Annotated in this window: 445 protein-coding genes, 3 tRNA genes, 1 other RNA gene, 4 pseudogenes and 1 riboswitch (2 of these 454 cut by a window edge); of the genes and pseudogenes, 276 read left to right on the top strand and 177 right to left on the bottom strand. The window is 64.8% G+C overall.

Annotated elements, in window-relative coordinates:
- The 7 genes from KYE46_RS15230 to proS all read left to right on the top strand — a co-directional run.
- On the top strand, positions 1-424 hold the 3' portion of the coding sequence (locus KYE46_RS15230; protein WP_219001710.1) for an alpha/beta fold hydrolase. The gene continues 329 nt to the left of window position 1, outside the view; the window shows 424 of its 753 coding nt (coding positions 330-753); its start codon lies off the left edge, out of view; it ends in the stop codon at positions 422-424.
- Positions 425-628: 204 nt separating this feature from the next.
- The gene (locus KYE46_RS15225; RefSeq protein ID WP_219001709.1) at positions 629-1,708 is read left to right on the top strand and encodes an AI-2E family transporter; all 1,080 of its coding nucleotides are present in this window, start codon (positions 629-631) and stop codon (positions 1,706-1,708) included.
- On the top strand, positions 1,708-2,409 hold the full coding sequence (locus KYE46_RS15220; RefSeq protein ID WP_219001708.1) for a P-loop NTPase family protein: 702 nt from the start codon (positions 1,708-1,710) through the stop codon (positions 2,407-2,409). The genes KYE46_RS15225 and KYE46_RS15220 overlap by 1 nt, the downstream gene beginning before the upstream one ends.
- 28 nt (positions 2,410-2,437) lie before the next feature.
- Positions 2,438-4,606, top strand: coding sequence for an RNA degradosome polyphosphate kinase (locus KYE46_RS15215; RefSeq protein WP_219001707.1), 2,169 nt, complete (start codon positions 2,438-2,440; stop codon positions 4,604-4,606).
- Positions 4,607-4,658: 52 nt separating this feature from the next.
- Entirely contained in the window at positions 4,659-6,212 is a 1,554-nt protein-coding gene (locus KYE46_RS15210) for a Ppx/GppA family phosphatase (protein WP_219001705.1), read from the top strand.
- Positions 6,213-6,585: 373 nt separating this feature from the next.
- The gene (locus KYE46_RS15205; protein ID WP_219001703.1) at positions 6,586-6,729 is read left to right on the top strand and encodes a hypothetical protein; all 144 of its coding nucleotides are present in this window, start codon (positions 6,586-6,588) and stop codon (positions 6,727-6,729) included.
- Positions 6,730-6,785: 56 nt separating this feature from the next.
- Positions 6,786-8,144: a proline--tRNA ligase gene (proS, locus tag KYE46_RS15200; RefSeq protein ID WP_219001701.1), complete on the top strand. Its 1,359-nt coding sequence runs from the start codon at positions 6,786-6,788 to the stop codon at positions 8,142-8,144.
- A 171-nt stretch (positions 8,145-8,315) separates the two neighbouring features.
- Here proS and KYE46_RS15195 read toward each other — a convergent pair whose 3' ends face one another.
- On the bottom strand, positions 8,316-9,533 hold the full coding sequence (locus tag KYE46_RS15195) for a trypsin-like serine peptidase (RefSeq protein WP_219001699.1): 1,218 nt from the start codon (positions 9,531-9,533) through the stop codon (positions 8,316-8,318).
- A 73-nt stretch (positions 9,534-9,606) separates the two neighbouring features.
- Positions 9,607-10,812, bottom strand: coding sequence for a trypsin-like serine peptidase (locus KYE46_RS15190; RefSeq protein WP_219001697.1), 1,206 nt, complete (start codon positions 10,810-10,812; stop codon positions 9,607-9,609).
- Between the two features lie 219 nt (positions 10,813-11,031).
- Here KYE46_RS15190 and KYE46_RS15185 point away from each other — a divergent pair, with 219 nt between their 5' ends.
- Positions 11,032-11,427 carry a BrnA antitoxin family protein gene (locus KYE46_RS15185; protein WP_219001694.1) on the top strand — a complete coding sequence of 132 codons (396 nt, stop codon included), beginning with the start codon at positions 11,032-11,034 and terminating at the stop codon, positions 11,425-11,427.
- Positions 11,428-11,816: 389 nt separating this feature from the next.
- On the opposite strand, the gene KYE46_RS15180 is transcribed toward KYE46_RS15185, so the two are convergent.
- Both KYE46_RS15180 and carB read right to left on the bottom strand, forming a co-directional pair.
- Positions 11,817-12,068, bottom strand: a complete 252-nt coding sequence (locus tag KYE46_RS15180; protein WP_219001692.1) for a hypothetical protein — start codon at positions 12,066-12,068, stop codon at positions 11,817-11,819.
- Positions 12,069-12,157: 89 nt separating this feature from the next.
- Positions 12,158-15,505, bottom strand: coding sequence for a carbamoyl-phosphate synthase large subunit (carB, locus tag KYE46_RS15175; RefSeq protein WP_219001690.1), 3,348 nt, complete (start codon positions 15,503-15,505; stop codon positions 12,158-12,160).
- A gap of 314 nt (positions 15,506-15,819) precedes the next feature.
- On the opposite strand from carB, the gene KYE46_RS15170 reads away from it, so the two are divergent.
- Positions 15,820-16,497, top strand: coding sequence for an HAD family hydrolase (locus KYE46_RS15170; protein WP_219001688.1), 678 nt, complete (start codon positions 15,820-15,822; stop codon positions 16,495-16,497).
- 153 nt (positions 16,498-16,650) lie between these two features.
- Here the strand turns inward: KYE46_RS15170 and KYE46_RS15165 are convergent, their stop codons facing one another.
- The 5 genes from KYE46_RS15165 to serS all read right to left on the bottom strand — a co-directional run bounded on the left by KYE46_RS15165 (position 16,651) and on the right by serS (position 21,596).
- A complete protein-coding gene (locus KYE46_RS15165; RefSeq protein WP_219001686.1) occupies positions 16,651-17,793 on the bottom strand; it encodes a M23 family metallopeptidase in 1,143 nt (380 codons plus the stop codon).
- Positions 17,794-18,010: 217 nt separating this feature from the next.
- Positions 18,011-18,676 carry a protein-L-isoaspartate(D-aspartate) O-methyltransferase gene (locus KYE46_RS15160; protein ID WP_219001684.1) on the bottom strand — a complete coding sequence of 222 codons (666 nt, stop codon included), beginning with the start codon at positions 18,674-18,676 and terminating at the stop codon, positions 18,011-18,013.
- Positions 18,673-19,464, bottom strand: coding sequence for a 5'/3'-nucleotidase SurE (gene surE / locus KYE46_RS15155; protein ID WP_219001682.1), 792 nt, complete (start codon positions 19,462-19,464; stop codon positions 18,673-18,675). The genes KYE46_RS15160 and surE overlap by 4 nt, the downstream gene beginning before the upstream one ends.
- Positions 19,465-19,527: 63 nt before the next feature.
- Complete coding sequence (locus tag KYE46_RS15150) at positions 19,528-20,256, bottom strand: tryptophan-rich sensory protein (RefSeq protein ID WP_219001680.1); 729 nt, start codon at positions 20,254-20,256, stop codon at positions 19,528-19,530.
- Positions 20,257-20,303: 47 nt separating this feature from the next.
- A complete protein-coding gene (gene serS, locus KYE46_RS15145; protein ID WP_219001678.1) occupies positions 20,304-21,596 on the bottom strand; it encodes a serine--tRNA ligase in 1,293 nt (430 codons plus the stop codon).
- 197 nt (positions 21,597-21,793) lie between these two features.
- Between serS and KYE46_RS15140 the strand changes: the two genes are divergently transcribed.
- Together KYE46_RS15140 and KYE46_RS15135 are read left to right on the top strand one after the other, a co-directional pair.
- The gene (locus tag KYE46_RS15140) at positions 21,794-22,078 is read left to right on the top strand and encodes a hypothetical protein (RefSeq protein WP_219001676.1); all 285 of its coding nucleotides are present in this window, start codon (positions 21,794-21,796) and stop codon (positions 22,076-22,078) included.
- An 86-nt stretch (positions 22,079-22,164) separates the two neighbouring features.
- A complete protein-coding gene (locus KYE46_RS15135; protein ID WP_219001675.1) occupies positions 22,165-22,629 on the top strand; it encodes a hypothetical protein in 465 nt (154 codons plus the stop codon).
- 151 nt (positions 22,630-22,780) lie between these two features.
- Here KYE46_RS15135 and KYE46_RS15130 read toward each other — a convergent pair whose 3' ends face one another.
- Positions 22,781-23,833 carry a hypothetical protein gene (locus KYE46_RS15130; RefSeq protein ID WP_219001674.1) on the bottom strand — a complete coding sequence of 351 codons (1,053 nt, stop codon included), beginning with the start codon at positions 23,831-23,833 and terminating at the stop codon, positions 22,781-22,783.
- Positions 23,834-24,328: 495 nt separating this feature from the next.
- Between KYE46_RS15130 and yajC the strand changes: the two genes are divergently transcribed.
- The 5 genes from yajC to KYE46_RS15105 are packed head-to-tail and all read left to right on the top strand — an operon-like array spanning position 24,329 to position 28,401.
- Positions 24,329-24,610 (top strand): preprotein translocase subunit YajC, encoded by a 282-nt coding sequence (gene yajC, locus KYE46_RS15125; RefSeq protein ID WP_219001673.1) that lies wholly within the window; start codon positions 24,329-24,331, stop codon positions 24,608-24,610.
- A gap of 33 nt (positions 24,611-24,643) precedes the next feature.
- On the top strand, positions 24,644-26,314 hold the full coding sequence (secD, locus tag KYE46_RS15120; RefSeq protein WP_219001672.1) for a protein translocase subunit SecD: 1,671 nt from the start codon (positions 24,644-24,646) through the stop codon (positions 26,312-26,314).
- Between the two features lie 3 nt (positions 26,315-26,317).
- The gene (secF, locus tag KYE46_RS15115) at positions 26,318-27,298 is read left to right on the top strand and encodes a protein translocase subunit SecF (RefSeq protein ID WP_219001671.1); all 981 of its coding nucleotides are present in this window, start codon (positions 26,318-26,320) and stop codon (positions 27,296-27,298) included.
- Positions 27,291-28,043: a sulfite exporter TauE/SafE family protein gene (locus tag KYE46_RS15110; protein ID WP_219001670.1), complete on the top strand. Its 753-nt coding sequence runs from the start codon at positions 27,291-27,293 to the stop codon at positions 28,041-28,043. The genes secF and KYE46_RS15110 overlap by 8 nt, the downstream gene beginning before the upstream one ends.
- Before the next feature lie 4 nt (positions 28,044-28,047).
- A complete protein-coding gene (locus KYE46_RS15105) occupies positions 28,048-28,401 on the top strand; it encodes an Mth938-like domain-containing protein (protein ID WP_219001669.1) in 354 nt (117 codons plus the stop codon).
- Here the strand turns inward: KYE46_RS15105 and KYE46_RS15100 are convergent.
- The 3 genes from KYE46_RS15100 to KYE46_RS15090 form a co-directional block, all read right to left on the bottom strand.
- A complete protein-coding gene (locus KYE46_RS15100) occupies positions 28,398-29,123 on the bottom strand; it encodes a DUF1194 domain-containing protein (RefSeq protein WP_219001667.1) in 726 nt (241 codons plus the stop codon). The two genes, KYE46_RS15105 and KYE46_RS15100, sit on opposite strands and share 4 nt — an antisense overlap.
- Positions 29,117-29,545: a VOC family protein gene (locus tag KYE46_RS15095; RefSeq protein ID WP_219001665.1), complete on the bottom strand. Its 429-nt coding sequence runs from the start codon at positions 29,543-29,545 to the stop codon at positions 29,117-29,119. Before KYE46_RS15095 ends, KYE46_RS15100 begins: the two co-directional genes overlap by 7 nt.
- Before the next feature lie 85 nt (positions 29,546-29,630).
- Positions 29,631-30,464, bottom strand: a complete 834-nt coding sequence (locus tag KYE46_RS15090) for a DUF817 domain-containing protein (protein WP_219001663.1) — start codon at positions 30,462-30,464, stop codon at positions 29,631-29,633.
- 94 nt (positions 30,465-30,558) lie between these two features.
- Between KYE46_RS15090 and thyX the strand changes: the two genes are divergently transcribed.
- Positions 30,559-31,464: an FAD-dependent thymidylate synthase gene (gene thyX / locus KYE46_RS15085; protein WP_219001661.1), complete on the top strand. Its 906-nt coding sequence runs from the start codon at positions 30,559-30,561 to the stop codon at positions 31,462-31,464.
- Between the two features lie 436 nt (positions 31,465-31,900).
- Here thyX and KYE46_RS15080 read toward each other — a convergent pair whose 3' ends face one another.
- Positions 31,901-32,107 (bottom strand): cold-shock protein, encoded by a 207-nt coding sequence (locus KYE46_RS15080; RefSeq protein ID WP_219001658.1) that lies wholly within the window; start codon positions 32,105-32,107, stop codon positions 31,901-31,903.
- Positions 32,108-32,290: 183 nt separating this feature from the next.
- Between KYE46_RS15080 and KYE46_RS15075 the strand changes: the two genes are divergently transcribed.
- Together KYE46_RS15075 and KYE46_RS15070 are read left to right on the top strand one after the other, a co-directional pair.
- Positions 32,291-32,602 (top strand): arsenate reductase family protein, encoded by a 312-nt coding sequence (locus tag KYE46_RS15075; RefSeq protein WP_219001656.1) that lies wholly within the window; start codon positions 32,291-32,293, stop codon positions 32,600-32,602.
- Between the two features lie 90 nt (positions 32,603-32,692).
- Positions 32,693-33,061 (top strand): hypothetical protein, encoded by a 369-nt coding sequence (locus KYE46_RS15070; protein WP_219001654.1) that lies wholly within the window; start codon positions 32,693-32,695, stop codon positions 33,059-33,061.
- A 24-nt stretch (positions 33,062-33,085) separates the two neighbouring features.
- Here KYE46_RS15070 and KYE46_RS15065 read toward each other — a convergent pair whose 3' ends face one another.
- Entirely contained in the window at positions 33,086-33,679 is a 594-nt protein-coding gene (locus tag KYE46_RS15065) for a Hint domain-containing protein (RefSeq protein ID WP_219001652.1), read from the bottom strand.
- Between the two features lie 246 nt (positions 33,680-33,925).
- On the bottom strand, positions 33,926-35,872 hold the full coding sequence (gene thrS, locus KYE46_RS15060; RefSeq protein WP_219001650.1) for a threonine--tRNA ligase: 1,947 nt from the start codon (positions 35,870-35,872) through the stop codon (positions 33,926-33,928).
- A 290-nt stretch (positions 35,873-36,162) separates the two neighbouring features.
- Here thrS and KYE46_RS15055 point away from each other — a divergent pair, with 290 nt between their 5' ends.
- From KYE46_RS15055 to KYE46_RS15020, 8 genes are all read left to right on the top strand, one after another.
- The gene (locus KYE46_RS15055; RefSeq protein WP_219005130.1) at positions 36,163-36,903 is read left to right on the top strand and encodes an alpha/beta hydrolase; all 741 of its coding nucleotides are present in this window, start codon (positions 36,163-36,165) and stop codon (positions 36,901-36,903) included.
- Positions 36,896-37,879, top strand: a complete 984-nt coding sequence (locus KYE46_RS15050) for an alpha/beta hydrolase (RefSeq protein ID WP_219001648.1) — start codon at positions 36,896-36,898, stop codon at positions 37,877-37,879. The genes KYE46_RS15055 and KYE46_RS15050 overlap by 8 nt, the downstream gene beginning before the upstream one ends.
- A gap of 197 nt (positions 37,880-38,076) precedes the next feature.
- A complete protein-coding gene (hisD, locus tag KYE46_RS15045) occupies positions 38,077-39,402 on the top strand; it encodes a histidinol dehydrogenase (RefSeq protein ID WP_219001646.1) in 1,326 nt (441 codons plus the stop codon).
- Positions 39,403-39,517: 115 nt separating this feature from the next.
- Positions 39,518-40,459: an ester cyclase gene (locus KYE46_RS15040; protein WP_247716853.1), complete on the top strand. Its 942-nt coding sequence runs from the start codon at positions 39,518-39,520 to the stop codon at positions 40,457-40,459.
- Positions 40,460-40,559: 100 nt separating this feature from the next.
- Positions 40,560-41,315 carry an SDR family NAD(P)-dependent oxidoreductase gene (locus tag KYE46_RS15035; RefSeq protein ID WP_219001644.1) on the top strand — a complete coding sequence of 252 codons (756 nt, stop codon included), beginning with the start codon at positions 40,560-40,562 and terminating at the stop codon, positions 41,313-41,315.
- A complete protein-coding gene (locus KYE46_RS15030) occupies positions 41,312-42,340 on the top strand; it encodes a LacI family DNA-binding transcriptional regulator (RefSeq protein ID WP_219001642.1) in 1,029 nt (342 codons plus the stop codon). The genes KYE46_RS15035 and KYE46_RS15030 overlap by 4 nt, the downstream gene beginning before the upstream one ends.
- A 5-nt stretch (positions 42,341-42,345) precedes the next feature.
- On the top strand, positions 42,346-43,329 hold the full coding sequence (locus tag KYE46_RS15025) for an ester cyclase (protein ID WP_219005128.1): 984 nt from the start codon (positions 42,346-42,348) through the stop codon (positions 43,327-43,329).
- 43 nt (positions 43,330-43,372) lie between these two features.
- Positions 43,373-44,503 carry a cobalamin-independent methionine synthase II family protein gene (locus KYE46_RS15020; RefSeq protein WP_219001640.1) on the top strand — a complete coding sequence of 377 codons (1,131 nt, stop codon included), beginning with the start codon at positions 43,373-43,375 and terminating at the stop codon, positions 44,501-44,503.
- Between the two features lie 61 nt (positions 44,504-44,564).
- Here the strand turns inward: KYE46_RS15020 and KYE46_RS15015 are convergent, their stop codons facing one another.
- Both KYE46_RS15015 and phaZ read right to left on the bottom strand, forming a co-directional pair.
- The gene (locus KYE46_RS15015) at positions 44,565-45,128 is read right to left on the bottom strand and encodes a DUF6151 family protein (RefSeq protein WP_219001639.1); all 564 of its coding nucleotides are present in this window, start codon (positions 45,126-45,128) and stop codon (positions 44,565-44,567) included.
- Positions 45,125-46,402, bottom strand: a complete 1,278-nt coding sequence (gene phaZ / locus KYE46_RS15010) for a polyhydroxyalkanoate depolymerase (RefSeq protein WP_219001637.1) — start codon at positions 46,400-46,402, stop codon at positions 45,125-45,127. Before phaZ ends, KYE46_RS15015 begins: the two co-directional genes overlap by 4 nt.
- A 130-nt stretch (positions 46,403-46,532) precedes the next feature.
- On the opposite strand from phaZ, the gene KYE46_RS15005 reads away from it, so the two are divergent.
- From KYE46_RS15005 to KYE46_RS14990, 4 genes are all read left to right on the top strand, one after another.
- Positions 46,533-48,359: a PHA/PHB synthase family protein gene (locus tag KYE46_RS15005; RefSeq protein ID WP_219001636.1), complete on the top strand. Its 1,827-nt coding sequence runs from the start codon at positions 46,533-46,535 to the stop codon at positions 48,357-48,359.
- A gap of 153 nt (positions 48,360-48,512) precedes the next feature.
- On the top strand, positions 48,513-48,968 hold the full coding sequence (locus tag KYE46_RS15000; protein WP_219001634.1) for a phasin family protein: 456 nt from the start codon (positions 48,513-48,515) through the stop codon (positions 48,966-48,968).
- A gap of 372 nt (positions 48,969-49,340) precedes the next feature.
- On the top strand, positions 49,341-49,892 hold the full coding sequence (gene phaR / locus KYE46_RS14995) for a polyhydroxyalkanoate synthesis repressor PhaR (RefSeq protein WP_219001632.1): 552 nt from the start codon (positions 49,341-49,343) through the stop codon (positions 49,890-49,892).
- Between the two features lie 80 nt (positions 49,893-49,972).
- On the top strand, positions 49,973-50,203 hold the full coding sequence (locus tag KYE46_RS14990) for a hypothetical protein (RefSeq protein ID WP_219001630.1): 231 nt from the start codon (positions 49,973-49,975) through the stop codon (positions 50,201-50,203).
- A gap of 105 nt (positions 50,204-50,308) precedes the next feature.
- Here the strand turns inward: KYE46_RS14990 and KYE46_RS14985 are convergent, their stop codons facing one another.
- The 14 genes from KYE46_RS14985 to KYE46_RS14920 form a co-directional block, all read right to left on the bottom strand.
- On the bottom strand, positions 50,309-51,670 hold the full coding sequence (locus KYE46_RS14985) for an aminotransferase (RefSeq protein ID WP_219001628.1): 1,362 nt from the start codon (positions 51,668-51,670) through the stop codon (positions 50,309-50,311).
- A 177-nt stretch (positions 51,671-51,847) separates the two neighbouring features.
- Entirely contained in the window at positions 51,848-53,059 is a 1,212-nt protein-coding gene (locus tag KYE46_RS14980) for a DegT/DnrJ/EryC1/StrS family aminotransferase (RefSeq protein WP_219001626.1), read from the bottom strand.
- Positions 53,060-53,164: 105 nt separating this feature from the next.
- A complete protein-coding gene (locus tag KYE46_RS14975) occupies positions 53,165-54,460 on the bottom strand; it encodes an NAD(P)/FAD-dependent oxidoreductase (RefSeq protein ID WP_219001624.1) in 1,296 nt (431 codons plus the stop codon).
- A complete protein-coding gene (locus KYE46_RS14970; protein WP_219001623.1) occupies positions 54,457-54,744 on the bottom strand; it encodes a hypothetical protein in 288 nt (95 codons plus the stop codon). The genes KYE46_RS14975 and KYE46_RS14970 overlap by 4 nt, the downstream gene beginning before the upstream one ends.
- Positions 54,737-56,092, bottom strand: coding sequence for a glutamine synthetase family protein (locus KYE46_RS14965; protein ID WP_219005127.1), 1,356 nt, complete (start codon positions 56,090-56,092; stop codon positions 54,737-54,739). Before KYE46_RS14965 ends, KYE46_RS14970 begins: the two co-directional genes overlap by 8 nt.
- Positions 56,093-56,097: 5 nt before the next feature.
- A complete protein-coding gene (locus KYE46_RS14960) occupies positions 56,098-56,799 on the bottom strand; it encodes a type 1 glutamine amidotransferase (RefSeq protein ID WP_219001622.1) in 702 nt (233 codons plus the stop codon).
- Between the two features lie 111 nt (positions 56,800-56,910).
- Positions 56,911-58,263 carry a glutamine synthetase family protein gene (locus KYE46_RS14955; RefSeq protein ID WP_219001620.1) on the bottom strand — a complete coding sequence of 451 codons (1,353 nt, stop codon included), beginning with the start codon at positions 58,261-58,263 and terminating at the stop codon, positions 56,911-56,913.
- Positions 58,264-58,344: 81 nt separating this feature from the next.
- A complete protein-coding gene (locus KYE46_RS14950) occupies positions 58,345-59,184 on the bottom strand; it encodes an ABC transporter permease (protein ID WP_219001619.1) in 840 nt (279 codons plus the stop codon).
- A gap of 136 nt (positions 59,185-59,320) precedes the next feature.
- A complete protein-coding gene (locus KYE46_RS14945) occupies positions 59,321-60,202 on the bottom strand; it encodes an ABC transporter permease (RefSeq protein ID WP_219001618.1) in 882 nt (293 codons plus the stop codon).
- Positions 60,203-60,418: 216 nt separating this feature from the next.
- The gene (locus tag KYE46_RS14940) at positions 60,419-61,147 is read right to left on the bottom strand and encodes a transporter substrate-binding domain-containing protein (RefSeq protein WP_219001617.1); all 729 of its coding nucleotides are present in this window, start codon (positions 61,145-61,147) and stop codon (positions 60,419-60,421) included.
- A gap of 236 nt (positions 61,148-61,383) precedes the next feature.
- On the bottom strand, positions 61,384-62,166 hold the full coding sequence (locus KYE46_RS14935) for an ABC transporter ATP-binding protein (protein ID WP_219001616.1): 783 nt from the start codon (positions 62,164-62,166) through the stop codon (positions 61,384-61,386).
- 93 nt (positions 62,167-62,259) lie between these two features.
- Positions 62,260-63,036 carry a phosphate/phosphite/phosphonate ABC transporter substrate-binding protein gene (locus tag KYE46_RS14930; protein ID WP_219001615.1) on the bottom strand — a complete coding sequence of 259 codons (777 nt, stop codon included), beginning with the start codon at positions 63,034-63,036 and terminating at the stop codon, positions 62,260-62,262.
- 51 nt (positions 63,037-63,087) lie between these two features.
- A complete protein-coding gene (locus KYE46_RS14925; protein ID WP_219001614.1) occupies positions 63,088-63,528 on the bottom strand; it encodes a tellurite resistance TerB family protein in 441 nt (146 codons plus the stop codon).
- A 202-nt stretch (positions 63,529-63,730) separates the two neighbouring features.
- Positions 63,731-64,654 (bottom strand): PhzF family phenazine biosynthesis protein, encoded by a 924-nt coding sequence (locus KYE46_RS14920; protein ID WP_247716852.1) that lies wholly within the window; start codon positions 64,652-64,654, stop codon positions 63,731-63,733.
- Between the two features lie 420 nt (positions 64,655-65,074).
- Between KYE46_RS14920 and KYE46_RS14915 the strand changes: the two genes are divergently transcribed.
- The 10 genes from KYE46_RS14915 to KYE46_RS14870 all read left to right on the top strand — a co-directional run bounded on the left by KYE46_RS14915 (position 65,075) and on the right by KYE46_RS14870 (position 75,948).
- Positions 65,075-65,977 (top strand): NAD(P)H-dependent flavin oxidoreductase, encoded by a 903-nt coding sequence (locus KYE46_RS14915; RefSeq protein ID WP_219001613.1) that lies wholly within the window; start codon positions 65,075-65,077, stop codon positions 65,975-65,977.
- Positions 65,978-66,110: 133 nt separating this feature from the next.
- Positions 66,111-67,271 (top strand): isovaleryl-CoA dehydrogenase, encoded by a 1,161-nt coding sequence (locus tag KYE46_RS14910; protein WP_219001611.1) that lies wholly within the window; start codon positions 66,111-66,113, stop codon positions 67,269-67,271.
- A 115-nt stretch (positions 67,272-67,386) separates the two neighbouring features.
- Positions 67,387-67,677 (top strand): hypothetical protein, encoded by a 291-nt coding sequence (locus KYE46_RS14905; RefSeq protein ID WP_219001609.1) that lies wholly within the window; start codon positions 67,387-67,389, stop codon positions 67,675-67,677.
- Positions 67,674-68,237, top strand: coding sequence for a hypothetical protein (locus tag KYE46_RS14900; protein WP_219001607.1), 564 nt, complete (start codon positions 67,674-67,676; stop codon positions 68,235-68,237). Before KYE46_RS14905 ends, KYE46_RS14900 begins: the two co-directional genes overlap by 4 nt.
- Positions 68,238-68,310: 73 nt before the next feature.
- The gene (locus KYE46_RS14895) at positions 68,311-69,894 is read left to right on the top strand and encodes a carboxyl transferase domain-containing protein (protein ID WP_428845091.1); all 1,584 of its coding nucleotides are present in this window, start codon (positions 68,311-68,313) and stop codon (positions 69,892-69,894) included.
- A 155-nt stretch (positions 69,895-70,049) separates the two neighbouring features.
- The gene (locus KYE46_RS14890; RefSeq protein ID WP_219001603.1) at positions 70,050-71,978 is read left to right on the top strand and encodes an acetyl-CoA carboxylase biotin carboxylase subunit; all 1,929 of its coding nucleotides are present in this window, start codon (positions 70,050-70,052) and stop codon (positions 71,976-71,978) included.
- Positions 71,975-72,646: a glutathione S-transferase family protein gene (locus KYE46_RS14885; protein ID WP_247716851.1), complete on the top strand. Its 672-nt coding sequence runs from the start codon at positions 71,975-71,977 to the stop codon at positions 72,644-72,646. Before KYE46_RS14890 ends, KYE46_RS14885 begins: the two co-directional genes overlap by 4 nt.
- The gene (locus tag KYE46_RS14880) at positions 72,639-73,493 is read left to right on the top strand and encodes a hydroxymethylglutaryl-CoA lyase (RefSeq protein ID WP_219001600.1); all 855 of its coding nucleotides are present in this window, start codon (positions 72,639-72,641) and stop codon (positions 73,491-73,493) included. The genes KYE46_RS14885 and KYE46_RS14880 overlap by 8 nt, the downstream gene beginning before the upstream one ends.
- A 2-nt stretch (positions 73,494-73,495) precedes the next feature.
- Complete coding sequence (locus KYE46_RS14875; protein ID WP_219001598.1) at positions 73,496-74,278, top strand: crotonase/enoyl-CoA hydratase family protein; 783 nt, start codon at positions 73,496-73,498, stop codon at positions 74,276-74,278.
- Positions 74,279-74,400: 122 nt separating this feature from the next.
- Entirely contained in the window at positions 74,401-75,948 is a 1,548-nt protein-coding gene (locus KYE46_RS14870) for an AMP-binding protein (protein WP_219001596.1), read from the top strand.
- Between the two features lie 80 nt (positions 75,949-76,028).
- Here KYE46_RS14870 and KYE46_RS14865 read toward each other — a convergent pair whose 3' ends face one another.
- Genes KYE46_RS14865 through KYE46_RS14855 form a run of 3 tightly spaced genes read right to left on the bottom strand, consistent with a single transcriptional unit; the run spans position 76,029 to position 77,141 of the window.
- Positions 76,029-76,343 carry a YciI family protein gene (locus KYE46_RS14865; RefSeq protein ID WP_219001594.1) on the bottom strand — a complete coding sequence of 105 codons (315 nt, stop codon included), beginning with the start codon at positions 76,341-76,343 and terminating at the stop codon, positions 76,029-76,031.
- Between the two features lie 28 nt (positions 76,344-76,371).
- Complete coding sequence (locus KYE46_RS14860; protein WP_219001592.1) at positions 76,372-76,812, bottom strand: SRPBCC family protein; 441 nt, start codon at positions 76,810-76,812, stop codon at positions 76,372-76,374.
- The gene (locus tag KYE46_RS14855) at positions 76,812-77,141 is read right to left on the bottom strand and encodes an ArsR/SmtB family transcription factor (RefSeq protein ID WP_219001590.1); all 330 of its coding nucleotides are present in this window, start codon (positions 77,139-77,141) and stop codon (positions 76,812-76,814) included. The genes KYE46_RS14860 and KYE46_RS14855 overlap by 1 nt, the downstream gene beginning before the upstream one ends.
- A gap of 157 nt (positions 77,142-77,298) precedes the next feature.
- Here KYE46_RS14855 and KYE46_RS14850 point away from each other — a divergent pair, with 157 nt between their 5' ends.
- The 25 genes from KYE46_RS14850 (at position 77,299) to KYE46_RS14730 (ending at position 100,613) form a co-directional block, all read left to right on the top strand.
- On the top strand, positions 77,299-77,664 hold the full coding sequence (locus KYE46_RS14850) for an NADH-quinone oxidoreductase subunit A (protein ID WP_219001589.1): 366 nt from the start codon (positions 77,299-77,301) through the stop codon (positions 77,662-77,664).
- A gap of 213 nt (positions 77,665-77,877) precedes the next feature.
- A complete protein-coding gene (locus KYE46_RS14845) occupies positions 77,878-78,411 on the top strand; it encodes a NuoB/complex I 20 kDa subunit family protein (protein ID WP_068360244.1) in 534 nt (177 codons plus the stop codon).
- Positions 78,412-78,421: 10 nt separating this feature from the next.
- On the top strand, positions 78,422-79,048 hold the full coding sequence (locus KYE46_RS14840; protein ID WP_219001588.1) for an NADH-quinone oxidoreductase subunit C: 627 nt from the start codon (positions 78,422-78,424) through the stop codon (positions 79,046-79,048).
- A complete protein-coding gene (locus KYE46_RS14835; RefSeq protein WP_219001587.1) occupies positions 79,045-80,283 on the top strand; it encodes an NADH-quinone oxidoreductase subunit D in 1,239 nt (412 codons plus the stop codon). Before KYE46_RS14840 ends, KYE46_RS14835 begins: the two co-directional genes overlap by 4 nt.
- A gap of 138 nt (positions 80,284-80,421) precedes the next feature.
- The gene (locus KYE46_RS14830; RefSeq protein WP_219001586.1) at positions 80,422-80,793 is read left to right on the top strand and encodes a hypothetical protein; all 372 of its coding nucleotides are present in this window, start codon (positions 80,422-80,424) and stop codon (positions 80,791-80,793) included.
- Positions 80,794-81,206: 413 nt separating this feature from the next.
- Complete coding sequence (locus tag KYE46_RS14825) at positions 81,207-82,433, top strand: NADH-quinone oxidoreductase subunit E (protein ID WP_219001585.1); 1,227 nt, start codon at positions 81,207-81,209, stop codon at positions 82,431-82,433.
- Between the two features lie 142 nt (positions 82,434-82,575).
- Entirely contained in the window at positions 82,576-83,571 is a 996-nt protein-coding gene (locus tag KYE46_RS17520; protein WP_247716850.1) for a hypothetical protein, read from the top strand.
- An 89-nt stretch (positions 83,572-83,660) separates the two neighbouring features.
- Positions 83,661-83,906, top strand: a complete 246-nt coding sequence (locus KYE46_RS14815) for a DUF5337 domain-containing protein (protein WP_219001584.1) — start codon at positions 83,661-83,663, stop codon at positions 83,904-83,906.
- Between the two features lie 33 nt (positions 83,907-83,939).
- Positions 83,940-85,235 carry an NADH-quinone oxidoreductase subunit NuoF gene (gene nuoF / locus KYE46_RS14810; protein WP_219001583.1) on the top strand — a complete coding sequence of 432 codons (1,296 nt, stop codon included), beginning with the start codon at positions 83,940-83,942 and terminating at the stop codon, positions 85,233-85,235.
- A 226-nt stretch (positions 85,236-85,461) separates the two neighbouring features.
- On the top strand, positions 85,462-85,695 hold the full coding sequence (locus KYE46_RS14805; protein ID WP_219001582.1) for a hypothetical protein: 234 nt from the start codon (positions 85,462-85,464) through the stop codon (positions 85,693-85,695).
- Between the two features lie 24 nt (positions 85,696-85,719).
- On the top strand, positions 85,720-86,100 hold the full coding sequence (locus KYE46_RS14800; RefSeq protein ID WP_219001580.1) for a hypothetical protein: 381 nt from the start codon (positions 85,720-85,722) through the stop codon (positions 86,098-86,100).
- A gap of 99 nt (positions 86,101-86,199) precedes the next feature.
- Complete coding sequence (locus KYE46_RS14795) at positions 86,200-86,631, top strand: DUF5333 domain-containing protein (protein WP_219001578.1); 432 nt, start codon at positions 86,200-86,202, stop codon at positions 86,629-86,631.
- Positions 86,632-86,694: 63 nt separating this feature from the next.
- Entirely contained in the window at positions 86,695-88,716 is a 2,022-nt protein-coding gene (gene nuoG / locus KYE46_RS14790; protein ID WP_219001576.1) for an NADH-quinone oxidoreductase subunit NuoG, read from the top strand.
- A gap of 73 nt (positions 88,717-88,789) precedes the next feature.
- Positions 88,790-89,149, top strand: coding sequence for a hypothetical protein (locus tag KYE46_RS14785; protein WP_247716982.1), 360 nt, complete (start codon positions 88,790-88,792; stop codon positions 89,147-89,149).
- A gap of 10 nt (positions 89,150-89,159) precedes the next feature.
- Positions 89,160-90,200: an NADH-quinone oxidoreductase subunit NuoH gene (gene nuoH / locus KYE46_RS14780; RefSeq protein ID WP_219001572.1), complete on the top strand. Its 1,041-nt coding sequence runs from the start codon at positions 89,160-89,162 to the stop codon at positions 90,198-90,200.
- A gap of 3 nt (positions 90,201-90,203) precedes the next feature.
- On the top strand, positions 90,204-90,698 hold the full coding sequence (gene nuoI / locus KYE46_RS14775; protein ID WP_219001570.1) for an NADH-quinone oxidoreductase subunit NuoI: 495 nt from the start codon (positions 90,204-90,206) through the stop codon (positions 90,696-90,698).
- On the top strand, positions 90,695-91,123 hold the full coding sequence (locus KYE46_RS14770; protein ID WP_219001568.1) for a carboxymuconolactone decarboxylase family protein: 429 nt from the start codon (positions 90,695-90,697) through the stop codon (positions 91,121-91,123). Before nuoI ends, KYE46_RS14770 begins: the two co-directional genes overlap by 4 nt.
- 1 nt (position 91,124) lies before the next feature.
- Positions 91,125-91,739 carry an NADH-quinone oxidoreductase subunit J gene (locus tag KYE46_RS14765; protein WP_219001566.1) on the top strand — a complete coding sequence of 205 codons (615 nt, stop codon included), beginning with the start codon at positions 91,125-91,127 and terminating at the stop codon, positions 91,737-91,739.
- Positions 91,740-91,861: 122 nt separating this feature from the next.
- On the top strand, positions 91,862-92,170 hold the full coding sequence (gene nuoK, locus KYE46_RS14760) for an NADH-quinone oxidoreductase subunit NuoK (protein WP_219001564.1): 309 nt from the start codon (positions 91,862-91,864) through the stop codon (positions 92,168-92,170).
- A 6-nt stretch (positions 92,171-92,176) separates the two neighbouring features.
- Positions 92,177-94,366: an NADH-quinone oxidoreductase subunit L gene (gene nuoL / locus KYE46_RS14755; RefSeq protein ID WP_219001562.1), complete on the top strand. Its 2,190-nt coding sequence runs from the start codon at positions 92,177-92,179 to the stop codon at positions 94,364-94,366.
- A gap of 6 nt (positions 94,367-94,372) precedes the next feature.
- Complete coding sequence (locus KYE46_RS14750) at positions 94,373-95,917, top strand: NADH-quinone oxidoreductase subunit M (protein WP_219001561.1); 1,545 nt, start codon at positions 94,373-94,375, stop codon at positions 95,915-95,917.
- 11 nt (positions 95,918-95,928) lie between these two features.
- A complete protein-coding gene (gene nuoN, locus KYE46_RS14745; protein ID WP_219001558.1) occupies positions 95,929-97,377 on the top strand; it encodes an NADH-quinone oxidoreductase subunit NuoN in 1,449 nt (482 codons plus the stop codon).
- Positions 97,378-98,136, top strand: coding sequence for a biotin--[acetyl-CoA-carboxylase] ligase (locus KYE46_RS14740; RefSeq protein WP_219001556.1), 759 nt, complete (start codon positions 97,378-97,380; stop codon positions 98,134-98,136).
- 12 nt (positions 98,137-98,148) lie between these two features.
- The gene (locus KYE46_RS14735) at positions 98,149-98,940 is read left to right on the top strand and encodes a type III pantothenate kinase (protein WP_219001554.1); all 792 of its coding nucleotides are present in this window, start codon (positions 98,149-98,151) and stop codon (positions 98,938-98,940) included.
- The gene (locus tag KYE46_RS14730) at positions 98,937-100,613 is read left to right on the top strand and encodes a ribonuclease J (RefSeq protein ID WP_219001552.1); all 1,677 of its coding nucleotides are present in this window, start codon (positions 98,937-98,939) and stop codon (positions 100,611-100,613) included. Before KYE46_RS14735 ends, KYE46_RS14730 begins: the two co-directional genes overlap by 4 nt.
- 518 nt (positions 100,614-101,131) lie before the next feature.
- Here the strand turns inward: KYE46_RS14730 and KYE46_RS14725 are convergent.
- The 6 genes and pseudogenes from KYE46_RS14725 to KYE46_RS14700 all read right to left on the bottom strand — a co-directional run.
- A pseudogene (locus KYE46_RS14725) lies at positions 101,132-102,598 on the bottom strand (DEAD/DEAH box helicase); the annotation flags it as partial.
- Positions 102,599-102,773: 175 nt separating this feature from the next.
- Positions 102,774-103,148 carry a hypothetical protein gene (locus KYE46_RS14720; RefSeq protein WP_219001548.1) on the bottom strand — a complete coding sequence of 125 codons (375 nt, stop codon included), beginning with the start codon at positions 103,146-103,148 and terminating at the stop codon, positions 102,774-102,776.
- Positions 103,149-103,263: 115 nt separating this feature from the next.
- Positions 103,264-103,860 carry a hypothetical protein gene (locus tag KYE46_RS14715; RefSeq protein ID WP_219001546.1) on the bottom strand — a complete coding sequence of 199 codons (597 nt, stop codon included), beginning with the start codon at positions 103,858-103,860 and terminating at the stop codon, positions 103,264-103,266.
- Between the two features lie 30 nt (positions 103,861-103,890).
- A complete protein-coding gene (locus KYE46_RS14710) occupies positions 103,891-104,046 on the bottom strand; it encodes a hypothetical protein (RefSeq protein ID WP_219001545.1) in 156 nt (51 codons plus the stop codon).
- The gene (locus KYE46_RS14705; protein WP_219001543.1) at positions 104,046-104,534 is read right to left on the bottom strand and encodes a hypothetical protein; all 489 of its coding nucleotides are present in this window, start codon (positions 104,532-104,534) and stop codon (positions 104,046-104,048) included. The genes KYE46_RS14710 and KYE46_RS14705 overlap by 1 nt, the downstream gene beginning before the upstream one ends.
- Positions 104,531-106,141 (bottom strand): peptide chain release factor 3, encoded by a 1,611-nt coding sequence (locus KYE46_RS14700; protein ID WP_219001540.1) that lies wholly within the window; start codon positions 106,139-106,141, stop codon positions 104,531-104,533. Before KYE46_RS14700 ends, KYE46_RS14705 begins: the two co-directional genes overlap by 4 nt.
- A 255-nt stretch (positions 106,142-106,396) precedes the next feature.
- Here KYE46_RS14700 and KYE46_RS14695 point away from each other — a divergent pair, with 255 nt between their 5' ends.
- Positions 106,397-106,780 (top strand): nuclear transport factor 2 family protein, encoded by a 384-nt coding sequence (locus KYE46_RS14695; RefSeq protein ID WP_219001539.1) that lies wholly within the window; start codon positions 106,397-106,399, stop codon positions 106,778-106,780.
- A gap of 8 nt (positions 106,781-106,788) precedes the next feature.
- On the opposite strand, the gene KYE46_RS14690 is transcribed toward KYE46_RS14695, so the two are convergent.
- On the bottom strand, positions 106,789-107,787 hold the full coding sequence (locus KYE46_RS14690; protein WP_219001538.1) for a Hint domain-containing protein: 999 nt from the start codon (positions 107,785-107,787) through the stop codon (positions 106,789-106,791).
- Between the two features lie 121 nt (positions 107,788-107,908).
- Here KYE46_RS14690 and KYE46_RS14685 point away from each other — a divergent pair, with 121 nt between their 5' ends.
- The 6 genes from KYE46_RS14685 (at position 107,909) to KYE46_RS14660 (ending at position 112,726) form a co-directional block, all read left to right on the top strand.
- Positions 107,909-108,688 (top strand): SDR family oxidoreductase, encoded by a 780-nt coding sequence (locus KYE46_RS14685; RefSeq protein WP_219001537.1) that lies wholly within the window; start codon positions 107,909-107,911, stop codon positions 108,686-108,688.
- A gap of 118 nt (positions 108,689-108,806) precedes the next feature.
- Positions 108,807-109,901 (top strand): ABC transporter ATP-binding protein, encoded by a 1,095-nt coding sequence (locus KYE46_RS14680; RefSeq protein WP_219001535.1) that lies wholly within the window; start codon positions 108,807-108,809, stop codon positions 109,899-109,901.
- 138 nt (positions 109,902-110,039) lie between these two features.
- Complete coding sequence (locus tag KYE46_RS14675) at positions 110,040-110,276, top strand: twin-arginine translocase TatA/TatE family subunit (RefSeq protein WP_219001532.1); 237 nt, start codon at positions 110,040-110,042, stop codon at positions 110,274-110,276.
- A 51-nt stretch (positions 110,277-110,327) separates the two neighbouring features.
- Entirely contained in the window at positions 110,328-110,960 is a 633-nt protein-coding gene (gene tatB / locus KYE46_RS14670; RefSeq protein ID WP_247716849.1) for a Sec-independent protein translocase protein TatB, read from the top strand.
- A complete protein-coding gene (gene tatC / locus KYE46_RS14665; RefSeq protein ID WP_219001528.1) occupies positions 110,957-111,859 on the top strand; it encodes a twin-arginine translocase subunit TatC in 903 nt (300 codons plus the stop codon). The genes tatB and tatC overlap by 4 nt, the downstream gene beginning before the upstream one ends.
- 3 nt (positions 111,860-111,862) lie before the next feature.
- Positions 111,863-112,726: an ATP-binding protein gene (locus KYE46_RS14660; RefSeq protein WP_219001526.1), complete on the top strand. Its 864-nt coding sequence runs from the start codon at positions 111,863-111,865 to the stop codon at positions 112,724-112,726.
- A 78-nt stretch (positions 112,727-112,804) separates the two neighbouring features.
- Here KYE46_RS14660 and KYE46_RS14655 read toward each other — a convergent pair whose 3' ends face one another.
- A complete protein-coding gene (locus tag KYE46_RS14655) occupies positions 112,805-114,004 on the bottom strand; it encodes an alkane 1-monooxygenase (RefSeq protein ID WP_219001525.1) in 1,200 nt (399 codons plus the stop codon).
- A gap of 141 nt (positions 114,005-114,145) precedes the next feature.
- Between KYE46_RS14655 and ftsY the strand changes: the two genes are divergently transcribed.
- The 3 genes from ftsY (at position 114,146) to KYE46_RS14640 (ending at position 116,934) form a co-directional block, all read left to right on the top strand.
- On the top strand, positions 114,146-115,291 hold the full coding sequence (gene ftsY, locus KYE46_RS14650) for a signal recognition particle-docking protein FtsY (protein WP_219001523.1): 1,146 nt from the start codon (positions 114,146-114,148) through the stop codon (positions 115,289-115,291).
- A gap of 27 nt (positions 115,292-115,318) precedes the next feature.
- Positions 115,319-116,221 (top strand): EamA family transporter, encoded by a 903-nt coding sequence (locus KYE46_RS14645; protein ID WP_219005124.1) that lies wholly within the window; start codon positions 115,319-115,321, stop codon positions 116,219-116,221.
- Positions 116,222-116,292: 71 nt separating this feature from the next.
- On the top strand, positions 116,293-116,934 hold the full coding sequence (locus KYE46_RS14640) for an inner membrane-spanning protein YciB (RefSeq protein WP_219001521.1): 642 nt from the start codon (positions 116,293-116,295) through the stop codon (positions 116,932-116,934).
- Here the strand turns inward: KYE46_RS14640 and KYE46_RS14635 are convergent.
- A complete protein-coding gene (locus tag KYE46_RS14635) occupies positions 116,876-117,805 on the bottom strand; it encodes a pseudouridine synthase (protein WP_219001519.1) in 930 nt (309 codons plus the stop codon). The genes KYE46_RS14640 and KYE46_RS14635 overlap by 59 nt on opposite strands.
- A gap of 52 nt (positions 117,806-117,857) precedes the next feature.
- Between KYE46_RS14635 and KYE46_RS14630 the strand changes: the two genes are divergently transcribed.
- Positions 117,858-118,307 carry a nucleoside deaminase gene (locus KYE46_RS14630; RefSeq protein WP_219001517.1) on the top strand — a complete coding sequence of 150 codons (450 nt, stop codon included), beginning with the start codon at positions 117,858-117,860 and terminating at the stop codon, positions 118,305-118,307.
- Positions 118,308-118,405: 98 nt separating this feature from the next.
- Here the strand turns inward: KYE46_RS14630 and rnpB are convergent.
- From rnpB to gatC, 5 genes are all read right to left on the bottom strand, one after another.
- Positions 118,406-118,799: RNase P RNA component class A (rnpB, locus tag KYE46_RS14625), an RNA gene on the bottom strand.
- 12 nt (positions 118,800-118,811) lie between these two features.
- Positions 118,812-119,483, bottom strand: coding sequence for an N-acetylmuramoyl-L-alanine amidase (locus KYE46_RS14620; RefSeq protein WP_283095199.1), 672 nt, complete (start codon positions 119,481-119,483; stop codon positions 118,812-118,814).
- A 4-nt stretch (positions 119,484-119,487) separates the two neighbouring features.
- Positions 119,488-120,111 carry a hypothetical protein gene (locus KYE46_RS14615; RefSeq protein WP_219001516.1) on the bottom strand — a complete coding sequence of 208 codons (624 nt, stop codon included), beginning with the start codon at positions 120,109-120,111 and terminating at the stop codon, positions 119,488-119,490.
- A 59-nt stretch (positions 120,112-120,170) separates the two neighbouring features.
- The gene (gatA, locus tag KYE46_RS14610; RefSeq protein WP_219001514.1) at positions 120,171-121,655 is read right to left on the bottom strand and encodes an Asp-tRNA(Asn)/Glu-tRNA(Gln) amidotransferase subunit GatA; all 1,485 of its coding nucleotides are present in this window, start codon (positions 121,653-121,655) and stop codon (positions 120,171-120,173) included.
- Entirely contained in the window at positions 121,655-121,942 is a 288-nt protein-coding gene (gatC, locus tag KYE46_RS14605; RefSeq protein ID WP_219001512.1) for an Asp-tRNA(Asn)/Glu-tRNA(Gln) amidotransferase subunit GatC, read from the bottom strand. Before gatC ends, gatA begins: the two co-directional genes overlap by 1 nt.
- 157 nt (positions 121,943-122,099) lie before the next feature.
- Here gatC and KYE46_RS14600 point away from each other — a divergent pair, with 157 nt between their 5' ends.
- Positions 122,100-122,366 carry a hypothetical protein gene (locus KYE46_RS14600; RefSeq protein WP_219001510.1) on the top strand — a complete coding sequence of 89 codons (267 nt, stop codon included), beginning with the start codon at positions 122,100-122,102 and terminating at the stop codon, positions 122,364-122,366.
- Positions 122,367-122,432: 66 nt separating this feature from the next.
- On the opposite strand, the gene KYE46_RS14595 is transcribed toward KYE46_RS14600, so the two are convergent.
- From KYE46_RS14595 to KYE46_RS14575, 5 genes are all read right to left on the bottom strand, one after another.
- Positions 122,433-122,936 carry a GNAT family N-acetyltransferase gene (locus tag KYE46_RS14595; protein ID WP_219001508.1) on the bottom strand — a complete coding sequence of 168 codons (504 nt, stop codon included), beginning with the start codon at positions 122,934-122,936 and terminating at the stop codon, positions 122,433-122,435.
- Positions 122,937-123,052: 116 nt separating this feature from the next.
- The gene (gene rpmG / locus KYE46_RS14590) at positions 123,053-123,220 is read right to left on the bottom strand and encodes a 50S ribosomal protein L33 (RefSeq protein ID WP_011454349.1); all 168 of its coding nucleotides are present in this window, start codon (positions 123,218-123,220) and stop codon (positions 123,053-123,055) included.
- Between the two features lie 97 nt (positions 123,221-123,317).
- Positions 123,318-124,574 (bottom strand): chromate efflux transporter, encoded by a 1,257-nt coding sequence (chrA, locus tag KYE46_RS14585; protein WP_219001506.1) that lies wholly within the window; start codon positions 124,572-124,574, stop codon positions 123,318-123,320.
- A 172-nt stretch (positions 124,575-124,746) separates the two neighbouring features.
- Entirely contained in the window at positions 124,747-125,505 is a 759-nt protein-coding gene (locus KYE46_RS14580; RefSeq protein ID WP_219001504.1) for a Bax inhibitor-1/YccA family protein, read from the bottom strand.
- 143 nt (positions 125,506-125,648) lie between these two features.
- Positions 125,649-125,885 (bottom strand): DUF1127 domain-containing protein, encoded by a 237-nt coding sequence (locus KYE46_RS14575; protein ID WP_219001502.1) that lies wholly within the window; start codon positions 125,883-125,885, stop codon positions 125,649-125,651.
- A 122-nt stretch (positions 125,886-126,007) separates the two neighbouring features.
- Here KYE46_RS14575 and KYE46_RS14570 point away from each other — a divergent pair, with 122 nt between their 5' ends.
- Positions 126,008-126,862 (top strand): LysR family transcriptional regulator, encoded by an 855-nt coding sequence (locus tag KYE46_RS14570; protein ID WP_219001500.1) that lies wholly within the window; start codon positions 126,008-126,010, stop codon positions 126,860-126,862.
- Between the two features lie 8 nt (positions 126,863-126,870).
- Here KYE46_RS14570 and KYE46_RS14565 read toward each other — a convergent pair whose 3' ends face one another.
- On the bottom strand, positions 126,871-127,833 hold the full coding sequence (locus KYE46_RS14565; RefSeq protein WP_219001498.1) for an NADPH:quinone oxidoreductase family protein: 963 nt from the start codon (positions 127,831-127,833) through the stop codon (positions 126,871-126,873).
- A gap of 142 nt (positions 127,834-127,975) precedes the next feature.
- Between KYE46_RS14565 and hisN the strand changes: the two genes are divergently transcribed.
- From hisN to KYE46_RS14550, 3 genes are all read left to right on the top strand, one after another.
- Entirely contained in the window at positions 127,976-128,773 is a 798-nt protein-coding gene (gene hisN / locus KYE46_RS14560) for a histidinol-phosphatase (protein WP_219001496.1), read from the top strand.
- Complete coding sequence (locus KYE46_RS14555) at positions 128,766-130,106, top strand: 8-oxoguanine deaminase (RefSeq protein ID WP_219001494.1); 1,341 nt, start codon at positions 128,766-128,768, stop codon at positions 130,104-130,106. The genes hisN and KYE46_RS14555 overlap by 8 nt, the downstream gene beginning before the upstream one ends.
- Positions 130,107-130,314: 208 nt before the next feature.
- Positions 130,315-130,815 carry a CAP domain-containing protein gene (locus tag KYE46_RS14550; RefSeq protein ID WP_219001492.1) on the top strand — a complete coding sequence of 167 codons (501 nt, stop codon included), beginning with the start codon at positions 130,315-130,317 and terminating at the stop codon, positions 130,813-130,815.
- 108 nt (positions 130,816-130,923) lie between these two features.
- On the opposite strand, the gene ilvC is transcribed toward KYE46_RS14550, so the two are convergent.
- Positions 130,924-131,946 (bottom strand): ketol-acid reductoisomerase, encoded by a 1,023-nt coding sequence (gene ilvC / locus KYE46_RS14545; protein WP_219001490.1) that lies wholly within the window; start codon positions 131,944-131,946, stop codon positions 130,924-130,926.
- Positions 131,947-132,078: 132 nt separating this feature from the next.
- Here ilvC and KYE46_RS14540 point away from each other — a divergent pair, with 132 nt between their 5' ends.
- From KYE46_RS14540 to KYE46_RS14530, 3 genes are all read left to right on the top strand, one after another.
- Complete coding sequence (locus tag KYE46_RS14540) at positions 132,079-132,534, top strand: Lrp/AsnC family transcriptional regulator (protein WP_219001489.1); 456 nt, start codon at positions 132,079-132,081, stop codon at positions 132,532-132,534.
- Positions 132,531-132,986, top strand: coding sequence for an Lrp/AsnC family transcriptional regulator (locus tag KYE46_RS14535; protein ID WP_219001487.1), 456 nt, complete (start codon positions 132,531-132,533; stop codon positions 132,984-132,986). Before KYE46_RS14540 ends, KYE46_RS14535 begins: the two co-directional genes overlap by 4 nt.
- A gap of 69 nt (positions 132,987-133,055) precedes the next feature.
- Positions 133,056-134,186: an aminotransferase class V-fold PLP-dependent enzyme gene (locus tag KYE46_RS14530; RefSeq protein WP_219001484.1), complete on the top strand. Its 1,131-nt coding sequence runs from the start codon at positions 133,056-133,058 to the stop codon at positions 134,184-134,186.
- A gap of 62 nt (positions 134,187-134,248) precedes the next feature.
- On the opposite strand, the gene KYE46_RS14525 is transcribed toward KYE46_RS14530, so the two are convergent.
- Together KYE46_RS14525 and KYE46_RS14520 are read right to left on the bottom strand one after the other, a co-directional pair.
- Positions 134,249-135,454, bottom strand: a complete 1,206-nt coding sequence (locus KYE46_RS14525) for a UbiH/UbiF family hydroxylase (RefSeq protein ID WP_219001482.1) — start codon at positions 135,452-135,454, stop codon at positions 134,249-134,251.
- Positions 135,455-135,514: 60 nt separating this feature from the next.
- Positions 135,515-136,156: a pyrimidine 5'-nucleotidase gene (locus KYE46_RS14520; RefSeq protein WP_219001480.1), complete on the bottom strand. Its 642-nt coding sequence runs from the start codon at positions 136,154-136,156 to the stop codon at positions 135,515-135,517.
- Between the two features lie 99 nt (positions 136,157-136,255).
- Between KYE46_RS14520 and KYE46_RS14515 the strand changes: the two genes are divergently transcribed.
- Positions 136,256-136,891 (top strand): GntR family transcriptional regulator, encoded by a 636-nt coding sequence (locus KYE46_RS14515; protein WP_219001478.1) that lies wholly within the window; start codon positions 136,256-136,258, stop codon positions 136,889-136,891.
- Here KYE46_RS14515 and KYE46_RS14510 read toward each other — a convergent pair.
- Both KYE46_RS14510 and carA read right to left on the bottom strand, forming a co-directional pair.
- On the bottom strand, positions 136,855-138,873 hold the full coding sequence (locus tag KYE46_RS14510; RefSeq protein WP_219001477.1) for a glycosyltransferase: 2,019 nt from the start codon (positions 138,871-138,873) through the stop codon (positions 136,855-136,857). The two genes, KYE46_RS14515 and KYE46_RS14510, sit on opposite strands and share 37 nt — an antisense overlap.
- A 102-nt stretch (positions 138,874-138,975) precedes the next feature.
- Entirely contained in the window at positions 138,976-140,130 is a 1,155-nt protein-coding gene (gene carA / locus KYE46_RS14505) for a glutamine-hydrolyzing carbamoyl-phosphate synthase small subunit (protein ID WP_219001476.1), read from the bottom strand.
- A 143-nt stretch (positions 140,131-140,273) separates the two neighbouring features.
- Between carA and KYE46_RS14500 the strand changes: the two genes are divergently transcribed.
- Positions 140,274-140,732, top strand: coding sequence for a GatB/YqeY domain-containing protein (locus KYE46_RS14500; protein ID WP_219001475.1), 459 nt, complete (start codon positions 140,274-140,276; stop codon positions 140,730-140,732).
- A gap of 146 nt (positions 140,733-140,878) precedes the next feature.
- Here the strand turns inward: KYE46_RS14500 and KYE46_RS14495 are convergent, their stop codons facing one another.
- The 5 genes from KYE46_RS14495 to lipB all read right to left on the bottom strand — a co-directional run bounded on the left by KYE46_RS14495 (position 140,879) and on the right by lipB (position 145,146).
- Positions 140,879-141,040, bottom strand: a complete 162-nt coding sequence (locus KYE46_RS14495) for a hypothetical protein (RefSeq protein ID WP_219001474.1) — start codon at positions 141,038-141,040, stop codon at positions 140,879-140,881.
- 196 nt (positions 141,041-141,236) lie between these two features.
- A complete protein-coding gene (locus tag KYE46_RS14490) occupies positions 141,237-141,749 on the bottom strand; it encodes a DUF2244 domain-containing protein (protein ID WP_219001473.1) in 513 nt (170 codons plus the stop codon).
- 159 nt (positions 141,750-141,908) lie between these two features.
- On the bottom strand, positions 141,909-143,573 hold the full coding sequence (gene ctaD / locus KYE46_RS14485; RefSeq protein ID WP_219001472.1) for a cytochrome c oxidase subunit I: 1,665 nt from the start codon (positions 143,571-143,573) through the stop codon (positions 141,909-141,911).
- Between the two features lie 244 nt (positions 143,574-143,817).
- Entirely contained in the window at positions 143,818-144,447 is a 630-nt protein-coding gene (locus tag KYE46_RS14480) for an exopolysaccharide biosynthesis protein (protein WP_219001470.1), read from the bottom strand.
- 36 nt (positions 144,448-144,483) lie between these two features.
- The gene (gene lipB / locus KYE46_RS14475) at positions 144,484-145,146 is read right to left on the bottom strand and encodes a lipoyl(octanoyl) transferase LipB (RefSeq protein WP_219001468.1); all 663 of its coding nucleotides are present in this window, start codon (positions 145,144-145,146) and stop codon (positions 144,484-144,486) included.
- A 268-nt stretch (positions 145,147-145,414) separates the two neighbouring features.
- On the opposite strand from lipB, the gene KYE46_RS14470 reads away from it, so the two are divergent.
- Complete coding sequence (locus tag KYE46_RS14470; RefSeq protein WP_219001466.1) at positions 145,415-146,941, top strand: peptidoglycan-binding domain-containing protein; 1,527 nt, start codon at positions 145,415-145,417, stop codon at positions 146,939-146,941.
- A 165-nt stretch (positions 146,942-147,106) separates the two neighbouring features.
- A tRNA-Leu gene (locus tag KYE46_RS14465) sits at positions 147,107-147,193 on the top strand.
- Between the two features lie 78 nt (positions 147,194-147,271).
- Here KYE46_RS14465 and cls read toward each other — a convergent pair.
- The 6 genes from cls to KYE46_RS14435 form a co-directional block, all read right to left on the bottom strand.
- Complete coding sequence (cls, locus tag KYE46_RS14460) at positions 147,272-148,702, bottom strand: cardiolipin synthase (RefSeq protein ID WP_219001464.1); 1,431 nt, start codon at positions 148,700-148,702, stop codon at positions 147,272-147,274.
- A complete protein-coding gene (locus KYE46_RS14455; protein WP_219001462.1) occupies positions 148,699-149,391 on the bottom strand; it encodes an endonuclease/exonuclease/phosphatase family protein in 693 nt (230 codons plus the stop codon). The genes cls and KYE46_RS14455 overlap by 4 nt, the downstream gene beginning before the upstream one ends.
- A gap of 188 nt (positions 149,392-149,579) precedes the next feature.
- Complete coding sequence (locus tag KYE46_RS14450) at positions 149,580-149,777, bottom strand: CsbD family protein (protein WP_219001460.1); 198 nt, start codon at positions 149,775-149,777, stop codon at positions 149,580-149,582.
- Positions 149,778-149,819: 42 nt separating this feature from the next.
- A complete protein-coding gene (locus KYE46_RS14445) occupies positions 149,820-150,056 on the bottom strand; it encodes a hypothetical protein (protein ID WP_219001458.1) in 237 nt (78 codons plus the stop codon).
- Between the two features lie 164 nt (positions 150,057-150,220).
- Positions 150,221-150,388: a DUF1328 domain-containing protein gene (locus tag KYE46_RS14440; RefSeq protein WP_219001456.1), complete on the bottom strand. Its 168-nt coding sequence runs from the start codon at positions 150,386-150,388 to the stop codon at positions 150,221-150,223.
- Between the two features lie 65 nt (positions 150,389-150,453).
- A complete protein-coding gene (locus KYE46_RS14435; protein ID WP_219001454.1) occupies positions 150,454-150,843 on the bottom strand; it encodes a hypothetical protein in 390 nt (129 codons plus the stop codon).
- A gap of 69 nt (positions 150,844-150,912) precedes the next feature.
- Here KYE46_RS14435 and KYE46_RS14430 point away from each other — a divergent pair, with 69 nt between their 5' ends.
- Positions 150,913-151,641 carry a Crp/Fnr family transcriptional regulator gene (locus tag KYE46_RS14430; protein ID WP_219001452.1) on the top strand — a complete coding sequence of 243 codons (729 nt, stop codon included), beginning with the start codon at positions 150,913-150,915 and terminating at the stop codon, positions 151,639-151,641.
- A gap of 76 nt (positions 151,642-151,717) precedes the next feature.
- On the opposite strand, the gene KYE46_RS14425 is transcribed toward KYE46_RS14430, so the two are convergent.
- Entirely contained in the window at positions 151,718-151,933 is a 216-nt protein-coding gene (locus KYE46_RS14425) for a hypothetical protein (RefSeq protein WP_219001451.1), read from the bottom strand.
- Positions 151,934-152,014: 81 nt separating this feature from the next.
- The gene (locus KYE46_RS14420; RefSeq protein WP_219001450.1) at positions 152,015-152,881 is read right to left on the bottom strand and encodes a formate/nitrite transporter family protein; all 867 of its coding nucleotides are present in this window, start codon (positions 152,879-152,881) and stop codon (positions 152,015-152,017) included.
- A 124-nt stretch (positions 152,882-153,005) separates the two neighbouring features.
- Here KYE46_RS14420 and KYE46_RS14415 point away from each other — a divergent pair, with 124 nt between their 5' ends.
- On the top strand, positions 153,006-153,503 hold the full coding sequence (locus KYE46_RS14415; protein ID WP_219001449.1) for a Dps family protein: 498 nt from the start codon (positions 153,006-153,008) through the stop codon (positions 153,501-153,503).
- 97 nt (positions 153,504-153,600) lie between these two features.
- On the opposite strand, the gene KYE46_RS14410 is transcribed toward KYE46_RS14415, so the two are convergent.
- Complete coding sequence (locus KYE46_RS14410) at positions 153,601-154,428, bottom strand: response regulator (protein ID WP_219001448.1); 828 nt, start codon at positions 154,426-154,428, stop codon at positions 153,601-153,603.
- Between the two features lie 119 nt (positions 154,429-154,547).
- On the opposite strand from KYE46_RS14410, the gene KYE46_RS14405 reads away from it, so the two are divergent.
- The 9 genes from KYE46_RS14405 (at position 154,548) to KYE46_RS14365 (ending at position 162,145) form a co-directional block, all read left to right on the top strand.
- Positions 154,548-154,679, top strand: a complete 132-nt coding sequence (locus KYE46_RS14405; protein ID WP_346345205.1) for a NepR family anti-sigma factor — start codon at positions 154,548-154,550, stop codon at positions 154,677-154,679.
- The gene (locus KYE46_RS14400; RefSeq protein ID WP_219001446.1) at positions 154,669-155,217 is read left to right on the top strand and encodes an RNA polymerase sigma factor; all 549 of its coding nucleotides are present in this window, start codon (positions 154,669-154,671) and stop codon (positions 155,215-155,217) included. Before KYE46_RS14405 ends, KYE46_RS14400 begins: the two co-directional genes overlap by 11 nt.
- Positions 155,218-155,231: 14 nt before the next feature.
- Positions 155,232-156,989: a sensor histidine kinase gene (locus KYE46_RS14395; RefSeq protein WP_219001445.1), complete on the top strand. Its 1,758-nt coding sequence runs from the start codon at positions 155,232-155,234 to the stop codon at positions 156,987-156,989.
- A 7-nt stretch (positions 156,990-156,996) separates the two neighbouring features.
- Positions 156,997-158,487, top strand: a complete 1,491-nt coding sequence (locus KYE46_RS14390; RefSeq protein ID WP_219001443.1) for a phospholipase D family protein — start codon at positions 156,997-156,999, stop codon at positions 158,485-158,487.
- Between the two features lie 168 nt (positions 158,488-158,655).
- On the top strand, positions 158,656-159,099 hold the full coding sequence (locus KYE46_RS14385; RefSeq protein WP_219001441.1) for a DUF2383 domain-containing protein: 444 nt from the start codon (positions 158,656-158,658) through the stop codon (positions 159,097-159,099).
- 164 nt (positions 159,100-159,263) lie between these two features.
- Positions 159,264-159,740, top strand: a complete 477-nt coding sequence (locus tag KYE46_RS14380) for a hypothetical protein (RefSeq protein ID WP_219001439.1) — start codon at positions 159,264-159,266, stop codon at positions 159,738-159,740.
- The gene (locus tag KYE46_RS14375; RefSeq protein WP_219001438.1) at positions 159,740-160,144 is read left to right on the top strand and encodes a phage holin family protein; all 405 of its coding nucleotides are present in this window, start codon (positions 159,740-159,742) and stop codon (positions 160,142-160,144) included. The genes KYE46_RS14380 and KYE46_RS14375 overlap by 1 nt, the downstream gene beginning before the upstream one ends.
- Positions 160,137-161,081: a hypothetical protein gene (locus KYE46_RS14370; protein ID WP_219001437.1), complete on the top strand. Its 945-nt coding sequence runs from the start codon at positions 160,137-160,139 to the stop codon at positions 161,079-161,081. The genes KYE46_RS14375 and KYE46_RS14370 overlap by 8 nt, the downstream gene beginning before the upstream one ends.
- An 80-nt stretch (positions 161,082-161,161) precedes the next feature.
- A complete protein-coding gene (locus KYE46_RS14365) occupies positions 161,162-162,145 on the top strand; it encodes a YihY/virulence factor BrkB family protein (RefSeq protein ID WP_219001436.1) in 984 nt (327 codons plus the stop codon).
- 84 nt (positions 162,146-162,229) lie between these two features.
- On the opposite strand, the gene KYE46_RS14360 is transcribed toward KYE46_RS14365, so the two are convergent.
- Entirely contained in the window at positions 162,230-163,297 is a 1,068-nt protein-coding gene (locus tag KYE46_RS14360; protein ID WP_219001435.1) for an AI-2E family transporter, read from the bottom strand.
- A gap of 92 nt (positions 163,298-163,389) precedes the next feature.
- Positions 163,390-164,595, bottom strand: a complete 1,206-nt coding sequence (gene acdA, locus KYE46_RS14355) for a 3-sulfinopropanoyl-CoA desulfinase (protein WP_219001434.1) — start codon at positions 164,593-164,595, stop codon at positions 163,390-163,392.
- Between the two features lie 134 nt (positions 164,596-164,729).
- Between acdA and KYE46_RS14350 the strand changes: the two genes are divergently transcribed.
- Positions 164,730-165,593: a LysR family transcriptional regulator gene (locus KYE46_RS14350; protein WP_219001433.1), complete on the top strand. Its 864-nt coding sequence runs from the start codon at positions 164,730-164,732 to the stop codon at positions 165,591-165,593.
- A 22-nt stretch (positions 165,594-165,615) separates the two neighbouring features.
- Here KYE46_RS14350 and KYE46_RS14345 read toward each other — a convergent pair whose 3' ends face one another.
- A complete protein-coding gene (locus KYE46_RS14345) occupies positions 165,616-167,394 on the bottom strand; it encodes an ABC transporter ATP-binding protein (protein ID WP_247716848.1) in 1,779 nt (592 codons plus the stop codon).
- Between the two features lie 320 nt (positions 167,395-167,714).
- Here KYE46_RS14345 and KYE46_RS14340 point away from each other — a divergent pair, with 320 nt between their 5' ends.
- From KYE46_RS14340 to KYE46_RS14320, 5 genes are all read left to right on the top strand, one after another.
- Complete coding sequence (locus KYE46_RS14340; protein WP_219001431.1) at positions 167,715-168,812, top strand: ABC transporter ATP-binding protein; 1,098 nt, start codon at positions 167,715-167,717, stop codon at positions 168,810-168,812.
- An 82-nt stretch (positions 168,813-168,894) separates the two neighbouring features.
- Positions 168,895-170,010: an extracellular solute-binding protein gene (locus KYE46_RS14335; RefSeq protein WP_219001430.1), complete on the top strand. Its 1,116-nt coding sequence runs from the start codon at positions 168,895-168,897 to the stop codon at positions 170,008-170,010.
- A gap of 100 nt (positions 170,011-170,110) precedes the next feature.
- Positions 170,111-170,398, top strand: coding sequence for a DUF1330 domain-containing protein (locus KYE46_RS14330; RefSeq protein WP_219001428.1), 288 nt, complete (start codon positions 170,111-170,113; stop codon positions 170,396-170,398).
- Positions 170,399-172,027 (top strand): ABC transporter permease, encoded by a 1,629-nt coding sequence (locus KYE46_RS14325; protein ID WP_219001426.1) that lies wholly within the window; start codon positions 170,399-170,401, stop codon positions 172,025-172,027.
- A 6-nt stretch (positions 172,028-172,033) separates the two neighbouring features.
- Positions 172,034-173,047, top strand: a complete 1,014-nt coding sequence (locus KYE46_RS14320) for an ABC transporter permease (RefSeq protein WP_219001424.1) — start codon at positions 172,034-172,036, stop codon at positions 173,045-173,047.
- Between the two features lie 99 nt (positions 173,048-173,146).
- Here the strand turns inward: KYE46_RS14320 and KYE46_RS14315 are convergent, their stop codons facing one another.
- The 7 genes from KYE46_RS14315 to KYE46_RS14285 all read right to left on the bottom strand — a co-directional run bounded on the left by KYE46_RS14315 (position 173,147) and on the right by KYE46_RS14285 (position 179,966).
- Positions 173,147-174,073 (bottom strand): AEC family transporter, encoded by a 927-nt coding sequence (locus KYE46_RS14315; RefSeq protein ID WP_219001422.1) that lies wholly within the window; start codon positions 174,071-174,073, stop codon positions 173,147-173,149.
- Positions 174,074-174,871 carry an MBL fold metallo-hydrolase gene (locus KYE46_RS14310; RefSeq protein ID WP_219001420.1) on the bottom strand — a complete coding sequence of 266 codons (798 nt, stop codon included), beginning with the start codon at positions 174,869-174,871 and terminating at the stop codon, positions 174,074-174,076.
- A complete protein-coding gene (locus KYE46_RS14305) occupies positions 174,864-175,655 on the bottom strand; it encodes a TatD family hydrolase (RefSeq protein ID WP_219001418.1) in 792 nt (263 codons plus the stop codon). Before KYE46_RS14305 ends, KYE46_RS14310 begins: the two co-directional genes overlap by 8 nt.
- Before the next feature lie 10 nt (positions 175,656-175,665).
- On the bottom strand, positions 175,666-176,790 hold the full coding sequence (locus KYE46_RS14300) for a DNA polymerase III subunit delta' (RefSeq protein WP_219001417.1): 1,125 nt from the start codon (positions 176,788-176,790) through the stop codon (positions 175,666-175,668).
- A gap of 231 nt (positions 176,791-177,021) precedes the next feature.
- A complete protein-coding gene (gene tmk / locus KYE46_RS14295) occupies positions 177,022-177,648 on the bottom strand; it encodes a dTMP kinase (protein ID WP_219001416.1) in 627 nt (208 codons plus the stop codon).
- A 130-nt stretch (positions 177,649-177,778) separates the two neighbouring features.
- Complete coding sequence (locus KYE46_RS14290; RefSeq protein WP_219001415.1) at positions 177,779-178,972, bottom strand: D-alanyl-D-alanine carboxypeptidase family protein; 1,194 nt, start codon at positions 178,970-178,972, stop codon at positions 177,779-177,781.
- Positions 178,973-179,090: 118 nt separating this feature from the next.
- Complete coding sequence (locus tag KYE46_RS14285; RefSeq protein ID WP_219001414.1) at positions 179,091-179,966, bottom strand: SPOR domain-containing protein; 876 nt, start codon at positions 179,964-179,966, stop codon at positions 179,091-179,093.
- 256 nt (positions 179,967-180,222) lie between these two features.
- On the opposite strand from KYE46_RS14285, the gene KYE46_RS14280 reads away from it, so the two are divergent.
- Positions 180,223-180,312 (top strand) — tRNA-Ser (locus tag KYE46_RS14280).
- A 363-nt stretch (positions 180,313-180,675) separates the two neighbouring features.
- Here the strand turns inward: KYE46_RS14280 and KYE46_RS14275 are convergent.
- The gene (locus tag KYE46_RS14275) at positions 180,676-181,206 is read right to left on the bottom strand and encodes a hypothetical protein (protein ID WP_219001412.1); all 531 of its coding nucleotides are present in this window, start codon (positions 181,204-181,206) and stop codon (positions 180,676-180,678) included.
- Positions 181,203-182,180 (bottom strand): recombinase family protein, encoded by a 978-nt coding sequence (locus KYE46_RS14270; protein ID WP_283095198.1) that lies wholly within the window; start codon positions 182,178-182,180, stop codon positions 181,203-181,205. Before KYE46_RS14270 ends, KYE46_RS14275 begins: the two co-directional genes overlap by 4 nt.
- On the opposite strand from KYE46_RS14270, the gene KYE46_RS17605 reads away from it, so the two are divergent.
- A complete protein-coding gene (locus KYE46_RS17605) occupies positions 182,095-182,301 on the top strand; it encodes an MbcA/ParS/Xre antitoxin family protein (protein WP_219001407.1) in 207 nt (68 codons plus the stop codon). The two genes, KYE46_RS14270 and KYE46_RS17605, sit on opposite strands and share 86 nt — an antisense overlap.
- Positions 182,279-182,995: an RES family NAD+ phosphorylase gene (locus tag KYE46_RS14260; RefSeq protein WP_219001405.1), complete on the top strand. Its 717-nt coding sequence runs from the start codon at positions 182,279-182,281 to the stop codon at positions 182,993-182,995. Before KYE46_RS17605 ends, KYE46_RS14260 begins: the two co-directional genes overlap by 23 nt.
- Before the next feature lie 450 nt (positions 182,996-183,445).
- Here KYE46_RS14260 and KYE46_RS17515 read toward each other — a convergent pair whose 3' ends face one another.
- From KYE46_RS17515 to KYE46_RS14240, 6 genes are all read right to left on the bottom strand, one after another.
- Complete coding sequence (locus KYE46_RS17515) at positions 183,446-183,538, bottom strand: GNAT family N-acetyltransferase (RefSeq protein WP_247716981.1); 93 nt, start codon at positions 183,536-183,538, stop codon at positions 183,446-183,448.
- A 20-nt stretch (positions 183,539-183,558) separates the two neighbouring features.
- Complete coding sequence (locus tag KYE46_RS17510; RefSeq protein WP_247716847.1) at positions 183,559-183,723, bottom strand: GNAT family N-acetyltransferase; 165 nt, start codon at positions 183,721-183,723, stop codon at positions 183,559-183,561.
- 30 nt (positions 183,724-183,753) lie between these two features.
- Complete coding sequence (locus KYE46_RS14250) at positions 183,754-185,364, bottom strand: FAD-dependent oxidoreductase (protein WP_219001403.1); 1,611 nt, start codon at positions 185,362-185,364, stop codon at positions 183,754-183,756.
- A gap of 189 nt (positions 185,365-185,553) precedes the next feature.
- Positions 185,554-186,063 (bottom strand): 2OG-Fe(II) oxygenase family protein, encoded by a 510-nt coding sequence (locus KYE46_RS17505; protein ID WP_247716846.1) that lies wholly within the window; start codon positions 186,061-186,063, stop codon positions 185,554-185,556.
- Positions 186,064-186,077: 14 nt separating this feature from the next.
- Complete coding sequence (locus KYE46_RS17500) at positions 186,078-186,464, bottom strand: hypothetical protein (RefSeq protein WP_247716845.1); 387 nt, start codon at positions 186,462-186,464, stop codon at positions 186,078-186,080.
- Positions 186,465-186,684: 220 nt separating this feature from the next.
- Positions 186,685-187,671 carry a zinc-dependent alcohol dehydrogenase family protein gene (locus tag KYE46_RS14240; protein WP_219001402.1) on the bottom strand — a complete coding sequence of 329 codons (987 nt, stop codon included), beginning with the start codon at positions 187,669-187,671 and terminating at the stop codon, positions 186,685-186,687.
- Between the two features lie 413 nt (positions 187,672-188,084).
- On the opposite strand from KYE46_RS14240, the gene KYE46_RS14235 reads away from it, so the two are divergent.
- From KYE46_RS14235 to KYE46_RS14210, 6 genes are all read left to right on the top strand, one after another.
- On the top strand, positions 188,085-189,074 hold the full coding sequence (locus KYE46_RS14235; protein ID WP_247716844.1) for a thiamine pyrophosphate-dependent dehydrogenase E1 component subunit alpha: 990 nt from the start codon (positions 188,085-188,087) through the stop codon (positions 189,072-189,074).
- Between the two features lie 15 nt (positions 189,075-189,089).
- The gene (locus KYE46_RS14230; protein WP_219001399.1) at positions 189,090-190,109 is read left to right on the top strand and encodes an alpha-ketoacid dehydrogenase subunit beta; all 1,020 of its coding nucleotides are present in this window, start codon (positions 189,090-189,092) and stop codon (positions 190,107-190,109) included.
- Between the two features lie 76 nt (positions 190,110-190,185).
- A complete protein-coding gene (locus KYE46_RS14225; protein WP_005851830.1) occupies positions 190,186-190,419 on the top strand; it encodes a biotin/lipoyl-containing protein in 234 nt (77 codons plus the stop codon).
- Positions 190,416-191,087, top strand: a complete 672-nt coding sequence (locus KYE46_RS14220) for a 2-oxo acid dehydrogenase subunit E2 (RefSeq protein WP_219001397.1) — start codon at positions 190,416-190,418, stop codon at positions 191,085-191,087. Before KYE46_RS14225 ends, KYE46_RS14220 begins: the two co-directional genes overlap by 4 nt.
- A complete protein-coding gene (locus KYE46_RS14215; protein ID WP_219001395.1) occupies positions 191,084-191,782 on the top strand; it encodes a lipoyl protein ligase domain-containing protein in 699 nt (232 codons plus the stop codon). Before KYE46_RS14220 ends, KYE46_RS14215 begins: the two co-directional genes overlap by 4 nt.
- A 56-nt stretch (positions 191,783-191,838) precedes the next feature.
- A complete protein-coding gene (locus KYE46_RS14210; RefSeq protein ID WP_219001393.1) occupies positions 191,839-192,141 on the top strand; it encodes a DUF1330 domain-containing protein in 303 nt (100 codons plus the stop codon).
- A 27-nt stretch (positions 192,142-192,168) separates the two neighbouring features.
- On the opposite strand, the gene KYE46_RS14205 is transcribed toward KYE46_RS14210, so the two are convergent.
- From KYE46_RS14205 to KYE46_RS14195, 3 genes are all read right to left on the bottom strand, one after another.
- Entirely contained in the window at positions 192,169-194,037 is a 1,869-nt protein-coding gene (locus KYE46_RS14205; protein ID WP_219001391.1) for a sigma-54-dependent Fis family transcriptional regulator, read from the bottom strand.
- A 66-nt stretch (positions 194,038-194,103) separates the two neighbouring features.
- Positions 194,104-194,886, bottom strand: coding sequence for an SDR family NAD(P)-dependent oxidoreductase (locus KYE46_RS14200; RefSeq protein WP_219001389.1), 783 nt, complete (start codon positions 194,884-194,886; stop codon positions 194,104-194,106).
- Between the two features lie 42 nt (positions 194,887-194,928).
- Positions 194,929-195,777: a CmcJ/NvfI family oxidoreductase gene (locus KYE46_RS14195; RefSeq protein ID WP_247716843.1), complete on the bottom strand. Its 849-nt coding sequence runs from the start codon at positions 195,775-195,777 to the stop codon at positions 194,929-194,931.
- A gap of 86 nt (positions 195,778-195,863) precedes the next feature.
- Here KYE46_RS14195 and KYE46_RS14190 point away from each other — a divergent pair, with 86 nt between their 5' ends.
- The 5 genes and pseudogenes from KYE46_RS14190 to KYE46_RS14170 all read left to right on the top strand — a co-directional run.
- Positions 195,864-196,769, top strand: coding sequence for a LysR family transcriptional regulator (locus KYE46_RS14190; protein ID WP_219001387.1), 906 nt, complete (start codon positions 195,864-195,866; stop codon positions 196,767-196,769).
- Between the two features lie 137 nt (positions 196,770-196,906).
- Positions 196,907-197,542, top strand: a pseudogene (locus KYE46_RS14185) (IS6 family transposase).
- Positions 197,543-197,568: 26 nt separating this feature from the next.
- Positions 197,569-197,790: pseudogene (locus tag KYE46_RS14180) on the top strand (transposase); the annotation flags it as partial.
- Between the two features lie 249 nt (positions 197,791-198,039).
- Positions 198,040-198,447: a TRAP transporter large permease subunit gene (locus KYE46_RS14175; RefSeq protein ID WP_219001385.1), complete on the top strand. Its 408-nt coding sequence runs from the start codon at positions 198,040-198,042 to the stop codon at positions 198,445-198,447.
- A 61-nt stretch (positions 198,448-198,508) separates the two neighbouring features.
- Positions 198,509-199,147, top strand: a pseudogene (locus KYE46_RS14170) (IS6 family transposase); the annotation flags it as partial.
- Between the two features lie 107 nt (positions 199,148-199,254).
- On the opposite strand, the gene lsrK reads toward KYE46_RS14170, so the two are convergent.
- Positions 199,255-200,820 carry an autoinducer-2 kinase gene (gene lsrK / locus KYE46_RS14165; protein ID WP_219001383.1) on the bottom strand — a complete coding sequence of 522 codons (1,566 nt, stop codon included), beginning with the start codon at positions 200,818-200,820 and terminating at the stop codon, positions 199,255-199,257.
- A complete protein-coding gene (locus tag KYE46_RS14160; protein WP_219001381.1) occupies positions 200,817-201,776 on the bottom strand; it encodes a sugar-binding domain-containing protein in 960 nt (319 codons plus the stop codon). The genes lsrK and KYE46_RS14160 overlap by 4 nt, the downstream gene beginning before the upstream one ends.
- A 176-nt stretch (positions 201,777-201,952) precedes the next feature.
- On the opposite strand from KYE46_RS14160, the gene KYE46_RS14155 reads away from it, so the two are divergent.
- The 6 genes from KYE46_RS14155 to KYE46_RS14130 all read left to right on the top strand — a co-directional run bounded on the left by KYE46_RS14155 (position 201,953) and on the right by KYE46_RS14130 (position 207,084).
- Entirely contained in the window at positions 201,953-202,975 is a 1,023-nt protein-coding gene (locus KYE46_RS14155; RefSeq protein WP_219001379.1) for an ABC transporter permease, read from the top strand.
- Between the two features lie 38 nt (positions 202,976-203,013).
- Positions 203,014-204,147 (top strand): substrate-binding domain-containing protein, encoded by a 1,134-nt coding sequence (locus tag KYE46_RS14150; RefSeq protein ID WP_219001377.1) that lies wholly within the window; start codon positions 203,014-203,016, stop codon positions 204,145-204,147.
- 74 nt (positions 204,148-204,221) lie between these two features.
- Positions 204,222-204,962, top strand: a complete 741-nt coding sequence (locus tag KYE46_RS14145) for an ATP-binding cassette domain-containing protein (protein WP_219001375.1) — start codon at positions 204,222-204,224, stop codon at positions 204,960-204,962.
- A gap of 37 nt (positions 204,963-204,999) precedes the next feature.
- Positions 205,000-205,491, top strand: coding sequence for an RbsD/FucU family protein (locus KYE46_RS14140; RefSeq protein WP_219001373.1), 492 nt, complete (start codon positions 205,000-205,002; stop codon positions 205,489-205,491).
- Between the two features lie 4 nt (positions 205,492-205,495).
- Positions 205,496-205,801, top strand: a complete 306-nt coding sequence (locus KYE46_RS14135; RefSeq protein ID WP_219001371.1) for an antibiotic biosynthesis monooxygenase — start codon at positions 205,496-205,498, stop codon at positions 205,799-205,801.
- Positions 205,802-205,824: 23 nt separating this feature from the next.
- The gene (locus KYE46_RS14130) at positions 205,825-207,084 is read left to right on the top strand and encodes a class II aldolase/adducin family protein (RefSeq protein ID WP_219001369.1); all 1,260 of its coding nucleotides are present in this window, start codon (positions 205,825-205,827) and stop codon (positions 207,082-207,084) included.
- A 74-nt stretch (positions 207,085-207,158) separates the two neighbouring features.
- On the opposite strand, the gene KYE46_RS14125 is transcribed toward KYE46_RS14130, so the two are convergent.
- Entirely contained in the window at positions 207,159-209,177 is a 2,019-nt protein-coding gene (locus KYE46_RS14125; RefSeq protein WP_219001367.1) for a S8/S53 family peptidase, read from the bottom strand.
- Between the two features lie 5 nt (positions 209,178-209,182).
- Positions 209,183-210,274, bottom strand: coding sequence for a phosphatase PAP2 family protein (locus KYE46_RS14120; protein WP_219001365.1), 1,092 nt, complete (start codon positions 210,272-210,274; stop codon positions 209,183-209,185).
- Between the two features lie 273 nt (positions 210,275-210,547).
- On the opposite strand from KYE46_RS14120, the gene KYE46_RS14115 reads away from it, so the two are divergent.
- Complete coding sequence (locus KYE46_RS14115) at positions 210,548-212,056, top strand: tetratricopeptide repeat protein (protein WP_219001363.1); 1,509 nt, start codon at positions 210,548-210,550, stop codon at positions 212,054-212,056.
- Positions 212,057-212,140: 84 nt separating this feature from the next.
- On the opposite strand, the gene KYE46_RS14110 is transcribed toward KYE46_RS14115, so the two are convergent.
- The 3 genes from KYE46_RS14110 to KYE46_RS14100 form a co-directional block, all read right to left on the bottom strand.
- Positions 212,141-212,488 (bottom strand): hypothetical protein, encoded by a 348-nt coding sequence (locus KYE46_RS14110; protein WP_219001361.1) that lies wholly within the window; start codon positions 212,486-212,488, stop codon positions 212,141-212,143.
- Positions 212,489-212,985: 497 nt separating this feature from the next.
- Positions 212,986-214,260, bottom strand: coding sequence for a glutamate-5-semialdehyde dehydrogenase (locus tag KYE46_RS14105; protein WP_219001359.1), 1,275 nt, complete (start codon positions 214,258-214,260; stop codon positions 212,986-212,988).
- A 34-nt stretch (positions 214,261-214,294) separates the two neighbouring features.
- Positions 214,295-215,074: a pyrroline-5-carboxylate reductase family protein gene (locus tag KYE46_RS14100; RefSeq protein WP_219001357.1), complete on the bottom strand. Its 780-nt coding sequence runs from the start codon at positions 215,072-215,074 to the stop codon at positions 214,295-214,297.
- A gap of 264 nt (positions 215,075-215,338) precedes the next feature.
- Here KYE46_RS14100 and proB point away from each other — a divergent pair, with 264 nt between their 5' ends.
- Positions 215,339-216,499, top strand: coding sequence for a glutamate 5-kinase (proB, locus tag KYE46_RS14095; protein WP_219001355.1), 1,161 nt, complete (start codon positions 215,339-215,341; stop codon positions 216,497-216,499).
- Positions 216,500-216,562: 63 nt separating this feature from the next.
- Here the strand turns inward: proB and KYE46_RS14090 are convergent, their stop codons facing one another.
- Positions 216,563-217,780: a hydantoinase/carbamoylase family amidase gene (locus KYE46_RS14090; protein ID WP_428845063.1), complete on the bottom strand. Its 1,218-nt coding sequence runs from the start codon at positions 217,778-217,780 to the stop codon at positions 216,563-216,565.
- A gap of 219 nt (positions 217,781-217,999) precedes the next feature.
- Positions 218,000-218,323 carry a hypothetical protein gene (locus tag KYE46_RS14085; RefSeq protein WP_219001353.1) on the bottom strand — a complete coding sequence of 108 codons (324 nt, stop codon included), beginning with the start codon at positions 218,321-218,323 and terminating at the stop codon, positions 218,000-218,002.
- 307 nt (positions 218,324-218,630) lie between these two features.
- Here KYE46_RS14085 and KYE46_RS14080 point away from each other — a divergent pair, with 307 nt between their 5' ends.
- From KYE46_RS14080 to KYE46_RS14015, 14 genes are all read left to right on the top strand, one after another.
- A complete protein-coding gene (locus tag KYE46_RS14080) occupies positions 218,631-220,070 on the top strand; it encodes a glycosyltransferase family 2 protein (RefSeq protein WP_219001351.1) in 1,440 nt (479 codons plus the stop codon).
- A complete protein-coding gene (locus tag KYE46_RS14075; protein WP_219001349.1) occupies positions 220,067-221,035 on the top strand; it encodes a glycosyltransferase family 2 protein in 969 nt (322 codons plus the stop codon). Before KYE46_RS14080 ends, KYE46_RS14075 begins: the two co-directional genes overlap by 4 nt.
- Positions 221,032-222,066, top strand: coding sequence for a glycosyltransferase family 4 protein (locus tag KYE46_RS14070; protein ID WP_219001347.1), 1,035 nt, complete (start codon positions 221,032-221,034; stop codon positions 222,064-222,066). The genes KYE46_RS14075 and KYE46_RS14070 overlap by 4 nt, the downstream gene beginning before the upstream one ends.
- Positions 222,067-222,080: 14 nt before the next feature.
- Positions 222,081-223,178 carry an acyl-CoA dehydrogenase family protein gene (locus KYE46_RS14065; protein WP_219001345.1) on the top strand — a complete coding sequence of 366 codons (1,098 nt, stop codon included), beginning with the start codon at positions 222,081-222,083 and terminating at the stop codon, positions 223,176-223,178.
- Positions 223,175-223,879, top strand: coding sequence for a PIG-L deacetylase family protein (locus tag KYE46_RS14060; protein WP_219001343.1), 705 nt, complete (start codon positions 223,175-223,177; stop codon positions 223,877-223,879). Before KYE46_RS14065 ends, KYE46_RS14060 begins: the two co-directional genes overlap by 4 nt.
- A complete protein-coding gene (locus KYE46_RS14055; RefSeq protein ID WP_219001341.1) occupies positions 223,879-224,442 on the top strand; it encodes a class I SAM-dependent methyltransferase in 564 nt (187 codons plus the stop codon). The genes KYE46_RS14060 and KYE46_RS14055 overlap by 1 nt, the downstream gene beginning before the upstream one ends.
- Complete coding sequence (locus KYE46_RS14050) at positions 224,439-225,521, top strand: glycosyltransferase family 2 protein (protein WP_219001339.1); 1,083 nt, start codon at positions 224,439-224,441, stop codon at positions 225,519-225,521. Before KYE46_RS14055 ends, KYE46_RS14050 begins: the two co-directional genes overlap by 4 nt.
- A 10-nt stretch (positions 225,522-225,531) precedes the next feature.
- Positions 225,532-226,020, top strand: coding sequence for a YciE/YciF ferroxidase family protein (locus KYE46_RS14045; protein WP_219001337.1), 489 nt, complete (start codon positions 225,532-225,534; stop codon positions 226,018-226,020).
- Between the two features lie 314 nt (positions 226,021-226,334).
- On the top strand, positions 226,335-227,939 hold the full coding sequence (locus KYE46_RS14040) for a GAF domain-containing sensor histidine kinase (RefSeq protein ID WP_219001336.1): 1,605 nt from the start codon (positions 226,335-226,337) through the stop codon (positions 227,937-227,939).
- Positions 227,940-228,001: 62 nt separating this feature from the next.
- Entirely contained in the window at positions 228,002-228,952 is a 951-nt protein-coding gene (locus KYE46_RS14035) for a class II glutamine amidotransferase (protein ID WP_219001334.1), read from the top strand.
- A gap of 11 nt (positions 228,953-228,963) precedes the next feature.
- Positions 228,964-229,548 (top strand): poly-gamma-glutamate hydrolase family protein, encoded by a 585-nt coding sequence (locus KYE46_RS14030; RefSeq protein WP_219001332.1) that lies wholly within the window; start codon positions 228,964-228,966, stop codon positions 229,546-229,548.
- A 172-nt stretch (positions 229,549-229,720) separates the two neighbouring features.
- Positions 229,721-230,137, top strand: coding sequence for a GreA/GreB family elongation factor (locus KYE46_RS14025; protein ID WP_247716841.1), 417 nt, complete (start codon positions 229,721-229,723; stop codon positions 230,135-230,137).
- A 29-nt stretch (positions 230,138-230,166) separates the two neighbouring features.
- Positions 230,167-230,679, top strand: a complete 513-nt coding sequence (locus KYE46_RS14020) for a peptide-methionine (S)-S-oxide reductase (RefSeq protein WP_219001328.1) — start codon at positions 230,167-230,169, stop codon at positions 230,677-230,679.
- A gap of 172 nt (positions 230,680-230,851) precedes the next feature.
- Positions 230,852-232,960, top strand: a complete 2,109-nt coding sequence (locus KYE46_RS14015) for a GumC family protein (RefSeq protein ID WP_219001326.1) — start codon at positions 230,852-230,854, stop codon at positions 232,958-232,960.
- Here KYE46_RS14015 and KYE46_RS14010 read toward each other — a convergent pair.
- The 3 genes from KYE46_RS14010 to KYE46_RS14000 all read right to left on the bottom strand — a co-directional run bounded on the left by KYE46_RS14010 (position 232,945) and on the right by KYE46_RS14000 (position 239,084).
- A complete protein-coding gene (locus tag KYE46_RS14010; RefSeq protein ID WP_219001324.1) occupies positions 232,945-234,333 on the bottom strand; it encodes a phosphohexomutase domain-containing protein in 1,389 nt (462 codons plus the stop codon). The two genes, KYE46_RS14015 and KYE46_RS14010, sit on opposite strands and share 16 nt — an antisense overlap.
- Positions 234,330-235,778: a mannose-1-phosphate guanylyltransferase/mannose-6-phosphate isomerase gene (locus KYE46_RS14005; protein WP_219001321.1), complete on the bottom strand. Its 1,449-nt coding sequence runs from the start codon at positions 235,776-235,778 to the stop codon at positions 234,330-234,332. Before KYE46_RS14005 ends, KYE46_RS14010 begins: the two co-directional genes overlap by 4 nt.
- Before the next feature lie 99 nt (positions 235,779-235,877).
- Positions 235,878-239,084 (bottom strand): reductive dehalogenase, encoded by a 3,207-nt coding sequence (locus tag KYE46_RS14000; RefSeq protein ID WP_219001319.1) that lies wholly within the window; start codon positions 239,082-239,084, stop codon positions 235,878-235,880.
- A 233-nt stretch (positions 239,085-239,317) separates the two neighbouring features.
- On the opposite strand from KYE46_RS14000, the gene KYE46_RS13995 reads away from it, so the two are divergent.
- The 6 genes from KYE46_RS13995 (at position 239,318) to KYE46_RS13970 (ending at position 245,614) form a co-directional block, all read left to right on the top strand.
- Positions 239,318-239,992 (top strand): spermidine synthase, encoded by a 675-nt coding sequence (locus tag KYE46_RS13995; RefSeq protein WP_219001317.1) that lies wholly within the window; start codon positions 239,318-239,320, stop codon positions 239,990-239,992.
- A 240-nt stretch (positions 239,993-240,232) separates the two neighbouring features.
- Complete coding sequence (locus KYE46_RS13990; protein ID WP_219001314.1) at positions 240,233-241,609, top strand: substrate-binding protein; 1,377 nt, start codon at positions 240,233-240,235, stop codon at positions 241,607-241,609.
- A 154-nt stretch (positions 241,610-241,763) separates the two neighbouring features.
- Positions 241,764-242,795 carry a branched-chain amino acid ABC transporter permease gene (locus tag KYE46_RS13985; RefSeq protein WP_219001312.1) on the top strand — a complete coding sequence of 344 codons (1,032 nt, stop codon included), beginning with the start codon at positions 241,764-241,766 and terminating at the stop codon, positions 242,793-242,795.
- A gap of 3 nt (positions 242,796-242,798) precedes the next feature.
- Positions 242,799-244,022: a branched-chain amino acid ABC transporter permease gene (locus KYE46_RS13980; RefSeq protein WP_219001310.1), complete on the top strand. Its 1,224-nt coding sequence runs from the start codon at positions 242,799-242,801 to the stop codon at positions 244,020-244,022.
- 12 nt (positions 244,023-244,034) lie between these two features.
- Positions 244,035-244,793, top strand: a complete 759-nt coding sequence (locus KYE46_RS13975) for an ABC transporter ATP-binding protein (RefSeq protein WP_219001308.1) — start codon at positions 244,035-244,037, stop codon at positions 244,791-244,793.
- A 65-nt stretch (positions 244,794-244,858) separates the two neighbouring features.
- The gene (locus KYE46_RS13970) at positions 244,859-245,614 is read left to right on the top strand and encodes an ABC transporter ATP-binding protein (RefSeq protein ID WP_219001306.1); all 756 of its coding nucleotides are present in this window, start codon (positions 244,859-244,861) and stop codon (positions 245,612-245,614) included.
- A gap of 153 nt (positions 245,615-245,767) precedes the next feature.
- Here KYE46_RS13970 and KYE46_RS13965 read toward each other — a convergent pair whose 3' ends face one another.
- A complete protein-coding gene (locus tag KYE46_RS13965; RefSeq protein WP_219001304.1) occupies positions 245,768-246,790 on the bottom strand; it encodes a LacI family DNA-binding transcriptional regulator in 1,023 nt (340 codons plus the stop codon).
- Between the two features lie 169 nt (positions 246,791-246,959).
- On the opposite strand from KYE46_RS13965, the gene hisD (KYE46_RS13960) reads away from it, so the two are divergent.
- From hisD (KYE46_RS13960) to KYE46_RS13930, 7 genes are all read left to right on the top strand, one after another.
- A complete protein-coding gene (gene hisD / locus KYE46_RS13960) occupies positions 246,960-248,267 on the top strand; it encodes a histidinol dehydrogenase (protein ID WP_219001302.1) in 1,308 nt (435 codons plus the stop codon).
- The gene (locus KYE46_RS13955) at positions 248,260-249,021 is read left to right on the top strand and encodes an SDR family NAD(P)-dependent oxidoreductase (RefSeq protein WP_219001300.1); all 762 of its coding nucleotides are present in this window, start codon (positions 248,260-248,262) and stop codon (positions 249,019-249,021) included. The genes hisD (KYE46_RS13960) and KYE46_RS13955 overlap by 8 nt, the downstream gene beginning before the upstream one ends.
- Positions 249,018-250,031, top strand: coding sequence for a zinc-dependent alcohol dehydrogenase (locus KYE46_RS13950; protein ID WP_219001299.1), 1,014 nt, complete (start codon positions 249,018-249,020; stop codon positions 250,029-250,031). Before KYE46_RS13955 ends, KYE46_RS13950 begins: the two co-directional genes overlap by 4 nt.
- A gap of 5 nt (positions 250,032-250,036) precedes the next feature.
- Positions 250,037-250,543: a sulfopyruvate decarboxylase subunit alpha gene (gene comD / locus KYE46_RS13945; RefSeq protein WP_219001296.1), complete on the top strand. Its 507-nt coding sequence runs from the start codon at positions 250,037-250,039 to the stop codon at positions 250,541-250,543.
- Positions 250,540-251,094 carry a sulfopyruvate decarboxylase subunit beta gene (comE, locus tag KYE46_RS13940; RefSeq protein WP_219001295.1) on the top strand — a complete coding sequence of 185 codons (555 nt, stop codon included), beginning with the start codon at positions 250,540-250,542 and terminating at the stop codon, positions 251,092-251,094. Before comD ends, comE begins: the two co-directional genes overlap by 4 nt.
- A gap of 98 nt (positions 251,095-251,192) precedes the next feature.
- Positions 251,193-252,311 (top strand): alpha-hydroxy acid oxidase, encoded by a 1,119-nt coding sequence (locus KYE46_RS13935; RefSeq protein ID WP_219001294.1) that lies wholly within the window; start codon positions 251,193-251,195, stop codon positions 252,309-252,311.
- A 46-nt stretch (positions 252,312-252,357) separates the two neighbouring features.
- Entirely contained in the window at positions 252,358-252,549 is a 192-nt protein-coding gene (locus KYE46_RS13930) for a hypothetical protein (protein ID WP_219001293.1), read from the top strand.
- 72 nt (positions 252,550-252,621) lie between these two features.
- On the opposite strand, the gene KYE46_RS13925 is transcribed toward KYE46_RS13930, so the two are convergent.
- From KYE46_RS13925 to KYE46_RS13875, 12 genes are all read right to left on the bottom strand, one after another.
- A complete protein-coding gene (locus KYE46_RS13925) occupies positions 252,622-252,816 on the bottom strand; it encodes a DUF2783 domain-containing protein (RefSeq protein ID WP_219001292.1) in 195 nt (64 codons plus the stop codon).
- On the bottom strand, positions 252,813-254,423 hold the full coding sequence (locus tag KYE46_RS13920) for an FAD-dependent oxidoreductase (RefSeq protein ID WP_219001291.1): 1,611 nt from the start codon (positions 254,421-254,423) through the stop codon (positions 252,813-252,815). Before KYE46_RS13920 ends, KYE46_RS13925 begins: the two co-directional genes overlap by 4 nt.
- Before the next feature lie 76 nt (positions 254,424-254,499).
- On the bottom strand, positions 254,500-255,450 hold the full coding sequence (locus KYE46_RS13915) for an MBL fold metallo-hydrolase (protein ID WP_219001290.1): 951 nt from the start codon (positions 255,448-255,450) through the stop codon (positions 254,500-254,502).
- A gap of 103 nt (positions 255,451-255,553) precedes the next feature.
- Positions 255,554-256,804: a fumarylacetoacetase gene (fahA, locus tag KYE46_RS13910; protein WP_219001289.1), complete on the bottom strand. Its 1,251-nt coding sequence runs from the start codon at positions 256,802-256,804 to the stop codon at positions 255,554-255,556.
- 75 nt (positions 256,805-256,879) lie between these two features.
- Positions 256,880-257,512, bottom strand: coding sequence for a maleylacetoacetate isomerase (gene maiA / locus KYE46_RS13905; RefSeq protein ID WP_219001288.1), 633 nt, complete (start codon positions 257,510-257,512; stop codon positions 256,880-256,882).
- Positions 257,509-257,862 carry a DUF1428 domain-containing protein gene (locus tag KYE46_RS13900; RefSeq protein ID WP_219001286.1) on the bottom strand — a complete coding sequence of 118 codons (354 nt, stop codon included), beginning with the start codon at positions 257,860-257,862 and terminating at the stop codon, positions 257,509-257,511. The genes maiA and KYE46_RS13900 overlap by 4 nt, the downstream gene beginning before the upstream one ends.
- A gap of 119 nt (positions 257,863-257,981) precedes the next feature.
- Complete coding sequence (locus KYE46_RS17560; RefSeq protein ID WP_283095196.1) at positions 257,982-258,107, bottom strand: hypothetical protein; 126 nt, start codon at positions 258,105-258,107, stop codon at positions 257,982-257,984.
- Positions 258,108-258,171: 64 nt separating this feature from the next.
- Positions 258,172-259,527 (bottom strand): homogentisate 1,2-dioxygenase, encoded by a 1,356-nt coding sequence (hmgA, locus tag KYE46_RS13895; RefSeq protein WP_219001284.1) that lies wholly within the window; start codon positions 259,525-259,527, stop codon positions 258,172-258,174.
- Positions 259,528-259,752: 225 nt separating this feature from the next.
- Positions 259,753-260,625 carry a dimethyl sulfoxide reductase anchor subunit family protein gene (locus tag KYE46_RS13890; protein ID WP_219001283.1) on the bottom strand — a complete coding sequence of 291 codons (873 nt, stop codon included), beginning with the start codon at positions 260,623-260,625 and terminating at the stop codon, positions 259,753-259,755.
- A gap of 3 nt (positions 260,626-260,628) precedes the next feature.
- The gene (locus KYE46_RS13885) at positions 260,629-261,393 is read right to left on the bottom strand and encodes a 4Fe-4S dicluster domain-containing protein (RefSeq protein WP_219001281.1); all 765 of its coding nucleotides are present in this window, start codon (positions 261,391-261,393) and stop codon (positions 260,629-260,631) included.
- A 97-nt stretch (positions 261,394-261,490) separates the two neighbouring features.
- Positions 261,491-264,298: a molybdopterin oxidoreductase family protein gene (locus tag KYE46_RS13880; RefSeq protein ID WP_219001279.1), complete on the bottom strand. Its 2,808-nt coding sequence runs from the start codon at positions 264,296-264,298 to the stop codon at positions 261,491-261,493.
- Between the two features lie 138 nt (positions 264,299-264,436).
- Positions 264,437-265,102 carry an IclR family transcriptional regulator gene (locus tag KYE46_RS13875; protein ID WP_219001277.1) on the bottom strand — a complete coding sequence of 222 codons (666 nt, stop codon included), beginning with the start codon at positions 265,100-265,102 and terminating at the stop codon, positions 264,437-264,439.
- 100 nt (positions 265,103-265,202) lie between these two features.
- Here KYE46_RS13875 and KYE46_RS13870 point away from each other — a divergent pair, with 100 nt between their 5' ends.
- From KYE46_RS13870 to KYE46_RS13840, 7 genes are all read left to right on the top strand, one after another.
- Positions 265,203-266,513, top strand: coding sequence for a Rieske 2Fe-2S domain-containing protein (locus tag KYE46_RS13870; RefSeq protein WP_428845062.1), 1,311 nt, complete (start codon positions 265,203-265,205; stop codon positions 266,511-266,513).
- Positions 266,510-267,880, top strand: coding sequence for a glutamine synthetase family protein (locus tag KYE46_RS13865; protein ID WP_219001273.1), 1,371 nt, complete (start codon positions 266,510-266,512; stop codon positions 267,878-267,880). The genes KYE46_RS13870 and KYE46_RS13865 overlap by 4 nt, the downstream gene beginning before the upstream one ends.
- A gap of 100 nt (positions 267,881-267,980) precedes the next feature.
- Positions 267,981-268,523 carry a 3-hydroxyanthranilate 3,4-dioxygenase gene (locus tag KYE46_RS13860; RefSeq protein ID WP_219001271.1) on the top strand — a complete coding sequence of 181 codons (543 nt, stop codon included), beginning with the start codon at positions 267,981-267,983 and terminating at the stop codon, positions 268,521-268,523.
- Positions 268,508-268,663: a hypothetical protein gene (locus KYE46_RS13855; protein ID WP_219001270.1), complete on the top strand. Its 156-nt coding sequence runs from the start codon at positions 268,508-268,510 to the stop codon at positions 268,661-268,663. Before KYE46_RS13860 ends, KYE46_RS13855 begins: the two co-directional genes overlap by 16 nt.
- A gap of 9 nt (positions 268,664-268,672) precedes the next feature.
- A complete protein-coding gene (locus KYE46_RS13850; RefSeq protein WP_219001269.1) occupies positions 268,673-269,656 on the top strand; it encodes a TRAP transporter substrate-binding protein in 984 nt (327 codons plus the stop codon).
- A gap of 74 nt (positions 269,657-269,730) precedes the next feature.
- Complete coding sequence (locus KYE46_RS13845; RefSeq protein ID WP_219001268.1) at positions 269,731-270,279, top strand: TRAP transporter small permease; 549 nt, start codon at positions 269,731-269,733, stop codon at positions 270,277-270,279.
- The gene (locus KYE46_RS13840; RefSeq protein ID WP_219001267.1) at positions 270,276-271,538 is read left to right on the top strand and encodes a TRAP transporter large permease; all 1,263 of its coding nucleotides are present in this window, start codon (positions 270,276-270,278) and stop codon (positions 271,536-271,538) included. Before KYE46_RS13845 ends, KYE46_RS13840 begins: the two co-directional genes overlap by 4 nt.
- On the opposite strand, the gene KYE46_RS13835 is transcribed toward KYE46_RS13840, so the two are convergent.
- Positions 271,498-272,490: a LysR family transcriptional regulator gene (locus KYE46_RS13835; RefSeq protein WP_219001266.1), complete on the bottom strand. Its 993-nt coding sequence runs from the start codon at positions 272,488-272,490 to the stop codon at positions 271,498-271,500. The two genes, KYE46_RS13840 and KYE46_RS13835, sit on opposite strands and share 41 nt — an antisense overlap.
- Positions 272,491-272,660: 170 nt before the next feature.
- Here KYE46_RS13835 and KYE46_RS13830 point away from each other — a divergent pair, with 170 nt between their 5' ends.
- Together KYE46_RS13830 and KYE46_RS13825 are read left to right on the top strand one after the other, a co-directional pair.
- On the top strand, positions 272,661-274,769 hold the full coding sequence (locus KYE46_RS13830) for a xanthine dehydrogenase family protein molybdopterin-binding subunit (protein WP_219001265.1): 2,109 nt from the start codon (positions 272,661-272,663) through the stop codon (positions 274,767-274,769).
- A complete protein-coding gene (locus KYE46_RS13825; protein ID WP_219001264.1) occupies positions 274,766-275,719 on the top strand; it encodes a dihydrodipicolinate synthase family protein in 954 nt (317 codons plus the stop codon). Before KYE46_RS13830 ends, KYE46_RS13825 begins: the two co-directional genes overlap by 4 nt.
- Positions 275,720-275,721: 2 nt before the next feature.
- Here KYE46_RS13825 and KYE46_RS13820 read toward each other — a convergent pair whose 3' ends face one another.
- Positions 275,722-276,018: a DUF6455 family protein gene (locus tag KYE46_RS13820; RefSeq protein ID WP_247716979.1), complete on the bottom strand. Its 297-nt coding sequence runs from the start codon at positions 276,016-276,018 to the stop codon at positions 275,722-275,724.
- Between the two features lie 453 nt (positions 276,019-276,471).
- On the opposite strand from KYE46_RS13820, the gene KYE46_RS13815 reads away from it, so the two are divergent.
- The gene (locus KYE46_RS13815; protein WP_219001259.1) at positions 276,472-277,545 is read left to right on the top strand and encodes a fatty acid desaturase family protein; all 1,074 of its coding nucleotides are present in this window, start codon (positions 276,472-276,474) and stop codon (positions 277,543-277,545) included.
- A complete protein-coding gene (locus tag KYE46_RS13810) occupies positions 277,542-278,279 on the top strand; it encodes an oxidoreductase (RefSeq protein WP_247716840.1) in 738 nt (245 codons plus the stop codon). Before KYE46_RS13815 ends, KYE46_RS13810 begins: the two co-directional genes overlap by 4 nt.
- Here KYE46_RS13810 and KYE46_RS13805 read toward each other — a convergent pair.
- Positions 278,276-279,301, bottom strand: coding sequence for a LacI family DNA-binding transcriptional regulator (locus KYE46_RS13805; protein ID WP_219001258.1), 1,026 nt, complete (start codon positions 279,299-279,301; stop codon positions 278,276-278,278). The two genes, KYE46_RS13810 and KYE46_RS13805, sit on opposite strands and share 4 nt — an antisense overlap.
- Before the next feature lie 138 nt (positions 279,302-279,439).
- Here KYE46_RS13805 and KYE46_RS13800 point away from each other — a divergent pair, with 138 nt between their 5' ends.
- From KYE46_RS13800 to KYE46_RS13755, 10 genes are all read left to right on the top strand, one after another.
- Positions 279,440-280,165, top strand: a complete 726-nt coding sequence (locus KYE46_RS13800; protein WP_247716839.1) for an SDR family NAD(P)-dependent oxidoreductase — start codon at positions 279,440-279,442, stop codon at positions 280,163-280,165.
- A 9-nt stretch (positions 280,166-280,174) separates the two neighbouring features.
- Positions 280,175-281,335, top strand: a complete 1,161-nt coding sequence (locus KYE46_RS13795) for a Gfo/Idh/MocA family protein (RefSeq protein WP_219001256.1) — start codon at positions 280,175-280,177, stop codon at positions 281,333-281,335.
- A 2-nt stretch (positions 281,336-281,337) separates the two neighbouring features.
- A complete protein-coding gene (locus tag KYE46_RS13790) occupies positions 281,338-282,252 on the top strand; it encodes a sugar phosphate isomerase/epimerase family protein (protein ID WP_219001254.1) in 915 nt (304 codons plus the stop codon).
- A 48-nt stretch (positions 282,253-282,300) separates the two neighbouring features.
- Positions 282,301-283,317, top strand: a complete 1,017-nt coding sequence (locus tag KYE46_RS13785) for an ABC transporter substrate-binding protein (RefSeq protein ID WP_219001252.1) — start codon at positions 282,301-282,303, stop codon at positions 283,315-283,317.
- 98 nt (positions 283,318-283,415) lie between these two features.
- Positions 283,416-284,906 carry a sugar ABC transporter ATP-binding protein gene (locus KYE46_RS13780; RefSeq protein WP_219001250.1) on the top strand — a complete coding sequence of 497 codons (1,491 nt, stop codon included), beginning with the start codon at positions 283,416-283,418 and terminating at the stop codon, positions 284,904-284,906.
- A complete protein-coding gene (locus KYE46_RS13775; protein ID WP_219001248.1) occupies positions 284,903-285,841 on the top strand; it encodes an ABC transporter permease in 939 nt (312 codons plus the stop codon). Before KYE46_RS13780 ends, KYE46_RS13775 begins: the two co-directional genes overlap by 4 nt.
- Positions 285,838-286,866, top strand: coding sequence for an ABC transporter permease (locus KYE46_RS13770; RefSeq protein WP_219001246.1), 1,029 nt, complete (start codon positions 285,838-285,840; stop codon positions 286,864-286,866). The genes KYE46_RS13775 and KYE46_RS13770 overlap by 4 nt, the downstream gene beginning before the upstream one ends.
- 2 nt (positions 286,867-286,868) lie before the next feature.
- The gene (locus tag KYE46_RS13765) at positions 286,869-287,942 is read left to right on the top strand and encodes a Gfo/Idh/MocA family protein (protein WP_219001245.1); all 1,074 of its coding nucleotides are present in this window, start codon (positions 286,869-286,871) and stop codon (positions 287,940-287,942) included.
- Positions 287,939-289,063, top strand: a complete 1,125-nt coding sequence (locus KYE46_RS13760) for a Gfo/Idh/MocA family protein (protein ID WP_219001243.1) — start codon at positions 287,939-287,941, stop codon at positions 289,061-289,063. The genes KYE46_RS13765 and KYE46_RS13760 overlap by 4 nt, the downstream gene beginning before the upstream one ends.
- 15 nt (positions 289,064-289,078) lie before the next feature.
- On the top strand, positions 289,079-290,092 hold the full coding sequence (locus tag KYE46_RS13755; protein ID WP_219001241.1) for a Gfo/Idh/MocA family protein: 1,014 nt from the start codon (positions 289,079-289,081) through the stop codon (positions 290,090-290,092).
- Positions 290,093-290,106: 14 nt separating this feature from the next.
- Here KYE46_RS13755 and KYE46_RS13750 read toward each other — a convergent pair whose 3' ends face one another.
- The 7 genes from KYE46_RS13750 to betI all read right to left on the bottom strand — a co-directional run bounded on the left by KYE46_RS13750 (position 290,107) and on the right by betI (position 298,322).
- Positions 290,107-291,732, bottom strand: coding sequence for an ArnT family glycosyltransferase (locus KYE46_RS13750; protein WP_219001239.1), 1,626 nt, complete (start codon positions 291,730-291,732; stop codon positions 290,107-290,109).
- Positions 291,729-292,046 carry a lipid-A-disaccharide synthase N-terminal domain-containing protein gene (locus tag KYE46_RS13745; protein ID WP_219001237.1) on the bottom strand — a complete coding sequence of 106 codons (318 nt, stop codon included), beginning with the start codon at positions 292,044-292,046 and terminating at the stop codon, positions 291,729-291,731. Before KYE46_RS13745 ends, KYE46_RS13750 begins: the two co-directional genes overlap by 4 nt.
- A gap of 2 nt (positions 292,047-292,048) precedes the next feature.
- Positions 292,049-292,801 (bottom strand): glycosyltransferase family 2 protein, encoded by a 753-nt coding sequence (locus KYE46_RS13740; protein WP_219001235.1) that lies wholly within the window; start codon positions 292,799-292,801, stop codon positions 292,049-292,051.
- 291 nt (positions 292,802-293,092) lie between these two features.
- The gene (gene betA / locus KYE46_RS13735) at positions 293,093-294,763 is read right to left on the bottom strand and encodes a choline dehydrogenase (protein WP_219001232.1); all 1,671 of its coding nucleotides are present in this window, start codon (positions 294,761-294,763) and stop codon (positions 293,093-293,095) included.
- The gene (gene betB, locus KYE46_RS13730; protein ID WP_219001230.1) at positions 294,764-296,209 is read right to left on the bottom strand and encodes a betaine-aldehyde dehydrogenase; all 1,446 of its coding nucleotides are present in this window, start codon (positions 296,207-296,209) and stop codon (positions 294,764-294,766) included. It lies immediately after the preceding gene.
- A 23-nt stretch (positions 296,210-296,232) separates the two neighbouring features.
- Entirely contained in the window at positions 296,233-297,753 is a 1,521-nt protein-coding gene (gene betC / locus KYE46_RS13725) for a choline-sulfatase (RefSeq protein WP_219001228.1), read from the bottom strand.
- On the bottom strand, positions 297,750-298,322 hold the full coding sequence (betI, locus tag KYE46_RS13720; protein ID WP_219005117.1) for a choline-binding transcriptional repressor BetI: 573 nt from the start codon (positions 298,320-298,322) through the stop codon (positions 297,750-297,752). Before betI ends, betC begins: the two co-directional genes overlap by 4 nt.
- A gap of 94 nt (positions 298,323-298,416) precedes the next feature.
- On the opposite strand from betI, the gene choX reads away from it, so the two are divergent.
- The 4 genes from choX to choV all read left to right on the top strand — a co-directional run bounded on the left by choX (position 298,417) and on the right by choV (position 301,911).
- A complete protein-coding gene (choX, locus tag KYE46_RS13715; RefSeq protein WP_219001226.1) occupies positions 298,417-299,361 on the top strand; it encodes a choline ABC transporter substrate-binding protein in 945 nt (314 codons plus the stop codon).
- Between the two features lie 221 nt (positions 299,362-299,582).
- The gene (gene choW, locus KYE46_RS13710) at positions 299,583-300,479 is read left to right on the top strand and encodes a choline ABC transporter permease subunit (RefSeq protein WP_219005116.1); all 897 of its coding nucleotides are present in this window, start codon (positions 299,583-299,585) and stop codon (positions 300,477-300,479) included.
- The gene (locus KYE46_RS13705) at positions 300,476-300,886 is read left to right on the top strand and encodes a GFA family protein (RefSeq protein ID WP_219001224.1); all 411 of its coding nucleotides are present in this window, start codon (positions 300,476-300,478) and stop codon (positions 300,884-300,886) included. Before choW ends, KYE46_RS13705 begins: the two co-directional genes overlap by 4 nt.
- A complete protein-coding gene (gene choV / locus KYE46_RS13700) occupies positions 300,883-301,911 on the top strand; it encodes a choline ABC transporter ATP-binding protein (RefSeq protein WP_219001223.1) in 1,029 nt (342 codons plus the stop codon). The genes KYE46_RS13705 and choV overlap by 4 nt, the downstream gene beginning before the upstream one ends.
- 90 nt (positions 301,912-302,001) lie before the next feature.
- Here the strand turns inward: choV and KYE46_RS13695 are convergent, their stop codons facing one another.
- The 3 genes from KYE46_RS13695 to KYE46_RS13685 all read right to left on the bottom strand — a co-directional run bounded on the left by KYE46_RS13695 (position 302,002) and on the right by KYE46_RS13685 (position 304,641).
- Entirely contained in the window at positions 302,002-303,048 is a 1,047-nt protein-coding gene (locus KYE46_RS13695; RefSeq protein WP_219001221.1) for an acyl-CoA dehydrogenase family protein, read from the bottom strand.
- A complete protein-coding gene (locus tag KYE46_RS13690; RefSeq protein ID WP_219001220.1) occupies positions 303,045-304,229 on the bottom strand; it encodes an acyl-CoA dehydrogenase family protein in 1,185 nt (394 codons plus the stop codon). Before KYE46_RS13690 ends, KYE46_RS13695 begins: the two co-directional genes overlap by 4 nt.
- 82 nt (positions 304,230-304,311) lie before the next feature.
- A complete protein-coding gene (locus KYE46_RS13685) occupies positions 304,312-304,641 on the bottom strand; it encodes a HesB/IscA family protein (protein WP_219001219.1) in 330 nt (109 codons plus the stop codon).
- Positions 304,642-304,729: 88 nt separating this feature from the next.
- On the opposite strand from KYE46_RS13685, the gene KYE46_RS13680 reads away from it, so the two are divergent.
- The 9 genes from KYE46_RS13680 (at position 304,730) to KYE46_RS13640 (ending at position 312,311) form a co-directional block, all read left to right on the top strand.
- Positions 304,730-305,920 carry a deoxyguanosinetriphosphate triphosphohydrolase gene (locus KYE46_RS13680; RefSeq protein ID WP_219001218.1) on the top strand — a complete coding sequence of 397 codons (1,191 nt, stop codon included), beginning with the start codon at positions 304,730-304,732 and terminating at the stop codon, positions 305,918-305,920.
- Between the two features lie 47 nt (positions 305,921-305,967).
- Positions 305,968-306,291: a hypothetical protein gene (locus tag KYE46_RS13675; protein ID WP_219001217.1), complete on the top strand. Its 324-nt coding sequence runs from the start codon at positions 305,968-305,970 to the stop codon at positions 306,289-306,291.
- A 75-nt stretch (positions 306,292-306,366) separates the two neighbouring features.
- Positions 306,367-308,094: an arginine--tRNA ligase gene (gene argS / locus KYE46_RS13670; RefSeq protein ID WP_219001216.1), complete on the top strand. Its 1,728-nt coding sequence runs from the start codon at positions 306,367-306,369 to the stop codon at positions 308,092-308,094.
- 80 nt (positions 308,095-308,174) lie between these two features.
- The gene (locus KYE46_RS13665; protein ID WP_219001215.1) at positions 308,175-309,197 is read left to right on the top strand and encodes an SPOR domain-containing protein; all 1,023 of its coding nucleotides are present in this window, start codon (positions 308,175-308,177) and stop codon (positions 309,195-309,197) included.
- Position 309,198: 1 nt separating this feature from the next.
- Positions 309,199-310,197, top strand: a complete 999-nt coding sequence (locus KYE46_RS13660; protein WP_219001214.1) for a glycoside hydrolase family 3 N-terminal domain-containing protein — start codon at positions 309,199-309,201, stop codon at positions 310,195-310,197.
- On the top strand, positions 310,190-310,990 hold the full coding sequence (locus tag KYE46_RS13655) for a segregation and condensation protein A (RefSeq protein WP_219001213.1): 801 nt from the start codon (positions 310,190-310,192) through the stop codon (positions 310,988-310,990). The genes KYE46_RS13660 and KYE46_RS13655 overlap by 8 nt, the downstream gene beginning before the upstream one ends.
- Positions 310,987-311,685 (top strand): SMC-Scp complex subunit ScpB, encoded by a 699-nt coding sequence (gene scpB / locus KYE46_RS13650; protein WP_219001212.1) that lies wholly within the window; start codon positions 310,987-310,989, stop codon positions 311,683-311,685. The genes KYE46_RS13655 and scpB overlap by 4 nt, the downstream gene beginning before the upstream one ends.
- Before the next feature lie 55 nt (positions 311,686-311,740).
- Positions 311,741-311,938 (top strand): hypothetical protein, encoded by a 198-nt coding sequence (locus KYE46_RS13645; protein WP_219001210.1) that lies wholly within the window; start codon positions 311,741-311,743, stop codon positions 311,936-311,938.
- A gap of 178 nt (positions 311,939-312,116) precedes the next feature.
- Positions 312,117-312,311, top strand: a complete 195-nt coding sequence (locus KYE46_RS13640; protein WP_219001208.1) for a hypothetical protein — start codon at positions 312,117-312,119, stop codon at positions 312,309-312,311.
- Positions 312,312-312,384: 73 nt separating this feature from the next.
- On the opposite strand, the gene glnA is transcribed toward KYE46_RS13640, so the two are convergent.
- Both glnA and KYE46_RS13630 read right to left on the bottom strand, forming a co-directional pair.
- On the bottom strand, positions 312,385-313,791 hold the full coding sequence (gene glnA, locus KYE46_RS13635) for a type I glutamate--ammonia ligase (RefSeq protein WP_219001206.1): 1,407 nt from the start codon (positions 313,789-313,791) through the stop codon (positions 312,385-312,387).
- Positions 313,792-313,863: 72 nt separating this feature from the next.
- Positions 313,864-314,202 (bottom strand): P-II family nitrogen regulator, encoded by a 339-nt coding sequence (locus KYE46_RS13630; protein WP_219001204.1) that lies wholly within the window; start codon positions 314,200-314,202, stop codon positions 313,864-313,866.
- Between the two features lie 185 nt (positions 314,203-314,387).
- On the opposite strand from KYE46_RS13630, the gene KYE46_RS13625 reads away from it, so the two are divergent.
- Positions 314,388-315,938: an NAD(P)H-hydrate dehydratase gene (locus KYE46_RS13625; protein WP_219001202.1), complete on the top strand. Its 1,551-nt coding sequence runs from the start codon at positions 314,388-314,390 to the stop codon at positions 315,936-315,938.
- A gap of 101 nt (positions 315,939-316,039) precedes the next feature.
- Here the strand turns inward: KYE46_RS13625 and KYE46_RS13620 are convergent, their stop codons facing one another.
- Positions 316,040-316,531, bottom strand: a complete 492-nt coding sequence (locus KYE46_RS13620; RefSeq protein ID WP_219001200.1) for a Hint domain-containing protein — start codon at positions 316,529-316,531, stop codon at positions 316,040-316,042.
- Between the two features lie 274 nt (positions 316,532-316,805).
- On the opposite strand from KYE46_RS13620, the gene KYE46_RS13615 reads away from it, so the two are divergent.
- A tRNA-Leu gene (locus KYE46_RS13615) sits at positions 316,806-316,890 on the top strand.
- A gap of 79 nt (positions 316,891-316,969) precedes the next feature.
- Here KYE46_RS13615 and KYE46_RS13610 read toward each other — a convergent pair.
- The 8 genes from KYE46_RS13610 to KYE46_RS13575 all read right to left on the bottom strand — a co-directional run bounded on the left by KYE46_RS13610 (position 316,970) and on the right by KYE46_RS13575 (position 326,143).
- Positions 316,970-318,055 carry a DUF1513 domain-containing protein gene (locus tag KYE46_RS13610; RefSeq protein ID WP_219001198.1) on the bottom strand — a complete coding sequence of 362 codons (1,086 nt, stop codon included), beginning with the start codon at positions 318,053-318,055 and terminating at the stop codon, positions 316,970-316,972.
- Entirely contained in the window at positions 318,055-319,038 is a 984-nt protein-coding gene (locus KYE46_RS13605; protein WP_219001196.1) for an imelysin family protein, read from the bottom strand. The genes KYE46_RS13610 and KYE46_RS13605 overlap by 1 nt, the downstream gene beginning before the upstream one ends.
- Before the next feature lies 1 nt (position 319,039).
- Entirely contained in the window at positions 319,040-320,596 is a 1,557-nt protein-coding gene (locus KYE46_RS13600) for a di-heme oxidoreductase family protein (RefSeq protein WP_219001193.1), read from the bottom strand.
- 58 nt (positions 320,597-320,654) lie between these two features.
- A complete protein-coding gene (locus tag KYE46_RS13595) occupies positions 320,655-321,917 on the bottom strand; it encodes an imelysin family protein (RefSeq protein ID WP_219001191.1) in 1,263 nt (420 codons plus the stop codon).
- Positions 321,918-322,318: 401 nt separating this feature from the next.
- Positions 322,319-323,104, bottom strand: coding sequence for a heme ABC transporter ATP-binding protein (locus tag KYE46_RS13590; RefSeq protein ID WP_219001189.1), 786 nt, complete (start codon positions 323,102-323,104; stop codon positions 322,319-322,321).
- 5 nt (positions 323,105-323,109) lie between these two features.
- Complete coding sequence (locus tag KYE46_RS13585) at positions 323,110-324,204, bottom strand: FecCD family ABC transporter permease (RefSeq protein ID WP_247716837.1); 1,095 nt, start codon at positions 324,202-324,204, stop codon at positions 323,110-323,112.
- A gap of 2 nt (positions 324,205-324,206) precedes the next feature.
- Positions 324,207-325,091: a heme/hemin ABC transporter substrate-binding protein gene (locus tag KYE46_RS13580; protein ID WP_219001187.1), complete on the bottom strand. Its 885-nt coding sequence runs from the start codon at positions 325,089-325,091 to the stop codon at positions 324,207-324,209.
- A complete protein-coding gene (locus KYE46_RS13575) occupies positions 325,088-326,143 on the bottom strand; it encodes a hemin-degrading factor (RefSeq protein WP_219001185.1) in 1,056 nt (351 codons plus the stop codon). Before KYE46_RS13575 ends, KYE46_RS13580 begins: the two co-directional genes overlap by 4 nt.
- 249 nt (positions 326,144-326,392) lie before the next feature.
- Between KYE46_RS13575 and KYE46_RS13570 the strand changes: the two genes are divergently transcribed.
- The 15 genes from KYE46_RS13570 to KYE46_RS13500 all read left to right on the top strand — a co-directional run bounded on the left by KYE46_RS13570 (position 326,393) and on the right by KYE46_RS13500 (position 340,336).
- Positions 326,393-328,468 carry a TonB-dependent receptor domain-containing protein gene (locus KYE46_RS13570; RefSeq protein WP_219001183.1) on the top strand — a complete coding sequence of 692 codons (2,076 nt, stop codon included), beginning with the start codon at positions 326,393-326,395 and terminating at the stop codon, positions 328,466-328,468.
- Positions 328,469-328,478: 10 nt separating this feature from the next.
- Entirely contained in the window at positions 328,479-328,907 is a 429-nt protein-coding gene (locus KYE46_RS13565; protein WP_219001181.1) for a hypothetical protein, read from the top strand.
- Positions 328,904-329,587: a MotA/TolQ/ExbB proton channel family protein gene (locus KYE46_RS13560; protein WP_219001179.1), complete on the top strand. Its 684-nt coding sequence runs from the start codon at positions 328,904-328,906 to the stop codon at positions 329,585-329,587. Before KYE46_RS13565 ends, KYE46_RS13560 begins: the two co-directional genes overlap by 4 nt.
- Complete coding sequence (locus KYE46_RS13555) at positions 329,577-329,960, top strand: biopolymer transporter ExbD (RefSeq protein WP_219001177.1); 384 nt, start codon at positions 329,577-329,579, stop codon at positions 329,958-329,960. The genes KYE46_RS13560 and KYE46_RS13555 overlap by 11 nt, the downstream gene beginning before the upstream one ends.
- 4 nt (positions 329,961-329,964) lie before the next feature.
- A complete protein-coding gene (locus KYE46_RS13550) occupies positions 329,965-330,339 on the top strand; it encodes an ExbD/TolR family protein (protein ID WP_219001175.1) in 375 nt (124 codons plus the stop codon).
- On the top strand, positions 330,336-331,388 hold the full coding sequence (locus KYE46_RS13545; RefSeq protein WP_219001173.1) for an energy transducer TonB family protein: 1,053 nt from the start codon (positions 330,336-330,338) through the stop codon (positions 331,386-331,388). The genes KYE46_RS13550 and KYE46_RS13545 overlap by 4 nt, the downstream gene beginning before the upstream one ends.
- Before the next feature lie 283 nt (positions 331,389-331,671).
- Entirely contained in the window at positions 331,672-332,556 is an 885-nt protein-coding gene (locus KYE46_RS13540; protein ID WP_247716836.1) for a DUF1206 domain-containing protein, read from the top strand.
- 90 nt (positions 332,557-332,646) lie between these two features.
- Positions 332,647-334,026, top strand: coding sequence for an NAD-dependent succinate-semialdehyde dehydrogenase (locus tag KYE46_RS13535; RefSeq protein ID WP_219001172.1), 1,380 nt, complete (start codon positions 332,647-332,649; stop codon positions 334,024-334,026).
- A 162-nt stretch (positions 334,027-334,188) separates the two neighbouring features.
- Positions 334,189-334,785 (top strand): SDR family oxidoreductase, encoded by a 597-nt coding sequence (locus KYE46_RS13530; RefSeq protein ID WP_219005113.1) that lies wholly within the window; start codon positions 334,189-334,191, stop codon positions 334,783-334,785.
- Positions 334,786-334,912: 127 nt separating this feature from the next.
- A riboswitch (TPP riboswitch) is annotated at positions 334,913-335,026 on the top strand.
- A complete protein-coding gene (locus KYE46_RS13525; RefSeq protein ID WP_219001170.1) occupies positions 335,021-335,629 on the top strand; it encodes a YkoF family thiamine/hydroxymethylpyrimidine-binding protein in 609 nt (202 codons plus the stop codon). Its footprint overlaps the riboswitch before it by 6 nt.
- A 1-nt stretch (position 335,630) precedes the next feature.
- The gene (locus tag KYE46_RS13520) at positions 335,631-336,425 is read left to right on the top strand and encodes an ABC transporter permease (protein ID WP_219001168.1); all 795 of its coding nucleotides are present in this window, start codon (positions 335,631-335,633) and stop codon (positions 336,423-336,425) included.
- Positions 336,422-337,177 (top strand): ABC transporter ATP-binding protein, encoded by a 756-nt coding sequence (locus tag KYE46_RS13515; RefSeq protein ID WP_219001166.1) that lies wholly within the window; start codon positions 336,422-336,424, stop codon positions 337,175-337,177. Before KYE46_RS13520 ends, KYE46_RS13515 begins: the two co-directional genes overlap by 4 nt.
- Positions 337,174-338,160, top strand: a complete 987-nt coding sequence (locus KYE46_RS13510; RefSeq protein ID WP_219001164.1) for an ABC transporter substrate-binding protein — start codon at positions 337,174-337,176, stop codon at positions 338,158-338,160. The genes KYE46_RS13515 and KYE46_RS13510 overlap by 4 nt, the downstream gene beginning before the upstream one ends.
- A gap of 234 nt (positions 338,161-338,394) precedes the next feature.
- Positions 338,395-339,420: a fatty acid desaturase gene (locus tag KYE46_RS13505; protein WP_219001162.1), complete on the top strand. Its 1,026-nt coding sequence runs from the start codon at positions 338,395-338,397 to the stop codon at positions 339,418-339,420.
- A gap of 100 nt (positions 339,421-339,520) precedes the next feature.
- A complete protein-coding gene (locus tag KYE46_RS13500) occupies positions 339,521-340,336 on the top strand; it encodes a citryl-CoA lyase (RefSeq protein WP_219001160.1) in 816 nt (271 codons plus the stop codon).
- 2 nt (positions 340,337-340,338) lie between these two features.
- On the opposite strand, the gene KYE46_RS13495 is transcribed toward KYE46_RS13500, so the two are convergent.
- From KYE46_RS13495 to KYE46_RS13485, 3 genes are all read right to left on the bottom strand, one after another.
- Positions 340,339-342,408, bottom strand: coding sequence for a DEAD/DEAH box helicase (locus tag KYE46_RS13495; protein ID WP_219001158.1), 2,070 nt, complete (start codon positions 342,406-342,408; stop codon positions 340,339-340,341).
- Between the two features lie 323 nt (positions 342,409-342,731).
- Positions 342,732-344,804: a S8/S53 family peptidase gene (locus tag KYE46_RS13490; RefSeq protein WP_219001156.1), complete on the bottom strand. Its 2,073-nt coding sequence runs from the start codon at positions 344,802-344,804 to the stop codon at positions 342,732-342,734.
- Between the two features lie 4 nt (positions 344,805-344,808).
- Positions 344,809-345,993 (bottom strand): phosphatase PAP2 family protein, encoded by a 1,185-nt coding sequence (locus KYE46_RS13485; protein WP_219001153.1) that lies wholly within the window; start codon positions 345,991-345,993, stop codon positions 344,809-344,811.
- Positions 345,994-346,154: 161 nt separating this feature from the next.
- Here KYE46_RS13485 and KYE46_RS13480 point away from each other — a divergent pair, with 161 nt between their 5' ends.
- Positions 346,155-347,741, top strand: a complete 1,587-nt coding sequence (locus tag KYE46_RS13480; protein ID WP_219001150.1) for a tetratricopeptide repeat protein — start codon at positions 346,155-346,157, stop codon at positions 347,739-347,741.
- A gap of 16 nt (positions 347,742-347,757) precedes the next feature.
- On the opposite strand, the gene KYE46_RS13475 is transcribed toward KYE46_RS13480, so the two are convergent.
- The gene (locus KYE46_RS13475; protein ID WP_219001148.1) at positions 347,758-348,678 is read right to left on the bottom strand and encodes a hydrogen peroxide-inducible genes activator; all 921 of its coding nucleotides are present in this window, start codon (positions 348,676-348,678) and stop codon (positions 347,758-347,760) included.
- A 130-nt stretch (positions 348,679-348,808) separates the two neighbouring features.
- On the opposite strand from KYE46_RS13475, the gene katG reads away from it, so the two are divergent.
- A complete protein-coding gene (gene katG / locus KYE46_RS13470) occupies positions 348,809-351,010 on the top strand; it encodes a catalase/peroxidase HPI (protein WP_219005112.1) in 2,202 nt (733 codons plus the stop codon).
- Between the two features lie 199 nt (positions 351,011-351,209).
- Here the strand turns inward: katG and KYE46_RS13465 are convergent, their stop codons facing one another.
- The 5 genes from KYE46_RS13465 to KYE46_RS13445 form a co-directional block, all read right to left on the bottom strand.
- On the bottom strand, positions 351,210-351,521 hold the full coding sequence (locus KYE46_RS13465; protein WP_219001147.1) for a hypothetical protein: 312 nt from the start codon (positions 351,519-351,521) through the stop codon (positions 351,210-351,212).
- Positions 351,511-352,557, bottom strand: coding sequence for a hypothetical protein (locus KYE46_RS13460; RefSeq protein ID WP_219001145.1), 1,047 nt, complete (start codon positions 352,555-352,557; stop codon positions 351,511-351,513). Before KYE46_RS13460 ends, KYE46_RS13465 begins: the two co-directional genes overlap by 11 nt.
- On the bottom strand, positions 352,554-352,958 hold the full coding sequence (locus KYE46_RS13455) for a hypothetical protein (protein WP_219001143.1): 405 nt from the start codon (positions 352,956-352,958) through the stop codon (positions 352,554-352,556). The genes KYE46_RS13460 and KYE46_RS13455 overlap by 4 nt, the downstream gene beginning before the upstream one ends.
- Before the next feature lie 105 nt (positions 352,959-353,063).
- Complete coding sequence (locus KYE46_RS13450) at positions 353,064-354,557, bottom strand: FAD-binding oxidoreductase (RefSeq protein ID WP_219001141.1); 1,494 nt, start codon at positions 354,555-354,557, stop codon at positions 353,064-353,066.
- A 173-nt stretch (positions 354,558-354,730) separates the two neighbouring features.
- The gene (locus KYE46_RS13445; protein ID WP_219001139.1) at positions 354,731-356,473 is read right to left on the bottom strand and encodes a BCCT family transporter; all 1,743 of its coding nucleotides are present in this window, start codon (positions 356,471-356,473) and stop codon (positions 354,731-354,733) included.
- 376 nt (positions 356,474-356,849) lie between these two features.
- Between KYE46_RS13445 and KYE46_RS13440 the strand changes: the two genes are divergently transcribed.
- The gene (locus KYE46_RS13440) at positions 356,850-357,803 is read left to right on the top strand and encodes an NAD(P)-dependent oxidoreductase (RefSeq protein WP_219001137.1); all 954 of its coding nucleotides are present in this window, start codon (positions 356,850-356,852) and stop codon (positions 357,801-357,803) included.
- A 172-nt stretch (positions 357,804-357,975) separates the two neighbouring features.
- Here KYE46_RS13440 and KYE46_RS13435 read toward each other — a convergent pair whose 3' ends face one another.
- The 3 genes from KYE46_RS13435 to KYE46_RS13425 all read right to left on the bottom strand — a co-directional run bounded on the left by KYE46_RS13435 (position 357,976) and on the right by KYE46_RS13425 (position 360,882).
- Positions 357,976-359,247: a PqqD family peptide modification chaperone gene (locus KYE46_RS13435; protein ID WP_219001135.1), complete on the bottom strand. Its 1,272-nt coding sequence runs from the start codon at positions 359,245-359,247 to the stop codon at positions 357,976-357,978.
- A 160-nt stretch (positions 359,248-359,407) separates the two neighbouring features.
- Positions 359,408-359,773, bottom strand: a complete 366-nt coding sequence (locus KYE46_RS13430; protein WP_219001133.1) for a hypothetical protein — start codon at positions 359,771-359,773, stop codon at positions 359,408-359,410.
- Between the two features lie 266 nt (positions 359,774-360,039).
- Positions 360,040-360,882: a LysR family transcriptional regulator gene (locus KYE46_RS13425; protein WP_219001131.1), complete on the bottom strand. Its 843-nt coding sequence runs from the start codon at positions 360,880-360,882 to the stop codon at positions 360,040-360,042.
- 234 nt (positions 360,883-361,116) lie between these two features.
- Between KYE46_RS13425 and KYE46_RS13420 the strand changes: the two genes are divergently transcribed.
- The 14 genes from KYE46_RS13420 to KYE46_RS13355 all read left to right on the top strand — a co-directional run bounded on the left by KYE46_RS13420 (position 361,117) and on the right by KYE46_RS13355 (position 377,111).
- A complete protein-coding gene (locus KYE46_RS13420; RefSeq protein ID WP_219001129.1) occupies positions 361,117-363,567 on the top strand; it encodes a GcvT family protein in 2,451 nt (816 codons plus the stop codon).
- A gap of 33 nt (positions 363,568-363,600) precedes the next feature.
- Positions 363,601-364,476 (top strand): homocysteine S-methyltransferase family protein, encoded by an 876-nt coding sequence (locus KYE46_RS13415; RefSeq protein WP_219001127.1) that lies wholly within the window; start codon positions 363,601-363,603, stop codon positions 364,474-364,476.
- Positions 364,473-364,949, top strand: coding sequence for a DUF2867 domain-containing protein (locus KYE46_RS13410; protein WP_219001124.1), 477 nt, complete (start codon positions 364,473-364,475; stop codon positions 364,947-364,949). Before KYE46_RS13415 ends, KYE46_RS13410 begins: the two co-directional genes overlap by 4 nt.
- Positions 364,946-365,776 (top strand): isocitrate lyase/PEP mutase family protein, encoded by an 831-nt coding sequence (locus KYE46_RS13405; RefSeq protein ID WP_219001122.1) that lies wholly within the window; start codon positions 364,946-364,948, stop codon positions 365,774-365,776. The genes KYE46_RS13410 and KYE46_RS13405 overlap by 4 nt, the downstream gene beginning before the upstream one ends.
- Complete coding sequence (locus KYE46_RS13400; protein ID WP_247716978.1) at positions 365,769-367,313, top strand: trimethylamine methyltransferase family protein; 1,545 nt, start codon at positions 365,769-365,771, stop codon at positions 367,311-367,313. Before KYE46_RS13405 ends, KYE46_RS13400 begins: the two co-directional genes overlap by 8 nt.
- An 88-nt stretch (positions 367,314-367,401) precedes the next feature.
- Positions 367,402-368,373: a membrane dipeptidase gene (locus KYE46_RS13395; protein WP_219001121.1), complete on the top strand. Its 972-nt coding sequence runs from the start codon at positions 367,402-367,404 to the stop codon at positions 368,371-368,373.
- Positions 368,370-370,067 carry a hypothetical protein gene (locus KYE46_RS13390; protein ID WP_219001119.1) on the top strand — a complete coding sequence of 566 codons (1,698 nt, stop codon included), beginning with the start codon at positions 368,370-368,372 and terminating at the stop codon, positions 370,065-370,067. The genes KYE46_RS13395 and KYE46_RS13390 overlap by 4 nt, the downstream gene beginning before the upstream one ends.
- On the top strand, positions 370,064-370,624 hold the full coding sequence (locus tag KYE46_RS13385) for a DUF3726 domain-containing protein (RefSeq protein ID WP_219001117.1): 561 nt from the start codon (positions 370,064-370,066) through the stop codon (positions 370,622-370,624). The genes KYE46_RS13390 and KYE46_RS13385 overlap by 4 nt, the downstream gene beginning before the upstream one ends.
- Positions 370,625-370,735: 111 nt before the next feature.
- The gene (locus KYE46_RS13380) at positions 370,736-371,311 is read left to right on the top strand and encodes an FHA domain-containing protein (protein ID WP_219001115.1); all 576 of its coding nucleotides are present in this window, start codon (positions 370,736-370,738) and stop codon (positions 371,309-371,311) included.
- Positions 371,308-372,843, top strand: a complete 1,536-nt coding sequence (locus KYE46_RS13375; RefSeq protein ID WP_219001113.1) for a PP2C family protein-serine/threonine phosphatase — start codon at positions 371,308-371,310, stop codon at positions 372,841-372,843. The genes KYE46_RS13380 and KYE46_RS13375 overlap by 4 nt, the downstream gene beginning before the upstream one ends.
- Position 372,844: 1 nt before the next feature.
- Positions 372,845-373,708, top strand: coding sequence for a hypothetical protein (locus KYE46_RS13370; protein WP_219001112.1), 864 nt, complete (start codon positions 372,845-372,847; stop codon positions 373,706-373,708).
- 9 nt (positions 373,709-373,717) lie between these two features.
- Positions 373,718-375,718 (top strand): FHA domain-containing protein, encoded by a 2,001-nt coding sequence (locus tag KYE46_RS13365; protein WP_219001111.1) that lies wholly within the window; start codon positions 373,718-373,720, stop codon positions 375,716-375,718.
- Positions 375,715-376,164, top strand: coding sequence for a hypothetical protein (locus tag KYE46_RS13360; RefSeq protein ID WP_219001110.1), 450 nt, complete (start codon positions 375,715-375,717; stop codon positions 376,162-376,164). The genes KYE46_RS13365 and KYE46_RS13360 overlap by 4 nt, the downstream gene beginning before the upstream one ends.
- Positions 376,165-376,172: 8 nt before the next feature.
- Positions 376,173-377,111, top strand: a complete 939-nt coding sequence (locus KYE46_RS13355) for a sulfite exporter TauE/SafE family protein (protein ID WP_219001109.1) — start codon at positions 376,173-376,175, stop codon at positions 377,109-377,111.
- Here KYE46_RS13355 and KYE46_RS13350 read toward each other — a convergent pair whose 3' ends face one another.
- Entirely contained in the window at positions 377,112-380,597 is a 3,486-nt protein-coding gene (locus KYE46_RS13350; RefSeq protein ID WP_219001108.1) for a WD40 repeat domain-containing serine/threonine protein kinase, read from the bottom strand. It abuts the gene before it with no gap.
- Positions 380,598-380,697: 100 nt separating this feature from the next.
- Here KYE46_RS13350 and KYE46_RS13345 point away from each other — a divergent pair, with 100 nt between their 5' ends.
- Positions 380,698-381,348, top strand: a complete 651-nt coding sequence (locus tag KYE46_RS13345) for a tyrosine-protein phosphatase (protein ID WP_219001107.1) — start codon at positions 380,698-380,700, stop codon at positions 381,346-381,348.
- Between the two features lie 42 nt (positions 381,349-381,390).
- Here KYE46_RS13345 and KYE46_RS13340 read toward each other — a convergent pair whose 3' ends face one another.
- Positions 381,391-383,646 carry a serine/threonine protein kinase gene (locus tag KYE46_RS13340; protein ID WP_219001106.1) on the bottom strand — a complete coding sequence of 752 codons (2,256 nt, stop codon included), beginning with the start codon at positions 383,644-383,646 and terminating at the stop codon, positions 381,391-381,393.
- A 250-nt stretch (positions 383,647-383,896) separates the two neighbouring features.
- Between KYE46_RS13340 and tig the strand changes: the two genes are divergently transcribed.
- From tig to KYE46_RS13315, 5 genes are all read left to right on the top strand, one after another.
- Positions 383,897-385,222, top strand: a complete 1,326-nt coding sequence (tig, locus tag KYE46_RS13335) for a trigger factor (RefSeq protein WP_219001105.1) — start codon at positions 383,897-383,899, stop codon at positions 385,220-385,222.
- Positions 385,223-385,462: 240 nt separating this feature from the next.
- The gene (locus KYE46_RS13330) at positions 385,463-386,155 is read left to right on the top strand and encodes a hypothetical protein (RefSeq protein ID WP_219001104.1); all 693 of its coding nucleotides are present in this window, start codon (positions 385,463-385,465) and stop codon (positions 386,153-386,155) included.
- A gap of 74 nt (positions 386,156-386,229) precedes the next feature.
- Positions 386,230-386,730 carry a hypothetical protein gene (locus KYE46_RS13325; RefSeq protein ID WP_219001103.1) on the top strand — a complete coding sequence of 167 codons (501 nt, stop codon included), beginning with the start codon at positions 386,230-386,232 and terminating at the stop codon, positions 386,728-386,730.
- 276 nt (positions 386,731-387,006) lie between these two features.
- Positions 387,007-388,473 (top strand): hypothetical protein, encoded by a 1,467-nt coding sequence (locus tag KYE46_RS13320; protein ID WP_219001102.1) that lies wholly within the window; start codon positions 387,007-387,009, stop codon positions 388,471-388,473.
- A 251-nt stretch (positions 388,474-388,724) separates the two neighbouring features.
- Positions 388,725-389,180 (top strand): hypothetical protein, encoded by a 456-nt coding sequence (locus KYE46_RS13315; protein ID WP_219001101.1) that lies wholly within the window; start codon positions 388,725-388,727, stop codon positions 389,178-389,180.
- A gap of 82 nt (positions 389,181-389,262) precedes the next feature.
- Here the strand turns inward: KYE46_RS13315 and KYE46_RS13310 are convergent, their stop codons facing one another.
- The 4 genes from KYE46_RS13310 to rpsF form a co-directional block, all read right to left on the bottom strand.
- The gene (locus KYE46_RS13310) at positions 389,263-390,468 is read right to left on the bottom strand and encodes a PQQ-dependent sugar dehydrogenase (protein ID WP_219001100.1); all 1,206 of its coding nucleotides are present in this window, start codon (positions 390,466-390,468) and stop codon (positions 389,263-389,265) included.
- Between the two features lie 94 nt (positions 390,469-390,562).
- Positions 390,563-391,189, bottom strand: a complete 627-nt coding sequence (gene rplI / locus KYE46_RS13305) for a 50S ribosomal protein L9 (RefSeq protein WP_219001099.1) — start codon at positions 391,187-391,189, stop codon at positions 390,563-390,565.
- Between the two features lie 12 nt (positions 391,190-391,201).
- A complete protein-coding gene (gene rpsR, locus KYE46_RS13300) occupies positions 391,202-391,429 on the bottom strand; it encodes a 30S ribosomal protein S18 (RefSeq protein WP_011454743.1) in 228 nt (75 codons plus the stop codon).
- A 32-nt stretch (positions 391,430-391,461) separates the two neighbouring features.
- The gene (gene rpsF / locus KYE46_RS13295) at positions 391,462-391,815 is read right to left on the bottom strand and encodes a 30S ribosomal protein S6 (RefSeq protein WP_219001098.1); all 354 of its coding nucleotides are present in this window, start codon (positions 391,813-391,815) and stop codon (positions 391,462-391,464) included.
- 347 nt (positions 391,816-392,162) lie between these two features.
- Between rpsF and KYE46_RS13290 the strand changes: the two genes are divergently transcribed.
- The 26 genes from KYE46_RS13290 to cysE all read left to right on the top strand — a co-directional run bounded on the left by KYE46_RS13290 (position 392,163) and on the right by cysE (position 415,174).
- Positions 392,163-393,119: a hypothetical protein gene (locus KYE46_RS13290; protein ID WP_219005150.1), complete on the top strand. Its 957-nt coding sequence runs from the start codon at positions 392,163-392,165 to the stop codon at positions 393,117-393,119.
- Between the two features lie 192 nt (positions 393,120-393,311).
- The gene (gene fabD / locus KYE46_RS13285) at positions 393,312-394,253 is read left to right on the top strand and encodes an ACP S-malonyltransferase (RefSeq protein ID WP_219001097.1); all 942 of its coding nucleotides are present in this window, start codon (positions 393,312-393,314) and stop codon (positions 394,251-394,253) included.
- Positions 394,250-394,663, top strand: coding sequence for a hypothetical protein (locus KYE46_RS13280; RefSeq protein ID WP_219001096.1), 414 nt, complete (start codon positions 394,250-394,252; stop codon positions 394,661-394,663). Before fabD ends, KYE46_RS13280 begins: the two co-directional genes overlap by 4 nt.
- Positions 394,664-394,729: 66 nt before the next feature.
- Entirely contained in the window at positions 394,730-395,467 is a 738-nt protein-coding gene (gene fabG / locus KYE46_RS13275) for a 3-oxoacyl-ACP reductase FabG (RefSeq protein ID WP_219001095.1), read from the top strand.
- Positions 395,468-395,698: 231 nt separating this feature from the next.
- Complete coding sequence (locus tag KYE46_RS13270; RefSeq protein ID WP_219001094.1) at positions 395,699-395,935, top strand: acyl carrier protein; 237 nt, start codon at positions 395,699-395,701, stop codon at positions 395,933-395,935.
- A gap of 247 nt (positions 395,936-396,182) precedes the next feature.
- Positions 396,183-397,439, top strand: coding sequence for a beta-ketoacyl-ACP synthase II (gene fabF, locus KYE46_RS13265; protein ID WP_219001093.1), 1,257 nt, complete (start codon positions 396,183-396,185; stop codon positions 397,437-397,439).
- Between the two features lie 6 nt (positions 397,440-397,445).
- Positions 397,446-398,603 (top strand): endolytic transglycosylase MltG, encoded by a 1,158-nt coding sequence (gene mltG, locus KYE46_RS13260; protein WP_219001092.1) that lies wholly within the window; start codon positions 397,446-397,448, stop codon positions 398,601-398,603.
- A gap of 481 nt (positions 398,604-399,084) precedes the next feature.
- Positions 399,085-399,441, top strand: coding sequence for a hypothetical protein (locus KYE46_RS13255; RefSeq protein ID WP_219001091.1), 357 nt, complete (start codon positions 399,085-399,087; stop codon positions 399,439-399,441).
- A complete protein-coding gene (locus KYE46_RS13250; protein ID WP_219001090.1) occupies positions 399,356-400,711 on the top strand; it encodes a DNA-packaging protein in 1,356 nt (451 codons plus the stop codon). Before KYE46_RS13255 ends, KYE46_RS13250 begins: the two co-directional genes overlap by 86 nt.
- Positions 400,712-400,801: 90 nt before the next feature.
- On the top strand, positions 400,802-401,962 hold the full coding sequence (locus tag KYE46_RS13245; RefSeq protein ID WP_219001089.1) for a phage portal protein: 1,161 nt from the start codon (positions 400,802-400,804) through the stop codon (positions 401,960-401,962).
- On the top strand, positions 401,959-402,207 hold the full coding sequence (locus KYE46_RS13240) for a GTA head formation protein, RCAP_rcc01685 family (protein WP_219001088.1): 249 nt from the start codon (positions 401,959-401,961) through the stop codon (positions 402,205-402,207). The genes KYE46_RS13245 and KYE46_RS13240 overlap by 4 nt, the downstream gene beginning before the upstream one ends.
- 9 nt (positions 402,208-402,216) lie before the next feature.
- The gene (locus KYE46_RS13235; protein ID WP_219001087.1) at positions 402,217-402,768 is read left to right on the top strand and encodes an HK97 family phage prohead protease; all 552 of its coding nucleotides are present in this window, start codon (positions 402,217-402,219) and stop codon (positions 402,766-402,768) included.
- 52 nt (positions 402,769-402,820) lie between these two features.
- The gene (locus KYE46_RS13230) at positions 402,821-404,029 is read left to right on the top strand and encodes a phage major capsid protein (RefSeq protein ID WP_219001086.1); all 1,209 of its coding nucleotides are present in this window, start codon (positions 402,821-402,823) and stop codon (positions 404,027-404,029) included.
- Between the two features lie 167 nt (positions 404,030-404,196).
- On the top strand, positions 404,197-404,784 hold the full coding sequence (locus tag KYE46_RS13225; protein WP_219001085.1) for a head-tail connector protein: 588 nt from the start codon (positions 404,197-404,199) through the stop codon (positions 404,782-404,784).
- Positions 404,781-405,107, top strand: coding sequence for a phage head closure protein (locus KYE46_RS13220; RefSeq protein WP_219001084.1), 327 nt, complete (start codon positions 404,781-404,783; stop codon positions 405,105-405,107). The genes KYE46_RS13225 and KYE46_RS13220 overlap by 4 nt, the downstream gene beginning before the upstream one ends.
- Entirely contained in the window at positions 405,104-405,514 is a 411-nt protein-coding gene (locus KYE46_RS13215; RefSeq protein WP_219001083.1) for a DUF3168 domain-containing protein, read from the top strand. The genes KYE46_RS13220 and KYE46_RS13215 overlap by 4 nt, the downstream gene beginning before the upstream one ends.
- 37 nt (positions 405,515-405,551) lie before the next feature.
- The gene (locus tag KYE46_RS13210) at positions 405,552-405,965 is read left to right on the top strand and encodes a phage major tail protein, TP901-1 family (protein WP_219001082.1); all 414 of its coding nucleotides are present in this window, start codon (positions 405,552-405,554) and stop codon (positions 405,963-405,965) included.
- A gap of 3 nt (positions 405,966-405,968) precedes the next feature.
- Positions 405,969-406,286 carry a gene transfer agent family protein gene (locus KYE46_RS13205; RefSeq protein ID WP_219001081.1) on the top strand — a complete coding sequence of 106 codons (318 nt, stop codon included), beginning with the start codon at positions 405,969-405,971 and terminating at the stop codon, positions 406,284-406,286.
- Positions 406,283-406,507, top strand: a complete 225-nt coding sequence (locus tag KYE46_RS13200) for a rcc01693 family protein (RefSeq protein ID WP_219001080.1) — start codon at positions 406,283-406,285, stop codon at positions 406,505-406,507. The genes KYE46_RS13205 and KYE46_RS13200 overlap by 4 nt, the downstream gene beginning before the upstream one ends.
- Complete coding sequence (locus tag KYE46_RS13195; protein ID WP_247716835.1) at positions 406,491-407,156, top strand: phage tail tape measure protein; 666 nt, start codon at positions 406,491-406,493, stop codon at positions 407,154-407,156. The genes KYE46_RS13200 and KYE46_RS13195 overlap by 17 nt, the downstream gene beginning before the upstream one ends.
- Positions 407,157-407,168: 12 nt before the next feature.
- Positions 407,169-407,801 (top strand): DUF2460 domain-containing protein, encoded by a 633-nt coding sequence (locus tag KYE46_RS13190; RefSeq protein ID WP_219001079.1) that lies wholly within the window; start codon positions 407,169-407,171, stop codon positions 407,799-407,801.
- A complete protein-coding gene (locus KYE46_RS13185) occupies positions 407,798-408,676 on the top strand; it encodes a DUF2163 domain-containing protein (protein WP_219001078.1) in 879 nt (292 codons plus the stop codon). Before KYE46_RS13190 ends, KYE46_RS13185 begins: the two co-directional genes overlap by 4 nt.
- The gene (locus KYE46_RS13180; protein ID WP_219001077.1) at positions 408,673-409,104 is read left to right on the top strand and encodes an NlpC/P60 family protein; all 432 of its coding nucleotides are present in this window, start codon (positions 408,673-408,675) and stop codon (positions 409,102-409,104) included. The genes KYE46_RS13185 and KYE46_RS13180 overlap by 4 nt, the downstream gene beginning before the upstream one ends.
- Before the next feature lie 5 nt (positions 409,105-409,109).
- Positions 409,110-413,558 (top strand): baseplate multidomain protein megatron, encoded by a 4,449-nt coding sequence (locus KYE46_RS13175; protein ID WP_219001076.1) that lies wholly within the window; start codon positions 409,110-409,112, stop codon positions 413,556-413,558.
- The gene (locus KYE46_RS13170; protein WP_219001075.1) at positions 413,551-414,258 is read left to right on the top strand and encodes a DUF2793 domain-containing protein; all 708 of its coding nucleotides are present in this window, start codon (positions 413,551-413,553) and stop codon (positions 414,256-414,258) included. The genes KYE46_RS13175 and KYE46_RS13170 overlap by 8 nt, the downstream gene beginning before the upstream one ends.
- A gap of 100 nt (positions 414,259-414,358) precedes the next feature.
- A complete protein-coding gene (gene cysE, locus KYE46_RS13165; RefSeq protein WP_219001074.1) occupies positions 414,359-415,174 on the top strand; it encodes a serine O-acetyltransferase in 816 nt (271 codons plus the stop codon).
- 13 nt (positions 415,175-415,187) lie between these two features.
- Here the strand turns inward: cysE and KYE46_RS13160 are convergent, their stop codons facing one another.
- From KYE46_RS13160 to irrA, 4 genes are all read right to left on the bottom strand, one after another.
- Positions 415,188-415,880, bottom strand: a complete 693-nt coding sequence (locus tag KYE46_RS13160) for a hypothetical protein (protein ID WP_219001073.1) — start codon at positions 415,878-415,880, stop codon at positions 415,188-415,190.
- A gap of 129 nt (positions 415,881-416,009) precedes the next feature.
- Positions 416,010-417,827, bottom strand: coding sequence for a translational GTPase TypA (gene typA / locus KYE46_RS13155; RefSeq protein WP_219001072.1), 1,818 nt, complete (start codon positions 417,825-417,827; stop codon positions 416,010-416,012).
- A gap of 82 nt (positions 417,828-417,909) precedes the next feature.
- On the bottom strand, positions 417,910-419,043 hold the full coding sequence (locus KYE46_RS13150) for a histidine kinase dimerization/phosphoacceptor domain -containing protein (RefSeq protein ID WP_219001071.1): 1,134 nt from the start codon (positions 419,041-419,043) through the stop codon (positions 417,910-417,912).
- Between the two features lie 7 nt (positions 419,044-419,050).
- A complete protein-coding gene (irrA, locus tag KYE46_RS13145; RefSeq protein ID WP_219001070.1) occupies positions 419,051-419,470 on the bottom strand; it encodes an iron response transcriptional regulator IrrA in 420 nt (139 codons plus the stop codon).
- A 182-nt stretch (positions 419,471-419,652) separates the two neighbouring features.
- Here irrA and fabA point away from each other — a divergent pair, with 182 nt between their 5' ends.
- The 7 genes from fabA (at position 419,653) to KYE46_RS13110 (ending at position 425,616) form a co-directional block, all read left to right on the top strand.
- A complete protein-coding gene (gene fabA, locus KYE46_RS13140; protein ID WP_219001069.1) occupies positions 419,653-420,162 on the top strand; it encodes a bifunctional 3-hydroxydecanoyl-ACP dehydratase/trans-2-decenoyl-ACP isomerase in 510 nt (169 codons plus the stop codon).
- Between the two features lie 7 nt (positions 420,163-420,169).
- Complete coding sequence (locus KYE46_RS13135; protein WP_247716834.1) at positions 420,170-420,859, top strand: M50 family metallopeptidase; 690 nt, start codon at positions 420,170-420,172, stop codon at positions 420,857-420,859.
- A gap of 94 nt (positions 420,860-420,953) precedes the next feature.
- A complete protein-coding gene (locus KYE46_RS13130; protein ID WP_219001068.1) occupies positions 420,954-422,183 on the top strand; it encodes a beta-ketoacyl-ACP synthase II in 1,230 nt (409 codons plus the stop codon).
- Between the two features lie 11 nt (positions 422,184-422,194).
- Positions 422,195-422,983, top strand: a complete 789-nt coding sequence (locus tag KYE46_RS13125; RefSeq protein WP_219001067.1) for an enoyl-ACP reductase FabI — start codon at positions 422,195-422,197, stop codon at positions 422,981-422,983.
- A gap of 133 nt (positions 422,984-423,116) precedes the next feature.
- A complete protein-coding gene (locus KYE46_RS13120) occupies positions 423,117-423,806 on the top strand; it encodes a haloacid dehalogenase type II (RefSeq protein ID WP_219001066.1) in 690 nt (229 codons plus the stop codon).
- Complete coding sequence (locus tag KYE46_RS13115; protein ID WP_219001065.1) at positions 423,806-424,639, top strand: alpha/beta fold hydrolase; 834 nt, start codon at positions 423,806-423,808, stop codon at positions 424,637-424,639. The genes KYE46_RS13120 and KYE46_RS13115 overlap by 1 nt, the downstream gene beginning before the upstream one ends.
- Entirely contained in the window at positions 424,636-425,616 is a 981-nt protein-coding gene (locus KYE46_RS13110) for a threonine ammonia-lyase (RefSeq protein ID WP_219001064.1), read from the top strand. The genes KYE46_RS13115 and KYE46_RS13110 overlap by 4 nt, the downstream gene beginning before the upstream one ends.
- Here the strand turns inward: KYE46_RS13110 and KYE46_RS13105 are convergent.
- A complete protein-coding gene (locus tag KYE46_RS13105) occupies positions 425,613-426,935 on the bottom strand; it encodes a lyase family protein (protein ID WP_219001063.1) in 1,323 nt (440 codons plus the stop codon). The two genes, KYE46_RS13110 and KYE46_RS13105, sit on opposite strands and share 4 nt — an antisense overlap.
- On the bottom strand, positions 426,932-427,723 hold the full coding sequence (pcaD, locus tag KYE46_RS13100) for a 3-oxoadipate enol-lactonase (RefSeq protein ID WP_219001062.1): 792 nt from the start codon (positions 427,721-427,723) through the stop codon (positions 426,932-426,934). Before pcaD ends, KYE46_RS13105 begins: the two co-directional genes overlap by 4 nt.
- A 144-nt stretch (positions 427,724-427,867) precedes the next feature.
- Between pcaD and KYE46_RS13095 the strand changes: the two genes are divergently transcribed.
- Positions 427,868-428,950 carry a Zn-dependent alcohol dehydrogenase gene (locus tag KYE46_RS13095; RefSeq protein ID WP_219001061.1) on the top strand — a complete coding sequence of 361 codons (1,083 nt, stop codon included), beginning with the start codon at positions 427,868-427,870 and terminating at the stop codon, positions 428,948-428,950.
- 69 nt (positions 428,951-429,019) lie between these two features.
- The gene (locus KYE46_RS13090) at positions 429,020-430,240 is read left to right on the top strand and encodes a mandelate racemase/muconate lactonizing enzyme family protein (RefSeq protein WP_219001060.1); all 1,221 of its coding nucleotides are present in this window, start codon (positions 429,020-429,022) and stop codon (positions 430,238-430,240) included.
- A gap of 42 nt (positions 430,241-430,282) precedes the next feature.
- On the opposite strand, the gene KYE46_RS13085 is transcribed toward KYE46_RS13090, so the two are convergent.
- From KYE46_RS13085 to KYE46_RS13075, 3 genes are all read right to left on the bottom strand, one after another.
- The gene (locus KYE46_RS13085; protein ID WP_219001059.1) at positions 430,283-431,050 is read right to left on the bottom strand and encodes a FadR/GntR family transcriptional regulator; all 768 of its coding nucleotides are present in this window, start codon (positions 431,048-431,050) and stop codon (positions 430,283-430,285) included.
- Positions 431,051-431,218: 168 nt separating this feature from the next.
- Positions 431,219-431,878, bottom strand: a complete 660-nt coding sequence (locus KYE46_RS13080) for a YiaD family glycine zipper/OmpA-like lipoprotein (RefSeq protein ID WP_219001058.1) — start codon at positions 431,876-431,878, stop codon at positions 431,219-431,221.
- Positions 431,879-432,022: 144 nt separating this feature from the next.
- Positions 432,023-432,871: a methylated-DNA--[protein]-cysteine S-methyltransferase gene (locus KYE46_RS13075; protein ID WP_219001057.1), complete on the bottom strand. Its 849-nt coding sequence runs from the start codon at positions 432,869-432,871 to the stop codon at positions 432,023-432,025.
- 117 nt (positions 432,872-432,988) lie between these two features.
- On the opposite strand from KYE46_RS13075, the gene nth reads away from it, so the two are divergent.
- The 5 genes from nth to KYE46_RS13050 all read left to right on the top strand — a co-directional run bounded on the left by nth (position 432,989) and on the right by KYE46_RS13050 (position 438,184).
- Positions 432,989-433,660, top strand: coding sequence for an endonuclease III (gene nth / locus KYE46_RS13070; RefSeq protein ID WP_219001056.1), 672 nt, complete (start codon positions 432,989-432,991; stop codon positions 433,658-433,660).
- Complete coding sequence (locus tag KYE46_RS13065) at positions 433,657-434,052, top strand: RidA family protein (RefSeq protein ID WP_219001055.1); 396 nt, start codon at positions 433,657-433,659, stop codon at positions 434,050-434,052. The genes nth and KYE46_RS13065 overlap by 4 nt, the downstream gene beginning before the upstream one ends.
- Entirely contained in the window at positions 434,049-435,041 is a 993-nt protein-coding gene (locus tag KYE46_RS13060; protein WP_219001054.1) for an adenosine kinase, read from the top strand. The genes KYE46_RS13065 and KYE46_RS13060 overlap by 4 nt, the downstream gene beginning before the upstream one ends.
- A gap of 15 nt (positions 435,042-435,056) precedes the next feature.
- A complete protein-coding gene (locus tag KYE46_RS13055) occupies positions 435,057-435,755 on the top strand; it encodes a cyclic nucleotide-binding domain-containing protein (RefSeq protein WP_219001053.1) in 699 nt (232 codons plus the stop codon).
- Between the two features lie 233 nt (positions 435,756-435,988).
- Positions 435,989-438,184: a CHASE2 domain-containing protein gene (locus KYE46_RS13050; RefSeq protein WP_219001052.1), complete on the top strand. Its 2,196-nt coding sequence runs from the start codon at positions 435,989-435,991 to the stop codon at positions 438,182-438,184.
- Positions 438,185-438,191: 7 nt separating this feature from the next.
- On the opposite strand, the gene KYE46_RS13045 is transcribed toward KYE46_RS13050, so the two are convergent.
- From KYE46_RS13045 to KYE46_RS13035, 3 genes are all read right to left on the bottom strand, one after another.
- Positions 438,192-439,052, bottom strand: coding sequence for a FecR family protein (locus KYE46_RS13045; protein WP_219001051.1), 861 nt, complete (start codon positions 439,050-439,052; stop codon positions 438,192-438,194).
- Between the two features lie 2 nt (positions 439,053-439,054).
- Positions 439,055-440,278 carry a tetratricopeptide repeat protein gene (locus KYE46_RS13040; protein WP_219001050.1) on the bottom strand — a complete coding sequence of 408 codons (1,224 nt, stop codon included), beginning with the start codon at positions 440,276-440,278 and terminating at the stop codon, positions 439,055-439,057.
- A 161-nt stretch (positions 440,279-440,439) separates the two neighbouring features.
- Positions 440,440-441,258, bottom strand: a complete 819-nt coding sequence (locus tag KYE46_RS13035; protein ID WP_219001049.1) for a sulfotransferase family protein — start codon at positions 441,256-441,258, stop codon at positions 440,440-440,442.
- Between the two features lie 154 nt (positions 441,259-441,412).
- Between KYE46_RS13035 and KYE46_RS13030 the strand changes: the two genes are divergently transcribed.
- From KYE46_RS13030 to KYE46_RS13000, 7 genes are all read left to right on the top strand, one after another.
- Positions 441,413-442,990 carry a DUF5928 domain-containing protein gene (locus tag KYE46_RS13030; RefSeq protein WP_219001048.1) on the top strand — a complete coding sequence of 526 codons (1,578 nt, stop codon included), beginning with the start codon at positions 441,413-441,415 and terminating at the stop codon, positions 442,988-442,990.
- A gap of 11 nt (positions 442,991-443,001) precedes the next feature.
- Positions 443,002-443,376, top strand: coding sequence for a histidine triad nucleotide-binding protein (locus KYE46_RS13025; protein WP_219001047.1), 375 nt, complete (start codon positions 443,002-443,004; stop codon positions 443,374-443,376).
- Positions 443,377-443,483: 107 nt separating this feature from the next.
- Positions 443,484-443,666 (top strand): zinc-finger domain-containing protein, encoded by a 183-nt coding sequence (locus tag KYE46_RS13020; RefSeq protein WP_219001046.1) that lies wholly within the window; start codon positions 443,484-443,486, stop codon positions 443,664-443,666.
- Positions 443,663-444,340 (top strand): DUF2459 domain-containing protein, encoded by a 678-nt coding sequence (locus KYE46_RS13015; RefSeq protein WP_219001045.1) that lies wholly within the window; start codon positions 443,663-443,665, stop codon positions 444,338-444,340. The genes KYE46_RS13020 and KYE46_RS13015 overlap by 4 nt, the downstream gene beginning before the upstream one ends.
- Before the next feature lie 126 nt (positions 444,341-444,466).
- Positions 444,467-447,256: a DNA polymerase I gene (polA, locus tag KYE46_RS13010; RefSeq protein WP_219001044.1), complete on the top strand. Its 2,790-nt coding sequence runs from the start codon at positions 444,467-444,469 to the stop codon at positions 447,254-447,256.
- Positions 447,257-447,284: 28 nt separating this feature from the next.
- The gene (locus tag KYE46_RS13005; RefSeq protein ID WP_219001043.1) at positions 447,285-447,647 is read left to right on the top strand and encodes an MmcQ/YjbR family DNA-binding protein; all 363 of its coding nucleotides are present in this window, start codon (positions 447,285-447,287) and stop codon (positions 447,645-447,647) included.
- A 27-nt stretch (positions 447,648-447,674) separates the two neighbouring features.
- Positions 447,675-448,217 (top strand): pseudouridine synthase, encoded by a 543-nt coding sequence (locus KYE46_RS13000; protein WP_219001042.1) that lies wholly within the window; start codon positions 447,675-447,677, stop codon positions 448,215-448,217.
- An 87-nt stretch (positions 448,218-448,304) separates the two neighbouring features.
- On the opposite strand, the gene KYE46_RS12995 is transcribed toward KYE46_RS13000, so the two are convergent.
- The 3 genes in view from KYE46_RS12995 to KYE46_RS12985 are tightly spaced (at most 9 nt apart) and all read right to left on the bottom strand, a layout consistent with a single transcriptional unit that may run on beyond the window.
- The gene (locus KYE46_RS12995) at positions 448,305-449,678 is read right to left on the bottom strand and encodes a pyruvate dehydrogenase complex dihydrolipoamide acetyltransferase (protein ID WP_219001041.1); all 1,374 of its coding nucleotides are present in this window, start codon (positions 449,676-449,678) and stop codon (positions 448,305-448,307) included.
- On the bottom strand, positions 449,678-449,935 hold the full coding sequence (locus KYE46_RS12990) for a hypothetical protein (RefSeq protein WP_219001040.1): 258 nt from the start codon (positions 449,933-449,935) through the stop codon (positions 449,678-449,680). Before KYE46_RS12990 ends, KYE46_RS12995 begins: the two co-directional genes overlap by 1 nt.
- Before the next feature lie 9 nt (positions 449,936-449,944).
- A protein-coding gene (locus KYE46_RS12985) for a pyruvate dehydrogenase complex E1 component subunit beta (RefSeq protein ID WP_219001039.1) crosses the window boundary here: on the bottom strand, positions 449,945-450,185 show its 3' end. 1,139 nt of this gene lie beyond the right edge of the window; the window shows 241 of its 1,380 coding nt (coding positions 1,140-1,380); its start codon lies off the right edge, out of view; the stop codon is at positions 449,945-449,947.

Raw genomic sequence — 450,185 nt, 5'->3', positions numbered from 1 at the left:
TTGTGCCGCCAACGGTCCCGGTCGCAGGGCCCATGATGCGCAGATCGCAGGCGTGCCCGCGGCCCTTGCCAAAGGCGACACACCCGCCGCCGCCCGCATCTTCCTCGACCTCTGGGGCTCCGAGAGCTTCGATGCCATGCCCGCCGCGCTACAGGCCTACATCACCGATCGCATCTGGATCCCCGAAGCCTGCGACGCGGCGCTGAGCCTTGACACCGCGCGCATCCTGCCCCGCCTTTCGCAGATCGCCGTCCCGACCCTGCTGCTCCGGGGCGCCATGTCACCGCCTGTCATGTCCGAAGTGACCTCCCGCCTCGCCCGCGATGTCCCCGGCGCCCGCGTCGACATCCTGCCGGACGCCGGACATATGGCGCCGATCACCCATCCGCGAGCCACCGCCGCCGCGATCACGCGCGCGCTCTGAAAGCTCCTTCATCTTGGCCCCTACAACTCCGGGGGGGACGGCTTTCCCGCGAGGGAAAGGCGGCAAGGGGGGCTGGCCCCCCCACCACTGCTCCACCATCACGCCAACGCTTCAGACGCACAGCCTCGGGGCCTCAACCCCCATCCGCCCTTGCGCAAACGAGGCGCCTGTCGCATCTAGGTTGCGTTAGTGAAAGGCTCTCCCATGGCTCTGTCCGCCCGGCAACAAGTGCTCTACTGGTCCCTCGCAGCGGTGGTTTTCCTCCTGCTTCTCTGGGCGTTGGGGGCGGTGATCATGCCCTTTCTCGTCGGCGGGGCCATCGCCTATTTCCTCGATCCCGTGGCGGACCGGTTGGAGCGCATGGGGTTCTCGCGGGCCCTTGCGACGACGATCATCTTCATTTTCCTGATCCTGATCGTCGCCACCATGACGCTGGCCATCGTGCCGCTTCTGATCGATCAGCTCACCGGGCTGATCGAGGCGGCTCCCGGCATCTTCGACAACCTGCGCACCTTCCTGACCGAGCGCTTCCCCGAGGCCTTCGACGAAGGCTCCCCGGTCCAGACCTCGCTGGCCAGCATCGGAGAAACCATCGAATCCCGGGGCGGAGAGCTGGTGCAGACCGTGCTTTCATCCGCCGCGAGCGTCGTCAACGTGCTGGTCTTCATCGTCGTCGTGCCGGTCGTGGCTTTCTACCTCCTGCTCGATTGGGACCGGATGATCGCGCGCATCGATGAGCTTTTGCCACGTGATCACGCGCCGACGATCCGCATGCTGGCGCGTCGCATCGACCGGACGCTGGCCAGCTTCGTGCGCGGGCAGGGAACCGTCTGCCTCATCCTCGGGACCTTCTACGCGGTCGCCCTGATGGCCGTGGGGCTGAACTTCGGCCTCATCGTCGGCCTCATCGCCGGGCTGCTCACTTTCATTCCTTACGTCGGCGCACTGGTGGGCGGAGTTCTCGCCATCGGCCTCGCGCTGTTCCAGTTCTGGGGCGAGTGGTGGTGGATCGTCGGGGTCGTGGCGATCTTCATGTTCGGTCAGGCGGTCGAGGGGAACATCCTCACCCCCAAGCTCGTCGGCTCCTCCGTCGGCCTGCATCCGGTCTGGCTGATTTTTGCCCTATCGGCTTTCGGGACGGTCTTCGGTTTCGTGGGCATGCTGGTCGCGGTGCCCGTCGCGGCAGTGATCGGCGTTCTGGTGCGCTACGCGGTGGATCGGTACCGCGAAGGCCCCCTCTATCGCGGCACCGTCGCGCGCCGAAGCGTCGACGACGATCTCTGATGCCACAGCAGCTTACCCTTGATCTGCCCCTCCGACCGGCGATGGGGCGGGACGATTTCTTCGTGTCCTCGGCCAATGCCGGTGCCGTCGCCCAGATCGACGCGTGGCGGGATTGGCCCATGGCGAAGCTGGTGCTCTGCGGCCCGGCCGCCTCGGGCAAGACCCATCTCGCCCATGTCTGGGCCACAGCGGCGCAGGCGCAGATCGTGGCGGCCACGACGGTTGCCGACACGCTCGAGACCCTGACCGAAGCTTCTGCCCTTGTCGTCGAGGATGCCGACACCATCGGCGGTGACGCGGCGGCAGAGGAGGCCCTGTTCCATCTGCACAATGCGCTGGCGCATCGCAGCGCGCCGCTCCTGCTGACCGCGCGCAAGGCTCCGGCGCGGTGGGGGATCAACCTGCCAGATCTTGCCAGCCGCCTCGCGCAGGCCGGCCTTGCCACGCTGGCGGCGCCGGATGACGCGCTCTTGATGGCGGTGATGATGAAGCGCGCGTTTGACCGTAAGCTGCCGCTCTCGCCCAATATCCTCAGCTATGCCGCCCCCCGGTTGGAGCGATCCTTCGCCGCCGCCGATGCCTTCATCGCGCGCGTCGATGCGCTTGCCCTCAGCGAGAAGCGCAAACCCTCCATGGCCCATGCCCGCCGCGCGCTGGAAGAGGCCCACCTTGCGGACCCGAGTGCCGATGGGTCATCGTGATGTCACACTTTGCCGATAGGTCGCGCCCATGAGCTTTGCCGACTTCCTCAACGCCCCCTGTCCCAACCCCGTCGAGGTGCCGGACGCCGAAGGTCCAGCCCGGTTTTTCAACCGCGAAATGAGCTGGCTGGCGTTCAACTGGCGGGTGCTGGAAGAGGCGGTGAACCCCCGCGTGCCGTTGCTGGAACGGGTGCGCTTCGTCTCGATCTCTGCCGGTAACCTCGACGAATTCTACACCGTACGCGTCGCGGGCCTGCGCGAGTTGGCGCAAGAGGGCAATCAGCGCCCCGCCCATGATGGCCTGACCCCCGCCGAGCAACTGCGGCTCATCAACGCCGATGCGCGCAAGCTGATGCGCAAGCAGCAGGAAGCATGGGTCGACCTCCGCGCCGAGCTGGAAAAGGCGGATATCACCGTCGTCAGCCGCGAAGACCTGACCGATGCCGACAGCGCGCATCTGTCCGAAATCTTCCTCGCGCAGGTGTTCCCGGTCCTGTCACCGCTGGCCATCGACCCCGCGCATCCGTTTCCCTTCATTCCGAACGAAGGCATCGCGCTGGCCTTGCAGCTCAAGCGCGAGAGGGACGGCCGCGTATTGCAAGCGCTGCTCCCGATCCCCGGCCAGATCGACCGTTTCGTGACGCTCCCCGCTGACGACGGCGCGATCCGCATGTTGCCGATGGAGGAGTTGCTGCTGCTCAACATCGGGGTGCTCTTTCCGGGCTACAAGCTGAACGGCTCCTGCATGTTCCGCGTGCTGCGCGACAGCGATCTGGAGGTCGAGGAAGAGGCCGAAGACCTCGTGCGCGAGTTCGAGACCGCGCTGAAGCGCCGCCGCCGCGGGGAAGTCGTGCGCTTGCAGATCAGCGACGGCGCCCCGGAAAAACTGGCGCGAGAGATCATCGAGGAACTGCATGTCACCGGCGACGAGGTGGTCGAGGTCAAGGGAATGATCGGCCTCGTGTCGCTCAAGGAACTGGTCCGCGACGACCGATCCGACCTTCTCTGGCGCAGCTTCAATCCGCGTGTCCCCGAGCGGGTGCAGGACCACGACGGCGACATGTTCGCGGCGATCAACCAGAAGGACATGCTGCTGCATCACCCCTACGAGACCTTCGACATGGTGATCCGCTTCCTCGCCCAGGCCGCGCGCGATCCCAATGTGGTGGCAATCAAGCAGACGCTCTACCGGACCTCGAACGAAAGCCCGATCGTCGAGGCGCTGTGCGAGGCGGCCGAGAACGGCAAATCCGTCACCGCGCTGGTGGAGTTGAAGGCCCGTTTCGACGAGGCCGCCAACATCCGCCAGTCTCGCAAGCTCGAACGCTCGGGCGCGCATGTCGTCTACGGTTTCATCAATTACAAGACCCACGCCAAGATCAGTGCCGTGGTCCGCCGCGAGGGCGACCGGCTGGTTACCTACACGCATTTCGGCACCGGCAACTATCACCCGATCACGGCGCGTTTCTACACCGACCTCAGCCTCTTCACCAACGACGCAGCCCTCGGGCGCGACGCGACGAAGGTGTTCAATTATATCGGCGGCTATGCCGAGCCGGAGGTTCTGGAAAACCTCGCCATCTCGCCCTTGATGATGAAGCGGACGCTGATCGACGCGATCAAGGCCGAGGCCGAATACGCGCGCGCCGGAAAGCCTGCGATGATCTGGGCGAAGATGAACTCGGTAATCGAGCCCGACGTGATCGACGCGCTCTACGACGCAAGCCAGGCTGGCGTCAGGATCGACCTCGTGATCCGCGGCATCTGCGGCCTGCGCCCGGGCATCAAGGGGCTGAGCGAGAACATTCGCGTCAAATCCATCGTCGGGCGGTTCCTTGAGCATTCCCGGATCGTCTGCTTTGGCAACGGCCACGGGCTGCCGGCGAAAAAAGCGCGGGTGTTCATCAGCTCCGCCGACTGGATGGGCCGCAACCTGAATCGCCGGGTCGAGACCTTGGTCGAATGCAAGAACCCCACGGTAAAGGCGCAGATCGTCGGCCAGATCATGGCCGCCAACCTCGCGGACGTGGCGCAAAGTTGGGTGTTGCAGTCCGACGGCACCTATAGACGCCCGGACCTCAGCGAGATCGACAACCCGTTCAACTGCCACCGCTTTTTCATGGAAAACCCTTCGCTCTCCGGCCGCGGAAGTGCCGGCGCGAAGGATGTGCCCGAGTTGACCCACAGCGAAGATTGACCGCTTGCCCGCACGCGTGTCAGAATTATCCCGATAGTCCCTGGAGGCCCGGATGGGTGACACAGATCCCGATTTCGGCCCCTTTGGCCTGCCCCTGTTCGACGGTCCGGAAGCCCGGTCGCTGGCCCGCGTGGGGGTCATCGACATCGGCTCCAACTCGGTGCGCTTCGTGGTCTTCGATGGCGCGGCCCGCTCGCCGGCCTATTATTTCAACGAGAAGATCCTCTGCGGCTTGGGGGCAGGCTTTGCCGAGACGGGCAGGCTGAACCCCGAAGGCCGGGTCCGTGCGCTCAGCGCTCTCAAACGGTTCGCGGTGCTCGCGCGCGAGATGGACGTGACCCCGATGCTCACCGTGGCCACCGCCGCCGTGCGCGACGCAGAGGACGGGCCGGACTTCCGGGCCGAGGTTCTGTCTCACACAGGGCTCGAAATCCGCGTGCTCGACGGCGCGGAAGAGGCGCGCTTGTCGGCTCAGGGCGTGTTGCTCGGCTGGCCCGGAGCCGAGGGGCTGATCTGCGACATCGGCGGCTCGTCCATGGAACTGGCCGTTCTTCTGGGCGGAGGCGGCGTCGGCACCCGGCGCACCTCCGATCTCGCGCCGCTGAAGCTGATGGGGCTGAAGGGCGGCAAGAAAGCCGTGCGGAAGCATATCAAGGAAAAGGTCGCCGAATTGGTGGCCGAGTTTCCCGAAAGCCCCAAGCGCCTGTTTCTGGTCGGCGGCTCCTGGCGGGCGATTGCCCGCATTGACATGGCGCGGCGCGACTACCCCCTGCGGGTGCTGCATGAATACCGGATGACGCCCAAGGCGATCATGAACACGATCACCCACATCCACGAGGTCGACCTCGACGCGATCCGTTCGGAAACCGGTACGTCATCCGAACGGATGCGGCTGGTGCCGATGGCGTCGCTGGTGCTGAAGGAGCTGGTCCGGCAGATCAAGCCGAAGGAGGTCGCGATCTCCAGCTACGGGATCCGCGAGGGGCTTCTCTACGATCAGATGTCCGACGCCCTGCGCCACCGTGATCCGCTGATCGAGGCCGCCCGCCACGCCGAGGCGTCCTCGGCCCGCCATCCGGGCTTTGGCCGCGCGCTCTACCGCTTTGTCGAGCCGCTCTTCTCCGGCGCCCGGCCGCACAAGAAACGACTGGTCCGCGCCGCCTGCCTGCTGCACGACGTCAGCTGGCGCGCGCATCCCGATTACCGCGCCGAGGTCTGCTTCGACAACGCCACCCGTGCCAATCTCGGCGGCCTGACCCATGGGGAGCGCATCTACCTCGGTCTCGCCCTGCTGCACCGTTACAAATCCAACCGCGCGGGCACCGGCTTCAACGCCGATTTGCTGAGCCTTCTGTCCGACGACCGGGTGCAGGAAGCAGAGATCCTCGGCCGCGCCATGCGCTTCGGCGCGATGTTCGCCACCGCCAATCCCATCGACCATGGCAAGCTGAAGCTGCGCCCCAAGAAACGTGAGTTGATCTTGACGCTGACCTCGGAGGAGGGCCGCGATCTTTTCGGCGAAGTGGCGAAGTCGCGATTTGAATCGCTGGCAAATGCAATGGGCGTGGAACCAATCGTTAACGGAGCACGTTCACTCTCCAGGTAGGGATTTCCGCAATGCCTTGCGGAGGTCAAACGTCCTAGACCTGCCTCAGTGCTGAAAAGCGCCTATCGGAGAGATTGCCATGACTGCGTTGAACGTGATTGCCTGCTCAGCTGTACTGCTGATCTTCGTAATGTTCGCGGTCATGGTTGCTGCCCCTGTCTCTGCCGGCGTGCTCTAAGGCCTGTCCCATCGGTGCGGCGGGCGTTGTCCCTTGTCCCGCTGCACCGACCTTCCCTTGTTCACTGACCCTTGCGGCCCCTTCGGGGGTCGTTTTTTTTTGGGACGCGCGACGCGGGAAGGTAGGGTTTGCCTGCCTTATCTGACGCCGCCGATGCCGGTATCGTGAGATCATCGGAGAGAAGGAGCTGCCCAGATGTCTATCATGAACCTCTTGTCCATCACGCTCATCGCCCTCATCCTCGGCGCGGCGCTGGCCCTGTTTCTGGGCGTCCGCTCGGTCGCCGCGCAGGCCTCAAGCGCCCCGCTTGCCGCGCCCCAGGCCATCGCCGCCTTGTGAGACTTTTCCCTTTGTCGTAGACCGCGAGGAACGCCCATTTCCCAAGGTCTCGTTCCATGCGCCTCAGCCGCTACTTCCTGCCCGTCCTCAAAGAAACGCCCGCCGAGGCGCAGATCGTCAGCCACCGCCTGATGCTGCGGGCAGGCATGATCAAGCAGGTCAGCGCCGGCATCTATTCCTGGCTGCCGCTCGGCTACAAGGTTCTCAAGAACATCGAACGGATCGTCCATGAAGAGCAGATCCGCGCCGGCCACATCCCGATGCTGATGCCGACCCTGCAATCGGCCGATCTCTGGCAGAAATCCGGCCGTTTTGATGCCTACGGCCCCGAGATGCTGCGCCTGAAGGACCGCCACGACCGCGACATGCTCTACGGTCCCACCAACGAAGAGATGATCACCGACATCGTCGGCACCTATGTCACCTCCTACAAGTCGCTGCCGCTGACGCTCTACCACATCCAGTGGAAGTTCCGTGACGAGGTGCGGCCGCGCTTCGGCGTCATGCGCGGGCGCGAGTTCCTGATGAAGGACGGCTACAACTTCGACCTCTCGAAGGAGGCCGCGCTGCACGCCTACAACCGCCACCTGGTAAGCTACCTGCGCACCTACGAGCGCATGGGCCTGCAGGCGATCCCGATGCGCGCCGACAGCGGTCCCATCGGCGGCGACTACACCCACGAATTCCTCGTGCTGGCCGAGACCGGCGAGTCGGAAGTCTTCTACGATGCCGAGATCACCGAGCTGAAGTTCGGCGACCGCGAGATCGACTACGACAGCGTCGAGCAATGCGCCGAGGTGCTGACCGAGTTCACCTCGCGCTACGCCCGCACCGACGAGACCCACGACGAGGCCGCCTTCGCCGAGGTCCCCGAGGATCGCCAACGCTCCGCGCGCGGCATCGAGGTCGGGCAGATCTTCTACTTCGGCACCGAGTATTCCGAGAAGATGGGTGCCTACGTCCAGAACGACGAGGGCGAGCGCGTGCCGCTGCACATGGGCTCCCACGGGATCGGCGTCAGCCGCCTTCTTGGCGCGATCATCGAGGCCTCCCACGACGACAAGGGCATCATCTGGCCCGAGGGCGTGACGCCCTTCCACTGCGGGATCGTGAACCTCAAGCAGGGCGATGCCGAGGCCGACGCGGCCTGCGAAGCGCTGGAAAAGGCGCTGGAGGCCGAGGGTCTGGAGCCGCTCTACGACGACCGCAATGAGCGCGCCGGCGGCAAGTTCGCCACCATGGACCTGATCGGCCTGCCATGGCGCATCACCGTGGGCCCCCGCGGGCTGAAGAACGGCGTGGTGGAACTCACCAGCCGCCGCACCGGCGAAAGCGAGGAGATGACGCCCGAGGCCGCCGTGGTGCGCGTCGCCGAAATCTACGCCGCCCACAAGCCGGTAAACCCGGGCGTCTGATTCACCCCGACAAACACCGACCCGCCCGCCGCATCCGACGTCTGGCGGGTCAGCCAACAACCGGCCACGCGCCCCCTATTCATCTTTTCAAAAATACGGCGGGGGGTCTGGGGGCTGGCCCCCCAGTTCACGCCCTCAGCGCACCGCTACGCCTAACAAATAAGGCACGAACTATTTCGCCTCAGGCGTATCCGGCATCGGCGTCATGACGTCGCCACCCGCCTCCAACCGCGCCAGATCGGCGAGAATGTAATCCACATACATCGCCACGTTGCGATCGAAGGGTTCTTCCGGCTGGTCGTCGGTACGGCTCTCCACCCCGATGATCTGGAACCGATTACCATTTTCGATGAAGAGCGGTGAGCCACTGTCGCCCTGCAGCGTATCGCATTCATGTTCCAGCACATTTTCCGGCGCGACCTCGATCAAAGGACAGGACAGGTTGCCGGTCAGCACGCCCTGCTGATCGTAGCTGTAGCCCGCCTGCATGATCGCGGGTCCGCGCCCCTGCATCATCTCCGCGATCTGATCCGCGGTCAGCGGCGCGATATCCATCCAGCCCAACTGCTCGCCCAACGGCTCCTCGAGGTAGATGAACGCATAGTCCGTGCCCTCCTGTTCGCCGTTGATGTACCCCTCCGCGGCATAGAAGCCCGTCACCCCCGACCGCGCCACATGGGCGCCGTTCTGGAACCCGGCGAGGAACTCCACGGGCGGCGTGTCGACCTCGCCATCCTGAATGATGCAATGGGCCGAGGTCAGGACCGTGGCCGGGCCGATCAACGTGCCGGTGCAGCTCGCCGCGGACAGGTCCACGAAGCCGATCATGTTCCACGGCGCCGTTGCAGCATCGATGACCACGCGGTCATCATTGCCGAAAAAGGCCCGGTCGAAATTCCGCTCGGGCATGCCCAGTTCGGTGATGAAAACATCCGCCGTGGGGTAGTTCGGCGCGACGTCCTCGTAGGTGCCGACCCAGATGTCGTATTGGCCCTCCAGCGGCGTCTCGAAGTGGAGCGCGGGGTTGAGGTCGACCGTGTCGTCATTGCAATGCCACGACCCGTCCGGTGCGTTGATCAACATGACGGTGTCGGCCCGCGCCTCCACGTAGACCGACAGCGGAAAGCCGAAGTCGGCGGTGGTAAATTGCAAGCGAAGGTCGGGCGCATCGGCGAAGTAGCCCGCGCAGCGATTGCCAGTGTTGGCATCGGTATATTCACCCCGGATCGTGCCCCCGGCGGCCAATGTCGTGCGATGGGGATCGGGCTGGAAATTCGACACCAAGCTGACCTCACCAAAGGTGGGCGGCAGCGCGGGATCCTGAGCCTGAACGGGGAGGGCCGCCAGAAGGAGGGCGGCGGCGAGGGCAGGCAAGGCAAGGGTCTGCATGGTCTTTTCCAATCGATGAGCGGCCCATCGGGGCCAAAGGGCCGGCGACTACACCCGCCGCCGCCCGAACGCGTTACTTGACCACCGGCGCGGGCATCGCCGCGGTTCCTGTCTGCGTGCCGCTGAGCGCCTGAAACTCGCGCACGATATTGCCGACATACATCGCCACGTTCATGTCGAAGTCCTGCTCCGGCTGGAAATTGGTGTGGGATTCCACGCCGATGATCCGGTAGCCGTCGCCGTCCTCCACGAAGAGGGGGGACCCGCTGTCGCCCTGCACTGTATCACATTCGTGCTGCAAGGTATTCTGAGGACCAAGCTGCACGAAGGGGCAGCTCAGGTTTCCGGTCAGCACCTCGGGTTGGTCGGCACTGTAGCCGGCCTGCAGGATCTCGGGCCCGTTTCCATTGGCGAAGGCCGAGAGCTCAGCCTGGCTCAACGTGCCGATCTCCATCCACCCCAGTTGCTCGCCAAGGGGCTGTTCCAGAAAGAAAAATCCGAAGTCCATGCCCTCCTGCTCGGCCACGCGCCACATCTGCGGCACGTGGTATCCGGTCACCCGCGAAGTCGCGACGGCCGAGCCGTTCTGGTAGCCTGCGCGGAAGGTCAGGGGCGGGTTGTCCTGTTCGCCGAGGTTCACGAGGCAATGGCCGCCGGTCAGCACCACGTCCGGGCCGATCAGGGTGCCGGTGCAGCTGCCCGATTGCATCTCGACCAGCCCGATCATGTTCCATGGCGCCTGTGTCGGATCGAGGACCACGCGGTCGTCCTCGCCAAAGAACGAGCGCCGGATCTGCGGCTCGAAAGGCGCCAACGCGGTGAAGCCCAATTGCGCGCCGGGGTATTCGCCCTGGGTGTCGCCATAGGTGCCGACCCAGATGTCGTAGGTGCCGCTCTGTGGCGCTTCAAAGGTCACCGCACTGTCGAGACCGAAGGTGTCGTCGTTGCAATACCAGCGACCGTCGGGGCCGTTCACGAGCAAGACCGGATCGTCATAACTCTCTGCAGTGATTGAGAAATCATCGCCATTCGTCGCGTCATAGACGACGCGGAAATCAGGCGCTTCGGCAAAATACCCGCGGCAGACGTCGCCACTTGCGGCATCGGTGAACGAGCGCTGCATATGCCCGCCGGCGAGCAAATAGACCGAGTTGGGATCGTTGGAAAAACCCGCCTGCAGGTTCAGGATGCCGAAGGTCGAGTTCAGCGCGGGATCCTGCGCGAGGGCGGGGGAGAAGGGAGCCGAAATCAAGAGGGCCGCAAGGGTCAGGTGGCGCATAGCTCACCTCCAGTTGGAAATATATGGAGACAAACTACGGGCCGAGCGCGGCTTGGGGCAAGTTTTCTCGGCGGGGAATAATCGTGATTTGGGGACGGGAAAACCTCCAGTGACATCCGTACACTGGGCCGTACACACCCTGTACACCCCCATCGCATCCATCAAATTTTAACGGATTTGTGGGAATCTGGCCGGGATCGAGACCCCAAGGACCAGCAGATGCCGCCGAAATTCACCGACAAGACCCTCACCAAGTCCGAGCGCTACCACCACTTCTACATGGTCGATGCCATGCGTCGGTTCGAATACGACATGCACAACGCCATCGCCCTGCACGGCCGCGTGCCGCCGGCGTGGCATGACCTGTCGACGAAGCGCAGCTCCGAGACGACCCGCGTGACCGTGCGGCTGGATACGGACGTGGTGAAATGGTTCAAGTCGATGGGGCCGGGATATCAGCCGAGGATCAACGCGGTGCTGAGGTCCTTCATGCACGCCAAGCTGATGGGGCTGTTGCAGGGCGACGAGACCCTCGACATGTTCCGCGACCCGATGCACGAAGGAAGCCGGAAGCCGCAATGGGGAGACATGGCGCGGGCGCGGGGGGAGGGGTGAGGGGGCGTTGGGCTGGAGCCCGGTCTATGGACATGCGGACCCGCCCGGAACGAGGCCGCAGGCCGCCGGGCGAGCGCCAGCCCGCCCCACCGGGGTGGCGCTTCTGCGGGTGTCGTGCCGAGTTGAGAGGGAGGACGGGTTTGGCAAGAATAAAGTGCCGAGATGGGAGGTTGCAGCGCCTCCCCGGCGGGCTGGCGCACGCCCGTCTTGAGTATGAATTGTTGCGTCGGGTTACATCATATTCGGCTCTTGGATGAACCGTTTGTAATCCGGATTTCGCGATCGCTAAAATGCGCGACGGAGGATTTCGCCGAGTGCGACAAAGGTGCGGACGCAGTGCGGGCCGTGGCGTTTCTGGAGCGGCGATTGGGGCGAAGGGGGCTGTTAGCCTACGTGTGTTCTGCTTGGGAGCGCCTACGCAGTGCAATCGCAATTTCGGAAAGCGTTCCCAGAACAAGTGACCAGAACATCAGGCGGTAACTGTCCTTCATGAATTGCGGAGTTTCTGCGAAGGGGACGCCATTGAGATACTGTACTTCAGTATCTTGACCGATGATGAATGCGATCCCGCTCAAAATTCCATATAAGCTTGCGATCAACATGATGACAGCGGCTACGCGTGCGAGAAATGCGAAGAACATTATTATCGCCTTTTCAATCACCGGGGCTCCGCCCGTGAATTGACCGAAAGGTCCACCGGACCTTTCGCCCGCGTCGCGGGTTCGTCAATTCACCCCTGCAACGCCCGCACCACCGTCTCGCCTTCGCGGGCCGAGACCATCGCCTGGGCCGCCGCGTGGGCACCGGCCAGCGTGGTGAAATACGGGATCTTGTCCATCAGGGTGACGGCGCGCATGGAGCGGGAGTCCTCGACGGCTTGGGCGCCTTCGGTGGTGTTCATCACCAGCGCCACGTCGCCGTCCTTGAGGATGTCGATGATCGTGCGGCCGCCCTCGTATTGCTTGTTCACCACGTCGCTCTCGATGTCGTGCTCGGCGAGGAAGGCGGCGGTACCCGAGGTGGCGAGGATGTGGAAGCCCAGATCCTTCAGCATCCGCGCGGTGTCCACGAGGTCGGCGGTCTTGTCGGCCTCCTTGATCGAGAGGAAGACGGAGCCGCTTTCGGGCAGGTTCACGCCGGCGCCGAGCTGTGCCTTCAGGAAGGCGCGGGGGAAGGAGCGGTCCCATCCCATGACCTCGCCGGTGGAGCGCATTTCCGGCCCCAGAAGGGTGTCGACGCCGGGGAAGCGGGCGAAGGGCAGGACGGCCTCCTTGACCGAGAACCACGGGGTGCGGAAATCCGAGAGCGACATCGGATCGCCCGGAATGATCGGGGTGTCCTCGTCGACCGGCACGTGCGGCTTGGCCTTGGGAAAATCGGCCAGCTTCTCGCCCGCCATGAGCCGCGCGGCGATCGAAGCGATGGCGCTGTCGGTGGCCTTGGCGACGAAAGGCACGGTGCGCGAGGCGCGGGGGTTCACTTCGATCAGGTAGATGACGTCGTTGCCGTCGGCATCGGGCTTCACCGCGAACTGGATGTTCATCAGGCCGACCACGTTGAGCGCCTTCGCTAGCGCCTCGGTCTGGGCGATGATGCGGTTCTGCACGTCGTCCGACAGGGTGTGGGGCGGCAGCGAGCAGGCGCTGTCGCCGGAGTGGACGCCTGCCTCTTCGATGTGCTGCATGATGCCCGCGACATGGACGTTTTCGCCGTCGCAAAGCGCATCGACGTCCACTTCGGTGGCGCCGTCGAGGTAGCTGTCGAGCAGCACGGGGCTGTCGCCGGAGACAACCACGGCGTCGCGGATGTAACGGTTGAGCTGCGCGGTATCGCGGACGATCTCCATCGCGCGCCCGCCCAGAACGTAGGAGGGGCGGATCACCAGCGGATAGCCGAGCGCCTCGGCCGCGGCCTTGGCTTCCTCGTCGGTCGTGGCGATGGCATTCTCGGGCTGCTTCAGGCCAAGTTTCTGCACAAGCTGCTGGAAACGCTCGCGATCTTCCGCCAGATCGATGGCGTCGGGCGTGGTGCCGAGGATCGGGATGCCGGCCTCTTCCAGCGCATTGGCAAGCTTGAGGGGCGTCTGGCCGCCGAACTGGACGATGACCCCGTGCAGGGTGCCGTTCTGCTGCTCGACGCGCAGGATCTCCAGCGTGTGCTCCAGCGTCAGCGGCTCGAAATAGAGGCGGTCCGAGGTGTCGTAGTCGGTCGAGACCGTCTCGGGGTTGCAGTTGACCATAATGGTCTCGTAGCCCGCGTCCGACAGCGCGAAACAGGCGTGGCAGCAGCAGTAATCGAACTCGATGCCCTGGCCGATCCGGTTCGGGCCACCGCCGAGGATCACGACTTTCTTGGCGTCCGAGGGGCGCGCCTCGCATTCGGGCTCGCCCATCACCGGGGTCTCGTAGGTGGAGTACATGTAGGGCGTCTGCGCCTCGAACTCGGCGGCGCAGGTGTCGATGCGCTTGAACTGGGCGTGGACGCCGGCGGCAGCGCGCGCGGCGCGGACGTCGGCCTCGGGCAGTCCGGTCAGTTTGGACAGGCGTGCGTCGGTGAAGCCCATCATCTTGACGCGGCGCAGGCCCTTTTCGTCGGCGGGCAGGCCGTTTTCGCGGATGCGGGCCTCTTCCTCGATGATCTCGCGGATGCGGGCGAGGAACCACGGGTCGAACTTCGTGACCGCCTGGATGGTGTCGTCCGAGAGACCGTGGCGCATGGCCTGCGCGATCACCCGGATGCGGTCCGGGGTCTGCTGGCTGAGCGCCTTGGTGATCGCGGCGGGGTCTTCGCCCGCGCCGGGGATCTCGATCTCGTCAAAGCCGGTGAGGCCGGTTTCCATCGAGGCCAGCGCCTTCTGCATCGACTCGTGGAAGGTGCGGCCGATGGCCATGGCCTCGCCTACGGATTTCATCGCGGTGGTGAGGAAAGGCTCGGAGCCGGGGAATTTCTCGAAGGCGAAACGCGGGATCTTGGTGACAACGTAGTCGATGGTCGGCTCGAAGGAGGCGGGCGTGACCTTGGTGATGTCGTTGTCCAGCTCGTCCAGCGTATAGCCCACGGCCAGCTTCGCGGCGATCTTGGCGATCGGGAAGCCCGTGGCCTTGGAGGCCAGCGCCGAGGAGCGCGAGACGCGGGGGTTCATTTCGATGACGACCATGCGGCCGTCTTCGGGGTTCATCGCCCATTGCACGTTGGAGCCGCCCGTCTCCACCCCGATCTCGCGCAGCACGGCGATGGAGCCGTTGCGCATGACCTGGTATTCCTTGTCGGTGAGCGTCAGGGCCGGGGCCACGGTGATCGAGTCGCCCGTGTGCACGCCCATCGGGTCGACGTTTTCGATGGCGCAGACGATGATGGCGTTGTCGGCCTTGTCGCGGACCACCTCCATCTCGAATTCCTTCCAGCCGAGCAGCGACTCGTCCACAAGGATCTGTGCCATGGGCGAGGCTTCCATGCCCGAGCGGCAGAAGAATTCGTATTGCTCGCGGTTGTAGGCCACGCCGCCGCCGGTGCCGCCAAGGGTGAAGGCGGGGCGGATGATCGCAGGCAGACCCACGTATTCGATGGCGTCGATGGCTTCCTGCACGCCGGCGTTGATGTCGAACTTGCCGTCCGCCCCCTTGGGCGCGGTGATGATCGTGGCCTTGGGGTTCTCCAGCCCGATGCGGTCCATCGCCTCGCGGAACAGCTTGCGGTCCTCGGCCATTTCGATGGCGGGGCGCTTGGCGCCGATCATCTCGACGCCGAATTTCTCCAGCACGCCCATCTCTTCCAGCGCCAGCGAGGTATTCAGGCCGGTCTGCCCGCCCATCGTGGGCAGCAGCGCGTCGGGGCGCTCTTTCTCGATGATCTTGGCGACGACTTCGGGGGTGATCGGCTCGATGTAGGTGGCATCGGCCAGCTCGGGATCGGTCATGATCGTGGCGGGGTTCGAGTTGACCAGGATGACCCGGTAGCCTTCCTCGCGCAGGGCCTTGCAGGCCTGGGCGCCGGAGTAGTCGAACTCGCAGGCCTGTCCGATGACGATGGGTCCCGCACCGATGATCATGATCGAGTTGATATCAGATCTTTTAGGCATGGTGTCCCCCGACGATGTGGCTGCGCCCGCTGGCGATATGTCTGCGCCCGCTGGCCTGCGGGCAAACTGTCGGCGTTATAGACGGGCCGACCGTGGGTGCAAGGGCGGAAGGGGCGCCGGGCCGGGAAAAGCGCGGGGCCGGCCGGGGTCCATGCGCTGACCGCGCGGATGGATCGGTTTGCGCGGGGCATAGGGGCCTCGGTGGCGGTCATGCGGGGCAGGGTGGAGGCGGGCGGGAAATTAGGGCTGGAACTGCGCCGGAATCACGCCAAGTGTCGGGAAGTGCCTTTATTCCTTTCATTGGAGCCTTTGCCATGAACGACACTCCGAAAGCCATTTTGTTCGGTGCCATCGGCGCGCTGGTCGAAACCTCGGACATGCAGCGGCGCAGCTTCAACGGCGCGTTCGAGGACGCCGGGCTCGATTGGGAATGGGGGCGCGAGGAATATGCAGAACTGCTGCGGACCCCCGGCGGCGTCCAGCGCATCGCGGATTATGCCGCCGCGCGCGAGGAAGAGGTCGACGCCGAGGCGGTCCACGCGGCCAAGGTGGCGCATTTCCGGGCGCGCGCCGAGGCCGAGGGGCTGACGCTGCGCGCCGGCGTGGCCGAGGTCATCGCCGCCGCGCAGGAAGCGGGCGTGGCGCTCGGCTTCGTGACCAGCACCGGCAAGGAGACCATCGAGTTGCTGTTCTCCGGCTTGGGCGAGGCGCTGGATCGCGGCGTCTTCGACTTCATCGGCAACCGCACCATGGTTGAGGAGGGCAAGCCGGACCCCGAGATCTATCAGATTGCGCTGGGTGATCTGGGGCTGACGCCGGAGGAAGCGGTGGCGATCGAGGACACTCCCGAAAGCGCCGAGGCTGCCGTGCGCGCCGGTGTGCCTTGCATCGGCTACGTCGGCGCCGAGGCGCGCGGCCGCCGGTTCCCCGACGATGTGCGGGTGGTGGACCGGATCGACCCGTCGCTTTTCGGAATGACCGACGCGGGATAGTGCTAGGCGGCGTGTGGGCAGATCGGGGCGAGAAAGAAAGGCCGCGCCTGTGGAGCGCGGCCTTTTTGCTTGGTCAGCAGTGGCGACGAGGCCGCGTCTCGAATTATCTCAGAGAGCGGGTTTCCCGATGCCGCGGAATGGCACCGATATGACTTAGGGCAGGTAATCCGCCGGATCGACCGCCTCGAAGCCGCGCCGGACCTCGAAGTGGAGGAAGCTGGGATCACCGCTGGCGATCTGGGCGACGGTCTGGCCTTGGCTGATGCTGTCGCCGCGCGACACGGTGATGTCCTGGATATTGGCGTAGACGGTCAGGAGGCCATTGGCGTGGCGGATCACGAGGATCGGCACCTGGTCGGTGTCCTGGGTGATCGCGGCCACGGTGCCGTCTGCCGCGGCGCGCACGGCCGTGCCGGCGGAGGCCGAGATGTCGATGCCTTCGTTGCCGGAGCCGTAGCCCCGCACGATGGCGCCCGAGACCGGCCGGATGAGCGGTGCCGAGGATTGCGCGGGGGCGGGCGCAGGCGCCGGTGTGGCGGGGGCGGGCGTGGCCGGTGGCGTGGCCCCGGTGCCCGTGCCTTCGAGCGCCGGCAGGGCGGCTGTTTCGATGGTGCCGGGCAGCGGCGTGGCGGCCGAGGGGGGCAGGGGCGCGATGCTGTCGCCGGGGCGGCTGTCATCGGCGATCTGAGCGGTCTCGATCACGATGGGGATCAGCAGGTACTGACCTTCCCGCACCGCGAGGTCCGGGCCGAGGCCGTTCCATTCCGCGAGGCTGCGCACCGAGACGCCGTAGAGGCGGGCCACGGAATAGGCCGTCTCGCCGCGCGAGATGCGGTGGCGCACAGGCTCCTGCCCGTCGGGGAGTTGCGGCGTGCGAGGTGTGCCAACGCCGGGCTCTGCCGCTTCGATGGCCGCGCCCGCGATGGAGGCGATGTCGGTGCCGGAGGTCGCGCCACCGTCGACGCGGCGCGGCAGGGCCAGAACCTCGCCCTCGCGCAGCGTGTCGTCCTGGGAGCGACCGTTGTAGGAGGCCAGCTCGGAGGCCGACAGACCGATGCGCGCGGCGATGCTGGCCACCGTGTCACCCCGGCGCGCTATGGCGACCTGGTAGCTGTCGTAGGAGATCAGGCCGCGGCTGTCCGGGTCGGGGCGTTCCGCCGTGGTCACCGTGCCGCGCGGCGCGTTGGGGCGGAGATCGAAATCCCATTCGGCGGGCGCGCCGACACAGGCAGCAAGAAGAACGGGCGCCAGAAGGGTCAGCCTTCGCGCGGGAAAATACTGTGTGATCAGGCGCATGGCGCTCGAACCTTCCTCAAATGTACGGAGCCCGCGGCTCTCTTGCGGCATATGTTACACATCTTTGCCCGGTTTCGGAAGGGCCAGCCTTGGCGGGATGCGCGCAGGGAGAGCGGGGGATTGAGTTGTATTGGCCAAGATGAAGGGGGAGCGGCGGTGGGTGGCCTCGGGCCGGGGCGCTTGGTGTGGGGGGTGATGCGGGGGGGCGTTTGACGCGTTACTCGCGGGCGGTGCCTTCGACGAGGGGCACGAAGCGGACCGGCATCAGTTCTTCGTAGTCGTAGCCTTTCTCGAGTCGGGAGACCTTGATCAGGCTCTGGACCGTGTCGGACTGGCCGACGGGCACGACCATCACGCCGCCCACCTTGAGTTGCTGCATCAGGGGGCCGGGCGGGTCTTCCGCGGCGGCGGTGACGAGGATGCGGTCGAAGGGTGCTTGGTCGGGCATCCCGAAGGAGCCGTCGCGCGTCAGCACGGTGATGTTGGCCATGCCGAGCTTGGTGAAGACCACTTCGGCCTCGCGGGTGAGGTTGCGGTGGCGGTCGATGGTGTAGACGCGGCGTGCGAGGTGGCTGAGGATCGCGGCCTGGTAGCCGGAGCCGGTGCCGACCTCCAGCACCGTGTCGCGCGGCTGTACGTTGAGGGCCTGGGTCATCAGGCCGACCACGGAGGGCTGGCTGATCGTCTGGCCCGAGCCGATGGGCAGGGGCATGTCCTCGTAGGCGCGGGAGGCGAAATGGCCGCGGACGAAGGCGCCGCGGTCGACGCGCTCCATGGCGGTGAGCACGCGTTTGTCCATCACGCCTTTCTGCCGCAGCTGGTAGAGGAACTGCATCTTGCGTTCCGCATCAAAGCCGGCGTCTTCGCGTGAACCCTCGGTCATTCGATGGCCGCTTTCAGGGTGCTGAGGCGGTCATAGGCGGTGAGGTCGGCGCGCATCGGCGTGACCGAGATGAAGCCGTCGAGGTTGGCGGTGGCGTCGGTATCGGCGCCCGAGGGCACGTTTTGCGGCGCGCCGGTGATCCAGAGGAATTTGCGGCCGTTGGGCGCGATGTCGGCGCGCATGCCCATGCCCGAGGTGTTCTCGCGGAAGCCCTGGCCCACGGCGCGGATGCCGCGCACCTCGGCGGCTGGCAGGGGCGGGAAATTCACGTTGTAGAAGAGCTTGTAGGGGACGCTCTCAAAGGCACCGGGCATGGCGAGGATCTTGCGGATCACCTCGGCGCCGTGGTGGGCGGCGGCCTCGAACTGGTTGTCGAGGCCGATGTTGCCGGGGCCGTAGTATTGAGACAGGGCGATGGCCGGTACGCCCTGGATCGCGGCCTCGATCGCCGCGCCGATGGTGCCGGAATAAAGCGTGTTCTCGGCCGAGTTGTTGCCCTTGTTGACGCCCGACAGGACGAGGTCGGGGGGCGTGTCCATCAGCACGTCATGCAACGCCGCAAGCACGCAGTCGGCGGGGCTGCCTTCGGCGGCAAAACGGCGCGGGCCGAACTCCGAGATCATCGTGGGATGGGTGTAGGAGATGCAGTGGCCGACGCCCGATTGCTCGAAGGCGGGCGCGACGGTCCAGACCTCCCCTTCGGGGCCGGCAAGATCGGTGGCGATGGCGTGGAGGACTTCAAGGCCGGGGGCGTTGATGCCGTCGTCATTGGTGATGAGAATGCGCATGTCTGCGGGTGTATCTTGTGCCTGCCGATGCGGCAAGCGGTGCGGCGCCTCGGTGGCGCGGGGCTAGCGCCGGGCGAGGGCGCGGACGGCGAGCACCAGCAGCAGGAGCGCGCCTGCGGCGGCGGTCATGGCATAGAGGGTGGGCCAATTCACGACGGCGATGCCGAACGCGCCCCAAGCGGCGGCAGCCGGGTAGGTTGGCGTGCCGTGGCGCAGGGTCACGAAGGCGGCCACGATCAGCGCGGCGGGCAGGGCGATCCAGCTGGCGAGCGCGGCGGTCATCACGCCATAGCCCGCCGCCAGCGTGGCGAGGCTGACGAAGGAGGCCGCGGTGAGCCAGCCCGCGTAGAGGCCGAAGGGCCAGCGGCCCCAGGCCACATCGGTGCGCGGCAGTTTCACCATCGCCATCACGGCGGTGACCAGCATCACGAGGATCAGGATCGTGGCCCAGACCGGCGAGGCATTGGCGATGGGAATCCAAGCCGCGCCAACGACGAGAGAAACCAGCGCCCAGGGCCGGTGCGGTTCCCATGCCGGCGCGTCGGCGCGCTTCAGCAGGCCGAAACCCGTGCCCGCGATCAGCCAGAGGTAGATCACGCCCCAGATCGAGAAGGCCCATCCGGCAGGCTGGATGGGCGGGTTGTCGACGGGCTCGGGGAAGCGTCCCGGCTCGAAGCCCGAGAAGGGGTTGGCGAAGAAGGGCACCACGGCGAACGCGATGGCCGCCACAAAGACAGCGATCGCCAAGGCGCGGGCGGTGGAGTGGGACGGGTCGGAAGAAGTGCTGGCCATGGCCGGGGAACGCGCGGCACGGGACCGCGGTTCCCCGGAGGCGCAGATTAAGTCAGCGTGCCGTCGGCGCCGATCCGGGTCTTGCCCCCAAGCCAGGGGTGCAGCGCGGCGGGCAGGTCGACGGAGCCATCCTCGTTCTGGCCGTTCTCCAGCACCGCGATCAGGCAGCGCCCGACGGCAAGGCCGGAGCCGTTGAGCGAATGGACGAACTCGGGCTTGCCGCCAGCGCTGGGCTTGAAGCGCGCGTTCATCCGGCGGGCCTGAAACGCGCCGCAGGTGGAGACCGAAGAGATCTCGCGGTAGGTGTCCTGCCCCGGCAACCACGCCTCGATGTCGAAGGTCCGGGTGGCGCCGAAGCCCATGTCACCGGCGCAGAGCAGCACGGTGCGGTAGGGGATTTCCAGCTTGTCGAGGATGCCCTCGGCGCAGGCGAGCATGCGCATCTGCTCGTCGTCGGAGTTGTCGGGATGGGTGATGGAGACCATCTCGACCTTCTCGAACTGGTGCTGGCGCAGCATCCCGGCAGTGTCACGGCCCGCGCTGCCGGCCTCGGACCGGAAGCAGAGCGAGTGGGCGGTGTAGCGACGGGGCAGGGTGGCCTCGTCGATGGTGTTGCCCGCGTCCAGCGAGGTCAGCGTGACCTCGGAGGTGGGGATCAGCCACCAGCCGTTGGTCGTCTGGTAGCTGTCCTCGGCGAACTTGGGCAGCTGGCCGGTGCCATACATGGTCTCGTCGCGCACCAGCACGGGGGCGTTGACCTCCTGCAGGCCGTTTTCCTCGGTGTGAGTGTCGAGCATGAACTGCGCCAGCGCCCGGTGCACGCGGGCCACGGCGCCCTTGAGCGTCACGAAACGCGCGCCCGAGAGCTTGGCGGCGGTCTCGAAATCCATGTTGGCGGCGACGCCCTTGATCTCGAAGTGCTCCTTCGGGGTGAAGTCGAAGCTGCGCGGGGTGCCGCGGCGGTGCTGCTCGACGTTGTCCTCCTCGTCCGCGCCGGGGGGCACGTCGGGATGGGGCAGGTTGGGCAGGGTTTCCAGAAGCGCGGTCAGCTCGGCGTCCTTGGCCTTGGCCTCTTCGTCAAGGCGGGCGATCTCGTCCTTCTTGGCGGCGACCAGCGCGCGCAGACGCTCGAACTCGGCCTCATCGCCCGAGGCCTTCGCACGGCCGACGTCCTTGGAGGCGGCGTTGCGCTCGGCCTGCGCCGTCTCGGCCTGGGTGATCGCCTCGCGGCGCGCGGCGTCGATGGCGAGAATATCGGAGGAGACAGGAGACAATCCCCGAAGCGCCAGGGCGGCGTCGAATGCGGCAGGGTTCTCGCGGATCGCGCGGATGTCATGCATGGGGAGCCTCCTTCAATTGATGCGCGCGGTATGCCGGAAAGAGCCGCGGGGGGGAAGGGGGGAGGTTGGTAGGCTGGGGGTTGTAGGGCGCGCGCCGGTGGGGCGGCGGAAAGTTTACCTAGGGTCAACTTGGGTTTCGTGCGAGACTGTCCACTCTGAGCCCCGCAATGGGGCTTACGATCTGGGAGGATCTGCAAATGTCTTTTTATTCCGTATCACATTGGGAAACGACTGACTGGACCGATGAAATGGAGGCGCTGGCGCGCGACAAATACGTGCCGCTGGTCAAGGGGCTGGGCGCCGAGAGCGTGAACATGGTCCGCACGGGCGACCGGACGTTCATCGTCGTCACCAAATACGCGGATCAGGCAGCGGGCGAGGCTGCCCAAGCCCGCATCGACGAGATCCGCACGGAAGCGGCCGAGGAACTGCCGATGAAAATGTCGAGCGTCGAGCGCGGCAGCACCTTCGCCAGCGGGTGATCGGCCAAGGCAGGGAAAGGGCTCCGCCGGGGGGCGGGGTCGTCTCAAGGCGGTCATTTGGACGAATAAAAGCTCGGGAGAGGCACATGCACAGAGGTTTCATATGGGCCATCGCCGCCGGGCTGCTCGCCCCCGGCGCGGCCATCGCGCAGGAGCGCATCGATCTGAATGTCGTCTACCCGCTCAACCAGGAGGTGTTCCCGCTCCACGACGGGGTCTATTTCAGGCAGGACAACCGGGGGTTCTACGAGGTGGTCGAGGGCCCGCTGGACGGCGGCGTGGCGCGTTGCATCGGCGCCGGATTCGCGGGCCGAGGGGTGAACACGGTCGAAGGGATCTGCATCATCGGGGAGCAGGCCGACACCTTCACCCTGCGCTGGTCGGTCGACGACTCCGGTTTGTCGAACAACTGGACCATCGTGGCGGGCACAGGCCGGTTCGAGGGCGCGAGTGGCGACGGCATCGCGACCAGCGGCGTCGAGATCATGTACCGCGCCATGCCCATGCGCCAGACGCATATCGTCGGGATGATTGCGGGGGTGGCTGAGTGAGGGGGGCTTGTCGATACATGCTGAGGCACGCTTGCCATGACCCGTATTAGGTACTGAACTTTAGGAACCCGGTCATTGAGTGACAGAGTGAGAGACAGTATCGCCCGCGCTTGACGCGCGGGCGATAGCTTAATCTCACCATCAGACCTAATCAGGTTAAGTCAGTCGGTCGGCCCGCGATTGCACCACCTGCCGCAGCGGCCAGACCCAACAAGGATGCAAGCGCTGCAAGCAAAGCGGCTGTAGCTGCTGCATCGACTGCTGCATCGGCGGCGTCCAAAGCTTGCGCTTGAGCTTCTTCAAATGCAGCCTGAGCTTCAGCAATAGCTTCCTCGGCATCGGCCCGCAGGTCGTCCAATTCAGCTTCGACCATATCGACATACGCCGTCGCTTCTTGACGAGATAGGCCCGTGCGGCGCTCCAAAACACGCAGCGCCTCTGCACGATCTTCTTCATTCAAAACAGCGTTCTCACCCCCGACGAGCGTGTCGGCCAATTCCGAAATTTCTTGTCCAGCATCCGTTGGGGACTGCAGGATGCTCGTCGCCGTCCCGAGCACTGCACGGCGCGCACGGGCTTGTTCGGCGCGACTGATGACTGCACGGAAAGCCTCTCTGGCTTCTTCCTGAAAGTTCGCAGGCGTAATACCGTTTTCACGCAACCGCGCGGCGACCGGATCGGGCAGGTCTTCCATGCCGATTTGGCTGACAGCCAAGTCAGGGAGGTTGACATCGTCAGGAATAACCGCGCTCGCGGCGTCGCCTACGCCAGATGCCGTTGTGGAAATTGCAGAACCAGCCGTGTTCAGCGCTGCACCCGCCATATTGAAGAGCCCGGCTCCCGCGCTGACCGCCAGCCACGCCGCCGCGAGGGTTGCAACACCCCAAACAGCAGCGCCGTGCAGGATCGAACCCGCCACGTGAAGAACGCCCGCCAAGCGACCTGCAACGTAGCCACCGACGCCTAATGCGACGAACTGACTAATGAACAACCAGATGGGCGAAGCTGTCGGGACAACCCCAAACGGATTACTGGAATCCACTTCGATTGCTGTCAGACCAATGCCCATTCCCAAAAGAGCGAGCATGAAGAACACTGCCAACCCGACGACGGAGCCTGCAATGATGGCCCCCCATGCCGTCCTGCCCCCTCTATCGAGTTCAACCTCTGAAACAATCGAAGGTGCGGTCCGGGTGTCTGACATGGGAATGTCCTCTCTGCTTAATTTAGTACTAAACCCCTTAAGCGGTGTTTGGTTCCGATGGCGTTTTCTCAACCGTTTACCGTTCGCGACAGGTTGGCTGGACGCGGCCATTGAAACTGCCGCGGCAGAAATCACCTAGACCCATGCGGCGTACCGTAATGCGTCGGAATTGCTGCGAGTTTGACGAGAGGCCAGCCCGGCAAAGCTGCACCGCAGCACTCCGCCACATGACGAACGGGAGCTTTGGGCCGCGAAGCGCCGCTAATCACCACCACCACCACCGCCCCCTCCGCCCCAATCGCCGCAACCCGCATCAACCTCCCCCCATCCCCCTTGCACCCCGCGCAGCCTGCTCCCATCTGGCTGGCAGGCACGCATTGCACTCGCTGCACCGCGCCCTTAGGGTGCCGCAAATTTCGAGGTCTGGGTCGCGTGGGTGGCCGGACTGCCAACTTCGGGCCGCGCGCGGCCTCTTCATGATAAGGACGCAAGCCCATGGAAGCCTTCAGTCAGGTTGTTCCGCTGATCCTGATCCTCGTGATCATGTATTTCTTCCTCATCCGCCCTCAGCAAAAGAAGGTGAAGGACCATCAGGCGATGGTCGCGGCGCTGCGGCGCGGGGATGAGGTCGTCACCCAGGGCGGGTTGATCGGCAAGATCACCAAGGTCAAGGACGACACCGAGGTCGAGGTCGAGGTTGCCAAGGACGTGAAGATTCGCGTGCTGCGGCCGACGATTGCGCAGGTCCGCTCGAAGACCGAACCCGCCAACGACTGATCTCCCCGGTCTCGAGAACGTAAGGACGCCCCCATGCTGCAGATCCCTCTCTGGAACCGGCTGCTGATCATTCTGACGGTTCTTGTGGGCCTCAGCTTTGCGATGCCCAACTTCTTCTACGGCACCGTCGAGCGGCACAATGATGCCGTGGCGGAGATCGAGAGGACGGGAACCCAGACGCCGGAGCAGGAAGCGGATGTGGCGGCCTGGCCGTCGTTCCTGCCGGCGACGCTGGTGAACCTCGGGCTCGATCTGCGGGGCGGGGCGCATCTGCTGGCGGAAGTGCAGGTAGAAGACGTCTACACGCAGCGCATGGACAGCCTCTGGCCGGAAGTGCGCGACGCGTTGCGCGACGAGCGTGACACCGTGGGCACCATCCGCCGGATCGACGCCGAGGACGGGCTCTTGCAGGTGCGGATCAGCCAGCCGGAGGGCATGGCCGCGGCAGTGGCGGCAGTGCGCGAGCTGGGGCAGCCGGTCGTGAGCCTGACCGGTGGTTTCGGCGAGAGCACGCTGGATGTGAGCGGCGCGGGTGACGTGATCACCGTGCAGCTCAGCGAATCCGAGCAGGCGGCGACGAATGACCGGACCTTGCAGCAGAGCATCGAGATCGTGCGCCGCCGGGTTGATGAGGCGGGCACGCGGGAGCCGACGATCCAGCGTCAGGGATCGGATCGCATCCTGATCCAGGTGCCGGGCATCGGTTCGGCGCAGGAATTGAAAGAGCTGATCGGCACCACCGCGCGGCTGACCTTCCACCCGGTCGTGGGCCGCGCCAGCAGCCCCGATGAAGACACGGACTCGCGGCAGATGATCCTGCCGTCGGTCGATGAGGGCGGCGGGTATTACATCCTTGAGGAGACGCCTGTGGTCACGGGCGATGACCTCGTCGACAGCCAGCCGGGCTTCGATCAGCAGACCGGTGAGGCCATCGTGACCTTCCGGTTCAACCCCACGGGCGCGCGGGCGTTCGGGGAATATACGGCCGCCAACGTGGGCGCGCCCTTTGCAATCGTGCTCGACGAAGAGGTGATCAGCGCGCCAGTCATCCGCTCGGCCATCACCGGCGGGGCGGGGCAGATCAGCGGCAACTTCAACGTCGAGAGCTCGACCGAGCTGGCGATCCTGCTGCGCGCGGGCGCGCTGCCGGCGGAAATGACCTTCCTTGAAGAACGCACCATCGGGCCGGAACTGGGCGCGGACAGCGTCAAGGCCGGCGAGACGGCAGCCGTGATCGCTTTCGCCGCGGTGCTGATCTTCATGGTGGCGAGCTACGGCCTGTTCGGCGTCTTCGCCTCGATCGCGCTGATCCTCAACGTCGGCCTGATCTTCGGGGTGCTCTCGCTGATCGGCGCGACGCTGACCCTGCCGGGCATCGCCGGGATCGTGCTGACCATCGGTATGGCGGTGGACGCCAACGTGCTGGTGTTCGAACGCATCCGAGAGGAACTCAAGACAGCCAAGGGGCCGGCGCGGGCCATCGAATTGGGCTACGAGCGGGCCCTGTCGGCGATCATCGACGCCAACATCACGACCTTCATCATCGCGACGATCCTCTTCGTGCTGGGCTCAGGCCCGGTGCGCGGCTTCTCGGTCACGCTGGGGATCGGGATCGTGACCTCGGTCTTCACCGCGATCTACGTGACGCGCCTGTTGCTGGTCTTCTGGTTCGAGCGCAAGCGCCCGAAAAAAATCGAGGTATAAGAGATGCGTCTTCGTCTGGTCCCGCAAGAAACCAAGTTCGATTTCTTCAAGCACGCCCGCCTGACCTTCGGCGCGTCGATCGTGGCGGTCATCGCCTCGCTGGTGATCTGGGCCATGGTCGGCCTGAACTTCGGCATCGACTTCCTCGGCGGCACCACGATCCGCACGGATTCGACGGTGCAGGTCGACGTGGGCGACTACCGCGCCGCGCTGGAGCCGCTGGAGTTGGGCGATGTGGTGATCTCGGAGGTCTTTGACCCCAGTTTTGCCGACGACCAGCACGTGGTCACGGTCCGCATTCAGGCGCAGGAAGGGGACGAGGCGGTGACGCCCGAGACCATCCTTGCGATCCAGAGCGCGTTGCAGGAGGCCGTGGACCCGGAGATGACCTTCCCCTCCGTCGAGTCGGTCGGGCCCAAGGTCTCGGGTGAGTTGATCCAGACCGCGATCATCGCGGTGTTGGCGTCCCTCGGGGCGATCCTCGTCTATATCTGGTTGCGGTTCGAATGGCAGTTCTCGGTCGGCGCCGTGGCGGCGCTGGTCCATGACGTGATCCTGACCATCGGCGTCTTCAGCCTGTTCCAGATCCGCTTCGACCTTGCCACCATCGCGGCGTTGCTGACCATCGTGGGCTACTCGATCAACGACACGGTGGTGATCTTCGACCGCCTGCGCGAGAACCTGATCAAGTTCAAGCAGATGCCCCTGCGCGACGTCATGAACCTCTCGGCGAACGAGACGCTGAGCCGGACCTTGATGACCTCGGGCACCACGCTGGTGGCGTTGATCGCGTTGATCGCGCTCGGCGGTGACGTGATCCGGGGCTTCGTCTTTGCCATCGCATGGGGTGTGGTCGTCGGCACCTATTCGTCGATCTACGTGGCCAAGAACGTGGTCCTGATGATCGGCGTGAAACGCGACTGGTCCAAGCCCACCGATGGTGGCGGCGCATCGGGAACGCAATTCGCCAACGTCGATGCCTGAGGCGCTGACCCTGGCCCTGCAAACGCCGGGGCTGGAGTGGGTCATCGCGGTGGCGCTGCTGTCGGCGCTGGTTTACGGCTTCGCGGGCTTCGGCTCGGCGCTGATCTTCATGCCGCTGGCGACGATCTTCCTGTCGCCGCCACTGGCCATCGCGGCCTTCTCGCTGTCGGCAGTCGGCTCCGTCTTCACCGTCTTTCCCGGCGCCTGGAAGGTGGCCGACCGGCGCCAGACGCTGATCGTCACGGGGATGTCGATCGTCTTCATGCCGGTGGGGATCTATTTGCTGCGAATCCTGCCCGAGGTGACGATCCGCACCGCTGTCTGTCTCGTGACGCTCTTCACCCTCGCGATGCTGGTGTCGGGCTGGAAGGTGCCCCTGCGCGGCGGCCAGTCCCTGCATCTGGGCGTGGGCGCGTTGGCGGGGATCACCGGCGGCTCCACCGGGTTGAACGGGCCGCCCGTGGTGTTGTTCAACCTTGGCACGGATCAGCCTGTCTCGGTCACGCGGGGCAACCTCGCCTGTTTCCTGACGCTGAACTCGCTATTCATGATGCCGATGATGTGGGTGCAAGGGCTTGTCGACGTGCAGGCGCTGCTATTGGGGCTGATCCTTCTGGGGCCCTACGCGCTCGGCGGGCTGATCGGCGTCCAGTTGTTTCGGCCGGAGGCGGCGGCGCTTTACCGGGCGGTTGCCTTCCTTCTCATCGGTGTGGCAGGCGTCATAGGCTTGCCTGTTTGGGGATAAGACCATGCGTATGAACGAAGTTGAATTCGACGACAGCCGTCCCGTGGATGGCTATGGCCCCGGCTTCTTCCGGGTCGGCGGCGAGAAATTCGACGGCGCGGTGTTGCTGTTGCCTTCAGGGCCGGCGTCCTGGGGCGGGTTCGAGGATGCGAGCACGCTTGTCGCCGCCGCGGGCGAGGTCGACGTGCTGCTTCTGGGCACCGGGGCCGAGATCGCGCATCCCCCCGCCGCCCTGCGCCGCGCGGTGGAAGCCGCGGGACTGGGGCTGGAGGTCATGGCATCGAGCGCCGCCTGCCGCACCTATAACGTGCTGCTGGCCGAGGGTCGCCGCGTCGGCGCGGCGATGCTGCCGGTCTAGGTCGGCCCGTGGCGCGCGGGGGTGGGCGGCGTGCTGTCCCCGAAGATCATCGCCCGCAACTCCCGCTCCAGCTTGCGCTGCATCGCCTCGGCGAAATGGTCGTGGTTGAGCGCATATTCCACGAAGGCGCCGGGACCGTGGATGACTTCGGCGGCGTAATAATCCTCGATCAGCCGCGATGCGCCGCCAATGGCGAGCCCGTTGACGGTGACCCCCTCGAACTCGAAGTGCTCATAGGCTGAGCCGGGCGGAAAACCGTCGTTGTTCTGTCCATCGCCCGAGATGTCGAGGGTCTGGAACAGGCAATCGGGGGCTTCGCGAAACCGCGTGGCGGCGAACCCAAGGGCGTAGCCCAAAGCGGTGGGGTAATCCTGCGTGCCGCGTTCTGCGTTGGCGATGCGGTCGGCGATGGAGATGAGGTCGGCCTCGCGGGTGACCAGCGTCCAGTCGATGACGATGTCCTGCTGGAAGCGCCCGGACCATTCGAAGACCGAGAGGGCCACCGGGCCGGGGCCGCTGAAGAAGGCGTCGGAGACAATCGGATCGATCAGCGCAGCGGCCAGACCTTCGACCTGAAGCCGATATTCCGCCGGGTCGACCGAGGCGGAGACGTCCAGCCCCAGTTGCAGGGCCAGACGACATTGCTCCTGAGCCGCAACCGGGATTGCGGCGAATAGGCCGGCGACAAGCGCCGCCGTGCCAAGGGGCGAGCGACCTACCAATGCCCCGTGTTTTCCATGGACGCCCAAGGCTCGGCCGGGGCCAGCGCCTCTCCCTCCTGCAACAGCTCGATGGAGACGTTGTCGGGCGAGCGGACGAAAGCCATGTGGCCGTCGCGCGGCGGGCGGTTGATGGTCACGCCGTTGTCCATCAGATGCTGGCACATGCCGTAGATATCATCGACGCGGTAGGCGAGGTGGCCGAAGTGGCGGCTGTCGGACGGCAGGCCGTCGTCGCCATCCCAGTTGTAGGTCAGCTCCACCGCGGCGTTCTCCTGCCCCGGAGGCGACATGAAGATCAGCGAGAAGCGCCCGTCTTCGTTCTCGATGCGCCGGGTCTCTTCGAGGCCCAGAAGCTTGTAAAACGCCATGGATGCGTCCAGATCCTTCACCCGTACCATCGTGTGCAGGTAGCGAATTGCCATGTCATACTCTCCTCGTTGCGGACCCTTTCGGGGCCCCGTGTTGGTTATCAATCTAACGTCGTGGCTCGGTAAAACCAGCCCGAGGTTACGCGGTCTCGCGCGCGGGCGGACGGATGCCACGGGGATGCATCGCATCCCGGACCACCAATGTCACGGTCACGAAGGCCACGAAAATCAGCAGGTACCACGAGCCGAATTTACCGAGGTCCACCAGACCGGTATCGCCCTGCACCGCGTAGCTCCACGTTTGGGTGAAGGTGCCCACGTTCTCGGCGATCCAGAGCAGCCAGGCCGAGAGAAACGCGCCGAGGGGCAGTCGGAGGGAGAGGGGGCGTTCGCGGATGTAGAGCCAGATCCGCGTGCGCCAGAACAGGAGGAGCGTGGCGGCGAAGAGCAGCCATCGGATGTCGTAGGTATAATGGTGGGTGTAGAAATTGACGTAGATCGCCACCGCCAGCAGGTAGGTCGCCCAGAACGGCGGGTAGGGGGCGAAGCGGATATGGAAGAGCCGGATCGCACGTGCGATGAAACTGCCGACGCTGGCATACATGAAGCCCGAGAAAAGCGGCACGCCGCCGATCTCCAACAGGCCTTGGTCGGGGTAATCCCATGAGCCCTGGGCGAGTTTGAAGATCTCCATCAGCGTGCCGGTGACGTGGAAGATGAGGATCACGCGGGCCTCTTCCCAGGTCTCGAGCCCGCGCCAGATGAAGACGATCTGCGTGACCAGCGCGAAAATTACCAAGGCGTCGTAGCGCGCGACGGCCCAATCATCCTGCCAGACCAGCCGCGTGACGATCAGGGCGGAGAGGATCATCACGCCAAACAGCGCGGCAAACAGGAGTTTCGCCAGAAACACGGCGGCAAGCGGCCATCCCGCTGTCAACCGTTCCAGTTTCGCCACGCCGCCGCCTGCCATCGTACCTCATCATCATCTTGCGAGTGGAGCGTCGCTTGGGGCAATATGTGCCCTCAAGTCCCTCGCTCCCGATTCCTCCACAAGGACCAATGTCATGACGCTGACCCCTGAACAACTGGAGGATATCCAAGCCTCTCGCGCGAACCCACAGGCTACGCTGCGCGCCGTCGCGCCGGGGATGGAAAAGCACCTCTACGAGGCGCGCGAGGTGCTTGACCACGGCTTCGTGCGGGTCATCGATTACATGGGCGACGACAGCGCCATCGTGCAGGCCGCGCGGGTCTCCTACGGGGCGGGGACCAAGCATGTCTCCAACGACGAGGGGCTGATCCGCTACCTGATGCGGCATTGGCACTCGACCCCGTTCGAGATGTGCGAGCTCAAGCTGCACGTGAAGCTGCCGGTCTTCGTCGCCCGCCAGTGGATCCGCCACCGCACGGCCAACGTGAACGAATATTCCGCCCGCTACTCGATCCTCGACCGGGAGTTCTACATCCCGCAGCCCGAGCAACTGGCCGCGCAATCGACCGTGAACAACCAGGGCCGGGGCGAGACCCTGCAAGGCGCCGAGGCTGAGCGCGTGCTGCGCCTGCTCAAGGACGACGCGGGCCGGGCCTATGACCACTACGAGGAGATGTTGAGCCAGGACGGCCAGCAAGGCCTCGCCCGCGAGCTGGCGCGGATGAACCTGCCGGCCAACGTTTACACCCAGTGGTACTGGAAGGTGGACCTGCACAACCTGTTCCACTTCCTCCGCCTGCGCGCCGACAGCCACGCCCAATACGAGATCCGCGTCTATGCCGATGCGATCTGCGAGATGGTCAAGGACTGGGTCCCCGCCGCCTACAGCGCTTTCGAGGATTACCGCATGGGCGGCGTCAACCTGAGCGCCAAGGGCGTCGAGGTCCTGAAACGCAAATTGGCGGGCGAAGATGTGACACAGGAAAGCTCCGGCATGAGCAAGGGCGAATGGCGGGAGCTGATGGCGGCGTTTGAGTGAGAGGCGAGCGCTGAATGTGTTTTTGCGAGAGTGGCCAAGGATAATTCTTTGGCCGTATGGTCTGATGTAATTATCGCGTAAATTATTAACGGACGTTATCGCATTCTCGGAAATTTCATCCGCGTATGAATTCGGCGCGGTATTAATTTTCGGGACGCGGTTCGCCTTTTTTCACGACGCTTATCCTCGGAGGTAATCTCGCGCGGAGACAAGGCCGATAGGCCGCCGCGCGTCGCCGGGCCGCCCCCCGGCACGGCGAATTGGCTGGCGGAGGCTCTTCGACGGCAAGGGCTCGTCTCAGTGGCGGAAATAAACTGCCAATCCACTCAGCTCTGATCGCCGTACCGCGGCCCGGCGGCGCGCGGCTTGGTGCAAAAAAGCCCCGTGGCAGAGGTGTTCCGCCACGGGGCCGTGTCGCTCTCGGACCTCTAACTGTTCAGAGCTTCACCAATTCCACTGCGCTTTCGCGGCCGTCGCGGCCCTCGCGCAATTCGTAATTCAGTTTGGTATTATCAGGCAAATCTGTCCAACCCGCGCGTTCAACGGCGGAGATGTGGACGAATACATCATTGCCGCCATCCTCGGGCGCGATAAATCCAAATCCTTTTGTGGCATTGAACCACTTAACAGTACCGCTAGGCATATTCCGTGTCTTTCTTCATAGTCCCGCCCACAGACGTTGCGGCGGTGTGATGCGCGGTGCGTGCAGCGCATGGAGAAATGATGCGGGGAAATTGCCGCAACTCAAGTGACCGTTTTGTGGCTGTGGCGCAGTGGCGTGAGTTTGCTTATGACGGGGCAAGGATCAGGCGAAAGAGGTGACGATATGCGCGTATATGGGGTGAAGGCCTGCGATAGCTGCCGGGCGGCGGTCAAGGCGCTTGGGGCGGAATTGGTCGATATCCGGGCGACGCCGCTTTCCGAGGCGCAGATCGCCGCATTTCACGATGCGTTCGGCGAGGCACTGGTCAACAAGCGCTCGACAACCTGGCGCGGGTTGTCGGAGGCGGAGCGGTCGATGGACCCCGTGGCCTTGATCGCGGCCCATCCCACGGTGATGAAGCGCCCGGTGATCGAGAAGGACAGCGCGCTGACCCTTGGCTGGAGCCGGGACGTACAGGCGCGCTACGGGGTCTGAAGGGGAAAGGCGCGCGTGGTTTCACCCTCGTGGCGGGCGCGCGGCGTCCCCATCTGAAATTGGACGACAACAACATTCGGAGAGACCCAAATGCGTAACGCGGCCCTTGTCCTCGGCCTCATCGGCGGCACCCTCGCCATGATCGTGGGCTTCTTCGTCTACGGCTACACGGTCTTCATCGATTGGTTCGGAGAGATTCCGGACCTCGCCTACCAGGTTGATAACCCGCAGCTTTACCGGACGATGGCCTTCCTCTCGCCGCTTCTGGCGATTGCCGGAGGGGCGATGGCCAAGGCGCGCGCCCTCTGGGGCGGCGGGCTGATGCTGATGTCGGCGGCGGGGATGCTTTACGCCTTCGGGTTCGGCGTCTTCACGATGTTCCCCATTGCCATGTGTGGCCTCGGCGGCATGCTGGCGATTGCAGCGGGCCGCCCGGACGAGGAGAAGGCGCACTTCTGAGGCGTTGCTCGGGTACTCCGGGCGCTACCCGTGGATCGGACGGAAAACGCGGCGGTCGCCGGTCATATGTGGCACGGCGACCTTGGATGAGACGGGCCTCGCGTCCTTGTCCAGCTCCACCCAAATGCCGCCTGCGCTGATCTGATGGGGGCTGTCGAGGTGGACGCGGATGAAGTCGATCCCGCCCTCGGGCAGGACGCGGCGGATCGCGCCGCCGTCACAGAAGGCGCTGGCCGGATAGGTCTCCGCGTGACCTCCGCTCGTGGCCCGGGTGATCGGGCAGTCGGCGGACATCAACACGGCGCAATCTTGTTGCAGGTCCGGAAGGGCATCCTCGTCGAAACGGATCGGTGCGGCTTCGGGCTGGTCATGCAACTGCGACAGCGTGAAGTGGTACCGTGTGATCCGGGTGACCGGCTCCAACGTGCCAAGCCGGGTGCGGAGGCGTTGGCCGACCCGGACGGAGGCCAGGGGCAGCAGCCCGTCCTCGGTCTGGACGATGGTGTCTGCCGACAGGGATTGGCGCGGCAGATCGGGGAGGTGAACCGCCTGATCGTGCGGGCTCACATCGCTGACGGCCTGCTCCACCGGGAACATTTTTTCGTGTGTTAGCTGCATACTCGATACCTACGGTGCACCGGTTCTCCGGCGTCACGGTCTGTATAAATCTCGCCTGTGCCCGGATGCGGGCTGAAATGCGGCGAAGTCAAGATAATGGGTTAAAAACACCTTAACGTAACGTCACGAGGTTACGTCCAATTAAGGCAGGGGCGCTCAATTCATGGGCGACAGGGCGCGGTCTGAAGAGCCACGCGGGCAGGGGGTCGGGGCGATAAGGCTCGCCCCGACCGTTAATGCAATCGCTCAGCGCAGGTCCGGGGCAATGGCCTCGGCCGAGAGGCTTTCGACCACTTCCGCCAGCGGCACAACCTGGGTCTGCTTCTCGCCCAGACGCCGCAGGGTGACGGTGCGGTTCTCGACCTCCTGGCGACCGATGGCGAGGATCACCGGCACCTTGCCCACGGAATGCTCGCGAACCTTGAAGTTGATCTTCTCGTTGCGGATGTCCGCCTCGGCCCGGACACCGGCGGCGCGCAGGGTCTCGACCGCTTCCTGCACAAAGTCGTCGGCATCGGACACGATGGAGGCCACGACCACCTGTCGCGGGGCCAGCCAGAACGGCAGCTTGCCCGAATGCTCCTCGATCAGGATGCCGATGAAACGCTCGAAGCTGCCGAGGCAGGCGCGGTGCAGCATGACGGGGCGGTGCTTGGCGCCGTCCTCGGCCACGTAGGTCGCGTCGAGCCGTTCGGGCAGGACGAAGTCGACCTGGTGGGTGCCGCACTGCCAATCGCGGCCGATGGCATCGGTGAGCACGAACTCCAGTTTCGGGCCGTAGAAGGCACCCTCGCCGGGGTTCATCTCGGGCTCGATCCCGGCGGCGCGGGTGGCGCGCAGCAGCGCCTCCTCGGCCTTGTCCCAGATCTCGTCGCTGCCCGCGCGCTGCTCGGGGCGGTCGGAGAATTTCACCCGGAAGCTTTCGAAGCCCAAGTCCTTGTACACGGAGGTGAGGTAATCGATGTAGACGGCGGTTTCCGCCTCGATCTGGTCCTCGCGGCAGAAGATATGGCCATCGTCCTGGGTGAAGCCGCGCACGCGCATGATACCGTGCAGCGCGCCCGAGGGCTCGTAGCGCGCGCAGGAGCCGAATTCCGCCATCCGCAGCGGCAGGTCGCGGTAGGATTTCAGGCCCTGGTTGAAGATCTGCACATGACAGGGGCAGTTCATCGGCTTGAGCGCATTGACCGCCTTTTCGCGGGCGTGATCCTCGTCGACTTCGACGATGAACATGTTCTCCTGGTACTTGTCCCAGTGGCCCGAGGCCTCCCAGAGCTGGCGGTTGACCAGCTGCGGAGTGTTGACCTCGACGTAGCCGCCGGCGCGCTGCTTGCGGCGCATGTAATCCTGCAGCTCGGTGTAGACGGTCCATCCGTTGGGGTGCCAGAAGACCTGTCCCGGGGCTTCCTCCTGCATGTGGAAGAGGTCCATCTCGCGGCCGAGGCGACGGTGGTCGCGCTTGGCGGCCTCCTCGAGGAAGTTCAGGTACTTCTTCAGGTCGTCGCGGTTCTTGAAGGCCACGCCGTAGATGCGCTGCAGCATCGGGCGGGTGTTGTCACCGAGCCAGTAGGCGGCGGCGACGGACATCAGCTTGAAGGCATCGGCGGGCACCTGACCGGTGTGTTGTAGGTGCGGGCCGCGGCAGAGGTCCATCCATTCGCCGTGCCAATACATGCGGATCGGCTCGTCGCCGGGGATCCGGTCGAGCAGTTCGATTTTGTAGGGCTCGTTGGTGGATTCGTAGTGGGCGCGGACGCGGTCCCGGTCCCAGACTTCGGTGCGCACGGTATCGCGGGCGTTGATGATTTCCTTCATCTTCGCTTCGATGGCGCCGAGATCTTCGGGGGTGAAGGGCTCCTCACGGTCGAAGTCGTAGAACCAGCCGTTGTCGCGGACCGGGCCGATGGTGACTTTCACGTCGGGGAACAGCTCCTGCACCGCGCGGGCCATGATGTGGGCGCAGTCGTGGCGGATCAGCTCCAGCGCCTGTTCGTCGTCCTTGAGCGTGTGGATGGCGATGCTGGCGTCTTCCTCGATCGGCCATTGCAGATCGTGGTGCGCGCCGTTGACGGTGGCGGAGATCGCCTTCTTGGCGAGGGAATTGGAGATACCGGCCGCGACCTCGGCCGGGGTGATGCAGGCGTCCACCTGTCGGGAATTGCCATCGGGGAAGGTGAGGGAGATCTGGGCCATCTGGGGCTCCTCGTCAGTTTGGCGCCTACGAAACGCCCGGTTGCGGGTATGGTTTGGCGGGTTGTCGCGCCGGGGCGCGGAATTGTCAACGGGCGCGCGGGCGGCGGGCGTGGGATTGAGTTGTATTGGCCAAGATGAAGGGGAGCGGGACGTGCCGTGAGGACCGGCGCGCGCGGGTTTGGCGAGGCTCCGCGCATCGGGTGCTTGCGGGATTGCGGTTCCGGGCCGGGCGGGGCAAGTTCTGCGCCGATTGATCAGCGCCCGAACTGGAGGGATAATCCTTGGCCGAGATGCAGTATCTGGAGACCGCCTCGGGGCGGCGTTTGGCGTATAACAAGTTCTCGGGGCGGCGCACGGGCGTGGTGTTTCTGGGCGGTTTGCGTTCGGACATGACAGGGTCCAAGGCGATGCACCTGGAGGCCTGGGCGCGGCGCTCGGGGCGCGAGTTCCTGCGCTTCGATTATTCCGGCCACGGGGCGAGCTCGGGCGCGTTCACCGATGGCTGCATCGGCGATTGGGCCGAGGATGCCATGGCGGCGATCGACGCGCTGACCGAGGGGCCGCAGGTGATCGTCGGCTCCAGCATGGGCGGCTGGATCAGCCTGTTGATGGCCAAGCATCGGCCGGACCGCATGGCGGGGCTGGTGACCATCGCGGCGGCGCCTGATTTCACCGAGAACGGCTATTGGAAGGCCTGGGACGAGGCGCGGCGCAAGGAGCTGATGGAGGAGGGGCAGGTCTCTCTGCCCTCCGAATATGGCGAGCCGATGGTGATCACCAAGCGCCTGATCGAGGATGGGCGGGACCATCTGGTGCTGGATGCGCCGCTGAAGATCGACGTGCCGGTGCGGATGCTGCAGGGCACGGCCGACAAGGATGTGACGATGGACGTGGCGCTGGGGCTGCTGGACCATGTCGAGGGTGCGGATATCCGGCTGGAGCTGGTGAAAGGGGCCGACCATCGGTTCTCGGATCCCGATTGTCTGGGTACGATCACGCGCGCCGTGGAAGAGGTGTTGATCCGTGGGTAGGGCGCTTTGGGGCCTGTTGCGGGTCATCGCGCTGCTGGCGATCATCGCGGCGACCTTCGTCTATCTCGGGCCGGTGGAACGCGTGGAGCGCGGCGAGGTGGCGCGGGTTGATCTGGATGATCCGGCGGGTTGGCTGGCCGCGCGCGAGGCGCGGTTTGACGACATTACGGAAGGCGCTGAGGCGCAGATCCTTTGGGCCGGAGAGGCAGGGGCGGCGAGCGATGTCGTGGTGCTCTACCTGCACGGGTTCTCGGCCACGTCGCAGGAGATCCGGCCGGTGCCTGACCGGGTAGCGGAGGCGCTTGGCGCGAACCTGATCCTCGCGCGCCTGCCGGGGCATGGGCGTGACGGGGCCGCGATGGCGGAGCCGCGTGCGGGTGATTGGCTGGACGAGACCGAAGCGATGCTGCGGCTCGCGCGCGGGATCGGCGAGAGGGTGGTGGTCATGGGGACGTCGACCGGTGGCACCCTGGCCTCCTGGGCGGCGAGCGATCCGGAGATGGCGGAGGACGTGGCGGCGATGGTCCTGATCTCGCCCAATTATGCGCTCGCCAACCCGGCGGGCGTGCTGGTGGAATGGCCGCTGGCCCGTGTCTGGGCGCCGTGGGTCGCCGGAGCCGAGCGGTCGTTCGAGCCGATCAACGACGGCCATGGGCGATATTGGACCACGGCCTATCCGACCGAAGCGACGGTGACGCTCGGCACCTTGCTGCGGGAAATCCGGGCGCGAGATTTCAGCGACGTGACGGTGCCGGCTCTGTTCATGTTTGCCGATACCGACCGGGTGATCTCGGCCTCTGCGGTGCGGGAATTTTCGGCGCAATGGGGCGGTGACGCGACCCTGATGCCGGTGGCCGTGCCTGAGGAAGGTGGCGATCCGTTCCATCATGTCATTGCGGGCGATATCCTGAGCCCGGCGCTGACCGAGCGTGTTGTGCGCGATGTGACGGATTGGCTTCGCGAGGTTCTTTATTAAGGTTCATGCTGGCTGGCTGCCGGACGGCCCTTGTGGGCCGTGAAGGGGGCTGTCTGCCCCCTTGTGATCCCCCGAGGATATTTCTGGAACGAGGAAGGGGACCTGCTTTGCGCTGATTTGCAATCGTATGCAGATTTCACTTGAAGCGGCGGGCGGCGCTTGTATCCTCTGGGGCGACAGACACGGAGGAAGAGGTCATGGCTGAGTATCTGAAGCGGGGCAAGCCGGCGGATGAACGGGCGGAGGATGATGCCAAGGTGCGCGCCACCGTGGAAAATATCCTTGCCGATATCGAGACCCGCGGTGATGCGGCGGTGCGCGAATTGTCCGAGAAATTCGATGGGTATTCACCGGAGGCGTTTCGGCTGAGTGCGTCCGAGATCGAGGCGGCGATGCAGAAGGTCTCGACCCGCGAGATGGAGGATATTCGTTTCGCGCAGAAGCAGATCCGCCGGTTTGCCGAGGCGCAGCGGGCCTCGATGACCGACGTCGAGGTGGAAACGATGCCGGGGGTGATCCTGGGTCACAAGAACATTCCGGTGAATTCGGTCGGCTGCTACGTGCCGGGTGGCAAGTTTCCCATGGTGGCCTCGGCGCATATGTCGGTGCTGACGGCGAAAGTGGCCGGGGTGAAGCGCGTCGTGGCCTCGGCGCCGCCGATGAAGGGCGCGCCGCATCCGGCCATCGTGGCGGCGATGCACGAGGGGGGCGCGGACGAGATCCTCTGCCTCGGCGGCGTGCAGGCGGTGGGCGCCATGGCGCTCGGGACCGAGAGCGTCAAGCCTGTCGACATGCTGGTGGGGCCGGGCAATGCCTTCGTGGCCGAGGCCAAGCGGCAGTTGTTCGGGCGCGTCGGCATCGACCTTTTCGCCGGGCCGACGGAGACCTGCGTCATCGCTGACGAGACGGTGGATGCGGAGCTGTGTGCGACGGATCTTCTGGGTCAGGCGGAGCATGGCTACAACTCGCCCGCCGTTCTGATCACCAACTCGCGCAAGCTGGCGGAGGAGACGCTGTCGGAGATCGACCGGCTGCTCAAGATCCTGCCCACGGCGGAGACGGCGCGGGTGAGTTGGGACGAATACGGTGAGGTAATCCTTTGCGACAGCTATGACGAGATGCTGGCCGTGTCGGAGGAGATCGCCTCGGAGCATATCCAGGTGATGACCGACCGGGACGATTGGTTCCTGGAGAACATGACGAGCTATGGCGCGCTGTTCCTTGGGCCGCGGACCAACGTGGCCAATGGCGACAAGGTGATCGGGACGAACCATACGCTGCCGACGAAGAAGGCGGGGCGTTACACGGGCGGGCTTTGGGTCGGCAAGTTCCTGAAAACCCACTCCTATCAGAAGGTTGTCAGCGACGAGGCGGCAACGCTGGTGGGCGAATACGGCTCGCGGCTGTGCATGTTGGAAGGTTTCGTGGGCCACGCCGAGCAATGCAACATCCGTGTGCGGCGCTATGGCGGGGTGAACGTGCCCTACGGTGAGGGTGCGCCCTACCGCGACGCCGCCGAGTAGGACGCGCGTTGGAAAATGTGGCGCCGCGTCGGTGAGCGCGGCGCGGCGTGGGGCGGTTTTGGGGGCTTTGCCCCCTGACCCCCAGAGTTGTATCGGCCAAGATGAAGGAGCGGGTGTGAGCGATCTGATGCAGGCAGCGAAGGCGGCGGTGGCCGGATTTCGGCGGGACGGACGCCTTGGTGACGCGCAATGCGCTGTACATCTGGCGCATCCGTTCGAGACGCTGGATGTGGCGGGCTATCACCGGGTGCTCGATGATCTGGGCAAGGCGTTCCCCGATCTGGAACGGCGGGTGACGATCGAGATTGCGGGTGTCGATGGCCACGGGCAGATTTGGGTCGGGCACTGCGGATATTGGTGCGGGGCCTTCGAGGCGCCATTTCTGGACATTCCGCCGACGCGGCGCATGGCGGCGATGCGGTTTCATGATTTTCTGCGGGTCGAAGACGGGCGTGTGGTGGAGGTGCAATCGCTTTGGGATCTGCCGGAACTGATGTTGCAGGCGGGCGTCTGGCCGCTGTCGCCGGCGCTTGGGCGCGAGTGGCAGGTGCCGGGGCCGGCGACGCAGGACGGGTTGCGGGTCTCGGGCGACGGCGCGCGGGCGCAGGCGGTGGTCGACGACATGCTCGCGGGGCTCGGCAATGATCCGGCAGGCACGCCGCGCGAGGTGATGGCGCGCTTCTGGCACGAGGGGTGTTCGTGGTACGGGCCGTCCGGTATCGGCACGGCGCGGGGGATCGACGGGTTTCGCAAGCATCATCAAGCGCCGTTTCTGGGTGCCATGCCGGATCGGCGCTCGGACGTGGGTGCCGGGCATCTCTTTGCCGAGGGTGATTACGTGGGCTTCACCGCCTGGCCGGGTATGGCTGCCACCCTCTCGGGCGGGAGTTGGCTTGGCGTGGCGGGCGCGGGGCAGGAGATCACGATGCGGAGCCTTGATTTCTGGCGCGTGGAAGAGGGTAAGATCGCGGAGAACTGGGTGCTGGTGGACCTGTTGCATATCTACGATCAACTTGGGGTCGACGTGCTGGCGCGGATGCGGGAGCTTGCGTTGTGAACGGGCGTTGCTGGCACAAATGCGCGGTGAGCGTTGACTTATTCACCGGAAATGCGCGCTGTGTTGCTGAAATCGAACCTCTGTCCGAAGGAGCTGCCCTATGACCCTGCCTCGAACTCCATCCTTCTCGCTTGCGGGGAAACGCGCGTTTGTCACCGGGGGGTCGCGCGGGATCGGCCTGGGCTGCGCCGTGGCCCTGGCGGAGGCCGGTGCCCATGTGGTGATCGCGGCGCGCGGGCAGGACGCGGTGGCGGAAGCGGTGAGCCTGATGAGCGACGCAGGCTTCTCGGCCGAGGGGGTGGCGCTCGACATTACCGATCTGGACGCCGTGCGTGACGCGGTAGCGGGGATCGGGCGGCTCGACATTCTGTGCAACTCCGCCGGGATGGCGCGGCACGGGGCGGCGACGGAAACCACCGCGGAAGATTTCGACGCGGTCAACAACGTCAACGTTCGGGCGGCATATTTCCTGGCGCAGGCAGCGGCCAAGGCGATGACCGAAGGCGGCTCGATCATCCAGGTGTCCAGCCAGATGGGTCATGTGGGCGGCATCGACCGCGCGGTCTATTGCGGGACGAAACACGCGGTGGAGGGCTTCACCAAGGCGATGGCGATCGAATGGGGGCCGAAGAACATTCGCGTCAACACGCTCTGCCCGACATTCATCCGCACGCCTCTCACGGCGGCGACCTTCGCGGACCCCGAGAAGCGCGCCTGGATCGAGAGCAAGATCAAGCTGCCGCGCGTGGCCGAGGTGGAGGACATCATGGGCGCGGTCCTGTTCCTTGCGTCGGACGCGAGCGCCATGGTGACCGGCACCTCGATCCTCGTCGATGGCGGGTGGACCGCAGGATGAGCGAGCGCGCGCCGGGTAACGGCAAGATCACCTCCATCGACGTGGCGCAGCGCGCGGGTGTCAGCCAATCGGCGGTGAGCCGGGTGTTTACGCCCGGTGCCAGCGTCTCGAAGAAGATGGCCGAAAGGGTCCGTCAGGCGGCCGACGAATTGGGGTATCGGCCCAATGTTCTGGCGCGCTCGCTGATCACCGGGCGCTCGCGGATCATCGGGTTGGTGGTGGCTTACCTCGACAACCCGTTCTACCCTGACGCGCTCGAGAAACTCAGCGCCGCACTGCAGGCGAAGGGCTATCACATCCTGATCTTCATGGCCGGGAACTCGGATGATGATGTGGACGAGGTGATCCAGGATCTGATGGATTATCAGGTGGATGGTATCATCACCGCATCGATCAACCTGAGTGGCGAGCTGACCGACCGGTGCCGCGCGGCAGGCATTCCGGTTTTGCTGTTCAACCGCGGCATCGAGGGCTCAGGCCTCAGCGCCGTGACCTCGGCCAATCGCATCGGGGCGTCGATGGTGGCGGATATGCTGCTCGACGCGGGCCACGAGCGCATCGCCACGATTTCGGGCTGGCTGGGCGCCTCGACCGGCCTCGACCGGCGCGATGCCTTCGTGGCCGCATTGGAGGCGCGGGGCGCAACGCTTCACGCGGAGGCCGACGGTATGTTCAAACGCGACGTGGCCGCGCAGGCCGCCCGCGACCTGATGGAGAGCGCGACGCCGCCGGATGCGATCTTCGTGGGCAACGATCACATGGCGCTCGCCGTGATGGATACGTTGCGCTTCGACATGGGCCTCGACGTGCCCGGTGACGTGTCGGTCATCGGCTACGACGATGTCCCGATGGCGGCCTGGCCCGCCTACAACCTCACGACCCTGCGCCAACCGGTGAACCGGATGGTCGATGCGACGGTCGACACATTGCTTGATGAAATCGAAACCGGGCGCGCGCCCGGTACACGGGTGGAGATCGAGGGGGAATTGATCCTCCGCGGCTCGGCCCGGCTTCCAAAAGGATGAACCAGATGAAGGGCTTCGACGCCAAGTTCCGCGACTTTCCCGATTACATTATCGGCATCACCAAGGAGATCTGGGAGGATCGCGGCATCGCGACCCTGCACCAGTATTACGGCGAAAATATCGTCGTGCGCTCTCCTGCGTCGGTTGTCGTTGGAAACCAAGGGGTTATCGCGGCAACCATGGCGACGCTGGCCGAGTTTCCGGACCGCGTTCTTCTGGGCGAGGACGTGATCTGGTCCGGCACCCCGGAGGAGGGGATGCTCTCCTCGCACCGGATCATCAGCCAGGCGACCCATGGCGGGGACGGCGTCTATGGCGCGGCGACGGGCACGCGGTTGGAGTACCGGATCCTTGCCGATTGCCATGCGAAGGACAACGCGATCGACGATGAATGGCTGATCCGCGACCAGTCGGCCATCGTGCAGCAGCTGGGCTGGACCCCGCGCGACTACGCCGCCGATCTGATCGAGCGTGAGGGCGGGGCGGAGGCCTGCGTCAAACCGCTGACGCCTGAGACGGACCTGCCCGGGCCCTACAAGGGGCGCGGCAACGATAATCCGTGGGGTCAGAAGCTGGCCGATCTGCTGACCCGGATCATGGGCGCGGATATGGCGGCGATCCCGGAGGTTTACGACCGGGGCTGCCACCTCGAATATCCGGGTCACGTCACGGCGCACGGACCCGATGCGGCCGACAAGTTCTGGATGACGCTCCGCGCCGCCTTCCCGAATGCCGAGTTCAAGATTGAGCACCAGATGGGCCGGGACGATCCGCTCATGCCGCCGCGCGCCGCCGTGCGCTGGAGCCTTTGGGGCAAGCACGAGGGGTGGGGCGGCTTTGGCAAGCCCACTGGCGCGATGGTCTACATCGTTGGCATCACCCACGCCGAATTCGGTCAGGTCGGCACCGCCGAGCCGAAGCTTCGCCGCGAATATACGCTGTTCGATGAAACCTCGGTCTGGAAGCAGATCCTGCTGCAGACAGGCTGACGCTACGCCGTCCGCCCATGAAATTCCTAAAGGAGTCAGAGACATGACCCTCAAGACCACGCACGTTGGATCGCTGCCGCGCAGCCAGGATGTCGTCGATTTCATCTTCGCGCGGGAGAACGGGGCGTCCTATGACGCCAGCGCCTTCGACGCCACGATGACGGCGGCGGTGGACGAGACCGTGGCCAAACAGGTCGCGGCTGGCATCGATATCGTAAGCGATGGGGAGACCTCGAAGATCTCCTACGCCACCTACGTGAAGGACCGCTACACGGGCTTCTCGGGCGACAGCCCGCGCAATGCGCCGGCGGATCTGAAGAAGTTCCCCACCTTTCTCAAGCGCCTCGCGGACGACGGTGGCACGCCGCAATACGCGCGGCCCATGTGCACCGGAGAGGTACGCTCGAAAGGGCAGGGGGAGCTGCTGAAAGACATCGGCAACCTCAAGGCGGCGATGGAGAAACACGGCGCGGAGGAGGGTTTCATGAACGCGGCCTCGCCCGGCGTCATTTCCCTGTTCCTGCAGAACGACTTCTACCCCACGCGCGACGCCTACCTCGCGGCTCTGGCGGATGCGATGGCCGAGGAATACCGCACCATCGTCGACGCGGGGCTGATCCTGCAGCTCGATTGTCCGGATCTCGCGCTATCGCGGCACATGCTTTTTGCCGACCTGTCCGACGCCGAATTCGTGAAGATTGCCGAGTCCCATGTCGAGGCGCTGAACCACGCGCTGGCGGGCATCGATCCGGCACGGGTTCGGGTGCATATCTGTTGGGGCAACTACGAGGGTCCCCACATCTGCGACGTGCCGATGGACACCGTCTTCAGCACCTTCATGAAGGTCGGTGCGAACCATTTGCTGTTTGAGACATCGAACCCCCGTCACGCCCATGAATGGACGGTCTTCCGGGACCGTGCGGCCGAGATCCCCGACGACAAGATCCTGATCCCCGGTGTGGTCGATACGACGACGAATTTTGTCGAGCATCCTGAGTTGGTGGCGGAGCGTCTTGCTAAGTTCACGAACATCGTGGGAGCCGACCGGGTGATCGCGGGGAGCGACTGCGGCTTCGGCACCTTCGCGGGTTTCGGCGCGGTCGATCCGACGATTGCCTATGCCAAGCTGGATGCTTTGGCTAAAGGCGCCGCCCTCGCGTCGAAGCGGGAATAGTGCAAATAATCTGTGGATAAGCTGTGGATAAGCGCGCTAGTCAGTTGAGATAGTGACAGTGCTATGCGCTTCCAGCGCCTTTCGGCAAGACCTCAGGCGGCGCGATGGGCTGGCCCGTCTCGACGTCAAAGAACGGTGTGTCGCGCCAGTTGCCTGAGGTCAGCGCCGTGACGCTGCGCGTCAGGAGAGCGATGATCGCCGGCATCAGACGGGTGTGTTTTACCTTGCCACCGGGTTGCTGCACAAAGGCGTGGGTGCGGGCTTTGCCGAGCGGAGCGGGGTCGGGAAAGATCGTCTGAACCGCGCTGAAGAAAGCGAATTTCGGCGTGGTGGAGGAGACGCCCAACTGCGTGTTGCAGCAACGCGCGTACCAGCGATACGCCCCCTTTGGAGAGAGCCGCGCAAGGCCAAGGTTCTCCGCCCCGTCCATGATCGTGAAACGGTCAGGCGTGGTCTGAAAAACCGCCACGCCCTCGGCTTGTGAGGCGTCGACACCGAAGTGGCGCTGCGCACGGGTGCAGCTTTCGCAATGACAGACCGCCGCCGTGCCTGATCCGCGTCCGACTTCCAGTTTGCCATGGGTCGCGCCGCATCGGCAGGACCATGGCAGGTCGGTGACGCTCACTTGGCGGACTTCTTCTTGGCACCCTTCGGCGCGACCTTGGCGTCACCCGCGTTGGCATCGATGAAATCCAGCACCAGAGGGCGGATGTTGTTGCGCCAGGACTTGCCCGCGAAGATACCGTAGTGGCCGGCCTCGGGCTCGATGTAATTGGCCTTCTTTTCCTCCGGCAATCCGGAGAGCATGTCGAGCGCGGCGACGCATTGGCCGGGAGCCGAGATATCGTCCTTCCCGCCCTCAACCGTTTTCACCGCAACCGAGGTGATCTTGCCGATATCGACCGCTTTGCCGTCCACAACGAAGGTGTTCTTGGCAATCTCGCGGTTCTTGAAGATCCGCTCCACCGTCGAGAGGTAGAACTCGGCGGTCATGTCCATCACCGCAAGGTATTCGTCGTAGAAGACATTGTGCTTGTCGTGATCGCTGGCCTCACCCTTGGAGACAGCGACGATCTGGTTGGTGAAGGCCTTGGCATGGCTTTCGGCATTCATCGCCATGAAGCTCGCAAGCTGCTGGATGCCGGGATAGACCATCCGGCCCGCGCCCGCGTATTTGAAGCCGACCCGCTGGACGACGAATTTTTCCAACTGGCCCATCGTCACCCGGCGGCCGAAATCCGTCACATCGGTGGCGGCCGCGTCGGGGTCGATCGGGCCGCCGATCAGGGTCAGCGTCCGGGGCTGTGCCGAAGGGTCTTCCTCGGCGAGATAAGCCGTGGCCGCCAGCGCCAGAGGGGCCGGCTGACAGACCGCGATGACATTGGTGTCGGGCCCCATTTCGCGCAGGAAATCAACGAGGTAGAGCGTATAATCCTCGATGTCGAATTTGCCGGCGCTGACTGGAATGTCGCGCGCGTTGTGCCAATCGGTGATGTAGACATCGGCGTCGGGCAGCAGGGAGATGACGGTCTTGCGCAGCAACGTCGCGTAGTGCCCCGACATCGGCGCTACCAGCAGAACCTTGCGGCCCGTGGGCTCTCGGCCCTGTACGTCGAACCGGATCAGGTCGCCGAAAGGGCGCTCGATCACCGTTTCGATGGTGATCACGTGGTCCTGGCCGTCCTCGCCGGGGATCGAGGAGATGCCCCAATCGGGTTTGGCGGCCATCCGCTCGAAGCTGCGCTCGGTGACTTCGCCCCAGGCGGCTGTCATCTGGATGAAGGGATTGGTGGACAGGCCAAGCTGCGGATAGCTGCACATGGCGCGGGCCGAAGCGCCCATCCATTGGCTGGTGACCCGCATCGATTCCATCAGGTCGTAGGTGAGTAGCTGTCGCATTTAGTACTCCATTACCCGGCATGGTCAGCCCATTGTGACCCCGGATCATTTCGTCACGTGGACCACCTCACCCTAGCCCCGTAAAAATACAGTTACTATGCAGATGCAGCATTAGGGTGGGGAATACAAGGTGTCACAGCGATCAGAAGACGACGGCGGGGCCGAAAGCGCAACACCCGACGGTGGGGAAGCGCTGGAGAGGCTGAACGCGAACCTCGCCAAGGTCGATGCCTTGTCCAAGCGATTGGTGGCGGCGATGGGCAAGCGCCCGCCGGCCGATCAGGGGCTTTCCGGCCCGAGCCAGGATCTCTACCTCAAGGCGGGCGCGGCCTATTGGTCGGACGCCATTGCGAACCCCGGAAAGCTGCTGGAGCGGCAGGCCTCTTACTGGGGGCAGGCGATGTCGCAATACATGGAGATGCAGGAGGCGCTGGCACAGGGTCAGCTGCCGGTTGCCGAGGAGGACGAACTCGCCTCCGATCCGCGATTTTCCAACCCGCTCTGGCGCACGCATCCCTATTTCAGCTTCGTGCGCCACCAATATGCCTTGGGCTCGGAGGCGATCCGCAAGGCGGTCGAGGAGCTCGAAGGGCTGGAAGGCCGCGACAAGCAACGGGTGGAGTTCTTCGCCTCGCAGGTGATCGAGCTGTTCTCGCCCACCAATTATTTCGCCACCAACCCCGATGCGCTTGAAAAGGCGGTGGAGACCGAGGGCGAAAGCCTCGTTCAGGGGTTGGAGAACCTCGTTCGGGATTTCGAGACCCATGGGGGAGAGCTCCTCCCGACCCTCGCCGATCCCGATGCCTTCGAGGTCGGCAAGAACATCGGCACCACCGAAGGCTCCGTCGTGTTCCGCAACCGGATGCTGGAGCTGATCCAATACGCCCCGACGACCGAAAAGGTCCACAAGACCCCGCTGATCATCTTCCCGCCCTGGATCAACAAGTTCTACGTGCTGGATCTGAAGGAGAAGAACAGCCTCATCAAGTGGATCGTCGACCAAGGCTACACGCTTTTCGTGGTGAGCTGGAAGAACCCGGACGAGAGCTATGCCGATTGCGGGCTGGAGGATTACATCGAGGACGGCTACCTCGCCGCGATCGAAGAGGTGAAGGAGATCACCGGCGAAAAGCAGGTCAACGCGGTGGGCTATTGCATCGCCGGGACGACGCTGAACCTAACGATGGCGCTGATGAAGAAGCGGGGCGACAAGTCGATCAAATCGGCAACGCTGTTCACCACGCTCACCGATTTCTCGGTGCAGGGCGAATTCACGCCCTTCCTGCAGGATGATTTCGTCGATGCGATCGAGCGGCAGGTCGAGCAGGACGGCGTGCTCGACAGCTATTTCATGTCGCGCACCTTTTCCTTCCTGCGCTCCAAGGACCTGATCTACGGCCCCGCCGTGCGCAGCTACATGATGGGCGAGGCGCCGCCCGCCTTCGATCTGCTGTTCTGGAACGGCGACGGCACCAATCTGCCGGGCAAGATGGCGACGCAGTACCTGCGCGGCCTGTGCCAAGGCGATCGCCTCGCGGGGGGGGGGGTCGACCTCCTCGGCGAGACCCTGTCACTGAAGGACGTGACGGTGCCGATCTGTGCGATTGCCTGTGAAACAGACCACATCGCCCCCTGGGTCGACAGCTTTCGCGGCGTGACGAAAATGGCCTCGAAGGACAAGACCTTCATCCTGTCGGAGTCCGGCCATATCGCCGGCATCGTGAACCCCCCGTCGAAGAAGAAGTACGGCCACTACACCAACGACGGCGTCTCGGGGGAGGCGGCTGATTGGCTGGCGTCGGCGACCTTCAACGAAGGCTCGTGGTGGCCCCGGTGGGAGAAGTGGCTGACCAAGCGGTCCGGTACCAAGGTTTCTGCGCGCAAACCCGGAGACGGAGGGAGAGAAATTTTGGCTCCCGCGCCGGGAGATTACGTTAAGGAAGGCAAATCCATCTGATTTTGCTTCATTTTTCCGGCTGACCTAGCGTCATGCTGCGCTGCAGAAAAACCATTGACTTTCTGCGGTGCAGCATCCATATAGCCTTCATCAGATAACACACCAGACGGGCTCGAGACGGGCCCTGACGGGTCGCAAAACCGGAGAATTCCAATGGCTAAAGCAGCAACCACCCCCGACTTTTCGAAGTACATGACCGAAATGATGGCATCCTTCCCGCTGGACATGTCCGCCATTTCCGAGTCGTTCAAATCTCAGGCCGCCGTGTCCGAGAAAATGTCCAAAGTGGCCCTCGAAGCCGCCGAGAAATCCACCGAGATTTCTTCCAAGTGGACCAAAGACACCATCGCCAAGATCGGTGATGTCGCTTCCGTCAAGGACGAGCCCGCCGATTACACCAAATCCATGACCGACTTCGCCTCCGCTCAGGCCGAAATGGTTGCCGAGAACATGGCCGCCTTCGCCGAAGTCGCGAAGAAGGTTCAGATGGAAACGGTTGAGCTGATGATGGCAGCCGGCAAGGAAGCTTCCGAAGAAGCCTCCGCCGCGGTCAAGAAAGCAACGGCAGAGGTAACGACTGCCGCCAAGAAAGCCGCAACCGCCAAGTAAGCGGTTCCGCGCGCCGTCCTCCCCGGCGCGTCAGGTTTTCACATACTGTGATGCAGGGTCCTCCCCCCGCGCATCGCAGGCCTTGAAAGGGCGGATCAACAGGCGTTGGTCCGCCTTTTTTCGTGTCGATATATGCAGTTATCTAGGGGTGGTAACGCGCTTCAGGTTGCGTTTGCGGCAATCGTAGCGCGCGGATTGCACTTTCATGATGCCTAACACAACCACTGATCGCGGGGCCGACTGGTCGGCATTCGTCTATAAGAACCGCGCAAACCCTTTCATCCGCAGGCAAAAACCACCGATTGCATTCCCTGACAGGCAGCGTAGGCTACAAATGCTGCACCGCAAAACAATCGGAGGAGGGCAACGTTAATGACCGACACACCCGAGCCGCTTCTCATCAAGCGCTACGCCAGCCGTCGGCTGTACAACACGGAAACCTCTGACTACGTCACGCTGGAAGACATTGCAGGCTTCATCCGTGACGGCCGCGAGGTGAAGATCGTGGACCTCAAATCCGGTGATGACCTGACCCGCCAGTACCTGCTGCAGATCGTGGCCGACCACGAATCGCGGGGAGAATCAGTTCTGCCGATCTCGGTGCTGACCGATCTGGTACGCAGCTACACGACCCAGGCCCATTCCGTGGTGCCCGAGTTCCTCGCCTCCAGTTTCGAGATGCTGAAAGAGGGCCAGAGCACGATCATGGACAACATGGCCGCAATCAACCCGATGGCCTCCATGCCCGGCTTCGACGCCATGCGCGCGCAACAAGAGGCCTTCTTCAACGCGATGACCGGTGGCGCAGCAAGCGGCGGGCAAGGCTCCAAAGCGGCCCCCGATGACGATGCATCCCCCTCGGAAGAATTGGACGCGATCAAGCGCCAACTCGCTGAACTGCAAGCCAAACTCAGTAAGATGTAATGCCCCTGATCCGTTTATTCTGCCTCGCCCTCGCGGTGTCCTCGACCGCATCCTGCGGTCTTCTCGCACCAATTTTCGGAATGGAAAGCGGCTCTGACGAGATGAGCCTCTACCAATCCGCGATGGCGGATTATGCGCTGTGCGAAACCGCGCCAGACGCGTCCGAACGCGCCGCCGCAGCAGCCCGCCTCGCCACCGCGGCACGCACCATGGCCGCCGTCGCGCAGCCCACCAATCCGGATCATTTCTACGAGATGGACCGCGTCACCGCCGCTCACACCCGCTGCCAGGAAGTCCTCAACACCCCCTGACGTAACCGCCACGGCTCAGGCGCGCTGCGGCCCGCGGTCAACTCGCCGCGCTACCGCTTCACCTTTTCATAAATACGGGATTCCCGTGCCCCGCCTCGAACGCCGTCACGTGATCTCCGCGAACACCTTCCGCAACGCGGCATCCAGCTTCTCGAACATCTCGTCCATCTGCCCGTCCGTCAGGGTGAACGGCGGGCAGAGCACCACCGATTGCCCCAGGGGCCGGCAGATCAACCCGTGATCGGTGCAGGTATTGGCGATCCGCTCCGAGACGCTCAGATCCCCTTCGAAAGGCGTCTTGCCCTCGCGCACGGCCTCCAGCGCCCACATGTAGCCGATCCCGCGCAACTCGCCGATGTTGGGATGGGCCGCGATCGCCCGCAAACCCTGCTCCATCCGGCCCGCGCCGGCGCGCACGGCCTCGAGCAGACCTTCCTCAAGCACCACGTCGATCGCCTTCAGCGCCACCGCGCAGCCCACCGGGTGGCCGCTGGCGGTGAAGCCGTGGGGGAATTCCTCGATCGGATCGATCGCCGCCTGCAACCGGTCCGCCATCTCGGGGCCGAGCATCACCGCTCCCATGGGGAAATAGCCGGCGGTCAGCGCCTTGGAGGAGATGATCGCATCGGGCACGAAATCGTAGGTCTCGCAGCCCCAGATATTGCCGGTGCGCCCGAAGCCGCAGATGACCTCGTCCGAGATCAGCGGGATGCCATGCTTGCGCAGCACCGCCTGCATCGCCTGAAAATAGCCCTCGGGGGGCGGAATGACGCCGCCGGCGCCCAGGACCGGCTCGGCGAAGAAGCCGGCGATGGTGTCAGCGCCCTCGCGGTTGATGACCTCCTCCAGCTCGGCCGCGAGACGGGCGGTGAATTCGGCCTCGCTCTCGCCCTCCATGCCCTCGCGCCAGTAGTGGGGGCAGGTGAGGTGGATGAACCCGTCGAGCGGCAGGCCGAAAACCTCGTTATAGGGCTTTGCGGTCATCGAAGCCGAAACGGCCGTCACCCCGTGGTAGGCATTGCCGCGGGTCAGGATCTTGCGCTTGGCCGGCGTGCCCTCGGCGCGGCCCATGAACCAGAGCATCTTGACCAGCGTGTCATTCGCTTCGGAGCCGGAGTTGGTGTAGAACACCTTGCCGCGGTCCCAGGGGCTGACCTCGATCAGTCGCTCTGACAGGGCCACGGTCTGGTCCGACATGCGGCCGAAAAAGGCGTGGTAGCCCGGAAAGCGGTCATACTGCGCCTTGGCTGCTTCGGCGAGGCCGGGGTGGTCGAACCCCGCCACCATGTTCCAGAGGCCGGAGTTGCTGTCGAGGTATTTGCGGCCCTGCGTGTCGAAAATGTAGGGCCCCTCGCCATGGGTCACCACGACCGTGCCGCGCTCCCTCACGGAGGGGAGGTCGGTGAAACCGTAAAGCGCATGGGCCTCGGCGCGGGCTTCCCAGGAATTAGGGGAATGGGTCGTCATGGCAGCACCTCCGTGTCAGATCGAGCCGACGCTACGCCCCTGCCACGGCGCCCTCAATAGCGATGTTGCGCCGTCCGCTCGCAGGGTTTTGCAAAACCCTGCTCCAGAGCCTTGCAAGGCTCTGCCACACGCCCTTGCAAGGGCGTGGGCAAATCTTTTGCAAAAGATTTGGCGCGTTCAGGTGCCGAAGGCGCGGGTTGGGTCCTTCACGTCCTCGGCCGCCGAGAGCAGAGCGTCAATGATGTGATCGAGATCCGCCTTCTGCAGTCGTGCGGGCAGGCGGGCGTCGCAGGCGCGCATCAGCATTGCGCGGGTCTGCGGCAGGTCCGGTAGATCGCCGGGGATGAACTGCCAGTTCCAGAAGGCGCGCGCGTTGTCCGTGCTCAGCCCGAAGATCTGCACCTTCACACCCCGCGCCGCGGCGGCATCGGCGAAGGCGCGCGCTTCCGCGTCGCCGTCGAAGCCCTGCAGGTTGAACTGGATCGAATCCGGCGCCCGCTCCTCGGGGCCGAGGGGGTCGGGGACGCTCATCCATTCCGAGGCGTTCAGGGCCGCGGCCACGTAGTCGTGGTTGCGGCGCCCGTCGCGTACCCGGCGCGGCAGCTCCGCGAGTTGCGGGCGGATCACCGCCGCGCTCAGGTTCTGCATGCGCAGGTTGTAGAGCGGCAGTTTGTTCTGCCAGCGCCCGAAGGCTTCCACCAGCTCGGCGTCGTCGCCGTGCTTCGACCAGTTGTGCTCGTAGGCGCCCGACATAATTACCGCGCGCGCCACCAGGTCGGCGTCATCGGTAATCATGATCCCGCCTTCGCCGGCATTGATCATCTTGTAGGACTGGAACGAGAAGCAGCCGACCCGGCCGATGGTGCCGATCTTGCGTCCATGCCACTCGGTGCCGAGGGAATGAGCCGCGTCCTCGATCAGCGGCACGCCGGCGGCATCGCAGGCCGCCGCGATGGCGTCCATGTCCGAGGTGTGGCCTCGCATGTGGCTGATCAGCACCGCCTGAACGCCCGGCAACTTCGTCATGAAGTCGGTCATGTCGACGCGGTAGTTCTCGCCCACCTCGCAGAGCACCGGCTGCATGCGCGCGTGCACGATGGCCGAGGGGACGGCGGCGAAGGTGAAGGCGGGGATCATCACCTTGGCGTCGCGCCCGAGGCCCAAGGCCTCCAGAGACAGGAACAGCGCCGCCGAGCAGCTCGAGACGGCCAGCGCGTATTTCGTGCCCATCATCTGCGCGAACTCGCGCTCCAGCAGGGCGACGGGCGCATCCTCAGGGGCGGTGTAGCGGAACAGGTCGCCGCTCTGCAGCAGGCGGTCGATCTCGGCGCGGGCGGTCTCGGGGATCGGTTCGGCGTCATAAACGTTCGGAGCGGGCTGCGAAGACATAGTTTCACCATTTTGGAATGTGCGATTTCGATTTGCTTATACAATCAGCCGGACGCGACAGGAAAGCGACAACATCGCGGGGGCGGTCAAACGCCGGAAAATTGCTCAGAGGCCGATGCGATCGCGCAACGCGTACCAGCTCATCGCGAGGGTGAGGATCGGCGCTCGCAGCGCGGTTCCCCCTGGAAACGTTGGGATTTTCAGAGCTTCGAAGGTGCTCAACCCCGCGTCCTGGCCCAGAACGGCCTCGGCCATGACCCGGCCTGCCATGCCGCTCAGGGAGACGCCATGGCCCGAGAAACCGGCGCCGGACAGGATGTTGGGCGCCACGCGCGCGACGTGTGGCAGGCGCGAGGGCGTGATCCCGAGGGAGCCGCCCCAGACATGGTCGATCCGCACGCCCTGAAGCTGCGGGAACAGCCGCTCCATCCGAGCTATCAGAGCTGTCTGGATGTCGCGCGGGAAGCCAATGGAATAGCTCTCGCGCCCGCCGAAGAGGAAGCGCTTCTGGTGGTCAAAACGATAGTAATTCACCACGAACTTGCTGTCGGACACTGCGATATCGCGGCTCAGCACTTCCTGCCAGCGATCGGGCAAGGGCTTGGTGGCGGCGATGAAGGAATTGATCGGCATCACCCGCCGGTTCACCTCGGGCAGGATGTTCGGCAGGTAGCCGTTGCCCGCAACGATGACATGGCCCGCGTCGACGCGGCCCCGCGGGGTCTGCAGGCGGACACGGTGCCCGCGCGCCACGTCGCTGACCTCGGTCCGCTCAAAAATCACGGCGCCAGCGGCTTCGGCCATGCGCGCCAAGGCCAGCGCGTAGGCCAGCGGCTGCAGGTGGCCGCCGCTCTCGTCCAGCGTGCCGCCGACATAGGCCGGAGCCTTGACCAGTTCGGCGAACGCATCGCGGCCCATGACCTCGATCTGCGTGCCGTAGTGGCGCGCCATGTGATCGGCCTCGAGCCGCGCTTCGGCAAGGTCGAGTGCGCCGTATTCCCCGTGGGCCACGCCGGGACGGTAATGGGTTTCGGGAGCGGCGGCGCAGACCTCGCGGAGCTGTACCTTGGCGGCTTCGGAGAGGTCCCAAAGCGCGCGGGCGCGGTCTTGCCCAAGCCGTTCCTCCAGCGCGCGCTGGCTGAGATTGAACCCGGAGTGGACCTGTCCGCCGTTGCGACCCGAGGCGCCGAAGCCCACCCGGTGTGCGTCTAGCACCACAACGGAGCGACCGGCGCGGGCCAGTGTCAGGGCGGCCCAGAGGCCGGTGAACCCGGCGCCGATGACCGCGACGTCGGCCCGAACCTCGCCGGTCAGGGGCGGCCGCTCGGGCGCCATGACCTCCGCGGCATAGACCGAGGGCGCGTGCTGGCCGGGGCGGTCGTTGCGATAAAGCGCGCTCATGGGGTGGTCTCCGTCGGGCAGGCGATGCTGATCCGCCGTCCCTCAACCAATGCGCGCAGGTGATCCTGGGTGAGGCATCCGGCGTCGACGAAATCGGCCAGTGTCCGGGGCCGCGGGTCGGCGGCGGCGGCGACCGGTTCAGGGGATTGAGATGTCGAGAGCGTCGACGGTGGAGCCCGCCATATCGGCCCGTCCCACAGCAGCAACGCAAGCGCCCCGCCGCTGGCGGCGATCAGCGCGGTCTCGATCCACCACGCCGGGCTGCCGGGGATCGTCTCAGACATTCATCAGCAGGTGCTCCCGCTCCCAAGGGCTGATGACATGGAGGAATTCGTTGTATTCCAACTGTTTGACGGCGGAATAGATGGTGCAGAAATCCTCGCCGAGAACCTGCCGCACGCCGCGGTTCGCTTCCAGAAGTCCGAGCGCGTCGCCAAGCCCGCGCGGCACGCCACTGTCGGCGGAATAGGCGTCGCCGGTGAATTCCTCGGACGGGCCTTCCCCCTCGATCAGGCCAAGGTAGCCGGTGGCGAGGCTCGCGGCGATGCCGAGGTAAGGGTTGCAATCCATCCCCGGCAGGCGGTTCTCCACCCGGCGCGCGGCGGCGTCCGATACGGGGACACGCAGCCCCGTGGTGCGATTGTCGCGGCCCCATTCGAGGTTGATCGGCGCGGCGAAGTCGGGGACGTAGCGGCGGTAGCTGTTCACGTAGGGCGCCAGCAGCGCGATCACGGCCGGCATGTTGCGTTGCATCCCGCCGATGAAATGCAGGAACGCGGGCGTTTCGGCGCCCTGGGCATCGGAGAAGATGTTCTGCCCCGTCGCGGCATCGACGACCGAGTGGTGGATGTGCATCGCGCTGCCGGGCTCTCCGGCGATAGGCTTGGCCATGAAGGTGGCGTACATGTCGTGGCGCAGCGCTGCCTCGCGGATCATCCGCTTGAAGTAGAACATCTCGTCGGCGAGCTTCACCGGGTCGCCGTGGCGGAGGTTTAGCTCGATCTGTCCGGCGCCGCCCTCCTGCAGGATGCCGTCGATCTCCAGCCCCATGCTCTCGGCGAAGTCGTAGATGTCGTCGATGACCTGACCGTATTCGTCGACGGCGGACATGGAATAGGCCTGCCGCGCCGCTGCGCGCCGACCCGAGCGGCCCATCGGCGGCTCGATCTCGCGCGCCGGGTCGGTGTTCGGAGCGACAAGGTAGAACTCCATCTCGGGGGCCACGATCGGCTGCCAGCCGCGCGCCTTGTAGAGATCGACCACGCGTTTGAGCACGTTGCGCGGCGCGAAGCTGACCGGATCGCCGTTCTGGTCGTGGATGTCGTGGATCACCTGCAGCGTCCAGTCCGCCGTCCAGGGGGCGGGCAGGGCGGTGTCGAAATCGGGCGTCAGGATCATGTCGGGCTCGGTGAAGCCGCCCGCCACGTCGTCAGCCCAGTCGCCGGTGATGGTCTGGAAGAAGATCGAGTTGGGCAGGTAGAACTGTGCCTGGCGCGCGAATTTCGCCCCTGGCATGGCCTTGCCGCGCGCCACGCCCGCGAGGTCGGAGACGATGCATTCGACCTCATCGAGGGTGCGCCCCTCGAGATAGGCACGCGCGACATCGGGCAGCTTGTCGTGAAACGCATCCATCGGGTTCATTTGGAGAAATCCCTGGGTTGCGTGGCGTCTGCGCCTTCCAGCACGTCGGCCATCCAGTCGGCGATCAGCCGGTTGTCGTTTGGCTTGTCCAGGGCGGCTTGCGCGGCCTCGACCCTTTCAGGCTCCACGACGTCGCCCTTGAGGTCGATCAGCGTGGCGATGACGGAGTTCTCGAACTCGGGGTGCGGCTGCGTGGAGAGGATCCGCGGGCCGATGGCGATGACCGCATGGGCGCAGAAGTCCGAGGCGCCATGGACCGTGGTGCCTTCGGGAAGGCGGGTGACCTGGTCCTGGTGCCAGGCGTTGAGATTCAAGGTCTGGTCGCCGATCCGGTATTCGGTGCGGCCGACGGACCAGCCGTTGGGGAATTTCTCGACCTTGCCGCCAAGGGCCTGGGCGATGATCTGGTGGCCGAAGCAGGAGCCCACGAGGGGGATTTCGGCGTCCTGGATCGCGCGGATGAAGTCCTCCAGCGGCGGGATCCAGGGGTGATCCTCGTAGGCGCCGTGTTTCGATCCGGTCACAAGCCAGGCGTCGGCCGCCTGCGGGCTGTCGGGGAAGTCGCCGTCGACCACGGACCAGAGCGTCTGGGTGAAGCCGCGGTGGGCGAACAGGTCGTGGAACAGCGTGGCGTAGGGGCCGTCGGTTCGCGCGACTTCGTCGGGGACATGGCCGGTCTGGAGGATGCCGAGGTGCATGGGAGGCTCGCGTGGTTGGAGGTCGGAGTGGTCGTTTGGGGCAGTGTAGCAGTTGGGGGGCCAGCCCCCCAATCCCCCCGCCGTATTTGTGAAAAGATGAAGGGGGGCGGGTCAGACGGTATCGAGGTAGAGTTCCTGTTGTTCCTCTGGCGACAGTTCGGCCATGTAATGAAGCTCCTGGCGCTTGGTGGCGAGAAAGGTGTCGCGCAGTTCGGGGGCGAAGATGCGGGCGATCTCAGGCGAGGCGTCGAAGGCCTCGATCGCCTCGGCCCAGGTGAGGGGGAGTTGCGGCAGGTCGGCGCCGTAGGCACTGCCCTGGATGGCGGGCGCGGGGGGCTGGCCCTGCTCGATCCCGTCGAGAGCGGCGCCGAGGACGGCGGCGAGGAAGAGGTAGGGGTTGATGTCGCCGCCCGCCACGCGGTGCTCGATCCGGCGGGCCTGCGGGCTGCCTGCAGGGATGCGCAGCGCGGTGGTGCGGTTCTCGTAGGCCCAGGCGGCGGCGGTGGGGGCGTGGGCGCCGGGCACGAAGCGGTCGTAGCTGGTGGCGTGGGGGGCGAAGATCAGCATCGAGCCGGGCATGGCGTTCAGACAGCCGGCAATCGCGTGGTGCAGGGTCTCGGAGCCCTCGGGGCCGCCGTTGTCGAAGACGTTGTTTCCGTCCGCGTCGAGTACGGAGAAGTGGGTGTGCAGCCCGTTCCCGGCGTAGTCGGGATAGGGTTTGGCCATGAAGCTCGCCGCGAAGCCGTGGGAGCGGGCGAGGCCGCGCGTCAGCACCTTGAAGAGCCAGGCGTCGTCGGCGGCTTTCATGGCGTCGGCCTGGTGGTCCATGTTGATCTCGAACTGGCCGGGGCCGGCCTCGGAGATCATCGTGTCGGCGGGAATATCCATCGCGTCACAGGCGTCATAGAGCGCGGTGAGGAAGGTGTCGAAGGCATCGAGTTGGCGCAGGGCGAGGATCTCGGCCTGCTGGCGGCGGATGCCGGAGCGGGGCGACGGCGGCACGCGCAGTTCGCGGCCCCGGTCGTCGATGATGTAGAACTCCAGTTCTGTGGCGACCACGGGGGTCAGGCCGCGGGCCTTGTAGCGGTCCACCACGCGGGCCAGCGCGTGGCGCGGGTCGCCGAGGTAGGGGGTGCCGTCATCGTGGAACATCCAGATCGGCAGGAGCGCCGTGGGGGTGTCGAGCCAGGGCACCGGGACGAGGCCGCGGGAGGTGGGGTAGAGGATGCCGTCGGGGTCGCCCGCCTCGAACACCAGCGGGCTGTCGTCGATGTCCTCGCCCCAGATGTCGAGGTTGAGGACGGAATAGGGGAAGCGGGTGCCATTCTCGATCGCCTTGGTGGCGAAGCGCCGTGCCACCCGTTTGCCCCGGGCCTGTCCGTTGAGGTCGGCGGCGACCATGCGGATGGATTTGATCTGCGGGTTGTCGTGGAGAAAATCGGCCGGGGCCTGGGGGGTCGTCATGGGACACACTTGGGTGAGGAGGCTACGGCATCTTCAGTACGCGCGGCGCCGGAACCTCGCAAGCGGCGTTTGACGGCTCGCTCAGCGGATCAGGTTCAGGCGCGGGCGCAGGCGGCGCCGCTGGTCGCGGGGCAGATGCCGGTTCAGCCGCGCGTTGATGGCCCCGAAGAGCGCGATGACGGCGAGCGCCACGAGGATGAAATAGACCGCCACGATCGGGTAGGGGACGAAGGGGTTGAACGTCCTGTCGGCGAAATAGGAGGCGTAATAGAGCGCGTCGCCGCGTTGTTGCATGGCGGGGAAGGAGCTGAAAAAGACCAGTGCGGTGGCATGGAACAGGAAGATCGCCTCATTGGTATAGGCGGGCCAGGCCAGGCGCATCGTGGTCGGGAAGGTGATGCGGCGGAATTTCTTCCAGCCGGTGAGGCCATAGGCGTCGGCGGCTTCCATGTCGCCTTTCGGGACCGAGCGCAGCGCCCCGTAGAAGATCTCGGCCGCATAGGCGGAGGTGTTGCAGAAGAGTACGATCAGTGCGCCGAGCCAGGCGCGGGCGAACCAGCGGGTCTCGGCCTCGATGGCGATGCCGAAGAGCTCGAATTCCACACCGGTGCGTGGCAGCATGACGAAGGCCTCGTAGGCCATGAAGAACTGGATGAAGAGCGGCGAGCCACGGAACAGGAAGATGAACCATTCTGCCGGTTTGCGCAGCACGGCACGCGGTGAGGCCTTGGCCACGGCCAGCGTGACGGCGAAGAAGAAGCCGAAGGCCAGCGCCAGAACGCCGAAGTAGATGTTCCAGATCATGCCCGAGCCGATCAGCACGATCTGTTCGCACAGCGACACCTCGCCCTGGGGCAGGGCGCGCTCGCCATAGCCGATCGAGCGCAGGGCGTAGGATTGGATCGTTTCAACGCAGCTCATCGGCAGGCTCCGGGGTGGAAATCCCTTGCAAGGGATTTGGCACGCCCTTGCAAGGGCGTGGGCAGTGCCTTGCAAGGCTCTGGGAAGACTTTTGCAAAAGTCTTCGCGGGGCGGGCGGAGGGCACGGCGGGGCGGGTCATGCGGCGGCCTTGCGCAGGGCCTCGCCGCCGGCGGTGGCTTGGCCGCGCGAGAGGCGGCGGGTCAGGCGAGCGAGGACGATTTCCGACACGCGGGTGAAGCAGAGGTAGAAGACCAGCAGGCCGAGGAAGTACCAGAAGCGCCAGTCGGGATGCGGATAGGCGAAGCGCGAGTTTCGCGAGCCGCCGATCTCGCGCGCCCAGTACACGATGTCCTCGATGCCGAGCAGGAACAGCAGGGGCGTGGCCTTGATCAGGATCATCCAGATGTTCGACAGGCCGGGCAGTGCGTAGATCCACATTTGCGGCACGAGGATGTGCCAGAAGACTTGACGCTGGGACATGCCGTAGGCGGCGGCGGTTTCCAGTTGCGGTTTCGGCACCGCGTTCATCGCGCCGTAGAGCACGTTACCGCAGAAGGCGCCGAAAACGATGGCGTAGGTGAAGGTGGCAAGGCCGAAGTTGTAGGCTTCGTGCACCCATTGCGGTGCATTGCCCTGCGGCGTGCGGGCGGCGTCGCAGACGAGAAAATTGGCACCCTGGCGGATCGGCTCGTCCCAGTCGGGGCAGGTTATGATGTGGCGGAGGTACTCGATCCCCTGATCGAGGACGAGGACGAAGAACAGGAAGAAGACGATGTCCGGCACGCCGCGTACCATCGCGGTGTAGGTCTTGCCGACGACGCGGGCGGGCAGGTTGTGCGCGCGGCTCGCGGTGGCCGCGGCGAAGCCGATGGCAAGCGAGAGGGGCGCGGCGATGGCCAGCAGGAGGCCCACGGTCAGGAAGGATTGGTAGAACAGCATGTGCACGCCGTTGGTCAGGTAGCAGCTGAACCAGCGGAAGGTGTCGAGGGTCGAAGGATCGGAGCAGAAGCTGAACATGGGTGGGTGCGGCGGGCCTGAGGATTTTCGTATTTGTGAAAAGGTGAAGGGAGGGGCGTGGCAATGCCGGGTGGCGGGGAGGAGCGGCGCGGCTCCGAGGGTTTATTGAACGAATATGGGGCTTAAGCAGGCGAATTTCGGTCTCTGTTGCGGTAGAGGCGCGGTGCTATCGACCGCGCCTCAGGTTTTTCTCCGGTCCTCCGCAGAGGGCCGGTCTTACCAGGTCAGGGCGTCCTCACCGAACCACTCGATGAGCAGTTCGTTCAGGCTGCCGTCTTCCTTCATCGAGGTGATTGCTGCGTCGAAGACCTCGATCAGCTCGTCGCCTTCGCGCAGGCCCATGCCGATTCCGCCGCCGAGGGTGACAGGCTCTAGGATGATCATCAGGTCGCTGTCTTCGTCAGCAATCTGGGTGAGGAAGTCGTTGTCGGCGAAGACCGCGTCGGCCTCACCGTTGCGCACAGCGGCCACGGATTCGTCAGGCGTGGCGAATTCCAGCAGGGTCACGCCTTCCAGCTCGGCGAGGTAAGCCGACTGAATGGTATTGGTCTGAGCCGCGATCACCGCGCCGTCGAGTTCCAGATCCTCATCCATGCCCATGAAGAGCGTCGGCGTGTTGGGAATATAGGCTTGGGTGAAGTCGATGACCTCATCGCGCTCGTCGGTGATCGACATGCCGGCGATGATGGTGTCGTAGTTGCCCGACGTCAGGTTCGGGATGATGCTGTCCCACTCGTTGGTGACCCATTCGCAGGTCAGCTCGGCGCGGGCGCAGAGTTCATCGCCGAGAGCGCGCTCGAGGCCGTCGACCTCGCCGTCGTCGTTGATGAAGTTGTAGGGGGGGTAGGCGCCTTCGGTGCCCATGCGCACGACGGAGTGGCCGTCGGCCATGGCCATGCCTGCGGTCAGCGTCAGTGCCGTTGTGGCGAGAATCAGTTTTTTCATTGCGGGATACTCCCTGTTGGTTAGCTAATTGGTAACCCAATCTCGCATAGCGCGATGGGGTCGTCTACGCCCGCGCCTGTCCGGAGCGTGGTCAGGCGGGTATTCGTGGGGTTACGGGACAGTCTCGCGCGCTGTTCGTCAACCTCCGCCATGGGCATGGGGCGAAGTGGCGTTACGGCAAGCAAGGTGCCGCCGCTCTCGAGTGGCAATCCGATACCCGCCCGCCGGCCCATCCTTCAGGCCGCGTCGGAGTGGCTGAGAAACTGGCGCAGACGCTCGGACTGCGCGTTGTTGCCGAAAAGCTCGGTGGGCGCCCCCTGTTCCTCGATCACGCCCTGATGCAGGAAAATAACGTGGGAGGAGATATCGCGCGCCATGCGCATGTCGTGGGTGACGAGGATCATCGTCCGGCCTTCCTCGGCCAGATCGCGGATGACGCGGATCACCTCCTGCTCCAATTCCGGATCGAGCGCGCTGGTCGGCTCGTCAAAAAGCAGCGCGCGGGGCTCCATGCAGAGCGCGCGGGCGATGGCGGCGCGCTGTTGCTGGCCGCCGGACAGCTCCGATGGCCATGCCTCGCATTTTGCGCCGATACCGACCTTGTCGAGCAGGGCGCGGGCGCGGTCCTCGACCTCAACGCGATCCTCGCCCAGAACTGTGACCGGGGCTTCCATGACGTTCTGCAGGACGGTCATGTGGGACCAGAGGTTGAAGCTCTGGAACACCATCGAGAGGTTGGTGCGGATCAGGCGGACCTGCTCGGCGTCGGCAGGGCGGCGGTTGTGACCCTCGCCTTTCCAGCGGATCGGGTCGCCCTCGAAAATGATCTCGCCGCGCTGGCTGTCCTCCAGAAGGTTGGCGCAGCGCAGAAGCGTTGATTTGCCGGAGCCCGAGGAACCGATCAGCGACACCACGTCGCCCGCCCGCGCGGTGAGATCGACCCCTTTCAGCACGTCGAGCGCGCCGAAGCTTTTGTGCAAACCGTTGATCTCGATCACGGGGGGGGTGGCGTCTGTCACGTGGTATCGTCCCTGAGTTTCGATCGAGTTGTGCCGAAATGCTCCGGAAATGCAACAATCAAGGCGCAGGTGCCGCAAGGGAACGCGGCGGATTCAGGCGCTGCGCGCGGTCGGCAGGTCGATCGGTACGGGCTCAGGCAGCGGCAAGTCGTGGTAAGCCGCGTCGGGCAGCGTCACGACGCCGCGAAGCATCAGCGTCTCGCGATGAGGCGCAGGCAGCGCGATGAGAGCCGCATCGACGGCGCGCCGCAACGCAGCAGGATCGTTACCGCGCGCGGTGATCAGGGTCTGCCCCGGCGACGGAGCGGTGCGGGCGATGATCCGTAGCCGTGGCGCTGTAGCATCGTAGCGCTGGATCATCTGCCAGCTGATCGCATCAATGCAGGCGATATCGGCGCGACCCTCGACCAAGGCGATGGCCGAGGCGCTATGGGCGCCGGTCAGGACCGCCTTGGTAAAGGCAAACCCATGGTCGCGACCATAGTTCCACGCGGCGCCCCACCCGGAGTGGCTATGGGCCTCGTTTACCGCAAGGCGCCCATGGGCAAAGGCCGCGGGCGTATCGCGCGGGTCGTCGGCGCGGGTGACGAAGTACGAGAAGTAGTGACCCGGTGGTGTGTCGGGCAGGGCGTAATCGCAAGTGCCGACGCGATGGGTGTGCCGGTGGACATGGGCGCGGTAAGGCAGGTTGCAGATCTGTCCGAGAAGCAGATCGGCACGGGTCCAGGTGGCGGTATGGGGTGTCACGTGATCCAGCCGGTCGGGCGCGGGCTGGCCGGTGTCGCGCAGGACGTCGCGGATCAGGGCGTAGAAAGCGTCATGGGCCGCACGCGTCTCGGCGCGCAGATACATCGGCAAGGTGGCGAGCATTGAGGAGGGTTTCCGTAGGGTTTGCCGCGTGCGGCTTGCCGGTGTCGAGGATCAGCGCGACGCCTCGACCCGGCGGCGCGCGAGGTTGCTGTCGCGATCGTTGATGCCGAGCATCGGGGCGACGAGGCGCATCAGCGCGTCTTCATCCTCGTCCCGCTCGCCATCCGCCAGCACGATGTCCCACAGCGCCTCGACCACGTCGAGACGGTCGTCGTGATCCACCGCATCCTTGATCGCGCGGGTGAACCGGACGGTATCGGGGGCCTGCGCCTCCAGCACCTCGGCCTGCGCGCGCAGGGTCTTGGCCTGGCCGGGCAAGAGGTCATAACGGTCGGCAAGAAGCGCGTCGATCCGCGAGATTTCCACCGCGGCATAGTCGCCGTCGGAGCGGGCCACCCGCACGAGCAGCGCGGCAAGCGCGAGGCGCGCGTCAGCTTGGGAAAGCGGTTCGGGGGCGGGCGCCAGAAGGCGATTGAGGAGATCGGATATCATTCCATAAGTATAGGCACGCGTTGTGGCAGGGGGAAGGGTCAAGACATCAACCGCGAAGCCTTTCCAAGCCAAGCGTGCTGCGCGAACGCCGCCGTCTGGACACGACGTCCTCCCTTCACCTTTTTCCAAATACGGAATCCTACCCTCGCCCCCAAGCGAAGCGTTTGAGAGGAAGCGACGCCAGACGGGGCCACGGCGCGCTTCAGGGGATGCGGATCTGGCCGCTGGCGATCTTGACCGCCTGACCCGCGACACGCACGGCCTCGATCTCGCCCTCGGCGGTGTCGATGGTCAGGCGCAGGTTCGAAGGGCGTCCCATCTCGACCCCTTGCCGCAGGGCGAAGGCGGTTGTGCCGGTCGCAGGCAGCCCGCCGACGGCGTTGAGTTGCCCCGCAAGGAGCGCAGTGGCGGAGCCTGTCGCGGGATCCTCTGTGATCCCGGCGGGCGGGTCGAACATCCGACCCTGAATCGCGTTCGGCCCGGTCGGCAGATAGGCATAGATCGCCCCCGTGCCGCCTGATGCCCTCATGACGTCAGTGTAGGCTGGCTCGGAGATGCGGCAGCGCGACAGCGCGTCGAGCGTGGCGAGTTCGACATAGAGGAACGACGGCCCACCCTCGAAGTGCCCGATCGCGGTCGGGGCGAGGTCGGCGGGCGGCAGGCCGAGGGCGGCGGCCATGGTGGCAGGGTCGGGCGTTGCCTCCTGCGCACGAGGAATTTTCGGCGCGGTGAACTCGGCGGTGCCGTCGAGGATGGTGACGGGCACGAGGCCTGCGACTTCCTCCAGTACCACTTGCGCCGAGCTCTCCGCCAGATGCAGGGCACAGCCGATGGTCGGGTGGCCGGCGAAGGGGATCTCGGCGGTTGGGAAGAAGATGCGGACCTTTGCCGTGTGGGCGGGGTCGTCCGGGGTTTGGATGAAGATCGTCTCCGACAGGTTGAACTGCCGCGCGATGGTCTGCATCTGCGCGGTGCTCAGGTCATCGGCGCCCTCGACGATGGCGAGCGGGTTCCCGGTGAAGGGCGTGTCGGTGAAGACGTCGTAGATGTGGAAATCGAGCATGTGAGCCTCCGCGTTTCCGGCACGGTCGCGCGCCTGCACCCGCGGCGCAAGGGGGGCAGACATGACAATGGTTGATGGCCATCATCGCGGGGGTTGCTCGGGGTTGGTGTTACGGCATTGGCGTCTGTGAGCATCGCCCTGCTGGCTAGGGCATGGGCGATTGCGACGTGGTTATGCGCTCCGTGCTGTACGGGCGCGCTCCAATCATTCGGGCCGGGCGCAGGCTGATGGGGCGGACCCTCCGGGGGCCGTATTTGGGAAAAGATGAAGGGTGTTTACACGGGGTGCCCGTGGGCATCGCGGCGCGAGCGTTGACTTGAGACGTGTTTGTGGGCCCCGATGGGAGAAGATCTAGTGGAGGTCTTTTTCCGGGAGGGGAGCGAATGGCGACAGGGCTATGTGAGATGCTTGGGGTCGACGTGCCGATCCTCTCGGCGCCCATGGGCGGGGCGGCGGGGCCGGAGTTGGTGGCAGCGGTCTGTGATGCCGGGGGGTTACGGGGTAATCCCTCTGTGGGGGAAGCCGACGGAGGAGGTCGCGGAGGGTATCTCGGCGGTCAAGGCCCTGACCGATCGCCCCTTTGCAGTGAACCTGAACCTGTCGCAGCCCTATGAGGCGGCGCTCGAGACCTGTGTCGCGGCCGGGGTGCATGGGGTGTCGTTCTTCTGGGGGATGGACCCGGGCGCCATCGCGCGGGCGAAGGCGGCGGGGCTGATGGTGATGTTGAGCGTCGGCACCGTCGCGGAGGGGCTGGCGGCCGAGGACGCCGGGGCCGACATCATCGTGGCGCAGGGATGGGAGGCCGGCGGGCACGTCTGGGGACAGGTCAGCACCTTGGCGCTGGTGCCGGCGATGGTCGATGCGGTCTCGATTCCCGTCGTCGCGGCGGGAGGGATTGCCGACGGGCGCGGCATGGCGGCGGCACTGATGCTGGGCGCGTCGGGCGTCTGGATTGGGACACGGTTTCTTGCAAGCCGCGAGGCGACGATCCACGCAACCTATCGGGCGCGGGTGCTGGCAGCGTCGGAGGCGGACACGGAATGGTACCGGGACCTCTACGACGGCGGCTGGCCGGATGCGCCGCATCGGACGCTGCGCAATGCGACATCGGAGAGGTGGCGGGATGCGGGCGCGGGGCCGCCCGGCACGCGCCCCGGCGAGGGCGAGGCGGTGGGCGCGCGACCGGGAGGCGCGCCGGTGCTGCGCTACCAAAGCTACACGCCGCTGCCGGGCACAACGGGCGACGTGGCGGCCATGTCGCTCTGGGCGGGGCAGGGTGTCGGCCTTGTGCGGCAGGAACAGGGGGCGGGCGAGATCGTCGCCGAGATCCCTGCCGCGGCGCGGGCCTGTCTGGAAGCCGGTCCCGGAATTCTGGCAGAGCGGTGAGGCGTAGGCGTGCCTGTCTGTGCGGTGGGGCGCCGAGTGCTTTCAGTGACGACCCGTCGCGCCGGTTTGACTTTGACTCGGGACGGCGTAGGGTTTAAATGAACAAGCGTTCAATTAATGGGAGGAGCGGGCGATGTTTCTGGGCTCGATGAGTTTTGATCTGGGCGAAGACGTGAATGCCCTGCGCGACATGGTGCATGGATGGGCGCAGGAGCGTGTGAAGCCGCTGGCCGCTTCCACCGATGCTGACAACGCTTTTCCCAACGAACTCTGGCCCGAGATGGGCGAGCTGGGTCTTCTTGGTGTGACCGTGGAAGAGGAATACGGCGGCGCGGGGATGGGCTATCTCGCGCATCTGGTCGCGGTGGAGGAGATCAGCCGGGTTTCGGCCTCGATCGGCCTGTCCTACGGGGCGCATTCGAACCTCTGCGTGAACCAGATCAAACTGAACGGATCGCCCGAGCAGAAGGAAAAGTACCTGCCGCGGCTGGTTTCCGGCGAGCATATCGGTGCGCTGGCGATGTCCGAGGCGGGAGCGGGGTCCGACGTCGTCTCCATGTCGCTGCGGGCCGAGAAGCGCAACGACCGCTTCGTGCTGAACGGCACGAAATACTGGATCACCAACGGCCCTGACGCCGACACGCTGGTGGTCTATGCCAAGACTGACCCGGAGGCCGGCAGCAAGGGGATCACCGCCTTCCTGATCGAGAAGGAGATGGTGGGTTTCAGCACCAGCCCGCATTTCGACAAGATGGGGATGCGCGGCTCCAACACGGCGGAACTGGTCTTCGAGGACGTGGAGGTGCCCTTCGAGAACGTGCTCGGCGAAGAGGGGCGCGGCGTGCGCGTGCTGATGAGCGGGTTGGACTACGAGCGCGTGGTACTGAGCGGCGTGAACATCGGGATCATGGCGGGGTGCCTTGACGAGGTGATGCCCTACATGAAGGAGCGCAAGCAGTTCGGCCAGCCGATCGGCGACTTCCAGCTTATGCAGGGCAAGATTGCGGATATGTATACGAGCATGAACTCGGCGCGGGCCTATGCCTACGAGGTTGCCCGGGCCTGTGACCGGGGGCAGGTGACGCGGCAGGACGCGGCGGCTTGCGTGCTCTACGCCTCGGAAGAGGGGATGAAGGTGGCGCATCAGGCGGTGCAGGCGATGGGCGGAGCGGGGTTCATGAACGACGCCCCGGTGAGCCGGATGTTCCGCGATGCCAAGCTGATGGAGATCGGCGCCGGGACCAGTGAAATCCGGCGCATGTTGGTCGGTCGCGAGTTGATGGGGATGATGTGAGCGTGGCGCATGTCGTGTTCCGTATTTTCGAAAAGATGAAGGGGCTGGCGCTGTGCCTGCCTGACGCGGCGCGCGTGAGGCGTGCCGTGGCGGGGCGCGGACGGTGACGCGGGGGATGCTCCTTCCGTTGGCGGCGCTGCTGGCGCTGGCCGGGGCCTTTGGGCTGTACCTCGGCGTCGTGATGGCGCCGCCGAGCGAAAGCGAGATCATCGCGCGCCATGCGGCGGAATACGTGGCTGAAACGGGACGGGCGCTCAGCGATTGCTACGGGGTGCCGTCGGGCATCGAGGGGGTGCATCTGATCGTGGTCTGCGAAGCCGAGGGCGAAGAGGCCTGGTTCGTGGCGGTGGACGCGCGGGGCGTGCCGGTCGATGAGGCGCTGGTGCTCGGGGAGGATGCGACGTGAGGCGCTTGTGGGTTGTTACGACGGCGCTGATGCTGAGTGCCGGGGCCAGCGCGGCGCAATCCTGGGGCGACGGCGCACCGGAGACGCCGCGGTTCGAAGTCTGCCTGCCCGATGCGATGGGTGCGTTCGAGGCGGCATTGCAAGGGCCGGGCTATGGAGCGGATTGGCGGCTCGGTGAGACCAACGTCCATTGGGTGCAGCACTGCGGGTATCTTGCGATGGGCATCTGCGAGGTCTCGCGCAACTCTCTGATCTGCCAGCGGCGGCTGCGGGAAGGGCTGGAGGCGCGAAGTGCCGCGCTGCGAGAGGTCTTGCCGGCGCCAGAGGAGCTCACGGGATCCCTTGCGCCGCTTTACGCGCGGGTCTGGGCCTTGGCGCACGGGCAAGACGCGGGGGACGAATGCGCCGGGTGGGATTATCGACGTGGCCTCTGGTGCGACAGTTTCCAAGCGGCGCTGAAGTTCGAAGAGGCGGTGCATGCCTGGCAGGTGGCGCGGTTGATGGGGGCCGTGGGGCCTCTGGATTGGGAAGAAATGAGCGATCTGGCGCGCGTGGATTAGCGCGGGCGCGGAGGGTTGGACCGTCTAAGGACGGGCGGAAAGGGATGAAGCAGTGAAACTGAACTCGCAATTCATGGCCGGCTCGGAGCAGGCCAAGGCCAACCGGGCGGCGCATCTCGAGGCGTTGCGCGTGGTGTCGGAGGCGGCCGAAGCGGCGGCGGCGGGCGGTGGCGCGCGGTCGCGGGATCGGCATGTCTCGCGCGGGAAGATGCTGCCGCGCGAGCGGGTGGCGAACCTGCTCGACCCGGGCTCGCCGTTTCTCGAGGTGGGCGCGCTGGCGGGGCACGGGCTCTACGACGGGGCCGCGCCCTGTGGCGGCGTGATCGCGGGCGTGGGGCGGATCCACGGGCGCGAGGTGATGGTGATCTGCAACGATGCCACCGTGAAGGGGGGCACCTATTATCCGATCACCGTCAAGAAGCACCTGCGCGCCCAGGAGATCGCCGAGGAGTGTCATTTGCCGTGCGTCTACCTCGTCGACAGTGGCGGGGCGAACCTGCCCAACCAGGACGAGGTTTTTCCGGATCGCGACCACTTCGGGCGGATCTTCTACAACCAGGCGCGGATGAGCGCCAAGGGGATCGCGCAGATCGCCGTGGTCATGGGCTCCTGCACCGCCGGCGGCGCTTACGTGCCGGCGATGGCCGATGTCTCGATCATCGTGAAGGAGCAGGGCACGATCTTCCTCGCCGGGCCGCCGCTGGTGAAGGCGGCCACGGGCGAGGTCGTCTCGGCCGAGGACCTGGGCGGCGGCGACGTGCACACGCGGCTCTCGGGCGTGGCGGACTACCTTGCGGAGGACGATGCCCATGCGCTGGCGCTGGCGCGCCGCGCGGTGGGCTCGCTCGAGGGGTTCAGCGAAAGCTATGGCGTGAGCCTCGGCGGCCGGGCGCCGGCCTATGACCCGGACGAGCTGCTCGGGGTGGTGCCGGCCTCGTTGACCACGCCCTACGACATCCGCGAGGTCATCGCGCGGGTGGTGGACGACAGCTATTTCGACGAGTTCAAGGCGCGTTTCGGGGAGACCATCGTTTGCGGCTTCGCCGAGGTCATGGGCCTGCCGGTGGGTATCATCGCCAACAACGGCGTGCTGTTTTCCGAGGCGGCGCAGAAGGCGGCGCATTTCGTGGAGCTGTGCTCGGCCCGCAAGATCCCGCTGGTCTTTTTGCAGAACATCACCGGCTTCATGGTCGGGCGGAAATACGAGAACGAGGGCATCGCGCGCCATGGTGCAAAGATGGTGACGGCGGTGGCCACGACCTCGGTGCCGAAGGTGACGATGCTGGTCGGCGGCTCCTTCGGGGCGGGCAACTACGGCATGGCGGGGCGGGCCTATTCGCCGCGGTTCCTCTGGACCTGGCCCAATGCGCGGATCTCGGTCATGGGAGGGGCGCAGGCGGCCGGGGTGCTGGCCACGGTCAAGCGCGACGCGATCGAACGGGCGGGCGAGAGCTGGTCCGCAGAGGAGGAGGCGGCCTTCAAGCAGCCCACCATCGACATGTTCGAGGCGCAGTCGCACCCGCTCTATGCCAGCGCGCGGCTCTGGGATGACGGGGTGATCGACCCGCGAAAATCGCGCGAGGTTCTGGGCCTGTCGCTGGCGGCGGCGCTGAATTCACCGATTGAGGAGACGAAGTTCGGCCTCTTCCGGATGTGAGGCGCGGGCTGAGAGGCCGGGATTGAGTTGTACTGGCCAAGATGAAGGGGAGCGCTGCGGGCGTCCCCGGGCCGGATGCCTATGGTGCCGGTCGGGTTTGGCGAGAGCCGCGGAGGTGCGGCGCGGATGGTTGAATGCTCGGAAGGAGCTGAGGGATGTTCAGGAAGATCTTGATTGCGAACCGGGGCGAGATTGCTTGCCGAGTGATCGACACGGCCCGCGCCATGGGGGTACGGGTGGTGGCGGTCTATTCCGACGCGGACGCGGGCGCGCGCCATGTGCAGATGGCCGACGAGGCGGTGCATATCGGCGGCGCGGCCCCCAAGGAGAGTTATCTGCGCGGCGAGGCGATCATCGAGGCGGCGCGGGCGACGGGCGCCGAGGCGGTGCATCCGGGCTACGGGTTCCTTTCGGAGAACCCCGATTTCGTGGAGGCCGTGGAGGCGGCAGGGCTGGTGTTCATCGGGCCCTCGGCCGAGGCGATCCGGGCGATGGGGCTGAAGGACGCGGCCAAGGCGCTGATGGAAGAGGCGGGCGTGCCGGTGGTGCCGGGCTACCACGGCGAGGCCCAGGATGACCTTGCGACGCGGGCCGGAGAGATCGGCTATCCGGTGCTGATCAAGGCCGTGGCGGGCGGCGGCGGCAAGGGGATGCGGCGTGTCGACCGGGCGGAGGATTTCGCCGATGCGCTGGCCAGCGCGCAGGGCGAGGCCGCGACGGCCTTCGGCAACGACGCGGTGCTGATCGAGAAATACGTCTCCACCCCGCGGCACATCGAGGTGCAGGTCTTTGGTGACGGCGAGAAGGCCGTCCATCTGTTCGAGCGGGACTGCTCACTGCAGCGGCGCCACCAGAAGGTGATCGAGGAGGCGCCGGCGCCGGGCATGACCGAGGAGATGCGCGCCGCGATGGGGCAGGCGGCGGTGCGCGCGGCGGAAGCCATCGGCTACAAGGGTGCGGGCACGGTGGAGTTCATCGTCGATGCTTCCGACGGGCTGCGCGCCGATCGGTTCTACTTCATGGAGATGAACACCCGCCTGCAGGTGGAGCACCCGGTGACGGAGGCGATCACCGGGGTCGACCTCGTGGAGTGGCAGCTTCGGGTGGCCGCGGGCGAGCCTCTGCCCAAGGCGCAGGACGACCTCTCGATCCAGGGTCATGCCTTCGAGGCGCGGCTCTATGCCGAGGATGTGCCGAAAGGCTTTCTGCCCGCCACTGGCACGCTGACCCACCTGGCCTTCCCTGCAGGGGTGCGGGCCGATACCGGCGTGCGCGAGGGTGACGAGATCAGCCCCTGGTACGATCCGATGATCGCCAAGCTGATCACCCATGGCGCGACGCGCGAGATCGCGCTGGCGAAGCTGGAGCAGGCCCTGGCGCATACGCAGGTGGCGGGCTCGGTTACTAATTTGGCCTTCCTGCGGGCGTTGGCGCGACACGAGGGCTTCGGGCGCGGTGAGGTGGACACCGGCTTGATCGACCGCGAAGTCGAGGCCCTGTCGGTGGCGCCGGTGCCCTGTTCGCGCTGCCGCGCCGTGGCGGCCGTGGGCGCGATGGAAATGGATGCGGATGTGGTGCAGGGCTTCAGCCTCTGGGCGCCGCTTGAGCACTCGGTCACGCTGGCGTTCGAGGGCGAGCCGGAGCTGCTGAAGGTCTCCGTCGAGGGGGAAGGCCGGGCGACGGTCGTCTCCGACGCGGCGACCCATGAGGTGACGTGGGGCGCGGTCGGATGGGCCGTGGACGGCACGCCCGTGCCGGCCGAGGTTGTGCGCCATGACGCCGGGCTTTCGGTCTTCTGGGGCAACAACTACCACTTCACGCTGCCTGATCCGCTGGACGTGAGCACGGGGCCGGGCGCATCGGCGGGGCAGGTCGTGGCGCCGATGCCGGGGCTGGTGAAGGCAGTTTTCGTGAAGGCCGGGGCCGAGGTTGCCGCGGGCGACCGGCTGGCGGTTCTGGAGGCAATGAAGATGGAGCATGTTCTGACCGCCGGGCGCGACGGCAAGGTGGCCGAGGTGCTGGCCGAGGCAGGCGCGCAGGTGGAGGCCGGCGCGGCGCTGATCGTACTGGAGGAGGAGGGGTGAGCGCCGATCACGTGCGGCTGCACCACGTGCCCTGGGGCCGGTCGTTCCGGGTGCTCTGGCTGCTGCAGGAGATGGGGATCACGCCCGAGATCATCCGCTACGAGATCGGCAGCAAGGGCATGCGTGCGCCGGAACTGCTGGACCATTCCCCGGCCGGGCGCATCCCGGCGCTGGAGATCGACGGGATCACCATCTTCGAGAGCGCCGCGATCCTGCAATACCTCTGCGAGAGCCGTCCCGAGCATGGGTTCGGCCGTGCGCCGGGGCATGCGGACCGGGTGGCCTACCTTGAGGCGATGGGGTTCGCCGAGACCATGGCCTCGCTGATCGAGCAGTTGAACCTCAACCACCTGTTCCTGCGCCCGCCGGCGAAGCCCTCGCCCACCGTGGTCAAGCTGAACACGCTGCGGCTGGCGGACACCCTGCGCGCGCTCGACGGGATGGTGGCGGGCGACTACCTGCTGCCCTCGGGCTTCTCGGCGGCGGATGCGATGATGGGGTTCAACCTCTTCGCCGCGCCCTACTACGTGCGGATGGAGCAATGGCCGGGGCTGCTCGCCTACTGGGAGCGCTTGCAGGCGCGGCCGGGCTTTCAGGCAGCGGCGGAGATCGAGGGGCCACAGGCCTTCTACGCCAAGGATTTTTACGAGGTGCCGAGCGATGACTGAACAAGTCGAGATTTTCGAAGTCGGCCCGCGAGACGGGTTGCAGAACGAGGCGCGGTTGATCTCCACCGCGGACAAGGTGGCACTGATCGACATGCTGTCCCAGGCGGGGTTCCGGCGGATCGAGGTGGCCTCCTTCGTCTCGCCCAAATGGGTGCCGCAGATGGCGGACGGGGCCGATGTCCTCGCGCAGATCGACCGGGTGGAGAGCGTAAGCTACGCGGCGCTGACGCCCAACATGCGCGGCTTCGACGGTGCGGTGAAAGCACGGGCTGACGAGATCGCGATCTTCGGCAGCGCGTCGGAAGGCTTCTCCAAGGCCAACCTCAACGCCACGATCGATGAGAGCCTCGCACGGTTCGCCGACGTGGCCGCGGCGGCGAAGGCGGAGGGGATGCCGATGCGTGGCTATGTCTCCTGCGTCACCGACTGTCCGTTTGACGGCGAGGTGGCGCCGGGGGACGTGGCGCGGGTGGTCGCGGCCCTGCGCGACATGGGGGCCTACGAGGTCTCGCTTGGGGATACCCTCGGGCGCGGGTTGCCGGAGCGGGTCGATGCCATGCTGGCGGCGGTGCTGGAAGAGATGCCGGCCGACCGGCTGGCGGGGCATTTCCACGACACCGCCGGGCGCGCGCTGGAGAATGTCGACGTGGCGCTGGCGCGCGGCCTGCGGGTTTTCGATGCCGCAGTCGGCGGCCTCGGCGGCTGTCCCTACGCGCCGGGCGCGGCGGGCAATGTCGCGACCGAGGCGCTCGACGCGCATCTGCGCGAGCGGGAATGCGACACCGGTCTCGACGTGAACGTCATCACGCAAGCCGCTGAAATCGCTAAATCTGTACGGAGGGTCTGACCATGGAAACGGTACACATCAACGTTGACGAGCGGGGTGTTGCGGTGCTGCGGCTGAACCGGCCCGACGTGCACAACGCGATGAACGCGGCGATGATTGCCGAGCTGACCCAAGCCGCCGAGCGGTTGGGTCGTGACCCGGCGGTGCGGGTGGTCGTCCTTACCGGCACGGGGCCGAGCTTCTGTGCCGGTGGCGACCTCGGCTGGATGCAGGACCAGATGGCGGCCGATGCGCCAACACGGGCGCGCGAGGCGCGGGCGCTGGCCGAGATGCTCGGCGCGCTGGACCGGCTGTCGAAACCGTTGATCGGACGTATCCAGGGGCAATCCTTCGGCGGCGGCATCGGGTTGATGTCGGTCTGTGACGTGGCCATCAGCGTGGAGGGCGCGAAGTTCGGCCTCACTGAAGTGCGTCTGGGGCTGATCCCGGCCACCATTGGGCCCTACGTCGTCGCCCGCATGGGCGCGGCGCGGGCGCGGCGGGTGTTCTTCTCGGGCCGTCGTTTCAGCGCGGCGGAGGCGGTGGACCTCGGGTTGTTGGCGCGCGTGGTCCCGGCGGAGGAGCTGGACGCGGCGATCGAGGCGGAGGTCAAACCCTACCTCTCCGCCGCGCCGGGGGCCGTGGCCGAGGGCAAGGCGCTGGTCGCGACCCTTGGCGGGCAGGTCTCGGACGGCGCGATCACGGCGACCATCGATGCGCTGGTCAGCCGGTGGGAAAGCCAGGAGGCGCGCGAGGGGATCGAGGCGTTCTTCGACAAGCGCAAACCTCGGTGGTCCGAGGGCTAGGGCGCACGCCATGTCACGGCCCACCTGATCGTGACGCACGACCCTATGGACAGGACGCGGTCTGATCGCCCATCGTAGCCTCCTACCGGCGCCGCAAGAGCTGCCGGGTCAGGGAGGAAATGATGCCAATTTTTCAGAGCCCTTACGGCGATGTGACCGTGCCCGATCAGTCCGTCACGCAGACCCTCTTCGATGGCTTGCTAGGCCGCGAAGACACGGTCGCGGTGATCGACGGTCCCTCGGGACGGGAAATCACGGCGGGTGCGTTGATGTCGCAAATCAAGGCACTCGCGGGCGGGTTGACCGCGCGGGGTGTGCTGCCGGGCGGCACCGTCGCCATCCTTGCGCCGAACATCCCCGAGTATCCGGCGCTGTTTCACGGTGTGGCATGGGGTGGCGGGACGGTGACCACGATCAACCCGACCTATACCGCCCCCGAGATCAAGCACCAGTTGCTTGACGCGGGCGCGACGGTGCTGATCACCATTTCGATGTTCGAAGAGGCCGCACGTACGGCCATGGTGGGCACTGACTGCCTCGATCTCGTGGTGCTCGACGGTGGCGGAGATGGCGCCTTGGGGATCACGGACATCATGGGCGAGGAACTGCCCGATCAGGTGCCCGGAGATTGGGCCAATGACGTGGTCGTGCTGCCTTATTCCAGCGGGACGACCGGCAAACCGAAGGGGGTGATGCTCACCCATCGCAACCTCGTGGCCAATGTGACCCAGACCGCCGCCATGGCGAAAATCACCGAGGCCGACAAGGCCATCGCCTTCCTGCCGTTCTTCCACATCTACGGCATGACGGTGATGATGAACCTGTTCCTCAACCAGCGCGCCGCGATCATCACCATGCCGCGCTTCGATCTGGAGATGTATCTCCGCCTGATCCAGGAGCATCGCGTGACGCGCCTGTTCGTGGTCCCGCCCGTGGCGCTCGGCCTCGCGAAACATCCGATGGTGGACGACTACGACGTGTCGTCCGTGACGGAGGTCTTCTCGGGCGCCGCGCCGCTCGGCGCCGAGATCGAGGCCGCCGTTGGCACGCGCTTCGGGGCCAATTCGGTGCAGGGCTACGGCATGACCGAGCTCAGCCCCGTCAGCCACATGACCCGCGGCGACGCGATCCGCCACGGCTCCAGCGGTCAGTTGGTGCCCTCGACCGAGTGCCGAATCGTCGATCCCGACACGATGGAGGATTTGCCGGCCGGTCTGGAAGGAGAGCTCTGGGTGCGCGGGCCGCAGGTGATGAAGGGCTACCTCAACAACGCTTCAGCGACCGAGGAGACGATGGCTGACGATGGCTGGCTGCGAACCGGCGATCTGGCGGAGATCGACGAGGATGGCTTCATGTTCATCCGTGATCGTCTGAAAGAGTTGATCAAGTACAAGGGCTTTCAGGTCGCTCCCGCCGAAGTCGAGGCGGCGCTATGCGGCTGCGAAGGCGTCACCGACGCCGCCGTGATCGGGCGCGTGGACCCGGAGGCCGGCGAGTTACCGATTGCCTTTGTCGTCACCTCGGGCGCGGTGAAGGAAGAAGACCTGCGGGCCCATTGCGAGGGATGCCTCGCCCATTACAAGCACCCGGTTGAATATCGCTTCGTCGAGAGTGTCCCGAAATCGGCGAGCGGGAAGATCCTGCGCCGCGAATTGCGCGACGCGCTTTAGAGGCGCGGAGCAGTAAATTCATCCGAACCGGGCGGCCCGTGATCCTTGCGCACAAGGGCTACGGGCCGCGCCACTTTTGACTACATTTCCATCACTTCGGCCACTTCGACCGATCCGGAGCCATCGCTGACCATCGGGCACCCCTTGGCCATGTCGCAGGCGGCTTCGATCGACTCCGCACGCACGACGGTAAAGCCGGACATCGGGTTGGCACCGCCATCATCGCTGACGCCGCCCTTGGCGACTGTCTTCGACATGCCAACGGGCGCGCCGGGGTTCACGACGGCATCCCCCATGTTTCCGTACCAGGTGTTCCAGGCTTCCATCATCTTCTCGCCTTCTTCCGGCGTCTCGGGCATGCCGCCCCCGTGATAGGCAAACAGATACTCAGGCATTGGTCGTCCTCCTTGTTGCAGGCCGGCGTCAGGCCAACCCTCTCTCCAGTTTGTCGAAGATCGCGAGCCATCCGCGCGCGTGTCCGGCGCGGGCGTCATCGGTTCCCAGATCGAAGTGGCGCAAGATCATGGTCGCGCGATCCTCGCCTGCGGCGCTGATCTCGATCGTGACGTTGGTTTCCGTGCCGCGAGGGCCGCCGGGACCGCCCTCGTGCCAGCCCCAGGTAAAGGCGATGAAGCGCGGCGGGTCGACCTCGGTCACCGTGCCGGACACCATGAGTTGCGTCCCGTCGGGCTGTTCCATCACGGCGTACCATGGGCCGGGGCGCGAAAAGTCCAGGTCATGCTTGGGCACGGTCATGTCGGCATGTCCCCACCAGCGCACCATCTGGTCCGGGGTGGTAATCTTCGCGAAGACCTGTGCCGCCGAGGCGGGCAGGACGCGTTCGAGGGTGACGACATCGGTCATTATGCGTCCTTTTCCTTGTCGGCACGCAGTTCGGCGTCCAGCCGGTCGAGGCTCGCCTCCCAGAACGCGCGGTGGTTCAGGGTCCAGTCCGAGACCTTCTGGATCGCCTCGGCCCGGACCGAATAGATGCGATGCTTGCCCGCAACCTCGCGGTCGATCAGGCCAGCCTTGCGCAGCACCGACAGGTGGCGCGAGATCGCGGGGCCGGAGATATCGAACATGGCGCTGATCTCTCCTGCGGTGGTTTCCCCGTCACGCATGAGCTTCTCGGTGATCTCCAGTCGGACCGGATCGCTGAGGGCGGCGAAGATGGCGGGCAGCATACTCATGCATAACATTTAACACATTTGTTAAATGAATGCTAGGGCGTTGAAGGGTGGTGCGTTGGAGCGGGGCGGGGGCCTCCCATTTCGTCGCACCGTGTGCCGTTGACCGCCCAAGCCCGGCGACGTAAACCCAAGGCCGTACCGCATCCATGGAGCGACCATGTCCGAGCTGTTGACTGAATATGCCCCGATCCTGATTTTCCTCGGGCTGGCCATCGGCCTGTCGCTGGTGCTGATCCTCGCCGCCGTGGTCGTGGCGGTCAGCAACCCCGACCCGGAAAAGGTCAGCGCCTACGAGTGCGGCTTCAACGCCTTCGACGACGCGCGGATGAAGTTCGACGTGCGTTTCTACCTCGTCGCGATTCTCTTCATCATCTTCGATCTCGAGATCGCCTTCCTCTTCCCCTGGGCCACGGCCTTCCCGGTGCTGAGCGATGTGGGTTTCTGGTCGATGATGGTCTTCCTCGGCGTCCTGACCATCGGTTTCGCCTACGAATGGAAGAAGGGCGCGCTGGACTGGGAGTGATCCCGGCGCAGGCAGGCATGAACATGGGTTCTGATCGAGCCCCACGCGGCGCCCCTTTCCGGGGCGTTTTGCATTTAAGGCGGCGCCACGGTTTCGAACGCGTTGGCCGCGCCGGGGTGCGACAAGGTCACGCCGACCAATTTGCGCGCCCGCGTTGACCCCGGCGCGTTGCAGCCGTATCTCCGAGGACGAACGAACATAGGATGAGCCACGATGGGCGTAGCAACCACTCCGAACCATGCCGGTGCTGACCGCGAGGTCGCCACGCAGGCCCTGAACGCAGAGCTTCAGGACAAGGGTTTCCTCGTCACGTCGTCCGAGGACATCATCAACTGGGCGCGTACCGGATCGCTGCACTGGATGACCTTCGGTCTGGCCTGTTGCGCGGTGGAGATGATGCACACCTCGATGCCGCGCTACGATGCCGAGCGTTTCGGGATCGCGCCGCGCGCCTCTCCTCGCCAGTCCGACGTGATGATCGTGGCCGGCACGCTGACCAACAAGATGGCGCCCGCGCTGCGCAAGGTCTACGACCAGATGCCCGAGCCGCGTTACGTGATCTCGATGGGCTCCTGCGCCAACGGCGGTGGCTATTACCACTACAGCTACAGCGTCGTGCGCGGCTGCGACCGGATCGTGCCCGTGGACATCTACGTGCCCGGCTGCCCGCCGACGGCCGAGGCGCTGCTCTACGGCATTTTGCAGTTGCAGCGGAAGATCCGCCGCACTGGCACCATCGCACGCTGAGGGGAGCGACATGACCGCAGCTTTGCAAGAACTGGCCGAATTCCTCACCGAGAAGCGTGCCGACGACGTGGTGTCGACCGACATCAACGCCGTGGGTGAATTGAGCGTGACGGTGATCGCCGCCAATCTGGTCGACTTCATCGACTTCCTGAAGACCGAGCGCACCTGCCGTTTCTCGACCCTGATCGACATCACGGCCGTGGACTACCCGAGCCGCGACCGCCGCTTCGACGTCGTCTACCACTTCCTGAGCATGTACCAGAACCACCGCATCCGGGTGAAAGTGGCGATCCGGGAAGAAGATACGCTGGCCTCGATCTCCTCCGTGCATCCGGGCGCCGGCTGGTACGAGCGCGAGATTTACGACATGTTCGGCATCCTGTTCACCGGCCACGCCGACCTGCGCCGGCTGCTCACGGACTACGGCTTCCGCGGCCATCCGCTGCGCAAGGATTTCCCCACCACGGGTTACACCGAGGTGCGCTACGACGAGGAACTAAAGCGCGTGGTCTACGAGCCGGTGAGCCTCGTTCAGGAATACCGCCAGTTCGATTTCATGTCCCCCTGGGAAGGTGCGCACTACGTGCTGCCGGGAGACGAGAAGGCAGAAGATGAGAAGTCGGGGGAGAAGGCATGATGGACGGCGATATCCGTGGGAACACCTACGACGACGGCTCCTCTGACTTCGAGACCGGCGAGCAGAAGATCCGCAACTTCAACCTGAACTTCGGCCCGCAGCACCCTGCCGCCCACGGCGTTTTGCGGCTGGTTCTGGAGCTCGACGGCGAGATTTGCGAGCGCTGCGATCCGCATATCGGCCTGCTCCACCGCGGTACCGAAAAGCTGATGGAGAGCCGGACCTACCTGCAGAACCTGCCCTATTTCGACCGGCTCGATTACGTCGGCACGATGAACCAGGAGCATGCCTGGTGCCTCGCGATCGAGCGGCTGACCGGCACCGAGGTGCCGCGCCGGGCGCAGTTGATCCGGGTGCTCTACTGCGAGATCGGGCGGATCCTGAACCACCTTTTGAACGTGACGACTCAGGCTCTGGACGTGGGCGCGCTGACGCCGCCGCTCTGGGGCTTCGAGGAGCGTGAAAAGCTGATGATCTTCTACGAGCGGGCCTCGGGGGCCCGCCTGCACGCGGCCTATTTCCGGCCCGGCGGCGTCCATCAGGACCTGCCGCCCGACTTGATCGAAGACATCGACGCATGGGCGCACGAATTCCCGAACATGCTCGACGACATCGACGGGCTCCTGTCGGAGAACCGGATCTTCAAGCAGCGCAACGTCGATATCGGCGTGGTGACGGAAGAGGATATCCAGAACTGGGGTTTCTCGGGTGTGATGGTCCGTGGGTCGGGCTTTGCCTGGGACCTGCGCCGTGCGCAGCCCTATGAATGCTACGACGAGTTCGACTTCCAGATCCCCGTGGGCAAGAACGGCGACTGCTACGACCGCTACCTCTGCCGCATGGCCGAGATGCGCGAATCGACGAAGATCATCCATCAGGCGCTCGAGAAGCTCCGTAACGAGCCGGGTCCGGTCATCGCGCGGGGCAAGATGACACCTCCGACGCGGGGCGACATGAAGACCTCGATGGAAGCGCTGATCCATCACTTCAAGCTCTACACCGAGGGCTTCCACGTGCCCGAGGGCGAGATCTATGCCAGCGTCGAGGCGCCCAAGGGCGAGTTCGGCGTCTACCTCGTGGCGGATGGCACCAACAAGCCGTACCGCGCCAAGCTGCGCGCGCCGGGCTTCGCACATCTTCAGGCGATGGATTATCTCTGCAAGGGTCACCAGTTGGCCGATGTTTCTGCCATTCTGGGTTCGCTCGATATCGTGTTCGGCGAAGTCGACCGCTGAGGCGCTGACAGGTTCGTGATTGATTGGGGCAGGGGACCGGTGGGTTGCCTGCCCTTTTTCGTGGGCGGTGCCGTGGTATGCAGGGAAGACCCCCAGTTGAAGGACCCTTGCCCCGTGTTGAGATTTGCGACCCCCCTCATGGCCCCGCTCGTTGCGATGATGCCGGCATTTGCGCTGGCGCAGGTTGCGACGCCCGGGGATCACCCCGGATTTGTTCTGGCCGAAGCCATCGCCGCACAGGGCTGTGTCTTGCATCAGGACGACGTGAATGACCTGCTGGCCTCGGCCGGGCTGGAGAACGCCCAGTTCCCGCAGATGGCCGTGCCCCTGATGCGGGACGGATACCTCGCCCCGAGCGGTGAGGGGACGTTGACCCTCGTGAACTGGGGCCTGTGCATGGGACAGCAGATCGGTGAGACGGACGAGGCCGAAGGCGCCGCGCAAGTCGAGGAATCGTCCGAAGGCGGCGCGGCACCCGAGGCAGAGATCACGCCTGACGTCTCCGAGTAACTTACGGATTCCCTCCGTTGTGACGGTTCTGCTCTCCGGCCAGTCTGGAGGGACAGATACGCAGACCGATGTCATCGCGCGGAGCGACCCCATTGCCTCCCTGAACCCCTCCGCCGATTGGCGTGCCCCTTGCGGGCGCGGTCTGCCCCGTTAGCCCGGCGGAAAGAAGGGGTCCGGCCCGGGCGAGGGCGTCTTTCTTGCCTTATACCCAGGAAAGGCGCCCTACTTCTGTGTCGATAGCGGACATCGCGCCGTCTCTCCGATCCTAAACAGCACAGCAAATGGCGCGGCTTCCGGGCCGGAGATGCACGATTTGATGCCGCTCATCTGGCCCTGCGGCCCTCCCGCGCATGGACAACCGCGCCGGATTGCGCGAAACCCTCCGCAACAGTTGAACGCCAGGGACGATACAGATGCTCCGACGCCTCCACCCCGAGCAGCCATCCAGCTTTGCTTTCACGCCTGACAACCAGGCATGGGCGGAGGCTCAGATCACCAAGTACCCCGAGGGGCGTGAGGCCAGTGCCATCATCCCCCTTCTGTGGCGTGCGCAGGAGCAGGAGGGCTGGCTGAGCCGTCCCGCGATCGAATATGTCGCCGACATGTTGGGCCTCGCCTACATCCGCGCGCTCGAGGTGGCGACCTTCTACTTCATGTTCCAACTCGCCCCCGTGGGCTCTGTCGCCCATATCCAGATCTGTGGCACGCTTTCGTGCATGATCTGTGGCGCTGAGGATCTGGTGGCCGTGGCGCGCGAGAAGATCGCGCCGAAGGCCCATCAGTTGAGCGCCGACGGCAAGTTCTCTTGGGAAGAAGTTGAATGTCTCGGCGCCTGTTCCAACGCGCCGATGGCCCAGATCGGCAAGGATTATTACGAGGACCTGACGGCCGAGAGCTTCGCCGGCCTGATCGACGCCATGGCGCGCGGCGAAGTGCCGACGCCGGGGCCGCAGAACGGCCGCTACGCCTCGGAGCCCGCGGGCGGGCTGACGTCTTTGACGGAATACGCGGAAGGCCGCGATGAGCTGAACATCTCGGCGCGTCTGGCGAAAGACATCGGCGATACGATCAAGCGCATCGACGGCACCGAAGTGCCGCTTCTCGCACCTTGGGGCCGGCAATCGGGGGACGGTGTCCCGGACGAGCCGGAGCGTCCCATGCCCGCCAATCGCGCCAAGGGGAAATCGGTGGACGACACCGGGATCACCAAGGAGCAGGCGGCAGAGAAATCCACGGCGAAGCCCGTTTCGAAAACCGAGCCCGAGGAGACCACTGACACGGAAGTCGACCCGATCGACGTGCCGGACGATGTCTCTCCGGTCGGAGAGAAGCCCACGCCCGCCAAGGCACCGAAAGCGGGCGCTGAACCTGTGCAGACAGCGACCTCTGCCGCGGTCGAGCAGCAGCCCGAGTTGCTGAGCGGCCCGCGCGAGACCGGGGCAGACGACCTGAAACGGATCTCCGGTGTTGGTCCAAGGCTTGAGGGCGTCCTGAACGACCTCGGGTTCTACCACTTCGAGCAGATCGCGGCCTGGGGACCCGAGGAAATCGCCTGGGTCGATGCGCGCATTCCGTTCAAGGGCCGTATCGTGCGCGACAACTGGGTCTTGCAAGCCCGGACCTTCGCGTCCGAGGACTAAGGGCCCTCCGTGGCGCGGGGCTGTTTCCGGCCTCCGCCACCGCCCCTGCGGCATAATGTCGTTTCGATGGAAGACAGCGGGCACCTTGTGCGTTAGTACTGTGCAAAACTGTAATTTTCCGAAGAACTTGGGGGTTTAGATCATGAATAATACCAGCGGGGCCGAGTGCCTGAAGTGGTCGTGGGGGATTGCCGTCGCGACTGGCGTAGTCCTGTGGCTCGTGTTGTGGGTGCTGAGTAGCTGGTCGTTTCTCGGAAGCCTCGTGGTCGGCATCCTGTTCGGCGCCATTGTTGGCGCGGTGCTGACGGCGCTGATGTGCCGGGAGCAATCCGCCTCGGCGCAGGCATCCGCTACGACGGGGCGCACAACCGCGACACCCGCAGCCGCAGCCGTCCCGCCCGCCGCCACGCCGTCGCCCGAGCGTCCGGTAAGTGCGGATGCTGACCCGGAGCCTGCGAGCGAGCCGAAGATGGACCGTCCGCCCCCGTCGGACTCCGTCGGCAACACGACCGAATTGGAGACGGAGACGCCGAACCCTGTGGTCGAGGAAGTCGCGGCCGCGGCCGATGCCGCCGAGGCCGAGGCGCTTCGGGCGTCAGAAAACGCAGCCGCCGCCGAATCGGAAGCCTCCATTGCATCGCAGATCGAGAGCGATCGCGCTTTTGATGCCACAACGGAGCAGACCGAGGAAGCCAAGGGCGAAGCCGCACGCGCGGCTGAGGCTGCCGCGCTGGCCCGCGCAGAGGCCGACGCCGCTGCCGCCGCCGAAGAAGAGGCCGTGGCGCAAGCCAATGCGGCCAGCGACGCGGCGCAGACAATCGCAGCCTCACCCCCGCCGGAGCATATGGAAGGCACGCGTCCGGCGGGCCTCGACGCTCCGCGCAACGGCACGGCCGATGACCTCAAGCGGATCAAGGGTGTCGGGCCGAAGATGGAGCAGTTGTGCAACTCTCTCGGCTTCTACCACTTCGACCAGATCGCGGCCTGGACGCCGGACGAGGTGCGTTGGGTCGATCAGAACCTGAAAGGCTTCAAGGGTCGGGTCAGCCGCGACGCTTGGGTCGATCAGGCGCAGCATCTCGCCTCGGGTGGGGAGACGGAGTTTTCTCGCAAGGTCGACGACGGCTCGGTCTACTGATCCATTGATCCGAGTGCTACCAATCGGGATGCGCGGCGCGATCGCGCATCCCTTCGACGAAATTGACAGACGCCACAGGCTCCTCCGCCATGCCAGACCGCCGCGACATCTCTGAAGCCGAGCACCGCCGGGTACGCCAGATCAAGCGCGCGGCGATTGTAATGGCGGCCACGATGGTGCTGTGGATCGCGGCGCAATACATCGGCGCGCAGATGGGCTGGCCCCCGCGTTTCGCGTTCCTGATCGACCTTGCGGCGTTTGCGGCACTGGTGTGGGCGCTCATCGTGACGTATTGGGTGTGGAAAGAGCGAAAACGCGACCCGGATCACCGCTAGGATCCGCCGCGCACCGACCAAGGACTTGAGCACATGTTGCAGGACAAAGACCGGATCTTCACCAACATCTACGGCATGCACGACCGGACGCTTGCGGGCGCCAAGGCGCGTGGCCATTGGGACGGCACCAAGGACCTGATCGCCTTGGGTCGTGACAAGATCGTGGAGATCATGAAGGCCTCGGGTCTGCGCGGACGGGGCGGCGCGGGCTTCCCCACCGGTCTCAAGTGGTCGTTCATGCCCAAGGAATCGGACGGGCGTCCTGCCTATCTTGTGGTGAACGCCGACGAATCGGAGCCGGGCACCTGCAAGGACCGGGAGATCATGCGCAATGATCCCCACACGCTGATCGAGGGCTGTCTCATCGCCTCTTTCGCGATGAACGCGAATGCCTGCTACATCTACATCCGTGGCGAGTACATCCGCGAGCGCGAGGCGCTGCAAGCGGCCATCGACGCGGCTTACGACGACGGGCTTCTCGGCAAGAACGCTGCCGACAGCGGGTGGGACTTCGACCTCTACCTTGCCCATGGCGCCGGTGCTTATATCTGTGGCGAGGAAACGGCGCTGCTGGAAAGCCTCGAAGGCCGCAAGGGCATGCCCCGGATGAAGCCGCCCTTCCCGGCGGGCGCGGGGCTTTATGGCTGCCCGACCACGGTCAACAACGTGGAATCGATTGCTGTCGTGCCGACTATCCTGCGTCGTGGCGCGGAATGGTTCGCCGGTTTCGGCCGTCCCAACAACGCCGGCACGAAGTTGTTTGCGATTTCGGGCCATGTGAACCAGCCCTGCGTGGTGGAAGAAGCCATGTCGATCACTTTCGAGGAGCTGATCGACAAGCACTGCGGAGGCATTCGCGGCGGGTGGGACAACCTCAAGGCGGTGATCCCCGGCGGCTCTTCAGTACCCTGCGTGCGTGGCGAGCACATGCGCGACGCGATCATGGACTTCGATTACCTGCGCAACGATCTGCAGTCGGGCCTCGGCACCGCGGCGGTCATCGTGATGGATAACTCCACCGACATGATCAAGGCGATCTGGCGCCTCGCGGCCTTCTACAAGCATGAGTCCTGCGGCCAGTGCACGCCCTGCCGCGAAGGCACCGGCTGGATGATGCGCGTCATGGAGCGGCTCGTGCGCGGCGAAGCCCTCGTGGAAGAGATCGACATGCTCTTCGACGTGACCAAACAGGTCGAAGGCCACACGATCTGCGCGCTCGGGGACGCGGCGGCCTGGCCAATTCAGGGCCTGATTCGCAACTTCCGCGACGAAATCGAGGACCGCATCCGCGTGAAGCGCGGCGGCACGGTAGAGATCGCGGCGGAGTAAGCGCCGCTATCGACCAAATCACGCACTGCGCGTCCGGGTGGCGGGCGCGGGCGGGTCCTGCGCCTGTGGCGCGGCGGACTCACCTGCGGCGGCAACGGCGCGCGCATCTTGCTGGAATCCCCTGTTTTTCATATTCTGCCCGCAAAATGACCGGGCGCGCATCGTGCGACGTACCGGCGGGGCAAGAGTAAAGGGTAGCACAATGGTGCGCGTGTACTGGTATTCCTTGGCAGTCATTTATTTGACCTTTGCGGTCTTCGGCGCGGCCCTCGGCTACGGCCAATGGGGCGTGGGGGGCGCAATTCTGGGCGCTGTGCTCGGCGGCATGATCGCGTCTGGCGTGGCGATCGTGTTGAACACTCCGGAACGGATGGAGGCGGCGATCTATATCGTGCTCGCCCTGTTGTTCCTGACGCTTCTGGTCTGGTTGATCATCACCTTCTGGGGCGTGCGCCTCTAGCCTGCACGACACGGGGGATCCATCATGAGAACGCTTCTGGCCGTACCGCTGGTGCTGGCCGCCTGTATGCCGTCGCAGGTACAGATCACCTCCATCGGGCCATTGCGGGTTCTGGACGATCCGGACGTCACGATCTTAAATCCCGGCGCGTCGCCACAGGCGGCGGCTTTCGATGCCGCGCCGGTGCAGGGCGGGCTCGTCGTGCGCACGGTCAACGGCCGCGCGGTGCCCTTCGAGGCGCGCGCCGCCGCGTTGCAGGCGCTGGAAGCCTATTGCCTCGAACAGGGGCTGCGGCAGGTGCCGCTCTTCTTCGGCTGGAGAGAGACCGGGGACGAGGGGATATGGTCGGCCGCGGGGTGCGAGGTTCCCGGCCACTCAGCCGCCCCCGCCCGTGGGGCGGATTAGCGCGCAAAACCCCGATAACGCCTTTGTGACATTGAATAACCCGGGCTTCGGCGCGCATCTATGCGTCGGGAAAACGGGCTTATCTTCCAAGGGATGACAATGAACATGATTACCCCCTTTCGTATAGTGGCAGCTGCAGGCTTCGTGCTCGCGGTGGGCCTCTTCTCGACGACGGGTCACGCCCAGACGGACAGCTGGCAGATCATGCGCGATGATCCGGAGATCCACGAGGGTCTGACGGTGATCGCCGTGGGCCGCCACATCCAGAACAAATGCGACGACATCAGCCCGCGCCTCTTGCGCGCCCTGGGGTTTGCCGAGGGGTTGGCGGACCGTGCAGAGGAGCTCGGCGTGGCGCGTCGTGACATCCGCGCCTTCATCGATGATCGCACGGAACAGCAGCGTTACCGCGAGGTGATGCACGCGTGGTTTGCGGAGCGTGGCGTCGATCACCGTGAGGAAGAAGCGGTCTGTCGCGTGGGGCGCGACGAAATTACCGCAGGGACGCAGATTGGCAGATTGCTCCGGTAGGGGTAGAAGCGGGTCAAACGACCGCTAGCGCCTGACGGCGCGTGCCAACAAAGGGACCGACCCATGACCGATCTGCGCACGATTATCATCGACGATAAAGAGGTTGAGGTTGATCCCGCCATGACCCTGATCCAGGCCTGCGAGCAGGCCGGGATCGAGATCCCCCGTTTCTGCTATCACGAGCGCCTGACCATCGCCGGCAACTGCCGCATGTGCCTCGTTGAGGTCGTGGGCGGCCCGCCCAAGCCCGCCGCCTCCTGCGCCATGCAGGTGCGCGATCTGCGCCCCGGCCCCGAGGGGGCGCCGCCGGTCGTGAAGACCAATTCGCCCATGGTAAAAAAGGCCCGCGAGGGGGTGATGGAGTTCCTGCTCATCAACCATCCGCTCGATTGCCCGATCTGCGATCAGGGCGGCGAATGCGATCTTCAGGATCAGGCGATGGCCTATGGCGTGGACTTCTCGCGTTTCCGCGAGCCCAAGCGCGCGGTGGACAACATGAACCTCGGCCCGCTGGTCGACACGGCGATGACGCGCTGCATCTCCTGCACCCGCTGCGTGCGGTTCATCAGTGAAGTCGCCGGCATGCCCGAGATGGGCCAGACCGGCCGTGGCGAGGATGCCGAGATCACCAGCTACCTCGGCGCGACGCTCGAATCGGAGTTGCAGGGCAATATCGTGGACCTCTGCCCCGTGGGCGCGCTGACCAACAAGCCCTACAGCTTTACCGCCCGTCCGTGGGAGCTGACCAAGACCGAATCCGTCGACGTGATGGACGCGCTCGGCTCCAACATCCGCGTCGACACCAAGGGCCGCGAAGTGATGCGGATCCTGCCGCGCAACCATGACGGCGTGAACGAGGAATGGCTGAGCGACAAGTCCCGCTATGTCTGGGACGGGTTGCGCCGCCAACGCCTCGACAAACCCTACATCCGTGAAAACGGCAAACTGGTGCCGGCAACCTGGGCCACGGCAATGAGCCTCGCGGCCGAGAAGATCAAGGGCGCCGCCAAACTCGCCGGTCTCGTCGGCGATCTGGCGTCCACCGAGGCCACCTTTGCCCTGAAATCACTGGTCGAAGGGCAGGGCGGTTCCGTGGAATGCCGCACCGATGGCGCCAAGCTGCCCGCGGGCAACCGCGCCGCCTATGTCGGCACGGCGAGCATCGAGGATATCGACGACGCCGAGGCGATCATGCTGGTGGGCACCAACCCGCGCGCCGAGGCCCCGGTTCTCAACGCCCGCATCCGCAAGGCGTGGACAAAAGGCGCCGTGGTCGGCCTGATCGGCGAAGCTGTCGATCTGACCTATGACTATGTGCACCTTGGCACCGACCGGAAGGCGCTCTCGGATCAATTGGGTGTCGCTCACCCGTCGGTTCAGGGCAAGTCGAGCCTCGTGATCGTGGGTCAGGGCGCGCTGATCGGGGACGACGGCGAAGCGGTTCTGGCGCATGTGCAGAAGTTCTGTGCCGAGACCGACTCCAAGCTGCTGGTCCTGCACACCGCCGCTGCCCGCGTGGGCGCGATGGATCTTGGCGCCGTGACCGAGGGTGGTCTGGAGGCCGCGCTTGACGGCGCGGACGTGGTCTACAACCTCGGCGCCGACGAGATCGTGGTGCCGGCGGGCGCTTTCGTGATCTATCAAGGCTCTCACGGGGACCGGGGCGCGCATCGCGCGGACGTGATCCTGCCCGGTTCGGCCTATACCGAGGAGCCCGGCACCTTCGTGAACACCGAAGGCCGCCCGCAACTGGCACAGCGCGCCAGCTTCCCTCCCGGCGATGCGCGCGAGAACTGGGCGATCCTGCGGGCGCTCTCGGCCGAGGTCGGCTCCGTGTTGCCGTTCGATTCCCTTGGCGCGCTGCGCAAGGCGATGGCCGAAGCCGCACTCCATCTGGCAATGATCGACGAAGTGGTCGAGAACAGCGGCGAGGCGCTGGCGATGGCCGAGATGGGGCAGGGCGACTTCGCTCTGGCGGTGTCGGAGCATTACCTGACCAACCCGATCGCCCGCGCATCGACCCTGATGGCCGAGCTTGCCGCCGCCGCGAAGGCGCGGCGCCAAGAACCGATCGCGGCGGAGTAAGGCCGTGGGGCTCGCCCCGCGCCACGCCGCGCGCTTGTCCATCCTCGCCGGAATCGGCGCGGTCTCCGTTGCAATGGCAGGCTGTCAGCCCGCCAGCGACGGCCCGACGCTGCAAGAGGCACCGCCCGCGACATACGACGGGGTGGAAACGCGTCTGCTGGACGAGGATCTGGTGAATTTCCGGGCACAGATGACCGGTGTCGCGACGCGCGCCGATCTGGATGCCTATGCCCGCTGCGCGGCAGCACAATACACGCTGATCCGGGGATATTCCTTTGCGCGACATGTGCGCACAACTATTACGGAAGAGGGTGGCGTTTGGGCCGCAGATGCGGTTTACACCATCTCGCCGGACCTGCCCCGGGGTTTGCAAACCCTCGAAGCGGAAGTAGTGACGGCCGATTGCGCAGAGCAAGGGATACCGACGGTTTAAGGGACGCCCCATGGTAGAGTTTTTCACCGAGACAACATTGGGCATGGGCCTGCTGATCCTGTTGCAGTGCTTGCTGCTTGTCGTGCCGCTTCTGGTCGCCTTGGCGTTCCTGATGTACGCCGACCGGAAGATCTGGGCCGCCGTGATGATGCGGAAAGGCCCCAACGTCGTGGGCGCCTTCGGCCTGCTGCAAAGCTTTGCGGATTTCATCAAGTATATCGTCAAGGAAATCGTGGTGCCCGCGGGCGCTGATCGCGCGGTCTATTTCCTCGCACCGATCGTCAGCCTTGTCATGGCGCTGATCGCCTGGGCCGTGATCCCGTTCAACGACGGTTGGGTTCTGTCGAGCCTCAACGTCGCGGTGCTTTATGTCTTCGCGGTTTCCTCGCTGGAGGTTTACGGCGTGATCATGGGCGGTTGGGCCTCGAACTCGAAGTACCCGTTCCTCGGGTCGCTTCGTTCGGCGGCACAAATGATCTCCTACGAGGTCTCCATCGGCCTGATCATCATCGGTGTGATCATCTCGACCGGCTCGATGAACCTCACTGCCATCGTCCATGCGCAGGACGGCGACTTCGGGTTGCTGAACTGGTACTTCCTGCCGCACTTCCCGATGCTGTTCCTGTTCTTCATCTCGGCACTGGCCGAGACCAACCGCCCGCCGTTCGACCTGCCCGAGGCCGAGGCCGAACTGGTGGCGGGTTACCAGGTGGAATATTCCTCGACCCCGTTCCTGCTGTTCATGATCGGCGAGCTTGTCGCGGTCGTGCTGATGTGCGCGCTGACCACGCTTTTGTTCTTCGGCGGCTGGCTGTCGCCGATCCCCGGCCTGCCCGATGGCGTGCTGTGGATGATCCTGAAGATGCTCGGCGTGTTCTTCATGTTCTCGATGGTGAAGGCCATCGTGCCGCGCTACCGCTATGACCAGTTGATGCGCCTGGGGTGGAAGGTGTTCCTGCCGTTCAGCCTGTTCTGGGTTGTGTTCGTGGCCTTCATGGCCCGTTACGAAGTGCTTGGCGGCTTCTGGGCCCGCTTCGCCGTTGGAGGTTAAGCCATGACGCAGATCGACTATACCCGCGCCGCTAAATACTTCCTGCTGGCGGATTTTTTCAAAGGCTTCAAACTGGGCTTCAAGTACTTCTTCTCGCCCAAGGTGACGATCAATTACCCGCACGAGAAGGGGCCTCTGTCGCCCCGTTTCCGCGGTGAGCACGCCCTGCGCCGCTATCCCAACGGGGAAGAGCGTTGCATCGCCTGCAAACTCTGCGAAGCGATCTGCCCGGCACAGGCGATCACGATCGACGCGGAGCCCCGTGAAGATGGGTCGCGCCGCACGACGCGCTATGACATCGACATGACCAAGTGCATCTACTGCGGTTTCTGCCAGGAAGCCTGCCCGGTCGATGCCATCGTGGAAGGCCCGAACTTCGAGTTCGCCACCGAGACCCGCGAAGAGCTTTACTACGACAAGGAAAAGCTGCTCGCGAATGGTGAGCGTTGGGAATCCGCGATTGCCCATAACCTCGAGCTGGATGCGCCCTACCGATGAGTGACGCCCCGCAAAACCCGTTTGAAGCGCTGTTCAGGCAGACGCAGGAAATGACGCAGACCTGGCTGAAGGCCGCTGCGCCGGCGATGTCTGCGACCCAGATCGAGAAGCTGTGGCCGCAGGTCCCGCCCGAGATGCTGGAAGCCTTCATGGGCAAGCAGTTCAACCCCGAGGGGTTGGAGGCCAAGACACGGCTGTTGCTGACGCTGCAGGGTCTCACGATCCAGGGCGCCGTGGCCGAGCCGCAGGTCCGCATGACGGTGCGGCAGGCGCTTTCGGTCGGCGCGACGCCGCAGGAAATCGCCGAGACCATCGGTCTCGCCAGCCTGTTCGGCGGCATGCCCGCGATGAACAAGGCGATGAATTTGGCTAAAGAGGCCATCGACGGAGAAGGGGGCGGAAGCGCCTCCGGAGGGGACGACTGAGATGACCATTGCAGATTTCACCTTCTACCTCTTTGCGCTTTCGGTGATCGCAGGTGGCCTGTTCACGGTGACCTCGAAAAACCCGGTGCATTCGGTGCTCTGGCTGATCCTCGCATTCCTGTCCTCGGCCGGCCTCTTCGTGCTTCTGGGCGCGGAATTCGTCGCGATGCTGATGGTGATCGTCTATGTCGGCGCCGTCGCGGTCCTGTTCCTCTTCGTGGTGATGATGCTCGACGTCGATTTCGCCGAGTTGAAGGCGGAGATGGCGAAATACGTGCCCCTTGGCGGCCTGATCGGGGTCGTTTTGCTGATGCAACTGACGCTGGCCTTCGGCTCCTGGACCTATTCCGATGGCGTCGAGGGACGCCTTGGCAGCCCCGTGCCCGCAATGGACGAAGCCCATAACACGCAGGCGCTTGGCCAGATCGTTTACGATGACTTCTTCCTCGCCTTCCAGCTTTCGGGCCTGATCCTTCTGGTCGCCATGGTCGGCGCCATCGTTCTGACGCTGCGCCACCGGGTGGACGTGAAACGGCAGGACATCGTGGCGCAGATGATGCGCGATCCGGCCAAGGCGATGGAGCTGAAAGACGTGAAGCCGGGCCAAGGCCTCTAGGCCGAGACGATGACACCGGGCGGCGCAATCGCCGGTCCGGGCGCCCAACGCGGCGCGACAGACAAAAGCACCGGGGCAACCCGGACAGACGATGGGGGCCTGAGGCCCCGGAGGGACAACGAATGACCATAGGTCTCGAACATTATCTGACGGTGGCAGCTGCGCTGTTCGTCATCGGTATTTTTGGCATCTTCCTGAACCGCAAGAACGTCATCATCATCCTGATGTCGCTGGAACTGATGCTGTTGTCGGTCAACATCAACATGGTCGCCTTCTCGTCCTTTCTCGGCGATCTGACGGGGCAGGTGTTCACGCTGTTCATCCTGACGATTGCCGCCGCCGAGGCCGCCATCGGCCTGGCCATCCTCGTCTGTTACTTCCGCAACCGTGGCACGGTCGACGTCGAAGACGTCTCGAACATGAAGGGTTAAGGACACATGGAAACGATCCTACTCTTCTCGCCCCTCGTTGGCGCTCTGATCTGCGGTTTCGCCTGGCGCCTGATCGGCGAACAGGCGGCCTGCGTTGTCGCGACCGCCTTCCTGTTCCTGTCCTGCTTGCTGTCGTGGATCGTGTTCCTCGGCTTCGACGGCGAGACCTACACCCGTTCGATCATGACCTGGATCGAGAGCGGCACGCTCTTCACCGATTGGGCGATCCGGGTGGACCGCCTGACCGCGATCATGCTGATCGTGATCACCTCGGTCTCGGCGCTCGTGCACCTCTATTCCTTCGGCTACATGGCCCATGACGAGAACTTCAAGGAGGGCGAAAGCTACCGCCCCCGGTTCTTCGCCTACCTGTCGTTCTTCACCTTCACCATGTTGATGCTGGTGACAGCCGACAACCTGCTGCAGCTGTTCTTCGGTTGGGAAGGCGTGGGCGTCGCCTCGTATCTTCTGATCGGTTTCTACTACCGCAAGCCCTCGGCCGGTGCCGCGGCGATGAAAGCCTTCATCGTCAACCGCGTGGGCGACTTCGGCTTCCTGCTCGGCATCTTCGCCCTGTTCTGGATGACCGACTCGATCCAGTTCGACGTGATCCTGCCCATGGGCGCGGAGCTGGCGGAGATGACCATCACCTTCCTCGGGATGGAGCTGAACGCGGCCGAGACCATCGCCTTCCTGCTGTTCATCGGCGCGATGGGTAAATCCGCGCAGCTCTTCCTGCACACATGGCTGCCGGACGCGATGGAAGGCCCGACCCCGGTGTCGGCCCTGATCCACGCCGCAACCATGGTGACGGCGGGCGTCTTCCTCGTCTGCCGCATGTCTCCGATCATCGAATACGCGCCGCTGGCGGGCAATTTCATCATCATCGTAGGCGCGCTCTCGGCCTTCGTGGCCGCCACGATCGGCCTCGTGCAGAACGACATCAAGCGCGTCATCGCCTATTCGACGATGTCGCAGCTCGGCTACATGTTCGTGGCCGCGGGCGTCGGCGTCTACTCGGTCGCCATGTTCCACCTGCTGACCCACGCCTTCTTCAAGGCGATGCTGTTCCTCGGCGCGGGCTCGGTCATCCACGCGATGCACCACGAGCAGGACATGCGGAACTACGGCGGGTTGCGCCACAAGATCCCCTATACCTTCTGGGCGATGATGATCGGCACGCTGGCCATCACCGGCGTCGGTATCCCGCTGCTCTACTTCGGTTTCCCCGTGGGCTTCGCAGGCTTCGTCTCCAAGGACGCGGTGATCGAGAGCGCCTTCGCCTTCGGCGGAGATCTGGGCACCTTCGCCTTCTGGGCATTGGTCGTGGGCGCGCTGTTCACCAGCTTCTACTCCTGGCGCCTGATGTTCCTCACCTTCTTCGGCGAGGCGCGAGGCAACAAGCACACCCATGACCATGCCCATGAGAGCCCGATGACGATGCTGATCCCACTCGGCGTGTTGGCCATCGGTGCGGTCTTCGCCGGTATGGTCTGGTACGGCAGCTTCTTCGGCAAAACCAACTACGTGGCGCAGTTCTTCGGCGTCCCCTACGCGGAAGAGTCTCACGGTGACGACCATGCCGAGGAGACTCACGGCGAGGACGCACTGGCGACCGAGGCGCTGGTCGAGGACGATCACGACACAGAGGTCGTGGCCGATGAGGCCCATGGCGACGAGGATCTGGCCGACGCAGCCTACGCGGGCGACAGCTACGCCGAGGCGCACTACGTCTTCACCGGCGCACCGGGAGAGGGCGCCATCCACCATGGCCCCGACAACCACGTGCTCAACGATGCCCATTCGGTGCCCACATGGGTCAAGCTCGCGCCGTTCTTCGCGATGCTCGGCGGCTTCCTGACGGCATTCCTGTTCTACATCGTGAACCCGTCGCTGCCCGGTCGCCTCGCGCAGCAGCAGCGGCCGCTCTACAATTTCCTGCTGAACAAGTGGTACTTTGACGAAGCCTACGACTTCATCTTCGTGCGCCCGGCGCAGGCCATTGGCCGGTTCCTCTGGCACCGCGGTGATCGCGACACGATCGACGGCGGCATCAACGGGCTGGCCATGGGGATCATCCCCTTCTTCACGCGGCTCGCGGGCCGGGCCCAGTCGGGCTACATCTTCCACTACGCGTTCGCGATGGTCGTGGGGCTCGTTGTCCTGATCACCTTCGTCACGTTGAGCGCAGGGTAAGGCATCATGGATAACTTGATCTCCATCGTCACATTCCTGCCGCTGGTGGCAGCGATCATCATGGCCGTGTTCCTGCGCGGCGAGGATGAAGCGGCGCAGTTGAACGCCAAGCGGTTGGCCTTTGCCGCCACCGCCGCGACCTTCCTCGTGTCGATTTTCCTGCTGACCGGCTTCGACACGTCCAACACCGGCTTCCAGCAGGTGGAAGAGACCGAGTGGATGTTCGGTCTGACCTACAAGGTCGGTGTCGACGGCATCTCGATCCTCTTCGTGATGCTGACCACCTTCCTGATGCCGATCACCATCGCCGCCTGTTGGGGTGTGACCCACCGGGTCAAGGAATACATGATCGCGCTGCTGATCCTCGAGACGCTGATGATCGGTGTCTTCGTGGCGCTCGACATGGTGCTATTCTACCTCTTCTTCGAGGCTGGCCTGATCCCGATGTTCCTGATCATCGGTATCTGGGGCGGAGCGAACCGGATTTATGCGAGCTTCAAGTTCTTCCTCTACACCTTCCTCGGCTCGGTGCTGATGCTGGTGGCCATGATCGCCATGTATGTCGACGCCGGCACCACCGACATTCCGACGCTGCTGAGCCACAACTTCGGCACCAACAGCTTCGAGGTTCTGGGCTTCACCGTTGTCGGCGGATTGCAGACGATGCTGTTCCTCGCCTTCTTCGCCTCCTTCGCGGTGAAGATGCCAATGTGGCCGGTCCATACCTGGCTGCCCGACGCGCACGTTCAGGCGCCCACGGCGGGTTCCGTTGTGCTGGCCGCGATCCTTCTGAAGATGGGCGGCTACGGTTTCCTGCGCTTCTCGCTGCCGATGTTCCCGGTGGCCTCCGACCTGATGGCGCCGCTGGTGCTCTGGCTGTCCGTGATCGCGATCATCTACACCTCGCTGGTGGCGATGGTGCAGGAGGACATGAAGAAGCTGATCGCCTATTCCTCGGTCGCGCACATGGGCTTCGTGACCATGGGCATTTTTGCCGCGAACCAGAACGGCGTGGACGGTGCGATCTTCCAGATGATCTCCCACGGCTTCATCTCGGGCGCGCTCTTCCTGTGCGTGGGCGTGATCTACGACCGGATGCACACCCGCGAGATTGATGCCTATGGCGGCCTTGTCGTGCGGATGCCGGCCTATGCGGCGGTCTTCATGCTGTTCACCATGGCCAACGTCGGCCTGCCCGGCACATCGGGCTTCGTGGGTGAATTCCTGACCCTGATCGGCGTCTTCCAGGTCAACACCTGGGTCGGCCTGTTGGCCTGTACCGGGGTGATCCTCTCGGCGTCCTACGCGCTCTGGCTCTACCGCCGGGTCGTCTTCGGAGACCTGATCAAGGAAAGCCTGAAATCCATCACCGACATGACCGGCCGCGAGCGCGCCATCTTCGCGCCGCTGATCATCATGACGATCCTTTTGGGCGTCTATCCGAGCCTTGTGACCGACGTGATCGGGCCCTCGGTTTCTGCCCTTGTCGAAAATTACGATGTGGCCGTGGCGGCTTATGAGCCCCACACCGCCATCGCTGCCAGCCACTGAGGACTGCCGCCATGATCTCTGCTGATCTTGCCATTCTGACGCCCGAGATTGTCCTGTCGCTCTTCGCGATGGCGGGGCTTCTGATCGCGGTCTACACGTCCAAGGACGCGATGGCCGCGGGGATGTGTTGGGCCACGGCGGCCATGTTCGTCGTCATGGCCTTCTACATCGGCGTGACCGGAGAGGGTGCCCGTATTGCCTTCGACGGGATGTTTGTCGAGGACGCCTTCTCGCGCTTCGCCAAGGTCGCGATCCTCTTGTCGGCGGCTGCAATCCTCGTGATCAGCCAGGATTTCATGGCCAAGGCCGATCTTCTGCGGTTCGAGTTCCCGGTGCTGATCATTCTGGCCGTCGTGGGCATGATGATCATGGTCTCCGCCGGCGACCTGATCGCGCTCTACATGGGGTTGGAGTTGCAATCGCTGTCGCTCTACGTCGTGGCCGCCATGCGCCGCGACAGCGTGCGTTCGACCGAAGCCGGCTTGAAGTACTTCGTCCTCGGCGCCTTGTCGTCGGGCCTCTTGCTCTATGGCGCGTCGCTGACCTACGGCTTTGCCGGGACCACGCAGTTCATCGGTATCATCGACGCCGCGCAGGGGGGTGACATGCCGCTCGGCATGCTCTTCGGCCTTGTTTTCATCACGGCCGGTCTGGCCTTCAAGGTCTCTGCCGCGCCGTTCCACATGTGGACCCCTGACGTCTACGAGGGCTCTCCCACGCCGATCACCGCGCTCTTCGCGACCGCGCCGAAGATTGCCGCGATGGCGCTCTTTGCCCGCGTTGTCCACGATGCCTTCGGCGGCGTCGTCGGAGACTGGCAGCAGATCGTGGCCTTCCTCGCGGTTGTCTCCATGTTCCTCGGCGCGATTGCCGCGATCGGCCAGACCGACATCAAGCGCCTGATGGCCTATTCCTCGATCTCGCACATGGGGTTTGCCCTGATGGGCCTCGCGGCCGGCACCGCCGTCGGAGTGGAGGCGATGCTGATCTACTTGGCGATCTACGTGGTGATGAATATCGGCACCTTCGCCTTCATCCTGTCGATGGAGCGGGACGGCCGTCATGTCACCGAAATCTCCTCACTGTCCGGCCTCGCCAACAAGGAGCCGACCAAGGCGCTGGCGCTTCTGGTCATGATGTTCTCGCTGGCCGGTGTGCCGCCGCTTCTGGGCTTTTTCGCCAAATACGCGGTGCTTCTGGCGGCAATTGAGGCGGGCCTGATCTGGGTCGCCGTGGGCGGCGTGATCGCCTCGGTCATCGGTGCGTATTACTATATCCGCATCGTTTACCTGATGTATTTCGGCGAAGAGCGGGAAGGCTTGGACGGCAAGATGGCTCTGGTGCCCTACATCGGCCTGATCGCCATGGCGGCGATCATCGGCCTGGGCTGGATCCCCGGCATCAACCTGTTCGGGATCGAGGCGTCGGCCGAAACCGCTGCCGCGATGCTCCTGCGCTAGATGACGACCGGACGGCCCGCTGGCGCATGGCCTTTGGGTGTCTCTCGTCGGGTTCTGGAGACCACTGACAGCACGATGCTGGAGGCCGCACGCGCGGCCCCGACGCTGAACGGGCCCGAGTGGGTGCTGGCCTTGCACCAGACCGCCGGAAAGGGCCGCCGGGGACGGGCGTGGTCCATGCCCGAGGGCAATTTCGCCGCGTCGCTGACAATGCGTCCGCCGGGGCCGGTCTCGCAGATTGCGCTGCGATCCTTTGTTGCCGCCAACGCGCTGCGCGCTGCGCTGATCGAGGTGGGCTGTGCGTCCGAGGCCCTGACCCTGAAATGGCCGAACGACGTGCTCTTCAACGGTGGCAAGCTGGCGGGGATCCTGCTCGAGAGCCTGGGCGATGGGCGCGGTGGCGTTTCGCACCTCATCATCGGGGTCGGGGTAAACCTCGCCGAGGCCCCGGATCCGGCGGCGCTGGAGCCCGGTGCGGTACGCCCGGTGGCCCTGCCGCACAAGGTAACGCCCGAGGCCCTTCTGGACGCCCTCGCGCCCGCCTATGCCTCGCGAGAACTTAGCCTCTCGGCCTACGGTTTCGGGCCGACGCGCACCGAATGGCTCGCCCATGCCGCGCGCTTGGGAGAAGTCATTACCGCGCGACTGCCGCGCGAGGAAATCACCGGCACGTTCAAGGACGTGGACGAGAGCGGTAACCTGATCCTTGAGACCGCCAAGGGCTCGCGTGCTATCGCGGCGGCGGACATATTTTTCTGAACGGAGGCTTCCATGCTCCTGTGTATCGATTGCGGCAACACGAATACTGTCTTCAGCGTCTGGGACGGAACGCAGTTCATCGCCACCTTCCGGGCGGCGACCGAGCATACGCGGACGGCGGATCAATATTTCGTCTGGTTCTCGACCCTGATGGCCCACGAGAAGCTCGCGGTTGATGTGTCGGAATGCATCATCTCCTCCACCGTGCCGCGCGTGGTGTTCAACCTGCGCGTCCTCTGCGACCGCTATTTCGGGACCCGCCCGCTGGTTGTCGGCAAGCCCGAGTGCCTTCTGCCCGCCCAGGCGCGGGTGGATGACGGCACCATCGTCGGGCCAGACCGCCTTGTGAACACGGCCGGTGCCTACAACCGCCACGGCGGCGACCTGATCGTGGTGGATTTCGGCACGGCGACGACCTTCGACGTGGTGGCCTCGGACGGGGCCTACATCGGCGGCGTGATTGCGCCGGGGGTGAACCTGTCGCTCGAAGCACTGCACCAAGCGGCAGCGGCCCTGCCGCACATTGACGTGACGAAACCTCAGGCTGTCATCGGCACCAACACGGTGGCCTGCATGCAATCGGGTGTTTTCTGGGGCTACATCGGCCTTGTGCGCGGGATCTGCGACCGGATCCGCAGCGAGTACCGCGAGACCCATGACCGCGACATGCGTGTTATCGGAACCGGCGGCCTCGCCCCGTTGTTCTCCAGCGGAGATGTGCTATTTGACCAAATCGAAGATGATCTGACGATGCACGGCCTGACCGTGATCCATAAATACAACAAGGATAAAAACCCCACATGACTGATCGCAACCGCCTCATCTACCTTCCCGTCGGCGGCGCCGGGGAAATCGGGATGAACTGTTATGTCTACGGCTATGGGCCGGAAGGGCAGGAGCGGCTGATCGTCGTGGACACGGGCGTCGCCTTCCCCGACATGGACGGCCAACCGGGCGTGGATCTGATCCTGCCCGACGTGGAATGGCTGGAAGAGCGCAAGGATCGGATCGAGGCGATTTTCATCACCCATGCCCACGAGGATCACGTCGGCGCGCTCGGCCACCTCTGGAACCGTCTGGAGGCCCCTGTCTACTGCCGCAAGTTCACGGCCATCCACGCGATGCGCAAGATGGACGAGGCGGGACATGACCCGGCGCAGGTGCGCGTGGTCGAGGCTTACCCCGAGGTCGTGGAGACGGGCCCGTTCAAGGTCTCCTTCGCGCCCGTCGCGCACTCCATCCCCGAGGCCTCCGGTCTCGTGATCGATACCGACGCGGGCCGGGTCATCCATTCGGGCGACTTCAAGATCGACCGCGCGCCGGTGGTTGGAGAGGCCTTCGACGACGAGCTCTGGCGCCAGATCGCCTCGGAAGGGGTGCTGGCCTATGTCTGCGATTCCACCAACGTCTTTTCGCGCCATCCGGGGCGCTCCGAGTCGGAGTTGCCGCCGCAGATCACTGAACTGGTGGCCAACGCGCGCGGCATGGTGGTCGCTACGACCTTCGCGTCCAACATCGCTCGCCTGCAGACCTTGGCGGATGCCGGCATCGCCGCCGGCCGCTCCATCTGCCTGATGGGCCGCGCCATGCAGCGTATGGTGAAAGCGGGCCGCGAGGCGGGCGTGCTGACGGACTTCCCGCAGACCGTGTCGCCGGAAGACGCGCTCGACATTCCGCGCGAAAGCCTGATGCTGATCGTAACCGGCAGCCAGGGGGAGCGTCGCGCGGCCTCTGCCTCGCTCTCGCGCGGCAAATACCTCGGCCACGAGCTGAAAGAGGGCGATACGTTCCTGTTCTCCTCCAAGACGATCCCGGGCAACGAGGTCTCGGTCGGGCACATCCAGAACGCGTTGGCAGAAATCGGCGTCGAGATTGTCGATGACAACTCCGGCTTCTACCACGTTTCGGGCCACGCCAACCGTCCTGACATCGAACTGATGCACGAAATCCTGAAGCCGCAGATCGTGGTGCCCTGTCACGGTGAATTCCGCCACCTGCGTGAGCACGCGCGGCTGGCGACTGCCAAGGGGCTGACGGGTATCGTCGCCGCGAATGGCGCGATGGTGGAGCTGTCCGGCAACGCGCCGGGCGTCACCGAGCATATCGAGGCGGGCCGGATCTACCTCGACGGCGATGCTTTCGTCGGCCAATACGACGGCGTGATCCGCGAACGTATGAAAATGGCGCTCAACGGCATGGTGGTCGTGTCCCTGATCGTGGACGAGACCGACGAAGTGCTTGAAGACGCTTGGGTTTCCCTGAAGGGCCTGCCCGAGAAGGGCTCCTCCGACGTCGACCTGCAGGAACTGGTCGAGGACGAGATCGGCCGCCTTCTGCCGCGTCTGGATGCCAAGATCATCGACGATGACGACAAGCTGGAAGAAGCGGTGAAGCGCGTCGCGCGCAAGGTCTGCATGCAGGAGATTGGCAAGAAACCTGAAGTGACGCTTCTGGTGAGCCGCCTGATGGCTGAGTAACTCAACCGGGCGCGACTGCCCTGTGAGAAACAAAAAAGCCGCGCGAAGCTGAATGCATCGCGCGGCTTTTTCTTGTCTGTTGTGTCGCCTTATTCCGAGGCGGGCGTATCTTCGGCGGCAGGTGTCTCGGGAGTTTCCTCCTCAACCTTCTTCTTCCGCGTGCGACGGCGCTTCGGCTTTTCTTCCGTCTCGGCTTCAGCCTCGGGCGCGGCTGCCTCAGCGTTTGGCGCTGCCTCGGCGTCGGCCTTCGGCTTGCGCGCCCGGCGACGCTTGGGCTTCTCCTCGGGCGCGGCTTCAGCCTTGTCCTCTGGTGCCGCCTCGGCGTCGGTCTGCGGTGCCTCTGCCTCGGCGACAGTTTCGTCCGCAGGCGTCTCGGCCTCTACCTTCGGCTTGCGGCTGCGGCGGCGTTTGGGCTTCTCGGCCGGTGCTTCGGTCTGTGCATCCGGCTGGGGTGCGTCTTCGGCAGGCGCATCCGTGGGCGTCTCGTCTTCGTCGAGGTTCATCTCGCGCGCGGGGCCGCCCCGGCGTTCGTCGAAGCTCAAGCCGATGAAGTCAGGGGTGAATTCACCCATGCCGACAACGCGAGACCCTCGGTCACCGCGATCACGCCCGCGTCCTTTGCCGCCACGCTCGCTCCGTTCCCGGCGCGGTTGCTGTTGCGGCTGGCGCTCCTGCGGTTCGGGCTTGGCTTCAGGTGCGGCCTCGGCCTTGGGCTGCTCGGCCTTCGGTGTCTCCGCTGCCTGCTCTGCCTTGGGCTCCTCCGAGCGACGACCGCCCCGGCGGGACCGTTTGGGCTTCTCTTCGTCCGAAGACTTGGCTGCCGGGGCCGATTTCACATCGATCGGCGCCTCGGCGCGGGGGATCGGCTGCTTGATCAGCGATTCGATCGCGGCGAGGTATTTCTCGTCCGAGGGCACGCAGAGCGTGATCGCAACGCCGGTCTTGCCGGCGCGGCCGGTGCGGCCGATGCGGTGCACGTAATCCTCGGCATGGCTCGGCACGTCGTAGTTGAAGACATGGCTCACGTTCGGAATGTCGAGGCCGCGGGCGGCGACATCGGAGGCCACGAGAAAGGTGATTGAGCCGTCGCGGAAGCCCGCCAACGTCCGCATCCGGTGCGACTGGTCGAGATCGCCGTGGATCGGCTCGGCGTTCAGCCCGTGCTTTTTCAGGGACTTGGCGACGATGTCGACGTCGACCTTGCGGTTGCAGAAGATGATCGCGTTGCGGAAGGCGTCGCCCTCGGCCGTGATCGCGGCGCGCAGCATGTCGCGCTTCATCTTCGCCTGAGCGTCACGGCGCGGCGCCTTGAACTCGATCAGGCGCTGCTCGATCGTGTCAGAGGTCGTGGACTGCCGTTCCACCTCGATCTTCTCGGGGTTCGAGAGGAAGGTATTGGTGATGCGCTCGATCTCGGGCGCCATGGTGGCCGAGAAGAAGAGCGTCTGGCGCGTGAAGGGTACGAGGCCGAAAATGCGTTCGATATCAGGGATGAAGCCCATGTCGAGCATCCGGTCGGCTTCATCCACGACCATGACTTTCACATCGTTCAGGATCAGCTTGCCGCGCTCGAAATGGTCGAGCAGGCGGCCGGGCGTGGCGATCAGCACATCGACACCCTTGTCGATGGCGGCTTCCTGCTCCTTGAACGACACGCCGCCAATCAGCAGCGCCTTCGTGAGCTTCACGTTCTTGGCGTAGATGTCGAAGTTCTCGGCCACCTGCGCGGCGAGTTCGCGGGTCGGGCAGAGCACCAGCGACCGGGGCATGCGCGCACGGGCGCGGCCGCGGGCCAGCATGGTGATCATCGGCAGCGTGAAGGACGCCGTCTTGCCGGTGCCGGTCTGGGCGATGCCCAGAACGTCGCGGCCTTGAAGGGCGGGCGGAATTGCCCCGGCCTGAATGGGAGTAGGGGTTTCGTAACCCGCCTCCGTGATGGCTTTTTGTACTTTGGGATTTAGATCAAGATCAGCAAAAGTCGTCATGGGCGTCCAATCTGGCCGAGGCGTTATGCCAATCGGCGGGGTGATGGAGCGCAAGTTTGCCAGCGCGCTCCGCGAGACTCGTCCGCGCGGATCACGGACACGCATCGCACTTATTGCATTCGTAGGGAGTCGTCAAACAAAGCCCGTCAGGGCCACGATTTTCGGCGTCGGAGTGTTACGCAGTGGTCAGGCGAAACAGATGCGCGGGCACGCTTATGTCGATATTCTCGGTCCCGGATAGCAGCCGAACCGCCAACCCGTGGCGTTGCGCGTGGGCAAAGAGCGGCGCCGGGAGGAAGATCAGGCCCGCGTGACGGTTCAAGCAATGGCCGTGGCTGCACCCATCCAAGGCACCGCCGCGTCTGAAGGGCAGCTCTACGCCATGGCTCCATGCCTCTTGGAACCGCAGATTGTGCACGCCATCACGGCGTTGCGACAATACGATGGCGCGCGTGGTCTCTCCATCGCGCTCAGCCACGATCACGTGGGCGTAAAGCACGTGGTGGGTGTGATCAGAGACGACGACCTGTCGCGAGTAATGCCCCGCCAAGCCGGTTTCCGGTGAAGACAAGTGGCCCGATTGCGGGACGCAAGCGGCGAGACTGAGAAGGCAAAGCGTGAAACGCCACATGGCGAGACGGTAGCCTACATTGGTTAAGGAGGTCTTAAAGCCTCACAGAGGGATGCAGCTGCGGCGTATAGCCTGACGTCAGAACCTGCAGCGAACTCGGCGGGGTCAAGGCCAGCGCCTCGCCGGAGGGACGGGGGACCGCCGCGCGGTAGCCGTCCGGGCTGAACGGGTGCAGGTGGTCGCCCCGCACCAGATGAGCCGCGCCGTCGTGGATGATAAATGCCCCGTCAGGCAGCGTATCCAGGCGTAGCTCGTGCAAGCGTTTGTCGCGCCCCGCAAGGCGCTCGGCATGTAGCGTCGTGTCCATCTCCACCGCTTTAGGGGCGTCTGTGAATCGTTCGCGGTAGGCGTTGTAGTCGGCGCGTCTGCAATATGCGCAAGGACGGTGGCCGGCAGCCAGCGCGACGGCTTCATCGAGGAAAAACAGCTCTGTCCAGGTGCCGGGTTGCGCGATGGCGCGACGGCGGCCGCGGAAATCGAGCACGCAGGTGATCCAGGCTTTTGCCGCCCATTGGCGGTTCGTCATATGGCCCGCGCGGTCCACGAGGATGCCGCGATTTCCGGTGAAGGTACCTCGGGCAGGGTGGGCGACGATGCGCCCGTCAGGGAGAACACGATTGCGATGGGTCACGAGAGGCTCCTGATCGCCGCGCCGGTCTGTCTAATTGATGTACGCCAGCAAGCGCCCCCGGTCGAGCCGCTGGTTTCCCATGTAGCGCCAATCCCGCAGAGGTGGCTCTCCGACGACACCCGAGAGGGTCAGATCGGATTGCCGAGCCAACCAGCGCGCCAGATCCGCGCCGCTTTCGAACGTCATCAGGTGAGGCGGGATGAGATTGCCCTCGTCGGGTGGTCATAGTGAAAGGACCGTTTGCCGTCGATTTCGCGGCATTCCAGACCGATGCCACAATAGCCAGCATGGTAATTCGCGAGTTGTGCACTGCGTCCGCCGTGGCGGGCAGGGGCCAGATTGGCCTCAAGCGCCTCCACGACGGCGCGGGCGAGGTCGATGCCGTAGGGGGCGGCCTCCTCGGTGCCTTCAAGGGCGCGCAGATGATGGGTGAGCAGGGGTTTCAGATCGCGCGCGCTGGCCCGGCCCAAGGCGCGGTTGGTGCCGTGTTCCAGCAGGGATAGCGACATTCTCCAAGCGGTTCGCAGCGGCGCCTTTCGGAGCGCGTCCCTGCGGTGGTTATCGGCATTCGAGATGTCCTTACCATCTTCCGAGACCAGCCATTGCGCGCGGCGCAGGTCGCACGCCACGGCAATCACGTCTTGCAGGCTCACCTCGCCCTCGGGCGCGGTCACACCATCAGCTCTTTCGTCGCCGAGAGCGTCACATCGGGGTAGTCGCGGGCCACCCTGTCGATGTCCCACTGCAGGCGGGTCAGGTAGACCGGGTCGCCGTCGTTGTCCGTGGCGATGTGCTGCTTGTTGGCGGCGGCGAAGGCCTCGACCGCGTCCTTGTCGCCGTGCACCCACCGGGCGGAAGTGAATTGCGACGCCTCGAAGCGGACTGGCAGGCCGTATTCCAGCTCGATCCGGCTCGCCAGAACCTCGAATTGCAGCGCGCCCACGACGCCGACGATGAAGCCCGAGCCATAGGTCGGCTTGAAGACCTTTGCGGCGCCTTCCTCGGCGAATTGCATCAGCGCCTTGTCGAGGTGCTTGGCCTTCAGCGGATCGCCCGCGCGGCAGCTTTGCAGCAGTTCCGGCGCGAAGGAGGGGATGCCGGTGAAGCGCAGCGCCTCGCCCTCGGTCAGGGCGTCGCCAATGCGCAGCTGTCCGTGGTTGGGGATGCCGATGATGTCACCGGCCCAAGCCTCTTCCGCCAACTCGCGGTCCGAGGCGAGGAACATTACCGGGTTGGAGATCGCCATCGGCTTTTTCGAGCGCACGTGGGTCAGCTTCATGCCACGGTTGAAATGCCCCGAGACCAGCCGCACGAAGGCCACACGGTCGCGGTGCTTGGGGTCCATGTTGGCCTGGACCTTGAAAACGAAACCCGTGACCTTCTTCTCGTCCGGCGAGACCTGCCGGGGGTCGGCGTTCTGCACCTGCGGTTCGGGGCCATATTCGGCGATGCCGTCCATCAGCTCCTTCACGCCGAAGGAGTTCATCGCCGAGCCGAACCAGATCGGCGTCAGGCTGCCTTCGCGGAAGGCGCCGAGGTCCATCGCGGGCAGCAGCTCGCGCGCCATCTCGACCTCTTCGCGCAGCTTCTCCAGCAACTCAGTCGGCACGTGATCGGCCAGCGCGGGGTCGTCCAACCCCTGCAGCTTCACCGATTCCGCCACCTTGTTGCGGTCGGCGCGGTCCATCAGCTCCAGCCGGTCATGCAGAAGATCGTAGCAGCCAAGGAACTCGCGCCCGACGCCGATGGGCCAGGAAGCTGGCGTCACGTCGATGGCGAGGTTTTCCTGGATCTCGTCGATGATCTCGAAGGTGTCGCGGCTCTCGCGGTCCATCTTGTTACAGAAGGTGAGAATCGGCAGGTCGCGCATGCGGCAGACCTCGAAGAGCTTCTGGGTCTGGCTCTCCACGCCCTTCGCGCCGTCGATCACCATGATCGCTGCATCCACCGCCGTCAGGGTGCGGTAGGTATCCTCGGAGAAGTCGCTGTGGCCCGGCGTGTCCACGAGGTTGAAGCGGAAGTTCACCTCAGGGGTCTGAAAGTCGAACGACATGGCGGAGGCGGAGACGGAGATGCCGCGGTCCTTCTCCATCTGCATGAAGTCCGAGCGGGTGCGCCGCGCCTCGCCCTTGGCGCGGACCTGGCCCGCCATCTGGATGGCGCCACCGTAGAGAAGGAACTTCTCGGTCAGCGTCGTTTTACCCGCATCGGGGTGCGAGATGATCGCGAACGTGCGGCGACGGGCGATTTCCGGGGGCAGGGTGGGGCGATTGTCCAACATGTCCCCGCATATATTGAGCGCGGGCCGCCGGGACAATCGGTGATTGTTGGTGCTTGGGGTTGAGGTCGCGATGGCGCCCCGTCGGGACGCCCGGGGGCGCTGCCCCCTGACCCCCGGAGATGTAGGGCCAAGATGAAGGAGGAGCGGAGATGGGCGGCCGTGTGGGTGTAATTTGCTTGGTGATTGCTTTGGGGAGGCGCAAAAAGGGGGGAGGGCCGTGCATAGTGGGGCTTTGTTGAAGGGGAGGGGTTTTGGATGGACATGAAAGATATTGCGCGGGCGCTGGCGGAGGGATGCCGCGCCGGGGGCGCCAAGGTGCGCGAGAACCTAGATGCGCTCTACGCTGACGACGCGGTGTCAGTGGAGGCCGCCGATATGGGCGGGCAAGGGCGCGAGACCCGTGGTAAGGCCGCGATCCATGGTAAGCACGATTGGTGGGATAGCGCGATGGAGGAATACGGCTCCAGCGTCACCGGGCCGTTCTATCATGGCGACGATCAGTTCAGCCTTTATTTCGAGGTCGATGCGACCGACAAGGAGAGCGGGCGGCGCATGCAGATGAAGGAGATCGGCGTCTATCACGTCGCTGAGGGCAAGATCGTGCGTGAGGAGTTCCACTACCTCATGGACGACGCGTAGGCGCGGTATCAGTCCTCGCGCCGGCCTTTCGAGGCGCGGGACAGGCGTTCCACGACGTCGTCGCCGGGGTCGTCGCCGAGCTCCATCGCCGCGGCGCTGGCAGCGGCCTTGGCAGAGCTGGTGAGACCCAGATCCTCAGGCAGAAGGGCGCGGGTCTGGCCGGTGACGAGCAGCGATTCCACGGCGATGCCTTCAGCATAGATGATCTCGTGGCTGTCGAAGACGATCTGATAGCTGTCCACGTGGCCGCCTTCCTCGCGCACCACGGTATCGCCGTTGACCAGCAACTCGGCCTTCACCATCACCTCGGCGCGGCCGGTATTGAGCTCGTCCCGGCGCTGCCAGATGAACAGGCGGTGCTGCGGCGAGAGGCGCAGGTCGCGCGAGGTGTTGAGCGTGCCCTCCGTGATCCGCACCGGTGCGGCGGCGCCCACGGCGCGGCGGGTCTGGAAGCCGATCCAGCGCACCGGCTGCGGCCCGTTTTCACGGGTCAGGAGCACATCTCCGACGCTGAGATGTTCCACCGGGATCTGCTTGCCATTGGCCAGTGTCAGATGAGTGCCGGCGAGGAAGCTGACGCTGGCAATATCCGCGAACCTCTCGGGGGCGCTGGCGATCTCGGTGCCGACCAGCTCATATTCGTTGTCGGGCTTCAGGGTCGACAGCGGCAGGATATGCAGGGCCTGTTCGGTCTCTGACTGATGGGTGAGGATCAGCACCTCGACCACTTCCCCCGAGGGACCCATCAACATGTGGCAGGCGGAGATCGCCAGCGCATCGCCCGGCGTGCCGACATCGGAGGTCTCCGCAACGCAGGGCTGCCCGCCCTCGCCGCTGTCCGAGATGGCGAGGCGCGCCGCCTCGGCGCCGGTTGCCAGCTTGTAGATATCGCCGGGCAGGGCGTCATCCTCCAGCCCGATGCCGTCGCCCATGTTCGCCCCGGACGATACGCGGAGCGCTTGGGACGGGTAGGTGTCGAACCGGAACAGGGGTGGGTGAGCTGACAAGAGAAACGTCCTTCGAAGCGTGTCCCTCGCTTAGACAAGCGCAAGACGGGTCGGTCAAGGCTGGCAGAGGCGCGAGGGCGCTGCTAGGCAAGGCGCAATCGTTTTATCGGAGGGATCGTTCATGGACTTGGGAATCAAAGGCCGCCGCGCGCTGGTTTGCGCATCGTCGAAGGGTTTGGGGCGCGGCTGTGCCGAAGCGCTGGCCGAGGCAGGCGTCGATCTTGTGTTGAACGCGCGCGGTGCCGAGGCCTTGGAAGAAACCGCGCAGGCGATCCGCGACACTTACGGCGTGTCGGTGACCACGGTCGCGGCAGACATCACCTCGGACGAGGGGCGGGCCGAGGTTCTTTCGGCGGCGGGCCATGTCGACATCCTCGTGACCAACGCCGGTGGGCCGCCCCCGGGCATGTGGTCGGATTGGGATCGTGACGATTTCATCGCGGCGCTGGACGCAAACATGCTCGCGCCGATCGCGCTGATGACAGCGCTGATGCCGGCGATGATCGACAAGGGATGGGGGCGGGTCGTCAATATCACCTCGCAGTCGGTAAAGGCGCCGATCCCGGCACTGGGCCTGTCCAACGCCGCGCGCACGGGTTTGACCGGCTACGTCGCGGGCACCGCCCGTCAGGTGGCGCCGTTTGGCGTGAACGTGAACAACATGCTGCCGGGCATCCACGCGACAGACCGCGCGATCCAGTTGGACGGCGGCGTGTCGCAGAAAGAGGGAATCACGGTGGAGGAGGCCAAGTCCCGCCGCGAGCAGACGATCCCCGCCCGGCGCTACGGCACTCGGCAGGAATTTGGCGCGATGTGCGCATTCCTGTGTTCGGAGCATGCGGGCTTCATCGTCGGCCAGAACATCCTCTGCGATGGCGGCGCCACCAACGCCACGATCTGATTGGAACGGCGGCCCCTCCCACACGCGGAGAGGGGCCACCCTTCGGTGCCGGCACATCTTGGCGGGCACCGTTGAACCTGCTACGTCCCGAACCCGATTGAAATGATCGGAAAATCTCTTGTCTCCTGCCTCCCCTCCCGCTGCGCGTCTCAGCCTTGAGAATGTGTCGTGCCGTTTCGACGGACGGGACGTCGTGCGCGACGTCTCGCTGAGTGTGGGCGCCGGAGAGGTTCTTTGCCTGCTTGGCCCGTCGGGCTGCGGGAAATCCACGACCCTGCGCCTCATCGCCGGGATCGAGCGGCAGAGCGCCGGGATCATTCGCGCCGATGGCGAAGTGCTCTCGGGGGACGAGGTGCATATGCCGCCCGAGGCGCGGGGCGTCGGCCTGATCTTTCAGGATTTCGCGTTGTTTCCGCATCTTTCCGTGGCTCAAAACGTGGCATTTGGCCTGCACGGGACGAAAACCAATGTCTCGGCGCGGGTGACGGAGTTGCTGGAGCGCGTCGACCTTGCGGGATACGGCGACAGCCTGCCGCATATGCTCTCGGGGGGAGAGCAGCAGCGCGTCGCGCTGGCGCGTGCCTTGGCGCCGAGACCGCGAATCATGCTGATGGACGAGCCGTTCTCGGGCCTCGACAACCGTCTGCGCGATGGGATCCGCGACGACACCCTGGCGTTGCTGAAGGAAGAGGGCACCGCTGTCGTCCTGGTCACGCACGAGCCGGAAGAGGCCATGCGCATGGCCGACCAGATCGCCCTCATGCGGGATGGAAAAGTGGTTCAGACCGGCGCGCCCTATAATATCTACCACACGCCGGTAGACCGGGACGCCGCCGCTTTCTTTAGTGATATCAACGTGATCAAGGGCGAAGTTCATGGGGCGTTGACCGACACGGCCTTCGGCCAGTTCCTTGCGCCCGGCGTGCCGAATGGCACGCCTGTGGATATCGTGTTTCGCCCGCAGCATGTGAAGATCGACTTCGATCGCGGCGGTCGGGGTCCTAATCCCACCTCGCAGGATGGGACGCCTGCACGGGGCATCGTCAAGCGCGCGCGGTTCATGGGCCATGAGAGCCTCGTCGAGTTCCAGATGGATTTCGACGGCGGCATCGTGAAAGCCACCGTGCCGGCCGTTTTCCTGCCCAAACCCGGCACGCCGCTGTGGCTGACGATCCGCCGGGACCGCTGTTTCGTCTTCATGGACCGGCGCTGACCGGACAATCTTCGCTCAAACAGCAGGCAGCCGTTCACGATTTACGTTTTTGGGCTTTGATCTGGCGCTGCAAGATCATACCTATGCTTCAGCTATACAGAATTCAGACGTGCGCACGTCTGGAAGAGGGAGAACATCATGCTCAATAACATCGGACCCGCCGGTCTTATCCTGATCGCCGTTGTCGTGCTCGTCCTGTTCGGACGCGGCAAGATCGCAGGCCTCATGGGCGAAGTCGGCAAGGGCATCACCGCTTTCAAGGATGGCGTGAAATCGCCTGACCCGGAGATCGAGGATACCTCGGCTACCGCGGATGCGTCCAACGCCCGCGACGTGACGCCGGAAGAGCAGCGCACCGAGCGTGACAACGCCTGATCCCTGACGGGACGTTTGAGGGATTAGTGGTGTATGCCTGACATTGGCGGCATGGAACTGTTGGTCATCGGGATCGTGGCGTTGATCGTCGTGGGCCCGAAAGACCTGCCGAAGATGTTCAAGAAGTTCGGTCAGATCGTCGGCCGGGTGCGCGGCATGGCCCGCGAGTTCACCCATGCGATGAACGAAGCGGCCGACGGCACCGGCATGACCGAGATGAACCGCGACCTGCGCGCGGCGACCAAGTTCACCAATCCCAAGAATATGGCGAAAGAGATGATGGGTGATGTCCTCGATGACATCGACCCTTCAAAATACGAAGAGGGCTCGGCCACCCGCGCCATCGCCGAGAAGAAGGCGGCCGCGCAGAAGGATGCCAAGGAGCTTGCAGCCAAGGCCCGTGCGATCCGTGCCGAGAAGGCCGCCCGCGCCGCCGAGTTGAGCGGTGAGCCCGAAGAAGATGACGCCGTTGCACCCGCCGCGGCGGCCGAGCCGACCGCTGCAAAAGGCGAGGCGCCAGACGCGCCGGCGACACGGGCGAAAGCTGCGAAGCCGGCAAAAGCCAAGGCTAAGGCGCCTAAATCCAAGGCTGCCAAACCGGCGACGACTGCGAAAGCTGCCACCACGGAGCCCGCAACGACTGCGGCAGGTGAGGCGTCAGAGCCACAGGCAGGCCGCGAATGACCGAAACAGCCGCACAGAACCCTCAGCTTGAAGCCGATCCGACCGAGGAAGAGCTGGAAGGCGGCGCCGCGCCGCTGGTGGAGCATCTGGCCGAGCTACGCACGCGCTTGATCCGCTCGGTGCTGGCCTTCGTGGTCGGGATCATCGTCACCTTCACCGTCGCCGAGCCGATCCTGAACTTCATCTCGCAACCACTGGCCGAGGTGCTGCGCGACCGGGGCGAGGATGCGCGCCTGATCTTTACGGCGCCGCAGGAGAAATTCTTCGTCCTGATCCGCATCTCGATCATCATGGGCTTCGCAGTCTCTTTCCCGGTCATCGCGCATCAGTTGTGGCGCTTCGTGGCGCCGGGGCTGTACCGGGCCGAGAAGAATGCCGTCCTGCCGTTTCTTGTCGCCTCGCCCGTCTTGTTCCTGATCGGCGCGTCCTTTGCCCATTACGTGGTGACGCCGCTGGCGATGAATTTCTTCATCGGCTTCTCCGACGCGATCCCGGCGCTGGCCAATCTGATTGCCGGCGAAGGCACCTTCGAGAACCCGGCAGCAGAGGGTGAGATCCAGACCGTGTTCTTGGGATCGGTGAAGGAATCCCTCGATTTGGCGCTGAAGTTCATCTTCGCCTTCGGGCTCTGCTTCCAGCTTCCGGTTCTGCTGACCCTGATGGGGAAGGCGGGGCTGGTCTCGGCGCAGGGGCTGGCCGATGTGCGCAAATGGGCCGTGGTCGCGATCCTGACCCTTGCCGCGCTGGTGACACCGCCGGACGTCATCACACAGGTGATCCTCTTCACGGTGGTCTACGGCCTCTACGAGATATCGATCCAGCTTGTGCGGTGGGTCGAACATGCGCGGAACAAGCGTCTGCGGGCCGAGGGGATCCTCGGGGAAGACGAGGAACTTTAAGCCGTGGCCGCCGAGAGCTTTGCGTCGGAAGCGGCGCTTACCCGTATTGCAAAGGCCTTGGAGCGGCTGCGCCCGCCACCGGCTGCGATCCCGGATCTCGATGCAGCGGAAGCCTTTGTCTGGCATTCCGACCCGGACGCGCTGGAGCCTGTCACCGACGTGAACCGTGTCGATCTGGCCCTGCTGCACGGGATCGACCGGGCACGCGACACCCTGATGGCAAACACGCGCCAGTTCGCGCGCGGACTACCTGCGAACAACGCGCTTCTCTGGGGTGCGCGGGGGATGGGTAAATCCTCTCTCGTCAAGGCGGTGCACGCGGAGATCACGAAGGATGAACCGGGTCTGAAGCTGGTAGAGATCCAGCGCGAGGATCTGCCCTCTGTCGGCCGCCTGCTGGCGCTGCTGCGCGGCGTCGACGCGCGGGTGATCCTTTATTGCGATGACCTGTCGTTCAGCCATGACGATCAGCATTACAAATCGCTGAAGGCGGTACTGGACGGGGGCGTGACCGGACGGCCAGACAACGTGGTCTTCTACGCAACCTCGAACCGGCGCCACCTGATGCCGCGCGACATGATCGAGAACGAGCGCGGCTCGGCGATCAACCCGGCGGAAGCGGTCGAAGAGAAGGTTTCGCTCTCGGACCGTTTCGGGCTTTGGCTTGGCTTCCACAGCTGTGACCAGGATGCCTACCTGACGATGATCCGGGGCTACTGCGACGCCCATGGTGTCGAGATTTCCGACGCGGAACTGCGGGCGGAAGCCATTGAGTGGCAGGCGACGCGCGGCTCCCGGTCCGGCCGGGTGGCGTGGCAGTTCTTCACGGATTTGGCGGGCCGCCGGGGCGTTACGCTGAACGGCTAGCGGCGCGAGGGGGGCCAGCCCCCCAGGCGTGACCGCCTTCCCCCCGGAGTTGTATTTACCAAGATGAAGGAGCCGTCCTTACTGGGTGGCGGCGCGAATTCTCCGCAGGAGGTCGGCCTCTTCCGGGTCGGTTGGATCGTCTGGTGTCGGCGCCGCTGTGGGTGGTTGCGGGGCGGCCGGGGCGGGGCGCGTTGCGGAGGGGGCGGTTTGCCGGGGCGTGATCGGCTGCTCGGCCCGGGCGTCTTCGGCGGCGACCATGACCTTCAACGCGCGGTGATCCATCATTCTAGACCAGAGCGTCGGGAATAACGCGATGACCGCCATGATCGGCATGGAATAAGGCAGGGTGGGCACGCGCGCTTCGGGATCCAACCTCTCGTAGGGCCGGTCCGGGTGCATGTGGTGTTCTGAATGGGCCGGGGCGTTCATCATCAGGTAGCTGGAGAAACCCTTCGGCGCGTTCCAGCTATGGTGCGGGCCAACGGGCTCATAGCGAACATTGGGCAGGAGGAGGCGTTGCAAGCCGTAGTGCTGCACGTAGTCCGACATCAGGATCTGCGCGGCTGTGAGGCCAGCGAGGCCGATCAGGACAAGCGCGCCGCCGATGCCGGCCGTGAGCGTGACGATGACGAGGGTGAGCACCGCGCCTCCGAGCCAGAGCCAATAGGGGTTGCTGATGTGGTTCGGGCTCCGGCCTTTGCGTTCGAGGCGGTCGACCTCGCATTCGGCTCCCGCCTCGAACGAGCCGCGCCAGGCACGGGGGAGGTAGGCCCAGAAGCTTTCACCCGGGCGCGGTGTGTTCGGGTCCTCGTCCGTGCCGACATGGCGGTGATGGACGAGGCGATGTGCGGAGACGTGATGGCCAAAGCCCACGCTGGTATAGACCGCCGCCCCGAGGGCGCGGAGGGCCAATGGCGCACGGTGGATGAGTTCGTGGGCATTGGGGTGGCTGACCTGTCCGAAGAAGGAGGCTGTCGCAAGGAAGAGCGCAAGGGACTGGCCCAGGGTCAGGCTGCCTGAGGCGATGGCTGAGGTCGTCGAGAGCAGCAGGAGGAAGTGGCCGCAGGCAAGACCCACGGAGAGGGTGTCGGACCAGGGCAGGGTCTCTTCATCGGCTGGCGTGGGCGCGGGCGGTGCCAACAGCCTGTCCGCCACCGCTGCAACGAGCGTGAGCCAGGCGAGGGCCAGCCATGCAAAGCCGCCCCATGCCGTGCCTGCCAATAGGAGGAAGGCCAGCGGGGGCAAGGTGATCGCGGCATAGCGGGCGATGACGGGCATGGTCAGGCGGCTCCCTTCGGTCAACTCGGGCTCGCGGGGCGGGTAGCATTGCTTTCTGGCGAAAGAATGGCGCAGCGCCTTGGCCTTTCCAAGCACGGCTTTGGGTATTAGGTGAGAGTATAGGCTATACATAGGGTGCCCATGTCCTTTTTCCGCAAAATGAAAGATCGGATGTTCAAGTCCTCGTCAAAGCTGGACGAGGGGCTGGATGCGATCATTGAAGAGGGCGCGGAGGCGCCTGAGGTTGAGGCAGAGAAGGAAGCGCCGACGGCTCCGGAGCCTGAGGTTGAGGCGCACGACGAGCGTGTAGAGGAAGCGGCGTCCGAGGCTGTCGAGAGGCCCGCGCCTGAGGCTGTCGAGACGCCCGCACCCGCGCCGCTCGCGACACCGACGCCGGCGGTCGAGAAGCCCGGCATTCTCGGGCGGCTGATGGGGCGGTCCGCCGAGCCAAAGCGTGCGCTGGATGACGAGATGCTGGAGCAATTGGAAGAATTGCTCATCGCCTCGGACATGGGCGTCGATATTGCGCTGCGTGTCACGGCGAACATGGCAGAGGGCCGGTATGGCAAGCTGCTCTCCGCCACCGAGATCAAGTCGCTCCTCGCCTCGGAAATCACGCGGGTCATGGAGCCTGTCGCGCGACCCTTGCCGATTTATCCGAAGACGCCGCAGGTGGTGCTGGTCGTGGGCGTGAACGGCTCTGGCAAGACCACCACCATCGGCAAGCTGTCGAGCCAGTTCCGCGCGGCGGGCAAGAAGGTGGTGATTGCTGCGGGCGACACGTTCCGCGCCGCCGCGGTGGAGCAGCTTCAGGTCTGGGGCGACCGAGCGGGCGTGCCGGTGCTGACGGCCCCCGAGGGCTCGGATCCCGCGGCGCTGGCCTACGACGCGATGGTGAAGGCCGAGGCCGATGGCGCGGATCTCCTGATGATCGACACGGCCGGTCGGTTGCAAAACCGGGCCGACTTGATGGAGGAACTCGCGAAAATCGTGCGGGTGATCCGGAAGAAGGATCCCGACGCGCCGCACAACACGCTGCTGGTTCTGGACGCCACGACCGGGCAAAATGCGCTGCGGCAGGTGGAGCTGTTCGGACAGATGGCCGATGTCTCCGGCCTCGTGATGACCAAGCTCGACGGCACGGCCAAGGGCGGCGTTCTCGTTGCCTTGGCAGACAAGTTCGGTCTGCCTATCCACGCCATCGGTGTCGGCGAGCAGATTGATGATCTGCAACCTTTCGACCCGGAAGAATTCGCAGATGCCCTCGTCGGGCTTGAACGAAATTGATTTGTATCCACCAGCCCTGTGGATAACATGAGTGCTTGGCTGACCGCTATCGAAGGCACGCCGGCGGGCGCTCGGGTTGCGCTGTTTCTCGTCCTTCTGGCCGCCGTTCTGCATGCAGCCTTCGGGGCGCTTCAGAAAGGGCGGCACGACCCCCTGCTCTCACGCGGTGCGATTGATGCAAGCTACGGCTTGATGGCCGCGCCCGTCGCCCTTTTCGTTGTCCCATGGCCAGAGCCGCATATGTGGCCGATTTTCGCGGGCGTCTTCGTGATCCACGGCGGCTACAAGCTCGCGGTGCTCGGCGCCTACCGACGCGGTGCCTACACGGTCGTCTACCCGGTCATGCGCGGCACCGGCCCTCTCTTCACCGTGATCGGCGCTTGGCTGATCTTCGGAGAAACCTTCAACCCGACCCAATGGCTCGGCGTCGGCGTCCTTCTCGCGGGGCTCTACGGTTTGGCGGCTTACAACATGGCCCGTGTCACCCTCGCGCGCGATACGCTTGTGACCGCGCTCCTTTTCGCGGTGCTCACCGGTCTGTTCGTCGCGCTCTACACGACCTATGACGCTTACGGCATCCGGGCGACGGCGGACCCGTTCACCTTCCTCGCATGGTTCTTCTTCATCGACGGGCTGCTGTTCCCCATCCTCGCCGCGCGGTTCTACCTGCGTCTGACCGAGCGTCCCGCGCTTGGCCTCCTCGCACTGCGGGGCATTATCGGCGGCGTCATTGCCTTTGGCTCCTTCGGCTCAGTCATGCTGGCCACGCGCCTTGACCAGGTGGGGGAGGCCGCCGTCCTGCGCGAAACATCAACGGTTTTCGCGGCCCTCATCGGCTGGCTGTTCCTGCGAGAGCCTGTCGGCCCCGTGCGCGCCGCTTTGATGGCTTTGATCGCCGCGGGTGCAGTGATAGTGGAGGCTGCAGGTTAAGTCGCCTGCCACGCCTCGCATCCGCTGCGGAGGTGATTACCTATACGCCAGATCAAATTGACGGAGCCCCCATGTCCGAGCGTGAAACCAGCAACTGGCTGAAGCAGAGCCTTGAATTCGGCCCTGTTCTGGCGTTCTTCGTCGCCTTCTTCCTGCTGAAGGATGAAAGCTACCCGCTCTTCGGGCAGGCCGTCCAACCCTTCACCTTCATCACCTTCTGGTTCGTGATCCTGATGGTCGTATGCATGGGAGCCCTGCGCATCCTCACCGGCAAGCTCTCACGGATGCAGGTCATGACGCTGGTGCTCGTGGTCGTCATGGGCGGGCTGACCGTCTGGCTCGACGACGACCGGTTCCTGAAATTGAAGCCGACGCTGCTCTATGCCGCCTTCGCGGCGATCCTCGCCTTCGGCCTCTGGCAGGGGCGATCCTACCTCGCCGCGCTACTGGGAGAGATCCTGCCGATGGAGCAGGCCGGCTGGATGCTTTTGACGCGCCGCTTCGTGTGGTTCTTCGCAGCGCTCGCCGTGGCCAACGCGATCATCGCCGTGACACTCCCCTCGGGGGTCTGGGTCACGGTCAAGACCTTCGGCCTGCCGCTGGCCATGCTGGTGTTCATGGCGCTGCAATATCGCTTGATCGAGACCTACGGCCTCATGGACGACGCGGACCGGGCTTCCCCGGACGAGAGCGATCGGAAGCGGGGCGACTAGACGTGCCGCGCGCTGGCTTGCCGCCGCCGCCGCGCTTCTCCGGCGCAAAACGCGCGCCGGGGTTCTTCGGGTCTGGCCGGGCCGCGCCCTTCGGCGCCGGCTTCTTGCGGCGCTTGGGCTGAGCCTTCGGCTCGGCATGGCCCTCGGTCGCTGATTCCAGACCCAATTGGTCACGCAGCACGCGAGGCTTGATCTCTTCCACCTCGCCTTGCTTCAGCTCTCCCAACCGGAACGGCCCGTAAGAGACGCGGATCAGGCGGTTCACCTCGAACCCCAGTTCCGCCATGGCCCGCCGGATCTCGCGGTTCTTACCCTCGCGCAGGCCCACGGTGATCCACGCATTCGCCCCCTGAACCCGGTCTAGCGTGACTTCCATCGGCTGAAACTTCTCGCCCTCGGCCACGATCCCGCGGCGCAGGGGGGCGAAATCCTCGTCCTTGGGGTTGCCCTTCATCCGCACGCGATACTTCCTCAGCCAGCCGGTCGAAGGCAGCTCCAACTTCCGCTTTACCCCGCCATCGTTGGTCAGCAACAACAACCCTTCCGAGTTCATGTCGAGCCGCCCGATCGCCATAACGCGGGGCAGACCCTCGGGCAGTTTGTCGAACACCGTCTCGCGGCCCTTCTCGTCCGCGTTGCTGGTGACCAACCCCGTGGGCTTGTGATACATCCAGACGCGTGGCCGCTCGATTTCGGGCATCGGGGCGTCATCGACGAGGATCACGTCCGCCTCGGTCACGTTGAGCGCCGGGCTCTCGATCACCGTGCCATTCACCCGGACGCGCCCGGCCTCGATCATCCGCTCCGCCTCCCGACGAGAGGCCACACCCGCGCGGCTCAGCCGCTTCGCTATACGTTCACCATCAACCATGACCCTTCGCTACAAGTTTGACAGCGCCGTGGAAAGCGGCAACCACGGGGGCATGACCCAATTCACGACTTTCATGGATGCCGCCCTTGCCGAGGCTGAAGCCGCCGCCGCCCGCGGCGAAGTCCCCGTCGGCGCGGTCATCACCCGTGATGGAAAGATCATTGCGCGCGCCGGCAACAGGACCCGCGAGTTGCACGATCCCACGGCCCACGCCGAGATTCTCGCGATCCGCGCCGCCTGCGCGAGCCTGCAATCCGAGCGCCTGCCGGGCTGCGATCTCTGGGTCACGCTCGAACCGTGCCCGGCCTGCGCCACGATCATCTCGGCGGCTCGCATCTCGCGGCTCTACTTCGGCGCCGCGGATCCGAAATCAGGCGGCGTCCAACAAGGCCCGCGCATCTTCGCGCATTCCCAATGCCATCATGTGCCCGAGGTCTATTCAGGCTTGCTGGAGGCCCAAAGCGCGGCTCTCCTGCGCGGTTTCTTCGCGCGAAAACGCTAGCGGCGGGCACGCGCCGCTCCCCCTTCATCTTGGCCAATACAACTCAATCCCGCCCGCGCCACCAGGCGCGACAGGTCTGGTTCGCGGCGAAAGCAAAAACGCGTGGAGAGCTTGTAAGCCGGATTTTGTCCAGCCGAGGTTGCCCCCGGCCTGGATGACCATTCCTCTCGGCGCATGGTCACCCATGCGCTCCAGCTGCCAACCCGGACCGCGGGGATGAAGCCTCCCATAATGCGATCCCTATTCGGCATTGCTCCCGGGTGGGGCTTGCCATGCGGGCGCTGTTGCCAGCCCCCCGGTGGGCTCTTACCCCACCGTTTCACCCTTACCCGCCGTACCGCAGAGCGGTGCGAGGGGCGGTCTGTTTTCTGTGGCGCTTTCCGTCGGATTGCTCCGCCCGGGCGTTACCCGGCACCTTTGCTCCAGGGAGTCCGGACTTTCCTCGAACACGCACCCCAAGGGGCACGCGCACGCGGCCATCCAGCCCTCCACGCAGATCACGGGCTACGGCGCGGTGGTGTCCCGGTCAACCCCATAGCGCGCGGCGAGATCGGCCATCACGGCGCAATCCTCGCCGTCGAGCGGCCCGTGTTTCCACGGCCGAAACCGCATGCGCACGACCTCAAGCAACAGGTCGTCCTCGACGCTTGGGTAGCCAAAGGCTGCGGCGTCTGCCCGAAAACGCGCCGCATCTACCCAGTCTCCGCCTGCTTCCGACCAGACCGCAAGCCCTTGGCGAGCGAGGCGTTTCCAGTCAAACCGCCGACCGGGATCGATCTTGCGCCCCGGTGCCATGTCGGAATGGCCGATCACGCCCTCTGGCGGGATCTCCCACCTTGGCAGGATGCCTTGGGCCAAGAGACGCTCCAGCGCGGCCATGAGCGGTTCGGAAAAGGGCGAAAACCCGTCGTTGTCCAATTCGATCCCGATGGAGCGCGAATTCACATCGCCCGCTCCGCGCCAGGCGCCGGCGCCTGCGTGCCAGGCTCGCAGTGGCTCATCGACGAGCGACAGGACCTCGCCGTCGCGACCGATCAGGTAATGCGCCGAGACCTCGCGCGCCGGGTCGCACAGCGCCTTGGCAGCCCCGGCACAATCCTTCATCGCGGTGTAGTGGATCACCACCAGTTCCGGCGTCAGGCCGTTGCGCCTTTCGCCGAAGTTCGGGCTTTTCAAGCTCTTACCCGTCAATCGCGGGGAGTGCCTCGAAGGTTTCTACGGGGGCATTGGCCGACGCCCGCAGCGCGCTCGGGTCAAAGCCGCAGACGAATCCGTCGCCGTCCGGGTCCATCCCGTTCGGGTCGCGGTCCGGACCGCCGGCGGCAAGGAAATAGTCCTGCGCCTCGTCACGGGTCTCGAACTGCGCGCAGATCGCCTGACCATCGGCACGGAAAGGATTGCGGCGCCATTGGCGCTGGCCCGGCATGTGGGTGGTGCGCAGGGCGAAGGCCGCCACGCGCGGGATCAGCGGCGGCGGCAGGACGTCATCGGCCTGCTGCGGCTGGATGTTGTCGAACGCGCCACCGGTGCTGGCCTCCTCGGCCTCGGCGATTGCGCCTTCGGCCATGGCCGTCAGATCGGTGGGATCGAGGAAGGTCACATCACCGGTGGCGCCAGCTTCGATACCGACGCCGGCGGAGGCGGAGGGGACGGTCGCGGCGGAAATCTGCCCATTCAACGTCGCCTGGCGACCCTGCAACCCCTGCTGATCCGCGGCCTGCTGTGGCAGGGCAACATCATTGGGCGCAGTCGCGCAGCCTGCGAGAATCACGCAGGCAAAGGCGAAATATCGCTTGGAAACCATCACTGTAGCCTCATGTTCCGAGTGCCGCGAAGGCGGCACCAATCCGATTACATGGCGGCTTACCACCAACGCGCGGGTTTTTCCACAAACCCGGCCGCGCTCTCCAGCGCATAGGCGGTGTTCAGCAACTCACCCTCTTCCCACGGACGACCGATCAATTGCAGGCCAAGCGGCAGGCCATTGCGGTCCTTGCCCGTTGGTACCGCGACGCCGGGCAGGCCCGCGAGGTTCACCGTCACCGTGAAGACGTCGTTGAGGTACATCTCCACGGGGTCGCTGACCCGCTGGCCCAACTCGAAGGCGGCAGACGGGGTCGTGGGCGTCAGGATCGCGTCGACACCGGCGGCGAAAACCTCATCGAAGTCGCGCTTGATCAGCGTGCGGACCCGGCGGGCGCGGTTGTAATAGGCGTCGTAGAAGCCGGCCGACAGCACATAGGTCCCGACCATCACGCGGCGCTGGACCTCCGGGCCGAAGCCCTCGGCGCGGGTCTTTTCATACATCTCGGTAATGCCGTCACCCGGCGCCATCTCGGCCCGGTAACCGAAGCGCACGCCGTCGTAGCGCGCAAGGTTCGAGGAGGCCTCGGCCGGCGCAATCACGTAGTAGGTGGGCAGGGCATATTTCGTGTGCGGCAAGGAGATGTCGCGGATCTCGGCGCCTGCGTCCTTCAGCATGGCGGTGCCGTCTGACCAGAGCTGTTCGATCTCGGCGGGCATGCCTTCCATCCGATATTCCTGGGGAATACCAATGACCTTGCCACGGATATCGCCGGTCAGCATGGCTTCGAAGTCCGGTACTTCCAGATTTGCGGAGGTGCTGTCCTTCGCATCATGGCCCATCATCGCGCGGCCCATGATCGCGGCGTCACGGACGGTCTTGGTCATCGGACCCGCCTGATCCAGCGAGGACGCGAACGCCACGATCCCCCACCGCGAGCAGCGCCCGTAGGTCGGCTTCAGGCCAACCGTGCCGGTGAAGGCCGCCGGTTGCCGGATCGAGCCGCCGGTATCTGTGCCGGTTGCGGCAAGGCACAGGTCGGCGGCCACGGCCGAGGCGCTGCCGCCAGAGGAGCCGCCCGGCGTGAGCGACGCATCGGAATTGCCCGCGCGCCAGGGGTTCACGGCGTTGCCGTAGACCGAGGTCTCGTTCGACGAGCCCATGGCGAACTCGTCCATGTTCAACTTGCCGAGCATGACCGCGCCCGCGTCGCGCAGCTTGCCCGAGACCGTGGATTCGTATTCCGGCTTGAAGCCGTCGAGGATTTTCGATGCTGCCTGAGAGGCTACACCCTCGGTGCAGAACAAATCCTTAACGCCGATGGGGATACCGCACATGTCCGGCGCATCGCCCTCGGCGCGGCGCTGATCGGCAGCCTTGGCGCGTTCCAGCGCCAGCTCGGGCGTCTTGTGGACGATGGCGCCCAAGGCGTCTGCGCCATCGATCGCGGACAGGCAGGCTTGGGTCAGCTCGACGGAGGTGACCTCTCCCTTGCGCAGGGCGTCACGGGCGTCGGCGATGGTCAAAGTGTTGAGATCAGACATTATTCCACCACCTTCGGAACCGAGAAAAAGCCTTCACGGGCATCGGGCGCATTGGCCAGAACCTTCGCCTGCTGGTTGCCGTCGGTCACCACATCCTCGCGGCGGGGCAGGGCCATGGGCGTGACCGAGACCATCGGCTCGACGCCCTCGACATCCACCTCTTCCAACTGTTCGATGAAGCCCAGGATCGCGTTGAATTCCTGCGCCAGCTCGGGCAGCGCCTCGTCTTCAACCTTGATGCGGGCAAGTTTGGCGACCTTTGCAGCGGTCGCGACATCGATGGACATCGGCCAAATCCTCTCGTGAAATCAAACGCGGTTTACCTGCGGGGGAGAGGCGTCGCAAGCGCGGCGCGGGGACCGACTCATGATTTTCACCTCAATGCCCCATTTTGGTCCGATTACGCCGCCATCCAGCTCTCGGGGATAGGAAAAAGGCCACTACATGACTTGGAAATCCGAAGTTGGCATCGACGTCATCGCGCGCGTGTTGTTTACCGGTACGAGTTCTTATTTGTTTGTTCATTATCTTCTGCTTCCGCAACTTGTGCGCTTCGGCGTCAGCTTTCCGGCCTATTTTTACATTGGCGTCATCGCGACCACGATGCTCTCCGTGGTGATCAGCATTCTGACGCGGCCCAAGAAGGATGCTGCTGCCAAGGATGCGTCCGAGAGCCAGTCTGACGACCCCGACATGCACCCGGCGGAGTAGCGCACGCATCTCGTCCGGACCGAACGTTGCCAACGGCGCGCAGGATCTCTCCCGCGCGCCTTTGTCTTACAGAGGGCGGATCATCTCGACCGCCGGGAAGCTGATGCCCGGCCGCAGACGCACGTCGATCTCGCCGCGCCGCTGGAACCCCATGGAGGCGTAGAACGGCTCGGCCGTGCGGGTTGATTGGCACATCATCCACCGCACGCCCGATGTGCGTGCCGCCCGAAAGCTCCGCTCGATCAAAGACCGCGCCAAACCGCGCCGGAGCGCCTTGGGGTGGGTGACCACATGGCGGATGTGGCCGACGTCACGGGGGCCGACACCGCCCTGCGGCGCGCCGTGGGTCCAGCCGCCTGCCGCCAATGGGCCGTCCGGCCCTTCGGCAATGTAATAGGTGCCACAGCGCAGCAATTCCGGTTGTGCTCGGGTGATGAGAGGCAGGCATGTCACCAAGACGGAGGGCGCGTAATCCGCCTTCAGAAGGACCGGATAGCTCGCTTGCAGCAGGGCATCCACGTCCGACAGGTCTTCCGTCGTCGTCGCTCTGATCGTCATCTCATCTACCATGGCGTGTCCCTTCGTTGGCCATTGGTTGCCCCGCCGCCAGACTGGCTTTTGGACAAAGAAAAAGGGCCGCGTCGATCTCTCGGCGCGGCCCTTGATGTCTTTGGTTCGAAGAAGGCTTACTTGATCTTGCCTTCCTTGTATTCGACATGCTTGCGCGCGACGGGATCGTACTTTCGTACGACCATCTTTTCGGTCATCGTGCGTGCGTTTTTCTTGGTCACATAGAAGTGGCCGGTGCCTGCGGACGAGTTGAGGCGGATTTTGATCGTGGTTGGCTTCGCCATGGACAGGCTCCTTAATGTCGGGGCGGAGGGCTTACGCCACTCACGCAACAAACGGGTAGAGCGCGCCTTGTAACTGGGCCATGGGGGGAGTCAATACTCAAATGCTTTCCGAGAGGAAACTCGCGACAATTCCCGCCCCTCCCATCAGGGCCAGAGCCGCCAGAAGGTCCGTCTTGCGCCATAACAGCAAGGCGGCGGCGAGGCCTGAGAGGAAAAGGGCCGAAATGTCGATCGTTGTTGCATCCGGCACCCAGAGCCCGAGGCGATTGCGGTCGACCTCGGTGAACCAGACGTTGAGCGCGAACCAGATGGACAGATTGGCGATCACGCCCACGACGGCTGCGGTGATGCCCTGAAGCGCTCCGGTCAGGCGCGGGCGGGTGGCGATCCATTCCACATAAGGCGCGCCGGCGAAGATCCAGAGGAAGCAGGGCACGAAGGTGACCCAGAGGGTGACGAGCGCGGCCAGAAGGCCCAACCACCAGCCGCCAGCCTGCTCACCCGCCATGAAGCCCACGAATTGCGTCACGAGGATCAACGGGCCGGGCGTTGTTTCTGCAAGGCCGAGGGCATCCATCATCTGCCCCGTCGTCAGCCATCCGAAATTGCCCACGACCTCCTGCACCATATAGGCGAGCACGGCGTAGGCGCCGCCGAAGGTCACCACCGCGAGTGTCGAGAAGAAAAGCGCCACATCCGACAGGACTGGTGCGGCGAAGACCGCCAACAGGGCCACGGGCGCCAGCCAGAGCGCTCCCCAGATCGCGATGGTGCGGAGTGTTGCCGAGGTCGAAACTGGCGTCAGCGGGGCAGGCTCGGCCTCTCCCTGCATCAGAAGGGCGCCGACAAGCGCGGCGGTCAGGATGATGAGGGGGAAGGGCACTTCGAAAACGAAGATCGCGATGAAGGCCGCGAAGGCCAGTACCACCGCCGTGCTGCCGTTGAGCGCCCTAGAGGAGACCTTCAGAAGCGCCTGTAGCACGATGACGATCACCGTGGCCTTGATGCCCAAAAAGAGTGCCTCGACCAGCGGGACAGAGCCAAAGGCGGCGTAAAAGCTCGCCAATGCCAGCATGACAGCCGCGCCGGGGAGCACGAACAAAAGGCCTGCCAGCAGCCCGCCCATGGTGCCGCGAAGCCGCCAGCCCGCATAGGTCGCCAGTTGCATCGCCTCGGGACCGGGCAGGAGCATGCAGAAGCTCAGCGCCCCGAGAAATTGCTGCTCGGTCAGCCAGGGGCGCGTTTCCACGAGTTCGCGATGCATGAGCGCGATTTGCGCCGCTGGACCCCCAAACGACAGCAACCCGATACGGCCAAAGACGCGCAACATGTCGGCAGTGGGGGGCGGGGTCATCGCGGCTCTCCTTCTGCCTTGGAGGTAGCACGCAAGTCCGGCCTCACGCCATGGGGGATCGCGACAAATCACGCAGGCTGCGGGCCGCCTTGGCCTTGGTTACGCAAGCTATGGCCGACACAAAAAAAAGGGCCGCCCCGGGGCGACCCTTTCCGTGTCCATTTCCGTCAGATCACTCGCGATTGCCGAGGAAGCTGAGGATGATCAGGAACATGTTGATGAACGACATGTAGAGGTTCAGCGCGCCCATGATCGCGGATTTGCCGAGCCACTCGCTGTCACCATGCTGCGCGTGATCGATGTATTCCTGCTTGATCGTCTGCGTGTGGTACGCGGTCAGACCCGCGAAGACCAACAGCAGCAGCGCGGAGAGCGCCAGATCGAAGCCGGGGATCACAATGCCGAAGAAGGCGGACATCACGAAGGACAGCAGCATCAGGACGATGCCGCCGATCAGGCCCATCATCAGGAAGGCGCCCCAACCGGAGATGTCACGCTTGGTGGCGTAGCCGTAGAGGCTCAGACCCGCGAAGGCGGCAGAGGTCACGAGGAACGACTGGATGATCGACGCACCGGTGTAGACCGCGAAGATGTAGCTGATCGACATGCCCATCACGGCGGAGAAGGCATAGAAGAACAGCTGCGCGGCGGCAGCCGACGCGCGGGTAATGATCGCGCCGAAGGCGAAGATCATGCCGAGAGGCGCAAACATGACGATCCAGCCCAGGATGGTGGGTTGCAGCGTTTGCGGATCGTTGAGCAGCGAAAGCAGCGCGGGGTTCGAGCCGAAGGCCCAAGCCGCGGCGAAAGTGATCAACAGGCCAATCGACATCGTGCCGTAGACCTTGTTCATGTGGGCGCGCAGGCCTTGGTCAAGCTCAGCGGCGGAGCCGGCCATGCCTCGGGAGCGCATCGTCTGATATTCAGCCATGGGGTTCTCCATATTAACCGTCGGCCCGATCATCGGGCCCCTTAGGGTTGAATATCGTGCAGTTGGCGGCTTTTTTCAAGCAATTGGCCCCCGCAAAACGTGCAGGGGCCTCTACTTTTTACCGATCTTTCGCGAAAGCAGCCTCAGCGGCGCCAGGCTTGAGGCGCATCCCACAGCGGACGCTGCGTTTCGCGGGCGATCTGGGCGTCGCTCAGCCCGATATCGCGGCGCATATGCTCCGGCAGGCGGTTCAGGTGCTGACGCTCGCGCCAGACGGCGATCACACGGGCGAAAAGCGAAAGGTTTGCCTTGGGCGCGCATGCCGCTGCGGTGGCACCGAAGGAGGCGTGCTGCGGGCGGGAGAGGGGAAGATGCGCCATGGGATGTCCTTTCATTCTCGTGAAGTGTTGTGCGATTCATATTCCAATGACTGATGTATGGACCTGTCGGTCACATTTTGATAGTGAATGTTATTGAACCTGATTATCACTGGAATTGATGAGTGGCGCGCAACCTCGATCTCACCTCGCTCCGAGCTTTCGTCACCGTCGTGGACGCAGGCGGCGTGACCAAGGCCTCAGGCTTTCTCAACCTGACGCAATCGGCAGTCTCGATGCAGCTCAAGCGGCTGGAAGAGGCGCTCGACGTGGCGCTCTTCGACCGGACCACCCGGAAGTTGAACCTGACCGGAGCGGGGGAGCAGATGCTCGGCTACGCCCGGCGGATGCTGGAGTTGAACGACGAAGTTCTGGGGCGTCTGACCGCCACGGAATACGAGGGAGAGATCGTGCTCGGCGTGCCCGGCGACGTGGTCTACCCGGCAATTCCCGAGGTTTTGCACCGGTTCAACAAGGCATACCCCCGGATGCGGGTGCATTTGCTGTCCATGGGCACGCTCAACCTGCGAGAGACCTTCGCCCGCGGGGCGGCGGACGTGATCCTGACGACCGAGGAAGACGTGGAGCGCGGCGGTGAAACCCTGTTGGAACGCTCGATGGTCTGGATCGGTGCCGAAAACGGACAGATGTGGAAGCAGCGGCCTCTGCGGCTGGCGTTCGAGCATGATTGCATCTTCCGCGGCCCGGCGCTGTCAGCGCTGGATGCGGCCGGGATCGCTTGGGAAATGGCTGTGGATTCCGACACGATGCGCGCGATCGAGGTCTCGGTCAGTGCCGATCTGGCGATCCACGCGGTGATCGAGGGCACCGAGAGCCCTTATTCCGAGATGATCGTCCATAACGGTGCGTTGCCGACCCTGCCGCGCATCCGGATCAACATGTACCGCTCCGAGATGGCGCGGTCGGAGCCGGTCGATGCCTTGGTGGACCTCATCCGGCAAGGCTATCAGGTGATCTGAGCCGCGCGTCAGCGGGTCTTCACCACCACCTTGCCGGTGACCTTGCGCGAGCGGAGCAATTCCAGCGCCTCTCCGGCCGCGTCCAGCGGCTTCACCGCCCCGATGTGGGGCGAGAGCTTTCCGGCCTCATACATCGCCATCAGATCGCCAAGGCTCCGCGACAGCCGCTCGGGCGCCCATGTCAGGTAGCCGCCCCAGTAGAAGCCAATGACATCGATGTTTTTCACCAGAAGGTGGTTCGCCGGAATCTTCGGCACGTCACCACTGGCAAAGCCGATGACGATGATCCGCCCGCCGGGGTTGGTTGCACGCATCGCCGCCTTGAAGCCGTCGCCGCCCACTGCGTCATAGACAACATCCGCCCCGCCGAGCGCTTTAACCTCGGCGCGCAAGTCCGCGGTATCGCTATCTAAAACATGCGTCGCACCCGCAGCCTTCGCTACCGCCAGTTTCTCGGCGCCCCGCGCCACGGCGATCACTTCGGCACCCATCGCGGCGCCCAGTTCCACGGCCGTCAGTCCGACGCCACCGGCCGCGCCCAGAACCAGCAGGCGCTCTCCCTTCTTCAGGTGCGCCCGGTCCGTCAGCGCCAGATGCGAGGTGCCATAGGCGACGATGAAGCCCGCGGCCTCCTCGAAGGGCATCGCATCGGGGATTTCCACGCAGCGCTCGGCACTGAACACGCCGCTTTCGGCCATGCCGCCGGCGCCCTCGAAGACGGCGACACGCGTACCGATGGCGGGCGAGGTGACCCCTTCGCCAAGCGCGTCGACTTCGCCTGCGACCTCCATTCCAAGGGTGAAGGGCAGGGCGGGCGTTTCCTGGTAGGTGCCTTTGACCATCAGGAGGTCACCGAAGTTCACGCCGCAGGCGTGGATGCGGATGCGCACCTGACCGGGGCCGGGGGTGGGCTCGGGCACCTCCGTGACGGCCGGGGCCGCCGCGTGATCGCTTACCACAAATGCGCGCATGTTTTCCTCCACCATCGCAAAGCTTCGCCAAGTCCTAGCGGCTTGCCGGGGTCTCCGCCAGATGTCTCTGCGGGCCGCGCGCTTGACGCCCGCGCCCGCGCCGTGCCACCCGTCCATCATGGGGTTCGAAGGAGAGACTGGGATGCGCGATCAAGAGGCGTTGATGGAAACGGCGCACGCCATGGCCGATGCCGCGCGGGCAGCGATCCTGCCGCATTTTCGGCGCGGCGGTCTTGGTACCACGTCAAAGGAGACCAGCCACTACGATCCCGTCACCGTCGCCGACCGCGCGTCGGAGGCGGCGATGCGCGCCATCTTGGCCGAGCGTCGGCCGGACGATGCCATCCTCGGTGAAGAGGAAGGCATCAAGGAAGGCACCAGCGGCCTGACATGGGTGATCGACCCGATCGACGGGACGCGGGGCTTCGTCTCCGGCGCGCCGACGTGGGGCGTGCTGATCGCGCTTTGCGACGCCGACGGGCCGATCTACGGCATCATCGACCAACCCTACATCGGCGAGCGCTTCGAAGGCGGCTTCGGCCATGCGCGCATGGAGGGGCCGCTCGGGCCGATGGACCTCGGCGTCCAACCGGCGGGTTCCCTCGCCGAGGCAACACTCTTCACGACCTTTCCCGAGGTGGGCTCGGACATCGAGCGTCGCGCTTTCGAGGCGGTCCGCGATCGCGCGCAATTGGTTCGCTACGGCTGCGACTGCTACGCCTATGCGCTGCTCGCGGCGGGACAGATCGACCTCGTGATTGAGGCCGGATTGCAAAGCTACGACATCGCCGCCCCGGTGGCCGTGATCCAGGCCGCCGGTGGGATGATCACCGATTGGGAAGGGCGACCGGTACACGCCGGCGGGCGGGCGCTCGCGGCGGCCTCGCCCGCGCTCCACGCCGAGGCGCTGGCATTGCTACAGGAGATCGCGCATGGCTGACCTGATCCTGAGAAACGTGAGCCATTGCCTGACGATGGACGACGCGGAAACCGAACTGCGCGACGTCGATATCTTGCTGCGCGATGGGCAGATTGTCGAGATTGGCCAACGACTTGAAAGCGACGCGCCCTCGATCGACTGTCGTGATTGCTTGGTGACGCCGGGCTTGGTGAACACCCATCACCACTTGTTCCAGACGCTCACCCGCGCGGTGCCCGGCGCGCAGGATGCGGCGCTGTTCGGCTGGCTTCAGACCCTCTATCCCATCTGGTCGCGCTTCACCCCTGATCACATGGAGACCTCTGCGGTGATCGGTCTGGCGGAGCTCGCGCTTTCGGGCTGCACGACCTCGTCTGATCACATGTACCTCTTCCCCAACGGCTCTCGCCTCGATGATTCCATCGCTGCCGCGGCGCAGGTCGGATTGCGGTTCCAGCCCACCCGTGGCGCCATGTCGATCGGTGTTTCGGACGGCGGCCTGCCCCCTGACGCGCTGGTCGAGGATGAGGCGGCGATTCTTGAAGACTGCCTCCGCGTCATCGACGCCTTCCACGATCCGTCTCCGGCCTCGATGTGCCGGGTCGGCGTCGCCCCTTGCTCTCCCTTCTCGGTCAGCCGCGAGTTGATGCGCGACGCCGCGATCCTTGCGCGTGACAAGGGCGTGATGCTGCACACCCACCTGGCAGAGAACGACGAGGACATTGCCTATTCGCTCGAAAAATTCGGCTGTCGCCCCGGCCAATACGCCGAAGATCTGGGCTGGACCGGCGATGACGTCTGGCACGCCCATTGCGTGAAGTTGGACGGGCAGGAGATCGATCTCTTCGCCCGGTCCGGCACCGGCGTCGCCCATTGTCCCTGCTCCAACTGTCGCCTCGCCTCCGGCATTGCCCCTGTGCGCGCGATGCGGGACGCGGGCGTGAAAGTTGGTCTGGGCGTCGACGGCTCCGCCTCCAACGACGCCGGATCTCTGGTCGATGAGGCGCGCCAGACGCTGTTGCTGCAACGGGTCGTTCGCGGACCCGATGCCATGTCGGCTCGCGAGGCGTTACGGATCGCCACCCGTGGCGGCGCAGAGGTTCTGGGACGCGGTGGCGAAATCGGGCAAATCGCGCCTGGCTACCGAGCGGACCTGGCGATCTGGAATATGTCCGGGGTCGAGGCTGCCGGAAATTGGGATATGGCCGCGCTGCTGCTGGCCGGCCCCCGCCGCGTGCGCGACCTGATTGTCGAGGGCAGGCGGATCGTGGCGGAGGGGCAGATGGCGTCCCTCGATATCGAGCCTCATATCGCGCGGCAGCGGCACCTCGCGCAGGGTCTCGCCGACGGGTAAGAGTTGTCAATAACTGCTCATTTTTGGATAAAACGGGCAGGTTCCAGCAGTGCGACTTTCCCTAACGCGACATCCGTAAAATTTCACTCAGTTCTTATCCACAATGCCGCTCCCGCACCACATGCCCACTCTTGATGCATCGGTTTCGCTCAGGCATCCTTGCTGAAACGAAAAACCGCCCCTGAGCAGCAATCCAAGGCCACCCACCATGAAACTCCGTATCGCGACCGCTCTCGTGTCGCTCTCCCTCGCGCTTGCCGCCTGTACCCCCACGGCCACGACCACCAGCACCGGTACGACTGCCGCTGGCGTCCAGCGCCTCAGCCTCGGCGCGAGCGTTGATATCGCCGCCGTCGGCGCGCGCCTTTCGGCCCTGCGCGCGCAGCAAGGTCTGGTGCGACCGCTGGCGCATTCCGCCGCCCTGCAAGCCGCCGCGCAAGCCCACGCCGATGACATGGCGCGCACGGGCAACCTCTCCCATCGCGGCTCAAATGGCTCCACGCTCACGTCCCGGATGCGTGCGGCGGGCTACTCGACCTGTTTCGGGGCCGAAAACATCGCCGCAGGTCAGCCGGATACAGCGACCGTGTTCCGCGACTGGATGGCGTCCAGCGGGCATCGCCGCAACATCCTCGCCGCGCAGGCCACGCAATATGGCTACGCCCGCACGAACGGCTTCTCTGTCCTCGTACTCGGTCGCAACTGCTAGGCCACGCGCCCTGATCTGATGGCGTAGCCGCGGTCACCGCGGGCCACGACGCCAACAAAAAAGGCAGACCCGAGGGTCTGCCTTTTCTCTGTAAACATCGAAAAATGCTTAGTTCTTCGACTTGTCGACCATCTTGCCTTCCGAGATCCAAGGCATCATGTCGCGCAGCTTGCCACCGACAACCTCGATCTGGTGCTCATCGTTGGCCCGACGCGAGGCCTTGATGGTGGGCTGACCCACGGCATTCTCCAGCATGAAGTCGCGGACGAATTTGCCGGACTGGATGTCGCTCAGGACGTCCTTCATGCGCTTCTTGGTCTCTTCGTAGGGCAGGATGCGCGGACCGGAGACATACTGGCCATACTCGGCGGTGTTGGAGATCGAGTAATCCATGTTCGCGATGCCGCCTTCGTAGATCAGGTCCACGATCAGCTTGGTCTCGTGCAGGCACTCGAAGTAGGCCATCTCGGGCTCGTAGCCGGCCTCGACCAGGGTCTCGAAACCCATGCGGATCAGCTCGACGATGCCGCCGCACAGAACCGCCTGCTCACCGAAGAGGTCGGTCTCGCATTCTTCGCGGAAGTTGGTCTCGATGATGCCGGAGCGGCCGCCACCGATGGCAGAACAATAGGACAGGCCGATTTCCAGCGCCTTGCCCGACGCGTCGTTGTGGACCGCCACGAGGCAGGGCACGCCGCCGCCCTTGGTGTATTCGCCGCGCACCGTGTGGCCGGGGCCCTTGGGCGCCATCATGATGACGTCTACGTTGTCGCGCGCCTCGATCAGGCCGAAATGCACGTTCAGGCCATGGGCAAAGGCAATCGCCGCGCCGTCGCGGATGTTGTCCTTGACGTATTTCTTGTAGGTCTCGGCCTGCAGTTCGTCGGGCATGGTGAACATGATCAGATCGGCCCATGCGGCGGCTTCCGAGATCTCCATGACCTGCAAGCCTTCGCCCTCGGCCTTCGCCTTGGAGGCAGAGCCTTCGCGCAGGGCGACGACGACGTTCTTCGCGCCCGAGTCGCGCAGGTTCAGCGCGTGGGCGTGGCCCTGGGAGCCATAGCCCAGAATGGCGACCTTCATGTCCTTGATCAGGTTCACATCGCAATCGCGATCATAGTAAACGCGCATGATTTCTCTCCTTGGGTGCGTGATTTGCGGTGAACATGACGCGGATCGCCGCGGATTTCGCTACTCAAATTAGAAGATATTCGGTATATTTCGGTAAAATCATTCGCGCTACTGTTGAATGGGAAGCTTTTCATGCTCGACGACATCGACCGTCGCCTCCTGCGCCACCTGCAGGCCGACCCCGCGCAATCCGTCGGTGATCTGGCCGAAGCCTCCCGCATTCCGCTCGCCAGCGCCTACAAGCGGCTGGAGAAGCTGCAGACCATCGGCATCCTGCGCGGACAGCGCGCGGTGATCGACTGGCGCGCGCTCGGCTTCGAGGTGGAGGTCTCGCTCCGCATCACCATCGACAAGACAAACCCCCGCGCCTTCGACGAATTCCTCGCCGCCGCCCGCGAGGTGCCCGAGGTGATCGAGATCCAGACCTTCCTTGGCCGTGTCGATGCGCGCCTCAAGGTGATCGCCCGCGACCTCCCTGCCTATCAGCAAGTCTACCGAAACCGCATCCTGACCCTGCCGCACATGGCCGATATCGAGGCGCTGATGCAGGTCGCCACCCTGAAAAACGCGATGAGCTACCCGCTATGATCGATCTTGACGACACCGACATGGAGATCCTGCGCCTGCTGTCGCGCGACGCCACCCTCAAGGCCTCCGAAGTCGGGCGTCGCGTGGGCCTCAGCCAGCCGGCCGCATGGCGGCGGATCAAGCGGCTGACGGAGTCGGGCGTGATCGCGGGGCGCAGGCTCGATCTCGACGCGGCCGCGATCGGCTTCGGCGTGACCGTCTTTCTCGGCGTGAAACTCGCCACCAAGTCCCGCGTCAGCCTCGAGGATTTCGAGCGCGCGATCACCGCCATCCCCGAGGTGCAGACGGTGGAGCATGTCCTCGGCCTCTATGACTACCGCCTCCGTGTCGTTGCTCGCGATCTGGCGGATTTCGAGCGCGTCCTGCGCCGCCGGATCATGACGCTTCCCTCCGTCGGCAACGTCGAGGCGAATGTCCTGCTGTCCGAAGAACAGCGCCCGGGGCCGCTTTAAGCCCTGCCTTCCCCGGGGTTTACCCCACCGCGCCGCCGCCCTATCCATACGGCAAACGGAGGAATGCCCATGAACGCCCTGCTCGACGATATCGATCCCGATGGCCTGCTGGAATACTCGGTCGTCTTCACCGACCGCTCGCTCAACCACATGTCCGCCAGCTTCCAGAAGGTGATGACGGACATCTCCGCCATGCTCAAAGAGGTCTATAACGCCGATGCCGTGGCCCTCGTGCCCGGCGGCGGCTCCTTCGGGATGGAGGCAGTCGCCCGCCAGTTCGCGCAGGGCACCGACGTTCTGGTGGTGCGCAACGGCTGGTTCTCCTTCCGCTGGTCGCAGATCCTCGACGCAGGCGGTTTCGCAGGCGAGGTCACCGTGATGAAGGCGCGCCCTTCGGGCAATGCGCCCCATTCTCCCTATGCGCCGGCGCCGATCGAAGAGGTCACCGCCAAGATCCGTGAGTCCAAGCCCGGCATCGTCTTCGCTCCTCACGTGGAAACCTCGGCCGGCGTGATCCTGCCCGACGATTACATCAAGGCGCTCGCCGAAGCCGCCCACGACGTCGGCGCGCTGATGGTGCTCGATTGCATCGCCTCGGGCTGCGTCTGGGTCGACATGCAGGAAACCGGCGTCGACGTGCTGCTCTCCGCGCCGCAAAAAGGCTGGTCGGCGCAGCCTTGTGCCGGCCTCGTGATGATGTCCGACCGCGCGCTCGCGCGGATGGAGGAAACCACCTCGAACTCCTTCGCGGGCGACCTCAAGGCCTGGCACAAGATCATGCTGGCCTACGAGAACGGCGGCCACGCCTACCTCGCCACTATGCCGACCGACGCCCTGCGGGTGTTCCGCGACACGATGCAGGAAACCCGCGATTACGGTTTTGAGAAGCTGAAGGACGCCCAGTGGAAACTCGGCAACGGCGCCCGCGCCATGCTGAAGGAAAAGGGCATCCAGTCGGTCGCCGCCGAAGGGTTCGGCGCCCCGGGCGTGGTCGTCAGCTACACCGATGACCCCGAGATCAAATCCGGCGCCAAGTTCGCGGCGCTTGGCATGCAGATTGCCGCCGGTGTCCCGCTCGCCGTCGATGAGCCTGCCGATTTCATGACCTTCCGCCTCGGTCTGTTCGGCCTCGACAAACTCTACGACGTCGACGCCGCATTGGAGCGCCTGCAAAAGGCGCTGGATCAGGTCTACCCGTAACGCCGCTTCCGGTGAAGCAGGGCACGACGCCTCTGCTTCACCTTTTCAAAAATACGGAAAATTCAGCCCGTCGCCCCAAGGCCCGCCCGCATGAGAAGGCGGCGCACGGGGGCCACGGCATAGAGCGCGTTCAGCGCCTGCAAGCGCATGTCGCGCAGCCCCTGCGCCTCGGCCATCGACGCCCGGTTCAAGGCGTCAATGCCCGTCACCCGCGCCGTCACCTCTAGCTGCCGCGCCCGCGCGTATCGGTCGAGACCGGCCGCCGCACCGGGATCGGCCGGGCGGTCCTGCGCGATGGCCAGAAGCGCCGCGATATCTCCAAGGCTCATGTTCAACCCCTGCGCGCCGATCGGTGGCACGACGTGGGCGGCCTCCGCAATGAGCGCCACCCGTTCGCCGGCCATGCGCTCCGCCACTTGGCTGATGATCGGCCAGACGGTGCGCCGCGAGGCGAGCTTCAAGGGCCCGTAGAGCCCCGCCGAACGCTCGGTCATCTCCGCCTCGAACGCGATCTCGGGCAGGGCGGCCAGCCGCGCGATTTCTGCCCCTCGGTCCATCCAGACGATGGCCGAGCAGGGCTGCCCGTTGTGATCGGGCAGGGGCACGAGGGTAAACGGCCCGCCGCTGCGATGAATTTCGGTCGAGACATTCCGGTGCGGCGCCCCGTGGGTCACCGCGAAGGCCAGCGCTTTCTGCCCGTACCGGGTCGTGCGCACATCGATGCCCATGGCCTCGCGCACCGGAGAGGCGCGGCCGTCAGCCGCCACGATCAGCTTCGCCCGCAGACGTCTGCCGTCGCTCAGGCTCACGCGGGTCTCTTTCTGCCGCGTCAGCACTGAGGCCGTGCCCACACCGGGCAGAAACTCGGCCCCCGGCAGCGTCGCGATATGCGCCACCATCTCGCGGCGCAGCAACCAGTTCGGCAGGTTCCACCCGAAAGGTTTGTCCGAGATATCGGCGGCATCGAAATCATGGCTGGCGCGCGCTTCCGCCTCTTCGCCGCCGGCATCCACGATCCGCATGACTTGCAGCGGCGTCGCATGGGGCGCGAGGTCGGGCCAGATGCCGATGTCGTCCAGAAATGCTTGGGCCGGTTGCAGAAACGCCGTCGTGCGCAGGTCTGCGCCGTCCGCGTCGCACAGGGTCACCGGCGGGGTCGGATCGGCGCAGAGGGTCGAGAACCCGGCCTGCGCGAAGGCAATCGTGGCCGCCAGCCCGGCCACGCCGCCGCCGGAGATGAAGATATCGATGTCTTGTACGTCACTCATCGCCAAGATGTAGGCCGCGCACCGCAGGGGGGAAAGCGGCGATGTGCCGCGCGCGCCGCCCTAGCCGGGCAGGTTCTGCAGAAAACCCGTCAGATCGTCCGTGCCGTGGTGGATAAAATCATCTTCCTCAGGCACCGGCGCGACATGGATCGTGGTCAGGCCAAGGCCGTGGGGCACGCGCAGGTTGCGGGCCTCATCCTCGAACATCGCGGCGCGGGTCGGCGTCAGCCCGACCTTCCCGAAGACGGTATCAAAGGCCTCGGCCGACGGCTTGGGATGATAATCCGCGTGTTCGACGCCGTAGATGGCGTCAAAAAGCCCATCGAGCCCGCGCGCGTGCGCCACGGCCTCGGCGTAGGGCGCGGTGCCGTTGGTGTAGACGATCTTGCGACCGGGCAGCGCCTTGATCGCCTCTGCCAGCGCGGGGTCTGGCGACAGGACCGAGAAATCAATGTTGTGCACGTCGAGCAGATAGGGATCGGGATCCACCCCGTGGTGCAGCATCAGCCCGGCCAGCGTCGTTCCATGGGCGAGATAGTATTCGCGGCGCAGCGCGTTCGCCTCGGCCAGCGTGACGCCAAGAACCTTGCAGACATAGGCCGCCATCTTGGCGTTCACCTGCGGAAACAGCGCCATGTCGGGCGGATAGAGCGTGTTGTCGAGGTCGAAGACCCAGGTTTCGATGTCGTGCAATTGTGCCATGGGCCGGGCTTAAGCGCGTGCAGGCGATGGCGCAAGCCACTGGACAGTATCCGGGCCGGCCCTTAGCTTCCGTGGCCTTGATAAAGGGACGATTTCGCAATGAGTGACGTGGGGCAGAAGGACGCCTATGCAATGATCCTCGAGGCGATCGACGGCGGCGTCTACCGCCCCGGATCGCGCTTGGTGGAAAGCGAGTTGGCCGAGCGCCTTGGCGTCAGCCGCACCCCGATCCGCGAGGCGTTGCAGCGGCTCGAGACGCAATCGCTCCTGTCGCGGGATGGCCGGTCGCTGATCGTGGCGTCCCTCGATCATGCCCAGATGGCAGAGCTTTACGTCGTGCGTCAGGAACTCGAGGGGCTTGCCGCGCGCCTTGCTGCGCAACATGCCGCGCAGGAAGAGATCGCGGTGCTCTACGATATGGTCGAGCAGGACCGCGCGCTGGTGGGCGATCCCGAAACCCTCGCCCGCGCCAATCGGCGCTTCCACCACCAGATCCACCTCGCCTCCCACAACCGCTACCTCGTGCAGCAGCTGGACCTCGTCTATCGCTCCATGGCGCTCATGGCGCGCACCTCGCTGGCCGCCGCCGGTCGCGGGGAAGACGCAATGGAGGAGCATGCCGCCATCGTCGACGCCATCGCCGCGCGTGATGGAGACCGCGCGGCCTCGGCCCTGAAGGCGCATCTGTCGACGGCCTTTCAGGTCCGTCTTCGCGAGGAAGCGCAGCGCAGTTGATCGTCCCCTGCGCGGACGGTCTCGTCCAGGTTCCCGAGCTTCGCCGCGCCGAAATTTCCATGGGTGGTCTTGGCCCAGAAGAACGGCCGCGCCATCAGCTCGAACAGCCCGATCCACGCGGCGATGGTGCCGAACAGGTAGTACGGCTCGACCAGCGGCGTGATCGGCCGGAGATGCCGCAGATGCGCCACACGGCAGGCGTAGATCGAAATCGCGACAGAGCCGAAAAGCCCCGTCAGCATGATGGTGGCCAGCACGCCATAGGCGAAGGGCGACATCACCACGTCCATCGGGTGCCAGACGCCGAAGGGCTTGAGCATGAAGCTCCATAACAGGGGCGCGGTAAGAAACCCCAGAACCGCGCCTCCGAACTGGATCTGCAGCCACCAGAACCGCCACGGGCCCAATTCCGCCCGCAGCACGGCCGGGCGGCGCATCGCGGCGCCCCAGGTCATCAGGTAGCCTTTCAGCCAGCGCGAGCGTTGCTTGATCCAGGGCAGGGCGGCGGCGTTGGCCTCTTCGAATGTCGTGGTCTCGACAATCTCGGTCGCATAGCCCGCGCGGGTCAGGCGCAGGCCAAGCTCCGCGTCCTCGGTCACGTTGTGCGCGTCCCAGGCGCCGACTTCCTCCAGCACGTTGCGGCGCAGGAAAACCGTGGTTCCGCCAAGGGGCACGACCAGTCCCATCCGCTGCACACCCGGCAGGAGCACGCGGAACCACGCGGCGTATTCGACGGTGAACAGACGGCTCAGCCAATTGTGCCGCGCGTTGTAGTAATCAAGCTGCCCCTGCAGGCAGGCCACCGTCGGAGGCACCTCGCCAAAGCGCTGGACGACGCGGCTAATCTGATCCGGCTCGGGTCGGTCTTCGGCATCATAGATGCCCACGATATCGCCGCGCGCGTAGTTCAGGGCGTAGTTCAGCGCCCGAGGCTTGGTCTGCGGGCTGCCGCTTGGCACGATGACCGCGCGCATCCACGCAGGCAGGCTCCGGCCGCGCAAGGCGGCGAGGGTCAGCGGATCATCCGCCTCCACCACAAGGATCACGTCGAGCCTCTCGCGCGGGTAGTTGATCCGCCGCAGCCGATCGACAAGCGCGCCTGCGACCTCCGGCTCACGCAGGAGCGGCACCAGAAGCGTGACCGTCGGCTGATGCAGGAAGCGCGGCTCGGACGAGGCAGCGGGGGGCGGACCCGTCGCGCCGCGCAGCGCCTGCGCGAAGGCCGAGAACTTCAGCGTGCAATTGGCCATGTAGATCAAGATCGAGAAGCCGATGAGCCCGACGACAAGCGCCTGAGGCACCAGCAGGTAGAGCGACACTAGGCACAGGGCGGCGGCGAGGATGTAGCGGCTTAGCGCATCACTGCGCCACGAGCGGCAGGAAATCCGCTCCGGCGCGCGTCCCTCGGCCGCGCGGGCGAGCGCCCCACCGTAGAGGACACGTTGCGCGTCGAGGATCTGCTGGCGCGCGGCCAGCACCGTGACGATGCGCTGGTCCTCCGGCATCAGCGCGTGGAGGTCCTGCAACCGGTCCGGTCGCGCCGTGGCCACCACAAGCGCGGAGCCGGCGTTTTTCCAGACCACCGCCTCCGCCGTGATCGCTGAACTCGCGGGGAGATGCTGCGCGAGGGTCGGGTCCGGCACATCGGTCGAGAGATCGGCGATGCCGACGCCATAGATCTGCGTCAGGGCCGAAAGCAGCTCCGCTTCGCTGATGATCCCGCGCGCGGTGAGGACCTGGCCGAGCGACAACTGCGTGCCGCGCATGGCGGCTTCGGCGGCATCGAGTTGCGCGTTATCCGCCAGCCCGCGGTCGACCAGCACGGACCGCAGGCGGGTCGGCTCGCCTGGTGTCTGATGGACGCTCTTCCGCAGGGGCGCGTCAGGCGTGGATACGGCAGGCGAAAGGGCCGCGTCCGAGGATGGGGCCTCGGAGTTCCTCTGGCTCGGGAGCCGGCTGACATGGGGCGCATCCCCGTCCACGAAATCGCAATCCTCTTGGTCAACGCCCTTAACGCGTGGACCAATTTCAGGCGAAACCGGTTAACATTTGGTAAACGCGCCGTTTTCGGCGCGGTGATGCGCTCAGGCCGGGGTCTTCACCCGCGCGTTCACCGCCTCGGCAAAACGCTCGAAGAGGTAGAAGCTGTCCTGCGGGCCGGGGCTCGCTTCGGGGTGGTGCTGGACCGAAAAGATCGGCTTGCCCTCGACCGCGATGCCACAGTTCGAGCCGTCGAAGAGGCTGACATGGGTCTCGGCCACACCTTCAGGGAGGGTCTGGCTGTCGACCGTAAAGCCGTGGTTCATCGAGGTGATCTCCACCTTGCCGGTGGTCAGGTCCTTGACCGGATGGTTCGCGCCGTGGTGGCCGTGGTTCATCTTCACGGTCTGCGCACCAAGGGCCAGGGCCAGCATCTGGTGGCCGAGACAGATCCCGAAGACCGGGATATCGGCTTCCAGCACGCCTTTGATCGTCGGCACGGCATATTCGCCCGTCGCCGCCGGATCGCCGGGGCCGTTCGACAAAAACACGCCGTCAGGCGATTGAGCCAGAACCTCTTCCGCCGTGGTCGAGGCGGGCATGACTGTCACATCCACGCCCGCGCTGGCAAGGCAGCGCAGGATGTTGCGCTTGGCGCCATAATCCAGCGCCACGACCTTGGGGGCGGGGCCTTCGCGCTTGGTGTAGCCGTCCGGCCAGGCCCACCGCATCTCGTCCCACCGATAGCTCTGGGCGCAGGTGACGTCCTTGGCAAGGTCGAGCCCCTCCAGCCCGGCAAACCCGCGGGCGGCGGCGACCATCGCCTCGATATCGAAGTTGCCTTCGGGATCATGGGCCAGCGCCACGTGGGGCGCGCCCTGCTGGCGGATCTCACGGGTCAGGCGCCGGGTATCGACGCCGCTGATGCCGACGCGGCCGGTGCGGGTCATCCAGTCGTCGAGATGGGACTGCGCGCGCCAGTTCGACGGATCGGTGATGTCCCACTTCACCACGATGCCTTCGGCGACGGGATCGGCGGTTTCGTCATCCTCGGGGTTGGTCCCGGTATTACCGATATGGGGGAAGGTGAAGGTCACGATCTGGCCGGCATAGGAGGGGTCGGTCATGATCTCCTGATACCCTGTCATCGCGGTGTTGAAGCAAAGCTCCGCCACGCGGATACCCGTGGCCCCGAACCCTTTTCCGTAGAAGATGGTGCCGTCGGCGAGGACAAGGCAGGCAGTGGGATGGTCAGACATGGGGAGGCTCCGGTAGCTGGCAGGGGGCGGGGCAAACTTTCGGTGGTTTAGGAGCGTGCCGAGGTGCGGTCAAGGTGCGCCTTGTTGTGGCGGGCCGGATCGCATACCTATCGCGCTCTGATTTACACATATGGGGTGCGACCATGGGTTTGCGAACCAAGATCACCGACGGAATCAAGGATGCGATGCGCGAGAAAGACACCGTGCGTCTTTCGACGCTGCGGCTCATCAACGCGGCGGTGAAGGACCAGGACATCGCCGGACGCGCCAAGGGGAACGTCGACGGTGTCAGCGATGCCGAGGTGCTGGCGATCATGGCGAAGATGGTCAAGCAGCGTCAGGAAAGCGCGCGCGTCTACGAGGAAGGCGGCCGTCTGGAACTGGCCGCACAGGAGCAGGCTGAAATCGCCGTGATCGAGGAGTACCTACCACGGCAACTATCCGAGGCCGAGGTCGCCAAGGCGGTCGATGCCGCGATCAAGGACGCCGGCGCGGAGAGCATCCGCGACATGGGCCGCGTGATGGGCGCGTTGAAGAGCAAATACGCGGGCCGGATGGACTTCGGCTCGGTCGGCCCCTTGGTCAAAGACCGCTTGGGCTGACAGCTTTGGCGGGGCTGCTCTCCCGGAGCAGCCTCGATGGCTCACGGGCCACGCGGGAGCTTCGGCCTGTCGGCACGTCTCGAGCCAGCGCCGCGACACGGCGCTTTATCACTCTCGCAGGCGGGCAGACCGACACCTTCGGTCATTCAGTCCCGCGCGTCACGGGTCACCAGCGGCACGCACAATTGGAACGGGGCGCAGAAGGTGCCCGGCTCCGGCATGGTGATCGTGGGCATGGTGATATCCTGCGCGAGCGCTGGTCCGGCGAGGCTGACGATGATGGCGGTGGTGGTAGCAAGACGGCGCATGATGCTCTCCTGTCGTTGATGAAAGATCATACCACATTCGCTGCTTTTTTGCGCCTCGGACTGCCCTGCCTCGAATAGTGAAGCAGTATCAACGCGGTCGCGGTGACGGCCCTCGAATGAGTGGCACGCAAGGGGTGAGTCGTTTTACATCGCACCACCGCGCATATCGGTGTCTGGATACGGGTCAGATACGTCCCTAGTTCCGCAAAGAGCCTTCCAACATGCGCTTCAACTCTTCGCGCTCCGAGGGCGTGAGGAAGGCCCCCAACTCGACCTCACGGGGGCCGCCTTGCAACGTCAGGTAGTTCGGCACCGGACCCGCCTTGGGGTGCAGCACCACGCGGACCCAATAGGGGTTTGCTTCCCAGACGCGGCGGGTGCGCTTGCGCTCGTGCCGCTCGACCCGGATCAGGTCCTGCCAGATCGCGACATCCTCGTAGAGGTCCATGTCCCGCCAAGAGCGTTGCAGTGCCGCCCAGATACCCCAGATCGCGAAGACGAGGAACGGCAGCAGCGCCCAGAAGACCGAGGTGCCGAGGATGCCCAGAAGCGGCATTGAGATCAGCCCCGCCGTCACCGCGATGAACCAGACGAACCCCTCGGGGGTGAGGCTCTTGTGGGGTGTCAGCCGCAATGACAGGCGCGGCTCTCCACGGCCAAGGGCCATGGTCTCGGGCATCGTGTCGGCGGGGGCTCGTTCGATGGGCATCGGAGAGGGGCTTTGCTGGTGAAAGGGGCTTGATCCCATTCTGCGCAAATAGACCGGCTGCGGGATGCGGCAAACGGCCTTGGGTGCGCCGCCGCATCGCAAGAAAAAAGGCGCCCCGGTCGGGGGCGCCTTTCAAGTTCAGACTACGCAAACAGCGCGTTAGTGATGTGGCTGCTTGTCCCACATCTCGCGCGTGGGCAGCTCCTCGAAGGTGTGCTCCGGGGGCGGGTTCGGCAGGGTCCACTCCAGCGTATCCGCGTGCTCGCCCCAATAGGCAGGCTGCGTCACCTTCTTGCCGGCGAAGAGCGTGTAGAACACGATGCCGATGAAGAAGAGGAACGAGGCGAAGGAGATGAACGCGCCGATCGACGAGACGTAGTTCCAGAGCGCGAAGGCGTCCGGGTAGTCGATGTAGCGGCGCGGCATGCCCTGACGGCCGAGGAAGTGCTGCGGGAAGAAGGTCAGGTTGGTGCCGATGAAGAACACCCAGAAGTGCAGCTGACCGGCCCACTCGGGGTACTGACGGCCCGACATCTTGCCAATCCAGTAGTAGACGGCGGCGAAGATGCCGAAGACGGCGCCGAGGCTCATCACGTAGTGGAAGTGCGCCACGACGTAGTAGGTGTCGTGATAGGCGCGGTCCACACCGGCTTGCGACAGGATGATGCCGGTCGTGCCGCCGAGGGTGAAGAGGAAGATGAAGCCAAGCGCGAACATCATCGGCGCCTTGAAGGTGATCGAGCCCATCCACATCGTTGCGATCCACGAGAAGATCTTGATGCCCGTGGGCACGGCGATCACCATGGTTGCGACCATGAAGTAGGCCTGCTGCGTCAGCGTCATGCCGACCGTGTACATGTGGTGCGCCCAGACGACGAAGCCCAGGCCGCCAATCGCCACGAGGGCGTAGACCATCGGCAGGTAGCCGAAGATCGGCTTGCGCGAGAAGGTCGAGACGATGTGAGAGATCACGCCGAAGGCGGGCAGGATCACGATGTACACCTCAGGGTGACCGAAGAACCAGAAGATGTGCTGGAACAGGATCGGGTCACCACCACCGGCAGGATCGAAGAAGGTCGTGCCGAAGTTGCGGTCGGTCAGCAGCATCGTGATGGCGCCGGCAAGAACGGGCAGCGACAGCAGAAGCAGCCATGCGGTGACGAAGACGGACCAGGCGAAGAGCGGCACCTTGTGCAGCGTCATGCCGGGGGCGCGCATGTTCAGGAAGGTGGTGATGAAGTTGATCGAGCCGAGGATCGACGAGGCACCCGAGACGTGGATGGCGAAGATCGCGAAGTCCACGGCGCGCGAGGTCTCGACCCCTTGCGCAGAGATCGGCGGGTAGAAGGTCCAGCCCGGACCCGCGCCGCCATCGATGGTGACCGAGCAGAACGCAAGGCCGGTACCGGCGACATACATCCAGTAGGACAGGTTGTTGAGACGCGGGAACGCCATGTCCGGCGCGCCGATCATCAGCGGCATGAAGTAGTTGCCGAAGCCCCCGAAAAGGGCCGGAATGACGACGAAGAACATCATCAGGACGCCGTGCCCGGTAATCAGGACGTTCCACATCTGGCCGTTGGGCGAGCATTGCTGCGACGCATCCGCGATCAGCCGCGCGCCTTCCTGGCACATCAACTGCACGCCGGGCTCCATCAGCTCCATCCGCATATACACGGTGAAGGCCACCGAGATCAGGCCCACGAAGCCTGCGGTGAACAGATAAAGGATCCCGATGTCCTTGTGGTTGGTCGACATGAACCACCGGGTGAAGAACCCCCGGTCGTCGTGATGCTCGTGCCCTGTGAGGGTGGCGTCTGCCATGTTCGTCTCCTGTTCGCGTCTTTAATGCGCGTCTATGTGCACGCACGGCGCCAGAATCTGGTGCCGAAACTCTTCGTCCTGAAAGAGGGTTTAGGCCGCACACCGGGATTGGGCAACGCGACATCTCGCGCGGGCGCGATTTTGTGGTGGGTAAAATTGGCGCAGGGCAGCGCGGCTCTGCCTTGCGAATAAGCGCGATCGGGCGGGTGAGAGCGGCCCGTGCCGTGCCCTCGGGCCGCCTCTGTCAGAGAACCACCAGCCCGAAGATCAGGCCGACCGCGATCAGCGCGGGCAGGATCGAGAGAAGCAACAAGATGCCGTCCCGCAAGAGCAGGCCCAAGCCGGTCAGAAGGACCGCCGCGCCAAGGAAGCTGGAGGTGAAGGGAATGAACTCCATCAGCGGCATCAGCACCCCGTAAAGGGCTGCAACGCATAGGAAAACGAGGCGCGAGGGCGGCTCGCTCAGCCATGTCAATCTCGAGGTCGCGCGGGCCTCCAGCCACTCCGCCACGCTATGGACCCGGTCCATCGCCGAGACGACACGCCCGGGCTTCACCTTCCGCCGTCTCAGGAAATCGGGCAGCCACAGCTTGTCGCGGCCCATCGCCGTCTGCGCGGCGCAGAGTGCGATCATCAGGCCCATCGATGTGGAGAACAGCGGGATGCCGGACAGCGGCGAGACCAGCAACAATCCCAGAAGCGTCATGATCGGTAGCAGGCCGCTCGCCCCGGCGCTCTGCACCATCTTGTCGACCTGTCCATCCTCTTCCTTCGCGGCCTCTGCCACGTCATCGGCGAGGTTCGAGAGGATCGGCTCGGGATCGGAGGCGGACGGCGCCGCGTCTTCCGTGGAATTTGATGCGTGCACTGTCATATCTGGGAAACAAGCCCGGCGCCGGGTTTGTTCCCCTCAGTCCGCGGGTTGGTCCTGAAAAACATTCACGAACTGCCGCTTCAGAGCGAGGTCCAGATCGGTGATCGTCACCGGCAGCCCCAGATCGACAAGGCTGGTGACGCCATGGCCGGAAATGCCGCAAGGAACGATGCCGTCGAAATGGCTCAGGTCCGGCTCCACGTTGATCGAGATGCCGTGGAAGCTGACCCATTTGCGCAGCCGCACACCGATGGCGGCGATCTTGTCCTCGCGCGGGCTGCCGTCGGGCAGGGGCGGCTTCTCGGGCCGCTCGATCCAGACACCGACACGCCCCTCGCGCACCGCACCCCGGATGTTGAACTCGTCCAGCGCCGCGATCACCCAAGCCTCCAGCTTCTGCACATAGGCGCGCACGTCCCGGCCGCGCTGGTTGAGATCGAGCATGACGTAGGCCACCCGCTGGCCGGGGCCGTGGTACGTATACTGCCCGCCGCGCCGGGTCTCGTAGACCGGGAAGCGGTCGGGATCCTTGAGGTCCTCGATCCGGGCCGAGGTGCCGGCGGTGTAGAGGGGCGGATGTTCCAGCAGCCAGACGGCCTCACCCGCCTCGCCCCGCGCGATCGCGTTGGCGCGCGCCTCCATCCGCTCCACCGCAAGCGGGTAGGGCACCGGGGCGTCCGAGGTGATCCATTCAACCATGAAACGTCTTTCATCATCCGTGCGTCAGGCACGGCGCATCAGGGTCTTGATATCGCGCCGGCGGCCCGGATTGTCACCCCCTCGCAGCATTCCGGGGCTCGAGCGGGCCGCAAAATCGCACGTGCAATCGCTCCGTCGGAGGCGTCGCCAAAGGAGGGGTAGGGGATTCCCGCCTGAGAGAATCGGCCTCCCATGGGGTATATTGATCCCCGAGAGAGACACAATTTTCAGGTCTGCGGAGTTTTTTGTTATGTTTGCCAAGTATTTGATGACATCTTCCCTTGTCGCGGCCATCGCGCTCACCCCGATTGCTTCGGCGCCGGCACAGGCTCAAGACGCCCGCGAGATCATCGGCGGCCTGCTTCTGGGCGGCGCGATCGGCGTGGCCATCGGCGCGGCAACGCAGCCGCAGCCCCCGCGCGTCGTACAGCCGCAACCCGTCGCACCGCCGCCCACCGCACAGCCGCCGCGCCAGACACAACCGCGCGCGCCACGTCCGACGCGCCCCGCGATCCCGGCAACCGAGGCAGGCCGTCAGGTCCAGACGGCGCTGAACTATTTCGGCTTCGACGCAGGCTTCGTCGATGGTCAAGTCGGCCCCGCAACCCGCAGCGCGGTCGAGCGGTTTCAGACTTTCCAGGGCTACCCCGTCAACGGCCGCTCCTTCCCCGAGGATCAGGCGCTGCACCTGATCAACGCCTACCGATGGGCCACCAACGGTGGCGCCGCGCAAACGGGTCTGAGCGAGCAGCCCCTCCTTCTGGCCTATGAGCGCGTGCTGGCCGGCGACACCGTGACCCCGGCAGGCGCTCCGAACAGCACCACCGTCATCGTGAACCCGGCCGCCACTACTGTCGTCGCCTCCGGTACCGAGACCCCTGTCACCACGGTCTCCGCGCAGCCGGGCGCGCCGGTCCCGAACCTGTTTGCCAATGCGGCCGCCACCCCCGCCCTGTCGGCGCGCTGCGATGCCGTGGCGCTGCAGGGGCAGGCCAACGGCGGCATGATGACCCTTGGCAACCTGTCCAACCCCGGTTTCGCACTGTCAGAGCAGTTCTGCACGGCCCGCGCCAGCGCGGTTAACCAAGGCCACGACCTGACCCAGGCGATCACCGGGCTCAGCTTTGCCGACATCACCGAGCAATGCGAAGGCTTCTCGGCCGCCGTCGCGCCGCAGACGACGCTGCTCACCTCCCTGACCCCGCTTCAGGCCATGGCCTCGGCCGAAGGCTTTGCCCGCGCGACCGGGATGCCCCAGGCCGAGCTGGCCGGAACCGCCCGCGTCTGCCTCGGCGTTGGATATGGCGTCGACGACATGGAGATGGCGCTGGGCGCGGCGCTGATGCTGGTCGCCACGAACGAGCCGGCCTACGGAGAGTTGATCGGCCACCACCTGCGTGAGGGTTTCGGCGTCGAATCGGATGAGGCGCTGGCGCAATCGTGGTTCGCCACATCGCTGGACGCGGTCGAGGCGGGCGCGCCTGCCGTCTTCAGCCCCACCGATGCCGGACGTCTTCCGCTGATCCGTCAGGCCGTTGCGATGAGCATCGGCGGCGCCCCTGTCCCGGTCCCCGCGGCAGCAAGCGTCGTGCAGGTCCCCTCCTTCAACATCACGCCGCAGCCCGCTCCGGCGCCGACCCCCGCGCCCGTCACCGTGCAGGCTCCGACGCCCGCCCCGATCACGGTCCCGACGCCCACGCCCGTCAACGGCACACCGTCAGGCAACGTCGAGGTGGAGCCGGAGATCGTCTTTGCGCCTCAGTCGGTTCTGCCAACCTTCCAGGTCAACCAGTAACTTTTGCACGCGAACCAAGCACAGACGGCGGGCCACCCGGGCCCGCCGTTTTCGCGCGAGCCTCCCTGCCGGGCGGGCAGCGACAAAAAAACCTCTCTCAGGCCCTCGCACCCCCTTCACAATGCCGATCCGAGCGGCTACAGACCGCGCACTACCTGATCACGTGCGCTCGTGGCGGAATTGGTAGACGCGCAGCGTTGAGGTCGCTGTGGGGTAACACCCGTGCGAGTTCGAGTCTCGCCGAGCGCACCATCTCTCTCCAGAATCCGATTTTCTGCCCCTTAGGCCCTCGGCGACACGAGTCGTGGTAAGTCGCTCGTGAGCCGCCTCTCAGAGCACCGGTCCGATGGTGGCGATGACGTTCTGCCAGATCCGCTTGTAATAGGGCCATTGCAGGACCTCGAAGAGGTCGATCTGGTGCGAGCCGGCGATGTAGTCGCGCTGCCTTTCGTGAACGCGCTCGGTCAGGGCGCTGTCTTGCAGCAGGATGTTGTTCTCGTAATTCAGGTCGAAGCTGCGCATGTCGAGGTTGGAGGAGCCGATCATCGTGATCTCCTCGTCCACGGTCAGCGTCTTCGCGTGCAAGAGCCCGCCGGTGAATTCGTGAAGGGCGCAGCCTGCCTCGAGCAGGCGGCGGTAGTAGCTGCGGCTTGCGGCTGCCACGATCAGGCTGTCGTTGCGGCGCGGAAAGATCAGCGTCACGCGGGTGCCGCGGTGCGCGGCGGCGCAGAGGGCCTCCACCAGCGTCGCATCGGGCACGAAATAGGGCGTCGAGATCGTCACGCTCTCGCGCGCCGTGGCAAGGGCGAGGGAGAAGAGCTGCGGCGTGCCGCCCTTGCGCTCGGTCGGGCCATCGGCAAACACCTGCGCGGGAAAACCGCCGGGGCGCGGCTCCGCGATCAGAGGGAAGCTCTCCACATCGTCGCCCGTGGCCGCGACCCAGTCGCTCGCGAAAAGGAGCTGATTCTGCGCCACGATCGGCCCCTCAAACCGCACCATGATATCGACCCAGGGGCCATATCTCCGTTTGGGACGAAACTCCGGATCCGCGGAGTTCCGGCTGCCGCAATAGGTGACGCGGCCGTCGATCACGGTGATCTTGCGGTGGTTGCGCAGGTCGATCCGGCTGGTGAGCAGCGTATGAAACGGGCGGTGCAGCGGGAAGGCCACGGCGAGTTGGACGCCCGCCTCCTCCATCGCGGTCCAGAGCGCGGAGCCGACGAGGCCTCGGGAGCCGAGCCCGTCGGTCATCGCGCGACAGGTCACGCCGCGCTTTGCGGCGCGGATCAGCGCCTCGGCCAGCGCGGTGCCGGTGTGGTCTTCGAGCCAGATGTAATAGAGCGCGTGGACGTGGTCAGTCGCGGCGTCAATGTCCGCGATCATGTGGCGCAGCGTGTCGTCCGGGTCGGCCATCAGCCGCGCGGTGTTGCCGGGGACGGGCTGGAACCCGTTCATCGAGGCGGCATAGCGAAAGAGCGGTTGGTAATCCTTGTGGATCAGGGTCGGCAGCGCCTCGGCATCGCCCAGATGGCGGCCGCCGATGGTCCTGATCTTCTCCTGCATCTTGCGGGCCTTGGACTTGCCCTTCTTCCCAAGATCGGCCTCGCCGAAGAGAAAGTAGATGACGCTGCCGAAGCCCGGCAGGATCACCAGCACGATGAACCACGCCAGCCGAGCGGTGGGGAGGAGATCATCGCGGAGCAGGATCCGCACCGAGAAGGCAATGACCACCGCGGTGTGGAGGTAGATGAGGTAGTTCATGCCGCAGGCTCGGGGAGGTTGAGGTCCACGACGATGGGCAGGTGATCGGAGGCGCGGCGGGCGAGCGACGACCGATGGACATAGGCGCGGCGCGGTTCGGGGAGGTTGCTGAGGATGAACCTGTCGAACGCGGCGTTGGGACGCGCGCTGTGATAGCTCTTGCCGGGCAGGATGATCTGGCAATCGGTGTTCAGGGCCGTCTGCATCGCATCCTTGGCGCGCCACATGTTGAAATCGCCGGCGACGACGACGGGGTGGGTCAGGTTCTGCAGGTAATCGCCCAGGGCCTCCAGTTGCAGGCGCCTTGTACGGGGATCGAGGCCGAGGTGGACACCGACGACTTCGAGGGCGGGCGTCTCGAGCTGGAGCGAGACAGCGCCGCGGGGTTCGAGGGAGGGGAGGACGACGCGGGTGGCGCGGCGAAACTGGGAGGGCTCGCGGTAGAGGATCGCGTTGCCGTGCCAGCCGTGGCTGTCGGGCCGGATCGAGACATCGGCGAGCTCGTAGCCCAGTTCCTTCTCAAGGTAATCGAGGTCGAGGACGCCCGCGCGGGTGCCGACCCGCTTGTCGCATTCCTGAAGCACGACGAGGTCGGCGTCGATCTCGGCGAGGACGTCGGCGATGCGCTCGGGGTCTCTTCTCCAGTCGAGGCCGACGGCTTTGCGGATGTTGTAGCTGGCGATGCGCATGGGGGATTATTGCAGGAGCAAGGCGGCCATTGCCAGTGGGCGTGGCCGGGGGCCGGAGGAGGGGGTGCGCAAGCTTGCACATGTCTTTAAGTCACTCATATCACACGATTTTCCAAAAATGCGATCCGTGAGAATGAAAAAGGCGACCCCGGTTTCCCGGGATCGCCCTTGGTTGATCGAGCCTAGGCTCAGAACTTGCCGAGGATCTTGTCCACGGTATCGCGGACTTCTTCCTTGGTGTTGCCGGTCTTCTGCTGGAGGACACCCTCCATCTGCTGGCGATCACCCTTGGCTTCTTCCAGATCGTCGTCGGTCAAGTCGCCATACGATTCACGGAGTTTGCCCTTGATCTCGGTCCATTTGCCTTCGATTTGGTCGCGGTTCATATCGGATCTCCTAATCCAGGGTGGGTAGAGAAGTCCGCCGCCTTAGTTGGAGGCGACTTCGGCGTCGTCGGGTGCTGTGATTTCGAGGCCGGGGACGGTGACCGTCTCTTCGGTGATCTCGACTTCGCCAACTTCGGCGTCGAACTCGGGCAGGTTGCCGCCATCGACGGTGACTTCAGGCAGCGCGGCCTCTTCCGTCTGGTCGATGTCGATCATGTAGATGCCTGCAACAAGCACGATGGCAGCGATGGCGATAGCAAGAATTGTTCCGGTTTTCATTTTGTAGTCTCCTATACATCTGTCTGGTGAACCGCTGGATCGACGATTCGGTTCCGACAAAAATTCCATTAATTTTCAGTATCTTACGATTTCAAACAAAAAAGGGTGGTCAGCCACGAGGTCAGGCCGACCACCCTTTTTCGGGTATCTGTGTCCGGTCGGCGCTACGAGCGCCCGTTCACGGCATTCACCACCAGCGAGATCACGAAGAGCGCGATGAAGATGAAGAACAGGATCTGTGCGATACCAGCAGAGGCGCCAGCAATTCCGCCGAACCCGAAGAGAGCGGCGATCAGAGCGACGACCAAGAAAATTACGGCCCAGCGAAGCATGGTTAGTCTCCTTTTAAGTTACGCTGGGATAACCCCCCGTTAACAAAAAAGGTTCCTTTTCGGACCTAGAAAATCTCCAGCCCGTGCAGCAGCGCGCTCAACTCCTCGCTCCGGAACGGCGCGCTCTGCCTGTAGATCCACTCGTGTCTGGCCAGTCCGGGGTCCTGCCCCGAGTCCAGAACCACGACCGGCGTGCCGCTGGCCTTCCACGTCGCGAACTGCGGCGCGCTTTGAAGAACGTCGGACTTCACCGAGGCGATCACGAGGCGCATCGGCGTGTCGGGCGCTTTCGACACATGGGTGCAGGAGCGGATGTCACCCGCGCCCGCTTGAGTGAGAATGTCGCGCAGATCCTCGATCACCAGAAGGTTCGAGTGAACCACGAGGCATGGAAGATGCGCAGCCGTGCAGGGTTCCGTGCCCGGCACACAGGAAGAAGGAAGCGTTTTGTTCATAATCACTTTTTTGCAGCATCGAAAACGATCCTGCATTAAACTAGGACACATCAGGGACAGGGAAATACAATGGTAATCGATTGCGGGCATTGTCCCTTGAGGAAGCGGGACGTTTTCGAGCCGCTGTCCGACGAAGAAGTTGAATTTATGCGCCGCTTCAAGATCGGCGAGCTGAAGGTCGACGCTGGTGCGACAGTGTTGATGGAAGGGTCCAACAGCCCGCAATTATTCAGTGTTCTCAGCGGTTTGGGGCTTCGCTACAAGCTGCTTCCCAATGGCCGCAGGCAGGTTGTGAACTTCGTTTTTCCCGGCAGTTTCCTGGGCCTTCAGGCCGGCGTCATGGGAGAGATGAAACACTCCGTGGAAGCGACCTCGGCCATGGTTTTATGCGTCTTCAACCGCACGGATTTGTGGAATTTTTTCAAACTGCAACCGACGCGGGCCTACGATCTGACCTGGCTGGCGGCGATGGAAGAGCATTTCATGGGCGAGGCGTTGACCTCGATCGGCCAGATGAACGCGATGCAGCGGATGTGTTGGGGCTTGATGCGCTATGCCACGCGCTGCTCGGATCTGGGGATCAACGACAGGGATCGCTACCCGTTTCCGTTCCGGCAACAGGATCTGGCCGACGCCTTGGGCCTGTCGCTGGTGCATACCAACAAGACCTTGATGAAGCTGCGCGAACAGGGCGACCTGTCGCTGGGGGATGGCGTGATGGTCCTGCATCATCCTGACCGCATGAAAGATCGGTCCCTGTTGCCTGTCGGCTCGCCCAACCGACGCCCGCTGATCTGAGGGTCCGCGCTGTGGGGACGTGAAAAAGCCCCGCCGGGGTGGGCGAGGCTTTTAGGAAATCGTGCGGGAATGTTGGTCAGTTCGTCTCTTCAGGCGTCTCGACCTCGGCCGCGGTGCCGGTCTCGGTTGCGGCGGGCGGGGCGCCGGCGGCCTGCTCATCCAGCGGCGTGCCGTCGTTGAGGAGCGCCCAGAGAATGAACAGACCCGCCGCGACGATGGCAATGATGATGCCCCAAAGGGCGGGCTTGTGCCGGCGTGCCTGGCGTTCGGTATTCGTGTTGGGTGCGGACATAGGTATTCTCCTCATCGGTTGAGGGCTAAACGCGCGGGGCAGGGCGAAAGTTCCCGCCCGCGTTGTCGGGGTGGCTCTGGCTTAGGCCTGGCCGGGTTGCGCGGCGCGTTGCGCATTGCGGCTCCGGGCGCGGTCTTCCGCCTCATCCTCGTCGGGCGCGTCGACCTCGTCCTTCACCTGACCCCAGGCCAGAAGCGCGAAGACCATGGTTCCGCCTACGACGTTGCCAGCCAGCACGGGCAGGAAGAAGCCAAGGATCGCGGGGGTGGCATCAAGCTCGTTCTGGACGACAAGGACCCACATTTCCACGGAGCCCGCGATGATATGGGTGAAATCGCCCGCCGCGATGAGCCACGTGAAGATCACCACGAGGATGACTTCGCCGCCGTTCTGGCTCGGCATCATCCAGACGATGGAGGCCACGAGAACGCCCGCGGGCACCGCCCGCATGAAGCCTTCGGAGGCGCTGAAGCCTGTGGCGTGGCGCGAGAGCTCGTTGATGCTCTCAAGCACCTCGGGCGAGATCCCCGAGGTCTGCGTCATGAAGGCCGCGGCAAGGAGGGCGCCGACCACGTTGGCGGTGAGCACGATGCTCCACAGGCGCACGACGGAGAGAACGCCCCGGCAGGAGCGTTCGGCGACGAGGGGCAGGATGGTGGAGATGGTGTTCTCGGTGAACAGCTGCATCCGGCCGAGGATCACCAGCAGGAAGCCCACGGAATAGCCGAGGTTTTCGAGCAGGAAGGTCCAGGGCGCATCGGGGAGGTAGGTGCGGAAGATCGCCTCGGCCAGCACCGAGAAGGAGATCAACACGCCCGCGGCCACGCCGGACCAGACGAGCGAGCGGGTGGGGCGCTCCAGCTCTTCCTCTCCATCACGTCGGATGACCTCGTAGATCAGTTTCGAGCTAAGGCGGGTTGCCTTACGAACGGCCATCTCTTCGCGCATGTGTACTTCCTTGAGTTCGCAGGGAAACGCGGTGGCGGGGATCTGGTTCCATAAAAAAATGCGGAACAACCCGAGGGATTGGCCGTTCTCTTCCCGAACCCACTGACCTCAGAGGAGACCTCCCATGACCGACACATTGAAAATCGTGCCGAGCGAAGATGACGTTGATACCGGCGTGCGCGACACCGCCGCCGTGGCGACGGGCCTTGCCGACGTGCTGGCCGACACCTACCGCCTGACGTTCAAGACCCACGCCTACCACTGGAACGTGACGGGTCCGGCGTTTTACTCGATCCACAAGCTGACCGAAGAGCAGTACGAGAACATGTTCTCTGCCGCCGACGAGCTGGCCGAGCGGATCCGGGCGCTGGGTGAACTGGCACCGACGCGGTTCGATGACATCATCGCACGCTCGCGCGTGGAGGACCTCGACGAGGTGCCTTCGGCCGGTGGCATGATCGAAGACCTTGCCAAGGATCACGAGAAACTGGCCCACCGCCTGCACGCGCTGGTGGAACTGTCCGGCGGTCAGAAAGACCCGGTGACCGAAGACCTCGCGACCGCGCGGAGCGCCTTCCACGAGCAGGCCGCATGGATGCTGCGTTCGATCATCGCGAACTGACGCGGGCTGAGACAGACAGCCAAGACACGAAAAAGCCCCGGTCCATTGGCCGGGGCTTTTGCTGTTGCTGGCGGAGGCCGGAGCCTCGGGTGATCAATCAGACCGCGATTTCGATGTGCTCGGACGAGGCGAAGAACATCGCCTGGCTGACGGCCGCGCGGACCTGATCCTCGGAGTAGGGCTTGGTGATCAGGAAGGCGGGTTCGGGACGCTCGCCGGTCAGCAGACGCTCGGGGAAGGCGGTGATGAAGATCACGGGGCGGTCGCCCAGTTCCTTCAGCAGCGCGTTGACCGCGTCGATGCCCGACGATTTGTCGGCCAGCTGGATGTCGGCGAGGATGAGGTCCGGAACCTTGGCTTTTCCCTTGGCAATGGCATCGTCGCGGGTCCGGGCGATATCCGTGACCTTGTGTCCCATATCCGACACGATCGACTTGAGGTCCATCGCGATGATGCCCTCGTCCTCGATGATGAGAATATCGCCGGTGACCATGTCACCCATCTCGGCACGGGCACGGCCGACGAGCTCTTCCGCCTCGCTCTGTTCCACGTTCATGATGCGGGCCAGCGCCTCGAAGGAAAATCCTTCGACCGAGTGCAACAAAAGCGCCTCTCGGGTGTTGGCAGTAAGTTGAGACAGACGCCACTGTGCCCTTAGTTCCAAGGGGCTGCTGTCGTCCGTGTCCTCGGCGGTAGGTGCGCCGGAGCTGGACCAGATGCCATGGAACACACGGAACAGACCGACCTTGGTGGAGGCATCCTCCGCCACCGTCGTGGGGTCTGTCACGATGGTTTCCAGCGTGGCCATGGCGTAGCGGTCTCCACTATCCTGCGCGCCGGTCAACGCCCGGGCGTAACGGCGCAAAAATGGCAGTTCGGAGACAAGTTCCGTGCTCAAATCTTGCGAGTCTTCAGTGGATGCCATGCTTATTTCCTCTCATGTGTATTTTATTGGGAACCTTTTCGGTGCTTAATGGTTCCCACCCAAGACAACTTTTATTTTGACACCGGTGAACCATGGATTCGAGTAGCAGTAAAAGCAAAGTGGAACAGCAGATCGATGAGAACCTGAAACGAGTCTACAACGATGCGATGAAAGACGAACTGCCTGATCGGTTCATGAACCTGATTGCTCAGCTCAAGGCTAAGGAAGGTGCTGTCTCCAATGGCAACTGATCCACGTGATGAGATCGTTGACCATCTGACTTCCCTCCGTGCATTTGCAAGATCCCTGACCCGCAGCACTGCTGCGGCCGATGATCTCGTGCAGGACACCGTGGTGAAGGCGTGGTCTAACATCGACAAGTTCCAACCGGGGACGAATATGCGGGCATGGTTGTTCACCATCCTGCGTAACACGTTCTACTCTTCTCATCGCAAACAAAAGCGCGAAGTGGAAGACGTGGACGGGGATATGGCCGAACGTCTGTCGGAGAAGCCGGCTCATGACGGTCGTCTGGCGTTGAAGGACTTTGCCGTCGCGTTCAAGCAGCTGCCTGCCGAACAGCGTGAATCGCTGCTTCTCGTCGGGGCCTCCGGGTTCTCGTACGAAGAGGCCGCGGACATGTGCGACTGTGCCGTTGGCACGATCAAGAGCCGGGTCAACCGGGCGCGCAAGCGTCTGAGCGAAATGCTCGACCTCGATGAAAACGACAAGTTGGAGCTGACGGACGCCGCAACTGTAGCGGTGGTGTCCGGACCCGCCGCAGCATGAGTAGAAGAGCCCGTTTGTGGAGTCGCGTCACGTCGCTGCAAGCGCGGCTGGCGCTGTTCCTCAGTTTATCCATCCTACCGCTTGGTTTCATCGCCGTCGTGCAGACCTCTGCCGTGGTGCGCGATGCCCGTGCGCTTGAGCAGCACGATATTCTCGCGCGGACGGCCCAGGCCGCGAGCGCGGAGAGCGCGCTGCTGCGCCGTGCCGATGGCGCGGCCTCGGCGTTGGGGGCCAGTGCGGCGGTGGTCGGGTCCGACAGCGCGCAATGCGACGCGATCATGGCGCGGTTCGTGGAACGCGCGCAGGCCTATGTCTATGCCAGCTTCACCGACGCCGAGGGCGAGCTTGCCTGTTCCTCGGAGGGGAACGAGGGCGTGAACTGGACCGAAGCGGAATGGCAGGACTTTGCGGAGCGCCCGCGTCCGGTGATCACGGTCGAGTTGGGCGAGGACAACGGAGAGCAATCGGTGATCGTGGCAACGGTGCCGGCCTTCGACCCGATCTCCATGGATCTGCTGGGGGCGGCATCGGTGGCGCTGCCCCACAGTCTGACGGACACCTTGCTGGCCGCGCAGGTCGAAGACGTGCAACTGGCGCTGATCGACGAGACGGGACAGGTCCTGTCCGCGGGCACGGGCATCACTGACATCGGCGTCTTCGAGACCCTGAGCATCACGCCGGAAGCGCTGGGCATGAACCCGCGCGGCATCACCTTCAACGTGCTCGACGACGAGGGCGTGCAGCGCCTTGCCGCACTGGTTCCGCTGATCGAGAACCGCGTCTACGTGCTGGGCCTTTGGGACGGCGAGGTCCAGAATTACTCGGTCTCGATCCTTGGCGCCTTCACGCCGCTGTTCCCCATCCTGATGTGGGCCACCGCCTTTATCGTCGGCTATCTTGCACTGAACCGGTTGGTGCTGCGGCACCTGCGCGTGATCCGCCGCCGCATGGCTGCTTTCACCTTCGACAACCCCGGCGCAGGGGTCGCGAACCTCGAAGATCCGCCGGCCGAGTTTTTGCAGATTGCCGATACCTACAACGGCATGATCGACCGCATGGTCGCGGACCGTGACGAGATGGAGGGCAACCTCGAAGAGAAAGAGCTGTTGCTGCGCGAAGTGCATCACCGGGTGAAGAACAACCTGCAGCTGATCGCCTCGATCCTGAACATGCAGATGCGCAACGTCTCGGACGATAGCGCCAAGCGCGTGCTGCGCCGTGTGCAGGACCGTGTGATGAGCCTCTCGACTATCCACAAGGCGCTTTATACCGACCAGTCGATGGTCCATGTGCGCGCCGACAAGCTGCTGGGTGAAGTGGTTCAGGCGGCGTTCAACGTGGGCGTGCCGCAGGGGGCGGATGTCACGACGGAGATGATCCTCGACCCGTTGGACCTTGATCCCGATCAGGCGGTGCCACTGGCGCTTCTGGCCAACGAGACGGTGACCAATGCGTTGAAATACATCGGCCGGCCCGAGAACGGCATGCCGCATCTGACGGTACGGCTGATCGCCGGCGCTGATCGGTTGGTGACGCTGCGGGTCGAGAACACGCTCGGCATGCCGCTGACCGACCATGTCGGCGGCGATGGCACCGGCTTGGGCGCGCGTCTGGTAGAGGCCTTCGTCGCGCAACTGGGCGGCGAGAGTGACGTAACGACGGAAAAAGATATGTACCGGTTTGAAACTTCTTTCACGGCATTCCCGTTGGAAGAGGATGAAACAGCGGGCGAAGAGGCGGATGAAACCGCCGGCGTCGCGCAAACCGGGTAACATGATAATGACAACCACAGACAAAGCTGAACGTCCGATCACCGATCTGGACGTTTATTTTTCCGCCAGTGAGGCATTTCCGGCGTTCGAGAAGCTGTGTCTTGGAGCGAAACGCAACATCATCGGCTGCTTCAGGGTCTTCGACACCGCCACGCCCCTGCGCAGCGCGGAGGGGCGCGAGATCGGGGAGACGTGGTTCGACCTGTTGCTGCATGTGCTCAACCGCGGCGTTGCGATCGATCTGACGGTCAGCGACTTCGACCCGATCGTGGCGACGGACGAACATCGCCGGTCGTGGCGCACGGCGCGGCAGCTCGCGGCTCTCGATGAGCTGTCGGGCAATGCCTGCCTGACGTTCCGGATCGCGATGCATCCCGCGCGGGTGGGGTACCTGCCGCGGCGGGCGTTGAAGGGGATGGTGGCGGCCGAGCTGGAGGCGCGGGAGCCCGATCCGCTGACGCCGGGCCTGCACGGGCTGGAGCCGTCCGACGACCTGCCGCTGCGGCCCGCGACCCATCACCAGAAGATCGCCGTGATCGACGAGGAAGTCGTCTACGTGGGCGGGCTCGACCTGAACGAGCGGCGCTACGACACCTGGGACCACGATCAATCCGCCGAGCAGACCTGGCAGGATATCCAGGCCGTGGCCCGTGGCCCCGTGGTGGCTGCGGCTGTCGCGCATCTCAAGAGCTTCCGGGCGGTCACGGCGGGCGAAGCCGATCCGGTGCCGCAGGCCCCCGGTTTCCTGCGCACGATGTCGTGCCGGCGCCAGCAGGACCTGACCTATATCTCGCCCCGTTCATTGGTGACCGAGCTGGAGGAAATGCACCTTGCCGCCGTGGCGCGGGCCAAGGGGCTGGTCTACCTCGAGACGCAGTTTTTCCGCCACGCGCCGCTGGCGCAGGCGCTGGTGGATGCCGCCAACCAGAACGAGAACTTCGCCTGCATCCTCGTCATCCCCGCCGCGCCGGAGGACCGGGCGTTCAACGGCAACGACCGCGAGGATGCCATGAAGGCCGCGCAGATGCAGGTGAAGGCGCTGGGGATCCTGACCAAGGGTCTGGGCGAGCGTCTGGCATTGGCCGCGCCCGCGCAGCCGCGTCAGGCGGTGGAGGTGCCGGAGACGGCGGTGATCCATGGCGCGCCGCTGATCTACGTGCATTCCAAGCTGTCGCTGTTCGGTCCGGACGAGGCGATCATCTCCTCGGCGAACCTCAACGGGCGCAGCTTCAAGTGGGACACCGAGGTCGGGCTGCACCTGACCGAGCGCGAGATGGTCGAACCTCTCTGGGACCGCGCCCTGCGCCATTGGCTGCGCGACGATGTGCCGGATCTGAACGCCTCGCCGGTGGAGGTTGTGGCACATCTCAACGCGCTTCTGGCCGAGAATGCGGCCGCCGCGCCGCAGGAACGGAGCCATTTCCTGCTGCCCTTCGATCACAGCGACCAGTTGCAGCTGGCGCGTCCGGTGCCTTTCATTCCGGACGAAATGGTCTGAACTGCTGTCCGGGCCAGAGCGCCCGGTCGGGCCGCCTCAAGTCCAGCCCCATCAGCACGCCATCACGCACCTCGGCAGCGCATCGCAGCGCCGCCCATCTCGGGCGCGCGGCGATGGAACCTTGCCCTGTCGCGTGACGTTCCCTCTGTAACGTAAGGGAATGCAATGATGGCTGTGACATCCGACCTCAAACATACCGCCGAGGCGAGCGACGCCGTGGCCCGCATCGCCACTGATGTGGCCGATGTCTGCGATGGCTACGTCGTGATGGCGGGGCGGGCCGATGAGGACCTCAAACCCATCGTCCAGCGGCTCTACACGATGCATGCGACCCATCTGGGCGCGCTCAAGGCGCATCTGGCGAGCATGGGCGGCGAGCCGGCAGAGGCCGGCTCTCCCATGGGCAAGATCTATCAGGCGATGGCCGCCGTGCGCGGCTGGATCGGGAAACTGGACCTCTCGGCGCTGCCCCAGATCATCGATGGAGAGCAGGCCCTGGTCGACAGCTATGACGCTTCGATCGCCGCCACGACGGAGGGAACGCCCATCCATGTGCTGCTGAATTCACAGCAAACGGCACTGCGCGCGCAAATCGCAGTTTTGAAGCTCTGACAAGGAACCTTTCGAACACACAGCCGTTACCCAAACACGCAAGACGGTAGGCAGCTAAGACGCGACGCAGGCCGGGGTATCCCGGAACTGCTTGGAGGGTTCTTGCCTACGCACAACCCAGAAGTCCCGCGCAGTTTGCCGAGATACACATAAGGAGTTCGACAATGACACGTTCGACACAATCAGACATCGCCAAGAAGGCGAAAGACACCGTCGATGACGTCGCACAGACGGCCAAGGCGCAAGCCGCCGTCAAGGCGGAAGCCGCGAAGGAAGACGTCGCTGCACGCGTGTCCGAGCAGGCCGACAATTTCCGCGAAGCCAGCAAGGCTTTCGAGGACAATGCTCTGGCCTCGGACGCAGTGAAGTACCTCGGCGACAACCTTGCCCAAGCCGCCAACGCGGTGCGCGACATGGACATGGCCAACCTTCAGCAAGACGTGACGCAGTTCGCGCGCCGCAATCCGCTGATGTTCCTCGGCGGTGCCGCCGCGCTTGGTTTCATCGCTGCCCGCGCCATGAAGGCGTCCGAGCGTACGGCATTGCCCGCCGTCCACCCGGACCACGTTGACTATGCAGGTGTGCCTGTGGGTCAGCCCCATGACGTCGACCGCGGCAGCCGGGGTTGGGGGTACTCCTGATGTCCGCGCCTCAGACCAATATTAGCGCGTCTGCCCATCTGTTGACGGAAATCGTCAACCAGATCGGGCGGATCCTGCGCAAGGAAGCCGCCTTGGCCAAGGCCGAAGTCGGCGAGAACCTGTCCCGCGCAGGTGCAGGCATCGGCATGTTGGTCGGTGCGGCCCTGCTGGGTCTCGTGGCGCTGTTCGCCTTCGCCGGCGCAGCCGTGGCCGCGCTGGTTTCCCTGGCCGGTTGGCCGGTTTACTGGGCCGCGCTCGCCGTTGGTGGCGTTCTGGTTCTGATCGCGATCATCCTCGCGATGAAGGGCAAGAATGACCTCAAGCCCGAGCGTCTGATGCCCGACCGCAGCATCTCCAACGTGAAGCGTGATGTCGCCGCCGTAAAGGAGAGTATCAATGCCTAGCACCAGAGAAATCGAAGCCGAACTTCAGGCCGAGCGTGACGTCCTGCAAGCGCAGATTGCCGCGCTTGAGGCACAGTTTTCGCCGGACCGCATCGTGGCCAAGGCGACGTCGGTGCTCAGCGATCTGGGCAGCAGCGCCGCAACCACGGCGCGCCGGAACCCCGGACCCTTCGTCGTGACGGCGGGTGGTCTGGCATGGCTGGCCTTCAAGGCGGCCACGAACAACACCGGCCCCCGCGTCGATTATGATCGGACCTCCAGCGATCCCGTTGGTGGTTTCAGACGAGACACACCCTCGATGGCGGGCTTCGACGAACGCGTCGCCGCCGCCGACCGTGCCCTGCACGGCGAGGACAACGTATTCTATCCAGAAGGAGACTACTCCATGACCGATACAAGCACGAACACCGGCAATTCCCGCATGGGGAAAGCCAAGGAGCGCCTGTACGAAACCTCCGAGAGCCTGCGCTCGCGGATCGAAGATGGCCTCGACGGCCTGCCCGATGGCGCCAAGGATCGCATCCGCAAGGCACGTGAGACCGCGATTTCGGTCCACTCCCGCGCCGAGCAGGAAGCCGCACGGGCCGCTGCCGCTGCACGTCACACGATGCAGGAAAATCCGCTGCTGGTCGGTGCCCTCGCCGTTGCAGCCGGTGCTGCGCTGGCGATGATGCTGCCGCGCACTCAGGTCGAGGACCGCACCATCGGTGCACAGCGCGACCGCCTGTTCGACGAAGCCGAGCGCCTGTTCCGCGAAGAGAAGGCCAAGCTGCAGTCCACCGCCGAAGACATGGTGGCAGAAGGCCAGAAGCGCGTGAAGGAATCGCTGTCGTCCGATGACAGTGAGACCGGCACCAAGTCGGCGTCGAAGTCGACCGGATCGTCCACCACGGGCACCAGCTCCGGCACCACGTCGCAGCCGAACCTGGCGTCCTGAACGCTTTAAGTTCTGATTACTGTTGATAAGGCCCTCATCCCCATGTTGGATGGGGGCCTTTCTGTATGGGAGCTGTGCCGATGCCCTCGAGCGATGTCATCAATCCTGCCCCCTCGCGCGGGGAAGATGCCAGCCATCCCGCCGCGATCCCCGGGAAGGGCTACATCGACATCCTGCTGCGCGTGGTCAAACGGGTGGTGAAGGATCAGCTGAGCCTGCTGTCGGCGGGCATTGCCTTCTACGGCATGCTGGCGCTGTTCCCCGCACTGGCCGCCCTCGTGGCGCTGGGCGGTGTCTTCGTGGATCCGGCGCAGATCGTCACCCAGTTCGACACCTTCCTGACCGCGCTGCCCGATGCGGCGCGAGAGATCGTCCAAGGGCAGATCGTGGAGCTGACCTCGGCCGATGGCGACGCGTTGAGCATCGCGGCGCTGATCGCGCTGGTGGTGGCGATCTATTCGGCCAGCAAGGGCATGGCGAACCTGATCGCGGGGTTGAACGTCGCCTATGAAGAGGTTGAAAAACGGGGCTTTTTCGTCCTGCAACTGGAGGTGCTGGCGCTGACGGTCTTCATGCTGTTCGTCGGCCTCTTCGCAATTGCGGCGCTGGCCGTGCTGCCGCTGGTGGTGGATTTCATCTTCATCTCGCAGACGCTCTCGGACCTCACCCTGGTGCTGCGCTGGCCATTGCTGATCCTGATCGCGTCGATGGCCTTCACCATCGTCTACCGCTTCGGCCCGTCGCGCCGCTATGCCAAGTGGCGCTGGATCGCGCCCGGTAGCCTGCTGGCCGTGCTGCTCTGGGTCACGGCGACGCTGGGCTTCGCGTGGTACGTGCAGGCCTTCGGCGCCTATAGCGACACGTTCGGCACGCTGGCCGGCGTGATCGTGCTCCTGATGTGGTTGTGGCTGAGCGCCTTCTCGATCCTGCTGGGCGCCACCATCGACGCGGAGATGGAGGCGCAGACCGCGCGGGACAGCACCGTGGGGGAAGACCTGCCGATGGGGCAGCGCGGCGCGGTGAAGGCGGACAATTGCGTCGCCGGAGAGCGCGACCCGGACTGACGCGCGCGGGGGCCGTGTTGCGGCGATAACGGTCTCGTGCCACGCAAGGAAAAACCCCGGCCTGTGGATGGGCCGGGGCGTTGCTTAATCTTCGGGGGGGAGCGGGGCAGGGATCGGGATCTCGTCATCCTTGCCGTCCGACACGATGTAGCGGATCCAGACCACGATGGGGATCGCCACGAGGCCGCCGATCGGCCCCCAGAGCCAGAGCCAGAACACCAGCGACAGGAACACCATCAGCGGGTTGAGCGCCATGTGGCGGCCGACGAAGGTGGGGGTGACGAACTGCGATTCCACCATGTTCAGGGAGATGAAGGCGAGGGCGGGCATGACCGCCCAGAAGCCATCGAAGGTCACGATACCGACGACCAGCAGCGCCACCGTGATCAGGCCCGGCCCGAGGTAGAGCATGAAGTTCAGCAGGAAGGTCGCGAGCCCCCACATGATCGGTTGCGGCACGCCGAGCGCGGACATCGCGACCATGACGGCGGCGCCGAAGCCCGCGTTGATCATGGTGATCGCGAGGAAGTAGCGCGACACGCGGGCCTCGGCCTCGATCAGGAGGGTCTCGGTCAAAGAGGGGATCAGGCGGCAGGTGCGCGCGTAGACGTCGCGGCGGGTGGTCAGGAAGAAGTAGAGCGTGCCGACGAAGATCAGGATACCGCCGAGGATCGCGGGGCCGTAGGAGAGCACGTCAAAGATGCTGGGAATGCGCATCACGGCTTCGTTCTCGGCCTCTGCCGGGGCGGCGCCCTCGGCGGCTTCACCGTCGGTCAGCGCTTCGTTCATCGTCTCCTGTATCTGCTGCACATCTTCGACGGTGTTGCGCAGACCCTCCACGGAGGAGCGTAACTCGGCCCAGATCATCGGGCCGTTGCTGATGGCACGGTTCACGATGGGCTCGGCGAAATAGAAGATCGCGCCAGCGAAGAAGAGGAAGAAGGCGAGGATCAGAAGCGCCGCGGCGCTGTTGGGAATGCCTCGGCGTTCCACGAAATCCACGAAGGGGGCGAGGACGAGGCCCAGGACGATGGCGGTCAGCACCGGAGCGATGAGCACCTGTGCATGATCCAGCACGACCGCCAGAAGGATGACAACAATGATGATGCTGGCAACCGCTGTGGCGCGCGCCGACGTGACCGTTTTTTCCATAGCTTGCCAACGCACCTTGGTGGCGTTTGTTCCGGGCCGTTGGCGATTACTTGTATACGGGTCATCCAGGGCGCGAACGCGGCCCGGCGCGGCTACTCTGCGGCGTGGCGGCTTTCGGCGTCAGACACGACATATCCGTCGCGGGTTTGCGGCACGCGGATGCCGAGGACAGAGCCCGCCACCTGCGTGCGCAAAATCTGGGCGGTGCCGCCGCCGATGGTGAACATGCGCACGTCGCGGTACATCCGCTCCAGCGGTTCGCGGCTGCTGTAGCCCCGCGCGCCGAACATCTGCAGCGCGTCGTTGACCACCTTGATCGCGGCCTCCGACGCGAAGAGCTTGGCGCGGGCGGCCATTGTCATGTCCGGGAACGCATCGCCGGACTGGGCGGCGGCATGCAGCAGGTGCCGCGCGGCGTGGATTTGGGTGTCCATGTCCGCGACCATCCACTGCAAGCCCTGAAACTCGGCGATGGGACGGCCGAATTGCTCGCGCTCGCCCATGTAGCGGATCGCATGGTCCAGCGCGCCTGCCGCGACGCCAAGCGCGATCGTGCCCGCGCCCACGCGCTGCGAGTTATAGGCTGTCATCAGGTCCGCAAAGCCGCGTTTCAGGCCGGAGGGCGGGGTGAGGAGCCACTTCTGATCGACGACGAGGTTGTCGAAACGCAACTCGGCCTCGGGCATGCCGCAGAGGCCCATGGTGTGCTCGCGCCCGACGACGGCGAAGCCCTCGGGCACATCGCCGCTCTGGCTGTCGGCATGAACGATGAAGCCGCCGATGCCCTGCGGCGTGCCGGCTTCATCCAGAACCTGCGCGAAGATCAGGTGCAGCTTCGAGACGCCGCCCCCGGTGATCCAATGCTTGCGACCGTTGAGCACGTAGCTGTTGCCCTGCTTGCGCGCGGTGGTCTGCATCTGGGTGGCGGCGCTGCCGGCCTCGGGCTCGGTGATGCAGATCGCGGGTTTGTCGCCGGCGCGCACGATGGGCGCGCAGAAGGCCTTCTGCTCGGGCGTGCCATAGGCCATCACGGCGCTGATGCCGCCCATGTTGGCCTCGACCACCACCCGCGCGGTGAGGGTGCAGACGCGGGCGATTTCCTCCACCACCATCGCGACGTCGAGAAAGCTGGCGCCTTCACCGCCCAGATCCTTGGGGATCGACATGCCCATGATGCCCGCGTCGGCCAGTGCCTCGATGTTGCTCCAGCAATAGCTGCGCGTGCTGTCCCAATGGGCGGCACGGGAGGCAAAGAGCGGGGCAAGTTCGCGGGCGGTCTGGACGAGAGGATGGGGCATGGCGGGTCTTTCTTCGGGCAGCGGAGCACGGCGCGGGGCCGTGTCGATCACGGAAGCGTTGCGCGGATCATAGCGGCCCTGTAGTTCATGGCTATCGAATAAGATTTCATTTTGACTTCAGGAAAGCTGAAGATATGCAAACCCGCGCCCTGAGAACGCTGGTGAAGATCGCCAAGGTCGGATCTTTCGCGCAATCGGCCGAGCAATTGGGGATCACCCTCTCGGCACTGTCAATGCAGATGAAGGCATTAGAGGCAGAGCTTGGCGTGACGCTCTTCGACCGGGCGCACCGTCCGCCCCGACTGACACCGCTGGGCGCATCGGTGGTGGCCGAGGCCGGGCCGCTTCTGGCGCGGGAGGACCGGCTGCTGGAGCTGTGCCGCCCCAGTGACAGGCTGGTGGGCCATTTCAAGCTGGGGTTCGTGACCACGGCCGCCGTGCGCCTGTTGCCGGCCTTCCTGAAGGAGGCGCGCCGCCTCGCGCCGCAGGCGCGCTTCGAGGTCGAGACCGGCCTCTCCGCCGTGTTGCAGGAGAAGGTGGTGAACGGGCAGATCGATGCGGCGGTGGTGACCGATGCGGACGGGTTGCCCGCGCAGCTCGCCTCGTGGACGCTGCGCCGGGAGCCCTTCGTCTTTGCCGCTCATCAGAGCTTGTTGTCAGACGGGCTGGCCGGATTGATGGCGGCGCAGACCTTTTTCCATTTCATGCCGGGCACAGGCATCGGCAAGCTGATTGCCCGCGCGATGCAGGATCAGGCGCGCCCCTCGGCGGCGCGGACGGTGGTGTTGGATGATCTGGAAGCGATCATGGAATGCGTCGGCGCGGGGCTTGGGTTCACGCTGCTGCCGGTGCCCGACGTGGCGCGCTACCTGACGCCTGAGATCGAGACCATCTCCGCACCGGCGGGGTTGGAGCGGAACCTCGTGCTCGCGATCCTGCGCGACGGGACGCTGGCCCCGCGCGAGGCGGCGTTGCGGGCGCTGTTTGGCAATGACTAGGCGTCGGGCCTAGATGTCGGGCCTAGGCGTCAGGATCTTCGCTGATCTGCATCTTGTGCAGGCGGGCATAGGCGCCGCCCTGAGCCAGAAGCGTGTCGTGGGTGCCTTCCTCGATCACGCGCCCGGCCTCCATGACAAGGATCTTGTGCGCGGCGCGGATCGTCGACAGGCGGTGGGCGATCACCAGCGTCGTGCGCCCCTGCGCCAGCCTGTCGAGTGCGGCACCGACGAGCTTCTCCGATTGCGCATCGAGGGCGGAGGTCGGCTCGTCCAGCAGCAGGATTGGGGCGCTCTTGAGCATGGCGCGGGCGATGGCCACGCGCTGGCGCTGACCGCCCGAAAGGCTCGAGCCGCGGGGGCCAACGGGGCTGTTCAACCCGTCGGGCAGGGTGTCGGCGAACTCGTCGACCGAGGCGTTGCGCGCGGCCTCGGCAATGGCCTCGTCGGAGGCATCGAGATCGCCCATGCGAATGTTGGCGAGAATGGATTCGTCGAAAAGCGCTGTCTCCTGACCCACGACGGCAATGGTGTTGCGCAGGGTTTCGATCCGCGTCTCGTTCACCGCCACGTCACCGATGCGGATCTGGCCCGATTGCGGATCGAAGAGGCGGGTGAGGGCGGCGAAAACGGTGGTCTTGCCGGCACCGGAGGCACCGACGAGCGCGGTGGTCTCGCCCTCCTTCGCGGTGAAGCTGAGCCCGCGCAGGACGGGCGCGTCGCCATAGGCGAAATGCACGTTGTCGAAGGTGATGTCGCCCGAGGGCAGGGGGCGCGGGGCGGAGGGGGAGACGATGGTGGGCTCGGAATCAAGCAGCTCGTAGACCCGCTCCAGCGAGGCGCCGGCGGCCTGCACCCGGCCCGCGAGGGAGGACAGGCGGCGCAGCGGCTCGAACAGCAGGCCGAGGGCGGTGAAGAAGGACATGAACTCACCCACGGTCTTCTCGCCCGCGATAATGTCCTGACCGCCGAAGTAGAGCACCGCGACGAAGCCCGCGGCGGCAATGATGTCGATCATCGCGGGATTGCCCGCAACGCCGATCTGCGCCTTGAGCGAGGGGCGCAGGAATTGCCGGATGGTTTCGCGGTAGCGGCCGCTCTCGCTCTTTTCCAAGCGATTGAGCTTGATCGTCTGGACGCCGTGGAAGATCTCGTCGAGGCGCGTGGAAAGCTGCGCGGCGGCGCGGCGGGCGGCAACGGCGGTGCGACGGATGAAGGCCTGAACGGCGAGGAGCGGCAGCACGAGGACCGGCAGACCGGTGAGCGCGAACAACGTCCATTGCCAGTCGGTCCAGAGCATCACGGCAAGGAGCGAGATCGTTGTGACCGTGTCGCGGCCAAGCGAGACGAGAACCGACGACGAGAGCGATTGCAGCGCGCCGGTATCGCCGCGCACACGCTCGATCAGCGCGCCGGGGGCGTTGTCCTGAAAGAACGACATATCAAGGGTCAGCAGGTGCTTCACGAGGCGAACCTGCAAGCCGGTCACGACCTTCAGGCCCACGCCAACCATCAGAATACGTTGAAAAAAGCCCGAAGTGGCGCGGATGGTGAACAACGCGCCGACGGTCAGTGCGACCCATGCCACGCCCTCCATGGAGCCGCTTGAAAACAGCTCGTCAAAGAGCGGCTGAACCATCCAGGCGAAGGCGCCGATGGCCGCGCCCTCGATCGACATCAAGACGACGGCAAACGCCATGATCGGCCAGTATTGGTAGACATGCTCGCGCCAGAGGCGACGGATGAGATCGCGCGGGCGCGGTGCATCCTCCAGCGACGTCCGGCGCGGGGTCGGCGGGGTCATGGACATGGCACGGGAATCCGGGAAAACTTGGCGGAGATTTGCGTCACTTTCGCTTTCCTCTAGGGGCCTTTCGCGATGCTGCGCCAGCGATACGCGAAACCTGCGTACATCACAAGAACTGGCCGTTTCGCCTGAGTTGAGCGTAAAAGCTGGGCAAAAAGACGAGGTGTCGGTCCAGTGGCAGGAAAATTGACCTTGGTTTGGCCTTTTTGCAAACCCAGTGGTTGAAACCGAGCCCGCCCTGCGTCTAGGCTAACGCCACAAGCTAGGGCTCGGTCGTCTGACCGGTGACACCAAGGCGTAACAACAGGGAGTGGGGTTTGACCTCAGACGGATCGCAAGCGTTCGTATCGTTCGATCGCGTTCAGAAGAGCTACGACGGCGAAGTGCTCGTCGTGAAAGATCTTAACCTGCACATCAGTCGGGGCGAATTCCTGACGATGCTCGGACCATCGGGTTCCGGCAAGACCACGTGCCTCATGATGCTGGCCGGGTTCGAGACCGCCACCCACGGCGAGATCACCCTCGACGGCAAGCCGATCAACAACATCCCGCCCCACAAGCGCGGCATCGGGATGGTGTTCCAGAACTACGCGTTGTTCCCGCATATGACGGTGGGCGAGAACCTCTCGTTCCCGCTGGAAGTGCGGGGCATGCCCAAGTCCGAGCGGGAGGGCAAGGTCACCCGAGCGCTGGACATGGTGCAGATGGTCGATTTCATCAATCGCCGTCCGGCGCAGCTTTCGGGCGGTCAGCAGCAGCGGATCGCCCTGGCGCGCGCGCTGGTGTTCGAGCCGGAGCTGGTGCTGATGGACGAGCCGCTCGGCGCGCTCGACAAGCAATTGCGCGAGACCCTGCAGTTCGAGATCACCAACCTAGCCCACGAGCTAGGCATCACCACGGTCTATGTGACCCACGACCAGACCGAGGCGCTGACGATGTCGGACCGGGTTGCCGTGTTCGACGATGGCCGCATCCAGCAGCTTGCCGCGCCCGACACCCTCTACGAGGAGCCGCAGAACAGCTTCGTCGCCCAGTTCATCGGCGAGAACAACACGCTGCAGGGCACCGTCAGCAAGATGGGTGACAACATGTGCGAAGTGACGCTGGAAGACGGGTCGATCATCGACGCGCTGCCGGTGAACGTGTCGTCCGTGGGCGAGAAGACACAGGTCTCCATCCGCCCCGAACGGGTCGAGATGGACCCGAGCCGCCTGACGCCCGGCGCCCATACGCTGAAGGCCGAAGTGCTGGAATTCGTCTACATGGGAGATATCTATCGTACGCGCCTTCGGGTTGCGGGGGTGGAAGATTTCATCATCAAGACAAGAAATGCCCCCGATCAGCGCCGACTGAAACCGGGGGAGCGTATCGAGATCGGCTGGCGTCCGCAGGATTGCCGCGCGCTCGATGCCTGACAGGTTTGCGTCCCCCAAGGGGGGCGCGACCCAATAACAGAGCCGGGAACGCCCGGCGGAAGTTCAACCAAGGAGAGACAATATGAATCTCAAGAGCCTTATGCTCCTGACAACCGGCGCCAGCCTTGCTGCCACCGGTGCCATGGCCGACGGCCACATGGCCAATACCATGACCCTCGTGTCCTGGGGCGGCGCCTACCAGCAAAGCCAGATCAACGCCTATTCCGACCCCTATGCCGAGATGCACGAGGGCCTGGAAATCATCTGGGATGAATCCTCCAACGAGGCGGTTGCCCGTCTGCGCGCGATGAACGAAGCGGGCAACGTGACCTGGGATCTCGTCGACGTCGTGGCCTCCGACGCCATCCGTCTGTGCGACGAAGGTCTGGCGATGGAAATCGACCACGACGAAGTTCTGGCACCGGCCGATGACGGCACGCCTGCTTCCGAAGACTTCGGCGACCTGATCGTTTCCGACTGCTTCATCCCTCAGATCGTCTATTCCACCACCTTCGGTTACCGCACCGACGTGGAAGCATGGAACGGCAACACGCCCGACGACATCTGCGACGTGTTCGATCTGGAAAACTTCCCCGGTCAGCGTTCGCTCGAGCGTCGCCCGATCAACAACATGGAATGGGCGCTGATCTGTTCCGGTGTTGCCGATGAAGACGTCTACGACGTTCTGGAAACCGAAGAAGGCATCCAGCAGGCGCTGGACATGCTCGAAACCATCCGTGACGAGACCGTCTGGTGGTCCGCCGGTGCCGACACGCCGCAGCTTCTGGCCGACGGCGAAGTCGTGATGGGTTCGACCTACAACGGCCGTCTGTTCTCGGTGATCGAAGAGCAGGACCAGCCCATCGCGATGCTCTGGGACGCTCAGGTGTTCGACCTCGACGGCTGGATCATCCCCGAGGGTCTGCCGGAAGATCGTCTGGCCCGCGTGATGGATTTCGTTCGCTTCGCGACCGACACCCAGCGTCTGGCCGATCAGGCTGCCTACATCTCCTACGGTCCGGCGCGTGCCTCTTCCGCACCGCTGGTGGGTCAGCACGCCGAGCTGGGCATCGACATGGCGCCGCATATGCCGACCGATCCCAACAACGCCGAGCGGACGTTCCTCTACAACTACGAGTGGTGGGCCGATTACCGCGACGACCTGGACGCACGTTTCCAGGCGTGGCTGGCTCAATAAGCCTTGAGGGCGCGGCGGGGTGATCCCCGCCGACCCGAAGAACCCGAGCGGGCCGCCGATGTGGCCCGCTCACACCAAACTCGAAGAAGGCGGCTCGCAAATGCCCAAAGGCTACATCATCGGCCATATCACGGTGAACGACCCCGAAGCCTACAAGGAATATGTGGAGCGTGACACGCCGATCCTGTTGGGCCACGGCGCGCGTCCGGTGGTCCGGGGCGGCAAGGCGGAACTTCTGGAAGGCGACACCTTCCAACGCCACGTGGTCTTCGAGTTCGACAGTTATGAGGCCGCGCTCGCCGCCTATAACGACCCTGAATATCAAGAAGTTGCAGAGATCCGCCGCCGCACCGCCGACAGCGTGATCCTCGTCGTGGAGGGCGTGTGAATGTCTGATGCTACCGCCGCAAACACCACCGACAATGGCCCTGTCCTTGCCGCTGACGGCACGCCGCTGAAGCGCAGCCTCGCGCGGGCCTTGCGGGTGCAGAAGATGCGCGCGCTGCTGCTGATCGCACCGCTGCTGATCTTCATCATGGTCGCCTTCATCGCGCCCATCGTCGACATGCTGTTCCGCTCGGTCGAGAACCAGATCACCTCCGAGACCCTGCCGCGCACGGTCATGGCGCTGGAGGACTGGGATCCGGAGGGGCTTCCGGACGAAGATACCTATGCCGCGCTGACCTATGATTTCGTCGAGGCCGCCGAGCGGCGCATTCACACGCGCCTGGGCTCGCGCCTGAACTACGAGACCACCGGGATCTCGTCGCTGTTCCGCCAGTCGGGACGCGGCGTCGATGACATCGGCGAGGATTACGCCGACCAGTTCATCGAGCTGAACCCGGCTTGGGAGGAGGCCGACACCTGGGCCATGCTCATGGGCGCGCCCGACTGGATCGAGGCGGCCAGCGCCGCCGAGGACGCGGGGCCATCGTTCCGCCTGTCGGTCGCGGCCTCCGAATTGCTGCCCGAGACCGCCGACGCCTATCGCGGCTTCGCGCGGACGGTGCAGCAGGAAGACAACGACAACCCGATGGCCGAGGAGCCCTGGTTCCCTGTCTACATGGCGCTCTACCGCGACCTGATGCGCACCGATGTTTCGGGCTACGACGGGCCGATGGCCGATCTGCTGATCGAGGCCGACGCCGCCGTGGAAGGCTTTACCGGCATGTCGCCGAGCGAAGCCTGGCTGGACCTGAACGACGATTGGGGCGACCGCAATGTCTGGGCCACGATCGAGGCCTTCTCGGACCCCTATACCGCGGGCTACTTCCTCACCTCCATCGACCTGCGCCTGACCCCGGACGGGATCGAGGCGCAGCCGGAAGAGCAGCGCATTTACCTGCTGTTGTTCCAGCGCACGATTTTCATGTCGGGCATGATCACACTCATGTGCGTGCTGCTCGGCTACCCGATCGCCTACCTGCTGTCGAACCTGCCGTCGAAATCCTCGAACCTGCTGCTGATCCTCGTGCTGCTGCCGTTCTGGACCTCGCTGCTGGTGCGGACCAGCGCGTGGAAGGTCTTGCTGCAACAGCAAGGCGTCATCAACGACATCCTCGTATGGATCGGCATCGTCGCCGACGAGAACCGGCTGGCGCTGATCAACAACCAGCTTGGCACGATCATCGCGATGACGCATATCCTGCTGCCATTCATGATCCTGCCGCTCTACTCGGTGATGAAGACGATCCCGCCAAGCTATGTGCGGGCCGCCAAATCCCTGGGCGCCACGAACTTCACCGCCTTCCGGCGCGTGTATTTCCCGCAGTCCATTCCGGGCATCGGCGCGGGCTGCATCCTCGTCTTCATCCTCGCCATCGGCTACTACATCACGCCGGAACTGGTGGGTGGACGCACGGGTACCTTCATCTCGAACCGGATCGCCTACCACATCTCGTCGAGCCTGAACTGGGGCCTCGCGGCCGCACTCGGCTCCATCCTGCTGGCGCTCGTGCTGGTTCTCTACTGGCTCTACGATCGCATCGTGGGCATCGACAACGTGAAGCTGGGATAACGCACCATGGATACCAAACTTCCTCCCTATGCCACGGTCGGCCAGCGCATCTGGTTCTACGGCTTCCGCGTCATCTGTGGCTTGATCTTCTTCTTCCTGATCGCGCCGATCCTCACGATCATCCCGCTCAGCTTCAACGCGGAGGATTTCTTCACCTTCACGCCGGGGATGCTGGCGCTGGACCCGGACGCCTACAGCCTGCGCCATTACCGCGAGTTCTTCGGGCAGGGGGGCTATCCCTGGATCGGCCTGCTGATCGGCCTGGCCCTCGGCATTGCCGCCACGGTGGCGCTGAAGATGTTCAAGGGAACGACCAACTACTTCCCCATCGTGATCTTCGCCATCATCGGCCTGATCGTCGGCAAGCTCTCGGGGCTCGAGGGTGAGGAATGGATGACCCCGATGCGCAACTCGTTGCGGATCGCGCCGGTGGCGACGCTCCTGTCGGTGGGTTTCGGGACGCTGGCGGCCATTGGCCTGAGCCAGAGCCACGTGCCTTTCAAGGGCGCGATCATGGCGATCCTGATCTCGCCGATGATCGTGCCGCTGATCATCTCGGCGGCGGGCATGTACTTCTTCTACTCGCGCATCGGCCTGCAGGGCACCTTCATGGGCGTCGTGCTGGCCCACGCGGCCCTTGGCATCCCGTTTGTCATCATCACGGTGACGGCGACGCTGGTGGGCTTTGACCGCTCGCTCACACGGGCGGCGGCGAACCTTGGCGCGAACCCGGTGACGACCTTCTTCCGCATCCAGATGCCGCTGATCCTGCCGGGCGTGATCTCGGGCGGTCTTTTCGCCTTCATCACGTCCTTCGACGAGGTGGTCGTGGTGATCTTCGTGGGATCCGCCGGGCAGCAGACCCTGCCGTGGCAGATGTTCACCGGCCTGCGCGAGCAGATCAGCCCGACGATCCTTGCCGCGGCAACGGTGCTGGTCGCGATCTCGGTGATCCTGCTGACGGTGGTGGAACTGCTGCGGCAACGCTCGGAACGGCTGCGGGGGATCGACCCGCACTGAGGGCCGCGCCCCACTTGCAACACGTTCAGCCGCCCGCGCTTCGACCCCGTCATCGGGAGAGGGCGCGAGCGGTCTCGTTTCCGACGGGTCGCAGCGCGGTCAGGGCAGGATCAGCAACCAGACCGAGGCGGTGAATACCGTGAGCGCGGTGCTGATGAGCACCGTCGAGGCCACGACGCGGCGCGCGACGCCGTACATATCCGCGAAGATATAGGTGTTGATGCCGGGCGCCATGGCGGCGGTGAGGACCGCGCTGCGCATCTGCCCGGTGCTGAGCCCTGCGTAGGTGCCGATGGCCCATGTAATCGCCGGATGCACGCAGAGCGTGAGCACGCAGAGCATGGCGATGGCACCCACGTCGCCTTCAGGCTTGTAGCGGTAGAGCACGCCGCCCAAGCCAAACAGCGCGGCGGGCAGGGCAGAGCGGATCATCAGGTCCAGCGCGTCCTGCGCCACGGCGGGGATCGGCAGGCCGGAGAGGTTCACCACGAAGCCCAACATGATCCCGATCATCAGCGAGTTGTGAAACATCGCGCTGGCGACCGTCCGCGCCAGGGCCACGCCCCGGGTTTCGGCGCGAAAGATCTCCATCGAGGTGATGCCGACGAGGTAGCAGAAGCCGGCATTGAACGCGATGATCGCGTAGTTGGGGCCGAGCGCCTCGGTTCCGAAGGCGCGCTCGGTCACCGGCAGGCCCAGAAGCACGGTATTGGCGAACATGCCGGTCAGCCCGATGGCGATGCTGTCGGGCCAGGGCCGCCCGAAAAGCAGCCGCGCGCCGAAGACGCCAAGCAGGAAACAGGCGATGGCGCTGCCGAAGTAGGCGGCGAGCAGCCAGAGATCCAGCTCCGCCCCCAGATCGAGCGTCGCGATGCCGGTGAAGAGCAGGCAGGGGATGGCGAATTTCTGGGTGTACGACATCAGTCCGTCCACGGCGCTGTCGGCGAAAAGGCCACGCCAGACGGCAAGGTAGCCCGCGCCGACCAGCAGGAAGACGGGCAGCACGATGGAGAGCAGGACGCTCATTCAGACGTCGAACGTGAGGGTCATGCCGTCATAGGCAGGGGTCACATGGTCCGGCGTCTCGTCGGCGACATCCTGGTAATCGAGATCGATGTGCATGTTGGTGAGCACCGCGCGGCGTGGCGCGGCGCGGGCGATCCATTCCAACGAGTTCTCGAGATGGCTGTGGCTCGGGTGCGGGGTGCGGCGCAGCGCGTCGAGAATCCATGTGTCGAGCCCTTGGAGTACCGGCCAGACCTCATCGGGGATGTCGGAGACGTCGGGCAGATAGGCCACGTCGGCGACGCGGAAGCCGAGGGCGTCGATGTTGCCGTGGGTCACCTCGAAGGGGGTGAAGGTGAGCGGGCCACCGGCGCCGTCGATGGTGACGTCGCCGTCGATCCCATGGATGTCGAGGATCGGTGGATAGGCGGAGCCCGGCGGCTGCACGAAGGCGTAGCCGAAGCGGTTCAGCAGGTCGTTCGTGGTGGCGCCGTCGGCATAGACGGGCAGGCGCGCGCGCATGTTGAAGACGATCATCCGCAAGTCGTCGAGCCCATGGACATGATCGGCATGGGCGTGGGTGTAGAGCACCGCGTCGAGGTGGCCCACGCCCGCGTCCAGTAGCTGCGCACGCAGGTCGGGGGAGGTGTCGATCAGCACGCGGGTGGTGCCCTCCGCGCCCTCCTGCTCGACCAGCAACGAGCAGCGGCGGCGCATGTTTCGGGGGTTGGAGGGATCGCAGTCACCCCAGATGCCGCCCAGTCGCGGCACACCGCCGGAGGACCCGCAGCCGAGGATGGTGACGCGCAGCTCAGCCATGGGCGGCCTTCCAGAACAGGCGGTCGAAGTTCTCGGTCGTGCGGGCGGCGAAGTCTGCGTAGTCGAGGCCGAAGGTCTCGGCGGCGCGGCGCGCGGTATGGGCGGTGAAGGCGGGCTCGTTGCGCTTGCCGCGATGGGGCGGCGGCGCGAGGTAGGGGCTGTCGGTTTCGACAAGGATCCGGTCGAGCGGGGCGGCGGCGAAGATGTCGCGCAACTCTTGGCTCTTGGGGAAGGCGGTGATGCCCGACATCGAGAGGTAGAAGTCGAGGTCCAGCGCGGCCTTGGCGAGCGCGGCGGAGGAGCTGAAGCAATGCATCACGCAGGTGAACGCGCCGTTGGCGTGCTCCTCGGTCAGGATGCGCGCCATGTCATCATCGGCGTCGCGCGCGTGGATGATCAGCGGCAACCGGGTGCGGCGCGCGGCCTCGATATGCAGGCGGAGGCTCTCCTGCTGCACGTCCTTGCTGTCGGCGGTGTAATGGTAATCCAGCCCGGTCTCGCCGATGCCCACGAACTTCGGGTGCTGCGCCAGCGCCTCCAGCTCGTCGAGCGTCGCCATGGGTTCTTCGGCCACCGACATCGGATGCGTGCCGCCGGCCCAGAAGACCGGCGCATGGGCCTCGGCGATGGCTTGCACCTGCGGCGCGTTGCGCAGGCGGGTGCAGATCGTCACCATGCGCGTGACGCCCGCCTCGACGGCGCGGGACACGACCTCGGGCAGCTCTTCGGAGAGGCTGTCAAAGTCCAGGTGGCAGTGGCTGTCGACGATGGAAGGAGTGCTCATTCGGGGGGTCTCACGCGGCAAGCCGGGCCGCCATCCGGTCCAGATCGAGGAAGATATCAAACACCAGCGCGGCGGGGTCAAGGTTGACCGCCTTGCCGCGCCGCGCGCGGGCGGTGAGCGACTGCGCGAGGTTCGCCCATTCCCGGGCGTGGCCGGGGGTGGGGGCGAGGCGTTGCAGGGTGGCGGCCTCGTTCGGGACGATCTCGGTAGGCATCTGCCCGGTCGCCCCAAGCCGCGCCGCGCGCGACAGGGCGGTATCGAGCAACGAGAGCGTCAGGGTGAAGCGCCCCTCGTTGGCCTTGCCGGCTGTCCCTTCTGCGAGGCGGATCGCCAATTGGCGGTCCATGGTGGGCAGCGTGGCCAGCAGGTTGCAGATATCGGCATAGAGCGACGGGCCGCCCTGTTCGGCCAGGGCGATGGCCTCGCCCACGGAGCCTTGGGCGAGCGTGGCCAAGGCCGCGCCCTCGGGCGGCTCGGCCCCGGCCTGCAGCAGCGCCGAGGCGAGGTCCGCATCGCCCAGGGGGTTGAACCGCAGGGTGCGGCAGCGCGAGCGGATCGTCGGCAGAAGGCCCGAGGGGCGGTGCGAGATCAGGAAGAGGACTGCGCCTTCGGGCGGCTCCTCCAACTCCTTCAGCAGGGCGTTGGCAGCCGAGGGGTTCATCTCGTCCGCGCTGTCGACGATGACCACGCGGCGGGCGTTGCCAGCAGACATGTGGAAGAACCCCTTCAGGCCGCGCACTTCGTCCACGGTGATGACCGTCTTGAGCTTCTTGGCATCCTTCTCATCCACCGGACGGCGGAGCAGGAAGAGGCCCGGCTCGCTGAGGGCGGCGATACGGTGGCTGACGGGGTGATCCGGCGAGACATCGAGGCTTTCGGGCGGCGGCGGGGCGCCGAACATGTCGTCCGCGTCGGGGGGCGGCGTGCTCAGCAGGAATTTCGCCGCGCGCCACGCGAAGGTGGCCTTGCCGACCCCTTTCGGCCCGGTCAGCAGCCAGCCGTGGGGCAGGCGCCCGGAGCTGGCAGCGGCAAGGAAATCGGCCTCGGCGCCGGCGTGACCGAAAAGACGGGCCGCGTCGCGCGGGTGCGGCGCGCCGTCGAGGCGGTCGGATTCGAGGGGGAGATCATCGGCCATGGGGTGGGTGTAACACGGGCCGTCGGCAGGGTGCAGGGCGTTCGGACGGGGCGGGGGCAGAAAATCTTGCGGGCGCGGAGGTGCTGCGGGGGGCTTGGGGTGTGCTGCGGTGTTCGGGTGGGGGCTCTGCCCCCCATGCCCCGCCTGCGGCGGCGCCTGTCCCCCGGAGTTGTAGGGCCAAGATGAAGGAGCTGGGGCGGGCGCTGGCGTTGGGGGGAGGTGTCGGGCGCGTCAGGCGAGGCCGAGGCGGGAGGCGGTGATCCGGGCCAGGGTTGCGGCGATCGTGTCGGGGTCGGCGGAGGCGTCGACCAGCACGCAGCGCTCGGGCGCTTCCTCGGCGAGGGCGCGGAAGCCTGCGCGGAGTTTTTGCTGGAAGGGAAGGCCGAAATCCTCGAACCGGTCTTCGCCGCTGTCGCGGGCGAGGCCGCGCGACAGGGCCAGTTCGGGGTCCATGTCGAGGATCAGGGTCAGATCGGGTTCCACGTCGATGGCGGCGGCGTGGATGCGGTCGACGAGGCCGCGCAGCTCGCCCCGGGTCGCGCCCTGGTAGACACGGGTGCTGTCGGCGAAGCGGTCCGTCACCACGTCGCGCCCGGCTGCGAGGGCGGGGCGGATCGTGCGTTCGAGGTGATCGCGTCGGGCGGCGGTGAAGAGCAGGATCTCGGTCTCGGCGCTCCAGCGGTCGGGGTCGCCTTCCACCAGCAGGCGCCGGATCTCTTCCGCTCCGGGAGAGCCGCCCGGCTCGCGGGTGCGCAGGGGGGCGCGGCCCTGTTGTTCCAGCCAGTTCACGAGGCGCGCGGTCTGGGTCGATTTGCCGGAACCGTCGATGCCCTCAAGGCTGATGAATAGGGGGGGCATGGGGCGCGCGCTCCGGGCTTTTGTCACTTGCCGTGCAGGTTTTGCATGGCAGGGGCAGCAGGGCAAGGCGCGCGGCTGTGTGGGGGCGTTCGGGCTGGAGCGGGCGTGGGTGTTCCGGGCGCGGGTGGGGTCAGAACGAGGGGAGGTCGGCGTTGCCCATCACCATGCCGCGCACGTTCGTCCATGCCGCGCCGATGCGCACCATTGGGCCGCCCCGCTCCACATCATCCGTGGCGACGAGGGGGACCCGGGCCTCAAACCCGTGGACGCCTTGCGCCACGTGCAATTCGCCCACGACGTCGCCGGCCGTGACCGGGGCGGGCAGGGGGCTGGTGTAGGTGAGCGTCGCCTCGATCTCGGGGTCGAGCAGGGCGGGCAGCAGCATCTCGATCCCCTCGGACGGGGCGAGGCCGACCGTTTGCTGCGCGCCGAGGAACACCGGCACGCGGGCCAGTTCCACCCCCGGCTCCACCACGTCGCGCATGACGAATTGGCGGAAGGCCCATGTCACGATGCGCTCGGCCTCGTCGGCGCGGGCCTCGGAGGAGGGGAGGCCGGAGATCACGAAGGTGACGCGTCGGTCGCCCTGCATGGCGGAGCCGACCAGCCCGTAGCCGGCCTCCTGCGTGTGGCCGGTCTTCAGCCCGTCGGCGCCGATGCCCAGACCCAGAAGCGGGTTGCGGTTGAAGCGGTTGGCGGGGCTGCGGTTCTCGTAATCGAACTCGGTTTCCTGAAAATAAGCGTAGTATTCGGGGAATTCCTCGATCAGGCGCTGCGCGAGGATGCCGAGATCGCGCATCGACATGCGGTGGTTTTCGGCAGGCCAGCCCGAGGCATTCTCGAAGGTGGAGTTCATCATGCCGAGCTGCCGCGCGCGTTGCGTCATTAGGGTGGCGAAGCCCGCCTCGGTCCCGTCGGGCGACAGCGCCTCACCAAGGGCCACGGCGGCATCATTGCCCGAGACGATGACGACGCCGCGGATGAGCTCTTCAATGGTCGGGCGGTCCTGGGTGTTGAGGAACATGGTGGAGCCGCCGAAGCTCATCGCGTGTTCGGAGACCGGCACCCGCGTCTCCAGCGTCAGGCGCCCGTCGCGCAGCGCCTCGAAGGCCATCAGCAGCGTCATCAGCTTGGACATGGAGGCCGGCGGCAGCGGCTCGTCGGCGTTCAGGGCCAGCAGCACCTGACCCGAGCCGTGGTCGTAGACATAGGCCGCGCGGGCCTGGGTATCATAGCCCTGCGCCTGCGCGACGAGGGTCGAGAGGCAAACGAAAACCGCCGCGAGGAAGGTCGCGGCGGGTCTGGTCAGAATGGCGATGTGCATGGCGTCCCAAACGTTTCAAATGTGGCGTTGGGCCTAGCTAAAGGCGAAACCCGCGCAACATCAAGAGAGGGTGCCCGGACCCGCGAAAAGCTGCCTAGGCACCGCGGCAGGGCCGGGGTCAGCGGCGCACGAAGAAGGCGTCGTCGAAGCCCAGGTCCTGGACGTTGGCAAGGATCGCGTCGCGGGTTTGCGTGCTGTCGGCCGGGCCGACGACGACGCGCCAGAACTGGCGACCGTTGGTGGTCTGGTCATAGATCGTGGGCTCGAGCCCGACGCTGCGCAGGGCCTGACCGGTGTTGGTGGCGTTTTCCTGCACCGAGAAGATGCCGATCTGGATATAGGGGCGCTCGGGCGCGCCGGCGGCAGGGGTGCGCGCGGCGGCAGGGGCCGCCGGGGCGGTCTCGGCCGCGTCGATGGCGGCGGCCGCGCTGGCGATGGTGCTGTCGGCGCCGTCGAGCGGCGTGGCGGTGATTTCCGCGGCAGCTAGGGAGGCCGCGATGTCTTCACCGGGCGCCATGGCCTCCGGGGCGGCTTCCGCCGTTTCGGCCACTTCCTCGCGGCGCAGCGCGGTGACGTTCAGCATCGTCGGATCGCCCGCCAGCGCGCCGATGGCGGCGGCCGCGTCCGAGGAGATCTGCAACTCGGGGCCGGGGTTGTCGCGCTCGCGCCGGAACAGGGCGCCGATCACGAAGCGGCCATTCTCGTCGTTGCGGATGATCACCCGCTCGGGGTCGGTGACATCGGGGTGCGCGACCCAGACGCCGCCGAGGGAGGGGCGGCCATCCCAGAGACCTTCGGTCGTGACCTCGAACACCTCGGGCGCTTCGACGTCACGCTCGACCAGCCGGGTCGCGCCGATGGGCGCGGGACCGTCGGCATCGGCATCGCGAGAGCTGAACAATCCACCCTCCTCGACGCAACCGGAGAGGGCGATGACAGGAACAAGCGCGAGGGAAAATGCGCGGAATCGGGGCGTTTGGCGGAATAGGGTCATACTGCTCAATCTCTGCACTCTGTCCCCACGCGTCAGGCGCGCAGGTGATTTTTAACTATCCCGGACGTTGCCGGACCGGCCTATGCCGGCAGTGATCCTGTTGGCGGACCACGCCTGTATTTTGGTCACGTTACACCACTGATTCGCATCTGAAAAGCCGCCTTGTGCAGATCGCAGCTGACAGTGGCTTTCAGAATCACATCCGCTTCAGTATCCGGGAGGCTCGACCCGGGACCGATCAAGCGATCGGCCTTGCGGAGGAGTGGCAGAGTGGTCGAATGCACCGGTCTTGAAAACCGGCGTGCGTGAAAGCGTACCGTGGGTTCGAATCCCACCTCCTCCGCCACGGACCCCTGTCTCATTTCCCGGTGTCATAAGCGCACGAATTTTCCGCGCAATTCCCGCCGCTTGCGGGGCGGCTGTTTTGACAGAGACGCACCGTCGCCACCGTTTCTCGCGCTGACATCGCGCCAGTCTCAGCTGGCCAATTTGCTCGGTGCGGTCTTTGGGAAAATTCCCTGATAAGACGCGATTTACAGGGAATTTCGGTCAGTCGAAGGTGTTCAAGCCTGTTCCCGGAAGTAATCTCTGCATGATTACAGGGACCGGGGAGCGAATTCCCTACGCGTTGGAACAGGGAATTCTGCTCATGGAACAGGGAATTGTTTCTGCGGAACAGGGACGGCGCTGTTTGGGTCAGGCAACAACGTCAGGCATTGATCGTGAGCGCCTGAGCGTCCCAGTCCAATGGCAGTTTTCGACGGATCAGTCTTTCAAGGGTGACCGTCGCGGGCTGGGTTCCCTCGACTATGGCCTGCTGCAAGCGGGGTGCGAGGCACGCAAGCGGGATGATGCGGGCGGCATATCGGTCGGTGACCCCGGCATCGGTTGCGATTTCCTTGAGCGATGCGCCGCGTCGCATCGCTGCCGCCCATATGTGCGCCGAGTGCAATGCGCGGAGAAGCGTCGGGTCAGGATCTGGCACAGGGTCGCCTGCCACGATCTTCGTCTCGGTGCCGCGCCGCCGGCGAGTGAATGGGGCGCTGATAGACAGCAAGGACGGAGCGAGTGTTGTGTAAGGCAGTCCGAGCTCGGATGATAATGCAGTGCGGTCGATGCGGACCTGGATCTTGCCACGTGCGATCAGGATGGTGTCGATCAGTGGAACGGCGCGCCGGATGCCGCCAGACCTGATCTCTTCCGCGAGACCTCGCGTTCTTTGCGATATTGCTGAACTCACAGAGGCCTCTGCGTGTTGCTCCACGCAATGACGGGCGGCGCTGTCATGAAGATGGGTGGCGACGACGGTGCAGACTGCGTCTTCCAGCGCCGGTGCCGCAAGCCGTCTGGATCCTGCCCACCGGAGACAAGCCGGTTGGAGACGTAATAGCGCAAGCGGCGTCCATGACGCTGGGTGTGTGTGGGTGTTAAGCGATCTCCCGTCTCATCTTTCACCTTGCCAAGGAGCGGCGCAGCGTTGGCCAACGCCATCTGCGAGGATGTCCGGCTGCCTCGCCGTTTTGCACTGGCGTCTTGTAGCATCGCCTGTACCCGGTCCCAGCAGTCCTGATCGATGATGGCGTCGTGCAGCCCGGGCCATGTCTTGTCCTTGTGACGGATCAGGCCGCAATAGACCGGGTTGGTCAGAAGCTTGTGGATCTGTCCACGGCTGAACGGCAGGCCGCCCTGTGTGCGACCTGACGAGAAGACGCGGCGCTTTGATCGCAAACCCAGTTTCTCCGCAGCGCGAGATGTCGCGTTCAGGCATCCATTGGTTTCGTAAAGAGCAAACACTTGGAGAACCGTCTCGGCATCGGCGTCGTTTACCACGAGTTCGCGACGGGTTGTATCGGGATGAGGGTCATAGCCCATTGGCGGCAGGCCGCCCATCCAGAGCCCCTTCTTCTTCGAGGCGGCGATCTTGCCGCGGATCCGTTCCGCCGTGACCTCGCGCTCGAACTGCGCGAAGGAGAGCAGTACGTTGAGGGTAAGGCGTCCCATCGACGAGGACGTGTTGAAGGCCTGCGTGACGGAGACAAAGGAGCAGGCCGCGGCCTCGAGGCGATCCACCAGCTTCGCGAAATCAGCCAGCGAGCGGGTCAGGCGATCGATCTTGTAGACAACGACCATGTCAATGCGACCGGCGCTTGCAGCGTGCTTAGTACGTGTATTCCGCTCACTGGATGCTATTGTCCATGGTGACGGCGTGTCCATGATGGCTTGGATGGCAAGCCAGAACTCGCATCTCCACGCTGTTCCGAAGGACGAAATTAAATCAGCGCAAGGTCTCGTGCGAGTGATGAACTATCTCGATGCCACCAGAGCTCCCCTATAAATCCTACGCAAACGAAGTGTGGCGTCTGGTTGAAGCGCAACACATCGTTTCGACGACAAAACTCGTTGATAGCGGCGTCGAACAGGAGCTTTTGGAGCAAATTCTCGAGACTACCAAGCCTCCGGTCCCGCCAGAGTGCCAACATCTGGATTACCTGTTATCCACTCCGTTTCGTTACGGCCGATATCCGTGGAACTCTCGTTTTCGCAGGATGGGTGAAACTCCCGGCGTTTTCTACGGCGCGGAAAACCCTATTACAGTTGTTGCGGAGACGGTGTGGCAAAGAAAAATATTCTTTGAGGGCTCACCGGGAACGCCATTGCCTAAGGAACCGGGGACATACACTGCATTCAGTGTATCGGTTCGTGTTCCAGTAGCAATTGATCTTACCGAGCTGCCCTTGTCAGCCGGGGAAGCTCTTTGGACCGATCCGGAAAATTACGACGCGTGCCTCGATCTCGCGGATCGTGTCCGAGAGGATAGTTGTGAGCTCATACGCTACACGTCAGTTCGTCATCCAGATGGGCCACCAAACATTGCTGTGCTGGCCTGCCAAGCTTTCGATAAGCCTGATCCTATGCAGTTTCAAACTTGGCACTTGTTTCTTCGGTCAGGGCGTACCCAAGTACGCCGCGAACATCCCAAGGTGTCTCTTGAGTACAAGTTCGGCGAAACAAGACTGGAATTAGCGTGAACGGTGTTTCGTCAAGCACGTATCGCTAGAAGGCCGGCTAACATAAGGGGGCCTTATTGGTCTTCCTATTCGACAACCTGCGCCACGCCGGCCTGTAAATCGCTGCGAGCGTACCGACTTCAACCACCGCCGCCCACACACTTGCCTCGCTGGCCTGACGCCAGTCGAATAGGCTTACCGGTCGAAAGAAGTCCAAAACCCTAACAGAGCTATATTAATTTGGCGGGCTTTCAGGGGGGCGGGTCGGTAGTATTCGTCATCTAGGGCGGGAAGCGGAAGTTCGCTGCGTACGCAAACTAAATTGAGCAACTTGAGAAAAATGTTCAGTGCGGCGAAAGGGTCGAAAGAACAGTCTTAATCGAGGCGGTATTACTATTTTGTCTACGTCAACCTCCTCATGGCAAGTCAGGCGTTCGCCAAAGGGTTCAGGTTTCGCTATGCTCTATAAACTTAGTTCAGCACGTCAGCCCATTCGGGGTGCTTTCGAAACTGCGACGCAGCAAACGGGCACAGCGGCACGATCTTTTTGCTTTGCTCACGCATGTCAGCGACAATCTGTTGGATCAGCACCTCTCCGTACCCGCGCCCCGCAAGGCGTCGTCCACTTCGGTGTGGTCGATGATAATGATCCTGTCTCCAGCCTTAGAGAAGGTCGACACGGCGTCGCCATCCTCGGTGCGGATGACATAGCGTCCGCTTGTCCCGCCGTCTTCAAAATCTACTTGCAATAGGGTCTCCGTCAAATTCTAAACTTGGGTTCAACTGTTTAGATGGCGCCAGACCGCACTCATCACAACCGACCCTTCGCCCACCGATGACGCCACGCACTTAACCGAGCCGGACCGCACGTCGCCCACTGCAAAAGTGCCGTGGGTCGATGTTTCGAATGGCGACCGGCCACCGTTTTCGGTTCCAGTCAGAACGAAGCCCTTATCGTCCAGCGCAGCATGTCCGGCCAGCCATTCAGTATTGGGCGCAGCCCCCGCCATGATGAAAACCGCGCGGCTGTCATAGCGATGTTGCGTGCCGTCGGCTTTGTCTTTCACCGTCACGGCGGATAGCCTGTCGTCGCCATGCAGTTCGGCAATTTCGCTTTGGTAGTGGATCGTGATCCTTGGGTCGGCCTCAAGGCGCGACGACAGATAATCCGACATAGACGCGGCAAGGCTGCCGGAGCGCACCAGCAGATGCACGTGCGCCGCCGCGCGGCTGAGGAACATGGCCGCTTGCCCCGCCGAACTACCGCCGCCCACAATGATGGCCTCGGAGTTGCGACAGAACCTCGCTTCCATCTCTGTGGCGGCATAATAGACGCCTGTGCCCTCGAATTCTTCCAATCGCGGGATCGGCAGTTTGCGATATTGCACCCCCGTTGCCACGACGATGGAGCGCGCGCACAAGACGCGCCCGTTCGAACAAGTCGCATCGAAGCGGTCATCGCGACAGGCCAATGCCTCGATCCGCAATGGCATGGCAAAGCGGGTGCCGAACTTCATCGCTTGAACCTCGCCGCGCCACACAAGGTCACCACCAGAAATGCCCGTTGGAAACCCCATGTAGTTTTCGATCCGGCTGGACGTGCCCGCCTGTCCACCGATGGCGATATCTTCTGCGACGACCGCGGATAGCCCCTCGGCACCAGCATATACACCGGCCGCCACGCCCGCAGGCCCGCCCCCCACAATTAGGACATCGATCACTTCGTCGTTCGGGATCACCAGCTCAAGCCCCAGGGTCCGTGCGAGCTTTTCTGGGGTCGGATCGTCAATCACCTGCCCGCCGAAGATCACCGCTGGTCCGCATCCTTTCAAATCGCAGCTTGTACGTTCCGCGTCCGCCTCGGCACTTTCAAGATCAATCAGTTGCGCCGCGATCCGGTTGCGCTGTGCAAAGATGGCGATCTTCTGAATATCCTTATCAACATCCGCGCCGATCAACTTAAGCTCGGTTTGTCCATGCTCGACGTTCCCGCGGCGTCTGGCGGCAAAGACAGTCAGAATAATATCGCTCATCTCGGGGATGCGGGACATCAGTTTAATCAGGTCTTTGTTTTGGACCACGATCACTGTCGAGGTTTCACACGCCCTCATTTGGATCATTGACACCGCACCGAACAGCGTCCCGATTTCACCGGTAAATTGGGATGGCCCCATCGTGGCCGCGTTTGTCCGGTCCTGCGTAATCGGATGCACAACCTCTATCTCGCCGCTTTCAATAAAAAGCAATTCCTCCATCGGATCGCCGGGTCGAATGATTGTGTCGCCTGCGCCATACGTCCTTATCGTTCCAACCTCTCGTAGCGCTTCGACATGGTCCGCCTGCAAGGGCGTCCGCTGCATCTGGCTAAGATCGTTGGCAGAGCTTTCCATGCTCGGTGTCCATTTTAGATGTTCGTTGGTTGCTCTTGTCGCGTCGCGGCTCCTTTGATGAGGATAAACGCAAGATGCACAGACGCTCAATGCAGCTTACATGACAGGTGTACCGCACGTTTTCCGCGTCGCGTATTCGGGCGGCCGGAACCGCCCGAATGTGTCGCTATCTTAAAGGACAACCCGGCCTCAGAACGGCGCGAAGTTGTCAAACTCTTCCGTTGGTACCGACCACCTGTCTTTGGCCGAGATTTGCGGCGTTTGGATGCCGCGATGCGGGATCTGCCCCTGCTGGCCATACAACCACAGAACAAAGTTATAGCGTTCGCCTTCAGTGATCGGCTCCGACGCATGGGGGACGCTGCCGTGGTGGATCAGGGCGGTACCGGGCTCAAACGTCAGTTTTTCAATGCGGCGAGAAACCGGATCGATGAAGCTGACGGCAGAACCGGAATAACCTTCGCGGGGCAGATTCAGATTGATATTTAGTGTCACCGCAGAGGCATCGGAGTGGGGGCGCAGGGATGTGTCCTTGCTGGCCTGCCACCGGATAGAGAACCCGAATGTCTGTGTGTCGTAGCCCACGACGTCAGGGAACAGCAGGCGAGACACAGGCCGTATGTAGGCGTCCATCATCTCGCGGTAGAAGGTCTGAAACCCGGGCGCGGCAATATACCCTTCGGAGCGCGGGTCAAGCATGGCGCCACCGCGGTTCAACACGATCCCGTAAGGGGGGCGCAATGGGATGTCCGCATCGGCAACGCCATCAAGGTATTCACGCAGGCCGCAAGGCGTTCGACGTTGAAGAACTGCGCGCGATAGACGCCGGGGAATACTTCTTTCCAAAGGTCCTTAACCGCACCTTCGGCTGTCGGATCTGCCCAAGCTTGTTCCACAGCCGCGCGCAGTTTGGGATCGAAAATGGAGCTGTCCAGCTGGGGTAGCTTAGCCTCGTTTTCCGCTTGCCATTCCGACCAGGCGCTTTCGAACAGTTCACGGTTCTGGTTCCAGAAATGTTGGACAGAGATATCACGGTTAAGCATTTCTTCCCGGGTTGGGCGGGCAACGGCACGGGCTTGGTTAAGTGAGGTAAGGGACATTGGATGGCATCCTTAGTATGTTGGAGCAACTTTGCTGCACAACACTTATTGATATGCATCCGCGTGATAAATGGCCGTATTTATTAATCAAAATTCGGTTAATGGATATAATTAACGGTTTGGGTTGGGGCGCAATTTTGCTTTGAAATCCTATTCCGAAAAACGAATGACGCGGCGAGCCGAAGCCCGCCGCGTCATGTCGAACGCTCTTTGTGGTTCGTTACACGTCGACGACCACCTTGCCGATTGCCTTACCGCTGGCGAGCCGATCATATGCTGCACCGACCGCCTCAAGGTCAAACTGCGGCTCATCCACCACCGGTTTCAGCGCGCCGCTATCAACCAGCTGTGCCAGTTCGGCCAAGATCGCACCGTGATCTGCACGGTCTTTGTCGTGCAACATCGGGATCAGCATAAAAACGATGTGAAGCGAGACACCCTTTAGGTGGGCCGGTGACAGGTCGAGTTCTGCCAGCGCAAGCGTGGTGGCCACGTGGCCGTTCAGAGCGACCGCGTTGAATGAGTTCGTCAGGTTGCCAGCACCCACTGTATCCAGCACCGCATCAAAACCTGTACCGCCTGTGTGCTTGGCGACATAGTCCTCGACGGTTTCCGCTTTGAAATCGATTGGTTCGGCACCAAGGTCGCGCACAACGGACAGACGTTCGTCGCCGCTGTCGGTGGCATAGATATCCGCGCCGAGTGACCGGGCCAGTTGCACACCGATGTGCCCCACGCCGCCAGAACCGCCATGGACAAGCACCTTCTGGCCCTTGCTTACGCCAGCGCGCTTGATCCCCTCAAAGGCGGTGATCCCGACCAGCGGGATCGCCGCCGCTTCACGCATGGACAAGGACTTCGGCTTTTTCGCGATCAGCCGTGCATCCGCCGGCATGTATTCCGCCAGAGCGCCCTGAAGATCCGCCAGACCACCGGCGCAGCCGTATACCCCGTCGCCTACGGCGAAATCGGTCACACCCTCGCCGACTTCTTCGATCGTGCCAGCAAAATCCATGCCCAACACAGCGGGGGCAGCGGGTGCGAAGCCAAGGTCCGTGCCCATGTTCCGGATCATCATATCGATTGTATTGATGCTGGTCGCCTGAACGCGAACAATAACGTGACCGGCGCTCGCGGTTGGCTTTGGCAGCTCGGTCAATGCAAAGGTGGAATCGGGTCCGTATTCGGAGAGGGCCATGGTTTTCATCGGATTTTCCTTTCGATGTGTTTGTTAACGCAAGGCTAACACGACCGATTTTTCTGGGTAATCCGCTCAAAGCGGAGTTCAGTTTTCTGATTGTGGAGATAATGGAGCCATATGCGCGCGGAAGGCGACTAAACAGAAACCGTTGCATCTTGGAGACCGGCGCGGTGTCGGAATGGTTGTCTGAAAGTTGCGGCCTGGTCGCTGTCCTGAGTCTTCGTGAGCGGATCACGCAACTGTATCGAAACTGCGTCAGACTCTGGCTCGATGTGTCTCAAACTGTCTCACGATGAGACAGTTTGTGAGATCAAGCCCCGCGCGGGCGTCAGTGTCGTTGTTATGCGATCCACCTCGTTCAATCCTATTCCCAGCGTTCATGCGGCAGGGAGATGCCGTGCACATGGGAGGAGGAATTTATGTCACCAACACGCGAAGAACAGCATTGGATGTATCGTAATATGGTCACGAGCCGGAGGTTCGAAGAGGCTATTGCGAAGATCTATTTCGAGGGAAAATCACCGGCGTTCAACATGGCCAATGGGCCGATCCCGGGTGAAATGCACCTGTCCGACGGGCAGGAGCCAGTGGCGGTGGGGGTTTGTGCACACCTGACTCCCGAGGATGTGGTCACAGCCACCCACCGCCCGCACCATCAGGCCATCGCCAAGGGCGTTGATTTGGACAAAATGGCGGCCGAGATTTTCGGCAAGAAAACCGGCCTGTCCGGCGGTCGTGGCGGGCATATGCATCTGTTTGATGATGATGTGAACTTTGCTTGTTCCGGCATTATCGCGCAGGGCATGGGGCCTGCGGTGGGCGCCGCACTGTCGCGCAAGATGCAGGGCAAACCGGGCGTGGCCGTGGCCTTCGTCGGTGAAGGTGCGGTGAACCAAGGCGGCTGGCACGAGGCGATGAACCTTGCCGCCGTTTGGAACCTGCCCTTTATCTGCGTGGTCGAGGATAACGGCTGGGGCATTTCTGTTTCCAAGGAAACCGCCAGCAGCATTGGCAGCCACGCAGACCGCGCGGCGGCATATGGCATCCCCGGCAAACGGATTGAGGGCAACGACCCTTACGCCATCTTTGAAGCAGCGGGCGAGGCGATTGCACGGGCGCGGGCGGGTGAAGGTCCATCGCTTCTGGAATGTGAAACCTACCGTCTGGCGGGCCACTTTATGGGGGACGCCGAAGCCTACCGTCCTGAAGGCGAAAAAGACGCGCTGTTTGAAAAGGATCCGATTCCCAAAATGCGTGAAAGATTGCTCGCCGATGGTGCTGCCAGCGACGCGGAACTGAACACGATCGAGGAAGAATCTGCCGCGCGCGTTGACGCCGCGATCAGATTCGCCCGCGAAAGCGATGATGCAGCACCCGAAGATGCGCTGACGCGCGTGTTCGCAGCATAAACGGGAGGAAAAGACATGACCAAATCGAACGAAAGAAAATTGACGATCGCCCGCGCTATGGCCGAAGCCACTGCACAGGAAATGCGCATCGACCCCTCCGTTTTTGTGATGGGCGAGGACATCGGCCCCTTGGGTGGTGTCTATGGTAATACTCGTGGATTGATCGAGGAATTCGGGGCGGAACGTATCCGCGACACACCGATTTCGGAAACCGCCTTTATCGGTGCCGCCGTAGGTGCGGCGCAGGATGGCATGCGCCCTGTAGTCGAGCTAATGTTCGTCGACTTTTTTGGCGTCTGCTTTGATGCGATCTACAATCTGATGGCCAAGAATATCTATTTCTCCGGCGGCAATGTGAAGGTGCCGATGGTCCTTATGACTTCAACCGGTGGTGGCTATTCTGATGGTGGCCAGCATTCGCAATGTTTGTACGGTACCTTTGCCCACCTGCCGGGGATGAAGGTTGTGGCCCCGTCAAATGCCTATGACGCCAAGGGATTGATGACCGCCGCCATGCGCGACGACAGTCCGGTGGTTTACATGTACCACAAGGGCCTGCAGGGCATGGGTTGGCTTGGCACCGAAGCGGGGGCAACCGTGCATGTGCCGGAAGAGCCCTACACACTGGAAATCGGTAAGGCCAAGGTCGTGCGCGAAGGCAAGGACGTGTCCATCGTCAGTTGCGGCATGGGCGTTCATAATGCGCTCAAGGCCGCTAAGAAGCTTGAAGAGCAAGGCGTCAGTGCCGAGGTTGTCGATCTTGTCAGCCTTGTGCCGTTGGACCGCGAAACCATCCGCGCCAGTGTGGCCAAGACCGGCAGGCTGATCGTCGTGGATGAGGACTATATGAGCTATGGCCTGTCCGGCGAAATCATCGCGTCCGTGACGGAGCATGATATCTCGGTCCTCAAGGCCGCGCCAAAACGCGTCGCCTTCCCTGATGTGCCGATCCCATTCGCGCGGGTGATGGAGCAGTTCTGCCTGCCCAACCCTGACAAGATCGTCGCTGCCTGGGACGAGATGCAAGCGGCCTGAGCCAAAACCAAACCAACACATCACAGATCAACGGGGTCGCATTAGGCGCGACCCCGAACAGGAAAGAACAATTCAAATGGCAACAGATATCGTCATCCCATCCGACCTCTGGGAAGAGGACGAAGAAACAGTAATCACCGGCTGGCTTGCCGATGATGGCGCAACCGTCGAAGAAGGCGCCTTGGTGGTCGAGATTATGACCGCCAAGGTGCAATACGAGATCAACGCACCAGCCTCTGGCACCCTGCGGATCAAGGAAGAGGCGGATGCCGTTGTACCCAAGGGCGCAGTCATTGGTTCGGTCGAATGAGCAAGGTTGTCCCCCTCAAAGGCGTGCGCGGCATGATCGCAGATGCCATGGTCAAAAGTCTGGCAACAGGCGCGCAACTGACCCACCATGGAAGCGCTGATGCGACGGCACTGATGGCCGAGAAAACCCGTCTGGGCGAGAAAGGCTCCAAGGTATCTGTTGAGGATCTCTTGATGCTGGCTGTGGTTCGCGCCCTGAAAAAGAACCCCGACGCAAACGGCCGGGTCGAGGGGCGCGAGGTGCATTTGTCTGATGCGGTTGACCTGTCGGTGGCCATTGCCTTGCCCGGCAATCTTTTGGTCGCACCTGCCATGTTCGGTGCTGATGCGAAGGATGTGACCGAGCTTCGCGCAGCACGGCAGGATCTGGCTGCGCGTGCCAAGAGCAACAAGCTGACCGTGACAGAAATGACTGGCGGCACATTCACGGTCTCGAACCTTGGCCTGACGCGGGTGGAGCATTTCACCCCGATCATCAATGCGGGCCAAATATGCATCCTTGGTATCGGGCGCATGACGGATCGCGCGGTACGGGGCGAGGATGACGGGATCGAATTGCGCCCTCACGTGGGCCTGTCGCTGACCTTTGATCACCGCGCGCTTGATGGCGCACCTGCGGGCGACCTGCTGACCTCGATCTGCGAAGAGATCGAGGGGATGGCGGTGTGAACGCACCCCTCGCATATGTGCAGGGCGTGGCCGAGGGGCTTGCCCTTGAGGCCGCGGCCTTCACGGCGCAGGGCGCTGTCACCTGTCTCTGGAGCCCGCGCCGCCGCGCGCTTGTCTGTCCGGCGAGCCTGCGGCGCAGGCCGGGCTTTGACGCGGCGAAACGCAATTCAGCCACGCGCGGCTGGCCGTTGCATCTGCGCCCCACGGGCGGCGGCGCGGTCCCCCAAGGGCCTGGGGTCTTAAACCTCGCACTGGCGTTTGACGCTGATCGGACATTCACCATCGAGGATGGATACCGCCTGATTACACAGATCATTCAGGAAGCAATCCCTGCCGGTTGGACGACAGGAGCGACCCCGAACAGCTTTTGCGACGGCGCATGGAATCTGTCCTTGAATGGCCGCAAAGTCGTGGGCACGGCACAGCGCATACGTCCTATTGGCAACGGGCAGAGCCGCATTTTGGCGCATGCGCTGATTTTGATGGAGGGCGATCTGGCCGCAGGGGCAGCAGCTATCGATGCGTTTCACCGTGACCTTTCCCTTGGCCCAATCGATGAGAATGTTCACACGACGTTGGACAGGGCCATCCCGTCGCTGCGTGATCCGCTGAACACATTGGCCGCTTCACTCAATGAAATAGCACAGCGCGACATCCTGCGCGAAACACAGCATCTGGGTCGCCGAGCGGCCTGAACCCAGGCCCGTGTAAACGACAAGGGCAATCGATACCAAAGAGGAGGAAACAACCCATGACAGCCTATTCAGTACTGGCCGTAACACCCACCGACGACAGCTGGATCCCCGGCTATATCGAGCCGGTCGGCAAGATCATCGCCAAACATGGCGGTATGTATATTGCGCGCACAACCAGCCACGAACAGGTCGAGGGGGATGACCAGCCCGCAGCCCTGCGCGTCATCCTCGAATGGCCGGATGCGCAAGCCGCCCATGATTTTGTCAACGACCCTGACTACGCGCCTTATCTTGAGGCCCGTCACAAGGGGTCGACCAGCGTGCATTTCATCATCGACGGCAAGGACGATCTGACCTGATCCGTGCCCAAAAGGGGTCGGCCTTCTTCAGATCGGCCGCTTTATCTCATAGAGCTTTAGCTTCCGGTTAATCGTTGCCCGCCCCATGCCAAGCACACGAGCGGCTTCGCTGACGTTCCAGCGACTGCTGCTGAGCGCTTCAAGGATCATGCTGCGTTCGTCATAGACAGGCATCAGATTGCCGGGGCCGGTGACGCAAGATGGTGCGATCATGGCAGAGGACGGAGGGGCGGCAACCGCGGTTTGCTGCAAATCAAACAGGTTGATCTGGTTGCCTTGTGCCGCAGCCAATGCGTTTTGAAGCACCGCGCGCATTTCGCGTACATTGCCATAGAACGCTAAGCGGCGAAGCGCGTCTTTGGCCTCGGCACTGAAGGTAACAGTGCGTCCGGTAAGCTGCGCACACAAGGCTTGCGCCAGAACTTCTGGATGCTCGCGGGCGCGCAGGGGCGGCAGGACTACTTTGCCCCCCGTGAGAAGGTAAAAAAGATCGTCTCGGAAGTGCCCTGCGTTGACGGCGTCGATCAATGGTTTTCGGCTTGTCGAAACAATAATCAAGTTGCCGTCTCGCCCATAACCGCCCTGATTATGGCTGTTTTTTTCCAATTCTTTCAGAAACCGCCGCAGCTCCGCTTGCGAGGATTTTGGCAACTCATCGACATTATCAAAAATCAGTGCTGCACCGAAACGCTCTACGTTCGGCAAAACTGAATGAACGCGGGCCTGTTCGATGACCATGCGCAAATGGTCTTTGTCGGCATCACGATCGCCAAGCGTCGCGCAATCCAGATCAATAATTTGTGCGTCAGGGGTATCGGTTTGCAGCAATGCGGCCACAAGCGCGGATTTCCCGGTTCCGGTTTCGCCTTCAAGGTGCAGCATGGCCGTATTTTTCAGCACCTCTCGCGCGCGGCGGCAGGCGGCGGCCATGCTGTGACTTCCGGTCGCCAATTGCTGTAGCGATGGAGGCAAACGATGTTTGCGCACAGGGCTGGACGGCAGCGGCTCGGCCACCTGTCGCGGTGTGGCGGCCTTTGGCAACGCGGCCGTCAGGTTCACCGCGGCCCCGGGATTGCCCGGCATCGAAAGCACCCTCTCAGGCACATTCACGAGCTGATTGCTGTCGAGGTTAAAGACAGCCTCGAACGCCTGTCCTGTTAGCGATGCCGCGTTTGCGCCGTCAAGGCAGGCGGAAACGGTGGACGTGGCGCCGATAATCATCCCTGCCTCATTCACCGCGACCAGAGCATCATCTGAAAGGACGTGATCACGCCCCCCGCGCGAAACGGTGACAAGCATCGCGTCACGGAATTCTGTCTCAAACAGGTTGCGCTGAATGCGATGCGCGGTCCTTGCCAACAACTGCTGGCTGAACAGATAATCCGCGCGATTTCCCCGATCGACAGAGACAAGATTGATTGCACCAATCATCTCACCGTGGGCATCCAGCACCGGAATGCCTGTGCAAGCAAACTGCCTCAGCATCGAAAAATAATGATCCGCACCGCGCACGGTGACTGCATGTCCCGTCCGTAAGGCCATGGAGACACCATTTGTACCGGCCAGGCGTTCGTCCCAACATGACCCAAGGGCGATGCCATTCCACCCGTCAGAGCCGCTGGTTGCCCCGCTATGCTCTATCCGAACAGAGACGCCATCGGCGTCGGTAACAACCAGACAATGACCGATTTCGCCTGCGACCGAAGCGAGATGTTGAAAGAAACCTTGCCTGCCGCCGGTGCTTTCGACGATCTTTTCAAGTCGAGGGGCCACTTCGGAGGATTGGAGGCGCATGATAGGCCGCCCGGTATCGTGCCGCAGGTTATACCGCCGCGCGCACCGATCCCAGGATGCGGCAATCGCATCCGTTTGATTTGAGGTAATGAAACCTCCCATCACGTCTCCTCCCGCCTCTTATCTTAATGCGCAATCCCCTTGATCGGCAAATGTTATGGTATGCTGCTAAGCACCAGCCAGCTCACGAATAGCCGCCATCAGTTGCGCGACATGTGCGCGGTCGGCGGCTGCGGGATGGGGCCGTGCGATGCGTCCTGCATCGTTGTCGTAATACTGCCCCGAGGCATTGGCGAATTCGTCGGACACTGCCGCACGGCGCAGGATGTCAGCCCCGATCCGCAGGTCATTGCCCGCCATTCCATAGGATTCCTTGACCATTTTTGTGGCAAGAAGAGACCCCGGATTGACCGAGACAAACATCGGCCCGTCGGGGTGTTCACGCGCCAATTCCTGCGACCAGATTGTCAACGCCAGCTTGCTTTGCGCGTAGGCTTCATTGTGACCAAGCTGCTGCTCGCCAAGCATGGCGTTGATGTTGACAGGGGCTTGTGCGGCTGACGAAAGGCTTACGACGCGACCGTCTTTGGGGATGATCGGCAGCAGGCCAACGGTCAAAGCCCATGGTGCGATTGTGTTGACCATGAAACGCACGTCCAGCCCGCTGTCGGTTTGTGTGTTGGGGACCTTCAGCACACCGGCATTGTTGATCAACACATCCAAGGTGTCATGTTTGGCACGGACATCTGCCACCAAGGCGTTAACATCCTCCAGCCGCGAAAGGTCAGCGCGGTAGGTTTCCGGATTGCCCCCGACCTCGCGCGCCGTGGCTTCCAACTTGTCCGCGCTGCGCCCGTGCAGCAGGACATTGTGGCCCTCAGCAGTCAGCGTCTTAGCTGTCAAAAGGCCGATCCCGTCCGTCGCGCCGGTGACAAGAATTGTCTTGGTCATGTGAATGATCCCTTGTTCGTGAAATGCACCGGTGGGCGCTCTTTAGTAGCGAACCAATGTACGGCTTTCGATGCTTTGGCGGGGCGTCGTTACAGTCGGGTCTTCGACCAGATCGATCGCACTGTGGCCAACGCAGGGGCGACCGGAATTGTCGTAGATGTTGAAAACTGCGACCTCGTCAGGCGTCATCCGTGAGCGATAAACCCATTCGTGCGCGGCGTCTTTTGCCAGCCCCATAACCTGCCCCTTGCGATCGGGGTAGATCAAGTCAATCACGATCCAATCTGCGTCTCTGACCGTCGATGGTCGAATAAAGCCAAGAGGTGCAGAATTGATCGGGTTCGCGATCGGGCGCCAGACGTTTATAAAGGCATAATGACCCTGCGCCCATTCATCGGCCTTCTCAGGGCCAAGAATATCCACAAGACGCCATTCCGCACCCTCGCGGCTATAATCGCTGTGGACGTGGCGGGCCGGGCGGCGCTTGGCCTGCGGATCATCGATGCGTACTGTATGATCAAAGGTGATCACCTCTTTTGCGCCAACTTCCTGTTTCAATAGATCGGCCAGTTCGGCGTCATATCGGCTCTGCCAATTGTCGCCTTTGAAATTCGAAATACCCGTCAGCGTGCTGACAAAAGCAAAGCCGTCCTCTGCAAAATCCGTGGCGGCCTCGCAGTTCCGTTGATCCTCCACTGCGATTTTGGCAGCGAAAAACTCCGGCTCGATGAGGTTGCCAGCAATGCCATCCACATCAATTTCAAATGCTTGTCGAAACGGCTTGTGGACGTGATAGTTTACGGTTCCCGTCTGCGTCATCAGAAACTCCTCTTCGTCATGACCGGGCCGCGCTGCTTTGGGGAAATCGGCAGGGGCCTGAGCTGATGTCATTGTCTGTTGAAGTTAGTTTATATCTTGCGTTTTTCGGGGTAAATTGCCGATAGTGGAGTTCACTTTTTCGATTTTGAGTATAATTGATGGATACTGATCACCTTCGTCTATTTGTAATGGCGGCAGAGCGGCTCAATATCAGCGCTGCGGGTCGCGAACTTGGCCTTGCTCCTGCCGTGGCAAGCGCCCGCCTCGCCAAGTTGGAGACCGAGCTCGGGGTGGAACTGCTAAGGCGCACCACGCGTAAGGTTTCATTGTCTCTGGAAGGGGCAGATTTTCTACCCTATGCCCGCGAAATTCTCGCGCAGTCAGAGGCTGCCCAGGCGGCGTTGGGTGGCAGGGATGTCGGCCCCCAAGGCACCTTACGCTTTGCCGCGCCAAGCAGTTTCGCACAACTGCACATCATGCCGCTCTTGCCCGAATTCCAAACCCTTTTCCCCGATCTGACGCTGGACCTGCGCCTTTCGGACACCAGTTTTGATGCCATCGAAGGCAGTTTTGATCTGGCTCTCAGAAGCGCCCCACTTGCGGATAGCAGTTTGAAGGGTCGGAAGCTGTCGGATGACACCCGTGTTCTGTGTGCATCGCCTAGCTATCTGAAAACTCACGGTACTCCCACGCACCCGTCCGATCTGTCGAACCACCGTTTTATAGCGTGGTCCAACCTTGAACCACGTGAATTGCTTAGCACCGAGGGTGAAACTGCAAAGCTTGATCCCCAAACCATGACATGCCGGACAATCGTCGATGACGGCGACGCGCAACGCGAGGCGACGGTATCAGGCATCGGAGTTTCAATCAGCTCGCTGTGGAATATCGAACACGAAATCGCAGCCGGACGTCTGGTCCATGTGCTTCCCGATTGGTCCTTGAACGAGCGCACACTCCTATGGCTTGTCTACCCCCGCTCGAATGTTTTGACTCCCAAAACAAGGATGTTCATTGATTTCCTGATCAAACGGTTGGGAAACCGGACTGCCTGGTCGATATGATACCGAGGCCCTTTGAGGGTGTTGTCAGAGGAAACTGGCTTGAGCGGGGCAGGGCGGTTTCGTAGCGTCCACGCAGGACTGAACGTTCTTCATTTCGCTACTTCAAGACCAGTCCCGAGATCATCCGTCTGGCGGTGATGATGTACGTTCGATTTCCCCTGTCTCTCAGGAATGTCGAGGACCTGCTGCACGAGCGCGGTGTCGAGATCAGCCACGAAACGGTGCGGTACAGGTGGCATCGTTTTGGCCCAGTGTTTGCCGCGGAGACCTGGAAGTGCCGGATCGAGGGAATGAAATCGAGCCGCTGGCACCCGGATGAGTTCTTCGTGAAAATCAATGGCGATCGGCACAATCTCTGGCGAGCCGTCGATCACGAGGGCGAGGTTCTGGAAAGTTTGGTGACGAAGAGCCGTGAAAAGAAAGCTGCATTGAAATTCCTCAAGAAAGCAATGCGCAAGCACGGTCAGCCTGAGGTCATCGTGACGGACAGGCTGCGATCCTGCGGTGCTGCCCTGAAGGAAATCGGAGCCGGCGAGCGGCAGGAGACTGGTCGCTGACTCAATAATCGAGCCGAGAATTCACACTTACCCTTCCGACGAAGAGAGCGTGCGATGCTTAGGTTCCGACGGATGCGAAGTTTGCAGAAATTCGCATCCGTCCATGCCTCTGTCAGCAACCATTTCAACCAGGAACGACACCTCTATTCCCGAGACAACTTCAAGCTCAACCGAACCGCTGGACTGTCCGAGTGGCGCGCTCATTGTGCTGATTGAGCGGCAGGTCTACTGTCCTAGCTGACGCCCGCGATATAGCAAAGACCAAGAAATATGCGATCTCAAATCGGCTGCGCAAAAAGGTCGAGATGCTCTTCGCACATCTCAAACGCATCCTTGGCCTGGGTCGGCTCCGATTACGGGGCCCATGCGGTGCAAATGACGAATTCCTCCTCGCTGCCACCGCCCAAAACCTCCGCAAATTGGCTAAGATCTTTCCTGCGCCGCAGCAAACGGGCAAAGCCTGATAAGAAAGGCGCTCGCGCCCTCATACAGGCCACACTTTCTGCGTCTGCTGTCTACCGCGCCCGCAAGTTTGGTGCTGGTAGAGGGGCGGAGAAGAGGCATTCGCTGCAGCCACGAAAAAAATGCCCAAGGGCTGTAAGCAGACCCTCACCACGATCCCTTAGTCGTAAGTGCGCATTAGGCCCCAAATTCCACCCTTTGTAGTTTGCGGGTCCCGCGTCGTTGATTTAATTGAGTCTGTACAAGGACAGTTGGATGAAGGCGTACCGCAGCAACTTGCTACGGTGCTGTTGTCGATCAGCGAAAACCCCCTGATCGTGCTCTTGATCGTAAACGTTGCCCTGCTGATTTTTGGCATGGTGATGGATACCACGGCGATCTTGCTAGTAGCCGTACCGGTACTTGTGCCGGTTCTCGGCACTCTCGGGATCGATCCGGTTCACTTCGGGATCGTGATGGTAATCAATCTGTTAATCGGTACGTTGACGCCACCGTTTGGCATCCTCCTATTTGTAATGACTGAAGTCGCGAAAGTCGGCTACAAACCGTTACTCAGACAAGTAGCCCCGTTCTACATCCCTCTGTTCGTCTTCCTAGGCGTAGTCACCTACTGGCCGGCCCTTTCGCTGAGCCTGCCTGATCTTGTTTTCGGGCGGTAGGGTCGACATTTTTTTCATCGGCTATCTAGAGGTTGGGTGTTGTCAGAGGAAGCTGGCTTGAGTGTACGCTCGATTTCCCCTGTCTCTCCGGAATGTCGAGGACCTGCTGCACGAGCGAGGTGTCGAGATCAGCCGCGAAACGGTGCGGTACTGGTGGCATCGTTTTGGCCCGATGTTTGCCGCGGAGAACCGGAAGCGCCGGATCGAGGGAATGAATTGGAGCCGCTGGCGCTGGCACCTGGATGAGATCTTCGTTAAGATCAATGCCGATCAGCACGATCTCTGGCGGGCCGTCGATCACGAGGGCGAGGTCCTGGAAAGCTTCGTGACGAAGAGCCGTGATAAGAAAGCTGCATTGAAATTCCTCAAGAAAGCAATGCGTAAGCACGGTCAGCCTGAGGTCATCGTGACGGACAGGCTGCGATCCTACGGCGCTGCCCTGAAGGAAATGGGAGCCGGCGAGCGGCGGGAGACTGGTCGTTGGCTCAACAATCGAGCCGAGAATTCACATCTGCCACTCCGACGACGAGAGCGGGCAATGCTTCGCTTCCTGCGGATGCGAAATCTTCAGAAATTTGCCGCCGTCCACGCCTCTGTCTCGAACCATTTCAACCAAGAACGCAGCCTCTCAAGCAGACCCCTCCTCAAGGCTAACCGCGCCGCCGCTCTCGCCGAGTGGCGTGGTCTCTGCGCGACATAAGAGACAGCTATACTGTCCTTGGTGAGACCGGTTCGAATTAGTCTGACAGCGCCGCCACTTGCCCCCGCGAAACCCTTCTCCTTGTTCAAATTCCACTGACAAAACCACTACAGCCCAGGCGCCTTCCACATTGGCGCGGTGACACCATTGTCCACAAGGTCGCGTTGTGCGGCGTAGGCCGAGCGCCAACGTTCAGTCGCATCTTCGTAGAGCGCAGCGTGGTCTCGGTTCGGCTTCACCACCCGTTCGATCCGGGCGAAGGACTTGCCGGCCTCCTGCAAGTCGGAAAATTTACCCGATCCCACGGCAGCCGCGGCCGCGCAGCCTAGTGCAGTCGCTTCGCGTACGACGGGAATGGCGATGTCTCGTTGCAGGACGTCGGCCACGATCTGTGACCAAAGGGGGCCTTTGGAGGCGCCTCCCGCGAAGGTGACCACGTCGCCAAAATCGGTGTCGGAGAATGCGATCACGCGGCGCAGGTTTTCCGCCGAGACGATCGCGGCGTTTTCTTCGAGCGCGCGAAACAGGCTTGCCGGTGTCGTGTGTCCCGGCTCTATCGACATGTTCAGAAAGGACGGAGCCGCGTGATACCAGGCGGCGAAGTTCATCGCGTCCGAGAAGATCGGGATGATGCCATTCGAGCCCGCTGGCACGCGCGCGGCCTGTTCTTCCAATACCTGGTAGGGATCGATCCCGCGGCGCTCGGCCTCGGCGACCTGCGGCTCGCAGAACGCGTCTCTGAACCAACGCATTGTCAGTCCTACAAAGAACGAGATGCATTCTGCCTGGGCGAAGGGGGCTACGGCGTGCGGATTGACGCGGATCAGCATGTCCGGGTCGGTGCGACCCTCTGGCAAATTCACGACCTGCTGCCAGAAAGACCCGCCGAAAATCGCGGCCTTGCCGGGATCGGTGACGCCGACCCCGACGCTCCCCATCTGCACGTCGCCTCCGCCGGCGACGACGGGCGTTCCTTCAGCCAGACCGGTTTCCGCCGCGGCTTTCGCTGTCAGTTTGCCGACCAGCTCGCCACTGGCGACGACCGGGGGGAACAGGCTGCGAGGCAAGTCGGCGGTGGCGATCAGGCTGTCAGACCACTCCCGTGTCGCGAGATCCATCAGCCCGCTGGTCCCGGCATTCGAGGGCTCAGCGGTGATCTCGCCCGACAGTCGGAAAGCGATCCAGTCGTTGATCATCGAGAGTTTCGCCACGCGGTCCCACAACTCGGGGCGATTCTGTCGAGCCCACTCAAGGCGTGGCCACGCGCCCAGGGCGAACGTCTGACCACTGAGGTCGTAACACTGCCGCTCCAACCCTGCTTCGCGCGCTTTCAAAGCCGCTACCTGGTCGGCGGCGCGCCCGTCGACATTGGCGCAGGCCCATATTTCGCGGCCCCTGTCATCATAGAGCACGATCGCTTCGCGCATGCTCGTGCTGCTGATCGCGGCGATTTCGCCGGCCCTGATCCCCGCGCTTGTCATGGCGATCTTGATGCAATCGCACAGCAGATCCCAATTCTGGGCGCAGTCGAAGCCCATGGAGCCGGGCACACCGTCCTCCGCTTGATGTGTCCATTCCCTCTGTCCAACGCCGACCTGTGAGCCGTTCTCATCGAATATGACCGCGCGACCGCTGCCCGTGCCCGCGTCGATTGCCAGATAGTAGTGCGTCATGGATCACTCCGTTCGAGAATTGCTTCGGCGGTCGGCTGGTCCGTTACCAAGGTATTGATATGGCGGCCGCGCATAGCGCCGAGGATCGCGTCCGCCTTCTCCACGCCCGCAGCGGCGCCGATGACAGTGTCGATCGAGGCCAGGCTGGAGAGCGGGACCGAGACGACGTGTTCGTGAATGTCGAGGGGGAGCACATTGCCTTCGGCGTCATAGAAGAAGCCGAGAATGTCGCCGGCCGCGCCTTGGCGGCGGAACAGGTTGAGTTCCGAGCGGTTGCAATAGTCGCTGCGTACCAGCGTCGCCTCGTCCGAGAGCGAGCCGACCCCGACGAGGGCCACGCGCGATGTCAGCGCCATGTCTATGATGTCGCGCACGAAAGGTTCTTCGCGCAATGCGCGCGCGAAGTCGCTGGATGAGACGCGCAGCGGGGTCGGGATTAGATGGATGTTGGACATCTTGCCGAAGCCGCTGCCGTTCAAATACGTCGCGACGCCCCCGGTCAGACTGACCAGTTCAAGCTGGCCCTGCGTCAGTAGCGGCGTCATCTGCTGCAATGTCTTGCTGACCGTTTCCCCCCAGCCGATTGCAAGCAGCTCGCCGGGCTCAAGCTCCTGCATGAGGAGTTGGGCAGCCGCTTGAGCCACACGGGTGCCGGCGTCACCCTTGTCGAAAGCCGGTACGACACGGGCATCACGCAAGCCGAACCGCTCGATCAACGCGCGCTGTTGGCGAAAGCAGCCTGCATAGGGTGAGTTGATGTTGACCTGAATAATGCCGCTCTGGCGCCCGCGGTCGAGCAGGCGCGATACCTTGATGCGGGAGATGCCGAGCATGTCCCCGATATCTCCTTGGGTCAGGCCGTCGTGATAATAATACCAGGCCACCAGAGCCAACTGTTCTTCATCCTCGGGAGCCAGATGGTCGGAGCTTCCGTGCTGAACATTTTTTCTAGACATGGAACAATTTCTCCAAACCGGTGCGCCTTTTCATCTAACGCCAGCCTCCACAGCGCGTCAATTCTCAAAAAGATCAAAAAAACCGTTGACGGGTCCCGTGATGAAGTGATCATTTGTATTTCAAGAATCAAATATGTTCACACTTGCGGTGAGCTGAATTTCAGTGGGAGGCTGATTTGGCACAAGAGAACACCACCTCGTCCGTCGGTGGGGTCGCAACGACACCCGTAGGGGGATGGCGAGAGAATTTGCCGCCTCTGCTTGGACCCACGAAAGTTCCACTCGCGGCGCCGGCGGTGATGCTGTGCATCATCGTTGTGGTCATGCTCTTCGCCGCTCCGACCTTCTTCTCGGTTGGCAACCTGCGCGCGATCGCGATGGACGCATCATTGTTCATGCTTCTGGGTGTGGGCATGACGGCCGTCATCACGTCGCGCGGGATCGATCTGTCGATCGGCGCGATCTTGATCCTGTCCAGCGTCGCCTTTGCCGCCGCGCTCAAGGATTTCGGACTTCCGTTGTTCCTCGCGTTGTTCATCGGCCTTGCGGTCGGGGCACTTTGCGGACTCGTTAACGGGCTGCTGGTAACGAAGCTCAAGATGCCCGACTTCATCGTGACGCTGTCTACCGAATTGGTGTTTCGCGGTTTGGCGCTGGTCTATGCGGGCGGCGGGGTCTTCTTCGGGTTCCCGGAGGCCATCCGGTTCTTCGGGCGCGGTCGCATCGGCGAAGTGCCGATCCCGTTGATCGTGGCTTTGGCCGTCGTCGTGATCGCGCATCTGATTTTTGCGTACCATCGCGTCGGCGTGCGTCTGCACGCGGTCGGGGCCAACCCACTGGGCGCCAAGCGCCTTGGCGTGAACGTGCAGAATTACCGGATCGGGGTGTACGTCTTCATGGGCCTCATCGCGGCGATTGGCGGCATCATGCTGGCCGGACGCCTGGATGCCGTCGTCGCCTCTGGTGCGGTGACGATCCTGCTCAACACCATCGCGGCCGTGATCGTTGGCGGCACCTACCTGTTCGGCGGGCGCGGCTCGGTCGTCGGTACCTTTCTTGGCGCCTGGCTTCTGGCGGCCATTACCAACGCCGTCGTCATGCTCGGTTTCGAAGCGTTCTGGCAGAACGTTGCCGCTGGCGCCGTGATCCTGATCACCATCGGACTGTACTCGCATCGCAGCGGGCGTAGCGAGGAATAAGGCCCTCAATTGGGCAAAACTCTGGGAGGAGAACTACCATGCTGAAAACCACGATCAAAAGCGCATTGCTTGCCGGAGCGGCCTTCGCCCATCTCGGCGTCGCTGTCGCACAGGAGGTGCCCGAAGCAGCACAGGAACGCGGGTTCCTGCTTCTGCCCGAGTTTCACCAGATGGTGCCAGGCGAGCGTGAAGCAATGGATGCGTTCATGGAGCGGGTGCGTGCCGAGGCGGTCCCGATGGACAACCCGCCAGCCGAACCTCTCCAAATCGCGATCATGTTCCCAAGCCTGGAAACCTCTGACGCATGGGCACGTCTGAACCTGTCGATGCGCTCGCGGCTGGACGAGTTGAACGTGCCCTACGAGGTTACGGAGTTCATGATCCGCCCCGACGAGCACGGCCGTCAATCCACGCAGATCGATCAGGTGCTGGCTGGCGATTTCGATTACGCGGTGGTCGGCCCATCCGAATACCAGGTTCAGAAAAGCAACCTCGCGCGTCTCGCGGCCGAGATCCCGACACTGGTGATGAACGTTGTGAATCCCTTCGTCGATACGCTCGGCACGGACGAGCAGCCCCTGACACACGTGGGTTTCGATCACACCGTCGGCGCCGAGGCGCTTTGCGAATGGACCATCGAAGAAACCGGCGGGGAGGGCACTTTCGCACTGCTGCACTACGTACCGGGTCTGATCGACACGCAGCGCTCGCAGTACTTCGCGGATTGCGTGGAGGCGAACTCCAACATGGAGCTCGTCGACAGTTTTGAGGCCAACGGTGACCGTGAGCTTGCCTTCACCGGCGCAAACGCGATCCTGAGCCGCCATCCCGACATCACCATGCTGCACGCAGGCTCGACTGCCATCGCGCTGGGCGCGTTGGCGGCGGCGACCGAACGTGGCGTGTTGGATGACGTGATCATCAACGGCTGGGGCGGCGGCGCCGATGAATTGGCCTCGATCATCGACGGCGGCCTGCAGGTCACGGCGTTCCGGGTCAATGATGACTGGGGCGTTGCGGTTGCAGAAGCGATCCGGGCTGATCTGGCCGGGGAGGAGGTCCCGGTGGTCCTCGCGGCGACGATCAACACGATCGACTACCGCATGACCGAGGAGGAGATCCGGGAACAGACGGAATACGCCTTCCGTTACTCCGGCCAACTCGACCGCTGATCGCACCGATAGCGGGAGGGGGGTGCATCACGTGCCCCCCTCTCTGACCAAGTCTCAACCGAACGAGGACGCGCATGTCTGTGGTGCTGAAGAACATCACGAAGAGCTATGGCTCCGTGAAGGCGATCGAGAATATCGATCTGGAAATCCATCCCGGCGAGGTGATCGGCCTTCTGGGTGACAACGGGGCAGGCAAGTCCACCCTGATGAAAGTGCTCGCCGGTGCGGTACGCCCGAACGAGGGTTCGATCGAAGTCGATGGAAAGCAGTACGACTTCGACGGCACGTCCGACGCACGGGCCGCCGGGATCGAGATGTTGTACCAGGACCTCGCGTTGTTTGACGATCTGCCGGTCGTGATGAACGTGTTCATCGGACGCGAGGTTACCAACCGCCTGGGCTTCTTGAAGTACGGCGAAATGCGCCGCCGCGCGATGGAGATCATCGACGGTTTCTCGGTGCGCAAGTTCGATGCGCGCAACCCGGTCGGTCATCTGTCCGGTGGACAGAGGCAGGTTTCGGCCATTGCCCGGACAATGGCTTTCGGCAGCCGCTACATCATCCTGGACGAGCCCACGTCCGCGCTGTCTCCAAGCGCGCGGGACGAGGTTCTCGCCATTGTGCGCGATCTGGCGTCACGGGGCATCGGCGTCGTGATGGTCAGCCACGATCTTGGCCACGTACGGCGCGTTTGTGACCGCGTGGCGATCCTCCACCTCGGCAAGATGGCGGGTGTGCGCGACATGGCCACCACCAGCCAGGACGAGATCATCTCGCTCATCGTCGACGGCGAGGCGCCCTCCGCCGCCGCCTGACACCGATGCAAACCATTAAAAATTAAAGGATAAGAACATGCGCCGCAAAGGCATTCTCAATGTGAAACTCAGCCGGGCGATTTCCGAGATGGGTCATGACGATATCATGCTCGTTACCGATGCCGGCTTCCAGATGGACCATGACGAGCGCGTGATCGATCTGGCGCTTACCCCGGGCGTGCCGGACCTGTTCACGGTGCTCAAGTCGATCCGCGGCGAAATGTGGGTCGAAGAGTTCTCGATGATCGCCGACGCCAAGGAAAACAATCCCTACGCGTGGAATGGCGTGAGCGAGATTTTCCCGGATGCGAAGGCCGGCACCAAGCCGAACGAATGGTTCCACGGCGATTGTTACCGGAATGCGAAGTACATCGTGCGAACCGGTGCGTGGATGCCTTGGGGCAATGTCGCGCTCGTCTCCGGGATCCCGGTCAAGGAGTGGTTCGAGAACACCGGCGCACCTGTGCCGGCGAGCTGGGAAGAACGCCATCGGCTGAACGTCGAGCATGGCCAAGACGGTGTGGAATAAGGCTATGTTTGTTCAAATCGTTCGCATCAACGTGAAACCTGATCGGGTGGAGGATTTCCTCGAAGCGTTCCGGATCAATTACGAAGGGACCACCAAAGAGCCGGGAAATGTGCGGTTCGATGTCCTCCAAGACCCCGAAGACGAGACCCGCTTCACCATCTACGAGGTGTTCAAGTCGGCCGAGTCCGTCGATGAGCATCGCAATACGGACCACTACAAGGAGACCGTGGCGCGGCTCGAGGACATCATGACGGGAAGCCGGACCAAGGAAGTCTTCGATCTCGTGATGTCCGACAAGTTGCCGGCCTGAGCGGGCACAAGGGAGACGACGGAATGAAAAGTCGCTGGAACGACGGGGACGCCGAGGCGTGGATCAATGGCGCTTCATCCGAGGCTGATCGGGATCTTCGGCTGCGGGTCTATACTTCGCGCCTGATTGGACAGGATCCCGAACTGGTGCTGCATGGGGGTGGCAATACCTCGGTCAAGACCGTCCGGGACTGGGGCGGAGCGGGTTCACGCCCCGTGCTGCACGTCAAGGGCAGCGGCTGGGACCTCGATAGTATTGAAGAGCCGGGCCTCCCGGCGCTAGATCTCGAAGCGCTTGTCGGCGCCCGGCAAAAACCGCCGATGGACGATCCTGAGATGGTGTCTTTCCTGCGAGAGAACCTGATGGATCCGTCGTCGCCCAATCCGTCAGTAGAGACCCTGTTGCATGCGTTTCTGCCGGGCAAGTTCGTGGACCATTCCCACGCAACTTCGATCCTCGTTCTGGCAAATCAACCGAATGCATCGGCAATCGGCGCCGAGGTGTTCGGAGATCGGCTTGCCTTGGTTCCTTACGTCATGCCCGGTTACGATCTGTCGATCGAGGCTGCGAAGATCTACCACGACAACCCCGATTGCGAAGGTCTCTGGCTTGATAACCACGGGCTCTTTACCTTCGGTGAGACGGCGCGTGAATCCTATGAACGCATGATCACTTTCGTCACGATGGCGGAAGATTACCTTGCGACACACGGCGCGTCTCTTGCGCCGGCACTCACGAGCGAGGGGAGCGACCCGGCCGCCGACGCCTTTGCCTCTGTCTTGACGTCAGCGGTTTCCGAACTGTTTCCGGAGATGGGCGGCGTTTGCCTCGATTTCCGGACAGACGCGAACATCAGGCGCTACCTTGAGCTTCGGGACTTGGAAGAAGTCTCGGCTCGCGGAACGATTACCCCCGATCACGTGATCCGTGTGAAACCACGTCCGGTCGTTTTCGAGAAAGACCAGGGCCAGAGTGCTGTCGTAAACGCGCTGACAGCCTCTGCGTCGTGGTATCGGGACTACTTCACGCGAAACGCGGGCCGCGCGAGCGAGCCGAAGACAATGCTGGACCCGGCGCCCCGGGTGGCGCTGGTCCGGGGCCTGGGTCTCTTCGGGCTCGGCAAGACCGCGAAGGAGGCCTCTATCGCCGCCGATCTCGCCGTCCAAGGAGCCCGCGTCATCGAAGCCGCTGAAGCATATGGCACCTATCGACCAATCGCAGAGCCGGACCTGTTCGACATGGAATATTGGTCGCTGGAGCAGGCGAAGCTCAAGAACGGCTAATGTCGGGACTTCTCCAGACTACCAAAACAGAGCTCCGATGGCCGGTGGCCTTCCAGAGACCATCGACGTCACCTTCACCGCCGCAACCGCCTGCTTGATCGGGTTCTTCCTGTGCCTCCCTTCCTGCCATCAACAGGGCAGAAGTTTGCCGGCCGGTTCGTCTCGAATACCTCGGCGCGGGCTCTCAGGAAGTCCGCGGCGAAGAGGTTGGGGAGGTTGAAATCCTGCGTGTTCAGCATCTCGAGGGCGACGTCGCGGGTTGCGAGGGCTGTGGCCATGCTTGTGCCGCGGAAGGAGGCGGTGGAGCCAATCCGGGAGCCTGACGCCCGCAAGCCGTAGGTCGCTGCCCGGTCCTCTGACGGGTAGAGGAGGTCCACGTCGCTGTCGGGAAGCGCTGCTGTGCCAGTCGAAGAATAGAGTGCCGGTTGCCCGTCGCTTTCGCGGAACCCGCCGATCAGGGCGATCGAAGGCGACGCGCCAAGCGCGTTGTTCGTGCCAATTCGGGACACGGGGCCCGAGCCGGGCTCGCCCAGGGCGGTGCAATAGACGGCACTGTCGGCAAGCTCTCCATTCTCGCGGTATTTTCGGTAGCCCGGATCGTCGAAATAGGAGCGACGCCCGATGGGACTTTGCATGATAAAAGATTGGTCCGATTGAATATAAACTGAAAGGTCGAGTTGATCCGGCCCGGCTATCGCCAGCTTCCATTGGCCGGCCGGGGCAAGTGCCGCCCCGGCCGCATCGGGGCGGAAGGTCTGTGCGACCTGGATCAGGAAGACCAGCCTTTGCATGTCCCCTGCGTCATCGACGTTGTGCTTGAAGCAGCACAGTCTCGCGTAGTTCCCGAACGGCGCGCATTCCCCGACTTGAGGCTGCGGCGCGGGCACGAGGCCGTCATTCGGCACAGCGAGGGCAAGGGAAAAGTCGGCAGCGTCAGGCAGATCGTTCTTTGCGAAGGGAGGCGTCCAGATCTCTAGCTGGTTCGACGTCTGATCGTCTGGCTGAATGCGCCAGGTCAGCTCCGAGGCGCCCGCGCCCGAGAGCTGCAGCTTGGCCGCACATTGATAGAGGTTGGAATTTCCCGCAGGCATGTGGATCCGCAACGGCGGCTTCAGCCTCGGGACCCCGTTGATCACGACAGGTGCGGCGCGCTCGGCCACCATATCGCGGATCAGGCGTTCCAAGGGCATCGAGCCATCTTTCGGTCCGGCCTGCATGCCGTAGGAGAAGTTGAAGGAGATCGGGTAGGCCCCCTTCGGGTCGGTGGGATGATCTCTCTGCCAGAGGGCATCGGCCAAGCCTACGATGCGTCGGAAACCGAAGGCCGCGTAGTACTGCAGGAAATCGCCCGCAGGTCCATGGAGGAACTGTGGAGGGAGATTGACGGCAATTATGCGCAGTTTCTCGGGATCGATCTCGGTGGTGTCTGGGGCGAAGCCGCAGGCTAGGTCCATGACATGCGCGCCGTGGGAGGCGTGTCGATCCAGATCGCGCGCGCCGAAGGGGAGGTGGGGCTCGACCAGACCCGCGGCGCGATTGAAGGCTTCTTCGTCGAGGTATCCGGCACGGGTATGGGCATTCACCAGGGCGTCGATTTCAGAGCCGTAGAGCTCGCGCCCAAAGGGAAGGTCGTCTTGCCCGGACCATGTCGTCGTCTGCTGCCAGGAGGCGAGGATGCGGGTGTTGCCCGATGCTGTGCGAAACCGGGTGTGGCAGAGCGGTATTCCGGTATCGACAATCCCGACGATGACCGTGTCGCGGTCCAGTTCCGGGATGTTTGCAAGATCGACCGCTGAGGCCAGCCAATCCTCGGACGCATCCCAGTTTTCGTTGACCGCATGGGTCGGCACCGGGACGTGGTCGTCCAGTTCGTAGAGGCTCCGCCCTAAACGGTTGCGCAGATCAACGTCGGGGGCGGTCATGCCTGCGAAGGTCGCGTCGCGCAGCAGGTATGGTGAGGGCTGGCCGATGAAGCTGTCGGCAGACCGATACGCCGATTGATTGCGCGCGTATGTGCCTTCCTGCTCGGCCCAATGGTCGGAATATGGGCCGACGCCCAGAGGCGCGGGTGAAAATGGTCCCCAGTCTGGCATGTCATCTACCCCTTCTCGGCGAGCGCACGCTGGTAGAGGGAGCGCACGATCGGGTCTGCGACGACGGTGACAGTGTTGGCGGCGGCACCCAGATTGAAGGTCGAGAGAAGGAAGTCGTCCTCTTTCGGCGGTGGCGTCCAGTCCCTGATGCCGACATCGCCTCCTTGTGCGATCCGGAAGAAAATCTCGCCGATCTGGCAGCCCAAAAAGGCGCCTGCGTGGGAATCGGCGGGAAAATGGACGCCTGCGACGGTGCGGTTCGTTGCGATCCGATGCGCCAGCAAGAAGGGCATCGCGGCGGTGTTGATGCCGGCCGTCGGATCACCCAAAGCCGGGTCGTTCGGGTCGTGATGTATGAGCCTGTAGAGCACCGTCGCAATCGCGAAAGCCTCGGTCGCGTGGCCAGAGGGGAAGGCGGAATGGTCCGGGGTCTGGATCATCGGCTGCAGACGCGTCGTGTAGTCGATGGGGCGTTTCTGTCGGCAGTAGAACTTCATCTGCGCCTCGACCTTGATGGCCAGCGCCCGGACCGCTCGTAACATCATCAGCGTGTATTTCCGCCGACCAACGTCAAGGTACTGGAGCGCGCCGAAAAAGGCCATCACGTCAGATACTTGCGCGTAGATCTCGGCCATCCTGTCGGACCTCAGGTCGGCATATGCCCGCAACCATTGCAGTTGGGTCTCGAAATAGGCGGGCTCCACGGGGCGCGAGATCGTCGAAACGTCGCTGCCCTGTACGGAGAGGGTGGCCTCGAAGACCGGCACAGCCGGGTTGACCTGTCCGGTCACGTCGACCGCTCCGCTGAGTTGGCAGTTCAGCAAGAGCTCCTGACTAGGAAGCCGCAAATTCTCCAGATAGGTATTGTCGCCAGGGTATTCGGCAGGCGCCAGTTCCGCCTGTCCAACCCACTGATTTGCCAAGGCATCATGGGATGCGATCAGCGCTCTACTCAGTAGCGGTGACCGTGACCCGTCGGCGTGCCGTCTCAGGAAGAGTTCGCCGCCGATGCCGTCTGCACCGCCGTCTGCTCCCCCATCCGCACCGCCGTCCGCGCCGCCGTCGGCACCACCGTCCGCTCCTCCTAGCATGGCCATCGTCATCCCTCCTGTTTCGCTGTTGCAGATATGAATGGTGTCGGACGGGCGTGCCTTGTTTCAAGGAGAACGACGGGCTTGCGCCACTTTTCACGGGCCATTCACGGATGTGGGGAGAGCTTCCCACAAACCGTCTCTTGACGTAAGGTAAACTTTGAAAGGGCCGAAGATATGGCGCGTGAGCCGCTCCTTCGATGCTACCTCCGCGGACCGTTTCGGATCGAATCCGGAACCGGGCGCGTTCTCACGCCCAATGCAGCCAAGGCGCAAGGATTGCTGCTGTTGCTGCTGCTCAGCCCCCATGGAGAGCGGACGCGCCGATGGGTTCAGGACAAGTTGTGGAGCACCCGGGGAAGTGAGCAGGGTGCGGCGAGCTTGCGGCAATCTCTCAGGCAGATCAAAGCGGCCTTCGCGGAGCATGGGGACTGCCTGACCGCGGACCGGCAGAGGATCGCGCTCGATCCGGGCGCGGTGGAACTTGTGTGGGACGGGCAGGGGGATGTGGCCGAGGGGCTGGATGTCCGCGACCCGGAATTCGAGGATTGGCTGACGGTGGAGCGGCGCGCGGCGGGGCGCCCGGTCGAGGCGATTGCCCGAGCGGCTGGCGATGGGGGCGAGGCGCACAGCGCGTCGAATCCCGCCCGCCGCGTCGTTGTTTCAGCCGCTAAAAGTGACGACAGCTCGGTGCAATGGTTGGGCCAACTGGTCGCCGATGCCATCGTGCGAAACCTGCGCGAGCGGCTAACCTCCGATATCGTCTGTGACGGGCCGTCCTCCGGCGAGGCCGTCATCGTGGTTTCCGTCAGCGGCTACCGGGAATCCGATACCCGCGTCGGCCTGCGGATCGCGATCGGCGAGGGCGCGGTGGCCAACCAGATCTGGTCTGGTTACCGCATGGTCAATCAAAGCGGCGCGCCGCCTGTCGAAGATCCTGTCGTTCAGCAGGTCATCGAGGAGGGCTGCAACGCGTTGGAAACATTGATCCGGCTGAAGTCAGGGCCCGGAGGGTCGCTGTCGCAGGACGATCCGGACGCTTTGTGCCAATCCGCGATCCGCAACATCTTCTCCATGCGACCAGAACAACTGCTTGTGGCCGACGACCTCTTGCGGAAAGCGCACGCCATCCGCCCGCACTCGATGTACCTTGCCTGGCGCGCCCAGATACGGGTGATCCAATACGTCGAGCGACATGCGGGAGACCCGCAACAATTCAAGGCGGAGGGGGAGCAACTGGTCCGTCAGGCGCTGGAAGTGGACGCCGGAACCTCTGTCGTTCACGCGATATCGTCGAACGTGCAGCATTTTCTGCTGCGCGATCATGCCAGTAGCTTGGAATACGCCTTGCGCAGCGTGCAACTGAACCCCGCCAGCCCCATGGCGCTTTGGTCGCGCAGCACGGCCCGGCTTTACACCGGAGACGCCAAGTCGGCGCATCGGGATGCCGTGCATGGTCGATTTCTTGCGAAGTCATCGGAGTTCAGGTTCTTTTGGGATTTGCAGCAATCTGCAACCTCGATGGTTCTCGGGAAGCTGGACGACGCGTCGCGCCTGTTGGAGCGTGCGTCGGTGCAATGCCCGACATTCCGCCCGCCGCACCGGTATCTGACCGCGCTCCACGCGGAGCGGGGGGAGACATCCAGAGCGCTCTCGAGCGCCGCTTACTTGCGCAGTCTCGAGCCGGATTTCTCGATCGATCGCCTGTTGAACGATCCGTCCTATCCGGCGTCTCTGATCAAGAAATCTCCGGCGCTGAGCAGGGAAGCCTTGTCCGCGCTGCTGTGACCGCGATGGCCGCCGGTGTCAGGGTCATCTGCAATGAAAGAGGGGCAACCCGGATCATTCGGCTGCCCCCCTTCCTAGCCTCATTCAGCCGTCATCCTCTTCGGCAAGTCGCCGGAAGATCTCGGCTGCTCGTGCCGAATGGCCACCGTTGAAGGTCGTGACCCCGTGGACGCCGCGACGTTCACCCGGCGTGTCGGCGGTTTCGTTGAGCCGGCGGATGACATCTCCCATGGGCGAGCCGTCCATGGCCGAGGTCTGCACCTGAAGCGAGCCGGTCCGGGTCCGCTCGGGAAGCGTCACGATGTCCGAGTGCCGGTCCGCGCTTTGGTTGAAGTGCGCCACTGCAAAATCCAGTGCGGTGTCTGCCTGGGCAAGGGACGCGGTGCCAGCCACGAGGGCCATCGTCTGTAGGCATTTGGTAATGGTAGTCATGGTCTTTCCTCCAGTTGAGTTTTGTCTGGCGGCTTCGGATCAACCGATCGCCAGTGCACTCAACCTCGCAGAGCTACCTGTATCGCCCCGTGAAAGACGCGCGAATTCAGCGCTAATAATGCGGGGTTTCTGTCGGAAATTTTTGAAACGTCGCGGATCGTAGCGTGTTGCGGCGCCGGCTGTGCACCTTGCATCGCGCGATGGCGGGCGGGATCCGCCGCGACGGCGGCACCGGGGTCTGCCTCGCGATCCTGCGGTTCTGGTCGCTTTCGGTCATTGCGCGGCTGACAGTGCAGGTGATCGGTGGAGGGCAGAAGGGGGCCAGCCCCCTCTGCGCATCCTTGCGAGATGCGCATCACCCCCGGAGTTGTATGGGCCAAGATGAAGGGAGACACCACCGTCAGAGGGGCCAGACGATGAGGATCGTGGGCTTCGACACGGTAGAGAAGGCTTTCGGGAAGGCGGGCGGGCCAAGTTCAGTTGGCCCGCACCAATCGTCAGGGTCGTTGCTGTCCGTCGCCGTAGACCATGTACTTGAAGCTGGTCAGTTCCATGGCGCCGACGGGGCCGCGCGCGTGCATCTTGCCGGTGGCGATGCCGATTTCAGCACCCATCCCGAACTCTCCGCCGTCGGAGAATTGGGTGGAGGCGTTGTGCATCACGACCGCGGAATCGATCGCTGTCATGAAGCTTTTCGCCGCCTCCGCGTCGTCCGAGACGATGGCGTCGGTGTGACCGGAGGAATGTGTCTGGACGAAGGTGATCGCCTCTCGCAGGTCGGCGACGATCTTGATCGACATGATGTTGCTCAAATATTCCGTGTCCCAATCATCCTCGCTCGCCGCGGAGATCGACGGCAGGATGGCCTGCGCTTCGGGCTCGCCGCGGAGTTCGCAGTCTCCGAGCGCTGCAGCCAGACGGGGCAGGACCGTGGGTGCGACAGCGCGGTCGATCACGACGCATTCGGTCGCGCCGCAGATGCCGGTGCGTCGCATCTTGGCGTTCTGCACGATGCCCACGGCCATCTCGGTATCGGCGCTTTCATGGATGTAGGTGTGATTGTTGCCGTCGAGGTGCAGCAAGGTCGGCACGCGGGCTTCTTTCTGCACGAGCGACACCAACCCTCGGCCGCCACGCGGGATCACCAGATCGACGGTCTCCGTGCTGTGGAGGAGAAGTTTCACCGCCTCGCGGTCGCGGCTGTCGACCAGTTGCACGGCGTCCTCGGACAGGCCGGCGGCTCTGAGGCCCTGCTTCAGGCAATCCACGATGACGCGGGAGGAATGCAGGCTCTCGGAGCCGCCACGCAGGATCACGGCATTGCCCGATTTGATGCAGAGCGCGCCTGCGTCAGAGCCCACGTTGGGCCGGGATTCGTAGATCATCGCGATGACCCCGATGGGCACGCTGACACGGTCGATGACCAAGCCGTTGGGGCGCTCGAACCGGGCGAGGGTGCGTGCGAGCGGGTCGGTCTGGCCAGCGATGGCCTCGACAGCGTCGGCCATGGCGGCAACGCGGTCCTGCGTCAGGGTGAGGCGGTCGACGAAGGCCGCGTCCTTGCCGGTGACGCTTTCGAGGTCGGTGGCGTTGGCCCGCAGGATCGCGTCCGCCTGCTGCCGCAGGGCGGCTGCCGCCTCGGTCAGGGCGCGGTTGCGCTGCTCGGTACTGCTCAGCGCGAGGTCCTGCGCGGCGGTCTTTGCCTGCTGGCCGAGGGTCTGCACCGCCTTGGCGATGTCCTGATCAGCGGTCAGGTGGCTCATCTCGTTCATTTAATTCTCCTTCTGCCGCGGTCGGGCGCGGCGGTTATCTCAGTTCGACGGCGCGGCGGTAGGCGGCCTGCGTCGTGTCGTCCAAAAGCTGGTCCAGCAACCCGTCGCGGCGCAGCGCATCGAGCCCCGCTTGCGTGGTGCCGTTCTTGCTGGTCACGGAATTGCGCAGATCCTCGAGCGAGGCATCGGATTGGCGCGCCGTTTCGACAGTGCCGGTGATCGTGTCGAAGACCAGCGCACCGGCGGTTTCGTCGTCGAACCCCAGACGCTTGGCGGCCTCGACGTAGCTGCGCATGATCTCGAACACGTAGCCCGGGCCACTTCCGCTCACCGCGGTGAGGCGGTCGATCTCATCCTCGTCGGAGAGGCGCACGCAGCGGCCGGTTTGCGCGATGGCCTCGGTGATCTCCTCGACCTGCCGCTCGGTGCAGGCCTCATTGGCGTAGAGACCCGAGACGCCCATGCCGACCATCGCGGCGAGGTTCGGCATCACCCGCACGATTGCCGCGTCGCCGACGATATCGCGCAGCGTCGCGATGCTGCATCCGGCCGCGATGGAGACGTAGCAGCCTCCCGGCTTCATCGCGGGGAGGTAATCGGGCAGGAGATCGGCAATCATCTGCGGCTTGATCGCGATGATGATGGCGTCGAATTCGGCCTCGGGCAGCGATGTCGCTTTTGTGACATGAGCGACACCCTCGGGCAGGTCCTGGGGGGCCGGATCGGCGACGGTGAAGGTTTTGCCTTCATGCTTGACCCACTGGCGCAACATGGCGCCGCCCATCTTGCCGCATCCGATCAAAAGTATCTTCATCATTGGCTTCCTTTCCTTCGGTGAAACGGCGCGCGCATAGCTGCGCGCTCTGCTCGTCGAGCGCCCCTTCCACCGGTGATTTCCTGTCGGCGCCAAGTGGCGCGAATGCACGCTGCAGTGCAGCAACCTGTTTGCATTCCCGTTGGGGGGGCGTGTTATAGCACCCCCGAGCACTTGAATGGGGTCTTGCTAACGCGCTGCGTCCAAAGACGCAAACGGTCTAGTCATTTCCTCAGTAAAACAAATAGTTATCGGAGGCATTTTATGTCTGAGAAGAAAAAAATCGTGGTCAAAATCGGCTCCAGCCTGCTGGCGAACAGCGAAAATCTGACCCTTCGTTACGCCTTCATGAACGGTCTGCTGAGCGATCTCGCGCAGCTTCAAAGAGAGGGCCACGACATCATTCTGACCTCGTCGGGATCGGTTGCGCTGGGCTTGAACATGGTCGGAAAACGGCCCAAGGAGGCCGGTATCCTCGACAAGCAGGCGGCGGCTGCATGTGGGCAACCCTTGCTGATGAACGCCTATCGTCAGGTCGCCTCGGAGTATGATCTGGACGTCGCGCAGATGCTCGTGACGGTCGAGGATATGGAGGAGAGCCGGCGGTTTTTGAACATCAAGAACACCATGTTGCGGTTGTTCGAAAACGACATCATGCCGATCATCAACGAGAACGATTCCGTCGCAACGCGGGACCTGCGCGTGGGGGATAACGACCGTCTCTCGGCCAAGGTTGCGCAGATGGTGGAGGCTGACGAGTTGATCATCCTCACCAGCGTCGAAGGGCTCTACGACCGCGACCCGTCCGAGGAGGGCGCAAAGTTCATCCACGAGATCGCGGACGTGAGCGAGCATCTCGAATCCACCACAGGCATCAGTGCGCTTGGCAGCGGCGGTATGCTGACGAAGATGCACGCCGCGAACATGGCGCAGAACGCTGGCGTGGAGACGATCATCGCCGAAGGCATCATCGAACGCCCCGTATCCTCGGTGCTGAATAAAGAGCGGCGCTTTACCCGTTGCCTGGTGGAGGGCGAGACGGCCTCACCGCTGAAGGTCTGGCTGAGCAACCGCCTTCAGGTCTCGGGCACACTTGTGGTTCGCAACGATGTCTCCGCCGGTATTGTGGAGCGCAAGCAAGGCGTTAGCCGGATGGATATCATCTCGATCCAAGGCGACTTCACCAAGGGTGACGTGCTGCACATCTATAATGAGGATGGTGACGAAGTGGCCCGCGGCCTGACGAATTTCTCTTCCGAAGAGACGATGCTGATGGCGCGTCATCTGGATATGCCGGTCGAGGACGTGATCGGCTACCGGACGAAAAGCGATGTGGTGGGTGCCGAGAATATCCTCGTGCTGGAAGAAAACCACCTGCAACTGGACGCGCCGGAGCATGACCAGAAGGTCGTCATTCCGGCTTGAGGCACACCTGGACCGGAGCGCCCGCGGCACCGCATCGCCCGCCGCGCGGCTCCGGTTTTGCCTTTAACGGCTCAGGGCGCGGGAGGCGCGCTCCGCTCCATCGGCAAGCACCCTGAGGCCGAGCACGAGATCGTCTTCGGCGGTGTCCTCATCGAAGGTATGGGAGACGCCGTTGATGGACGGTACGAACAGCATGCCGACGGGCATCAGGCCGGCGACATTCGACGCGTCGTGCAGCGCGCCAGAGGGCATCGAGCGCCAGCGATCCGGCGCGATCTTTTCCGCCGCCTCGGACAGGGCGTCCTGCATCCGGTGATCCATCGGCACAGGCTCGAGCATCTGGCGCAAACGCTCCACTGTGACGTTGCACCCGGACTCCGCCGCAACCGTGTTGAGAACGTCGTTGATGAACTGGTCCATTCGCTCAAGCCTGTCGCTCTCAACGTCGCGCCATTGCAGGGTGAAGACCGCACGACCGGGCACGATGGAGGGCGCGTTGGGGTGCAGTTGCAACTGTCCGATGGTCCAGACGGTTTGCGGCGTGACCACATTGGCGAAAGCCTGCTCGAGCGCGGTGGCGAAACGGGTGACCATGGTAAACGCGTCGCGGCGCAGGGCCATCGGGGTCGTGCCGGCGTGGTTCTGCTGCCCTTCGACCGTGACCTGAAGCTGCCGCGAGCCGACGATCCCGGTGACGACGCCGATTGCCTCTCCGGACTGGTCCAGCGTCGGACCCTGTTCGATATGCAACTCCAGAAACCCGCTGAACCGCGCGGGATCGACGAAGGCACCCGCCCGGGCCCCGAGCGTTTCGCGCGCCTTGGCGAAGGATAGGCCGTCGGCATCGGTCAGACTGTCCGCTTGGTCCAGATCAAGCTTGCCGGACCAGATCGAACTGCCGGTCAGCGCGCCGAAGCGGCCTTCCTCGTCCTGGAAGCTGACGATGGAGATTGGCGGCCCGCCGCCTTCCACGGACGCCCGCGCCACCTCGAGCGCGGCGATCACGCCTAAGGCTCCGTCGAGCCAGCCGCCCTCGGGCTGCGTATCGGAGTGCGACCCGAGCAGCAGCGACGTGCCGGGTGCCAAGCCAAACAGGTTCCCGGCGGGATCGAAATGAGGCTCAAGCCCCGCCGCCGTTATCCGCTCGGCCAGCCAGTCACGGGCCGCGAGATCTTCGGGTGTGAAGGCACGGCGCCTGACACCATGTCCGTCCTTGCCGAACTGGCGGAGGCTGTGCAGATCCGAGAGAAAGCGGGCGGGGTTCAAGGGGATATGGGTCATGGGGCGACGTTAAAGGCAGAGCCGCGGACGGCCAACCCCATGTCACCGATGTGGAATTCATATCACCATAAAGAGGATACGCGAATGCGCTTGATCTGGCGCAAATCATTTTCGCTGCCGAATTACCAGCGGTGGCCGTAGCGGGAAAAGCCTAATTCCAATAGGCGGCATATATGAAGAGCGTAATATACGTGATCAATAATATATTCCGCAAATTTCCTATGCGAAGGCGTATATCGCGAAACCTATTATCAGGATACCGAGAACCACCGCAAAGAAGATACCTCCACGAGATCGGGCTGGCTCGGGTCGTTCCATGCTCACAGGGCGCGGTTCGGTATCGATCTGCTGGCCGTCAGGTCGATTGTCTATCTCGTGCTCGTCGGCAACGCGCAGCTCCTCATCGGTCGGGGGCGTGCCGCCTGCTTCGGCATCCGTGCCCAGTGGGGCAGCGGCGGGATCCGGGAAGCCAACCTTGTCGCCCGCCTTGCCTGCATCGATATCTCGGCGCAGTTTGGATGAAGTCGGTGTGTCGTCGGTCATCGGGGCCTCTCTAACGGAGTGGAGCTCTTCCAGCGCAAGAGGTTAGGTCGATTTCCGCGGCCAGCAAGTGGACGGCACAATAAATGTTGATCGGCCAATTTTCGCCTATTTCCGGCGCATTCTGAAAGTTTTTCCGGACTCGCAAGGCGTTAGCCTCTGCGCCCATTCAGTTTTCACAATCGCGGGAACTGAATGGGTTCTTGGGTCGTTGCTCTGATGTCAGCTCGGTGTTTCCACCAGCCACATTCTAAGACCTATTTCAAATTCTCGCTTGGAGGCGTCCGTGAAGATACGGCTCTTTATAATCATGTCCGCCCTCTTGCTCGCCGCTGTATTTCCGACAGTGGGGCTGATCGTCTGTTCCGCAATTCTACTGATCCAAATCGCTCTTCTGGTTCTGCGCCCGATCATCGCGTTCATGCCGGCGCGGATGACGACGAATTTGCGCCGGATCGAGAAGCCGCATTTCTCGGTCCACGTCGCGACCCATGCCGAGCCGCCGCACCTCGTGATCCGCACGCTTCAAGCTCTGCTGGATCAGGATTGGCCGGAGCGCGATTACGAGATCATCGTGATGGACAACAATACCGAGGACCCGTCGCTGTGGATGCCGGTGAAGGAATTTTGCGACGCATGGCCCTACCGGATCACGTTCCTGCATCAGACCGGGGTCGAGGGCGCCAAGGCCGGGGCGTTGAACATTGCGCTGGAGCATACGGACCCGGAGGCCACGCATATCGTCACGGTTGATGCCGACTACGTCGTCAACCCGGATTTTCTGACCCGCGCGAGCCGGGCCTTGCAACGCACCGGGGCAGACTTCGTGCAGTTCCCGCAATCCTACATTGCGACAACGACCGCCGCGCCGGGCGTCGATGCGGAGCTTGACGAATATTTCCGCACCAACGCCGCCGTTGCCGATGAAGCCGAGGCCGTGCTGCTGACCGGCACGCTCTGCGTCATCTCGAAGCCGGCGTTGGTCGCCGCGGGCGGATGGTCCGGGTCGACCACGACCGAGGATGCCGAGTTGGGCGTGCGCCTGTGCAATGCCGGCTTCTCGGGCCGGTTCATCAACCAGGTCGTCGGCCGCGGGCTGTTGCCCCTGTCCCTGAACGATCTGGAGAAGCAGCGCTATCGCTGGTGTAGCGGCAACTTCCAGACGTTGCTTCGCCACGGGGCGTCGATCCTCACCGCCTCGGGCGCATTCACCCTGCACAAGCGTCTCGTCATCCTCTCGCAACTGACCGCGTGGTTCAATCTCGCGCTGATCCCTTTTGTGCTGCTGACCGTCTGGATGCTGACCGGGCGGCAGGACACGGCGGCGGTCACGATTGCCGCGGCGGCCATCGTGCTGAGCCTGTGCGACATCACCGTCCGCGTCGTGGCGCGGGGTTGGCGGGATCGGCTGGCCTTGCCGGTTGTCTTGCAGGCCCTCGCCTGCCGCATCGCGCTGGCGCCGCAATCGGCGAAAGCCACCTTTGACGGGCTGATCGGCAGCGGTCTCAACTTCGTCGTGACAGACAAGTCCGGTGCCGAAGGGAAGGGGTGCTGCCCGCTTTCGCTCGGCCACCTGCTGATCTTCCTGTCCGCCGTGGTGATGCTTGTCACCGTGCAACCCGCGAACCCGGTGATCCTTGCCGCGCTGCTGGTGCTGATGCTGCCGCTCCTCGCGGCCTCCCTGACCGATCAGAGCCTGCGCAATTACCGCGAAACCATTGCCCTCCAGAAGACAGAGGTCTCACCATGACGTCCGATCCCCTCGCGCCCCGCGTCGATATCATCATCCCGACCTACAACCGCGCCCATCTGATTGCCGGAGCCATTCGTGCGGCGCTGGACCAGAGCTGGTGGAACATCCGCCTGACCGTGGTCGACGACGCCAGCACCGACGCGACGCAGGAGGCGGTTCGCCCGTTCTTCAATGATCCGCGGTTCAACTACATCAAGCTCGCCAACAACCTCGGGACCGCGCAGGCGAAGAACGCGGGCCTTTTGCTGACCGATGGCGCGGCGGTCACGTTTCACGATTCCGATGACATTCCTCACCGCGACAAGATCCTGCACCAGGTGCGGGTCCTGACGGCGCAGGACATCGGCGCGGATGAATGCCTGAACTGGAAGCTCGCGAACAAGGTCGCGGGTTCGCGGCTGGACGTGAGCGCGGCTCTGACCCATCACGAGTTGATCCTGCCGGACGGACGGCGCGTCGAGATCAGGCGCGATATCTCGCTTCTCGATGACGTGTTTCCGAACCTCCAGATGGGCGCGCAGGTGCCGGGGGAATGGACCCATATCAACTCGGGCCTGTTCCGCACCGATGTGTTCAAGCGCCTCGGCGGGTTCGAGGATTGCATCGAAGAGGATCGTGAGTTCCGCAACCGCCTGATCCTGAACGGGGAAATCATCTGGATCGTGCCGGAGCTTCTGCTGACCAAGATCGAAACGCCTGACAGCCTGACGCAGTCTGCCGTCTCGGATTACGACAGCGCGCGGCGCAAATCGGACCGGCAGATGGTCTGGAAGAAGGTCGAAGACTGGCGCCGTACGGGAGTGGTCAGCCCCGCACCCCTCCATATCCCCGATCTCGGCGTCAGCTTCGCCAGCCAGCCCGAGCTTCTTACCCGCCGGGACATGCCAATGTCGGACGAGACTTCGGCCCAGGTTGACCGCATCCTGGCAGAGCACAGCGCGGCCCAGGTGGCGGCGCAATGACTGCGATCGACCGCAACTTCAACCGGCCCGGTCTTGCCATCGTCGATCCCTGTTCGGCGGCCGGCTATGACCTTCCTGACCTGGCGACCAGCGGGCTTGGCGGAACCGAGGCGACGATCCTTCGCGTGGCCTCGGCGCTGGCGCCGGAGTTCGACGTTACGATCTATCAAAACGGGCGCGAGAGGCCGTGCACCTCGCGGGCGGGGAGGCTACTCGGCCTTGAGGGGCTCAAGCTGAAGCAAACGCCCGACACGATCGTCGTCATCAACCGCTGGAAGGTGGCGCTGAAACTGCGCAAGCAATTTCCGGAGACGCCGATCTATCTCTGGCTTCACGTCTTCCCCGGCCGTCACAACCGTAAGATGGGCACGGCGCTGAAAGCCGCAGGCGTTGAGGTCATCTGCGTCTCGCAAACCCATGCGCAGAGCTTGCGCGCGTTTCTGGCCAAGGTTGAAACGCCCCGGGTGCGGTTCATCTACAACCCCATCGACGAGGGACTTGCGCCCGATCAGACCCCGCGCGATCCCAACAAGCTTCTGTTTGCCAGCTCGCCCCACAAGGGTCTGGGTCAGGTATTTAAACAGTTCTCCGCCCTGCGCGCGGAATTGCCTGACCTGACGCTGGATGTTGCCGACCCCGGCTACCTGCAATGGGAAACGGGGCCGGTGCCCGAGGGTGTCACCTTCCTCGGCTCGCTTTCTCACGATGCCCTGATGGGACACATGCGCCGGGCGTTCTGCCTGTTCTACCCCCAGACCCAATTCGCCGAGACGTTCGGTCTGGTGCTTGCCGAGGCGAATGCCCTTGGGACGCCGGTTCTGGTTCACCGCGGGCTTGGCGCGAACGACGAGATCGTGGCGGACGCAGACCAACGCATCGACGGCGGTGACCCGGCGCAGATCCTCCAGCGCATCCGCGAGTGGCGCCATACGCCGCCGCACGTGCGAGGCAATCCGACCTTCCGATTGCAAGCCGTGGCGCAGGAATGGTCTCAACTTCTCCACCGCGCCGCCGTCGCGCCGAAACAGTGAAACGAGGTCTGACGATGACAGCACTCAAACCCATCTTTGCGGCCTTCCCCCTGACAAGCGCGGATCAGGGCGTGCCCGAAGAGCTGTTCCGCGATCTCCGGGCGAACGCAGCGCCGGAAGAGGCGGGGACAAGCCCCATCTCGCGCTCCATCGACCTGCTGCGGGATGGCGGCCTGATGGCCGACGATGGCGCAGTTTCCCCCGCGCGAACGGCGCGTACTTTGATGCATGTCGGCGGGGCGAACCTTTGCGTCGGTCGGCTCTACGAGGGCCACGTCAACGCCCTGCGGTTGATCACGCTTTACGGCAGCGATGAGCTGAAGTCCTCCATGGCACGGCGGATCGCCGACGGCGCCGTACTTGGCGTCTGGGGTGCCGACGGGCAGATGCCTGTGACGGCGGACGAGGCCGGCAGCCTCAGCGGAAGCAAGGCCTTCGCCTCGGGCCTGGGCACCGTGACCCACGCCGTGGTGACCGTGAATTCCGGGCCCGAGGTGCGTCTGGCGTTGGTGGATGTCAGCGATGAGACCCGCGCTGACCTCTCGTCCTGGGATACGCTTGGCATGAAGGCCACGGCATCGGGAGAGTTCGACTTCACCGGCATGCCCAAGGCCAAGATTGAGTGGATCGGCGCCCCCGGAGATTATCTGCAAGAGCCGCATTTCGTCGGCGGCGTCTGGCGCATCGCGGCGTTGCAGGCGGGCGGCGCGGCAGGGCTGTTGGACGTGGCCGCATCGGAATTGCGCGCGGCGGGACGGATGGAGGCCGAGGCTCAAGCTGCGCGCCTGATGGGTGCGCTGACGCAGGTCTGGGCCGGGATGGCACTGACCGAACGCGCGGCGGAAAGCGCCGCGGACGGGCAGCGCGAGCCAGAAGATATCGTCGCAACCTCCATCGCGGCGCGGCTTTTCACCGAGGAAGCCGGGTTGGACGCCATTCGCGCGGTGGAGCAAAGCATCGGGTTGCGTCACTTCAAATCCGACACCGAGACCGGCCGGATGGCGCGCGACCTTTCCATGTACATGCGGCAAGCGGCGCGGGACGCCTTCCTGCAACGTGCGGCGCAGAACGCTCTTGGCCAAGAGGGGAAGATCTGGGGGGCGTTCTCTTGAACATCGCGTCACCCGTCACCCTGCCCAAGGTTTTCACCGGTGCGGAAAAGCTCGCCGTGCTGGCGCCGCATCCCGACGATGAGGCGCTCGGGTGTGGCGCCTTGCTTGCGCGCGCCTTTGCGGGGGCCGGCGCCCATGTCATCTGCCTGACGGACGGCAGTGCGAGCCATCCGGGCTCGACCGAATGGCCAGCGGAGCGGCTTGCCGAACAGCGCCGGGTTGAGATGCTCGATGCCATCGCGCAATTGGGCGGGCGCGCGGAGGACCTCACGTGGATGGGGATGGGCGACAGTCTGCTTTATCAGGCCGACGTCGACGCGGTGGCCGCCGAGCTGGAACAGATCATCGCGTGGACCGGCGCGCAGAATGTCTTCGCTCCTGCGGTGGAAGATCATCACGAGGACCATCAGGCGACAGCGAATTTCGCGCGCGAATTGCGGAACCGTCGCCCGGATTGGACGTTCTTCAGCTACCCGGTCTGGTCGCGTTGGGACGATCCCGACTTCCGCCAGACCATCGACCGGCACGACCCGACGACTGTCCCGACTGGCGATGCCCGCGCCCGTAAGCGCGCGGCTGTTCACGCGCACCGGAGCCAGTTCGGAGAGGTCGTGAAAGACGACCCTACCGGCTTCACGCTGCCCGAGGGATTTGCGGAGAGGTTCGTGGAAGAGGACGAGCTATTTTGGAGGATGCCCTGATGGGGGTCGCACGTGACCATCTGAACGCGCTCTACGCGGAAACCTCGGATCCCTGGGGTTTCGCCCATAGCACTTACGAGCAGGGGAAGTTCGCAGCGACGCGGGACGCCCTTTCTCGGCGCCGCTACGCGAGCGCTTTCGAGCTTGGCTGCGGCAATGGTCAGTTGGCTCGCCATCTGGTCGGCATGTGCGACAGCTACACCGGCATGGACGCCGTCGAAACTGCGCTGGAGGCCGCGCGGGAGACCGTGCCCACGGCGCGTTTCGTGCAGGGCTATTACCCGTGCCCCTTGCCGGAGGGCGACTACGATCTGCTGATCCTGTCCGAGATCCTCTACTTTCTCGACCCCGATAGCCTGACGCGGCTGGCCAAAGAGGTCGCCGCCTCGTGGCCTCGCGCCGAGGTGCTCTGCGTGAGCTGGCTTGGCGAGACGGAGAACCCGCTGCAGGGCGCCCAAGCGCTTGAACTGTTCAAGGAAGCGCTACCGTCCCATGTCTTTGAGCGGGTCGAAGCAACCGATCGCTATTGCATCGACCGCGCACTTCCGAGGAGGCGCGCATGACCTACCAACAGCGACAAGATACGGCCGTCATCATCCCCGCCCGTGACGAGGAGGATCGGATCGCCGATTGCCTCGCCGCGCTCGCCGGACAAAGCCCTGCGCGTGTCAGCGTGGTGCTGGTCGTCAACAACACCACCGACCGCACGGCCGAGAGAGCGCGAGAGGCCGCCGGGAAGGGTGGGATGGACCTCACCGTGCTTGATTGCACGCTGTCAGATGGAGAGGGCGTCGGCACCGCGCGGCGGAGGGGCGCCGAGCACGCTCTGCGCCATATACCTCACCTGCGGTACCTGATGACAACCGACGCAGATTGTATCGTGGCATCGGATTGGGTGGACCGAAACCTCGCGCATCTGCAGAGGGTCGACGTGGTCTGCGGCAAGGTCGAACTGATCGAGGCCGAGGCGGATATTCTCCAGTCAATGGACCGCGAGGCCGCGACGCTGGAGGGCACCTACAGAGCGCTGGTGCAGGACTTCTACGCCCGCCACGCGCCGGGCAGTGCCGACATCTGCGACACCCACGGCGAAGCCGCCGGCGCGAGCCTCGCGATCCGGCGCGAGGCCTACCTCGACATCGGAGGGTTCGCGCCCACCATCTGCGGTGAAGACCGGGCCCTGGTCCGCGCCGTCCGCGCGGCAGGCCACAGGGTGCACCACGCAGATGACGTGGTCGTGCGGGCGTCCTGCCGTCTGAACGGGCGCGCCGCGGGCGGCATGTCCGACGCGCTCAAGGCCCGGATCGCGGGCGCGGATTACTTGATCGACGATTGCCTGCCGCCAGCCGATTGGCTGATGAGCCATGCCCGCGCGATGACGCTCGGCCCTTGGCCGCCGCAAGTGCCGCCTCGGTTGCGTCTCAACGTGCGCGATGTGCCAGGGCACATCGCTGCATTGAAAGAATTCACCAATTCGGGAGGGGAGGACCCCATCTCGAAAGCGCCGGTCATCGTGGCGCCACGGACGTCCGTGGCACCCGAATGGCCGGACGACGGGTTGGCCGAACCGCGCCGACCCGGAACGTCAGGCCCGTGCACGCACGCCGCACGTCGCGCCTGCAGTACAGTAACCAACTCTTAAGGAGCCTAAGATGACAACGCTAAACGACCTTTATATCGAAGAGATTCAAGACCTCTGGTCCGCGAACGAGCAGATGTCCGAAGTTGTATCGGACATGGCCGACAAGGCTTCCGACAGCAAATTGTCCGACCGCCTGAAGACCGCGAAGGACGGTATCGACCAGCACAGCCAGATGCTGAAATCGCTGCTGCAAGACTCCGACGCTGAAGTGAAGAAAGAGCACTGCAAGGGCATGGAAGGTCTGGTGAAGGAAGCGCGCAAGCACGCGCTTGAGGCCGACATGAGCGGCGCCGCGCTCGATGTGGCGATCATCGCCCAGTACCAGCGCCTGTGCCACTACGGCATTGCCGGTTTCGGCACCACGAAAGCCTTCGCTGAAGCACTGGGCAAAGACGATGCCGTGAGCAAGCTGGATAAGGCGCTCGACAAGATCTACGGCTCTGACGAGTTCATGACCGATCTCGCCGAGCGCTCGCGCAACCTTGAAGCGATGGCGTAATTTGGCGGTGATGCGGCGATGGGCGCGGACAATCGCGCCCATCGCACCTTGCGCCGGAGGATTTTTCGGCGCTGCAAATGTTTGACAAGTCTCACGAAAATCGACTGGTGACACCGCGCTGGAGCCGTCGCGCAGTCTGCGCGCCTCGGCAAAAGTCCACCTCGCCCGATCTGCCAAGAGAGCGGACCGAAAAGTCACGGCTGCGCGAAAACTTTGTGTGTACGCAGGGTAAAGCACTTGTGGACGTGGAAATCTTCTCACGCGAGTGCGAGAAATAGTTAACGGAAGACAATCCTACAGGGGTCGCAGTCGTCATGAGCTTGGATATGGAGCGCGCGCACCCGCGTGGAGAGGCCTTTCTAGACGGTCAGGAAAACGCGCTGCGACAGTTGTTCTTCCTGTCCCTCGATCCGAGCATCGCGATGGACGACAAGGTCTCGCGACTGCTGCAACTCGGATGCGATGTTCTGGGCCTGCCGCTTGGCATCGTCAGCCGCGTCGACGGCTCTGATTACGAAGTCGAATACATCGTCGGCCCCGAATGGGCGCCTGAGAGTGGCACGAAGTTCGAAGTCTCGAAGACCTATTGCACCCATACCCTGTCCGCCGATGACGTGCGGCACTTCCATCATGCGGGCGAGTCCGAGATCGCCAACCATCCCTGCTACGTGGATTTCGGTCTCGAGAGCTATATCGGCGTGCCCTTGCGGGTGGGGGCCAAACGGGTGGGCACGCTCAACTTCTCCGGCCCCGATGCCCGCGCGCCCTTTACCGAGTTGGAAATCGAAGTGGTGGAACTGCTTGGGCGCTGGCTTGGTCAGGAGTGGCTGAAGGTCGAGACCTCCAAGGCGCTGGCCGAAAAGACGATGCTGTTGAATTCGATCATCGAAGCCGTGCCTGACGCGATCATTGCCTCCAACCGCAACCGCGAGATCCAGATGGTCAACGCCGCGACCGAGCGGCTCTTCGGGTTCAGCCGCGAAGAATTGGTCGGACAGAACACAGCGCTCTTTTACCCTAGCAAGAGCGACTACGAGAAACACGGCGAACGGCTTCTGCGCAAGGCGATGGAGACCACGATCGACCGTTTCGAGATGAGCCTGCGTAAACAGAATGGCTCGACCTTCGAGGGGGAGATCTTCATGGCGCCCCTGCGCAACGAGGCCGACACGCAGACGGGCGTCGTGGGCGTGGTGCGCGATGTCAGCGAACGCAAGGCACTGGAACAGGCGCGCGATGAGCTGATCTCCACCGTTTCCCACGAGCTGCGCACGCCGATCAGCTCGGTCACGGGGGCGCTCAAGCTGCTCGGCATCGAGCGCGGAAACCTCTCGAAAAAGATGCAGGGCATGTTGGACGCAGCCCTGCGCAACGCCGAGCGGCTCACGCAGCTTGTGGGCGACATTCTGGATTTCGAGAAGCTTGAAACCAAGGGCGGCACGTCGGGCAAGCATGACATCAACCTGTCCGCTCTCGTGGCGCGCGCGGTGGCCGATATCGGCCCCTATGCTGCCGAGCACGGCGTGATTGTCGCCGACGTCCCCGTGGATGTCACGGCCATCACGCTCGACGGGGATGAGAACCGCTTGCTGCAGGTGCTGAGCAATCTCTTGTCCAACGCCGTGAAGGCGTCACAACCCGGCGCGACGGTGGAGGCAGGCGCATCCGAGGATGGCCGGGGCTTCTGGGTGCGGGATCAGGGCGAGGGCATCCCCGAGACGCTGCAAAAAAACCTGTTCGACAGGTTCACCCGCGCGCCCGGAAGCTATGCGAAGGGTCAATCCGGCACCGGGCTTGGCATGTCCATCGTGAAGAACATCGTCGACCAGTTCGGCGGCGAAATCGGGCTTCAAACGGCGCCGGGCCAAGGGACGACTTTCACCGTCACCTTCCCGCCGCGTGACGGTGAGGCAGGCTAAATCCTCGACCGGGATGAAACGATACCGCCCTTACTTCGTTCTTTAATAAAGTAAGGAATCATATGTGCCGTGTCTTTGCCTATATCGGGCCCGAAATACCCCTTGAAAGCCTGCTCCTCGAGCCGGAAAACAGCTTGATCAACCAGAGCCTCGACCCCGAGCTTCATCCCCACCTCCAACTGGCGGGATGGGGCTTTGGCGTGTGGAGCGATCATCTTCTCAAGCCAGAGAAACCTCTGCTGTATCACCGCCCCAAGGCCGCGTTCTACGACGACAACGCAGGCGGCATCATCCCGAGCCTTCAGGGCAGCACCCTGCTCGCCCATGTGCGGGCGTCGGGCTATGACGCGAGCGTGGTGCAGGCCGATGAGAACTGCCATCCGTTCTCCTTCGAGGGCACGCCCTGGATCATCGCGCAGAACGGTGCCCTGCCGCATTGGCGGCGCCTGCAGCGCGAGTTGCTGCAGCATTGCGAGGACTGTTTCCTGAAGCAGATGCGCGGCACCACGGACACGGAATTCCTCTATGTTCTGCTCCTGTCCCTGCTTGAGGGAGACTCTGATGCGGACGTGCAGAAGGGGTTCGAAAAACTGCTCGAGGTGATCCGCGCGGCGATGAAGAAGCTCGACCTCGCGGCTTTGACCAAGCTGAAGATCGCGCTGGTCGCGCCGAACCGGATCATCGGCGTCAATTACGGCTGCGGGCATGACGGAGAAACCGACGTGGAGGGTGATTGGAAGGCGCTGCGTCCCTCCGCGCCCGGCAAGGACGACCTCGCGCTCTCCATGCTGCTGGAGCCGATGTATCTGCTGATGGGCAAGAACTTTCAGGACCACAAGAAGACCTACAAGGTCGATGCCTGTCCCGAGGGCGATTGCACCTCGGCAATCTTCGCCTCCGAGCCGCTGACCGAAGAGGGCGAGGACTGGCTGAACATCGAATTCGGCGAGATGGTCGCGATCGAGCGCTCGGGTGACTACGTCTCGAAGAAAGTCACCAAGCTGAACGTGTGAGGGAGGGAAACATGGTTGATCGCTACGCGACTTTTGCAGACCTCGCCGCCGCCTCCGTGCCGGATGTGGACTACCGCATCAAAGCCGAGGATCGCGGCACCCCGGTCGTGATCCTCGCCCCCCATGGCGGCACGATCGAGCCCGAAACCGCGGAAATCGCCGAGGCCATCGCGGGCGAGGATTACTCCTTCTACGCGTTCGAGGCGCTGAACCCCGGCGCCCATGGCGATTTCCACATCACGTCCCACCGTTTCGACGAACCGGGCGCGCTGGAGATCGTCGGCGGCGCCTACACCGCCGTCGCGATCCACGGCCGCAAGGATGATGGCACCGATACCGTCTGGCTCGGCGGCCGGGCCACCGATTTGCGTGACGCCATCGGCACGGCGCTGCAGGACGCGGGCTTCGACGCGGCGCCGAACGAGACGCTGCCCGGCATACACGAGACCAACATCTGCAACCGCACCCGTTCCGGCGAGGGCGTGCAACTGGAACTCCCCATGACCCTGCGCCGGAGCCTCGCCTCCGACCGCGCCGCGTTGGAGAGGTTCTGCACCGCCATCAGGACCGCAATCGAGGCGGCAGATATCAAGTGACCGGCAAGAGGCTGACTGAGCCGCTGATTTCCTAACCAATTGCGGTGAGGGTTGAACCGAACCGCCTGCGCTTCCGTTGTCTAGGCAAGAGGGGGAGGCCGCGATGGCTTCTCCCAATGCGTCTGCAAACTGAAGGGATAGACCCATGGACAAGACCCGTTTGAAAGAAACGATGTTGAAGCTGACAGAGGCTGACCTGGCCCAAGCCACCAAGAAATATGAGCAATTCCTGTCCTCCGCGCGTCTGGACCGGACCGAGCCCATTGAGAGCGATGAGCAGGCGCAGGCCGAAACTGCCGCCGATCTGGCCGAGGCTTTCGACGATCAGGTGCACAATTACGAAGAAAAGCTTACGCGCCTGCGGGTCATCGATTTTGACCCCAAGACTGAAGTGAGCGAAGGTGCCGTGGTGGACCTCGGACGCCGACATTTGGTCGTCGCGGTCTCGACCGGCGAGTTCGAGGCCGAGGGCGAGACCTACATCGGCATTTCCACCGCCGCGCCGATCTACAAGGCGCTGGAAGGGTTGCGCGCCGGTGAGACGTGCAGCTTCAATGGCCGCACGCTCAAGGTGCACGACGTCGCCTGACGCGAGTGCGACGCAGGGGAGGGGCCCGAATGACTGACGTGCAGGTTAACCCTCCGCCCCGCGTGGGCTTCGGCGGCGGCTGCCACTGGTGTACCGAGGCGGTCTTCGCCGCGCTGCGCGGGGTCGAGGTGCAGCAGGGCTTCATCAGCGCCGCGCCGCCCGATGACAATTTTTCGGAGGCGGTTCTTCTTGAGTGGGACCCTGCGGAGATACCACTGTCTGCCTTGATCGAGATCCATCTGCGCACCCATGCCAGCACGTCGAACCACAAGATGCGCGGCAAATATCGCAGCGCGATCTATGTCTTCACAGCGGAGCAAGAGCGGGATGCGGAGCGCCTCCTTGCGGAGCGGCGCGAGGCGGATGAGGCCGACTACGTCACCCGCGTTCTGCGGTGCGAGGCGTTCAAGCCATCCGACCCTCGCTTCCAGAACTATGGCGAGAAGAACGCCGGCAACCAGTTCTGCACGCGATATATCGATCCCAAGCTGGACAAACTGCGCGCCGACTACCGCCGGTTTCTGGAACCCTCTGCCCTCTGAAGCGATGCCCCGTAAGCCTGCGTTAACCCCGCGTTAACGATCGCTGCCCTATCAAGTGAGGGCAGGTCGCGGTCCGCTATGTCAGCCGGAGGATTGGCGCGTCCCTGTCGCGCGGTGTTCGGTTGCAGAAGCGGCCGGGGCCCGAAGAACGTGTCATTACCAGAAGGTCCGCATGACCCGAGCAGCCACCGCGTCGCCGCCATCGCAAACCGACGAAATCGACCTGATCGCGCTTTTCGCTGTTATCTGGCGCGGCAAGCTGTGGATCGTGGCTTTCGCCGCAATGGGCATCGTTGCGGCCTTCCTCTATGCGACCCGCGTTGCGGTGCCGATGTATCCGGCACGAACCACGATCGCTTTTGACGCTCAACAACAGCAGGTCATCGGCGATATCGAAAGCATATTCGGCGGCGGCGGCATGGACCCGGTCGGCCTCAACACCGAGGTGCAGGTGCTTTTGTCGCGCTCCCTGATTGGACGGCTGGTGGATGAGGCGGACCTCGTCTTGGACCCGGAGTTCAATCGACATCTCGCGCCCCCGCGCCTGATGGAGCGTGCGCGCCTCATGCTCACCGGGGCAGACCGACAAATGCCGCCCGAGGCGCGGATGCGCGATGCGGTGATCGACACCGTGATCGGGCGGCTATCGATCACGAACATACGTCAGTCCCTTGCGTTCAACATCCAGATCGAAACCACGGACCCCTTCAAATCGGCCAATATCGTCAATACCTTGGCCGAGATCTATATCGACAATCAGATCCGCCAGAAGCTTGACGACGCCACCCGCGCCATCGGGTTCTTGTCCGAGAGAACCTCGGAGCTTGAAGCCTCGGTCGAGACGCTGGAACAGGAGCTTGCGCAGCGGCTGGAAGGCTCGGACGTGATCGACAGTGAGCTATTGCAGGCGCAGAACCTGCAACTGCGCGACCTGCGCACCCGCGCGGAGGAGGCACAGGCGCGGCTGGCGCAGGAGCAGGCAATGCGCGCGGCGATGGACGCAGCGGAAGACTTCGCCGCCTTGATCGACGTCGTAGCGGCCTCGGATGACGCGCGGTTTGCCGGCATCCTCCAGCGCTACCAGACCGGTCGGTTGAGCGAGGCGGCGGCGCAGGACGCGCTCGCAGCACTCGGGGAAGACCTGGCTGAAGACATGCGGCGCAGGCAGGCGCAGCTCGCCTCGCTGCGCCGCTCGGCCGACGAGTTGACTGCGCAGATCTCGGTGCAGTCGGACGAGTTGATCGGCCTGCAGCAGTTAGAGCGCGAACTTGCCGCGTCGCGCCTGCTCTACGAGACCTTCCTGACCCGCCTGCAGGAGGCGAGCATCCAACAGGGGTTGGAGAGTGCCGACAGCATCGTGCTCTCGCGAGCCGTACCGCGCGGGCCGTCCAGCCCGCGGGTGGTGGTCATGATGGGCATGATGGCGATCTTCGGCGCGATGCTCGGGGCGGCGGTTGCGTTGGTGCGAGAGTGGCGCTTCGCTGGCTTCCGCACCTCCGAGGATCTGCGCCTTTACGCCGGAATGAAGGTCCTGGGCTCGCTCCCGGCGATGGCCTCGCGCGGGCGGAAAGCCGTGCTGCAGTCGCTGAAAGACAAGCCCACCTCCGTTTTCTCGGAGGCGGTGCGCAACCTGCGGACGTCGATCCTGATGGTCACCCCAGACGCGGAACCGCAGGTGATCCTCGTGACGTCCTCCGTGCCGGGGGAGGGCAAGACCACGCTCTCCCTTTCCCTCGCGCGTTACATGGGGTCGCTGGAAGGGCGCCGGGTGCTCCTTCTGGAGGCCGACATACGGCGCCAGACCCTGCGCGCTTATTTTGACGAGGATCGAGAAGGCGGTGTGAAGTTGCTCGACGTGCTTCTGGGCCGCGTCGCTCCCGATTCCGTCGACCTGCACGACCCGGATCTGGGGGTAGAGGTGCTGATGGGATCGGGAGGAGAATTCAACGCCGCCGACCTCTTTGAATCGCGTCGGTTCAACGAGTTGATGTCCCGGCTGCGTGAGCGCTACGACCACATCATCATCGACAGCCCGCCCGTGTTGGCCGTGCCCGACGCGCGGGTGCTGTCGCGCTACGCCGACCTCACCGTGTTCGCGGTGCGGTGGGGCGCGACCTCGCGCACGCAGGTCCGTCAGGGGCTGGAGATGCTCGAATCCATAGGCCAAAGTGCGGATGGCGCCGTGCTGACGCAGGTCGATCAACGCAAGATGAAGGGCTACGGCTACGGCGGCCAATACGGCTACGACGGCTATGCCGCGGGCTACTACGCTGCGGAATGACTGCCGTCGCCAAGCACGATCGCTGTCACGCGCGATACGCCCTCGGCCACCAGCGCCGCGTCGGCTTGCGCCTCCACGTTCAGGCGCAGGAGATCTTCGGTGTTCGAGCAGCGCAGGTTGAAGCGCCAGCGCCCCATGTCGAGGCTCAGCCCATCGGTTTCGTCCATTGAGACCGCCGCCGCCGCGAGAGCATCGTACACGCGCCCCATGGCCTCCCGAGGGTTCGCGATCTGGAAATTGATCTCACCCGAGGAAGGAAAGGCCGCACGCCGGGCTGCCACCAGATCAGCCAGCGGGCCGTGGCGACTGACCAACTCGGCGATCAGCAGCCAGGGGATCATCCCGCTGTCGCAGTGGAAGAAATCGCGGAAGTAATGATGCGCCGACATCTCGCCGCCATAGACCGCATCCACGTCCCGCATCGCCTGCTTGATGAAGGCATGGCCCGTCCGGCTCTGCACCGCGTGGCCCCCGGCCTTGGCGATCACGTCGCAGGTGTTCCAGATCACTCGCGGGTCGTGGATGATCGTGCCGCCGGGCTCCCGCTCCAAGAAAGCCTGCGCCAGGAGACCGACAATATATTCGCCCTCGATGAAGCGGCCCTCTTGATCGAAGAAGAAGCAGCGGTCGAAATCGCCGTCCCACGCGACACCAAAATCGGCACCGGTTTCGGTCACGGCCCGCGCCGTGGCTGTGCGGTTCTCGGGCAAGAGCGGGTTGGGCAGGCCTTCAGGGAAGCTGCCGTCCGGCTCGTGGAACAGTCGCTCGAAGCGGAGCGGGCTGCCCCGTTGATCAAGCGCCTCGGCGATTGCGTCAAAGCAGGGGCCTGCCGTCCCGTGACCTGCATTCACCAATATTTTCAGAGGTTTCAGCGCGTCGATATCGACAAACTCCGTGACCCGCGCGACATAGGCCGCGCGCGCCTCTGCCGCCGTCTCCACGACCTCTCCCGCCGCGTCCGGCGCCGCGAAAACGTCTGTCTCGGCAAGGGCTTTGATCGCCAGAAGCCCGGTCTCCGCGTCAAGCGGCGCCGAGCCCGCACGCACCATTTTCAGGCCGTTGTAATCGACCGGATTGTGCGAGGCGGTAACGCAGATCCCGCCGTCCGCGCCGAAGACCGAGGTCGCGCAATACATCTCTTCCGTGCCAGCCAGCCCGAGGTCGAGCACCCGGCAGCCTGCCGCCACCAGCCCCCTTGCGACGGCATCGGAGAGCGCATTGGACGAGGGCCGAACGTCGCGTGCTAGCACCACCGTTCTTGCCGCAAGGACGCCTGCAAACGCGCGCCCGATCCGGTAGGCGATGTCTTCGTCGAGATCGACGCCCATCCGGCCGCGCACATCGTAGGCCTTGAAGCAGGTCAACGCCCTCATGGCTTCCGGCCCAAGCCTCGCGCGTAGAGATCCTCGTAGCGGTGGATATCATCCTCGCCGAAATAGTCGCCGGTCTGGACTTCGATCAGGGTCAGGGGCGTCTCTGCCGGATTTTCGAGCCGGTGCCTGGCGCCGATGGGGATGTAGACCGACTGGTTTTCCTCCACGATCGTAACCTCCGTGTCGATCGTCACCTGCGCGCGTCCCTCGACCACGACCCAATGCTCCGCCCGGCGCTTGTGGCTTTGCAGGCTCAGCGCCGCGCCGGGGTGGACGGTGATCCGTTTGACCTGGAACTTCGGGCCGACGATCAGGCTCTCGTACCACCCCCAGGGGCGGTAATCGCGGGGCAGGGTCTCGGCCTGAGGGGTGCCGCGCGCTTTCATCTGGGCGACCGCCTCCTTGACGTCTTGCGCGCGGTCCTTGTGGGCCACGAGCACCGCGTCGGGCATGGCCACCGCGATGATGTTGTCGAGCCCGATGCCCACCAACTCCTGCCGCGCATGGGTCGCGTGGAGCAGCGTGTCGGTGCAGTCGAGCGGTACCGATGGGCCCATCGTCACGACCCCCGCGCCGTCGGCCGCCTCGTTGCGCCAAACGGCTTGCCAATCCCCAAGGTCGGACCAAGCCCCGTCGTAAGGCACGACCGTCATGTTCTGCGCCTGCTCCATCACCGCGTAATCGATTGAAATGTTGGTCAGATCCTCCCACGGATCGGGGGCCAACCGGGTGAAGCCCAGATCTGGCTGCGCGTCTTGCAGGGCCGCGCGGGTGAGGGCGAGCACCTCTGGCGCGTGGGTCTGGAACGCCGCAAGGATCGTGGTGGTGGAGAACAGGAAGATGCCGGAGTTCCACAGGTGCATCCCGCCAGCCAGAAGCGCCTCGGCGGTGGCGGGGTCGGGCTTTTCGACGAAGGATTTCAACTTTTGCGGCGTGGCGCTGAAATCGGGGTCGGGGGCGCGGCTCAACGCCAGCCAGCCATAGCCCGTCTCGGCGCGGTCGGGGCGCACGCCGAAGGTCACGATCTGCCCGTCCCGCGCGGCGGGCAGGGCGGCGGGAATCGTCTCGCGGAAATGGGTGGCGTCGGGGATCACGTGATCCGAAGGCACCACGAGCATGAGGGCTCCCGGCGCGCGGTCATGCAGCGACAGGGCGGCCGCGCAGACAGCGGGGGCGGTGTTCTTGACGGTCGGCTCGATCAGCACCTCTGCCGCACCGATTTCCACGGCGGCGAGCTGTTCCAGCACGATGAAACGAAAATCAGACGCGGTGACGAGGGCGGGTGCGGCAAAGCCCGGCGCCGACAAGCGGCGGGCGGTGGATTGAAACAGGCTCTCTTCGCCGACCAGTTGCACGAATTGCTTGGGGAAGGATTTCCGCGACAAGGGCCAGAGCCGCGTGCCCGAGCCGCCGCACAACAGAACCGGGTGGATCAAATCTGTCATGCTGTCCCTTCCGCCCCTGTTGCCCGCAAGGTTATCGGCAAATCGCGGACCTGTCCCTGTGATGCGATGTCTCAACCCCGCCAAGAGGTTAACGCCCGCTCAGAGGTCCACTTCGATGGTTCCGCCCGGCTCCGCCGCGCGGCTTTGGCAGAGGATCACGCCGCTCTCGCGCTGGGCCTTCGACAGGACGAAATCGCGGTGCTCCACATCACCGGAAATCAGCCCGCATTTGCAGACGCCGCAAATACCGTCGGAGCATTTCACATCCACCTGGATGCCGTTCTCGGCCAGCACATCCGTCGCGCTTTTGTCGGCGGGCACTTCCAGGGTGCGGCCCGAGCGGGCGAGCTTCAGGTGGAAGGGGTGGTTCACGTAATCGGGCACCTCGGGGACCGAGAAATACTCCAGATGCCGCGCCTCTTCGGGGAAGCCGGCGGCCTCGGCGGCTTCCATGACGCTCGCCATGTAGCGCTCTGCCCCGCAGGTGTAGAGGTGCCAGCCGGGACGGTAGCCTTCGAGGATCGCGGCGAAATCGGCGCGGGAGCCTTCGTCGGTGACGTGGAGGCGCACGCGGTCGGCCCAGGGGGCGGCGGCGATCTCGGGGAGGAGGCCCATCGTGGCGCGGGAGCGGCCGGAGTAATGCATCTCGAAATCACGGCCCGCGGCGTGGAGCTCATGGGCCATGGCGATCATTGGCGTGATGCCGATGCCACCCCCCATCAGGAAGGACTTCGTTGCATGAGCGTCGAGGGGGAAGTGATTGATCGGGCGGGAAATAAAGACCCGCCGCCCCTCGGTGAAAATGCGGTGCATCAGCTTGGAGCCGCCGCGTCCCGCCTCTTCGCGCAGCACTGCAATCTGGTAGCGGCTGCGATCGGCCGGGTCGCCGCACATGGAGTATTGGCGCAGGAACTCGGGCGCCACGACGATATCGAGATGCGCGCCCGCGCGCCATTTCGGCAGCAGTCCGCCATTCACCGGGGCGAAGTCGTAGAGCGTCACGCCCTCGGCGCTCACCTCGGCGCGGGTGATCTCCACCTGTATCACAGGGCTTTCGCCTTCGGCGGTGTAGACATGCAGGTGGCCGCGCTCGTCCCGTTCCAGCAGGGCCTTGTATTCCTCGGCGGTGATCATCGCCTGGTAGGCGGCGATCCCGGCCTCGCGGTCCATCGGGAAGGGATAGGGGTAGGGATGCGGGGCCAGCGGTGCGGGGTAGACGGCGAGGGTCTGGTCCTCGTAGCGCAGGTCGAGGTCTTTCTGCAGCGCCCGCGCGTTCACCGGATGGGGTGTCGGGCGATAGCCGCCGTCCTCGTCGATCTCGAGGTCCCACCACCATTTCTTCACGGGGTTGAGGGTCCCGTTCTCCACCACGTCGTCCAGCTTCGCCAGCGCCGGTGCAAGCTGCGGCACCTTCATCGCGGCCCATTGGAACGGCTTTTCCTTGAAGATCCCTTCGAGGTTCCACGGGCAGGTCTTCATGCAGCGCCCGCACATGGCCCCGCCCGGCGTCGTTACCCGGTAAGTGGCGCATTTCTGGCTGTCGCTTTTCCAGATTTCGTAGCCGTTGAACATCAGCTTTGGCCCCGCCGTGATCGCGCCGGAGGGGCATTCGCGCGCACATTTGTTGCAGCTTTCGCAGAAGCGCTGCAGGCCGAAGTCGATGGGCTTGTCGTGCGCGAGGGGCAGGTCCGTCGTCACCGTGCCGGACTTCAGGCGCGGGCCGAGGAAGGGGTTGAGGATGACCTCGCCGATACGGCTGACCTCACCGAGGCCAGACAGGAGCAGGAGCGGCGGTTGCAGCACCTCGCCATCCATCACGGTATGGGCCTTGGCGCTATAGCCGAGGTTGCGGATTTGCCGCGCGATGACCCCGCCGATCAGCGAGAAGCGGAGGTAGGCGCGCATCGATTGCGCCACGGCGATCCAGTCGTCGCCGCTGGAGCCCTCCATCGTCTCGTAGCCCTGGTCGATGATCATGTTGATCGCCTGATCGTGGGGCGGGTCGATCGCCTCGCCGCGCGCGTCGTGGCTGTACCACGTCCAGTCGGGGCAGCGCGAGATGCCGATGGCGTCGGCGCCGAGCCAGTAGCTCGTGGCCTTGACCAACTCGGCGGCCTCTTGCGGGTCGAGGTGGATTTTCTCAGGAGCGGGAGTGCCGTCCTGCAGCAGCACGAAGGCCCCGAGCGCACGGCGCTGCGCCATGGAGGGCGCGGCCTTGCGCACGTAATGTCCGCCCTTCGCGGCCTCCTGCATCTTCTTGCCCATGTCGCCGAACTGGCCGCGCGCGAACATGTCCGTGCGCTTGGGCACCCGCGCCACGTTTGGCTCGTCGATGTAGGTGGTCGGCTCCTCCACGCGTTTGAGCGTCTCGAAGGGATGGGCGCCGTCGACGAAGCGGCGCTTGGCGTAGGGCAGGGCGTTGAGCGCATTCCGGGCTGAGGCCGTGCCGAGTTTCCAGCCGAGCCCGAAGGCGGATTTCGGCTGCGCGTCCAGCGGCGCGAGGGGGCTGTCGGGGGCCATCTCGAAGCTGGTGGTCACGGCGGCGAGACCGAAGCGCGTGCCGATGTAGGGGTGGGTCAACTCCCCGTCTTCAACGGTCGCAAGGCCCGCCGCGACGGCCAGCTTGTGCAGGTCTACATCGGCGCTCGACGCCGTATGTCCGCGCGCGGGGTGTCCCAGAACCCGCAGGTAGTTGGCAAGGACCACGGCGGCTTCCGAGGCCAGCAGCCCGGCGCGGTGGGCCTGCGCGTCGGCGATCCAGCCGGTGCCGGGTTCGTCAGCCTCGGGCGCGCGCGGGTTCTCGAACAGGACGACCAGCGCATGGGTGTGCCCCTCGATGCCCGAGGGCGGCGCCTCCATGCTCTCCTTGAGGTCCGCCATGATCATGTCGATCCCGGCGGCCAGCGTCTTGGTCTGTCGGGTGCGCAAATCCTGGGCGAGGCGGCCGACGTCGGGGTTCACATGCGGCTTCTCCAGCAACGCGGCGCGGGGCAAATCGCAGATGCCCACCACGGCCGCGTCCGAGAAATATCCGAAGGCCTTCAGGTGCCGGGCGCGCTCTTGCGGATCGGTGGGGGCCTCGGCCACCTTCCTGTTCACCAGCCCGTCGCGGATGGCGTCCAGCATCGCCTGATGCTCGCGCATCGCGTTGATGATGGAGCGAGAATCTTCGGCCTCGAAGGACAACTGCCGCGCAGGCGGCACCATGGAGAGGTCCGGCATTCCGGTCAGTCGCGCAAGGCGTTCGCAAGGGAAGGGGCCCATGTGCACGGGGCGCTTTTTGTCAGAGAAGAAGCGCAGGGTCATCGGCCATCCTTGGTATCATCTGGGTCGGCAGCGGGGGCCGCGCGGGGCGGTAGCCGGAGTGGAACTTGTCCGTCACTGGGGTGATCGGCGGTGAAATTGGCCTCGCGCTGGCGGGAAGGCAACCCCTGACGGGCGGTCCTCGCGGTCTCTTCTTGTGCAAGAAGCGGCTGCGCGCCTCGCGTTGCATTTCTCGCGCCGGGGCTTCATGTGCTGCACAAAGAGGGGACATTGCCATGCAGCCATGGATACATCTGGCCGATGCCACCGCGCCTGAAGGTGACCGACTTCGCCTGTCGCGGCGCGGCGACGAGTTCTCGATCCGGCTGGAGGGGGGCAACGAGCTGATGAATTCGCGGCTCGGCGGCTCGGAAGAGGCGCTCGCGACCCTCGCGCTCGAGGCGCTGCCCAAGTCCTCCGCGCCGCGCGTGCTGATCGGCGGTCTTGGCATGGGATTTACCCTGCGCGCGGCCCAAGACGTCGCGCCGCCTGAGGCCGAGTTGATCGTGGCCGAGATCGTGCCGGAACTCGTCGACTGGGCGCGGAGCCACATGGCGCCGGTCTTTGGCGAGTGCCTCGACGACCCGAGGGTGCGGATCGCTGTCGGAGACGTGGGTGCGATGATCCGGGCCGAGCGGGCAGGCTTTGCCGCGATCCTTCTCGATGTCGATAACGGTCCGGACGGGCTGACGCGTGCGGGCAATGATGGGCTCTACTCGGTCGCCGGTCTGAACGCCGCGCGGCGCGCGCTGGTGCCGGGGGGTATCCTCGCGGTCTGGTCCGCCCATCCCGACGCGGCTTTCACGCGGCGTCTGGGTCAGTGCGGCTTTGATGCCACCGAGCACAAGGTGCGCGCCAGCCGCGCCCGGCGGGGGAGCCGCCACATGATCTGGATCGCCCGCGCGCGGTGAACGCCGAGAGAGAAGACCGCGAGAACAACCGTATGGTTCAATTTTTTACAAAGTAAAATCAGCCACGTAGGCTGAAAACTTATCCGACTTTTCCCTCACCTGTAAAAAAAATAACAGAATAAAATTTCGCCCAAAGGGCTTCGTTGATAATTTTCAAGGGGGCTGCAACCTTCGGCGTGGGTAGTAATTACCCTCGCCCGGATTGGGAGGTCCGGGTCTTTCCACAGTTAGGAGGAAGACATGTCGAAAGGTAACTTTACCCGTCGCAACATGCTCAAGTCAGGTGCCGTCACGGGCGCCGCCCTTGCAGTACCCACGATTTTCACCGGCCGCGTCTGGGCCGATGCACATACGGGCTTCACCAACGCGCCCGGCGACAGCTCTGTCACGCTCGGCTTCAACGTGCCGCAGACCGGCGCCTACGCCGATGAGGGCGCGGACGAGCTGCGCGCGTTCCAGCTGGCGGTCAAGCACCTGAACGGTGAAGGCGACGGCGGGATGCTCAACACCTTCTCGTCCAGCGCGCTCGACGGCACGGGTATCCTTGGTCGCCGCGTCGAATATGTCACCGGTGACACGCAGACGTCGTCCGACGCCGCACGCTCCTCGGCCCGTTCGATGATCGAGCGCGACGGGGCGATCATGATCTCCGGCGGCTCGTCTTCCGGTGTGGCGATCGCCGTGCAGGGTCTCTGCCAGGACGCCGGCGTGATCTTCATGGCCGGCCTGACCCACTCCAACGACACGACCGGCAAGGACCGCCGGGCCAACGGCTTCCGCCACTTCTTCAACACCGAGCAGTCCGGCCGTGCGCTGGCGCCGATCCTCGAGGCCGCTTACGGCACCGACCGCCGCGCCTATCACCTGACTGCCGACTACACCTGGGGCTGGTCGCAGCAGCGCTCGATGCAGACCTACACCGAGGACATGGGTTGGGAGACCACCAACGCCGTTCTGACCCCGGTGGGCGCGGGCGACTTCTCGTCCTACATCACCCCGGTCGCCAACTCCGGCGCCGACCTGCTGATCCTGAACCACTACGGTGGCGACATGGTCAACTCGCTGACGCAAGCGGTGCAGTTCGGCCTGCGCGACCTGCAGGTGGACGGCGTCAACTTCGAGATCGTCGTGCCGCTCTACTCCGAGCTGATGGCACGTGGTGCGGGCAGCAACATCGCCGGCATCCTCGGCTCGCAGAACTGGGACTGGAAGATCGAGAACGAGCGCGGCGACCGCTACGCGGGCACCAATGCCTTCGTTCAGTCCTTCGGTCAGGAATACGGCTTCCCGCCGTCGCAGGCCGCGCAGACCTGCTACGCTCAGACCATGCTCTACGCAGACGCGGTGTCGCGGGGCGGCAGCTTCAACCCCTGCTCCGTGGTCGAGGCGCTGGAAGGCTTCGAATTCGACGGTCTGGGCAACGGCCCGACCCTCTACCGTGCCGACGATCACCAGTGCTTCAAGGACGTGGTCGTGGTGCGCGGCAAGGAGAACCCCGAGAACGAATTCGATCTCGTGGAAATCGTCGACATCACCTCGCGCGAAGATGCGACCTACGCCACCGATCACCCGGACTTCGCCGGCGGCGATCTGGGCACCTGCAACCCGGGCGCCTGATCGTGAGCAAATCGTCGGGTCCCTGCCACGCGCAGGGGCCCGATGCCTCTCTCTTCACTCTCGACCGATTGCCCGCCGCAACGTGGGCCATTGTTGCAACCGCGCATCGACAGGCGCGGACCGAATGAATTCTGCCTTCTGAACGGGGAAAGCCATGGAAGCGATCATCCTTCAAGTTCTCAACGGCCTCGACAAAGGCTCGGCCTACGCGCTGATCGCGCTGGGGCTGACGCTGATCTTCGGGACCCTTGGGGTGGTGAACTTCGCCCACGGCGCCCTGTTCATGATGGGCGCCTTCGTCGCCGTCACCGTCAAGCGTCTGCTCGGCACCTCCTACGAGGTCGTGGACGAGACGCGGACCGACTTCCTCGGCAACCCGATGACCATCGACACGCCCTACGTGGTGTCGTGGTTCGGCGAGAGCGTGGGCAACGCGATGGTCGACTGGGCGGTGCCGCTCTCGGTGCTGATCGCGATCCCGATCATGGCGGTCATCGGCGTCGCCATCGAGCGCGGGCTGATCAAGCATTTTTACAAGCGCCCCCACGCCGACCAGATCCTTGTGACCTTCGGCCTCGCCATCGTCCTGCAGGAGATCATCAAGGCCTTCTACGGCGCCAACCCGATCCCGACGCCCGCGCCCTCTGCCTTCACCGGGTCCTTCGACATCGGTCAGCTCTTCGGCTTCGATCCCTTCGCGATCATGTATCCGTACTGGCGCCTCGTATACTTCGGCTTCTCGGCAATCATCATCGCCGCGGTCTTCGCCTTCCTCCAGTTCACCACCTTCGGCATGGTCGTGCGCGCCGGCATGGCCGACCGCGAGACGGTGGGCCTTCTGGGCATCGACATCGACCGGCGCTTCGTCATCGTCTTCGCCATCGCGGCTGTCGTCGCGGGGCTCGCGGGGGTCATGTACACGCCGATCCTCTCGCCCAATTACCACATGGGGATGGACTTCCTCGTGCTCAGCTTCGTGGTGGTGGTTGTCGGCGGCATGGGCAGCCTTGGCGGCGCGGTGCTGGCGGGCTTCCTGCTCGGCATCCTGCAGAGCTTTGCCTCCATGTCCGCGATCATCGAACTCGTTCCCGGCATCAACCAGGTGATCATCTACCTCGTCGCCGTAATCGTACTATTGACCCGTCCCCGTGGCCTGCTTGGCCGCAAGGGCGTGATGGAGGATTGAGCAATGCTCGGACTTAACGGCAAAGACACCCGGCTCTTCCTGATCGTCGTGGCGCTGGTGGTATTCGCACCATTCATCCTGAACCCGTTCCCTGACGGCGTCGGCATGGCGCAGTTCAACGCAGGCTACCCGGACCTGATGCAGAAGCTGGTGATCTTCGGCATCTTCGCGGTGGGCTACAACATCCTCTTCGGGCTCACGGGCTACCTCTCCTTCGGCCACGCGGCCTTCCTGGGCGTGGGGTCCTACGCCGGGGTCTGGATGATGAAGCTGCTGACGATGAACGTCATCCCGGCGCTGATCGTCTCGGTCATCGTGGCGGGGCTGTTCTCGCTGCTGATCGGCTTCGTCTCGCTACGGCGCACGGGCATCTACTTCTCGATCCTGACGCTGGCCTTCGCACAGATGTGCTACTCGCTGGCCTATTCGGTGCTGACCCCGGTGACGGGCGGTGAAACCGGCCTGACGCTCTCGCTCAACGACCCGCGCGTGATCGGCGCGACGCAGGCAGCAGACGGCAACATCCCCGCGCCACACCTCTTCGGGCTGGAAATGGGGTCGAGCTTCGAGCTGGCGCTCGCCGGTTGGAACTTCACCTTCAACGTCGGCTACTACCTTTGCGGTTTCGTCATGCTGGTGGCCTTCTACCTCTCGGTCCGGCTGTTCCGCTCACCCTTCGGCCTGATGCTGCGGGCGATCAAATCCAACCAGACCCGGATGAGTTACACCGGTCTCAACCCGCGCCCCTATGCGCTGGCGGCCTTCGTGATCTCGGGCATGTATGCGGGCCTCGCCGGTGGCCTGATGGTCGCGATGGACCCGCTGGCCGGGGCCGAGCGGATGCTCTGGACCGCGTCGGGCGAGGTGGTGCTGATGACCATCCTCGGCGGGGCAGGGACGTTGATCGGCCCGATCCTCGGCGCCGGCGTCATCGCCTACCTTGAATCGATCATCTCGACCATCGGCTCCACCGTTCTGCACAACTGGTTCGCAGGCCTTCCGGAATGGCTGGAGAACACGCTGGTGAACATCATCTACCCCTTCGTGGGCTCCGGCTGGCACCTGACACTGGGTCTCGTGTTCATGCTGGTGGTGATCTTCCTGCCCGGTGGCATCGTGGAGGGCGGCAAGCGTATCTCGGGGCTCTTCGGCCGCAAGACCGAGGGCGACACCACCGTCACGGGCGAGGCTGCCGATACGACAACCGCCACCAAGCCGGGCGAATAGGAGACGACGACCATGGGTATCCTTGAAGTAAGTGGCGTGAACAAACGCTTCGGCGGCCTGCAGGCTCTGGGCGACGTGAACCTCGACGTGCAGGAGGGCGGCTGCCACGCCATCATCGGGCCGAACGGTGCCGGCAAGTCGACGCTGCTCAACGTGCTGGTGGGCAAGCTGATCCCCGACAGCGGGACGGTGCTCTTCGACGGCCAGAACGTGCTCGGGCGCAAGCCGCACCAGATCAACCAGATGGGCATCAGCCGCGTCTTCCAGACGCCCGAGATCTTCGCCGATCAGACGGTGCTGGAAAACGTGCTGATCCCCTGCTTCGCCGGGCGCGACGGCTCGTTCCGGCTGCACGCCTACGAATCCATCGGGCAAGAGACGGATGTGCTCTCCCAGGCGATGGAGATGCTGCGCGAAGTCGGCATGGAGAAGAAGACCGAGATGCTCGCAGGCTCACTTTCGCGCGGCGACAAGCGGCGGCTGGAGATGGCGATGTCGCTGGTCCAGAACCCGCGTCTGTTGCTGCTTGATGAGCCGACGGCAGGCATGGCGCGGGCCGACACCAACAACACGATCGAACTGCTGAAAGAGATCCGCCAGTCCCGCAACATCACGATGGCGATCATCGAGCACGACATGCACGTGGTCTTCAGCCTTGCGGACCGGATCACCGTACTTGCCCAGGGCACGCCACTGGTCGAGGACATTCCCGAGAACATCAAGGGCCATCCCAAGGTCCGCGAAGCCTACCTCGGCGACGCGCAGGTCTGACCCGCCACCGCCGCCGCCCACATCGCCGCCGCCCCCTGCGCTCCCGCGCTGATCGGAGATTACAGATGACCGAAACGACCACCTTCAATCCGAACGTCAACAACGCCGCCACCACGCCCGCGTTCCTGTCGGTCTGGAACGTCGATGCCTATTACGGCGAAAGCTACATCGTCCAGGGGATCAGCTTCAAAGTGCACGAGGGCGAGATCCTCGCGCTTCTGGGTCGCAACGGGGCCGGCAAGACCTCCACCCTGCGCGCCATCGCCCGCGTAGACGAGCCCGAAGTGCGCGCCGGGGAAATTTGGCTCGACCACAAGCCGCTCCATCAGATGAAGAGCCATCAGGCCAGCGCGGCGGGCGTGGCGCTGGTGCCCGAAGATCGCCGGATCATCCCCGGCCTGACGGTGGAAGAGAACCTGAAACTCGCCCAGATCGCCCCGCCCATCGGCTGGTCGCTGGAGCGCATCTACCAACTCTTCCCGCGTCTTGAAGAGCGCCGCAAACAGGAGGGCGTGACGCTTTCAGGCGGCGAACAGCAGATGCTTGCCATCGCCCGCGCGCTGGCCCGCGACATCAAGATCCTCCTGCTGGATGAACCCTACGAGGGCCTCGCCCCGGTCATCGTGCAGGAGATCGCGAAGACGCTGAACCTGATCCGCGACCAAGGCATCACCACCATCATCGTCGAGCAGAACGCCGTCGCCGCCCTCAAACTCGCCGACCGTGCCGTGATCCTCGACACCGGCAGCGTTGTCTTCGACGGCGACGCGAAAGAGGTGCTGGAGAACCAGGCCCTGCGCGAGGAATACCTCGCCATCTGAGCCGTGGCGCACCGCACGCCAACAAGGAGGCTTCCCGCGTCACACCGCACGCCTCGGTCGCTGGAGTGCGCCGCTCCCTCCTTCATCTTGGCCAATACAACTCAAAAGCCCGGCCAGCCTGCGTCACGCCGCCGGCGGCTCCTTCCCGAGCGGTCAAACCGGCACGGGCCCCAAACTGTCGCGCAGACGCAATTCGGTGAACAGTTCTTCCCCCGCGATCTCGCCGCCACCGCCAAGCCGCCGGATCAGCGCCGCCGCCGCCTTTTGTCCCATTTCGCGATGGGGCACATGCACGGTGGTAAGCGCCGGATAGGCCACCTGCGCCAATTCGATATCATCAAAGCCCACGATCGACACGTCGCGGGGCACCGACAGACCCATCTCACGGGCGCGGTTCAGCGCGCCGACGGCCAGCACGTCGTTGCCGCAGAGCACTGCGGTCGGCGGTGCCTCGCCCTGCATCAGGTCCGCGAAGGCCTCCGCTCCGGTTTCGATGCCGTAGGGCGTCTCGATCACCTGCAGCGCCTCCGGCGCCATACCTGCGGCTTCCAGCGCCTGAAGGATTCCGTCGCGCCGTGCCACCGCGCGGTCGTTGCTGGCGAAAGCGGCTGAAATCATCGCGAGCCGCCGATGGCCGTGACGCAGGACCTCTTCAGCCATTTTCCGCATCGAGGCGCGGTTGTCGAAGCCGATGCAGGGGCGGGGGCCGTCGGGGGCATAGGCCCAGGTGACCACGGCCGGCACCTGCTGCGCCTCCAGAAACTGATAAATCTCCGGCGCGCGCTGGTGGCCCACCAGCAAGAGCGCGTCGGCGCCGCGTGCCACCAAGGAGCGGATCTGGCTCTCTTCCAGATCGCCGCGGTAGGAGGAGCTCGCGACCAGCAGGGTGTAGCCGTGGGCGTTCAGCTCTTCCTGAAATGCCTGCAGCCCGCGCGCAAAGATCGCGTTTTCCATCGTCGGGATGATCGCGCCGATGGTGTTGGTCCGCTGCGCCGCCATCGCCCGGGCGCCGAAGTTGGGCGAATAGCCAAGTTCCGCGATTGCCGCCATCACCTTGGCGCGGGTCTTCTCCGAGACCTGTTTCGGGAAATTCAGACAGCGCGAGACCGTCGCCGTCGAATAGCCCGAGAGCTTCGCAACATCATGCAGGGTTGGAGTGGGGCGCGGCGCGGTCATCTTGTCATTCGTCCTATCGGCTTTCGCTTTTGGGTGCAAAATGTAAAGGCTTGCATTGTGGCGATGTAAAGGCTTACAACGCTACTGACGGAATCGCCACGTCGCGTCGAGAGTGTCACGCGCCAAGGCCTTCCCACCGTGATTTGAGCCACCGATAGGACTTCGCCAGATGACAAGAGAGTATCTCAAGAAAGCGCCGCTGACCTCGGCTTCCGACGCCTCCGACGTACAGGAGACCGTGCGCACGATCCTGGCGGACATCGAGGCCGGCGGCGACGACAAGGCCCGCGAATACGCGGCGAAGTTCGACAATTACGAGGGCAACATCATCCTCACGCCCGAAGAGATCGAGGCCGCCGCCGCCCTGGTGCCCGAGAAGCTGAAGGCCGACATCCAGTTCGCCCACGCCAACGTGCGCCGCTTCGCCGAGGCGCAGAAGGCCACCGTCTCCGACGTGGAGGTGGAGGTCGTTCCGGGCCTCATCGCCGGGCAGAAGGCGATCCCGGTCGATGCGGCGGGCTGCTACGTGCCGGGTGGGCGCTACAGCCACATCGCCAGCGCCATCATGACGGTGACCACCGCCAAGGTCGCCGGTTGCAATCACATCATCGCCACCTCGCCGCCGCGTCCCGGCGTGGGCGTGGCGCCTGCCATCGTCTACGCGGCCCACATCTGCGGCGCCGACACGATCATGGCGATGGGCGGCGTGCAGGGCATCGCGGCGATGACCTTCGGCCTTTTCGGCCTGCCCAAGGCCAATATCCTCGTCGGCCCCGGCAACCAGTTCGTGGCCGAAGCCAAGCGCCATCTGTTCGGCCGCGTCGGCATCGACATGATCGCGGGCCCGACCGACAGCCTGATCCTCGCCGATGCGACCGCCGACCCTCACGTGGTCGCCACCGATCTGGTGAGTCAGGCCGAGCATGGTTACAACTCGCCCGTCTGGCTCGTCACCGACAGCCGCGCGCTGGCTGAAGATGTCATGGACCGCATCCCCGCGCTGATCGACGACCTCCCGGAGGTGAACCGCGACAACGCCCGCGCCGCGTGGCGCGACTACGCCGAGGTCATCGTCTGCGCCGACCGCGAGGACATGGCCGCCTGTTCCGACGAATATGCGCCCGAGCACCTGACCGTTCAGGCCGAGGATCTGCCATGGTGGAAGGAGCGTCTCTCCTGCTACGGCTCGCTCTTCCTGGGCGAGGAGACGACCGTTTCCTACGGCGACAAGGCATCAGGCACCAACCACGTGCTGCCCACCTCGGGCGCGGCGAGCTACACCGGCGGCCTGTCGGTGCACAAATACATGAAAATCGTCACATGGCAGCAGGCGACGCGTGAAGGCTCGCGCGATGTGGCAATTGCCACGGCCCGGATCTCGCGTCTTGAAGGGATGGAAGGCCACGCCCGTTCCGCCGATGTGCGGCTGGCAAAATACTTCCCCGACGAAAACTTCGACCTCTCAGCCAATGCGTGATGCGGGCGCCCTTTTCGACCTGCGGGGCCGGGTGGCATGTGTCACCGGGGCCTCCTCCGGTCTGGGGCAACGCACGGCCGACGTGCTGGCCGATGCGGGCGCGCGGGTGGTGGGCGTGGCGCGGCGCGCCGAAGCGCTGAACGACTGGGTCGAGCGCATCGGCCCCCCCGCCGCTGCCGTCGCCGCCGACCTCTCGGACCGCGCGGCGCTTGACCAGATCGCGCAGCGGATCTCTGCACCTTTCGGTCCGCCGGACATCATTGTGCATGCCGCCGGCATTAACACCCGCGAAACCGCCGACGAGGTGACGCCCGAGGGGTGGGACATCACCATGAACCTCAACCTCGCCGCGCCGTTCTTCCTGACGCAGGCGCTGGTTCCGGCGATGAGGGCGAAGGGATGGGGCAGGGTGGTCAACTTCGCCTCGCTCCAGACCACGCGCGCCTTTCCGGGCGGCGTGGCCTACGGCGCCACCAAGGCCGGCGTTGCGCAGCTTACCCGTGCCATGGCCGAGGCGTGGTCGTGCGACGGCATCAACGCCAATGCCATCGGGCCGGGCTTCTTCCCGACCGAACTCACCGGGCCGGTCTTCGCCGATCCCGAGCGCGCCGCGCGCAATGCCGCGCAGACCTGCGTGGGCCGCAACGGCGCGCTGGAGGATATCGACGGCCCGCTTCTGTTCCTCTGCTCCGAGGCCTCGGCCTACGTCACCGGGCAGGTCCTGATGGTCGACGGGGGGTACACCGCGAAATGAAGGCGCTTGTGTATGATGGCCCTGAAACGCTCGCGTATCGCGAGGTCGAGGACGCGGTTGCCGGTCCCGGTCAACAACTTGTCCGCGTCTTTTCCGTTGGCATCTGCGGCTCGGACATGCATGCCTACCTTGGCCATGACGACCGCCGCCCCGCGCCACTGATCCTCGGTCACGAGGCCGCCGGAGAGATCGTCGGCGGCCCCCGCGCGGGCGAACGGGTGACGCTCAATCCGCTGGTCACCTGCGGCACCTGTCCGGCCTGCCTCTCGGGGCGCGACAACCTCTGCCCGACGCGGCAGATCATCTCCATGCCGCCCACCGAAGGGGCCTTTGCCGAGCTGGTGGCGATGCGGGACGAAAACCTTGTCACCGTGCCGGATCATGTTTCCCTCGACGCTGCCTGTCTGGCCGAGCCTATCGCTTGTGGCTGGCACGCCGTGCGGCTGGCCCGCGCGACAGTGCCGGACGCGAACCGAGCGCTGGTGATCGGCGGCGGGGCCATCGGCCTCGGCGCGGCGCTGTCGCTGGCGGCGCAAGGCATCACCGAGGTCACGATCCTCGAGCCCAACGCGCTTCGCCGCGAGGTGCTGAACGGTCTTTGCCGACAGGTCGCCGTAGCCCCCGACGACCTCCCCGCCGACGCGATGTTCGACGTGGTGATCGACGGCGTGGGCTACGCCGCAACCCGGGCCACCGCCTCGGCCCATGCGCGCCCCGGCGGGGTGATTGCCCACATCGGTCTGGGGGAGGGCGAGGGCGGCCTCGACATTCGTCGAATGACCTTGCAAGAGATAACCTTTACAGGCACTTACACCTATACGGCGCAGGACTTCCGGGACACGGCAGCGGCGATTTTCGATGGTCGTCTCGGCCCTCTCGATTGGACGCAGCCCCGCCCGCTGGCCGAAGGCGCTGACGCCTTCGCCGACATCCGCGCCGGCCGCGTCGCCGCACCCAAGATCGTGCTGCGGCCCCATGATCAATCCACCCCAAGCAACAGGAGCTTGTGACGCCCGTGAGTATTTCAAAGAAGATCGTTGACGATTTCGTCGCCAACGACGTGTCCTTCATCACCACCGTTCCCTGCAAGCAGCTGGCCGGCGTGATCGACGAGGTCGAGACCCGGCCCGAGATCTTTCACATCCCTGCCAACAAGGAAGACGAGGGCATGGGTCTCTGCGCCGGTGCGTTCATGGGCGGCAAGCGCCCGGCGATCATCATGCAGAACACCGCGATCGGCGTGACGATCAACACGCTGGCCACGCTGACGCAGTACTACCGGATGCCTCTGCCGATGCTGATCTCCTACCGGGGCGAACTGCGCGAGCCGGTGGCCTGCCAGGTCGAGATGGCGGTCCATACCAAGGCGCTCCTGAACCAGCTGAACATCCCGACCTATCACTTCCACAAGGAGAGTGACGCGGACGAGCTGGACGCGATCCTGAAATACACCTTCATGTGCAACAAACCTGTGGCCATCCTTACCGATGCGTCCTTCTGGGGAGGCTACGGCGACCAATGATCCGTTCCGAAATCCTGCGCGAGATCGCGCCCATCCTGAACCCGCACCTTGTCGTCTGCAACATCGGCCTGCCCTCGCAGGAGCTGCACATGATCGACGACAACGAGCGCAACTTCTACATGCTCGGCACCATGGGGCTGTCGTCTTCCATCGGCCTCGGTCTGGCGTTGGCACAGGACAAGACCGTCATCTCCATCGATGGTGATGGCTCGGTCCTGACCAACCTCGGCACCTTGCCGACGATCGCCAACAACGTCGCCGACAATTACATCCTGCTGATCATCGACAACGGCTCCTACGGTTCGACCGGGGACCAGCCGACCTATGCGGGCAAGAAGACGAAGCTGGAGAAAGTGGCCGAGGCCTGCGGCTGCGAGAACGTCGTGGTCTGCGAGGACAAGGACACCGGCGCGGCCCTTCAGGCGGCGATCGATTCCAAGCAGATGACGATCATCGTGTCGAAATGCGACAGCGGCAACATCAAGCTGCCGGTCATCACCAAGGATCCGGTGGTGATCCGCGACCGCTTCATGACGGCCGTGGCAAGCTGATCGCGGCGCGGGCGGGCCGTATGTGTCCGCCTGCTGCCCACTCCCTGCGGCGCCTACCCGGTGCCGCCGGGAACCCTCCTCAATCACGGCGCGCGAGAATGCCCCAGATCCACTCCAGTCAGGACGCCCGACGCCTTGCCCGCAAACGCCTGCCGTGGATGGTCTTCGATTACATCGATGGCGCCGCCGGGGGAGAGGCCGGTGCCGCGCGCGCCCGTGCGGCCTTCGACGCGCTGGAACTGCGTCCCCGGGTGTTGCGCGATGTGAGCAGCCGCGACCTCGGCGTGGACCTCTTCGGGCAGCGCACCGCCGCGCCGTTCGGGATCAGCCCGATGGGCATGTGCAACCTCTCCGGCCCCGGCGCCGACATGATGCTGGCCCGGCTCGCCGCGCGCGAGGGCGTGCCGCTCGGGGTTTCGACCGTCGCCTCCACCGCGATGGAGCCGCTGATCGAAGAGGCTCAGGGCAACGCGTGGTTCCAGCTCTATTTCACCGGCGATGGCTCGGGCACCTTCAAGCTGGTTGAGCGGGCGAAAGCCGCAGGATATCAGACCCTTGTGCTGACGGTCGACGTGCCCGAAGTGGGTCGCCGCCCGCGCGAGCTGCGCCGCGGGTTCACCATGCCGTTCCGCATCGGGCCGCGGCAGTTTCTCGATTTCGCCTTGCATCCGCGCTGGTCCATTGCCTCGCTGCTCGCCGGAAAACCCGATATGGCGAACTTCCAGATGGAGGGTTTCGACTTCGACCGAAAAGCCTCTCGCGCGCGGGCGGATTTCTCGACCCTCGCCAAGCTGCGGGATCTCTGGCCCGGCAAGCTGGTCGTCAAAGGCGTGCTCGACGCCGAGGACGCGGGCGCGCTGAAGGCGGCGGGAGTCGATGCGATCCAGGTCTCCAGCCATGGCGCGCGACAGTTGGAGAGCGCGCCGGTTCCGATCCGCGCGTTGCCCACGATCCGTGAGGCGGTCGGCCCGGACTTCCCGCTGTTCTTCGACAGTGGTCTGCGTGGCGGCGAGGACGTGGTGAAGGCCTACGCCATGGGCGCGAATTTCACGTTCCTGGGCCGTGTCCTGCAATTCGCCATCGCAGCTGGCGGCGAGGAGGGCTTGCAGGCGCTTTGGCAGGTGCTGAAGGACGAGACCAGCATCACCCTTGCCCAGATCGGCGCGACATCTCTCGATCTGGGCCAAGGCGCGATCGCCAGAGGGGCCAACGTGTGAGAGGCGTCGTCTTGCGGCACGCTGCCTCGGCGCGCTAGGAGACGTCATGAAATTGATCGACCCCGAAAACCCCTTCTTCCAACCGGCGTGGCGGCGGTGGGTGCTCATCCTCATCCCTTTTGCGTGGGCCTTCTTCGAGACGTCGAATGGCAATGACGTCTGGGCCTACCTCTCGGCCGCGATCGGCGGGATTTTGGTCTACAACCTGATCCTGACTTGGCCGAAACCAGAAGACTAAACAATGGCCTGAAGGTCGCGGTTGCGCGCGAGCGCGCCCGGATCAAAGCAGGACACTCTCGCAGGAGGGGCCTTAGCCGTCCTCGCCCCTCGCCGCTGCCAAGGCGTCTCGGAGGGTCTCCCGGTCTCCGATGTGATTGGCAAGGATCAGGATCAGCCGCGCGTTCAGCGCGTCGGACTGCGCCTTGTCGAGCCCCTCGTGAGCGCGGAGAAGCTCGTCGTAGAAGCCGTCGGGGTCGGGGATGTTCAGGTCGGTGTTCAGGGTCATGGCTGGCCTGTCGCGGCGTTGATTGCGTGGATGATCTGGTCGGGCGAGGCGTTGTTCCATCGGGCCACGACATGCTGGTCGGGCCGGATTAGGTAGAGCGCGGACGGCGCATCGCCGAGGTAACGCTCCCGCAGCGCCGGGGTGGGATCCGCAATGGTCAGCAGCTTCACCTGCAGCGGGTGCGACACCTCCGGCGCGGCGCAGCCGAGCGCCAGTAGGGTGAACTGCCCCGGCAAGTGATCGAGCAGGAAGCCCGCCTCCAGCGGCGCATCGCAGCAGGGCGCGCCGGGGGCGGTGCGCGCGGGCCCGCCGGGCAGGGCGTCCTCCCCGGTCAGCGAGAGGCCCGCGTAGCTGCAGGGCACCGAAAGCCTGCCGGAGTTGACCATTGGCCGCGCGAAGGGATGATCCTTGGCGAGCGTGAGGACGGCATTGCGGAAGATTTTCGAGATCTCGGACTTGGGCGTCAGGAAGTCAGTGGCGCGGGTGGAATTGAGGATGTTCTCATCGGCGCCGTGGGCACGTTCCTCGTGGTAGCTGTCGAGCAGGCTGTCGGGGGCGTGGCCCTTGAGCACGAGGTCAAGTTTCCAGGCGAGGTTGTCGGCGTCCTGTATGCCCGAGTTGGCCCCCCGCGCGCCGAAGGGCGAGACCTGATGCGCGCTATCGCCCGCGAAGATCACCCGCTGGTGGCGGAAGCGCTCCATCCGGCGGCACTGGAAGGTGTAGATCGAGGTCCAGACCAGCTCGTACTCGGTGCCCTCGGGCAGGAATTCGTCGATGCGCTGGCGGATGCGATCCTCGGCGAGCTCTGCTTTGCGGTCGATGTCCCACCCAAGCTGGAAGTCGATGCGCCAGACGTCGTCGGGCTGCTTGTGCAGCAGCGCGGACTGCGGCGCGGCGGAGAGGGGCGGCTCGAACCAGAACCAGCGCTCAGTGGGGAACGGGGCGGTCATCTTCACGTCGGCGATCAGGAAGTTGTCCTCGAACACGCGGCCGTCGAAGGTGAGACCCATCGCCTCGCGGGTGGGCGAGCGCGCGCCGTCGCAGGCGATGACGTAATCGGCGGTGGCTTGGTAGGGGCCGTCGGGGGTTTCGATGCTCAGCGTGACCTTGTCCGCGTCCTGGGTGATGCCGGTAACGACATTGCGGCCGCGGATCTCGATCGGGCGGCCCTCGGCCTCGGCGCGGCGGAGGGCATCGACGAGAAACTTCTCGAAGTAAGGCTGCTGCAGGTTGATGAAGGCGGGGTTGCGATGGCCGTCTTCTGGTAGAAGATTGAAGTTGAAAACCTCACCGTCGCCATGGAAGACGCGGCCTGTATTCCAGACCACGCCCTTCTCGCGCATCGGCGCGCCCGCGCCCAGGCGGTCGGCAATCTCCAGCGTGCGTTTGGCGAAGCAGATCGCGCGTGAGCCTTGGCCCACGCCGTCGTGATCATCGAGGATCAGCGCTGGCGTGCCCTTCTGCGCGAGGTCGAGGCCGGTCGCCACGCCAATGGGACCGCCGCCGATGATGATCACCGGATGATGTCGCAGGGCCGGCGCATCCTGATCGGGAACACGCGCGTAGGGGTAGAGTTCGTGGGCGAGGGCGTAGGTGGCGCCGACCATTTGTATCTCCGTCGTTCTGCCCCGTGAGGGGCCGGGATGCGGGCGGGCGGCTCGAATGGCAGCCCGCCGCGCGGGCTCAGCCTTGCAGCTGCTCCCACATCTCGATGTCGCGCTTGTCGGTCCAGATGCGCGGGTGGTCGATGCCGCGGGCCTCGTCATAGGCGCGGGCGACGTTGAAGGGCAGGCAATGCTCATAGATCGCGTAGTCTGCGAACTTCGGATCGCATTCGGCGCGCACCGCGTCCCAGGCGTCCTTGAGGGTGCCGTTCTTCGCGGCGACCCGGGCGGCGGGGGCATAGGTGGAATTGACGAAATCGCGGGTGGAGGCGATGGCGCGGTCCACCGCTTCGTCACCGATCAGCGCGCCGCCGCGCCCCGGCGCAATGGCGTCAGGCTGGAAGGCCGCGATGTTGTCGAGCGTATTGCCCCAATCGGCGAAATGGCCGTCGCCGCAATAGCAGGCGGAGTGATCCTCGACGATGTCACCGGTGAAGAGCACGTTGGCGTCAGGCACGTGGATCACCGCGTCGCCTGCCGTATGGGCCCGGCCGACGTGGGAGATGTCGACCCGGCGCGAGCCGAGATAGACGGTCATCGCGTCGGAGAACGTGGTGGTGGGCCATGTGAGGCCGGGGATGCTCTCGTGGCCCTCGAACAGGCGGGGGAAGCGCTGGAACTCGCTGTCCCAGTCCTCCTGCCCGCGTTCCACGACCATGGAACGGGCCGTGTCCGACATGATGATCTGCGGCGCGTCATAGGCCGAGGCGCCGAGCACGCGGACGGCGTGGTAATGAGTCAGTACAAGGTGCGAAATCGGCTTGTCGGTGACCGAGCGCACGCAGTCGATCACCTTGTTGGCAAGGCGCGGCGTGGCCTGGGCCTCAATGATCATCACGCTGTCGTCGCCAATGATGACGCCGGAGTTGGGGTCCCCCTCGGCGGTGAAGGCATAGAGCCCCTCGCCGATCTCGTCGAAGGTGATTTTCTTTTCTGTCATGTCGCCTTGCGACGCGAATGCTTTGGCCATGGTGTGTTTCCGTTTTTTGGGCCGGTGCCGGGGGGCTTCACTATCTGCGGAGCGCCCGCGGTTGGCGGCGGGATTGAGTTGTATTTACCAAGATGAAGGAGCGTCAGCCGGTGAAGGGATCCTCGGCGGCGGGGATGACCTCGCCCTCGCAGGGGCCGAAGCCGATGCGGTAGCCGTTGCCGTGGGAGGCGCCGTGCAGGGCGAGGGTGTCGTTGTCCTCGATGAAGGAGCGGGGACCGGAGGCCGTCTCGAGCGGCTCCTTGCCGCCCCAGGAGAGTTCCAGCAGCGAGCCGCGGTTCTCTTTCTCGGGGCCGGAGATGGTGCCGGAGCCAAGCAGGTCGCCCGCGCGCATCGGGCTGCCGGCAGAGGCGTGGTGGGCCAGTTGCTGCGCGGCGGAGTAGTAGAGCTCATCGGCGTTGGTGCGGGCAATTTCCTCGCCATTCAGGCTCACCGCGAGGGCGATGTCGTGGTTCATCGGCGTGGTGTCGGCCAGGTGCGGCAAGAGCGGCACCTCGCGCTCGGGCGTCGAGACGCGGAAGGGGCGCAGGGCCTCGGCGGTGACGATCCAGGGGCTGATGGTGGTGGCGGTGGCCTTGGCCTGGAAGGGGCCGAGGGGCTGGTATTCCCAGGCCTGGATGTCTCGGGCCGACCAGTCGTTGAGCAGGACGTAGCCGAAGATGTTCGCATCGGCCTGGTCGACGGTCAGCGGGCCTTCCGAAGGGGTGCCGACGATGGCGCCCAATTCCAGCTCGATGTCGAAGCGGCGCGAGGGGGCGAAGATCGGCGTGTCGTGATCGGGGGACTTCAGCTGGCCCCAGGGGCGGCGGATCTCGGTGCCGGAGACCACCACGGAGGAGGCGCGGCCGTTGTAGCCGATGGGGATGTGCAGCCAGTTCGGCGGCAGGGCGTTCTCGGCGCCGCGAAACATGGTGCCGACGTTCGTGGCGTGGTGACGGCCGGCGTAGAAGTCGGTGTATTCCGCGACGCGGAACGGCAGGTGCAGGGTGGCCTCGGCCATCGGCACGGAGAAGGTGGTGATGATGTCCTGCGTGGCCTCGTCGGCGCCCTCGGCGAGCATCTCGGTCAGCGCGGCGCGGTAGGCGGACCAGGCCCGGGCGCCCAGTTCCATGAAGTCGTTCCAGTAGGGCGCATCGAGCACATCGGCCTCGGGGTCGGCGCGCAGGTGGCCGGCCTGTTCCAGCCCGGTGGCGTCGATGATCCGGTCGCCGATGGCCACGCCGCAGCGCAGGTCGCCGTCGTCGACGGAGAAGACGCCGTAGGGCAGGTTGTTGAGGGGGAAGTCGGTGGACTCGGAATTCGCGGAGGTGATCCAGGAGCGTTTCAGGTCGGACATTCTATCTCTTTCGTGTCGGTGCGTCGCCGGCCGACCCTCCGGGGGGAGTTGGTTCGGCCAAGATGAAGGAGCGGGTCAGGGGGCGTCGGGTTGCGCCTCGGGGGCGGCGGCGCGGATTTCGGGGAGGGCGAGGCAGGCGGCCTCGACCCGGGCGATTTTCGGGAAGGGATCAAGGGAGAGACCCCATCGGTGCGCGTTGTAGCATTGCGCGGTGATGCAGAGATCGGCGAGGCCCGGCGCCTCGGTGAACGCGAAGTCGGCGCGCGTGGGCAGGAGGGCTTCGACGGCGGTGAGGCCTTCGGTCATCCAGTGGCACATCCAGGCGCGCGCGTCTTCGGAGGTGGCATCGAAGTGGCCCATCAGGTGGCCGAGTACGCGCAGGTTGTTCACCGGGTGGATGTCTAGGGCGATGCTGTGGGCCACCGCAAGGACGCGGGCGCGCAGGAGCGGCTCCGCGGGGAGCAGCGGTGGCTCGGGCTGGCGGGCGTCGAGGTAGTCGAGGATCGCGAGGCTCTGGGTGAGCAGGGTGCCGTCTTCGAGTTCCAGCGCCGGGACGCCCTTGGCGGGGTTGACCGCCATGTAGTCGGGCGTGCGCTGGTCACCCGCCACGAGGTCGACGGCGCGTTGCTCGTAGGCGATACCCTTGAGGTTGAGCGCCGCGCGCACGCGGTAGGAGGTGGTGGAGCGCCAGTAGGAATAAAGGATCATTGGACGTCCAGCAGCAGGTCAAAGCTGCCCATGATCATCCGTTTTCCATCGACGAGGTCGTCGGACATGATCTCGGCCATCGCGGGGTCTTCCCAGACCGCCTTGTGGGCTGCCTCAGCCGTCGCCTTGTCGGGAAATTCCATCCAAGAGAACACGATCGCTTCATCCTCGGCAGCCCGCACGGCGCGCGGGAAGGAGGTGATGTCGCCTTGGTCCATGCCTTCGCCCCAGCATTCCACGCAGCGGGTGGCGCCGTGCTTGCGGTAGATGTCGAGAATGCGCTTGGCGCTGCTTGCGTATTCATCCTTGCGGGAGGCTTTCACCGGGATGACAAATCCGTCGATATGCATGGGCTTCTCCAGTTCCGGGATGCGACCGGGGCCAATGGCAGTTCCGGCGGCGGTGCGGCGGGGTTGTCCCGCGGGCTTGAGCGGCTTGGTTTCGGTGGTATGGCTCCGTGGTCGCGGGTTCAGTTCGGATCGATGTTGTTGTCGGGCGACTTGTTCAGGGTCCTGACGATGGCCACCAGAACCACCGGGAAGATGATGGCGATGGCGAGGCCGAGGGCGAGCAATGTCCAAAAAGCGAGGCTCATCGGCTCTCCGATCTACCGCCGCCATTTGCAGCGGACATGGTGACTGCGATGTCGCCCTGTTGCCTCATTTCTTGCCCGGGGTGCCGTCGAACTTCTTCTCCAGGCTGGTCCAGCAGTCGATGTAATCGTCCTGCAGGGGGGCCTCTTTCGCGGCGAAGGCGGTGAGGTGCTGGGGGAAGCGGGTTTCGAACATGAACGACATGGTGTTGTCGAGTTTCTCGGCCTTGAGATCGGCGTTGGACGCGCCCTCGAAGGCGTTCTTGTCGGGGCCGTGGGGGAGCATCATGTTGTGCAGCGAGACGCCACCGGGAATGAACCCTTTCGGTTTCGCGTCGTATTGGCCGTAAATGTTGCCCATCAGCTCCGACATGATGTTCTTGTGATACCACGGCGGCCGGAACGTGTCTTCCGCCACCATCCAGCGCTCGCGGAAGAGGACGAAGTCGATATTGGCGACGCCGGGCTGGCCCGAGGGGGCCGTGAGCACGGTAAAGATCGACGGATCGGGGTGATCGAAGAGGATCGCGCCGACGGGGCAATAGGTCTTCAGGTCGTATTTCATTGGCGCGTAGTTGCCGTGCCAAGCGACGACGTCCAGCGGGCTCTGGCCAATCTTCGAGGTGTGGAACTGGCCGCACCACTTGATGGTGATGGTGGAGGGCACCTCGCGGTCCTCGTAGGCGGCGACGGGGGCCTTGAAGTCGCGCGGGTTGGCCAGGCAGTTGGCGCCGATCGGGCCGCGACCGGGCAGTTCGAACTTGGCGCCGTAGTTCTCGCAGACGAAACCGCGGGCGGGGCCTTCAAGCACCTCGACCCTATAGACGAGACCGCGAGGGATGATGGCGATCTCCTGCGGGGCGATATCGATGATGCCCAGTTCGGTGCAGAAGCGCAGGCGGCCTTCCTGGGGCACGACGAGAAGCTCGCTGTCGGCGGAGTAGAAGTAGTCGTCCACCATGCTCTCGGTCACGAGGTAGATGTGGCTCGCCATGCCGATCTGGGTGTTGACGTCGCCCGCCGTGGTCATCGTGCGCATGCCGGTCAGCCAGGTGAGCTTCTCTTCGGAATGGGGCACGGGATTCCACCGGTACTGGCCGAGCGAGACGACGTCGGGGTCCACATGGGGGGCGGAGCGCCAGTAGGGCAGGTCGATCTTTTCGTAGCAATGCGAGTGCTTCACCGAGGGGCGGATGCGGTAGCACCAGGTCCGCTCGGGGCGGACGTCGGTGAAGGCGGTGCCAGAGAGTTGCTCTCCGTAGAGGCCGTAGTTCACCTTCTGGGGCGAGTTCATGCCTTGAGGCAGGGCGCCGGGCAGGGCCTCGGTTTCGAAATCGTTGCCGAAGCCGGGCATGTAGCCTTCGTGGGCGCCGGGGTGGCTCGGGGCCTGGATCATCGGGCGGGGCGTGGCTTGTTCGTTCATGGGAGACCTCCGGGCAGCGGTTGGGGAGGGGATAACAGTTACTTTTGTAACTAACAAGCAATGTGATTGGAAATCGAGACGAGTTGGGTCGTGCCTCGGGAGGGGCGCGAGACGTGTCCTGCGACGGGTGGTCGTGGGAGACCTTGCGCGGTTGGTACGTCATGCAGCGACGCGGGCCTGAGTGCGCGATGAGGAACCGCGCGCCGAGGGGCGCGCGGCCTTGGCTCAGCGCTTGCCGTAGTAGAGGCCCACGACATGCTCGGCTTCGGCGAAGAAGAGCCAGCGCATGACGGCGACGCCCGCGACGTGGCTGAGGATTGCGAGCACGGCCAGCGCGTGGCTGAAGGGCAGGAGCAGCAGCAGGACTGGCAGGACGAAGGCCAGCAGGGTCGCGATGACGCGCAGCTTTTGGACGTGCTTGCGGCCGACGACGTAGATGAACTCGCGCGTCAGGTAGTTGGTGCCAGTGTGCGGCGGCTCGAAGGCGCGGACGCGGCCGATGCGGCCGAGACCGGTGGCGGTCTCCATGTCGGTGCCCGAGCGGGCGAAAGCGGTGTCGCCGATCGCCCAGGTGGCCAGCGTGATGCCGCCCGCGAGTGTCAGAAGAACGATGGCCACGGCCACCTGGCCGGCCATGAGCGCGCCGCCTGCGAGCGACAGCGTGAGGAACTTCGCCGGGGTCCAGGGCATGTTCCAGCGCGGTACGGTCTTCATTTGCGTGTAGATCATCGAGGTCGTGTAGACGGTGCCGAGCGAGAGCGCCGCACCGAGCCAGCCGATGGGCGCCAGCACCGTGTCGAAGAACACGAGACCCGCGCCGTAGATCGCCATGACGATGAGCGCCGCGACCGAGCAGACGCCCTCGCGCGAGAGCCAGCTGGAGCGCCACTGGGTGAAGGCCTTGAGGGCACGCTCGGGGTGGCCGAGGTGGAAGGTGGAGGCCGAGAGGCCAACCACCGCCAGCAGGTAGGCGATGGTGAAGAAGGCGAAAGCGGTCCAGCCAGTGACGGCGGGCATGCCGAGGCCGAGGAAGACCAGCAGGCCGAAGCCCAGGCCCGAGAGGGTGGTGAAGATGATGACCGAGGGGGCGGGATGCATGGCTCAGATCCTCTCGAGCGCTTTGTCGAGCCAGCCGATGAACCCGCCGGGGTTCTCGGCGACTGGCTCCAGGTAAGGGGCCAGGACGTCAAACTCGGGCAGGTCGTCCTTGGGACGCGGCGGCAGATACTGGTTGACGGGTTTGGTGCCCTGCTCGGGCATCAGGTCGATACCGCCGCGCTCGGCCACCAGTTGGCTGACGGCGCTGTCGGGGTCGCCGAGGTCTCCGAAGTGGCGCGCGCCGGCGGGGCAGGTGCGCACGCAGGAGGGGGTGCGGTCGATCTCGGGCAGGTTCTCGTTATAGATGCGGTCGACGCAGAGGGTGCATTTCTTCATCACCCCCTCGTGCTCGTCCATCTCGCGCGCGCCATATGGGCAGGCCCAGGCGCAGAGGCCGCAGCCGATGCAGTCCTTCTCGTTGACCAGCACGATGCCGTCCTCGACCCGCTTGTAGGACGCGCCGGTGGGACAGACGGTGACGCAGGGCGCGTCCTCGCAGTGCAGGCAGGATTTCGGGAAGTGGATGGTCTGGGCCGCCGGATGCGGCTTGGAGGAGGTGGCGAGCGGTTGCACCTCGTAGGAATGGACGCGGTTGAGGAAGGTGCCCGAGGGATCGGCGCCGTAGGGCTCCTGATCGGAGAGCGGTGCGCCGTAGTTCTCGGTGTTCCAACCCTTGCAGGAGATCACGCAGGCATGGCAGCCGACGCAGGTGTCGAGGTCGATCACGAGGCCGAGTTTCTTGGCGGTGCTGGCGGGAAGCTGGGTCATGCGCTGGCTCTCTTTGCTGGCGTGGGAGCGAGGGACCAGCCCCTCGCGCTCCCCGGAGTTTCTTGGCCAAGATGAACGAGGGGGCCGGGGGCTCGGGTCATTCGCCCACCTTCCAGGCCAGCTCGTCGGGGCCTTGACCCACGGGGGATTCCATCGGCGGGGTGACGGGTTTGGATTCCGCCTGGGCGGGCGCCTTCTCGATGCGGACCTTGAGGTCGAACCAGGCGGCCTGGCCGGTGATCGGGTCGGAATTGGTCCAGCGCAGCCCGTCGCCTTTGGGGGGCAGCAGCTCGTGGATCAGGTGGTTGAGCAGGTAACCTTTCGTGGCCTCGGGCGCATCCTTGTCGAGCGCCCAGGCACCCTTGCGTTTGCCGATGGCGTTCCAGGTCCAGACGGTGTTCTCGTTCAGGGCGGCCATCTCCATCACCGGGACGATGATCTCGCCGTGGGGGGAGGTGACGCGGGCCCAGTCGCCGTCCACGAGGCCGTTCTCGCGCATCAGTTTCGGCGGCAGGTAGAGGGGGTTGCGGCCGTGGATCTGGCGCAGCCAGGCGTTCTGGGAGCCCCAGGAGTGATACATCGCCATGGGCCGTTGAGTGAGCGCCGTGATCGAATATTCGTCGCCGCGGTTGGCCGGCGCCGGGTCCGACCAGAAGGGCAGCGGGTCCATGTTCTCGGCCACGCGCTCGCGCAGGTGCTCGGGGGGCTGGATTTCGCCATGGCCCTGCGCCGCGCGGCGGAACTTCTGCATCGGCTCCACGTAGAGGGAGAAGATATAGGGTTGCGGCGTGTCGTAGAGGCCCATCTCCACCGCCCAGTCCTGGTAGTCGGCGTTCCACGGCTTCATGTATTGCGCACCGTCGGGGATGTGGCTGACGAAGAAGCCGCCATTCTCGATGTACTGGTTGAGCTGGTCGGGGTTCGGCTCCCCACGGCCATGCTTGTCGCCGTCCTCGCCGCGCCAGCCGGCAAGCGGGCCGATGCCGGGGCGGCGGACGTGGTTGACGATGTAGTCACCGTAGTCGGCGTATTTCTGGCTGCCGTCCTCGTTCACGAACCCCGGCAGGCCGAGCCGCGCTCCGAGGTCGCAGAGCGCCGACTGGAAACCCTTCACGTCGCGGTCGGGCTCCACCACTGGCCAACGGATCGCGTCGGCGAGCCCGTCTGCCTCGCAGATCGGCCGGTCGAGCAGCGAGATGCAGTCGTGTCGCTCAAGGTAGGTGGTGTCGGGCAGGATCAGGTCGGCGAAGGCCACCATCTCGGAGGAATAGGCGTCGGAATAGATGATCCGGGGGATGACGTATTCGCCGGTTTCCGCGTCCTTGTCGGTCAGCATTTCCATCACGCCGCCGGTGTTCATCGAGGAGTTCCACGACATGTTGGCCATGTACATGAAGAGCGTGTCGATCTTGTAGGGATCGCCCGCATAAGCGTTGGAGATCACCATATGCATCAGCCCGTGGGCCGACATCGGGTTCTCCCACGTATAGGCCTTGTCAATGCGCGCGGGGCTGCCGTCGTCCTTCAGGGCGAGGTCTTCGGGGCCGTGCACGAAGCCCAGGTGCGGGCCGTCGAGCGGCGCGCCGGGGGTCACCTTGCAATGCGGCTTGGGATGGATCTTCGAAGGCTTGGGGTAGGGCGGCTTGAAGCGGAAGCCGCCGGGCGCCTCGACGGTGCCGAGCATGATCTGCAGCACGTGCAAGGCGCGGCAGGTCTGGAAGCCGTTGGCATGGGCGGAGATGCCGCGCATCGAGTGCATGGAGACAGGGCGCGCGGTCATAGAGGTATGCTTCTCGCCGCGGAAGTCGGTCCATTCGATGGGCAGCTCGAAGCTCTCCTCGAAGGCCACGCGGGCGAGTTCGGCGGCGATGGCGCGGATGCGGGAGGCCTCGATGCCGGTGCGCTCGGCCACGGCCTCGGGGGCGTAGTCGTCGGACATGTAGCGCTCGGCCATGTGGTGCAGCACCGGCTTATGGCCGTCGGGGTGGGTGGCCGAAAGGTCCGGGCGCACGCCGGGCTTGTCGTAGGCGGCAAGCTCGCCGGTGGTGCGGTCGATCACGACTTCCTTGCCATCGCTGTCGCGCAGCAGGAGGCCGGTGTCCTTGTCGACCAGCACTGGCGCGTTGGTCCAGCGCGAGAGGTATTCGACGTCGATCTTGCCGGCCTTCATCAGGCAATGGACGAGCGAGAGGATGAACAGCCCGTCGGTGCCGGGCGTGATGCCGACCCATTCGTCGGCGACGGCGTTGTAGCCCGAGCGGATCGGGTTCACGCCGATGACCTTGGCGCCACGCGCCTTGATCTTGCCCAGACCCATCTTGATCGGATTGCTGTCGTGATCCTCGGCCACGCCGAAGAGCATGAAGAGCTTGGTGTGGTCCCAGTCGGGCTGGCCGAATTCCCAGAAGGCGCCGCCCATGGTGTAGATGCCGGCGGCGGCCATGTTGACCGAGCAGAAGCCGCCGTGGGCCGCGTAGTTCGGCGTGCCGAAGTTCTGCGCCCAGAAGGACGTGAAGCTCTGCGACTGGTCGCGGCCGGTGAAGAAAGCGAGCTTTTCGGGGGCTTCCTCACGGATCGGGCGCAGCCAGCTTTCGGCGATGCCGTAGGCCTCTTCCCAGGAAATCTCCTCGAACTCGCCGGAGCCGCGCGGGCCCACCCGTTTCAGCGGCGCGCGCAGGCGTGCGGGGGCGTTGACCTGCATGATGCCGGCGCTGCCCTTGGCGCAGAGCACGCCCTTGTTGACCGGGTGGTCGCGGTTGCCCTCAATGTAGGCCACGCGTTTCTTGCCGTCGTCGCCCTCTTTCATGTGCACGTTGATGCCGCAGCGGCAGGCGCACATGTAGCAGGTGGTCTTGCGAATTTCGTCGGACACCTTCGGGGACAGGTTCAGGTCAGGTTGTGCCATGTGTGTGTCCCCTTCAAAGGCGCTGGTTGCCGGTTTGTCCGAGCATCTATTTGGCGCACCATAAGGCCACAAACGTCGGGCGATAGGGCCAGTGCGCACTAAGTATTGAGACCAATAGTCTCAACAAGGATCGTATACTCATTTGTTTGGAGTGGCAATCAACTGCAATCCCGCGACGTTGCGCAGATCGGCCGCGGCCATCTGCAGTTCCGCCAGGGAACTTTCTAACCGCGTTTCAAGATTCGGCAATGCCAGCGGCAGGGTCGATCCGATCGCCGCGACCGGTGCATCCGGAGGGCCGACGGGGACGGCGAAGCCGCAGACGCCGTGCTCATATGCGCCGCGCACGACCTGATAAGGCGCGCTGCCGGTCAACAACACCTGCCCGATGGCGGTGGTCTCCAGCGGCAGGGCGGAGCCGACGGTCAGCCCGAGGGACACCCGCGCGCCGGGCCGGGCGGAGTGGGCGACGTAAATCGCGCGGTCCCCGTCGCGTACGGCCAGGCTGACATCACCGCCGAGGGTCTCGGCGTGGGCGTTGAGGATGGGTTGGACGGTACGTCCGAAGCCGCCCGCTTGCAGGAACAGGCCGGCGGGGCGCAAAACGCGGGCGGAGAGCGCGAAGGAGCGGCCGTTCTGCACGATCCAGCCGGCCTCGACGAGGGTGAGGGTCAGCCGCCGCGCTGTCGAGCGATCGAGCCCGGCGCGTTCGGCGATCTCCACGAGGGTAAGGGAGGAGGCTTCCTCGAAAGCGTCCAACACGCTCAGTCCCTTCAGGAGGGTTGTGGACAGGGTTTTGGACATGGGCGCTCCGGTGATTGACAGGGTGAGCTTAGCGCGCATAACATTGGAATGTCAACTAATGTGCGATTATCGCACAAACCGTGAGGGAGCCCAAGCCATGATGAGCCAGGAAATGAACGACCAGATCACCCGCGTCGGGCCGGAGGCTCCAGCGGGGAAAGTGCTGCGCCAGTACTGGCAGCCGGCGGCGCTCTCAGATGAGTTGATGGGCGTGCGTCCGGTGGTGCCGGTGAAGCTCCTCGGTGAAGAGCTGGTGCTGTTCCGTGACGAGACTGGCAACCTTGGCCTCATCGGCCGCCACTGCCCGCACCGCGGTGCCGACCTCGCCTACGGCCGGCTGGAGGACAACGGGCTGCGCTGTCCCTTCCACGGCTGGCACTTCGACTGCTCGGGTCAATGCGTGGAGCAACCCGGCGAGCCCGAAGGCTCGCGGATGCACGAGAAGATCAAGGCGGTCTCCTACCCGGTTCGCGAAGTGAACGGCATCATCTGGGCCTACATGGGCGCGGGCGATCCGCCCCCCTTCGCCCAGTTCGACTGCTTCCGCGCGCCGGACACCCATGTTTTCGCCTTCAAGGGGCTGTGGGAATGCAACTGGCTGCAGGCGATGGAAGTCGGCATCGACCCGGCCCATGCCTCTTTCCTGCACCGCTTCCTGCAGGACGAGGACCCGGCTGACAGCTACGGCAAGCAGTTCCGCGACAAGGCGGGCAACACCGAGATCCCGATGACCAAGCTCCTGCGCGATTACCCGCGCCCCGAGATCACGGTGGACGAGACAGATTACGGCCTCAAGCTCACTGCGCTGCGCCACCTCGATGACGGCCGCACCCATGTGCGCGTCACCAACCAGATCTTCCCGCAGGCGATCTGCATTCCGATGAGCCGCGAGATGACCATCACCCAATGGCACGTGCCCGTGGATGACGAGACCTGCTACTGGTTCTCCATGTTCACCAGCTTCGGCGCGCCAGTCGACAAGGTGAAGATGCGCGACCAGCGGCTGGAAGAGCACCGGCTGCCGGATTACGCGCCGCTCAAGAACGCGCGAAACAACTATGGCTATGATGTAGAAGAACAGGGCAAGCTGACCTACACGGGCATGGGGCTCGACATCAACGTGCACGATCAATGGGCGGTGGAATCCATGGGACGCATCCAGGACCGGACGCAGGAGCACCTCGGCAAGACCGACGTGGGCATCATCAAGTATCGCCGGATGCTGCGTTCTGCGATCGCCGCGATGGAGGCTGGCGAGCGCGAGGCGCTGAAGATGCAGAACGGCGGGACCGAGGCCATTCGCGGTCCGCTCTCCAATGATGCCATCGCGCCGGACGACAATTGGGTTGCCGCCAGCGAGGCAGCGGACCTCGAGCGTCGTGGACAGTGCAACTGGGACGCAAGCGTTTGACACCTCAAGATATTCTGAAGTTCGTGGAGGCGGAGGGGATCGAGACGATCCGCACCGTCTTCACCGATCCGCACGGCATCCTGCGCGGCAAGGTCCTGACCGCGTCAGCCCTTCCGGGCGCGCTGAAGAACGGCATCCGCGTGCCCTCCACGCTGCTTTTGAAAGACCTCTCGCACCGGACGGTGTTCCCGGTGTGGGGCGGGGAGGGCGCGCCGATGCAGGGCGCGTCCGATGTCCTCCTGCGCCTCGATCCGGCGAGTTTCCGGCGGCTGCCCTACGCGCCGCATTCCGCGCTGATCCATTGCGATGTCACGACGCTGGACGGGACACCGATCCCTTTCGCCTCTCGCACGCTCCTGCGCCGCGCCGAGGATGCATTGGCAGAGGAGGGGCTGACCGCGACCTTCGGGCTGGAGATCGAGTTTCAGATCTACCGCGTCGTCGACGCCCATCTCGCGCCCGGTGATGCAACGATGCCGGGGCGCGCGCCGCAGGTCGAAAATACCACGCAAGGCTATCAATACCTGACCGAGACCCGCTACGCGGAGGTGGAGCCGATCCTGGATCGCCTGCGCCGTGCGGCGGAGGAAATGGGCATGGATGTCCGCTCGGTCGAGGTCGAGATGGGGCCGTCGCAATTCGAGGTCACCTTCGCCCCCGCGAGCCCCATGCAGACTGCCGAGACGACGGTCAATTTCCGCACCCTTGCAAAAGAGCTCTGCGCCCGCCACGGCATGCTCGCCAGCTTCATGCCGAAGCCCGCGCTGCCCAATGCCGTGGCCAACGGCTGGCACATTCATCAAAGCGTGAGCGATGGCGCGGGGCGTAATATCTTCGCGTCTGACACGCCGGGTCTGAGTGAGGCGGCGGGGTTCTGGACCGCGGGTCTGCTGGAGCACGCGCGGGGCTGCTGCCTTCTTACCAACCCCGCCGTGAACAGCTACAAGCGCTTCGTGCCGCATCAGCTGGCCCCCAACCGCATCGGATGGGCCGATGACAACCGCGGCGCGATGATCCGCACGATCACGGCACCGGGCGATCCGGCCAGCCGGGTCGAAAACCGGGTGCCCGATAGCGCGATCAACCCCTATTTCGCCTTCGCCGGTCAGCTCTTCTCGGGTCTGTCGGGCCTCACGGCGCAGAAGGCGCCCCCGCCCGCGATGGCCGATCCCTACGGCGCCGACGCACCGGCGCTGCCTTCGAACCTCGGTGCGGCGCTCGACGCCTTCGCGGAGGCCTCGGCGCTGCGCGAGGCACTGACCCCGGAGGTCGCCGATTGGCTCCTGACCCTGAAACGGGCGGAGTGGGAGCGCTACCTGTCGCATATTTCCGATTGGGAGCAGGCGGAGTACTTCAACGCGCTCTAGGGTGCGGTATCCAGATATTGGATAGCTGGATCAGCATTCCCCGCTTGCGGTTATAGCAAAGACTGGCATTCTGAACGTCATCTTACAGGGGAGAATTCACATGGGTCGTCTCAGCGCATTCAATTTCAAGGCGTGGATCGACGAGCATCGTCATCTGCTCAAGCCGCCCGTCGGCAACAAGATGGTTTTCGAGGATGCGGACCTGATGGTGACCGTCGTGGGCGGTCCGAACAAACGGACCGATTACCACGACGATCCCGTGGAGGAGTTCTTCTATCAGCTTGAAGGCGACATGCTCCTCAAGCTCTACGATGGTGAAGAGTTCTATGACGTGCCGATCCGCGAGGGCGAAATCTTCCTGCTGCCGCCGCACGTGCGCCACTCTCCTCAGCGCCCGCAGGAGGGCAGCGTGGGTCTGGTGATCGAGCCGAAGCGTCCCGAGGGAGCGAAGGACGCGATCGAATGGTATTGCTTCAACTGCGGTAGCCTTGTGCACCGCTCCGAAATGCATCTGACCTCCATCGTTGACGATCTGCCGCCGGTCTACGCGGCGTTCTACGCTTCAGAAGAGGCGCGAACCTGCGGATCGTGCGGCGAGCTTCATCCCGGCAAGGAGCCCCCTGAAGGATGGGTGAAGCTGTAGCGGAGGAATTTGCTTTAGGCTTAAAATATCTTGCGTGGTGGCCGCTCTTGCGGCAGGGTGCGCTTGGAAAGTCGGCCATTTCACCTGAAAATGTGACCGAAAATATAGCTCGGACCAACGAAGTACCGGGCATCAACTAGGAGAGTAAAATGAAGAAATTCAATGCACTGATGGCATCCGCCGCGCTTGTCGTGACGGGCCTTGGCGTCACGCAAGCGGCGGCTGAAGAATTCCGGCTTGGCCTGATCACACCGCCGCCCCACGTCTGGACGCTGGCCGCCGAAGACTTCGGCGCGGCACTGAACGAGGCCTCCGGCGGCGAGCATTCCGTCACCGTTTTCCCCGCCCGCCAGCTCGGGAACGAGGCCGAGATGCTGCAGCAGCTGCAGACCGGCGCATTGGACATGGCCTTCATGACCGTTGCCGAAGTGTCGAACCGCGCGCCCGAATTCGGCGCGTTCTATGCCCCCTACCTGGCCAACGACATGGAGCACGCGGCCGCGATCCTGCGCTCTGACGCGGCGACCGCGCTGCTTGACCAACTGCCTGCCACCGTGGGTGTCGTGGGCGTGGGCTACGGTTCCGCCGGTATGCGCCAGATCCTGACCAACGGCGGCGCAGAGAGCGCGGCGGACCTTGCGGGCCAGAAAATCCGTATTACGCCCTTCGAGCCGATCCTCGATTTCTACAACGCCTTCGGGGTTGCCCCCACACCAATGCCGCTGCCGGCCGTCTTCGACGCGCTGGCCAACGGTCAGGTTGACGGCATCGACATGGATTCCGAGCTGATCGTGCTGCTCAACTACTACGAGCACGCCGATACGATGATCCAGACCAACCACATGATGTTCCCGATGGTCGGCCTCGTGTCAGGCCGCGTCTGGGCCGGTCTGTCGGAAGAGGATCAGGCGATGATCCGCGAGCTGATGGCCGCGGCCGTCGACAGCACGCTGGATGTCTACGTCGAGCGGGACGGCCCCTGGTTGGCCGAGATCGAGGCCACCGGCATCGACTATCAGGTCGCTGGTCCCGAATTCTTCGGGGATGCAATCGCCACTTGGGAAGCCGCCTGGGCCGACCGCGCGGGTGACGCCCTGGCAGCCCTGCGGGAAGCCGCGGCGGCAGCGGAATAAGCGTTCGCGCTCAACGACATGAGAGGCGCGCGGGGCATCCCTGCGCGCCCGCTTTATTGGGGTAGGGCAAACATATGCTGAACCGGATCTCCGCCGTCTGGGCGCGGATCGAAATGGCCGCGTCCGCCGCGCTTGCGGTTGGTGTGACGCTTCTGATCCTGTTGAACGTAGTCACGCGGTCGCTCAACAACGCGCTGTTCTGGGTCGACGAATCCGCCATCTACGCGATGGTCTGGATGACGTTCCTGGGAGCCTCCGCCGCCATTCACTATCGCCAGCAGGTCGCGATCACGATCGTGACGGACATGTTGCCCCTCGGCGCGCAGCGGGTCGCCGCGAAGCTGGTGGACCTTGCGATCTTCATCTTCGCCTGCGCCATGCTCTACTTCTGCTGGCGTTGGTACCTGCCGCTCGAGCTTGCCGGGGCGGGCTTTGATACGATGGCCTTCCAGGGCGCGACCTTCAACTTCATCTATGCCGAACCCACCTCGACCATCGGCATCCAGAAATGGATCATCTGGCTGGTCATGCCCCTGTTTTCCTTCGGGGTTTTCGTGCACGCCCTCGCGCATCTACTGAATTTCGACGCCCCCGGCGCCGAGAAATCGGCGGTGGCCACATGACCCCCTTCGTCTTTTTCGCCAAGCTCCTCCTCGCAGTACCCGTTGCCATTGTGCTTTCGTTAACGGCGATCTGGTACATCTGGGAAAGCGACAACGTGATCCTGTACGAGAGCTTTGCGCAACGCATGTTCTCGGGCATCGAATCCTACGGTCTGCTTGCCATTCCGCTGTTCATGCTGACCGGCGAGTTGATGAACGAGGGCGGAATGACGCGCCGCCTGATCAATGCCGCACGCGTGTTCGTTGGCGGCTTTCGGGGCGGGTTGGCCTATATCAACCTGCTGGCAAACATGTTCATGGCCGCTATCGTAGGCTCCGCGGCGGCGCAGATCGCCGTCATGTCCCGCGCCATGGTGCCGGCGATGGAAAAAGAGGGCTACGACCGGGGTTTCGCGGCCGCGACCACTGCCGCAGGTGGTCTGCTGGCACCGGTGATCCCGCCGTCGATGCTCTTCGTGATCTACGGCGTGCTGGCGCAGATCCCCATCGGCAACATGTTCCTCGCAGGCATCATTCCGGGCCTGATCCTTTCGGTCTGCTTCGCCCTGGTCATCGCCCTCATCGGCCTGCGACAGCAGTTTCCGAAGGGCGACTGGATGAGCGCGAAAGACGCGTGGGGCGCGCTGGTCTATGCGTTGCCCGCGATGCTGATCCCGGCCGCGATCATCGGCGGCATCATCGGCGGCATCGCCACCCCGACGGAATCCGCCGCCGTGGCAAGCGTTGTGGCATTTCTGCTTGGTTGGCTGCTCTATGGCGAGTTGAAGCCTGAAAAGCTGTTCGAAATGTTCAAGCGCACGGCGCTGAACGCCTCCCTGATCATCTTCATGATCGCCGCCGCGAACGTCTTCGGATGGGTCATCATCTACGAGGCGCTGCCGCAGCGGCTGGCCGAGTTCATCACCACGATCACGCAAAACCCCTTCGTGTTCCTGTTGATCGTCAACATCGTCCTGCTCTTCGTCGGCATGCTGATCGACGGCATCGCCGCAATCATCCTCGTGACGCCGATCCTTCTGCCAATCGCCATCCAAAGCTACGGCATCAGCCCGTACCAGTTTGGCGTCGTGATCTCGCTGAACCTCGTGCTCGGCCTGCTGACACCGCCCGTGGGCGTCGGGCTCTACATCGCGTCGGCAATGTCCGAGACGGCGACCGGCCGCATCCTGAAGGCGCTCTGGCCGTTCCTGCTGGCGGTGACGGCGGTACTGATCCTGCTCAGCTATTTCCCGGCGCTGTCGACGGCGTTGATCGACTGATCTCGGCGGCGGCGCCGTCCGCCGCCGTCTCCTTCAGGGCGCCAAGAAACAGGGCCGCCGCCGGAGAGAGCTGCGCATCGCCCCGATGGGTCACGCCGACGGGGCCGAAACTGAACGGCAGCTGGTAGTCCAACTCCACCAGCAGGTCCGAGGCAATGTCCGCGACGGCCACTTGCTTTGGCACCACGCCGATGAGCTTGCCTTGCCCCAGAAGCGCGCGGTTGGTGAGGTAATTCACGCTCTCGACCACGAGCGGAGGGTGGTATTGATCCGCGTCCATGAAGACCTCATCAATCTGGCGCCGCAGGGTTGTTTCAGCGGGCGGGAGGATCCAGCCGAAGGGGCGCAGATCGTCGAACTGAAGGGTTTTCGACCCGGCGAGCGGGTGGGTTCGGCCGACAATCAGGCTGATATTCTCCTCCACCAGCGGCACTTGGTGCAGGTCACGCCGGTGGCGGTGCGTCGGCAGCCGCCCGACCACCATGTCGAGCTCCCCCGTGCGGACCATGGGCATGAGCACCTCGTTCGTGCCCTCGACAACCTTGAAAGCCACGTTGGGGCGCGTCTCCAGCACCCGGCCGATGGCGGCAGGCACAAGGTGTGCGGCGCCGGCCACGAGGGTCCCGATGGTGACCCGTCCGATGGCGCCCTCGGTCAGATCCTCCATCTCCTGCGCGGCGGTGCCGAGCTGCGCGAAAATAAGCTGTGCGTGGCGGATCAAGGCAGCACCATGGGCCGTCGGGATGACGCCGCGATTGGTGCGGTCGAACAGGCGCACGTCAAAATCCGCCTCCAGATCCTTGATCAGCTTGGTCGCGGCGGGTTGCGAGATGTTCAGGGACTGTGCCGCGTAGAGGATGTTCTGATGCTGGCCCGCAGCCACGATCAGGCGCAGTTGGCGGAGCTTCAAGCGGCTGACCGCGCGCTCGAAAAGGGTGGGGTTGCTGGCCATGTCAGAGGGCCGTCGCAGGTCTGCATGTCTGGGCGTTCGTCATTCGCATGGCTCCCTCGCTGATATGCTGAAAACTTGTTAGCAGAAGTCCTAGATACCCATTTAGGTTATATCTACCCCCTCCTAATACAATTTCGCAATCGCGCGCGCGCGTGGTTAATTTCGGCAACATGTTTGATCGTCCTGCCTCCCTGATCGGCACATCGCCGGTGGATCGTCGCGCCGCTCTTCGGCTGAGGGGCGAGGGGCTTTACGTAGGCGACGTCGCGTTGACCAATCCCCTGCACCTCAGCTTTGCGCGGGCGACGGAACCGCGGGGAGATCTCGCCAGCATCGACACGGCGGATGCGTTGGAGGTGCCCGGTGTGGTGGCCGTGCATGTGGGCGAGGACGTGGCGGGCTTGGGCGCGCTGTCGGTCAATCCCGTGCTGACGATGCGCAAGGCGGCCAACTACCCGATCCTTGCCCATGAGCGTGTGAGCGGCCTGGGACAGCCGGTAGCCGCGGTGCTGGCAGAAACGCCCCACGCGGCGCTGGACGGGGCGGAGGCGCTGTGGGTCGATATCGAGCCGTCCAAGGCGCCGGCCGATGACACGGTCGCCGAGCGGACGTGGCGAACGGGCGACCCCGAAGCGGCCTTCGCGCAGGCAGCCCATGTGGTGGAGGTCGAGGTGCGCCACCCAAGGCTCGCGCCATCCTCGCTGGAGCCGCGCGCAATCGCGGTGGAGTGGGCCGAAGAGGGGCTGACGATCTGGCTTTCCTCGCAGACGCCGCACCGCGCGCGATTGGAGCTGGCGAAAATTCTGGATGTGGAGGTCGAGACACTCCGCGTGATCGCGCCGGACGTGGGCGGTGCGTTCGGGATGAAGGCCTCGCTCTATCCCGAGGAGGTCTTCGCCGTCTGGGCCGCGCTCAAACACCGGCGCTCGGTGCGCTGGTGCGCGACACGGAGCGAGGAGTTTCTCTCGGCCACCCAAGGGCGCGGCTTGGCGACAGCGGGCAGGCTCGCCGTCTCGACAGAGGGCGATTTCCTTGCGCTGGACGCCCGGGTGACGGCGCCGGTTGGGCCTTGGCTCGCGAATTCAGCCCTGATCCCGGCTTGGAACGCGGCCCGTGTCCTGCCTTGCGGCTACGAGATCGAAAGCGTCGATATCGAGACCCGCGCGGTCCATGATGCCCGCGCGCCGATGAGCATCTATCGCGGGGCCGGACGGCCCGAGGCGGCCTGCCTGATGGAGCGCCTCGTCGACGAAGCCGCGCGTGCCACGGGTCTTGACCCCATTGCGATCCGCGCGCGCAACCTCGCAGCGCCGGGCGCGCTGCCTCTGCGTACGGCAACAGGCAACCTGCTGGATTCAGGGGATTATCCTCAGGTGCTGTCGAAATGTGCCGCAGCCGCTGGCTACGACGCCCTGCGCGCGGAACGTGACCGCAAGCGTGCCGAAGGGCAGCTTTCGGGCATCGGCGTCGCCTTTTATCTGGAGCCTTCGGGCGAAGGGTTCGAGACGGCGCGCGTGACTTGGACCGAGGCGGGGGTGACGGTCGCCAGCGGCTCGTCCAGCCAGGGGCAGGGACGCGAGACCGGCTATGCGCAGATCGCCGCGGAGCTCCTTGATGTGCCGATGGAGGCGGTCGCGGTCTTGCAGGGTGATACCGGGAGCTGTCCCGAAGGGATCGGCGCGGTCGCCTCTCGCAGCACGGCCATCGGCGGCAGCGCGGTCTTCGTGGCCTGCGAGCGTCTCCGCGCGCGGCGTCTGGCGGGGGAACCCCTGCCGCTGGAGGAGGACGTACGCTACGAGAACGAAGGTCAGGCTTGGGGCTATGGCGTCTATATCGTGGCGCTCGACATCGCCCGCGATACCGGTGCGATCGAGATCACGCAGGCCACCTGCCTCGATGATGCGGGCCGCATCCTCAACCCGGCGTTCGTCGAAGGTCAGATCCGTGGCGGCTTCGCTCAGGGCTTCGGCGAGGCGATGATGGAGGCGGTTCACTACGATGACGACGGCCAGCTTCTGACCGGCAGCCTGATGGACTACGCCCTGCCGCGTGCCGCCGACATGCCCAACCTCGATATCAACACGACGCATCATCCCTCGCCCTTCAACGCTCTGGGCGCCAAGGGGGTGGGGGAGGCCGGCACCATCGGGGCGCCCGCCGCACTTCTCAACGCAGCGCTGGACGCGCTTTCACCAATCGGCGTGACCGACCTCGACATGCCGCTCACACCTTGCAAAATCTGGTCCGCTATCCGCGACGCCGAAGGGAAAAACACATGAAATACAGCCGCATGGACGCGAAAGATCACGCGCAGGAACACTTCAAGGGCATCTGGGCCGCCTGCCTCAACCCATGGCGGGAGGACGGCTCATTCAACGAGGAAGGCTTCCGCTCGAACATCCGGCACTGGATCGATGATCTGTCGATCGCGGGGTTTTTCATTGCCGGCAAGCAGGGTGAATTCTTCTCCATGACCCTGGAGGAGCGCAAACAGAACATCGAGATCGCCGTCGACGAATGCGGCGCGAAGGCCGGCACGATCTTCTCGGCCTCCGACCAGAACTTCGAGACGGTGGTGGAGCTGGCCCTGCATGCTCAGAACTGCGGCGCCGACTACGTCGTGGTCCACGCGCCGGTGCTGCATTTCGTCAGCAATCAGGACGAGATCCTGTACCAGTATTACAAGGCACTGTGCGAGCGGGTCGACATCGGCATCGCGATGTGGAGCCATCCCGACAGCGGCTACCTGATGTCACCGCAACTCTGCGCCCGGATTGCAGAGCTGCCGAACATCGTCGCGATCAAATATTCCGTCCCGCGGCCTTTGTATGTTGAATTGACGCAACTCGCCGGAGACAAGATCCACGTATCAACCGCCGATGAAAGCGCGTGGCTCGACAACATCGAAGAGCTGAACTGGAAGCTCTACCTCTGTTCCTCACCGCCCTACCAGATCCAGTCTAAGGTGGATCAGCGGATGAACGAATACACACGACTGGCCTTCGAGGGGAACTTCGCCGAGGCGCGGCGCGTGCGCGATAGCCTCGACCCGGTCCGCACCGCCTTCAAGCAGACGAAACCGGCGGACAAGCCACAGGCCCATGGCAAATACTGGCAGGAGCTTCTGGGCCAAGTCGGGGGTGGCGTGCGGGCGCCGATGTTGAACCTGACTGAGGCCGAAAAAGCGGCAACGCGGGCGGCCTTTGCCGCGAGCGGGTTGAAGGTCTGAGCCTAGGCCTTGCGCCCGAAGACCCCCTTGTTCCGGCAAAGGGCCGGGGGGGTATCGGTGACGGAGGCAATCGTGACCCGGTTGCCGCAATCCGCATGATGCGCGCAGATCAGGCAATTCTGAACGATCTCCTTGAACCGCCCGCGATAGCGTTCGTCGAAGAGATCGACGTTCAGCGCCCGAGCCATGTTCTTTGCATGGGCCACGCTGCGCGCGGTCCGACGCTCGAACGGCGTGGAGTCCGGTTTGTCGATGAGGTCTGCCAGCCTTGCAGAGGTAGAACGGCCGTTGAATTCCATTGACGACACGGGGCTCTTCCTCCTTCTTCTCTGGCGCTTTCTACGCGCGTGTCGGGCGCCTTGCGCCGTATAGTCGGCGTCAGGTCAGCATCCGCAGGCGAGGCGTCGCCAACGGAGTTATGTCGTCGCACCGAATAGGGATCGGCAGCTAAAGAGAGATGCGTCAAAAGCCGAAGCTTCAGGGACGCGTCCTGCGTCTTGCCGTATGGACGCGCTGCGCCCGCATGGACTGAGAAAAAGATCAACGGCGCCTCTAGAATTTGCCGCTGACCAAGATTCCAAGTCTCCTTCAAAGTTATTTATCGTTTAATCAGAAGGCAATACCCTCGAGAGAAAAAAATATACATGTGTGGTTGTGTACAGGTATCCGCGATTTAGTCGTGAGCGTCATTTCCTTGAGATTGACACCCCGCGCGAAGGCTCACACTTTGCGAGCATTCTGGGAGGATTTTCATGCGCGATTACTCACTTAACGGAACCGAGAGCGCGCGGGCGGTGGAATTGGGATTGGCCTCGGCCGAATGGTACCATTCAGAGGTGCCGCGCAAGGTCATGAAAGGATTGATGCGCCGCAGCGACGCGCCCGCGACCCGTGACACGGTATTATGGATCGGCCTGATGGTGGTGACGGCTCTTGCCGGTGTCCTGACATGGGGCACATGGTGGTGCGTGCCGTTTTTCGCCGTCTATGGCGTGCTCTATGGCTCCGCCTGCGACAGTCGCTGGCACGAGTGTGGTCATGGCACGGCATTCAAGACGCAGTGGAAGAACGACTGGGTTTATATCCTCGCCAGCTTCATGGTCATGCGCAATCCCGTCGCCTGGCGCTGGAGCCACGCGCGCCATCACACGGATACGATCATCGTCGGGCGCGATCCCGAGATTGCGATGATGCGTCCGCCCGACATCGCGCGAAAGGCGCTGGCCTTCATTGGCATCCCCGACGTGTTCCAGCACTTCGCCATTCTTGTGCGGCAGGCACTCGGGCAGGTGAATGGAGACGAGGCGGATTACATTCCCGAGAGCGAGGTGCCGAAGGTCGCCTTCTGGGCGCGGATCTTCGTCGGCATCCATCTGGCGGCTGTGCTGGCCGCGCTGGTAAGCTGGTCGCTGCTGCCTCTCGTCCTGATCGGCGGGCCGCGCATTTACGGCGCGTGGCACATGGTCATGACCGGGTTGCTTCAGCACGGGGGCTTGGCGGAAGACGTGCTCGACCATCGTCTGAACTCCCGCAGCGTTCTGATGAACCCGGTCAGCCAGTGGATTTACTGGAACATGAACTACCACGTCGAACATCACATGTTTCCGATGGTGCCCTATCATGCGCTGCCCAAGCTCCACGAATTGATCAAGGATGATCTGCCGCCCGCCAATCCTTCCATCGCCGCCGCCTACCGAGAGATGCTCGGCGCGCTGTGGCGACAGCGCAAGGAGCCGGGGCATTTCCATCGCAAGGAACTGCCGCCCGGCGCGCGGCCCTACCGTGAAGAGCTGCACGGCGAGGATGCCTTGCCCGAAGCGGGATGAGCGAACCTGTCGTGGCGGATCTGACGGGAAAACACCTGCTGGTCACCGGCGCCGCGCGCGGCATCGGCGCGGCGATAGCGGAGGCCTGCGTGAAAGCCGGCGCCGAGGTGATCGGTGTGGACCGCGACCCCGTGCCCGGCGGCATCGTGGCAGATCTTGGCTTGCCGGACGCGCCGGAAATGATCTTCTCCGAAGCCATTGGCCGGTGGGGGCAGGTCGACGGGCTGGTCAATGCCGCCGGGCTCACCACGCGGGCGTCTTTCACGGATGCAGATGTGCAGCGTTTCGACGCGATCATCGCTGTTAACCTCCGCGCGCCCTTCTTCCTCATGGCGGCATTGATTGCGCATCTGCGCAAGCGCGAGGCGCCGGGCGCGGTGGTCAATATTCAGTCCGTCAACGCCCATTGCGGGATCGAGGAGCTGGCGATTTATGCGGCGAGCAAGGGTGGGTTGCAGACCCTCACCAAGAACGCGGGGCAAGCACATATGGCCGATCGCATAAGGGTTAACGGCATTAACCTCGGTTGGGTCGCGACAGAGACGGAGCGCGCCATTCACGCGGACAAGGGCGCGGAGTGGCTGGAGAGGCAGGGACAGGCACAGCCCTTGGGGCGGTTCATCAGGGCGGAAGAATGCGCGGCGCAGGCGGTGTGGATGCTGTCCGACGCCTCGGCCCCGATGAGCGGTGTAAGTATCGACCTCGAACAATGGGTGCCGGGCGCCGCTCCTTAGGCCACCGGCGCCGTGGAGTCGCGGACCACCAGTTCGACCGGCAGCAGCTCTTCCACGGGGGGCACCGGCGTCTCAGTGGCAGAGAGGCATTGCAACAGACGTGCGGCAGCGGTGCGTCCCAAGCGCACCCGGTCTTGCCGGATCGTGGTTAACGCCGGCACGTAGAAGGCCGACATGTCGATGTCGTCGAAGCCCACAACCGAGATGTCCTCGGGCACCCGCAAACCGCCTGCTTTCAGCCCGGCGATCAGGCCGAATGCCACCATGTCCGCCGCGCAGAAAACGGCGGTGGGACGGTCCTCCATCGCGATGATCCGTTGCGCGGCCCCTCGCCCCGATTCAAGCGAGAAGTCGCCCCGGATAATCCAATCCTCTCGCGCCGGCAGCCCCAACCGGCTGCGCTCTTCCAGCATTCCCCTGCGCCGCACGCCGGTCAGAACATTGCCCTCGGGTCCGGTGATATGCGCGATCTTGCGGTGGCCCAGAGCATAGAGATGCTGGATCGCCAATCTCGCGCCTTCGGCGTTGTCGGACTGGATCGACGGGAATGCGTAGCCATCGACCCATTCGCACGCAAAGACGATGCGTTCGTCGACGCCGGCAGTACGACAGGCATCGAGGGTGGCGGGGCTCAGCCCTCCATCGAGCGAAACCACGCCGTCAATGCGGCCGGAGGTGAAGTTGCCCGCAAGCTCTCCGTCATCAAGGGGCCGGCTTTCCGTATCGGCGATGAGAACCGCATAATCGCTTCCCGCGATGCCGTCCGAGATGCCCTGCAAGATCTCGGAATAGAAGGGTTTTCCAAGGTTCGGGACGAGGATCAACACAGCGCCCGCACGGCGCATCCGCAGGTTACGCGCGGCCTGATTTACCTGGTAACCAGTGCTTCGAACCGCCTCCAACACCGCCTTGCGCGTCGCCTCGGAGACGACGGCCGGGTTCGACAGCGTCCGGCTCACCGTCGCCGTAGAGACCTTGGCCGCGCGAGCCACGTCCTGAATTGTCGCGTTTCTGGAAGCCATAAGTCTCCGCCAAAATGAGGGATTGTGTCTTGACTCGAATCCCCGCGTGGTTCGAGTATGTAATCGATTTCATCGCCGACAAAGGGAAAAGTTCGCGAAAGCGGCGTCGGCGGGATCAGGGAGCGGAGGGGAGAGGCTGTGACAAGCCCGGTTGTCCACATGAGCGCGGAGCCGCGCGAGCGCGACGTGGTTGTCGTCGGTGCCAGCCGTGGCGGCATCGGCGCGTCGATCGCACGTGCCTTTCGCGACGCGGGCGCCCGCGTGCGCGTGACCGGTGTGGAAGATCAGCCGCTGGCGGACGAGGGCTTCGAATACACGCAGCTCGATGTGACGGACACGGACGCGGTGCAAGCTTTCGCAGAGGGTGTCGATAAGCTGGACGTCTTGGTTAATTGCGCCGCGATCACCAAGCGCGGGGCCGAGATGGACGCGGCGTTTTTCGCCCATGTGCTGGACGTGAACCTGACGGGCTCGCTGCGCTGTGCAGATGCGTTGCACGCGGCGCTGAAGGGGGGCTGCGTGATCAACGTCGCGTCGATGTACGCGCGCTTCGGCTCGCCCCTCAACCCCGCCTATGGCGCCTCCAAGGCGGGGGTGGAGCAAATGACGAAATCGCTCGCGATTGCCTGGGCCGATGATGACATCCGCGTCAACGCCATCGCGCCGGGATTTATCGTGACCGAGCAATCGGCGCGCGCCCGGACAGACCCGGAGTTCACCGCACGGGTCGAGGCGCGGACCCCGATGAAGCGGTGGGGGCAGCCCGACGATGTTTCAGGCGTCGCGCTGTTTCTGGCCAGCGACGCGGCGCGGTTTGTCACCGGGGTCACCATCCCGGTTGATGGAGGATATTCTGTTGCTTGAGAGGACCTTATGACGAATTTCGCAGCCATAGGCGCCGCGGTCGTGGGCACCGGCTTCATCGGAACCGTCCACACGCAGGCGCTGCGCCGTCTGGGCGTGCAGGTCCGTGGTGTCTTGGGATCATCTGCCGCCCGCGGCGCGCAACGCGCGACCGAGATGGGGGTGCCCAAGGCCTACGCTGATCTTGACGAGCTGTTGGCCGACGACACCGTCGACGTCGTTCATGTGACGTCGCCGAACCACGCCCATTACGCGCAGGTTCTGGCCATTCTGCGGGCCGGCAAGCACGTGATCTGCGAAAAGCCCCTCGCGATGACCTCGGCCGAGAGCGCCGAAATGGTCGAGGTCGCGCGCGCCTCGGGCAAGGTCGCGGCGGTTTGCTATAACATTCGGTTCTACCCCCTGAACCAACAGGCCCACGGCATGGTGGCTGCGGGGGAGCTTGGCGATATCCGTTTCGTTTCAGGCCACTACCATCAGGATTGGTTGGCCAAACCGACGGATTGGAACTGGCGCCTGGACGCGGACGAGGGGGGTGCGCTGCGCTCGGTCGGGGATATCGGCACCCATTGGGTCGACCTCACCAGCTTCGTGACGGGCCTGAAGGCGGAGGCCGTGATGGCCGAGCTCGCGACCTTCATCCCCGAGCGCGAGAAGCCGACCGGCCCCGTCGAGACCTTTTCGAGCGCCGCCGGTACGACAGAGACCGTCGAAATCGCCACCGACGATGCTGCGATGATCGTCATCCGCTACCCGAACGGCGCGCGGGGGGTGATGTCGACCTCGCAGATCAACATGGGCCGCAAGAACTCGCTTCAATGGGACGTGGCGGGGGCCAAGGCCTCGGCCGCATGGGACAGTGAGACGCCGGACCACCTGTTCATCGGCCACCGCGACCGCGCCAACGAAACCCTGATGCGGGACTTCACGCTGATGAACGAGGCAGGCGTCGCGGCGGCGGCTCTGCCGCCCGGTCACGTGGAAGGCTTTGCCGACAGTTTCTTCAACTTTTTCCGCGCGGTATATGCCGACGTTGAAGTGGGAGAGCGGCAGGAAAACAGCACCTGGGCCACCTTCGAGGATGGCCATTACGAGATGCGCTTCTGCGATGCGGTCGTCATGTCCGCGCGGGAAGAGCGGTGGGTGCGTCTGGACGAGGTCGAGGGATAAACATGGAACTTGGAATTCTTACCGCGCCACTGGAAGACATGGACCTGCTCGACGTAGGCCAATGGGCGGGCGACAACGGTTTCTCTGCGCTGGAAGTCGCGTGCTGGCCCGCGTCCGGGGGCGAGAAACGACGCTACGCGGGCACCTCGCATATCGATGTGGACGGCCTGTCGCAAAGCCGGGGTGACGAGATCAAGTCGGGGCTCGCCGAGCGGGGCGTCAGCATCTCTGGCCTCGGATATTACCCCAATCCTCTCCACGCAGAGGCGGCGCATCGTGAAGAGGTCATCGGCCACCTGATGAAGGTCATCACGGCGGCAGGCACAATGGGGGTGCCGGTTGTTAACACTTTCATCGGCGGCGATCGCAGCCTGAACGTCGATGATAACTGGGCCCGCGCGATCGAAATCTTCAACCCGATCGTCGCCCACGCCCAAGCGTCCGGCGTGCGCCTCTGCTTTGAAAATTGCCCGATGATTTTCAGCTATGACGAATGGCCCGGCGGGCATAACATCGCTTACAGCCCAAAGATCTGGCGCCGCATTTTCGAACAATGGGGAGAGGCGGTCGGCATGAATTTCGACCCGTCACACCTGATTTGGCAGTTCATCGATCAGACCCGGTTCATCAAGGAGTTCGGGGGGCAGATGGCCCATGTTCACGCCAAGGACGTGATGATCGACCACGACGGGCTGTATGAAAACGGAACGATGTCCACGGGCATGGGGTGGCAGATACCACGCCTTTGCGGCTTGGGAGACGTGGATTGGAGCGGGTTTTTCTCGGGCCTCTACCGTGCCGGTTATGACGGACCTGTCATCATCGAGCATGAGGATCGGGATTTCGAGGGCACGGAGGACCGCGTGAAGCGCGGCTTCCTGCTCGCCCGCGACGTGCTGGCGCCATACATCAAGTAGTCGCCGTAAGTATTTGTAATTACTAAGTACCAAAGGGAGAAGAGACCAATGAAGAAACTTCTGACAACAGCCGCAGCGCTCGCCATGATGGCCCCGGCAGCCTACGCGGACGGCCATGGCAATTACACCATCGGCGTCTCGAACACCGTCCAGGGCAACGGTTGGCGCGAGCAGATGATTTGCGCCATGCGCGCGCAGGCGGCCGCCGAAGGTGACGTGGAAAGCCTCATCGTGGCACACCGCAACACGGATGCGGCAGGCCAGCTCGAAGACCTCAACAACCTGATCGAAGCGGGAGTCGATGCCATCGTGCTCAACCCTGCGAACCCCGACGCGCTGAACTCGGCGCTCGACGCCGCCATCGAGGCCGGCATCGTCGTGGTGGCCGTTGATGCAGGCGTCTCGGCGGAAGGTGCCTACATCCTGTCCAACAACCAGGAAGAATACGCCTACCTCGGCGCGCGTTGGTTGTTCGAGCAAATCGGCGGCGAAGGGGACGTTGTCTACATGCGCGGCATCGCGGGTGTGTCGGCGGATACGGACCGCGACAACGGCTTCCGCCGGGCCCTTGAGGAGTATCCGAACGTTAACGTCGTCCATGAGGTCTTTACCGGTTGGCAACAGGATCAGGGCAAGCAGCAGATGTTTGACTTCCTCGCCACCGGCATTCCCTTCGACGGCGTCTGGACCTCCGGCATCGACAACGTGATCGTGGATGCCTTCGTCGAATCCGGCGCGCCGCTTGTGCCGATCGTCGGCGCGGATAACGCGGGCTTCGTGCAATACCTCAACGACATCGAAGGCTTCACCGGCGCGGCAGTGACCAACCCCGGCTCTGTCGGCGGTGCGGGCATCGCGCTGGCGGTGGACATCCTGAACGGCAACGCACCCGAAGAGACCACGGTGCTGGTCGATCCGGTGCTGTGGGAGAACGCCACGCCTGAAGGTCAGGAGACCATTGCCGGGGCTCTGAACCCCGATCTGGACCCCGAATGGCCGGTCTCCGTCTCGATCCCCGGCTGGACCGATTACTCGATGGAAGAGATCATCGCCTGCGAGGGCTGATCCGAAAACAGTCGGCCCGCAAGCGGCCGTGTCAGAACGCGGCTCACCGGGGGGCAACTTCGGTGAGCTGCAAAGAAACGAACAAGATCAGAGGCTTCATGGGCGGGACAGAGCAAGCGACGTTGTTGGATGCAACAGGTGTCGCCAAGAGTTTCGGAGCGGTGCGGGCGTTGACCGACGCGAGCCTGCATGTCGCGCCGGGCGAAGTCGTGGCCCTCATGGGGGCCAACGGCGCGGGCAAATCGACCTTCGTGAAAATCCTGACCGGCGCGTTGAAGCCGGACGCCGGACGGGTCCTGATCCGCGGCGAGGAGGCGCATGTGGGCTCTCCCGCGCAGGCCCGTCGCTCGGGCCTCGTGCCGGTCTACCAAGAGCCCTCGCTGATCCCGGATCTCGACGTGGCGGACAATCTGCGCCTTGGTGACACGCCCAGAGAGGCTTTCCTGCACTGGGTGCACGAGCTTGGCATCAAGGGCGTGCGGATGGATGACATGATCGCCGATCTGCCGCTGGCGACCTTGCGCATTCTCGATCTGGCGCGGGCGCTGGCAAGCGAGCCGGACGTGCTTCTGCTGGACGAATTGACCGCCGCGCTGCCCACGGACCTCGTGGAAAACGTGCTGCGCGTGGTGCGGACGCAGGCCGATGAGGGGCGCGGGGTGATCTACATCTCGCACCGCTTTACCGAAATAGCCGAGCTTTGTGACAGCGCCACGGTGCTGCGCGACGGCAAGACCGTGGGCGCGCTTAAGATCGAGCCCGGGGTGGAGGATCGCTGCGTCGAGCTGATGTTGGGCGCAAAATTGAGCCTCGACCGCCGCGAGGCCGGCGCGGCGCGGGTCAACACCGGCGTGCCGCGCCTGCGGGCGCGCGATATCGCCATCGCACCCAAGGTCAGCAATGTCTCTTTCGAGCTTTATCCCGGCGAAGTCCTCGGCGTCGTCGCGCTGGAGGGGCAGGGGCAGGACGAGGTCTTCGACGTCCTTTCCGGCCATGTGAAACCCACCGGGGGCACGCTGGAGGTGGACGGCACGCCGATGCACTTCGGCCACCCTGCCGACGCCATCGCCGCGGGGCTGAGCTTCGTGCCCGGCGACCGCGCCCATGCGCTGCTGCGCGAACGCTCGGTGCGGGAGAATATCGCTTTGCCGTTCTCGGCCCGCATCAGGGATTGGGGCCCGCTGAAGGGCCGTCACGAGAAGCAGCGCGTGGACCATGCCATTGAAAAGCTTCAGATTGACACCCGTGCCCAAGGCGAGGTTCAGCGCCTTTCCGGGGGCAATCAGCAGAAGGTCACCATCGGCCGCTGGCTGGCTCACGGGGTCGAGACACTGTTGTTGTTCGACCCGACGCGAGGCATCGACGTTCGCACCAAGCGGCAAATCTATCCGCTGGTGCGCGAGCTCGCCGAGCAGGGTGCAGCGGTGCTGTTCTACACCTCGGAATTGGAGGAGGTCCCCTTGGCCTGTGACCGCGCCATCGTCATATTCAACGGTCGCGTCGTGGACGTCATCGACGCCGCAGATGCCTCGGAAGAGGCGCTGATGCGTGCCGCCTACGGCTTGACCGAAGAGAGTGCCGCGTCATGAACCGTCGATTGCAAAAACACGCCTGGACCCTCGGGTTGGTCCTGTTGCTGGCGGTCCTGATGATCGTCACCAAGCTGATCCAGCCGAGCTTCGGGGCGACGGGGTTGGAAAGCCTCGCCCGCGCCGCTCTGCCCTTTGCCTTCGCCACGGTCGCCATGGCAATTGTCGTGATCGTGGGCGGCATTGACCTCTCCATCGCCTCGATGATGGCGGTCTGCGGGGTGACGGCGGCGGTGCTGATGCAGAGCATGGGCGTCGTGCCTGCCGTCGCCATCACCCTCGTCGTGGGTCTGGTCATGGGGGCGATCAACGGCACGCTGATTGTGGTCACGAGGGTGCCAGATATCGTCGTGACGCTGGCGATGCTTTTCGTGTGGGAAGGGGTGGCGCTCCTCATCCTCACGTCACCGGGCGGCACGGTTGCGCCGGGTCTGCGGTCACTGATCTCTGGCGCGATGATCCCCGGTGTGCCGAATGCGCTGATCTTCATGGCGGCAGCTGTCGCGCTGGTCTGGCTGCCGATCCGGCGCTCGAAACTGGGGCTGTCGATCTACGCCGTGGGCTCGGACGAACTGGCCGCCTTCCGATCCGGCATCAACGTGGCTTGGACCAAGATCACCGCCTATGGGCTCGCGGGGCTTCTCTCGGCCATGGGCGGGCTTTCGTTAATCATGTTAACCGGCATCGGCGAGCCTGTGCCCGGCCCCTACCTTCTGGCTTCCGTCGCGGCGGTCGTGCTTGGCGGTGTCGTGCTTGGCGGCGGGCGGGGCGGATTGCTCGGGCCAATCATCGCCGTCTTCGTGCTTCGGATCATCCGCACGATCCTGACGCTCGCAGCCGTTGATCCCAACGTGACCACCATCGTCGAGGGCGTCATCATGGTCGCGGTCGTGATGCTCGGCGCAGTTCTAACCTACAGGGGGGCGCGCGGATGAGCGAGCAACCACGCATCCACGCCGACGCGGCTGTCGAGACGGGCTTCAAGCGCTTCGGGCGTTATCTCGCGGACAATCCGGTCATTCCCCTGATCGCCTTCCTGCTGCTTCTCGTCGTCGTGCTCGAGATCATGCGCCCCGGCATCGTCACGCCGTTTCGCGCAGGCCGGGACGGCATCATCTCCACCTTCTGGGTCGGCAACCTGATCAAGTTCGCCATCCCCCTTGCGATGCTGGCTGCCTGCCAGGTGTTAACGATGTTAACCGCCGGCATCGATATGAGCGCGGGCATCCTCGCGACGGTTTCCGCCTTCGTCTGTGCGACGTTGGCGCCCCTGATCGGCGTGACGCCGGCGGTAATGATCGCGCTCGGCACTGGCGTCGTCGCGGGGTTGGTCAACGGCTTCGGTGTCGGCATCGTCCGGGTGCATCCGCTGATCATGACGCTTGGCACCGGGCTGATCGCCACGGGATGCCTTCAGGTCTACCAGCGCTTCGTGATCTCCACTGGGACGCTGATCCCCGAGACGCTGGTCTGGCTCGGCACCGGGCGCACGGCGGGCATGCCCAACGGGCTCTTTGTCTTTGTGCCCTTCGCGGCGGCGGTGCTCTACCTGATGCGGTTCACCGGCTTCGGGCGGCTCTTGTTTGCGCTCGGCTCCAACGAGGCGGCGGCCAAGCTCAGCGGGGTGCGCGGCTGGCAGGTCTACCTCGCGCTCTACGCCCTCTCGGGGCTGATCGCGGCGCTGGCGGGCCTGCTCTACCTTGGCATGATCCGCACGCCCTCCCTCTCCTTGGCCAACCCGCTGCTCCTGCCGAGCGTCGCCGCGGCGGTGATCGGCGGCACGTCGATCTTCGGCGGGCGCGGCAGCTTTGCGGGCGCAATCGTCGGGGCCTTGATCCTGCGGGTGATCGACACGATGCTGACCCTTCTGCAAATGCCCGAAGGCGCACGGATCGCGTTCTTCGGCCTGATCATCCTGCTTGTCACAGCATTATACGTACGTATCACGGGGGCTCGTTAACCATGGTTTACAAGGTTGTCGGTATCAGCTTCGACCATATGCACATGGGCGATTTGCTGCGGTTGGTGGACAATCATCCCAACGCGGAGATTGCGGCACTCTACGACCCGGATCGCGCCAAGATGCAGAGCGCGGCCGAGACGTTCAACGTCCCCGAGGAGGCGCTTTTCACCGATTTTGACGCCTGCATGGCCGCCGGACCCTACGACCTCGCCATCCTCTGCTGCGCCACGGCGGACCATGCCGAGATGACCGAGCGGTTGGCCCCGCATGGGCTGCACATCCACGTGGAGAAGCCCTTCGCCGACAGCGCCGACAACGCGCGCCGGATGATCGCGGCGATGGAGGGGACCGGCAAGATCATGTCGATCAACTGGCCGCTGGCTTGGGTGGAATCGCATCTGACCGCCAAGCGCTTGATCGATGAGGGCATGATCGGCGAGCTGCGCGAGGTGCATTTCTACGACGGCAACCGCGGCCCGCTGTTCCACCTTGCCGACAAGGTCGAAGTCTCGCCCGAGGAGGTAGAGGCCCAGAAGCCCGACAGCTGGTGGTACAAGGCCGCGTCAGGCGGGGGCAGCCTTCTGGATTACATGGGCTACGGCGCGACTCTCGGCACCTGGTACATGGGTGGCGAAGCGCCGCTGGAGGTCACGTGCAGCGTTGATGACACGCCGGGCATCGAGGTTGATCAGCACGCCATCGCGGTGGTTCGATACGCCAGAGGTCTCAGCAAGATGGAGACGCGGTGGGGCACGTTCACCGATCCATGGACGGAGAACCCGCAACCCACCTGCGGCTTTGTCTTTGTCGGCAGCGATGGCACCATCAGCAGCCCGGACTACGCGCAGACCGTCACCGTTCAGACCCGCGCGCGGCCTGAAAAGCACGAGATCGCGGTCGATCCCTTGCCCGAGGGGCGCGCCGACGCGATTGCCTATATCATCGATTTGATCGAGAATGGCGAAGCGCCCGAGGGGCCGTTCGATCCGGCGCTTTGCCTTACGGCGCAACGGATTGTGGACACCGCCGCTGCCGCGGCCGCGCAAAAACGGACATTGGAGCTCTTGCCATGAGCGATGCCACCCAAGACGCAGGCGATCTCGAAAGCTACGCCCTGAAAGCTGCCGATCTGCCAGTGATCGACGCGCCTGACGTGGCCTACCGCCCGCCCATGCCGAAAAACTACCGGCCCCGCATCGGGATGATCGGGACCGGCGGCATCTCCGGCTCGCACCTCGACGCCTATCGCGATGCCGGTTGGGAAGTTGCGGCGATGTGGAACCGCACGCCCTCGAAATGCGAGGCTAAGGCCGCGGAATTCTGCCCGGGCGCGCGGATCGAGGACGACTGGAAATCGATCCTCGAGTCCTCCGACATCGATGTGGTGGACATCACGCTGCACCCGGAACATCGGACCGAGATCATCCGGGCCGCCCTGAAGGCCGGCAAGCATGTGTTGAGCCAGAAGCCCTTCGTGACCGACCTCGACGAGGGCATCGGCCTCGTGAAGCTGGCGCAGGACCGGGACGTGAAGCTCGCCGTTAACCAAAACGGCCGGTGGGCGCCGCATTTCTCCTACATGCGGGAGGCCGCGCGGGCCGGGCATATTGGCGATATCCTCTCGGTCCATCTGGCGGTCCATTGGAACCATGGCTGGACGGCCGGCACGCCGTTTGACGCGATCGAAGACCTGATCCTCTATGATTTCGGCGTCCATTGGTTCGACTTCGTGAACTCCGTCGTCGGCGAACGGGCGGAGGCGGTGTTCGCGCAGGCGACCCACGGCGCAGGACAGGCCAACAAGGTGCCGCTTCTGGCGCAGGCAATGGTGCGCGTGCAGGGCGGGCAGGCATCGGTCGTGTTCGACGGCGGTATGCCCCAAGGGCCGCGGGACACGGCCTTCGTCGGCGGCACCAAAGGTTCGCTGGTGTCGGACGGGCCGGACCTGAGCCGGCAGGTGGTGACGCTGACGACAGCTGAAGGCATCGCGCGCCCGAAGCTGGAAGGGCAATGGTTCAACGATGGGTTCAAGGGCACGATGGGAGAGCTTCTCTGCGCCATCGAAGAGGACCGCGAGCCATCGAACGGCGCGGCTGAAAACCTGCGCAGCCTCGCCATGGCCTTCGCGGCCGTACGCTCCCGCATGACCGGACGCGAGGTCGAGATCGGCGAAGCAAGCCGGTTGGACAGCTAGAAAATGGCGGCAAGGATGCGGGTACTTATCGTGGGCCTCGGCAACATGGGGCAGAGCCATGCCCTTGCCCATCACGCGGCCGATGGGGTGGAGATCGTGGGACTCGTCAACCGCTCCGCCCGCGACTTGCCCGAGGCGCTGCAGGGCTACCCGTTGATCAAGACCTTCGAGGAAGGGATGGCGCTTGGCCCCGACCTCGTGGTGATCGCGACCTACTCCGACAGCCACGCCGATCTGGCGTGCCGCGCGATGGAGGCGGGCGCCCATGTGTTCGTTGAAAAACCCCTCGCGACCACCGTTGAGGATGCCGAACGGGTCGTTGCGACGGCCCGCCGGACGGGCCGCAAGCTCGCCGTTGGCTACATCCTGCGGCACCACCCCAGTTGGATGCGGTTGATCGAAGAAGCGCGCGTCCTCGGCGGCCCCTACGTGTTCCGCATGAACCTGAACCAGCAATCCACGGGGGCAGAGTGGGAGACGCATAAGGCGCTCATGCAAACCACCTCACCCATCGTCGATTGCGGCGTTCACTACGTCGATGTCTGGTGCCAGATCACCGACGCGAAACCCGTGGCGGTGCATGGCATGGGGCTGCGCCTCAGCGACGAGATCGCCGAGGACATGTACAATTACGGGCAGTTACAGGTCTTATTCGAGGACGGCTCGGTCGGCTGGTACGAGGCCGGGTGGGGCCCGATGATGTCGGAAACCGCGTTCTTCGTGAAGGATGTGATCAGCCCGAAGGGGTCAGTTTCGATCACCGAAGCCGACAAGGCGGAGAGCGCAGATATCGACGGGCATACGAAGGTTGGCGGTGTTCTGGTGCACCGTCCGACCGGTGATGAGTTGATCGCTTTCGAGGGGGAGCCCGGCCATCAGGAGCTCTGCGATGCGGAGCAGGCCTTCATGCGCCGCGCCATCGCCGAGGATCTCGACCTCACGCGTCATATGGACGACGCGGTGCGGTCGCTGGCGATCGTTCTTGCGGCGGACGAGAGTATCCGGAGCGGCCAGAGGGTCGCGATCTAACGCGACAACATTCGCTAGTCGGCACAAAGATCGGAGGTGGCGGGCACGCCCGGCGAGACGAAGAGCTGCAAGGCGACGGGCCGGAAGTTCCCGATCGAGATACCTTCGACAAGGATGCGATCCTCCGAAGTTTCCGTGAGCGCCGGGTCGATCCATGCCGCGCGGTTCTCTCCGCCTTCGAGGTAGGCCAGTGCCCCCTCGGCATCGGTCAGGATCGTGTCGGTCCCGAGCCGGAAGACGGCGGAAGGCTCGGCGTAGCCTGCCAATGCGACGGGTCCCTGCAAGCACGGGAAGCTCGCGGTGACGTCGACCAGCTGATCGGCAATCCAGAAAGATCGGGCCGCGGGGAGGGAGGCCGCGGTGAGCGACCAGCCGAGGGCCAGGCCGCTGAGCGCGAGCGCGGCAATCGCCCTCGGGATAGCGCCGCGCCATATCCAGAACAGTCCCGCAAGACCTGCGATGGTGAAAAACGCTGTGCCGATGCTGGCCCATGCATCGATACCGTCGCCGTAGCTGACGGGGGCCATGAAGGCGACGCTCGCGAAGAAGATTAACGCAGTTAACCAACCCAAGGTGCCTACGCCCAGGGTCCAACGACGCAATGACGTGTCGCCCTCCATTGCGCGGGAGAGCATCGCGGCGGTGAGTAACATGAGCGCCGGGAAAAGCGGCAGCGTGTAATGGATGAGCTTCACCGGTACGGCTTCGAAAACGATCCAGCCGGGGATCAGCCAACCGAGCATGAATGCCGTCTTTGGGTCGCGCCGGGTCTGCCATGCGAGCATGAGGGCCGGTGGGATCATGATGCTCCACGGAAAGAAGGTGAGCCAAACGGTCAGCAGGTAGAAGCCCATGGGGGAGCCTGCGTGCTCTCCCTCCGCGGTGATCTTGTTGCTCAAGTCGCTCCCGACGGAGGCGGACCAGAAGGCGCCATCGGTCACGAGGCTGATCGCGATGAACCACGGCGCGACGAGGAGGCAGAACCAGACAAAGCCGGGCAGGGGGCGGAGGCGCCGGAGCCATGCGGCATCCTTGAACTGAACAGAGGTCCAGATGATCGCGCCCGTGACCGGCAGGAGGATCACCGGGCCTTTCAACAGGAAGCCGGCCGCGAGCGCGGTCCAGAAGATCAATGGCGTTAACCATTGTCGGAGAGGATCGAGCCAGAGCCGCGCCAAGGCCCCCATGGCCAGAACGACCGACAACAGCAGCGCGGCATCGGTTTTCGCCGTCCGCGCCTCGGCATGGAGCATATAGACCGTGGCGCAGATGATCCCGGCGATGATCGCCGCGCGCCGTCCGATGAGCGGCGTGCCGGCCCAGATCAGGGCCAACGCGCTCAAGGCGCCGGCCAAATAGGACGGCAGCCGGTGCACCCAGATTGGCGTCTCACCCGAGACCCCGATCAATGCAACCGCAGCCGCTTGCGCCCAATAGATCAGAGCGGGTTTGTTGTGACGCGGCGCATCCTGCAGCCTAATGTCGATCAGGTCTCCGCTCGCCGCCATCTGTCGCGCGGCCTGCGCAAAACGCGCTTCGTCCCGATCCTGAACCGGCAGTTCCGCCAAGCCGATCCCGAAGCTAAGGAGCGCCAGAAACAACACGCAGAGTGGCGCTGCGCGGGCCGTCAGAAAGCTCATGCCGTCGGATTGTCCGCGCGGTCGGCTCGCCGGATCAGAACGATGTTGCGGGCGTAGACGATGACACCCGTGGCCTGTCCGAGGATGAAGACCGGGTCCTGCCGATACACCGCGTAGGCCAGCATCAGGACCCCACCGAACATCGAGAGATACCAGAACGAGACCGGCACATAGGAGCGGCCCTCACGCTCGGACGCGATCCATTGGACGATGAAACGCGAGGCGAAGACCGCCTGCGCGAGAAAGCCCAAGGTCACCCACCAGAACTCGAGCCAGGTGTCGATATTGAAGAGATCGAAGATCCAGTTTTCCATGGTTAACGGTCCTCCGGTCGTGAGATGACCGTGTCAGTCAGCTGAACTTTGCGCTTGCGCCGGATCAGCCAGGCGACGCCGAAGAGGTCCGACACGCCGACAATGGCGCGACCGAGGTTCGTGTATTTCGAGGCACCGGAAACGCGCGGTCGGTGGGTCACGTCGACATGGGCGATATCCCACCCATCCCGTTGGAAAAGCGCAGGTAAATAGCGGTGCATGTGGTTGAAGTACGGCAGGGCGAGGTAGGCATCGCGGCGATAGGCTTTCAGCCCGCAGCCCGTATCGCGGGTGCCGTCCTTGAGGAGGATCCCGCGGATCGTGTTTGCCGCCCGCGAGGCGAGCCGCTTGTGGAGAGGGTCGTCCCGCTTCACGCGCTGGCCGGCAACGAGGCCGAGGGACGGCGGCCCGTCAAGGAGGGCCTGCAAAAGTTTCGGAAGCTCTTCCGGCGGGTTTTGGCCGTCGCCGTCAAGGGTCGCGATGATCGGCGCCCGGGCCGCGCGCACCGCCGCATGAACCGCAGCGGATTGGCCGGCGGGCGTGGGGTGCGTGATGATCGTGAGATTGGCCACCGGATGCGCCGCGCCGAAGGCCTCCAGAGCCGCCCCGGTACCATCTGTCGAGCCGTCGTCGGTCACGCAGATCTCGAACGTGCCGAGCGGTTCAACAGCGGCGACACAGCCGCCAAGCAGAAGCGGCACCGCATCGGCTTCGTTCAACATGGGGATCGCAATCGCGAACCGGGGGGTGGTCATCCTGGCGTTCCTCGAGGGGCGGCATCGGTTTGGTTTATGCTTATTTACGACTTGCCGGAAGGGGCGATTAATAATTCGCCGGGACGCGTAACTCTAGTGCCGAGGCAGTTGCCTTCAACAGCGCCCGATTAATTGGGGAATACGCGGCAGGCCCACGGCCGTGGGTGCGCAAAACCGGGGAGGTCCGGGAATGTGCAGCAAGGACATTTCCGATAAATTCTAACAGACGTCGCCAAGGGAATCCGACAGACAGTATCACATTCTCAATGTTTATTCACAGCGCAGCGCAGTTCACTCTGCCGCGAGCGTTTCCGCTTCGCTTTCACGCTGCGCGGTCTCCCATTGCGGCGCGATCCAGGGCTCCAGGTTCTCTGCCGGCAGCTTTCGGTCGAGGATCGCGTCGGCAGCCTTCTCACCGACCATGATTGACGGCGCATTCAGGTTCCCGTTGGGAATGAGCGGGAAGATCGAGCTGTCAGCCAGTCGAAGCCCTTCCACGCCGATGACCCGCGTGTCAGGATCAACGACGGCCATGGGATCGTCGCGGCGCCCCATCCGGGCCGTACCACAGGGATGGTAGGCCGATTCCGCGTGCTCGCGGATGGCCGCGTCCAGCGCTTCGTCCGTTTGAGCGTCGTCACCGGGCTGGATTTCGTGGTCGACGAACTCGGACATCGGACCGGTTGCAAAGATCTCTCGGGTCAAACGGATCGCACGGCGGAAGTCCTGCCAATCCTGCTCGTGGGACATGTAGTTGAACTGGATCCGCGGCGCTTCGGTCGCGTCCTTGCTGCGCAGGGTGACCTCGCCCCGCGACGGGGAACGCATCGGGCCGGTATGGGCCTGAAAGCCGTGGCCGCCGGGCGGTGTCTTGCCGTCGTAGCGCACGGCGATCGGCAGGAAATGATATTGAATATCAGGGTATTGGACACCCGCCTTGGAGCGGATGAAGCCGCAAGACTCGAAGTTGTTCGTCGCCCCCAGACCTGTCTTCGTGAACAGCCACTGCGCCCCGACAAGGGCCTTGCCCCACAGCGACCAATAGGGCGCGATGGAGACGGGCTTGGAGGCGGAGTACTGAATGTACATCTCCAAGTGATCCTGCAGGTTCTGTCCGACGCCGGGGCGATCTGCCACCACGGGAATATCTTTGTCCGTCAGGTGCTTCGCAGGTCCGATTCCGCTGAGCATGAGGATCTTGGGCGAGTTGATCGCCCCGGCACAGAGAACGACCTCTGCGCGCGCGCGGATCAGGCGACCGTCCGTCAACCGCACGCCCGTGGCGCGGCCCTCTTCGATCTCGATCTTTTCAACCATTCCGCGGACCATGTCGCAGTTCGGTTTCTTTAGCGCGGGCTTGAGGTAAGCACTCGCCGCAGACCAGCGTTTACCTTTCCAGACGGTCATCTCGAACGCGCCGAAACCCTCTTGCCGGTGGCCGTTGTAGTCGTCGGTCTTGCCGTAGCCTGCCTCGGCTCCGGCCTCGATAAAGGCCTGATACAGTGGATTCTTTCGCGCACCACGGGTGATGTGGACGGGGCCGCTGCTGCCGCGGTAGGCGGGGTCACCGGCGTCTCCGTGCCATGTCTCGGCACGCTTGAAGTAGGGCAGGACGTCCGCGTAGGACCAGCCGTCCGCCCCCATTTCGGCCCATGTGTCGAAGTCCTTCGCGTGGCCGCGCACGTAGATCATGCCGTTGATCGAGGAGGAGCCGCCCACGACTTTACCACGCGGACACGCCATGACGCGATTATTCATATGCGGCTCGGGCTCCGTCACGTAACCCCAATCATAGCGCTTCATGCCCATGGGATAGCTGAGCGCCGCGGGCATGTTGATGAACGGCCCCCAGTCCGAGCCGCCATGCTCGATCACCAGCACCGATTTGCCCGCCTCGACCAGCCGGTAGGTCACCGCGCAACCTGCTGATCCTGCACCGATAACGACGTAATCCGCTTCCATCTAGAATGCCGCCTCCACCGGGGACATGCCGACATAGACAGTCTTGAGTTGTGAGTAATGCTCGATCGCGGCGCGCGAGTTCTCGCGGCCCACGCCCGAGCCCTTCATGCCGCCGAAAGGCACTTCGACAGGGGTCAGGTTGTATTGGTTAATCCAGAGGCTGCCCGCGTCGATGGCATGCACGACGCGGTGTGCGCGGGTCAGGTCGGCGGTAAAGACCGCGCCGGAGAGCCCCAAGTCGGTGGCATTGGCGCGCTCGACAACTTCTTCCTCGGTCTCGAAATCCAGCACCGACATGACGGGGCCGAAGATCTCTTCGCGCGCGATGGTCATGTCGTCGGTAACATCGGCGAAAATGGTCGGCTCCACGTAGGCGCCGGGTCGGTCGATCCGCTTACCGCCGTGGACCAGCCGCGCTCGTTCTTCGAGGCCTTTTTCGATGTAAGAACAAGTGATCGCGAGCTGTTCTTCACTCACCATCGGGCCAAAATTCGTGGCCTCGTCGCGCGGGTCGCCGATCACTGCCTTGGCAGTCCGTTCCTTCAGCTGCGCAAGAAAATCCTCCTTGATCCCCTTCTGCACGAAGACCCGCGTGCCGTTGGAGCAGACCTGGCCCGAGGCGTAGAAGTTGGCGTTGATCGCGCCGGATACCGCGCTTTCGAGGTCGGCGTCGTCGAAGATGACGAGGGGCGATTTGCCGCCCAACTCCATCGTCGCGTGCTTCATCCGAGCGGCGGCGGAGGCATAGACCTTCTTGCCGGTCGCGGCCGATCCGGTGAGGGAGACCTTGTCGGTGCGCGGATCCTCGACCAAGGCGCGGCCGACCTCTCCGGCACCTTGGATCACGTTGTAGACGCCGGCCGGCGCCCCGGCCTCGACCAGAATTTCGGCGACTTTCAACGCGCAAAGCGGCGTTTGCTCGGACGGTTTGAAAATCATCGTGTTGCCGCAGGCCAGCGCCGGCGCGCCCTTCCATGCGGCGATCTGCGTGGGATAGTTCCACGCGCCGATCCCGACGCAGACCCCAAGAGGCACGCGCATCGTGTAGGCCCAGTCGCCGCCAAGTTGCATATGCTCGCCGCCCAAGCTCGCCGCGATGCCGCCGAAATACTCCAACGCATCGGCGGCCGATGTGGCGTCGGCGACCAGCGTTTCCTGAATGGGCTTGCCCGTGTCGAGCGTTTCCAGCTCGCTAAGCTCCTGATTGCGCTCGCGCATGATGTCTGCCGCCCGGCGCAGCACGCGGCCGCGTTCGACCCCCATCATCGCGGCCCATTCCGCTTGCGCCGCCGTGGCCGCGGCAAGTGCTGCCTCGACCACGGCGGGGGTTGCCGCGTGGACCATGGCGATTTCCTCGCCGGTCGCGGGGAAGATCACGGGCATCGGCGTGCCATCGGTATCTTCGAGGTACTTGCCGTTAACGAAATGAGAAGCGGTCGGTTGCATCGGTCACCTATCGGGTGTTGGGGTCATTCGCCCCGGGGAAATCGTTGATTTTCCTCAACAACATTGAGGTCCATGTGATTGCGCATGTAGCGCTCGGAGGCGTCTCGGAGGGGTTGAAAATCCCACGGGTAATAGGCGCCATTGCGCAGGGCGTCGTAGACGACCCAACGCCGGGCTTGGGATTGCCGCACCTCGGCGTCGAAGGTTTCGAGGTCCCACCGGGCGGCGGCGGCGATGCGAAAACGCTCCAGCGTCGCGGCGTGGGCGGGATCTTCGGCCAGGTTGGTCAGCTCGTCCGGGTCGGCTTCGAGGTCGAACAATTGCTCGGGGTCGAGCGCGCAGTTGGTGTATTTCCAGCGGCCCTCCACCAGTCCCACCAGGGGTGAGAACGAGGCCTCCGCGGCATATTCCATCGCCACCGGGCTGACCCGCGTGCCGCCTTTTCCTAACGACGTTAACGATTCGCCATCGGTCCAGGGCATCACCTCTGCCATCGACACGCCCGCGAGGTCGCAAAGGGTAGGACAGAGATCGATGGTGGAGACCGGCGCATCGATCCGGCCCGGCGCCATGTCGGGCGCCGAGATCATCAGCGGCACCCGGGCCGAGCCTTCGAGGAAGGACATCTTGAACCACAATCCGCGCTCGCCCAACATGTCGCCGTGGTCCGAGACGAAGACGATGTGGGCCTCCTGCCGGGTCCGTTCCAACACGTCGAGGATGCCGCCGATCTTGGCGTCGAGGTAGGAGATATTGGCGAAATAGGCCTGCCGCGAGCGCGCGACATCGGCTTCGGTAATGTCGAAGTTCTCGAGGTCGTTGGCCTCCAGAATGCGGCGTGAATGGGGGTCCTGATCCTCCAGCGGGATCGGCCCCACCCGTGGAGCCAAATGCTCGCACTCATTGTACAAATCCCAATACTCGCGCCGCGCGACATAGGGATCGTGGGGGTGAGTGAAGCTGACGGTCAGGCACCAGGGACGGGCGTCATGGCCGCGCGAGAGGTCATAGAGCTTCTGCTCCGCCTCAAAGGCCACCGCGTCGTCGTACTCCATCTGGTTGGAGATCTCGGCCACGCCCGCACCGGTGACCGACCCCATGTTGTGATACCACCAGTCGATCCGCTCGCCGGGCTTGCGGTAATCGGGGGTCCAGCCGAAATCGGCGGGGTAGATATCGGTGGTCAGGCGCTGCTCGAATCCGTGCAGCTGATCGGGGCCCACGAAATGCATCTTGCCCGACAGCGCGGTGAAATAGCCCGCGCGGCGCAGGTGGTGGGCATAGGTCGGGATCGAGGACGCAAACTCGGCCGCATTGTCGTAGACCCCGGTGCGCGAGGGCAATTGCCCCGACATGAAGGAGGCCCGCGCCGGCGCGCAGAGCGGCGAGGCGGTGTAGGCATTGGCAAAGCGTGTCGAACGCGCGGCGAGGCGGTCGAGATTGGGCGTGTGCAGCCAGTCGGCCGGACCATCGGGGAAGAGGGTGCCGTTCAGCTGATCCACCATCAGGATCAATATGTTGGGATGTTCGGCGGCGTGGCTCATCGGATCGCAAGCTCCAGATAGTCGGTCACGCGGCGGGTTGCGGCCTCCGCATCAGGGGGGCCGGCATCGGCAAGTGCATGGCGGATATAAAGACCGTCAATCAGCGCGGCCGCGGTGGCTGCGATGCGCGGGGCGTCATTCGTTAACGGCCTTAAGGAGTGGATCAGATTCGACACGAGGCGCTGCTGGTAGACCCGCAACAGCCGTGCGGCCTGCGGATCACGCTGCGCCATGACGTAGAAAGTGAGCCACGCCGAGATCACGTCCGGGCAGAAATTCCGCCCCCCGAAAGAGGCCGTCGCAATCGCCGTCAACCGCTCCATCGGGGTGCTCGCGCGGGCAAGCTCGGCCCGGGCGGCCGCGCCGAATTCCACGAGGATCGCGCGCATCGCGGCCAACAAAAGATGGTCTTTCGAGCCGAAGTAGTGATGCGCCAAAGCCGAAGAGACACCCGCCGCCTTGGCAATCTGCCCCATGGTCACGTCAAGCGAGCCCCGTCGCCCGATCTCACTGATCGTTGCGTTGACAAGTGCATCTTTACGGATAGCCATCATACCTACACGGGGCATCGCGACACCTTCCTTGTTGCCATGTACCAGAAATATGTTTTTAATTGACTGGTCAATCAACAAAAAGACCAGACACCAACGGGAGACCAAAGTAATGACCCTTTTTCGCGCAACTGCGACCAGCGCCCTCGCGCTCGCTCTGACCGCCGGAGCCGCGATGGCCGATGGCCACGCTGACTGCGGCACTGTCACCTTCTCGGACGTCGGCTGGACCGACATCACCGCGACGACAGCGGCCACGACCGTGGTTCTCGAGGCGCTCGGCTACGAGACCGAGATCCTCGTCCTGTCCGTCCCGGTGACCTACACCTCGCTGGCCGAGGGTGACGTGGACGTATTCCTCGGCAACTGGATGCCCACCATGGAAGCGGACATCGCCCCCTACCGCGAGGCAGGCACCGTCGACACCGTGCGCGCCAACCTTGAAGGCGCGAAATACACGCTGGCCACCAACGCGGCCGGCGCGGCGCTCGGGATCACCGATTTCGCCTCCATCGCCGGGGCAATGGACGAGCTCGACGGCGAGATCTACGGCATCGAGCCCGGCAACGACGGCAACCGCCTGATCATCGAGATGATCGAGGCCGACGCCTTTGGCCTGTCCGAATTCGAGGTCGTCGAATCCTCCGAGCAGGGGATGCTGGCGCAGGTGGCCCGTGCCTCCGAGCGCGATGAGCCGGTCGTCTTCCTTGGGTGGGAGCCGCACCCGATGAACGCCAACTTCGACCTGACCTATCTGGAAGGCGGCGACGATTGGTTCGGTCCGGATCTGGGCGGCGCGACGGTCTACACCAACACCTCTGCCGGCTACGTGGAGGCTTGCCCGAACGTCGGCGCGTTGCTGAACAACCTGTCCTTCAGCCTCGCGATGGAGAACGAGATCATGGGCGCGATCCTCGATGACGGGGAAGAGCCCGCAGACGCCGCGACCGCATGGATGGCCGCCAACCCCGACGCCGTCATGGCGTGGCTGGACGGCGTGACCACCTTCGACGGTGGCGATGCCGAGGCCGCCGTGTCGGAAGCTCTCGGCCTCTGAGCCGCGTTTGATCAAAACGGAAAAGGGCCTGCCCTGTGGCGGGCCCTTTGGCAAACCTAGCCGCAATTGGTTAACGACATTTAGAAGTCTCGCGATGACTGGCTTCTCTCTACGGACAGGACGACCCTGACATGACGTGGTTCAGTGATTTCCAGACATGGTGGCGAGAAGACGGCATCGCCGATTGCTCCTTCCCTTACGACCCCGAGATCACCGGGCCGATCAGTTTCCTGAGCGAATGCAAGCTGCGCATCGGTGACGGGGCCGAGGCCATGTTCGACTGGCTGCAATCCAATGGCGCGTTCCTTTTCGACGCTCTCGCAGTGGCGCTGGAGGCGATGATCGAGGTCTTTCTCGCGATCCTGCAGGAGCCGCCCAACACCTCGTGGTTTCAGGACATCCGCCTGCGCGACGCGAGCTTCCTTTACCCGCCCGAGCTGCATCCCTTCCTGATCATCGCGATCTTCACCGCGCTCGCGTGGTGGATGCACCGAGGCTGGAAAGTCCCCGCGCTGGTCGCGATCGGTTTCCTCTTCATCGTCAATCAGGGCTACTGGGAGGAAACGACCGAGAGCCTGACCCTCGTGCTCTCGGCCTGTGTGGTCTGCATGGCCGTGGGCGTCCCCATCGGCATCGCGGTCGCCCACCGCCCGAGGCTCTACGCATGGATGCGGCCGGTGCTGGACCTGATGCAGACCCTGCCCACCTTCGTCTACCTGATCCCCGCGATCGTTTTCTTCGGCATCGGCATGGTGCCCGGCCTGATCGCCACGGTGATCTTCGTGCTGCCTGCCCCGATCCGCCTGACCCACCTCGGCATCTCCTCGACCCCGAAATCCCTGCTGGAAGCCGCCGATGCCTTCGGCGCCACCCCGAGCCAGAAGCTCTGGAAGGTGGAGCTTCCCTATGCATTGCCGCAGATCATGACCGGGTTGAACCAGACCATCATGCTCTCGCTCTCCATGGTCGTCATCGCCGCGCTTGTGGGTGCCGACGGCCTCGGCGTGCCGGTGGTGCGCGCGCTCAACCAGGTCAACACCGGCCTCGGTTTCGAGAGCGGCTTCATCATCGTCGTGGTGGCCATCATCCTCGACCGCTCTCTCCGGGTGCGCACATGAAGCTGGACGGCGCCTGCCATTGCGGCACAGTCAAGTTCACGGTCGAGTTGAAGGGCGGACTGGCCTCGGCGCGGCGCTGTGATTGCTCCTTCTGCACCATGCGCGGCGCGGTGGCGGTCTCGGCCGCGCTCGGCGGGCTGACGATCACCGAAGGGGCGGACAACCTCACGCTCTACCAATTCAACACGGGCGTCGCCGAGCACTACTTCTGCAAGAGCTGCGGCATCTACACCCACCACCGCCGCCGCTCGAACCCGAATGAATACGGCGTGAACCTCGCCTGTCTCGAGGGGCAGTCGCCGTTCCACCTGTCCGAGGTCGTCGTCAACGACGGCCAACACCACCCCAACGACGGAGGCCCCGCCGACGGTGTCGCCGGCATCCTGCGCTACGAGGTCACCCGATGAGCACCGCCGTTTCCTTCCGCAACGTCTGCATCATGTTCGGACCGCGACCAAGCCAGGCGCTCGCACTCGCAGATGAGGGCGCCACACGGAGCGAGATCCAAGCCGCCACCGAGCATGTCCTGGGCGTCCACGATTGCTCCCTCGACGTGGAGGAGGGGGAAATCCTCGTCCTCATGGGGCTATCCGGCTCCGGCAAATCCACCCTTCTCCGCGCGGTCAACGGCCTCAACCCCGTCGCGCGCGGCGAGGTGGAGATCAACGACGGCGCCTGGTCCTGCACGCTCCCGGGCGCCAGCAAACCCGACCTGCGCTACCTGCGCCAAACCTGCGTTTCCATGGTCTTCCAACAGTTTGGCCTGCTGCCATGGCGCACGGTCCGCGAAAACGTGGGCCTCGGGCTTGAGCTCGCAGGGCAATCCGCGACCGAACGCAACGCGGCGGTCGAGCGGCAACTGGCGCTTGTGGGCCTGTCGGAATGGGCAGATCGCAAGGTGGGCGAGCTCTCGGGCGGCATGCAGCAACGCGTGGGTCTGGCGCGCGCCTTCGTGACCGACGCGCCGATCCTCCTCATGGACGAGCCCTTCTCCGCCCTCGATCCGCTCATCCGCGCCAAGCTTCAGGACGAGTTGCTGGACCTGCAGCGCGACCTCAAGCGCACGATCATCTTTGTGAGCCACGACCTCGACGAGGCCTTCAAGATCGGCAACCGCATCGCGATCCTCGAAGGCGGCCGCATCGTCCAGATCGGCACCCCGCGCCAGATCTTCTCGGAACCCGCCACCGACTACGTGGCGGAATTTGTCTCCAACATGAACCCTCTCGGCGTCCTCACCGCCCGTGATGTCATGGTGGAAACCGTCACCGACGCCCCCCGCATCCCCTCTGAACTCCCGGTGAAAGACATCCTCGCCCGCTTCGCCGAAAGCCCCGCACCCTTCGCGGTCGAGGAGGACGACAAGGTGATCGGAACCGTCACCCCCCACAGCATCGCCGCGCGATTGGGCACCTCCGAACCAACAAGCTGAAATCACGCCGCCCGCCGCATCAAAGACAATTTGTCTAAAATGCGCGCCGCTCCTTCATCTTGGCCAATACAACTCCCGCCGGAGGCTCCCTCACGTCGCCGCCAAACCGGCCATCAGCCGCTCCAGGTGCCAATCGCTGTCGCCTAACTGGTGATCGATCATCACCAGGCGCTTGGCGTAATGGGACAGGGGATACTCCCAGGTAATCCCGATCCCACCATGCATCTGGATCGCCTCCTCGGCGACCAGTCGCGCGATCTTTCCAACCAGATGTTTGGCCTGGGCGGCACGTTTCGGAAAAGCTTCCGTCCCTTCCGCCGAGGCCGCAAGGATCACGATGGACCGCGCCTGTTCGATCTCGATCGCCAGATCGATGGCGCGGTGCTGGAGCGCCTGAAACGCGCCGATGGGCTGGCCAAATTGCTTGCGCGTCTTGAGGTAATCGACCAGCATATCCTGCACGACATCCATGGCGCCAAGCGCCTCGGCGCAAAGCGCAAGAGCCCCCCGGTCCATCGCATTGGCAAGCATTTTGCGCGCGTCTGCGGCCACCAGCTTTGCCGGCGTGTCGTCGAAAAACACTTCCCCCGCCGGCCCGCCGTCGATCATGGCATAGCCGGAAATCTCGACCTCAGAGGCAGGGACTTCCCACAACGAAATCTCATCTCCCTGACGGGCCGCGACCAGCAAGATCTCGGCGGCAGGCGCGCCGTAAACCACGGACTTGCGCCCCGTTAACCGATCATTCACGGCCTCCGTGCTTATATCGGAGAGGTCATAGGGGGCGTCACGCTCGCTCAACGCCACAGCGTAGCGGGTGCCTGCCATCAGATCGTCCAAATCCGCCATCAAGGAGGCCGCGATGAGTTGACCCAAGACAGGTTCCGGACAAAGCGCGCGGCCCAATTCCTCGAAGACGGTCACGATGTCGAAGCCGTGCCCTCCCATGCCGCCCTTGTCCTCACTGACCAGAGCGTAAAACAGGCCCAGTTCGGCCAGCTCCGCCCACTTTTCCGGGTCGTGGTAGGGCGCGTCATAAGCGACGGCATTCCTGTGGGAGATATCGTAAGCCTCCGCCAGATAGCGGCGAAGGGTTTCCGATAGCATGCGGCGATCATCGCTTTGTTCGAAGTTCATCGCCCCAACATCTCCTTGGCCAGAATGTTGCGCTGAATCTCGTTCGAGCCGCCGTAGATGGAGATTTTGCGGTTGTTGAAGTAATCCGCCGCCGCATGGGCGTGCTCGGCCGGTGTGATTGCCAGGTTGTCCAATTCTTCGGACGGGAAGGGGGCCGCTGCCGGCCCAAGCGCGCGCCGCGCAAGGTCGTTCAATGCCTGACGGATCACGGTGCCCTTGATCTTCAGCATGGAAGGCTCGGCCCCGAGCGTTCCGCCCTGCGCCGCCTTTGACAACATGCGCAGGTTGGTGATCTTCATCGCGTCCAGCTCCGCCTCGACCTCGGCCAGACGCGCGGCGAAAAGCGGGTTCTGGATCAGGGGCTTGCCGCCTCTCTGAATGGTGCGCCCCAGTGCTTTGACCTTTTCCAGAGCCTGAACCGAAAAACCGGTGCCGGCGATGTTCGTGCGCTCATGGCCCAACAGGAACTTGGCAATGGTCCAACCCTCGTTCTCCTCGCCGACAAGGTTGGCGACAGGCACGCGAACGTCGGTGAAGAACACCTCGTTCACCTCGTATCCGCCCTCGATCAGGCGGATCGGCCGCATCTCGATACCCGGCGTGTCGAGGTCGATGAGCAGGAAACTGATCCCCGCCTGCGGCTTGCCCTCGGTGGCGGTGCGGACAAGGCAGAAGATGCGGTTGGCGTATTGCCCCAGGGTGGTCCAAGTCTTCTGGCCGTTGACGATGTAATGATCCCCGTCGCGCGCGGCGCGGGTCTTGAGAGAGGCAAGATCGCTGCCCGCGCCCGGCTCGGAATAGCCTTGGCACCACCAGTCGCGACCGTCCAGAATGCGTGGCAGATATTCCTCCTGCTGCGCGGTCGTGCCGAATTTCATCAGGACCGGCGCCAGCATCTTCAGGCCGAAGGGGACGATCCGAGGGGCGTTGGCCAGCGCGCTTTCTTCCTCGAAGATATGCTGCTCGATCGGCCCCCACCCACAACCGCCATGCGTCGTGGGCCAGTTGCCGCTAAGCCATCCCTTTTCATTCAATATGGCGTGCCAGCGCTCCATGTCGTCCCGCGTCGGGCCTTTGCCATGGGCGACACGCTCCGCGATTTCAGGGGGCAAAGCCTCTTGCAGAAAGCGCCGAACCTCGGCCTGAAAGGCAAGCTCCCGCGGCGAAAATGACAGATCCATCCGACCCCTCCCGTGGCTCACGTCACGGTAGCAGGGACCCGGCAAAATGCCAGCGGGAACGCCACGTTACAGCGCGCGGGGCCTACATCGAGAACGAGGTGCCGCAGCCGCAGGACGAAGAGGCATTGGGGTTGTCGATGGTGAACCGCGCGCCGATCAGCTCTTCCGAGAAGTCGATCGTGGCATCGGCAAGGAAGGGCAGGGACACGGTGTCGACGACGACTTTCTGGCCCTGACCTTCCAGCACCAGATCGTCGGAGGCGGGCGTGTCGAGCTTGATTTCATACTGAAACCCCGAGCAGCCGCCCCCTTCCACCGCAACGCGCAGGGCTTGCGGCGTGTCGGCGTCCTCGTTGATCTCGGCCAATCGCGCGAAGGCGCGGTCCGTGACCTTTGGTGGAATGGAAAGCATGGGCGTTCACCTGTCGTAAATCGCGTTCAGGTACAATATATGGAGGCCGAGGGCGCGGGACAAGATCGCCCCGTTGGAGGCAAAGACCATGCGTGCAGTTTATTCATGCGACCCGAACGCCACGCGCGGCCGCATTGTGGCGGAGGAAGAAAGCGCCCACCGCTCACCGTTTCAGCGGGACCGGGACCGTATCATTCATTCCAGCGCCTTTCGCCGGCTCAAGCACAAGACGCAGGTGTTTGTTGAGCACGAGGGCGATTACTTCCGTACCCGGCTGACCCACTCGCTGGAGGTCGCTCAGGTGGCGCGGACCATGGCGCGGTCGCTCGGGCTGGATGAGGATCTGACGGAAACGGTCGCGCTGGCCCATGATCTGGGGCATCCGCCGTTCGGCCACACCGGTGAGGACGCGTTGCAGGCCTTGATGGCGCCATACGGCGGCTACGATCACAACGCGCAGGCGCTCAGGATCGTCACCCATCTGGAGCGTCATTACGCCGAGTTCGATGGCTTGAACCTGACGTGGGAAACCCTTGAGGGCATTGCGAAACACAACGGTCCTGTCGCCGAGCCCTTACCGTGGGCACTCAAGGCCAGTTGCGCCGGAATTGACCTCGAGTTGAGCACCCATGCCTCGGCCGAGGCGCAGGTGGCCGCGCTGGCCGATGACATTGCCTACAACCATCACGACCTTCACGACGGGCTGCGGGCGGAGCTGTTCTCGACCGACGAGTTGGCCGAGCTTCCGATCCTGCGCGATTGCTTCGCAGCCGTGGACGGCCTCTACCCCGGCCTCAACTATTACCGGCGCCGCCATGAAGCGCTGCGGCGTTTCTTCGGCGTTCTGGTCGAGGATGTGCTCCATAACGCCCGTGCCGTTCTGGCCGAGATCGAGCCACAGAGCCCGATGGACATCCGTCTGGCGGGCCGGCCGATCATCCGCTTCTCCAGTGGCCTGTTCCAGGATCTGCAGGTCATCCGGAAATTCCTCTTCACCCGCATGTACCGCGCGCCCTCGGTGGTGGTGATGCGCAAGGAAGTGACCCGCGTGATCGAAGAGCTTTTCCCCTTCTTCCTCGAACATCCCGAGGAACTGCCGAAACAATGGCGCAAGGATGTGGAAGACGTCGCAGGCGATGGCACCGCATTGGCGCGGATCGTGTCAGATTACATCTCGGGCATGACCGACCGGTTTGCCCTGCAAATCCACCACAGGTTGATCGGTGGCACGGATGTCGGCACAGTGAACGGACCCAACTCGCTCAATTTTGGAGCCTGAACATGTCTTTTTGCGCACGCCTGACCACCCCTGCGGTGGTCCTTTTGATGACCCTGACATCTGCCCATGCCTTTCCGCAGGATGGCCTTTTCTATCAAGGGCTTACCTGTCCCGCCGAGGGGTTCGAAGCAGGGGGCGAACAGACAGCCTCCCTGTCGTTTCCCACCCTTTGTCTGGGCGAGCAATGTTGCGAATTGTCGAACCCGATCAACGTTCGCGACATGGATGAAATCTACCTCTACGACGCCACCTGCACCGGCGACGAGGAAGAGGATTTTGCCGCACGACTGTTGGTCGGGGCGGCCGCGGTCGATGGGCTCGTGGCCGTCTTCGAGAATACGGCCCACACCTACATCCGCTGCGAGCCGTGAAACGCGCCGCGCGCCTGCATTGACCTTGGCGAGCGCCGTGGTACACCCCGCGATGATCTTAAAAGGACACCGCTCATGACCCTCTTCGCCGAGATCCGCGAAACCGTTCTGGCTGCCATCAGCGGCCTCGTTGCCGATGGCACTCTGCCCGAGGGGCTCGAGACGCGCGCCGTCACGGTGGAGCCGCCGCGCGATCCGAGCCACGGCGACATGGCGACGAACGCGGCGATGGTTCTGGCGAAACCCGCGGGCAAGAAGCCCCGCGATGTGGCCGAGGCGCTGGCCGCCCGGTTGGCCGATGACGCCCGGCTCGAGAGTGTCGACGTGGCCGGGCCGGGGTTTCTCAATCTGCGGCTCTCGGGCGATGTCTGGCGCAGCGTGATCGGGCAGGTGCTCGATCAGGGTTCGGCCTTCGGGCGTTCCGACATGGGCCAGAACAAACGCGTAAACGTCGAATATGTCAGCGCAAATCCCACTGGTCCGTTGCATGTTGGCCACACGCGGGGCGCCGTCTTCGGCGATGCGCTGGCCTCGCTTCTGGATGTCGCGGGCTACGATGTGACGCGGGAATACTACATCAACGACGGCGGCGCGCAGGTCGACGTGCTCGCGCGGTCGGTCTATCTGCGCTACCTTGAAGCCCACGGCCAAGAGGTCGCCTTCGAGGATGGGACCTACCCCGGTGACTACCTGATCGAGGTCGGAGAAGCGCTCGCCGAGAAGGTCGGGACGGCCTATGTCGATCAGCCTGAATCCGAATGGCTGGCCGAGGTCCGGGAGTTCGCGACCGAGAAGATGATGGACCTGATCCGCAAGGATCTGGCGATGCTCGGCGTCGAGATGGACGTCTTCTACTCCGAGAAATCCCTCTACGGCACCGGCCGGATCGAGGCTGCGATCGACGATCTGCGGGGCAAGGGCCTGATCTATGAAGGCTACCTCGAGCCGCCGAAAGGCAAGAAGCCCGACGATTGGGAGCCGCGCGAGCAGACGCTGTTCAAATCCACCGAGCACGGCGACGACGTGGACCGCCCGGTGATGAAATCGGACGGCTCCTGGACCTATTTCGCCCCGGATATCGCCTACCATTTTGACAAGGTTTCCAGAGGCTTCGACGAGCTGATCGACGTTTTCGGAGCTGATCACGGCGGCTATGTGAAGCGCATGAAGGCGGCCGTCTCGGCGCTTTCGGGCGGCACCGTTCCGCTCGACGTGAAGCTGACGCAGCTGGTGAAGCTGCGGCGCGGTGACGAGGAGCTGAAGATGTCCAAGCGGGCAGGGACCTTCGTGACCCTCGCCGACGTGGTAGAGATGGTGGGCTCGGACGTGACCCGGTTCCACATGCTCACCCGCAAGAACGATGCGCCGCTGGATTTCGACGTCGACCGCGTGCGCGAGCAGTCCAAGGACAACCCTGTGTGGTACGTGCAATATGCCCACGCCCGGATCCAGTCGGTGCTGCGCAAGGCGGAGGAGGCCGGGATCAAGGTCGATCCGGCAAATCTCGATGCCATCAATGATCCGGCCGAGCTCGCGCTTGCTGCCAAGATCGCCGAATACCCGCGCCTGATCGAGATTGCCGCCAAGGGCCACGAGCCGCATCGGGTCGCGTTCTACCTCTATGATCTTGCGTCGGAATTCCACGGGCTGTGGAACAAGGGCAACACCGAAACCCACCTGCGCTTCTTCCAGGAGGATGATCCGTCGGCGACTTCCGGGAAATTGTGCCTGATTTCCGCCGTGGCGATTGTCATTTCGAACGGGCTTGGTATTTTGGGGGTCACTCCGGTCGACCAAATGTGAGGCGCAAGACCTCTCGCGACCGGAAGACACAGGCAAAAATGACCCGGCGCGGTGCGCTGTGACCGGGCGATGAGGCGGGCATGGCAGATATCCAATATTCCGGGGATCATTCCTCTGGCGCGTATTCCTATGATGATGGCTATGACTATGGTTACGAGCAGGCCCCTGCGGCGGCTCCGATGGATGCGTCGCGGGTGACGCAATTGGTCAACTGGGCCGGGGCCTTGGTGTCCATGGGGCTTGTTATCGGAATGGGCGTCTGGGCGTTTCAACTGATGGTGCGCGACGTGGCCGATGTGCCGGTGATCCGCGCGCTCGACGGGCCGATGCGCGTGGCCCCCGACAATCCGGGCGGATCGATTGCCGAAAATCAGGGCCTCGCGGTGAACCGCCTCGCCGAAGGGGCCGAGGCCGCGCCGGTGCCGGACCAACTGCTTCTCGCACCGCCGCCCCAGGACCTCGCCGCCGCCGAAATAGGCGCGACCGAGGAACCGGAGGAGCAGGCCTTCGAGAACGCCTCCTCCGCCCTGCCGGATATCGACGCAGAGGTGGTGCCCGAGGTCGTTCCCGAGGAATCCACCGATGCCCTGATCGCGCGCCTGCTGCAGGAGGCCACGCCGCTGAGCGACATGGACGCCCCCGCCGTGGAAGAGCCCGACGCGGCAGAGATCGAGATCGTCTCGCGCGCGGCGGTCATCCCGGTTTCCACCCCCGGCGTGCGCCGCTCGCCCCGGCCGGCGTTCCGGCCCGCAGGGCTCTCGGCCCGGGCGGCCGTCCTCACCCCGACCCCCGCCGTGGCCGGTGTGATCGAGGACGACGAGGGCTTCGAGATCGCGACTTCCGAGTTGGATCCCGGCACCCGCCTCGTTCAGCTCGGCGCCTTCGACTCGCCCGCGCTCGCCCGGAGCGAATGGGAACGCCTGACCGGCAACTTCCCGGATTTCTTCCTTGGCCGCGCACGGGTCATCGAAGAGGCGACGTCGGGCGGCCAGACCTTCTACCGCCTGCGCGCCCACGGCTTTGCCGACCTCTCGGCCTCGCGCCGCTTCTGCGCGGCCCTCGTGGCGCAGGGTGCGGCCTGCATCCCTGTCACCGTACGCTAGGATGAGCCATTCGGCGACCATCCTCGGCTGCGAGGGGTTGGCCCTGACCAGGGCGGAGCGCGCCTTTTTTGCCGAGGCGCGGCCATGGGGCTTCATTCTTTTTGCCCGCAACATAGAAGATGCCGCGCAAGTCTCTGATCTGACATCGGAATTGCGGGACTGCGTCGGCCATGACGCGCCGATCCTGATCGATCAGGAAGGGGGCCGCGTGCAGCGTATGCGTGGTCCGATCTGGCGCGAATGGATGCCGCCGCTGGATCAGGTCAAGCGCGGTGGAGCGCGCTCCATGGCCCTGCGCTATCGACTGATCGCCCATGAATTGCGCGCCGTCGGGATCGACGTCAACTGCGCCCCCACGGCCGATGTGGCGCGGTCGGATACGCATCCATTCCTGCGCAATCGCCTCTATGGCAGCGATGTGGAGACGGTCGTGGACGTGGCGCGCGCGGTGTCCGAGGGGCTGATGGCGGGTGGCGTGCTGCCGGTGCTCAAGCACATCCCCGGTCATGGCGCGGCGCTGACCGACAGCCACAAGGGTCTGCCGCGCGTGGCCGAGGATCGCGCCACGTTGACCGATGTGGATTTCGCCGCCTTCCGCGCGCTCAACACGCTGCCGCTTGGCATGACCGCGCATATCGTCTTCGAGGCCTTGGGAAGCCAACTGCCCGCAACAATGGACCGGGAGATGATCACCCTCATCCGAGACGAAATCGGCTTTCGGGGCGCGTTGATGACAGATGACCTCTCCATGGGGGCCTTGCCCGGCCCGATCGGGGAACGCGCCGCGCGGGCCAAGGCGGCGGGCTGCGACCTGATCCTCCATTGCAACGGCGACCTTGCGGAAATGCATGACGTCGTCATCGCTGCCGGGGCGCTCGACGGCCTCTCGCAACAGCGCTGCGACGCGGCCTTGGCTCAGCGGAAAACCCCTGATCCGCTTGACATCGAGGCCATTGAGCAAGACCTTTCCGACCTTCTGGGCGGAGAGGTTTATGTCTGAGACAGGCGCGGGGCAGCCGGCCAACAGCGACGATTGGGATGCAGTCAGCGCCCGCCGCGAGGCGGAGGCGCTGATCATCGACGTCGATGGCTACGAGGGCCCGCTGGACCTCTTGCTGACGCTCTCGCGGACCCAGAAGGTCGACCTGCGCAAGATTTCGATCCTCGCCCTGACCGAGCAATACCTTGTTTTCATCGAGAAAGCGCGGCAGTTGCGGATCGAACTGGCGGCCGACTACCTCGTGATGGCGGCCTGGTTGGCCTTCCTGAAATCCAAGCTGCTCCTGCCGCCGGAACCGGGGGAGGAGGGGCCATCGGGCGAAGACCTCGCCGCGCATCTGGCGTTCCAGTTGGAGCGCCTCGCCGCCATGCGCGATTGCGCCGCGCGGTTGATGGCGCGCGACCGGCTCGGGCGGGATCGCTTCGTGCGCGGACAGCCGCAGGCGATGACGACGAACCGCAAGGTGACCTATACGGCCGGCCTTCTGGACCTGATGCAGGCCTATGCGCGCATCCGGACCAAGGATGAATTCCGCCCCTTCGTGATGGATCGCGAGGCCGTGCTGACCATGGAGGAAGCGCTCGACCGTCTGCGCGGCATGGTGGGCTACATGGGCGAATGGGCCGACCTGATGTCCTATTTGCCCGACGGCTGGACAACGGACCCCGCCAAGCGCCGATCGGCCGCGGCCGCGAACTTCGCCGCGGCGCTGGAGCTTGCCAAGGCGGGCCGCGTCGAAATCCGCCAATCCGAGACGTTCTCGCCCATCCAAATGCGCCGGAAAGACCCATGACCGATACGCCCGATCGCCCCGAGCCCCAGACCGAGGAAAGCCTGTTCCGCGCCCCCCCTTTGGCCGAGCAGGAACGCATGGTCGAGGCGCTGCTTTTTGCCTCCGCCGAACCGGTCAGCCTGTCGGAAATGGAGGCGCGGATGCCCCATGGCTCCGACCCGGCGGAGGCTTTGCACCTGTTGCGCCGCCGCTACGAAGGGCGCGGCGTGCAGGTGACGAAGGTGGGAGACGCCTGGGCCTTTCGCACCGCCGCGGACCTCGGATTCCTGATGGCGCGCGAGCAGGTCGAACAACGCAAGCTCAGCCGGGCGGCGATCGAGACCCTCGCCATCGTGGCCTACCACCAGCCCGTCACGCGCGCGGAAATCGAGGAAGTTCGCGGGGTTAGCGTCAGCCGGGGCACCGTCGACCAGTTGATCGAGCTGGATTGGATCAAGTTCGGACGGCGTCGCATGACGCCCGGCCGTCCGGTGACCTACGTTGTCACACAGGATTTTCTCGATCACTTCGGCCTCGAATCCGCGCGCGATCTGCCGGGGCTGAAGGAACTCCGCGATGCCGGGCTGCTGGAAAGCCGGCCGCCGGAAGCCGAAGATGCGCCGGAGGCGCGCGACGAGAACACTGGCGACATGTTCAGCGACGATGCGGAAGCGGCCCCGGACGACGACGTGTCGGTCTTCGAGGACGACGCCTGAATTTTGCCGCGTTAATCTGTTAATGTCGCGGTCACAGGCAACAGGGGGTTACCCAATGAACCGAATTATCAACATGATCTTGCGGCAGGTCATCAACCGTGTCGTCCACAAGGGCATCGATGCCGGCATCAACCGTGCAACGCGCGGTCGGGACGGGGCGCCGCCCAATTCGGACCAACGCAGACAGGCGCGCGGCGCCGTGCAGCAAGCGCGCGGCGCGATGCGCATGTTCCGCCGCATTGGCCGGATGTAGCGCCCACCTCCGGCTTCGACAGACCCATGAGACCGCCTTGAACGCGGTGCCCAGTGGTGGCCGCGCGGCCACACTTGCGCGGTAGCTTCGGTCGCTGCCCGCCTCTGCCCAGTTTTTGCCTTATTTCACCGGCAGTCCCTGTGGATAAGTCAAAAACAACAAGAAAAGAGGCAGTGTTATGGAGCGATTGGTCAGCAATTTCTTGCGCTTTGTTGCAGGACGCGATGGCGAAAGATCCGTAGATATCCACGTTAACCGTATTGCGATGGGCGGCAGTCATGACCGCGCGTTGACGGCGTTCAAGGCAGAGCAGGCAAAGCTCGCCAGCCGTCAGGACGGCGCGACATTCGCATCGAAGCGGGCCGCGAAATAGGCAAGTCGGCGCGAGGATAAAACAAAAGGGGCGCCCGCTTGGACGCCCCTTTTTTCGTGCATGTTCAGTCAGATCAGCAGCTGTAGTACATCTTGTACTCGATCGGGTGCGGCGTGTGCTCGTAGGCGTAGACCTCTTCCCACTTCAGCGCCGTGTAGCCTTCGATCTGGCTGCGGGTGAAGACATCGCCCTTCAGCAGGAACTCGTGATCGGCTTCCAGCTCGTCCAGCGCTTCGCGGAGCGACGCGCAGACGGTGGGGATGCCGGCCAGCTCTTCCGGCGGCAGGTCGTAGAGGTCCTTGTCCGACGGATCGCCCGGGTTGATCTTGTTCTGGATGCCGTCGAGGCCCGCCATCAGGAGCGCCGCGAAGCAGAGGTAGGGGTTCGCCGCCGGGTCGGGGAAGCGGGCCTCCACACGCTTGGCCTTGGGGCTCTCGGTCCACGGGATCCGCACGCAGCCCGAGCGGTTGCGGGCCGAATAGGCGCGCAGGACGGGGGCCTCGAAGCCCGGAATCAGGCGCTTGTAGGAGTTGGTGGACGGGTTGGTGAAGGCGTTCAGCGCCTTGGCGTGCTTCAGGATGCCGCCGATGAACCACAGTGCCTCATCCGAGAGGTCCGCATATTTGTCACCTGCGAAGAGCGGCTTGCCGTCCTTCCAGATCGACATGTTCACGTGCATCCCGGTGCCGTTGTCCCCGGCGATCGGCTTGGGCATGAAGGTTGCCGACTTGCCGTAGGCGTGGGCCACGTTGTGAATGATGTACTTGTACTTCTGCAGCTCGTCCGCCTGTTTCGTCAGGCTGCCGAAGACAAGGCCAAGCTCGTGCTGGCACGACGCCACCTCGTGGTGGTGCTTGTCGACCTTCATGCCGATGTTCTTCATGGTGGAGAGCATCTCGGAGCGCAGATCGTGGGAGGCGTCGATCGGGTTGACCGGGAAATAGCCGCCCTTAATGCCGGGGCGGTGGCCCATGTTGCCCATCTCGTACTCGGTATCGCCGTTCCAGGAGGCGTCCTGGGCGTCAACTTCATAGGCGACCTTGTTGATGTCGACCGAGATACGGACGTCATCGAAGATGAAGAATTCGGCTTCGGGACCGCAGTAGAACACGTCGCCGATACCGGAGGACTTGAGGTAGGCCTCGGCCTTCTCGGCGGTGCCGCGCGGGTCGCGGTCATAGGCTTCGCCGGTGTCGGGCTCGACCACCGAACAATGCACGCAGAGGGTCTTCTCGGCGTAGAAGGGGTCGATATAGGCGCTGTCGGTGTCCAGCATCAGCTTCATGTCGGAGGCCTCGATGCCCTTCCAACCGGCGATGGAGGAGCCATCGAACATGAACCCTTCCTCGATGAAGTCCTCGTCCACCTCGTCGCAGATCAGTGTCACGTGCTGCAGTTTGCCGCGCGGATCGGTGAAGCGGACGTCGACGTAGGCTACGTCCTCGTCCTTCATCATTTTCAGAAAGCTCTCTGTGCTCATCGTGATTGTTCCTTGAGTTCGTAAGGGATTTTGAGGGGGCCACGCCCGATCGGGGGGCCGATGATTGGATTTTTACAGCGCGTCTTCGCCCGCTTCGCCGGTGCGGATGCGGATGGCCTGACTGATGTCGGAGACGAAGATCTTGCCGTCGCCGATCTTGTCGGTCTTGGCCGCGTTGATAATCGCCTCGATCGCGGCGTCAGCCAGATCGTCGGCGAGAACGACTTCGATCTTAACCTTCGGCAGGAAGTCGACGACGTATTCGGCGCCACGGTAGAGTTCGGTATGGCCCTTCTGACGTCCGAAGCCCTTGACCTCGGTCACGCTAAGACCCTGAATGCCGATCTCCTGAAGGGCCTCTTTGACCTCATCCAGCTTGAACGGTTTGATGATCGCTTCGATTTTCTTCATGGTTCCCAGGTCCTCCTCGCCGCAGCCGTTGGGCAGCCTTCGGCACGTGACACCATTTTGCGGAGTTGGCGTCCATGCGAGACGGGGAGGGGCGGCGGAATGTGGCTGAGAATTTGCGACAAGAGATCAAAAATTAATCACAGCGATTAAAAATTGGGCACAAGTGAATCGACGGCGGAGGATCAATGACGGAAGTGGTGACAGCGGCCCAGATGCGCGGGATCGAGAGCGCGGCGATCGAGGCCGGCGCGGTGACGGGCGCTGCGCTGATGGAACGCGCCGGCGCGGGTGTCGTGGCGGCCATTCTGCGGCAATGGCCCGAAGCACAGTCGGCCACGATCCTATGCGGTCCGGGAAATAACGGGGGCGACGGCTACGTGATCGCGCGGTTGCTGGCCGAACGGTGGTGGGACGTCCGCGTTCTGGGCATGGGTGACGCCGAAGCGATGCCACCCGACGCGCGCGCCAACCGTGCGGCGTGGCAAGGAGAGGTGGCGCCGCTCACCCGCGCCAATCTGGAGGCAGCAACCGACACCGACATTGTGGTGGACGCCATCTTCGGAACGGGCCTGACCCGTGCGCCAGCCGGCGAGGTTTTGTCAGTGCTGAAAGCGTTGGGGGATTGCGCCGCGCCGCTTGTCGCCGTCGACGCTCCCTCGGGCCTGTGTCTGGACCGCGGTATCCCGCTGGCGCGCGAAGGCTCTGTCCCGAAATGCGATCTGACGGTCACTTTCGAGGTGCCAAAGATCGGCCACTTCATCGCGGACGGCCCGGCCTGCTGTGGCGCGTTGGAGGTCGTGGACCTCGGGCTGTCGCACTGGCGCGGGAAACTCGGCGCTGACACAACCCGGCTCATCGACGCGGTCCCGATGGTGCCTCCCACCGAGGGGACGCCGCACATCCTTCCCAATTTCCGCAAGAAGACGGGCCACAAATATGACAATGGCCATGCGCTTGTCGTCTCGGGCGGCCCAAGCAAGACGGGCGCGGCGCGGCTGGCCGCGCGCGCGGCGCTTCGGATCGGGGCCGGGCTGGTGACCGTCGCCTCGCCGCCCACGGCCCTCGCGGAAAACGCGATGCAGCTGACGGCGATCATGACCCGTCGCTGCGGGGGCGCGGCCGGCTTGTCCGAGATCCTCGAGGACGCGCGTTTCACAGCCCTCTGCCTAGGGCCTAGCTTGGGCGTGGGTGAGCAGACCCGAGCCATGGTGCGCGCAGCCCTCGGACCCCGCTTCGTCGTGCTCGATGCCGATGCCTTGACCAGCTTCGAAGAGGATCCCTCCGAACTGTTCGAGGCCATAGCGGCCGTGGGCGAACCTGAGCGGGTGATCCTCACGCCCCACGGCGGCGAGTTCGGACGCCTGTTTCCGGACGAGAACGCAGCCCTCGACGCGGGTGACATCAGCAAGCTCGACGCGGTCCGCGAGGCGGCGCAGCGATCCGGCGCGGTGGTTCTGTTGAAGGGGGCGGACACGGTCATCGCCTCGCCCGACGGGCGCAGCAGCATCCACGCGGCCCATTGCGCGCGCAGCGTGCCATGGTTGGCGACGGCCGGGGCAGGGGACGTGCTGGCGGGCTTGATTGCCGGACTGGCGGCACGGTCCGATGATTTGCACAGGGCCGCCGCCGACGCCACCTGGCTCCACGTGGAAGCCGCCCGCGCGTTCGGTCCGGGACTGATCGCCGAGGATTTGCCCGAAATGGTGCCTCGCGTGCTGCGTGACATGGGCGTCTAAATCGGTTTCGCGGCGAATAAAAAGAAACGGCGCCCGTGGGGACGCCGTCTGATGATGTCAGCCCGATGCTTTCTGCGGCGCGTCAGAACACGCCCTTCCGTTCAAGCCTTGGCGGCCACTTTCGGCTTGTCGGCAGAGGCCAGTTCGAGACCGTCGGCATAGAGAATTTCCGGCACGCCGAAATAGAGCGACAGCATAATCTGACGGCCCTTGGTCTCGGTCCGGATGTGCTCGCCATCGACCAGCCGCGCGGCTTGCGGCGCGGCGATTTCCTTGCCCCAAAGCGCCTGAGCGCGCCAATCGCGCACCAGCAGCCGCTGCCCGGGCATGAGGGTGATGTCCGTGGACGGCTTTCCCCCCAGAGCATCGGCGGAGATGACGACGCGCGGCGTGCCCTCGGGCAGGTTGTGACGCATGATCGCCTTCAACTTGCGCACGCCGCGACGCGTGATGATCCGATCGCCGGGGTTGAGGAATTCAACGGGGATGGCCCCGTCCATGGTGAGAACATTGGTACCGGGCGCAAGGCCAGCCTCACAGGCATTGGTCTTGCTGCCCGCGCGACCGGCGGGCCGCGGGGAAGGTTTGGTCATGGGTGCTACTGCTCGCTCGTTCGGGCATTTGTTGCCTCGTGTTTGTGCAAGCGAGTCTACGGCATCGGCGCCCATCGGGCGAGTTTTTTCTTCAATGGACGGTGCAGTGTTGGTCATGGTCATCCCCTCAGATTCCGGGTGGCAGCCCGTGCTCAGGAAGTTCTCGCGGCGAATTGAGGCACAATATGGGCGAAACCAAGTTACGGGCGGGTTAATGCAGGGGTGAATTTTGGTCTCGATTTGCCGAGAATGCCCTGCTAAGTGCAGCCACAGTGCGGGTGTGGCGGAACTGGTAGACGCACCAGATTTAGGTTCTGGCGCCGCGAGGCGTGGGGGTTCGAGTCCCTTCACCCGCACCATTCAACAGACTCGCTGCTCTGCAACCTTTCCCGTCTCCTCGAACGACAGCGGTATTACCGGGACGGACCGCCGCACGCCTTAGCTGACCCGGATCAAATGGTTGTCGAAAGCCCTTGGATGAGCCGAAAGGGCCACGGTTCGTCCTCCCGGTTCCCAAAATGCGACGTGCCCTTCTCCGCTCGTGTAGCAGAAACCGCGATCGCTGTGGCTGCTCAGACCGCAGGCGTCGACGGCGGTTATTGACCTCAGGATCGCCCCGTCGGAAGCACGGAATACCTGCACAACACCGCCGCGAGGCGAGGTGATTGCCACAAGTTGCGAGTCATTGGAGAAGGCGACGCTTCCTGCGTAACCCTGAAGCTCCAAGTGGTCGGCATTGTCCGCAGAAAGGAGGGCGGGTGAGCTGCCTCTTTGATGCAGGCCGAGAGGAGCCGGGGCTTCGTTAGGGTCGCCTTGCCATTGCATGGCGAAGGCCACCGTCCCGTCCGGTGAAACATCGAGATGCCGAATGGATGCCAATCGGTGGTCGGCATCCAATTCCACTTGCTCCAGCACGGTTCCGTCGGGGGTCAGGTAACTCAAATCGGGCCGCATCGTGGGGAGGTTCAACTTCGCGCGGCCACTGTCGGGGTGCGTCTCAATCCCGCCGTTCGCCACGACGAGGGTCTCGGTGCCGGGGAGGCGGAGGATGTCGTGGGGACCGATGCCGCCGGATGCGAATTCACCGACGCGCCTGTAGCCTTGGCGGGCATCCCAGATGCCGACAATGCCTCTGGCCGCGTCGAAGTCGTTCTCGGTCGTGTAGAGTAACGATCCATCGGCAGAGAACGCGCCGTGCCCGTAAAAGTGCCGCCCTTCCGGCGCCGTGACGCGGGCAATCTGGTGTCCGGTGCTGCAATCAATCACGAGGGCGAAGGTGCCGGGTCTGCGGGCGAAGGCGATGGCTTCGGGGCGGGTCGGATGGACGGCTGCGGCATGACCTCGGGCGGGCAGAGGAACCTCGAACGTGATCTGGCCTGCGCCGTCCAATCCGCACAAGGTGTAAACTCCGTCGGGCCGGAGCGCGGCGGTCACATAGGTAGGCTGGCCCGCATCGGCCCAAGTGGCCGTGGGCGCGAGGCCGGTGGCCATCAGCCCCCCGAGGACGGTGCGGCGGGGGACCATCAATCGCCATCCAGCGAGTTGAAGCCGGCCGATACGCCAAGGCTCGGGCCGATCTCGGTCAAGATGAGCTGGCGTAGCTCGCTGATCCGTTGCTGCAACGCCTCGATCCGGAGCCGACCTTGTGGATCAGCAACGCTGGCCAACGTCGGATCATCCAGCTGTTCCAATCCTGCAATCACCGCATCGAAGGCCGCGATCATGTCATCGTGGAGATCGGGCATGGCGGACGTCAGGGCGGCTGACAACTCGGCCAACCCCTCCATCGAGACCGCCAGATTGCGCAGCGACCGCTCTGACCTGCGGGCCTCGGCCCGGTTGGGGCGGGGGCGGTCGAACGTGCCGAGGGGGCGACCCAGGCGCACATCGGCGTTGAACTCCAACCCGGTGGTCAGCGCATTGAACAACGCCCGCACCGCCTCGGCTTCCGATTGATAGCGATCGTTCTCGCCTGCAGTGCGCATCAGCTCGGCGTGGGTGCCTGTCCAATCATCCCGAATCGCGGCCGTGGTTGTGGCGATATCCCGAGCCATCACGCGGACCAGATCGCAGCGGGTCGAGATATCATCATCGAACAGCAGGAACTCCATTGCGTAGAAGCCCCGCGCCGCAACTGAGACGCTCGCGTATTCGGCGTCAATCACAGGGTCCGTGTCGTCAATCAATTGGGTCAGAGCCCGCGGCGTCGCCCCCCGGCTGTCCGGCCAGAAGGCCAAGGCGAACGCCCGGTTGTCTGCCTCGAACGGACCAAACCGCAGGTGGCTGACGTGGACCCAGGCGTCAAACGCCGCATTGTAGGCCGCGGTGAGGTCGTGGCCGCCGCAGGTCTCGGCCGCCACGGAAGCAAGTGTCTCGCTGGTCTCTGCCAAGGCCGTCACGCCGGGCAAGACATGCATGTCGAGGGCCGCGTCGATCGCGGCTTGATGATCCTGTGCCACGGCTGCGGAGGGCAGTGCGGCGATCAAGGTGAGGGTTGCAAGGCGCATGTCAGAGGCTTTCGAGAAAGGTGATCAGGGCGGCGCGATCAGCCGGGGGCATGGCGACGACAGCATCACGAGACGCTTCCGCTTCGCCTCCATGCCATAGCACGGCCTCCAGTAGATTCCGGGCGCGCCCGTCGTGGAGGAAGTAGGTATGGCCGCTCACGGTTTCGGTCATGCCGATCCCCCAGAGCGGGGCCGTGCGCCATTCACGTCCCGTGGCACGTCCTTCGGGGCGGTTGTCAGCGAGGCCTTCGCCCATATCGTGGAGCAGCATATCCGTGTAAGGCCAGATCAATTGGAAACTGGTGGCCGGGTCGCCTTCCTGCCTGTGGGTAACGAAGGCAGGCGTATGGCAGGCTGCGCATTGAGCGGTGTGGAAGACCTCGAGGCCCCTCAGCACGGTTGGGTCATCGACATCGCGCCGCGCCGGCACGGCAAGGTTCTGGCTATAGAACGTCACCAGGTCGAGGCCGATATCGTCGATCTCGAACCCATCCTGCTCGGGATCGCCCCCGTGGACCGCGGCGCGGCAATCGGTCTGGTCCACGGTACATTCGCCCCAACCATCCGGGTGCAACGAATTGGAAATTCCGATGTCACCGGCAAACGCCGCGGCGCCTTGTTCGCGGATCGTGGGGTTGCCCGCCTTGTGGCCAAAGCGACCCAACATTGGCTGATCGAACTCCAGCGACCAGACAATCTGCGGTCTGCCCGAGATACCGTCGCCGTCCATATCGTCAGGGTCGGCATTGGCGAGGATATCGTGGGCCGGGATCGCCTCCAGCAAGCCAAGGCCGATCATCTGGTTGGCGACACGAGGGCTCAGCATCGCGTCGGGATGGAGCGGGCCATAACCGAGATTGCCGGCGGTGTAAGTGGGGTGTCGCAGCGTGGCGGTTTCGCCGCCCGAAAGCGCCACGTCAATGTCCTGGTACTCGATCTCGAGCGTGTATTCCGGGGCATGGCCCGGCAGGCTGAAGTCCTGCATCTGAGTGCCGTAGTTCGGGTCGGGCTGGGTTGCGATGAAGTCGGCAATCTCCGAGATGGCGCCGCCGTCGAAGCTGGGCGCCGGAATGGAGATGCGCAGGAACATCGACACCGGACTGTCGTCGGGGCCTTCTGGCGGATGCCCGCGCCCATCCTTCAGGTGGCATCGTTGGCAGGAGCGGGCATTGTAGAGCGGCCCCAACCCGTCACTGGCCAAAGTCGACGCGGGCGGCGTGACCCACAGCCTGCGGAAAAGGCCGTTTCCGACGCGAAAGTTCAGCTCATCCTCGAAGCTGAGGTTGTCCAGCGGTTGAGAGAAAGCATCGGCGTTGGGTCGGGGTCGCACCGTCCCCGCTCCGGCGGAGTTTTCCTCGAACGGCAAGGCGACCGTGAAGTCCTCGGGCGGGGCCGTCACCGCGGCGATGCGGGCACGTTCTTCATCCGTGCGCGGGATGACGTCCAGATGGACGTCGGCAAGCCCCTCCCATGCGGGCACCGGCGCAGTGTCGCTTTGCGCGGCGATACCCACGGCAATCGCCGTGGCACATACGAGGAAGAGGAGGGGTTTGTTCATGGGCGTCCATGGGTAGCGGGTGAAGCAGCACAGGTTGCCGCTTCACCCTGGGTCCAGATTACTCGAAGACGGCGGAAGGATTGTCGAGGCTGTCGGACCCTTCGAATGCAATCGCATCGAGGCCAAGCTCCACCACGATCCGTTCGATCGTCTGGGTCTGGGCGATGAAGCCATTCACGCCGCCCATGACCAGCGCCTCACCTGCCTCATTGCCGCGCTCGAGCATCTGGTCGTAGGCAAAGCCCGCCTCTGCGGCGAGGACGATCTGGCCAAGCTCTCGCATCGTCTCGGACAGACGCACCCGCATCTCCGCGTCGAGATCAGGGTTGGAGGCCGCGACCAGATCGGACAGGGACGGACCGCTGACGACGGTGCCATCGGCCCGGACATATTCGCCGAGATAGACGTTCTGAACGCCAAGCCCGTCAAGATAGTGGTCGTTGTGGGTGTTGTCAGCGAAACAGGAATGCTCCTCCTCCGGGTCGTTGAGCATAACGCCCAGACGCATCCGTTCCCCGGCGACTTCCCCGTAGGAGAGCGAGCCCATGCCCGTCAGCATGGCACTGATCCCGGCGTCCGGGTCGGCCATGAGCGTGGCGCGGGCCTCGCCGCCGTCAACCCATTGGGCAGCCATCCATTCCAGATCACTCACCAGAAGGTCTGTCGCAGCCGTCAGATACTCGGCACGACGGTCGCAATTGCCACCGGTGCAATCGGCGCCGGTCGCGAAATCCGTCCAGGGACGGTTCCCCGCGCCCGCACCGTGGCCGTTCAGGTCCTGCCCCCAGAGCAGGAACTCGATGGCGTGATAGCCCGTCGCCACGTTCGCCTCGATCCCGTCGGCCTCGTGGAGCGTCTCTTCCAGCAAGGCAGGCGTGATCGCGCTGGCGTCGATCTCCGTGCCGGAAAGCGTGAAGGACGCGTTGGCGATGACGTTCAGTGCTGCGAACTCGTTCTCGTCGTTGGGGCCGCCATAGCTGCCGTCCACGTAATCGATCAGACCTTCGTCCAGCGGCCAGGCATTCACGCGACCTTCCCAATCGTCCACGATGGCATTGCCGAAGCGGTACACTTCGGTCTGCTGGTAGGGCACCCGGGCCGCCAGCCATGCAGCGCGCGCCGCCTGTAGGTTCTCGGCAGAGGGAGATGAAACCAGGTCAGCGACCGCCCCTTGCAACGCCTGTGCTGTGATCAGGCTGTCTTCGTAACTTGCTGCCGCGATATCGGCATAGGTGTCCAACACCTCTGCGGCGTCCTGAGCCATCGCATTGCCTGCCACGCATGTGACGAGGGCAGTTGTCATGAGTATCGTGCGTTTCATCGCGCTGTGTCCCTTTTGGTGCGGTCAGTTGGATCGACTGGCTGGGGCATGGGCACGGGCTGGGTCGATGTAATTGAGTCAGTGAGGAATTCGAAGGACGGCGATGGATCGATGTCAGAGCAGATGCAATCCAACAGAAGCTCTCGCCGCCTGTTGCAACATCCATCCCGATCATAGCGGTCCATCGTGTCACCCTTGCATCTGGAAGGGCTGACTCGCCCTATGCACGCATACCTGACTAATTTTATAAGATAATGCAAAGTGAGTTTTCCAAGTCAGGGCAACTTGTCGCGATGGCTGTGGCTTCAGGATCGGTTGCCAAGCACATTTGTCGAGTGGTCCGCTGCCTGCGCTTGATTTCGGCGCTTCGTGCGGCTGGCCACGGACATGTCAGCGCCCGCCTACCCGACGCGTCGGGCGGAGTGGGGAAGGAGCCAGGTGGCGGGACCCCGCGGGGTGAAATTTACCCTCAGGTTGCAGCCGTAGGCGGCGCTGAGGGTCTGGTCCGTGAAGACATCCGCTGGCGCGCCGGAGGCCAAGCATCGGCCCCCTGCCAGCAACACGACGTGATCGGCGAACATCGAGGTCAGGTTGAGGTCGTGCATGACGGCGATCACGCCGCCGCCGGCTTCTGCGTAGTCGCGGACGATCTCCATCACTTCCAGCTGGTGGCCGATATCGAGGCTGGAGACAGGCTCGTCCAGCAGGAGCCAGCGCGGGGCGCCCTCGGCGACCGGCTCCCAGACCTGACAGAGGACGCGGGCCAGCTGTGCGCGCTGTTGCTCGCCGCCTGACAGCTCGTGGTAGTAGCGGCCCTCGAACCCCGCGAGGCCGACGCGCGCGAGCGCCTTGGAGGGGAGCGTCCGGTCGGCGCCGTCGCGGCCGGCCATCAGGCCAAGGCGCACGATCTCGCGCACCGTGAAGGGGAACGAGATACGCGAGGCTTGCGGCAGGACGGCCCGGCGCGCGGCAAGTTCCCACCCCTGCAGCCCCCGGATATCCCTGCCGTCAAGCAGAACCCGGCCGCCATAGTCGACCTCCTGGGTGATCGCCCTGAGCAGCGTCGTCTTGCCCGAGCCGTTGTGGCCGACGATTGCCGTGAAGGCCCCGGCAGGGGCGGCCATGTCTATGCCATGGAGGATCGGTTTGCGCCCGAGTTGGACGGTGATCTGTTCGGTGGAAAGCATCGGGGTCACATGTCCAGCAGAGAGCGGTTGCGCAGCAGGATCCACAGGAAGAACGGCCCGCCGATCGTCGCCGTGACGATGCCGATGGGAAGCTCCGCCGGTGCAATGATGGTGCGCGAGATCATGTCCGCGATGATGAGCAACGACGCCCCGAGGAGGGCGGCGTTGGGCAGCAGGAAACGATGGTCGGGGCCGACCGCGATGCGCAACAGGTGCGGCACCACGATCCCGATGAAGCCGATGCCGCCGGAGACGGCGACCGCCGCCCCGACAGCGGCGGCCACGGTCAGAATCGCGACTGTCTTCATGCGCTGCACGGGAATGCCCAGATGCGCGGCAGCTGCTTCGCCCAAGGCTAACCCGTTCAGGCTGGCGGCGAGGAAGGGGGACGCCAGCAGGGCGAGGAGGATGAGCGGGCCCGCCACGAGCAGCTTGGTCCATGTGGCGCCGGCCAGCGATCCGAGGCCCCAGAAGGTCAGGTCCCGCAATTGCTGATCGTCGGCCATGTAGACCAGGACGCCCGAGATCGCACCGCTCAGCGCGCCCAGGGCGATCCCGGCCAGCAACATCACGGCGACCGAGGTGCGCCCGCGGCTGGTCGAGACGACGTAGAGCAGGATCGTGCTGGCCCATCCACCGAAGAACGCGGCGAAGGGGACGAGGTAGAAGCCGATGGCCTCCTGCAGCACGATGGGGAAGAAGCCGCCCAGGACGATGGCCGTGATCGCGCCAAGCCCCGCGCCCGCGCCGATACCGACAAGGCCGGGATCGGCCAGCGGGTTGCGGAAAAGGCCCTGCATCACAGCGCCCGAGACGGCCAGCGCCGCCCCCACCAGAATGCCCATCAGCAGCCGCGGCACACGAATGTCCCACAGCACCGTTCGCGTCACGAGATCCAACGGCTCGCCCGAGGTCCACGACCGGGTCACATCGATCAGCGAAATGCCGGAGGCGCCGGTCGTCAGGCTGGCGAGGCTGACCACGACGAGCAGCAGCACGAGGATCGCGCAACAGGCCCGCGCGAGCGCGTCGCGATCGCCGGCAGCCGCGCCGGAGGCGACGTCCGAGGCAACGCCCCTGAGGGTTTCGACCAGGGCCAAAGTTATCCCTCCACCGTGCCGAGCGCTTCCGCCAAGAGGGTCACCGCCGCGGGCGTCCGCGGACCGAACCCGAGCAGGAGCAACCCGTCGATCCGCACGACGCGGCCGGTCTCGGCAGCGGGTGTCAGGCCGAGGGCCGGATGCGCGAAGAGATCCGCGTTCGCCGCGGCATGGTCGCCGTCCCGGTCCATCATGAGGATGACGTCGGGGGCGGCGGAAAGCACGGCCTCGTCGGTCAACTGCCGGTAGCCCTCGAAGGCGTCGACGGCATTTCGCCCGCCCGCAAGCTCGATGATGCCGGAGGCGGCCGTGCCGGTGCCCGACGCCATGACGCGGCCGTTCTGCATCGACAGGATGAAGAGAACCCGCGGAGCGTCCCCGCCGATCACCGCCGCGACGGCCTCAAGCTCTGCCTCGACCCGCGCGGCCAGAGCCACGCCAGCCTCGGGCACGTCGAGCGCCTCGGCCACGGCTAGGATCTTGGCACGCACGCCCGCCGCGTCGAAGCTCTCGGGGACTTCGACAAAGGCCACCTCGGCGCTGTCCAGCACGTCGATCGCCTCGGGCGGGCCGGAGCCTGCTTCGGCGATGATGAGGTCGGGCCGGACAGACAGGAGCCCCTCGGGGCTCAGGGCGCGCATATAGCCCACGTCCGGCAATTCGGTCACTTCCGGCGGCCAGCTCGATGTCGTGTCGCGGGCAACCAGCAGGTGTTCCATCCCCAGTTCGTAGATGATCTCGGTGACCGAGCCGCCCACGGCGACGACGCGCGGCGCGTCATCCTGCGCGCGGGCCGGGCCGACGATAAAGGCCAGCAGGAGGCTCGCCGTCATGATGATCGCCAGGCTCGCCGGCGTCAGTCGTTTCAAGGCTGCGCGCGCAATCATGCCAGCACCTCCTCTGCGGCGAGACTCGGCAGCGTTTCGGCGATGGCGCGGAACCGCGCCGTGTTGTCCTCGATCCCCTCCTTGCGCTGGCCGAAGCACTGCAGGATCAGCATGCCCTGCGCGTCAAAGGCCTCGATGGAGAGGGCAGGGCCGCGCTTGGTGGGTTTCTCGACCAGCCAGACCTCGGCCACGTGATCAGCCCGCAGATGCAGGTTGAAGCCGGGATCCATGACGTTCTGCCACGGTCCCATCGGCATCAGCTCGAAGATCGGGCCGGAATGGATCTGGATGCAGCCCCGATTGCCGACGAAGAGCATGATCGGCGCTTCGTCCTCGGCGATCGCCCGCAAGGCCGTGTCGAGGGCCGAGGGCTCGAGCGCCTCGGCAAAGGGCGCGCCGGCGATCCGGTAGGCACCCAGTCGGTTCATCTTCAACTTCGAGGTCAGGCGCAGGAACTGGTGGGTGTCGGTCATCTTCGCCCATTCCTGCCGCAGGATATCAGCCTTCGCCGCATCGCCCTTGGGGCCCTCAACCGGTTCACGCTCGGCGAAGGCGGGCGCGGCCTCTGGCCCCTCCAACTCGCGCAGCAGCTTGTGCCATGCATCGACGTCCGAGCCGTCCCGCAGGATCACCTTGTGGACCGCATCCCCCGCCGCGTCGAAAACCTGGATCGAGCGGCGCGTGGCCCCGTCGACCTGTTTCTCGACCGCGAAGGCATGGACCCAGTGCTTCGGGAACATCCGCAGGTCGATATTCTCGGTCAGGACCATCGAGGCATGATCGCCCGCGTGGAAATTGTCGTAGACGCCGATCTTCTCGTGCACCGCGCTCTCGTTGCGGGTCAGCGCCATGACTTCGCCGAGGCCGCAGACCGCCGGTATCAGGTCGTTCGGCGCGGCCTGCAGGGGCGTGGCACCATGGCCGACATGGGCGGCCACGAGGGCCCCTTCGCTGATCCCGAGGCTATCGGCAAGTTCGCGCGGGCGCGCCTTGGGCTTGTCGAGAACCTCTGCTCGTATCGCTTCGGGGAAATGGAGTTCACGTGCACTCATGAATGTGCCTCTCTGGTATTTCTTTATTGGGGTTCAGAGGCTTGCTCGGTCTCGAAGCGACCAGGCTGGCACATATTCACAGGCCTGCAATCTTGTTGCTGCCTATTGTTGACCTTTTTAATCAGGTATAGTAGCCAGCGCAAGTGCCGCAGGTAGATCGCCGCGAAAATTCGCAGCTCCCCCACGGTTTGCCAGCCCGGAAGACAGGCCAGCTCTTCAACAACAACATCAAAAAGCGCGAGGGGTATGATGGAACATCATACGGGACGCGCGTGTTTCGGGACCACGACCGCCATGGCGCTCGTGTTGGCTGCCATGGCCGCTCCCGTCCACGCGCAGGAGACGACGACACCTTTGGGACGGATCGTATTCGGATGGGGCACCGATCAGGTGGCTCTGGACACACCACAGGCCGTGACGGTCATCGATCAGGACGAGATCGAACGCCAACAGGCCACGACGGTCGGCGAGATCTTCGACGAGGTGCCGGGCGTGCAAGCCATCGGGTCCGACCGGCCGTTGGGCCAGTCGTTCAACATCCGTGGTTGGGGGGAAGTCCCCGCGGGCGACGAGGGGCGCGTTGTCGTCCTGCAGGACGGGGCAACCCAGTATTACGAGCAGTATCGCATCGGCTCGTTCTTCTCGGACCCGAACCTGCACTGCAACATCGAGGTCCTGCGCGGCCCGGCCTCGGCCACGCTCTACGGGGCGGGCGCCATCGGTGGCGTGATCCGGTTCGAGACCTGTGACGCGGATGATTACCTGACCGAGGGACAGACCAGCCAGTTCCGCTTCTCGCTCGGCGGAGAGACCAACGGCGCGGGCGGCAACGCGGCCCTGCGCTATGCCGCGCGCGTTGGCGAGAACCTCGATGTCTTCGCCAACCTCAACTACCGCCAAGCCGATGATTACGTCGACGGCGACGGAGAGGTGATTGCCGGCTCCGCCTTCGACGCGATTTCAGGCGTGGTCAGCGGCACCTACCACTTCTCGGGCTCGCGTTCGCTGCGCGTGATCTACGAGGCGTGGAACAGCGACCTCGACGATACCGAATACGAGCAGACCGGGTCGGGAGGCTTCTTCGGCCAGATCGACCGCGACACAACGGACCAGACCTTCAGCGCGATCTACACCTCCGCCGAGGCGTTCGGCGACCTTGAAGTGACGCTTGCCTATTCGACTACGCAGATCGCGCAGGAGAATTCTACCGCGCCGATCCCCAACGTCCTGTTCGAGGATGCCGACTACGGCTATGCGACCCTGTCGCTCGACAGCCGCGTGACCACGGACTTCGCACTTGGCGACACCGCGGGCACGTTGATCTACGGCGTTACCCTTAGCCAGCAGGAACGGACGGCCGAGGCCGCGGTCTCGGGCACTGTCCCGTTCCACAACGAAGGCACCGGCACGCGCGTCGCCGCTTTCGCCCAGGCCGAGTTCGACTTCGGCAATGGACTTGTGCTGGTGCCGGGCGTCCGCCTGGAATGGGCGCGGAACGAGCCCGGTGCCGACAACCCCGGATCGACACTGGACGACGGGATCGAGACCTCCGAGGTGATCTCGTTCTCGCCGAAGCTCGCCTTCACCTATGACTTCGGCGGCGAATGGGGGTTGTTCGGCTCGCTCTCGCAGACCCAACGCGCGCCGAACCTGGACGAGCTGTTCTCCTACAGCACGCCACGCCCGCCGGGGCTTGCGTCCGGCCGCACTGCCGCCGGAGAGCTGGACCCGGAGACGGCAAGCAGCTTCGAGTTGGGCTTCACCTATTCGACGACAGGGCTGGCGAGCGCGAGTGATGCCTTCGATGCCCGCGTGACCGGCTTCTATACCTACGTCGAAGACCTGATCACCCCCGGCCCCGATGGCGGGTCCGAGCGGATCAATGTGGGCGAGGCCGAGATCTACGGCGTCGAGCTGGAAGCGGCGTATGCCGCCGATGCATGGTACGCCAACTTCGCCGCCACGCTGATCGAGGGGCGCAACCTGACCGACGACGAGGTCTGGTCGCAATTGCCCCAGGACAGCCTGAGCCTAACCGTCGGGCGCCGTGACGCGGCCACCGGTTTCGGCTTCGGCTGGACGATGAACGCCTATGCTGACATCGACTACGAAGGCGCGCGCGGCACCGCCCAGAACCGCTACGGCGGCTATGCGACCCACGACGTCTTTGCCAGCTACGCGCCGCAAGAGGGCGCGCTGGAAGGGCTGGAGTTCCGCGTCGGCGTCGACAACGTCCTCGACCGCACCTACCGCAATGCCCTCGATCAGGAAAACGGGCGCGGTCTGACGGGTCGGTTCACCGTCGCGCGCGTGTGGAATTTCTGAGGAGATGTCGATGAAACGCCAACTCACGGCAACCCTTCTTGCCCTCGCCATGGCCCTCCCTTTGGGGGCCATGGCACAGGACAGCTCCGGCGCGCTGGTGGTCGAGCTGAACCGCGTGGTGCCGCTCGACAACGCCTGCCGCCTGACCTTTCTGGCGCAGAACAACATGGACCGCGACGTGGCAAGCATCGTGTTCGAGACCGTCCTTTTCGATACCTCCGGCGGGGTCGAGAGGTTGACGCTTTTCGACCTCGGCGACTTGCCGACGGCCCGCCCGAGGGTGCGGGAGTTCGACATGGCCGGGCTTGCCTGCGCGGACCTCGGCCGGATCCTGTTCAACGGTGTCGATGCCTGCGAGGGAGAGGGGGTGGACCCCGAGACGTGTCAGGCCGCGCTCAGCCCGGTGTCGCGGGTGGACGGGGTGGAGGTGATCGGATGACGCTGGATATCGCGCTGTCCAACCTCACCGGCCTTGTCGATCTGGGCGGGCCGGTCGTCGCCATCCTGCTGGCGATGTCGCTGATCTCGCTGGCGGTTGTTATCTACAAGATCGGCCAGTTCGTGCAGGCCGGCGTCGGTCGCCATGACCGCCTGCGTCGCGCCTCCGCCGCGCTGGATCGCGGTGAGGGGGCGCGTGCGCGGCAGTTGCTCGGCGACAGTCGCAGCCATCTCGCGCCGCTGGCGGTGCAGATGCTCGACCGGATGGAGGCCGCGGACCCGGAGACCTATCAGGCCCGCGTCGAGGTCGAGGCCGCCGAGCGGCTCGACCGGTTGGAAACTGGCTTCCGCCTGCTCGACAGCATCGCGCAGGTCGCGCCTCTTCTGGGCCTCTTCGGCACGGTTTTGGGCATGATCGACGCGTTTCAGGCGTTGCAGGAGGCGGGCGACAGCGTCGATCCGTCAATCCTTGCGGGCGGGATCTGGGTGGCGCTGATGACCACGGCGGCGGGCCTTGCGGTGGCCATGCCCACGGCGCTTATCCTGACGTGGTTCGAGACCCGGACCGAAGCCGAACGCGCGATGGCCGACGGCCTGATCCGCCGCGCCTTCTGCCCCGTCAGCAGCGCGCGGACCGGCGCCGCCGAGCCTCACGCCGCCCTGGTCCCCCATGCCAGTTAGGGCGGCCCGAACGCGCCGCCGGGCGCTTTCTCTCACCTCGCTGATCGACGTGATCTTCCTTTTATTGTTGTTCTTCATGCTGACCTCCACCTTCACGCGGTTCTCGGAAATCCGGCTCTCAGCCGCCGGCGCGGGCGCGTCCGCTCCAACGGATGACGCCCGGCCGCTGTTCCTGAGACTGGGCGCCGAGCGGCTGACGCTTAATGCATCCGAGACCACGCTCGACGCGCTGGAGGGCGAGATCGCGGGGCTGATGGACGGTACCACGACGCTTCTGGTCAGCGCCGCGGCGGAGGTAACATCGCAACGGCTGGTGGACCTGCTGGTCGCGCTGGACGGGATACCCGACCTTTCGGTCGTGGTGCTGGAGTAACGACATGTCGCAGCGCCAATCCAAGCCCCGCACCCCGCGAGAGCCGACCATCGCCCTGATCAACGTGGTTTTCCTCATGCTGGTCTTCTTCCTGATCGCGGGCACGATCGCCGCGCCGCTCGACCCGAGGGTCCGCCTTGTGGAAACAGACGAGCTAGAAGGCCGCGCGCCGCCCGATGCGGCGGTGGTGCTGGCGGACGGAAGCCTCCTGCTCGACGGGCGCAGCATCACGCCCGAGGCGCTGGCCGAAACCGGCCCGATCTTGCGGCTGGTGCCGGACCGAGAGCTGCCCGCGTCCGAACTGGTAAGCCTGTCGCGCAGCCTGCGTGAAGCGGGGGCCGAGGAAGTCTGGGTCGTCACCGAGCGGGGGCTGCAATGACGCCCCGGCGCATGGTCGGGGCGGCGGCGGCCATCCTGTTGTCGGGCGGTGCCCATATCGCGGGCAGCGGCTGGATTGCACCGGAAACCGTGGAACTCGACGGGGGAGGGGAACCCGCGCCCGCGCGGCTCGGCACCTCATTCGCCGACATGGTGGCCGGCATGCCCGGAACGGCGCGGCCCGAGCTGACGGAGCCGGTGGAGGTGGTGACTGACGCGGCGCGGCCTGCCGAGGCGGAGGCGCAGGAGGCCGAGACCCCGGACACGGCAGAGCGCGCCGAGGTGATGGAGGCCTCCAACAGCGCCGAGAGAGAGGTGGCCGAAGCGTCGGTCAACGCTGTGCCACCCGAGCCGGCAAGCCCCGACACCACCGCGCGGGTCGAGCCGATGCCCGACAGTCCCGTTGCCAGCGCGACGTCGAGCGCGGTTGCGGCCACTCCGGCATCTCCCGCTGCTGCCGAGCCGCTTCGCGCGGCTGCCGCCAGTGCCACACCAAGGGCCGAGACCTCGCGCCCCGAGGCCGCGCGCGCCGTGCCCGAGACCGAGGCCGAGCTTCTGACGCCCCTGACCAGCCCGCGACCCGCCGCGCGCCCCGAGAACCTCGCCCCGCCGCCCGCGCCGCAGCGGCCGCAGGTCGCCCGACCGCGCCCGCAACCGCAGCCACCTGCCGCCACCGGAAACGGCGCAAGCAACACGACCCGGGGATCCGCGACAGGGACGGAGGCGGGCACCGCCACGGCAACGGCCCCTGCGCCGCAGCAGCCCACTGCGCAGCCGGGCAACGCCGCCGCCGTCGCCAATTACCCCGGCCAGGTGATGCGGCGCATCTCGCGGCAGGGGCGACCCCGCCTGCGTCATACGGGGCCCGATGCGGTGGTTGCCTTCCGCATCGCCTCGAACGGGGGCCTCGCGGGTGCCAGCATCGCGCGGTCTTCCGGCAATGCCGAACTGGACCGCGCGGCGTTGTCGATCGTCCGGCGCGCCGCACCGTTCCCACCGCCGCCCGGCGGCGCGCAGACAAGTTTCTCCGTCGCGTTTGGAGGTCGATGAGGCCGGGGCGTGTTGCCGCAATGGCGCGGACCTCTCGCGACGTGATCCGTGCGTGTAGCGGTGCAGCGCTCACCTACCTGTTAGTCCCACAGCAGACCGTGCCCTCACCAACCCCGCACCTCTCCACAAACTCAACCATCCCTGACGGGAACCAATCCCGTGCAGGGGTGTTGGTGAAACATGCTGCGCGCAACGATTTTTCACCTCGTTGGAAGCCAATCTGGCCGCGCATCGACGAGCCGAGCCCGCCTGACCAAACTTCCACGATCAAAGAGTATCCCCCATGCCATCTGTCGATGCCCTCTTCACCAAAGCCGATTCCACCCGCCGCAAGATCCTGTCCTCGGTCGACCCCAGTGATTTTGCCTGGGCGATCCCGATCATGCGGGCCGGCTATGCGGGGCGGGGGCTCGTTTATCTGATCGTGGTCACGGTCTCGCTCTGGTCGATCTGGCAAGGCGGGCAGGCGCAGGGCACCCAGTCGGCGATGGCGTCGCTCGACGGCGCGTGGGGCACGATCGTCTTGCTTCTGGTCGCTGCAGGCATGTTCTCCTACGCGGTCTGGCGCCTCGTCGACTGCATCTGGGACCTCGAGGCCTACGGGACGTCGGCCAAGGGCATCATCGCGCGGTCGGGCATGATCGTAACCGGACTGGCCCATGCGGGTATCGGCGTTCTGGCGCTGACGGCGCTCGGGCTGCGCTCGTCCAGTTCTGGCTCAGGGACGACCTCGATGCTGTCGCAAATCATGCAACAGCCCGGTGGCAACTGGCTCGTGGGTATCGCGGGCGCGCTTACCGTCGCGGCCGGCATCTACTACCTCTACAAGGCCGCCGCGCAGACCTATCGCGAGCATCTTCAGGCCAATCACTTCACGCTGAACTGGAACTGGATGCTGCGCGCGGGCGTCGCTGCGCAGGGTATCGTCGTCACCATCATCGGCGGTCTGATCTTCTTCACGGCGCTGCAGGCTGATCCTTCGCAGGCCGGCGGCCTCGGGTCGGTCTTTGACTGGGTTCGCGAGCAGCCGTTCGGGCAAATCCTCGTCGTCGTGCTCTGCATCGGATTGTTGGGCTTCGCGCTCTTCGGTTTCGTGAACGCGGCCTACCGGATCATCCCCAAGGCGGCCGACGACAACACCCGCTCCGTGGCGGTGTCGCTGAAGTAAAACCGGCTCGGCGAGCCTCCGCTGACGCGTGGGCACTCAGGAACCTTATGTCTGCGCGTCACGTTTCCCTTTTGAACCTAAGGAGGCACCATGTCCAAGATCACCACCATCAATCCGGCAACCGAAGAAGAACTCGAGTCCTACGACGTGATGTCCGAGGGCGAGGCGATCGAACGGGTGGAGGCCTGCCACGCCGCGTTCCTCGAGTGGCGCAAACTGTCCCACGAGGAGCGCGCGCCCTACCTCAAGGACATCGCCAAGAAGCTGCGGGATCATGCCGACGAGTTGTCCGAGTTGATGACGAAAGAGACGGGCAAGCTTCTGAAAGATGGCAAGACCGAGGTCGAGCTCTGCGCGGGTATCTTCGAGTATTCCGCCGAGCAGGGGCCGGAGCTTCTCGCCGATGAAGAGCGCACCCATGGGCCGAAGGATAAGCGCGGCGTCGTCACATATCAGCCCATCGGCGTGATCTATTCGATCCAGCCGTGGAACTTCCCCGTCTATCAGCCCGTCCGCGTCCTCGCCGCCAATCTGATGGCGGGCAATGGCTGCGTTCTGAAGCACGCCAGCATCTGCACGGGCTCGGCTCTGCGGCTGCGCGAGCTGTGCATCGAGGCAGGCCTGCCGGAGGATCTGTTTCAGGTCGTCGTGATCGATCACGACACCAGCGACAAGCTGATCGAGCACAAGCTGGTGCGTGGCGTGACCATGACCGGCAGCGATGGTGCAGGCGCGCACATCGGTTCCAAGGCCGCGAATTCATTGAAGAAATCGGTTCTTGAGCTAGGCTCGAACGACGCCTACCTCGTGCTGGAAGATGCCGATATCGACAAGGCCGTGAAGTTCTCGGTCATGGGCCGGCTCTACAACAATGGCGAGACCTGCGTCTCCGCCAAGCGGTTCATCGTGACCGACCGTGTCTACGACGTTTTCGTCGATGCCTTCGTCGCCGCGATGCAGAACATCACGATGGGCGATCCGACCGATGAGAACACCCAACTCGGCCCGCTGTCGAGCCAGGATCAGTTCGACACGGTGAAGGAACAGGTGGAAAAGAGCGTGTCGAAGGGCGCGTCCGTCCTCTGCGGCGGGGACGTGCCGGATCGCACCGGCGCCTATTACCCGGCGACCGTTCTCGCGGACCTCGAGCCGGGCATGCCTGCCTATGATGACGAGATATTCGGGCCGGTGGCCTCGATCATCCGTGCGAAGGATGACGAGGATGCGATGCGCCTCGCCAATGAGAGCCGCTATGGCCTTGGCGGCGGCATCTTCTCGGAGAACGAGGAGCATGCGCTGGAGCTGGCTCGGGACCATTTCGACACCGGCATGGTGCGGATCAATTCCTTTGGCGCGGCCGATCCGAACATGCCCTTCGGGGGCGTCAAGAATTCCGGCTACGGCCGCGAGCACGGCGGTTTCGGCATGCGGGAATTCGTCAACGCCAAGGCAATTTTCCTGCCGTCCTGATCTTGGATAACGCGGCGGCCTGATTATTTCGAGCCGCCCGTTGTTCCAAGCTATTCAACAAATTAGCGCGCTCGCACCTGCACGCTTGCTCGGGTTTCCCTGAGTTAGCGGGCCGTGGTTTGGGCGCTTCAATCTCGTGAAACAAGGAGCTCACCCATGAGCATGAACATTCTCGTCGCCGGTGCCACGGGCAAGACCGGCCAACTTCTCGTGCAAGACCTGCTCGACAAGGGTCACAAGCCCACCGCGCTGGTGCGCGAAAGCTCTGACACCAGCGACCTGCCTGAAGGCGTGGACCTGCGCCACGGCGATCTGACGGACCTGAGTAGTGGCGTTTGCGAGGGTATGGACGCCGTCATCTTCGCGGCTGGATCGGGCGGCTCGACCGGGCCGGAGATGACCAACAAGGTCGACCGCGACGGGGCGAAGAAGTTGGTCGATCTGGCCCGCGCGGAGGGCGTGAAGCGGTTCGTGATGCTCAGCTCCATCGGCGCGGATCAGGAAAACCCGCAAGGTGAAATGGCGAATTATCTTGAGGCGAAACACGCCGCGGACGAGCATCTGAAAGCGTCCGGCCTGACCTATGCGATCCTGCGCCCCGTGGCCCTCAGCGACGCGGGCCGCAGCGATGAGACCGTTCTCGGCGAAGAGGTCGAAAAATCCGCCGAAGCCTCTCGCGCCGACGTCGCGGCGCTGCTGGCGGAGGCGGCTGTGAGCGGCCGGTTCGACGGCAAGGCGCTCGATATGCAATCGGCCTGATCCTGACCGGTGCCGCGCGGTCCTGACTGCGCGGCACGGCCGGCGTTTTCGCGGTACCTTCCGCTAAGCTCCTGAAATCAGGCGCGAAAAATCCGCTTGCACCTCTCCGTCAAATCGACGAACGATAGCGCCACCACAGGGGTGCTGCGTAATGTCGTGGCTGAGATGTGGGCGCCAAGCCCACTGTCCCTCAAAGCTGATCTGGGTAATGCCAGCGTAGCAAGGAGGATTAGGAATGTTCGCAGGGGCACAGGTTTCCCTTTACCCGATGACCGACGGTTTCGTCGACGTGATCATGGGCGCGTTGAGTGCGCTCGATCCGTGGCGCGACCAGCTGCGCATCGAAACCGATGACATCTCGACGCTGATCGTGGGCCCGCCCGAGGTGCTCTTCCCCGCGCTGCGTGACCTCTACGCCAAGGCCGCGGCCACCGGCGAGCATGTCGTCCTGCGCGCCACCCTGTCGCGCGGCTGCCCCGGCGAGCCCGACGATCCGATCTGCCAGACCAACGCGCTGGCCAACCCCGAGCAGCCCTTGGCCGAGCGCCAGCAGGAGGCGCTCAGCGCCATCGAAGCGGCGCCCGAGAAGGGGCAGGTCGCCGATGCGCAGTTCTCGCTCTACGTCATGGGGGCAGGGGACCACATGGCCGAGATCATGGGCTGCATCGACTTCCTCAAGCACAGCGGCACCTTCGACCGGTCGAAGAACTTCTGCACCCGGTTGACCGGCGACGCGGGCCCCGTCTTCGCCACCCTGCGCGAGGCCTTCTGCCGCTTCGGCCCGCCCCAGGGCCATGTCACCATTGACCTGACGGTTTCCGCCAACAGCCCTTCGAAGCGCTGATATGGCCGGATCCATCCCCCGCCGCACAGGCGGAGGGGTCGCACGCGCCTTGCCTGCCGTGGCAAGCGTGCTCGCCGCCTTCGCCCTGTGGGAGCTCTACGTCCGCCTCTCGGGCATCTCGCCGCTGATGCTGCCCGCGCCCTCGCGGGTGTTGGAACAGATGTGGCAGAACCGCGCGATGCTCTGGGCCAACACATGGCCCACGATCATTGCCACCCTAGCGGGCTTCTCGCTCTCGCTGAGCGTGGCCTTCGTGATGTCAGTCGTGGTGGACTTCCTGCCCCGCGTGCGGCGGGCGCTGTTTCCGATCTTCGTGGTCAGCCAGACCCTGCCGCTGGTCGCCATCGCGCCACTCGTCGTCTTGTGGTTCGGCTTCGACCTGACGCCCAAGGTGCTGCTGGTGGCGCTGGTGACGTTCTTCCCGATGCTGGTGGCTTGGGTCGATGGCTATGCGGCGACGGACCGCGAGATCGAGGACCTCCTGCGCTCCATGGGCGCGGGACGGGGAACGATCTTTCGCGTGGCGCGGCTGCCCTCGGCGCTGCCCTATTTCTTCGCCGGGCTGCGGATCTCCATCACCTACGCCGTCGTCGCGGCGATCTTCGCGGAATACGTGGGCGCGCGGGCGGGACTGGGGATCGTGATCCTCAACGCCAAGAACTCCTATCGCCCCGACCTGATGCTGGCGGCCGTGGTGATCAGCTCGACCCTGACCCTCGCGCTGTTCCTGCTGACCGCCGCGATCCAGCATCTTGCCCTGCGCTGGCGAAGGGCCGGGGAAGGGGGCGCGCGATGAGCGTGCTGGAGATGCGAAACGTGGGCGTCACCCTCGGGCAGACGCGGGTGCTGGAGGATATCTCGCTCCACGTCGCGGAGGGGGAGTTCGTCTCCATCCTCGGGCCGTCGGGGGCGGGCAAGTCCACCATCTTCCGGCTGCTGACCGGGGCGCTGTGCCACGACAGCGGGACGATCACCTGCAAGGGCCGCCCGATCGAGGAGATGGACCGCGGCTTCGCCTTCATGCCGCAGCGCGACGCGCTGATGCCCTGGCGGCGGATCATCGACAACGTGACCCTCGGGCTGGAAATCCAGGGCGTGTCCCGGCGCGAGGCGCGGGCGCGGGCCTGGCCGATGCTGGCCGATTTCGGCTTGCAAGACTTCGCCCGCCATTACCCCGCGCAGATCTCGGGCGGCATGCGCCAGCGCGCGGCGCTTCTGCGCACGGTGGTGCAGGGCCGCGCGGTGCAGCTTCTCGACGAGCCCTTTGGCGCCCTCGACGCGCTGACCCGCACCCGGATGCAGCGCTGGTTCGAGGACCGCTGGCAAAGCGCCCGCTGGACCACGCTTCTCGTCACCCACGACGTGCGCGAGGCCGTCGCGCTCTCGGATCGCGTCTACGTGCTTTCGGCCCGGCCCGCGCGCGTGCTGACCGAGGTCGCTATCCCCACGCCGCGCCCGCGCATGGGCCGACCGATCCCGCCCGAGGCCCACGCGCTGGAGGCGCAGCTTCTCGAAACCCTTCTGAACCAGACCGGAGAGACCCCATGAAACACCTCGTCACCGCCGCCCTGATCGGCGCGCTCGCCAGCCCCGTCGCGGCGCAGGAGGCCGTCACCGTCGCGCTCGACTGGACGCCCAACACCAACCATGTCGGGCTCTACGTTGCGCAGTCGATGGGCTGGTTCGAGGAGGCCGGGCTCGACGTCGACATCCTGCCTTACACCGACACCTCCTCGGGCACGCTGGTGGCCTCGGGCCTCGCGGAATTCGGCATCGTCGGCGCGGTGGGCTTTCACAGCCAGCGCGCGGCGGGGGCGGAGATGACTGCCGTCATGGCGGTGGTCCAGCACGAGACCGGGCGGCTCGTCTTCAACGGCGAACGCGAAGACATCCAGCGCCCCGCCGATCTCGACGGGATGATCTACGCGGGCTTCGGCTCGGCCTGGGAGGAGGCGCTGATCTCCTCCATCATCCGCCATGACGGCGGCGAAGGCACCTTCGACACCGTGACCCTCGGCACCTCCGCCTACGAGGCGCTGGCCAACGGGCGCGTCGATTTCACCCTCGAGGTGAGCACCTGGGAGGGGGTGAACTCCGAGATCCTCGGCCGCCCGCAGCGCGCCTTCACCTATGCCGATTACGGCGTGCCGGACCAGCACACGACATTGCTCGGCGCCAACACCGCCTGGCTCGACGCCAACCCCGACACCGCGCGCGCCTTCGTGCAGGCGGTGCAGCGCGGCTACGGTTTCGCGGCCGAGAACCCCACGGAAGCCGCCGAGATCCTGATCGCCGAGACCGACGGCATGCTCTCCAACCCCGATCTTGTGCATGGCTCCATGGCGGCGCTGGTCGAGGGCGGTTTCCTGCGCGACGCGGGAGAGCCGGTGGGCTTGATCGACACCGAGATGACCGCAGAGATCGCCGAATTCCTCTTCGAGGCCGGCATCCTGCGCGGCCCCGACGGGCAAGTGCTGCCCGAGATGCCCGAGGTCTCGACCTGGGTGACGAACGACTATCTGGTACAATAAGCGCGACGGGCGTCCGGGCCCTCGCGGATCCGGGCGCCGCGACCACCAGGTGCCGGTAGAGCCGCGCGCTTTCCCAACACCGGTTGACCCTTTCTTTACCTCCCTCTGCAATTCTCGGCCGCGCGGGCTTCGGCAAAGGTTCGCCACCCGCGCAGGATTGCGCCCGTTCACCTGTAAATGAACTGGCGGGGGCTATTCAGAGGGTGCGGAACCTGCCACTAACGCGCACGGGCAATGGACGTCCCGATCGTGAAGGAGACTCTATTGCAACCCACTGAGTGGACACGCATTCTTGCAAAATACCGCGAACCGAACCACACGCAGAGCGTGTTCGAGGTCGCCATAACCCTCGCACCATTCATCGTGATCTGGGCCCTGGCCTGGCTCTCCTTGTCGATCAGCCCGTGGTTGGCGCTGGCGCTCGCAGTGGCCAATTCGACATTCCTCGTGCGTCTTTTCATGATCCAGCACGATTGCGGCCACGGCGCGTTCTTCAAGAACCGCAAGGTCGGCGATTGGGTCGGGCGCTGTATCGGCGTGCTGACCCTTACGCCTTACGACGTCTGGCGCCGCAACCATGCGATGCACCATGCCACGACCGGCAATCTCGATCATCGCGGCACGGGCGACCTGCCGACGCTGACGGTGCGGGAATACCGCGCAAAAAGCTGGATCGGCCGCATGGGCTACCGCCTTGTGCGCAATCCGTTGTTCCTCTTCGGCGTCGTGCCGTTCTACACCTTCTTCCTGCAAAACCGTCTGCCGATCGGCGTGATGCGCGGCGGCCGCCGCTACTGGATCAGCGCGCAGGGCACCAATCTGGCGGTTGCCGCCATCGTGGGTGGCCTGCTCTGGCTCGGCGGGCTGAACGTCGTGCTGTTCATCTTCCTGCCCACGGTCTTCCTCGCGGCGGTCATCGGCATGTGGTTATTCTACATCCAGCACCAGTTCGAGGATACGGTCTGGGATCGTGACGGCGATTGGACCGTTCAGGACGCGGCGCTGCACGGCAGCTCCCACTACGATCTGCCACGGCCCCTGCGCTGGCTGACGGGCAACATCGGCGTGCACCACGTCCACCATCTGGCCAGCCGCATCCCTTTCTACCGCCTGCCCGAGGTCATGCGCGATCATGATGTGTTGGCGCAATCGCAGCGGATCACCCTGTGGGAAAGCTTCAAATGCGCGCGCCTGCACCTCTGGGATGAAGACAGCCGCAAGCTGCTCTCCTTCGCCGCCGCGCGTCGGCTGGCGGCCTGAAAAGACACGCTCTCGGCCGGTCGCGGCTGGTCGTGGGCGTCCAAATCCCTATGCTCGCGCCCGAAGCTTCCCGGGCGGGCCGGGCAATGTGGGACTGGCAATGACGAACGAACCTGACGATATCCGCGACTGGTGGCAGACCTCGATCATCGACATGGCACCGGGAAAGATTGCCTTCCGAGGCCGCCCGATCGAGGATTTGATCGGCACGGTCAGCTTTCCGCAGATGATCTGGCTGATGACCCGCGGTGACCTGCCGAGCCCGGCACAGGCCAAACTGCTGGAGGCCGCGCTCGTCGCCGGGGTCGATCACGGCCCGCAGGCCCCCTCCATCGCGGCGGCACGGATGGCGGCCACCTGCGGCGTGGGGCTGAACAACGTCATGGCCACCGGCGTCAACATGCTTGGCGACATCCACGGCGGCGCGGGAGAGCAGTGCGCCGAGCTCTACATGCTCATCGCGGGGCGGCTTGATGCCAGCACCGCCCTGGATGCCGCGATCGAGGCCGAACTCTCCGCATGGCGCGCGGCGCACGGCAAGATCATCCCCGGCTTCGGCCACCGTTTCCACAAACCCACCGACCCCCGCGCGCCGCGCCTGATGGCTCTCGTGCGGGAGGCCGCGCAGGACGGCATTGTCACCGGTCGCTACGCCCAGATCGCGGAGGCTCTGCAAGCCCGCATCGGCGCGGACCGGGGCGCGCCCATCGCGATGAACATCGACGGTGCCACGGCGGTGATCTTCTGCGAGTTGGGCTTCCCCCCGCCGCTGTCGCGCGGGCTGTTCTGTCTCTCGCGCTCGGTCGGTATCCTCGCTCACGGGTGGGAGCAGATGCAGCAGGGCGGCCGCAACAAGGGCCCGATGCCCCCCGACTACCTGCCGCGCTACACCCCCTCCAAGCCGGACGAGAGCTAGAGCTACTTCTTGCCCTTCGGCGCCCGAGGCTTGCGTGGCTTGAAGCTTGCCTTGCCGCCCTCGGCCTCGCTTGCCGCGCGGCGCGCCTTGTTCTTCTTGCTGTTCGGCTTGCCCGTCGTGGCGGGACCCAGTTTCGCGCTCGGGTTGCTGGCTTTGCCGCCTGGGCGTGCCGGCCGCTCGAACCCGTCTCCGGACGCCTTGTGCCGCGGCTTGCGCGCCTTCCAGGGCTCGGCCTGGGGCAGGTCCGGATTGCCCTTCTCGCCATGACGCGGTGGCCTTCCACCGGCAGGCGATTTCTTCGGCTTCTTCTGGCGCGGCTCGGGCGCGTCGTTCCAATCGACCGGTTTCGTCGTGCCCGCGTTTGGCGCCTTGTGCTCGGCCTTGGGTGCTGCCCCCTCGCCATCCGGCGCGGCGCGGTTGCTGCGGCGATCGTTGGACTTGTTGGTGCGCGGTTTGCGATCCTGCGGCTTGTCGCCCCGCGGCGGACGGGCCGCGCGCACGGCTTCGGGCGCGGCGTCCAGACGGGTCAATGCGGCGCCATCCTCCATCTCCATCTTCGGGCCGATGGCAGAGAGGAAACCGTCGACAGCACTCTCGCGCAGCTCGATGAAAGACGCCTCGTGGTGGATGCGGATCGCGCCCACGTCCTCGCGGCTGAGGTTGCCCATCTTGCACAGCATCGGCAGCAGGCGACGGGGCTCGGCTCCCACTGCCTGACCGCCCGCAAGCGAGAACCAGACACTCGGGCCAAACGCCTTTTTCGGCTCCGGCGCGGCGGAGGCATCGGAGAGCTCCTCAGGCGCCGAACGCCGCTCACGGTACATGCGCACGAAGGCGGCGGCCAGTTGCTCGGCGGAATACATCTCCACCAACCGGTCCACGGCCTCGCGGTTGGACGCCTCGACCTCGGCCTCCCAATCGGAGGCCTGCATCATCCGCTCGTCATCCTTGGCGGTCACTTCCTCGGCCGAGGGCGCCTCGGCCCAAACGGCCGTCAGCTTGGCCCAACCCAACAGGCGTTGCGCCTTCTTGCGGGCGGCGGGCGGCACGATCAGCGCCGAGACCCCCTTGCGTCCGGCGCGCCCAGTTCGGCCCGAGCGGTGCAATAGCGTATCCTGATTGCTCGGCAGCTCGGCGTGGATCACCAGTTCCAGGTTCGGCAGGTCGATGCCGCGCGCAGCCACATCCGTCGCCACGCAGACCCGCGCGCGCCCATCGCGCATGGCCTGCAACGCGTTGGTGCGCTCCGATTGGGTCAACTCGCCCGACAAGGCCACGACCGAGAAGCCGCGGTTCGAAAGCCGCGTCGTCATCCGGTTCACAGTCGCGCGCGTGTTGCAGAAAACGATGGCGTTCGGCGCCTCGTAATAGCGCAACACGTTGATGATCGCGTTCTCGCTGTCGCGCGCCGAAACGGTGAGCGCCCGGTACTCGATGTCCGAATGCTGCTTCTCGCCCGTGGCCGTCGCAATGCGCACCGCATCGCGCTGGTAATTCTGCGCCAGCTTCGCGATGGCGCCGGGCACAGTGGCCGAGAACAACAGCGTCTGCCGGTCCGAGGGCGATTCCTCGAGGATGAACTCGAGGTCCTCGCGAAACCCGAGGTCCAGCATCTCGTCCGCCTCGTCCAGCACGATGGCCTTCAGCCCGCTCAAATCGATCGAGCCGCGCATGATGTGGTCCTTCAGGCGACCCGGCGTGGCGACAACGATATGCGCCCCGCGCGCCAGTGCCCGCCGCTCGTCGCGCATGTCCATGCCGCCCACGGTGGAGGCCAGAACCGCGCCGGCCTCACCAAACAGCCAGCTCAACTCGCGCTTCACCTGCATCGCCAATTCACGCGTCGGCGCGATCACCAGGGCCAGCGGCGCGCCTGCAGTGCCAAATTCTTCCGCTTCGCCGAACAGGCCCGGCGCAATCGCCAAGCCAAAGCCCAAGGTCTTGCCCGAGCCGGTCTGCGCCGAAACCAGCATGTCCTTGCCTGTCAACTTGGGGTCCGTGACCGCCTGTTGCACCGGGGTCAGGGTCTCGTACCCCTTGGCATCGAGGGCTTTTTGAAGGGCCTGTTTCACGTCTCATCCACTTTCATCAACGCGGTGCGCAGTCCGAGCGCCCGCAAGACGCCGGACCTAACGACTTGCGTGCCGGAAGTATAGAGCACACGCGCGCAAGTACCCTCACGCACCCCACCCCTCCTTCCTCGTTCCGGAAATATCCTGGGGGGGTTGGGGGGCTAGCCCCCCATCGGCGCACCCTCGATCACGCCCACAGTCCACGCCCAATCACCAAACCAATCCACAGGCTAAAAATAAATTGCCCGGCAGCCAAGGGGATGGCTGCCGGGCGGATAAGGCGCACGGGAAGAGATGCACGCCTTTCCGATGCCCAACTGGAATTAACGGGCACCGGGTCCGAATAAAATCCTTGCTCCCGTACGTTCGGGCCAATGACTTTCTTCAAAATAACTTGCCGTCGAATTGGCGGCTTCCGCGCGCAGGGACGCGCGCAAAGGGGGGATGCCGGGACGCGCGAGTTCAAGCGCGATCCACCGGGCGACCTGGGGCGCGGCAGCGGATGTCCCGGAAAGGCGCACCCGCGCGCCGGACCCGGTTCCGGCCGCAAGCACGCCGGCGAGCGCATGGCTCACCTCGGAGGCGGCTGCGATGTCAACGCCATCCCACGTGTTTGCCGGATCGCCCGCACTGCTGAACGTCGAGGCGGCCAGCGGCCGCGCGCCATCGGTGCGGCGGTTGAGGTTCGCGACCCGAACTGATCCGACCCGCACGCTCAACGCCCCGGACCCGATTGCATTCGTCGTACCCCGGCGGACGACCCATGCGCCTGTCGCGTCGCTCTCGTCCGCGCGCCCATCAGGACGCACGGCGCGGTAGTCTGGGTCTTCCAGCCGGGATTGGCGGCCAAACGGGCGGAACCCGGACGGCGTGTCGTTGCGCTGGCAGCGGACCGAGACGGTCTCGGGCTCGGCTGCCTGCGCATTGTTCCATAGGCGCACCTCCCAATTGCCCGCCGGCAGGGTCGTGGCCCGTTGAGCGAACTCCGCCACGTCCTCGCCCTGCTCGAAGACGGATGGCGCGAGCACGAGGGTCAATTTCTGTTGCGCCACCAACCCTCGGCTATCCTTCGGCAACTCGCGGCGACCGGAGCTCAGCAGCAACTCGTGGTAGACCATCGCGCCGATGCCCGCATCGCTCTCGAGCGGGACACCGTGAAAATAGGGGATATCTCCCTCGCTCAGCGTGATCCAATCGCCATGGGGTGGGCGAATTTCCAGTCGGAGAGGGGAAGGGAGGGTCGCAAGATGCTCAACCACCTGCCTGCGCTGGCTCGCATTCAAGCCATCCTTCATTCCCTTGTCCCTCTCCAACCCGTGAGCCGCGAGGCTGGTGGGGCGTTCCGGCCACCAGAACTCGACCACGGTGGGTGCCTTGCTGTCAGGCTGATGCCGCAGGACCAGCGGCGTTTCCAGAGCCTCGCTGTCAGGGCGCGTTGCGCCCACGACCTTCTCGCCATGGGTGCGCATCATATGGCTGTTGCCCGCGGGCAGGACGACCCAGACCGGGATGCCATGGGTCTCCCACATCTCCTTCACCGCGCTGTCGAGCCATTCCTCCATCGCCGCGCGACCGTTCAGGGCGCCGGCGTAAATGCCGTAGGAGAAGTTCAGCACCAGCGGCACCCGCGCGCCGCGCTCGGGTTGCAGCCTGATGGTCCGGTCGAGGATGTACGCGACGGCATGGGTGACATAGGGCGCCATGAAGCCGCCCGAGCTGTTGCGCGTCGCGTGGCGGGCCAGCTGCACCGCCACGATCGGCCGTTTGAGGGCTAGCTCGGCGGGCACTTCGCCTAACTCGTTCGTCGTGGTGTCGTGGCAGTCGTAGCCTGCGGCCAGGTCCATCACATGGGTGCCGTGCGCCGCCAAACGGGACAGGGGGCGTGACATCTCGGCGTTGCGATAGGCGGCGACGGGGTCGGGGTAGGGACCGTCGGGGTAGGAGAAGAGGCCCGCGTTGATCTCGTCCTCGGTCCAGTCATGGCCCATCGGCAGGCTGTATCCGCGGGTCGGGCGGGCGTTGCCGCAGGTCGCATCCTGATTCCAGAGCGCGGCGATCCGGGTCTGGTAGCGCCCCGAGGGGCCGGGCTTGAGGAAGCGCGCATGGGCGAAGGCAAGCCCGTCGTCGATGATCCCCATGATCACCGTGCCCGGCTGCGTCGGATGGGGCGGCACGTCGCCCCGGTCGGGGCGCGGATCGATGCAGCGCGTGTGCGGGGCTACCGGGGCCGTCTCATCCGGATGCGCCGTGAAGACCTCGCGGTCCTTCGGGGTGAGGACATTCTCGGGCAGGGGGCCGGTCAGGGACCGCAGCCACCAGTCGCTGGCCGGCGTCTGCAAGGTCGCGGCCTTGCCGCCGCCGTCCATCCGTGTCGCTGTTCCCCATCCCCAAACCATGTCGCTATCTCCTCGGCGCGACGGCTGTCGACCATTCGGCGCGGGCGAGCGTGTAAAGCTGCGTCAGGGCGCGGGTCGCGGGGTGGGTTTGCAGGGTGAAAGCCAGCGGTGTGGCATAGGTGACGGTGCCATTGGCGCTCGGGTCGATGACGCTCAGCGGGTCCGATCCGAAGATGCCCTCGACGCTCTCATAGGTAAAATCCGCGCCGCCATAGGCGTCGCTGGCACAGTGCCATCCGTTCGCCTGATCGGCGCTGCCCGCCATCTCGAGGATATAGCCGCCAAGCGACACGCCAAGGGTCGCCCCCGCCGCGCTGTCGACGGGAAAATGCACGCCGGCGACCGTGCGGTTCTGGGCGATCCGCGCGGCTTGGCGCAGCAATTGCTGCTCGGCCAGATGAGGCTGGTGCTGCGCCCCGCGTGAGAGGTTGCGCAGGATCGTGGCGACGACGAAGGCCTCGGTCCCGTGGCCTGAGGGCAGGCTGCCGTGGCACGGCGTCTGGATGATCGCGTGGACCTGCGCCGAGAACTCGTTCGGGCGGCGGCAGGCCAGCAGGTGCTTGCACTGCATCTCGACCAGCGACACCGCGCTGAGGGCTATGGCAATGAACTCGTAGGTCCACCGATGACGGCCGGGATGGAGCGGCAGCACCGCCCCGAAGGGTGTGATCAGATCGGTCAGCTGCGACAGGATCTCGGGCGTGCGCTCGACCCGTTGGTCGGCGTAATAATCGAGGTAATGCAACTGCTTGGCGAAGGTCTCGCTGCCGGGTCGGTCGATCCGCGCGATCTCCGTCCCGTCGTGAAGCGTGACCGACACGGCATCGGGCGAGCCGCTCGTGGCGCGCACGGCGAGGCTGGAGGCAATCTCCTGCGTGATGATCATGCCGCGCACATCAGCCGACCAGTTTTGCAGGTTGGCGGGATCGTTGAAAGCGAGAGGGGCGGGCTGCGGGCCATCGTGATCCCAGACCCACGGCCCGGTATTGACCGCGTGGCTCATCGTCAGGGCGGCGCAGGCAGAGGTCGGCGCGCCGCTGGAGGCCGAAGCCTGCCCGTGCTGGCCGTGCTGCCCATGCTGGCCGTGCTGGCCGTGCTGACCATGCTGGCCATGTTGGCCGTGCTGACCGTGTTGGCCATGCTGCCCATGTTGACCGTGTTGCACAGAGGATAGTGCGCTCGTCGACATACCATCTCACTCGTTAAAAAACCCTTGAGAATGATCCGCCGTCCAGCGGGCGATTTGTCAACAAAGGGTAAATTTATGTGTTAGAAACGATGGAGAATTAACGCTTTATTAACGGTCTGGAGACGGCGCACGGGCGCGCTTTCCGGAGCGAGGGGACAGCTATGTCGTCAGGTCTGCACAAGATCCATGTCCTTGGTGCGTTCCGCCTCGAGTCCCCGACGGGCGCGGTGGTCGCGGTGAAGGCGAAACGCGCGCGCGCGATCCTCGCGGCACTGGCGACGGGGCGGGATCTGGCGCGGCCGCGGGCATGGCTGCAGGACCTCCTTTGGAGCGAACGCCCCAAGGCGCAATCCGGTCTTTCGATGCGGCAATGCCTCCACGCTCTGCGGCGCGACCTCGGCGAGAGCCGTGACATCCTGACGACCGACAAGGATGTCATCGCCCTCGATGCCGCGAAGGTCTGGGTCGATGTGCGCGATGATGATCATCTGGCCGGATTGGGCGACGCGGCGGGCGAGTTGCCGCAATTTCTCGACGGTCTGACGATCGAGGACCCGGCGTTTCAACGGTGGCTCGACGATCGTCGCTGCCATTACGGGCGCCGCCTCGCGCCTCCCCTACCGCCCGAAAAGAGCCCTGTCGCGCGGCCGATCATCATCCGTGGCCGCCCCGATGGCATGATCTCGGCACAGACCTATGACACCGTGCTGCAAGACCTGATCTGCAAGAGCATCGACGATGCCGGGCGCGTGCGGCTGCTGGACGAGAGCGCCATGCCGCTGCTCTCCCGCCGCGAGGCGGAACGTGCGTTCCGGGTGCAGGTGTCGAGCGCGGACATAGGCGGCAGCCGGGGCGTCTCGGTGAACCTGTCGCGGTCGAGCGACGGGAGCGTTTTCACCAACCTCGTGCGGGTTTCCGATGACATCGACATGATCGACCTCGTCAACGAGGCGGTGGTGAAATCGATGGAGGAAATCGCCCGCTACGGCACCGATCTTCCGAACCACAAGATTGCCACGGCGCTGTCGGTGCGCGCGCTCTTGTCGGTCACGAATTATGCACCCTCGACCATCGAGAATGCCGACGCCCTCATCGCCCGCGCCTTCGAGATCGACCCGCAGCCCGTCTTCCTCGCCTGGCGCGCCTATCTTCGGACCTTCCTTCTGGGCGAGGCCGTCGGCGGCAATGCCGAGGCGATCCGGGAGGAGATGGAGCGGTTCATCAGGCTCGCCGAAGAGCAGGATCCGGACAATTCGATCGTCCTGTCGCTGGCCGCCTTCATCCACTCCATGTGGTTCCTGTCCAACGAGAATGCGCTCGAACTGGCGCAGCGCAGCCACAAGCTCAACCCGTCCAACCCCTACGGCATTTCGTACCTCGGCATGGTCCAAACGCACCTTGGCAATTACGAGGAAGGCTATCGCCTGACCCGCCGGGCCAATTCACTCACGGTGCATCGCAACGCCAAATCCTCGATCCGCTACGTCGCGATGCGGTCAGCCGCCTGCGCGGGGCGCTATACCGAAGCGATCAAGATCGGCGAGGCTTTGGGCCGCGACGCGCCGGGTTTCGTCGCGCCCAAGCGCCTGATGGGGATGCTCTACATGAAGGTGGGCCGCGTCGATGAGGCCGAGGCGATGGTGGAGACCTTGAAGCAGCATGAGCCGGATTACAGCGTCGAGAAGATGCGCGATGCCTTCCGCGCCTCGCCCCTGCTGCATCGCAGCGCGCTCGGGTCTTCCATCTGACGCTTGGCGCTCTGGCTCAGGTCTCGGGCTGCGACCGGGCGGCGGGTTGCGGCGACAGCGCCTGCCGCACCACGTCGGCCAGACCCGCCAGATGCTCGGCCAGCGGGCTCGCCTTGCGCCATGCCATGCCGATGGTGCGTTTGGGTGTCGCCTGATTGAACCGCGCGATGGAGACTTCCGCCGAGCGCGTCTCGACCTCCACGGCCATCTCGGGGATCAGGGTCACGCCGATGCCCGCACCCACCATCTGCACCAGTGTCGACAGGCTGGAGCCGTCCAGCCCCTCACGTGGCAAGTTACTGCGAATATTGCAAAAAGACAGCGCCTGATCGCGGAAGCAGTGACCTTCTTCCAGCAGAAGCAGGCGCATCTGCGACAGGGCATCGCCGTCGGGAACAGGCTTGTCGGCGTCGGCCAGCGGACGGACGAGAACGAAGTCCTCCTCGTGGAGCGGCACCTCCGTCAGCGTGGGCTCCGAGATTGGCAGCGCAAGGATCGCCGTATCCAGCCGCCCGGCGCCGAGGTCTTCCAGAAGGCGCGGGGTCAACGTCTCGCGGATGTGGAGATCGATCTGCGGATAGTGCAGGCCGAGCGTGCCGATCACGCGCGGCAGCAGGTAGGGCGCGACGGTGGGGATGACGCCGAGCCGCAAGCGCCCCGACAGCCCGCCGCGCGCGGCGCGGGCGAGGTCATCGAGCGCATCGACGGCCCGCAGGATCTCCTTCGCGCGGGAGAGGACCGTCTCGCCGAAGCCCGTCAGGCGGACGTGGCGTGGCGACCTCTCGAACAGCGGCAGGCCGAAGGACTCCTCCATCTCCTTGATCTGCATCGACAAGGCGGGTTGCGTCACGTTGCAGGCGGCGGCAGCATGGCCGAAGTGGCCGTGATGGGCCAGCGCCTCGACATAGCGGAGCTGCTTCAGGGTCAGGTTGTTCATCAGGACAGCTTATCAGGATTATCAGAATATCCAACTGTAGCTAATCGGTTTGGGGTGTTAGTGTCCGCGCAAGCGCGACTCGCCCCGGCGGTCGCATAAGCCTGATTGCCAATAGTGGAGAGAGAATATGATGGATGGAAACCCGGTTTCGGGCGGTTGCCCGGTAATGCACGGCGAAGGCCGTCGTCCCATGGGAACCACGGCCAACCTGCATTGGTGGCCGAACCAGCTGAACCTGAAGCCGCTTGCTGCGAACTCCGAGAAGATCGACCCGATGGGCGCGGACTTCGACTACGCGGCAGAGTTCCAGAAGCTCGACATGAAGGCCGTGAAGGCCGACGTCGCGGCCTGCCTGACCGACAGCAAGGACTGGTGGCCTGCCGACTACGGCCACTACGGCCCGCTGATGATCCGCATGGCGTGGCACTCGGCCGGCACCTACCGCACCTTCGACGGTCGCGGCGGCGGGGTCTCGGGCACGCAGCGCTTCGCGCCGCTGAACTCCTGGCCCGACAACGGCAACCTCGACAAGGCCCGCCGTCTGCTCTGGCCGATCAAGGAAAAGTACGGCCGCAGCCTGTCCTGGGCCGACCTGATGATCATCGCCGGCAACGTCGCGCTGGAAGACATGGGTCTGAAGACCTTCGGCTTCGGCGGCGGTCGTGAAGATGTGTGGGAACCCGAGGAGGACATCTACTGGGGCCCCGAGACCGAGTGGCTCGCCACCTCGATCATGGAAAACACCCGTTACGCCGAGCACCGCGACCTCGCCAAGCCGCTGGCCGCCGTTCAGATGGGCCTGATCTACGTGAACCCCGAAGGCCCCGACGCGAACCCCGACCCGCTGGCCTCCGCCTTCGATATCCGCGACACCTTCGGCCGCATGGGCATGAACGACGAAGAGACCGTGGCGCTGATTGCCGGGGGTCACACCTTCGGCAAGGCCCATGGTGCGGGCGACCCCGAGCTAGTCGGTGCCGAGCCCGAGGCGGCCGACGTGACCGACATGGGTCTGGGCTGGAAGAACAGCTACAAGAGCGGCAAGGGCGTGCATACCACGACCTCCGGCGTCGAGGGGCCGTGGACGCCCACGCCGACCCAGTGGGACATGACCTACTTCGACATGCTCTTCGGCCACGAGTGGGAGCTGACCCGCTCGCCCGCCGGTGCCAACCAGTGGCGTGCCGTGGATCACGAGAACGACCACGCGCCGCAGGTCGATGGCAATGGCACCGTGCCGATCATGATGACCACGGCCGACATGGCCCTGCGCATGGACCCGGACTACGAGAAGATCAGCCGTGACTTCCACGCCAACCCCGACAAGTTCGCCGATGCCTTCGCGCGCGCCTGGTTCAAGCTGACCCACCGCGACATGGGCCCGGTCGAGCGTTACCTCGGCGATGAGGTGCCGCAGGAAGAGCTGCTGTGGCAGGATCCGGTGCCGGCGCCCAAGGGCCCGCGCCTCGGCGATGCCGATGTGGCGGACCTGAAGATGGCGATCCTCGCAACCGACCTGACACCGCAGGAGATGGTTCGCGTGGCTTGGGGCTCTGCCGCCAGCTACCGGGACAGCGACAAGCGGGGCGGGGCCAACGGCGCGCGCATCCGCCTGCAGCCGGCGCGGTCCTGGGCGGTGAACAACCCCGCCGAGCTGGACAAGGTCCTGCCGGTGCTCGAAGGCATCGCCGACGATTTCAACGGCAAGGGCGGGGCGCAGGTCTCGGTCGCCGATGTGATCGTGCTGGCTGGTGGCGTCGGGATCGAGGTCGCGGCCCAGGCCGCAGGCCACAAGGTCGAGGTGCCCTTCACGCCGGGTCGCGGTGACGCGACGCAGGAGCAGACCGACGTGGAAAGCTACGGCTACCTCGAGCCGGTCTCCGACGGGTTCCGCAACTACCACTCGGACGCGGCCCTGCGCGAGCCTGCGGAAATGCTGGTCGACAAGGCCGGTCTCCTCGGGCTCACCGCGCCGCAGATGACGGTTCTGGTCGGTGGCCTGCGCGCCATCGGGGCCACCCACGGTGACAGCACCACCGGCGTCCTGACCGAAACCCCTGGGTCCCTGAACAACGCGTTCTTCAAGAACGTGCTGAGCATGGACAACGTCTGGGCCCCCAACGAGGACGGCCTGCTCGAGGGACGTGACCGTGCCAGCGGCGAGCACAAGTGGACCGCGACGGTGACGGATCTGGTCTTCGGCTCCAACAGCCAGCTGCGCGCCGTGGCCGAGGTCTATGCGAGCTCGGATGCCGAGACCAAGATGGTGGAGGACTTCATCGCCGCCTGGGTCAAGGTGATGGAGAACGACCGCTTCGACTTGCACCGCTGATCGCAGCGACAGAACATTTGGGGCGCGCCGGGCAACTGGCGCGCCCTTTTTTTATGTCGCGGGCGGTGTGAGGTCGGGCAAGGGGGGCCAGCCCCCCGCGCGCTCTGGCGAGCGCGCTCCCCCCGGAGTTGTTCTGGCCAAGATGAAGGGGGAGCGGGACGCTTGGCTGGTGGCCTCGGCACGTGATCTAGGGGGCGTATCATGGGGCCTCGGGTGAGGTCTCGCGCAGGAAATTGGGGATGCAGGCCTCGAGCCCGGCGGGCAGGACCAGCCAGGCGCCTGAGTGGTAGAGCCGGGCGGGGAGGTTTTCGGCCTCCGAGCGCAGGGTGAGGGAGAGGGCCGAGCGTCCGGTGATGGTGATATCGCGGGGCAGGTTTTCGGCCAGGTCTCGGGGTGGAAAAGGGACGAAGGCGGCGGGGGCGGTGCCGCCGAGGGCCATGACAATCGCCAGCGTGGCGATCCAGCCTATGAGAAGGAGCGGCAGGGCGATGAGCAGGCGCTTAATAGTCATGGATGTGCTCCAGCCGCAGGCCGCGTTCCGGCAGCCCGCGCAGGGCTCTGGCGAGTTCAGGCACCGGGACGAGGAAGAGATGGCGGGTGTCGTCGTAGCCCTGCCGCGGCAGGCTCGCCAGCGCATCCGGATGCTCGGGGTCGTCCGAGAGGGCGGTGAACATGATCTCGTCGTTGCCGGCGATATCCACGAATTGGGCGCCTTGATCGGCCCAGTCGGCCATGAGCCGCGTGAGCGCGCGGTAGCGGGGTGTTTCGATTTCCGTGCCGGCGGCGGTTTCAGCGATGATGCGGACACCCTCGGCCTGCGCGAGTGTTTCGGGCGGGAGGCCGCGCACCACCATGTTCAGGGTCAGGTCATCGTGGCCGGTGGCCGCGACAGCATCGGCGATGAGCGCCGCGTAGCGGGCGCGGGCCGCGTGTTCGAGGCCGAGGGCGACGGCGCGCTCGCGGTCGCGGAAGATGCCGGTGGCCTGATCTCGCAGGGCCTGGGCGTCGGCGCGGAAATCGTAGCGATACCAGGGGACCTGTTGCAGGAAGGCGGCGTAGGTGGCGGCCTGTTCGGCCGCGAGCGCATCGAGCGGCGCGCGGGCGGGCCCGCGGATCAGGGTGGTGAGGCGGCCGAGGGTCTCCTCGTAGGCGGCTTTCATCATCATCTCGAAGGTAAAGGAGACGCCGATGACGTGGACCAGTTGGCGGGTCTGGGTGTCGATCTCTCCCAATGCGGCGGCCTCGGTGGTGAGCGTGCAGAGCGCGTCCCAATAGCCGAGAACGGCGCGGGTGTAGTTGAAGTCGTGCGGGTCGTCGGTGCCGATGACCTCGGCGTAATCGTCGTAGGCGTGGACGATGTGCCATTCGGGATAGGTGAGGAGCGTGCGGATCTCGGGCCGGGTCTCGGAGACCAGCGGCGTGGCCGGGGCAGGTGTGGCGTCACCTCGGCACAGGGTCTCGACGTAGATCACGGGCGCCACGAGCACGAGGGCAAGCGCGAGGAGGCCGATCGCGATGCCCTTGAGGATGCGGGTCACCGCCCTCATGCGCGGCGCGCCGCGACGCCTGCGGCAAGGGCGATGAAGCCGAGCGCAATATGGGGAAGGTTGGCCATGATGCGTTGATAGGACCAGTCCATCCCGAGGGCTTCATTGGTGAAGATGCCGAAATCGAGGTAGCCCCATCCGGTGAAGATGCCCAAGATGCCATCGCCGAGGTAGGCGGCGCCGAAGAGGATCAGGAAGGTGCGGGCGGAACGGTTGGAGATCAGGCCCGAGAGGAAGGCCCAGATGGCCGAGACCAGGTGCAGCGCATCGTCGAAGGGGTCGAGGGCAAAGATGCCGAAGGCCAGGCCCGCCTCGTCGGTCAGGCCGGGGATGTAGTTGATCGCGGCGGCGCCCAGAAGGATCACGGCGTAGACCAGGCAGAGGCGGCGGATCAGGCTCATGGGGCTGTCCCTTTCAGCGGAGGGTTGCGGTGGCGGTGGCGGGAGCGAGGGGGTCCGCCCCCTCGCGCTCCCCGGGGATATTTGTCGAACGGGGAAGGAGGCGCGTCAGAGATCGGCAAGGTAGCTGTCCCAGAGATTATTGCGCAGGGTGAGTGTCGGGTCGAGGGCGCGTTTGGCCTCGGCGAACTCTGCCGCGCGGGGATAGGCGGCGGTGAATTGCGCCAGCGTCGCATGGGGGCGGTAGGGCAGGTAATAGGTTCCGCCAAGCGCGATGACGCGGTCGATCAGGGCGCGGGTCATGCGGGCATGGTCGGCCTCGGCGCGGGCGGTCAGTTCCTGGGTGAAGGACATCACGGCTGCGATCCTTGGGGTGGGCGAATGCGGCAGGAGGCTGTCGTTATCGCTGTCGACGAAGCGCAGGGTCACGTTGAGGAATTCCACGAAGGCGTCGGGGATCACCTCGCGGCAGGCGGTGAGGAAGCTGTCGAAGGCATCGAAGGGGATGAAATACTCGTGCAGGATATCGACGCGGGCCGGGTCGCGGTCGTCGAGGGTGACCACGGGTTCGTTCATCAGCGTGTTGCGCGTGGCGGGGCCGGCGACGCGGGGGGCGAGGGAGGCCTCCATCCACCAGCGCCAGTCCTTCATGCTCTCGCGGCCCACCTGGCCCCGGTAGAGGTAGGAGGCGGCGTAGGACATCCAGCCGGATTCCGCGGCGGGCGGGAGGTCGGATTGATCGGGCGTCGGCGCGTAGGTGACGAGGAGCGCCTCTTCGAAGAAGCTGTCGCGGGAGACGTTGAGGCGTCCGTAGGCCATCGGGATCGTCGGGTCCTCCACCGCGTGGCGGAAGGCTGTGGGGAATTCCGCGGCGGGCAGGGTGATGAAGGCCGGCGTCAGGCGCTGGTTCGGTACCATCTCGACTTCGAGGTCCACGATCAGGCCAGCCAGCCCATAGCCTCCGACCGCGAGGTTGAAGAGCTCGGCATTCTGGTTCCGCGAGGCGGTGACCAGCGCGCCGTCGGGCAGGACCATGCGGATCTCGCGGACGGTGGCGCCCATCGGGCCATAGGGCACGGGCCATCCGTGGGCGTTGACCGAGAAGGTCGCCGCGACGCCGAAATCGTGGTTGGATTGCATCACGGCCGGTGAAAACCCGAGAGGGTCCAGCGCCGCGATCACGTCGCGCCAGCGGGCGCCGCCGTTGACGCGGTAGGTCCGGCGCGCGGTATCGACCTCGATCGTGGCATCATCGACGGTGATCGCGTGGCCGTTGCGAGGCAGCGATTGCCCGCCCATGGAGTGACGCGCGGCGCTGACGCAAACCGGGCGTTCCTCGGCCCTGGCGGCTGTCAGCTCGGCCCGGAAGGCTGCCACAAGCGCGTCCCCATGGGCGGCGGGCCGGCTGTGGATGTGGATCGGCGTGGCGGAGAGCTCGGAGGCGTCGTTCAGGATCAGCGGTGCGTCGAGGCTCGCCCCGAGGGCCGGGACACCGCGCCGTTGCGACAGGCCGGGTGCCCAGGAATAGCCGAGCCCGAAGCCGATGGCCGCGCCGCCCCCCATCAGAAGCGCCCGACGTGAGAATGTTCGAAGTCGGCTCATGGCTGTCCGTCCTGAGACATGTCGTGACGTGATCCTGACCAAGCACGCATCGCTTGTAAACGGGCGACGGCGCCCGCGCCGCTCACGGGAACCTACGGGTAACCGGCCTTGCCGCCATGAAAAAACCGGCGCGAGCGGGGCCGCGCCGGTTTCCAACTACGCTTCAGCACAGATCACTCGGCGGCGATCTCATCATGGGTCGAGGCCAGCCCGCGGCGTGACCGGCGGCCGTCATTGACCACCGCTTTCAGCAGCGAGAAGCCCATCAGCACCATCACAAGGCTGAACGGCAAGGCGCCGATCACCATGGCGGTCTGGATCGCGCCGAGGCCGCCGGCGACGATCAGTCCCCCCACGACCAGCGCCAGCGCGGCACCCCAGAAGACGATGTGAGGGCGGGCCTTGGGGCCCTCGTCGCCGGCGGCATTGATCGTGTTGATGATCAAGACCGCCGAGTCCGCCGAAGTCACGAGGTAGGTCAGCAGCAAGATCACCACGATCACCGACATGATCCACGCGAGGCTGTCGCTCAGCATCACGGCCAGCATGGCGAACAATTGGTCGGACTGGCCGGTGTTCACGATGGCGCCCGCTGCGTCTCCGTTCAGTTCCAGATCGATGGCCGTGCCGCCGACGATGGCGAACCAGACGAAGCACATGGTGGCGGGCACGATCATCGCGCCAAGCACGTATTCGCGCACCGTCCGGCCCTTGGAGATGCGCGCGAGGAACACGCCCACGAAGGGCGCGAAGGCGATCCACCAGGCCCAGTAGAAGATCGTCCAGCCGCCCTGCCAGCCGGCCAGTTGCGACGCCTCTGATCCTTCCACGCCGTCAGAGGCCCAGACGGTCAGGATATTGCCGGGGATGGAGACGAGGTAATCGAAGATGCCGACGAAGAGCGCCTGCAACCCGAAGAAGGTGGAGCCGAAGATCAGGAAGAACGCGAGGATGAAGAAGCTCAGGCCCATGTTGATGTTCGACAGCCACTTGATGCCCTTGCCCACGCCCGAGAGCGCCGAGAGCGTCGAGGCGCCCATGATCACGATCAGTGCGACCACGATGCCTGCCGCCGAGGCCCGCACCGTCCCGTCTGCGCCGGTCTGTTGCAGCCAGTCTCCGAAACCGATCCGCGTGAGGCCCGAGATGAATTGCTCGACCCCGAAGCCAAGCGTCTGGGAGACGCCCAGGACCGTCGCGACCACGGCCACGATGTCGACGACATGGCCGAAAAAGCCCTCCATCGCGCTGCGCCCGAACAGCGGCACAAGGGCCGAGCGGATCGTCAGCGGCAAGCTGCGACGGTAGGAGAAATAGGCCAGCGCCAGACCCACGATCGCGTAGGACGACCAGGCCGCCAGACCCCAGTGGGTGAAGGACCAGACATAGGCCTCGCGCACGTTTCCGGCGGTGGAGCCCTCGTTGATGCCTTGGATCGTCGCGGGGTTGCTGGCCCAGTGATACATCGGCTCGGCCGTGGCGAAGGTCAGCATCCCGATGCCGATACCGGCACCGAACATCATCGAGAACCACGAGAAGTTGGTGAACTCCGGCTCGTCGTCCTCCAGCCCCAGTTTGAGCTGCCCCGATGCGGGCCAGAGCGCCAGCACGAGGCAGAGGATGACGAAGAACGCCATGACGTAGACGTACCAATAGTTGAACGAAGCAAGGATGACCGAGTTGACGGCCCCGAGCACGACGCTCGCGGCGGCGGAGTAGTTGCCGTCCGCGTCCACGAAGACCGAGGCCGGGCCCTCGGCCGCCGGCCCGAAGGTCAGCGAGGCCGCGGGCAACAGGGCCCAGATGATCAGAACGGCGACAAGAAACTTGCCGGAGATCGCGACGATTTTTGTGAATCCCTTGTAGAAGCCTTCATCGGCTGTGGGGATGTCTAGTTCCGTGACGGGTGGTCTCATTTGGGTTGTCCCTTCGAGTTCCAGAAAGCGTTCTGAGCGCAATCCGGTGGTCCTGTCGGCGCGTAAAAAAGCGTGGATTCCACCGCCGCTCGATCATGTGATGGGCCCCGCGGTTCCTTGTTTTTTCGTGTCAGGGCGCGCTCACGTTTACGATGTTCGCGGCAGTATGCGTTATTTTGCAAGGTTTTTCGTGTGGGCCGGGAGGGCTTTGTCGGTCCATCCGCGCATGGACCGCGTGGCGCGGCGGCGCTCTCGGAAGCCTGTGTTTGCCTTTCAGGTTGCCCGTGTCGGCGGTGCGCTTGCCGTGTCGGGAACAGACGCGCGGTGTCGTTTTGGCGCTCCGATGATCCGGGGATGAGAGCAGGGAGAATGGTGGATGGACGTAGGATTTATCGGGTTGGGGTCGGTCGGCGGGAAGCTGGCGGGGTCGTTGTTGCGCAACGGGGTTTCGCTGGCGGTCCATGATCTCGACGCCGTCGCCGTCGATGCTTTCGTGGCGCGGGGCGCGCGGGCGGGGGGCAGTGCGGCGGCGCTGATGCGGGATTGCGATGTGGTGATCACCTGCCTGCCGTCGCCGGCGGCCTCGGCGGCCGTGGTCGAGGAGATGCTGCCGGAGGTGCGGGACGGAAAGATCTGGATGGAGATGTCCACCACCGACGCCGCCGAGATCCTGCGCCTTGCGCCGCTGATCGAGGCGGCGGGCGGCCGCGTCGCGGAATGCCCGGTTTCGGGCGGGTGCCACCGGGCGGATACGGGCAATATCTCGATCTACATGAGCGGCGCGCGGGACGTTTTCGATGCCGTCTTTCCGCTGCTGACCAAGATGGGGCGGCGAGTGCTGCACACCGGGCCGTTGGGAGCCGCGTCGACGTTGAAGGTGATGACGAACTACCTCGCCACGACCCATCTTCTGGCGCTCTGCGAGAGCCTGACCGTGATGAAGGCGGCGGGGGTGGATCTGGGCGTGGCCTACGAGGCGATCGCGGTTTCCTCAGGCAATTCCTTCGTGCACGAGACCGAGAGCCAGCTGATCCTGAGCGGCTCTCGGGACGTGAATTTCACGCTGGATCTGATCCAGAAGGACGTGGGCCTTTTTCAGGCAATCGCGGAGCGCAACGGGGTGCCGCTGGAGCTTTCGCCGAAGGTGATCGAGATGCTGACCGAGGGGCAGCGGGTGCTGGGGGAGGCGGCGCAGAGTGACCGGATGATCGAGCTTCTGGAGGCCGCGACGGGGCTGGAAGTGAGAGCCGACGGCTTCCCGCAGGTGCTGGTGGATCTGGAGCCGGAGGAGGCGGGTTACGAAGTGGTCTTGCGCGATGTGCACGCTTGAGCATAGGGGTTAAGTCTTTGATCCATATCGATTTTCACATTTTCACGCAGTCGTCTGTTGGGGCACCTGCACGCGGCGTTGGTGCGATGCCCAAACCCTCCTTCCAACCCTGAAGTCCACTCAACAGAGCGCGGCTCTTGTTGCCGGCACACCTCCCGCCAGAGCGCGCCCGTCAGGCGCGGGTCGGGGATGGTTCGGGGGTGTCGTGGCAGGTGATGAGGCTTGCCTCGAAGAGGTCTCGCATCGCGCGTTCGCTATCGGACCGGACCTGTGCGGGATCGGCCTCGTCGAAGAGCGCGCGCACCAGTTCCACGATCTCTGCCAGCGTGCTCGGTTCTGCCAGAAGCCGCCAGATGATCGCGGAGCCGGGGTTGAGGCGATTGATCGTGCGGCCGGTGTGATCGGCGAGGAAATGATCTTCTCCGACCGTGGTTTCGACCACGCCCGCGCATTGGGCATAGGCTGCCGACGGGTCGAATGCGGGGCGCGTCGTCGTCGGCGGCGGCTCTGCGGGGTCCAGAGGGGCCTGCCGCAAATCATCGAGCGGCGCGCCGTGCCGGACCGCTTGCAATTGCTGCAAGGCCGGATGTGCGGAGAGGAAGGCCGCGGCGGCCTCACCAGAGTGGTAGGTGAGGCGAAAGATTGGCAAGCGCTCGGTGATCTTGTCGGCGGAATTCAGGATCGTGGCCGCGTGTCGCTGACGGGCAAAGTTCTGGGTGATCAGCGTCGAGAGGGCGTCTTCGCGGGCCATCGGCGCGAGGCTCATGGCGCAGGGTTCCTCGCTTCGGGTGAGCACCACCATCGCGCCCAAGGGATGCGCGGTGCCGCCGGGGGCCACGTCACTCTCTACCAGGTATTTGTATTGCGCGTTGGCGGGGCCGCCGTCCGACGCGACCCAGTCGCGAAAGGCGGGGCTGAAGGCGGCGGGCAGGGGCAGGCGCACGCGTGGGGCTACGCCGTTGGCGATGCCATGGTAGGCGCTGGTTTCAGCTTCGTACCGGACCGGGAGGAAATCATCGGTGAAGAGCGAATGACCAAGGCGCGACAGCGCTGCGCAGAGGGTGCTTTTCCCGGCGCGGCGGGCATTGGGCATCACGACAAGGCTGCCGCCGAAATCGACCGCGGCCGCGTGCAGGCACAGGAGGCTCGGGTTGGAGCGGATCAGCTCCCACGCCATTTCAGAGACCAAATCGCAGACGACGTTCACATCGTCCCATTGCCGCTCCACTGCGGGGGCGTCGCGTGTGGAGAGCGCCCAAGGGCCACGGGCCTGACCCGTCGCGGTGGGTTTGATCGAGGCGAAGGGCGGGATTGCCGTATCGGGGGTCTCGCGGTGAGGCCATTGCGCGAGAATTTTCGAGATCAGAGGCTTTAGAGCCTGCGCGCCGGTCAGGGCCACCGGATGATCGAGATTGTCGAAATGCAGGTAGGTGGTGTCCGTCAAACCGTACCTTCCCGGTGGAGATTTTGCGGATGATGCCGACGAAGAAGCGACGGTTGAGGGGCGCTTGGACGTCGGATGGGGGTGGGTTTGCGGAGGGTCCGAAGGCGCTATTCGCGCCTCCGGGGTTGTTTGGCGTTGAGGGGCAAGACGCCCCCCGGGATCAGCTCTGGCAGACGCTGACGCCATCGGCTCTGGTGACGACCTGACCGCCCCCGGAGACACATTCGTCTGCGGTGATCACGGTCGGGCCGCTTGCGCCGCTGGCAAGGCTGGCGGCCGAGGCCATGCTGGCCGCCGATACGCCGCTGGCAGCGGATGCGGCGCTCGCCGCCGATGCCGCGCTTGCAGCGGAGGCTGCGCTGGCTGCAGAGGCTGCGCTGGCCGCGGAGGCCGCGCTTGCCCCGGAGGCCGCGTGGGCCGCCGACAGGGTCATGACCGACGGCACGGTATAGCAGGTGACGGCAAGGCCGCCGATGCGGGCCATGGCCCGGCGGCGGGAGACGGAGTTGGCATTTTCAGTCGTCATGATCTTTTCCTCGATCGCATACGCATTGATGGGTCACGCAACCGCCCTGGGCAGCCTTGTGGGGTTCTGACGCGACATCTCACGGGGCGCGGTCGATCAAGTTTCAACTGCTTATGTGGCCAAATTGTGGTCTGGCTCTTGCCTGTGCTCGACGCCTCGCAAGAACTAGTGGCAAACGCCTGTATACAGATCAACCGGGCCGGTGATGGCGTCGCGATGTGTGCTGAAATCCGCTGCCCGATGCCGGGATCGGGAGGGAGGGGTGATCAGCCGAGTCGCCCCCGGAGCACCTTGGCGAGGCGCCGATAGCCCGCGCGGTGGCGGTTGCGCAGGTGCATGGCGGTGAAGACCGGCTGGGTGATCGGCGGCGCGTCGGGGACGGGGTGGGCCGTGCCTTCGGCGATAAGGGCCTGCGCCATCTCGTCGGGCAGGTAGGTGCTGCCGCCGAGCGCAAGGAAGAGGCCGCGGACGGCGGCGGCCTGACCGCTCGACACGCTGCCGAGGCTGAGGCCGGGCAGCAGCGTCGCGTGGGTCTGGGAGAAGGCGGGGGCGAAGCTGGGCAGGATGTAATCGGCGGGCGTGACCTCGGCCAACCGGCGCGGCGCGTCCGAGACCATTCGGTAGCCCACGTCGCCCATGCTCTCGAAATAGAGATCCGGCGAGGGGCGGGGGGTGAAGACGACGCCGAGATCGAGGGTCCCGGTCTCCAGATCGCGGCACATCTGGGTGGAATAATCGCCGTCGACGTAGAAGCCGCAATCGGGCAGCGCCTGTCGCAGGGCGGCGAGCCAATCGGCCACGTGGTTGTCGATCAGGTCGTGCTGGATGCCGATGCGCAGCATGACGGCGGCGCCGAAGGGTTTGACGTCGGCCCGCCCATCAGCCCAGGCGCGGCGCAGCACGCGGGCGTGGATCTCGAAGCGCAGCGCGGCGGTGGTGGGCTGGGTGCCGGAGCGGGAGCGCTCGAAGAGGCGCTCGCCCAAGGCCTTCTCAAGCGCCTTCACCCGGCCCGAGATGGTCGATTGCGTGACGCCGAGCCGGTCGGCGGTGCGGTTGAAGGAGCCGGTGTCGAGGAGGTCGAGGAAGGTTTCGATCTGGTCGATCTGCATGGGGCGGGGGCTTTCGGTGGCGGGGTCGGAGGGGGCTCTGCCCCCATGCGGAGCGGGGTCCGCATTCCCCCGGAGTTGTAGCGGCCAAGATGAAGGGAGCGGGGGCGGGGCCTAATCGGTTTTGTCGATTAAAACATATGCGGCGGGCAGATTGAAGTGGGGAGGCAGGTTGGTGATACTGAGGCCGAGCAATGGATTTGGCGCCCCGGTGAGGGGCGCATCGGGAGAGACGAGATGGCAGACCTGCCCCGGACGGCACGCGTGGTAATCATTGGCGGAGGGGTGGTTGGCACCTCGTCGCTCTATCATCTGGCGAAGGGCGGATGGACCGATTGCGTGCTTTTGGAGAAGAACGAATTGACGGCGGGCTCGACCTGGCACGCGGCGGGGAATTGTCCGAACTTCTCGACCTCCTGGGCGGTGTTGAACATGCAGCGCTACTCGCTGGAGATGTATCGGACGCTGGCCGATGACGTTGATTATCCGATGAATTATCATGTGACTGGGTCGCTGAGGCTCGGCCACACGAAGGAGCGCGCGCAGGAGTTCCAGCGGGTTCTGGGGATGGCGGAATACCAGGGCATCGACATGGCGATGCTGTCGAACGAGGAAGCGAAGGAGATGTATCCGTTCCTCGAGACCCATGACCTGAGCGGCATCCTTTACGATCCCTACGACGGCGATATCGACCCGGCGCAGTTGACCCAGGCGCTGGCCAAGGGCGCGCGGGATCTGGGTGCGCAGATCCATCGGTTCACCCCGGCGACTGGTGTGCGGCGGGAGAATGGTGAGTGGATCGTGGAGACCGAGAAGGGCGAGATCCGTTGCGAATACGTGGTGAACGCGGCCGGGTATTATGCGCAGCGGGTGGGGGAGTGGTTCAAGCCCTATGGCGGGCGCGAGGTGCCGATGGTGGTGATGAGCCACCAGTATTTCCTGACCGAGGAGATCCCGGCGGTGAAGGAGTGGACCGAGGCCAACGGCCGCAAGCTGCCGCTGATCCGCGACGTCGACAGCTCCTATTACCTCCGGCAGGACAAGAACGGGCTGAACCTCGGGCCCTATGAGCGCAACTGCAAGGCGCATTGGGTGACGCCCGAGGACCCGATGCCGGAAGACTTCAGCTTCCAGCTCTACCCCGACGATCTCGACCGGTTGGAGTGGTACATCGAGGATGCCATGGCGCGGGTGCCGCTGCTGGGCGAGGGCGGCGTGGGGCGCAACATCAACGGGCCCATTCCCTATGCGCCGGACGGTCTGCCGATGATCGGGCCGATGCCCGGCGTGGAGAACGCCTTCGAGGCGCACTCCTTCACCTTCGGCATCGTGCAGGGCGGTGGCGCGGGCAAGGTGCTGTCGGAGTGGATCATGCATGGCGAGACCGAGTGGGACATGTGGGCCTGCGATCCGCGTCGCTATACTGATTTCGCCGATCACGACTATTGCCTCGAGAAGGCGCTGGAGACCTACGGGCACGAATACGGGATGCATTTCCCCTGGAAGGCCTGGCCCGCGGGGCGCGACAAGAAGCTCTCGCCCGTTGACGGGAAGGTCCGCGCCCTGGGCGGCCAGATGGGCGCCTATGGCGGCTGGGAGCGGGCCAACTGGTTTGCCAAGCCGGGCGATGACACCTCGCTCGAGGCCACCGAGACCTGGGGGCGTCACGGTCCGTGGGAGCCGAGGGTCCGCGAGGAATGCGAGGCGGTGCGCGACGGGGTCGGCGTGCTCGACCTGCCGGGCTTCTCGCGCTTCAACCTGAGCGGCGAGGGCGCGGCGGAATGGCTGCGCGGGCGCATCGCCGGGGCGCTGCCCAAGGTCGGACGGATGAACCTCGCCTATTTCCCCGACAGTCGCGGGCGCATCCTGACCGAGATGTCGGTGCTGCGTCACGGCGAGGAGCATTTCACCCTGATCACCGCCGCCGGGGCGCAATGGCACGACTACGAGGTGCTCTGGCGCGCGGGCCTGCCCGACGGGGTGAGCCTGACCGATCACACGCGGGATTACTCGACGCTGATCGTCACCGGCCCGAAATCGCGCGCGCTCTTCGAGAAGATCGGAACCGAGGCGGACCTGTCGCTTGGTTGGCTGAGCCACCAGGTCGCCAAGGTCGCGGGCATCGATTGCGCGCTGGCGCGGGTCTCCTTCGCGGGCGAATTGGGGTGGGAGATCCACGCCGCGAACGAGGATATCCCGGCACTCTATGACGCAGTGCTGGAGGCGGGCGCCACGCCGTTTGGCATGTTCGCGCTGAATGCGCTGCGGATCGAGAAGGGATACCGCGCGTGGAAGGGCGACCTCTCGACCGATTACAGCCTGTTGGAAGGCGGCATGGAGCGGTTTATCCGCTTCGACAAGCCGCAGGATTTCCCCGGCAAGGCGGCGCTGCTGTCAGAAAAGCAATCGGGTCCGAAGAAGCGCTTCGCGGTCCTCAAGGTCGAGGCGGGCGAGGCCGACGCGCCCTACATGTCCACCATCACCCACGGCGGCGAGGTGGTGGGCGAGACCACCAGCGGGGCATGGGGCTACCGGGTCGGCCATTCGGTCGCGCTGGCGATGCTGCGCGCGGATCTGGCGGAACCGGGGACGGAGCTGGACGTGAACATCTACGGCGATATCTGTAAGGCGACAGTATTGGGCGACGGGCCGATCTGGGACGCGGAGAATGCGCGGATCCGGGCATGAGCGGGCCGCGCCGGCACAGATAAGGAGAACGGCATGGAGATCACGCTTCTGGATGGCGGCATGGGGCAGGAGTTGATCGCGCGCTCGGACGCGCCGGCGACGCCGCTGTGGTCCACGGACGTGATGCGTGCCACGCCCGACCTCGTGCGCGCGGTCCATGCCGATTACTTCGCCGCGGGCGCGCAGGTGGCCACGGCGAACACCTATGCGATCCACCGCGACCGGCTGGTGAAAGCCGGGGTCGAGGAGGAGTTCGAGGCGCTGCACCGTCTGGCGCTGGAACAGGCGCGCGCGGCGCGTGATGCCCATGGCAAGGGGCGCGTGGCCGGGGCCATCGGGCCGCTCGGCGCGTCCTATCGGCCGGATTTGCAGCCCGAACACGGGGAGGCGGTGGCGCGGTTCGCGGAGGTGGCGGCGCTGCAGGCACCGCTCTGCGACCTGCTGATCTGCGAATCCGTGGCCTCCGTGGCCCATGCGAAGGCGGCGCTCGAAGGCGCCTCGGGCCATGGCGTGCCGGTCTGGATCGCCTTCACGGTGGACGACACGGACGGCAGCCGCCTGCGCTCGGGCGAGCCGCTGGCCGAGGCGGTCGCGGCCTGCGACGGCGCGGCGGCTCTGCTGGCCAATTGCTCGATCCCCGAGGCGATGCCCGCCGCGCTGGCGGAACTGGCGAAAGCCGGCGTGCCCTTCGGTGCCTATGCCAACGGGTTCACCGAGATCAGCGCCGGGTTCCTCGAAGACAGCCCGACGGTCGACGCCCTGACCTCGCGCGAGGACCTTGGCCCCGCGACTTATGCCGATCACGTCATGGAGTGGGTCGGGCAGGGTGCCACGATCATCGGCGGCTGCTGCGAGGTCGGGCCTGCCCATATCGCCGAGATCGCGCGGCGGCTGGAATCGCTCCCGTGACCGGGTTGAAGCGCCCCCTGCGCCCGCCCGACTGGTCGGACGCGCAGACCGCGCCCGTCAGGGCCGGGATACCAACGGCGCGCGCGGCCTATGAAATCGCGCTCGGCCAGATGCCGCCCTGGGTGAACCGGGCGATGAAAATACGCAACGGGGTCGTGGGCCGGATGGGTCTGAAGACCCCGGCGATGGCGCCGGAAACGGCGCAGAGACAGCTCTCCGACATCGACAGCCCGCCCGAAGCCCCGACCCCCGGCATGTTGCACCTGCCGGTCGTCCGCGAGCGCGATGACCTCTACGAACTGGGGCTCGAGGATCGCCACCTGACCTTCACGCTGGAGACCCGGCTCGAGGCCGGTCGCGCCGCGATGACCACGCGGATTTGGTTCAACCATTGGACCGGGCGGCTCTACCTCGCCGTGGTCCTGATCCCCCACAAGATCATTGTCAGACACGCACTCGGGAGGCTCGCATGACATTGTTGCAGAGACATGAGGCCTTCGCGGCGCTCCATCGGGAGGGGTGTTTCGTGATGCCGAACCCGTGGGATCGCGGCTCGGCCCGGATGATGGCGGCGTCGGGCGCCGTGGCGCTGGCCACGACCTCGGCGGGCCATGCCTTCACCCTGGGGCGGCCAGACATGGGCGGGGTCAGCCGGGAGGAGGCGCTGGCCCACGCCCAGGAGATCCTGAGCGCCACGGCGTTGCCTGTCTCGGGCGATTTCGAGAACGGGTTTGGCGACGATCCCGACACGGTGGCCGAGACGATCCGCATGGCCGCGGAAGTGGGGCTTTCGGGCTGCGGGATCGAGGACATGGGCTTCGACGGCGGGCTGCACGCCTACGACGCGGAGTTGAGCGCCGAGCGCATTCGCGCCGCCGTGGGGGCCGTGGGCGGCCTCGGGCGGCCCTTCGTGCTGACGGCGCGGGCGGATGGGGTGATGAACGGGCTCTACGATCTGGACGAGGGCATTCGCCGCCTGCAGGCCTTCGAGGCCGCGGGGGCCGATTGCCTCTACCTGCCACTGCCGCCGGGCCGCGCCGAGCTGGCGCGGGTGATGGCCGCAGTCGAGGCGCCGGTCAACGTGCTGTCGGTCGGGCCGCTGCAGGACCTGTCGCTGGCGGAGCTGGCCGCGATGGGGGTGCGCCGGATCTCGCTCGGCAGCCAGGTGGCGCGGGTGACCCATGCGGCGATCCGCGATGCCATGGCGGGGGTCATGGCAGGTGATTTCACGGGGCTGGAGCAGAGCGCTTCGGGCGACGAGATTGACGCGATGCTCAGGGAGGGTGGCAGCGATGGTTGAGGCGATGGAACGCAAGGGCCGGCGCGGCGGCGGCCGGGCGGCGCGGGTGGCGGCGCGGGCGGCGGCCTTGCCCGACGATCTGCGCCCAATCCGGCCCGGAATGGCAGGCGGCACGCTGAAGGTGCTGACCGAAGCGCAAGTGCAGCAGATCCACGAGGCGGCGCTGCAGGCATTGGAGACGATCGGGCTGGCCGACGCGCCGCCCTCGGGCATCGCGGCGATGGTGGGTGTCGGCGCGATCCACGGCGCGGACGGCCGCCTGCGCTTCCCGCGGCAGGTGGTGGAGGACGCCCTCGGGCAGGCGGCGCGCGGCATCACGCTGCCGGGGCGCGACCCGGCCCATGACCTGCATCTGACGGGCACCAAGGTGCATTACGGCACCGCGGGGGCGGCGGTGCATATCGTCGATCCGGCCAGCAACAGCTACCGCGAGAGCACGGCGCAGGACCTCTACAACGCCGCGCGGATCACGCAGGTGCTTGATAACGTGAACTTCTTCCAGCGCCCGATGGTCTGCCGAGACGTTGCCGACAACCTCGAAATGGACCTCAACTCCATCTACGCCAGCGTGGCGGGGACGACGAAACACGTCGGCATGTCGTTCAGCGATCCCTCCCATGTCGCGCCGTGCATGGAACTGATCCACATGCTCGCGGGCGGCGAGGAGGCGTGGCGGGCGCGGCCCTTCATCTCGAACTCCAACTGCTTCGTGGTGCCGCCGATGAAATTCGCCACCGAAAGCTGCGAGACGATGGAGCATTGCATCCGCGCGGGCATGCCGGTGCTGCTGCTGAGCGCCGGGATGGCAGGGGCCACGGCGCCCTCGACCATCGCGGGCGCGGTGACGCAGGCCACGGCGGAGTGCCTTGCGGGCATGGTCTACGTCAACGCGATCCAGCCGGGGCATCCGGCGATCTTCGGCACCTGGCCTTTCGGGCTGGACCTGCGCACGGGCGCGATGTGCCTCGGCTCGGGCGAGCAGGCGCTTTTGTCGTCGGCCTGCGCGCAGATGCACCAGTTCTACGGGCTGCCCGGCGGGGCGGCGGGGGGCGCTTCGGACAGCAAGATGCCCGACATGCAGGCAGGCTGGGAGCAGATGTGCTCCAACGTCATGGCAGGGCTCTCGGGACTGAACATGGTCTACGAGGCGGCGGGGATGCACGCCTCGCTTCTGGGGTTCTGTCTGGAAAGCCTGATCCTCTCGGACGATCTGATCGGACAGGCGATGCGCTGCGTGCGCGGGATCGAGGTGAACGAGGAAACGCTGGCGCTGGACCAGATGGCGGAGGTCTGCCTCGGCGGCACCGGCCACTACCTTGGCACCGACAAGACGCTGGCGCTGATGCAATGCGATTTCGTCTACCCGACCCTCGGCAACCGGATGAGCCCGAAGGAGTGGGAGGAGAACCAGAAGCCCGACCTGATGTCTGCGGCCATCGCCCGGAAGGAGGCGATCCTGGACGAGGCGCGCGCGCAGGTGGCCCCGGACCTCGACCGCGCGGTGCGCGACAGATACGCGATGTATTTCCAATGCTGAGGCGGGCAGCGCCGCAAAACCGGCGTGGCCCCATGGCCCGCCGGTCTTGGCGCTTGACGCAGGAAGGTCGCGAGGATCAGATCGCCGGATGAGAATTGACGGTTTACAATATTGTAACTGGTCGCGGCCTATCTTCGAGGAGATGCGGGCAGGGGGCCTCGACGCGGTGCATGTGACCATCGCCTACCACGAGGTGTTCCGCGAGACGGTTTTGCAGATGGAGCGGTGGAACCGCTACTTCGAGGATCACGGCGACCTGATCGTGCAGGCGCGCACAGCGGCGGATGTCGAGGCGGCGAAGGCCTCGGGGCGCACGGCGATCATCTTCGGGGCGCAAAACCCCTCGCCGATCGAGGATGATATCGGGCTGGTGGAGATCCTCCACACCCTCGGGCTGCGCTTCATGCAGCTGACCTACAACAACCAGTCGCTGCTGGCGACGGGCTGCTACGAGGCGGAAGACCCCGGCCTAACGCGCATGGGCCGGGAAGTGATCGCAGAGATGAACCGCGTGGGGCTGGTGGTGGACATGAGCCATTCCGCCGACCGCTCCACCATCGAGGCGGCGGAACATTCGACGCGTCCGATCGCGATTACCCATGCCAATCCCCACGATTGGCACCCCGCGCGGCGCAACAAGCGCGCCCCGGTGATCGAGGCGGTGGTGGCCCGCGGCGGGATGATGGGATTCTCGCTCTATCCCCATCACCTGAAGGGCGGCAGCGCGTGCACGCTCGACAGTTTCTGCGGCGCGATGATGGACGCGGCCGCGCAATACGGCGTGCGTCATTTCGGCATCGGCAGCGATCTGTGTCAGGATCAGCCCGACAGTGTCGTGGAATGGATGCGCGTCGGGCGCTGGACCAAACAGATCGATTATGGCGAAGGCTCCAAGGACAACGCGGGATTCCCGCCGCAGCCGCCTTGGTTTCGCAGCAATGCCGATTTCCCGAAGCTGGAAGAGGGGCTGCGCGCCGTGGGGTTCGACGCCGACAGCGTCGCGGCACTGATCGGGGGCAATTGGCTCGACTTCTTTGACAAGAACTTCGGTCCGCAATGAAACAGCCCGCGCCCCAGACCGTCACGATGCGCGACCCGCAGGAGGTGATGCGACTGGCGCGCATGGGATCGATGCATCAGTCGCGGCTGTCGTTCATGCGGGTGCTCTTGCGCCGGATGAAGGGGGAGGGCTGGCAGTTCTTCCGGCCGGAATGGTCGGTCGACGCCCGCGGCGAGGGTCATGCTGTCTATACCGCGCGCACGGGCGCGGCGCGCGACGCGCGGGCCTATTCGCTGGTCGCCTTCGCCCATGATCTGCCCGCCGACCAGCGCAGCGACCGGGTCATCGCGACCGCGTGGGACGCGACCTTCGTGCTCTTCGACGGCGTGCCTACGGCAGCCGAGATCGAGGTGTTGCGGGCCAATGTGCCGAAGCAGGAAGCGGGGCGCGTTTCGCAAAAGGTGCTGACGCTCAGCCGCGCCAACCGCTCGGTCCGGATGTGGGACGACGTGGTGGCCGCCTTGGCGCGGGGCGAACAGCCCGACGCCGCCAAGATCGATGACGTGGGCTACCTGATGCGCACGACGGCGGTCTACGGATCGGCCAAGTTCGGCGCCGCGGACCGCGCGGTGATCGCGGCACGGCCCGAGCTTGCCGCGCCCTTTCAGGCGGAGATGCTGACCGTCTACCTGATCCGGACCTTCGTGATGGATCTGGTGGGTCACATGGCGCGGGCGCAAAACCCCGAGGCCGCCAAGCTGGACCCGGCGCTGAAACGCCGCTTCGGGATCGGCAATTCCACCGGCCTCGGCATGGCGCCGTTCCTCGTCAACCACCCCCGGCTGATCCACCGCTGGATGGCCGCGCGCGAATGGGCGCTGGCCGAGGTGCGCGGGTTGAGCCACGCAAATGCCGAGGAGGTCGAGGTCTTCCGCAGCTTCACCGCGCGGGCGCGGCGCAACGCCGAGGAATGGCACTCTGCCCACCCGTTGCAGCAGGCGAAACTGGCCCAGTTGCGCGCCGACATGGCCGCGTTGACGGCGCAGGTCGCGGCGCATGATTTCGACGCCGCGCAGCCGTGGGACAGGCTTTGGCGCTGGGGCGAGGCGCATCTGGGTCTGGAGGGGCAGGAGCAATTGGCCTCGCTGCTGCTGGAGCCCTACGGTCCGCTGATCGATCACGCTGCGGACACGATGTCCGTGGACGAAACGCCGGCGCGGATCGACGGCCAGATGGAGATTGCCGACGTGCGCGCGCTGATCGAGCGCATTCATCCCAAGGCGCTTGCCACCGATTGGGACGCGCCCGAGGCCTGCGCGCGGGTCTGGTATACCTCGGCCGAGAAGCTGGAGCCGCGCTTGGGCGAGCGGGCGGAAGAAGACCTCGACGCCTATGCGAATGCGCTCTGCCCGGCCCATGATGCGGCGAAGCTCTACGCGGCGCTGGAAGGGCAGTCGGGGCCGGTCGCGCGCTTTCTGCTGCGCGCGCCCGAGCATCGCCACACGCTGCGGCGGCTGCAGATGGCGGCCACCCATCCCTATGCCGAGATCCGCGATAACACGACCCACGCGGAGATGGCGCCGATCGATCTTCTGCGCGCGAAGCTGAGCTTTTTCGGCGCGACACGCTTTGATCCGCGGTCCGATCGCTGGCTGCGGATCACCATGTTTCAGCACGCGCCCTATCCCGACGAGCTGGCTCATGGCGACCCCGATGGATGGAGCTATCCGCCGCTGGAAGGCGCGCCCGGATGACGCTCGACCTGTCGCTGGGGGAGCTTCAGGCGCTCTGCACGAAGGCCGCGCGCGGGGCGGGGCGGGCCGTGGGCGTCGCCGAGGACGCGGGCCACGCGGTGCGCTGGTTGTGTGCGCGAGAGCTCGATGGGGCGGGGGCGCTGGTGGCGCTGTTGCAGGCTACGGACGGCCGCACAGCGACAGAACTGGCGCCGGATCCTGAGACGCTTGCGGCCCCCCGCGATGCGCTGTGTCCTCTGGCCCTCGGCGCTTACCTTTCGGACGCTGATCTGACCCCCGATGGGCCTGTCGGGCCGGTCCATGCGCCCTTGCTGTTGCGGCCGTTCCTCGTGGCGATGGGCCGGGATCTGGCGCCGCTGGAGGCCTCGTCGAAGCCCCATGGGCCACAGATGGTGCGGCTGATGGCCTGCGCCATCGCGTCCGATGCCCGCGCCACCCGCGCGCATCCCGATGCCGACAGCCTCGACGCGCTCCACGTCTTTGCCGCGCGCACCTATGCGCCCGCGACCGAGGCCAGCCGGGCCGGTGCGGGATCGGGCCTCTCGGACAACGATTGACCCACGGCGCGGCGCTGGCCTGCGGGTTTCCACCACTGGCGGAGCGGACCAAACTCCTTCACCTTCCGGCGGAGTGTGCTACCAATTCAATGACGTAGCTTGAGGATGCCGATGGCCAAGAAACCCATCCTGACCGAGGAATTCAGCGCCGACGCCCTGTCGCCCGCAGTGCCCCATGTCACGCCGCCGGGGGCCACGCGGCCGGTCGCAGAACCCTCGGCCGAGGCGGAGACCGACCGGGGCGGGCGTGACGCGGCGGGCCATGCGCGGCCCAAGACGCGCATCCTCGGCTACACGCGCCCGACCGAGACGGATGCCACGCCGGCCCCCGCGGCCACCGAGACGCCGCCGGTCGGTTGGCTTGTGGTGACGGGGGGGGCGGGCCGCGGCGCCACACGGCCGCTGCGCGCCGGGATGAATGCCATCGGGCGCGGGGATGAGACCCATGTGCAGCTCGATTTCGGCGACACGGCGATCAGCCGCGCGGCCCATGCCTACGTGACCTATGACGCCGAGGCGCGGCGGTTTTTCCTCAGCCACGCAGGCAAGACCAACATCGTCCGGCTCAACGATGCGCCGGTGTTGGAGAGCGTGCCGCTGGACCATGGCGACAGCTTGCGCGTCGGAGAGACCTGCCTGCGGTTCGTCGCGCTCTGCGGGCCGGACTTCGATTGGGCCGAGGCATGAGCCCGACCGGCTACGATGTTGCCACGGCCCTCTGGCAGGGCGCGCGCCCCTATCAGGAGGATACCCTGCTGGCCGATTTTCACGGCGGCATGGACCGGGGCTTCGCGGTGCTGGCCGATGGGATGGGCGGCCATGCGGCGGGGGACCTCGCCTCGCGGCTGGCGGTGATCGACGCGGCCAGCCACCTGAAATTCCTGATCCACGACGGCCCGGCGCTGGAGAAAACGCTCCACGCCGAGCTGACCTCGGCCATCGAGACGGCGAACGAGGTGCTGCGCGACCGGGCGGCGGATGATCCGCGCCTCAAAGGCATGGGAACGACCTTCCTTGCCACGGTAATCTTCGAGGATCGGCTCTATTGGGCCTCGGTCGGGGACAGCCCGCTCTACCTCTGGCGCGAGAACGGGTTGCGCCGCCTGAATGCGGACCATTCGATGGCGCCGGTGATCGACCAGATGGCCCGAGCCGGAGAGATCACCGAGGCCGAGGCGACAGCCCACCCCGACCGAAACGCGCTGACCTCGGTGTTGATGGGACGCCCCTTGAAGGCGATGGACGTGCCGGAAACCGCAACGGTGCTCGACCCCGGTGATGTGCTGGTGCAGGCCTCGGACGGGGTGCAATTCCTTGACGACAAAAAGATTTCCGCGATCATTGGCAAGGCGGTCGCGGCGGGCGAGAGCAGCGCCGGGATCGCGCGCGCCCTGATCGCGGCCTTGCAGGAGCGCGACGACCCGACCCAGGACAACACCGCGATCATGGTGCTGCAACTGACGCACGCGGCGGGGGCTGGCGGCGGCGCTCACGCGGGCGCGGCGGCAAGCGGTGTCGTGGCGTCGGAGCGCGCCGTCGGGACGGCGGCGGCAACAACGCCCCGCGCGGCGACGCCCACCGACATCCCCCGGCCTGCGGGCGCGCGGCGGTGGCCGGTGCCGGTCGCGCTGTTGAGCGGGGCGGCTGCCATGGCCGCCGTGGCGTTCGTAGCACCTGGGGTGTTCACGCCACAGGATCCCGCGCGCGCGCCCGAGACGTTGGAGATCGCCGCGGCACCTGAGCCTGCGCCAGAACCCGAGCCATCGCCCGAGGCTGCACCCGCACCTGTGCCCGCGCCGCCCGCCGCCAGCCTGGCGCCGGGCACGGCTTCGTCTGGTGGCGAGGGGAGCGCGGGAAGTGTCGGAACCGGTACCTTCAGCGCCGTCGAGGCCCTGACCGCCGCGCCTGCGCCCGTCTTCGACGATAGTGCCACTGCTCCGACCACGGCGGTGCCGACGGCGCGACCCGCGCCGCCCTCGGCGCCCGTGGCGGAGGTGGCTGACGCCGTGGCCGCGCCTGTTGCCGTACTCCCGGTGAAATTCGCGGCGCGCGCGGGCAGCCCCTCGCTGGTGCCGCAAACCGATGCGCCGGCCGTGGCCCCGCTGCGCGAGGGTATCAGCGCGCCGGTCGCGCCGCTTGTCCCCGAGGCTCAGCCGATCTCGGAGCGGGAGCAGCGCTTGCCAAGTGCCTCGGACGCTTCCCGCCGGTCGGGGGGCTGAGATGCAGGACAGCGTTGAAATCTCGATACATTTTGCCGCCACCATGGCGACGGTCGTGGCCCCGCAAAGCCTGCGCCTGCCGGTCGAACTGGGCCGGGCCGGGCCCGACAACACCGGCCGTCTGAGCGCCGGGGACGGCCAGATCGTGAGTTTTGGCGATGGGTTCGGCACGCTGTCGCGGCAACATATGACGATTGCGCAGGACGCCGACGGGGTCGTCGTGGTGACGGATCACTCCTCCAACGGCGTGTCGCAGATCGGGCCGGGCGGCAGCGCGCCGGTCGCCATGGGGCGCGGCGGCACCGTGCGGATGGCGCCGGGCGCGTTGCGGGCGTTCGATACGGTCGGCCTGCGCATCACCGTCAGCGCGCCTCGGGTCGCGCAGGTGGAGACGATCGGCCAGCCGCTCCACCTCGTTTACGACAGCGCCTCGACCGGGCGGCTGAAGGCGCTGGACCTCGACGGGGTCTCGATTTCGCTGGTGGCAGAGGGGGCGGAGGTTCTGATGCGCCGCCGTCCGGGCGGGGCGCGGCAGGCGCTGGCCGAGAGCCGGGATGAGGGGGCGATGTGCCTCGTGATGGTCGGCCCCGACGGGCGCGGCGGGATCGAGGCCATCTGCGGCGTCACCGGCGAGGTCACCCACAATCGGCGCGCGCTGGATGCCGACGAAACGGTGCCGATGGACCACCTCGACACGGTCGAGATCCGCGGCCAGATGTTGCGGATCATGTCGGCGGAAGACGGCAAGGGGCTGAGCTGCGCCAACCCCGCCTGCCGCCAGCTCAACCCCTATCTGCCGGGCGAGAATTGCCGCTACTGCGGGCAGCGTCTGGGCGATGGGGTCTCCTACTGGGTGCACTCCTAAGGTGTTGGGATGATTGAATATCCCGTCCGGTTCCGGGTGCGCCAGATCGGCATCGACGGCAACACGATCGGCCCTTCACGGATCTTGCTGTGCGAAGAGCCGGGCAGCTTCCTGATCGGCAAGACCGAGGCCGCCGATGTGCCGCTTTCGGGCGATGCCGTATCGCGGCGCCACCTGTCGCTGGTGTTGGAGACCGAGCGCGTCGCGGTGCGCGATGAGGGCTCCACCAACGGCACCTTCGTGAATGGCACCCGCATCGACGAAGTGACGCTCTCAGTCGGCGATCAGGTCTCGCTGCCGGGCTGGCTGCTGGAGCTTCTCGGCCCGGCGGAAAGCAAGGCGCGTGTGGCGGATGTGGGCGGCGTGGCGGTGGATGCGAGCCTCGTCAGCCGCCTGGTGATCACCGATGACGACGCGCCCCCGGTCTCGCGCCGACGCTTCCCCGATGCGGAATTCGGCGCGCGCGATAGCGTCGACGTGGTGGCCCTGCGCGCTTCCGGCAACCCGGTGGAAGAGGCGCGGTTCTGCGCCGTGGGGGGCGGTCTGGGCAGCTTCGCCTGGGTCGATCACCTGCGCTGCTACGGCGTGTCGGCCACCGACATCACGGTGATCGGCACCGAGAAGACCTGCTATCAGACCTACAAAAGATACTGCAAGAACAGCCAGATACCCGATCACGAACGGCTGCGCTCCAACTCGCAAAGCCGCCCCGACAACATGTGGGGCTTCCCCGGATACGCGCTGCGCGAGGCGGCGCGGGGCACCGGCTTCGCGGGCCTCCTGCAAGTGTTGGCAGAGCCCACCCTGGCACAATCCTACACGCCGCGGGCGGGCGATGTGTTCGACAGCCTCGATGCAGAGGCCGCGCGGATTGGATGGGCGGAGATGTTGGTCAAGGCGCAGGTGCTCGGCCTGCGCAAAACCACGGACGGGCGCTACGCCGTGGCCTACAAGCTTTGGGGCGGGGAGGCGATCGGCGCGGCGCGCAACCGCTACCTCGTGGCAGATGTCGTGCATCTAGCGACAGGCTACCCCGCCACGCGATTTGTCGATGATTTCCAGACGTTTATCAGCAACCACCCCGAGGCGCGGGCGCAGGTGGCCAATGCCTATGAGCCCCACGACCAGATGTATCTGGAGGCCGAGAAGCGCGACGGCCCGGTGCAGGTCGTGGTGCGCGGGCGGGGGATCGTGGCCTCTCGGATCATTCAGCGGCTACACGAGGCGCGGGCGAAAAATCCGGCGCTTCGCATCGTCCATTCCATGCGCGGCGCGCTGGGCCCGCGCGACGGGGCGCAGTTCGGGCAGGCGCGCCGGATGGTGCGCAATGACGTGCAGATCCAGCCCTTCAACTGGCCGAAATCCTGCTGGGGCGGCGACCTGCGCGCGCTCTACGAGGCGGCCGACACCCCCACGCGCGGCGCGCTTCTGGCGCAACTGGGCGGCACGACAACGGCCGAGCGCCGCGACTGGATGGAGATCGTGGAGCGCGGCAGCGAGGAGGGCTGGTACCGCCCGGTTTTCGGCGCGATCGAGCGCCTGTCGCCGCTGCCGCCCGACGGCGCGCAACCCGCCGGCGTGCGCGTCGAGATCGCCACACCGGAGGGCAACGTTGCGCAGATCAACGCCGATTATCTTATTGATTGCACGGGGTTGATCGCGGACATCAGCCGCGCGCCGCTGCTTGCGGACCTGCTTGAAACCTACGACCTCCCCCGCAATCACGCCTACAGCGCCGAGGGGGAGGGGCCGTTGCAGGCGACGGGTCTGGCCTGCTCGGACGACTTCGAGATCGAGCGCCTGCGCAATGATGCCGGGCGGGTCTACGCCGCGGGCACGATCACGAGTGGCGGGCCGTATCTGGCGGTCGACAGCTTCCTCGGGTTGCAATACGCCGCCCTGCGCGCGGTCGATCACCTGGCAGTAGAGCGTCACCACAAGGTGCGCCCCCTCGGCCCGCTGCGCTCGACGCTCGGCTGGACGAAATGGATGATCGGAGCGCGCCCATGATCCCGACCCTCTCAGGCCGCCTGCAAACACGCATATTCCTGTTTCTCGTCATAGGTTTACCCATCACGATCCTGTTCGGCATGGCGCAGGCCGGCTGGCGGTGGGACTGGTCGGTGGTGCAAATCTACCTCTGGTTTCTCTGCGCCGTGGTCGGCATGGGCCTGCTGTTCGACCCGCTCTATATCTTCGCGCAATCTTTGCGGTGGGAGAGGGACTGGCCCTTCGCGTTTCAGGCCTTCTTCTCGTGGGTGGAATTTGGCGTGGTCTACTTCCTCGCGCGCGCGGGCCTCGTGCCGTTCCTGCCGGAGACCGCGTTCCAGAGCCTCGGCACCCCGGCGCTGCATTTCGCGCTGGTTTTCGTGCCCTCCTTCCTTGTGCTCCTCGGCCCGATGCAAGTCCTCTTCCTCCGCTGGCGCTTCAAGGGCGGCCAGTTCGGCAAGCTGTGAAAAGCCCGATGGCCGCCATAACTCGTGTCTGGGTGCCGACCCACCTGGGCCTCCTGCTGCTCGGCTATCTCTGGTTGCTCGGGCAAAGCGCGCTCGATCTCGGCGTGCTGACGGGCCTTTGGTTCTTCTTCCCGGTAGGCGTGATCGGCGCGATCATCGCCAATGCGACGGGAACGGGCGGCGGCGTGGTCTTTGTGCCGATCTTCACCGCGCTGCAGGAGGGCGGCATCGCCTTGCCGCCGGAATTGCTGCGGATCGCCACCTTGAAACCGGAGGAATCGGTGGCCGTCTCCTTCGCGATCCAGTGCTTTGGCATGTCCGTCGGCGCGCTGGCTTGGGCGCGCGCTATCTTCGTGAAAGAGGCGCTGGCCTGGGATGAGAGGGTCTCGGGGCAAACGTTAATGGCGTTAACCTTTGCGCCGCTGGCAACCGGCGTGCCGGCGCTTTTGCTGACGCAAACCTACGTGGAGATCGCCGGCGCGACGCTGCTGATCTGGTTCAAACTCTTCTCCCTCAGCCTCGGCATCACGCTGCTGATCTTTGCCTGGGCGCAACGGCGGCAAGCAGCGCGGGAGCGCAAACTTTGGGTCTCGCCGAGGGAGCTTTGGGCCTTGCTCGGGATCGGCGTGATCGGCGGCATGGTGACGGCACTCTTCTCGGTCGGGATCGGAGAGTTCCTTGCCATCTACCTGATCCTGCGCCGTTTTCCGACCAAGGTCGCGATCGCCGTCGCGGTCTGGGTCAGCGTCGTCTGCGTGCTGGTCGGCGTGTGGGATGGCTATTTCGCGGGCCTCGTCCGGCTTGAAATCGTGCTCATCGCAGTGCCGGGGGCGGTGGTGGGCGGCGCGCTGGCCAAGGGGATCGCGCAGCTTCTGGGCGCGCTCTGGCTCAAGACGCTGGCCTCGCTCTGGATCATCGGCTCCAGTCTCTACCTGCTGCTTGGTTAATCAGTTCTCGACGTTCCCGGCGAGGGTGATCCGCGCGTCGCATTCGACCCCTTCCGGTGTCGCGAGCCAGACGTCCAGCGCGCGGGTCGTGCGGCCGCTGTCCGAGAGCCTGAGGGGCGCACCCGGCGGCGCGAAACGCCAGTCGTCGCCGAAGCGCGCGATGATCGTCGGCGCGCAACTGGCCTCGACAGAGACAGCGGCGGCGTAGTCACGGCCGGTGCCGAGGATGTCGATCGCCACATCGGGCGCGCGGCTGACGTAGACACCCAGTGGACGGCGGGAGAGCGCACGTCGCAAGGCCGGGTCCTGCACATCCAGACAGTCGGTCAGGCTGATCGAGCCGCCCGCTGCGACCGAGAAATTGCGCCGTCTTTCCAGGGCGTTGGGCAAAATCGGGATGCCCTCCATCGCGCGGTCGATCTCGGTGCAGCCGCTCAGGTCGGACCCGTACTCAGCCGCCCCCATGCGCCAGATCTGCGCCTCCGCCCCGGCGTCGCGACCGGTGGCGAGGTAGCTGTTGTCGAAGCTGAAATAGCCCTGCGCCGCATCGCCGAAGTTCTGAATTTCCAACCCTGTGGCGACGTCCAGAAGCCGCGCGTCGCGGGTCTCGGTCGCGCCGATGAAGATCATCTGGCCGTCGGCGGAAAGCGAAAGCGTGGCGTCGCGCGTGTCGGCATCGATCGGTCCGGTGCCGCGGAGCGTTCCGGACAGCAGGTCGATCACCTCCCACCGCTCGGTGCCTGCGCGCAGGAAATTGAGGCGATCTCCGGAGAGGCGGTAGGTTGCGTAAGTCGTCTGGGCGGCCAGCGTCTCGGTCAGGTTTTGGGCGATGAGATTGTCGTAAATCCTCACGTCGCCGTTACCGTGGAGGACCAGGAACCCCTGATCCTCGCCGATTGGCGCAAGGGCCGCGACCGCGCCGATCTGGTTGGGCGCGGTCTGCAGAAGCGTCCCATCCGGCGCGAAGACGCGGATGTCAGAAGGGGTCAGGACGTTGATTTCATTCCGGGTTTCCGAGAAGGCGACGCGGATGGAGGTGCCGGCGGGAACCGAGGTGATGACACGCTCGGTGGCGGTTTCATCGGGATCGGCAAGGGCTGCGAGCGAAGTATTAACGACGTTAACGATCCCGTTCTCGCTGGCGCGTGTGTAGACGAAAAACTGCTCGTCGGTGCTGATCGCGCGGTTGGCCGTGGTTACCGTGACCGGCTCGAACCGCAGGATTTCGCGGCGCCTGCGCACGTCATAGAGCCTATTGGGCGCGCCTTCAGGGGTCGTGGCGATCAGGTAGGCACCGCCCGGAGAAAAGCCCAGACGGACGACGCGATCCGGGATGCCGCGCGCCAGATGCGCCTCGTAGGTGCCGGTGCGCCGGTCGTAGAGCGCGATGCCCCCGGTGCTGTCGACCGCGGCGATCCGACGGTTGTCCCACGAGAAGCGCGGCAGCAGGGCGAAGGTCCCGTTTGGGGCGCGCAGCGTGGCTTGCGGCTCCCATCCGCCGCGGGCCTCAAGGGCGGCCTGCTGAGCCGCGCTCAGCGCCGCTTCAGCTTCGGTGAGGGCAGCGGTCAGTGCGTCGTTGCTGGCCTCGAGCTCCGCGAGTTGCCCTTGCAAGTCCCTGTTTTCACGCTCGAGTTCTGCCACGTTCTCGCGCAGAGAATTGACTTCGGCGAGGTTGGGCAGGGGCGCGTTTTCCAACGCCGCGATCTCTTCGCTGAGCCTGAGGCGCGCCGCTTCGGCCGTCTCCAACGCGCCCTCGACCCGGCGCAACTCTGCTTCGACGGCCTCCAGTTCCGCCCCTTGGGCGACCGCCAGATCAAGCTGCGCATCAAGGGTGGCGGCGCGGATCGTGGCAGCGTTGAGCGCGGCTTCGGTGGTCGACAGATCGGCCTCCGCGCGGGCCAGAAGGGCCGCCGTGGTGCGCGCTTCCACGAGGCGCGAGGTGGCTTCCGCAAGGCTCGCCTCCAGCGCGTTGACGCGGGCGCGGGTGGTTTCGCCCTCGGCCTCGAGGGTCTCGATCTCATTGGTTAACGCGCCGGTCTCCGTCTCGGCCTCAGTCAGGCGCGTCTGCGCCTCGGCCGCCTGCGCCTCGGCGGTTTCGGCCCGTGACAGCGCCGCTTCTCGTTGCGCCTGCGTAGAGAGCAATTCCTCGGCAAGCGCATCCTGTGCAGTGAGTTCTGCCTGCAAGTCGGCGATCTGGCGGGCGGCGGCGTCCCGGGCCTCTCGCGCGGCGTCGAGTTCGGCCAGGGTCGCCGTCATGTCACCGCTGGCGGCTTCCAGTCGGGCCAATTCGGACTGCGCGCTGGCGAGAGTTTCCTCCAGTGCAATCAAATTGTTAGCCGCTGTTTCTCGCGCCGTGGTCGCATCGGCCAAGGCCGTCGAGAGCCCCGCCATTTCCGCCTGCATCTCCTCCATGCCGGGGGTGAGCCACGGAGGCTGCACGGCCCAGATGCCTGCGCCGACCAGAGCCGCCAGAAGTGCGCCGAGGGCCACGCCTTTGGCCAACCCCGCGCCACGTGCGGCGGGAGCGTCGGCGCTTTCCGGGCTGATCGGTGCATCGGTTAACGCGGTTAACCAAGCTGCGGCATTGGCGGGGCGATCCTCCGGCACCATGCGCAGGGCGCGATCGATGAGATGGAGCAGGCGGGGATCATGGTCGGGGAAGCGCCCGGCGATGGGTTGATAGGGGTCGGGCTGGCCCGTCGCCATGGCGCTGGCGCGTTCGTCGGCGGCCACCGGAGCCGCGCCGGAGATCAGGTGATGCAGCGTCGCGGCGAGGGCGTAGAGATCGGAATGCGGCCCCTGTTTGGCGCCCGAGACATAGAATTCGTGGGGCGAATAGCCATCGGTCACCACCCGGAACGTGCCGGCCATGCGCGAGCGGGCCTGGGTCTCGGCGCGCGCGGCGCCGAAGTCGATCAGCTTCGGTTTGCCGAAGGTATCGATCCGGATGTTCTGGGGTTTGATATCGCGGTGCAGCACGCCCTGCGCGTGCACATAATCGAGCGCGCCCAGAAGCTCTCGCGCTAGCGACAGCACGCGCTCGGGGGGCAGGGGGGCGTCCTCGATCTCTTCGTTCAGGTCCCGGCCGTGGATGAAATCCATCGCCATGTAGGCGGTGCCGTTTTCCTCGAACAGGCTTTGCACGTGGACGACATTGGGATGGCGCAGCCCCGCTAACATATTGGCTTCGCGCAGAAATTGGGCGCGTGCCGTTTCGAAGTGTTCCGAGGTTCCCGCCGACGTGGCGCTGACGGTGTGAGACATCGCCGCGCGTTGGGCGAGGCCGAGGGGGAAGCATTCCTTCACCGCCACGTCGCGGCCCAGGGTGTCGCGGGCGAGGTAGGTGATGCCGAAACCGCCCGAGGCGATCAGGCGCACGATCTCGTATTGGCCCTCCAACAGCGTCCAGCCCGCGGGAAGCTCTCCGGCGGGCAGCAGGTGGGTGACGGCATCGGGACCGCGCGGGGTGGAAGGCGTCTCGGCCATGGAGGTATCCTCGCGCCGGGGGGCGGGCCTGTCTACGGGTCATTCGCACCGCCCGCTCGGAAGCCTTGCATTCTTGGCGCGGCTGCAACAAATGAACGGGATGTCTTTGAGTTTCGCACAAAAAGTGGCTGCCGGTCTGGCGGTCTGGACCCGTCGCTACGACGGCAAGATCGACAGTCCCCGCGGGCGCTGGCAAGGGCAATTCTATGCCGATACGGTCGATCACGGTCTGCTGCGGAAACGCTGGACGAACGAAGGGCAGATCGCCGAGGGGCTGTACCGGTCCAACCATCCCAACGCCGCGACGCTGGCGGCATGGAAGGCGCGGGGCATCGTCGAGGTGATCAGCCTGCGCCGGGCGCGCGGTGCGGTCCATGAGTTCGAGGCCGAGGCCTGCGCGGCGCTTGGTCTGAAGCTGCGCAACACCGCGCTCGCCTCGCGCGCGGCGCCGAAGGTGCAGGCGCTGTTAACCCTTCTCGACATTTTCGACACGATCGAACTGCCGGCGTTGATCCATTGCAAGTCGGGCGCCGACCGGACCGGGTTGGCGGCGGCGATGTGGGCGATCCATGTGGAGGGTAAATCGGTCGCCGAGGCCAAGCGCGCGCTTGGTTTGCGGCACCTGCATTTCCGGGCCTCCAAGACCGGCGTTCTGGACCGGTTTCTGGAAGCTTACGAGGCCCGTCAGGCCGAGGGAGAGATCAGCCTGCGCGCGTGGATCGAGACGGAGTACGATCCGGCAAGTCTCTGATAACGCGGCTGATTGATGGGCTCAGGACCTGTCAGGGCTGTCTCAATTCAGCCATGTCTCCACTTCCAGGTCGGCCATGCAGCTCGATCCGTCAGTGGTCCCGATCCAGATGTCGATCCGTCCTTCGATCGCCTCGGGGCCCGAGAGGTTCAGCATCGGCAGGATGCCCCCGTTGCTGTTGTCGTCGAAATGCCAGACCCGATCGTTGGTGGCCACCAGAAGCGTCGTGTCGCATACCGAGACGACCTGCATTTCCACCCGTCGGAACTGCGCCATCTCGGTGAGATAGAGGGTGAAGGCGGGGCTCGCGTTAACCACGCCCGTGACGTTGAAGGGCATGTCCGTGCAGGCGGTGAGGTCGAGGGTGCCGCCGGCCTCGGCCTGCAAGACCTGCGGGCTGTAGATGTCGGTGCCGGTGAAGCGGAACTCCTCGCCGGGGCTGGCCCAGGACGGACAGACGCCGGCCGCGCCGGTGGCAGGGCCGGGGTTGGGCAGGGTGGCGTTGGCGGCCATCAGGTCGATGGTGGCGCGCGCGGCGCGAAGCTCGCGCGCGAGGCGGCCGGCTTCCTCTTCCGCTTCGGCGAGGTTCTCGGCCATGCGTTGCAGATCCGACTGCGCGCGGGTGGCGGCGCGCTCGGCCACCTCCTGCGCGGCCAAGGCGGCATCGCGGTCGGCGATCAAGGTGCTGTTGTCGGGGTTCTCGGTGCCGAGGCTTTCGATCTGATCCTCCAGCGCAGTAATCTCCGCGCCGAGGCTTTCGAGCTCGGCCAAGGCCGCGTCGCGGGCGGCTTCGGCTTCCGCGCGGGCCGCTTGTGCCTCTTCGAGATCGGCGGGCGCAATGGCCGAGGTTTGCGCGGCCTCCAACGCCTGCTGCAGATCGCTTAGCTCCGTGGCGAGGCTGCGCTGCGCTTCGAGCGCTGTTTCCTGCTCGGCCTCGGCTGTCGCCAACTGGCTGCGCAGGGTGGTGATTTCGGCGGTGTCACCCTCGCTGGCGGCGCGCAACTGCGCGCGCAGATCGCTCACCGTTCGGGCTAGCTCTTCGGCCCGCTGCTCGGCCAGATCGCGGGCGTCCGATGCGGCGGCGACATCGCTCTGCAAGACGCGCGCGCTCTCGGAGGCGGTGTCGAGATCGGCCTCCAGCCCCACCACTGCCGCTTCGGCTGCCGCTAATTGGCCGCGCAGATCGGCGTCCCTTTCGGGCGGATCACCCAGGGCGAAGATCGCGGCCACGACGAGCGCGAAGGAGGTGATGCCGGCCACGGCGACGCCCTTCCAGAAGCCGCCGGACGGCGCGGGAGGGGCGGCCGGGACCGGCGCGTCGGACACGGGTGGCGCGGCCGTCTCGGGGATCGCGGCGAGCCATGCGGCGGCATCGACAGGGCGCGCGCGCAGGGGGCGGGCCAGCGCGCGGTCGAGCAGGGCGAGCAGGCGCGGGTCATGGGCCGGGAAGCGCCCGGCGAGCGGCAGATAGGGATCATCCTCGCCGTTGGAGACCTTCTGCGCGCGTACGTCGGCGGCGGCCGGCGCCACCCCGGCGATGCAGTGATAGAGCGTCGCGGCCAGTGAATAGAGGTCGGAGGCCGGGCCCTGCTCGGTCCCCGGGATGTAGAATTCATTGGGCGAATAGCCGTCCGAGACGACACGAAACGTGCCCGCCGCGCGCGACTGCGCCTTGGTTTCGTGCCGCGCCGCGCCGAAATCGATGATCACCGGGGTGTCCAGCGGATCGAGGCGGATGTTGGCGGGTTTTATATCGCGGTGCAGGAGCCGCTCCTTGCCGCGTTCGGGGGCGTCGCGGTGCAGGTAATCCAGCGCGCCCAGAAGGGCGCGGGTCAGCTCCATGACATAGGCGGGCGTCAGCAGCTCGGGCTCATGGGCGATGACATGCTGCAGGTCGCGGCCTTCGATGAAATCCATCGCCATGTAGGCGGTGCCGTTTTCCTCGAACAGGGTCTGGACGTGGACGATGTTGGGATGGCGCAGGGTGGCAAGGGTGCGGGCCTCGCGAAGGAACAGGGTGCGCGCGGTCTCGAACGGCTCGGCGGTGGAGGCGCTGGCGGCGGAAACGGTGAAATCGCCCGCGCGGAGCGCCAGTCCGGCGGGGAAGCATTCCTTGATGGCGACCTTGCGATCGAGGTTGTCGCGGGCCTCGTAGGTGATGCCGAAGCCGCCCGCCGCGATCCGCCCGGTGACGCGGTACATGCCCGATGAGAGCGTCGCGCCCACCGGCAGCTCTCCAGCCGGGCCGTCAGGCAGGATCCTTGTCTTGGCGGGATCGGGGTCTGGGGCGTCGGACATTGAAAAAGCGGGCCTTTTCGGGCGGGGTAGGGTGGGGCAGGGCCGGTGACAGCCTCTCCCCCGAATGTGGCGATTCCACGCTTATTTTGTAAACCGCCGGCTTACCTTACGCAAATCTACGCGTGCGCCCCGCCGCGAGGCGTCCTCCCCCTTGCGTATTGAGGTCTCCACCCATAGAAGGAGCGCGATTTTCAAGACGAATATGCCTGCGCGTGAGCTGCGCGCGCGCGTGCTGCAAAGAGGAACTCCCATGCAAATCACCGAGACCCTGGCCGAGGGCCTGAAGCGCGAATACACGATCACCGTTCCGGCGTCGGATCTGGAAAACCGCGTGAACACCAAGCTGGAAGAAGCGCGCCCCGAGGTCGAGATGAAGGGCTTCCGCAAGGGCAAGGTGCCCATGGCGCTGCTCAAGAAGCAGTTCGGCCCCCGGATCATGGGCGAAGCGATGCAGGAATCCGTTGATGAGGCCATGCAGGGCCACCTCGACGAGAGCGGCGATCGCCCCGCGATGCAGCCCGAGGTCAAGATGACCAACGAGGACTGGAAAGAGGGCGACGATATCGTTGTCTCCATGTCCTACGAGAAGCTCCCCGAGATCCCCGACGTGGACTACAAGGCGCTCAAGCTCGAGAAACTGGTCGTCACCCCCTCCGAGGAGGAAGTGAAGGAAGCGCTCGATAACCTCGCCGAGAACGCCGAGAACTTCGAGACCAAGAAGGGCAAGGCCGCCGATGGCGACCAGGTCGTCTTCGATTTCGTCGGCTCCGTCGACGGTGAGGAATTTGAAGGCGGCGCCGCCGAGGATTTCCCGCTGAAGCTCGGCTCCGGCCAGTTCATCCCCGGCTTCGAAGAGCAGCTGGTCGGCGTGAAGGCTGGCGAAGAGAAGAACGTGGAAGTGACATTCCCCGAGGAATACCAGGCCGAGCACCTGGCCGGTAAGGCCGCCGTTTTCGCCTGCACCATCAAGGAAGTGAAAAAGCCCGTCCCCGCCGAGGTGGATGACGAGCTGGCCAAGAAATTCGGCGCCGAGGACCTCGACGCGCTGAAAGGCCAGATCACCGAGCGTCTGGGTGCCGAGTACAAGGGTGCCGCACGCGCCGTGATGAAGCGCTCGCTTCTGGACCAGCTGGACGAGGTTGTTTCCTTCGACCTGCCGCCCTCGCTGGTGGAGGCCGAGGCCAAGCAGATCGCGCATCAGCTGTGGCACGAGGACAACCCCGAGGTGGAAGGCCACGACCACCCCGAGATCGAGACCACCGAAGAGCACACCAAGCTGGCCGAGCGCCGCGTGAAGCTTGGCCTCCTGCTTGCCGAACTGGGCCAGAAGAACGACGTCACCGTTTCCGACGCCGAGATGACCCAGGCGATCATGAACCAGGCACGTCAGTACCCCGGTCAGGAGCGCGCCTTCTTCGAGTTCATCCAGCAGAACCAGGCCGCGCAGCAACAGGTCCGCGCACCGCTGTTCGAGGACAAGGTTGTCGACTTCATCGCCGAGATGGCCGACGTGAGCGAGAAAGAAGTCTCCAAGGACGAGCTGAAAGAAGCTGTCGACGCGCTCGACGAAGAGTAATCTTCCGCCCATCCGGGCCAAGACTGAAACAGGGGCGTCCTTCGCGGGGCGCCCTTTTTTCATGGGCGATGGTCCGCGTTGTTATTCGATAACGAGAGCCCGCTTTTGAGTATCAGGCGAGGGCAGGGTCATAGTCATCCCATCGCCGCATCCCGGCATTTTCTGACTGCTTTTTTATACCGTTAACCTTTCTTTCGTTCTTTCAACCCGTCCCCATTTTTACTTCAAAGGCTTAAACCAATGTTAAAATTTCCCATCGCCCTGGCGATCGGCCTGACGGTGGCAAGCAATGCCGCCAGCGCCGATGTGATCGTCATACAAGGCGCCCCTTCCGATGGCCCCGCCATCCTGTCCCATGGCCTCCATGGCCCGTTTCCGGGCGACCTCGGCCCCGACCACGACATTTTCGACATGCCCGCGTTCCATCGCCTGGCCGAGATGTGCGAGACCCTCGGGCTCGACTGCGACGCAGAGCACGCCACGGCAGAGGGGGGTATCCTCCCGGAATGGACCCCGCGCCATATCGCGGACGCCGAGAAACGCCTCGCCCTGTTGATGCATGACCGCGAGGACCTCGCGGAGGCGCTGGAGGAGCATTTCGACAGCCTTCCGGTGCCGCGTCCCGCCAACCCGCTGCCCTTCACGCTCTTCGGGTGGAACACGCTGCCGGGCCGGCCCTATATCGCGCCGCGCGATCTCGACGATCTTCTGGCGCCGCTGCCGCGCCCCTCGGTGCCGCATATCACGCTGCCCCGTCCGGTCGTGCCGCACCCCGTGCTGCCGCGCTCTGTTCTGCCCGCCCCGGTGACGCCGCGCGCCCATGACCTCTCGGGCTTCTACCACCGCCTGAATACGCCCGGCGCGACGCTGCCCCGGGGCATGATGCCCCGCACGCTTCTGCCGCGTCATGGCTTTCCCTGGCGTCCGTTCTGACCCCGCCCCTGTCCTGCGCCGCATATTTGTCGGGGCAGGGCGCTTTCCCCCTCCTTCATTCGAGTAGAAAAATTATGAAACAGACCTTTCCCCTCATGGCCGCTCTCGCCGCCACCCTTCTCGCCGTCCCGGCGACGGCGCAGGACATCAACAGCATCCTCAACCCCGGCAACTTCGCCGCGCGCCTGAACATGGGTGACAGCCCCGCGTTGGTGCGCCTGCCGCGTGACATGTCGGATCTCTTCGAGGGCCGCATCCACGGCGCGGTCATCGCGGACCAGATCGCGGCGCTCGACCCGGCCACCCGCAGCCTCGCGCCGCTGCGCTCCATCGCGCCGGTGCCGCGTGGCACCACGGCCCGCCTCGCGCCGGTGGGCGACGCGCCGACCGTCACTACCCTTGCGCCCGCCACGGACGGCGCGGGGCTGGCCGAGATGATGGCCGATGCCGCCGACGCCGCCCCTGACGGGGCCAACACGCTGGTGATCAACGGCGACACGACCGCCGTGATCGAGGCGAGCCCTGCGGCCGAGCCGCCGCGCCGCAGCCTGTGGCAGCGCCTTTTCGGCGGCTGACCCCACCCATCTCCCTGCCGCCTTCGATTTCACCGGGGGCGGCGTTTCCTTGAAGTCCTTGATCAAAAAACGCTTTGGGCTGCACCAGAGCCCGGCTATCCTGCCTCGCGTATAGAGAAGGTCAGGGTTTCCGCAGTTCTTCGGGGAAATTTATTGCCATACCAATGACCTCATTATGACTAGCTATGGCGGTCTGACATCCCCTCGTCAGACGCCGAACAGGAAGGAAATTACCCGATGCGCCTAATGACAGCGAGCGCGATTGCAATGTTTGCAATGGGCGGAGCCGCGTTGGCCTGCCCCAATTACCAACTCTCCGGCGGCTCCCTGAGCTATGACGCCTCGCAGATCGGCGCGCCGCAAGGCTTCGCGGTTTCCGCAGGCGGCGAGTTTACCCTCGACCAGTGCGGCCTGGGATCCCTGGGCTACGGCCAGTTCCGCGCCGCGCCCGACCTGACGCTGAACCTGACCAGCATGGCGGGCCGCGAGTTGGATGTTTACGCGACCTCGAGCTGTGACCCGGCGATCCTTGTGAACGACGCCAATGGCCAGTGGTACTTCAACGATGACCGCAACGGGCTCCAGCCCGGGCTGACCCTGCCCGCAGGCGCGGCCGATGGCCGGGTCGATGTCTGGCTTGGCACCTTTGCGGGCGGCGGTTGCCCCGCAACGCTGGCCGTCCACGCCTTGCCCGGTGGCGGCGCGCAGCCCGTGCCGGTGCCGGTGCCGCAACCGACGTCGCCGCCGCAACCGGTGCCGGTACCTGTTCCGGTCCCGACCGCCGCTTGCCCGACGTGGGAAGTCCCCGGTCCGGCGCTGTCCTTCGATGCAAGCCAGATCCTCCAGCCACTCAGCTACGTGGCGCAGGCCACCGGCGGCACCGATGTCTCCAACTGTCCCAACGTGGAGGGCCGACGCTACGCGAGCCAGGTGCCGCAGTTCTCGATCACCCTGAGCGGGATGGAGGGCCACAGCCTGCAATTGCTCGCCAACGCCCAGTGCGACTCGACGCTGCTGGTGAATGGCGCGAACACCCAGTGGTTCTATAATGACGACGGTCAGGGCCAGCTTCAGCCGCAGTTGGATATCTCGGATCAGGCGGCGCTGAACGGGCGCATCGACGTCTGGGTCGGCACCTATAACGACACCTCCTGCCCGGGTACCTTCACGCTGCAGGCCATCCCGGTGGCCACCACGCCGCAGCCGGTCCCGGTACCGCAGCCCGTGCCGACACCGCAGCCGGTTCCCGTGCCGGTGCCTGCGCCCACGCCGGCGCCCGTGCCAACGCCTGCACCGACGCCTGCACCGGCACCGACCCCGACCGCAGGATGCCCGAGCCTCGGCTCCGAAGGCATTGTCGTCACCACCGATGGGGCGGCGCTTTACGGGCCGGATCGCTTCACCGTCAGCGCGGGCGGCATCACCGCCCTGTCCACCTGTGCCGACATTCCAGCGTCGGCGGGCGTGGCCTATTCCTCCCCGCATTACACCTTCTACCTCTCGGGGATGGAGACCTATGGGCGGCTGGAGATCGAGGTCGAAAGCGATTGCGACACGACGCTTCTGGTCAATGACGCCCAGGGCAACTGGCACTTCGACGACGACAGCGGCGGCAACCTGCAGCCCGAGATGAACCTGTCGGATACGGCGGCGCTGAACGGTCGGGTCGACCTCTGGGTTGGCACCTTCGGCGAGGGCATCTCGTGCCAGGCGGAAGTCGAGCTGGAGACCTGGAACTTCTGATCGAAGGGCTCGGGCACAGATGATGAGAGGGGCGCGACCTGGCATGGGTCGCGCCCCTTTTTCGTTTCCTATCAGCATCTTGGGGACGTGTTAACGCGCGCGCAGAGGAGGTAAGGAATCCCACACTTCGCAAAAACCGGTTTTGGGGCGATAGTCTTTCCATGGCAACGAGATCCCGCCACCGACCAATTGAACGACCTACCACCTGAACGACCACCCCTTCTAAGAACAAGAATTTGGAGACCCTGATCATGAAAAAGCTATTCGCCGCCGCCTTCGCCCTCATCGCCACCGCCGGTATCGCCGCCGCCTGTCCCGCGTGGCAGAACCAGGGTGTGCAGACGGGCTACACCACCGGCCAGGACCTCTGGACGCCGAACCATTACTCGGTGACTGCCGGCGGCAACCAGTCCCTGCGCAACTGCGGCTGGAACCACTCCGGCCACGTCATCTCGCGCCCTGATTTCGAGTTCACCATCGACGGGCTGGAAGCCTACCGCCGCCTCGAAATCCGCGTGAACGGCAGCTGCGACACAGTCCTGCTGGTCAACGACTCCTCCGGCAACTGGCACTTCAACGACGACGGCTGGGGCAACCTGAACCCGCTGCTGAACGTCCACAACCCGCGCTCCGGCGTCTTCGACATCTGGGTCGGCACCTACGGCACCAACCTGTGTGGCGCGACGCTGCAGATGGAAACCTTCTGATCCACCAGCCAGATCGATCCCACAAGCGGCCCGCCCATTCCGGCGGGCCGTTTTGCGTTGCGGGACTGCGTGTCGCGAGGGCCTATTGCGACTCCGGCGTCAGGCGGATCAGCGCGCCGGGATCGTCGTCGATCAGGATCAGGATCGCGCCCTCTGCGTCGACCGCCACATCCCGCACGCGACCTTCGCCGCTTCTCAGGCGCTCTTCGCCCGTGACCTCTGTCCCGTCGAGTTCCAACCGCACGAGGGATTGGCCCGCCAGCGCCCCCAGAAGGATGTCGCCCTGCCAGTCCGGGAACATCTCTCCCTCGTAAAAGATCAGGTCGGAGGGCGCGATGGAGGGGTCCCAATAGTAGCGCGGCTCGATGAATTCTGGGCCATGGGCCTGCACGCCGTCGCCCACGTCCGAGCCATTGTAGTTCACACCGTAGCTGACGATGGGCCAGCCGTAGTTGCCGCCGGGCTCGAGGATGTTCAACTCGTCACCGCCCGCGGGCCCGTGTTCCAAGAGCCAGAGCGTGTCCGTGCCGGGCTGCAGCGCGAGGCCCTGGATATTGCGATGGCCATAGCTGAGCACGCCGGGCAGGGCGCCTTCCACGGCACCCGTGATGGGCTGGAGATCGGCGTCGAGCCGGATGGTCACGCCATAGGCGGCCTCGGCCGGTTCCTGTGCCAACTGACGGTTTTCCGGCGTGAACCGGTCGCCGGTGGTCACGGTGAGCGTGCCGTCGTCCCCCACCAGCACGCGGCTGCCGAAATGCGCGGGGATCGCGGAGGCCGGGGTCTGACGCCACAGCTCCTCGACCTCCGAAAGCGCCGTGTGATCCGCCGACAGCACGGCGCGGGCGACAGCGGTGGCCGATCCGGCAAGGCCATCGCGCGCGGCATAGGTGAGGAAGAGCGCCCGGCTTTCGGTGAAATCGGGGGCGAGGGCGATATCCAGCAGACCGCCCTGACGCATCGCGCGCACCTCGGGCACGCCGCTGATCTCGGGGCCCATCGTGCCGTCGCGGGTGATGTGGCGCAGCGCCCCTCCGCGCTCGGTCACGAGGTAGCCCGCGTCATCGGGCAGGATCGCAAGGCCCCAGGGATGCGCCAGCGCACCGCTGATGACTTCTTCGGCGAAGCTGACATCCGAGGCAACCTCGGGCGCTTCGGTCTGCGCCTCGAAGGCCGCAACGCTGGCCGGGTAGCTGCCGGTGCCATCATTAACCGGGCTTTGCGCCACGGCGGCGGTGCCGGCGAGAAGCGAGGCAAGAAGGAGCGGAGCGGGTAGGGAGCGGGGCATAGGGGACCTCGGAATTGGAAGCGTTCCCCAAACAAATAGGCCGCCTCCGGTGGGAGACGGCCTAAATTTTCGTGAAGAGCCACGATCGGCGGGATTACTCCTCGTCGGAGGCTTCCTCATCGTCCGCTGCCGGGGCAGGGGCGTCGTCATCGTCTTCGTCGAGACCGGCAGCGCCGATGTCGTCGAAGAGTTCGGAGATCTCGAACTCGGCCTGTGCTTCTTCTTCAGCGGCCAGATCCTGAATGGATTTGCCCGATGCCTGAAGCTCGGCTTCTTCCGGCGAGCGTGCCACGTTCAGCTCGATCTCGACGGTGACTTCGGGGTGCAGGTTCACGTTGACCGTGTGCAGACCGAGGTCCTTGATCGGCGCGGTCAGGGCGACCTGCTTGCGATCGACCGAGAAGCCTTCCGCGGTCGCCACATCGGCGGCGTCACGGGTGGTGACGGAGCCATAGAGCGCACCGGAGTCGGAGGCGGAGCGGATGACGATGAACTGCTGGCCGGCGAGCTTTTCGCCCAGGGCCTCGGCTTCCTTCTTGGTTTCCAGGTTGCGCGCTTCAAGCTGCGCTTTCTGGTCCTCGAAGGCGGCCTTGTTCATCTCGTTGGCGCGAAGCGCCTTTTTCTGCGGCAGCAGGTAGTTGCGCGCGTAGCCCTCTTTGACAGAGACCACCTCGCCCATCTGACCCAGTTTCGCCACACGTTCCAGAAGGATAACGTCCATGATGTGCGCTCCTTATTTGACGGCGTAGGGCAGCAGGGCGAGGAACCGGGCGCGCTTGATCGCCTTGGCGAGCGCACGCTGGTTCTTGGCACCTACAGCGGTGATACGGGACGGCACGATCTTGCCACGCTCGGAGATGTAGCGTTGCAGCAGACGCGTGTCTTTGTAGTCGATCTTCGGCGCGTTCTCGCCCTCGAAGGGGTCGGTCTTGCGGCGGCGGAAGAATGGTTTAGCGGCCATTGGAATATCCTTTCAAACGGTCAGCGGTCGAATCAACGACGCTCGCGACGGGTTTCACGCTCATCGCGCTTTTGCATCTGGACGGAGGGGCCGTCCTCGTGGGCGTCGACCTTGATGGTCAGAACGCGCATCACGTCGTCATGCAGGCGCATCAGGCGCTCCATTTCCTGAATCGCTTCCGACGGGGCGTCGGTGCGCAGGAAGGAATAGTGACCCTTGCGGTTCTTGTTGATCTTGTAGGCCATTGTCTTGACACCCCAATATTCGGTGTCGACGACCTTGCCGCCGTTGTCGGCGAGGACGGTGCCAAAGTGCTCGTTCAGCGCTTCGGCTTGCGTGTTGGACAGGTCCTGACGCGCAATCATCACGTGCTCGTAGAGAGCCATGGGAACTCCAGTTCATCGTTTCGGGCGCGTTTCAAAGGCCGGGCTGTTTGTGTCCTTGCCCCCCGGCCACGAGGGATCACGCCGATCAATATCTCAGCAAGGATGCGCGCGTGTACGCCGCCCCACCGCAGTTGTCCACCCCCGCGAGGGGCCGCCACGGGGCTGCTGCCGGGGCTCGCGAAGGGACGCGGGCCCAAGGGACACAGGGTTTTCCGCTTTCTGCCGTAATTCAGCCACAAGGGGAAAGCACCTTTCGCTTGGGGTAAAACGTTTGTTCTGCGCCGGACTTGAGACAATGCGCAGGAAAAGGGCCCGTGCGGCCCATGTATATCTAGGGGAGTTTCTCCATGACCTATCGGCGATTCATAGAGAGCGATGATGGCGCAGTAACCATCGACTGGCTGACAACGATGGCGGTCATGGTGGGACTTGGCGTAGCGATCTCGGAATCGACCGGCGGCGCGCTGACGGAACACTCCGGCAATGTGCATGGCGAGTTGCAGGGCGGCCAGTTCGAGACGGCATGGGACGCCAACCTCGTCGTGCAACCGGTGCTCGAAGAAGATCCCTGCGACATCAACGGCAACAACGGGAATGGCAACGGCAACGGGAACGGCAACAACGATTACGAAGGCGAGTGCTACGGCAACAACAACGGCAACAACGGCTGGGGTAACGGCGATCAGGATGCGCCCGGCGGCTCCGGACCCAATAACAATGCCGAGAACAGCACCGATCCCGACCGCACCGATCCCACGGCGGGCAACCAGGGCGGTGCCGGCACGACCGACCCGGACCCGGATCCCGATCCACAGCCCGATCCCGACCCCGATCCGCAACCTGATCCCGATCCTGATCCCGGCTCGCAGCAGGCGGGGGCCGATGGCTGCCCGACCTCGGCGCTGTCCGGCACCGAGGCGTCGGGCACCGGGCGCGGCATGTATTCGGCGGACCGCTATGCGGTGACGGCAGGCGGCCCGACGTCGCTGTCGTCCTGCGGCTCGCATAACTACCCCTCGGACGTGGGCTATTTCACCGCCGCGCCGAGCTTCACCTTCAACCTGAGTGGCCTTCAGGGCTACGAGCGCGTCGAGATCGAGACCCTGGGTCGCGGCAATTGCGATACCGTCCTTCTGGTCCGCGATTCCCACGGCAACTGGTATCACGACGATGATTCCGGCAGCGGCCGCCGCTCGAAGATCAACCTGACGGACATGACGCTGGCGACCGGCCGGGTGGACGTCTGGGTCGGCATGTACGGCGATGACAGCTGCAACGTCACGCTCGAGATGGAGACCTGGTAAGGCCCCGCGATCCGCGTCGCCTTGCATGAATGGAACCGCGCCAAGGGCAAGCCGCCCGTGGCGCGGTTTTTCATGTGCGGTGCGGCCGGTGCGCTGTCGCCGGGGCGACAGGCGAGGTTATTGCGCCGTGGGCGGGGTTAAGGTAGCTGAATTGCACCAAGAACGTCGATGCCAGCCTTAAGGAGCCGCGCCATGACCCGAGCATTCATCTTCCCCGGGCAGGGGGCACAGACCATCGGCATGGGCCGAGCCCTAGCAGAGGCATATCCGGCGGCAAAGGCTGTCTTTTCGGAGGTTGACGAGGCTCTGGGCGAGAACCTCTCCGCGCTGATCTGGGACGGCGAGATCGAGACGCTGACCCTCACCCGCAACGCGCAGCCCGCGCTGATGGCGACCTCCATGGCCGCGATGGCGGCGCTGAAGGCGGAGGGCGTCGAGGTGACGGCGGCCTCTTACGTGGCGGGCCATTCGCTGGGCGAATATTCGGCGCTTTGCGCGGCGGGCACCTTCAGCCTTGCCGATACGGCGCGGCTTTTGCGGTTGCGCGGCGAGGCGATGCAGGCGGCGGTTCCCGCCGGCGAGGGGGCCATGGCGGCGATCCTCGGGCTCGACCTCGACACCGTGCAGGAGGTGGCCTCTGCCGCGGCGCAGGGTGACGTCTGCGAAGCGGCCAATGACAACGACCCGGCGCAGGTCGTGATCTCAGGCGCAAAGGCCGCCGTGGAGCGCGCTTGCGACATCGCCAAGGAAAAGGGCGCCAAGCGCGCGTTGCTGCTGCCGGTGTCCGCCCCGTTCCACTGCGCGCTGATGCAGCCCGCCGCCGACGCCATGGCGCAGGCGCTGAGCGAGGTCGACATGGAGGCACCGGTGGTGCCGCTGGTGGGCAACGTGAGCGCTCGGGCGGAAAGCTCGGCGATGGTGATCCGCAACAACCTCGTCGATCAGGTCACCGGCCGCGTCCGCTGGCGCGAGAGCGTGGCGTGGATGGCGGCGGAAGGCGTCACCGAGGTCTTCGAGATCGGCGCCGGCAAGGCGCTCTCGGGCATGGTCAAACGCATCGACCGGGGCATCGCGACCCATACGGTCGGCACCCCGGAAGAGGTCGCCAAGGCCGTCGCGGCGCTGAACCAATGACCTTCAACGAGGCCGTGGCGCTGCAGCCCATGTGGGTGCAGATATGGCTCAACGTCCTGTTTGCAGGGGCTTTCGTACTGCCACTGGGCTTCCTGATCTGGCGCGAGAGCCGCTTGGCCGGGGTCCTGACCCTCGGGGCTTCGGTGCTGGCAGCGCTGGCGACCACGTGGATGTACGGGCAGATGGGCTACGTGAAACTGCTCGGGCTGCCGCACATCATCTTGTGGACGCCCCTCGCGGTGTATCTCTGGCGGCAGATCCGACGCGCCGACATGCCGCTCTGGCCGCGTCGCCTGATGTCGGTGACCTTGGTGATCATCGTGATCTCGTTGCTGTTCGATTACGCGGATGTGGCGCGTTGGATCCTCGGCGAGCGTGCGCCGATGGCAGGCACCTTGGCCGCAGAGTGACGCCGTGTTTGCCGAAACGGCCCGGGCGCATTAAGCTGGCTTCAGAAGAAACGGATAGGGGTGGAAATGTTTGACCTGACAGGAAAAAACGCGCTGGTGACCGGCGCGTCGGGCGGGATTGGTGCGGCGATTGCGCGGCAGTTGCACGCCGCGGGCGCAACCGTGGGCCTTTCGGGCACGCGGGTGGAGCCGCTGGAGACGCTGGCCGCCGAGCTTGGTGAGCGTGCCCATGTCCTCCCCTGCAACCTGAGTGACGCGGAGGCGGTGGACGCCCTGCCCAAGCAGGCGATTGCGGCGATGGGCAGCCTCGACGTGCTGGTGAACAACGCGGGCATCACCCGTGACAACCTTTTCATGCGCATGTCCGACGAGGAATGGGCGAGCGTGCTGGAGGTCAACCTGACCTCGACCATGCGGCTCTGCCGCGGCGCGCTGCGCGGCATGATGAAGGCCCGTTGGGGGCGGATCATCAATGTTTCCAGCGTGGTAGGCGCCACCGGCAACCCCGGTCAGGCAAACTACGCGGCCTCCAAGGCGGGCATGGTGGGCATGTCGAAATCGCTGGCCTACGAGGTCGCGAGCCGCGGCATCACGGTCAACTGCATCGCGCCGGGCTTCATCGAGACGGCGATGACGGACAAGTTGACCGACGACCAGAAAGAGAAGATTCTGGTGCAGATTCCCGCCGGGCGCATGGGCTCGGCCGACGAGATCGCCGCCTCGGCCCTGTTTCTGGCGAGCCCGGAAGCAGGCTACCTGACCGGCACCACGATGCATGTGAATGGCGGGATGGCGATGCTTTGAGCGGTCTGCCGCCAAGGTTGACCTTACGTCAGAAAGGCATGCTGAAGGCATTGCCATGGCCGCAACATATGCTATAGGCGGCGCAGATTTTGCCGGGGGGCTTGTTCGCCCGGTTGGCCTTTCCCACCTGTTGCGGGTGGTGGGGGGCATCCCGAGAGGCCGCTACGGCAACACTGAAACAGGGGCGCACAGGTTCGTGCATTTGCCCTGACACAAGATGAGGAACGTAACATGAGCGACGTCGCAAGCCGCGTTAAAAAGATCGTTGTTGAGCACCTGAGCGTGGACGAAGATAAAGTTGTCGAGGGCGCGTCCTTCATCGACGATCTCGGCGCAGATTCGCTCGACACCGTCGAGCTGGTCATGGCCTTCGAAGAAGAATTCGGGATCGAGATCCCCGACGACGCAGCCGAGACGATCCAGACGTTCGGCGACGCGGTGAAGTTCATCAGCGAAGCCACTTCCTGATAGCATCGTTTCTGGCGCCACAAGCGCCCGTGATTTTACGGCGTTCGGAGCGATCCGGGCGCCGTTTCTGTTGGAAGGGACGCGGCGTGGTGGCATGGTTGCTGCGCAAAACGCGCCGAGGTCGTACTTTCCGCCGCCTCGCAGGGCATCTGCAGGGGCGTTTCCCGCCGAGGCGCGCCCCAAGGGATTGCGCCTTGGGGGGCGTTTCCGGTAATTGAACAGGCAAAGACGCAAAAGGGATTTGGGCATGCGGCGAGTGGTTGTGACGGGTCTGGGGCTGGTAACTCCCCTGGCATCGGGCGTTGAGGAAACGTGGAGCCGCCTTCTGGCGGGAGAGTCGGGCGCGGGTCCGATCACGCGGTTTGATCCGACAGGTTACGGCACGACTTATGCCTGCGAGGTTCCGCGCGGCGACGGCACGAACGGGACGTTCAATCCCGACGACTGGATGGAGCCCAAGGAACAGCGCAAGGTCGACGACTTCATCCTTTACGGCATGGCAGCCGCGGTGCAGGCCGTGGAAGACGCGGGCTGGACGCCCACGGACACCGAGAGCCTCGAGCGGACCGGCTGCCTGATGGGCGCGGGCATTGGCGGGCTTTCCTCGATCGCCGACACGTCGATCATCCTCAACGAGCGCGGACCCCGCCGGGTCTCGCCCTTCTTCGTGCCGGGCGCGCTGATCAACCTGATCTCGGGCCAGGTCTCGATCCGGTACGGCTTCAAGGGGCCGAACCACTCCGTCGTCACGGCCTGCTCCACCGGTGCCCATGCCATCGGTGACGCGGCACGGCTGATCGCGCTCGACGACGCGGACGTGATGATCGCGGGCGGCGCCGAGAGCCCGATCTGCAAGATCGGCATCGCGGGCTTCAACGCCTGCAAGGCGCTCTCGACCAAGCGCGCGGATGAGCCCGAGAAGGCCTCGCGCCCCTGGGACTCCGACAGCGACGGTTTCGTCATGGGCGAAGGCGCGGGCATGGTCGTGCTTGAGGAATACGAGCACGCCAAGGCGCGTGGCGCAAAGATCTACGCCGAGATCCTGGGCTATGGCCTGTCGGGCGACGCCCACCACATCACCGCCCCGCCCCCCGATCACGAGGGCGCGGAGCGGGCCATGCGCGCGGCGCTGAAACGCGCGGGCCTCGAGCCGTCGGCGGTGGATTACGTCAACGCCCACGGCACCTCGACCATGGCGGACACCATCGAACTTGGCGCCGTGGAGCGCCTGATGGGCGATCACGCGAAGAACCTGCTGATGTCCTCCACCAAATCGATGACCGGGCACCTTCTGGGCGCTGCCGGGGCCATCGAGGCGATCTTCGGCATCCTCGCGATCCGGGACAACGTGGCACCGCCCACGATCAACCTCGATGATCCCGCGGCGGAGACGGAGATCAACCTCTGCGCCAACGAAAAGCAGGAAGGCGAGATCAACGTCGTGCAATCGAACTCCTTCGGATTCGGCGGCACCAATGCCTGCCTGATCATGGGCCGGGTGTAACCGGTCATGTGGAAGCACATTGCAGCCAACGGGATTTCGTTCCTGATCGTCATTCTGATTGCTGCCGCGGCCGCCCTTGGGTGGGGCCAGCATCAATGGACGGGCGAGGGGCCCTTGACCTCTGCCACCTTCTTCGAGGTGGAGCGGGGCGATAGCCTGCGCCGTGTCTCGGAGCGTCTGGAAGAGGCAGGCGCCATCCGCTCGGCGGAAGTGTTCCGGATCGGCGTGCGCGCGGCGGATCGCTCCGGCGATCTGCGCTTCGGCAACTACGAAATCCCCGCCGGCGCCAACATGGCCACCGTGCTCGAGATCGTGACCGCGGGCGGGCCGTCCTCGTTCCGGTATCGCGCAACCTATGTGCTGCGGAACTCGGGCACCGGGGAATTGCGCCTGAGCGAGCGGGACCCGGCGACCGGAGAGGTCGAGGAAATCGCGCGCTTTGCCTACGAGGAAGGCGTGCCGGTCGAATATGCGAACCTCGTCGAGGAAGGCGTGCCGATGCAGTACCGCCTGATCATCCCCGAGGGGCTGACCAGCTGGCAGGTCGTTCACGGCTTGATGGCGGCCGACTTCCTTGAGGGAGAGGTTCAGGACATCCCGCAGGAAGGCATGCTCGCGCCGACCACCATCGACGTGAACCGCGGCGCGGACCGGGGCGAACTGCTGGCCGACATGCAGGCCGCGCAGGAGCAGATCCTGGCGGAGGTCTGGGAGAACCGGGCCGAGGATATCCCGATCTCGACACCGGAAGAGGCGCTGATCCTCGCCTCGATCATCGAGAAAGAGACCAGCGTGCCCGAGGAACGGGGGCGTGTGGCCTCGGTCTTCACCAACCGCCTGAACCAGGGCATGCGCCTGCAGACCGACCCGACGGTGATCTACGGCGTGACCAACGGGCGCGGGATCCTCGGCCGTGGCCTGCGTCAGTCGGAGTTGCGCGGTGAGACCCCGTGGAACACCTATGTCATCGACGGTCTGCCACCCACGCCGATCGCCAACCCCGGCCGTGCGGCGATCGAGGCGGCGGTGAACCCCGACAGCACCGATTTCGTGTTCTTCGTCGCAGACGGCACCGGCGGCCATGCCTTCGCCACCACGCTGGAAGAGCACAACGCCAACGTCGCGCGGTGGCGTGCCATCGAGGCTGAGCGCAGCAACAACTGAGGCAAGAGGCTGCCGTTGCAGGTTAGGGGCGCGTGATCTCGGCCCTACGAATGCGACGGCAGCCGCCTCTTGGCCCCCTCAATTTCATCGGTTTGTTAACCTTTGAGACGAATGATGCGCGCTCGCGGATTGCGGCGCGCATTTTCTTTGGGCCGAGCGCGCGGTGCCTGTGCCGGAGCGCGTGCGCGCCAGCCCCAGGAAACATTGGCGCAAAAGCGCTATGGTTAATCGTTCGTTAGCGCGCGGTGCGTCCGTTAACCCTTTGAAAACGCAATATTAGTTGACCCACCGAACGGCCCATGGCATCCCTTTAGGCAAGCTGGAAGATGTGGGCAAACGGCCGATCAAGGGTACGCCTTGGGGGCCGTTTCTTTTTGTCCGGGTGAGACGGGGCGCACTGCCCCGGCGGACCAAAGAGCGTGGCAGCGCTGCTGCATTCTGCTCGTGACCGAGAGCAATCACGGACACGGGAACGACCAACATGACCAAAGCTATTGATACTGAACCCTCGGAAGAGACGCGGGACGAGACTCTGGTGCTTCAGGCGCAAGAGGCCTTCGACCGCGCTGTCCGGGCGCTGCAGGACAGCTGCAAGACGCTGGAGCAGGCGCCCGACGCCGGAGAGGGCGATGTCGCGAAAGCGGTGCGCCAGATGAACGGCGCGTTTCTGCACACCATGGAAATGCGGGAGAAGGCACGTGAAGCAGGTTGCAAACGGTTCGGATCGGGCGGGGCCGGAAAGCTCGACCTCGATGAGGCACGGGCTGAAATCGGGCTCCGCCTGGCTTGCCTGCGTGGATCGGGACACGGAAGCGGCGTTCCTGAGCTCTCTGAATGAGAACGCGCTGGCGGCCCTGCCGTGGTTGTTCGAGTTCTGGGCCCTGCCGCACCAATTGCCCCCCGAGGGCGATTGGACCACCTGGGTGGTGCTGGGCGGGCGCGGAGCGGGCAAGACGCGGGCCGGAGCGGAATGGGTCCGCTCGATGGTGGAAGGCGCCACGCCTGAGGCGCCGGGGCGCGCCCGGCGGGTGGCGCTGATCGGCGAAACCTACGACCAGGCGCTGGCGGTGATGGTGAAGGGAGAGAGCGGGCTGATCGCCTGCTCTCCACCCGACAGGGTGCCGCGCTGGATCGCCACGGAGCGCAAGCTGGTGTGGCCCAACGGGGCGGAAGCGAAGGTCTTCTCGGCCCATGACCCCGAAGCGCTGCGGGGGCCGCAGTTCGACCTCGCGTGGTCGGACGAACTGGCCAAGTGGCCCAAGGCACAGGAGACCTGGGACATGCTGCAATTCGGCCTACGGCTGGGGCAGCATCCGCAGCAGATCGTCACCACGACGCCGCGCAACGTGCCGGTGCTCAAGACCCTGCTGGCGCGCGACCGGGTGGCCCATACCCACGCGCCCACCGAGGCCAACGCGGCCTACCTGGCAGAGTCCTTCCTGACCGAGGTTCGGCTGCGCTACGGCGACACGCGATTGGGACGACAGGAGTTGGACGGCGTGCTGCTGGACGACGTCGAGGGCGCCCTGTGGGGGCGCCCTGAGATCGACGCGGGGCGGATCACGGAGGCGCCGGAGCTGTCGCGGGTGATCGTGGCGGTCGATCCGCCGGTGACGGGCCATGCCGACTCGGACGCCTGCGGCATCGTCGTGGTCGGCATCATCGAGAGCGGCGACCCGGCCTGCTGGCGCGCGGTGGTGCTGGAGGATTGCTCGGTTCAAGGGGTGTCGCCCAACCAATGGGCCAATGCCGCCGTGGCCGCCTACCACCGCCACGCGGCCAGCCGGATGGTGGGCGAGGTGAACCAGGGCGGGCAGCTTGTCACCGACGTCGTGCGCTCGGTCGATCCGACGATCAACTTCCGCGAGGTGCGCGCCTCGGTCGGGAAGGTGGCGCGCGCCGAACCCGTGGCCGCGCTCTACGAGCAAGGGCGGGTGGTGCATCTGGGCACCCACGCGGAGTTGGAAGATGAGATGTGCAAGATGGCGGTGACCGGCTACGAGGGGCAAGGCTCTCCGGACCGGGTCGACGCGCTGGTCTGGGCGCTGACCGAGGGCATGCTGGTGCCCGCGAAGCGCCGCTTGAACCCGGCGATCCGCAACCTTTGACGACAGATTGAACCGGCCGCGTCCAGTGGCCGACGACCCGGAAAGCGCAGGCCTTCCGGCTCTTAACGTATGACTTGAGGAGAGGCTTATATGGCATTGGATTTCCTGAAGAAATCTCCGAGCAAGCCGCCGGAGGCAAAGGCCTCGGCCAGCGCCCGGCTGGCGGTCTGGGGATCGTCCGGCCGCGTGGTCTGGAGCCCGCGCGACGTGGGGTCTCTGACCAAGAACGGCTTTCTCGGCAACCCGGTGGGTTTCCGCGCCGTGAAGGTCATCGCCGAGGCTGCTGCGGCGCTGCCGGTGGTCTGCGCCGATGCGGAGCGCCGCTATGAGGCGCACCCCCTCCTGTCGCTTCTGGCGCGTCCCAACGCGGGCCAGACCCGCGCGGACCTTCTGGAAGCGGCCTTCGCGCAGCTTCTGCTGTCGGGCAATGCCTACCTGGAAGCGCTCGTCACCGAGGACGCCTTTCCGGCGGAGCTGCACGTCTTGCGCTCGGACCGGATGAGCCTTGTGCCGGGGGCGGACGGCTGGCCCAAGGCCTATGATTACACCGTCGGCGCGCGCAAGCATCGCTATCCGGCGGAGGTGATCTGCCACATCCGCAACTTCCACCCGCAGGACGACCATCACGGCCTCGCGCCGATCCAGGCGGCGGCGACGGCGATCGACGTGCACAATGCGGCGGCACGGTGGTCGAAGGCGCTGCTCGACAACGCGGCCCGGCCGTCAGGGGCGATCATCTACAACGGGTTGGACGGGGCGGGCACGATGAGCCCGGACCAGTTCGACCGTTTGCAGATGGAGCTGGAGAGCCACCATCAGGGCGCGCGCAATGCCGGGCGGCCGATGTTGCTGGAGGGCGGGCTGGATTGGAAGCCGATGGGCTTCAGCCCCTCGGACATGGAGTTCCAGAAGACCAAGGAAGCCGCCGCCCGCGACATCGCGCTGGCCTTCGGCGTGCCCCCGATGCTGCTCGGCATTCCCGGCGACGCCACCTACGCCAATTACGCCGAGGCCAACCGGGCATTCTACCGGCTCACCGTTCTGCCGCTGGCCGAGCGGGTCTGGGCCTCCGTCTCCCATTGGCTCTCGGGCCTGTCGGGTGACGCGGTGACGGTCCGGCCCGACCTCGACGGGGTGCCGGCGCTGGCGGCCGAGAGGGAAGCGCAATGGCGGCGGGTCTCCGAGGCCACATTTCTGAGCGACGCCGAGAAACGCCGGATGTTGGGGCTGCCGGAGCAGCCCGAGCCATGAGCGAGCCGCGCGGGGTGAGCGGCTCTCGCTACCTCTATGCGCCGTTCGACGCCGCCAACGCGCAGATCGAGGCCAACGAGCGGGTGCAGCAGGAGCGGTGGGCCGCGCTGGCGTTCCGGCTCGAGGCCATCGAGCTGGCGCTGCAACGGCTGGAAAAGCGCCTCTGGCTGGCGGTCTTTGGCGTCGTCTCGGTGATCCTGGCGCAGGGCATCAGTCAGCTACTCAACATGAACGTCGGCGTATAGGAGCCTGATATGAATACGATTCTTCCAAGCGGGTTGGAGGCGAAGTTTCAACGCTTCGACAGCGACCTGACGCTGGACGACGATTTCGCCATTGCGGGATACGCCTCTTTGTTCGGGGCCCGAGATCAGGGCGGCGATCTGGTCGAGAAAGGCGCTTATGCGAAATCCCTGGGCGCAGGCCGGAAGGTCAAGATGCTGTGGCAGCACGACCCGAGTGAGCCGATCGGCATCTGGGACGAGATCCGCGAAGATGACCGCGGATTGTTCGTCAGGGGACGCTTGCTGAAGTCGGTGGCGCGGGCCCGCGAGGCGGCGGCCCTGACGCGCGCGGGGGCCATCGACGGGCTCTCCATCGGCTACCGCACGGTGAAATCCCACAAGGACGAGAAGGGCGCGCGCTGCCTGTCGGAGGTGGAGCTTTGGGAGGTGTCGCTGGTGACCTTCCCGATGCTGCCCGACGCGCGCCTCGCGCCGCATGAGGCCAAGTCCGACGTGCTTCACGAATTGGCGAAGGTGTTCGAGGACGCTCGCCTGAACCTGGCGGCCCGGAAGGCCCGCTGATCGACCGCTTCCGGCGCTCCGGGAGCCTCACCTCAACCGTAAGGGACACCTCATGACCGAGACCCATGACCGGGGCGCGGCCTGCGCACCCGATGACCTGCATGTGCCGCGCGCGGACGTGGCTGAAGTCAAGACCGCGATTGGCGGCTTCTTAAGTGAATTCAATGATTTCCAAGACGACATGAATGCAAAACTCCAAAAGCAGGAAGACCGTATCGCCATGCTGAATACCAAGACGACTTCTTTCGCCCGACCCGCACTCTCGGCGGAGATCGACACCACCGCGCCGCACAAGCTGGCGCTGAAATCCTACTTGCGCTGCGGCGACGATGACGCCCTGCGCGGGCTGGAACTGGAGGGCAAGGCGATGAACACGGCCGTCAATGCCGAGGGCGGCTACCTCGTCGATCCGCAGACCTCCGAGATGATCCAATCGGTGCTGCGGTCCTCCTCTTCCCTGCGATCCGTGGCCAATGTGGTGACGGTCGAGGCGACCTCTTTCGACGTGTTGATCGACAGCACCGACACCGGTGCGGGATGGGCGGACGAGGTCACCGCGACGGCGGAAACCGACACGCCCACGATCGAGCGGATCTCGATCGCGCTGCATGAATTGTCGGCGCTGCCCAAGGCGTCGCAGCGCCTTCTGGACGACGCGGCTTTCGACATCGAAGGCTGGCTGGCGGGGCGGATCGCCGACAAGTTCTCGCGGGCCGAGGCGGCCTCGTTCATCAGCGGCGACGGCGTCGGGAAGCCGACGGGCCTGCTGAACCACCCGACGGCGGCCAACGGCTCCTGGAGCTGGGGCAACCTTGGCTACGTCGCGACCGGAACGGCGGGCGACTTCGACGCGTCCAACCCGGCCGATGCAATTGTCGATCTGGTCTATGCCCTGGGCGCCCGCTACCGCGCCAACGCGAATTTCGTGATGAATTCGAAAACCGCCGGCGCCGTGCGGAAGATGAAGGACGCCGACGGCCGTTTCCTGTGGTCCGACGGATTGGCCGCAGGAGAGCCCGCGCGCCTGATGGGCTACCCGGTGTTGATCGCCGAAGACATGCCCGACATTGCCGTGGATGCCATGGCCATCGCGTTCGGCGACTTCGGCGCGGGCTACACCATCGCCGAGCGGCCCGACCTGCGCGTCTTGCGCGATCCCTTCTCGGCCAAGCCGCATGTCCTTTTCTATGCCACCAAGCGGGTCGGCGGCGACGTGACGGACTTCGCGGCGATCAAGTTGATGAAGTTCGGCGTCAGCTGATCTGAGGTCATCGATCCCGCTCCGGGGCCAATGCGGCCTTGGGGCGGGTGGGGCGTGTGTGCGGGCTTTCGCGGGTCCAGCTGCGCGTCTCTCCGCATGAGCAGCGCGGAGGCAAGTGCCACGCCCCAGCTCTTCCCAGAGATCCTAAATTTCTAGGAGATATCAAGATGATGATGGTCGAATTGACCTCCGTGCCCAGTGCGGCGCTGCCGGTGGAGGCGCTGTCCGAGCACCTGCGTCTCTCCTCCGGGTTTGCCGATGACGGCAGCCAGGATGCGCAACTGGAGGATTGTCTGCGGTCCGCCATGGCAGCGATCGAGGCGCGGATCGGGAAGGTGCTGATGCAACGCCAATTCGCGCTGACGCTGGTGGTCTGGCACAATCCGGCGAGCCATGGGTTGCCTGTCGCCCCGGTCTCGAGCGTCGACAGCGTGACGCTGATTGCGCGCGGCGGGGAGGAGACGCTTGTCGATCCTGCCCGCTACACGCTGCTGCCCGACGCTCACCGCCCGAGCCTCGATGCCACGTCCGGCGCTTTGCCGACGCCCACGCCGGGGGGGACGATCGAGGTCGTGCTCACGGCGGGATACGGGGCCGCCTGGCCATCGGTTCCTGCCGATCTCCAGCGCGCGCTGCTGGCCCTGGCCGCGGAGTTCTACACCCTCGGTGCCGCAGCACCGCGGCAGATGCCCGCCGCGGTGATGTCCTTGATCGAACCCTATCGTCAGATCCGTCTGCGCGGGGGGGTGGCATGAGGGTGCCCCATCTCAATCGTAAGCTGACGCTGGAAGCACCGAGCCGTGCGGAAGATGGCGCGGGCGGATTTGCCGAGGTTTGGCAGGCACTTGGCACGATCTGGGCGGAAGTCCTGCCACGCGGTGCCGGTCGGGAGGTGGAGGCCTCGGAGCTGAAACTGAAGATCACCATGCGCGCGGCCGCCCAAGGTGCGCCGTCGCGCCCCACGGCGGCCATGCGGTTTCGCGACGGCGACCGGGTCTACCACATCGACGCGGTGACGGAGGCTGACGCGACGGGCCGTTACCTCGTGTGTTTCGCAAAAGAGGAGGTGGGCGCATGAGCTATGCCGCCACAGCCGCGCTGCAGGAGGCCGTCTACGCCGCGTTAACCATGGACGCGTCGGTCGCGTCCCTGACCCAGGGCGCGATCTACGACGCGCTGCCGCCGGGTCCGGTGCCGCCGATCTACGTGAGCCTCGGACCGGAAAGGGCGCGCGACGCCTCGGACGCCACAGGGTTCGGCGCGGTGCATGACTTCCCGGTGACGGTCGTCTCGGACGCCGCGGGGTTTCACACCGCCAAGACGATTGCAGCGGCTGTTTCCGATGCCTTGAGCGACGCGGATTTGACGCTCGCGAGAGGCAATCTGATCGGCCTGAGGTTCCTGCGTGCGCGCGCCCGGCGGGTGGGCGACGGCCGCGAGATCGAAATCTGGTTTCGCGCGATGATCGATGCAAGCGGCGCGTGAGCGCTGATCTAACCAAATGATAGAAATGGAGATTTCCATGACGGCACAGAACGGCAAGGACCTTCTGGTGAAGGTGGACATGGACGGAAACGGCGTGTTCGAGACGATGGCGGGGCTGCGGGCGTCGCGGCTTTCGTTCAACAGCGAGAGCGTGGATGTGACGAGCCTTGAGAGCACCGGCGGATGGCGCGAGTTGTTGGGTGGGGCGGGGGTGAAATCGGCCTCGATTAGCGGCTCGGGGATCTTCCGCGACGCCTCCACCGACGAGCGGGCGCGGGATCTTTTCTTCGAGGGAGGGGTGCCCGATTTCCAGGTCGTCATCCCCGATTTCGGCATCGTGGAGGGGCCATTCCAGATCGGCTCGATCGAATATGCCGGCACCCATGACGGCGAGGCGACCTACGAGATCTCGATGGCCTCCGCTGGTGCGTTAACCTTTACGGCGATCTGAGGGATGGCAAACCCATGGACCGGCGAAGTGGCGCTGACCGTGAACGGCGAGCGGCACGTGGCGAAGCTGACACTCGGCGCCTTGGCGGAATTGGAGGATTGGCTCGGCGCGGATTCACTGGCGCAGATGGTGGCGCGCTTCGAGGGCGAGGGGTTGAAGTCCGCCGACGTGCTGGCGCTGGTTTGCGCCGGGCTGCGCGGGGCGGGCTGGACCGGGCAGGTGGAAGACCTGCTGAACGCCGAGATTGAAGGCGGCATCCTGGAGGCGGCGCGCGTTGCGGCGCGGCTCTTGGTGTTGGCGTTCAGGCCCGTGCCGGTATGAGCGACAGGCACGAAGGCTTCGATTGGCCTGCGTTGATGCGCGTGGCTTATCAAGGGCTTGGCCTGTCTCCTGCCGCGTTCTGGGCCCTCACACCATCGGAATTCCTGACATTGCTCGGCCCTGAAAACGGGGCTGCGCCGCTGCGACGAGACGCGTTCGACGCGCTTCTTGCGCGGTTCCCAGACCAGAGAAACGAGGACGAAAATGACAGAGATGGATGACAGCCTCGGCCGCTTTGACGCCGAGATTGCGGAGCTGGAAACGAGCCTTTCGGGGGCGACGTCGATGGCGGCGGCATTTCAGGGGGAGCTGCGGGAAATGCAGGGAGCGATGCTCTACACAGGGCGCGAGGTGAACTCGATGAGCCGCGCGATCGGCGGTGATTTGCGGCGCGCATTCGACGGCGTGGTGTTCGACGGAATGCGTCTCTCTGATGCGTTGCGGGACGTGGCCAGCAGCATGATCGACGCCGCATACAACACCGCGATGCGGCCGGTGCAAAACGCATTGGGATCGGCTCTGGGCACCGGCGTTAACTCTTTGCTCGGCGGTTTGCTGCCCTTCGAGAAGGGTGGCGCGATCAGCCAAGGGCGCGTGATGCCCTTCGCGCGCGGCGGCATTGTCAGTGGTCCCACGACCTTTCCGATGCGCGGCGGCACCGGCCTGATGGGCGAGGCGGGGCCGGAGGCGATCATGCCGTTGCGCCGTGGCCCTGATGGAAAACTGGGCGTTGCCGCCGCAACGCAGGGCGGGGCGGTGAATGTCACGATGAACATCACGACCCCCGATGTGGCAAGCTTCCAGCGATCTTCCAGCCAGGTGGCAGCACAGGTCCAACGCGCCTTGGCGCGGGGCCAACGGAACCGGTAGGGGGGGATTTTCATGGGATTTCATGAGGTTAGATTTCCGGCGAACCTGAGCTTCGGCTCAGTTGGCGGACCGGAGCGCCGCACGGAGGTGATCGCGCTCACCAACGGGTTCGAGGAGCGCAACACGCCGTGGGCGCATTCTCGACGCCGGTATGATGCCGGTGTGTCGATGCGATCGCTCGATGACATTGCGCTGCTGATTGACTTTTTCGAGGCCCGACGCGGTCAGCTCTACGGGTTCCGATGGAAGGATTGGTCGGACTTCAAGTCCTGCGCCCCATCCGGCGCGCCGTCGTTTCGAGATCAACGGATCGGGACCGGGGACGGTGAGACGCGCACCTTTCAACTGACCAAGACCTACCAATCCGGCATTAACTCTTACGCGCGCCCGTTAACCAAACCGGTGACGGGCTCCGTGCTCGCGGGGGTCTCGGTCGATGAGCTGGTCGCGGGCGTCCACTTCGACGTCGACCACACGACCGGGACGATCACATTCGTTGATGCGCCGCCGGCGGATGTGGAGGTCACCGCGGGCTATGAGTTCGACGTGCCGGTTCGGTTCGACACCGATGCGATCCAGACGTCGGTGGCATCGTTTCAGGCGGGCGAGGTTCCGAATGTGCCCGTCGTGGAGATCCGGATATGAGCGTACAAGACCTTGATCTGCATCTGAAAACCTGTGCGACCGGCGTGGCGCGGTGCTGGCGGGTGACGCGCGGGGACGGCGCTCAATTCGGGTTCACCGACCACGATTGCGATCTCGATTTCGACGGCACGACATTTCGTGCCGGAACGGGATTGAGCGCGACCGCCCTGAGCCAGACGACCGGCCTTTCGGTGGATAATACCGAAGCGGTTGGCGCTTTGTCGGCCGCAGCGATCACCGAGGAGGATATTTTTGCGGGCCGATTTGATGGCGCCGATGTCGAATCCTGGCTGGTGCAGTGGGCAGCGCCCGTTAACCGTGTTTTGCAGTTTCGCGGCTCGATCGGGGAGATTACCCGCGCGAACGGGGCATTCTCGGCGGAGCTGCGCGGATTGGCAGAGTTGATGAACAAGCCCACAGGGCGTGTGTGCCAACGGAGCTGCGAGGCTGTTCTGGGTGACGCGTCCTGTGGCTTCGACCTCACGACACCGGGGTATGTCACAAATGCTCAGGTCCGCACGAGCGACGGGCGGGTCTTCACCTTCGACGGGCTCGCGGGGTTCGAGCCGCGTTGGTTTGAGCGCGGGACATTGCGAGTGATGTCCGGCGCAGGGGAGGGGCTGGCCGGTGTCGTCAAACTGGATCGGCTGAATGATGAGGGTCGGGACGTCGAGCTGTGGGACAACCTGCGCGCAGACGTTGTTCCGGGCGACACAGTGCGCCTGACGGCGGGGTGCGACAAGCGCATGGAGACCTGTCGCCTGAAATTCCTTAACCTCGTTAACTTTCGCGGTTTTCCGGATATTCCAGACGGCGATTGGCAAGTTGCCCATCCGTCACGTCTGTCGGCGCGCAGCGGCGGGTCGCGCCGGTGAGCGCGGTAGTCGCGACGGCGCGAGAATGGCTTGGCACGCCCTATGTGCATCAAGCCTCCTGCAAAGGAGCGGGGTGCGATTGCCTCGGGCTGCTCCTCGGCTTGTGGCGCGAGTGCCACGGAGACCTTCCCGCGCCGGTTCCCGCCTATACCAACGACTGGTCCGAAACCTCGGGCGAGGAGCGTTTGCTCGACGCTGCTCGGGCTCATCTGATCGAAAAACAACTGTCAGACGCCGCGCCGGGAGACGTCCTGATCTTCCGGATGCGGGCCGGCGCGGTGGCCAAACATGTCGGCCTGCAGACCCGGATCGGGCGAGAGGCCCGGTTCCTCCATGCCTATTCCGGGCGCGGCGTCACCGAAGGTGCGCTGACGCCGCCCTGGGCCCGACGCGTTGCGGCGCGGTTCGTGTTTCCCGAAAGGACGTAACTCACATGGCAACTCTTCTCCTTTCAGCGGCGGGTGCTGCGGTCGGCGGGCTCATCCAGGCGCCCATTCTTGGCATGACCGGCGCCGTTCTGGGCCGTGCCGTGGGCGCGACGGTCGGGCGGGTCATCGACCAGCGCCTGATGGGCAGCGGCTCGGACCCCGTGGAGATGGGGCAGACGGATCGTTTGCGGATTACGGGCGCGGGCGAAGGGGCTCCGATTGCGCAGCTCTTCGGGCGGATGCGTCTGGGCGGACATGTGATCTGGGCGACGCAGTTCCAAGAGCACAAGAGCACCAGCGGGGGCAGCGGCAAGGGGGCACCGCCGCAGCCGAAAACGACGACCTATTCCTACACGATCAGTCTCGCCATTGCGCTTTGCGAAGGAGAGATCGCGCGGGTCGGTCGGATCTGGGCTGATGGGGTGGAGATCGATCGCGAAGCGGTCACCTGGCGGCTCTACAAGGGCGCGGATGACCAGATGCCGGACCCATTGCTGGAGGCAGTTGAAGGCGCGGGGGCAGTGCCGGCCTTTCGCGGCACGGCCTACGTTGTCTTCGAGGATCTGGACCTGACGCCCTACGGCAACCGTGTGCCGCAATTTGCCTTTGAGGTCGTGCGCCCGGCGCAGCCTGAGCGGCCCCACGTGCCCAGTGCGGCGGAGGCTGTGCGCGCGGTGGCGCTGATGCCCGGCACCGGGGAATATGCGCTCGCGACGACACCGGTCAGCCACCGCTACGGCTTGGCGCGCGGGGTCTCGACCAACGTCAGCGCGGAAGGAGGGGTGACGGATTTCTCTCAATCTCTCGGGCAGTTACGAGATACGCTGCCCAACCTCGAGTCGGTCTCGCTGATCTATTCGTGGTTCGGCGACGACCTGCGCGCGGGTCATTGCAAGGTGCGTCCGAAGGTGGAGCAGGCCGAGCATGATGGTCGCGAGATGCCGTGGCGCGCGGGGGGGATCGATCGGCAGTCAGCCGAGGTGATCGCCAAGGTCGATGGACGCGCGGTCTACGGTGGCACGCCGGCCGACGACTCCGTACTGGAGGCCATCGCGGCGATCCATGCGGGCGGACAAGAAGTCACGTTCTACCCATTCCTGCTTATGGAGATGTTGGAGGGCAACGGTCTTCCCGACCCTTACGGCGGCGCGGAACAACCGGCCTTGCCGTGGCGCGGCCGGATCACCGGGGACGTCGCGCCGGGCCATGAGGGGACGACCGACGCGACACCTGCCAACCGCACGGCAATTGACGCGTTCTTCGGCACGGCACAGGCCTCGGACTTCAGCACGGGTGGGTCCGGCGTGGGGTACTCGGGGCCGTCCGAGTGGAGCTACAGCCGCTTCATCCTGCACTGCGCCGCGCTTTGCGCCCAGGCGGGGGGCGTCGAGGCGTTCTGTATCGGCTCGGAGATGCGCGGCCTGACCCAGATGCGCGACGATCAGGGCTATCCGGCGGTCGAGGCTTTGATTGCGCTGGCCTCCGAGGTCCGTGCGCTTCTGCCTCAAGCCAAGATCACCTATGCCGCTGATTGGTCGGAATATTTTGGCTATCACCCCCAGGACGGTTCAGGCGATGTCTATTTCCACCTCGACGCTCTCTGGGCTGATCCGAACATCGATATGGTGGCGATCGACAACTACATGCCGGTGAGCGATTGGCGTGACGGGACAGAGCATCTCGATTTCGAGGCCGGGCCAATCCATGCGCTCGATTACCTGCAATCTAATATCGAGGGCGGCGAGGGCTACGCATGGTTCTACACCGGCCCCGAAGCCCAAGCGGCGCAGCGACGCACGGAGATCACCGATGGCATGGACGAGCCTTGGATCTATCGGTTCAAGGACCTGCGCAATTGGTGGGAGCAGCCGCATTCCAACCGGATCGGCGGATTTCGCACGCGTGATTTGCCGATCCTCGGCGAGCCGGAATTCGAGGGAAAGGGGTGGGCTTCGGGCTACTGGGTGCGCCTGTTCAACCACGCGATTTCAGCCCTGCCGGGGATGGATCCGATCACTTATTACGGCTCTGCCACGGTCGAGACCGCGCCCGGCGAGGGCGATGTTCTGCAGGTGGCGGGAGCTTACCTGACCTGTTCGGAAAGGGGCTATCGGCCCATGGTGCCGGGCCAGGAGGTGCGCGTCACGATCCGAATGCGACTGCTTGCGGAGCCCACGGATGGCGAGCCTCACAAGACCTCGGTCTACCTGGCGTTCAACCGGGAGAACGGCAATCCGGGGGGATCTCGGGTCCTGTTCACGGTGAGCGACACGCATGTGTCCGACGGTTGGATCGAGCAGAGCGCGACGGTGACGCCAGAGGATTGGGTGGGCGTCGGCGCAATTTGGCCGGATGCATCCCATTGGCGGGTGATGGTCGCGCTGAACGGGCCCACGACAGGTTCGCCCGCGGGCGCGGTGCTGCAGGTGTCCGAAGTCACGGTGGCGGTGGAGAATGCCTACACGGACTGGGTGCCGCGGTCGAAACCGATCTGGTTCACCGAATTTGGCTGCGCGGCGATCGACAAGGGCACCAACCAACCCAACAAGTTCCTCGATCCGAAGTCGGATGAGAGCGCCATCCCCACTCATTCCAACGGTCGCCGCGACGACTTGATCCAGGCGCAATATTTGCGGGCCGTCATGGATTACTGGCAGGCGGATGAGAAAAATCCGCCGTCAGATCAATATGATGGGCGGATGCTGGATATGGGTCGGGCCCATGCCTGGGCTTGGGACGCGCGGGTCTGGCCGGCCTTTCCGAATGATCGGGAACGGTGGAGCGATGGTGACAACTGGACGCGCGGGCACTGGCTGACAGGACGGCTTGATGCGCAGCCGCTCGACCTCGTGGTTGCGGAAATTTGCGAAGAGGCGGGTGTCACGGATTACGATGTCTCGCGGCTTTTCGGCCTCGTGCGCGGCCACGTCTCGGCACAGACCCAGAGCGCGCGCGCACGGTTGCAACCGCTGATGTTGACCCACGGGTTTCATGCGGTGGAGCGGGACGGAAAGCTGGTGTTCCTGACGATGCCGCAGCTGCCGGAAACACTCATCGACGCTGCCACGACGGCGCGGGACGATGACGACGAAGGAGGCTTCACCCATATCCGTGCGCCCGAGGCCGAGACGGTGGGGCGTCTGCGCATTTCCTACACGGAGGCAGAGGGGGGCTACGGCGACAAGGTTGCCGAGGCGGTTTTCCCCGGTGACGGCGCGGATAAGGTTAACGACGTTAACCTTCCCCTGGCTCTCACGACGAGCGAAGGACAGTCCACGGCGGAGCGGTGGCTGGCGGAGGGGCGGGTGGCCAAGGACACGCTGCGCTTCGCCCTGCCGCCTTCGCAGCGTGCCGTCGGAGCCGGCGCCCTGATCGCAACCGAGGACGGCCAAAGATGGCGCGTCGACCGGGTGGAGGATCGAGGCTTCCGACAGATCGAGGCCGTGCGGGTCGAGCCGAGCACCGCGACAGCCTCGGACGAGGTCGAGGAAGCGGTGCGCGTGAATGCCTTTGTGCCGCCCCTGCCTGTTACGCCCATCTTCCTTGATTTGCCGCTCTTGACCGGGGACGAGGTCGCGCATGCGCCCCATCTTGCCGTCGCCGCGGATCCCTGGCCGGGTTCTGCAGCCGTCTACTCGGCTCCCGGACCCGATGGGTTCACCTTGAACAAGCTGGTCGAACAGCCCGCCATCATCGGGACCCTGCTTGAGCCGCTCTATGCACAGCGACCGGGCGTCTGGGATCGCGCTGGGCCGGTCCGGATACGGCTTGAGACGGGGAGCCTCTCGTCATCGGAACTCTCGGCGGTTCTGACCGGCGGGAACGGCGCGGCGATCGGGTCGGGCGAGGATGACATCTGGGAGGTGATGCAATTCGCCGACGCCACATTGGTGGCGCCGGACACCTGGGAGATCGGCATGCGTTTGCGGGGTCAGCAAGGCACCGATGCCCTCATGCCGGATTTCTGGCCGGCCGGCAGCGTTTTCGTGCTGCTGGATGGCGGCGTGACCCAGGTGGATCTCTCCAGTGCCTCCCGCGGATTGGAGCGCCATTGGCGTATCGGTCCTGCGCGCCGGTCCGTTGATGACCCGAGCTACGTCGAAAAGGTCGTGGCTTTTCAGGGCAATGGCCTGCGCCCCTATAGCCCGGTCCACCTGCGAGCTCCCCGTGACGGAGCGGCGCGTGAGGTCAGCTGGATCCGCCGCTCTCGCATCGACGCGGACAGTTGGGACGGCACCGACGTGCCGCTTGGCGAGGCGTCGGAGCAATACATCCTGCGGATCGTCGATGCCAATGAGACCCGCCGCGAGGAGGTCTTGAGCGTCCCGCAGTTCACCTACACCGACGCGATGCGCGCCAGCGACGGCACGTTGAGCGATTATGCCATCGAAGTTGCTCAGGTCTCCGAAAGGTTCGGGGCGGGGCCCAACGCGAGGATTCAGATCAATGAGTGATACACCCGAATTGGCCCTGCCATTGCTCGCGCCCGCGCAGGCGCAAAAGCATGTCACCGTGAACGAGGCCTTGGTGCGGCTCGACGGATTGGCGCAGCTTCGCTTGCAGTCCGTAAGCGAAACGACGCCGCCCGCAGCGCTTGACGGCTTCGCCTATGGCGTGCCCTCGGGCGCGGTCAACGCATGGGCGGGGCAGGAAGGCTCGGTCGCGATTGCTTCGGGGGGCGGTTGGATTTTCGTGCCGGCGCAAAGGGGATGGCGGGCCGTGGTGCTCGATGCGGGATCGCTTGCGATTTTCGATGGGGCGGCCTGGCGCGTGGGCGCGCAGACGTTGACGCCCGGCGGCGCCTGCATTGGCCTGACGAGCGCGGAGTTCGACGTGACCCTGGCAGCGGGTGCGAGCGTCACAACCCCGGTTGTTTTCCCCGCAAGAGCAGTGGCTTACGGCGTAACGGGGCGGGTCATCTCGGCGATCACGGGAACGGCGACGACGTGGGATATCGGCGTCACGGGAGATTTGCAGCGCTATGGCTCGGGCCTTGGGACGTCGCTCAATTCGTGGGTGAGCGGGCCCGGCACGCCGCAGGTCTACTGGTCACCGACCGCCTTGGAGATTACCGCGCAGGGGGGCGATTTCGCGGGCGGGACGATCCGTCTGGTCGCCCATTACGCGGAGCTTGCGTTGCCCGATCCCGTCTAGGGATTGTTAACTGAGTTAACAGATTACATGTGATCGTTTCATGGACCTTTGCGGTGGCCTTGCGTATTCTGGCAGGGAAGCATCGCAAAGGAGACGGCCCATGGCGCGTACTCAATCCCACGTCACCCAAGTCGATCCGGTCTGGAGCCGGATCACCGAGGAAGCATCGACCGCCATCGCCTCTGAGCCTCTGCTCGGCGGGCTGGTCCATGCCTGTGTCCTCCACCACCCCACATTGGAAAACGCGCTCGCCTACCGTGTTGCGCAGAAGCTTGCGTCGTCGGAGATGTCTGAGCAATTGCTGCGTGAAATCGCGGATGAGGCCTTCGCCACGGATCCGATGCTCGGCCAGCAGGCGCGCGCGGACATCGTGGCCGTCTATGACCGCGATCCGGCGTGCCATCGCTTTCTTCAGCCGTTGATGTTCTTCAAGGGTTTTCAGGCGATTACAGCCTACCGGGTCGGCCATTGGCTGTGGCGGCAGGGGCGACGTGACCTGTCGTATTTCGTGCAGATGCGTGTTTCGGAAGTGTTCGGCGTCGATATCCACCCCGCGGCGCGTGTGGGTCAGGGGATCATGATCGACCACGCCCATTCCATCGTGATCGGTGAGACGGCCGTCGTCGGAGACAACGTCTCGATGCTACACTCCGTGACGCTTGGCGGCACCGGCAAGGAAGAGGAAGACCGTCATCCGAAGATCGGCGACGGTGTCTTGATCGGGGCGGGGGCGAAGGTTCTGGGCAACATCAAGATCGGCCATTGCTCGCGGATCGCGGCGGGCTCGGTCGTGCTGACGGAGGTGCCGCCGATGAAGACCGTGGCGGGCGTTCCGGCGAAAATCGTGGGCGAGGCGGGTTGCGACCAGCCGTCGCTCACCATGGATCATCTGTTTGGCGGGCCAGCTTCAAGCTGACTCGCCCCGTCGTTCAGGCAGCGGCGTGTTGCACCCAACTGCGGCGCGGCGGCACGGGCATGATCGGGCCGGGCTCGACCGCCGTGAAACCTTGCTGGATATCGTCAACCGTGAGATCGGTGACAGCGTAGCCATCGCCCGTCACGAAGTTGCGCAGCGAGGTGATCGGCAAGGCGTGCATCTCTGCATCGATGGCGATCTTGACCTCCACCACCTTCATCGTCTCTGTATCGACGTTGAAGTTGACGATCCGCGCAATCGGACCCTCGGCGTTGAACACCACGGCACCGATCCAATCACTCATCCGTTCCAGCCGCTCTTCCGCGTCCTTGGTGGCGCGATCCTTGGAGATCGGGTAGCCGAACAGCTTCGCGGCCAGCAGCATCGGTGAATAGGTCATCCCAAAGGGACCGACGATGACGGGGGGCAGGTTGGTGAGGTCCACGCGGTTGTCAGTGCCGATGCGCGGAGCGTCGGCGAGGTCGGACTCGCCCATCTGGGCCGGCCAGACCATCTCGGACGGCTCGAAGGCGCGCAGGCGCTTGCTGTGGAGCAGCACGTCGGTATGGGCAATCCATCCGCCGCCGCTCAGCACCGCGTAGTCCACCGTGTGACGGTCGGGATCGAACATCAGATCCGAGACCTGAAAGCTTCCAGCCTTCGCGGAAACCGTCGATTTCTTGAGAGTTGTAAATGGGGCAATCATGGGCCACCTCCTTGCAATATAAACGCAAAAGAGGGGTCAAGGTTCCCGACGCGCGAACCGCGCCCTTGGGAGAGGTGCCTCGGAGGGCAAGGATACGCCACGGTGATCCGCGGCGTATCTTGGTCGGTATCAGCTGGCGCGGGCTTGGCGCTTGCGCTCGTGCGGGTCGAGGTAGCGCTTGCGCAGACGGATCGCATTGGGCGTGACTTCGACCAGCTCGTCATCGTCGATATAGGCGATGGCCTGCTCGAGCGTCATGGTGACGGGGGTGGTCAGCTTGACCGCCTCGTCGGTGCCAGACGCGCGCACGTTGGTGAGCTTCTTGCCCTTGAGCGGGTTCACTTCCAGATCGTTGTCACGGCTGTGCTCGCCGATGATCATGCCGGTGTAGACAGGCTCTTGCGCGCCGATGAACATCTTGCCGCGATCTTCGAGGTTCCACAGAGCGAAGGCCACCGAGGTGCCGTTTTCCATGGAGATCAGCACGCCCTGGCGACGGCCCGGAATGGTGCCCTTGTAGGGCGCCCATTCGTGGAACACGCGGTTCAGAACGCCGGTGCCGCGCGTGTCGGTGAGGAATTCGCCGTGGTAGCCAATCAGCCCGCGAGAGGGGACATGGGCGATGATGCGGGTCTTGCCCGCGCCGGCCGGTTTCATCTCGGCCAACTCGCCCTTGCGCGCGCCGGTCAGCTTCTCGATCACGGCGCCGGAGTATTCGTCATCCACGTCGATGGTGACTTCCTCGACCGGCTCGTGACGCTCTCCGTCGATCTCGCGGAAAAGCACCTGCGGGCGGGAGATCGACAGCTCGAACCCCTCGCGGCGCATGTTCTCGATCAGCACGCCCATCTGCAATTCGCCGCGACCGGCAACCTCGAAGGCCTCGCCGCCCGGGGTGTCGGTGATCTTGATGGCGACGTTGCTTTCCGCCTCTTTCATCAGGCGCTCGCGGATCACGCGGGACTGCACCTTCTTGCCGTCACGGCCCGCCAGCGGCGAGTCGTTGATGCCGAAGGTGACGGTGATGGTGGGCGGGTCGATGGGTTGGGCTTCCAGCGGCTCTTCCACGGCCAGCGCGCAGATCGTGTCGGCCACGGTGGATTTGGTCATCCCGGCGAGCGAGACGATGTCGCCCGCGAGCGCCTCGTCGATGTCCTGCTGTGCAAGACCCCGGAAGGCCTGAATGCGGGTGACGCGGAACTGCTCGATCTTCTCGCCCAGGCGCGAGAGGGTCTGCACCGTCTGGCCCACCTTGAGGCGGCCGCTTTCGACGCGGCCGGTCAGCAGGCGGCCCACGAAGGGGTCGGCGCCGAGGGTGGTGGCCAGCATGCGGAAGTCATCATCCTGGTGGTTGATCTGCTTGGGCGTGGGGACGTGGTTCACGATCAGGTTGAACAGCGCGTGCAGGTCCTTGCGCGGGCCGTCCAGCTCGTGATCGGCCCAACCGGAGCGGCCCGAGGCATACATGTGTGGGAAATCGAGCTGATCTTCGTCGGCGTCGAGCGAGGAGAAGAGGTCGAAGACCTCGTCCAGCGCGCGGTCGGGCTCGGCGTCGGGCTTGTCGACCTTGTTGAGCACCACGATCGGACGCAGGCCGAGGGCGAGCGCCTTGGAGGTCACGAATTTCGTCTGCGGCATCGGGCCTTCGGCGGCGTCGACCAGCAGCACCACGCCATCGACCATCGACAGGATGCGCTCCACCTCGCCCCCGAAATCGGCGTGGCCGGGGGTGTCGACGATGTTGATCCGCGTGCCTTTCCACTCCAGCGACGTGGGCTTGGCGAAAATCGTGATGCCGCGCTCGCGCTCAAGGTCGTTGCTGTCCATGGCACGTTCGGCGACGGCCTGATTTTCGCGGAAAGCACCGGATTGCTTGAGAAGCTCGTCCACCAAAGTGGTCTTGCCGTGGTCAACGTGCGCGATGATCGCGATATTACGGAGGTCCATTACGATGGCCTTTTTAGAATAAGGGAATGCTTTCCCGCGCGCTTAGGGGGTTTTCGCGCCGATGGCTAGCTAAAAAGGGAAGTTACACCACGGCGCGGAAGCGCAGGGTGCCCTGATATCCCGCCTCGGTGATGTCAGCGGAAAAGACGCCGCCAAGTTGTTCCGACAGCATATCGATGACCGACATGCCCATCCCGGTGGAGCTTTCCGACTTCGGCGCGGCGCTGCCCAGACCGTCATCGGTATAGGTGAGAACCAGCTCTCCGTCCTCGGCGGTGCTGAGGTCGAGGGTCATCTTGCCCGCGCGTCCGTCCGCGAAGCCGTGCTTTTGCGAGTTTGCGGTGAGTTCCGCCACGATCAGGCCAAGCGCACCGGCTTCCTGCGAGGTAATCGTTGCCTTGTTGCAGCCGGTAGAGAGCGCGAGCTCCTGATTTGGGTGCAGCGTGCCCCGGATCAGGTCGGCGACCGAGGCGAGGTAGGCGGAGATGTTGATCCGCTCGCCCGCGTTGGTCTTGTAGAGCGCGGTATGCAGAGCGGCGATGATCTCGACCCGTTGCTGCATCAGTTGCAGGGCGTCGCGTGCGGCCTCGTCGGTCAGCATGCGGGACTGGATACGCGCCATGGCCGAGACCGATTGCAGCGAGTTCTTGACCCTGTGATCGACTTCCAGACGCAGCAATTCCTCGCGCCGCAGGGCGAGCGCCAGTTCCATCTGGCGCATCACCTGTGCGGCCATCACCTTGACAGCGTCGCGCTGCAGATCGGTCAGGACGCGCGGTTTCTGGTCCAGCACGCAGAGGGTGCCGAGCGGCATGCCTTCCGCCGTTTTCAACAGCGCACCGGCATAGAAACGCAGGTTCGGGCCGGACACGCAGAGCGGATTGCCGCAAAGGCGATCGTCGTTGAGCGTGTCCTCGATCTCCATGAAATCGTCGAGCAGGATCGCATGGGCGCAGATGGATTCGTCCAGCGGCAGTTCCCGGGTGCCGAGGCCGACCTCGGCCTTGAACCACTGCCGATCCTCGTCGATGAAGTTGATCACGGCAAAAGGCACGTCGCAGATGCGCGCGATCAGTTCGACCACGGCGTCGTACTCCGCGTCCCGGGGCGTATCGAGAATGCCATAGGAATGCAGCGCCGCAACGCGTTGGTCATTCGACGGATGGGGCGCCGCCACATAGCCTTTGGCCGCAGCGGGATCGATTACCTTTGCCATGCCGCGCTTACTCGATCGGCCGCAGCCGGATCACGACGTCGACTTTCGCGACCTCGTAACCCTCTGGCACATCAGGCAAACTCTTGATCTGTAGCTCGGCCGCCGGCGCATCTTTGAGCGAGCCGCAGCCTTCGAGGTAAAAATGGGGGTGATCGTCGACACGGGTATCGAAGTAGCTGCGATTGCCGTCGACGGTGACCTCCTGCATCAGCCCCGCATCGCAGAACGCGCGCAGGGTGTTGTAGACGGTCGCGAGGGACACCTTGTCGCCAGTGCCCAATACCGCTTCGTGAAGGCTTTCCGCTGTCACATGGCGGTCCTGACCGTCGCCCACCAACAGAGAGGCCAACGCAAGGCGCTGGCGCGTGGGGCGAAGCTCGGCCTGTCCAAGCCAGGATTGTGAGCGCTCTAGGGCTTCAGGGGTCATGGGCCCGGGGCTTTCTTGTAAGGTGCACAACCCCATATATGGTCAATTGCCGACCCAATGCAAATACCCATGTCGCCTATGCTTTATTGTGCCCAATCGGCCGCCCTTGCGTGGGAAATGGACGGGATGATAGGTGTGGGGCAAGCCGCAAGCGGCAGGAAACAAGACGAGCAGGGGGACTGATGTCCGATTATCCGACGAGCTTTGACCGCGAAGATCTGCTGCGCTGCGCGCGTGGAGAGCTGTTTGGCGAAGGCAATGCGCAATTGCCCGAACCGCCGATGCTGATGATGGATCGCATCACCGAAATCTCCGGCGACGGGGGCGCGCATGGCAAGGGCCACGTGGTCGCCGAGTTCGATATCAAGCCCGACGCCTGGTTCTTCGAATGCCATTTCCCCGGCAACCCGATCATGCCCGGATGCCTCGGCCTTGATGGCCTGTGGCAGCTGACCGGCTTCAATCTTGGCTGGCGCGGCTGGCAGGGCCGGGGCTATGCGCTTGGCGTAGGCGAGGTGAAGCTGACCGGCATGGTGCGTCCTGACCGCAAGATGCTGACCTACTACGTGGATTTCACCAAGGCGATCCAGACCCGCCGCCTGACCATGGGCGTGGCCGATGGCCGGGTCGAGGCCGATGGCGAAGTCATCTATCAGGTCAAGGACATGAAGGTCGCGCTGAGCGAAAGCTGACGCGGCAATGGCCTTTCGCCCCATGGCATTCCTGCGCGACCATTGGCAGTTGATCGCGTTGACCGTCGCGGTCTTCGCGCTCTGGTCGACGCCGCTGGTGCTGCCGTTGAAACTGCTCGTGGTGTTCTTCCACGAATTGTCCCATGGGCTTGCCGCGATCCTGACGGGCGGCTCCATCGAGTCGCTCTCGGTGAATTTCCAGCAGGGCGGCGAGGCCTGGACGCGGGGCGGTTCGCGCTTCCTGATCCTCACCGCCGGATACCTGGGCTCGCTCCTGATCGGGGCGGGCCTGTTGATCGCCGCGCTGCGCGGCCGGGCGGACCGGATGGTCCTCTCGGGACTTGGCGTGCTGATGCTGGTGGTGATGCTGCTCTACGTCCGCGACGTCACGGCGCTGCTGATCTGCGGCGCGACGGGCGCGGCCCTGATTGCGGCGGGGCGGTTCCTCTCGGCGCAATGGTGCGACCTCATCCTGCGGGTCATCGGCCTCTCCAGCCTGATCTACGTCCCCTACGACATCTTCGATGACACGCTGCGCCGCGCCTCCCTGCGCTCGGACGCGCGCATGTTGGCGGAAGAGGTCGGCGGCACCACGATGATCTGGGGCGCGCTCTGGTTGATCATCAGCCTTGTGGTGATTTTCTGGTGCATGCGCCGTGTTTTGGGCCGGGACAGCAACATCCACTTCCGGCGCTAACGGGTTGCGCGCAAAGCGCCCCAATGCCTAGATACGGGGTGAAAGCAGCAAGACGTGCGCGCCCAAGGGCCTGCGTCAAACCAGAGGTTCGCTAATGAGACGTGTCGTCGTGACAGGATTGGGCATCGTATCCCCCATCGGAAACAACGCCGCCGAGGTGACGGAAAGCCTGAAGGCCGGCCGCTCCGGGATCGAGGCCTCGCCCGAGATGGTCGAACACGGTTTCCGCAGCCAGGTTGCGGGCACCCTGAAGATCGACGTGGCTGAGCATGTCGACAAGCGCGCACTGCGCTTCATGGGGCCGGGGGCGGCCTATGCCCATATCGCCATGGGGCAGGCCATCGCCGATGCGGGGCTGGAGGAAGGCGACGTCGTCAACGAGCGCACGGGCCTGATCGCAGGCTCCGGCGGGCCATCGACCAGCGCCATGTTCCAGGCGCATCAGACGGTGATCGAGAAGGGCTCGCCCAAGCGGATCGGGCCTTTCGCGGTGCCCAAGTGCATGTCGTCCACGATCTCGGCCAACCTCTCCACGGCCTACAAGATCAAGGGGATCAATTACTCGATCACCTCGGCCTGCTCCACCTCGCTGCACTGCATCGGATCGGCCGCCGAGCAGATCATGATGGGCAAGCAGGACGTGATGTTCGCGGGCGGCGCGGAGGAGTTGGACTGGACGCTGTCGTGCCTCTTCGACGCGATGGGCGCGATGTCCTCGAAATACAACGATACGCCCGGGCGCGCCTCGCGCGCGTTCGACGCGGACCGCGACGGCTTCGTGATCGGCGGCGGCGGTGCGATCCTTGTGCTGGAAGAGATGGAGCGCGCCGTGGCGCGCGGCGCGAAGATCTACGCGGAAGTCACGGGCTTTGCCGCGACCTCCGACGGACACGACATGGTGGCCCCTTCGGGCGAGGGCGGCGAACGGGCGATGCGTCTGGCGCTCCAGAGCCTGCCCGAGGGACGGTCCGTTGATTACATCAACGCCCATGGCACCTCGACGCCGGTGGGCGACGTGGGCGAGGTGGAGGCCGTGCGCCGGGTCTTCGGCCAAGGCAAGACGCCACCGATTTCATCAACCAAATCAATGACGGGACACGCCCAGGGTGCGGCCGGTGCTCTGGAGGCGACCTTCTGCCTCCTGATGCTCGATGGGGATTTCATCGCGCCTTCGATCAACGTGGAAACCCTCGACCCGGCGCTCGATCCTGCGGAGATCGCGACCGAGTACAAGGCCGATGCGGGTCTCGATACCGTGATGACGAACTCTTTTGGTTTTGGTGGCACGAACGGCTCGATGCTGCTGAGCCGTTTTGTGAAGTGAGATATTGAGACATGGCTGATTTGATGAAGGGTAAGCGGGGCCTCGTGATGGGCGTCGCCAACGAGCGCTCGATCGCATGGGGCATCGCCAAGGCACTGCACGCAGAGGGCGCGGAACTGGCGTTTTCCTATCAAGGCGAGGCCTTCGGCAAGCGGTTGGAGCCGCTGGCCACATCAATCGGCAGCAACCTCATGGTCGATGTCGACGTGAACGACGACGATTCCATGGACGCCTGTTTCGAGACCCTCAAGACCGAATGGGGCAGCCTCGATTTCGTGGTCCATGCCATCGCCTATTCCGACAAGGCAGAGCTGGCCGGTCGCTTCATCGACACGACGCGGGCGAACTTCAAGAACTCGCTCACGATCAGCTGCTACTCCTTCATCGACGTGGCCAAGCGCGCGTCCGAGCTGATGCCGGAAGGCGGCACGCTGTTGACGCTGACCTACCAGGGCAGCAACCGGGTGACGCCCTTCTACAACGTCATGGGCGTAGCCAAGGCGGCGCTGGAATCCTCGGTGCGCTATTTGGCGAATGATCTTGGGCCGCAGGGCATCCGGGTCAACGCGATCTCTCCCGGTCCGATGAAAACCCTCGCGGGCGCGGCCATCGGAGGCGCGCGCAAGACCTTCAAGACGACCGAGGCCAATGCGCCGATGCGGGCCAATGCGACGCTGGATGCGGTGGGCGGCACGGCTGTCTACCTCGCGTCGGATTACGGCGCCTGCACCACGGGGGAGATCATCACCGTGGATGGCGGCTACCACGTGCTTGGCATGGCGCAGCCAGAGAACCTCTGACGGGTTTTCGTGCTGCGCGGAAGGACCGGGGCGCTGCCCCGGACCCCGGGATATTTACGGGAACAGGGAAGGGGGCGTTGCGGCCCCCTTTTTTGCGTGTCACGACTTGGCCTGACAGTTTGGGGGAAAGACGATGGCAAAGATCACCACATGTATTTTTGATGCTTACGGGACATTGTTCGACGTATCCGCGGCCGCGCGTGCCTTGGCGGGGCAGCCGGGGCGCGAGGCCTTCGCCGAGGTCTGGATGCAGGTGGCAAACGATTGGCGGCTGAAGCAGTTGCAGTACTCGTGGCTGCGCGCGGTGGCGCGGGATCACTGCGATTTCTGGCGCGTCACGGGGGACGGGCTGGACTGGGCGCTGGCGCGGGCGGGTCTGGATGATGCGCAATTGCGCGAGGATCTGTTGGGGCTCTATTGGGAGTTGGACGCCTATCCGGAGGTGCCCGAGATGCTGGCGGCGTTGAAGCGGGCGGGGATGCAGACGGGGATCCTGTCGAACGGCTCGCCCGACATGCTTTCGGGCGCGGTGGAAAGCGCCGGGATCGGCGAGATGCTGGACGCGGTGTTGAGCGTCGAGGAGGTCGGTGTCTTCAAACCCGACCGGCGGGTCTATGATCTCGTGGGGCAGCGGTTCGGTTGCGCGGCGGAAGAGGTCTTGTTCGTCTCGTCCAACGGCTGGGACGCGTCCTTCGCGGCAGCCTATGGGTTCGATACGCTTTGGGTGAACCGGGCGGGCGAGCCGATGGACCGGTTGAGCGGCAAACCCGGGCGCGAGGCGCGCGATCTGAGTGGTGTGACGGCAATCGTGGGGGCTGCTTGATGCAGTTCGTGACGGCCGAGGACGGTGTACGCCTTGCCTATGACGATGCGGGCGCGGGGGTGGCGCTGCTCTGCCTGCCGGGGCTGACCCGGAACATGGATGATTTCGAGCCGGTGCTGGAGCACTACCGCGACCGCGCGCGCGTCATCCGCATGGATTTTCGGGGACGCGGGGCATCGGACCATGCGAATTTTGCCACTTATACGCCGATGCAGGAGGCGCAGGATGTCGCTGTCTTGCTCGACCATCTCGGGCTGGAAAGCGCCTGCATCCTTGGAACATCGCGTGGCGGATTGGTGGCGGTGATGATGGCGGTCACGGCGCGGCATCGGCTGCGGGGTGTCATTTTCAACGACATCGGGCCGGAGGTCATGGGCGAGGGTCTCTCCACGATCATGACCTACATCGGCAAGGCGCCGCCCTATCGCTCACTGGCGGAAGCGGCGGCGGCCATGCCAGAGGTCTATGGCGGCGCGTTCCGCAATGTTCCGCCCGCGACCTGGGAGGACTTTGCGCGTCGGGTCTGGCGCGAGGAGGCGGGCGCGCTGCATCTGCGGTATGACCCGAAGTTGCGCGACGCGGTGGCGCCAGCCTTCGCGCCGGACTACGAGGCGCCGGACCTCTGGCCGCTTTTCGATGCGCTGGAGGGCGTGCCCCTTGGACTGATCCGGGGCGCGCAGTCGGACATCCTTTCGGCGGAGACGGCGGCCGAAATGCGTCGGCGCCGACCCGACATGGCCTTCGCGGAGCTGGCCGATCGCGGCCATGTTCCGTTTCTGGACGAGCCCGGCGCGCGGGCCGTCATCGACAGCGTTCTGGAGAAATGTGAATGATCACGATCAGCGATATCGAAGCCTCGGCCGCTCGGGCAGAGGGCGTGGTACGGCGCACGCCGCTCCTGAGCTCTCCGTTCATCGACGACATGGCAGGCCGCCCGGTTTATCTGAAGGCGGAAGTGCTCCAGCACACGGGCTCGTTCAAGTTTCGCGGCGGTTGGTCCGCGTTAACGGCGTTAACCGATGACCAGCGAAAGCGCGGTGTGATCGCCTTTTCCTCGGGCAACCATGCGCAAGGGGTCGCGCGCGCTGCGCAGATTTTGAGCGTGCCGGCGACGATCCTCATGCCTGCGGATGCGCCATCCCTGAAGATCGCCAACACCCGCGCGATGGGCGCTGATGTCGTGCTCTACGATCGCAAGGGGGGCGAGGATCGCAACGCCATCGGCGCAAGGTTGAGCGAAGAACGGGGCCTGACGCTCGTGAAGCCCTATGACGACCCGATGGTTATGTCGGGGCAGGGAACATGCGGCCTGGAGATCGCCGAGCAGACCACTGAAGCGGGTGTCGAGGACGCCACGGTCCTGACCTGTTGCGGCGGCGGCGGCCTGACCTCGGGCATCGCGACCGCACTGGAGGCGAAAGCGCCGGGGTTGCGCGTGCGCCCGGTGGAGCCCGAGGGCTTTGACGATGTCGCGCGGTCGCTCGACACGGGTGAGATCCAGTCGAACGACGGTCCTGAAGTCGGCCTGTGCGATGCGGTCCTGACGCCCGCGCCGGGCAACTTGACGTTCCCGGTGATGAAGCGGCTCTGCGGGGCTGGCATCGTGGTGACCGACGCACAGGTGAAGGCCGCGATGGCGATTGCGGCGATCCGCTTGAAGCTGGTGGTCGAACCCGGCGGCGCGGTGGCACTGGCGGCGGCTCTGTTTCACGGCGGTGCGCTCGAACCGGGGCCGGTGATCGCGACGCTGTCGGGCGGCAACGTCGATCCCAACCTCTTCGCGCAGATCATGGCGGCGTACGAGGCCTAGGCGTCCGAAAGGAATTCCCGCGCCTTTGTCACGAAGTCACGCGCCTCACGGGGCGCCTGACCAAGCGCGTCAGCGCCGCTGAGCGGCGGCAGGGGTGCGTCCGGGTGCGCTTCCGCGACCAATTCCGGCAGAGACCGGCATGATGCGATGGCTTCTTTCGTGAGCCTTTTGACCTCTGCCTGCGCATCAGGGCGGCGGAGGGTGGCTGTCAGCGCGAAGGAGAGCGCTTCGGCGTGGATCAGCCCGAGCGGATCGTTCAGGCGGGCCGCCATGGCCTCGGCCTTGGGCGTCACGCTGCGCACGACATCCACGGCGAGGGCGCTCGACCGCGCGCTGGCCGAAACCAGCGGCGGCAGGGTCAGCCATTCGGTGAACCAAGCCGCGCCGTCGCGCGCTTCGCCATGGGGCAGGGACAGGACGCCCGCCTGGGCGGGGGCCACGCGGGCAAGCGCCACGAGCGCCGAGGCCGCCACGGGGTTCTGCTTTTGAGGCATGGTGGAGGACGCGCCTGCAGCGCCCAATTGCACTTCGCCCACGTCAGATCGGCTCAGGCGCAAGACGTCTTCACCTAGCTTTCCCATCGTCGTGGTGACACTGGCAAGCCATTGCGCAATCTCGATAATTCCGCTGCGATCCGCGTGCCAGCTGCGTTGTGGATCGCTCAGGCCGAGGCCCTCTGCAAGGGCCGCGCGCAGCGCCGCGGGGTCCGGGGCCAACTGGCTCGCGGTGCCCGCCGCGCCGGAGAGCGATACGCAGAGCGCATGGCGGCGCAGGTCGGGCAGTCTCTCCAACAGCCGGAGGATCGGCCAGCCCCAGGAAGCGACCAGCGCGCCGAAGCTGCTGGGCACCGCGACCTGCCCATAGGTGCGCGCGGCTTGCGGCGTCTCGGCATGGCTCTCCGCCAGATCCGTTAACGCCGTTAACACCTCGCGCAGACGGGCTTCCATCAACGCCAGAACCTGTCGCAGCCGAAGGCTCTGCGCGGTATCCTGAATATCCTGCGAAGTTGCGCCCCAGTGCAGGTATTGCGCGTGCTCCGGGGCCTCCAGCGCGGTGCGCATCGCGGCGACCAGACCGGGGACCACCACGCCATTCATCCCGGCAAGCCCCGTCGGGTCGATCTGGATCTCCATCGTGGCGCGGTGCAGGAACTGGCCCGAGATCTCAGGGATGATACCCGCCTGTCCCTGCGCCTTCGCCAGCGCCCCCAGAACCAGCATCATGGCACGCACTTCCGCGCTGTCCGAAAGCAGGCGCGCGATCTCGCCGTCGCCGAAGAGGTCACGGTGCAAGGTGCTGTCGAAGACAGAGGTGCTCATGGCAAATGTCCGATATCGCTGAGGAAAGTCGTGAGGTGGGCGGCATAGGTCGTGGGATCTTCCACGCAAGGAAGATGCCCCGCGCCGCGCATCAGTTCGAACTTCGAGCCGGGGATCAGCTCGGCCAGCTCGCGCACCAGGTCCGGCGGCGTCGCCCCGTCCTGGTCGCCCGCAATGACGAGCGCGGGCAGGCGCAACGACGCGGTCGTCGTATAGAAATCACTGCCCGCGATGGCCGCGCAGCATCCCGCGTAGCCCTCCTCGGGGCAGGTCTCGACCATCCGCCGCCATGGCGAAACGGCCGGGCTTTCGCGGAACGCGCGAGAGAACCAACGCGCCATGATGGTGTCCGCCATCGAGGCCAGGCCGTCGCGTCGCAGCGCCTCGATCCGGTCCTCCCACATGGCGCGGGTGCCGATCTTGGCCGCCGTGTTCGAGAGCACCACCGCGCGCACCAGATCAAGCCGTTTCGCCGCCAGACCCTGCGCGATCAGCCCCCCGATCGAGAGGCCGACGAACACCGCGTCGCGCGCGTCCAGCGCTTCCATCACCCGTTCCGCGTCGCGCACCAGCGTGCCCATGCCGTAAGGCGCCGGCGGGCAACTCGAAAGCCCATGCCCGCGCAGGTCAAAGCGGATCAGCCGCAGCCCCTCCGGCAGCAGCGGCACCACCGCGTCCCACAACCGCAAGTCGGTCCCGAGGGAGTTGCCGAAAACCACTGCCGGGCCGTTTTCCGGGCCATCGACCTGCACATGCAGGGACACATCATCGAAGCTCAAAATATCCATGGCGCCTTGTCTCTCAATCGGGCGGCAATTCGCAAGGTGTTTACGCCACGGCCGGGTCGCAAGTTTTCCGTCAAATGGCGCGTTTCGCCTCGCAATCGGATGCGTCAGCCGCAATGGTGGGGCAACCAGAGACCGGAGTGAGCCATGCCCAAGACCGTCCGCGCCGCCGTTTGCCACAGCCATGGTGCGCCCCTCGTGATCGAACCCGTCACCCTGCGCGATCCCGGCCCGGGTGAGGTGGAGGTGACGCTGGACGCGGTGGCGATCTGCCATTCGGACATTTCCTACATGGAGGGCGCCTGGGGCGGCGATCTGCCCGCGATCTATGGCCATGAGGCGGCCGGAAAGGTCACGAGCATCGGCGCGGGCGTCGCGCTGAAGGAGGGGGACCGGGTGATTGTGACGCTTGCGAAATCCTGCGGCCAATGCCCCTCCTGCGCCTCGGCGCAACCGATGTATTGCGGCGGCAACACGCCCGAAGCGCAGGTCATCACCGACGCGGAAGGCGCGCCGGTGGTCAAGGCGATGAACTGCGGCGCCTTTGCAGAGGCCGTCATCGTCGACGCCAGCCAGACCGCGCCAATCGGCGACGAGATCCCCTCGGACGTGGCGTGCCTGCTGGCCTGCGGGGTGCCCACCGGGATGGGCGCCGCGATCAACACCGCCAAGGTAAAGCCCGGCGACAAGGTCGTGGTCATCGGGGCGGGCGGCGTCGGCCTGAACGCCATCCAGGGCGCGCGGATCGCGGGCGCGGCCCGGATCGTCGCCATGGATCTTGAGGAAAAGAAGCTCGCCGACGCGCTGGAATTCGGCGCCACCGATACGCTCCCTGCCCAGACCGAGAAACCCTGGAAGGCGCTGTCGAAGATCCTCGGCGGCACCCTCGCCGATCATGTCTTCGTCTCCGTGGGCGCCATCCCCGCCTATGAAAGCGCCCTGCGTCTCCTCGCGCCGCGCGGCACCGCCTATGCGGTCGGTATGACCCACAACGGCGAAACCACCCCCTACGAGCCGGTCATCTTCGCCGCGACCGGTCAGGGCATTCGCGGCTCCTTCCTCGGCGAGATCGTCCTCAAGCGCGACATCCCCTGGATGGTGGATCTCTACACCCAGGGCCGCCTGAAACTCGATGAGCTCGTCTCCGCCCGCTGGTCCCTTGACCAGATCAACGAGGCCATTGCAGACACCAACACGGGACAGGCCCGCCGCAACGTCATCACCTTCTGAACGCCCCTCCTTCCTCGTTCCATAAATATCCCGGGGGTTTGGGGGCTGGCCCCCAATCCGAGGACCTCCATGAAACTCGACTCTCTCGAATTCTTCGCCGCAGCGCCTCCGCCTCCCGGCTGGGGCGGGCGCTACTGGCTGATCCTGCGCGTGACCACCGATACCGGCATCACGGGGTTGGGAGAGGTCTACGCCGCAGGGGTCGGCCCCACGGCAATGCAGGCAGTGATCGAAGACGTCTTCACCCGCCACATGCAGGGCGAAGATCCCGCGAATATCGAGCTGATGTCACGGCGTGCGCAGTCGTCGGGCTTCACGCAACGCGCCGATCCCACTGTTTTCGGGGCGTTTTCGGGGTTGGAGATGGCCTGTTGGGACATCCTCGGCAAAGCGCGGGACTGCCCCGTCCACGCGCTTCTGGGCGGGCGGATGAATGCCGAGATCCGCGCCTATACCTATCTCTATCCGGAACCCCATCACGACATCACGGCCTTCTGGACCTCACCCGAAATGGCAGCGGAATCCGCGGCTGCGCGGGTGGCGGAAGGCTATACGGCGGTCAAGTTCGATCCGGCCGGACCCTACACGATGCGCGGCGGGCACATGCCGGCGCTGGCCGATATCGACCTCTCCGCGCGGTTCTGTGCCGCGATCCGCGATGCGGTGGGAACCCGCGCCGATCTGCTCTTCGGCACCCATGGCCAGTTCGCCCCCTCCGGCGCGATCCGCTTGGCGCAGGCGATCGAGCCCTACGATCCGCTGTGGTACGAGGAACCGATCCCGCCCGACAATCTTCCGGGCCTGGCGGAGGTCGCGGCGCATACCTCGATCCCCATCGCAACCGGAGAGCGTCTGACAACCGCTGGCGAATTCGCGCAGGCCCTCCACCACGGCGCGCGGATCCTGCAGCCGGCATTGGGTCGCGCCGGGGGCATCTGGGAGGGCAAGAAGATCGCCACTCTCGCCGCCGCCTATGGCGCGCAACTGGCGCCGCATCTTTATGCCGGGCCGGTCGAATGGGCCGCGAATGTCCACCTCGGGGTGAGCTGTCCGAACCTGCTGATGGTCGAGGCGATCGAGACGCCGTTCCATGATGCCCTCGTCTCCGGACGCCCACGGGTTGAAAACGGCTTCGTCTCCGCGCCCGATGCGCCGGGTCTGGGGATCACCCTGAACGATGACGTGGCGCGGGCGCATCCCTACACCGGTGACCGGCTGCACCTCGAGATGCAGGAAGCGCCCTGCGATTGGCAGAACGGCAATGCCTTCAGCGGGGGAGCGGCAGACTAGGGGAGAACCGCGCGTGCCCATCGCTGGCCGCGCGACCCGGCGTTACCTCTCCACCTCGTGGGCGTAGCGCAGGCGGGCGATCTCTTCGTTCTTCTCGGACGTCTTCAGCGCGTCCATTTCTTCTTTCACGTAGTCGAGATGGACGATCACCGCCTCTTTCGCGGCTTCCGCGTCCCGCTCCTGAATGGCTGCGTTGATCGCGCGGTGATGGTCCAGCAGCGTGTCGCGCGTCGTGCGGTTCTTGAACATCTGCTGACGGTTGAAGAACACGCCTTGCCGCAACAGGTTGAAGCTCGCGCGCATCATGTGCAGCAGGATCACGTTATGGCTCGCCTCGATGATCGCGAGGTGGAACTCGGCGTCCAACTCCGCCTCATCCGCAGGATTGCGCTTGCGGTGGGCGGCTTCCATCTTCTGCAGGATCGTGTCGATGACCTTCAGGTCGGTGTCCGAGCCGTGGACCGCCGCGCGCTCGGCGGCGATGCTTTCGAGGTCTTGGCGGAACGAGATGTAATCGAAGACGGCCTCTTCATGGGCGGCCAGCAGGTCGATCAGGGCAGGGGAGAAGGCCGATCCCAGAACATCGGCGACGTAGATGCCCGCACCGGCCCGTGTTGCCAGAAGCCCCTTGTCCTGCAACTCGGCCACCGCCTCGCGCAGGCTGGGTCGCGAGACGCTCAGGCGTTCGCTCAACTCACGCTCGGAGGGCAGGCGGTCACCGGGGCGCAGGATACCGCGGAGGATCAGTTGCTCGATCTGCCGCACGACGGCGCGCGACAGTTTCTCGGCATCGATTGGCTGAAATGGCATGGAAGACCCTCCCGTCCCCTGGGCCGTAAAATTGGTAAAATGATATGACCACGTGTAGGGTCTGTCTAGCCGCCTTGAGGCCTCCAGCGCAGGAAAACGGCCCGCCCCCGGATGGGAGCAGGCCGCTGTAAGTGGTTGATTTGTATTGCGCGTCGCGCGCTGTCGCGTTTAGCGCGGGCGGATGATGACCTCGACGCGGCGGTTCTGCTGACGCCCTGCGGCGTTCAGGTTGGTCGCCACCGGGTCGCTTTCGCCACGCCCGTAGGCGCGCACGCGGAACGGTGCGACGCCTGCTTCCAGCAGGACGCCGGCCACACCTTGCGCACGGCGGGTCGAGAGGTCCTGGTTGTAGGAGGCCGAACCGGTGTTGTCGGTGTGACCCACCACTTCCACGTCGGTGTTCGGATACTGGTTGAGGTTGCGCGCGAGGGCGCGCAGGTCCGCTTGCAGGCTGGCGCGAATGGCGGCGCTGTCCACGTCGAACAGGATGCCTTCGGGCATGGTCACGACCAGCTGCGAGCCGGTGTTCTCGATCCGGATGCGATCATTCACGATCGCGCCGCGCAGGTCCTGCGCCTGACGGTCGAGCGCGTTGCCGATGAGGCCGCCCGCGGCCGCGCCGGCGGCGGCGCCCAGAACGGCGTTGCGGCCCTGGTTCTCGTCATCGGAAGTCGCGCCGATGAAGCCACCCAGAAGACCGCCGATCACGGCACCGTCGAGGGTGCGGTTCTGCGGCGTGTTGCTCGGAGGCACGGTGTTGCCGACGCAAGCCGAGAGCGCGACGGCGCTGACCGTCGCCAGAATGGTAGGTTTGATAAATCGTTGCATTGGATGCCCTTTGCCTGTGGTCCCGTTTCCCGCGGGAGTGCTTGCGGCCTGTATATCAGGCTCTCGCCCCTGTCACAGGGGGAAATGAGGGCCCGCGTTGACAGGGGCGTGAGGTGGCAGATATTCGCCCGTTTCCAACGGCTGTCAGGCCGCGCCTTCCTCGGTCGCGGCGGCCTCCCACGCGAGCATGGCGCGCTTCACGGGCAGGCCCCAATGGTAGCCGCCGAGCCCGCCGGATTTGCGCAGGGCGCGGTGGCAGGGGATCAGCCACGAGATCGGGTTGCGGCCCACGGCGGTGCCCACCGCACGCACGGCACGGGGCTTGCCGATGGCGCCGGCGATCTCGGAATAGGTGGTGACGTGGCCGGTGGGGATCGCCAGCAGCGCCTCCCACACCTTGATCTGAAACGGTGCGCCGATCAGCGACAGCTGCAAATCGCCCGCGCCTTGGAATGCCGCATCCGCCATCGGGCGCAGCGCCTCGGTATCCTCGACGTATTCTGCCTTGGGCCAGCGCGAGCGCAGGTCCGCCATGGCGTGATCGGGGCCGGTTTCCGCCGCGAAGCCGATGCCGCAGATGCCTTTCTCCGTCGCCATGACAAGCGCCGGGCCGAAGGGGCTGTCAAACCACCCCCACCGGATCGTCAGCCCCGCGCCGCCGCTCGCGTAGGTGCCGGGGCTCATCGCCTCCCACCGCAGGAACAGGTCGTGCAACCGCCCGCCCGAGGTCAACCCGGTCTCGCCCACGGTATCAAGCACGGTGAACCGATCCGCCAACAGGCGCCGGGCGTGGTCCAACGTCAGGTATTGCTGATAGCGCTTCGGGCTGACGCCGACCCAATTGCTGAAAGTGCGCTGGAAATGGGCCGGGCTCATCCCGAGGGATGAGGCGAGATCTTCGAGGCTTTGATGCGGGTTGGCATCGATCAGGTCCAAAGCCCGCCGCATAACGTGAAAGTGGTAGCTGCCGGATGGGTCGTGATCATTGGGCATGGCGCGGGTCTCCTTGACGCGTTCAATCTATCCCGCACCGCCCCGTGCCGCGACCCGCTTCTTGCGGGATTTGCGGGGGGCTTGCCCGCTCGGTCAGGGCAAGCCAAAAGGGAGGTCATGGCAAAAGCGCTTCCTTATCATACGATTCACGAGATCTTCTCGCGGTTCCGCGCGGCAGAGGCCGAGCCAAAGGGCGAGTTGCACCACGTGAACGCCTATACGTTGGTCGTTGCGGTTGCGCTTTCGGCGCAGGCGACGGACGCAGGCGTGAACCGGGCGACGGCGGAGTTGTTCAAGATCGCCGACACACCGCAGAAGATGCTCGATCTCGGGCTGGAGAAGGTGACCGAGCATATCAAGACCATCGGCCTCTACCGCAACAAGGCCAAGAACGTCATCAAGCTGAGCCAAATCCTCGTCGATGACTACGGCGGCGAGGTGCCTTCTTCCCGCGCGGCGCTGCAGTCGCTGCCGGGGGTGGGGCGCAAGACCGCGAACGTGGTGCTCAACATGTGGTGGGGGATGCCCGCACAGGCGGTGGACACCCATATCTTCCGGGTCGGCAACCGCACCCTGATCGCGCCGGGCAAGGACGTCGACGCCGTGGAGCGCGCGGTCGAGGACAACGTGCCCGCCGAGTTCCAGCAACACGCGCACCATTGGCTGATCCTGCACGGGCGCTACATCTGCGTGGCGCGCAAGCCCAAATGCGGCGCTTGCCTGATCCGCGACCTCTGCGTCTACGAGGACAAGATGCCCGACCCCTTGCCCGGAAAGGCACCGCAATGAGCCGTCAGAACATCTCCTCCGGCTCCTACCTCGAGCCGCAGATCGGCTTTTCGCGCGCCGTCCGCATTGGCAATACCGTGGCCATCGGGGGCACCGCTCCGATTGCGGCGGAAGGCGGCACGGATTGCGTGGGCGATGTCTACGGTCAGACCAAACGCTGCCTCGAGATTGCGCTTGCGGCGCTGAGCTCGGCCGGAGGCACCGCTCAGGACGTGATCCGCACCCGCATCATCCTCACCGATATCCGCACCTACAAGGACGCGGCCCGCGCCCACGCCGAGGTGTTCACTGACATTCGCCCCGTCACCACGGTGATGGAAGTCTCTGCATTCGTTGATCCTGACTGGCTGGTCGAGATCGAACTCGACGCTATTCTTAAGGACCAGAAATGACCCAGACCTACGACCTCGTCGGCATCGGCAACGCGATTGTCGATGTCATTTCCCACGGTGATGACAGCTTTCTGGATAACATGGGCATCCAGAAGGGCATCATGCAGCTGATCGAGCGCGAGCGCGCCGAGATCCTCTACGGCGCGATGACCGACAGGGTGCAGGCACCGGGCGGGTCAGTTGCAAATACTGTCGCGGGGGCCGGAACGCTTGGGTTGCGGACGGCCTTTCTCGGCAAGGTGAAAGCGGATGCCCTCGGCAAATTCTACGCCGATGGCATGACGTCGGACGGGATCGATTTTCCCAACCCGCCTGCGGAGGGGGACGTGCCGCCGACCTCGCGCTCGATGATCTTCGTCTCGCCCGATGGCGAGCGGTCGATGAACACCTATCTCGGCGCGGGCGCGGATTTCGACGAGGGCGACGTGGACGCCAGCGTCGCGGGCGATACGCGCTACCTGTTCCTTGAAGGCTACCTCTACGACAAGGACGAGGGCAAACGCGCCTTCACGGCTGCCGCGCGCGCTTGCCACAAGGGCGGCGGCAAGACCGGCATCTCGCTGTCCGATCCATTCTGCGTCGATCGTCACCGCGACGATTTCCGCCGCCTGATCACCGAGGAAATGGACATCACCCTCGGCAATCAGGAGGAGTGGCTGTCGCTCTACCAGACCGACGACATCGACGCGGCGCTGAGCCAGGGGGCGGCGGTCTGCGAAACCGTTGTCTGCACGCGCTCGGGCGATCCGGTGATCCTGATCCGCAATGGTGAGCGTGTCGAAGTGCCGGTGACGCGGGTCACGCCGGTGGATGCGACAGGCGCGGGCGACCAGTTTGCCGCCGGTTTCCTTTACGGCGTCGCCACCGGCCAAACGCTTGAAACGGCCGGGAAAATGGGCGTGGCGGCCGCGGCCGAAGTCATCGCCCATGTGGGCCCGCGCCCGAAGCGGTCGTTGCGCGACGTCTTCGCCGAGCATGGTCTGATCTGAAACGGGGCACGCGGCATGACGGAACTTTTCGCGCAGTTGAACATGGGCACGGGCTCCGTCACGATCCTTCTGGTGGGGCTGGTGTTCAAGTTGACGGGCTTCGCCGTCCGCGATGAGATGCTTCTGCGCGTGCTGGTTGTCTGCGGCTTCATCTGCGACGCGGCCTATTATTACTTCCGCGCCGATCCGATCATCCCGTCGGTCCTGTCCAACCTCGCGCTCTTGTCGATCAACGTGATCCTGATCTCGGCCATCGCGCTGGAACGGACACGGTGGCGGATGAGCGCCGAGGACCGCGAGACCTTCGCGCTGTTCCCGACCCTGACGCCGGGACAGTTCCGGCGTCTCAAGAAGATCATCACCGCCGAGGCGGCCCCCGCCGGTGCCGTGCTGACGCGCGAGGGCGCGCCGGTGGACGACCTGATGCTGGTTTTCGCGCCGACGATCACCATCACCAAGGCCGGAGAGAGTTTCCCGATCAACGGGCCGGCCTTCGTGGGCGAAATCGCCTTTCTCACCGGGAATACCTCCAGCGCCGATGTGACCTTGCCTGAGGGCGGCACCGTGCTGCGGGTCGACAGCGCCGCCCTGCGGCAGCGCATGGCGCGCTCGCCTGCCTTCAACAACGCCATGATCGCGCTTTTCGGCGCAGAGCTCGCGCGGAAGGTGGCAAATTCAGTGCCCATGGACCGCGCCCCGTCAGCGTCGGGTTAACACCGTTAACCTTTGTTTGGCGGCACCGCCGAACGCGACCTTGCACGTAGGCGTGTTGCCTCGGTCCCTCTTTCCGTCTCAATCCGCCGGACATTTGTAACCGCCAAAGCAAAGTCGCCATCAGCGGAAGGGTTTGCGGCACCACGGAAAATCCGCCACGATCATAGGGCGGGGCGCGCGCCCCGATGGCGAACCCTCGGCCTTGACCGGGGGAGCAGAGGAAGGGGGCGGAGATGTCTCGGATGACGGTGGTGCTTGGGATTGCGGTTACGGCCGTGATGGTCGCCTTGACGGCCTTCCCGACGCCCATCGCCGAACGCGCCCGCGACGCCGTGTTCGACGGCTACCAACGCACCATGCCGCGCGCCTATGACCCTGCCGCGCCGGTCCATATCGTCGATATCGACGAGGCCGCGCTGGATGCCTATGGTCAATGGCCGTGGCCGCGCAGCTACATGGCGGAACTGACGGACCGCCTGTTCGATCACGGCGCCGCGGCCGTGGGTTTCGACGTGCTGTTCCCCGAGCCGGACCGGACCTCGCCCGAGTTGATCGTCGAGTCCTGGTCGCGGTTCTCGGAAGGCCCGGCACTCGCACTGCCCGCCTTGGGCATCGAGCCCCATGACACGCGGTTTGCCAATGCGATCCGCGACCGGCCTGTCGTCCTCTCCGTGGCGGGCGGCTTGGATGGCTCGATGCCCGAGGCCGTGGCGGGATTTGCCGTCACCGGCACCACGCCGACCACGCTGACGACCTATCCCGGCGCGATCACCAACCTGCCGGAATTGACGGCAGCGGCGCGGGGGATCGGCACGATTTCCCTTGGCCGCAACGCCGATGGCATCACCCGCAGCGTGCCCATGGTGTCGGACTTCGGCGGTGTGTTGATCCCGTCGCTTTCGGCCGAATTGCTCAGGGTCGCGCAAGGGGCGGGGGGGCATGTGCTGAAGACGTCGGAGGCATCGGGTGAAGTATCGGGCGGGACCGTTGCCGCCACCGCCATGCAGGTCGGCGCATTGGCATTCCCGCTGGAGGCCGACGGACGCTTCCGGCTCTACTACGCGGGCTACCAGCCCGAGCGCGTGACCCCGGTGAGCGCGCTGTTGGAGGCCGATGGCATCGATCCGGCGCTGCAGGACAGGCTGGCGGGGCGCATCATCCTCGTCGGGTCCTCGGCGCAGGGCCTCTTCGATATCCGGACCACGCCCCTCGACGCACAGATCGCGGGCGTGACGCTCCATGCCGAGATCATCGAGCAGATCGTCTCGGGCGCGTTCCTGATGCGGCCCGACTGGATGCGCGGGCTGGAGATCCTGATCGTCGCGCTCACCGGCATTCTCCTGACGGCGCTCATCCGCCTCGAGCGGCCTCTGCTCGGCCTTGGCGCAGCGTTGGTGCTCGGCGGCGGGTCGGTGGCCGGAGGAATCGCGGCATTCTCGCTTTGGGGGGTGTTGTTCAATCCGGTGACGGCGCTGCTCACGGCGGTGCTGGTCTATATCCCCGGGACGACGCTCGGCTACCTCGCGAAGGAGCGGGCGCGGCGCTCGATCCGGGAGCGTTTTGCGCGCTTTCTGCCGCCGCCTCTGATAGCCGAGATCGAGAAGAACCCCGCCGCCGCCCTGACGCCGGAAGGCGCGGAGCGTGACCTGACGGTGATGTTCGTCGACATGCGCGGCTTTTCGACATTGACCGAAGGGATGCCGCCGGATCGCGTCGTGACCCTCGTCAACACCTTCCTCAGCGCGGTGGCCGAGACCTTGGTCGACCACGGCGCGACCATCGACAAGTTCATGGGGGACGCGGTGATGGCGTTCTGGAACGCGCCGATCGAGCGCCCGGACCACGCGGTCGCAGCACTCGGCGCGCTCAGTGCCATCAATGACGCGGCGGAGGAGGCGAATTTCCTGCTGACCTCACAGGGGTTGCCGCGGGTCAAGCTCGGCGTGGGGTTGAACACCGGACCGGCCTCGGTCGGGCTGATGGGCTCGCGCGACAGGCTGTCCTATACCTGCATCGGCGACAGCGTGACCCTCGCCGCGCGGTTGGAGGGGCTGACGCGGATTTACGGCACGCGCAACTGCGTCGGCCCGAACACGGTGGCGGAATGTCCGCCGCATCTGCAAGCCGTGGCGCTCGACCTGATCGCGGTGAAGGGCTTTGCCAATGCCGTCGAGGTTTTCACCGTGCTGCCGTGCATGACGCCGGGGCTGGAGAAGTTCGCGAAGGCGCTGGCTGAGGCGCGCGCGCGGTTCGTGGCTCGCGATTGGGAAGCGGCAGAGACGGCGATGATGCAGGTGGCGGCGATCAAGGTTCCGACCTGCAACACCCGGCTGCTGGCGCAGGTCTACCTCGACCGGATCACGGCCTATAAACAAATCCCCCCGCCAGAGGGCTGGCAGGGGGAATATGTCGCGCTGTCAAAGCGGTAGGCGTCGGTCAGAAATCATAGCACCATGTCGGCGGAACTATATCGTCGCAAGGATTGGGGTTGACGATTTCATCGTCGTAAGGGTCATCCATCCGCCCCTCAGGCAGGCCGTCGAAGAGGTCATCGAAGCGGAAGTCGTCGTCGAAGATCTCGGGGTCGAATTCTTCGCCCGTGGTGGAAACCGGGCCGCGATCCGATGGGTTGGGGCTGCCGACGCCCGAGCCGAGGCCCGCGCCGCCGCTGCCGCCGGGACGCCCGTCGATCAGCTCCAGCACCTGCGCGAGGAAGGCCGGGTTCACGCGGCCTTGATAGCCGTCCTCGGTCAGAACACCGCCGCGCCGGCTGGTGCAGGCGCGTTGCCCGGTGGAGGAGGTGAGGCAGAGCCGTTCGCCCGCGAGAAACACGGTAATCGTCTCGCCGTTCTGGTGAATGATCAGCGCGCTTGATCCCCGGATGCCGATGGTCGCCGTGGGCGTCGAGACCGTCGCCTCCTGCCCACGAGACAGCGTGCCGCCGATGAAGCGCAGGGCGCCTTCGGTCATCTGCAGCCCCATCTGGCCGGAGCCGTTCGGGTTGAACACGAACTGGTCCAACACGATCGTGGTGTTCGGGGCCAGTGACAACGTCGTCTGGTCGATGAACATGATCTGACCGCGCCCGGATGCCGAAGAGGCGATGGTTTCGTCCTGCACGACGCCGGTGCCGAGGTTCAGGGTTCGCGTACCCGCGCCGGGCGGCGTGCCGCGCAGGGTCGGCTCGCTGGAGGCCACGGTGCCGATGTTCTGAGCCGCCAGAGGCGCGCAGAAGGAGAGGGCAGCCGCAGCGGCCACCGTCAATGTCTTAACGCTGTTAAGGGTCTTGGAGGGCATTATCAAAACTCCCATCCGACTTGGAATGTGTAAATCAATTCTTCACGGGTCGTGGTCACGCCGCCAGTGAGGGAATCCTCCATCACCTGCGCCACGCCGGTTTCGAGGTAGATGTCTTCCATCACGAAGGCCCGGAGCGACGCGCCGTAGCTTTCGGTGTCGATCTCGAAATCGGTGCCGGAGACGGAGTTTTCGGCCTGACCGACCTCGGCAAAGGCGCTGACGACCCACCGGTTGGGCACATGGCTCAGCCCCGCGTCGAAGGCATGTTGCGCCGTGAGCCGGACCGAGGCTTCGGTATATTCATCGGGGCTGTCCACGCCCGTGCGCGACCCCCAAGTGCCCGACAGGCGGAAACGCGTATCGCGGGACGGGCGGTAGGTCACGCCGAGGTCAAATTCGTGGAAGTCGAAATCCGCGTCGCCGTCGTCCCGTGCGAAAGCGCGGCCAAGGGTCAGGTCGGAATAGACCGTGAAGCGTTCGTTGAGCGGGTTGGCATAGGCTAGTCCGACGCCCCAGGAGGTGTAATCGCCGTCCAGCGTGCTGTCGTTCTCGAACCAGCCAAGCTCGCCATAGGCCTGCAGGCGGGGGCCGTAGGCGTCCTGTGCCAGACGCCACTCGGGGCCGCTGCGCAGCCGGCCCGCGTTGCGACCGTTGATGGAGCTGTCGCCGGGCTCGTAGCTGCTGAAGGCGAATTCCGTGACCCATTGGGTGACGTGGGCATCGCCCATATCGATCCGCCAGTCCACGGCTCCATTCACGAAGGCGCCCTCTTCGCTGCTGGTGTCGGCATAGGCGTAGCCCACCTGCACGCGGCCGTTGTAGGTAGAGCGGTCGTCGCGTTCCTGTGCCTGATCGCGGTAGCGCGCGACCTGTGTGGCCTGCGCTGGCGTGAGCGAGCCCGACGCCTGCGCGGCGGCGAGGTGATATTCGGCGACGGCGTAGGAGCCGAGCGCGAAGTAGGCAATCGCCAGCTCGACCCGCGCGCCGGTGTTGTCGGGTTCCAGATCGACGAGCCGCTCGAGCGTCGCGGCAGCGGCCTCGAACTCGCGCGCCCGGACCGACAGCCGCGCATATTCACGCATCAACTGGCGGTTGCCCGGATCGGTCAGCAATTGCTGGAACACAGCCTGTCGCTGCGCCTCGACCTCGGCGGTTTGTGCCGCGAGCGGGGTCGCGAACAGCGTCAGGGCGGCGATGGACGCCAAAAGGGGGGCGCGGAACATAAGCAGGGCCTCACAAGGCTGAAAGGGACATCGACTGAATGGATCGAAGCCTACTTGGCCGATTTGCCCGGTTCAATGAAACCAGCGCCTTCCGCCGCCCTGACAGGAAACCGCTGCGACATTGCGGCAACTATCCTGACGCGGCGGCAAGCCTTCGCGCGCTACTCGCCGAGCTTGGCGTGGACCTCATCAAGATCGATCTCGCCAATCGGCATCTTGTTGGCCGGATTGTCGAAATCATATTTGAACAGGTCGAAATCACGGTGGTAGATTTCCTTGACCAGATGCATCGAGAGATCGTCGAAATAATCCTCGACCGGGTGCAGGCGCTTGGGGCCATGGCCCTCGGATTCATTGAAGCGCGGCACGGATTTCAGCTTCACCTCGTTGGCGTTTTCCGTTGCATCCAGAACGCTTTGCATGCCGTCGTTGAAGCTCTCGGTCCAGAAAATCTTGTCGTAGCGCCCGCCGTTTACGATGAAGGTGGAGACATGGCCCGACATGGCCGACCAGTGAATGTCCGGGTCCATCGGTTTGCGCCAGCGGATGGTGTCACGGGTGAACAGCAGGAAGCGGCGGAAGCTGGCGATCTGGTCGAACTCTCCCTTGCCGTCATCGCCCCCGACTTCGATCCCGTACTTCTGGATCAGAAGCGGGACGAGGTTGCCGCGATAGCGCCGGCCATTGCGCTGAATCCCGCAGATCTTGTCGAAGAAAGAGGACAGAATGCGCGTGTAGGGATTGCGGACGCAGGTGAAGGCGTAGCTTTTGTGTGCCTGAACATTGGCCGTGATGACGGGCTGGCTCTGCTCGAAGGCCCATTTGTGCATCCCGCCGGTGGCGTCATGGATGTCGCCGTCGAAGTATTCGCCGTTGTCGGCGTAATACATGATCTGGCCGATGGTCGAGCAGGCGCATTTGGGCACCACGCGGTAGACCATGCTCTCGCTCGTCGTCATCCAAGTGCCCGGAAAGCCCATATGCTCGTAACCTTATCTACTGCCGCGGCGTGTCTTTACCCTGCCTTAAGACATAAATTGCAAAGAATTGGTGTCGCTTCAATCTCTCTCAGGTATTAATGAGTTAACAATAAGTCGCAACAATGCGTGTTGGTCTGGGGCAATCGTTTCTAGAATGGCAAAAATCGCCTTCATTCTCCTGTGTCACAAGGATGCGCCGAGCATCATTCAGCAGGCCGAGCGTCTGACGGCGACGGGCGATTATGTCTCGATCCACTTCGACGCGAACGCCAAGGCGGCTGACTTCGCGGCGCTTCAGGCGGCCTTGGGCGACAACGCGGGCGTGACCTTCGCGAAGAAGCGGATCAAGTGCGGGTGGGGGGAGTGGTCGCTGTGCCAAGCCACGCTCCACGCGATCGAGGCAGCGGTGGAGGCCTTCCCCAAGGCCACGCATTTCTACATGCTCTCGGGCGATTGCGCCGCGGTGAAATCCGCCGCTTACGCGCACAAGTTCCTCGACGACCGCGACGTCGACTATGTCGAGAGCTTCGATTTCTTCAACTCCGACTGGATCAAGACGGGCTTCAAGGGCGAGCGTCTTTTCTACCGGCACTTCTTCAACGAGCGGAAGTACAAGAAGCTGTTCTACGCCTCCTACAACCTGCAGCGGAAGCTGCGGTTGGAGCGCAAGATCCCCGACGACATCCAGGTGATGATCGGGTCGCAATGGTGGTGTCTGCGACGCAATACCATTGAGGCGATCCTCGATTTCTGCCGCCAGCGGCCGGACGTCGTGCGCTTCTTCAAGACCACATGGATCCCGGACGAGACGTTCTTCCAGACCCTCGTGCGCCACCTCGTCCCCTCGCGCGAGATCGAGAGCCGCACGCTGACGTTCAAGATGTTCAGCGACTACGGCATGCCGGTGACGTTCTATAACGACCAGTACGACCTGTTGATTTCGCAGGATTTTCTCTTCGCGCGCAAGATTTCTGCCGAGGCGACGCAGCTGAAGGACCGGTTGGGCGCGCTGTGGCATTCCGACCGCAAGGATTTCGCGACCTCGAACGAAGGCCCGAAGCTGCACGCCTTCCTGACCGGCCGGGGCCGGGTGGGCAAACGCTTCGGGACGCGCTTCTGGGAGAGGGAGAGCACCCTTGGCGCGGACCGCGACCTCTACATGCTGGTGTGCAAGAAATGGCACGTTGCCAAGCGGCTCCTGAAGGCCTCGTCCGAGAAGCTGGACATGCGCGGGATCGAATACCTCTTCGACGAGGAAGGCTGCCGGGTGCCGCATCTGGGCGGGATCGAGCGGACGATGGAGAAGCGCAACCGCCATCGCCGCGCGCTGATGCGGATGCTGTTCGACTATTACGGGACCGAGCAATTGGTGATCTGCCTCGATCCCGCCAACCTCGACCTGATGCGCGATTTCATGTCGGACCGCGCCAACGCCCGCATTCTCGAACTGCAGTGCAACTTCGACGATCAATATCTCGTGGGCCACGCCCACCGCGTGGGCTTGGCCACCGACGATACGCCAAGCGAGGTCCTGCAGCGGATGCTACCGACCTTGCGGCACGAGTTCCTTGACGAGCAGACCGAAATCCGAGAGGCCGAGTTCACCAATCACTGGCGGCTGCGCGAATGGCGCTCGCCCGAGGAAAACGGCGCCGTCTTGGCGGAGTTTTTCGATATCGATCAGGATGTGGGCCGTGAACTGGCGGAAACCCAACATCTCTTTGCAGACTGAAGGAGGCGACGATGGCCTATTCCTACGACGATCAGAACATTTTCGCGAAGATCCTGCGCGGTGAAATCCCCAACAAGACGGTGGCCGAAAGCGAACATACGCTGGCCTTCGCGGATCTCTATCCCCAGGCGCCGCTGCACGTGCTGGTGATCCCCAAGGGGCCCTATGTCTGCTTTGATCATTTTGCTGCCGAAGCCTCGGACGCCGAGATCGCGGATTTCCACAGGGTTGCCGCGAAGGTCTGTGCCGAGGTCTCTCCGGGTGGGGATGGCAACGGCTACCGGACGATCTCCAATGCGGGCGCCGACGGGGTGCAGGAGGTGCCGCATTATCACATGCACATCCTTGGCGGCCGCCCCCTGGGACGGATGCTGGCGAAGGACTGATTGGCGGCGGGGCAGGGCGCGCCGTGACGCGCGCGCGCGTGCGGACTTGCCCGGTCGCGGGTCCTCTGCCATATCCTGAACCAAGCACTTTGGATGGAGCCCCCGTGATGAGCATCGACGCCCCCGAGACCGAAATCGTGACCGCAGTCCGTGTCGCCTGTGACGGCGGCGAGGGGGCCTTGGGCCATCCCCGCGTATGGCTGTTGATAGACCCGGTTCTGGGCCACGTCGAATGTGGCTACTGCGACAAGAAATTTATCCATCAGGATTTCGTGGAAATCTCTGAGTGACGCGCCGCGTCGGCAAGGTTCTGGGCCGCCTCTTCGGGGCGGCCTTTCTTGTTGCGGCGCTCTACCTTGCGGCGGCAGCCCTTGGCGGGCTGATCCCCGGTCGCACGGCCGCGTTGCCCGCGGGTGGTGACGTGCAGATCGGGCTGCTCTACGGACCCATTCACGTCGATTTCCTGCTCCCCGCCACGGCAGAGACCCGCGCGGCGCTCTCCTTTGCCGAGGCTGGCGGCGTCGATGTCTCGGATGCGGGTATCGGATATTTCATCGTCGGATGGGGCGCGCGGGACTTCTATACAACCACGCCGGAGTGGGCTGACATGACCGCGCGGGCGACCCTGCGCGCGATGACCGGCGACGCCTCGGTGCTGCGCGTCGATAGCGTGCCGCCCGGCATCGCTTTCGAGCAGGTGCCGCAACTCAGCCTCTCCGAGGTGCAATACACGGCGCTCTTGTCCGAGATCGCCGACACCGCCGCGCCCGAACTGGTTGGGGTGGCGGCGGAAGGGCATCGCGCCAGCGCCGGTTTCGTCGAGGCGCGAGGCCGCTTCCACATCCTGCGGACCTGCAACACCTGGGTCGGCCGCGTTCTGCGCGAGGCGGGCATCCCCATGGGGCTCTGGACGCCGACGCCCTACGCGGTGCGGCTCTCGCTCTGGCGCGCCGGCCTTGGTTAACGCCGTTAAGGTTTTTTCCGACATTGAGCGCCGCGCATTGAAAATGTCGGTCGCGGCGCTTCCTTGCACGGGTTAGAACGAACGAACCGGGGCGCGCCGCCCCGCAATCTGGTCAGGAGCGTGCATATGGCATTTGGAAAAGGGCATCACCTTCACCTCGTGGATGGCTCCGCCTTCATCTTTCGCGCCTATCACGCGCTGCCCCCGCTGACGCGCAAGTCCGACGGCCTGCCAATCGGCGCCGTGGCGGGCTTTTGCAACATGCTGCACCGGATGATCGAGGCCAACACCGGCCCCGATGCGCCGACCCATGCCGCCGTCATCTTCGACAAGGGCAGCCATACCTTCCGCAACGAGCTTTACGATCAGTACAAGGCCAACCGCGACGCCATGCCCGAGGACCTGCGCCCGCAGATTCCGTTGACCCGCGACGCGACGCGCGCCTTCAACCTTCCCTGCATCGAGATGGAGGGGTTCGAGGCCGATGACATCATCGCCACCTACGCCCGTCAGGCGCGGGAAGCAGGGGGGCGCTGCACGATCATTTCCTCGGACAAGGACATGATGCAGCTGGTCGGCGACGGGGTCGAAATGCTCGACGCGATGAAGAACCTCCGCATCGACCGCGAAGGGGTGGAGGCAAAATTCGGCGTCGGTCCCGAACGGGTCGTGGACGTGCAGGCGCTGGCCGGGGACAGCGTCGACAACGTGCCCGGCGCGCCCGGCATCGGCATCAAGACGGCGGCGCTTTTGATCAATGAATACGGTGATCTCGAGACGCTTCTGGCGCGGGCGGAGGAAATCAAGCAGCCCAAGCGGCGCCAGACATTGATCGACCACGCCGACCAGATCCGCCTGTCGCGGCAGCTGGTACTGCTCGATGACAGCATGGAGCTTGAGGACCCGATCGACTCGCTCGAAGTCCGTGATCCCGATCCCGAAGTCCTGTTGGCCTTCCTCGCCGAGATGGAGTTCCGCACCCTCACCAAGCGCATCGCCGACCGGGCGGGCGTGGAGCCCCCGGCCATCGTGGAGCCCGAAGCGCCCGCCGCCCAGGACGCCCCCGAGCTGCCGCCGATCGACCACGCCGGATACGAGGTGGTTAACGACGTTAAGACATTGCAGGCCTGGATCGATCAAGCCACCGCCCGTGGCACGGTGGCCTTCGATACCGAGACGACCTCGCTCAACGAAATGACGGCCGAGCTGGTGGGCGTCTCACTCTGCGTCGAGCCGGGGAAGGCCTGCTACATCCCGCTTCTGCATCGGGGCGGCGGCGATGATCTCTTCGCTGACACCGCCCTCGCCGAGGGGCAGATCCCGTTCGAGGAGGCGCTGGCAATGCTCAAGCCGATGCTGGAGGATCCGGCCGTCCTGAAGGTGGCGCAGAACGCGAAATACGACGTCAAGGTGCTGGCCAATTACGGCGTGGACGTCGCCCCGATCGACGACACCATGCTTCTGTCCTACGCGCTCCATGCGGGCCTCCACAACCACGGCATGGACAGCCTCTCGGAACGCTACCTTGGCCACACGCCTCTGCCGATCAAGTCCCTGATCGGAAGCGGAAAATCCCAGATCACCTTCGACCGTGTCCCGATTGCCGACGCGGCCCCCTATGCCGCGGAAGATGCCGATATCACCCTGCGTTTCCACAAGCTCTTCAAGCCCAAGCTACACAACGTCGGCGTGACCCGCGTCTACGAGCGGATGGAGCGTCCGCTGGTCCCCGTGCTGGCACGGATGGAGCGCTCAGGCATCAAGGTCGACCGCGAGGTTCTCAGCCGCATGTCGAACGCCTTCGCCCAGAAGATGGCGGGGCTGGAGGCCGAGATTCACGAACTGGCGGGTGAGAGCTTCAACGTCGGCTCGCCCGCGCAATTGGGCGAGATCCTGTTCGACCGCATGGGCCTGCAGGGCGGCAAGAAGGGCAAGACCGGGAAATATTCCACCGGGGCCGATATCCTCGAAGATCTCGCGACCGAGCACGACTTGCCGGGCCGGGCGCTGGACTGGCGCCAGCTGTCGAAGCTGAAATCGACCTATACCGACGCGCTGCAGGACCACATCAACCCCGATACCGGCCGCGTGCACACCTCCTACTCCATTGCGGGCGCCAACACCGGCCGTCTGGCCTCCACCGATCCGAACCTGCAGAACATCCCGATCCGCTCGGAAGAGGGCCGTCGGATCCGCGAGGCTTTCGTGGCAGAGCCCGGCAAGGTGCTGGTCGCGCTCGATTATTCCCAGATCGAGCTGCGCATCCTCGCCCATATCGCCGGCATCGACGCGCTGAAACAGGCGTTCAAGGACGGTCAGGACATCCACGCGGCCACCGCCTCCGAGATGTTCAGCGTGCCGCTCGACGAGATGACACCCGACGTCCGCCGACAGGCCAAGGCGATCAACTTCGGCGTGATCTATGGCATCTCCGGCTTCGGCCTTGCGCGCAACCTGCGCATCCCGCGCGCCGAGGCGCAGGGTTTCATCGACCGCTATTTCGAGCGTTTCCCCGGCATCCGGACCTACATGGACGAGACGAAGAAGTTCGCGAAGCAAAACCTCTATGTCGAGACGCTCTTCGGCCGCAAGATCCACACGCCCGAGATCAACGCAAAGGGCCCCGGCGCGGGCTTCGCCGGGCGCGCCGCGATCAATGCGCCGATTCAAGGGACCGCCGCCGACATCATCCGCCGCGCGATGATCCGGATGGAGGATGCCATCGCCGACCTGCCCGCCAGGATGCTCTTGCAGGTGCACGACGAACTGGTCTTTGAGGTGGACGAGGATGCCACCGACGCGCTCATCGCCCGCGCCCGCGACGTGATGGAAGGCGCCGCCGACCCGGCGGTGCATCTGAGCGTCCCGATCACGGTGGACGCGGGGCAGGGCGCGAATTGGGCCGAGGCCCATTGACCCCCGCCCCGATCCGGCGGACGCGGCCATGAGCGAGCCGATCCGCGATTGGCCGGAACTCCGCGCCTTCGCCCTGTCGCTGGACCTGCCGAAGGTCGAAGACGCCGTATCCTGGGGCAACCCGAACCTGAAGGCCCACGGCAAGCTCTGGTGCTGGTGGTCGCCCTACATCGACGCGGCGATCTTCAAGGGCTCGGCGGAAGAGCGCGACATGCTCATGGCCGCCGCACCCGAGACCTTTGTCATCCACGATCACTACGTGAACACCGGCCTCATTCTCGTTGCCGGCGGCAAGATCGAACGCGATTGGGCCGAGGCACGCCTGCGCCGCACATGGCGTGCGCTCGCGCCGAAGAAATGGCTGGCATCCCATGATGCGACATCACGCTGACACGCACCGAGAAGGGAAGGACAGGCCATGCTGATCGCCGTCAACAAGCCCATGAACATGCTGTCCCAGTTCACCTCGGAAGGGGGCTGGCCGGCACTCGACCAACTGGGCCTGCCGAAAGGGGTCTATGCCGCCGGGCGGCTTGACCGCGACAGCGAAGGCCTCCTGCTCCTGACCGATGACGGCAGTCTCCAGGCACGGATTTCCTCACCGAAGTACAAATCTCCTAAGGTCTACTACGCCCTCGTGGAAGGCATTCCCGATGAGGAGGCACTCGCGCGATTGCGCGCCGGCGTGCCCCTCAAGGACGGCAAGACAGCCCCGTGCGAGGCGGAAACTGCCGAGACGCCTGATTGGATCTGGGACCGCGATCCCCCCGTGAGGGTGCGAAAATCCATCACCGATACATGGCTCCGCCTGACCCTGACCGAAGGCCGCAACCGCCAGGTCCGCCGCATGTGCGCCGCGGTGGGCTTCCCCGTCATCCGCCTCGTCCGCTTCTCCATCGGCCCCCATGACATCACCGGCCTCGCCCCGGGAGAGTGGCGCGACGTGACGACCCAAACGTGAAAAGGCGCCGGTGATACCGACGCCCCTCCTTCATCTTTTCACCAGTACGGTGGGGAGCGCGAGGGGCTGGCCCCTCGCTGAGAGGCCTCACGCCAACATGACCATCGGGTTCTCGAGGTTCTCCTTGATCGCCGCCAGCAGCTCGGCCCCAAGCGCCCCGTCAATGACCCGGTGATCGACCGACAGCGTGGTCGACATCACGGTGGCCACAGTCAACTCGCCATCATCGCCCACGACGGGCTTCTTGACGCCCGCGCCGACCGCGAGGATCGCGCCGTGGGGCGGGTTGATGACCGCGTCGAAGTTCTCGATCCCCATCATCCCGAGGTTCGAGATCGCGAAGGAGCCGCCGACATATTCATGGGGCTGCAACTTGCCGTCACGCGCCCGGCCCGCAAGGTCTTTCATTTCGGACGACAGAGCCGACAGGGACTTCGTATCGCTGTCCTTGAGTACCGGCGTGAACAGGCCGCCGTCCACGGCGACGGCCACGGCCACGTCCGAAGGCGTCAGCTTGATGATCCGGTCGCCGGCCCAGACGGCATTGGCGTCCGGCACCTGTTGCAGCGCCAAGGCGCAGGCCTTGATGACGAAATCGTTCACCGACAGCTTCACGCCCCGGCCTTCCAGCTGCTTGTTGAGCTGCGAGCGGAACTTCAGCAGCGCGTCGAGCTGGATGTCGCGGCGCAGGTAGAAATGCGGGATCGTCTGCTTGGCCTCGGTAAGGCGCGCGGCGACGGTCTTGCGCATCCCGTTGAGCTTGACCTCTTCGTAATCGCGACCCTCGTACATCTTGAGAACCTGCTCGGCGCTCGGACCGGTGGGCATGGCACCGCCGCCCGATGCCGCGGCCGCCTTCGGCGCCTCGGTTTTCGCGGCAGAGGTCTCTGCCTTCGGGGCCGCGCTGGCGCCTTCCACGTCGGCCTTCACGATCCGGCCGCGGGGGCCGGAGCCCTTGATCTGGCTAAGGTCCAGCCCCTTGTCCGCCGCAATCCGGCGCGCAAGCGGCGAGGCGAAGATGCGCGCGCCATCGGCATTCTTGGAGGCGGCGGGGGCAGGGCCCGAGCTGCTCTCCGAGGCTTCCGTATCGCCCCGGCCATAGCCCTTCGCGGGGGCGCCTGCGTCAGCGCCACCGCCAGAAGCGGCATCCGAGGAACCATCCCCCTCATCGTCCTTGTCCTTCTTGGAAGCATCGCCCGCAGGCGCCGAGAAATCCTCGCCCTCTTCGCCAATCAGGGCGATGGGGGTGTTCACCTTGACGCCCTCGGTCCCTTCCTCGACGAGGATCTTGCCGAGGATACCCTCGTCGACGGCCTCGAATTCCATCGTGGCCTTGTCGGTTTCGATCTCGGCAAGCAGATCACCGGCAGAGACAGTGTCGCCCTCCTTCACCAACCATTTGGCGAGCGTGCCTTCTTCCATCGTGGGAGAAAGGGCGGGCATGAGCAGTTCGATGGGCATCAGGAGATCTCCTCGACGAGAATTCTGGTGTAAGGCGCGCGGACCGATGCGTCCGAAATCCGCGCCGTCAACGTCGCCTGGACGTCAGGCATGTTATCTTTGACCCAAGCCTTGCGCGTAGCCTCGCTCGACGTGTCGCCGCAGGTGTCATCCAGCATCGCGGCGGGCAGCGTCAGGCGGTACTTTTGCGCATCGACGCGGGCCGTGAGGTAAAGTTCACGGCCCCCATCGCGGCTACAGAGTGGGCTGACCTTCATCAGCTCATCCTACCTGTAGGTCACTTGCTTGCAGGCCTCCACGACCTCTTCGGTCGTGATCAGCGCATGGCGCTCGAGATTGGCCGCATAGGGCATCGGCACGTCCTTGCCGGTGCAGTTGATGACCGGCGCGTCGAGGTAATCGAAAGCGTTCTGCATCAGGTAGGCCGACAGGTGGTTGCCGATCGAGCAGACGGGGAAGCCTTCCTCCACGGTCACGCAGCGGTTGGTCTTCATCACCGAGGCCAGC

The sequence above is a fragment of the Gymnodinialimonas ceratoperidinii genome, assembly GCF_019297855.1.
Lineage (GTDB): Bacteria > Pseudomonadota > Alphaproteobacteria > Rhodobacterales > Rhodobacteraceae > Gymnodinialimonas > Gymnodinialimonas ceratoperidinii.
This window is presented reverse-complemented; position numbering and strand designations above follow the sequence as displayed.

Bases quoted from the DNA above. Each gene is read 5' to 3' on its own strand.
- KYE46_RS13760 (WP_219001243.1), top strand. From the start codon at position 287,939: ATGAGCGATGCCACCCAAGACGCAGGCGATCTCGAAAGCTACGCCCTG.
- KYE46_RS15210 (WP_219001705.1), top strand. From the start codon at position 4,659: ATGGGTGACACAGATCCCGATTTCGGCCCCTTTGGCCTGCCCCTGTTC.
- proB (WP_219001355.1), top strand. From the start codon at position 215,339: ATGTCTGAGAAGAAAAAAATCGTGGTCAAAATCGGCTCCAGCCTGCTG.
- lsrK (WP_219001383.1), bottom strand. From the start codon at position 200,820: ATGACGCACTACTATCTGGCAATCGACGCGGGCACGGGCAGCGGTCGC.
- KYE46_RS13900 (WP_219001286.1), bottom strand. From the start codon at position 257,862: ATGCATATCGACGGATTTGTCATCCCGGTGAAAGCCTCCCGCAAGGAT.
- KYE46_RS14500 (WP_219001475.1), top strand. From the start codon at position 140,274: ATGGGTTTGCGAACCAAGATCACCGACGGAATCAAGGATGCGATGCGC.
- chrA (WP_219001506.1), bottom strand. From the start codon at position 124,574: ATGACCCCGCCCCCCACTGCCGACATGTTGCGCGTCTTTGGCCGTATC.
- KYE46_RS13750 (WP_219001239.1), bottom strand. From the start codon at position 291,732: ATGAGCTTTCTGACGGCCCGCGCAGCGCCACTCTGCGTGTTGTTTCTG.
- KYE46_RS13850 (WP_219001269.1), top strand. From the start codon at position 268,673: ATGAAGAAATTCAATGCACTGATGGCATCCGCCGCGCTTGTCGTGACG.
- KYE46_RS14140 (WP_219001373.1), top strand. From the start codon at position 205,000: ATGCGCCGCAAAGGCATTCTCAATGTGAAACTCAGCCGGGCGATTTCC.
- KYE46_RS13705 (WP_219001224.1), top strand. From the start codon at position 300,476: ATGAAGCTGGACGGCGCCTGCCATTGCGGCACAGTCAAGTTCACGGTC.
- thrS (WP_219001650.1), bottom strand. From the start codon at position 35,872: ATGGCCCAGATCTCCCTCACCTTCCCCGATGGCAATTCCCGACAGGTG.
- ctaD (WP_219001472.1), bottom strand. From the start codon at position 143,573: ATGGCAGACGCCACCCTCACAGGGCACGAGCATCACGACGACCGGGGG.
- KYE46_RS14375 (WP_219001438.1), top strand. From the start codon at position 159,740: ATGTCCGCGCCTCAGACCAATATTAGCGCGTCTGCCCATCTGTTGACG.
- KYE46_RS13680 (WP_219001218.1), top strand. From the start codon at position 304,730: ATGCGTGCAGTTTATTCATGCGACCCGAACGCCACGCGCGGCCGCATT.
- KYE46_RS14895 (WP_428845091.1), top strand. From the start codon at position 68,311: ATGGCCGGCTCGGAGCAGGCCAAGGCCAACCGGGCGGCGCATCTCGAG.
- carB (WP_219001690.1), bottom strand. From the start codon at position 15,505: ATGCCTAAAAGATCTGATATCAACTCGATCATGATCATCGGTGCGGGA.
- fabF (WP_219001093.1), top strand. From the start codon at position 396,183: ATGCGGCGAGTGGTTGTGACGGGTCTGGGGCTGGTAACTCCCCTGGCA.
- KYE46_RS13130 (WP_219001068.1), top strand. From the start codon at position 420,954: ATGAGACGTGTCGTCGTGACAGGATTGGGCATCGTATCCCCCATCGGA.
- KYE46_RS14535 (WP_219001487.1), top strand. From the start codon at position 132,531: ATGATCGATCTTGACGACACCGACATGGAGATCCTGCGCCTGCTGTCG.
- KYE46_RS15065 (WP_219001652.1), bottom strand. From the start codon at position 33,679: ATGCAGCTAACACACGAAAAAATGTTCCCGGTGGAGCAGGCCGTCAGC.
- KYE46_RS13740 (WP_219001235.1), bottom strand. From the start codon at position 292,801: ATGACCACCCCCCGGTTCGCGATTGCGATCCCCATGTTGAACGAAGCC.
- KYE46_RS13115 (WP_219001065.1), top strand. From the start codon at position 423,806: ATGCAGTTCGTGACGGCCGAGGACGGTGTACGCCTTGCCTATGACGAT.
- KYE46_RS13685 (WP_219001219.1), bottom strand. From the start codon at position 304,641: ATGCTTTCCATTCCACCAAAGGTCACGGACCGCGCCTTCGCGCGATTG.
- irrA (WP_219001070.1), bottom strand. From the start codon at position 419,470: ATGACCCCTGAAGCCCTAGAGCGCTCACAATCCTGGCTTGGACAGGCC.
- secF (WP_219001671.1), top strand. From the start codon at position 26,318: ATGCGTCTTCGTCTGGTCCCGCAAGAAACCAAGTTCGATTTCTTCAAG.
- KYE46_RS13255 (WP_219001091.1), top strand. From the start codon at position 399,085: ATGACCAAAGCTATTGATACTGAACCCTCGGAAGAGACGCGGGACGAG.
- KYE46_RS14835 (WP_219001587.1), top strand. From the start codon at position 79,045: ATGATGGACGGCGATATCCGTGGGAACACCTACGACGACGGCTCCTCT.
- KYE46_RS14825 (WP_219001585.1), top strand. From the start codon at position 81,207: ATGCTCCGACGCCTCCACCCCGAGCAGCCATCCAGCTTTGCTTTCACG.
- KYE46_RS13450 (WP_219001141.1), bottom strand. From the start codon at position 354,557: ATGAGCCGACTTCGAACATTCTCACGTCGGGCGCTTCTGATGGGGGGC.
- KYE46_RS13620 (WP_219001200.1), bottom strand. From the start codon at position 316,531: ATGACCAAACCTTCCCCGCGGCCCGCCGGTCGCGCGGGCAGCAAGACC.
- KYE46_RS14130 (WP_219001369.1), top strand. From the start codon at position 205,825: ATGAAAAGTCGCTGGAACGACGGGGACGCCGAGGCGTGGATCAATGGC.
- KYE46_RS13880 (WP_219001279.1), bottom strand. From the start codon at position 264,298: ATGGCACAACCTGACCTGAACCTGTCCCCGAAGGTGTCCGACGAAATT.
- KYE46_RS13590 (WP_219001189.1), bottom strand. From the start codon at position 323,104: ATGCTTTCCACCGAACAGATCACCGTCCAACTCGGGCGCAAACCGATC.
- KYE46_RS13855 (WP_219001270.1), top strand. From the start codon at position 268,508: ATGGGTGAAGCTGTAGCGGAGGAATTTGCTTTAGGCTTAAAATATCTT.
- mltG (WP_219001092.1), top strand. From the start codon at position 397,446: ATGTGGAAGCACATTGCAGCCAACGGGATTTCGTTCCTGATCGTCATT.
- KYE46_RS14455 (WP_219001462.1), bottom strand. From the start codon at position 149,391: ATGCGCATCGCCAGCTACAACATCCGCAAAGCCGTCGGCCTCGACTGG.
- KYE46_RS13020 (WP_219001046.1), top strand. From the start codon at position 443,484: ATGAGCATCGACGCCCCCGAGACCGAAATCGTGACCGCAGTCCGTGTC.
- KYE46_RS13990 (WP_219001314.1), top strand. From the start codon at position 240,233: ATGTCGAAAGGTAACTTTACCCGTCGCAACATGCTCAAGTCAGGTGCC.
- KYE46_RS13525 (WP_219001170.1), top strand. From the start codon at position 335,021: ATGTTCGCAGGGGCACAGGTTTCCCTTTACCCGATGACCGACGGTTTC.
- KYE46_RS13530 (WP_219005113.1), top strand. From the start codon at position 334,189: ATGAACATTCTCGTCGCCGGTGCCACGGGCAAGACCGGCCAACTTCTC.
- KYE46_RS13125 (WP_219001067.1), top strand. From the start codon at position 422,195: ATGGCTGATTTGATGAAGGGTAAGCGGGGCCTCGTGATGGGCGTCGCC.
- KYE46_RS17605 (WP_219001407.1), top strand. From the start codon at position 182,095: ATGTCAATGCGACCGGCGCTTGCAGCGTGCTTAGTACGTGTATTCCGC.
- KYE46_RS14740 (WP_219001556.1), top strand. From the start codon at position 97,378: ATGACGACCGGACGGCCCGCTGGCGCATGGCCTTTGGGTGTCTCTCGT.
- KYE46_RS14875 (WP_219001598.1), top strand. From the start codon at position 73,496: ATGGAAACGGTACACATCAACGTTGACGAGCGGGGTGTTGCGGTGCTG.
- KYE46_RS14975 (WP_219001624.1), bottom strand. From the start codon at position 54,460: ATGAGCGCGCTTTATCGCAACGACCGCCCCGGCCAGCACGCGCCCTCG.
- KYE46_RS13870 (WP_428845062.1), top strand. From the start codon at position 265,203: ATGAGCCAGGAAATGAACGACCAGATCACCCGCGTCGGGCCGGAGGCT.
- KYE46_RS14380 (WP_219001439.1), top strand. From the start codon at position 159,264: ATGACACGTTCGACACAATCAGACATCGCCAAGAAGGCGAAAGACACC.
- phaR (WP_219001632.1), top strand. From the start codon at position 49,341: ATGACCGACACACCCGAGCCGCTTCTCATCAAGCGCTACGCCAGCCGT.
- KYE46_RS13985 (WP_219001312.1), top strand. From the start codon at position 241,764: ATGGAAGCGATCATCCTTCAAGTTCTCAACGGCCTCGACAAAGGCTCG.
- KYE46_RS13230 (WP_219001086.1), top strand. From the start codon at position 402,821: ATGACCGAGACCCATGACCGGGGCGCGGCCTGCGCACCCGATGACCTG.
- KYE46_RS13445 (WP_219001139.1), bottom strand. From the start codon at position 356,473: ATGAGACCACCCGTCACGGAACTAGACATCCCCACAGCCGATGAAGGC.
- gatA (WP_219001514.1), bottom strand. From the start codon at position 121,655: ATGTCTGATCTCAACACTTTGACCATCGCCGACGCCCGTGACGCCCTG.
- comE (WP_219001295.1), top strand. From the start codon at position 250,540: ATGATCCGTTCCGAAATCCTGCGCGAGATCGCGCCCATCCTGAACCCG.
- KYE46_RS14335 (WP_219001430.1), top strand. From the start codon at position 168,895: ATGAATCTCAAGAGCCTTATGCTCCTGACAACCGGCGCCAGCCTTGCT.
- KYE46_RS14960 (WP_219001622.1), bottom strand. From the start codon at position 56,799: ATGCACCTCGGCATCCTCCAGACCGGCCATGTCCCCGACGAAGTCGCG.
- KYE46_RS14980 (WP_219001626.1), bottom strand. From the start codon at position 53,059: ATGTCTTCGCAGCCCGCTCCGAACGTTTATGACGCCGAACCGATCCCC.
- KYE46_RS14440 (WP_219001456.1), bottom strand. From the start codon at position 150,388: ATGCTTCGCTGGGCCGTAATTTTCTTGGTCGTCGCTCTGATCGCCGCT.
- KYE46_RS14865 (WP_219001594.1), bottom strand. From the start codon at position 76,343: ATGCCTGAGTATCTGTTTGCCTATCACGGGGGCGGCATGCCCGAGACG.
- hisD (WP_219001646.1), top strand. From the start codon at position 38,077: ATGGCTGAGTATCTGAAGCGGGGCAAGCCGGCGGATGAACGGGCGGAG.
- KYE46_RS13535 (WP_219001172.1), top strand. From the start codon at position 332,647: ATGTCCAAGATCACCACCATCAATCCGGCAACCGAAGAAGAACTCGAG.
- KYE46_RS13350 (WP_219001108.1), bottom strand. From the start codon at position 380,597: ATGGCCGAGACGCCTTCCACCCCGCGCGGTCCCGATGCCGTCACCCAC.
- KYE46_RS13215 (WP_219001083.1), top strand. From the start codon at position 405,104: ATGAGCTATGCCGCCACAGCCGCGCTGCAGGAGGCCGTCTACGCCGCG.
- KYE46_RS14630 (WP_219001517.1), top strand. From the start codon at position 117,858: ATGACCCAATTCACGACTTTCATGGATGCCGCCCTTGCCGAGGCTGAA.
- KYE46_RS14700 (WP_219001540.1), bottom strand. From the start codon at position 106,141: ATGTTGGACAATCGCCCCACCCTGCCCCCGGAAATCGCCCGTCGCCGC.
- KYE46_RS13030 (WP_219001048.1), top strand. From the start codon at position 441,413: ATGGCAAAAATCGCCTTCATTCTCCTGTGTCACAAGGATGCGCCGAGC.
- KYE46_RS14985 (WP_219001628.1), bottom strand. From the start codon at position 51,670: ATGACGACCCATTCCCCTAATTCCTGGGAAGCCCGCGCCGAGGCCCAT.
- KYE46_RS14290 (WP_219001415.1), bottom strand. From the start codon at position 178,972: ATGCACATCGCCATTCTGACCAGACCCGCCGCGACCTTCCTCGCGGCG.
- KYE46_RS13785 (WP_219001252.1), top strand. From the start codon at position 282,301: ATGAAGAAACTTCTGACAACAGCCGCAGCGCTCGCCATGATGGCCCCG.
- KYE46_RS13645 (WP_219001210.1), top strand. From the start codon at position 311,741: ATGAACCGAATTATCAACATGATCTTGCGGCAGGTCATCAACCGTGTC.
- KYE46_RS13795 (WP_219001256.1), top strand. From the start codon at position 280,175: ATGACGAATTTCGCAGCCATAGGCGCCGCGGTCGTGGGCACCGGCTTC.
- KYE46_RS14750 (WP_219001561.1), top strand. From the start codon at position 94,373: ATGGATAACTTGATCTCCATCGTCACATTCCTGCCGCTGGTGGCAGCG.
- KYE46_RS13820 (WP_247716979.1), bottom strand. From the start codon at position 276,018: ATGGAATTCAACGGCCGTTCTACCTCTGCAAGGCTGGCAGACCTCATC.
- rpmG (WP_011454349.1), bottom strand. From the start codon at position 123,220: ATGGCGAAGCCAACCACGATCAAAATCCGCCTCAACTCGTCCGCAGGC.
- KYE46_RS13460 (WP_219001145.1), bottom strand. From the start codon at position 352,557: ATGAGGGCGGTGACCCGCATCCTCAAGGGCATCGCGATCGGCCTCCTC.
- KYE46_RS13440 (WP_219001137.1), top strand. From the start codon at position 356,850: ATGGACGTAGGATTTATCGGGTTGGGGTCGGTCGGCGGGAAGCTGGCG.
- KYE46_RS15215 (WP_219001707.1), top strand. From the start codon at position 2,438: ATGAGCTTTGCCGACTTCCTCAACGCCCCCTGTCCCAACCCCGTCGAG.
- rpsR (WP_011454743.1), bottom strand. From the start codon at position 391,429: ATGGCCGCTAAACCATTCTTCCGCCGCCGCAAGACCGACCCCTTCGAG.
- KYE46_RS13135 (WP_247716834.1), top strand. From the start codon at position 420,170: ATGGCCTTTCGCCCCATGGCATTCCTGCGCGACCATTGGCAGTTGATC.
- KYE46_RS14025 (WP_247716841.1), top strand. From the start codon at position 229,721: ATGTTGAAGCTGACAGAGGCTGACCTGGCCCAAGCCACCAAGAAATAT.
- argS (WP_219001216.1), top strand. From the start codon at position 306,367: ATGACCCTCTTCGCCGAGATCCGCGAAACCGTTCTGGCTGCCATCAGC.
- KYE46_RS13375 (WP_219001113.1), top strand. From the start codon at position 371,308: ATGAGCCCGACCGGCTACGATGTTGCCACGGCCCTCTGGCAGGGCGCG.
- KYE46_RS13540 (WP_247716836.1), top strand. From the start codon at position 331,672: ATGCCATCTGTCGATGCCCTCTTCACCAAAGCCGATTCCACCCGCCGC.
- KYE46_RS14050 (WP_219001339.1), top strand. From the start codon at position 224,439: ATGACCTACCAACAGCGACAAGATACGGCCGTCATCATCCCCGCCCGT.
- KYE46_RS13930 (WP_219001293.1), top strand. From the start codon at position 252,358: ATGAAATTGATCGACCCCGAAAACCCCTTCTTCCAACCGGCGTGGCGG.
- KYE46_RS17515 (WP_247716981.1), bottom strand. From the start codon at position 183,538: ATGCGTGAGCAAAGCAAAAAGATCGTGCCGCTGTGCCCGTTTGCTGCG.
- typA (WP_219001072.1), bottom strand. From the start codon at position 417,827: ATGGACCTCCGTAATATCGCGATCATCGCGCACGTTGACCACGGCAAG.
- KYE46_RS13290 (WP_219005150.1), top strand. From the start codon at position 392,163: ATGACCTATCGGCGATTCATAGAGAGCGATGATGGCGCAGTAACCATC.
- KYE46_RS14925 (WP_219001614.1), bottom strand. From the start codon at position 63,528: ATGATATCCGATCTCCTCAATCGCCTTCTGGCGCCCGCCCCCGAACCG.
- KYE46_RS13120 (WP_219001066.1), top strand. From the start codon at position 423,117: ATGGCAAAGATCACCACATGTATTTTTGATGCTTACGGGACATTGTTC.
- KYE46_RS14785 (WP_247716982.1), top strand. From the start codon at position 88,790: ATGGCAGGCTGTCAGCCCGCCAGCGACGGCCCGACGCTGCAAGAGGCA.
- KYE46_RS14080 (WP_219001351.1), top strand. From the start codon at position 218,631: ATGTCCGCCCTCTTGCTCGCCGCTGTATTTCCGACAGTGGGGCTGATC.
- KYE46_RS13380 (WP_219001115.1), top strand. From the start codon at position 370,736: ATGGCCAAGAAACCCATCCTGACCGAGGAATTCAGCGCCGACGCCCTG.
- KYE46_RS14555 (WP_219001494.1), top strand. From the start codon at position 128,766: ATGGCTGACCTGATCCTGAGAAACGTGAGCCATTGCCTGACGATGGAC.
- KYE46_RS14360 (WP_219001435.1), bottom strand. From the start codon at position 163,297: ATGGAAAAAACGGTCACGTCGGCGCGCGCCACAGCGGTTGCCAGCATC.
- KYE46_RS14525 (WP_219001482.1), bottom strand. From the start codon at position 135,454: ATGAGTGACGTACAAGACATCGATATCTTCATCTCCGGCGGCGGCGTG.
- KYE46_RS13185 (WP_219001078.1), top strand. From the start codon at position 407,798: ATGAGCGTACAAGACCTTGATCTGCATCTGAAAACCTGTGCGACCGGC.
- KYE46_RS13205 (WP_219001081.1), top strand. From the start codon at position 405,969: ATGGCAAACCCATGGACCGGCGAAGTGGCGCTGACCGTGAACGGCGAG.
- KYE46_RS13050 (WP_219001052.1), top strand. From the start codon at position 435,989: ATGTCTCGGATGACGGTGGTGCTTGGGATTGCGGTTACGGCCGTGATG.
- nuoI (WP_219001570.1), top strand. From the start codon at position 90,204: ATGACGCAGATCGACTATACCCGCGCCGCTAAATACTTCCTGCTGGCG.
- KYE46_RS13655 (WP_219001213.1), top strand. From the start codon at position 310,190: ATGTCTGAGACAGGCGCGGGGCAGCCGGCCAACAGCGACGATTGGGAT.
- KYE46_RS13770 (WP_219001246.1), top strand. From the start codon at position 285,838: ATGAGCGAGCAACCACGCATCCACGCCGACGCGGCTGTCGAGACGGGC.
- betB (WP_219001230.1), bottom strand. From the start codon at position 296,209: ATGCAACCGACCGCTTCTCATTTCGTTAACGGCAAGTACCTCGAAGAT.
- KYE46_RS13555 (WP_219001177.1), top strand. From the start codon at position 329,577: ATGCCAGTTAGGGCGGCCCGAACGCGCCGCCGGGCGCTTTCTCTCACC.
- KYE46_RS13500 (WP_219001160.1), top strand. From the start codon at position 339,521: ATGACGAACGAACCTGACGATATCCGCGACTGGTGGCAGACCTCGATC.
- KYE46_RS15160 (WP_219001684.1), bottom strand. From the start codon at position 18,676: ATGACCGAGGGTTCACGCGAAGACGCCGGCTTTGATGCGGAACGCAAG.
- KYE46_RS13175 (WP_219001076.1), top strand. From the start codon at position 409,110: ATGGCAACTCTTCTCCTTTCAGCGGCGGGTGCTGCGGTCGGCGGGCTC.
- KYE46_RS15105 (WP_219001669.1), top strand. From the start codon at position 28,048: ATGCGTATGAACGAAGTTGAATTCGACGACAGCCGTCCCGTGGATGGC.
- KYE46_RS14890 (WP_219001603.1), top strand. From the start codon at position 70,050: ATGTTCAGGAAGATCTTGATTGCGAACCGGGGCGAGATTGCTTGCCGA.
- KYE46_RS13345 (WP_219001107.1), top strand. From the start codon at position 380,698: ATGTCTTTGAGTTTCGCACAAAAAGTGGCTGCCGGTCTGGCGGTCTGG.
- KYE46_RS14470 (WP_219001466.1), top strand. From the start codon at position 145,415: ATGACATCTTCCCTTGTCGCGGCCATCGCGCTCACCCCGATTGCTTCG.
- KYE46_RS14160 (WP_219001381.1), bottom strand. From the start codon at position 201,776: ATGTCTAGAAAAAATGTTCAGCACGGAAGCTCCGACCATCTGGCTCCC.
- KYE46_RS14860 (WP_219001592.1), bottom strand. From the start codon at position 76,812: ATGACCGATGTCGTCACCCTCGAACGCGTCCTGCCCGCCTCGGCGGCA.
- KYE46_RS14765 (WP_219001566.1), top strand. From the start codon at position 91,125: ATGACCATTGCAGATTTCACCTTCTACCTCTTTGCGCTTTCGGTGATC.
- KYE46_RS14800 (WP_219001580.1), top strand. From the start codon at position 85,720: ATGAGAACGCTTCTGGCCGTACCGCTGGTGCTGGCCGCCTGTATGCCG.
- KYE46_RS14415 (WP_219001449.1), top strand. From the start codon at position 153,006: ATGACCGACACATTGAAAATCGTGCCGAGCGAAGATGACGTTGATACC.
- KYE46_RS13625 (WP_219001202.1), top strand. From the start codon at position 314,388: ATGACGGAAGTGGTGACAGCGGCCCAGATGCGCGGGATCGAGAGCGCG.
- KYE46_RS13060 (WP_219001054.1), top strand. From the start codon at position 434,049: ATGACCCAGACCTACGACCTCGTCGGCATCGGCAACGCGATTGTCGAT.
- KYE46_RS13550 (WP_219001175.1), top strand. From the start codon at position 329,965: ATGTCGCAGCGCCAATCCAAGCCCCGCACCCCGCGAGAGCCGACCATC.
- KYE46_RS13860 (WP_219001271.1), top strand. From the start codon at position 267,981: ATGGGTCGTCTCAGCGCATTCAATTTCAAGGCGTGGATCGACGAGCAT.
- KYE46_RS13000 (WP_219001042.1), top strand. From the start codon at position 447,675: ATGCTGATCGCCGTCAACAAGCCCATGAACATGCTGTCCCAGTTCACC.
- KYE46_RS14940 (WP_219001617.1), bottom strand. From the start codon at position 61,147: ATGAAAAAACTGATTCTCGCCACAACGGCACTGACGCTGACCGCAGGC.
- KYE46_RS13920 (WP_219001291.1), bottom strand. From the start codon at position 254,423: ATGGTCGGCGCCACCTACGCCCTCGCCCACGAACTCTACCCCTACGCG.
- KYE46_RS14945 (WP_219001618.1), bottom strand. From the start codon at position 60,202: ATGTTCAGCTTCTGCTCCGATCCTTCGACCCTCGACACCTTCCGCTGG.
- KYE46_RS13675 (WP_219001217.1), top strand. From the start codon at position 305,968: ATGACCCTGACATCTGCCCATGCCTTTCCGCAGGATGGCCTTTTCTAT.
- KYE46_RS13560 (WP_219001179.1), top strand. From the start codon at position 328,904: ATGACGCTGGATATCGCGCTGTCCAACCTCACCGGCCTTGTCGATCTG.
- KYE46_RS14190 (WP_219001387.1), top strand. From the start codon at position 195,864: ATGGATACTGATCACCTTCGTCTATTTGTAATGGCGGCAGAGCGGCTC.
- KYE46_RS14020 (WP_219001328.1), top strand. From the start codon at position 230,167: ATGACTGACGTGCAGGTTAACCCTCCGCCCCGCGTGGGCTTCGGCGGC.
- KYE46_RS13355 (WP_219001109.1), top strand. From the start codon at position 376,173: ATGGCCGCCATAACTCGTGTCTGGGTGCCGACCCACCTGGGCCTCCTG.
- KYE46_RS15055 (WP_219005130.1), top strand. From the start codon at position 36,163: ATGCAGTATCTGGAGACCGCCTCGGGGCGGCGTTTGGCGTATAACAAG.
- KYE46_RS13915 (WP_219001290.1), bottom strand. From the start codon at position 255,450: ATGGCCAAAGCATTCGCGTCGCAAGGCGACATGACAGAAAAGAAAATC.
- KYE46_RS13105 (WP_219001063.1), bottom strand. From the start codon at position 426,935: ATGAGCACCTCTGTCTTCGACAGCACCTTGCACCGTGACCTCTTCGGC.
- KYE46_RS14965 (WP_219005127.1), bottom strand. From the start codon at position 56,092: ATGGATGCGTTTCACGACAAGCTGCCCGATGTCGCGCGTGCCTATCTC.
- KYE46_RS13370 (WP_219001112.1), top strand. From the start codon at position 372,845: ATGCAGGACAGCGTTGAAATCTCGATACATTTTGCCGCCACCATGGCG.
- KYE46_RS14695 (WP_219001539.1), top strand. From the start codon at position 106,397: ATGGACATGAAAGATATTGCGCGGGCGCTGGCGGAGGGATGCCGCGCC.
- KYE46_RS14710 (WP_219001545.1), bottom strand. From the start codon at position 104,046: ATGACGTTCGAAAGCGGCGCGGATCTGGCGCGCTGGTTGGCTCGGCAA.
- KYE46_RS13805 (WP_219001258.1), bottom strand. From the start codon at position 279,301: ATGGCTTCCAGAAACGCGACAATTCAGGACGTGGCTCGCGCGGCCAAG.
- scpB (WP_219001212.1), top strand. From the start codon at position 310,987: ATGACCGATACGCCCGATCGCCCCGAGCCCCAGACCGAGGAAAGCCTG.
- KYE46_RS14880 (WP_219001600.1), top strand. From the start codon at position 72,639: ATGACTGAACAAGTCGAGATTTTCGAAGTCGGCCCGCGAGACGGGTTG.
- proS (WP_219001701.1), top strand. From the start codon at position 6,786: ATGCGCCTCAGCCGCTACTTCCTGCCCGTCCTCAAAGAAACGCCCGCC.
- hisD (WP_219001302.1), top strand. From the start codon at position 246,960: ATGACAAGAGAGTATCTCAAGAAAGCGCCGCTGACCTCGGCTTCCGAC.
- KYE46_RS13110 (WP_219001064.1), top strand. From the start codon at position 424,636: ATGATCACGATCAGCGATATCGAAGCCTCGGCCGCTCGGGCAGAGGGC.
- thyX (WP_219001661.1), top strand. From the start codon at position 30,559: ATGACGCTGACCCCTGAACAACTGGAGGATATCCAAGCCTCTCGCGCG.
- KYE46_RS13150 (WP_219001071.1), bottom strand. From the start codon at position 419,043: ATGGCAAAGGTAATCGATCCCGCTGCGGCCAAAGGCTATGTGGCGGCG.
- KYE46_RS14235 (WP_247716844.1), top strand. From the start codon at position 188,085: ATGTCACCAACACGCGAAGAACAGCATTGGATGTATCGTAATATGGTC.
- KYE46_RS14855 (WP_219001590.1), bottom strand. From the start codon at position 77,141: ATGAGTATGCTGCCCGCCATCTTCGCCGCCCTCAGCGATCCGGTCCGA.
- KYE46_RS13455 (WP_219001143.1), bottom strand. From the start codon at position 352,958: ATGAGCCTGATCCGCCGCCTCTGCCTGGTCTACGCCGTGATCCTTCTG.
- KYE46_RS13315 (WP_219001101.1), top strand. From the start codon at position 388,725: ATGAAAAAGCTATTCGCCGCCGCCTTCGCCCTCATCGCCACCGCCGGT.
- KYE46_RS14520 (WP_219001480.1), bottom strand. From the start codon at position 136,156: ATGGCACAATTGCACGACATCGAAACCTGGGTCTTCGACCTCGACAAC.
- KYE46_RS13385 (WP_219001117.1), top strand. From the start codon at position 370,064: ATGACGCTCGACCTGTCGCTGGGGGAGCTTCAGGCGCTCTGCACGAAG.
- KYE46_RS15135 (WP_219001675.1), top strand. From the start codon at position 22,165: ATGCACAGAGGTTTCATATGGGCCATCGCCGCCGGGCTGCTCGCCCCC.
- KYE46_RS14615 (WP_219001516.1), bottom strand. From the start codon at position 120,111: ATGGTTTCCAAGCGATATTTCGCCTTTGCCTGCGTGATTCTCGCAGGC.
- KYE46_RS14905 (WP_219001609.1), top strand. From the start codon at position 67,387: ATGCTCCTTCCGTTGGCGGCGCTGCTGGCGCTGGCCGGGGCCTTTGGG.
- nth (WP_219001056.1), top strand. From the start codon at position 432,989: ATGGCAAAAGCGCTTCCTTATCATACGATTCACGAGATCTTCTCGCGG.
- carA (WP_219001476.1), bottom strand. From the start codon at position 140,130: ATGTCTGACCATCCCACTGCCTGCCTTGTCCTCGCCGACGGCACCATC.
- KYE46_RS13595 (WP_219001191.1), bottom strand. From the start codon at position 321,917: ATGAAACGCACGATACTCATGACAACTGCCCTCGTCACATGCGTGGCA.
- betA (WP_219001232.1), bottom strand. From the start codon at position 294,763: ATGGAAGCGGATTACGTCGTTATCGGTGCAGGATCAGCAGGTTGCGCG.
- KYE46_RS14250 (WP_219001403.1), bottom strand. From the start codon at position 185,364: ATGGAAAGCTCTGCCAACGATCTTAGCCAGATGCAGCGGACGCCCTTG.
- KYE46_RS13310 (WP_219001100.1), bottom strand. From the start codon at position 390,468: ATGCCCCGCTCCCTACCCGCTCCGCTCCTTCTTGCCTCGCTTCTCGCC.
- KYE46_RS13420 (WP_219001129.1), top strand. From the start codon at position 361,117: ATGGCAGACCTGCCCCGGACGGCACGCGTGGTAATCATTGGCGGAGGG.
- KYE46_RS14240 (WP_219001402.1), bottom strand. From the start codon at position 187,671: ATGAAAACCATGGCCCTCTCCGAATACGGACCCGATTCCACCTTTGCA.
- KYE46_RS13890 (WP_219001283.1), bottom strand. From the start codon at position 260,625: ATGCATCCCGCCCCCTCGGTCATCATCTTCACCACCCTCTCGGGCCTG.
- KYE46_RS14150 (WP_219001377.1), top strand. From the start codon at position 203,014: ATGCTGAAAACCACGATCAAAAGCGCATTGCTTGCCGGAGCGGCCTTC.
- maiA (WP_219001288.1), bottom strand. From the start codon at position 257,512: ATGATCCTTTATTCCTACTGGCGCTCCACCACCTCCTACCGCGTGCGC.
- KYE46_RS15020 (WP_219001640.1), top strand. From the start codon at position 43,373: ATGACCCTCAAGACCACGCACGTTGGATCGCTGCCGCGCAGCCAGGAT.
- KYE46_RS13250 (WP_219001090.1), top strand. From the start codon at position 399,356: ATGAGGCACGGGCTGAAATCGGGCTCCGCCTGGCTTGCCTGCGTGGAT.
- KYE46_RS14210 (WP_219001393.1), top strand. From the start codon at position 191,839: ATGACAGCCTATTCAGTACTGGCCGTAACACCCACCGACGACAGCTGG.
- KYE46_RS14300 (WP_219001417.1), bottom strand. From the start codon at position 176,790: ATGGCCGATGATCTCCCCCTCGAATCCGACCGCCTCGACGGCGCGCCG.
- KYE46_RS14325 (WP_219001426.1), top strand. From the start codon at position 170,399: ATGTCTGATGCTACCGCCGCAAACACCACCGACAATGGCCCTGTCCTT.
- KYE46_RS13190 (WP_219001079.1), top strand. From the start codon at position 407,169: ATGGGATTTCATGAGGTTAGATTTCCGGCGAACCTGAGCTTCGGCTCA.
- KYE46_RS14540 (WP_219001489.1), top strand. From the start codon at position 132,079: ATGCTCGACGACATCGACCGTCGCCTCCTGCGCCACCTGCAGGCCGAC.
- KYE46_RS14260 (WP_219001405.1), top strand. From the start codon at position 182,279: ATGCCACCAGAGCTCCCCTATAAATCCTACGCAAACGAAGTGTGGCGT.
- KYE46_RS14065 (WP_219001345.1), top strand. From the start codon at position 222,081: ATGACAGCACTCAAACCCATCTTTGCGGCCTTCCCCCTGACAAGCGCG.
- phaZ (WP_219001637.1), bottom strand. From the start codon at position 46,402: ATGCGACAGCTACTCACCTACGACCTGATGGAATCGATGCGGGTCACC.
- KYE46_RS13340 (WP_219001106.1), bottom strand. From the start codon at position 383,646: ATGTCCGACGCCCCAGACCCCGATCCCGCCAAGACAAGGATCCTGCCT.
- KYE46_RS13955 (WP_219001300.1), top strand. From the start codon at position 248,260: ATGCGTGATGCGGGCGCCCTTTTCGACCTGCGGGGCCGGGTGGCATGT.
- betC (WP_219001228.1), bottom strand. From the start codon at position 297,753: ATGAGCCACGCCGCCGAACATCCCAACATATTGATCCTGATGGTGGAT.
- KYE46_RS15165 (WP_219001686.1), bottom strand. From the start codon at position 17,793: ATGCGCCTGATCACACAGTATTTTCCCGCGCGAAGGCTGACCCTTCTG.
- KYE46_RS13570 (WP_219001183.1), top strand. From the start codon at position 326,393: ATGGAACATCATACGGGACGCGCGTGTTTCGGGACCACGACCGCCATG.
- surE (WP_219001682.1), bottom strand. From the start codon at position 19,464: ATGCGCATTCTCATCACCAATGACGACGGCATCAACGCCCCCGGCCTT.
- KYE46_RS14730 (WP_219001552.1), top strand. From the start codon at position 98,937: ATGACTGATCGCAACCGCCTCATCTACCTTCCCGTCGGCGGCGCCGGG.
- KYE46_RS13695 (WP_219001221.1), bottom strand. From the start codon at position 303,048: ATGAACTTCGAACAAAGCGATGATCGCCGCATGCTATCGGAAACCCTT.
- KYE46_RS17500 (WP_247716845.1), bottom strand. From the start codon at position 186,464: ATGTCCCTTACCTCACTTAACCAAGCCCGTGCCGTTGCCCGCCCAACC.
- KYE46_RS15035 (WP_219001644.1), top strand. From the start codon at position 40,560: ATGACCCTGCCTCGAACTCCATCCTTCTCGCTTGCGGGGAAACGCGCG.
- KYE46_RS15185 (WP_219001694.1), top strand. From the start codon at position 11,032: ATGCCGCCGAAATTCACCGACAAGACCCTCACCAAGTCCGAGCGCTAC.
- KYE46_RS13240 (WP_219001088.1), top strand. From the start codon at position 401,959: ATGAGCGAGCCGCGCGGGGTGAGCGGCTCTCGCTACCTCTATGCGCCG.
- KYE46_RS13565 (WP_219001181.1), top strand. From the start codon at position 328,479: ATGAAACGCCAACTCACGGCAACCCTTCTTGCCCTCGCCATGGCCCTC.
- KYE46_RS13055 (WP_219001053.1), top strand. From the start codon at position 435,057: ATGACGGAACTTTTCGCGCAGTTGAACATGGGCACGGGCTCCGTCACG.
- KYE46_RS14030 (WP_219001332.1), top strand. From the start codon at position 228,964: ATGGTTGATCGCTACGCGACTTTTGCAGACCTCGCCGCCGCCTCCGTG.
- KYE46_RS13330 (WP_219001104.1), top strand. From the start codon at position 385,463: ATGTTAAAATTTCCCATCGCCCTGGCGATCGGCCTGACGGTGGCAAGC.
- KYE46_RS14370 (WP_219001437.1), top strand. From the start codon at position 160,137: ATGCCTAGCACCAGAGAAATCGAAGCCGAACTTCAGGCCGAGCGTGAC.
- KYE46_RS13790 (WP_219001254.1), top strand. From the start codon at position 281,338: ATGGAACTTGGAATTCTTACCGCGCCACTGGAAGACATGGACCTGCTC.
- KYE46_RS14330 (WP_219001428.1), top strand. From the start codon at position 170,111: ATGCCCAAAGGCTACATCATCGGCCATATCACGGTGAACGACCCCGAA.
- KYE46_RS15170 (WP_219001688.1), top strand. From the start codon at position 15,820: ATGAACGACACTCCGAAAGCCATTTTGTTCGGTGCCATCGGCGCGCTG.
- KYE46_RS14320 (WP_219001424.1), top strand. From the start codon at position 172,034: ATGGATACCAAACTTCCTCCCTATGCCACGGTCGGCCAGCGCATCTGG.
- KYE46_RS13885 (WP_219001281.1), bottom strand. From the start codon at position 261,393: ATGACCCAGCTTCCCGCCAGCACCGCCAAGAAACTCGGCCTCGTGATC.
- KYE46_RS15195 (WP_219001699.1), bottom strand. From the start codon at position 9,533: ATGCAGACCCTTGCCTTGCCTGCCCTCGCCGCCGCCCTCCTTCTGGCG.
- KYE46_RS13485 (WP_219001153.1), bottom strand. From the start codon at position 345,993: ATGTCGACGAGCGCACTATCCTCTGTGCAACACGGTCAACATGGGCAG.
- KYE46_RS13830 (WP_219001265.1), top strand. From the start codon at position 272,661: ATGTTTGATCGTCCTGCCTCCCTGATCGGCACATCGCCGGTGGATCGT.
- KYE46_RS14685 (WP_219001537.1), top strand. From the start codon at position 107,909: ATGGACTTGGGAATCAAAGGCCGCCGCGCGCTGGTTTGCGCATCGTCG.
- KYE46_RS14010 (WP_219001324.1), bottom strand. From the start codon at position 234,333: ATGAGGGCGTTGACCTGCTTCAAGGCCTACGATGTGCGCGGCCGGATG.
- KYE46_RS14840 (WP_219001588.1), top strand. From the start codon at position 78,422: ATGACCGCAGCTTTGCAAGAACTGGCCGAATTCCTCACCGAGAAGCGT.
- KYE46_RS14230 (WP_219001399.1), top strand. From the start codon at position 189,090: ATGACCAAATCGAACGAAAGAAAATTGACGATCGCCCGCGCTATGGCC.
- yajC (WP_219001673.1), top strand. From the start codon at position 24,329: ATGGAAGCCTTCAGTCAGGTTGTTCCGCTGATCCTGATCCTCGTGATC.
- KYE46_RS14425 (WP_219001451.1), bottom strand. From the start codon at position 151,933: ATGTCCGCACCCAACACGAATACCGAACGCCAGGCACGCCGGCACAAG.
- KYE46_RS13690 (WP_219001220.1), bottom strand. From the start codon at position 304,229: ATGGATCTGTCATTTTCGCCGCGGGAGCTTGCCTTTCAGGCCGAGGTT.
- tmk (WP_219001416.1), bottom strand. From the start codon at position 177,648: ATGCCCCCCCTATTCATCAGCCTTGAGGGCATCGACGGTTCCGGCAAA.
- KYE46_RS14990 (WP_219001630.1), top strand. From the start codon at position 49,973: ATGGAAAGCGGCTCTGACGAGATGAGCCTCTACCAATCCGCGATGGCG.
- KYE46_RS14075 (WP_219001349.1), top strand. From the start codon at position 220,067: ATGACGTCCGATCCCCTCGCGCCCCGCGTCGATATCATCATCCCGACC.
- KYE46_RS15070 (WP_219001654.1), top strand. From the start codon at position 32,693: ATGCGTAACGCGGCCCTTGTCCTCGGCCTCATCGGCGGCACCCTCGCC.
- KYE46_RS14195 (WP_247716843.1), bottom strand. From the start codon at position 195,777: ATGACATCAGCTCAGGCCCCTGCCGATTTCCCCAAAGCAGCGCGGCCC.
- KYE46_RS13640 (WP_219001208.1), top strand. From the start codon at position 312,117: ATGGAGCGATTGGTCAGCAATTTCTTGCGCTTTGTTGCAGGACGCGAT.
- hisN (WP_219001496.1), top strand. From the start codon at position 127,976: ATGCGCGATCAAGAGGCGTTGATGGAAACGGCGCACGCCATGGCCGAT.
- KYE46_RS14285 (WP_219001414.1), bottom strand. From the start codon at position 179,966: ATGACCCTATTCCGCCAAACGCCCCGATTCCGCGCATTTTCCCTCGCG.
- KYE46_RS14430 (WP_219001452.1), top strand. From the start codon at position 150,913: ATGGTAATCGATTGCGGGCATTGTCCCTTGAGGAAGCGGGACGTTTTC.
- KYE46_RS13840 (WP_219001267.1), top strand. From the start codon at position 270,276: ATGACCCCCTTCGTCTTTTTCGCCAAGCTCCTCCTCGCAGTACCCGTT.
- KYE46_RS13080 (WP_219001058.1), bottom strand. From the start codon at position 431,878: ATGCAACGATTTATCAAACCTACCATTCTGGCGACGGTCAGCGCCGTC.
- ilvC (WP_219001490.1), bottom strand. From the start codon at position 131,946: ATGCGCGTTTACTATGATCGCGATTGCGATGTGAACCTGATCAAGGAC.
- KYE46_RS14110 (WP_219001361.1), bottom strand. From the start codon at position 212,488: ATGACTACCATTACCAAATGCCTACAGACGATGGCCCTCGTGGCTGGC.
- KYE46_RS14845 (WP_068360244.1), top strand. From the start codon at position 77,878: ATGGGCGTAGCAACCACTCCGAACCATGCCGGTGCTGACCGCGAGGTC.
- KYE46_RS15075 (WP_219001656.1), top strand. From the start codon at position 32,291: ATGCGCGTATATGGGGTGAAGGCCTGCGATAGCTGCCGGGCGGCGGTC.
- KYE46_RS13845 (WP_219001268.1), top strand. From the start codon at position 269,731: ATGCTGAACCGGATCTCCGCCGTCTGGGCGCGGATCGAAATGGCCGCG.
- KYE46_RS14035 (WP_219001334.1), top strand. From the start codon at position 228,002: ATGTGCCGTGTCTTTGCCTATATCGGGCCCGAAATACCCCTTGAAAGC.
- lipB (WP_219001468.1), bottom strand. From the start codon at position 145,146: ATGGTTGAATGGATCACCTCGGACGCCCCGGTGCCCTACCCGCTTGCG.
- KYE46_RS13505 (WP_219001162.1), top strand. From the start codon at position 338,395: ATGGACGTCCCGATCGTGAAGGAGACTCTATTGCAACCCACTGAGTGG.
- KYE46_RS14955 (WP_219001620.1), bottom strand. From the start codon at position 58,263: ATGACGACCCCCCAGGCCCCGGCCGATTTTCTCCACGACAACCCGCAG.
- KYE46_RS13575 (WP_219001185.1), bottom strand. From the start codon at position 326,143: ATGAGTGCACGTGAACTCCATTTCCCCGAAGCGATACGAGCAGAGGTT.
- KYE46_RS13995 (WP_219001317.1), top strand. From the start codon at position 239,318: ATGCAGCCATGGATACATCTGGCCGATGCCACCGCGCCTGAAGGTGAC.
- ftsY (WP_219001523.1), top strand. From the start codon at position 114,146: ATGTCCTTTTTCCGCAAAATGAAAGATCGGATGTTCAAGTCCTCGTCA.
- KYE46_RS14495 (WP_219001474.1), bottom strand. From the start codon at position 141,040: ATGCGCCGTCTTGCTACCACCACCGCCATCATCGTCAGCCTCGCCGGA.
- KYE46_RS14850 (WP_219001589.1), top strand. From the start codon at position 77,299: ATGTCCGAGCTGTTGACTGAATATGCCCCGATCCTGATTTTCCTCGGG.
- KYE46_RS14490 (WP_219001473.1), bottom strand. From the start codon at position 141,749: ATGCCCATCGAACGAGCCCCCGCCGACACGATGCCCGAGACCATGGCC.
- KYE46_RS17505 (WP_247716846.1), bottom strand. From the start codon at position 186,063: ATGCTTGACCCGCGCTCCGAAGGGTATATTGCCGCGCCCGGGTTTCAG.
- KYE46_RS13835 (WP_219001266.1), bottom strand. From the start codon at position 272,490: ATGGCCAGCAACCCCACCCTTTTCGAGCGCGCGGTCAGCCGCTTGAAG.
- KYE46_RS13605 (WP_219001196.1), bottom strand. From the start codon at position 319,038: ATGCGCCTTGCAACCCTCACCTTGATCGCCGCACTGCCCTCCGCAGCC.
- KYE46_RS14085 (WP_219001353.1), bottom strand. From the start codon at position 218,323: ATGACCGACGACACACCGACTTCATCCAAACTGCGCCGAGATATCGAT.
- KYE46_RS13490 (WP_219001156.1), bottom strand. From the start codon at position 344,804: ATGGTTTGGGGATGGGGAACAGCGACACGGATGGACGGCGGCGGCAAG.
- fabA (WP_219001069.1), top strand. From the start codon at position 419,653: ATGTCCGATTATCCGACGAGCTTTGACCGCGAAGATCTGCTGCGCTGC.
- katG (WP_219005112.1), top strand. From the start codon at position 348,809: ATGGATGGAAACCCGGTTTCGGGCGGTTGCCCGGTAATGCACGGCGAA.
- KYE46_RS13815 (WP_219001259.1), top strand. From the start codon at position 276,472: ATGCGCGATTACTCACTTAACGGAACCGAGAGCGCGCGGGCGGTGGAA.
- KYE46_RS14655 (WP_219001525.1), bottom strand. From the start codon at position 114,004: ATGCCCGTCATCGCCCGCTATGCCGCGATCACCTTGCCCCCGCTGGCC.
- KYE46_RS13775 (WP_219001248.1), top strand. From the start codon at position 284,903: ATGAACCGTCGATTGCAAAAACACGCCTGGACCCTCGGGTTGGTCCTG.
- KYE46_RS13630 (WP_219001204.1), bottom strand. From the start codon at position 314,202: ATGAAGAAAATCGAAGCGATCATCAAACCGTTCAAGCTGGATGAGGTC.
- secD (WP_219001672.1), top strand. From the start codon at position 24,644: ATGCTGCAGATCCCTCTCTGGAACCGGCTGCTGATCATTCTGACGGTT.
- KYE46_RS13925 (WP_219001292.1), bottom strand. From the start codon at position 252,816: ATGACCCTGAACACCGACCTGAACATCCCCGACCCCGACGGCTTCTAC.
- KYE46_RS13975 (WP_219001308.1), top strand. From the start codon at position 244,035: ATGGGTATCCTTGAAGTAAGTGGCGTGAACAAACGCTTCGGCGGCCTG.
- KYE46_RS14000 (WP_219001319.1), bottom strand. From the start codon at position 239,084: ATGACCCTGCGCTTCTTCTCTGACAAAAAGCGCCCCGTGCACATGGGC.
- KYE46_RS14350 (WP_219001433.1), top strand. From the start codon at position 164,730: ATGCAAACCCGCGCCCTGAGAACGCTGGTGAAGATCGCCAAGGTCGGA.
- KYE46_RS14480 (WP_219001470.1), bottom strand. From the start codon at position 144,447: ATGACAGTGCACGCATCAAATTCCACGGAAGACGCGGCGCCGTCCGCC.
- KYE46_RS15090 (WP_219001663.1), bottom strand. From the start codon at position 30,464: ATGGCAGGCGGCGGCGTGGCGAAACTGGAACGGTTGACAGCGGGATGG.
- KYE46_RS13040 (WP_219001050.1), bottom strand. From the start codon at position 440,278: ATGTTCCGCGCCCCCCTTTTGGCGTCCATCGCCGCCCTGACGCTGTTC.
- KYE46_RS13515 (WP_219001166.1), top strand. From the start codon at position 336,422: ATGAGCGTGCTGGAGATGCGAAACGTGGGCGTCACCCTCGGGCAGACG.
- KYE46_RS14200 (WP_219001389.1), bottom strand. From the start codon at position 194,886: ATGACCAAGACAATTCTTGTCACCGGCGCGACGGACGGGATCGGCCTT.
- KYE46_RS13160 (WP_219001073.1), bottom strand. From the start codon at position 415,880: ATGATTGCCCCATTTACAACTCTCAAGAAATCGACGGTTTCCGCGAAG.
- KYE46_RS14135 (WP_219001371.1), top strand. From the start codon at position 205,496: ATGTTTGTTCAAATCGTTCGCATCAACGTGAAACCTGATCGGGTGGAG.
- polA (WP_219001044.1), top strand. From the start codon at position 444,467: ATGGCATTTGGAAAAGGGCATCACCTTCACCTCGTGGATGGCTCCGCC.
- KYE46_RS14530 (WP_219001484.1), top strand. From the start codon at position 133,056: ATGAACGCCCTGCTCGACGATATCGATCCCGATGGCCTGCTGGAATAC.
- KYE46_RS13210 (WP_219001082.1), top strand. From the start codon at position 405,552: ATGACGGCACAGAACGGCAAGGACCTTCTGGTGAAGGTGGACATGGAC.
- KYE46_RS13365 (WP_219001111.1), top strand. From the start codon at position 373,718: ATGATTGAATATCCCGTCCGGTTCCGGGTGCGCCAGATCGGCATCGAC.
- KYE46_RS13045 (WP_219001051.1), bottom strand. From the start codon at position 439,052: ATGCCCTCCAAGACCCTTAACAGCGTTAAGACATTGACGGTGGCCGCT.
- KYE46_RS13810 (WP_247716840.1), top strand. From the start codon at position 277,542: ATGAGCGAACCTGTCGTGGCGGATCTGACGGGAAAACACCTGCTGGTC.
- betI (WP_219005117.1), bottom strand. From the start codon at position 298,322: ATGCCCCGTGTAGGTATGATGGCTATCCGTAAAGATGCACTTGTCAAC.
- KYE46_RS14045 (WP_219001337.1), top strand. From the start codon at position 225,532: ATGACAACGCTAAACGACCTTTATATCGAAGAGATTCAAGACCTCTGG.
- KYE46_RS13405 (WP_219001122.1), top strand. From the start codon at position 364,946: ATGACATTGTTGCAGAGACATGAGGCCTTCGCGGCGCTCCATCGGGAG.
- nuoN (WP_219001558.1), top strand. From the start codon at position 95,929: ATGATCTCTGCTGATCTTGCCATTCTGACGCCCGAGATTGTCCTGTCG.
- KYE46_RS13280 (WP_219001096.1), top strand. From the start codon at position 394,250: ATGACCTTCAACGAGGCCGTGGCGCTGCAGCCCATGTGGGTGCAGATA.
- KYE46_RS13965 (WP_219001304.1), bottom strand. From the start codon at position 246,790: ATGACCGCGCCGCGCCCCACTCCAACCCTGCATGATGTTGCGAAGCTC.
- KYE46_RS13980 (WP_219001310.1), top strand. From the start codon at position 242,799: ATGCTCGGACTTAACGGCAAAGACACCCGGCTCTTCCTGATCGTCGTG.
- KYE46_RS14100 (WP_219001357.1), bottom strand. From the start codon at position 215,074: ATGAAGATACTTTTGATCGGATGCGGCAAGATGGGCGGCGCCATGTTG.
- KYE46_RS14450 (WP_219001460.1), bottom strand. From the start codon at position 149,777: ATGAACCGCGACCAAATCGAAGGCAAATGGACCGAGATCAAGGGCAAA.
- KYE46_RS13825 (WP_219001264.1), top strand. From the start codon at position 274,766: ATGAAATACAGCCGCATGGACGCGAAAGATCACGCGCAGGAACACTTC.
- KYE46_RS13225 (WP_219001085.1), top strand. From the start codon at position 404,197: ATGATGATGGTCGAATTGACCTCCGTGCCCAGTGCGGCGCTGCCGGTG.
- acdA (WP_219001434.1), bottom strand. From the start codon at position 164,595: ATGCCCCATCCTCTCGTCCAGACCGCCCGCGAACTTGCCCCGCTCTTT.
- KYE46_RS13320 (WP_219001102.1), top strand. From the start codon at position 387,007: ATGGGCGGAGCCGCGTTGGCCTGCCCCAATTACCAACTCTCCGGCGGC.
- KYE46_RS14400 (WP_219001446.1), top strand. From the start codon at position 154,669: ATGGCAACTGATCCACGTGATGAGATCGTTGACCATCTGACTTCCCTC.
- KYE46_RS14420 (WP_219001450.1), bottom strand. From the start codon at position 152,881: ATGCGCGAAGAGATGGCCGTTCGTAAGGCAACCCGCCTTAGCTCGAAA.
- KYE46_RS14410 (WP_219001448.1), bottom strand. From the start codon at position 154,428: ATGGCATCCACTGAAGACTCGCAAGATTTGAGCACGGAACTTGTCTCC.
- KYE46_RS14005 (WP_219001321.1), bottom strand. From the start codon at position 235,778: ATGACAGATTTGATCCACCCGGTTCTGTTGTGCGGCGGCTCGGGCACG.
- KYE46_RS14105 (WP_219001359.1), bottom strand. From the start codon at position 214,260: ATGAACGAGATGAGCCACCTGACCGCTGATCAGGACATCGCCAAGGCG.
- KYE46_RS14735 (WP_219001554.1), top strand. From the start codon at position 98,149: ATGCTCCTGTGTATCGATTGCGGCAACACGAATACTGTCTTCAGCGTC.
- KYE46_RS13780 (WP_219001250.1), top strand. From the start codon at position 283,416: ATGGGCGGGACAGAGCAAGCGACGTTGTTGGATGCAACAGGTGTCGCC.
- KYE46_RS14315 (WP_219001422.1), bottom strand. From the start codon at position 174,073: ATGAGCGTCCTGCTCTCCATCGTGCTGCCCGTCTTCCTGCTGGTCGGC.
- KYE46_RS17520 (WP_247716850.1), top strand. From the start codon at position 82,576: ATGAATAATACCAGCGGGGCCGAGTGCCTGAAGTGGTCGTGGGGGATT.
- KYE46_RS13430 (WP_219001133.1), bottom strand. From the start codon at position 359,773: ATGACGACTGAAAATGCCAACTCCGTCTCCCGCCGCCGGGCCATGGCC.
- KYE46_RS14445 (WP_219001458.1), bottom strand. From the start codon at position 150,056: ATGAAAACCGGAACAATTCTTGCTATCGCCATCGCTGCCATCGTGCTT.
- KYE46_RS13610 (WP_219001198.1), bottom strand. From the start codon at position 318,055: ATGGTCCCCCGCCGCACCGTCCTCGGGGGGCTGATGGCCACCGGCCTC.
- KYE46_RS13480 (WP_219001150.1), top strand. From the start codon at position 346,155: ATGTCGTCAGGTCTGCACAAGATCCATGTCCTTGGTGCGTTCCGCCTC.
- KYE46_RS14225 (WP_005851830.1), top strand. From the start codon at position 190,186: ATGGCAACAGATATCGTCATCCCATCCGACCTCTGGGAAGAGGACGAA.
- KYE46_RS14970 (WP_219001623.1), bottom strand. From the start codon at position 54,744: ATGTCTGAGACGATCCCCGGCAGCCCGGCGTGGTGGATCGAGACCGCG.
- nuoK (WP_219001564.1), top strand. From the start codon at position 91,862: ATGACCATAGGTCTCGAACATTATCTGACGGTGGCAGCTGCGCTGTTC.
- KYE46_RS14580 (WP_219001504.1), bottom strand. From the start codon at position 125,505: ATGGCTGAATATCAGACGATGCGCTCCCGAGGCATGGCCGGCTCCGCC.
- KYE46_RS15000 (WP_219001634.1), top strand. From the start codon at position 48,513: ATGGCTAAAGCAGCAACCACCCCCGACTTTTCGAAGTACATGACCGAA.
- KYE46_RS15140 (WP_219001676.1), top strand. From the start codon at position 21,794: ATGTCTTTTTATTCCGTATCACATTGGGAAACGACTGACTGGACCGAT.
- choX (WP_219001226.1), top strand. From the start codon at position 298,417: ATGACCCTTTTTCGCGCAACTGCGACCAGCGCCCTCGCGCTCGCTCTG.
- KYE46_RS14305 (WP_219001418.1), bottom strand. From the start codon at position 175,655: ATGAGCACTCCTTCCATCGTCGACAGCCACTGCCACCTGGACTTTGAC.
- KYE46_RS13270 (WP_219001094.1), top strand. From the start codon at position 395,699: ATGAGCGACGTCGCAAGCCGCGTTAAAAAGATCGTTGTTGAGCACCTG.
- KYE46_RS13220 (WP_219001084.1), top strand. From the start codon at position 404,781: ATGAGGGTGCCCCATCTCAATCGTAAGCTGACGCTGGAAGCACCGAGC.
- fabD (WP_219001097.1), top strand. From the start codon at position 393,312: ATGACCCGAGCATTCATCTTCCCCGGGCAGGGGGCACAGACCATCGGC.
- KYE46_RS13025 (WP_219001047.1), top strand. From the start codon at position 443,002: ATGGCCTATTCCTACGACGATCAGAACATTTTCGCGAAGATCCTGCGC.
- KYE46_RS14870 (WP_219001596.1), top strand. From the start codon at position 74,401: ATGCCAATTTTTCAGAGCCCTTACGGCGATGTGACCGTGCCCGATCAG.
- KYE46_RS13465 (WP_219001147.1), bottom strand. From the start codon at position 351,521: ATGACTATTAAGCGCCTGCTCATCGCCCTGCCGCTCCTTCTCATAGGC.
- fahA (WP_219001289.1), bottom strand. From the start codon at position 256,804: ATGTCCGACCTGAAACGCTCCTGGATCACCTCCGCGAATTCCGAGTCC.
- KYE46_RS13545 (WP_219001173.1), top strand. From the start codon at position 330,336: ATGACGCCCCGGCGCATGGTCGGGGCGGCGGCGGCCATCCTGTTGTCG.
- KYE46_RS13200 (WP_219001080.1), top strand. From the start codon at position 406,283: ATGAGCGACAGGCACGAAGGCTTCGATTGGCCTGCGTTGATGCGCGTG.
- tatB (WP_247716849.1), top strand. From the start codon at position 110,328: ATGGAACTGTTGGTCATCGGGATCGTGGCGTTGATCGTCGTGGGCCCG.
- KYE46_RS14205 (WP_219001391.1), bottom strand. From the start codon at position 194,037: ATGGGAGGTTTCATTACCTCAAATCAAACGGATGCGATTGCCGCATCC.
- KYE46_RS14640 (WP_219001521.1), top strand. From the start codon at position 116,293: ATGTCCGAGCGTGAAACCAGCAACTGGCTGAAGCAGAGCCTTGAATTC.
- serS (WP_219001678.1), bottom strand. From the start codon at position 21,596: ATGCATGACATCCGCGCGATCCGCGAGAACCCTGCCGCATTCGACGCC.
- KYE46_RS13950 (WP_219001299.1), top strand. From the start codon at position 249,018: ATGAAGGCGCTTGTGTATGATGGCCCTGAAACGCTCGCGTATCGCGAG.
- KYE46_RS13520 (WP_219001168.1), top strand. From the start codon at position 335,631: ATGGCCGGATCCATCCCCCGCCGCACAGGCGGAGGGGTCGCACGCGCC.
- KYE46_RS13875 (WP_219001277.1), bottom strand. From the start codon at position 265,102: ATGTCCAAAACCCTGTCCACAACCCTCCTGAAGGGACTGAGCGTGTTG.
- KYE46_RS17560 (WP_283095196.1), bottom strand. From the start codon at position 258,107: ATGAGCCTCGCTTTTTGGACATTGCTCGCCCTCGGCCTCGCCATCGCC.
- KYE46_RS14635 (WP_219001519.1), bottom strand. From the start codon at position 117,805: ATGGTTGATGGTGAACGTATAGCGAAGCGGCTGAGCCGCGCGGGTGTG.
- KYE46_RS13095 (WP_219001061.1), top strand. From the start codon at position 427,868: ATGCCCAAGACCGTCCGCGCCGCCGTTTGCCACAGCCATGGTGCGCCC.
- KYE46_RS14600 (WP_219001510.1), top strand. From the start codon at position 122,100: ATGACTTGGAAATCCGAAGTTGGCATCGACGTCATCGCGCGCGTGTTG.
- KYE46_RS13580 (WP_219001187.1), bottom strand. From the start codon at position 325,091: ATGATTGCGCGCGCAGCCTTGAAACGACTGACGCCGGCGAGCCTGGCG.
- KYE46_RS13970 (WP_219001306.1), top strand. From the start codon at position 244,859: ATGACCGAAACGACCACCTTCAATCCGAACGTCAACAACGCCGCCACC.
- KYE46_RS13665 (WP_219001215.1), top strand. From the start codon at position 308,175: ATGGCAGATATCCAATATTCCGGGGATCATTCCTCTGGCGCGTATTCC.
- KYE46_RS12995 (WP_219001041.1), bottom strand. From the start codon at position 449,678: ATGCCCATCGAACTGCTCATGCCCGCCCTTTCTCCCACGATGGAAGAA.
- KYE46_RS13755 (WP_219001241.1), top strand. From the start codon at position 289,079: ATGCGGGTACTTATCGTGGGCCTCGGCAACATGGGGCAGAGCCATGCC.
- KYE46_RS13005 (WP_219001043.1), top strand. From the start codon at position 447,285: ATGAGCGAGCCGATCCGCGATTGGCCGGAACTCCGCGCCTTCGCCCTG.
- KYE46_RS15095 (WP_219001665.1), bottom strand. From the start codon at position 29,545: ATGGCAATTCGCTACCTGCACACGATGGTACGGGTGAAGGATCTGGAC.
- KYE46_RS14645 (WP_219005124.1), top strand. From the start codon at position 115,319: ATGAGTGCTTGGCTGACCGCTATCGAAGGCACGCCGGCGGGCGCTCGG.
- cysE (WP_219001074.1), top strand. From the start codon at position 414,359: ATGGCGCGTACTCAATCCCACGTCACCCAAGTCGATCCGGTCTGGAGC.
- KYE46_RS13075 (WP_219001057.1), bottom strand. From the start codon at position 432,871: ATGCCCAATGATCACGACCCATCCGGCAGCTACCACTTTCACGTTATG.
- KYE46_RS13935 (WP_219001294.1), top strand. From the start codon at position 251,193: ATGCCCCAGATCCACTCCAGTCAGGACGCCCGACGCCTTGCCCGCAAA.
- KYE46_RS13090 (WP_219001060.1), top strand. From the start codon at position 429,020: ATGAAACTCGACTCTCTCGAATTCTTCGCCGCAGCGCCTCCGCCTCCC.
- KYE46_RS14385 (WP_219001441.1), top strand. From the start codon at position 158,656: ATGGCTGTGACATCCGACCTCAAACATACCGCCGAGGCGAGCGACGCC.
- KYE46_RS15190 (WP_219001697.1), bottom strand. From the start codon at position 10,812: ATGCGCCACCTGACCCTTGCGGCCCTCTTGATTTCGGCTCCCTTCTCC.
- tatC (WP_219001528.1), top strand. From the start codon at position 110,957: ATGACCGAAACAGCCGCACAGAACCCTCAGCTTGAAGCCGATCCGACC.
- KYE46_RS13035 (WP_219001049.1), bottom strand. From the start codon at position 441,258: ATGGGCTTTCCGGGCACTTGGATGACGACGAGCGAGAGCATGGTCTAC.
- KYE46_RS14675 (WP_219001532.1), top strand. From the start codon at position 110,040: ATGCTCAATAACATCGGACCCGCCGGTCTTATCCTGATCGCCGTTGTC.
- KYE46_RS15205 (WP_219001703.1), top strand. From the start codon at position 6,586: ATGTCTATCATGAACCTCTTGTCCATCACGCTCATCGCCCTCATCCTC.
- KYE46_RS13390 (WP_219001119.1), top strand. From the start codon at position 368,370: ATGAAACAGCCCGCGCCCCAGACCGTCACGATGCGCGACCCGCAGGAG.
- KYE46_RS14920 (WP_247716852.1), bottom strand. From the start codon at position 64,654: ATGTCTGCCCCCCTTGCGCCGCGGGTGCAGGCGCGCGACCGTGCCGGA.
- KYE46_RS14270 (WP_283095198.1), bottom strand. From the start codon at position 182,180: ATGGACACGCCGTCACCATGGACAATAGCATCCAGTGAGCGGAATACA.
- KYE46_RS13425 (WP_219001131.1), bottom strand. From the start codon at position 360,882: ATGCAGATCGACCAGATCGAAACCTTCCTCGACCTCCTCGACACCGGC.
- KYE46_RS14795 (WP_219001578.1), top strand. From the start codon at position 86,200: ATGAACATGATTACCCCCTTTCGTATAGTGGCAGCTGCAGGCTTCGTG.
- KYE46_RS14055 (WP_219001341.1), top strand. From the start codon at position 223,879: ATGGGGGTCGCACGTGACCATCTGAACGCGCTCTACGCGGAAACCTCG.
- nuoH (WP_219001572.1), top strand. From the start codon at position 89,160: ATGGTAGAGTTTTTCACCGAGACAACATTGGGCATGGGCCTGCTGATC.
- KYE46_RS14815 (WP_219001584.1), top strand. From the start codon at position 83,661: ATGCCAGACCGCCGCGACATCTCTGAAGCCGAGCACCGCCGGGTACGC.
- hmgA (WP_219001284.1), bottom strand. From the start codon at position 259,527: ATGAACGAACAAGCCACGCCCCGCCCGATGATCCAGGCCCCGAGCCAC.
- choV (WP_219001223.1), top strand. From the start codon at position 300,883: ATGAGCACCGCCGTTTCCTTCCGCAACGTCTGCATCATGTTCGGACCG.
- KYE46_RS14830 (WP_219001586.1), top strand. From the start codon at position 80,422: ATGGCCCCGCTCGTTGCGATGATGCCGGCATTTGCGCTGGCGCAGGTT.
- nuoG (WP_219001576.1), top strand. From the start codon at position 86,695: ATGACCGATCTGCGCACGATTATCATCGACGATAAAGAGGTTGAGGTT.
- KYE46_RS14950 (WP_219001619.1), bottom strand. From the start codon at position 59,184: ATGAGCTGCGTTGAAACGATCCAATCCTACGCCCTGCGCTCGATCGGC.
- KYE46_RS14515 (WP_219001478.1), top strand. From the start codon at position 136,256: ATGAGTGACGTGGGGCAGAAGGACGCCTATGCAATGATCCTCGAGGCG.
- KYE46_RS13745 (WP_219001237.1), bottom strand. From the start codon at position 292,046: ATGGAAAACTGGATCTTCGATCTCTTCAATATCGACACCTGGCTCGAG.
- KYE46_RS14145 (WP_219001375.1), top strand. From the start codon at position 204,222: ATGTCTGTGGTGCTGAAGAACATCACGAAGAGCTATGGCTCCGTGAAG.
- KYE46_RS15150 (WP_219001680.1), bottom strand. From the start codon at position 20,256: ATGGCCAGCACTTCTTCCGACCCGTCCCACTCCACCGCCCGCGCCTTG.
- gatC (WP_219001512.1), bottom strand. From the start codon at position 121,942: ATGTCCATCGATGTCGCGACCGCTGCAAAGGTCGCCAAACTTGCCCGC.
- nuoL (WP_219001562.1), top strand. From the start codon at position 92,177: ATGGAAACGATCCTACTCTTCTCGCCCCTCGTTGGCGCTCTGATCTGC.
- KYE46_RS14040 (WP_219001336.1), top strand. From the start codon at position 226,335: ATGAGCTTGGATATGGAGCGCGCGCACCCGCGTGGAGAGGCCTTTCTA.
- KYE46_RS14575 (WP_219001502.1), bottom strand. From the start codon at position 125,885: ATGGCGCATCTTCCCCTCTCCCGCCCGCAGCACGCCTCCTTCGGTGCC.
- KYE46_RS13170 (WP_219001075.1), top strand. From the start codon at position 413,551: ATGAGTGATACACCCGAATTGGCCCTGCCATTGCTCGCGCCCGCGCAG.
- KYE46_RS15225 (WP_219001709.1), top strand. From the start codon at position 629: ATGGCTCTGTCCGCCCGGCAACAAGTGCTCTACTGGTCCCTCGCAGCG.
- KYE46_RS14125 (WP_219001367.1), bottom strand. From the start codon at position 209,177: ATGCCAGACTGGGGACCATTTTCACCCGCGCCTCTGGGCGTCGGCCCA.
- KYE46_RS14930 (WP_219001615.1), bottom strand. From the start codon at position 63,036: ATGCTCGCCACCTTGCCGATGTATCTGCGCGCCGAGACGCGTGCGGCC.
- glnA (WP_219001206.1), bottom strand. From the start codon at position 313,791: ATGAGCACAGAGAGCTTTCTGAAAATGATGAAGGACGAGGACGTAGCC.
- KYE46_RS14915 (WP_219001613.1), top strand. From the start codon at position 65,075: ATGCCGGGGGGTTACGGGGTAATCCCTCTGTGGGGGAAGCCGACGGAG.
- KYE46_RS14550 (WP_219001492.1), top strand. From the start codon at position 130,315: ATGAAACTCCGTATCGCGACCGCTCTCGTGTCGCTCTCCCTCGCGCTT.
- KYE46_RS13400 (WP_247716978.1), top strand. From the start codon at position 365,769: ATGGTTGAGGCGATGGAACGCAAGGGCCGGCGCGGCGGCGGCCGGGCG.
- KYE46_RS13085 (WP_219001059.1), bottom strand. From the start codon at position 431,050: ATGCCATTTCAGCCAATCGATGCCGAGAAACTGTCGCGCGCCGTCGTG.
- rplI (WP_219001099.1), bottom strand. From the start codon at position 391,189: ATGGACGTTATCCTTCTGGAACGTGTGGCGAAACTGGGTCAGATGGGC.
- KYE46_RS14120 (WP_219001365.1), bottom strand. From the start codon at position 210,274: ATGGCCATGCTAGGAGGAGCGGACGGTGGTGCCGACGGCGGCGCGGAC.
- KYE46_RS13235 (WP_219001087.1), top strand. From the start codon at position 402,217: ATGAATACGATTCTTCCAAGCGGGTTGGAGGCGAAGTTTCAACGCTTC.
- KYE46_RS14015 (WP_219001326.1), top strand. From the start codon at position 230,852: ATGACCCGAGCAGCCACCGCGTCGCCGCCATCGCAAACCGACGAAATC.
- KYE46_RS14770 (WP_219001568.1), top strand. From the start codon at position 90,695: ATGAGTGACGCCCCGCAAAACCCGTTTGAAGCGCTGTTCAGGCAGACG.
- nuoF (WP_219001583.1), top strand. From the start codon at position 83,940: ATGTTGCAGGACAAAGACCGGATCTTCACCAACATCTACGGCATGCAC.
- cls (WP_219001464.1), bottom strand. From the start codon at position 148,702: ATGAACTACCTCATCTACCTCCACACCGCGGTGGTCATTGCCTTCTCG.
- KYE46_RS14565 (WP_219001498.1), bottom strand. From the start codon at position 127,833: ATGCGCGCATTTGTGGTAAGCGATCACGCGGCGGCCCCGGCCGTCACG.
- KYE46_RS15130 (WP_219001674.1), bottom strand. From the start codon at position 23,833: ATGTCAGACACCCGGACCGCACCTTCGATTGTTTCAGAGGTTGAACTC.
- KYE46_RS13395 (WP_219001121.1), top strand. From the start codon at position 367,402: ATGAGAATTGACGGTTTACAATATTGTAACTGGTCGCGGCCTATCTTC.
- KYE46_RS15110 (WP_219001670.1), top strand. From the start codon at position 27,291: ATGCCTGAGGCGCTGACCCTGGCCCTGCAAACGCCGGGGCTGGAGTGG.
- KYE46_RS14090 (WP_428845063.1), bottom strand. From the start codon at position 217,780: ATGACCCATATCCCCTTGAACCCCGCCCGCTTTCTCTCGGATCTGCAC.
- KYE46_RS13600 (WP_219001193.1), bottom strand. From the start codon at position 320,596: ATGAACAAACCCCTCCTCTTCCTCGTATGTGCCACGGCGATTGCCGTG.
- KYE46_RS13765 (WP_219001245.1), top strand. From the start codon at position 286,869: ATGGTTTACAAGGTTGTCGGTATCAGCTTCGACCATATGCACATGGGC.
- KYE46_RS14310 (WP_219001420.1), bottom strand. From the start codon at position 174,871: ATGGCTGAGCTGCGCGTCACCATCCTCGGCTGCGGGTCCTCCGGCGGT.
- KYE46_RS13195 (WP_247716835.1), top strand. From the start codon at position 406,491: ATGACAGAGATGGATGACAGCCTCGGCCGCTTTGACGCCGAGATTGCG.
- KYE46_RS14435 (WP_219001454.1), bottom strand. From the start codon at position 150,843: ATGAACAAAACGCTTCCTTCTTCCTGTGTGCCGGGCACGGAACCCTGC.
- fabG (WP_219001095.1), top strand. From the start codon at position 394,730: ATGTTTGACCTGACAGGAAAAAACGCGCTGGTGACCGGCGCGTCGGGC.
- tig (WP_219001105.1), top strand. From the start codon at position 383,897: ATGCAAATCACCGAGACCCTGGCCGAGGGCCTGAAGCGCGAATACACG.
- KYE46_RS15025 (WP_219005128.1), top strand. From the start codon at position 42,346: ATGAAGGGCTTCGACGCCAAGTTCCGCGACTTTCCCGATTACATTATC.
- KYE46_RS14070 (WP_219001347.1), top strand. From the start codon at position 221,032: ATGACTGCGATCGACCGCAACTTCAACCGGCCCGGTCTTGCCATCGTC.
- KYE46_RS13065 (WP_219001055.1), top strand. From the start codon at position 433,657: ATGAGCCGTCAGAACATCTCCTCCGGCTCCTACCTCGAGCCGCAGATC.
- KYE46_RS13360 (WP_219001110.1), top strand. From the start codon at position 375,715: ATGATCCCGACCCTCTCAGGCCGCCTGCAAACACGCATATTCCTGTTT.
- KYE46_RS13245 (WP_219001089.1), top strand. From the start codon at position 400,802: ATGGCATTGGATTTCCTGAAGAAATCTCCGAGCAAGCCGCCGGAGGCA.
- KYE46_RS13325 (WP_219001103.1), top strand. From the start codon at position 386,230: ATGAAACAGACCTTTCCCCTCATGGCCGCTCTCGCCGCCACCCTTCTC.
- KYE46_RS15030 (WP_219001642.1), top strand. From the start codon at position 41,312: ATGAGCGAGCGCGCGCCGGGTAACGGCAAGATCACCTCCATCGACGTG.
- rpsF (WP_219001098.1), bottom strand. From the start codon at position 391,815: ATGGCTCTCTACGAGCACGTGATGATTGCGCGTCAGGACCTGTCCAAC.
- KYE46_RS14910 (WP_219001611.1), top strand. From the start codon at position 66,111: ATGTTTCTGGGCTCGATGAGTTTTGATCTGGGCGAAGACGTGAATGCC.
- KYE46_RS13510 (WP_219001164.1), top strand. From the start codon at position 337,174: ATGAAACACCTCGTCACCGCCGCCCTGATCGGCGCGCTCGCCAGCCCC.
- KYE46_RS15220 (WP_219001708.1), top strand. From the start codon at position 1,708: ATGCCACAGCAGCTTACCCTTGATCTGCCCCTCCGACCGGCGATGGGG.
- KYE46_RS14595 (WP_219001508.1), bottom strand. From the start codon at position 122,936: ATGGTAGATGAGATGACGATCAGAGCGACGACGACGGAAGACCTGTCG.
- KYE46_RS15180 (WP_219001692.1), bottom strand. From the start codon at position 12,068: ATGTTCTTCGCATTTCTCGCACGCGTAGCCGCTGTCATCATGTTGATC.
- KYE46_RS14390 (WP_219001443.1), top strand. From the start codon at position 156,997: ATGACAACCACAGACAAAGCTGAACGTCCGATCACCGATCTGGACGTT.
- KYE46_RS14345 (WP_247716848.1), bottom strand. From the start codon at position 167,394: ATGACCCCGCCGACCCCGCGCCGGACGTCGCTGGAGGATGCACCGCGC.
- pcaD (WP_219001062.1), bottom strand. From the start codon at position 427,723: ATGGATATTTTGAGCTTCGATGATGTGTCCCTGCATGTGCAGGTCGAT.
- KYE46_RS13660 (WP_219001214.1), top strand. From the start codon at position 309,199: ATGAGCCATTCGGCGACCATCCTCGGCTGCGAGGGGTTGGCCCTGACC.
- KYE46_RS13415 (WP_219001127.1), top strand. From the start codon at position 363,601: ATGGAGATCACGCTTCTGGATGGCGGCATGGGGCAGGAGTTGATCGCG.
- KYE46_RS14220 (WP_219001397.1), top strand. From the start codon at position 190,416: ATGAGCAAGGTTGTCCCCCTCAAAGGCGTGCGCGGCATGATCGCAGAT.
- KYE46_RS15080 (WP_219001658.1), bottom strand. From the start codon at position 32,107: ATGCCTAGCGGTACTGTTAAGTGGTTCAATGCCACAAAAGGATTTGGA.
- KYE46_RS13475 (WP_219001148.1), bottom strand. From the start codon at position 348,678: ATGAACAACCTGACCCTGAAGCAGCTCCGCTATGTCGAGGCGCTGGCC.
- KYE46_RS12990 (WP_219001040.1), bottom strand. From the start codon at position 449,935: ATGAAGGTCAGCCCACTCTGTAGCCGCGATGGGGGCCGTGAACTTTAC.
- KYE46_RS14365 (WP_219001436.1), top strand. From the start codon at position 161,162: ATGCCCTCGAGCGATGTCATCAATCCTGCCCCCTCGCGCGGGGAAGAT.